Genomic DNA, 457,687 nt, shown 5'->3' with positions numbered 1-457,687 from the left:
GTTTAGTCCTAAAGGATCTCCCGCACCTTTTCCGGCGGCCGGCCTAGGCGCACGCCCTTCTCGGTCTCCACCAGCGGGCGTTCGGTCAGGATCGGGTCGACGATCATCGCGTCGAGGATCGCATCGCCATCGGCATATTTCAGTCCGCGCGCTGCGTCCTCGGCCATGCGCAGGCCCTGGCGGGGCGTCATGCCCGCGCGCTCGTACAGCGCCGCCAGCTTGGCGCGCGTCGGCGGCGTCTTGAGATATTCGATCACTTCGATCTCGATGTCTGGCGTGCCTTGCAGGATAGCGAGCGTCTCGCGCGATTTGGAGCAGCGGGGATTGTGCCAGATCGTCGCCTTCATGCCTTCACCTCTCGAGTCCGCGCCACCCACCAGGCAAGCACCGCGAGCAGCACATAGGCGGCGAGTCCGGAGATTGCGAGCGATGGTGGCGGCGGATCGATCACGGCGCTGGGCGGCGGCTCGAACCAGTTGACGGCCTGTGTCACGGCCATCGCCGCTGCCAGCAGGGCGACGGGTAACCAAGACCGGGCGCGGATCGCGCGGGTCCGGACGAGGAAGAAGCCAAGCCCGCCAAAGGCCAGGATCAGTTCCAGCGGAATCTCGATCGCGGGCCAGTTCCACAGGCCCAGCCCCAGCGGCGGCGGGCCGCCCGCGAGGGTCAGGTCGGGGCGATGGACCAGCAGGTCGATCAGCCAGTGCGACAGCACCACCGCGCCGCCGATCAGCGCGGCCGTCGCGCTGCGCCGCCACAGCCAGATCAGCCCCGCGAACCCGGCTGCCCAGCCGAGCGCGCCAATAAGGCTGTGCGTCCAGGGCATGTCGTACAGGTCCATCGCATTCATCGCGGTGATGTCCGGGACCAGCCGCATATGCTCGATGCCGAGCAGCACGAAGGAGAAGAAGCCGAGATCGATCAGCTGTGCCGCCACGAACAACGTGCCGAGCCGCGGTGCCCGGGGCGATGCCGCGGCGACGAACGCCACGCTGTAATGGCCGATGAACATGCGGGCTCTCCCCGCCGCCCTATACCAGTTCCGGCATTTGCGGGGAACGGCGAGTGACCGCCCGTTCCGGCATCCTCCGCGTAGCGGGCGGCGGACTCGCGGCGATCTGCCCCTTCGAAAAGATATGGACACCCAGTGTCCCATATCTCCCTCAACGATCGGTCGAAGACCCTTCGCCGGTGCTCGATTCAACGCGGCAACGCGAACCGCCAGCTATTCCTCTTGCCGGGCCAGCCATTCCTCGAGCCACTTGATGGTGTAGTTCCCCTCCTGAAAATCGGGGGCCTCGATCAGCGCCTGGTGCAGCGGGATGGTCGTCTTCATCCCCTCGATCACGAATTCCTCCAGCGCGCGCCGCAGCCGGCGGATCGCGCCCTGGCGGGTCGTGCCGTACACGATCAGCTTGGCGATCATGCTGTCGTAATAAGGCGGCACGCGATATCCGGCATAAAGCCCGCTATCGACGCGCACGTTCATGCCGCCCGGCGCGTGATATTGCTTCACCAGCCCCGGCGAGGGCGCAAAAGTCCGCGGGTCCTCGGCATTGATGCGGCATTCGATCGCATGGCCGCGGAACACCACGTCCTGCTGGCGCAGGGTCAGCGGATGGCCCTCGGCGATGCGGATCTGCTCGCGCACCAGGTCCAGGCCAGTGATCATCTCGGTCACCGGATGCTCCACCTGCAGCCGGGTGTTCATCTCGATGAAGTAGAATTCGCCGTCTTCCCACAGGAACTCGATCGTGCCTGCGCCGCGATAGCTCATATCGGCCATCGCGCGGGCGACGATCCCGCCCATCCGCTCGCGGTCGGCCGGGCCGAGCACGGGGGAGGGGGCCTCCTCCAGCACCTTCTGGTGGCGGCGCTGCAGCGAACAGTCGCGCTCGCCGAGATGGATCGCATTGCCCTGGCCGTCGCCGAACACCTGGAATTCGATGTGGCGCGGATTGCCGAGATACTTTTCCATGTACACAGTCGCGTCGCCGAACGCTGCCTTGGCCTCGCTGCCGGCCTGCATCATCAGCGTTTCGAGCTGATCCTCGGATGCGCACACCTTCATGCCGCGTCCACCGCCGCCCGATGCCGCCTTGATGATCACCGGATAGCCGATTCGCCGTGCGATCTCCTTGGCCTCGCCCAGGTCGCTGATCGCCCCGTCCGATCCGGGGACGAGCGGCAGGCCGAGTGCGCCCGCGGTACGCTTGGCCTCCACCTTGTCGCCCATGGTGACGATGTGCTCCGGCTTGGGCCCGACGAAGATGATGCCGTGCGCTTCGACGATCTCGGCGAAGCGGGCATTCTCGCTCAGGAAACCATAGCCGGGATGGATCGCATCGGCATGGCTGATCTCTGCCGCCGAGATGATGTTGGCGACGTTGAGATAGCTCTCGGTGGCGGACGGCGGGCCGATGCAGATCGCCTCGTCGGCGAGCCGGACATGCATCGCATCGGCGTCGGCGGTGGAATGCACCGCGACCGTCTTGATGCCCATCTCATGGCACGCACGATGGATGCGCAGCGCTATTTCGCCGCGATTGGCGATCAGGAGCTTCTTGATTTCAGCCATTATGACTTACTCGACGACCACGAGCGGCTGGTCGAATTCGACCGGCTGGCCGCTCTCGACCAGGATCGCGCGGACGGTGCCGGCGCTCGGCGCGAGGATCGGGTTCATCACTTTCATCGCTTCGACGATCAACAGTGTATCGCCTGCGGCGACCTGCTTGCCGACACCGACAAAGGGCGTGGCGCCCGGCTCCGGCGCGAGATAGACGGTGCCGACCATCGGCGATTTGACCGCATTGGCACTCGGCGCGGGCGCGGCGACTTCAACCGGCGCGGCAGCCGCGACGGGCGCTGCAGCCGGGGCCGACGCATATTGCACCGCTGGCGCCGCCGCGGCGGCCTTGCGAGCGATTCGAATGCGACGCCCGCCGTCCTCGACCTCGATCTCGGTCAGCTGGGTTTCGTCGAGCATCTGCGCGAGCTGGCGGACCAGCTCGACGTCGATCCGCATCGGATCGGAATTACTATCTTCGGCCATGCGACCCCTGTTCTCCCTTATTGGGCCAAAAAACCCCATTTAACGGGGCGTCCTGTCAGAGACGGGCGGCGGCTTCAAGCGCAAGCAGGTACGAAAGCGCGCCGAAGCCGGCGATGGTTCCCCGTGCGGCACGACCAACCCAGCTGACGTGCCGGAAGTCCTCGCGCTTGTGGGGGTTGGAAAGATGCACCTCGATCACTGGCGTCCTGATCGATTTGATCGCGTCGTGAATCGCGATCGAGGTGTGAGTGAAGGCAGCGGCGTTGAGGATCACTGCCTTTGCACCGGTCGCCTGCGCCTCGTGCAGCCAGTCGACGAGGTGGCCCTCGTGATTCGACTGACGCACGTCGACCTTGAGGTCGAGCTCCCGCGCACGGTCCTCGAGCTGCCCGGCGATATCGTCGAGCGTGTCGCTGCCATAGATTTCGGGCTCCCGCAGCCCGAGCAGATTCATGTTCGGGCCGTTCAGGACATAGATGGTATCGGCCAAGCGGGAGCCTTTCGGTTGCGGGCAGGTGCGCGTGCTTCCTATATGAGCCGGGGTTGGCGATCAAATGCGTCCTCAGCCCGTTCGCCCTGAGCTTGTCGAAGGGCTGTTCTTTCTTCGAAGCGAAGGGCAGGGCTTCGACAAGCTCAGCCCGTACGGAAAAATGAGGTCATCTTGCACAGCGACGGTACAATCTCGATCCGCGTCAACGGCGAACATCGCCGCGTCGCCGCCGGCCTCACCCTCGCGCAGCTCGCCGCCGATCTCGGCCTCGTGCCGGAAAAGGTCGCGGTCGAGCGTAATCTCGAGGTCGTCCCGCGCTCGACCCTCGGCCAAGTGATGGTCGAGGATGGCGACGAGCTCGAGATCGTGCATTTCGTCGGTGGTGGGGATGTCGCGTCGGCGCTCGACAGCTGGACGGTAGCCGGCCGCACCTTCCGCTCGCGACTGATCGTCGGCACCGGCAAGTACAAGGATTTTGCGCAGAACGCTGCCGCGCTCGAGGCGTCAGGTGCCGAGATCGTCACGGTCGCGGTGCGTCGGGTCAACGTATCGGATCGCAACGCGCCAATGCTGACCGACTTCATCGACCCGAAAAAGGTCACCTATCTTCCCAACACTGCGGGCTGCTTCGACGCCGAATCCGCGATCCGCACGCTGCGCCTGGCGCGCGAGGCGGGCGGCTGGGATCTGGTCAAGCTCGAGGTGCTGGGCGAGGCGAAGACGCTCTATCCCGACATGGTCGAGACGCTCCGGGCGACCGAGATCCTCGCCAAGGAGGGTTTCCTGCCGATGGTCTATTGCGTCGATGATCCGATCGCGGCGAAGCGGCTGGAAAATGTCGGCGCCGTCGCGATCATGCCGCTCGGCGCGCCGATCGGCTCGGGCCTCGGCATCCAGAACAAGGTGACGATCCGCCTGATCGTCGAGGGCGCGGGTGTGCCCGTGCTGGTCGATGCGGGCGTCGGGACTGCATCCGATGCGGCGGCGGCGATGGAGCTTGGCTGTGACGGCGTGCTGATGAACACCGCGATCGCCGAGGCGAAGGATCCGATCATGATGGCCGCCGCGATGAAAGCGGGAGTCGAGGCCGGGCGCCTCGCTTATCTCGCCGGCCGCATGGGCAAGCGCATGTATGCCGATCCGTCCAGTCCGCTGGCCGGGCTGATCTGACGCAGTTCGCGCTTTTTTGGTGTGTTCCGAAGCAGATGCGCGATGAGCTGCTGGAACCGCCGGCCTGATCGACCGTTCTTTACGCGGGAGTGGCAGGCGCCGGCCTCCGGCGCGCACGATGATCAAGGAGCAGGCACATGGGTGAACTCACCGACAAGATCAAAGGCAATGTCAACGAAGCCATCGGCAAGGCCAAGCAGCAAAGCGACAACCCCGCCACGCGCGACGAAGGCGCTGGGCAGGAGCTTAAAGGCAAGGGCCAGCAGCTCGCCGGCAAGGTCAAGGGCGCGCTCGGCGACGATATCTGAGCCGACCGAGGCAATCTATGAAAAGGGCCGCTCCGGGCAACCGGGGCGGCCTTTTTTTGGGGCCGAAGAGCTTCAGCGTCGCGTCATGGCCGTGATGGTGGTGCCCGGCGTGATCGCCTCGATATCGGTCTTCAGGTGCAGCAGTCGCACCCCCTTCTGCGCCATCGCCCGTTCGAGGGCCGGCGCGAAGGCGGCCGTCGTGTCGACCGTCTCCGCCCAGCAGCCATAAGCCCGCCCCAGCGCCGCGAAATCCGGATTGCGCAGCGCCGTGCCGGATATGCGCCCGGGATATTCGCGCTCCTGATGCATGCGGATCGTGCCGTACCCCCCATTGTCGATCACCAGCACCAGCATGTCGGCGCCGTGCGCCACCGCCGTCGCCAGTTCCTGCCCGTTCATCAGGAAGCAGCCGTCGCCCGCGAGTGCGACCACCATGCGGTCGGGATGGCGCAGTGCCGCCGAGGTTGCCGCGGGTACGCCATATCCCATCGCGCCCGCCGTCGGGGCAAGCTGGCACCCCGGCCCGGCATAGCGCCAGTAACGGTGCCACCAGCCCGAATAATTGCCCGCGCCATTGCAGATGATCGTATCCGCCGGCAGCCGCTCGCGCATCGCCGCCACGCACGGCCCGAGATCGAGCGTCAGGTCGCGCGGGGCAGGGGTGGTCCAGGCCTCATAGTCAGCCCGCGCCTGCGCGGCCGCGTCCAGCGGCGGTATGTCGATCGCCAGCACGCCATCGGCAAATTCGCGCATGCCGGCGCAGATGGCGAGATCGGCGCGGTAGGTGCTGTTGAGCTCGTTCGGATCGGGATGGACATGGACGATCGTCTGGCCGGGATGGTCCGGCGTGATCAGCGTGTAACCGTCGGTCGTCGCCTCGCCGAGCCGCGGGCCGACGACGAGCAGCAGGTCCGCGTCCCTGATCCGCTGCACGAGCTTCGGATTGGGGCCGTAACCGAGATTGCCGGCATAGGCTGGCGAGCTGTTGGGGATGGCGTCCTGCCGCCGGAACGCGGCGATCACGGGCAGCCCACTGCGTTCGGCGAAATTCTGGAAGTCGCGCGTAGCTTCAGCGTCCCAGCCGGCTCCGCCGACAATGGCGACCGGCCGTGATGCCTCACCGAGCAGCCCGGCAAGCTGGCACATCACGATCGGATCGCACGCCTGCACCGGTCGGGCGGCGCGTGGCCGATCGGTCGCGACGACCTCGTCCAGCAGCATGTCCTCAGGCAGCGCCAGCACCACTGGCCCCGGTCGCCCCGACATCGCGATGCTCCAAGCCCGCGCGATATATTCCGGGATGCGGGCGGCATCGTCGATCTTCGCTGCCCATTTGGCGATGGGTCCGAACATCGCCGGGAAATCGATCTCCTGAAATGCCTCGCGATCCTTCGTCCCGCGATCGACATCGCCGATGAACAGCACCAGCGGCTGCGAATCCTGCATCGCGACGTGAACGCCGATCGAGGCGTTGGTCGCGCCCGGCCCGCGCGTCACGAAGGCAACGCCCGGGCGGCCGGTCAGCGCGCCGTCGGCGCACGCCATGAAGCCGACGCCGCCCTCCTGCCGACACACCACCAGATCGATCTCAGGGGTATCGTGCAGCGCGTCGAGCACGGCGAGAAAGCTCTCGCCCGGCACGGTGAAGATGCGGTCGCAGCCTTGCGCGACGAGCTGGTCGACCAGGATGCGGCCGCCGGTGCGTGGGTTCGTCATGGTCCGATTCCTGAACCGCCCGCGGGCAATTTGCTAGTCCGCCATGCTCGAAAAGAGCAGGGGCCGTCACGCTGCGGTAATAATTTGTCGGGAATTTTTACAACTGACGGGCGGTCGCTGAAATCGTTAACCACCGTGATGCGCGGTTTTGCGGGGCTTGACCACTCTGGCATGCCTGCTGCATAGGTTTGCGCATGCCGAGCGTTCATCGCTTCAGCAGGGCGGATTGGTGAGAACCGGTCCGCCCTACCCGGCCTTCCCGCAGAGCGGGTTATTTTATGAAATAGCAGCAGCCGGCTACCGCCCAGTCCCGCGGGAATGGATAAGTTCGGGCTGTCTCGTCCGCCAGCATGGCGGGTCGGCCGCACGCACGTCGCGTGCAGCCGGTCTCGTCAGTTCGCTTGTACGACGCCCTGCTGCTCGAACAGCTGCGCGAGCTCGCCGCTCTCGTACATCTCCATCATGATGTCCGATCCGCCGATGAATTCACCCTTCACATAGAGCTGCGGGATGGTCGGCCAGTCGGAGAACGCCTTGATTCCCTGGCGGATGCCCTGATCCTGCAGCACGTCGACGCTTTCGAAATCCGCGCCGAGATGGTTGAGGATGGCGACCGCACGGCTCGAAAAGCCGCATTGCGGGAACAGCGGGCTGCCCTTCATGAACAGGAGAACGTCGCTCTTGGCGACGATCTCGGCGATCCGGGCCTGTGCGTCATCGGTCACGTGCGTCTACTCCTTCACTCGGGAATCGCGGTGGTGAGCTGGAGCGCGTGAAGCACCCCGCCCATCCGACCGCCCAGCGCGGCATAGACCGCCTGGTGCTGCTTGATGCGGGGCAGGCCCCGGAAACTCTCCGAGGTCACGCGCGCCGCGTAATGATCGCCATCGCCGGCGAGATCGGTGATCTCCACCCGGGCATCGGGAATGCCCCCGGTGATCAGCGCCTCGATCTCTTCGGCCGCCATCGCCATGATTTATGCCGCCCCCATCTTATTCTGATTGCATCAGCTGGCGACGCGCCTCGATCGTCTGATCTTCGATCGCGCGGCGCACCACGCCCTCGTCGATCTCGACCCCGGCTGCAGTCAGGTCGCTGACCAGCTTGCGGATCACGTCCTCATCGCCGGCTTCCTCGAAATCGGCCTGCACCACTGCCTTGGCATAGGCATCGGTCTCTTCGGGGGTGAGCTTCATCTGAGCCGCCGCCCATTGCCCGAGCAGCCGGTTGCGCCGTGCCGTGATGCGGAACGCCATTTCCTCGTCGCGCGCATATTTGGTCTCGAACGCCCGCTCGCGATCGTCGAAAGTGCTCATGGTAACTCGTTCCCCTTGGGCCTTGGCGATTGTTACGGCCGAGATAGGGTGGGGGGACGGCCAAGGCAACGCCCAAGGCAGGGGTTTGTAGGCCTTTCATCCCTCCCATCGCAGATGGGCGGAACCGTTACGCGGCCACCGTCACCACCAGTTTCCCGATCGCCTGGCGCGCGGCCATCTTGGCGATGGCCTTGCCGCCGTCCTCGAACGCGAAGGTTTCGGTCACGCGCGGCGCGATCCGCCCGTCCCTCCACAGCCGGAACAGCCGCTCGATATGCGCCTGGTTGGCCTTGGGATCGCGCGCGGCGAAGGCGCCCCAGAACACGCCGCACACGTCGCAGCTCTTCAGCAGGGTCAGGTTGAGCGGCAGCTTCGGGATACCGGCCGGGAATCCGACCACCAGATAGCGTCCCTCCCAGCCGATCGAGCGCAGCGCCGGCTCGGCATAATCGCCGCCCACCGGATCGTAGATCACGTCAGCGCCATTGGGGCCCAGCGCCGCCTTGAACTGCTCCGCAAGCGCCCTGGACTGGTCCTTGTCGAATGGTGCGCGCGGATAGACCAGGGTCACATCGGCACCCGCGTCCCGCGCGACCGCGGCCTTTTCGTCGGAAGAGACCGCCGCGACGACCCGGGCGCCGAAAGCCTTGCCCAGCTCGATCGCCGCCAGCCCCACGCCGCCGGCCGCGCCCAGCACGAGCAACGTGTTGCCCTCCACGAGTCGGCCGCGATCGAGCAGCGCATGGATCGTGGTGCCATAGGTCAGCAGCAGCGACGCGCCCTCGGCGAAGCTGCGTCCCTCCGGCAGGCGGAACAGGCGCGCGGCATCGATCGCGATCTTCTCGACCAGGCCGCCGGATCCGGTGGTAGCGATCACCCGGTCGCCCGGCGTCCAATCGGTCACGCCATCTCCGACGCTTTCGATCACGCCTGAAATCTCGCTGCCCGGCGCGAACGGCCGGGGCGGCTTGAACTGGTATTTGTCCTCGATGATCAGGACATCGGGATAGTTGATCGAACAGGCCTTGACCGCGATCACCACCTGGCCGGGACCGGCCACGGGATTGGGCAGCTCGTCGATGACGAGGGTGTCAGGGCCGCCCGGCGCCTTCGACAACAGTGCCCGCATAAACCCTGTCTCCGCTCATCCATGGCCGGTATTCGGCCACACCGGATTCGTATTTCGAAATCGCGGTATCCCTTGCCAGCGTCAGGCCGATCTCGTCCAGCCCTTCCATCAGGCACTGGCGGCGGAACGCGTCCAGCTCGAACGAGAATCGGTCCTGGAACGGCGTGGTCACGGTCATCGTCTCGAGATCGATCGTGACGGGATCGGTCTTCGCGACCTCCACCAGACGGTCGACCGCTTCCTGCGGCAGCACCACGGCAACGATGCCGTTCTTGAACGCATTGCCCGAGAAGATGTCGGAGAAGCTCGGTGCGATCACGGCGGCGATGCCCATGTCGGCCAGCGCCCAGGCGGCATGTTCGCGGCTCGATCCGCAGCCGAAATTGTCGCCGGCGATCAGGATCGGCGATCCGGTATAGCGCGGATCGTCGAAGATGTTGCCGGGCTGTGCGCGGACAGTTTCGAACGCCCCTTTGCCCAGCCCCTCGCGCGTGACCGTCTTCAGCCAGTGCGCTGGGATGATCACATCGGTATCGATGTTCTTCGCGCCCCAGGGATAGGCGCGGCCGGCAACTTGAGTGACTGGTTTCATTATCTGGCCGTGGTCATGTCCGCCGGCCGGGCCTTCGCGGTCGCGGCATAGGCCGCGATACCGCTCAGCACGGTGCCCAGGATCAGCAATGCGAGTGCCTTCTTCATGACGCCCCTCCCATAAGGTCGCGGACATCGCTCAACCGCCCGGTGACAGCTGCTGCTGCCGCCATCGCGGGGGAGACCAGATGCGTCCGCGCTCCCGGTCCCTGACGCCCTACGAAATTCCGATTCGAAGTGGAAGCACAGCGTTCGCCCGGCGGCACTTTGTCCGGGTTCATCGCGAGACACATCGAGCAACCCGGCTCGCGCCATTCGAACCCGGCCTGGAGGAAGATCCGGTCGAGCCCCTCGGCCTCGGCCTGGCGTTTCACCAGTCCGGACCCCGGCACGACCAGCGCGCGCACCCCGTCAGCGACATGGCGGCCGTTGGCGACCGAGGCTGCGGCGCGCAGATCCTCGATCCGCGAATTGGTGCAGCTGCCGATGAAGACATGCTCGACCGGCACGTCCTGCATCGCGGTGCCCGGCGTCAGGCCCATATAAGCGAGCGACTTGCGCGCTGCCTCGCGCTTCGCCGGATCGGCGAAGCTGTCGGGATCGGGCACGACGCCGGTGATCGCCACCACGTCCTCGGGGCTGGTGCCCCAGGTCAGCGACGGCGCGATATCGGTCGCGTCGAGGCGCACGCTGCGGTCATAGGTCGCGGCCGGATCGCTCGGCAGCGTCTTCCACCATTCGACCGCCTTGTCCCAGTCGGCGCCCTTGGGCGCCATCGGACGGCCCTTGAGATAGGCGAAGGTGGTCGCGTCCGGCGCGATCAGGCCGGCGCGGGCGCCGCCCTCGATCGACATGTTGGCGACGGTCAATCGTCCCTCGATCGACATGGCCCGGATCACCTCGCCGGTGAACTCCAGGACATGGCCGGTGCCGCCGGCCGCGCCGATCTTGCCGATGATGGCCAGGATCACGTCCTTGGGGCTGACGCCGTAGCCGAGCGACCCGTCGACGCGGATCTCCATCGTCTTCGATTGAGTCAGCAACAATGTCTGCGTCGCGAGGACATGCTCGACTTCGCTCGTCCCGATGCCGAAGGCCAGCGCCCCCAGCGCGCCGTGCGCCGAGGTATGGCTGTCGCCGCAGACCAGCGTGGTGCCGGGCAGGGTGAAGCCCTGTTCGGGGCCGACGACATGGACGATGCCCTGCTCGGCCGCGACCGCATCGATATAGTCGATGCCGAAATCGGTCGTGTTGCGCTGGAGCGCATCGAGCTGCGCCGCGCTCTCGGCATCCACGATCGGCAGGCGCTTGCCCGCCGCATCGAGTCGTGCCGTCGTCGGCAGATTATGGTCGGGCACCGCCAGCGTCAGATCGGGCCGGCGCACCGTGCGCCCGGCGGCGCGCAGGCCGGCAAAGGCCTGGGGGCTGGTCACCTCATGGACGAGGTGGCGATCGATATAGATCAGGCAGGTGCCGTCATCGCGCCGTTCGACGACATGAGCGGCCCAGATCTTTTCGTAGAGGGTCAGGGGACGGGAAGCCATGCGGGCGATCTAACCCTTTCTTGCGCCCGATCAAGCAGCCGGGGCATTTAGTTGCGCATAGCTGCGATTGTCGGTCACCGCCGCGACGTCGGCCTTGCGCCGAGCTGGTCGAGCGCGTCGGCATTGTCGCGGCCCCAGGCATAGAGCAACTCGACCGGAGCGACGAAGCGCGTGCCGAGCGGCGTCAGCCGATATTCGACCGCAGGCGGCACGGTGCCCTGAACATGCCGGCTGACCAGGCCGCTGCCTTCCATCTCACGCAGCGTCTGAGTCAGCATCTTCTTGGAAATGCCCGGCAGCGAGCGCAGCAGCACCCCGTTCCGGGCGATGCCACCGTGCCGCGCGTGCAGGGTGTGCAGGATCATGCTCGTCCATTTCGTCGCGAACAGTTCCAGCACGCGCCGCGGTGCGCAATCTTCGCGCCCTTCCTGCTCTTCGCTGCCGATCTTCATGCTGGTCACCTTTTGGTATCTATGGTCCCAATTGGTGCCGTCTGGAAGCCGCGCACCGCACGCCTTAGCTAGCGTGCCGGACAAGCATCGGAGCAGTATATGAGCGGAACGGCATTGGTGGTCGGCGCGAGCGGCATCGTCGGCAGCGCGACGGCGAGCCTGCTGGTGGAGCAGGGCTGGTCAGTGCTCGGCCTGGCGCGACGTCCCACTGCCCAGGCTGGCGTCACGCCGGTCGCGGCCGATCTGCAGGATGCGGCGGCGACTGCCGTCGCCCTCGCGGACCTGCGGCCAGACTCCGTGTTCATCACGACCTGGCTGCGGCAGGACAGTGAAGCGGAGAATATCCGCGTGAATTCGGCCATGGTGCGGCATCTGCTCGATGCGCTGCGCCCGGCCGGCGGCGCGCGACATGTCGCCCTGGTCACCGGCCTCAAACATTATCTCGGCCCGTTCGAGGCCTATGGCAAAGGCGCGCTGCCGCAAACCCCGTTCCGCGAGGAACAGGGGCGGCTCGATATCGAGAATTTCTATTACGCGCAGGAGGATGAGGTGTTCGCCGCGGCCAAGCGCGACGGCTTCTCCTGGAGCGTCCACCGCCCGCATACCGTGATTGGCAAGGCAGTCGGCAATGCCATGAACATGGGCACCACGCTTGCGGTCTACGCGACGATCTGCCGCGAGACCGGCCGTCCGTTCCGTTTCCCCGGCTCGGCGGCGCAGTGGCATGGCCTGACCGACATGACCGACGCGCGGCAGCTGGCCCGGCATCTGCTCTGGGCGGCGACCACTCCGGCGGCCCGCAACGAGGCGTTCAACGTCGTCAATGGCGACGTCTTTCGCTGGAGCTGGATGTGGGGCCGGATCGCTGAATGGTTCGGCCTGGAGGCCGCCCCGTTCGACGGCACCGTCCAGCCGCTGGAACAGCAGATGGCGGAGGATGCAGCGATATGGCGGCGCATTGCCGAGCGCGATGGCCTGGTCGAGGCCGATCTGTCACGCCTCGTGTCGCCGTGGCATACCGACGCCGACCTTGGCCGGCCGATCGAAGTCGTGACGGACATGTCGAAAAGCCGCCGCATGGGCTTCACTGCCTATCAGCCGACCGACGATGCCTTTTTCGACCTGTTCGCCGAGTTGCGTGCCGACCGGTTGATTCCGCAACCGCGTCCCCAGGTGGGGTCTTCACCACCCGAGCAGCGATTTATTTGACCAGCTCATATTCGGCATAGACGGAAACGCGCACGACATCCTGCCCTTCGGAAATCTGGGTGCCGGGTGCAGCGACATCGAACCGCATCGCCGCCGCGGGCTGACCCGATGCGTAGCCCGGGCTGTCGCGCATGGTGATCACCCGCTTCACCCGCAGGCCGAGATTGCGCGCATAATATTGCGCGCGCTGATCGGCGTCGCGGATCGCGGCGGTCCGGGCGATCTCCGCTATATGTTCGTCGGCATCGGCGGAAAAGCGCGGCCCGTTGATCTGGTTCGCGCCTGCCGCGACCAGCGTGTCGAGCACCGCGCCGCTCTTGTCGATATCCCGGAACACGACCGACAGGCTGTGATTGACGTTGAAGCCCTTGGTCTCTTCATGATTCTCGTAACGGCTGCCGGGCGACAGCTGCATCCCCTGGGTGCGGATGTCCTTGGGGTCGATGCCGTTGCGCCGAAGCTCGGCACGGATCCGCGCCATCGCGTTCGAATTCTGGCGCATGGCGCCGCTGGCGTCGGTGCCGAACGAGGTCACCCCGGCACTGATGGTGATGAGCTGCGCCTGCTGCTTGCTCACACCCGTCCCGACGATCGACACGATCGTATTGTTCTCCGGCCGGTCGACCAAGGTCGCGGCGCCGATGATCCAGGGCGCGATCGCGGCCACACCGAGCACGATGGTCAGGGTGCGGCGATTCCCGGTGGCCATTTCATATCCTCCCTCGACTGGATCATCGGTCTGCACCGGGGGAAATGAATTTGACGGTTCCCATACTGCTTAACGGCGCGACAACCAGGCGTGCGCCGCTGATGCCGTCATGGCGTCGGATCAGCGCACGAACGGGTCGATCGTCCTGATCGTGCCGTCGGGATTATAGAAAAGCTCGGTCACCTTCACGTTGCGCAGGCGTGTCTGCCCGGAAAGCTGAGTGTCCGCGTAAAAGAGCCACGAGCGCCCGTCCCATTCGACGATCGAATGATGAGTCGTCCAGCCATTGACTGGCTGCAGGATGCGCCCGGCATAAGTGAAGGGGCCGTAAGGCGAGGTGCCGATCGCATAGGCGATGTAGTGCGTGTCGCCGGTCGAATAGCTGAAATAATATTTGTCGCCATGTTTGTGCATCCACGATGCCTCGAAGAAGCGGCGGTCGTGATCGCCGCCCAGCAGCGGCTTGCCCGCTTCGTCGAGGATGACGACATCGCGCGGCTTTTCCGCGAACTCGGTCATGTCGGCGCTCATCAGCGCGACCTTCGGCGCGAGCGCCGGCTTGTCGTCGGCGGCCAGATCGGTTTTCGAGCCGTCCGGATCGTAGCGGCCACTGACATTCCGCTGGAGTTGCCCGCCCCAGATGCCGCCGAAATACAGGAAGCTCCGGCCGTCATTGTCGGTGAAGACGGCCGGATCGATCGAGAAACTGCCCTTGATCGGCTCGGGCCGCGCCTTGAATGGCCCCACCGGCGATTTGGATGTCGCGACGCCGATCCGGAACGCGCCCTGCTTGTCCTTGGCCGGGAAGTAGAGAAAATAGGTGTCGCCCTTCTTCGCGGCATCCGGCGCCCACATCTGCTTGGTAGCCCAGGGGACGTCGGCGATATCCAGGGCGACGGGATGCAGCGTCACCGGCCCGCCGATCCGGTCCATGCTCAGCACGCGGTAATCGCGCATCTCGAAATGCGCGCCCATATCGTCTTCCGGCGTGGTGCCGTCGATATCGTGGCTGGGATAGACATAGATCTTGCCGTTCCAGACATGCGCTGAAGGATCGGCGGTGTAGATTTCGGAAACGAGCGGCTGGGACAGATAGGCGGGTCCGGCCGCTTTGGGCTGCTGCCCCGCGGCGACGGAGGTTGTGACGAGCACGGCAAGCGCGCTGGCGGCTAGGAGCATGGGATTGTTCATAAGCGCTCTCCTGACGGTGGCCTCTGTCGGGCGGACGCATCAAGTTAGCGCTAACATGGTCTCGACTGCAAGCACTGGCGGATGGATATGGTCTGGCTTGCGGTGTCACCGCTACACGATTGCGGCATCGGATTACTGCGCCGGCGCCTTGGCCGCCTCAGCGGTCAGATAGGCCTGGATCTGCGCGATCTCGTCGTCGCTCAGCGCCTGCAGCGCCTGCACCGAGATCATCTTCATCAGGCCCAAGTCGCGTCCCGACGTGCCGACGCCGGTGCGCAGCAACTTGCGGAAGGCGGCGGGATCATAGGCCGCCGCCACCGGAGCGAGGGCAGGGGCCATGCCCTTGCCGTCATGCGCCGGCTTCGGCTCCTGCAGCGCGTGGCAGGCGGAGCAGATGACATTGACGAAGTACCGGCCCCTGTCCGCCGGGCGGCCCGGCGTGGAAACGGTGGCGGGATGCACACTCGACGGGATCTTGCCGGCCAGGATCAGGGCGCGGGCCAGGGGACCCGGGCGAGTGACGGCGAGCGAATCGTCCGGCCGCGGCCCGAGGCTGCGAATCCAGGCGACGATCCGCGCGACATCCTCGTCGGCGAGGAAGCCATGGGCATCGGTCGGCATCACATACAGCGCGCTGCCGTCCTTGCGGACGCCGTGGCGGATCGCGCGGACCAGTTCGGCGTCGCTATAGGCAGCGGTCGCCCGCGCCAGGGCGGGCGCCGCGATCGTGCCGAGCATCGCGTTCTTCACCAGCACCTGGCCGCCGCCGTTCGACCCGTGGCAATCGCGGCAACCGGCGATCCGCGCCAGCCGCGCGCCCTCGGCGAGCGACATCGGATCATTGGGAATGGCGACATCGGCGAGCGGCACGTCATGGCCACGGCGCATGGTCCACTGCGATCCGGCATACAGAGCCACCACCGCGAGCAAGATGATCGCGGCCAGGGCCATGGCGATCCGTCCCAAAATACGCATGAAAATTCCCGGGTTCCTCTGAAAATCGAGGAGCGCGCCTAGCGAAGCGGATCGGGAAAGGGTTTGGCGGCGCGACCGGGGCGACTAGATTGCGACGGAGGAACGTTCCTTCGGAGAGAGGTAATCGGCGTCGTGCGCGAAGGGCAGCGGCGCGTTCGCGCGCAACGCGGCCAGCACCGCCGCGAAATCGGTCGCACAGCGAAAACCCAGTTCCCGCTCCGCCAGCGCCGAGTCATAGACCCGGTCGATCGACGCGGGCAGCTGCCAGCCCTGCCGTGCATAAAGCTCGGCCGCATCGGGGAAATAACGCGCGATCACCGCCGGCGCGTCCGCCTTCAGTTCGGCCAGGTCGCCCCGCACGAACGGGGTCGGTGCCGAGGCGATGAACATGCCGAAGCCGATCGCGGGCGCACGCTCCAGTGCCACGACATGCGCTTCGGCCGCGTCTTCGACGGTCAGCCGGCGATGCAGCAGCTCGTTCGCCTTCATGTTCTCCCCCGACAGGATATGATGGGTATCGTCGTCCTCAGGAAAGAAGCGGGAGGTGCGCAGGATGACGACCGGCAGGCCGTGCTCCGCCTGGAACAGCCGGCACAGATGCTCGGCGGAAAGCTTGGTCACGCCGTAGATGTTGCGCGGCTCGAGCGGCGCCATCGCCTCGTCGATCCATACCGCCGATTCGCCCCGCGCTTCGCGAATCGCGGTCGAGATCATCAGCGAGGTCGTCGAGGTGAAGACGAACCGCGCGTTCGCCGCCACCGCCGCTTCGAGCAGGTTGAGCGTGCCGCTGACATTGACGTCGACGAACACCTGATTCGAATAGCGCACGATATCCGGCTTGTGCAGCGCGCCGCCATGAATCACCGCCTCGATCCCGCGCTCGCCGAACAGCCGGTCGATCAGCGCCCGGTCGGCGACGCTGCCGTTCACGTCGGTATCCACGCCCGGTGCGACGTCCAGCCCGGTCACGACATGGCCCAGCGCGCGGAGACGCGGCGCGAGGAAGCGACCGAGCCATCCGCTCGATCCGGTCAGCAGGATTCGCATCGTCTTTCGCCCTCCGGCCCCATCACGCGCGCCCTATCGCAACCCGATGTGGCGGAGCAACTCGCCGGCGTTGCAAAAGCCGGGACGAAGAGCCCTGGGTCAGGCCAGATAATGCGCCGTCGTCTTGGCCGCGATGTCCTCGCTGGTCACGCCGGGCGCGGTTTCGATCAGGCGGAAGGGCGACTGATGGTCGGGCCGCTGGAACACCGCCAGGTCGGTGATGATCATGTCGACCACATTCTTGCCGGTCAGCGGCAGGGTGCAGGCCGGGATGAACTTCGGGTCGCCGTTCTTGCTGGTGTGCTCCATCACCACGATGATCTTCTTCACGCCGGCGACCAGGTCCATCGCACCGCCCATGCCCTTGATCATCTTGCCCGGGATCATCCAGTTGGCGATGTCGCCATTCTCGGCGACTTCCATCGCGCCCAGCACGGTCAGGTCGATATGGCCGCCGCGGATCATCGCGAAGCTCTGGTCCGAACCGAAATAGGCTGATTGCGGGAGCTCGCTGATCGTCTGCTTGCCGGCGTTGATCAGGTCGGGATCCTCCTCGCCGTCGAACGGAAACGGGCCGATGCCGAGCATGCCGTTCTCTGACTGCAGCGTCACTTCCACCCCGGGCGGAATATGGTTGGCGACGAGCGTTGGAATCCCGATCCCGAGATTGACGTAGAAACCGTCCTGCAGTTCGCGCGCGGCGCGCGCCGCCATGTCGTCGCGGGTCCAGGCCATCAGTTCGTATCTCCTTTTAGCGGCAATTCGGTCGCAATGTCGGTGGGCGAAAGGCGTTCGGCGTCGAAGCCTTCCCAAATTCGCGCATAGGCTGCTTGCTCGCTGATCCCGGCAGCGTGCGCGTAGGCGATGGCGCCGTGCCGGGCGCAATCGACCAGCGCGATACCCAGCGCCGCGGGATCCGGGCCGATCGGCCTGGGGTCAATGAAGCAGGTCGCCGGCCCGTCAGCGCTCGCCCAGACTCGCATGAACTCGCGCGAACCGGACAGCAATTGGGCGTGATCCGATACGTCCAGCGTGCCGGGGGTGACGTCTTTCCGTTTTCCGAACATGCTATTTCTCCGTCGGTGCGGGCGGTGCCCACCGCTTGTCCGCGGGAAACACGTCGTCGAACCCGCCCTTCAGGCCGGCGCCGTAGACGGGGTTGGGCAGCACGAACCAGCCGGCCCCCCATTTGGCGGCGATCGGCGCTGCAAGCGTAGTCGCCCGGCGCGGCGCGGGCGTCAGGCCGGCGTTGAACAGGTCGCTGAAATCGCCGAGCTGATCTCCGCCCAGTGCGATCACGCAATATTTCGCGGCGATCACCGCGCGACGGCTGTCCTTCTTCGATCCGGTCGCATCGTCGCCCATCAGGAACAGCGTTTCGCCGTGCACTGCCGGGCCAAGCCCGGCACCGTCGATCGCGGCGGCGGTCTGCGCGGCATTGGCGGCCGAGCGGTTGGTGTTGAACACCACGGTCACGCCGAGCTTGCGTAGCGCCGTCAGTCCCTGAAAGGCACCGGGAACCGCGGCCACCTGACCGATGCCGGTCTTTTCCCAGGCATCCCACCGCGCATCGTCGAAGGGCTGCGGGTTCGCCGCATCATGATATTCATAGCCGAGATTGAGCAGGACGGTCTCGTCGACGTCGAACACCGCGGCGAACGGCTTGCGGCCGCACGGCACGAAGCGTGGCGTCGCGAGTGTCGCGTCGGTGGCCAGCACCACGCTGTTTACCGGGCGACGCCGCACCTGCTGCGCGACATAACCGGTAAGCCCGCGCCATGCCTGCAGGCTGATCGCCGAGCCTTCACCCGATCCGAACAGATATTGCATGCCCGGGGGAACGGTCGGGGCGGGGGGTGGCACCGGTATTGGCGGTGGCGGAGGCGCCGCCCCCTCGACCGGCGGCACATACGGCGCCGGCGCGGCCTGCACCGGCGCCTCGGCATGCGCGCAGCCGGCGAGAAGCGCGGCAAGAGTCAGAATCGTCCCCATCCCGCGTGCGGAAGGGGGCGGGGAAATGCTCACGCGGTCGCCCGCTCGCGCACGGTCCGGAATTCGATCTTCTTGTTATAGGGCGATCCCACGATCATCCGCTTCACATAGATGCCCGGCAGATGGATGCAGTCCGGATCGAGGCTGCCGACCGGGACCACTTCCTCGACTTCGGCGACGCAGATCCGGCCGGCGGTCGCCATCGGCGCGTTGAAGTTGCGTGCGGTCTTGCGGAAGATCAGGTTGCCGCTCTCATCGGCCTTCCAGCCCTTGATGATCGCCAGATCGGCCCGGATGCCGCGTTCGAGGATGAACTCCTCGCCATCGAAGATCTTCACTTCCTTGCCCTCGGCCACCTGCGTGCCGACGCCGGTCTTGGTGTAGAAGCCGGGAATGCCCGCGCCGCCTGCACGGCAGCGCTCGGCCAGCGTGCCCTGGGGGCAGAACTCGACTTCGAGCTCGCCGGCCAGATATTGCCGCTCGAACTCCTTGTTCTCGCCGACATAGGAGGAGATCATCTTCTTGACCTGGCGGCTGCGGAGCAGCTTGCCCAGGCCTTCCCCGTCGATCCCGGCATTGTTGCTGGCGATCGTCAGGTCCCTGGTGCCCGCGTCGCGGATCGCGTCGATCAGCCGTTCCGGAATGCCCGAGAGCCCGAATCCGCCCGCGCAGATCGTCATGCCGTCGAACAACAGCCCATCCAGCGCTGCCGCTGCATCGGGATAGAGCTTCTTCATGGTTGTCTCCAGGTTCATCCTCTTGGCGCGCATAAGCCACCGGTCTGCGCGCCGGTCAATCGCACAGCTGTTGCAACTGCACGTGCAAGAAACGCACGCGTAACCCGTAGGGGAAGTTAAAGTTGAGTCCCCGCGAGGTTGCCGATCAGTGCAGTAGCCCCCATCGCCAGGGCGCCCCAGAACACGACGCGCAATGCCCCGCGACCCATCGGTGCGCCGCCGGTTCTTGCGCCGATTGCCCCGAGGGCGGCGAGCAGCAGTAATGAGGCAACCGTGACTGCCTCGATAAGGCGCGTGCCGGTGAACAGCAGCGCCATCAACAGGGGGAGGGCGGCTCCCACCGCGAAGCTCGCGGCGGAGGCGAGGGCGGCCTGCACCGGTCGCGCAACCGTAACCTCGCTGATACCCAGCTCGTCGCGCAGATGCGCGCCCAGCGCGTCATGCGTCATCAGCTGATCGGCCACCTGCAGCGCCAGGGCCGGCTCCAGCCCGCGCTTGCGGTAGATTGCGGCGAGCTCGCGTCGCTCGGCTTCGGGCGCGTCGTCCAGTTCGCGTCGCTCGCGGTCGCGGTCGGCATTCTCGGTATCGGATTGCGTGCTGACGGAGACATATTCGCCGGCCGCCATCGACATCGCGCCGGCGACCAGCCCGGCAATGCCGGTCAGCAGGATCGCCGAACGGCTCGATTGCGCGGCGGCGACGCCGACGATCAGGCTCGCGGTCGAGACGATGCCGTCATTCGCACCCAGCACGGCGGCGCGCATCCAGCCGATCCGCTGGACCAGATGATGTTCGTTGTGACGGATCACGGCATGTTCCCTCATCGATTTGACGTCAGTCCCGATAGGCCCATCGTGGCTTTTTTCGGCAGATATCGTGATACCGTTGCCGATATCATTCATCCACCGTTCAGCCAATTGACTACAGATGTAATCGCGACGATTACGGACGTGGTCATTACGGGGAGCGAGTCGTGAGCGAGCGGATCAGCGATGCCGAGCATGCGGTCATGGAGGTGCTCTGGGACGAGGCGCCACTGACCGCCCAGGACGTGGCGGAACGGATCCCGCCGGAACGCGACTGGACGGCCAATACGGTGAAGACCCTGCTTGGTCGGCTGCTCGCCAAGAACATCATCGCCTACCAGGAGGATGGCCGCCGCTACCTCTACCGCCCGATCGTGAAGCGCGGCGACTATGTCGCCGGTGAATCCCGGCGCCTGATGGACCGGCTGTTCGGCGGCAAGCTCACCCCATTGGTCGCGCATCTCGCCGAGCGGGACCAGTTGACCAACGAAGACATTGCCGAGATCGAGGCGTTGCTGAAAGGCCTGAAATCGTGACTGCGTGGGCGATCGAGGCGCTGGTCGCCTCAGCCGTGTTGATGGTGGCGGTGCTGCTGCTTCGTGGCCCGGTCCGCCGCGCTTTCGGGCCGGATATTGCCTATGCGCTGTGGGCGCTGCCCGCGCTACGGCTGTTCCTGCCGCCTTTACCCCAGTCCTGGCGCGAGATCGCAGTCGCGCCAGTGATCCGCGCGAGCGAACAGATCACTGTCTATGTGATCGAGCCGTTCGGCGGAGACGCCGCCGCACCCGTCACTCAAAATCCCTCGCTTGGCCCTTTGCTGGTCTCGCTATGGGTGGTGGGGGCGGCGGCGTTCATTGCCTGGCATGCGACCGCGCACGCCAGTTTCTGCCGCCGCATGCTCGCGCGGACCGAGCGCGAGACGGAGATCGCAAGCGGCATCCAGCTGATCGAGACGGACGCCGCCAGCGGGCCGCTCGCCTTCGGCATCTGGCGCCGCTACGTCGCCTTCCCGCTCGATTTCACGGAACGCTATGATGCCGAGGAGCGCAATCTCGCCCTCGCGCATGAGATCGGCCACCATCATCGCGGCGATCTGATCGCCAACTGGGTCGCGCTGGTCGTGCTCGCGCTGCACTGGTTCAATCCGATCGCCTGGCGCGCCTTCCGGGCATTCCGCGCCGATCAGGAGATCGCCAACGATGCCCGTGTCCTGGCCGGCCAGAATCCGATGGTTCGCCACACCTATGCCTGCGCGATCGTCAAGGCCGCCCATGGCGGCGCCGTGTCGGCCGCCTGTCATCTCCACACCGTCGACGATCTGAAAGGGAGACTGAGAATGCTGACCACCAACAAGACGTCGCGCCTGCGCCTCGTCAGCGGCTGCGCCGCGGTTGCGATGCTCACCGTGGCCGGGCTGGGCATCACTGCCTCCGGCACCCAGGCCGCTGAACGCATGCGCACGGGTGTGGAGAAGGCGACCGGCGTTGCCCTCGCCGATCTCAGCCCCGTTGCTGCCGTCGCGCCCCTGGTCGCTCCGGTTCCCGCCCCCGCGGCCGCCCCGGCTCCGGTGGCATCGATCATGCCGATCGCGGCGGTGGCGCCGATCCAAGCGACCGGCGCTGCGCCGCCCGCACCGCCCGCACCCCCGGCGCCGCCTGCGCCCCCGGTATATCGCGAAGACAGCGACGGCGTCACGGTGACGTCGGACGGCAAGGTCACCCGGAGCAGAGTGATCCGCGTGGTGCGACGCGACAGGAACGGCAATCTGAACCAGAATTTACACGCGGTTCCGGCATTCCCGGAGATTCCCGAAATACCGGAGATTTCATCCCGCAACTGCCCGGGTGACGGCAAGCGGCACGAGACCGTGATCAACGAGAAGAAGGGCGACAAGCGCATCATCATCATCTGCACCAACCGCATCGAGAAGCTCGCCCATGACGGCGCGGTGCTCGCGATGCAGAGCAGGGATATCCAGCGGGAAGCCTATCGCTCGGCGCTGGATGGCCTTCGCAGCGCCCAGGCGCGTATGCGCCAAAACAGGGCGATGGGCGAGCAGGCCCGCGATGAAGCGATCCGCGCGATCGATGGCGCGATCGACGATATGGAAGCGAAAATGGCCAAGGCGGATTGAGCGCATTTCGCGGGCCGCAGGTCTGTCACTGACAACGTAAAATGTCAGTGACGGCGGAGTCTCATGCTGCCGCTATTCGTCCAATAAGATGTTGAAATTAAACATAAATAGTCTGTTTTGGGACTGGCTCGAGAGTGTCAGCGCCTGCATGACATTTTCAGCGCGCCGCCGCATCCCGCTGGATTCTACCGCGTCGCAGTTCCCGTAAAAGCCGGACATGCGCACCCGTCCCGGGCACCTGTCCGACTGAGGCCGCTCCCGCCCCGCGAACCGACAGGCTTGCGCTGCCGCCCGCGACCCGCCATTTCGCGACGATGAGCGAGCAACTTCCAGGCGTCGCCGAGCAGCTCGAACCGCTCGTCACCCGAATCCTCGCCCCCAATCCGTCGCCCTTCACCTATACCGGCACTCAGACGCATCTGGTCGGCACGACTGATCTCGCCGTGATCGATCCCGGGCCCGACGACGCAGCCCATGTCGCGGCGCTGGTCAGCGCGATCGCCGGCCGCCCGGTCACCGCGATCGTCATCACCCACACCCACCGCGATCACAGCCCGGCAGCACGTGCGCTCCAGGAAGCGACCGGCGCTCCGATCGTCGGCTGCGCTCCGCTGGCGCTGGAGGATCTCGGCCCGCGCGCCGATGCCTCGTTCGATGCCGATTACGCGCCTGACCGAGTCCTTGCCGATGGCGAGGCCGTCTCCGGCCATGGCTGGACGCTGACGGCGATCGCTACGCCCGGCCATACCTCGAACCATCTCGCCTTCGCGCTGCCAGAGACGAACGCACTGTTCAGCGGCGACCATGTCATGGGTTGGTCCACCACCATTGTCTCGCCGCCGGACGGCGACATGGCGGCCTATATGGCCAGCCTCGAAAAGCTGATGCACCGCGACGATCGCATCTATTACCCTGCGCACGGCGATCCGGTCGAAAACCCGCGCCGTCTCGTCCGCGGCATGATCGGGCACCGCAAGCAGCGCGAGGGCCAGATCCTCCGCCTGCTCCGCGAAGGCGCCCGGCCGATCCCCGCTTTGGTCGAGCTCATGTATGTCGGCCTCGATCCGCGTCTCTTTCCCGCCGCCGAGCGTTCGGTGCTTGCCCATCTGATCGATCTGCGCGACCGCAGCCTCGTGATCCAGCAGGGCGACGACTGGGAGATGGCGGCATCATGAAGTTTCTCGGCAAGTTCGCCGGCGCGCTGGCGCTGATCGCGCTGTTCATTGCCGGCGGCTTCTGGGCGCTCGGCTATTATGTCAGCGGCAAGATGAAGAGCCCCGATCCGGTATCGATCGCCAGCGCCTCGCTGCAGGGGCTGAAGGAGCAGAACCGCCTGTCGGCCTTTGCCGCGCGCTTCGTTGCGGTCAGCACTTCCACTCAGTCGCAATTCGGGCTGAGCGCGAAGAAGACGCTGATCATGCCCGGTATGGTCCGCTACGAAGTCGATCTCGCCAAGCTGCAGCAGAAGGACGTGACCTGGGATGCCGGCACCCGCACCCTTGGCGTCACCCTGCCGCCAATGGAGGTCTCGGCGCCGCAGATCGATCTCACCCAGATGCGCGAATATGGCGAAGGTGGTATCCTCTCCGCGTTCACCGATGCGGATGCGAAGCTGCAGGACGCCAATCGCCGCGCCGGTCAGCTGGAACTGGTCCGTCAGGCGCATGAGGCGGTGCCGCTGAACCTCGCCCGGGACGCTACCCGCCGCGCGGTGGAACGCAGCTTCGCCATGCCGCTCAAGGCGGCGGGGATCGATGTCGCGGTGAAGGTCCGCTTCGCGGACGAGGCGAAGAACAATAGCGAGACATGGGACACGACCCGCTCGCTCGATCAGGTTTTGGGGAATAAGCAGTGAGGTGCCCCCGCGCAGGCGGGTTCCCCGTCCTCACGGGGCACAAGGAGTGACAGATGGACGCGCGTAACGGAATTGGTGGTAGTTTGACCGGGCTCGACCTCAGGGCCGAGATCGATCGCCTGCGCAAGGAGCGCAACGCGGTCATCCTCGCGCATTATTACCAGAAGCCGGAAATTCAGGACCTCGCCGATTTCGTCGGCGACAGCCTCGATCTCAGCCGCAAGGCGGAGGCGACCGATGCCGACGTCATCGCCTTTTGCGGCGTACGCTTCATGGCCGAGACCGCCAAGATCCTGAGTCCCGACAAGATCGTCGTCCTGCCCGACATGAACGCCGGATGCAGCCTGGAGGACAGCTGCCCGCCCGAGCAGTTCGCCGCCTTCCGCGCCGCGCATCCCGATCACATCGCGCTGACCTACATCAACTCCTCCTGCGAGGTGAAGGCGCTCAGCGACATCATCGTCACCAGCTCCTCGGCCGAGAAGATCCTCTCGCAGATCCCGGCCAGCCAGAAGATCATCTTCGGCCCGGACAAGAATCTCGGCGGCTATCTCGCGCGCAAGACCGGGCGGGACATGCTGCTCTGGCCGGGCGTGTGCATCGTGCACGAGGCGTTCAGCGAAACCGAACTGCTCAAGCTCCAGCAGCAGCACCCCGGCGCACCCGTCGTCGCGCATCCGGAATGCCCGCCCTATATCCTCGACCATGCCGATTATGTCGGTTCCACCCGCGGCATCCTCGAATATGCCCTGGCGATGCCCGGCGACACGCTGATCGTCGCGACCGAGCCGCACATCATCCACCAGATGCAGAAGGCCGTGCCGGACAAGAACTTCATCGGCGCGCCCGGTGCGGACGGCAACTGCAACTGCAATATCTGCCCGTACATGGCGCTCAACACGATGGAGAAGCTCTATGTCGCGCTGCGCGATCTCGAGCCGCGCATCGAGATCGAGGAGGGCCTCCGCCTCCGCGCCAAGAAGAGCCTGGATGCGATGATGTCGATGGCGAGCGCCACGGTCGGCATGGGCGATCTCGGGCCGGTCAAGGTGACGGGCGACTGATGGCAGGCCGCCACCGGTTCCGGCGTGCGGGAAGGGGAGAATGCGGCGATGTTCTTCCGTAAGCGAAAGTCGGCTCGCGGCCTCGCGGCTTCCGATACGCCAGCCGTCACGACCCCGTTTCGACGGATCGTCACCGGGCATGACGACGCCGGCTGGTCGGTCGTTTGGAGCGTCGACACGCTGCGGCCGGTCACAACCACGAGCGGCGAGGCGGCCCTCGCCCAAGTATGGGCGACGCCTGAGGTCCCCGCCAATCTCAATGACGATAGCGACGGCGAGCGCATGCCGGGAGACGAAGGCGGCTCGATGATCCGGGTCGTCGATTTCCTGCCGGGCCGCAAATCGCGGCTGCATCGCAGCTGGTCGATCGACTATGCCATCGTCCTCGACGGCGAGATCGAGCTCCAGCTCGACGGCGGCGAGGTCGAGCAGTTGCAGACGGGCGATATCGTCGTCCAGCGCGGGACCAGCCATCTCTGGCGCAACCCGGGCACCGAGCCTTGCCGCGTGGTCTTTGTCCTGATCGAGGCGGTGCCCATCGCGGTGAATGGCCATTTGCTGCCCGAAGTGGCGCCATGAGCTCAACCTGTACGAACATCTGCCGCAAGCGCTGTCCCCGCAGCCGCTGATATGCCAGACCGCCCGCCGATCGGGAGCAGCACGAATCATGTCATCGGATACACGTCTTCAAGGTCACATTGACCGCGCCTTCGCACTGGACGGGTTCGACCTCGGTGCCTTTATCGCCGCTACGCTGGCCGAAGATCTCGGCGATGCCGGGGACATCACCTCGACCGCCGTCATCCCGGCCGATGCGCGCTTCACTGGCGTGATGGACAGTCGCGACGCGATCGTCGTCGCGGGGTTGCCGATCGCCGAGGCGTTCTTCCGCGCGCTGGATCCGGATGTGCGGATCGAGCGGCTCGCGCAGGATGGGGACAAGGTCGCGGCGGGGACTGACCTGATGCGTCTCGAGGGGAGCGCCCGGGCGCTGCTCACCGCCGAACGCGCCGCGCTGAACACCGTGCAGCATCTGTCCGGGATCGCGACTCTCACCCGCAGCTATGTTGACAAGATCCTCGGCACCGGCGCCACGCTGCTCGATACCCGCAAGACGATCCCCGGCCTGCGCGTGCTGGAGAAATATGCGACGCGGATGGGCGGCGCGACCAACCACCGCATGGGCTTGTGGGATGCGGCGATGATCAAGGACAATCATGTCGCGGTCGCCGGCGGCATCGGTGAGGCCGTACGTCGCGCGAAGGTTGCAGGCATCGCGCGGATCATCGTCGAGGTGGATTCGGTCGACCAGATCGAGCCCGCGCTCGCTGCCGGCGCCACGCATCTGCTGCTCGACAATATGGACCCGCCGACCCTGCGCGGTGCCGTCACGCTGATCGGCGGGCGCGTGCCGACCGAAGCCTCGGGCGGCGTGCGGCTCGACACCATCCGCGCCATCGCGGAAACCGGCGTGACCTATGTCAGTGTCGGCCGCCTGACTCAGTCGGCGCCGGCTGCTGATATCGGGCTGGACTTCACTGCCGCAGCGTGACGGTTGCATGAGAACAAAAGAGGTCTAAACTGATGGACGAGGGCGCGATGGAGGGTGAGTCGGTGCAACGACCGAAATCGATCGTGATGTTCGAACGCTGCTATCTGGCCGCCTTTGCCATCAGCCTCGTCAGCACCGTCCTCATGTGGTCCAGCCTGAACGAGCAGTTCGGAGCACAGGAATTGCTTCTCGGCGGCTGGTTCCTGCCGACCGTCACCCTGATCGGCTTCGCCATCCCGCTGCTGCTCTGGTATTTCATCGCGTTGCGCGGGAGCGTGGTGGCAAAATGGCTCGCGACGGCGCTCGTCGTGCTCGCCGTTGGCGGTACGGTCATCAGCGTGGCAACCGGCCGCTACATCGGGAACGTCGCCGGCCTGCTCGGTCTGGTCAGGCTCGTGCTTCAGATCGTCGCGATCTGGTTTCTTTTCCGTCCGGATAACCGGGTCTGGTTCGGCGGTAAGCCGCAAGCCACGGTGTAGGACACGCATTGGCGAGGGGAGTGGGCGCTGTGAGAACAACCGGAGGGGAGAATCGATGAGGCCGAATTCCATCATCCAGTTCGAGCGATTCTATCTCGCGGCGGTCGGCGTCGATGTCGTCAACGCGATCCTGTCCTGGACTGACTGGGAGGAGCGGGCGCTGCTGCATCCGCAGATGCTCGGCGACATGACCCTTCCGGTGACGACTGCGATCGGCTTTGCGGTCTCGCTCCTCCTCTGGTTCCTGATCGCGCGGCGGCGCAGCACTGTCGCGAAATGGCTCCTCACCGTCTTCGTCCTGCTCGCGCTGGTCTGGACGGTCTATGCGATCCCGACGGGTCGCTACGCGCTTGGCCTGAGTGGCCTGCTCGGCGTATTTTCGACGGTGCTGCAGGCCTATGCCGTCTGGCTGCTGTTCCGCGCCGATGCCCGGCGCTGGTTCGGCGGCGTGCAGGAAAGCGTCGCATGAAGCCCGCCCTGCTCGTCGCCGCCCTGCTCGCGATCGTGCCGGGCGTCGCACAGGCCCAGGCCTATAAGTGCGAAATCCCAGGCACGATCGCGCGCCCGCGCCCGGATCTGCCGTCGCGCAGCGAGCCGAAGCGCGTTCTGCCGATTGGCGGCTATACGCTCGCGCTGACCTGGGCTCCGCAATTCTGCCACGATGGCGCGCGCAACGCCTCGACGCGCTTCGAATGCGGCAGCGGCAACCGTTTCGGCTTCACGTTGCACGGGCTGTGGCCGGACGGCGTGGGCAAGCAATGGCCGCAATATTGCGCGGCGACGACGCTCCTGCCGCGCAAGCTGATCCGCCAGCATCTCTGCGCGACGCCGTCCGTCCAATTGCTGCAGCATGAATGGGCGAAGCACGGCACCTGCATGGGCACCACGCCGGCGGCCTATTTCGAGCGTTCGACCAGGCTCTACGCGCAGCTCCGTTATCCCGATATGGATGCCCTGTCGCGCCGTGGCGTCTCGGCAGGCGGTCTCGCGGCGGCGGTGGCGGCGGCGAATCCGGGTCTGCCGGCCAACGCGATCCGGGTGACCGCCACGCGCCAGGGCTGGCTCGACGAACTCTGGATCTGCCTCGACAAGCGCTTCGCTTATGAGCGCTGCAAGGCCGGATCTGGCGGCGTGCCAGCCACTACGGCGATCAAGATCTGGCGCGGGCCGCGATAAGCAGGCTTACTGGTTGATCACCGCCGTCGAGGGGTGATGCTTGTCGAGATGGCGCTTGATGATCCGCAGGTTGCGTGTGTTCGAGCGGAAGAAGAAATCGGGCACCGCGCCGACCCACGGGATCAGGCCGAGCACGAAGTCGACCCCGATATTGCCCGCCATGCGCGTCAGCTGAGTCTTGGACATGCCCAGATTGCGCGCCTCCCAGGCCATCCACCCGCCCATCAGCGCAGCGATGGCACCGCCGCCGATCGGCACGATATCGAGGATCACGTCGAGCCCGACCTTGCGGTTGGTCCCCGGAATCGTGAACAGGCCCTCGAGCAGATGCTCCATCGCCTCGATGCGTCGGCGCACCGACGCGGCGTCGCGACCCGTGAGGCTGCTGGCGATATTGCCGAGGGGCTCGGGGTTCATTCGGGTCGCACGGTTGGCCATATCACCTCATCTGGTGTCATTACGCAGGTGATTCAACGGGTGCCAGGCGCGCGAGTTCCCCTGCCACTGCCCCAGCCTCAGCGCCACGAGCGACCAGCGCATCGGCCGGGCGATCGGGATGTAGGCCACATCGGCCGCCAGCGCGGCATCGGCATCGGCCATTCGGGCGGCGCGCAGCTCGAGCGTGGGGGCATCGCGTGCCGCCTCGATGGCGGCCTGCGCCGCGTCGCCGCACGGACGGCACGCGGTGGCGAGATACCAGCGCGCGCTGTCATAGGGTGCGACCTCGTCGATCAGCCGGAGATCGGCATCCGCATCGATCGCCACCCGTTCCGCGGTAATCCCGATCCGCCCCAGGCCAGCGGCGACAACGCCGTAGAGGATCGTCGCGCCAGGCCCTTGCGGAAGCGAGATGCGGAGCACCAGCGGCCCTTCATGCGCCGCGCGCCACGCCCGCACCAGTTCGGCTGCGGGGGTTTCGTCCGGACTGGCTGGCGCGATCCAGGCCGCGATGGCGGGAGGTGCCGCCGAATCGAGCCGATCCGGCAGCAGCTGCGTGGTCGCGTTCCACCACGGCGCGAATGCCGCGACGATCGCCTGCCGGTCGACCGAACGGGCGACCGCCACGCGGTTGGCGCTATCGGCCAGGAAGCCGGTGCGGTTGACGAAGGCGAGGCCGAACAGACCCGCGGCAGGATCGACCTTCTGGTTGGCCGGCGCAATGTCGACCGCCGCAAGCAACGGCCAGTCAGCAAAGGTACCGCCTGTCACCAGATCCGAATCGCGGGCGACGAACCGCGCAATGGCCCGCGCTGCGCGCTCGCCGATCAGGCGGACGTCGCGTTCCGGTCCTGGCTCGGCCGCCACGTCGTCCGGTGAGCGCGACGGATCGAACGCAGGCCGCAGCATCGCGCCGTCGCGATAGGTCTCGGTGACGCGGAACGGCCCGCTGCCGCCGGGTGGCCGCGCGCGGAACAGCGCGAGTTCCGGCTGGGCGAACAGCTTGAGCAGGTCCGGACGGGGACGCTTCAGCCGCACTTCGATCACTTGCGGCGTCATCTCGACGATCTCGTCGATCGCGCTGAGGAATGGGAGCAGCGGGTTGCGCGACCGGTCGGCGATCTGCCGGCGCAGGATCGCCACCACTTCGGCCGCACCCACCGGGCGACCATCGCTCCACTCCGCATCGCGCAGCCGGAAGATATAGCTCATGCCGTTGTCGATCACGATCCAGCGCTCGGCGATGCCGGGCTCGATTTGCCCGGCGGCGTCGAAGCGCACCAGGCCTTGTGCGGTGGCATCAAGCATCAGCCGGGACGGCGTGTCGAGCGACCCCTGCGACGGATCAGCCAGCGCCGGCGCGCCGCCGATCGCGCTGACCACTACCGGGCCAACATCGGAGCGACCCTGGCATGCGGCGAGCGCCAACAGGGCGGCGAACAGCGCAGCACGCTTCATCGTGGCACTCGGTACAGCAGGCGGCTGGGATCGACGTTCATCGGGTTATCCTGCCACCCCCGCACCTCGGGCGCCACCAGCGACCGGCCGACATAATGATAGATCGGCAGGATCGGTGCGGCCCGCAGCAGCCGCTCTTTCGCCGTCCGTAAGAATGTCATGGGCGCACCCGGCTCAATCGTGGCGAGCGCCTGCGCCACCAGCCGATCATATTCCGCATCGGCAAAGCCCGAATAATTCGCGGATCGTGCCAGGCGGGATTGCGCGCCAGGGTCAGCCGGTCGCCCAGCCGCCAGGCAGGCGATCAGCCTATATGGTCCAGAGGTCACCAGCGGTCGGTCGCTCGTCCAGCGGTCGCCAGCCGCTGCGATCCGGTGAATCGGCAGTGGCGCCAGCGCGGGCTGGGCGAGCAACTCGGCCAGCCAGGGCAAAGGCCGGCGGAGCGTCACGGTGACAGTCGTCGGATCCTCCGCCATGATGCGCTCGCTTCCTTCGAACCGCTTGGCATTGGGCGCGGCCGTCTTCGCGTCGGTCAGCCGGGCAAAACCCTGAGCGAAAGTGTCCGCGGAGATCGGCTGTCCGTCGGAGAAGCGCAGGCCGGTCCGCAGGGTGAAGCGACAGACAAGCTCGTCCGCCGTGCACCGCACCGCCCGAGCCCGGCCGAGTTCGGCCGGGCCGTCGCCGCGAGGCCGGGTCAAACCCTCGAACTGGTCGGCGGCTACCCGCAACGGGGTGAGGTCGGAGATCTTCTGCGGATCGAGGCCCTTCGCCTCGTCGTCAGACAGCCTGACCAGCCCGGCCGACCGCGCCTGCTTGCCCGAACCGCAGCCGCCCGGCAGGATGAGCAATATCGCGGCCCAGATCGCCTGGCGTGGACCATGCGGCTGTATCCGTAATGGATCAGCCCGTCTGGTCGGATTCTGGAGAGACGAGAGGGCAGTCACCGCCTGTCCCTATCTCCTCACACGCCGTGCTGCCAGCACCCGACGGCGCGCCATCCGGCCGGTTCAGCCCGGCCGTTGACCAACGATTGTCGATCGGGAGGTCGATCGCCGGATCGATTACGCCAAAATGGTGACAATTCCGCTTGGTGCTGCCCGCGGCCGGCGCATCCTCCCGTTCGGGGAACAAGGGGGGCAGCGCATGGACTCGGTCAGGCCCTTCCGGGCTTTTGTGAGCTATTGTCACGCCGATGCTGCCTTTGCGGCCCGGCTTCAGCGCCGGCTCGAGTCATATCGCCTGCCGCGGCGCCTCGCCGATCGGGTCGATCCCTTGCCCGGGCAATCGCCGGGACGGATAGGTCCGGTCTTTCGCGACCGCGAGGATCTGTCGGCAGCGCAGGACCTCTCGTCCGCCGTGCGGGAAGCCATCGCCCGGTCGTCGGCGCTGATCGTCGTCGCTTCGCCGGATTCGGTGCGGTCGTACTGGGTGTCGCGGGAGATCGCCCTGTTCCGGGAACTCCACCCGACCGCGCTGATGTTGGTCGCGCTCGCGCGCGGAGAACCTGGCGATGTCATGCCCGAAGCCCTTCGTGCTGACGGTGTCGAGCCGCTCGCGGCCGACTTCAGGCCGGAGGGCGACGGGAAGCGCCTGGCTTTTCTCAAGATCGTCGCCAGCCTGGCCGACCTGCCGCTCGACGCGCTGGTGCAACGCGATGCGCAACGCCGATTGCGCCGCGTGATGGCGGTCACGCTCGGTGTCTTCGCGATCACGCTACTGATGATCGCGATCACCGCATTCGCACTCGTGTCACGAGAGCAGGCGGTACGCGAACGCAACCAAGCAGAAGGGCTGATCGAGTTCATGTTGACCGACCTCAGAGAGAAGCTGCGCGGCGTCGGCAGACTCGACGTGATGGAGCAGGTCAACCAGCGCGCGATGGCCTATTATGCGGCCCAAGGCGACCTGTCGCACCTTCCAGATGATAGCCTGCTTAGGCGCGCACGTATTCTTCATGCGATTGGCGAGGATGACGACGATCGCGGCCGGGGACACGCTGCTTTGGCCAAGTTCACCGAGGCGCATCGCGCCACCAGTATGTTGCTTGCGCGCCGCCCCCACGACACCGATCGCATCTTCGCACACGCACAGAGTGAATTCTGGCTTGGAAGCGCGGCATGGAAGATTGGCGACTTCGCCACTGCGCGTCGCCGCTTCGAACAATATTCGGCGTTGGCGCAGCGTTTGATTGAGGACGATCCAGGCAAGAAGGATTGGCAGATGGAAGGGGGCTATGCGGATAGCAACCTTGGTACGCTCGCCTTCAAGACGGAAAAGCGGCCTGATCTTGCCAAGGCAGCTTACGAACGCTCAATTACATATTTCGAGACAGCTCAAAAACTTGCGCCGAATGATCCGGTCGTACTGCGAGAGTTGGCGGACGGCTACGGCTGGTTGGCGGACGCCTTGCGCGATCTCGGCCACCCCGACCTTGCCTATATTGAGCGGTTGAAGGAACGGGCGTTGCTTGATCGCCTTGCCGCAACTGATCCAAAAAATGCGAAACTGTTGCGCGATCTCGTGGGCTCGTCGGTAGGGCTGGCCAGGCTTGAGGTCCTGTTAGGCAGGCCTGCGATGGCATTGTCGCGGCTCAGGGAGGCTCAGGCCGCGATAGGAGCGCTTGCAGCTCGAGATCCCCTAAATCAGGCCGTGGCGCGACAACGAGTTGCGGTGACCATACGCCTTGCCACCCTGCTCGCCGTCGAGTCAGCGTCGAAGGCTCGCGACCGCAAGATTATCGCGTCCGCACTTCGCTCCTGCGCCGCGACCTTGGGCAAGGCGGACCAGAAACGGCTTTGCGACGAGCTTCGCAACCGCGTGTCAAGCGTATCATCCCATTAGTTATAGGAGATTACGGTGGCCAATGTAGCGATCCAGACGAGGAATGCCTCGCCATATGAAACTCTATTTCTATCACCGGATGGAATAGCACTGCGCCGATGGGCAGGAGCGGAGCCATCCTATGATTTTATTTATCTGGTTACCATCGTTGACATAAATCCCACAGCGTATGTCGCCAATGTGCGTCGAGTACCCGCGCGCGCAGGAATTAAGATCCGTGATCTCGGATCGATGGATCTCCTCGATCTTATCAGCAATGGAAAGTCTTGCCCTTGGGCAATGCGGGGAGGGCTTAATTTGTTGCTCCGCACCAAAAGTGGGGCCTTGGTAATCTTCTACGTCAAGCAACGTGATGTATTCTTTGAAGATGAGAACGACATACCCAACCCCAATGCCGTAATTTTAAGGAGTTCCAATGAGCCTCCGGGTGAGCGTAGCAGACTTCATCACGCGAGTTGGCTGGATGGTATTCCTCGTAAAGCGGTTACGGCGATTCTGGAAGGCTATGACCCGAACAATGAGAAATTCGCATATGGTCTGCAGGTCCTGATTGATGCTCCACCAAAGGACCCGTCGAGATTGGATATCGACCCTAAAATCGAGAATGACGGCGGAGATTGACGGGAAACGCGGCCCGCTACTCTAGGCTGTGCACGGTTAAAAAAATGGTCGGTAGAGCGTCAGCTCTTCCGACCATTTTTTACATCCGTCCAGCGGTCGGGTGTCATTGACAGAGCAGACACGAAAACAGTGTAGCGTCATCGACGCTGAGTTGGTGCGGACGGCGGGACTCGAACCCGCACACCCAGAGGGCGAGGGATTTTAAGTCCCGTGCGTCTACCAATTTCGCCACGTCCGCATCGCGTGCGACGAAGCGCATGCAGGGCCGGGCGTCAAGCCGCCCGTGAGTCCGCCAGAGGCGTCAGGAGACGTTCAGGCGAACGCGCATTTCCTTGCCGGGCTTGAAATAGGGGACGCGCTTCGCGTCGACCTCGACCACTTCGCCGGTGCGTGGGTTGCGGCCGATCCGGGCGTCGCGTGCCCGGGTGGAAAAGGCGCCGAAGCCGCGCAGTTCGACGCGGCCGCCAGTGGCGAGGCGCTTCGATATCTCGTCGAAGAAGGTCGTGACGATCGCTTCGACGTCGCGAATGGCCAAGTCCGGATTTTCGCCCGCGAGCGTCTCGACAAGTTCGGAACGGATCATGGTGCCATCGACTCCTTAATATCGCAAACCTTCGAGCGCTTTCATGCCCTCGAAGTGTCGGAGACGGCCAACCCGGAATAGTCCCGTTTCGGACATGACCGTCACGGACCTTTATCTATATCAAGGCTCGACCAGGGAATAGGATCGAATCGACGCAAAATTGTAAAAAATCGTCATTGCCGGGCGGGCGAAAATGCTCCGCCCGCCCGGAATGGTTTTACTTCTTGGTGTCGCCGCTGCGCGCCTTGAGCGCCTCGCCGAGAATGTCGCCCAGCGACGCGCCCGAATCGGACGAGCCATACTGCGCCACGGCCTGCTTCTCTTCGGAGATCTGCATCGCCTTGATCGAGAAGGTCGGCTTCTTGGAACGGTCGAAACCGGTCACCATCGCGTCGAACTTCTGGCCGACCTGGAAACGCTCCGGACGCTGCTCGTCGCGGTCGCGGCCGAGATCGGTGCGCTTGATGAAGCCGGTCGCGCCATCGTCGCCGACCTGCACTTCGAGGCCCGCGTCGCGGACTTCAAGCACGGTGACCGTGACGATCGCGTTCTTGTTGAGGCCGCCGGAACCGCCGCCGCTGGATGCGACTGCGGCGCCGCCAGCTGCCGGAGCGCCACGCTCGAGCTGCTTCATGCCGAGCGAGATACGCTCCTTTTCGGCATCGATGTCGAGCACGATGGCCTGAACCACCTCGCCCTTGCGGTGCAGGTTGAGCGCGTCCTCGCCGGAAACGCCCCAGGCGATGTCGGACATATGGACCATGCCGTCGACGTCGTTGTCGAGACCGATGAACAGGCCGAATTCGGTCGCGTTCTTGACTTCACCCTCAACGGTCGAGCCGACCGGATGCGCTTCGGCGAAGGCCTCCCACGGGTTCGACTGGGCCTGCTTGAGGCCAAGGCTGATGCGGCGCTTGTCGGGATCGACCTCGAGCACGACGACATCGACTTCCTGCGAGGTCGAGACGATCTTGCCCGGATGGACGTTCTTCTTGGTCCAGCTCATTTCGGAGACGTGGACCAGGCCCTCGATGCCCGGCTCCAGCTCGACGAACGCACCATATTCGGTGATGTTCGTCACGCGGCCCGACAGCTTGGCGCCGATCGGATACTTGGCGGCTGCACCTTCCCACGGATCGCTCTCGAGCTGCTTCATGCCGAGCGAGATACGCTGCGTGTCCTTGTTGATGCGGATGATCTGGACGCGGACGGTATCGCCGATGTTCAGCACTTCGCTCGGATGGCCGACGCGCTTGTAGCTGAGATCGGTCACGTGGAGCAGGCCGTCGATGCCGCCGAGATCAACGAACGCACCGTAATCGGTGATGTTCTTCACGACGCCGTCGATCACCTGGCCCTCGGCCAGCGACAGGATCAGGCCCGAACGCTGCTCGGCGCGGGTCTCTTCCAGGATGGCGCGGCGCGAAACGACGATGTTGCCGCGCTTGCGGTCCATCTTCAGGATCTGGAACGGCTGCGGGATGTCCATCAGCGGGGTCACGTCGCGGACCGGGCGGATATCGACCTGCGAGCCGGGGAGGAACGCCACGGCGCCGTTCAGGTCGACGGTGAAGCCACCCTTCACGCGGCCGAAGATGACGCCCTCGACGCGTGCGGTCTTGGCGAATTCGGTTTCCAGCTTGTCCCAGGCGGCTTCGCGGCGGGCGCGGTCGCGCGACAGCATTGCTTCGCCGTGCACGTTCTCGACGCGGTCGACATAGACCTCGACTTCGTCGCCAACCTTGAGATCGGCCTTCTGGCCGGGCATCGCGAACTCGCGGAGCGGCACGCGACCTTCGGACTTGAGGCCGACATCGATCACGGCGAGATCATTCTCGATCGCAGTGACGGTGCCCTTGACGACCCGGCCTTCGAAGCTGTCGGCATCGCCGAGCGTCTCGTGGAGGAGGGCCGCGAAATCGTCGCGTGTGGGATTTGCCGAAGTGGCCATAAATCTCTGAATCCTAGTTACTATGTTTCCGGCCAGCCGGTTGTCTCCGGCGGTCTTGGCCTATGCTGTCGCGGCGGCCGATTGCCGGTCGCGACGCCCAGCGTCCATCGCCCTCGCGAAGATCACCGACAAAGCGAAAAGGGCGCGTAAGCGGGGCCGGCAGATTCCATCCGCAATAGAATGGAGCCGTTTTCCGCTTCGCGCCTCGCCCGGCTAGGGTGTTGCCACCTGCGCCGCTGTCCGAGCCTCCACGAGCGCAATCGCCCGCTGGATGGCGGCGTCTATAGAGAGAAAGCTGGTGTCCAGCAAGGCGGCATCGTCGGCCTGTGTCAGCGGCGCGACGCCTCGCGTGGAGTCGCGCAGGTCGCGCGCGCGAATGTCGGCGAGCACGCGGTCGAGACTCACCTGCGATCCGCGCTCCCGAAGCTCGGCGTGGCGGCGCTTGGCCCGGATCATCGGCGTCGCGCGGACAAACAGCTTGGCGTCGGCATCGGGGGCGATCACCGTGCCGATGTCGCGCCCGTCAAGCACTGCGCCGCCCGGTTGGTGTGCGAACCGGCGCTGGCGCTGGAGCAAGGCGGATCGCACCAGCGGGTGGGCCGATACGACGGAGGCATATTTCCCGATCTCGTCGCTGCGCAGCGCCGGATTCTCGAGCAGATGCTCGTCGAAATCGGTGGCCGCGACCGCATCGGCCTCGATCGTCGGGTCGAGTTCTAGTCGCGCCACATTCGCCGCGACCGCGCGGTAGAGCAGACCGGTATCGAGATGCGGCAGCCCATATCGCCTGGCCAGCGCGCGCGCGATCGTGCCCTTGCCCGATGCGGCCGGTCCGTCGACGGCGATGATCATGAAACTGCCACTGCTGCTGTGCCTTTCAACGCATCCAGCGTTTCGAGGAACATAGGATAGGATGTCGCAATGGGCGAGACATCGTCGATGGTCAGCGCCGATTTAGCGGCGAGGCCAGCCACCGCCATGCTCATCGCGATGCGATGGTCGATCCGCGAGGCGATCGTCGCGCCACCGGCGATCGGCCCGCCGCCAGTGCCCTGGATCACGGCGCCATCTTCATATTCCTCGATCTCCACGCCGCACGCGCCCAGCGCCTCGGCCATGGCGGTGATCCTGTCCGATTCCTTGACGCGCAGCTCCTCGGCGCCGCGGGCGACCGTGCGCCCTTCAGCGAAAGCGGCCGCCACGAACAGGATCGGATATTCGTCGATCATGCTCGGCGCGAGATGGGCCGGCACCTCGATCGCGCGAAGGGCCGCATGGCGCACCCGCAGGTCGGCGACCGGCTCCCCACCCACGATCCGCGGATTCTCTTCGGCGATGTCGGCGCCCATCATGCGCAGCGCCTCGAACAGCCCGGCGCGCGTCGGGTTCAGTCCGACATTCATCACCAGCACGTCCGATCCCGGCACGATCGTCGCCGCGACCACGAGGAACGCGGCAGAGGACGGATCGCCCGGCACCACGATCGATTGCGGCTTCAGCTCGGCCCCGCCGGTCAGCGAAATGACCCGCCCGCGATTCGTCTCCTCGACGGTGATGTCGGCGCCGAACCCGCGCAGCATCCGCTCGCTATGATCGCGCGTCGCGACCGGCTCGATCACCCGGGTGATGCCAGGCGTGTTGAGCCCGGCCAGCAGGATCGCCGACTTCACCTGGGCCGAGGCGACGGGCAGGGTATATTCGATCGGCACTGCCGGGTTCAGCCCGCGCACCATCAGCGGCAGGCGCCCGCCGGGGCTGGCCGTGATGTCCGCTCCCATCAGCGACAGTGGGTCGATCACCCGCCCCATCGGGCGTTTCGACAGAGAGGCGTCGCCAATGAAGGTCGCGGTGATGGCGTGGCTGGCGACCAGGCCCATCAGCAATCGGGTCGAGGTGCCTGAATTGCCCATGTCGAAGGCGCCATCGGGCTGGAGCAGGCCGCCCACGCCAACGCCGTGCACGCGCCACACGCCGTCGGCGTCACGCTCGATCCCGGCGCCCATCGCCCGCATCGCAGCCGCGGTGGCGAGCACATCCTCGCCCTCCAGCAGCCCTTCGATACGGCTCTCGCCCACGGCCAGCGCCGACAGCATCAGCGCGCGGTGGCTGATCGACTTGTCGCCGGGCACGATGGCGGTGCCGGTGAGGGGGCCGGATGGGAGGATTTCGAGCGGGCGGGGCAGGGGGTGGGGCATTGGCGCGGGCTTTTGACAGTGCGCTTGCGCTATGGCAAGGCGCGCCCCACTTTGCGGGTCATCTCGCAAAACTCCCATTTCTTCGAAAGGTCGAATCGGCATGATCAAGCCGGAATGGGGCACGAAACGGTCGTGTCCGAAATGCGCAACGCGCTTCTACGATCTCGGCAAGGACGATCCTGTCACCTGCATCTCGTGCGGGTCGACCTGGAACCCCGAGCCGATCCTGAAGTCCAAGCAGCCCCTGCCGTTCGACGCGCCCAAGCCGGAGCTCGTCAAGAAGGATGCCGACCTGGTCGGTGACGACGATGAGGATATCGACACCGGTGAAGACGAGGAGCCCTCGCCCGACGACGAGGTCGATCTCGGTGGCGACGACGATCTCGGCGTGGAAGCGCCGACGAACGACGACGAGCATTGATCGAACCGGGCGCCCTGGCTTTGGCCGGGCGCCCGACGATCCTCGACGAGCATGGAATGACGGAATAAAAATTTAGACCGGCAAAAAGGGCAAGACCCGCTTGCCAAGGTCGCGTCGCCTCGGTAGGGGCGACGCCTTCGCGGGAAATTCCAGACCCGCGACGATGGGGCCGTAGCTCAGCTGGGAGAGCGCTGCGATGGCATTGCAGAGGTCTGGGGTTCGATCCCCCACGGCTCCACCATTCCTCCACCTGACCAATTGATGCGAAATATCAGTTGAGTGGTGGGGAACCACCCCCGCAACGATATCGGCTTTGCCAGGCAGAACGCCTGGCGCAGGCACGACGCCGAACTGGAAACCTCCTTTCGCGCGATCGTGGCTGATGCGCGCTGCCATGGCTGGTTGCAGTGGATCAGCGGATCGTGATCGGCAGATCGCGTCGAATCACCGCGACGTTTCCAGCCTGATCAGCCGCATGGACGCGGATCGTGTAGTCCCCAGGGGGCAGGTCCGCCGGGTTCCAACCCCGCTGCTCCGCTTGCCCATGACGCACGACGTTGCTCAGGACGTAGAGAAAGCGCGTGTGCTGGTCGCTATGGACCGTGTCGCCGCTGGCCGGCGCATAGACGATGCGGGCGGCGTCGGGAGCGGTGGGCATTTGATCGAATTCCAGCGTAATGCGCGGCTTCCCGAAGCCGTGCGCCGGCGTACCGTCGGCCTTCAGAATCTGGAAGCCGGCTTTGTACAGGCCAAGGCGCCGGTGGGCAGCATTGTCGTCCACCTGATCCCACGCCTCGGCGACGATATTGACGAGACCCTCGGTAGCGGGAACGACCAGGCGTCCCTTCTGCATCCCGGTCAGGCGTTGACCCATGACATTCAGGACGTGGATATCATCGATCCGGGGCGCGACGTGATCGCCAAAACCCAGGAAGTGCAGCAGAAGTGCGTTGATCTTGCCGCGTGGCGGCCCGAGTTCGAGATGGACATGGGCCATTGCGTTGATCGTGCCGAGCGGATCGCCGACCCGGAAGCGCGTGCCGCGCTTGATCCGAACCCGCGTGATCCTGCCTTCGGCGTCGCGGATGAACTGAAAGCGCGCCGGATCCAGCGCGCCGCCGGTCGCGGTGCGGCCGACCCGCATGTGAATATAGGTCATCTGATCGATTCGCAGGCCTTCGCTGAGGCCGCCGACGTCCCAGTTGGGCAATGGGTCGCGTACCGTCTCGCTCGCCGATGCGACCACCGGCTGCCCCACTGGAGCGCTGATATCGAGGCCCGCGTGGAGGTGGTCGCGGCTTTCGCCCCGATAATTGCCGCGGACTTCTCCCATGGTGCCGACCACTTCATGCCAGCCGCGTTGCGGTTCGACCGGCCAAGGGAATACGCTGGACCGGAGAAGCGCAGGGGGAGCGAGCTTCGGAATCGTGGAAATCGGGCCGTTGTCGGCGCGGCGCAGGCTGAGCTTGTAGATCGCATAGGCGGAGGCATCGGCGACATAAAGCGAACCCGCCCGGTCGATCGCAAGCCCGGCAGGCCCGGTCAGCTGGAGCGCGGCATTGCCGTCGATCGTCGACCCCGGTCCGGCGAGCACGCGCAACACGCCGGAGGGCGACATCTGTACGATGCGCCCGCGGCGGTAGGAAGAAATGTAGACGAATCCGTCCCAGGTCGGGGCGAGGCCGACGAGCCCGTTCAGCAAGCCACCATCGCTGGCATCACTACGGGCTAGTGTCGATACGCGACCATCCGGATCGATCCTGCGGATCGCTTCGTTGCCGGTATCCGCAACGAGAACCGCGCCGTGCCGGTCGATGGCGATCCCGGTCGGGGTATCAAACGCCGCAGACGATCCCGATCCGTCCGCATAACCCGGTGCGTCCGTGCCGGCCACAGTGCGCACCTGCCCGTCGGGGCTGATCTGGCGGATGCGATCATTATAGCTGTCCGCGACATAGACATTGCCCTTGTCGTCGGCCGCAACACCGATCGGGCCGTTGAAACGCGCCGTCGCCGCCGGCCCGTCGCGATAGCCCGCCGTCCCGTCCCCGGCGATCGTGGTGACAAGCCCGCCGGGAGTGATCCGGCGGATCGCGTTGGCGCCGGTGTCGGCGACGAGCACATTTCCATTGCCGTCCACCGCAAGGCCGGACGGCGTGTCGAACGATCCGGGCAGGGTGCTGACGTTTCCATCGGGGTCGATCTTGCGGATGCGACCCTGGTCGCCGGCATCCGCAACGTACAATGTGCCGCGCGCGTCGATCGCCACCGCGAACGGATCGGAGAAACGGGCGTTCGAAGACGGGCCGTCGGCAGCGCCGCGCACGCCGGTTCCGGCCACGATCGTCTGGACCGCGGGCCATCCGAAACGGGTCGGCGCTGGCGCGAACCAGCCCCACAGCCACAAAAAACCGACGCCACCTATGGCGGTCAAAACGAACAGGCATGCGGCCAGCACGAGTTTGCGGGGAGATATGCTGGACATCCGATGCCGCCTTAGCACCGATTCACGCAGCAATCTCAACGGGGCTGATGGCAGATGGTCGCGCCGGGTGCCTTTCATATCTCCTGGAGGCGATCAGGGTTCGACAGGCTATCCCGGCACTCCCTGCACCAGGGCCGGCCCGTAAGAAATTCCTCTGTCGCCAGACTAACCGGTCATGAACCGCAGTTTGAAGATCCTGTTCGGCGCAACCTCCATGGTGATGCTGTTCAACGTGACGGCGGCGGTCCTGTCCGCCAGGGGTTGGGGTGGGGCCAGTCCGGTGCACGCGGGGCTGATCGTGACCGGTGTCGTTGCGGCATGCGTATTGATGTATCCGATCGGCCGATGGCGGCGGAGCGAAAGAGGCTGCCGCCTCAGATCAGCCCAAGCGCACGGGCGCGGATCGCCGCCTCGGTCCGGTTCGTGGCGCCGATCGCGGCGATCGTCTGCGCGACATGAGTCTTGACGGTAGCGGGCGAGAGATCGAGCGCGCGCGCGATTTCCTTGTTCGAATAGCCATCCGCCACCAGCCGCAGCACATCGGCCTGGCGCGCGGTGACCGCGGGTTTCGGCGTACGGCTCTCAGCCGCCGGGCTGGCGCCGCCTTGCATCTGCGCGGCGAGTTCCGCGACTCGTGGCGGCATGTAGCGCCCGCCGGCGAGCACCAGATCGATCGCGGCCATGATGATGTCGGTGCCTGACGTCTTGGGCACGAACCCGGCTACGCCGTCGCCGATCAGGTCGAGCAGCAGCCGGTCATCATGCGATCCGGTGATCACCAGCACCGGCATGGTCGGTGCTGCCCGGCGCAGGCCGGCGATGCCTTCGCGTTCGCTGGCGCCCGGCATGGCAAGATCGGCCAGGCACAGGTCGTGAGCGTGCTCCTCCGCCCTGGCCCAGGCTTCGGGAAAGGAGCCGGCCTGGGCGATGGTCGTCATCGGCCAGCGGCGCGCGACCGCACCGGCCAGCGCCTCGCGCACCAGCGCATGGTCGTCGCAGATCAGGCAGCTTTGCATTCAGGCCCCGCGGCTTGGCTGATCGCCGGGGCACCGCGCTGCCCGGCCGGCAGGCGGATGCAAAAGGCGCTGCCGTGGCGCCAGCGACGGTCGAGCGTCACGCTCCCGTCCTGAAGCTCGATCAGCCGCCGCGCCGATGAGAGGCCGAGACCGAATCCGCCGCGGCTTTCCAGACCGTGATCCGAGCCCTGCGCATAATCCTCGAACAGCCTTGCCACATCCGCTGCTGCAATGCCGCGTCCGTTGTCGATGACCCACAGGTCGACCGCGCCGCGGCGCAGCCGCGCTCCGATCAGGATTCGCGTGCCCCCGGCATGGCGGATCGCATTTCCCACGAGATTGCCGAGCGCGCGCTGCAGCAGCCGGGCATCCGCTTGCGCCACGATCCGGCTTTGCACCAGCGACAGGCGGACGTTGGCCGACCGTGCGGCGGGGCCATGTTCAAGCATGATCGTCGCGGCGACCCGGTCGATCGCCACACCGTCGATCTTCGCGATGACGGCTCCGGCATCGAGCCGCAGGTGATCGAGCATCGTTTCAAGCAGCGCCTGGACTGATTCGAACGCGCGCCGCGCGCCACTCGCCGAGCGTTCGCGGAGCGCCGGATCATTGCCCTCGAGCGCCTGATCCATGAACAGATGGGCGGCCTGGATCGGCTGTTGCAGGTCGTGCGAGGCAGCGGCGATGAAGCGCGTTTTCGCGTCGCGCTCGGCACGTACGAGGGCGAGGGCGCGCTCGAGCGATTCTGCCGCGCGTTGGCTCATGGCGCGCGCGTCGGATGCCTCGTCGGCGGCACGCCAGATCAGCCCGCGAATTCCGATGATCGCTGCACCCGCCATTGCCAGGAAGGCGGCCAGCGGCACGGCATAGGGCATGTCGTAAACCAGCACGAACGCCGCCACCGACACGATCAGCGCCAGGCAGCCCAGGACCGAGATCCGGCTGCCGCCCACCATCATCACCATCGCGACGAACCAGACGTAGAGGAAGATCGCAAACATGCGCAGCGCATCGTTCGCCGGCGGCAACAGAATCCACACGCTCGCCGCGATCCCGGCGCAGAGAGAAACGGTCACCACCTGGGTGGCGCGTACCCAGTAACGCGCGGGTCTGGCGGCGCGCCAGCGCGGGTGCGCGAAGGCGGCCAGATGAGCGGTGAGATAGAGCATGCTGCCGGCCATGAAGCCGAGCCAGCTGCGTAACAGGACCGGTTCGACGATCGCGGCGAACTGTGCGTGGATGAAGGCGAGCACGGTCACCATGACGACGATTCCGACGATCGTCGTCCGGGCCTTGCCCTGCAATTCCTCCACCTCCTCGATACGAAGCGCGACACCGGGTTCGGGCAGGGTGCGCAATGCCATCCGGTCGTTCGTCCCCCTTATGCGCCTCGGCCATTCGGTTCGGCCACCCGGCCGATACGTTCGGCCAGTTGTCCCGTCTAATCAACAACACACGAGCGGTTTCAACGACTTTCTTTGCGGGAAGCCGGCTGAAGCCGTTCCCGGCCGATGGCAACAGCGCCGGCCGATCGAGACAAGAGCGGGGAATTTTACAATGCGCTTCTCAACCATGGCGGCCGGCCTGCTGGCGGCATCGTTCCTTTCGACCGGGGCGCTTGCCCAGGAGGCAGCGGATGACGGCAAGGGCTTTTATATCGGCCTGTCCGGCGGGATCGCGGCGGTGCAGGATACGGATATCCGTTATTATGATGCGGGCGGCACTTTCGGCGGGTCGGGCACGACGGACAGCGTCGACGGGCGCATCCACACCAAGAGCGCGGCCGAGTTCAAGGGCGTGATCGGTTATGATTTCGGCATGGTCCGCACCGATGTCGAGGTCGCGTATCAGCGCAACAAGCTGCGCGCGCTCAGCATCGACAAGGTCAATGGCGCAGCGGTCACGCTCGATGCCGGGGACGTCGATGATGTGTGCGACTATCTCGAGGTGAGCGGTTGCTCGCTGTCGGGCAATACCATTTCGTTCGGCGCCGGCAGCCGGCTCCGCCAGCTGTCCGCCCTGGCCAATCTGTGGATCGACGTGCCGGTCGGCGACGTGATCACGCCCTATGCCGGCGGCGGTGCCGGCGTGGCGGGGTTCGAGATCGATGGCGAGGGCAAGGCGCGGTTCGCATGGCAGCTCGGGGCCGGTGTGGCCGTGCGGGTGAGCAATCACATCGCGCTTACCGTCGATTACCGCCATCGCCAGGCCAAGGGCGGCAACCTGCCCTACGACGCCGTATCGGGCGCCGATGTCGGCAACATCCGCACCAACAGCGGCACCGCGGGTCTCCGTTTCACCTTCTGATCGACAGGGCCGTCGCCTCAGGGCGGCGGCCAAAAGGGAGTAAAGAACATGCGTCGGACAATCGGCACGCTCATGGTGCTCGGCATCATCTCGGGATGCAGCGGTGGCGGGGATGGCGGATCGACCGCCCCGGCGGGCGATACGCAGGCGCCGGTCCTGTCGCTGTCGGTGCCGGGCTCGGTGGAGGGCGGACAGACCGTCCCGATCACCGTGACCGTCACCGACAATGTCGACACCGGCCTCGTCGCCACGCTCACCTGCGCCGGCGGCACGCTGACCGGCAATCTCCTGCAGACTGCCGTGGTCGCCGCGGATACCACCATCGCCTGCACCGCGACCGCGACCGACAAGGCGGGCAATCGCGGTACCGGCAACGTGACCATCCAGGTCAAGGCAAGTGTGGCGAAGCTGGAAGCCGGATCGTCGCTGACGAATATTCGCCAGGGACAGTTCGGCGTGCTGCTCGCGACCGATCTGCCGCTCGGCGCGACTTCCTATCAGGGTACGCTGAACGGCAAGCCGCTGACGCTCAATCGCGGTTCGGCGAGCGCGCTGACCTTCATGGTGCCGGCCGATCTGGCGCCGGGCACCTATCCGCTGACGGTGCCGGTCGGCACGCGGACCTTCAATTTCAGCGTAACGGTGGCCGCGGCGCCGAGCATCGCTGATCCCAAGAGTGTCGTGCGCGACGCGCTGACCAGGGCCAAGGCGTCGCTCGACAGCTTCATCGCGGGGCAGGGCAGCGCGATGAGCTCGGCGCAGCGCAGCCAGTTCGACGGCTACAGCACCGCGCTGACTCAGAGCCTCGCGAAAATCGATACGCTGAGCGCGACCGAACTGGCGACGCTCGCCACGATCCTGGCGGGGAACAGCGCCTTCACTACGGGGACGATGAGTTCGGCGGCGTTCAACCTTGCGTCGTGCCAGACGGCCGCGAACAATTTCCGGCTGGCCAAGATCGAAGCGATCGCACTGATGGCATCGGGGCTTGCGCTGATCATCGCGCCGGAGCTGACGATCACCAAGATCGCGGGGCTCGCGGTGTTCATCAAGGGCCTGCAGACGCTCGATGTCGCCAGGGATGAAGTCGCCAATACGGTCAATTTCTGTCTCGACGAATCGGAGTTCTCGATCGAGACGGGCGGGACGACCCAGGCGTTGCGGCAGGCGAGCGCGATGGGCGCGATGTTCGTCCAGCCGACGGCCGTGACCGGGCGGATCGGCTTCCAGAACAACAAGGAGCAGACCCTGCGTGTCCGGCACACGCTGAAGCTCGACCCGAGTGTCGCCGCGAGCGTCCAGGCCACGTACAGCCAGTTCGTCGATCTGCTGGCGCAGCTGCCCTATGTCCCCGCGCCGGTGACGGCGGCGTTCGCTGCCTTCAAGTCCGAGAAGACCGAATATGTGCCGAGCGCGCAGATCTCGCTTGGTGCGATCTCGTCGGGCAAGGTTTCCGGGAGCAAGAGCGGGTCGGGCGATGCGGTGACGCTGCGTTTCAAGGCGGTCGATCCGGCTCCGACGGACCAGAATATCGACTTCGATTTCGTGCTCAACCGCACTTCCGGCACGCCGATCACCGTGCCGGCCCAGCTGACCGTCGCGCTGCCCGGGGCCGAGGATGCGGCGATCACCGTGGTCCAGGACAAGCTCGCCAGCTCGACCGTCACGGTGCGCGGGGCCGACACGCTGGAGGTGGTGACTCAGCCGGCGCACGGGACGGTCACCCTGCGCGACAGCGGGGCGTTCGCCTATACGCCCGCGACGCTCTATTTCGGGAGCGACAGCTTCACCTATCGCGCGCGCAATGCCGAGGGCGTGTCCCGCACGGCGACGGTGCTGATCACCGTGGTGCGCCAGTTCGAGGGGGCGTGGGCGGTGACCAGCCGGTCGACCACCACCAGCCAGTCGCAGGCCGGGCTTTGCCCGAACGAGACCAACAGCTTCACCATCTCGGTGAGCAAGGTCTCCGATACCCAGTACACCACGTCCTATGGCGGCTTCCCGATCACGCTGACCATGTCGAGCGTGAGCGATCCGGCCGGGCTGGCGGGCTCGACCACGGTGACCTATCCGGACGATCCCGGGACGACCACCGAGACGGTCAATGCGCGGATCCCGGACAGCAACCATCTCAGCGGCAGCGGGTCGTTTTCCTATAGCGGGCCGAACAATACCCGGTGCAGCGGGACCACGTCGATCTCGGGTACGCGGCAGTAACCGTACACGGGAAGGGGTGAATCGTGATTGTACGGTTTACATAAGTATTTGATATTATCGGATAAGTTTTGGGGAGATATCGGGCGCCGCGGTGGCCGATATCTCCCCCTTTTCGTGGATCAGAAGCTGTAGCCGATCGAGCCGAACACCTGACGCGGGGGGACATAGGTGTTGTAGGTCTGGGCGCTGCCATAAGGGTCCGAGAAGCGGGAATTGACGCCGGCCTTGTCGAACAGGTTGGTCACGGTCAGCGACAGGCTGAGCTTGGTGTTGTCCGGCTCATATTTCAGGAACAGGTTGACCTGGCTGTAATCCGGCGTGGTGTCGGAGGCGGATTCGTTGAACAGCCGGTACTGATATTTGCCGCGGTAAAGATATTGCGCCTTGGCGGTGACGCGGCCCGGGCCGACCTGGTTGGTGTAGCTCAGGCTCGCCGTGCCCTGCACGTTCGGGATCTTGGGGACGTTATTGCCGTTGATGTTCTGGCGCGCCGCATCGCGCGCAACGGCGGCGGCGTAGAAATTCGACCAGAACAGATAGCCCGGGAAGCCAGCCGCAATCTGCGCCTCGCTCGCGCGGACCGGATCGAGCGCGAAATAATCCTCGTTGAACTCGCCGTGCAGGAAGGAAACCGAGCCCTCCAGCTTCCAGTGATCGGCGAGCAGCCAGGAGCCTTCCATCTCGACACCGTAGATGCGCGCGCTCGGCGCGTTGCTGGTGCCTTCGCCGTAGAGCACCGGATCTTCCTCGAGGAACTGCATGTTCTTGTAATTGTAGAGGAAGGCCGAGACGTTGAGCTGGGCAGTGTTGTTCAGGAAGCGGTTCTTGGTGCCGATCTCGAACGCGTCGACGGTCTCGGGCTTGTAGGTCGGCTCAGTGCCGTTGTCGAAGCCGAGCAGGGCGCGCGCGCCATTGGCGGCCGAGGCATTGAGGCCGCCCGGCTTGAAGCCGCGCGTGTAGCTGAAATAGACCATGTTGGACGGCGTCAGCTGATATTTGGCGGCGGCCTTGCCAGTCCATTTCTTGGTCGTCAGGCCCGGCGTCGGCAGCGGCTGGAGATAGGTGCCCGAGGTGGCCGCGCCGTTGCTCGCACTCTCCCCGCTATATTTGTCGTGATTGTAGCGCACGCCACCAGTGAGCGTCAGCGCGTCCGTCACGTCATAGCTGCTCTCGAAATAGCCGGCCCAGGCCTCGCGCGTGATCGAGGAAAGCTCGGCATAGGCGATGGTATCGACCAGCGGGTCGTTCCAGGCCGTGTCGAGCGGCAGCGCCGGCGCCAGCGGATCGCCGTCGGCATCGCGATATTCGACGATGTATTGCGAGTTCTTCGACCAGAGATAGACCCCGCCGGCGATCCACGAGAGCGGACCATCGCCGTTGGACGAAAGATTCACTTCCTGAGTCCAGCTCTTGGTGCGGCTCTGCCACAGCGGCACGTGATCGTAGCGATCGCCGCCGAAGGTGAGCGGGCTGTAGGTCAGATCGTAGAACAGGTCGCCGGTCAGGCCGTCGGCGTCCCAGGCCTGCTTGCTGTACAGCTTCTGATAGCTGGTGATCGACTTGATCGTGGCGAAGGCAGTGTCGAGCTTCGCGACGCCGTAATAGAGTTCGGTGTTGATGATCGACCGGCCCGGATAATCCTGCGTCAGGCGGCGCGGATCGGGATCGGGATCCAGGATGTTCTTCTGGGCCGGCCCGTGCGTGTCGCTGCGGTACTGGATCGTGTTGAGCGTGATCGAGAAATTGTCCGCCGGGGCCCAGAGCGCGCCGACCTTCCAGCCGGTCTCGTCCTGCTGGTCGAGCTCGTAATCGTCCGTGCCGGCAACGGCGGTCGCGGTGGCATAGCCGTCATGCGCCAGATGCTGGACGGCACCGCGGATCGCGAAGGTCGAGCCGAGCGGCACGTTGATCGCCGCATCCGCCTTGATGAAATCATAATTGCCGAAGCCGAGATTGGCGTTGCCGGAAAGGCCTTCGAGCGACGGCTGCTGAGTCACCACGTTGATGGTGCCGCCGGTCGATCCCTGGCCGAAGGTGGTGCCCTGCGGTCCGCGCAGGACCTCGACCTGAGCGACGTCGATGAAGGCCGCGTTGGCCGCGATCGAGTTGAAGATATAGACGCCGTCGACATGGAAGGACACGCCGGGCTGGGTGTTGGTGTTCTCCGGCGTCTCTGAGCCCACGCCGCGGATCGAGACCATGCGCTCGCCGCCGCCGCTGCGCGCGACCACCAGGCCGGGCACCAGGCCGTTCAGGCCAGTGATCTCCGTGACATTGGCCTCGCTCAGGCTGGCCGCCGTCACCGCCGACACCGACAACGGCGCCTTTTGGAGATTCACGTCGCGCTTCTCGGCTGTCACGACGATGTCGTCGAGCTGATCCGGATCGGGCGCCGTGCCTGCGGCCGGATCGGCCGCCGCGCTCGCGGCCCCGACGATCTGCTGCGCGACCGCGGTCGCCGGTATCATCGCCAGCGTCGAAGCGCCCGCCGCGAAGAGAAGCGTCTTGTTTCGCACTCTTTTCACCATTGTCCCATCCCCCGATCGAGTGTCCCGAACCTCCCCTGGCGCTCCTTCTTTCGAGAAGTGTCCATATTGGGGGTATTCAGCCATCGATCGTCCGGTGCGGTCTTGTGCGCATGCGAATAACTAGTTGACGCGGCAGCGCCGCAACGCAGCGACGATTCGTCCCTCAGGTGGGGAAATGCGGGTTTCAGCGCCGTGCGGGGCCAGCCCAGGCCGGGTTCGCGGAGGGGGCGCTGCAGCATTTTGCCGGCCAATGAGGCGCGAACGGCCTCTTTGCCGAGCAATCATCAACTCTTCGGGCGCAGGCAATCAAGCCCTGTGCGGGCGAGCGCCTAGTCTGCCGTATCGATAATTCGGCACCGTGAGGGGGCATCGCACATGTCGCGCAACCTGCTGATCATGATCTCGGTCTCGCTCGGCTTCTTCTTCGTGACCGCCACGACCTTCACGTCGCTCGGCTATGTGCTCTACACCATGGTCGCCGATCTGGGCTGGTCCCAGGCGGCGGCGGGCACCAGCTTCTCCTTCCTGGGCCTGGCCTGCGGGCTCAGCAGCCCCTTGCCGCCCTTGCTGATGAAATGGGTCGGCACGCGCCTGACCATGTTCGCCGGCGGGATCGTGCTGGCGGCGGGCTTCCTGCTTGCCTCGATGGTGCACAGCATCGGCCTGTTCTTCGTCGCGACGACGCTGATGGGCGCTGGCTTCTCGCTGATCGCGCCGTCGCCGGCGGTCTATCTGATCGCCACCTGGTTTCCCAGGACATCGGCGCGGCTGATCGGCTTCTATTTCATGGCGGGCGCGCTGGGCGGCGTCGTCGGGCCGCTGATCGTCAGCACCATCGTCGGGGTCAGCGGCAGCTGGCGCGTCCACTGGATGATCATGGCGATCGCCGCGGTCGGGCTGGGCGTGCTGTTCCTGTTCACGATCCGCGACGCGGTGCGCGTGGAATCGATCGACCAGGTGAAGCATGCGGGCGTCGCGTCCCACGCACCGGCCGAGGCGTCGCCATGGACGGTGCGCGAGGCGATGATGAGCCGGTCCTTCGTCCTGCTGGCGATCGCGATGATGGTGATCCAGACGGTCGTCACCACCATGCACTCCGTGCTCGTCACGCATGTCGCGGGTCTGGGCGGCGGCAGTGCGCCGGGTGCGCTGGCGATGAGCCTGCTGGCGCTCACCGGCACGCTCGCCAAGGGCGTCTCCGGTGCCCTGTCGGAGCGGGTCCGCCCCAAGACGCTGCTCGTCGGCGGCATGATGCTTCAATGCGGTGCCGTCACCTTGCTGTGCCTGACGGCGACGCCGGCCTGGGCCGCCGTGTTCGCGCTGATCTTCGGTGTCGGCTGGGGCTTCAGCTGGCTGAGCGCGCATATCCTGCTGCTGCGCTATTTCGGCGCCTCGATCGCCGGCGACCTGACGGCGATGGCGACGATGGCCACCACCTTCGCCGTGCTCGGGCCGCTGTCGGCGGGCTGGGTGGCGGACGAGACGGGCAGCTTCGTGCCGGTGTTCATGGTGTTCGCGGCGATGCTGGGCGCGGCGGTGGTGATGGCCGCACTCTTCCTGCACGCACCGCAGCCGCGACAGGCCGTAGCGCCCGAGGCGCGCGAGCCGGAAGTGCCGGCCGGGGCGACGCTGGTTCCGGCCGAGTGACAAACGGCGTGCGCTTCACGGCATTCTCGATCGCTCGTTTCTGGCGTATTGGAATGGGCAGGAAATCGACGGTGGGACTTACCTGAACGCGTTTGAGGGGCGCATCTTCAAGCGCGGACACACGACTGCTTTCCAATCGTTCTCGGCCGTTGGCGATCGGCAAAGCGAACTGCTGACAGCAGACCGACCGCTAACGACCATAACGGACAGCGCTTTAACCTATCGGAGTTGCTCGGGCGTCCCCTCGATGCAGGGGCTGGAGCTCGAGCAGCCCAACGCATCTGCAATTCGCGACTTGGTTTCTATCAGTTTAGCACGGTCGGCGTAACGCGCGAAGCTGAAGAGGACCAAGGGTTCAGGTCGAAGAGTCTTTGCGATAGCAATTTCTCCAACCATATTATCTAAACTCATGGGTTTGGCTTGAGCTTTTTCAGGAAGCCAAACCCAGCGACCGACGCTTTCCTCGTGAGCAATGATGAGTGGCTTGGGCGTATAAGGGACTGTAGATGGCCTAAGTGATGAAGCGGTCACCCATTTATCATCGGGGGCGGACTCGTGCTCGTTCGAGCAGCTTGCGAGAATGAACAGGGCAGCAACATAAATGGCGACGGTTACCTTCATAGACACAGGTATACCCTGCTGACCGTCCGCTTCCCACCCACTCTTCGCCGTTCCATGCGCCGCCAGGGCTTGCTGGTTGCCCGAAAACTGCGAGACCGTTCGCGGCATGAAAGTCGCCTGTCTGCAACCGCCCAATAGCGGTCATTGTAACTATCGTGCGACCATCACAAAAGCAGGCTTACCGCAGCCATTTGGCCGCTACGAAAATCGGCTTGTCGAGGTGATATGGGAAAGCCAAGCGTTCTGACTTCGATTGAGACGACGTCCGCGACGACGGAAAAATGCTTCGGCCGCGACTTTATGCATACGCTGATCGGTCAGGATTCCCGGCTTGAGCCGGAGCTTGTCTCGACGAGTGAGCGCTTCAAAGACCCGTTTATCAGCTTGGACCACTTTATCGAAGAGTGGTGGGCGATGCCGATTAAGACCCATTTTGATGGACGAGTCACAGGCGAGCGGTTTGGAGGCCCTCTCTGGAAGCGGAAATCCCCGCTTGCGAGCCGTGGTATGATTAATCACGGAAGCATAAATAGCAGAGGGCAAAAAATTCCTTCAATTCTATGGTTCGAATCCCGTTGGGATAAGCGCATTGATTTCTTCACTCTCTTTCGTAACTGGATATCTGTTTCAAAGCCCGAGATTGGCATGCTCCACGTATTCACGGACGAGGAAAAAGGATCTCTATGCAGTGACGCCGGATCTTCGTTTAAGGCCGGTTCGTTTGGCGGCCCTGCGAAACCCGGTATCCCTAATATCGGCTGGGCAATGGCATACGGAGGGGAATACCTAACTGAGGTAAACGTTGAAAACATTAAGGCTGCCGGCTTTCCCATTGATCGGCACGGCGATACGATGATTGTCCGGGTTACAGAGAACCTCGATGACGTGGTCAACGATTTTCGTTTGTTTGCGACAAGGAGAGCGGAGTTAAAGCGCCTCTTCAAGCCAGGGTTGTTTTGGACGGGAGACTAACCTAGGCTGGCTTAGTTGAGAATGGTCGCACTGTGCTTTAGAGCCAGGTGACATCGCGTGGAATCGTCTTCCCTCTCCGCTCGTTTCGAGCGAAGTCGAGAAACCGCCAAGCAGCCCTCCACCAATGTTTCTCGACTTCGCTCGAAACGAACGGGTCTAGCTAAAGTCATCCCGCTCTAGGCAGGTTTGCGTGATGAGCAAGCCCGAGGATCAGAGCTGCGGCATTTGCGGCCGTCCACTCAATGTCGAAGTTGATCCACTGTCGGGCGACTGCGGCGGAGACTGCTGGGGGTGCATTGGGCTGATCGAAGCCCAGATGGGCGGTAATCCGGAGGAAAACATCTCAATCCGCTTTGTGGCTAAAGAGGTGGATTGGGGTTGGCGTGAAAGTGGAGGCTCCCCTAAATCTCAAGGCTTTTTTCTTGAAAACCCTGAGATTGGAAAAACGCCTGTGTCATAGCGCCCAGATTGCGCCCACCTTTGCGCCCAGCAGTCAGCGACTGCTTCGTCCCAAGTCCGGTCTTTAGACATCGGTTTGCCGCGCACACCGTGCGTTGGTGGTGCATCACGGGCGCGGCGAGGGGCTGACGGACAAAATTTGCGACGCCGATTGCAAAGCATGGCGCCGGGACTCGGCCTAGTCTGGCGGCAGAGGTGACCAAATGACGCTTTTGACGGACCAGTTGTTCGACAGTTTCGCAACCTCGGTGAAGGCCATCGAAGAGGCCGAGACGCTGCCGCCGGCCTGCTATACCGACGAGGAATTCTACCGCTTCGAGAAGGAGGCGCTGTTCTATCGCGAATGGCTGTGCGTCGGGCGCGAGGAATGGGCGGAAAAGCCCGGCGACTATTTCACCTGCACCCATGCCAACGAACCGCTGGTGATCGCGCGCGACCGGCGCGGCGAGCTGCAGGCCATGTCGTCGGTCTGCCAGCACCGCGCGATGCTGGTGGCGGAGGGCAGGGGCAATACCCGCGCCTTTGTCTGCCCCTATCATCACTGGACCTATGATCTGGACGGCACGCTGGTCGGCGCCCCGGCGATGAACACGACGTGCAATTTCGACAAGAAGAAGAACGGGCTGCCGCGGCTGAAGATCGAGGTGTGGCATGGCTTCGTCTTCGTCAATTTCGACCTGGAGGCAGCGCCGCTCGGGCCGCGGCTGGCGGGACTCGAAGAGGTCGTCGCGCATTACGAGTTCGCTGCCGCGCGCGGTCCGCGCCCGGGGGATCCGATGCCCTATGCGTGGAACTGGAAAGTGATGTTCGAGAACAACAATGACGGATATCACGCCAACCGCCTGCATGCCGGCCCGCTGCATGATATCGTGCCGAGCTCGCTTGCCAGCTTCCCCGAACTGCCGTCCGACACGGCCGGCTATTACCGGCTGAACGGATCGCTCCACGCCGATGCCAGCTTCAACGCGACGCAAAAGGCGGTCTTCCCGGTCTTCCCCAAGCTGACCGACGAGGAGCGCCACCGCCTGTTGTTCGTGAACCTGCCGCCCAGCCTGTCGCTGGTCGTGATGGCGGACATGGTGATCTTCATGATCCTCGACGCGCAGAGCGCCCAGACCCATACGCTGACCATGGGCATCCTGCTGCACCCGGCGGCGATGTCCGACCCGTTGTTCGAGCACAAGATGAAGATGAACGACGACGCAGTCTATGAGATCGTTCAGCAGGATCTGCATGTCGACCTGCTCGTCCAGCAGGGGCTGAATTCCAGATTCGCCCCGCGCGGTCGCTACAGCTGGCAGGAAGGCGCCCAGCGCCAGTTCAACCTGTGGCTGGTCGATCGCTATTGGGGCGAATGGAACCGCCGGCGCGGTCCCTCGGCGCCGGTCACCCGGATCAAGCAGGCGTCCTGAGCCCGGTTCATGGGGGCCCGAGCCAGGGGGCACCGGGCGCTGCGCCCGCGATCAACTTTTCAGGCGCATGCCGACAGGGGCCATGGGCCCTCCCGCTGATAGCAGTTGGCCATCGAGCAACCGGGGAAATGGCACGCATGACCAATACGCTGATCTTCGTCGATCTGGCTTCCGACGATCCGTCCGCGGCGGGCCGCTTCTATGCCGAGGTGTTCGGCTGGGAAAATGATGCGCGGCCCGAAGGCATCTACCACCGCATGGTGCCGGGCGGGTTCTTCAAGCACAAGGATGGCGGCGACAGCGCGATCGGCAATCTGCACCTGGGCATCTTCGACGCCGCCAATGCGCGCCCGCATCCCGATCCGGCCGGCGTCGCACCCCGCCATCTCGTGACCGACGGACGCAAGGCGCGCATCTGGATCCTGATCGGCGACGAGGATTCAGCCGAACGCATCCTCGCCGCCGCGGAGGAACGCGGTGCGGTCATCCTGTGGCGCAATCATTATTGGGCGGAATTCAACGGTTATAACCATGCCTTTGCCGACCCGTGGGGGAACGAGATCCTGCTATGGGGCAAGGCCGGGGAAGATCCGCAAATTCCAGCCGATTTCACCCGCGAATAGGGCGTCGCGGTCCGGCGGAACAATAAACTGGGCGCATCAGCGCAAGACCGATCGCCGCGCCGCTTCCTAGCCTTGCCCCGTCCAACAGCCAGACGGCGACCTATCCCGATGACGTCTTCCCCGCCCACCGACCGCAGCCCCGGAGTTTCCGCATGAACCGGATGCCGATCGTCTTTTACGGCCATGGCAGCCCGATGGTGGCGCTGGAGAAGAGCGCCACGACCGAGGCGTGGCACGATATCGCCGGGCGGATCGGCCGGCCGCGCGCGATCCTGTGCATCTCTGCACACTGGCTGACGCCCGGCACCGCCGTGACCGCCATGCGCACGCCGCGGACGATCCATGATTTCGGCGCCTTTCCCCAGGCGCTGTTCGACATGCGCTATCCGGCGCCCGGCGATCCGGCGCTGGCGGAACGGGTGCGGGACCTGCTGGGCCCGGTGTCGGTCGACCTGGATCAGGGCTGGGGGCTGGATCACGGCACCTGGACCGTGCTGGTCCATGCCTATCCCGATGCCGACATCCCGGTGATCCAGATCGGCATGGACGTGCGCAAATCGCCGGCCGAGCATTGGGCGGTAGGCCGGGCGCTGCGGCCGCTGCGCGACGAGGGCGTGCTGATCATGGGCACGGGGAACATCGTCCATAATCTGCCGGCGATGGACTGGGAAAACCCGTCAGCGCCGCCCTATCCCTGGGCCGCGCGCTTCAACGGCGCGATGCTCGACGCGATCGCGCAGGACCGTCCGGAGGCAGTGATCGGCTTCGAGGATCTGGGGGAGGATGCGCGCCTCTCCGTTCCGTCGCCCGATCATTTCTGGCCGCTGCTCTATGTGCTGGGGGCGCGCCACGACGGGGAGGAAGCCGAGTTCCATCCCGATTTCATCCATCACAAGTCGCTCGGCATGACGAGCATCCTGATCGGTGCGGACTGACCATCGCGCGCCGTTCGGCTTCACCACAGGGGACATCAATGACCTTGATCACCGCGCACGGCATGGTCCGCGACACTATCCAGCCAAAGGCGCTGCACCGCCTGCGCGCGACGCCGGAAACCGTGCACTGGGGCTATTTCTCGCCCGAGATCAAGCCGGCGCTGACCGTGCAGAGCGGGGACCTGATCCAGGCGCAGGCCGTGACTCACCATGCCGGCGACGATCCCGCGCTGATGTTCGACGACGACATTCGCCGCATCTTCACCGAGATCGCGCCGGAGCGGCGGGCGCCGGGCTGCCACATCATGACCGGCCCGATCTTTGTCGAGGGCGCCGAGCCCGGCGACATGCTCGAAGTCCGCTATTTCCAGATGGTGCCGCGATTCAACTATGGATCGAACCTGCAGGCGAACTGGGGCCATCTCTATCAGGAGTTCGGCGAGACCGAGCGGGTGACGATCTATCGCCTCGATCCCAACGCGAACACCGCGAGCGCGCTCTACGCCTATGACATTCCCGACAAATATGTCGTGCCGGGGCGCATCACCCATTGCCCGGAGTGCGACCGCCAGCCGGCGCTGGCGGGCATCACCATTCCGGCCCGCCCGCACCTCGGCACTGCCGGCGTGGCGCCGGCGACCAACGAGCCGGTGAGCACGATTCCGCCGGGCCTGCATGGCGGCAATATCGACAATTGGCGCATCGGGGCGGGCGCCCGGATGTATTATCCGGTGCAGGTGAAGGGCGGGCTGTTTTCGATCGGCGATCCGCATGTGAGCCAGGGCGACGGCGAGATCAGCGGCACGGCGATCGAGGCCTCGCTCGACGTGCTGTTCCAGATCATCCTGCGCAAGGATTTCTCCTTTCCCTCGCCATTGCTCGAGACCAGCGACTGCTGGATCGTCCATGGGTTCGGCGCGGACCTGGACGAGGCGATGAAGGGTGCCTCGCTCGACATGCTGCACCTGCTGACCGAGCATCAGGGCCTGTCCCGCGTGGACGCCTATTCGCTGATGAGCGTCGCGGCGGATTTCGGCGTGACTCAGGTGGTGGACGGCACCCAGGGCATTCATTGCCGGATCGATCGCCAGATCTTCGGCGGCAAGGGCATCGTGCGCGATCCGGGCTGAGGCCGCCTGCCGACAAGCGATCGGGCATAAGGGGACAAGATCGCCGCCGCCGTCCGGGCCATATCGGATGGGGCGAAGCACTGAATGCACGGAGATCTGCCATGTCCTATGAGGTGCTTGACGTTCGACCCATGACGAAGCGCATCGGCGCCGAGATTTTCGGGGTCGACCTGAACCAGCCTTTGGGCAACCAGATTGTGAGCGAGCTGCACGACGCGCTGATGCAGCACCAGGTGATCTTCTTTCGCGATCAGCCGCTGACTCATGAGAGCCACAAGCGGCTCGGCCGCTATTTCGGCGATCTCGCTTACCACAGCGGTGTCGCCGGCCTGGCCGAGCATCCCGAGATCGTCGCGATCCATGCCGACGAGACCAGCACGTTCGTCGCCGGCGAGAACTGGCATTCGGACCTGAGCGAGGATGCCGAGCCGCCGATGGGCAGCATCCTGCACATGCACAAGCTGCCCTCCGAAGGTGGCGATACGCTGTTTTCGAGCATGTATGCCGCCTATGACGCGCTGTCCCCGGCGATGAAGGCGTTCCTCGATCCGCTGACCGCGGTGCATGACTCCAATCACATCTACCGCGAGCTGTTTCCGGACATCGACAAGAAATACCCGCGCAACACGCATCCGGTGGTCCGCACGCACCCGGTGACGCGGCGCAAATGCCTGTTCGTCAGCGCATCGAAGACGATCCGCATCAACGGGCTGTCCAAGCCGGAAAGCGACGCCGTGCTGCGGTTGCTGGCCGAGCATGTGAAGGACCCGAATTTCCAGGTCCGCTTTCGCTGGCAGAAGGATTCAGTGGCGTTCTGGGACAATCGCTGCACCCAGCATTTCGCGGTGTGGGATTATTTCCCGGACGTCCGCTCCGGCTATCGCGTCACGATCGCGGGGGACAAGCCGTATTGAGGTGCGTGCACCGCCAGAGTTGCGAGCGCTAAATTTGGCCGGCATTCGTCCAGAGTCTGCTTCCCCGGCGAAGGCCGGGGCCCAGGTGGGGGACGATCATGGCTGGGCGTTGCGCGCAGTTACGACAACCTTTCCAACTGGGCCCCGGCCTTCGCCGGGGAAGCAGCAAGAAGAAGCGCCGCACCGCATCAGGCGGTGAACAGTTCCTTGCGGATCACGGCATGGACGCCCCAATTGCCGTTCACGACCTGCGACACGCCGAAATCCACGCCGACCGACAGGAGCGAGATCGCTTCGTCCTCGCTCAGTTCCTTGGTGGTCATCAGGAAGCGGCGGGCCTTGCGGAAGGCGTCGCGCATCGCGGCATCGATCGAGGATTTCTTGTAGACTTCGCTCTGCGCGTCCTCGCCCAGTTCCTTGAGGTAATCGGGGTAGCTGAAGCCCATGATCACCCATTCGGTCTCCGTCTCGATCAGCGGATAATCGAGATCCCGCAGCTGATCGCGCAGCTCGCCCGCGGGATGGTGGATCACCTGGATCAGCGCCGTCATCGAGCATTCGATTGCCGTGCCGCAGAGTTCGGAATCGCCCTGCGACGCGTGCGGATCGCCCAGCGACAGGAGGGCGCCCGGCACCTGCACCGGCAGGAACACGCGCGAGCCGGGGCCGGTGCGCCAATTGTCGAGATTGCCGCCGAACGCCGCCGGCGGCACTGAATCGACCAGCCCGGCATGCGCCGGCGCCACCGCGATCACGCCGAAATGCGGGCGGATCGGGATCTCCACGTTGCGCAATATGTCGTAATTGCGCTCGATCGTGGCTGCATCGACCGGCACGCCGGGATAATCGTAGCGCGTGTGCAGCCGGCCCGAGGGATCGGTCTGCGGCGTCCAGCGATAGCTGTACACGGCATGCGCGGTGGGCGGACGGCCGCCGCCCGTCTCCACCTCATAGATGGTGATCACTTCGCGCTGCTTCGGCTCGGTCAGCAGATCGGCATAATGGAAGCCCCAATAGGTCGCGGCATTGCTGCCGAACGCCTTGTCGAGGAAGCGCGGGTTGCCGCTGGTGCGCGGCTTGAGATCGAGGATGCGCACTTCGATCACGTCGCCCGGCATGGCGCCCTGGATCGCGATCGGCCCGGTGCAGATGTGCACGCCGAACCCCTCGCCCGGGCCGCGGCCGAACGCGCTGGCGTCCATCGGCCCGGCGCCGCGCCGATCGACCGTCTTGCCCAGTTCATCCCAGTGATAGACGCTCTCGGCGCCGGCATCGCCCTCCACCATGCGCTCGGGATCGTCATTGGCGTGGTGGGTGAGCGTTTCGATCGTCACGAAATCACCCGAGCGGATGTGCAGCGCCGGCTTCAGCCCGCGGCTGAAATAACCCCAGTGCACGGTCTGCGGGCTGACCGGCAGGTGATGATGGCGCACGGCGTCGCCCTGCGCGGGCAGATCCTCCCAGCCGCCGGGCTGACCGTCGGCATCCTCTTCCTCGATCCCGGGCGGCTCCGGCGCGATCTTCTCGCGGCGAGGCGGGCGGCCGCGGCGCAGCGTGTCGATCAGCGCCTCGTCGCCCGTCGCCTTGCGATATTCGCGCGGCGAGATGCCATATTGCTCGCGGAAGGCGCGGCTGAACGAGGCGGAATCGTTGAAGCCCCATTCGAACAGGATGTCGGAGATGGATTTGCGCACATGCAGCGGGCTGCGCAGATCGAGCCGGCAGCGTTCGAGCCGGCGCACCTTCACATAATGGCCGAAACTGTCGTCGATCGATTCGAACAGTTTCTGCAGGTAGCGCGGCGAAATGCCGTGTTCGCTGGCGACCTGCTGATAATTGAGATTGGGATCGCTGAGGCGGATCTCGATCGTCTGGAAGATGCGTTCGAGCAGGGCGGCGCGGATGCCGGCGGCGCCGCCCATCGCCTTGGGCGGTGCATTGTCGAGCAGGCTGGTGAGCAGGAATTCGGGGAAGGAGACCTCCACCGGGCGCGCCTGATCGGTCGTGATCTCTCCGATCGTGTCGGCGAGCGAGCGCAGCATGCCGGAAAAGATCCGGGCGGCGCCGCCTTCGGTGCCGATCAGGCGGGGGCGTTCGGGCAGCGGCGTCTTGAGGCGCGAGGTGAGCATCGACTGGGGGATGCGGACCACCAAAGTACGGTTGTCGCCGGGGAACAGGTGCCGCGCGACCGCATCGCTGCGCCCGGCGATGATGTCCCCATCGATCCAGTCGATCAGCTCGCTGCCGCTCGTCAGGCGCGCCGTGCCATCGAGCAGCATCGAGAGCCAGAAGGAGCCGGGCTGTTCGGTGAAGTCGATCGTCCAGGACTGGGCCGTGCCGGTGAGCCGCATGAAATCGATGCCGAGGCTGCTGCGGAAATGGATCAGTTCGCCGTACAGGCCGTCATCGGCATCCTCCAGCGTCAGCGAAAGGCGTTGAAGCGCGAACCGCCAGGCGTCGCGGCGTTGCTCTTTCGGATAGGCGTTGGTGGTAAAGCGCAACGAAAAACCAGATCCCCTGAAGGTGGCATCCGGCTCCCGATGGTCGGGCTGATGCCGACCTGCCGCGAGGCTACGCGGGAGTGCCGGACGCCGTCAATGTTACATATTCTCACTGTCGAACGGCGCCGCCCCGTCGCCATAGACTGAGGTGACGGCGCTTGCCCCGGCGCCGTCCGGCCCGCGGCCGCAGACCGCGAGCATGGTGAGGGCATAGACGAGCGCGCTCGACGCCATGTCCTGAGGGGTCGGCCGCCACCGCGGCATGCCGGTGGTGAGGGCGGGGATGCGGTGCATGTTGAAGACATTATGGTCCCGCCACATGCTCGAATAGACCGGGTGGGCGCGTTCCACCGGGGCGCCGCGCGCGAGCCGGGTCGCCGCGTCGACCGCGCCGGCGAGGGGCGCGACCTCGGTTTCATCGGCCTCGAAGCCGTGGCGCACGACCATCGGCTCGACATCGAAATCGTCCAGATCGAGCGTGCGCATCGCAGCGATGATGCCGTGCATGGCGTCCGCGGCCTTCTGGCGCGGGTTGAGCGTCACATCGAGATAGAGCGCGCAGACTTCGGTCCCGGCGCCGAAATCGATCGGCATGCCGCCGCGCACCGACGAGATCTGCACCTTGGGCACGGCGCGTCCGCCGCGGCTTTCATGGATCGAATCGCGCTCCCATTGCTGGCTCCAGCGGTGGATCGCGTCGATCACCGGGCCGAGGCGGTAGATCGGGTTGGGATGCGCGGTGGCCTCGGCCGGGGCATCGAGGATCGGGGTGAAGACGCCCCGGCCATAGATGCGGATGCGGAACAGGGCATAGCCGCAGCCATTCCAGGTGATGCCGAAATCGGTGCCCTCGGCCGCGATGGCATAATCGGGCGCGACGCCGCCGTGATGGAAGAGGTAATGCGCGCCGATATCCTTGCCCATGAACTCTATGCCGGCATATTCCTCGATCGGCTCGGGCCCGATCTCGCCCGGGCAGGCAGTGAGCCAGGTCTTGCCGGCGAGGGTGATGCCGGCCTTTTTCAGCGCCTTGGCGGCGATCAGGAAGCAGGACATCGGCCCGCGATCATTGGCGATCGGATAGCCGCGCAGCTTGCCGTCCTCGAGCCAGCACTTCGTCCATTCGGGATCGGCGAGCGTGGTCGGGCGGTAGCGGAACTTGTCCTGATGCGCGATGCCGCTTGGGCTTTCGGTATCGAGATGCGCGGTCAGCAACAGATTGGCGCCAGTGCCGGTGCCGCCATATTCGCCGATGACATTGGGCCGTTCGGGCGTGGCGCCGACCTTGCGCGGACTGAAGCCCTCGCGCGCCATCCAGTCAAACACGAAGGCGGCCGCGGCGGCCTCGCTGCGCGACGGGGCGGGGATATTGCCCAAGGTCAGGGCCAGCTCGACCAGCTCGTCGGTGTCGATCGCGGCGCTGATCGTGTCGCGCTCTTCCGGGGTGACGGCATAGGGCGCGTGCGCCCGATCGGCGAGCGGCAGGGGGACGGGATCGGGGCGGTCAGCCATGAGCGGGACCCGGTGCCGGTCCGGTCCGGCTGGCTTTGCTGCGCATCAACATGGCCGCAGGCTAGCCGATCGCCGGGGGGGCGTCTTGATCCGCTGCGCCCGGATTGTTCGGCGGGCGGGGCTCTAGGCGATGCCAGTCGCGAGCTGGCCGGTCTCCGGTGCGGCGGCCTTGCCGTAGCGGGGCAGGAGCAGGAGCAAGGCAGCGCCCGTCGCGAGCAGCAGGCCGGCGACGAGGATCGCGGTGCGGTAACTGCCCTGGGCATCATAGACCGCATCGAGCAGCACCGGCGTGATGCCCTGGGCGGCGATGACGGCGGAATACATCACGCCGATGATCGCGCCGAACGCCCTGAGCCCGAAATAGCGCGCGATGAAGAAGGGCAGGGCGCCGTATTGCGCGCCGAGCCCGATGCCGAGCAGCACGCCGCCGAGCATCAGCGCGGCGGTGTTGCCGCCGAGTTCCAGCAAGGCGAGGCCGCCGATCGCCATGGCGTACATCGGGATGACGATCCGCGGATTGTCGATCCGGTCGAGCAGGCGCCCGGTCGCGATCTGCCAGCCGGAGCCGACCAGCGCGAAGATGCTGACAACCGCCGTGCCGGTCGCCACGCCGAAGCCGTGTTCACCGACGATCGGGACGACATGGCTGAAGATCGCTGTCGTGCAGCCGGCGCCGGAGGCGATGGCGATCAGGATCAGCCAGAAGCTGCGTTGCCGCGCGGCTTCGCCGAGCGACAGGCCGTCGCCCGCCACGTCGCCGGCGCGCACGGCATCGCGCGGGGCGTCGCGCAGCCAGAGCCACAGGGCGGGGAAGCCGACGACCAGCACGATGGCGCCGACCGCGACATAGCCGGCGCGCCAGCCATAAGCCGAGACGACGAGCGCGGCCGCGACCGGGATCGCGACTGATCCGATGCCGCTGCCGACCCCGGCGCTGATGCCCAGCGCGGCGCCGCGGCCCTCGCTGAACCAGTCGGCCACGACCTTCGAATAGATCGGCGTGCTGGCGATGCTGCCGGCCAGGCTGACCAGGAAGAAGGTGGCGTAGAACAGCGCCAGGCTGCCATTGGTGAAGGACAGCGCCATGATGGCCGCGCCAAAGGAGAGGTTGCCGAGGAGCAGCATCTCGCGGGCGCCGTGCCGATCGGCCCAGCGGCCGGCGAGCGGATAGACGATGGCGCCGGTCAGCGCCATGATGCCGAGCACCATCGAGATGCTCGCGCGGGGCCAGCCGAAGCTTTCCGACAGCGGCACCAGGAACAGGCCGAACACCGAATGCACCGCCGCCGTCTTGCCGACGACATTGCCGATCGTGCAGGCGGCGAGGACCCGGGTGCGGATGGGGTCGGGGCTCACAGCACTGGCCAGACGCTGGGCACGGTGATGTTGGCGCGGGCGAGCAGGGCGGCGCCCGCGGCCTCCGCCTCGGCGTAGAGCTTCTCCTCGTCGATCAGGGTCGAGCGGTAGCTGTCGACGACCCGGCGGCCGTCGACCCAAACGCTGTGCACGCCGCGCCCGTCGGCAGAATAGACCAACTGGTTGACCACGTTGAACAAAGGCCGCCATTCGGGCCGGTCGCGATCGTGCAGCACGAAATCGGCCTTTTTGCCGGGTTCGAGCGAGCCGATCAGATGGCCGAGCTGCGCGCCGCGCGCGCCGTTGCGCGTGCCCATTTCGAGCACGCGGTGGGCCGGGAACAGGCTGGCGTCGCGCCGGGCATCCTTGAAGATGCCGGCGGTGACGAACATCGCGCGCATCATGTCCGAGGCGTTGCCGTTGTTGTTGCCGTCCGTGCCGAGCTGGAGATTGACGCCGGTCTCGGCCATTTCGGGGAACAGCCCGACCGCGGTGGCGCCATATGCGCCTTTCATCGCGGTCATCGGGCAATGGGTGATGCTGGTGCCGGTCTCGGCCAACAGCTGCACCTCTTCGGCGTCGAGGTGGATGCCGTGCGTGAGCGACAGATGCGGGCCGAGCGCGCCGAGCTCGGCGAGGTGCGTGACGGCGCGGCGGCCGGTGGTGGAGAGGTAGAAATCGGGATCGGCCGGATCGGCGCTCATATGAGCGGTGATGCCGGTGCCGCTTGCTTTGGCCAGCGCGGTCGCCTCGCGCCACAAATCGTCGGTCGCGGTGTTGTGGCCGACCAGGCAGGGCCAGGCGGCGAGCAATGCGTCGTCGCGGACGGGGAAGCGGGCGAGTTCGTCCTCAACGGTGGCGATCGCCTGGGCGGTCAGCGCGGCCTGGTCGTCGCCGGGCGCGAAGGCGCGGTCCTGCACCCATTGGCCGAGCCGCCCGCGAATGCCGGTGGCGGCGAGCGCGTCCATCACTGCGCCGAGATCGAGGATGGTGCCGGCCTCCACGAAACAGGTCGTGCCGGTGCGCAGCATCTCGAGCGCGGCGAGCGTGGCGGAGACCTGCTCTTCCGCCGGCGACTGGGCCATGTAGGTGGGGATCAGCCAGTCGAACACGTTGGTGCGCCAGTCGGCATCGTCGGGCACGACGCCGCGGGTGATCGGCTCGCCGGTGATGTGGATATGGCCGTTGACGAAGCCGGGCGTCACCACGAAGCGGTCGCGGCCGTCGATCGTCTCGCGCGCGATCACCTGCCGCTCGATTTCGGTCGAGGGGCCGACCGCGACGATGCGGTCGCCCGCCACCGCGATCGCGCCGTCGCGGTAGATGCGGCGCTCGGCGTCCATGGTGACAATCCAGGCATGCTTCACGAGAAGGTCTGCGGTGATCGGTGCTGCGGCGTCCATGGTCCCCCTGACGGTGTCGACTGCTTTAGGCCTGGGCGTAGGATGCGCGCGCCATCTGCTCGATATGCTCGCCGATGGTGAGATCGGGGCCGTCCTCCTCTTCCGCCGCGGCGGGCGGGCAGGTCGGCGCCCGGCCCATGCGGTAGAGCGGCTCGAGTTCGAAGAAGGTCGCGACCGAATAGCGCGCGACATCGGCTGCGCCGTTGCGCACGCGGTGCAGGTTCGCGCGGTAGATGCCGGCGGTGAAGCGCTCCATCATCTGGCCGATGTTGATCACGAAGGTGCAGGGAATCGGTGTGGCGAGGATCCACTCCCCATCGGCGTTACGCACTTCGAGGCCGGGGCGGTCGTCCTGCAGCAGGATGGTGATCGATCCCCAGTCGGTATGCGCGCCCGCGCCGAGCAGGTTGTTGGTCGCGTCGGCCGGTTGCGGCGGATAGCGCAGCAAGCGGACGCCGCATTGAGGCTCGCGCAGGCCGGCCGCGAAATAGTCGTAGGGCAGCTCAACCGACTGGGCGAGGCAGTCCATCAGGTGGCGGCCGAGCCCGATCATCGCGGCCTGATAGTCGAGCATCTGCTCGCGAAAGCCCGGCAGGCCCTGCGGCCACTGGTTCGGGCCTTGCCCCGGCACGCCGGCCACGACCAGCGGATGGCTGGGCGGCAGATCGATCGCGATAGAGTAGCTTTCCTTGTGGTCGGGCGCCGATCCCTGATCGAGCGTCTGCGCGCCGGGCCCTTCATAGCCGCGCCGGTAGGGCGAATTGCGCACCCACACCGCGCGCTTGGCCGCTTCGTCGAGCGCGAAGAAGCGGTGGGCGGCGTCGATCTGGTCGGCGACCAGCGCCGGATCGATGCCATGGCCCGCGACGTAGAAGAAACCAGTGTCGCGGCAGGCGCGGTGGATTTCCGCCGCGACGCGTCGGCGATCGGCACCGTCGGCGATGCTGTCCCCCAGGTCGATGACCGGGATGCTGGTCGCGGCGCGGGGTGGGGTATAGGGAATCACGCTGCCGTTGCCGCGTTCAGGCGGAAGGCATTGCCCTCCGGATCGCGCAGGACGGCCATCAGCTGGCCGAAATGAGTCTCGTAAGGCGGCTTGGCGACTGTCGCGCCCTTGCCGACGGCCCGGGCGACCGCCCCGTCCATGGCGGCGGCATCCGGTAGCGCGAAGGTGAGCATTGTGCGCAGGCCGCGGGGATCGGCCTCGTCCTCAAGCGACAGCAGATCATAGGCGCCGGAAAAGGCGAAACCGATCTTCGCGCCGCCACCGGACACTTCCCGATAGCGCGGCGAATCGTCGACGGTCGGCTCAAGCCCGAGCGCCTCGGCGTAAAAGGCGGCAAGCGCATCCACGTCGCGCGCGAAGAAAGTAACCGCGCCGAGCTTCATGCCCAAGCCGCCTCGACTGAGTCGCTCGTCACGAGCAGCGCGCAGTTCTTCTGCAGGATGTTGAGCGTGCCGCTGTGCAGGTCCGGCTCATAGGCAGCGCAGGCGTCCGACACGACGAACACATTGTAATCGCGGTGGAACGCATCGCGCGCTGTCTGGTCGACGCAGCAATCCGTGCTGATGCCGGTCATCACCAGCGTATCGATACCGCGCGCGCGGAGCTGATCGTCGAGATCAGTGCCGTGGAAGCTGTTGAACAAGAGCTTCTCGATCTCGATGTCGCCCGGTGCCGGCACGACGCGGTAATAATCGGCACCGCCATCGTCGATGCGGCAGATCGCCTCCCCGCCGGGCGAGCCGCGGCGCGCCATCAGGGTTTTGAGCGCCGCCGGGTCAGTTTCCGGCCGGGTGACCACGCGCATGAACGCCACGGCCGCGCCCGCCTCGCGCGCCGCGGCAATGAGCCGCTCGATGCGGTCGATCGCCAGCTCGATGGTCGCCATGTCGACGCCGGCCCGCCCGATCAGGCCGAAGGGCGCCGCGAAATCGGTCTGGATGTCCACCACCACCAGAGCCGTCCGCTCGGGCGGCAGCATATCCTTTAACTCCGGCGCCGCGACGTGCGGCAGATCGGCGACCTCAACCATGGACCGGCGCCAGCACCCTGGTCGGGAAACGCTCGCGCAGCGCCGGCAACACTTCCTTGCCGAAGATCGGGATGCCTTTCAGATAATCGGGGAAGATCAGCATCAGCCCGTCAGTCTGCGATACCTCCAGCATCTCGGTGAGCTGCTCGACCACTGTCGCGGGCGTGCCGAGCACGACGGGCGTCATGAAGGTCGAGCGGCTCTTGGCGACGAAGGCGTTTTCCTTGCCAATCTCGTTGTCGAGAAAACCATAAGCGCGCATCATGCCGCGCAAGGCGCCTTCATCCAGCCCGTCGCGGAAATATTCGGCGGTCTGCTGGGCAGCGGCATCGGTATCGCCGAACACCACCGTCATCATCGAATAGGTTCGCACGGCACGGCCGAGCTCGGCAGCGTCCTCCTTTGCGGCAAGGCTCGCCGCCGCCAGTTCCTTCGCGTTGCCGCCGGTCAGGAAGATCGCGTCCATTTCCTTCGAGGTGAAGCGCATGCCCTTTTTCGACGAGCCGGCGCACACCAGGAACGGGCGCGTGGCCGGCTTGGGCCAGGACTGGCAATCGTCCAGCTTGAAATATTTGCCGTCCATGGTGACCGAATCCTCGGTCCACAGCCGCTTGATCGCCGTGATCCATTCCTTGGCGAGATCATAGCGCCCGTCATGATCGACACCCTCGGGCCAGGCGCCCATCTGCGCGAATTCGCCCTTATAGGCGCCGGTCACGACGTTCAGGCCCGCCCGCCCGTTGCTGACCTGGTCGAGCGTCGCCAGCATCTTGGCGACCACCGCCGGGTTCTGCAGGATGGTGTGGATCGTCGTCCACACCTTTACCCGCTTCGTGACCTCGGCGAGGCCGGCCATCATCACCACGGGATCGAGCGTGCTCTCCCAGTGATGCGTCTCCCCGCCATAGCCGCGGAACTTGGACATCGACATGATGAAGTCGAGCCCCGCTTCCTCGGCGAGGATCGCGACCTGGCGGTTATAGGCATAGGAGCCGTCGAGCCGCGGCGCATTCTTCGACAGGATCCACCCGCCATTGGCCATGGGCATGAACACACCCAGATCCTTGCCGCCGCCATCCGACGGAAGCCCGAACGGTGTCTGCTCAAACGCGCTCGTCATTATGTCACCCCTCGATCAGATCCCCAGCTTACGCTGGTCGGTCCCGGGTTCTTGATCATCTACGCATGTTCTGTTGGCGCGTTCCGGAGGAATGCCTCGACGGCCTGCCGCGTCGGCATGGCGGGGGCCGCACCGCGCGACTGCGTGCACAGCGCAGCCGCCGCGTTGGCGAACGGCAGCGCGGCTTCGATGTTCAGTCCCTCGTCCAGCAGCGCGGCGAGCACGCCGCAGAAACAGTCGCCCGCGCCGACCGTGTCGACCGGCGTCACCGGCACGGCCGGCGCGTGGAAGGCGCGATCGGGCCACACGGCGAGCGCACCCCCGGCGCCGAGCGTGACGATTGCGACCTGATCGGATCGCGTGAGCAGGCCGCGTGCTGCCAGCGCCTGGCGCGGGCTCTCGATCGCCGCGACGCCGAGATAGCAGGCAAGCTCATGCTGGTTGACGATCAGCACATCGACGTCGCCGAACATCGCCGCCGCCGCCGGCACTGCGGGCGCCGCATTGAGGATTCGTAGCGGACCCGGCCGGGCGAAAGCGGTGGCGATCGTCGCCACCGGGAGTTCCAATTGGGCCAGCAGGACATCCGCGCGCGCCGGCGCATCAAGCTGGTCGGGGGTGCAATGGGCATTGGCACCGGGGGCGACGATGATCTGATTCTCCGCCGCTGAATCGACCGCGATATAGGCGGCGCCGGTGGCGTGCCCCGTCAGCGCGGTGACGGCGGTGACATCTATTCCGGCCTCCGCCAGCCAGCCGCGCATCCATGCGCCCGCCTCGTCCGCACCGACTGCCGCGATCATCGCGGTGGCTGCGCCCATGCGTGCCGCGGCGACTGCCTGATTGGCACCCTTGCCGCCCGGCAGCCGGGCGCTGCCGCTCGCGAGCACCGTCTCGCCCGGCCGCGGCAGCGCCGCGACCGAGAGGATGATGTCGACATTGATCGAACCAAGCACGCGGACGCCCATTTCGCTCCTCTCGGGAAAGCCGGTGACAGACGAGCACGGCGGCGGCCCAGGCTTCAAGGCAGAAGCGACACGGTGCGCGGCGCGGCAAGTTTTGTTGTCCTGCCCGCCAAGCGCAGCCCGGGCGCGCCGCCTATCGTCCGTCGACTGAACAGGGGGAAACAGGTGGCAAACTGGCTCATCACGGGCGTCAGCGGGGGATTGGGGCAGGCGCTCGCCAAGGCGGCGCTGGCGCGCGGCGACAAGGTGGTCGGCACGATGCGCAAGCCAGCCGACCTGGCCGCGTTCGAGGCGTTGGCGCCTGGCCGTGCAACCGGCGTGCTGCTCGATCTCGCCGATCCGGGTGCGGCCGCAGCAGCCGTGAGCGCCGCTGAAGCGGTGCTGGGCCAGATCGACCGGCTGGTGAACAATGCGGGATATGGGATGATCGGCGCGATCGAGGAGACGTCGCTTGCGCAGGCCAGGGCGCTGCTCGAGGTCAATCTGTTCGGCGCGATCGCGATGATCCAGGCCGTGCTGCCGGCGATGCGCGCGCGCCGGGGCGGGCATATCGTCAACATCACCTCGCTCAGCGGATTCGCGCCCTGGTGGGGCACCGGCATCTACGGTGCGAGCAAATATGCGCTGGAATGCGTCGGCCAGACGCTGGCGCAGGAGGTCAAGCCGCTGGGCATCCATGTCACCAATGTCGCGCCGGGCGGCTTCCGTACCGGTTTCGCGGGCTCGGCCCTGGTGGAAGCGGAACAGAGCATCGCCGACTATGACGACGGCGCGCGCCAGTCGAAGCTCAGCCTGCTCGCCGGACGCGGCAAGGAACATGGCGATCCGGCCAAGGCGGCACAGGCGATCCTCACCGCGCTCGATGCGCCGGAGCCGCCCTTCCACCTGTTCCTGGGCGAAGACGCGCTGCGCCATGCGCGCGAGCATTTCGAGTTCGTCGAGGCCGAGATGGTCCGGTGGGAGGCCCTGTCGCTCTCCACCGCCTTTGCCGACTGATGCACGCCATCGACCTTCCCGACTGGGCGATCGCGCGGGGCAGCCAGCTCAACCGCTTCGACGCGATCGAACCGTCGCGCACCGCGCTGGTCGTGATCGACATGCAGACGGTGTTCCTCGCGCCCGGCGAAGTGTTCGGCAACCCGAATGCGCTGGCGATCGCACCACAGGTGAACCGGCTCGTCACGGCGATGCGTGGGGCAGGATGCATGGTGATCTGGACGCGCCAGACGACCAGTCCCGTGCCGCCGCTGGCGATGCCGGCGTGGCAATATGATCTGTCGATCCCGCACGTCGCGCGTGCGGTGGAAGCGCTGCTGTCCGGCGGCCCGTCCCACGCGCTGCACCCCGTAATGGAGGTCGCGCCGGGCGACGTGACGCTGAACAAATATCGCTACAGCGCCTTCATGTGCCCGGCCGGCGCGCTGCGGGCAGCGCTTGAAGAGCGCGGGATCGAGATGCTGGTGATCGCGGGCACGCTGACCAATGTCTGCTGCGAGGGAACGGCGCGCGACGGGAACATGCTCGGCTACAAGGTGATCGTCGTGTCGGATGCCACCGCCACCATCACGGATGCCGAGCATAATGCGGCGCTGCTCAACCTGCGGCTCACCTTCGCCGACGTGCAGGACACGGCCTCGCTTATGTCGATGGTGGAGGACTTATGAGCGATTATCAGACCATCCGCGTCAGTCCGCTCACGCCGCATATGGGCGCGGAGATCGGCGGGATCGATCTTTCGCGGCCGCTTGGTGTCGATGTCGCGGCGGAGCTGCGGACCGCGCTGGCCGAACATCTCGTCCTGTTCTTCCGCGACCAGCCGATCGACTTTGCTGCGCACAAAGCCCTGGCCCGGCATTTCGGTGAAATCCATGTCGCCGCCGCGTCCGCTGCCTGGACGGTGCCCGGCCATCCCGAGGTGACGCGCATCCATGCCGATGCCGATTCCACCTTCGTCGCCGGCGAGGACTGGCATTCCGACATGACGTGCGATCCCGAGCCGCCGCTCGGATCGATCCTCCATCTGCCGATCGTGCCGGACAGCGGCGGAGATACGGTCTTCTCCAACATGTTCCTGGCCTATGCGGCGCTCTCGCCGCGCATGAAGGCCTATCTTGACGGGCTGACCGCGACGCATGACGCGGCGCGGGTGTTCGGTGCGATCGCGCCGCCGGGGACTGTGTTCAACGTGTCCTCCCATCCGGTGGTGCGGACTCATCCGGTCTCGGGCCGCAAGGCGCTGTTCGTGAACAAGCAGTTCACCGCGGCGATCGACGGCCTGCCCAAGGATGAAGGCGCTGCGCTGCTCGCCTTTCTGGTGCGGCATGTCGAGCGGCCGGAATTCCAGTGCCGCTTCCGCTGGCGCCCGCACTCGATCGCCTTCTGGGACAATCGATCAGTGCAGCATTCGGCGATCTGGGACTATTTCCCGCAGACGCGCTCCGGCTACCGGGTGACGGTGAAGGGCGACCGGCCGTTCTGAGGTTTGTCCACCGCGCCGCGGTCAGGACATCAGCCTGGGAACCGAGATCGACCTGACATCGAAGCGCCCGTCGGCATGTTCCGCAGCGCCGTCGCGCGGTGCGGCGCGGTGGAGGACGACGCCGTTCTTGCCGAAGCCCGGCACCACCGGACGGCCCGAATCGCGGCTGAGCCACAGGCGCAGCAAATGGCGGCGGCGCTGCGGCTCAGGGAAATCGGAAAAGGCCGTGCGGGCATGGAGCGCGGCGTAGTTGGACAGCCACTGGATATCGCCGGGGCGGAAATCCATCTCGATCGCCATGCCGGGCTCATAGGTGATCTCGTCGAACAGGCGCAGCACCTCGATCTGGTCTTCGGAGAGTTTGGGCACACCCGGATAGTCCTGCGCGGTCAGGATGTAGAGCGAGCCGGCATACATGCTGAACACGCCGTCGACGATCGAGACGATCGGCGAGGTATAGGTGTTCGCGGGCGCATTGTGGTCCTGGCGTTTCCAGTCCCAATGGAACGGCTCGAACAGCAGCGGCGCGAGGTCAGCCCGGCGGCGCAGGATCTCGTTGTAGATCTCGGCGCCCGACACCAGGCAGGAAGTGCCGCCGGCCTTGGCCGGACGCAGGCACATCAGCGCGACGATATCCGAACTGTCGGAATGATAGACGAGCTGGTCGCGCACCTTGGAGGACAGGGCGGTGGGATCGTCCATTGTCTTGTCCGAGGTCGGATAGACATGGTCGATCACGTCGCCCATCTCGTTCTGCCGGATCGGATCGCCCATGTGCAGGCCGAGAATATAATAGATCGCAGCGGAGAGCGCGTCCGAATAGAGATGCGTGCGCAGGCCCCGCACCAGCACGAAGCCCCGGCCATAATCCACATCGCGGCCCCACAGGGCGACCGCGTCGGCGCAGGCGACCAACGGATATTCAGCTGCCGTCACCGTGCGCAGATCCGGGTTGGCGTCCATGAACTGCCGCCCCAGCGTCTCCAGCTCGTCCACCTGCTCCGGCGAGAGGCGGTAGATCCACTCGCCGGTTTCGGCCAGCCGATCGCCTCGCCATGCCGCAGCGGTCGTCACGGGCGGCGTCGACGTCAGCACTGACATGGCAGGAATCCTTCCGGTGATCGAATGATGTGATCGGGCCGATGCTAGTCGACACCGGGTGGCGCGACTTGTCGTGCAATGCCGAAAGACTTTCCCGGCGGCGAACGACGGTCGTGCTGGAAATGCCGAAACGACTGGATTTACGCAGGATTTCCCCTGCTCGTTTCGGCGGCGATTCGAGTCGCCGCGAAGGTCCGAAAAGGCTATATCGGTCACCGCGGCGGCTCGGCCGGCGCAGAATAGGGGGTTACCATGTTCCATATGATCAAACGCGCCGCGCTGATCGCGGTCGCGACGCTGACGGCGGGGATGCTCTACGCCACGCCCGCCGCCGCCCAGGCGACCCGCACCTGGATTTCCGGTGTCGGCGACGATGCCAATCCGTGCAGCCGTACCGCGCCGTGCAAGACCTTCGCGGGCGCCATCTCGAAGACCGCCGCCGGCGGCGAGATCAATTGCCTCGATCCGGGCGGGTTCGGCGCCGTCACGATCACCAAGTCGATCTCGCTGATCTGCGACAACACCGAAACCGGCGTCCTGGTCGCCGCGACCAACGCGATCATCATCAACGGCACCAGTGTGGTCGTGCTGATCAGCGGCTTCGATATCGAGGGCCTCGGGCAGACCGGGTCGGCCGGCGTCAACGGCATCTATTTTCTCAACGGCTCCAGCCTCACCGTCCGCAACTCCAAGATCCGCGGTTTCCGCAACGGTTACGGCATCAGTTTCCAGCCGGGCAGCAACGCAACCCTGGTCGTCGACAATGTCGCCATCTCCGAGAGCGGCGTCGCATCGAACCCCGACACCGGCGCTATCCTGGTGAGGCCGCAGACTGGCTTCACAGCCCAGGCGACGATCACCAACACCCAGCTGGTCAACAACCTCAATGTCGGCTTGCGGGTCGATACCACCGCTGGCGGCGCGACCACGGCTGCTTCGGCCGTGGTGAACACCACGACCTCGTCGAACAATGGCGTGGGCATTCTGCTCAAGGCGCCGGCAGGCGGCGGACCGGTGCGGCTGATGCTGTCCGACTCCGTCGTCGTGGGCAACGGCACCACCGGAATCATCGCCAATGGCGCGCCGACCATCGGGCGTGTCGGCACCACCGTGATCACGGGCAACAACGCCGCGCTCATGATCGGCGGCGGCGCCTCGCTGTTCACCTATGGCAATAATCTGCTCGACGGGAACATCACCGACACGGCGTTCACGCTGCCGGTGATCCCGACGCGCTGAGCGGATTTTCCGCTGGTAAGGGAGACGCTCCGGCCGATAACGGCCGGGGCGTTTTCGCGTAAAAACGGGAGGGAGCGCGCCTATAGCTGGCGTTTGCGCACCGACCAGATGAAGCTGTCATACCAGAAGTGCAGCAACGAGCAGGCGATGAACGGCGCGACGAACCAGGTTATGCTGCCCGCCGCCGCGGCGGCATAGCCCAGCCCGAAGATCGCGCTGCCCGCGAAGAAGAACAGGGCCGCACGCGTTCGCCCACCGCCGTTTTCGCCGGCGCCGGCACGGTCGAATTTAGCGGCCATCGAACCGCCTTCCTTCGCCCAGACCAGCGCGAAATACTGGACGGCGTGGTAGAGGTTGATCGCCGCCAGCGCGACCAGCGGCGGCGAAAAGCCCCAGGCCAGGATCGAGACGGTGCCGGTGACCAGGAGTGTGGCCAGCTTGTGCGCCGGCAGCCGATAGCCGGCGCGCATCGCCCGGGCATAGTCGATGGCCGTCCAGCCGATCACCACCGCATAGAAGCCGATCGCGGCGAGCCGAATGCCCCGATGCTCGGCCGCAAGCACGCCGGGCAAGGTCGTCAGCGCCTGGAAGATCGTCCCGTCGAACCGGCCGAAATAATCGACATGAGTCGCGAGCGCGGCCCCGGCCGCGAGCGGGCCGACATAAAGCGCCCAGTTGAGCCTGAGGTCCGTCGCGCGCAGCAGTTGCGGGGCATTGCCCGCCTTCATGTCGTAGATGCGCGCGAAGCCGAAATTCTGCATCGCCGAATGGTGCACGTCCCAGAAGACGGCGAGCACGGCGGCGACCGCCAGCGCCGTCGGCGACAGCAGCAGCGACGCAATCAGCACGATCGGCACGATGGTGAGCCGGAAGCGGTGCGCGGCGAACACATCGGCATTGAAATAGGCCCGCGGCACGACCGCGATCAGGTGCGCCCAGGTAAGGATCGCGATGAAGCCGAACATGGCGATCACCATCGGCCCGGCGGTCGTCGGCGGGGCCAGCAGATCCCAGCCGCGCAGCCATAGCTGGACGAGCAGGAAGGCGACCAGCGGGGCGCCCCAGAAGAACAGCGCATCGCGCGCCGGGCCGATGATCGCGCGCGCGGGATCGGCGAGCGACCCGGCCTGGACCGGCGCCTGAGGCCGGGCGGAAAGATATGAAAAGCGCGTGGCCAAGCCCCGTCCCCCAGCAAGTGACGGACGCAAATCTAGGGGGCTCCGGTTAACTTCTGCCTATCAGTGGCGAAAGGCCGGCCAGCGGCCAGGTCAGCGCCGCCGCAGCCGCCGGAACAGCCCGCCGCGGCTCATGCCTTCGAACATCTCGCCCGGCCCTTCGGCGTCGAGCACTTCGTTTTCGGCCAGCCATGCTTCGACCGCGCCGATATCCGGCGTCTCATAAGGCCGCAGCGTCTTGCCCGTGCCGCGGAGTGCCTCGATCGTCTCGATCAGCGATCCGGTCGCCGCGATCCGCGCCGAGACCGTCGCCGCATCCGTGCCGAGATGTTCGGCGATGAGGCCGTCGCGGATCGCCAGGATCGCCGGGCGGCAATCGGGATTGCCCGGCATGGTCGAGTCGATCGCCACGTCGCATTCGCTGTCCAGCCGCATCGAGCGGTTGTTGAGGTTCGACGATCCGACGCGCAGGCTGCGATCATCCACGATCATGATCTTGGCGTGGACGTAGATCGGCTCGCCGCCAGCGGTGAACGGGTGATAGAGGCGCAGCCGGCCGTGCCGGTCGCGCCGCCGCAGCGTTTCGAAAAGCCGCGCCCGCGCGGTATCCATCGCGATGGGTTCGAGCCAGCCCTGTGCAGTGAGCGGGTTGATCAGCACGATCTCCGGCCCGTCAGCTTCGTCAAGCCGCGCGGCGATCGCCTCGGCGACCCGGCGGGAGGCGAAATACTGGCTTTCCGCATAGATCCAGCGCCGCGCGCCGGCGATCTGATCGATATACAGCCGCTCGATCTCGAACACCGCCGCGCAATCGTTCATTTCCGGTGAGGTACGCGCGACGGCGACCTGAACGTCGCGGAACTGGACCTCGAGCCCGTCCGGCCAGCAATCGCTGACGCCCTCCACCGGACTGAGCGTCCCGCCGCCGGCCAGCGCCCAGCGCGTGCGCGCGTGTTCCCCCAGCGCCGCGGCAACTGGCCCGCTGACCGCGCTGGTCGCGTCGTGCCACGGGCCATAGGGCTGGCCGTTCGGGCGGTGCCGGCCCGGATCGTCATCGTCGTGGGCGCGCGTGTCCCAGCGATCGCCGGTCATGTCGATCCCGCCGCAAAAGGCGAAGCAATCGTCGATCGCCACGATCTTCTGGTGGTGCGATGCGGCGGCGGGATGGTGCGCATCGAGCCTGGTGTGGATGCGCGGATGCCGCATCCATTCCAACAGGGTCAGGATCGTCCTGCCGCGGAACAGGCTTTTCACCGCGCCCATGTCCCACCGCAGCAGATACACTTCGAGATCGGGGTTGCGATCGACCAGCCAGCGGATGAAATCGCCTACCGTCTCCGGTCCGTCGTCAGAGGGGTCGCTTTTCTCCAGCGCGATCCGCGCGTCGAAATCCCAGCCGATCAGCATGATGCGGTGCTGCGCCTTGAGCATCGCCGATCGCGCGAAGCGGAAATAATCCGCTGCATCGACGATCACGGATGCCGCCAGCGCGGCCTCCACGCGCCAGCAATTCTCGCCTGGGCGCAGCGGCGCGACGTCGGGGACCTGAATCATGCGGATTGCTACCGTGCGCGATCCGGGCTGTCGATCCCGCAACGCCGATCAGCGTGATGACTCATCGAGTGGATAATAGACATTGTGGCTGCCGGCATCAGTCGGATGCGGCACGCCCTTCGCGATCAGGAAGGCGGCCGCATGAGCGCCGTGCATGCCCTTCGGGATGGTGATCGCGCGCAGCACGACATAGGCATTGCGGTGCAGGCGCGGCACCGGCACCCGGGCGAGATGGCCGGTGGGCGATGCCCGGGTGAGCGCCGCCGACAGGCATATCCAGTCGAGCTCGGTGGCGGGCCGGATCGCTCCCTCGGCGAGCAGCTGGCGGATGCCGGCCTCGCGCGGGGCAACCGCGGCGAAGGTGACGGGCACATCCGCCCGGATGGCGATCGACCCGGGGCCGCCGGGATCGCCGATCATGGCGCCGTCGCCCGCAGGACCGATCGGATCGGCGTCGGGATGGCGCAGGCCGTCCGCCCAGTCGGCATAGCCGGCCGCCCAGTCCGGATCGTCGATGTTGCCGGCATAGGGCGGTGGGCGTTCCGTCCCGTCGAGCCGGAACGTTTCCGGCGCGTAGCCGCCGTGAAAGGCATCGATCGGACGGCCAGTGAACGCGGTTACCGTCGCGGCCAGCCGGTCGAGCATCTCGCCGCCTTCATGGGCATGGATTCCGGCGCCCGGGCGATCGCTGTCGTTGCGGCTGGCGAAATGGATTGGAACCGCCTCCTCCAGCCCCGCCACGGCGTGGCGATGATGGCTGAACACCAGCACGGCGCGCAGCCGCGTCCGCGGCACCGCGCGCAGATCCCACAGGATCGGGCTGTAGCCTGTCAGTACGAGGACCACCGGAGGCCCATCGCTGTCGGCCGAAATCCTGATCGAGCCGACCGGCTGGCTTTCATCGGCGATGGTGAAGCGAGTCGCGATGCCGCCTTCATAAGCCCCCAGCGCGATGATTCGGGCGCCATCCAGCACATGTCCGGCGAGCGGCTCGATCTCGGCAGCGGCAGGTGGCGCCAGGCCGGTGACGACGTCGTTCAGCCGTAGCTTGCCGCCGACCAGACCAGGAGAGACACTGGATTGCCCGGGTCGCGCGGGCGCGATCGCGGTCGGCTCGCTCCATGGATCGGGCTCGTGGAACAGATCGGTCGACAGCCGTTCGCCGAACGGGCGATATTCGAGAATAGACGCCACGCCGTCGCGCGTGACCGACACCAGCGCGCGTGCGCCGCTATCGTCGCCGGCGCCGCGGCAGGCCGCCTGGAAATACCATGCCTGCTGGTCGCGGCGATAGATCCATCCCGTCGTATAGGCGTCGGCGGCTGTGCCGCCCGATCCGGCGACGCGCACGCCGAATGCTTCGATCGCCGCCTTGCGCGCGAGGCGGTGGCTGACGATGCCGTTGCCGAAGCCGATCTTGCCCTTGAACACGATCTGCTCGGGGGAGGGCAGGCGCACGCCTTCTTCCGAGGCGAGCGCCGCGGGCAGCTGTGCGACGAACGTGCCGGCGAAAGGCGGCATCATTTCGTAGCGCACGCTGATCTGTGCCGCGGAGAAATCCGGCGCATGTTCGATATAATAGCGCTCCAGCGAAACGCCGGGCGCGTATAAAGCGAGCCCTTCGCTCAGCCGGGTCTCGAACGCACTCCTGATGCGATGCGCGAACTGCCGGAGATCGGGCGTGCCGGTCAGCACGAAGCTGTCCGACACGATCCGCGCGAGCACGACCGTCTTCGGCCCACCGATCGACCAGCCATGGATGCTGTGGCGATGGTTGAGCAGGGTGGCCACCAGCCGATAACGGCCCGCATCGACCGGAAAGAAAGCTGGCAGGTCGTCCGGCGCGCTGACCGCGGAACCGATGAAATCGAACTGCGCCGCGCCGTTGCCCTCGACGGACACCGGCCGCAGCGTCAGGCTGCCGCCGGATTCGGCATAACGGCCCGGCACGGCATCGCGGATGATCGCGACGTCGAGCCCCGCCCCGGCCGGTGCGCCGGCAAAAGTGACGCTCACCGCGAAACGCCCGGCGCGATCGACCGGCTGGTGGGGAACGGCGGACAGGGCCAGTTCGATGCCGTTTGCCGGCTCGATCAGATGCCAGTCGCGCGTCCTTTCCTCTCCGCCGGAGTCGTCGATGGTCATTCAAGATCCCCGCTTACCCAGCGCGGCTTGTGCCGCCCTAGTCGTAACCGCGCTCTTAAGATGCGGGCGCAAAAGGCCCAGAGCGGTGCCATTCGTGGTGAACCGGGCGTTTAGGCCCGCGAATCCTGGCGAAAAGCCAGGTGCCGGGAAACTCCCCGGCCCGCGGCTCGTTTGCCCGGCATGGCAGCTCGTATCGCGCATCTTTCCGACATCCATTTCGGCGCCAACGATCCGACGATCGTGGCCGCGACCGAGGCCTGGCTGCTCGATCGCCGCCCCGACCTGATCGTGATCAGCGGAGATTTCACGCAGCGCGCCCGCACCGGGCAATTCCGTGCGGCGGGGGCCTATGTCGCGCGCCTGCGCGACGCGGGGTTCACTGTGCTGGCCATTCCCGGCAACCACGATATCCCGTTTTACGACGTCGTCCGGCGCTTCGCTGCGCCGCTCGATCGCTACAAGCGGTTCATCGGCCGCGATCTCTGCCCGTGGTTCGAGAATGAGTCGGTTGCGGTGCTCGGCATCAACACTGCCCGTTCGCTCACTTTCAAGGACGGCCGGATCAACCGCGACCAACTGGCGATGATCCATGATCGCTTCGATGCCGTGGCGCCGGAAAAGACGCGCATCCTCGTCACTCATCATCCGTTGTTCGCCCTGCCGATCGGCACCGGTGGGGAATTGAGCGAAGCGGTGGGCCATCACCAGGATGCCGTGGTCGCGGTATGCCGCGCCGGGGTGCATATCGCGCTCGCCGGGCATTTCCACCGGACCTATGCCGAATCGGCGCGGCGGATGGTGGAGACGGCGGGGTCAGCGCTGGTGATCCAGGCGGGCACCGCGACCTCGACGCGGCTGCGCAACGACGAGTTGCAGAGCTTCAACTGGATCCACGCCCATCGCAACGACGATATCGAGCTGCAGGTGATCGCGTGGGACGGCAGCGCCTTCCAGCGCGGCAACCATGTGCGTTTCACGCGGGAGGACGATGACTGGGTCTCGCGCGACGTCGCCGAGGACATCTTCGCGCAGGCCGTGACGGAGTGACCGGCGTGGATTTGCCGGTGTTGGTGAACCGCACCGGTGGCACGGCGGCATCGGCGGGCGCCGATCTGGGAGAGCGCGTCACGGCCGCCTTTGCCGCGGCGGATACAGATATCGCGCTGCAATTGCTGAACGGCCCCGAGCTGGCCGATGCCGTGCGCGGTGCGTCCGGAGCGCGCGTTATCGTCGGCGGCGGGGATGGGACGGCGGCCGCTGCGGCGGCTGTTCTTGCTGACGGCGCGGTCGAGCTAGGACTGCTTCCGCTCGGCACGCTCAACCATCTCGCGCGCGATCTCGGCATTCCGCGCGATCTCGACGAGGCGGCGGCGCTGGCGGCGCATGGCGATGCGCGGGCGATCGATCTGGGGGAGGTGAACGGGCACGTCTTCGTCAACAACGCCTCGATCGGCCTCTATCCGGCGATGGTGCGCCGTCGGGACGCCTATCGCGAAAGCAGGGGTTTGCCCAAATGGGTCGCCTCGATTCCCGCCGCGTGGCAGGCTTGGACGCATTTCCGGCGCCGGCGGCTGAGCCTGGATACCGGCGGCGGGCCGCGGCCGCTGGCCACTTCGCTCCTGTTCGTCGGCAATAATCGCTATTCGCTCGAGCGCGGCGAGATCGGGGGCCGCGACGTGCTGGACGGGGGACGGCTGTCGATCTTCGCGCTGGCCGCGCCGGGGCGCTTCGCGCTGCTGTGGTTCGCGCTGCGCGCCGTGACCGGCCGGGCCGACCGCAGCGCCGATTTCCTGGCGTTCGGCGACGGCGAAACGCTGACGGTGGAATCGCCCGGTGCTGCGGATGTCGAGGTCGCGCTTGATGGGGAAGTCATGACGCTGGCGTTTCCGCTGCGCTTCCGGATCAGGCCCGGCGCCTTGCGGATCGTCGCGCCGCCGTCAGCCAAAGGCCCAGCGGAGCGTCCGGGCGATGCCGAAGGTGCCGACGCGGACCAGCGGGCGAGTCAGGCGGGGGCCGGCCAGGCCGTGCATGCGGCGCGCCCAGCCCGGTAGCAGGTCAACCGCCGCCTGGAACGTCAGCGCCTGGACCGGCATGGCGGAGAGCGAGCGCGCCTGCTGGCCGAGCACCATCGCCGCGACTTCGCGCGTGCGAGCATCGACGGCGAGTTCCGGCCGCATCGCCGCGATCAGCGCATCGGCCTCGGCGCGGCTGCGCGGCACCGGATCGGCGCCGAGCGCTTCGGCGATGGATGCGAACTCGTCGAAATAGCGGTCCTGGTCGGCGGCGGACATGGTCGGCTCGCTGTAGCGGATCCAGGCATCGAGGAAGCTCACCGCTTCGGACACATGCACCCAGGCGAGCAGCCGCGGATCGCCCGCGCGATAGGACGTGCCGTCGGGCAGCGTGCCGTCGACATGATCGTGGATCGCCCGCACCTTCGCGATCGTGGCCTCGGCCTCGTCCCGCGCACCATAAGTGGTGAGCGCGATGAACCGCGCGGTGCGGCGCAGCCGGCCGAGCATGTCGCGGCGGAAATCGGAATGGTCCCACACGCCGGCGAGCACCGCGGGGTGCAGCATCTGCAGCAACAGCGCAGCAACGCCGCCGACCATCATCGTGGTGACGTCGCCGTGCACGCGCCACACGACCGATCCGGGCTGGAACAGCGCATCGGGGCTGCGCACCACGGGCCGTTCGCCCTTGGCCTGATCGTTGAACACGGCGCGCACCTGCTGGACGATCCCGCGCCTGAGCATGTCGGTGACCGGCGGCGGGCCGGTAAGGGGGTTGGTCGGCACGAAAGCGGGCTCCTCGTCGCGGCATAGCCGGTACGCGCCGGCGGGGACAGGGTTCCGAGCGATGCGCGTTCAGGCGAGCGCCACGGCGATACCCAGCGCGATCGCCACGGCAGCGATAGCGAGCGGCGCTGCCGCCGCGAGATGCGCGCGAGATCGAGATGCGCCGAGCACGAGGCCGGTCTTCAGCACCATGTTCAGCAGCACCGGCATCGCCAGCACGACGCCGGCCATGCGCGGCGCGATCGCGCCCGGCGCCATCGCAGCAAACGCAATCACCGCCGCATCGACATCCGCCAGGCCGATGATCGCCAGCACGCCCGCGACGCCGGCATCGCCATAGGCGGCCAACGCCCAGTGGCTGGCGATGGAGGAGACCGCGACGAAGGCGGCCAGCGCGAGCGCCGCGCCCAGCTCGAGCGGATTGCCGAGCGCGACCGCCTGGCCTTCCCGTGCCGTCTCGCCGCGCAGGCTCCACCAGGTGCCGCCTATTAGGAGCAGCACGGCCGGGCCGAGGATGATCGCGAGCGGCCCGATCGCGTGCGGGGCAAGTACGGCGACCAGCACCAGCACGCGCCCGACGCTGATCGCCGAGGCAAGCGCAATGCCCGCCGCGAGCGCGGCGGCCGCGGCCGATTCCCCGGTCATGCGCCGGGCGAAGGCCAGCGTGACGGCGGTGGAGGAGACGAGCGCGCCGCACGCCGCCATCAGCAACATGCTGCGCGAAGCGCGGGCCCGCCGCGCCAGGATATATCCGGCAAAGGACAGGCCAGTGACGAAGATGATCACCAGCATCAGCTTGTGCGGGTTCAGCGCGCCATAAGGCCCCATCGCGCGATCGGGCATCAGCGGCAGCAGCACGAGCGCGAGGATCGCGAAGCGCGCCGCGGCGCGCAGCTCGGCCGCGCTCAGCCCGCGCACCAGGCCGTGCAGCGTGCCGCGCATCGACAGCAACAGGGTCGCCGCGGCCGCCGCGCCGAGAGCGAGCGCCGGCTGGCCCGACGTCGCGAGCATCGCCAGCGCCAGCACGATGATACCGGCGACCGCGCTGGTCGCACTCAGCTCGCCGGGCTCGCGGCTTTGCCGGATGTAGCCGATCAGGATGATCAGCCCGGCACCGCCGAGCAGCAGGCCGGCCGCGATCGGCGGCAACAGCCCCGCAATCCCGCCGGCAAGACCGAGCAGGCCGAAGGTGCGGAATCCCGCCACCCGGGTGCCGGCGCGTTCGTGGCGGCTGGTCCAGCCGCGCTCAAGCCCGATCAGCAGGCCGATGGCGAGCGCATAGCCGAGAGTGGAGGCGGCAACCGGGTCGAGTTCAGTCATTCACACCGCATCGATCGTTCAGCTGGCGCCGCCCTGGGTAAGCGCCCGAATCCGGGCCGCGTGCCGCTCGCTCAGGGTGACGCTGCAGGTCTGGCGAGCCTGTTCGCGGGCCCGATCCAGATTTTCTCGCATGAAACGCTCGTCCCGGCCATCGACGATCGCATCGAAATGGACATGGGTGTTGTCGGCCATGGCGAAGATCGTGGTCAGATAGGTGTCGAAGGCCTGGCGCATCGACGCCCATTGGCCGTGTTCCTCGAGCCAGGGCATGGTCGAGGCGGACGAGCTGAGGATCACCAGCCGCTTGCCCTCCAGCAGTCCATGACCAGCGCCGGTCTTGATGTCGCGCGCGAGCAGCCCGGCACCGAGGACTCGATCTATATAGCCCTTGATGATCGCCGGCGGCATGCCGAACCAGATCGGATAGACCAGTACGATCACGCTGCTCTCGCGGATCAGTGCTAGTTCCGCGGCGACATCGGGCGCGGGAGCGAAGCCGGGCGCGTCCGGGCGTTCCGCATCCCGCAGCACCGGATCGAAACCGATTGCGTACAGATCCCGCAGCGCCGCCGTCTGGCCGCAATCCTCGACTGCATCGCAATAGGCCGTGGCGACCGAGGCGTTGAAGCTGTGCGCGTCCGGATGGCCGAGGATGACGACGTGACGGATGTCCCGCGGATCGCCCGCCATCACACCAGGCCGTTGAGCGCTACCGCTGCGATCAGCTCGGCCATCACGATGCAGCACAGAAGCGAGCCGCCGATGGCGGCGCGGGGCTGACGTGTCGCGAACGATGCCGCGCGGCCGGTAATTGCATGGAGGGCTGTCGCCATGTCGGGTCCTCACTCAGTGATGCGAGGACTCTACCGATCCCGGCTGCCGGCCATATGCGGGACTATACGGATGTCTGGCGCCGTCACCGCATGGGAGAAGGAAATACGCCGAGGGCCGCGCATCGCGGCGCCCCGTGACGGGAGCAATCCATGACCATCCGCAATCTCGAAGGCCTTCTCCATCCGCGCAGCGTCGCCGTGATCGGAGGCTCGCAAAAGCCGGGCTCGCTTGGCGAAATGGTGCTGTCGAATATCGTCGATGGCGGATTCCCGGGAACGATCTTCGCCGTGAATCCAAGGACGGTGGAGAAAGAGGGCGTGTCCTGGGTGCCGTCGATCGGCGAGCTGCCCGGCGCCCCCGATCTGGCGGTGATCGTCACGCCGGCGGCCACCGTCGCATCGATCGTCGCCGAGCTCGGCGCGCTCGGCACCAAAGTTGCCGTCGTGATCTCGGCCGGCCTGCACGATGCAGCAGCGAAGCAGGCGATCCTCGATGCAGCGAAGCCGCATCTGCTCCGGATCGTCGGGCCGAACTGCCTTGGCGCACTGTTGCCGCATGCGCGGCTCAACGCCTCCTTCGCGCCGCGCCGGCCGGAGCCGGGCCGGCTTGCCTTCGTGTCGCAGAGCGGCGCGCTGGTGACGGCGATGCTGGATTGGGCGGCAGGCAAGAATGTCGGCTTTTCGGGCGTGGTCTCGGTCGGCGACATGGCGGATGTCGATCTCGGCGACCTGATCGATCTGTTCGCAGCGGATGCGAAGACCGACGCGATCCTGCTTTATATCGAAGGCATCACCAATCCCGCGAAGTTCATGTCGGCGGCGCGGGCCGCGTCGCGGATCAAGCCGGTTATCGCGATCAAGGCCGGGCGCTCCGAAGCCGCCGGCAAGGCCGCGATGTCGCATACCGGCGCGCTCACCGGTTCCTATGACGTTCATGCCGCCGCGTTCCGGCGCGCCGGGATCATCCTAGTCGATAGCCTGACCGAGCTGTTCGACGCAGCGCAGGTGCTTGGCCGTCACCGGCCGCGGTCGGGCGATCGGCTCGCGATCGTCACCAATGGCGGCGGGGCCGGGGTGCTTGCGGCGGATGCGCTGCCCGCCACGGGCGGTGTGCTCGCGACTCTGGCGCCGGAGACGATCGCCGCACTCGATCCCCAGCTTCCCGCTGCCTGGTCGCGCGCGAATCCGATCGATGTGGTCGGCGACGCCAGGCCCGAGCGCTTCGCGGTGGCGACGCGGGCGGCGCTGTCCGATCCGGGCGTCGATGCGCTGCTCGTGATGCATTGCCCCACCGCCGCCGCTACCGGGACGGCCATCGCAAAGGCAGTGATCGAGGCAATCGGAACTGCCGATCCGCATGCGCCAAAGCCAGTGATCGCGTGCTGGATGGGCACGCACAATGCCGATGCCGTCCGGGCGCAATTCGATGCGGTCGGCATCCCGCTGTTCGACAATCTCGACGATGCGGTGCGTGGGTATGGCTATCTGCTGGAGGCACGGCGCGGCCAGGACGCGCTGATGCGCGCACCCGCCGGCGTGACCGTCGCCGAGGCGGATCGCGCCCGCGCGCGGGCGATCTTCACCGGTGCACTGGCCGATGGGCGCACGATCCTCACCGGCAGCGAAGTCAGGTCGATCCTCACCGCTTATGGCGTGCCCGTGGTCGAAGGACGGCTGGCGCGCACGGTGGAGGCGATACCTGCCGTCTGCGCAAAATTGTCGCCGCCTTATGTGCTCAAGTTGATCTCGCCCCAATTCCCGCACAAATCGGATATCGGCGGCGTCGTGCTGAACCTGAGCAGCGAGGCGGAGGTCGTATCGGCGGCGCGCGCGCTGGTGCGCCGGGTGTCGCATGACCATCCCGAAGCCTCGATCACCGGATTCCAGATCGAACCGATGATCGCGCCGGTGCACGGCCGCGAGCTGCTGGTAGGCATTGCCGAGGATCCGGTGTTCGGTCCGGTGATCGCCTTTGGCGCCGGCGGCAAGTCAGTCGAGCTGGTTCGCGACCGCGCGCTCGGCTTTCCGCCGCTCGACGATGCGCTCGCCGCGGACATGATTGATTCGACCAGGATCGCCCGGCTGCTCGACGGCTATCGCGACGTACCCGCCGCCAACCGGCCGGCGATCGTCGCGGTGCTCAACGCACTGTCGGCGCTCGTGCTCGATTTTCCCGAGCTGGTCGAACTCGATATCAACCCGCTCGTCGTCGACGAGAAGGGCGTGATCGGCGTCGATGCCCGCGCGCGCATCACGGCGACGGCACGGGAATCGCGGGCGGTGATCCGCCCGGTCCCGATGGAATGGGCGCGCGATCTGGAGACCCGCAGCGGGCTGAAGCTGCATATCCGCCCGGTCCGCCCCGACGACGAGGCGGCGCTGGCCGAACTGTTCCGGCACGTCACCGCCGAGGATCTGCGCTTCCGATTCCTGACCGGTCTGCGCGAGGTGGGCCGCGACCGGCTCGCGGCGATGACTCAGATCGATTATCGCCGGATGATGAATTTCCTGGCGTTCGACGCGGAGGGCACGCTGATCGCCACCGCGATGCTGGCCACCGATCCCGACCGGGTCCGCGCCGAGCTGGCGATCTCGGTCCATGCCGATTTCAAGAATCGCGGCGTCAGCTGGACGCTCGTGCAGCATGCGTTGGACTATGCCCGGGCTGAGGGCATCGAAACGGTGGAATCGGTGGAGAGCAGCGAGAACCATGCCGCGCTCAAGCTCGAGCGCGAGGCCGGGTTCGTCGCGGTCAGCGAAGAGAGCAGCGGGACCGAAGTGGTCGTCCGCCGGCAACTGACCTAGAGCGGGCGCCGCGCGTCGCCTGCTCTAGGTATTGGTTGTCGCATCGTTTTTGCGAAAACCGGTTCCCACTTTTTCGCACGATGCTCTAGCGTTGAGGGGTGGGGGTTAGCGGTCGAGCCCTGCCGCGATGCGACCGTCGCGCCCGTACAGATCATCGAAGAAATGGACGCCGCCCGGCGCGGCCGCATCCGGCTCGGCCGTGAAATAGCCGATGAAGACGGGTACGGGCGCCGCCAGCGGCAGCGTCTTGTTGACGCCGCTCGCCATCAGCTGGTCGAACGCGGCGCCTCCTTCCGGGGACAGCAGGATCTTTGCCAGGAGATCCGGGCGGGCGGTGCGGATGCAGCCGTGCGACAGGGCGCGCCGGTCCTGCTCGAACAATTCGCGGGAGGGCGTGTCGTGGATGAACACGCTGTGCGGATTGGGCATTTCCAGCTTCACCAGGCCGAGCGCGTTGCGCGGCCCCGGGCGCTGGCGCACGCTCACTCGGCCATTGGCGCCGCGCGTGGCGACATAGCCGCGGCGGGCGGATTCGGCCGGCTGGTTGCGGACCATCGCGCCGACGCTTTCGGCGACGATGCTCTGCGGCACGTTCCACCATGGATTGGCGGTGACGCCGGTGACGGCGGTGGCGAAGATCGGAGTCGGGCTGGTCGGCTTGCCGACGATGACGCGGTGAGTCGACACGATGGCATCATGCTCGATCAGGTCGAGCCGATAGGCGGCCGGGTTCACCAGGATATGGTTCGTTCCCAGATCGCGCGGCAGCCAGCGCCACCGTTCCAGATTCACGCGAATCGTCACGCAATGGGCGGGCGTGTCGCACGCCGGGAGCGCGGCGCGCAGCCCGGCATATTCCTTCCCCTGGGGCAGCAGTGCCTGCAGTGCGGGGACGACATCGTGGCGGGCGAGCGCGGCGTTCAGCCATGTCGCATACTCGATCCGGTTGCTGTCGATGCCCCAGCCGGCCCGCGCTGAAGCCGGCGAAGCGCCGACGGCATAATCATGGGCAAGCGCCAGCGCGATCCGGTCGGCGATGCCATCGAGATCGGGGCCGCCGCGATCGATCGCTGCCTGCAGCGAGCGGGTATCGTAGCGTTCGGCGCGCAATCCCTCGCTTGCGCTGCGCTCGGCCTCGCCAAGCAGCGCCGTCGCATCGTGCGGAGACCATCGTTGGATGGGCAGCACAGTCCGGACCGGGGTCTGGGCGGCCGCCACGCCGCAGCCCGTGGCCGCAGCCAGCAGGGCAGCGGCCATCTTTCCATATTGGGCCAACCGATGGTCTCTCAATGTGCGAGGAACAGGGGCACGGGACTCTTGCCGAGCATCGTCCGGGTGACGCCGCCGAACAGCGCCTCCAGGAAACGCTGATGGCTGAAGCCGCCCATCACCACATAGCCGAACTCTCCGCTCGCAGCGAGGTCGAGCAGGGTCTGGGCGGTTCCGGCGTCGCTGCGCGCAACCCGCTGGACGTTCGGGTGGATATCGTGCCGCGAGAGATAGGCCGCGGCATCCTCGGCAGGGGCGATCACCGAACGATCGTCGATCTCGAGGATGACCACGCGATCGGCCAGTTTCAGCAGCGGCACCGCAGCGCGCAACGCCGCAGCAGCAGCGGGCGAGCCGTCCCATGCGACCAGCGCGGCCCCGAAATCGAAGCGCCGGAGCGATTCCGGCACCGCGAGCACCGGCTTGTTCGAGCGCACGATCAGCTCGCCGGCCGTGGTCCGCATGTCCGGCAGCGGAAAGCCATCGAGCTCGCGGTTGACCACGATCAGGTCGGCCAGGCCGGAGGCGTTCTCCAGGCAGCGCGGCAACTCGCCGATGACGTCGCTCCAGTCCCACGGCACTTCCTCATCGGCGAGGCGCGCTTCGAGAACGGAGCGGTTGGTGGCTTCGCGCTCGCGCTCGTCCGCCAGGAGAAGGTTGAAGCCGGCATCGCCGACATAGTCCGCACCGACCAGGGATGGCACGATAGCGACGTCGAGGCAGGTCAGATGGCCCTGCAGCGCGCGGCCGATATCCAGGGCCGCCTGAAGGCGGGCCTCCTGGCCGGCATCGTCGTGTACGAGCAACAAGATGTTCTTCATGATCACCTCCGGGCTTGGGTTGCACGAACCTTAGGAGTCGGCCGGCGCGGCTGACATTGGGATGATTACGCAGTCGCCTCAGCCGATCAGCGCGCCGACCAGCTCGTTCGGGCGCAGCGGCTTTTCGAGCACCGCATCGAACCCGCAGGCCCGCGCGCTGTCCAACAGCGCGGCGGAAGGGAAGGCAGTGATCAGGACCGAGCGCCCGTGCCAGCCGGACCGGCGCATCGCCCGCAATATGCCAAGGCCGTCGCCGTCCGGCAGCCGATAATCGGTCACCAGCAGATCGGTGTCGTCGGGCCGGGGATCGACGAGGAACGGCGCGGCTGTCGCGTAGGAGCGCACATCATAGCCGCGGCCGTGGAGCAGCAGCTGAAGCGAGCGACGCACGGCTTCGTCATCCTCGACAAGGACGGCGCGCGGGCGCACGCCGGGCAGATTGGGGTCGCGCGAGGGCGGCGTGGACGAGCTGGACATGGACACCTGAACCTTGTGGAGGCCCAGTGTGCGCCGGCGATCGGGCGCTCGTCTCTACGCAGTCTTCCGCATTCGGAGCGGAATGCCACTTCCACTTCCGACACTCGCCACCCGTCATTGACCTGGACCGTGGCGATGGCGGAAGACGGCTTCAACACCATGCGAATCCTTTCCCATATCCTCCTCGCCCTCGCCGCCGTCGTCGTTGGCTGCGCGATCCTGGCCTATCTCTATCTGACGAACCTTGCGTGCGGCTACGCGCCCGGTGCGTCCAGCTGTCGGGCCTGGCCGTGGAATCTTGGGAGCGACGACCGGTTCTGGCTGGTCGGGCTGCCATCGGCCGTCGTGGCTGCCCTGATCGCCATCGCTCTCTTCGCGCGTCGCAAGGCGTGCCAACGTCGCGACCGAGAGGGCGGTCGTTAGGGCCGCGGACCGACCATCCGGCGCCCAGCTGCTCTCCCGGTTAAGCCTGCCTAATTGGCGAGTCCGGCCGCGAAGGCGATGCGCAGCGCTTCCGAAAGGCTGTGCACTTCCAGCTTGGTCATGCAGTTGGCGCGGTGGACCTCGACGGTGCGCGGCGAGATGCCGAGATCATAGGCGATCGTCTTGTTCGGATGTCCGCGCACCAGCCCGCGCAGCACATCCTGCTCGCGCGGGGTGAGGGCGGCGATGCGGACGGCCGCTTCCTGTTCCGACGCCACTGCCTGCTCGCGTTTGCCGAGCCGCTCGAACCCGCGCTCGATCGCTTCGAGCAGATGCGCCTTCTCGAACGGTTTTTCGAGAAAGTCGACGGCACCGGCCTTCATCGCCTGGACCGCGATCGAGATGTCGCCATGCCCCGTCAGTACGATCACCGGCAGCGCGATCCCGCGGCTGTTCAGTTCGCGCTGGACCTCGAGCCCGTCCATTTCCGGCATCCGCACATCGAGCAGGATGCAGCCTGGATCGGCCGATTTCGCTTCCTTCAGGAAGGCGACGCCCGATTCATAGGCCTTCACGTCGAAACCCGACGTCCGCAGCATGAAGCCGGCGGAGCGGCGGATCGCCTCTTCGTCGTCGATCAGATGGATGAGTCTTTTATCCATGTGTGTCCTCGCTGTCCGCGCTGAGGATGGTGAAGTGGAACACAGTACCGCCACCCTCCCGCGGTTCGGCCCAGATGCGCCCGCCATGCGCCTCAACGATCGTCCGGCAAATGGAGAGGCCGAGGCCCATCCCGCGCTCCTTGGTAGTGGCGAAAGCCTCGAACAGTTTCGGGGCAAGGGCGGCATCGATTCCCGATCCGGTGTCCGCCACGGATACTCGAATCAGGCCGCTGCCCTCGCGCCGGCTAGTAACGAAGATATCCCGATCGGCGCAATCCGTGAGCGCTTCGAAGGCGTTACGCAGCAGGTTCACCAGCACCTGCTGGATCTGCACGCGATCCACGACCGCGTGCGTCGCGGCGGGATCGAGATCGAAAAAGGCGCGCACGCCGCGTTCATGGGCACCCGAGAGGCCGAGGCGGCTCGCCTCGTCGATCATGACGGGCAGCTCCTCCACCGTCTTCTCGACTTCGCCGCGCGACACGAAATCGCGCAGCCGGCGCACGATCTGGCCGGCGCGCAACGCCTGCTTGGCGGCCTCATCGATCGCTTCGCGCAGCAATTCCTGATCACCTGTGCCGCCGGCGTCGAGCAGGTCGCTACTGGCCTCCATATAATTGGCGATGGCGGTCAGCGGCTGGTTCAGCTCATGCGCCAGCGTCGAGGCCATGGTACCCATCGCGCTGACGCGGGAGACATGGATCAGCTCGGACTGAAGCTCCTTGACGCGCAGTTCCGCCCGCTGCTGATCGGTGAGATCGCGGATGAAGCCGGTGAAGATGCGGTGCCCCTCGCTGCTCGCTTCCCCGACCGAGAGTTCCATGGGGAATTCGGTGCCGTCGCGGCGAAGACCGACGACGATGCGGCCGATGCCGATGATGCGACGCTCGCCGGTCCGCTTGTAGCGTTCGATATAGTCGTCGTGCCGGTCGCGATAGGGGCTGGGCATCAGCATGGCGACGTTGCGGCCGAGCACGTCGGTTTCGACGTAGCCGAAGAGCCGCTCGGCGGCCGCGCTGAACGAGCGGATCTTGCCGACCTCGTCGATCACGATCATCGCATCGGGAACGGTCGCCAGGATCGATCGGACATGCAGTTCGCTGCGCGCCAGCGCGTCCTCCGCGGCCTTGCGGCCGGTGATGTCGTAGATGGTGTGGCCGAAGCCATGATGGGCGCCGTCGGGGCCGCGCAGGGTGACGAGCGCGACGTCGGCGAGAAATTCGGAGCCATCCTTGCGGATGCGCCAGGCTTCCTTGTGCAAGGTCGTGCCGGCGAGCGCCTCGGCCCGGTCGCTTTCGGGAAAGCCCCGTTCGATGTCGCTGGCGGGGTAGAGCAGGCCGGACGATTGCCCCAGGATTTCGCTTGTGCTCCAGCCGGTCAGCAAGGCGGCGCCCCGGTTCCAGCTCCTGACCAGGCCCTGCGGGTCGGTCAGGAACATGGCACGGTCGGTGGCGCTGTCCACGAACAGGGCAAGGTCGCCGCCAAGCCCGTCGGCCTGCCCGATATCGTCAGTCATGGTCATACGGAACTTCGCGTGCGGGTTGAGGAAGGGCAAGGATCGACGATGGCGGCAAAGCCCGGCCCTGACCAGCCGAATCCTGATCAACCCGGGCGCGTCAGTCGTTCAGCGACGGTGCACCAGCAGGACCGGGACAGGGCTGTCAGAGAGCATGCGCTCGGTGACGCCGCCGAACACGGATTCGATGAACCGGGAATGGCCGAAGCCGCCCATCACGACATAATCCACGCCGCCGGTGGCCGCTTCGTTCAGGATGACGATCCCGGCAGGATCCGACAGCAGGACATCGCGCCTCACGATCGCCCTGACATGATAGCGGGCGAGGTAGCGCACGACATGCTCGATCGGGAGCTTGAGCGAGCCATCGTCGACATGCATCACGGTCACCGTGCCCGCCAGCTTGAGCAGGGGAAGGGCGGTCTGCAGCGCCGCCTCGGCGTCCGCGGAGCCGTCCCACGCGACGAGCGCGTGGCCGTTCACCTTGAGCCCGGTCGCATCGTCCGGAACGGCGAGCACCGGCAGCTTCGCCTCGACGATCAGCCGGCCGGCGACATCGAGCGTGTTCGGGTACAGCGCATGATCGAGTTCCCGGTTCACCACCACCAGATCGGTCAGGCCGGAAGCGTCGCGGATGCAGGTGGTGAGATCGCCAGTAGCCGCGATCAGATCGAACGGCACATTCTCGCGCTCCACCGCAGCCCGGACTTCGTCGATGTTGCGGCGTTCTCGGGCCTGTTCGTCCGCAAGCAGCAGCGCCTCGCCACCCATCGGCACATAGTCGGTAACGACTTCCGGGATGATCGTGACGTCGAGAATGGTCAGGTGGCCGTGAAGCGCACGCGCCACGTCGATCGCGACGCGCAGCCGGGCGTCCTGGCCCCGATCGGCATGGGCGAGCAGCAGGATGTTCTTCATGAGAGGTCTCCCGTCAGGAGAGGCGAAGCTATGCGGCGGGCCGTGCGCGCAACATTGGGAAGACTACGCAGTCGCGCATCAGGGGCACTGCCGCTTGATCGCGGTCAAAGCTTTGCGCCTGTCGCCGGGCGAGAAAGCGGTGGGAGAAGCCGATGCCAGCCACACCGCTCACCGATCTCGATCTCGTCTTTGCCACCGACCTGGACGGCGCGCTGGCCGAATCGCCGCGCGAGCAGCTCCAGGACGATCATGATGCCCAGCGCGCGCTATGCGCCGAGCTCGAGCAGATCGCCGATCTGCTGCCCGCGCTGCCGCCCCCGGCCCGCATCCGGCGGGTTTGCGCGCAGATCGACTGCGTCACCTCCAGCCATTTCCGTCGCGCCGAAGCGATCCTGGCCGGCCTCGCCGCCGGGTCGCGCGGTGCCGTTCACGCGCCGCTGCTGCCCAGCCTGACGGAAATGCATGCGCTCGATGCCGTGCACGGACAGGATCTGGTGGCGGTGCTGTGGGACAGTACCGCGCGTGGTGCGGTCGAGCGCCCCGGTGAGCTTGGCTATATGCTCAGATGCTTCTTCGATGGATGCCACCGCGCCATCGCGTTCAAGGACATGCTCCTGCTGCTGCTCGACGATGGCGCGGGCGAGCAGCCGGCCGGGCTGCATTAATCGGGGTTGGCGACGGCCTCGAGCAGGCCGCGCGCGTTGACGTCGACGCTGCGGCCGCCCCGCGTCAGCGAGATCGCGCCGAGGCCCTTGAGCCTGGTCAGCTGGCGGCTGACCGTCTCGATCGTCAGGCCGAGGAAATCGGCCATGTCGCCGCGGCTGATCGGGATCTCGAAGCTGGTCGCCTCGGCCGCGCGTCCCGATCCGGCGCGATCGACCAGATCGAGCAGGAAGCCGGCGACTCGCTCCTGCGCGCCGCGCTGCCCGAGGGTCAGCATGCGCTCGCGCGCGTCGTTGAGCGAGGTCATGGTCCGCCGCAACAGGGCGTGCTCGAGCCCCTGATGCTCGCCGAGGACGCGCTCGAACCGTTCGCGCGGGAACAGGCAGAGTTCGGTTTCCACCAGCGCGGTCGCGGTCAGGGTGGATTCCTCCATGAAGGGCTGGCCGACGAAATCGCCGGCGAACAGCAGGCCTACGATCTGCTCGCGGCCATTCATGGTCGACGCGGTGATCTTAAGGATGCCGGATACGACGTTCGCGCAGAGCAGATTGGCGTCGCCGGCCCAGGTCAGCACCTGGCCCCCGCCCAGGACGCGGCGGCGCCCGATCGCGCTGAGCGCGCTCAGGACGCTTTCGTCGATGGTGGAACAGAGGCCAGCCTCGCGGACGAGGCAGTCGAGACAGCGGTCGGGTGTGTCAGCCATGCCCCCCTATCGGAAGAATGGGGGGCTCCGTCCGTACGTAAAGTTCCTAGGCTTCCTCGCCCGTCGCCAGCTTCTTGCGCGAGCACAAGGCGTGGCAGGCCGGCGAGCAGTCGCTTTTCGGCCGTGGTGGGGAGCCATCCAGCGGCAGCTCGATCATCCCCGGCGTGCCGCACACCGCGACGAGGATGCCCGGCGGCGCCAGGGGCATGGCCGAGAGCGAGAGGTTGCCCAGCGCGAGCAAGGCGAGGGCAGGGCCGGTCAGCATGCTAGACGGCATTGCTGAAGCGGACGGCGCTGTGCCCGCGATAGGGATCGAGCGTGGCCACGATCGCGCGGGCATAGGGCACGGCGTCGGCGGCGATCGACACATGGCCGCCGTTCCAGGCGACCAGCCCGTGCTGCTCGAACGGCGCGAGCCGATCGCGCACCTCGGCAAGGCCGGGCAGGGCGCGCAGATCGGCATCGCCGCGGCACAGCAATTGCTCGATCGCGGCGCCGATGCGTTGATCCTGCGCCGTGCGGCGCAGCCCGCGCGCCGTGGCGAAGCCGCCATTGCCGATGCGCAGGTGATAGCGGCCGGCATTCTTCTCGTTCTGGAGCAGCCAGCCGGGAAAGGCGCTGATCGCCGAGGCGCCGAGACCGAGCAGGATGCGTGACGGATCCTCGGTGAAACCCTGGAAATTGCGCCGTAGCGCGCCGGCGCGGGCGGCACGGGCGATCTCGTCCTCCGGCAGGGCGAAATGATCGAAGCCGATCGGCTGGTAGCCGGCACCCGCGAGCCTGGCATGGGCCATCGCCGCTTGCTCGAAGCGAGTCGCCGCATCGGGCAGGGCGGTCGCGTCGATCTGCCGCTGGCGGGGCAGGAGATGCGGCACATGGGCGTAGCCGAACACGGCGAGCCGGTCCGGCTGCAGCGCGATCGCCTCATCCAGCGTCGTAGCGAGATCGGCGACGCTTTGCCCGGGCAAGCCGTACATCAAATCGAAGTTGATCGAGCCGACAAAGGCAGCGCGAAGCTGCGTGACGACGCAGGCGATTTCCTCGATCGGCTGGATGCGGCCGATCGCCGCCTGGATGTGTGGCGCGAACGTCTGCACGCCGAGGCTGACGCGCGACACATTGTGGCGGGCGAGCGCGGCGGCCCAGTTCCAGTCGAACCCGCGCGGATCGATCTCGATCGAGACGACCGGATCGTCGCAGCGAAAGGCAGTGGCGATGCGGTGCATCAGCGCATCGAATTCCTCGGGCGCGATGGCGTTGGGGCTGCCGCCGCCCCAGGCGATCCGGCGCACCACGCCGCGACCGCCCAGCCGCGCGCCGACCAGATCGATCTCCTCCGCTAGGCGCTGGAGATAGGCCGAAACCCGGCCCGAGCGGTTGGCCGCACCTGTGTTGCAGCCGCAATACCAGCAGATTTCCCGGCAATAGGGAATGTGGAGATAGAGCGAGATGCCCTCGTCCGCGCCGACGGTGGCGAGCGCCGCCGCCATGTCGCGCGGGCCGACATCGTCGCTGAACTCCGCGGCGGTGGGGAAGCTGGTATAACGCGGGACAGGCGTTGCGAGCAGATCGGGATGATAGCGCCACATGCCGTGACGCTGTCACTGAACTGGCCGGCTGGCTTTGACGCCCGTCAAACCATGTCTTGCGTACGCTCAAGGCCGCGGGGCCGCCGCGCTTCTATTCCGCCTCCAGCACTAAAGGAGGCTGAAATGAAATACCGCAACAGCATCGCCGCGACGGCATTGCTCGGCATGGCGATCGTCGCCGCACCGGCGAGCGCGCAGGAGAAGCAGAGAATCGAGGCGGGCGACGTGCTGTTGCGAGTGCGCGGCATCCTGGTCGCGCCGACGGAAAAGACCAGCGGCATCGCGCCGACCTTTCCGACCGAGCATGCCAGCGTCAACAACAGCGTTATGCCCGAAGTCGACGTGACATGGATGGCGACCGACTCGATCGGGTTCGAATTGATCGCGGCGACGACCAAGCACAGCGCCTCCGGCACGAGCGGCACGACCGGCGGGATCGGCAAGCTCGCCTCCACCTGGGTGCTGCCGCCGACGCTGACCGCGCAATATCACTTCAACAGCGCGGGCGCCGTCCGCCCCTATGTCGGCGCGGGCATCAACTACACGATCTTCTACAGCGAGAAGGCTTCATCCGGCCTGAAGAGCGCGGTGGGGCCGACGAAGGTGCACATGTCCGACAGCGTCGGCTGGGCAGCGCAGGCCGGGATCGACGTGGACATCACGCCGAAATTCTTCCTCAACCTCGACGTCAAATATATCGACATGGATACCACAGCCACGTTGCGGACCACCGCGATCGGCACGCAGAAGCTGCGGGTTCATCTCGATCCGGTCGTGGTCGGCGTGGGGGTGGGTTTCCGCCTCTGAGCCGCGATGCAGGAAGGAATGGGGCCGGCAGCGATGCCGGCCCCTTTTTTATTGGGTTCGATCAGTCCCGGTCAGCGGGCGCTTCATCCTCGTCGATCAGAATCCGAAGCGCGGCGCCATCGAGATCGTCGAACTGGCCCGAACGGACCGTCCAGAAAAAGGCGGCCAGTGCCGTCAAGCCAAGGCCGAGCGCGAGCGGGATGAGCAGGGCGAGGCCGTTCATCGCGCCGCACGCCTCAGGCGCAGGGCGTTGGCGACGACCAGCAGCGAGGATCCCGACATCGCCAGCGCGGCGATCAGCGGGGTGACCAGGCCGGCAATCGCGAGCGGCACGGCCAGGACATTATAGCCGATCGCCAGCGCGAAATTCTGCCGTACGACCGCCATGGTCCGGCGGGCGGCGGCGATCGCGATCGGGACGGGCATCAGCCGATCGCCGAAGAACACCAGATCGGCCGCGAGCTGGCCGACATCGCTGCCCGTCGACGGCGCCATCGCCACATGGGCGGATTTGAGCGCAGGCCCGTCATTCAGCCCGTCGCCGACCATCAGCACATGCCGTCCGGCCGCCTGAAGCGTCTCGATCGCGCGATATTTGTCGGCCGGCGACATGCGGGCGCGGCCGGCGATGCCGAGCCGCGCGGCGAGCGCCGCCACGACCTGGCCGGAATCGCCCGACAACAACTCGGGCGTGAAGCCCTGTTGCCGGAGCCGCGCCATCGCCGCCGTGGCGTCGGGTCGCAGCGTATCTTCGAAGCGGATCAGATGGGCTGGACTGCCGGCGAGGCCGAACGCGGTCGTCACCCCGGCCCGTTGCACATGACTCGCGTCGACCCAGTCGGGTCGGCCAAGGCGGACGATCCGGTCGCCGAGCAATGCCTCCATGCCAAGGCCGGGATGCTCGACCGTCGCAGCCAACGAGACAGGCGCGACGCCGGCACGATCGAGCGCGGCCGCCAGCGCCTGCGACAGCGGATGCCGGCTCGACCGCGCGAGCGACAGCAGCGCGCCGCGCTCGACCGGGTCCTCGGGAATGCCGTCCAACGGCTCGATCCGTGCCAGGGTCACGGTGCCGGTCTTGTCGAGCAGTACGGCGTCAGCGCCGGCGAGACGCTCGAGCGCTGATCCGTCCTTGATCAGCACGCCAGCGCGGAGCAGGGCGCCCGCCGCGACCACCTGGGCGATCGGCACGGCGAGCCCGAGCGCGCAGGGGCAGGTGATGATCAGCACCGCGACCGCGATCATCAGCGCCTGGTGGACCCCGGCGCCCGCGATCAGCCAGCCGGCGAAGCTGAGCAGCGCGAGCGTGTGGACCGCCGGCGCGTAGAGCCGCGACGCACGATCAGCGATGCGGACATAGCGCGACTTGCCCTGGCCGGCGGATTCCATCAGCCGCGCGATGTCGGCGATCGCGGTGGCGTCGCCGGCGGCGGTCGCGCGGATCGTGAGCGGCGCGGTGAGGTTGATCGTGCCGGCCAGCACGATGCTGCCGGGCAGCGCGGATTCGGGCATGGATTCGCCGGTGACCAGAGACCGGTCGACATTGCTGCGGCCCAGTTCGACCACGCCGTCGACGGCGATCCGTTCGCCCGCCGCGACCAGCACGCGCATGCCAGGTGCGATCTCGGCGGCTTTGCGCCATTGAGTCGTCCCGTCCGGCCGCAGCACGAGCGCGTCGGTCGGCACGCGGCGCATCAGGGCGGCGACGCCGTCCTGCGCCCGCGCCCGCATCGCGCTGTCGAGGAAGCGTCCGGCGAGCAGGAAGAACAACAGCATCACCGCGCCGTCGAAATAGGCGTCATGCCCGCCGGTGGCGGTCTCATAGAGGCTCATCGCGGCGGTGAGGGTCACGCCGATCGAGATGGGCACGTCCATGTTGGTGCGCCCGTGGCGCAGCGCGGCCCAGGCGCTCCGGAAAAAGGGCTGGCCGGCAAAGGCGATCGTCGGCAGCGCGATCAGCGCCGACAGCCAGTGGAACAGCGACCGGGTCGGGCCTTCGGCGCCGGACCAGATCGCGACTGACAACAGCATGACGTTCATCGCGGCGAAGCCGGCGACCGCCATCGCCAGGACGAGCGAGCGGCTTTCGCTGCGCGCCGCGCCATCGGTATCGCCCACAAAGGGGCGGGCGGTGAAGCCGAGCCGGCCGATCGCCGCCTGCAGGCTCTCCTCCGCCAGGGCGTCGTGCAGGATGCGGACTCGCTTGCTGGTGAAATTGACTCGTGCCGATGCCACGCCGGAAACGCGCGCAAGGCCATCCTCGATCTTCGCGATGCAGCCGGCGCAGGACATGCCTTCGATGGTGAAGCTGCTCTCGACACCCTCAGGCGCGGCGGCGATCGGCAGGAGCGCGTTCACAGCCGTACTTCCTCGTCGAACCATGCCGTATCCCGGCCATCGCGCAGCCCGACATGCAGCTGCCAGCGCCCGGCGGGCAGCGCCTGGTCAGCGACGAAGCTGCCGTCGCCGCCGGGGCTGAAACGCAGCGTGCGGGCGGGCACGCGGCCGAGCGGATGCGCCGCGGTCGCGCTGACCGTCGCGCCTGCCAGCACGCCTTGCGGGCCGCGCGGAACGATCCGCACCCGGCGATCGGCCCCCGCCGCGACCTCGACCGACCAGCCCAGCGCCCGCTGCGCCCGCGCCTCGGCCAGCCATGTGTTGAAATGCTGGCTGGCGACATAGCTGTTGTCGACGACCGTCCCGCCGAAAGTGCTGACCGCGTAGCTCGCCATCAGGAAATTGACGGCGATCACCACGCCGAAAAAGGCGATCATGATCCCGGTCATGTGCCAGCCGGTGAAACGTCGTGCCATTGCCATCACTCCGGCCTTTCGAAATAGCTGTCGTCAGTCGCGCCGCCGCCCTCCGCGTCGAGCGCGCGGACGGTGAAGCGCATGTCGACCCGGCTTTCCCCGGCGCCGGGCGCAGCGACGAACAGCTGGACGCGCGCGACCTGATCGGCGGGGACGGTGAGGCGGACGGTCCGGCCGGCCGCGGCGCGGCTGCCGGCTTCGCTCCAGATCACGCCGGGCACGCCGGCGATGCCGATCTCGACCGGGCGCGGGCGCGCCTCCATGTTGCGGATCTTGACGGTATAGCCGTTGCGGGTGCTGCCGTCGGACAGCCGCACCCATTGCGGGTTGCGCATCTGCTGGACGCTGATGTCGATCCGCGTGCGGCTGCCCAGCGCGAACAGCATGCCGAGCCCGATGGCGACCCAGACCGCGAAATAGACGATCGTGCGCGGCCGGAGCAGGCGCTTGATCGGCGACAGCGGCTCCCCGCCGGCGGTAGCGATCCGCCCGTCCAGATCAGTCGTGTAACCGATCAGGCGCGGCGGCCGGCTGACCTTCGCCATCATGCCGTCGCAGGCATCAATGCACAGGCCGCAGGTGATGCAGCCGATCTGCGGCCCTTCGCGGATGTCGATCCCGGTCGGGCACACGGCGACGCAGGCGTTGCAATCGATGCAGTCGCCGATCCGCGGCGCGAGCGCTGGATCGGCGGCGAGCGCGACGAGTGACGGCATGCCACCACGGTCCCCATCGAGCGCCGCCGCTTCGCGCTTCAGGCCGTGCGTGCGCGGCTCGCCGCGCCACGCCTTGTAGGTGACGGTCAGCGATTTCTCGTCGAGCATGGCGCCCTGGATGCGCGGCCAAGGGCACATGTAGATGCACACCTGTTCGCGCATCAGCCCCCCGAAGATATAGGTGGTGAGCGTCAGGATGCCGATCGTGGCGTAGGCGACATAAGGCGCCGTGCCGCGCAGCAGATCGCTCATCAGCGCTGGCGCATCGGCGAAATAAAAGATCCAGGCGCCTCCGGTCAGTGCGCCGATCACGAGCCAGATCGCATGCTTCGAAAGGAGCTTCAGGATCTTGGCCGGGCCCCAGGGAGCTTTCTGCAACCGGATCTGGGCGTTGCGATCGCCATCGATCGCGCGCTCGACATGCACGAACAGATCAGTCCACACGGTCTGCGGGCAGGCATAGCCGCACCAGGCGCGGCCCACCGCGGAAGTGACGAGGAACAGCCCGATCCCGGCCATGATCAGCAGGCCGGCAACATAATAGAATTCGTGCGGCCAGATCTCGATCGCGAACATGTAGAAACGGCGATGCGCGAGATCGACCAGCACGGCCTGATCGGGGGCGTAGGGGCCCCGATCCCAGCGCAGCCACGGCGTGACGTAATAGATCGCCAGCGTGGCCGCCATGATCGCCCATTTCAGCCGGCGAAAGCTGCCGTCGACTGCCTTGGGAAAGACTTTCCGGCGCGCTTCGAAGAAGTGCTGATCGGGGCGTAAAATCGTTTCAGGGTGCGACATTCTGCTTTACCGGAATGGGCACCCCCGTCGCGGTTGCGGCGGGTGGCCCAACCGGCTTCTCGGGTAAAAAAGCCTCGCCGCCACCTAGTGAGTGTACGTAAGCGGCGAGCATTTTTATCGTCACCGGATCGAGCCGCGATCCCCAGGCCGGCATGATGCCGTAGCGGGCGTTGTTGACCGTCTCGGTCAGGGCGGCGCGGTCCCCGCCGTACAGCCAGATGCCGTCGGTCAGGTTCGGCGCGCCGAATTCGCGATTGCCCTTGCCCGCGTCGCCGTGACAGGCAGCGCAATTGGCCGCGAACAGCGCCGCCCCGCGCTTTGCCGAGACGCTTGCCGGCTCCTGCTTCGAGAGCAGGCGGACATAGGATACGACGTCTTGCACCTGGACCGGATTGAGGATGCCGTCGCGGCCGAAGGCGGGCATCATCGACAGGCGGGTCTGGTCGTCGCCCGGCTGGCGGATGCCGTGAGTCAGGGTCTGCTGGATCGCCTTGATGTCGCCGCCCCACAGCCAGTCATCGTCGTTGAGATTGGGATAGCCCTTGAAGCCCGCCGCGCCGGAGCCGTGACACTGGACGCAATTGACCTTGAACGCGGCGCGCCCGCCTTCCTCTGCGGCCTGGAGCAGCTTCGAATTCGTCGGCAGGCGCTCGATCGGAATCTGCGCGAGCGCGAGCATCACCGGCGCCTTGCGGTCCCGGTCAGCGGCGATCTCCTGTTCGAGCTGGCCGTGGCTCGACCAGCCAAGGGTGCCGGGCGTCGCGCTGTGCAGCAGCGGGATGGCCGGATAGAGCACGACGTAGACGATCGAGAAGACGATCGTCGCGTACAGGGTGTAGAGCCACCAGCGCGGCATCGGTGTATCGAGTTCCTCGATGCCGTCCCACTCATGGCCGACCGTAGCGGTGCCGGTCGCTTCGTCGATGTGCTTGCCGTCAGCCATCGATGTCGTCCTCTTGCTCGAAGATGCTCAGGGCCGCGCGTTTGTGGCCATCGGCTACGCCGCGCAGGAAGGTCCAGCCGACCAGGATGACGAAGATGACTCCCATCATCACCAGGCCCCAGCTGTCGGCGAAGTGCCGTAGCGTGTCGTAGGTGCTCATTTCCGCTGCTCCCGCGGCTGGGCCGATTTGAAGTCGATCTGCGTGCCCAGACCCTGGAGATAGGCGACCAGCGCATCCATCTCGGTCAGGCGGCCGGGATTGCCGTCGAAATCGCGGGACTCGGCCTTGGGGTAGCGTTTCGCCAGGCCGGCGGCGTCACCATCGGCCGAGGCCTGGGTCGCGATATCCTCGGCCGCCTTGGCGATGTCCTCGTCGCTATACGGTACGCCTACCCGGCGCAGCGCGGTCAGGTGATCGGCGATGTGGCTGGTATCGAGATCGCGATCCGCCATGAAGGCATAGGGCGGCATGATCGATTCCGGCACCACGGCGCGCGGATCCTTCAGATGCTGGACGTGCCATTCGTCCGAATAGCGCCCGCCGACGCGCGCCAGATCGGGGCCGGTGCGCTCCGATCCCCATTGGAAGGGGTGATCGAACATGCTCTCCGCGGCCAGGCTATAATGGCCATAGCGCTCGGTCTCGTCGCGGAACGGGCGGATCATCTGGCTGTGGCAGCCATAGCAGCCCTCGCGGATATAGATGTCGCGTCCGGCGAGTTCGAGCGGCGTGGCGGGACGCACGCCCTCGATCTTGGTGACAGTCGAGTCGATCCAGAACAGCGGGGCGATCTCGACGATGCCGCCGATCGCGACGGTGATGAAGGCAAGGACCGCAAGCAACGTGACGTTGCGCTCGATCACCTTGTGGCGGGAAAGGGCGTTGGCCATGTGCGGGCGTCCTAGGCGTGAGCTGGCTGGGGTGCGGGCACGACCGGCACGTCGCGTGCCGGATCGAAGGCGGGGCTCGACATCGGAGCTTCGTCGCGGAGCTTGCCCGCGATCGTCATCCAGATGTTCCAGACCATGATGACGGCGCCGGCGAGGTACAGGATGCCGCCCGCTGCCCGGATCACATAATAGGGATGCATAGCCTGGACGACTTCGGCGAAGGCGTAGACGAGATACCCGTCGGCCCCATATTCGCGCCACATCAGGCCCTGGGTGATGCCCGCCACCCACATCGCCGAGGCGTAGAGCACGATGCCGAGCGTCGCGCACCAGAAGTGCCAGTTGACCATGCGCAGCGAATAGAGGCGGGTCCGGCCCCACAGCCGCGGCGTCATGTAATAGAGCGCGCCGAAGGTGATCATGCCGTTCCAGCCGAGCGCGCCCGAATGGACATGGCCGATCGTCCAGTTGGTATAATGGCTGAGCGAGTTGACCGACTTCACCGACATCATCGGGCCCTCGAAGGTCGACATCCCGTAAAAGGCGAGGGCGAAGACCATCATGCGGATGATCGGATCAGTGCGGATCTTGTCCCATGCGCCGTTGAGCGTCATCAGCCCGTTGATCATGCCGCCCCAGCTCGGCATCCACAGCATGATCGAGAAGACCATGCCCAGCGTCTGCGCCCAGTCCGGCAGCGCGGTGTAGTGGAGATGGTGCGGGCCGGCCCAGATGTAGAGGAAGATCAGCGACCAGAAATGGATGATCGACAGCCGATAGCTGTAGATCGGGCGCTCGGCCTGTTTCGGCACGAAATAATACATCATGCCGAGGAAGCCGGCGGTCAGGAAGAAGCCGACCGCGTTATGGCCATACCACCACTGCGTCAGCGCATCCTGCACGCCGGCAAAGGCGGAATAGGATTTCGATCCGACCAGGCTGACCGGCATCGACAGGTTGTTGACCAGATGCAGCAGCGCGACGGTGATGATGAAGCCGAGGTAGAACCAGTTGGCGACATAGATATGCGGTTCCGACCGGCGCACGATCGTGCCGACGAACACGGCCAGATAGGACACCCAGACGATCGTCAGCCAGATATCAACATACCATTCGGGCTCGGCATATTCGCGGCCCTCGGTGACGCCCAGCAGATAGCCGGTGGCGGCCAGCACGATGAACAGCTGGTATCCCCAGAACACGAAGCGGGCGAGCGCCGGAAAGGCGAGCCGCGCGCGGCAGGTGCGCTGGACGACGTAGAAGCTGGTGCAGATCAGAGCGTTGCCGCCAAAGGCGAAGATCACGGCTGAGGTATGCAGCGGCCGGAGACGGCCGAAGGTGGTGAATTCGGAATGGAGGTTCAGCAGCGGGAAAGCGAGTTGCGACGCGATCACCAGGCCGACGAGAAAGCCGACCACGCCCCAAAAGACGGTGGCGATCACGCCCCAGCGAATCACCTCGTCGTCATAGCGGTCGCGCGGGGCCGGCGGCGCCAGTCCCGCCGCTAGCGCCGGATTGCCCGCGCCGCGCATCGCGACGACGGCGGCGATCAGCGCGGCGAACGCGACGATGACCATATGCACGGCAAAACCATGATCGATCGCGGTCGCCGCCGCGACGATCGCGACGATGCCCACGAATAACCACGCTCCCGCGCGCATCAAGATGTCGTCCATTCGCCCCTCCGCATCAAATCAGGCAGCTTGCCCTTGGCGGGCGCCGCGGATGCGGCCCTTGATCGCCGTCAAATGCCGTAGGGCAGGGGGGAAATTGGGGCTTTACGTATAGGTACGTGGTTCTTCCGGGGCGTGGTGGCTAGCCCTCTTCGATCGTGCGGAGGCCCTCCGGGCTCACCGCCAGTTCGCGCCAGTCGAGCTCCTCCTGCAGTATCTCGAAACTATGCTCGCCGATCGTCGCCTCGTCACGCAGCGTGTCGAGGCGGTCACGCTGCGCAGTAATGGCCATGCGCTTGAGTGCCTGGCGCTGCTCGAAGACGGTGCAGGCCTTGGCATCGACCAGCGCATCCCGGTCGAGCTCGAACTGCCGGCGGGTCTCCGTGGCGACCGGGCCGTCGGCATCGGCGATCGCCGCAAGCGCGACCTCGGCCAGCGTGGTGCGCGCGTCGGCCAGTTCGCGTTCGGCGGCTCCGCCGTCGTGCAGCCGGAGCAAGCGGATCAGCGGCGTCAGGGTCAGTCCCTGCGCGACCAGCGTCGCCAATACCACGCCGAACGCGGCGAGCAGGATCAGGTCGCGCTGCGGGAAATCCGCCGGGAGCGCGAGGGCCGTCGCCATCGTCACCAGCCCGCGCATGCCGCACCAGCCGATCACGATGCCCTGGGCCAGGCTGGCCGGCTTGAGATCCCCGCGGAACAGCCTGAAATGCAGCGCCAGGCGGTTATAGGCGAGCACCCAGGCCATGCGGGTGACGACGACCGCCGCAATCACCAGCCCGGCAAAGCTCAGCGCCTCGTTCAGGCGCCCGGGTTCCATATCACCGAGGATCTGGTTCACCTGCATACCCATCAGAAGGAAGGCGAGCACGTTCAGCAGGAAAACCACGCTACCCCACACCGCAAAAGACTGGATGCGGCTGCGCGCACCGGCCCGTGCTTCCGGCGCGTTGGCGAGGTACATTGCCATTGCGACGACGCACAGCACCGCCGACAGGCCGAGCCGGTCGGCGACGATCCACACCGTGAAGGTGCTGGCGAATTCGAGCAGATTGCCGCCGAGCGAGCCGCGCGTGTATCGAGTGAGGTAGCGGTTGAGCCAGGCGCAGGCGAGGCCCAGCGCAATCCCGCCCGGCGCGGCCAGGCTGAGCCGCAACGCGACCGGGCCGTCGATACCGCCATGGCTCTGGATGGCGAGCGCTGCGCTGAACAGCAGCAGCGCAGTCGCGTCGTTGAGCAGGCTCTCGCCGGTCAGCACCTCGACGGTGCGGCGCGGCAGCTTCGCCGATCGCAGCACGGTCGTCGCAGCGGCGGCGTCGGGCGGCGCCACGATCGCGCCCAGCGTGATCGCCGCGGCGATTGGCAGCCCGGCGAACGCCCAGCCGATCCAGGCGACCACGCCCGTCGTCAGCACCACCGCGACGACCGCGAGCGCGAGCAACGGCCGCCAGAGCCGGCGAATCGCGGCAAGGGGAAAATCGAAGGCCGCGTCGACCAGCACCGGGGCGATGAACAGCGCCATGGCGGTGTGCCCGTCCAGCCGAATCACCGGGCTGCCCGGCACCAGCGCGACGACCACGCCCGCCGCGGCCAGCATCGTGGGATAGGGAATCCATGTCCGCCGCGAAACCTGCAGCAGCAGGATTGCCATCAGCACCAGCGCGATCATGCTCTCGAAGAAGGTCACGCGCCGATCCTAACCCGGTCTCGGGCCGGCCGTCCAACCTCCTGTCCCGCTATCGGACTCGATTAATTGCAAATCGCGCTGGCCCGAATCGTAAACGAAGCGTTAACTGTTTCGCATGGCCCAGCACATCGCCCTCCCGGCACCCACCGCCCGCCACCCGTTCCGCCAGCGCTTCAAGTTCATCCAGGCGCTGTCGCGACAGCGCAGCGACGATCAGGACATCCGCCTGTTCGTGCTGAGCTTCACGGCCTTCTTCATCTGCATCTACACCTTCATCTTCTGAGGGTTCGAGCGTCCGTCGCGGTCGCCGGCTCGTCGCAGGCGAGGTGAAGTTTCTGGGCGAGCCAGGCCGAAACCAGGCACATCGCCGCCACCAGGAACAGCATGTTCTCCGGGGTCACGCCCAGGAAGGACACGGCCTGGACCATCAGCGCCCCGACCACCATCGCTCCTGAATTGACCACATTGTTGGCGGCCACGGTGCGGGCGGTCTGATCCTTGGTCACCGTCGTGGTGAGGAAGGTGTAGAGCGGCACGACGAACATGCCGCCGGTGATGGCGATCGCCATCAGCACCAGCACCAGCGGGATCGCGCGGGGCAGCTGAAAGAAGGAAATCATGTTGTAGAGCGTGCCGGCCGGAGCCTCCGGCCAGGCGCGCACCAGCAGCGAAAAGACCATGATGAGCACGCCCATCGCGATCACCGAGGCGGGCCCGAACCTCGCCGAGACCCGGCCCTTAAGCATCGTGTTGATCACCACCGATCCGATCGCGATCCCGATCGAAAACAGCGCGACGACCATGCTGGATACGCGCGCGTCGGCAGTGAGCACATTCTTCACCAGCGGCGGGAAGGTGATGATCAGCACGGCGCCGATCGTCCAGAAAAAGCTGATCGCGCAGATCGCGAGGAACAGGCGCGGGATATGCATCGTCGCGCTGATCAGGCGCCACGAGGCAGTGAAGGGATTGTAGTTGATCTTCAGCACCGCGCCGGCGCGTGGAGCCGGCGGCACCATCCGGCCGGTGATCCAGCCGACGATCGCGACGCACAGGCCGGTGATCGCGGCACCTTCGATCGAGACCCAGCCCGCGACGACCGTGCCGAGCAGGATCGCGAGATAGGTCGCTGCCTCGACCAGTCCGGTTCCGCCGAGCACTTCGTCCGCCTTCAGATGCTGGGGAAGGATCGCGTATTTGATCGGCCCGAAAAAGGTCGAATGGACGCCCAAGCACAGCACGGCACCGAGCATCAGCCCAAGCCCCAGGTTCACATAGCCGGCGCGCGCCACCATCAGCCCTATGCCGCCGAACAGCATGATCAGGATCTCCGCCGTCTTCACGATGCGGATGATCTTCGCCTTGTCGGTGGTATCGGCGAGCTGCCCCGACAAAGCCGAGAGCAGGAAGAAGGGCAGGATGGCGATCGCCGTCGCCAGCGCGTTGAAATTCTGTTCGACCCGGGGATCGTTGAAGACCTGGTAGGTCGCGAACAGCACCATCGAGGTCTTGAACAGGTTGTCGTTGAACGCACCGAGGAACTGAGTGACGAAAAGCGGCAGGAAACGGCGCTCTTTCAGTAACCCGAGCGCGTTGAGCATGGTTGGAAAAGGCCTTTGATGCAACGAACGGCGGCACGCATAGCCGACCGCGCGCCGCACCAGCAACCGAATATCGGTGTGTGGGGTTTCGCCGGGGCAGTGGCGGGGCTAGAGCGGACCATCATGCTGACGCTCCCGAACCTGCTCACCCTTTCGCGGATTCTCGCGGTTCCGCTGCTTGTCGGGTTCCTGTGGTGGCCGGCCTGGTCGGCGGGATATGCGATCGCCTTCGCGCTCTACTGCCTGATGGGCATCACCGACTATTTCGACGGCTATCTCGCGCGGTCCAAGGGCACGGTGTCGAAGCTCGGCATCTTCCTCGATCCGATCGCCGACAAGATCATGGTCGCGTCGGTCGTGCTGATGCTGGTGGCGACGCGCGACATCGCCGGCTGGTCTCTGATCGCCGGGATCATCATCCTGCTGCGGGAGATCGCCGTGTCTGGCCTGCGCGAGTTCCTGGCGCAGCTCCAGGTCTCCATGCCCGTATCCAGCCTGGCCAAGTGGAAGACGACGCTGCAACTCGTTTCGCTCGGCGGGCTGATCCTGGCTGGCGCGGTGCCCGGCTGGCCGTGGATCCAGACGGTGAGCATCGCGGCACTGTGGGGGGCGGCGGTGCTGACCCTCATCACCGGCTGGGATTATCTGCGGGCCGGCCTGAAGTATATGGATTGAGCGCCGCCATGGCGATCGAGCTGCTCTATTTCTCCTGGGTGCGCGAGGCGATCGGAACTGGCGCCGAGACGGTCGATCCCCCAACGGGACTCGCCCGGGTAAGCGACCTGATCGACTGGCTGGCGACGCGGAGCGAAGGTCATGCCAGCGCCTTTGCCGACCGGACCCGTCTGCGCGCCGCGGTCGACCAGGTATTCGTGGGCCTCGATGCTCCCCTCGGGCATCCGCGCGAAGTCGCGATCTTTCCGCCGGTGACGGGCGGATGATCCGTGTCGTGGTCCAGCCCGAACCGATCGACCAGACCGCCGAGTTCGCGGCGATCATGGCGGCTGGAGTTGGCGGCATCGCGACTTTCGCCGGCGTGGTGCGCGCCGATGATGGAGTCACGACGCTGGAGCTCGAACATTATCCCGGCGCGACCGAGGCGGCGTTGCATCGCCTGGCCGAGCAAGCGAGCGGGCGATGGGGATTAGCGGCGTTGAATATAGTCCACCGAGTAGGCGTGATGCGGCCGGGCGAACTGGTGGTATTCGTCGGGACCGCGGCGGCGCACCGCGGCGCTGCACTCGAGGCGTGCGCCTTCCTGATCGACCGGCTCAAGACCGAGGCGCCGTTCTGGAAGCGCGAGACGCGGGGCGACGCGGCGCGCTGGGTAGAGCCGCGCGACGGCGATTCGCACGCCGCCGCACGGTGGGACGCGGATCCTAGCTGAGCTTCGGGATCAGCACGCCGTTGACGACATGCACGACGCCGTTCGACTGCCGCACATCGGGAACCTCGACATAGCTCTTGTTGCCGTTGACGTCGGTCAGCTGAATCGCACCGTTGAGGTCGGTCACCGATAACGCCTCGCCCTCGACCGTGGTCAGCGTCGTCGTGCCGCCGCCGGCGGTCATCTTCTGCTTGAGCTGCTCGAGCGTGATCGCGCCCGGCACGACGTGATAGGTCAGCACCTTGGCCAGCGTCGCCTTGTTTTCCGGCTTCATCAGCGTGTCGACGGTGCCGGCGGCGAGCCGTCCGAAGGCATCGTTGGTCGGCGCGAACACGGTGAACGGGCCAAGGCCGGACAAGGTCGCGACCAGATCGGCCGCCTTCAGCGCGGTTACCAGCGTGGTCAGGTTCGGCGCGGCCGCGGCATTTTCGGGGATTGGCTTGGCCGCGTCCATCGCGACGCCGCCGACCTGCGGATTGGGCGCGGCTGCAGCAGCAGGGGCAGGGGCAGGGGCAGCGGGGGCGGCCTGAGGGGTACGAGCTTCAGCGGCAGCCGCGGTAAGCAACAGGCCAGACAAGGCGACAATCGGCAGCTTGGTCGAGAATCTCATTCAGTATCTCCAGCTATATCGTCCTGCGCGAAGGGGGCGCACAAGACAGGATACGGTCCGGCGGCCGAATAGTTTCATGGCCGCAGGCTACTGCGCCTGGGCGAGTACCTCGGCGAGCAGGTGGAAATCCTTCTCGCGCGGGCTCGCCCGGCGCCAGACCAGCGCGATACGGCGTGCAGGATTCGCGGCATCCAGCGGCCGCGCGGTCAATCCGGTATGGTCGAGGATGCCCGCCTTCAGCGCCATTTCGGGCAGCATGGTCAGGCCAAGGCCGTTATCGACCATCTGCACCAGCGTGTGGAGCGAAGTGCCGAGCATCGTAGCCTCGGCGCGGAGTTCGGGCCGGTTGCATGCGGCCAGCGCGTGATCCTTCAGGCAATGGCCGTCCTCGAGAAGCAACAGCCGCGTCTCGTCGATATCGTCGGCGCGCATCGCGCTGGTCGCTGCGCCGATCTCGCCCGGTAATCCGGCGACGAACAATCGATCCTCGAACAGGAACTGCGATGCCACTTCGCCACAGGCATAGGGCAACGCGAGCAGCACGCAATCGGTGCGGCCGTGCTGCAGTCCTTCGCAGGCCGCGCCGCTCGGCTCTTCGCGCAGGAACAGCTTCAGGTCGGGATAGTCGCGTCGCAGGCGCGGCAGGATGCGCGGCAGCATGAAGGGCGCGATCGTCGGAATCACGCTCAGCCGCATCTCGCCCGACAGGGGGCGCCCGGCGGCGCGGGCAAGATCGCCCAGTTCCTCTGCCTCGCGCAGCACCCGGCGGGCCTTTTCGGCAATGCGATCGCCCAGCGGGGTGAAGCGGACGACCCGGCGGGTGCGTTCGACCAGCGTCACCCCGATCAGCGTCTCGAGCTCGCGAATGCCGGCGGAGAGCGTCGATTGCGTGACGAAGGATGCATCGGCGGCGCGTCCGAAATGGCCATGGTCCTGCAACGCCACCAGATATTGGAGCTGCTTCAGGGTGGGAAGATAGGTAGCCATAATCGCCTCGCTCGATCAACAAGCTGTAAATAAGCTGTTTGATCGATCAAAAGCCAGCGCTATATGCAGCGCAGCACAGACGGCGAATCAATCGTCGCGTTGTTGAGGATGCTGAAGGCCGACCCATTCCTTGAGGAGGCCATTATGCTTACTGTCGGTGACAAGCTCCCCGAATTCACCGTTCCCGTCCAGCAGGGCATTGCCGCGCTTCCCGCCGGTGAGACGCTCAGCCACGACGCGTTCCCGGGCCGCTGGAAGGTCCTGTTCTACTGGCCGAAGGACTTCACCTTCGTCTGCCCGACCGAGATCGTAGGCTATGCCGCGCTGAAGGACGATTTCGCCGATCGTGACGCCGTTCTGATCGGCGCGTCGACCGACACCGCGCACGTCCATCTCGCCTGGCGCAAGTCCGATCCCGATCTGGCGGCTGCCGATTTCCCATGGCTCGCCGACAATGGCGCAGTGCTGGCGTCGCAGCTCGGCATCCTCGATGCCAATGAGCATGTCGCGTATCGCGCGACCTTCATCATCGATCCGGACAATGTCATCCAGGCAGTGCAGGTGAACGGCCTGAACGTCGGCCGCAACCCCGCCGAGACGCTCCGCGTGCTCGACGCGCTGCAGACCGACGAGCTCTGCCCGTGCAACTGGAACAAGGGCGACGACGTCCTGCAGGTTGCCGCGTAATCGACGAACCTTGAAGGGGCGCGGGGCCAGCGGCTCCGCGCCCCTTCGTTTGATTGGAGTACATCATGTCGCTCAAGGAATTCGCAGGCACGCTGCCTGACTTCGCCAAGGATATCCGGCTGAACGTCGGCTCGCTGCTCAACGAGGCGCATCTGCCCGATCAGCAGAAATATGGCCTGCTGCTGACTTGCGCGCATGGCTCGGGCTACAAGCCGCTGGTCGATGCGACCGAGGCCGAAGTGGCCGACAAGCTCTCGCCCGAGGCGGCCAATGCGGCGCGCGCGGCGGCAGCCGTGATGGCGATGAACAACGTCTATTATCGCTTCGTCCACCTCGCCGGGAACGAGGAATATGGCACGATGCCGGCCAAGCTGCGCATGAACGTTATCGGCGCGCCGGGGATCGACAAGATCGATTTCGAGCTGTTCAGCCTTGCGGTCTCCGCGATGAACGGCTGCGGCATGTGCATCGATGCGCATGAGAATGTGCTGAAGAAGGCCGGCGCGACCGCCGAGGCGATCCAGACCGCCGTGCGCATCGGCGCGGTGATGAAGGCAGTCGCAACCGTTCACTCGGCAGTGAACTGACGTCCCATTCCCCTCCCGCTTGCGGGAGGGAGAACAGCGTTATTTCGAAAGCGCTGACCAGATCGTGTAGGCGCTGGTTATGGTCAGCAATACGCCCACCATCGCCATGAGAAGCCTTGCCGGCACGCGCTTTGCGAGCAACCCTCCGAACGGCGCCGCGATCAGTCCGCCGATCAGCAGGCCGACGGTCTGCAGCGTGAACGCAGCGAAACCCATGGTGGCGATGAAGGTGGCCGAGATCGTCGCGGTCAGGAAGAATTCCGACGTGTTGACGGTGCCGATCGTGCTGCGCGGACTAGCACCCTGCACCAGCAGGTTGGAGGTAACGACCGGGCCCCAGCCGCCGCCGCCGGCCGCATCGAGGAAGCCGCCCGCGAAGCCCAGCGGCTCGATGATCTTGGGCTCGCGCGGCTCCACCTTGCCGCGCCAGGCGCGGAACAGCAGGTACACGCCGATCGAGGCGAGATAGGCCATGACGAACGGCTTCGCGACCGCGGCATCGATGTTGCTGAGCACATAGGCGCCGAGCACGCCCCCCAGCACGCCGGGAATGACGAGCCGCCTGAACAGCTTCCAGTTGACGTTCTTGTGGTAAATATGGCTGGCGCCCGACGCCGCGGTGGTGAACGTCTCGACCGCATGGACGCTGGCCGAGGCGACCGCCGGGGACAGGCCGAGAAAGCTCACCAGCAGCGTGTTGTTGATGACGCCGAACGCCATGCCGAGCGCTCCATCGATCATTTGCGCGGCGAAGCCGACCGCGATGAAAGGCAGCACGGTCTCCACGGTCGCGAGCGTAATATCGAACATCTGGTTAAAGTCTCCGCGGCCGATTTGTGCCGAATTCGCGCGTCCGGCGAAATCCTACAAGGAAGATAGGGTTTATGCCGATGAAGTTAGCGGGAGGGCAGTCCTTTAATTTGTCCGATCGAGCGACTAGATATCGCCCCAGAAAAGGGGACGCGAGATGATGGAGCGGTTGATCGCTTATCTCGATTCGATCAAGGCGCGCGATCCCGCGCCACGGTCACGGCTGGAGATTCTCACCTATCCGGGGGTGTGGGCGCTTGCCTGGCACCGTGTCGCGCACCGCCTGTTCAACGCGCGGCTCTATTTTCTCGCCCGGCTGGTGAATCATTTCTCCCGCGCCTGGACTGCGATCGACATCCATCCCGGCGCGAAGATCGGCCGCAATTTCTTCATCGACCACGGCTTCGTCGTGATCGGCGAGACGGCGGAGATCGCCGACAACGTCACCATCTATCAGTGCGTCACGCTGGGCGGGACCAGCCCCGACAATGGCGTCGCGGGCAAGCGCCACCCGACCATCCTGGAAGGCGCGATCATCGGATCGGGCGCTCAGGTGCTCGGACCGATCACCGTCGGCCGGGGATCCCGGATCGGCGCCAATGCGGTGGTGACCCGCGACGTGCCCGAGGGCGCGGTGATGGTCGGCATTCCCGCCCGCGCGACGATGGTCGAAGGCGGTCAGAAGCCGCAGGAATTCCTCGCTTACGGCACGCCGTGCAGCGAGATGTTCGATCCGCAGACCCAGAAGGTGGAACTGCTGCGCTGCGAACTGGAGACGATGCGTAAGCGGCTCGATGCCCTGCTCGTCGAGGCTGAGCCGAAACGCAAAGGCGTCCGCGATCGTGCCTGACGGCGCTCGGGTGGGGGCCTGATGGGAACGGTTACTCCGTTTCCGCTGCCGCCGGGGCGTGCCAGCCAGGTCGGCTTCGAACGCCTCGAACTCAACCGCATTCTCGATCTGTACGGGCGGATGGTTTCGGCCGGCCATTGGCGCGATTACGCGATTGAGCTGGGCCGCGAGGCGGCGGTGTTCGCCGCCTTCCGCCGCGCCGCCGAGCGACCCGAGTTCAGGATCGAGAAGCACCCGGCGCTCCGCAACCGCCAGGGCATGTGGGCCCTGGTCAACGAAGTGGGCGTAGTGCTGAAGCGCGGGCACGAACTGGCCCCGGTGCTGGCCCCGATCGAGCGCCGCCTGATGAAGCTGGTGGATCAATGAAGCAAACCCCCGGCAGCCTGGCTGCCGGGGGCCGGATTTGCCGTCTCGCGTTTTCAGGCGTGCGCCATCGTGCCCACCGGGGGGAGCCGCTCGCTCAGGTCGCCCAGCGTGCCGACCACGAGCCGGCGCATCGGGTGCCAGAAGGCGGATAGCGTCAGCAGCGCCGAACCGATCACTAGGCCGGTAAAGGCCCAGGCCAGTTCGACCGCGCCCGCCGTGTGGAACACCGAGTACATCGCGTAGAGCACATAAGCGAGGCTCGACACGAGCAGCGCCCTACGGTCGACCGCCAGCGCCACGAAGGCGAAGACGAGATAGAGCACGAGCACGATCGCCGCGACGCCGAGCGTGATATATTCGTTGAACACGCCGAGCATGTGGAACACCGGGTGTGCGATAAGCGGCGCCGCGGCGAGGTGCAGCCAGAAAGCGACGTCCGACCGGCGGGTGCGGCGTTCCCGGTCCGACATGTCCCACCACATGGCCAACGCGAACACCGCGACGCCACTGATGAGCAGGATCGGATAGATCGCGTCCTTGGCCGCCGGGATCACCGCAAGCGTCACCGCCACCGCGACGGCCACCAGTGCCGCAGCGCCCGCCGCGACGGTGATCGGCACCATGAAGCGCTTCCAATGCACCCACGCCGCACCTGCCGCGACCAGGCCGATGCCTGCCGCGAGCACGGCATCGGTACGATCGGAGAAATCGGGGTTCAGCTCGACCAGCACGCCGACCAGCGTCGCGGTGACGCCGGCGACGAAGGCGATGAGCAGCAGGATGCTGGGCAGGGCCATGCGGCGCTGCCGCGTGAAATATTCAGCGAGGCCCCATGCCGCGATCGCGACCAGCGCGCCGGCGAGCGGCGTGGTGATCGACCCGCCGATCCAGGCGAGCGCAGCCAGGACCAGCCCGACCGCGATCGATACGAAGATGTCGTTGAAGCCGCTGAGGAGCCGAAAATGCTCCTCATCCACCGCCGGGGCCGAATGGCTCCTGGCGACATGGTTGCGCAGGGCCGCGGCGGTTTCGCGGGAGAGAACCCCCGCCGCCACCGCGTCATCAAGATCGCTTTCGCTGTACATGGCTTTCCTCCTGTCTGCGCCGGGGAATACCACAAGTGTATTGCCATAACAATACACCGATACAGTGTCAGCCGCCTTGCAGCTTCTTGAAGATCGACATTGCCTGTTCGGAGCCGGATTGGGGGGTCATCTCGTCGGTGCGATCGACGATCTCGGCCCAGTGCGCCGCGACGCCCTCGGGGCTCAGCGCGTCGCCGGTCAGCAGCTTGCCCTGGGTCAGCGTGACATAGGCCGCCTGGAACACGCCAGCGCCGGCGCCCACGATCATGTTGGTCGGCGCGTCCTCGGACACGAGGTACAGCGCGGCGGGCACGACCTTTTCGGGAGCGAAGGCCTTGAATGCCTCTTCGGGGAAAAGATCCTCGGTCATGCGCGTGCCCGCGGTCGGGGCGATCGTGTTGACCTTGATGTTGTTCTTCGCGCCCTCGAGATAGAGCGTCTTGGTCAGGCCGGCGAGGCCGAGCTTGGCAGCGCCGTAATTGGCCTGGCCGAAATTACCGTAGAGGCCGGTCGATGAGGCAGTCATCAGGATGCGGCCGTAATTCTGTTCGCGCATCGTCTCCCACGCCGCCTTGGTGGCGTTGGCCGAACCGATCAGGTGAACCTTGATGACGAACTCGAAATCCGCCGGCTCCATCTTGGCGAAGCTCTTGTCGCGCAGCACACCGGCATTGTTGATGAGGACGTGGACGCCGCCCCATTTCTCCTTCGTCTTCGCGACGAGCTCGACCATATGATCATATTCGGTGACGCTGCCGCCATCGGACATCGCTTCGCCGCCGGCCGCCTTGATCTCCTCGACCACCTGGAGCGCTGCATCGGAATGGCCGGTGCCGTCGCGCGCGCCGCCCAGATCATTGACGACGACCTTCGCCCCGCGCTTCGCCAGCTCGAGCGCATAGGCGCGGCCCAGGCCGCCGCCGGCCCCGGTGACGATCGCAACGCGGTCCTTGAAACTGATGGTCATGCGGGCGCTCCCAAAGATGATGGAGCGTTCCTATTCTATCGCGCGGCCAAGGCAAGGGCGGCGGATAACGGGCGGGCGCTCGAAACGCCCGCCCGTCAGATCAGCGTCCGCCGCGCTGCATGCACTTGTCGAACTGGCCCCGCTTGCAGATCGGATATTTCGCGAGCGGCGGGGGCGGGGGGAAAGCCTGGTCCGGCGGAGGCGCCTGGACGAAGGTCGGCGTCACGCCCGGTGTCAGCGGGCCGGAAAGCGCCGGCTGGCTCGGCTGATAGCCGCCTACCGGATCGGGCGTGGTGGCATCAGTCGTCGTGGTTGTCGTCGTCTGGGGCGCCGGCGTTTCCTGTGCCATCGCCGGCATAGCGACCGCGAGAGCGGCCAAGAGCATGAGCTTCATCAAGTCTCTCCTGCATTACGCGCAGGCTCGCGCCGCGCCCGCCCCCAACGCACGGGCGGGCGCATGGCTCCTTCATCGTCCGGTGCTACGCGCCCGAATCGAGCGCGTAGCCGGCGGAGCGCACGGTGCGGATGATATCGGGCCGGTTGGTCCCGTTGATCGCCTTGCGCAGCCGCCGGATATGCACGTCCACGGTGCGCGATTCGATGTCCGAATCATGCCCCCACACCGCATCGAGCAAACGCTCGCGCGAGAAGACCCAGCCGGGATGCTCCAGGAAATGCTTGAGCAGGCGGAATTCGGTCGGGCCGAGCGGGACGACCTCGCCGGCGCGGCGCACCTTGTGGCCGACCGTGTCCATCTCGACATCGCCGTAGGTCAGCTGCTCGCCGGCCAGCGCCGGCCGCACGCGGCGCAGCACTGCGCCGACCCGCGCCACCAGTTCGCGCGGAGAGAAGGGCTTCGTGACGTAATCGTCGGCGCCCGTTTCGAGCCCGCGGACGCGATCCTCTTCCTCACCGCGTGCGGTGAGCATGATGATCGGCACGTTCGCGGTCTCCGGCATGCGGCGCAGCCGGCGGCAGACCTCGATGCCCGACAGGCCTTCGACCATCCAGTCGAGCAGCACGATATCGGGCGTCTGCTCCTTGGCGAGCAGCAACGCCTCCTCGCCGTCCGGCGTCTGCTTGATTTCGAAATCCTCGCGCTTGAAATGATAGATGAGGAGTTCGGCGAGCGCCGCATCATCCTCTACCAGCAGCATTTTTGCTCGGGCCATCGATCTTGCTCCTTCAGCTCGTTTCGAGCGCCGCGCGGTCGCGCTCGGCCATGTGCGTGCCGGTCGCCGCGTAATACACCATTTCGGCCACGTTCGTCGCGTGGTCGCCGACACGTTCCAGATTCTTGGCGATGAACAGCAGGTGCGCGACCTGGCCGATCGTCTTGGGATTCTCCATCATGTGCGTGACGAGAACCCGGAACAGGCTGTTGTAGAAATCGTCCACTGCCTTGTCGCGTTCGCACACCGAAACGGCGGCTTCCGCGTCGCGGGCGGCGAAGGCATCGAGCACGTCGTGGACAAGCGCGGCGGCAAGGGTCGCCATCGCGGGCAGCACCGACAGCGGCTCGATCTCGCTATGGCTGTCGATCGCGGGCACGCGCTTGGCGATATTCTTGGCGTAATCGCCGATCCGCTCGACCACGCCGGCGATCTTCAGCGCGGCGACGACTTCGCGCAGATCCACCGCCATGGGGGCACGCAGCGCGATGATGCGCACCGCGAGCTGCTCGACCTGCATCTCGAGCGCGTCGATCTTCTTGTCCTCGGCGACGATCCGCGCAGCTGCTTCCAGATCGTGGCGTTGCAACGCGGTGATCGCGGCACGGATCGCATGCTCGGCGAGGCCGCCCATCTCGGCGATCAGGCCGCGCAGCTCGCCGATATCGTCGTCGAATGCCTTTACCGTATGTTCGCTCACTGCATCTGTCCCGTGGCTCAGCCGTACCGGCCGGTGATATAGTCCCGCGTGCGCTCCTCGCGCGGGTTGGTGAAGATATCGGACGTCGCGCCATATTCGATCAGCGTGCCGAGATGGAAAAACGCCGTGCGCTGCGAGACGCGCGCCGCCTGCTGCATGTTGTGGGTGACGATCACGATCGCGTAGCGGCCCTTGAGCTCGTGGATCAGCTCCTCGATCTTCGCGGTGGCGATGGGATCGAGCGCCGAGCAGGGCTCGTCCATCAGGATCACCTCGGGGTCGACGGCGATCGCGCGCGCGATGCACAGCCGCTGCTGCTGGCCGCCCGACAGCGCGGTCCCGCTGTCCTGAAGCCGGTCCTTCACTTCCTCCCACAGGCCCGCGCGCTTCAGCGATTGCTCGACGATCCCGGCAAGCTGGCTCTTGCTCGACGCCAGGCCATGGATGCGCGGGCCATAGGCGACATTCTCGAAGATCGATTTGGGGAAGGGATTGGGCTTCTGGAAGACCATGCCGACCCGTGCGCGGAGCTGCACCACGTCCATCTCCGGGGCATAGATATTCTCCCCGTCGAGGCGGATGTCGCCCGTCACCTTTGCGCTGGCGACGGTGTCGTTCATCCGGTTCAGCGTGCGCAGGAAGGTCGATTTGCCACAGCCCGACGGGCCAATGAACGCCGTGACGAGATCCTGGTCGATGTCGATCGACACGTCGTTGATCGCCTGCTTCTTGCCGTAGAAGACGTTGACGTTGTTTGCCGTCATCTTGAGAATTTGGGTCATTACCAGCGGGTCTCGAATTTGTTGCGGAGGTAGATCGCGACGCCGTTCATCGCGAGCAGGAAGACGAGCAGGACGATGATCGCCGCGCTGGTCTTCTCGACGAAGCCACGGTTAACCTGATCGGACCAGAGGAAGATCTGCACGGGCAGCACGGTCGCCGGATCGGACAGGCGCTCTGGCGGCGAGGCGATGAAGGCGCGCATGCCGATCATCAGCAGCGGCGCCGTCTCGCCCAGCGCGCGCGCCATGCCGATGATCGTGCCGGTGAGGATGCCGGGCAGGGCGAGCGGCAGGACGTGATGGAACACGACCTGCACCGGGGACGCGCCAATCCCGAGCGCGGCGTCGCGGATCGACGGCGGCACGCCCTTGATCGCATTGCGCCCGGCGATCACGATCACCGGCATGGTCATCAGCGCGAGCGTGAGCCCCCCGACGATCGCCGCCGAGCGCGGCAGGTGGAAGGTGTTGAGGAACACCGCGAGCCCGAGCAGGCCGAAGATGATCGACGGCACCGCGGCGAGATTGTTGATCGACACCTCGATCAGGTCTGTCCAGCGGTTCCGCGGGGCATATTCCTCGAGATAGAGCGCGGCGAACACGCCGACCGGGAAGGCCAGGACGAGGGTGACGATCATGGTGAAGATCGATCCCTTCAGCGCGCCCCAGATGCCGACCATGGTCGGATCGGTCGAATCCGCGCCTTGCAGGAAGGAGAGATTGAAGCCGGTGGTCAGCACGCCGGCCGCCTTCAGGCGGGATACCTGTGCTTCCGCCGCGGGGGTGCCGTCGCCCTTCGCGGCGATGTCGATCGCATCGGAGGCAGGCACCGCGATCGTTGCGCGGGCGCGCAACAGCGTCGGATCGGCCTTCACCGCGCTGCGGACGCTGAGCCAGGCGCCGTCGGAGATCAGCGCGTCGCCATCCTTGCCGAACGCCGCGATCGCAGCGGCGTCGGTCGCGTTCTGGATGCCCGCGCCGGCAAGCGCGAGATCTGCGCCCGGACCGGACAGGCGGGCAGCGTCGAGTGTCAGCCCGGCCCGCGGGAAGTCGATCGGCAGCTTGATCTCGGTCCGGCTGAAACCGCCAATGCCGTTGGCCAGCATCGTTGCGAGCAGGAAGACGAGGAAACCGGCCGACATCAGCACCGCGCCCAGGCCGAGCAGCCGGAAACGACGCTCCGCGGCATAGCGACGACGAATGCGGCGCTGCATCGCGCTGGCGCGCCAGTCGGTCGGCGCGCGCTCGCCGGAAACGGGCAGGGTCAGGGCGCTACTCATTCATATGCCTCGCGATAACGCTTCACGACGGTGAGCGCGACGATGTTGAGCAGCAGGGTCACGACGAACAGCGTAAGCCCAAGGGCGAAAGCAGCGAGCGTCTTTGGGCTATCGAACTCTGCCTCACCGGTCAGCAGGTCGACGATCTGCTTGGTCACCGTGGTCGCGCTGGCGAAGGGGTTGAGCGTCAGCGTTGCGACGCCCGATGCGGCCATCACGACGATCATCGTCTCGCCGATCGCCCGGCTGACGGCGAGCAGCACGCCGCCGACCACGCCGGGCAAGGCGGCGGGCAAGAGTACGCGGCGGATCGTCTCGGACGAGGTCGCGCCCATCGCAAGGCTGCCGTCGCGCATCGATGACGGCACGGCCGCGATCGAATCGTCGGCCATGGAGGAGACGAAGGGAATGATCATCACGCCCATCACCAGACCGGCGGCGAGCGCACTCTCCGACGATGCCCAGGTCACACCGAGCGATACGGCCAGATCGCGCACCGCTGGCGCAACCGTCAGCGCGGCGAAATAGCCGTAGACGACGGTCGGCACGCCCGCGAGCACCTCAAGGATCGGCTTCATCCACGCGCGCACGCGCGGGGCGGCATATTGAGTCAGATAAATCGCGCTCATCAGCCCGAACGGGATCGCCACGATCATCGCGATCACCGCGCCGATGAAGAAAGTGCCCCAGAACAGCGGTACCGCGCCAAGCGATGCGCCCGGATCCTCGGCCGAGATGACCTGCGGGCTCCAGTGCGTGCCGAACAGGAAATCAGTGATCGGCACCATCTGGAAGAAGCGGGCCGATTCGAACACCAGCGAGGCGACGATGCCGAGCGTCGTCAGGATCGCGATCAGTGAGGCCGCGAGCAGCAGGACCATGACGACCCGCTCGATCTGGGTGCGCGCCCGGAACGAGGGGCGGACCCGCGTGAACGCCCAGGCGCCGCTGGCGAAGGCGAGCAGCAGGGCCGCGGCGCTGCCGATCCAGTCGTACCGGTTCTGCGCCGCGGCATAGGCGGGGGCGAGCGTCTGCGAGAGCGGGTTGAACGTGCCGAAGCTGCGGCCGGCGGCGAGGTTGCGTGCCTCCGACAGCACCGATGCGCGCTCGAACTTGTTGGCGGGCAGCTGCGCGGCGGCCGGCGCTTCAAGCACGGTGTCGGTGACCAGCGCGGGTGACACCGACGACCACACTGCGAGGAACAGGGCGGCGGGCAATATGGTCCACAATGCCACATAGGTGCCGTGATGAGACGGGAGCGAGCTGAAGCGCGCGCTGCTGTCGCGTCGGAAGGCGACGGCGCGCACGCGCGCCGTCAGCCAGCCGATCAGGCCGAGCCCGGCAATCAGGAAAAGAAGGGCAAGCATCGACATGGGCGGATCAGTGCAGTTTGCTCGGATCGAGCAACGTCTCGTTCCGGATGATGGAGGCTGATTGCTTGCGCACGTCGGGCGGGGAGGCGATCATCCCGCGCTTCACGAGAGGGCCGCTCGGGTCCCACTGCCTGGCATATTCGGCGAGGAACAGGCGAAGGCCGGGGATCGCGTTGAGATGCGCCTTCTTCACATAGAGGAACAGCGGGCGGGAGCCGGGATACCGGTTCTGCGCGATCGTCTCATAGGTCGGTTCGATGCCGTTCAGCGGCACGCCGGTCACCTCGTCGCGATTCTCCTCGAGATAGGAATAGCCGAAGATCCCGATCGCGGTCGGATTGGACTGCAGCTTCTGGACGATGAGATTGTCGTTTTCGCCCGCATCGATATAGGCGCCGTCCTCGCGGACGCGGCTGCAGATTTTGGCGTAACCGTCCTTGTCGCTGTCCTTCAGCGCCTTCATCTGCGGCATCGCCTCCTCGCAGCCCTTGTTGAGGATCAGCTCGGTCAGCGCGTCGCGCGTGCCGCTGGTCGAAGGCGGACCGTAGATCTGAATCGGCATGGCCGGCAGGGCGGGGTTCACGTCGCGCCAGGTGCGCGCATTGTTCTTCATGCCCATCGGGCTGGCGGCCATTGCCTTGAACAGGTCGACCGGGGTGAGTTGCAGCTTCGGCCCGTTCTTCGCCTCGGCAAAGGCGATGCCGTCCATGCCGACCTGGATTTCCAGGATATCGCCGGCGCCATTCGCCTTGCAGGCCGCATATTCGGACGCTTTCATCCGGCGTGACGCAGCTTCTATATCGGGATGCGCCGCGCCGATCCCCGCGCAGAACAGCTTCATGCCCGCACCGGTGCCGGTCGATTCGATCACCGGCGTCCGCGTGTCGGGGCTGTTGTTGAGGAACTGCTCCGCCACGAGCGTGGTGAAGGGATAGACTGTCGAGGAGCCGACCGCCTTGATCTGGTCGCGCGAGCCGGCACCACCGCCATTGGCCTGATCCACACATCCCGAAAGGGCAAGTGTGGCGCAGGCGAGCGCGATGGCAATCCTTGGCACGGGCCGTTTCACTGAGCGTTTCCTCGGGAGCATGTCCTGATTCGCGCTAGCAGCACGATCACCGCGCCTGTGTGACATTACGGTTACCGTTTGATGACACCGCTTCCGTGAGCGGGCAGCAGGACGGTCACCGTAGTGCCCTTGCCCAGCGTGCTGGCGATGTCGAGACGGCCGCGATGGCGCTCTACAATATGTTTTACGATGGCGAGGCCGAGGCCGGTTCCGCCCGCCGCGCGGCTGCGTCCGGCATCGACTCGATAGAATCGCTCGGTCAGGCGTGGAATATGTTCCGGTGCGATGCCGTCGCCTTCATCGGTGACGCCGAGTCTCACCATGCCAGTCTGGTCACGCGACAAGCGGACGGTCACCGGCGCGCCCGGCCGGCCATATTTGATCGCATTGCCGATCAGGTTGTGCAGCATTTGGCTCAGCTGAGCGCGGTCGCCGGCAATGGCGGGCATGTCCGCGCCGATATCCGCCACGATCTCGCCGCCGCGCGCGGCGAGCAATTCAGTGCGCACCTCGCCGATCAGGTCGCCGAGATCGACCGGGCTCTCGGGCAGGCGATATTTCTCGGCCTCGATCCGGCTGAGCGAGATCAGGTCTTCCACCAGCCGCTGCATCCGTTGCGATTCGTGGAACATGATCTTCAGGAACCGGCTGCGCACTGCCTTGTCGGCGCCGGCATTTTCTTCCTCGAGCGTCTCGATATAGCCGAGGATCGAAGCGAGCGGGGTGCGCAGTTCGTGGCTGGCATTGGCGACGAAATCGACGCGCATGCGCTCGGCCGCATAATTGCCGGTCTGATCGATCAGATGGACGATGCGCTGGCCGTCCGTCGTGCCGCCGACATGCATTTCCCAGCGCTGATCGAGCGTGCCGAGCCCGACCAGATCGATCGGCTCCACCGGCGCCCCGGCCAGGGGGCTTGCAAGCCTCTCCGCCGCGGCTGGGTGCCGGATGGCAAGCCGTACGTCTTCGCCCACGATATGTCCGCCGAGTAGCGCCAGGGCTGCCGCATTGGCATGAGTGACGCGGCCCTCGGTGACGATCAGCACCGGTTCGACGATCGCTTCGATCACCTCGGCGACCCGCGGTGTCCGTGGTGCGATATCGGTGCTGGGGGTGACGGTCGCGGCTGGTTCGTCACCGGCGCCGGCTGCGAGCAAAGCGGCGGCGATCCCGCCGACCAGGGTTACGAGCGCTGCCGGCAAATGGCCCGCGATCATCAGCACCGCGATCGCCGCGACGACGGCGATCAGGATCGCGGTAAGCGTGCGGTGGCCAAATCCGTTCAACATCGCGGCGTCTGTAGCCATTCGTCGGCGTCCCGGCCACCCATTGGCCAACGGCGGCGGCGCGTCGCTATAGCCGGATGAGGCGGCGCTCGGCGCGGGCGCGGCGGAACAGGGCGGCAATCGACAGGACGAGAACGATCACCGCGGTATCGGCGACCCAGTCCCTGATATCGCAGTCGCGGTGCAGCGCGGGGATCGATTGTATCAGTTCGATCATCGCGCCTAGGAAGGAGAGGCGCTCGCCGATGCGCAGCAGCGGCGTCTCGGCGTAACCCAGCGCCGCGCACGCGGCGAGCGTACCGAAGGCGAGCATATGTTCGAACTTGTCGCCGAACTGGTCGATCGGAGTGTGCGGAGGCTTGGGAAGGACCGCCATGACCACTGCAAACAGCAGCGCCCCCCAGAATGCGGCCTTTGCCGCCAAAGCGCGATCGATCAAACGGTCAGCCTTTCGAGCGTCGGAATCAGTTCGCCATAGCTGTGGATTACGGCGTTCGCACCCAATTCCTCGGCGGGTTGCGGCGGAAAGCTGACGGCAATGCTGGGAATGCCGGCATTCTTTGCCGCCGCGATATCGTAGCGCGAATCCCCGACAAAGGCCGCGCGGCCGCCGCCGCACCGGCGAATCATTTCGTCTATCGGCGCACGGTGCGGTTTGGCCAGGCCGTCGCCCAGCGTATCGCCGCCGATTACCACGTCGAAGCGATCGCCGAGGCCAAGCGCGTCAAGCAGCTTTACCGCAAGACGTTCGACCTTGTTGGTGATGATGGCGATCTTCACGCCGCCCGCCTGCAGCGCGTCGATCGCCTCGATCGCGCCTGGAAAGGGGCGGCTTTCGACCGCGATATGCGCTTCATAATAGGCCAGCAGCAGCCCCACGAGGCGGTTGAACTCAGCCTCGCTGCATCCGCCGCCCGGCGCCATGCTGAGTTCGAGCATATGCCTGACACCCCCGCCGGTATTCGCGCGGACCTGCTCGACCGTCAGTGTCGGCCGGCCTGCCGCCACCAGGGCGTGATTCACCGCTGCGGCGAGATCGCCGCTGGTATCGAGCAAGGTGCCGTCGAGATCGAACCCGACGATATCGAATGAAAACTTCGTCATCATCGCCGCGCCTGCCAGTCACACTATGGAAATGGCAAGCCAATCATGGCAGGGCCGCCGCTTGGAGGCTCAATGACCCGTCCTGTTGCTGCGATCATCCTTGCCGCCGGCAAGGGCACGCGCATGAAATCCGATCTGCACAAGGTGCTCCACCCGATCGCCGGGCGCCCCATGCTGCTTCACCTGATCGACAGCGTTGCGGCGCTCGCGCCGGCGCGTACGGTGGTGGTGACGGGCGCGGGCCGCGAACAGGTCGAGGCAGCGGTCTCGCCGCTCGGCGTGATGACGGTGGTGCAGGCAGAGCAGCACGGCACCGGCCATGCCGTCCACCAGGCCGAGGAGGCGATGGGCGGCTTCGGGGGCGATGTGCTGATCCTCTATGGCGATGTGCCGCTGGTCACGACCGCGACGATGGAGCGGATGCTCGAACGGCTGCACGGCGCGGACGATCCTGCGACGGTGGTGCTCGGCTTCCGCCCGGCCGAGGCCGGTGCCTATGGCCGGGTGATCGCCGATGCCGATGGGCGCATCGCCAAGATGGTCGAATATAAGGACGCGACGCCCGGGGAGCGCGCCGAGACCTTGTGCAATTCCGGCCTGATGGCAGTGCGCGGCGAGGACCTGTTCGCGCTGCTGGCGCAGGTCGGCAACGACAATGCGGCGGGCGAATTCTATTTGCCCGACATCGTCATGCTGGCCGGGCGGGAAGGGCGGATTTCCGCCGTGATCGAGACCGACGCGGCGGAAGTGGCCGGCGTCAACAGTCGTGGCGAGCTGGCCGCGGTCGAGGCGAGCTGGCAGCAGGCGCGCCGCGCCCGGGCGATGGCCGAGGGCGCGAGCCTGATTGCGCCGGATACGGTATGGTTCGCCTTCGATACGGTTATCGGCCGCGATGTCGTGATCGAGCCCAACGTCTTTTTCGGCCCCGGCGTCAGCATCGCTGACGGCGCTGTGATTCACGGCTTCAGCCATATCGAGGGCGCGACGATCGGCGCCGGCGCCGAAGTCGGCCCGTTTGCGCGGCTTCGCCCCGGCGCGGTGCTGGGGGAGCAATCGAAGATCGGCAATTTCGTCGAGATGAAGAAGGCAGTGCTGGGGGCCGGTGCGAAAGCGAGCCACCTGACCTATCTGGGCGATGCGGAGATCGGTGCCGGCGCGAACATCGGCGCGGGTACGATCACCTGCAATTATGACGGGTTCTTCAAATACAGGACGGTGATCGGCGAGGGGGCGTTCATCGGATCGAACAGCGCGCTGGTCGCGCCGGTCGCGATCGGCGCCGGTGCGATCGTCGGCGCGGGCTCAGTGATCACCGCCGATGTTGCGGCCGGCGATCTGGCGATCGCGCGCGGCAAGCAGGAAGTGCGGCCCGGCCGAGGTGCGCGTTTTCGTGACGTCATGGCGGCGAAGAAGGCCGCGGCGAAAAAGTGAGCGATCGTTACGCCGGAAAGCCTTTTTTGAAGCTGCTGGACTGCTATGTTCTCGAAGCGATCGGCGCGCTCGATGACCGGTCGAGCGCCATGATGACGTCGATGGAACCCAAGCTGCGGGAAATCTATCAACGACCCGGGACCTGGCTGGAAATTGTCGAGGCCGAGATGCAATTCCCCGAGACGATGCCGGATGAAATCCACAGGGTCTGGGAAAAGGGGCGGCCGGCTTTTGTCGCAGCCCAGGGAAGCGAGCCCGACCCGCTGACATTTACATGGGCGTTCGTCGACACCAACTTCGCGAACTGACCTCTATCTAAGGTACATTTCTATGTGCGGGATCGTTGGAATTCTCGGCAAGGGGCCCGTCGCGGATCGGCTGCTCGATGGGCTGAAGCGGCTCGAATATCGCGGCTATGATTCGGCGGGCATGTGCACCGTGCATGACGGCGCGTTCGATCGGCGTCGCGCGCCGGGCAAGCTGGTCAATCTCGCGGCCGAGCTGGCCCGGGATCCGCTCCCCGGCGACAGCGGCATCGCGCATACCCGCTGGGCGACGCACGGCGCGCCGACGGTCGACAATGCCCATCCGCACATCGTCGGCGACGTGGTGCTGGTCCACAACGGCATCATCGAGAATTTCAAGCCGCTGCGCGACGAGCTGATCACCGAGGGGCGCCAGTTCCTGAGCCAGACCGACACCGAAGTCGTCGCTCACCTGATCGATCGCGAACTGGGGCGTGGCTTCAAGCCGCGCGAGGCAGTGGCGAACGTGCTGCCGCGCCTCCACGGGGCCTTTGCGCTCGGCGTGATGTTCAAGTCCGAGCCCGATCTGCTGATCGGCGCCCGGCTCGGCGCCCCGCTGACCGTCGGCTATGGCGACGGCGAGAATTATCTCGGTTCAGACGCGCTCGCGCTGGCCCCGCTGACTCAGCGCATCGCCTATCTCGAAGAGGGCGACTGGGCAGTGATCCGGCGCGAGGGCGTGCAGGTCTATGACAAGGACAATGAACCGGTCGAGCGGCCGATCGTCAATTCGGGCGCGTCCGGCCAATTGATCGACAAGGGCAATCACCGCCACTTCATGCTCAAGGAAATCTACGAGCAGCCAGTGGTCGTGGCGCAGACCCTGCGGTCCTATCTGCGCCCGCTCGAGGAGCAGGTTGCGCTGCCCGACATGGAGTTCGATCTCGGCTCTGTCGAGCGCGTGGCGATCGTCGCCTGCGGCACGGCTTCCTATGTCGGCATGATCGGCAAATACTGGATCGAGCAGCTCGCGCGCGTCCATGTCGAGGTCGATGTGGCGTCGGAGTTCCGCTACCGCGATCCGGTGCTGACGCCGAACATGCTCGGCATCGTCATCTCGCAATCGGGCGAGACCGCCGACACGCTCGCGGCGCTGCGCCACATGAAGGCAGCCGGGCTGACCACCGCCGGCATCATCAACGTGCCGACCAGCTCGATGGCGCGGGAAGTCGATCTGCTGCTGCCGACTCATGCCGGGCCGGAAATCGGCGTCGCCTCGACCAAGGCGTTCACCTGCCAGCTCGCCGTGATGGCCGCGCTCGCGACCAATCTCGCTCGGGCCAAGGGCATGCTGACCGAACAGGTCGAACGCGATATCGTCCATCACCTGCAGGAAGTGCCCCAGGCGATGAGTCGCGCGCTGGCGCATGACGAGGAAATCGCGGCGATGGCGCCGAAGATCGCGGCGGCGCGCGACGTGCTCTATCTCGGGCGCGGGCCGGATTATCCGCTGGCGCTCGAAGGCGCGCTGAAGCTCAAGGAAATCAGCTATATCCACGCCGAAGGCTATGCTTCGGGCGAGATGAAGCACGGTCCGATCGCGCTGATCGACGACAATGTCCCGCTGATCGTGATCGCCCCGTCCGGTCCGCTGTTCGACAAGACCGTCAGCAACATGCAGGAGGCCCAGGCACGCGGTGCGCAGGTCGTCCTGATCTCCGACGCCGACGGCATCGCGCAGGCCGGCGAGAACACCATTGCGACGATCGAGATGCCCAAGGTCCATCCGCTGATCGCGCCCCTGGTCTATGCCGTGCCGGTGCAGTTGCTCGCCTACCATGTCGCGGTGGCCAAGGGCACCGATGTCGATCAGCCGCGCAACCTCGCGAAGAGCGTGACGGTGGAGTAATCTGCCCGCGCAGACTTCGTTGATATGGATAGGACGTTGTCGCTATTGATATGCTTTGATGGCCGGGCAGCGTAGCATGTCGACCGCATAAGGAGGGGGGGGTGCATGACGAAAGGCTTCGCCCTTCGCGATCTCATCGACGATCGGCCGCGGGATGGCGTATTCCGGGTCAACCGCGCCCTGTTTCGCGATCCCGCGCTCTTCGCGCTCGAAATGAAGCATGTGTTCGAGGGCGGCTGGGTTTTCATCGGCCTGTCCACTCAGGCCGAGCATCCGCACGATTATTTTACCGGGTTCATCGGCCGCGTGCCGATCATCGTCAGCCGCGATGGCGAGGGCGCATTGCGCTGCTTCGTGAATGCCTGCCCCCACAAGGGCGTGCGGCTTGTGCAGAAGCTGTGCGGGAATGCGCGCCGGCACGTCTGCCCCTATCACAGCTGGACGTTCGACAGCGCCGGGACCAACCGCAACATCAAATGGGAGAAAGCGGGCTGCTATGCGGCCGGTTTCGACGAGGAGAATCACGATCTCGCATCGGTCGCGCGGTTCGGCGAATATCGCGGCTTCCTGTTCGCCAGCCTGAATGCCGAGGTGCCGAGCCTCGAGGAGCATCTGGGCGAGACGCGCAAGCTGATCGATCTCGTCGTCGACAAGGCGCCCGAGGGTGTCGAACTGGTCCCCGGCCGGGTTACCTTCACCTATGCGGCCAATTGGAAGATGCAGCTCGAAAACTGCTCCGACCAATATCACTTCACGTCGACTCACCCGAGCTACATCCGCATCCTGGATCAGCGCGCCAGGGATCAGGCACCCGAACTGGTGCAGGCGGCGTTCGGCGCCGCCGATTTCTGGCAGGAGGATGCGAGCGGCGTCACCGGCGGAACCTACAGCTTCGATCACGGGCATGTGCTCAACTGGGGCGTGATGCCGGTATCGTCGGCCCAGCCAACCTATGAGCGCGCCGACCAACTGGCGCGCGAGTTTGGCGCCGCGCGGCGGAACTGGATGTTCAACATGCGCAACCTGACGATCTTCCCGAACATGCAGGTCGCGGAGAATGCTTCGAGCCAGCTGCGCGTCATCCGGCCGATCGCGCACAATCTCACTGAAATGCAGACCTGGTGCATCGCGCCGCGGGGGGAGAGCGCCCAGGCGCGGACGTTGCGCATTCGCCAATATGAAGATTTCTTCAATCCGACCGGCATGGCCACGCCCGACGACACGGTCTGTTACGAGGAAGCGCAGCTCGGCATGGCGGAGCAGGAAAGGCCGTGGCTGCAGGGCCATGCGCGCGGGCTCGCCGCTTCGGTCGCAGGCGGCAACGCCTATTCCGACATGATCGATCTCAGGCCGGCGCGCAGCGTGCTCGCCGATGCGCAGCTGTGCGACGAGAGCCTGTTCGGCAGCTATTATCGCGCCTGGGCGGCGCGGATGGCAGGCGCGCTGTCATGACGTCACTGGGGCAGGCCGAGGCGGCGGCCTATCTGTATCGCGAAGCGCTGTTTCTCGATCGGCTGGATTTTGACGCCTGGCTCGATCTCTATACCGCCGATTGCCTGTTCTGGATGCCGGCATGGCGGGATGATGGCACGCAGACCGAGGATCCCGACCGGGAGCTTTCGCTGATCTTCTATCGCGGCCGGCGCAATCTGGAGGACCGTGTCCAGCGGATACGCTCCGGCGTCTCGGTATCCTCCGCGGTGATGCCCCGCGTGGCGCACCTGATCGGCAATGTGCTGTCCGAGCCGGTCGACGATATCACGACTCGGGTCGATTCTTCCTTCATCGTCAACGTGCAGGATCTCAGGACCAATCGCAGTCACGCCTATTTCGGCCGCTACGAACATGAGCTGCGCCTGGAAGGCGATGGGTGGAAGATCTCCCGCAAGGTCATCCGCCTGATGAACGATGTCATACCGACCATGCTCGATGTGTACGGAATCTAGGAGCGGCGGCGTGCGATCATCACGCGGAGGGTGACGGTCCGGTAAGATTTGCCTCATATCGTCGGAAGATGGGCAGGGGGATCTCGATCGGCGGCGCGTTGCGCTTCGCTTGGCGGCTGGCCCTCGGCCTGGTGCTGGTCGTCATCGCGATCCTGCTCCTGTTCCGCGTCGCCGCGGCCATGCGCGAGCATGACGACGCAATTCCCGCCAGCTCGACTCTGATCGCGACGCCGCTCGGCCGCGTGGCGGTCGCGCTGTCGGGGCCAGAGAACGGAACGCCGGTGCTGATCGTGCCGGGTACGGCGGGGTGGAGCGGCTTCTGGCGTGGCGTCTCGCTCCATCTTGCGGCGCGGGGCTACCGCGTGATCGCGGCCGACGTGCCGCCCTTCGGATATTCCGATCGCGATCCGCAGGCGCGCTATGACCGGCCGGCCCAGGCGGCGCGGCTGGCGGCGGTGTTGCAGACGGTGGCGGGCAACCAGCCGGCGATCGTCGTCGCGCACAGCTTTGGCGCGGGGGCGGCGACCGAACTGGCATTGCGCGCGCCGACGCGGGTGCGGCAACTGGTGCTGGTCGATCCCGCGCTGGGGCTGCTCGATCCGCCGGCCCACGCCGGTTCGGGCGTTCTTCCATCCATCGTGCTGCAGCCCGTTGTCGCCGCAACGCTGACCAATCCGATGGCGACGTCATCGCTGCTGCGCCCGATGCTGGCGCGCAAGGAAGCGGCCGCGCCCTGGATCGATACGATCCGCGCGCCGATGCGGCGGAGCGGTTCGACCGCGGGCTATGCCGCCTGGACGCCGGCGCTGTTCGCCGCGACCGATGCGGGCCTCAGCCGGCGCAGCGCTGGCCTCGCCGGGATGAGGCCGCCGGTCGCGCTGATCTGGGGTGAGGCCGACACGGTGACGCCGATCGCGCAGGGAGAAGCTCTTGCGAGAATTTTTCGCGCGCGGAGCTTTCAGCGGCTCCCGGGAGTCGGGCATATCCCGCATATCGAGGATCCGGCGCAGTTCCTTGCTGCGCTGGACCGGGCCATGGAGGCATCATGAAACGCAAGAAGCTGCTGATCGGCGTATCGGTGATCGCGCTCGCCGCGGCGAGCGCGGCCTTCTACGCGCTGCCGCTCGCTGCCGATCCGGTCGCGGCAAAGGATTGTGGCGACATCCTGCCGCCATTGCCCGCACTCGCCGGGCATGCGGCGAGCGTTCCGGAACCGGCCTGGTCGCAGCGGGGCGGCACGGTCAACGACGCCAGCTGCCTCAGCCGCACGCCGGTTGCGGGCGTGGTCGCGGTGCGGTCGGAGCAGGATGTGGCCGGAGCGATCGCTTATGCCCGCGCGCATGGCCTCACCGTTTCGCCGGCCGGCATGAAGCACAGCATGGGCGGCCAGGCCTTTCGCAAGGGCGGGGTGGTGCTAGACATGAAGGGGATGAACGCCATCGCCCTGGATGCGGCGACGCGGACCGTCACCGTCGGCGCGGGCGCGACGTGGCACGATATCCAGAACGCGATCCATCCGCGCTTCGCGGTCAAGGCAATGCAATCGACCGACATCTTCACCGTCGGCGGCTCGATCTCGGTCAACGCGCACGGCATGGATCACCAGGCGGGCGCGGTGATGGGATCGATCCGCAGCTTGCGCGTGATGCTGGCCGACGGCAGGATCGTGACGGTGTCGCGGACCGAGAATCCCGATCTCTTCCGACATATCGTTGGCGGCTACGGTTTGTTCGGTGTGATGCTCAGCGCTGAACTGGAGGTGGTGCCCAACGACGTCTATCGCTCCGAGCGCGCGCTGATCGACTATCGCGCCTTCCCGCAGACCTTCGCGAAGATCGAGGCCGATCCCGCGATCGGGCTGACCTATACCCATCTCTCGACTGCGCCCGGCTCGCTGCTGCAGGAGGCATTGGTGTACAGCTACCGCAAGGTGCCGGCGGATCAGGGCCTCGCGCGCGCGCCACTGGCCGAAGTGAGCTCGACGAAATTGCGCCGCCTCACCGTCAATCTCGCCAAGCGTAGCGACTTCTTCAATTCGGCCAAATGGTGGTCGGAAAAGCATATCGAGCACCGGCTCGAGACCTGCACCATCACCCGCGCCCAGGCGATGGGCGACGGGGAGGCATGCCTCGTTTCGCGCAACGATCCGATGCATGACAGCGTCGCCTATCTGCGCAACGCGCTGCCGGCCGAGACGGACATCCTGCACGAATATTTCATCCCGCGCGATCGGATCGTGCCGTTCATCGATGCCATGCGGATCCTGTTCCGGGAGCAGAAGGCCAATCTGGTCAACGCCTCGATCCGCGCGGTCGATACCGAGCCCAATGCGCTGAGCTATGCGCCGGCGCCGGCTTTCTCGATTGTGCTCTACCTCAACCAGAAGACCGATGCGGAAGGTACGAAGGCGATGGCGAAACTGACCAGCGACCTGATCGATCTGACCGCGAAGGAAGGCGGGCGCTTCTTCCTGCCCTATCAACTCCACTACACGCCGGAGCAGCTGCGCCGGTCCTACCCGCAGATCGGGGATTTCTTTGCCGAGAAGCGCCGCTGGGATCCGGACGGGCTGTTCAGCAACAGCTGGTATGCGCGCTATGCGCCGGCGTTCAGCGCGCCGGTGGCGAAGAGCTGAAGCAACCAGCGCCGATCCGGCCCTCGATCACCAGCCGCGCTCCGTTGCGGTAAAGCGCTGCGGCGAAGCCGGGCTTGTCGGACCGTGCCAGGGTCGCCCCGTCGCGTATCTCCACCACACTTCCGCCCGCGGCCGCGATCGCGCGCAATGCTCGCGCCCGATCCCCAACCACCGCAACCTGCCGCGCCGACCCCACAAAGGGCATGGCGAGCATGATCGCGGTCCAGCCGCCCAGCACCAGCGCGACGCGGGCGGCGATGCGGAAGAGGTTTTTGGGATGAGTCATGGTCGGAGATCATGCTTCCCCGGCGAAGGCCGGGGCCCAGATGGAAAACGGAAGGGAACGGCCGATTCGCGTCGTTACCGGTGTCCCCCACCTGGGCCCCGGCCTTCGCCGGGGAAGGGTCGCAGGGGCGGCGCTGGATGTCTTAATAATCATAGACATGCTCGACCGTCCCGCCGCGCGCCTTCACCGTGCGGAGCAAAGCGAGCAGCTTCGGGACCTTGGTGGAGACGCCGTAGCGCTGCCACCCGGGCCGGTCGGCCAGCGCCTGGGAGATCAGCACGGTGCCATCGGCGGGTTCCGGCGGGGCGGTCGCGAGCAAGGTAACGAGGATATCGTCATTGCCGGAAATCTCGATCACCTCGATCGGTGACGCGGCGAGCTTGCCCAACAGATCAGTGAATTGCGCATAGCGCGGCGCCTCGACCACCGTCAGCCCGCCGGCAGTGCGGATCGGCTTCAGCCGCGGGTCGATCGCCTGGATCGCGCCTGACGGGCCCTTCGCCACGAACCACAGCTTTGGCGCCGCCGGCTCCATCGTCGCCCCGGCAGCAGACCCGATCAGCTTCGCATAACCCGCCTTCACCCCATATTCGGCGCTGAGCGCGAAACGCCGCTCGGCATGCCGCAGCCGGTTCTCGCTGTCCGCAGTCCGCCATTCCCCGCGCAGCACCTTGCCGAACGGGAACATATACCAGGGCGTCTCGTGCATGAACTGGCCGTATGCGCGCTGCACGTTGGCCGCATAATGATCATCCGCACTATGCCAGCCGCCGGTCCATTCGAAGAAGCGCCCGATCAGCCGTTCATACGCTGCCTTGACCGCCATCTCGACTGTATAGCTGATCCCGATCGTATAGATCATCATCTTGGCGTCGCCCGCATCGCCGCCGACGGTCGCTCGGTTGAGCGCGCAATAGCTCGACCAGAAGCCGCCGATATCGCCGCCGAACGCGTAGCCGCTGGGGCGCTGGGCCGCGGTGAGGTGACGGCCATAGCTCTCGGCCGAATAGACGATGTGCCATTCGGGATAGGTCAGGAAAGTCCGCGCCTCGGGCCGACGTTCGGCCGGCTGGAGGATGGGCTTGTAGGGCGCAGCCGGGTTGAAGCCGGCGATCGGCGACTGGCAACCGATCTCGATATAGGCCATCGGCAGCAGGATCGTGGCGGCCAGCAGGCCGCCGACCCCGATCGCGACCTTCCAGCGGCGCTTCATGCCGCGACGGTGGGCTGACGCGCGAGCCGATAGCCAACCCAGATCGCGATGCCGCCGATCAGGAGGTGCGGCAGGTTGGCGAAGAAGCGGATCGTCATCGACAGGTCGAGCGGCCCGTAGAGGAAGATGCCGCCGTCGAGATAGCCGCTGCCGGTGATCAGCCCGAGCACTCCGTCCAGAAAATAGAGCGGCCCGAACAGCCGGAAATAACCGCGCGACGCGCGGTAGGAGAGCCATGCGGCGATCCCGGCCCAGATGCCCGAGGCGAGATGCAGGCTGTCGTCATAGAGATCGAGCTTGAACAGCCCGAACAGATTGCCATCGGCGTCATGGAAGCCGGGCACATAGCCGATCGCGACCACGCCAACGAACAGGGCGAAATAGCCCCAGGCGAACATCCTCACTCGATCCATGCGCGTCCTCTCCCGGTTGCACGGCTATCCTGCCGTGGGGAGGTAAAGAAAGCGATGCGAAAATAGCGGGATGGCGCCGATTCCCGGCCAGCGCCACCGCGTCTCCTGGCAAGCCCGGAAGACGCGGTGGCCGTCGCGCTCGACTCTAGAAGAACAGTTTCCGGATGCTGAGCCGTACCGTCCGGCCAAGCGGATCGAGATAGTCGGGCCGATAACTGACTGGCGTCCCACCACTCGCATCGGTCACGCGCTGGCGGCTGTTGAAGATATTGCTGACGCCGAGCGTGACCCGAGTGCCGCGCAACCAGGGATGCTTCTTGATCAGCTCCAGCCGCTGCCCGAAATCGGCGAACAGACGGACGTCGAGCGTGCCGAGCCCGGAAAAGTCCAGCTGTTCCGGTGCCGCCGGCGTGCCGCCGTTGACCTGGGTGCCGGTTGCGTACTTGCCGGAGAAACGCACGCCCATGCCGTTATTGGTATATCCGGCCTGCGCCTCGAACTCATGGCGGGATTGGCCGCCGCTGCCGCTGATCGCGTCGCCATCGAGCAGGTCGAGCCGTGGTCCGCCGTCCTGCACCAGCACTTCATCCGCGAAATGCCAGGTATGGTAGAGCGCGAACTGAAGCCTTCCGCCGCCCTGCGCGCCGCCTCCGAATCCACCACCCCGGCCGCCAAAGCCGCCGCCTGGACCGCCCGGACCACGCCCGCCGAAACCGCCGGCGCGCTGGCCACCTTCGCCGGGCGCTCCGGGAGGGGCCGCGCCATCGGCCGGCGTGCCGCCATTGCGCGCGCTGCCGTCTGGCTGAGTCGCCGGTCTGCCTTCGCCGCCTTCGCCGCGCCGCTGGCCGCCGGGCGGCCGTAGCCCAGCGAACGGATTCGGGCCGGTTCCGGCGCGGAATGCCTCCAGTTCCTTCTGGACCTTCGATTTGATCGCCTTGGAGAAATTGATGCCCCAGCGCAGCTGCGATCGGTTGCTTTCAGCGAAGTTGATCGGCCGTGTGTCGAGCTGGAGGAGCTGGCCCGACGACGGATCGCGGATGATTCTGCCCGGAAAGGCCGCCTCGATCGCCGCCGTCGCGGCCGGGAAGGCGGTGATCGGGTTGTCGGTCCGGCTGGTCACATAGTTGGCGGTGAGGCTGAGATCGGTCTGCGACCAGGGCTTAAGCGTCAGGCCTATCTTGGTCACATGGTTGTTGCTGGCGATCAGATTGGGATTGCCGCCGGTGAGTGTGGTGACGTCGACGGTAGTGCCCTGGACATAGTCGAACACGCGCGCGTTCGGCGTGATGATCACCGGGTTGCCGATTTGCTGCGCGGTCGGTGCGACGTCCTGGTCGGTATGCGAGACGATCAGACGGATCGCGTCGATCGGTATCCAGTTCGCGCCATAGCCGAGCGTCTGCATCGTGCCGAAGTCGGACAGATGATCCTCGGCCAGGTTGAAATTCGCAGAAAGCTTGCCGAGGAACGGCAGGACGTTGTTCGATTTGCTGGCGATCGGCACGTCGATATTGATTTGTGCGTTGACGGTGTCGCGCGAGACCGAGCCGAGCGTTTCGCGCACCAGATCGGCCTGATCACGATCCCGGCGATAGGATCGCGTATCGAATCCGCTGGTGTCGGCGCCGAGCTTGATGCTGGTAGAGATGTCACCTGCCGGCAACTTGAACAAAGGCCCGTTGAACAGCGCATCGACGCCCGCCGTATTCGAAACACCGTAAGCGCGATTGGCCGGCGCCGCGCCAGTACCTGTGGTGGAGATGTCCGTGTCGCTGAAGCTCTTGGTTTCGCTGCGATCGTAATTGCCGGTCACCGACCAGTGCCATTTAGGGCCAAGCGCACCGTTGAAGGTGGTGCCGAGATGAGTGGTCAGCGTCGAATTGCGCTGCTGAAGCGGCAGCACGCCATCGACCGCCGGGTCGGTTACCCCCTCGGGCAAACCGTTGGCGCGGTTGCTGTCGGTATATTCGAGCCGCCCGTTGAGCGTCGCCGATACCTTGCCGATCGATCGCGCATAAACGCTGTTCGCCGCGAAATCGCGGCTCGAGGCAAGGAGGCTGCGATAGGGATCGGCACCGGGGATATCGCGCTCATCCTCGGTCAGGCCCGATTGCGCTTCATATTCCAGGTGCAGGTTCAGGCGGCCGTCGCCGCGGATGTGGAGCAGGTCCAACTCACCTTCGGCATCGTTGCGCCCGCCCGCGGTCGGTACGCGATCGGCCAGTTCGATCGTGGTCGCGCGGAAGCGGCGGCGCAGCACGATGTTCACCACTTTCTGGTCGGCGCGATAGCCATATTTCAGTGCGACTTCCTCGGGCAGGATGTCGACGCGCGCGATCGCCTCGGTCGGGATGTCGCGAATCTCGGCGAATCCGGAAATACGCTTGCCGTTGAGCAACACCACCGGCGCACCGCCGCTGCCGCGTCCGCTGGTCGTCTGCGGCGACAGCTCGGTGAGCAGGTCCGCCACCGAGCTGACCCCATAGGACCGGATATCGGCCGGGCCGAGCTGCTGCTCGGGCGGGATGTCGCCGATCACCGCGCCGGGCAGGTTGCGCTGCCCCCGGACGATGATGTCGGGCTCCTCGATATCGCTCTGGTCGTCGGCCTGCGCTGCGCCGGGCTCACCGACCGGCGGCCGCTCCGGTGCGGTCTGCGCGGCCGCCAGTGCCGGGACGCTGGCCGATGCCAACAGGAAAAGGATACCGAAACGCCGCATGATCACTCCCAATTCGAACAGTGACGGCGTCCCTAACCGCCATTTGTCGCAAGAATGTGCCGGTTCGCGCATTGCTGTATGATTGACAGGATCTTGGCGGGCAGCGGATAGCGGGCTGATGGCCAATCCCCTGATCGCCGGAATCGAACTTGGCGGGACCAAATGCATCTGCATTCTGGGATCCGGACCCGAGGATATCCGCGACGAGGTGCGGATTCCCACGACCAGTCCAGACGAGACGCTGGCAGCGATCGAGGCAGTGCTCGATCGCTGGACGGGCTATCAGGCGCTGGGGATTGCGAGCTTCGGCCCGGTCTCGATCGATCCGGCGGCCGGTGATTACGGTTTCATCACCGCAACGACCAAGTCAGGTTGGTCGAATACCGATGTCGGCGGACGTCTCGCGCGCCGGGCGGGCGTTCCGACCGGCTTCAACAGCGACGTTGCCGGGGCGGCGTTGGGCGAGGGGCGCTGGGGCGCGGCACAGGATGTCGCCGATCACGCCTATGTCACGGTCGGGACAGGCCTCGGCGTGGGACTGGTGCTGGCGAACGCACCGACTAACGGCCTTACTCATCCCGAGCTCGGTCATATCCGCCCGGTGCGGTTGCCGGGCGACAGCTGGGCTGGTTCCTGCCCGTTTCACGGCGATTGCGTGGAAGGCCTCGCCTCGGGCACGGCGATTCGCGCGCGCTCCGGCCAGGGTGCCGAGCAACTGGCAGCGGACGATCCGGTCTGGGACGGCGTCGCCCATGCGCTCGCGCAGCTGGCGCATATGCTGGTGCTGACCGGGATTCCGCGGCGAATCGTGATGGGGGGCGGGGTGATGACCGGCACGCCGCACCTGTTTCCGCTGATTCGCCGCAAGCTGCTCGACAGCCTTGGCGGCTATGTCGCAGCACCCGGCCTCCTGCCGGTCGAGGCCTATGTCGTGCCGGCCGCGCTCGGCAACCATGCCGGGCCGCTCGGCGCGATCGAGCTGGGCAATCGCGCCCTTGCCGGCATTCGCCGGTAGGGATTTCGCTTCAGGCCAGCCGCCCGAACGGCAGCATGTCCTCGTACGTGTCGAGCGAAGGTGCGCCGATCACCCGGCCGCCATGTCGCAGCAGGAAGGCGTGGCGCACGATCTCGGCCTGTTGCTCGATGCCGTAGCGCTCGAAGCGCAGGCCCGGCCGAATCGCGTAATCGTAGCGGCAGAAGGGATGGCGGCGGAGCGGGAGCATGATGCCCTGCTGATGCTGCCAGACATGGACCATTTCATGAATGAACAGCCCCTGGTCATCGAGCCCGGCAGCGGCGAAATCGTCGCGGTAGAGCGTGCCGTGCGGGTGGAAATGGAGCGACCCGCGCGGTGCCATCACCGTCTCGCGCGGCTGGAAGAATGCCCATTTGCGCCGGACGATGCCGACCTGGGCATAATCCACCGCATCGCCGAACATGCTGCGGGAGAGCGCGATCTCGCCTTCGGTCAGCCGGCGGCGAATCGGATCCGCGGTCACTGCCCGGGGGCGGGATCGCCCGCGCCGACGGCGGTGGCCTTGTAGGTGATGCGCTGGCCGTCAGCGAAGGTGAAGAGCAGCGGCACCGGGGCACCCGGCTTGATGCCGGGATTCACGTCGAACAGCATCACATGCTTGCCGCCCGGTGCGAAGACGATCTTGCTCGCCGCGGGCAGGGCAACCTGCTCGATCGGCTTCATCGCCGACATCGCGCCCGATGTCACCGTTTCGTGCATCTCCGCCTTGATCGCGACGTCGCTCGAAATGCTGATCAGAGTCGCATCGGCCTTGCCGCCGTGCAGCGTGAAATAGGCGCCGGCCGGCCGGCCGGGCGCCGCCGGCAGGCGCACCCAGGCGTTGGTCACGTGGATTTCCGTGGGGCTGCCGCAGCCGGCCAGCGCCAGCAGCACGCCGAGGATCGTAACGATACGCATCATATTCTCTGGTCCGGGAAATCTTGAAAGGTCATCTACGCAGTCGAAAATCTTGCGGCAAGCGAAAGCCCCCCTATATCGCCAGCAGTGAGCGTCGCGTCGCCCAATCCGGGGGCGCGGCCGAGAGTCAATTTTTTGAAGACGGGGGCCGACGAGGACCATGGCTAAAGTTATCGGAATCGATCTGGGTACGACCAACAGCTGCGTTGCTGTGATGGAGGGCGGCAAGCCCAAGGTTATCGAAAATGCGGAAGGCGCGCGTACCACGCCTTCGATCGTTGCGTTCGCCAAGGATGGCGAGCGGCTGATCGGTCAGCCGGCCAAGCGCCAGGCAGTGACCAATCCGGAAAACACCATCTTCGCAGTGAAGCGCCTGATCGGCCGCCGCTTCGACGATCCGGTGACCAAGAAGGACACCGAGCTGGTTCCCTATCACATCGTGAAGGGCCAGAATGGCGACGCCTGGGTCCAGGCTGGCGGCAAGGATTATTCGCCCGCGCAGATCTCCGCCTTCACGCTCCAGAAGATGAAGGAAACCGCCGAGGCCTATCTCGGCGAGACGGTCACTCAGGCAGTCGTTACCGTGCCTGCCTATTTCAACGACGCGCAGCGCCAGGCGACCAAGGACGCCGGCCAGATCGCGGGCCTCGAAGTGCTGCGCATCATCAACGAGCCGACAGCGGCGGCGCTGGCGTACGGCCTCGACAAGCAGGACGGCAAGGTCATCGCTGTCTATGATCTTGGCGGCGGCACCTTCGACATCTCGATCCTTGAGATCGGCGACGGCGTGTTCGAGGTGAAGGCCACCAATGGCGACACCTTCCTCGGCGGCGAGGATTTCGACGACAAGCTGCTGCGCTTCCTGGCGGAGGATTTCCGCAGGGCCGAGGGCATCGACCTGACCAAGGACAAGCTGGCTCTCCAGCGCCTCAAGGAAGGCGCCGAGAAGGCCAAGATCGAGCTGAGCTCGGCCGCGACGACCGAAGTCAACCTGCCCTTCATCACCGCCGATCAGAACGGCCCGAAGCATCTGGTCAAGACGATCACCCGCTCGGATCTGGAGCGCCTGGTCGAGGACCTGATCCAGCGTACGCTGGAGCCGTGCCGCAAGGCACTGGCCGATGCCGGGCTGAAGGCCGCGGACATTGCAGAGGTCGTCCTGGTGGGCGGCATGACGCGCATGCCCAAGGTTCGCCAGGTCGTGAAGGACTTCTTCGGCAAGGATCCGCACACTGGCGTCAATCCCGATGAAGTGGTCGCGATGGGCGCGGCGATCCAGGCCGGCGTGCTGCAGGGCGACGTCAAGGACGTGCTGCTGCTCGACGTGACTCCGCTGTCGCTGGGCATCGAGACGCTGGGTGGCGTTTTCACCCGCATGATCGATCGCAACACCACGATCCCGACCAAGAAGTCGCAGACCTATTCGACTGCCGATGACAATCAGCAGGCGGTGACGATCCGCGTCTTCCAGGGCGAGCGCGAAATGGCCGCGGACAACAAGATCCTCGGCCAGTTCGATCTGGTCGGCATCCCGCCGGCGCCGCGCGGCGTGCCGCAGATCGAGGTCACGTTCGACATCGACGCCAACGGCATCGTCAACGTGTCCGCCAAGGACAAGGGCACCGGCAAGGAACAGCAGATCCGCATCCAGGCCTCGGGTGGCCTGTCGGATCGCGACATCGACCAGATGGTCCGCGATGCCGAGCAGTTCGCCGAGGAAGACAAGAAGCGCCGTGAGGCAGCCGAGGCGCGCAACACGCTCGACAGCCTGATCCACACCACCGAGCGTCAGCTCGCGGAGAATGGCGACAAGGTCGACGCATCGCTCAAGTCCGAGATCGAGGCCGCAGTCGCGACGGCCAAGACGGCGGTCGAAGGCGGCGATCCCGAAGTGATGCGCGAGCAGGCCAATACGCTGCAGCAGGTGGCGATGAAGCTTGGTCAGGCGATCTACGAGAAGCAGGCCCAGTCCGAGGCTTCGCCGGCGGCTGAAGCGGCGCCCGAGGCGCCTGCCGAAGACGTGGTCGATGCCGAATTCTCGGAAGTCGACGATACCAAGGCGTAACCTGTTGCGGTCCCCCCGTTGTTCCTGCCAGAAGCAGGAATGACGGGGCGGGCGGGGGCCATAAATGACCACCGAAGTTGATTTTTACGAGCTGCTGGAATGCGAACGCGGCGCTGACGATGCGACGCTGAAGGCGTCCTATCGCAAGCTTGCGATGAAGTATCACCCGGACAAGAATGACGGGTGCAAGGATAGCGAATCGCGGTTCAAGGCGATCAGCGAAGCCTATGACTGCCTCAAGGATCCGCAGAAACGCGCAGCCTATGATCGGTTCGGCCATGCCGCTTTCCGCAATGGCGCGGGTGCCGGCGGCGGTGCGCAGGATTTCGGCGGGTTCAGCGATATCTTCGAGAATATCTTCGGCGAGTTCATGGGCGGCGGCCAGCGCGCCTCGCGCGGTCCGCGTCGCGGCGCCGATCTCCGCTACGACATGGAGATCACGCTCGAAGACGCCTTCAAGGGCAAGTCGACGGACGTCACGGTCGACGTGTCGGCGTCGTGCGATGCCTGCCACGGCACCGGCGCCAATCCCGGAACCAGCGCCAAGCCCTGCGGCACCTGTGCCGGCCATGGCAAGGTCCGGGCGCAACAGGGTTTCTTTGTGGTCGAGCGGACCTGCCCGAGCTGCCACGGTGCCGGCCAGGTGATTTCCGATCCTTGCAGTTCGTGTCGCGGCGAAGGCCGGGTCGAGAAGACCAAGACGCTCACCGTCAATATCCCACCCGGCGTCGACGAAGGCACGCGCGTGCGCCTGACCGGCGAGGGCGAGGCCGGCATGCGCGGTGCGCCCCCGGGCGATCTCTACATCTTCCTGCACGTGCAGCGGCATGCGCTGTTCGAGCGCGAGGGCACGACCTTGTTCGCACGCGCGCCGATCAGCTTCACCACCGCGTCGCTGGGCGGCGAGATCCGTATTCCCGGTCCTGACGGGGAGCGCCATACGATCAAGATCCCGGCTGGCACCCAGAGCGGCCGCGAGCTGCGTCAGCGCGGTGCCGGCATGCCGGTGTTGCAGGGGCGCGGACGCGGCGATCTGGTGATCCGCGTTGAAGTGGAGACGCCGACCAAGCTGAGCGCCAGGCAACGAGAATTGCTCGAGCAATTCCGCGCGACCGAGACCGGCGAGGAGAATCCGCAGACGGCGGGGTTCTTCAAGAAGGTGAAAAGCGCGCTGGGTTAGAATCGTCCCCGTGCCGCGCGCGGGGACGCGTAGGGCTGGAGATAACTCGACGGCCATCGTCCGCCCGGCCAGCGGGACGGGCAGCGAAAATTCGTAATAGGGTAATTAGCCGATCCCGCCGGCCCAAGCCGCCCCCTGTCTCAAAGGGGCGACGGGCCGATGGATCAGAGGCTTACGACCTCGACCACCAGCACAAGGGCCGTGAACGTCAGCATGGTGCTGACCACGGTTTCCAGGAAGCGCATGGTAGGGTCTCCGATGCCGGAACAGTCCGGCAAGGGCTATGTGGAGATTGTTGCGAGCTCTCGCAATATTATTACGCGCCTTCGCAGTTGCAGCATTTGCACTCGTCTCATCGATGAAAAGAAACGGTTCGCCTCACCCGGCCTGTAGCGTACCGACAGATCTCTTCCCAGCGCTCCAACCGCGGCTCCGTCGCATCGCGTGGCAAAACATTTAACCAATTCTGCGTAGCGACGGTGAAGCGCCGGGTGGTTCGTGCCCGGGCGATCTGGAGCAATGAGAATGGTGGAGCGTTTTCCGGTAAGGGCCACCAACCGGCATCCCTTCCAGAAGCCGCTGCTGCTGTACGGATTACTCTGCTTCGTCTTCGGGCTGGCCATGTATCTCACCGGCGTGCTGCTCGTCTTTCCGCGCTATCTGCTCAACCTGCATGCGCTGCTCGATCCGGTCGCCGAAGCCCTGGTCTGGTATAGCGGCGTACCGATCATGATCGGGATCACGCTATCGCTGTTCGACCTGCTCTATATGCACCAGCACAAGAAGCCGAACGTGCCGGTGCGCTTCACCCCGGTGAAGCGCCGGCGGGTGACGGTGGCACTGACCGCCTATAATGACGAAGACAGCATCGCCGGCGCCGTCGAGGATTTCCTGCTGCATCCGCTGGTCGAGCGCGTGATCGTAGTCAGCAACAACAGCATCGACCGCACCTTCGAGCGGGCGGGGGCCGCCGGCGCGATCACCTTCAACGAGCTTGCGCCCGGCTATGGCCGCTGTGTGTTCCGCTGCCTGACCGAGGCAGCGCGCTTCGACGACACCGAGTTCGTCGTGCTGTGCGAGGGCGACAGCACGTTCCGGGCCTATGATATCGAGAAGCTGCTCGCTTATGCGCCGCACGCCGATATCGTCAACGGCACGCGGACGGTCGAACCGCTCAGGCAATATCTGACTCAGCTGAGCGTGTTCATGTATTATGGGAACATCTTTGTCGGTAAACTGCTCGAGGCCAAGCATCTTGGCCGCGGGACGATCACCGACATGGGCACGACCTATAAATTATGCCGGCGCGACGCGCTGATCCCGCTGCTGAAGGAGCTCAACCCGGCGGTCAATCTCGAGTTCAACGCGCATTTCCTCGACAAGGCCTTTTATCATGACCTGGTCGTGCTGGAATGCCCGATCACCTTCCATCCGCGGATCGGCCTGAGCAAGGGCGGCAACGTCAATGACTGGCGCGGTCTCGTTGTCGGCTGGCGGATGATCATCGGGCTGTTGTCGGACTGGAAACGGTACGCGTGAGCGGCGATTATCACGGGTCTCGGCTGGCGCCCGACCAGCGCCGTAACGCGGTCTGGGCGGCGCTCTGGCGCTATTTCTTCCGCTTCCGGATCGCGGCCGGTGCCTGTGTGCTCGATCTCGGTGCCGGCTATGGCGATTTCATCAACAATGTCGTGGCGCGCCGCCGGATCGCGGTCGACACCTGGCCCGGCCTTGCGGCGCAGGTCGACAAAGCGGTCGAGGTGGTGATCGGCCCAGTCACTGACCTTGGCGCGATCGCCGACGGCACGGTCGATTACGCCTTCGCGTCCAACCTGTTCGAGCATCTCCCCCAGGAGGCGCTGGTATCAGCGCTGGCCGAAATCCGGCGCACGCTCGCGCCCGGCGGCACGCTGACCATGTTGCAGCCCAATTACCGCTATGCCTATCGCGAATATTTCGACGACTATACCCATGTCGCGGTCTATTCGCATATCAGCCTGGCCGATCTGCTGCAGGCGCATGGCTGGGACGTGATCGAGGTCAGGCCGCGCTTCCTGCCGCTGACGGTCAAGTCGCGCCTGCCGGCCTGGCCGATCCTGGTCTGGATTTATCTGAACCTGCCGGTCAAGCCGCTCGGCAAGCAGATGCTGCTCGTCGCGAAGCCGGCGCCGTGATGCTCGACACGACGGCTGCTCTGACCGGTCCGCGCGCGGCTCGACGCGGCGGCTGGCCGCGCCGGCTGGTCGGTGCCGGGCTCGCGATCGCGGTGCTGCTGATGCTCGCCAATCTCGGCAAGCTGTTGCTCGCGGCCCTGGTCGCGCTCGGCTACCCCTATGATCTCGATTATGGCGAGGGGATCGTCTGGCAGCAGCTGCGCAATATCGTCGCTGGCACCGGCTATGGTCCGCTCGGCGTCTATCCGGCGATCGTCTATCATTATCCGCCGGTCTATCATTTGACGACCGCGGCGACCGCCTGGGCTTTCGGGCTCGACCAGCTGTTCGCTGGCCGGCTTGTGTCGCTGCTGTCGACCGTCGCGATGATGGGTCTGGTCGGAAGGCTGGTCGTCTCGGCGATGCCCCGCGGCGAGGACCGCGTATTGCAGCTGGCCGCAGCGGCTATAGGCGGCCTGTGCCTTGCCTCGATCCCGTCGATCCTGAGCTGGGCGTTCCTGATGCGAGTCGACATGCTCGCCTGTGCGCTGACCCTGGCCGGGCTTGCGCTCGGCATTCGCGCGATCGAACGGCCATCCGCCATCCCGTTCGCCGCGCTGGCGTTCGTGCTCGCTATCTATACCAAGCAGACCTCGATCGCCGGACCGATTGCCGTGTTCGCCGGCCTGTGGCTGGTCAGGCCGAGGGCGGCGATTGCCCTGTTCGCCTGCTGTGCCGGCTTGGGCCTGATCGCGCTGGGCGGGCTGAGCCTGGCCAGCGATGGCGGCTTCCTGCGCCATATCCTGCTCTACAACATCAACCGGCTCGATCTGTCGCGGATCGATTTGCTCGGCTGGATCCTGACGTCTCAGGCGATGCTGATCGCGATGGCGGCCTTTGGCATCGTTGCGACCTGGCGGCGTCTCGAGCTGGGCCGCCCATTGGCGCTGCGGGCGAAGCTGGCCGGCGACCCATCGAAGGCGGCCCCGCTCATCCTGCTGCTGTTCCTCGCCGTGAAGACGATGATGCTGCCGATGATCCTGAAATCGGGATCGAGCGACAATTATATCATCGAATGGTCATGCGGCATGGCGGTTTTCGTCGGACTGGCGGCAGTTCCGGTGCTGAAATTCGTGCGAGACGGCACGGCGGCTCCCTCGCTCGTCCTGCTGCTGCTGTTCGCGGTCGCGCTGCCGGTCACCGCCTGGCAGACTCCGGCGTCCGAGCCCGACGCGGCGGGCGCGCGGTACCAGGGCGCGCTGATGGCCGGGGTCGTGACCGACATCCGCGCCTCGGCCAAGCCGGTGATCAGCGACGATATGGTCCTGCTGATCCGCGCCGGCCGCGACGTGCAATGGGAGCCGGCGATTGCCGCCGAGCTGGCGCATGGCCGGGTCTATGACGAGGCTGCCTTTGCCGGCATGGTGCGCCGGCACGCCTTCGGCTTCTTCATCACCCATGACGGCCCCGGCGCGGTCTTCTTCAAGCAACGCTACAATCCGGTGGTGGCCGACGCCATCGAGGCTGCCTATCCGCGCCGACGGCAGGTGGGGCCCCTAGTCTATCATCTGCCGCCGGCGGGGCAGCCATGACTCAGGTCCGTTAATCATCTTCGGCTAGACGTCAGCGGCGCCGCGATAGGGCGCGAGGGGTTTGGCCATGCGATCTTCGACCGGGCAGCACTGGATCGCTCTTGATCATGTGCGCGCTTTGGCTGCGTTCAGCGTCTTCACCTGGCATTTCATCCATGGCGAGACCGGCTATCCGGTTGCGCTGGAGGGTGCGCCGGCCTTGTTCCCGCTTGCGATTCTCGACGAGGGTCATGTCGGCGTCTCGCTGTTCATGGCGCTGTCGGGGTATCTGTTCGCCAAGCTGCTCGACGGTAGATCGATCGATTATGCGATGTTCTTCTGGAACCGCTTTCTTCGCCTCGCGCCGCTGCTCATCCTGGTGGTCGTCCTGGCCGATATCGGGCGGGCGCTGAACGGCGAAGGGTCCAATCCATGGCCTTATTGCCGCGAGTTCGTCCTCGGCTTCCTGCGTCCCGTCCCACCACTGCCCAACGGCGTCTGGTCGATCGTGGTGGAGACCCATTTCTACCTGGTCCTGCCGCTGCTGATGAAAGCCTCTGCTTCATCCCGCGCGGCGCTGCCGATTTTCCTGTCGGCGGCGATCCTGATGCGGGGCCTGTTCTTTCTGGAGGGCGGCACTGTCCAGGTCATGGCGTATTGGACGATCGGCGGCCATATCGACCAGTTCCTGCTCGGCATGCTCGCCTTTCGCTATCGGCACCTGGTGCAGCGGAATCACGTGGCGGCCGCGGCGGTCGCGCTGGCCTTTGCGCTTTTCTATTACGGGTTCGATCAAGCCGGTGGCTATTATCATGTGGGCGATACCCGTCCCGGAGCCTCGCTGTGGATCATCCTGCCGACGATCGACGGCATCGCCTTTGCCACTCTGATCGCTTATTATGACAGCAGCTTCACGCCGCGCGCCGACGGTATTTCGGGGCTGATCGCCAAAGCGGGCGCCTACAGCTATTCTATCTATCTGCTGCACGTCTTCGTCGTGTTCGGGGCGGCCGACTTCATCAACCGGCATATGATGGATCTCTCCAACTTCTATGTCGCCTGCCTGTGGTCGCTGCTGTGCTTCGCTGCGATGGCACCAGTCGGAATGCTGAGCTTTCGCTACCTCGAAGCGCCGTTCCTGCGGTTGCGCCGGCCTTATAGCCGCGCCGCGGCTGCGGCATCGGCACCGCAGTCGATATTGACGTCCGGATAGGCCTGCCGAGCCCGAACGCCCCGCCGTTACGATCAAGCGTCAGGCGCTTCCCCGAACACCCGGGCGAAGATCGTGTCGACGTGCTTCAGGTGGTAACCAAGGTCGAACTTGTCGTCGATCTCTGCGGTCGAGAGCGCCGCCGTCACTTCGGGATCGGCCTTGAGCAATTCCTGCAGAGACAGCGCGCCGTCCGACTCCCACACCTTCATCGCGTTGCGCTGAACCAGGCGATAGGCATCCTCGCGGCTTACCCCGGCCTGAGTCAGCGCAAGCAGCACGCGCTGCGAATGGACGAGCCCACCCATCTTGTTGAGGTTCTTCTCCATCCGCGCGGGATAGACGACCAGCTTGTCCATCACGCCGGTCAGCCGTGCGAGCGCGAAATCCAGCGTGATCGTCGCATCGGGCCCGATATAGCGCTCTACGGACGAGTGACTGATGTCTCGCTCGTGCCACAGCGCGACATTCTCGAGCGCCGGCGTCACATAGCCGCGCACCATGCGGGCGAGGCCGGTCAGGTTCTCGGTCAGCACCGGATTGCGCTTGTGCGGCATCGCCGACGAGCCCTTCTGGCCGGGCGAGAAATATTCTTCCGCTTCCAGCACCTCGGTGCGCTGCAGATGGCGGATCTCGGTCGCGAGGCGCTCGATCGAGCTGGCGATCACGCCCAGCGTCGCGAAGAACATGGCGTGGCGATCGCGCGGGATGACCTGAGTCGAAACGGGTTCGACACTCAGGCCCAGCTTCTCCGCGACATAGCTTTCGACGAACGGGTCGATATTGGCGAAGGTGCCGACCGCGCCCGAGATGGCGCAGGTGGCGACATCGGCCCGCGCCGCCACCAGGCGCGCGCGGTTGCGGTCGAACTCGGCATAGGCCTGGGCCATTTTGAGGCCGAAGGTGACCGGCTCGGCATGAATGCCGTGGCTCCGCCCGATCGTCGGGGTCAGCTTGTGCTCGATCGCCCGGCGCTTCAGCACGACGAGCAGCGCGTCGATATCGGCGATCAGCAAATCCGATGCGCGCGCGAGCTGCACCGCGAGGCACGTGTCGAGCACGTCGGACGAGGTCATGCCTTGGTGCATGAAGCGCGCTTCCGGCCCGACATGTTCGGCGACGTTGGTCAGAAACGCGATCACGTCATGCTTGGTCTCGCGCTCGATCTCGTCGATCCGGTCGACCTCGAACGCACCCTTTTCCCAGATCGCCTTGGCGGCTTCTTTCGGCACCACACCCAGTTCCGCGAGCGCGTCGGTTGCATGCGCCTCGATCTCGAACCAGATGCGAAAACGAGCCTCGGGCGTCCAGATGGCGACCATGTCGGGGCGTGAGTAGCGTGGCACCATTGCAACGGTTCCTGAAATTCCGGTTTCTGTTCGTCGCGAATCTTGAACGGAGTCGCGATGAGGCGCGCGTTAGCAGGGACGAGGCGACGCTACAAATCGCGAAATAATGAACTATCTCGGTGGTTGAGGGGTTCTAATACCAAGTGATCGCAACAGGGAAAAGCGACCACGAAGAAATTCTTGAAGTCACACCACGGAGAGAATCATGTTGAAATATATTCTACTTGCCAGTGCCATGACCATTTCGGCTCCTGTTCTTGCGCAGGATAAGCCTGCCGATAGTCAGGTCGCACCGACTACCCAAACAGCGCCGACGCAGACTGCACCGGAAGCTACGCCGGCGAGCCCTGATCCTGCGGCAACAGATCCCGCCGCGACGGATGTGGCCTCGCCGAACGAGACGGTAGCGGAGGCGGCGCCGGCCGATCCAGCCGCGGCCCCAGTCCAGACGGCGGCGCAGCCGGCAACCAAGGCTGACCAGATCGCTCAGGTCGTGAGCACCGAATTCCCGTCCTATGACAAGGATTCGAGCGGTTCGCTCAACGAGACCGAATTCAGTTCCTGGATGGTCGCCCTGAAGACGGCAAGCGATCCGACGACCAAGGCGGAAAGCGCCGCGACCAAGACGTGGGTCAACCAGGCCTTCGCCACCGCGGACACCGACAAGAACAAGTCGCTGTCCAAGACCGAGGTCACAGGGTTCCTGACCCAGGGCTCGTAACACAGCTTAGCAGGACACACAGTCCCTCCGGGCGGCCGTCGAACCAAAGGGTTCGGCGGCCGTTCGCTTTTTACATCAATCCCAGAGCGCGCAGGCTGGAATGGCCGCTCGTCCCCATGATGATATGGTCATGCACCGTGATGCCCATGCGCTTGCCGCCCTCCATCATGTTACGCGTGATCTCGATATCGGCGCGGCTTGGCGTAGGGTCCCCGCTCGGATGATTGTGCACCAGGATGATGGCCGCCGATCCCAGGTCCATCGCCCGCTTGATCACTTCGCGAACATAGACGGCGGCCTCGTCGATCGAGCCCTCGCTCATCAGTTCGTCGCGGATCAGCATGTTCTTCGTGTTCAGATGGAGCACCCGCACGCGCTCGTTGACGTGATGGGCCATGTCCGCCCGCAGATAATCGAGCAGCGCCTGCCAGTTCGACAGTACCGGCCGCTCCGCCACTTCGGCGCGCAACAGGCGGAGCGCGATGGCGTGGGCGACCTTGACCGCCGCGATCGACGTCTCGCCCATGCCCTTCACACGCGCCAGCGATTCATGATCCGCCGTCAACAGCCCGCCGATCCCGCCGAATTCCGCGAGCAGGGCCTTGGCCAGCGGCTTGGTGTCGCGTCGCGGGATGGCCAGTGCGAGCAGATATTCGATCAGTTCGTGATCGAGCAGCGCGTCGGATCCGCCCTCGTTGAGCCGCTGGCGCAGGCGGGCGCGGTGGCCGCTATTATCTGGTTCGGGAACGCTCATCGCGGTTGGAGGATTAGTGCGGGGGCTGGCCACGCGCAATTGCGCGTGCTTGGGGGTCTGTGCTGAAAGGCGTGCCCTTGTGCCGCAACCGGGAGTGGCGAGCTGAGTCTGGACGAAGCGATCGAGGATAAGCCCCGCTGGCGGCGGGTGCGTCGGGTCGTGCTCGTCGTCGCGCTGGTCCTGCTCGGCGGACTGATCGCGCTCTGGTCTCAGCGCAAGCCGATCGCATCGAGCTATATCGACAAGGCGCTGACCAGCTACGGCGTGCCCGCGCGCTACGGCATCGCCGATCTCGGCTTCAACCGCCAGCGGCTGACCAATGTGTCGATCGGCGATCCCGCGCATCCCGATCTCGTCGCCGACTGGATCGAGCTGCGCACCAGCATCGGTCTGTCCGGCGCCACCGTAACCGCGATCCGCGCGGGCCATGTCCGGATGAACGCCCGGTTGGTCGACGGCAAGCTGTCGCTGGGCATGCTCGACAAGTTCATGCCAACGCCATCCGGCAAGCCGTTCGCGCTGCCGGCGATCTTCGCCGACGTGGAGGATGCACGGATCAGGCTGGTCGCGCCGCAAGGGGTGGTCGGGATCAAGCTGAGCGGGCAGGGGAAGTTGAACGACGGTTTTGCCGGACAGGTTGCCGCGATCACCGAGCGGCTCGATCTCGGCACCTGCGTCGCTGGTCCGACGACCGCGGTCGTGGCGGTGCGCATCGCCTTGTCGCGCCCCACGTTGCGCGGGCCGATTCATACCGCAAAGCTCGATTGCGCCGGCACCGTTGTGACCGATGCGGGCGCGGATATCGCGGTCACGCTCGATCAGGCGCTGGACGGCTGGCGCGGTGACGCCAAATTGGCGGTGGCAAGGATACAGCATTCTTCCGCCGAGCTTCACGCCCTCACCGGCACGATCGACTTCGCCGGCAAGGCGGATGCTACCCAGGGCAAGCTGAACCTCGCATCGGGCATCGCTGCGGCCCGCGGTGTCGCGGCCGATACGACGACTCTTGCCGGGACGTACCGGTTCGGCACAGCCGGCGTCGCGTTCGACGGCAAGGCCGGTGCCCGTCATGCCCTGCTCGGCAAGCTGATGCGCACCCGGCTGGCATCCTATCGCGATCTGGGTGCCGGCACGCCGGTGGCGCCGCTGCTGCACAAGGCCGTCGGAGCGGCGGTGGCTGCCGCACAGTCCGCCAATCTCGATGCCGAAATCTCCGTCTCGCTGACGGGCGGACGCGGCCAGGCAAAAGTCTCGCGGCTCCAGCTCGCCACTGCCTCGGGCGCGTGGGCGACGATCAGCGGGGGAGAGGGCGTGGGGTATGCCTGGCCGGGCGGGGGCGTGCGCTTCGACGGCTCGGTCGATCTGGGCGGCGGCGGCTTGCCGACCGCGACGATCCAGATTGCCCAGGCAAAGGCTGGTGCGCCGGTCAGCGGCACTGCGACGATTCAGCCCTATGCCGCCGGCACTGCCCGCGTCGCGCTGACACCGGTCAGCTTTGCCGCGACGCCAGGCGGCACCACCCGCATCGCGACACGCGTCACGCTGTCGGGACCGCTCGCCGATGGCCGGATCGACAATCTGGTCCTGCCGCTGAATGGCCTGTGGGACGGGCACGGCCGGCTTCAGATCAATCGCACCTGCGCGCCGCTGTCGATCGGCGCGCTGGCGGTGTCGAGTTTCAGGCTGCGCCAGACATCGGCCTCGCTCTGTCCGGTCGATGGCGCGATGTTCCGCCTCGATGGCGGGCGGATCGGCGGCGGCGTCCAGTCCGGCGCGCTGCGGCTGTCGGGCACGATAGGCAGTTCGCCGCTCACCCTGTCCACCGCCGGCCTGACGCTCAGGCTGCGCGACACTCGCGCCGATCTGCGCGACGTTGAGGTCCGCATCGGCGCGCCCGAGCGCGTGACTCAGCTTTCCTTCGCACGCGTCGAGGGCGGCCTGTCCCGCGGCACCATGGCGGGTACGATCGAGGGCGGCTCGGGCCGGATCGCCAATGTGCCGTTGCTGATGTCGGAAGCGCAGGGGCACTGGACCTTCGCCAACGGTGCGCTCGATTTGGCCGGCGGGACGCTCAAGGTCGCCGACGCCGATCCGACGCCGCGCTTCTTTCCTCTTGTCGGCAGCGATGTGGCGCTCCGCCTCGCCGACAACCGGATCACTGCCACCGGCCGGTTGAGCACGCCCGAGAAGGCTATTTTCATCAGCGGCGTCGCGATCGAGCATGATCTGTCGAACGGCAGCGGCCGTGCCGATCTGAGCGTCCCCGGTATCGCCTTTGGCGAAGCGCTCCAGCCCGACCAGCTCACTCGGCTGACCAAGGGCGTCATCGCCAATGTGGTCGGCACCGTGTCGGGCGAGGGCCATATCCGTTGGGATCAGGCCGGCGTCACCAGCGACGGCGTGTTCCGTACCCCCGGTACCGATCTTGCCGCGGCCCTCGGCCCCGTCACCGGGATCGCGAGCGAGATCCGCTTCACTGATCTGCTCAACCTGGAGACGGCGCCTGGCCAGATTGCCACGATCAAGACGATCAACCCCGGTATCGCCGTCAATGACGGCACGATCCGCTACAGGCTGCTCTCCGGCGCGCGGGTTCAGGTGGAGGACGGGCGCTGGCCCTTCGCCGGAGGATCGCTCGTGCTTGAGCCGACCATGCTCGATTTCGGCCAGAGCATTGAGCGCCGCATGACCTTCACCGTTTCGAGCATGGACGCCGGCCAGTTCCTCCAGCAGTTCGACTTCAAGAATCTCGACGCCACTGGCGTATTCGACGGCACCTTGCCGATGGTCTTCGACGAAAAGGGTGGCCGGATCGAAAATGGCCGGCTGAAGGTGCGCGCAGGCGGCGGCACGCTCGCTTATGTCGGCGAGGTCAGCCAGGAAGATACCGGCTTCTGGGGCAATCTCGCTTTCCAGGCGCTGAAATCGCTCCGCTATCGCAGCCTGGAGCTGGTCATGAACGGCCCGCTCGCGGGCGAGATGGTGACCGAAGTGCGGTTCGAGGGGGTCGGCCAGGGCGAGGGGGCGAAGCGCAACTTCATTCTCGATCGCCTGCAGAAACTGCCTTTCATCTTCAACGTACGGATCAAGGCGCCCTTCCGCGGGCTGATCGATTCGGCCGCGTCCTTCTACGATCCGAAGCGGCTCATTCAGCGCAATCTGCCGGCCCTGCTCGAGGAGCAGCGCAAGCGCACGACGCCGCCCGCCCCGGCCGTGCCGGCCCCGACGCCCATTCAGCCTGCCGAAAGCGAGAAACTGCCATGACCAGAACGGGATTGACGAAGCGGAAGTGGAGACCGACGAGGAACGCGATGAAAAGGATGATATCGATCATGGCCCTGGGCGCCAGCGCCGCAACCGCCGGTTGCGTCAACGTGAGCGCTCCGGACAAGCCGATCGAGATCAACCTCAACATCAACGTGACTCAGGAGGTGGTCTATCGGCTCGATGGCGAGGCGAAGAAGTTGATCCAGCAGAACCAGGATATTTTCTGATGAAGACGATGGCCAAATTCACGATGATCGCTGCAGGCTTCGCGCTGATGGGCGTTGCCACGGCGGCCTATGCGCAGCGCGACCCGGCCTATCAGGCGGCGCGCTCGGCCGGCCAGATCGGCGAGCAGCCCGACGGCTATCTCGGCATCGTCGGCACGGCGACGCCCGATCTGCGCGCGCTGGTCAACAGCATCAACATCCAGCGCAAGGCGAAATACACCCAGAGCGCCGCTGCCGGCGCGACGGTCGAGCAGATGGCGTTCGCCAGTGGCTGCAACCTGATCCTGAAGACGGTGCCGGGCGAGAAATACCAGACGCCGTCGGGCAGCTGGGCGACCCGCGGCGCGGGCGCTCCGGAACGCGACGCGCGCTGTGTCTAGGGGGGGACGGGTCCTCCCCGGTTGGCCGCGCCGGCGATAAGTTGGGCGCCGTCCATGACATCCCTGTCACCAAGGTTGACTCGGGCGGACCCCTTTCCTAAACGGGCGCCGCAACGGGGGCTTGGCCCCATGTTCCTCGTCGCCGTGCGCAAGCGCGGCGGCGTTTTCTTATCAGGATGCTTTCGCGTTGGCCGACGACCGCCAGAACGATGACCTTGACAGCCGTATCGCGAAAGCGCGCGCGGCCGAAGAGGCGCGGACTGGTGTCAGCCCCGCGGCAAAGCCTGCCAAGGGTTATTCGCAAGGCTCGCGCGTGCTGGCCGAGCTGATCGGCGCGCCGATCGGCGGCGGATTGATCGGCTGGCTGCTCGATCGTTGGCTCGGCACCAGCCCCTGGCTGATGTTGATCCTGCTCGTGCTCGCCATCGTCGCGGCGGGTCGGAACATCTACAAGATCTCGAAGGAGCGTGCGGAATGACCGTCGCTTCCAACAGCAATGCACAAGGGTAGGCGATCGTGGCCGGTAGAATAGACCCGATGGAGCAGTTCCTGGTCGAGCCCGTGCTCGGCCGGCATATCGTGATCGGCGGGTATGACCTGTCGTTCACCAACTCGGCGCTGTTCATGGTCGTCGTGTTCGTGCTGCTCGCCCTGTTCATGGCCGGCGGGCTGAAGCGTCAGCTGGTGCCGGGCCGCTGGCAGGTCGCCGCTGAATCGGTGATCTCCTTCATCGACAACATGATGCAGGTGAACATCGGGCCGGAAGGCAAGAAGTTCGCGCCCTATATCTTCTCGATCTTCATGTTCATCCTGTTCGCGAACCTGGTCGGCGTGCTGCCGCTGGCGATCGTGCCGGGCCTGCACACCTTCGCCGTGACCAGCCACATCACCGTCACCGCGGTGCTGGCCTTCCTGTCGTTCGGCATCGTGCTCGCGGTCGGCTTCTGGCGCCACGGCCTCCACTTCTTCTCGCTGTTCGTGCCGCACGGCGCGCCGGCCTGGCTGATGCCCGTCATCATCCCGGTCGAGTTCGTGTCGTTCATGGTGCGCCCGTTCAGCCTTGGTCTGCGACTGTTCGTCGCGATGACTGCCGGGCACATCCTGCTCGAGGTTTTCGGCAGCTTCGTGGTGCAGGGCCTGAACGCCGGCGGCCCGCTCGGCATCGTCGTCAGCATCCTCAGCTTTGTGATGATCATCGGCGTCAGCGCGCTCGAGTTGCTGGTGTGCGCGATCCAGGCCTATGTCTTCGCGCTGCTGACCTCGCTCTATCTCAACGACGCGGTGCACCTGCACTAGGTCTTTCGAATTTCGTACCTTTTCATATTACTAGGGAGCTTATCATGACTGATCTTGGTGCAATGTACATCGGTGCCGGCCTCGCGGCGATCGGCGTTGGCCTGGCCGCGCTCGGCGTGGGCAACGTGTTCGGCTCGTTCCTCGAAGGCGCGCTGCGCAATCCTGGCGCTGCAGACGGCCAGCAGGGCCGCCTGTTCATCGGCTTCGCGGCTTCCGAGCTTCTCGGCCTGATCGCGTTCGTCGTCGCGATCCTCATCCTCTTCGTCGTCGGCAAGTAAGGACGACCTCGAGATGCCGCAGCTATCCCAAATCGGTGAGATCTACGCGTCGCAGCTGTTCTGGCTCGCGATCGTATTTGCCCTGATCTATTTCGGGATCGGCAAGGCGATGGTCCCCAAGATCGAGCGTACGATCGATGATCGTAACGGGCGCATCAACGGAGACCTCGCTGCGGCAGAGGGGGCGAATGCCGCCGCCCGCGCGTCGGAGCTTGAATATCAGACCGGGCTGGACTCAGCCCGGTCCCAGGCCCTGCGCTCGGTAACGGAGGCCAAGGCCAAGGCGTCTGCCACGGCCGATACCAAGGTGAAGGCGGGCGATGCGGCCATGGCCGAAGAGCTCGCCACCGCCACCGCTCGCATCGGCTCCGCCAAGACCACGGCCATGGCCGAGATCGAGACGGCGACGGTCGATGCGGTGCAGGACATCGTCGCCAAGCTTTCGGGCGTGGCGGTCGATCGTTCGGCGATTGAAACGCAAGTGAAGGCGGAACTGGCGCATGGCTGAAGCGCATCATGAGAGCCTGACGGCAGCGACCGGCACGACCGAGCTGCACCACGAGCCCACGGCTCTGGGCATCAGTGCACCGGGCTTCGTCGCCCTGTCGATGCTGGTCGTCATCGGCCTGATCCTGTGGAAGAAGGTGCCGGCGATGATCGCTGGCATGCTCGACGCCCGGATCGCCACGATCCGCACTCAGCTGGACGAGGCATCGCGGCTTCGCGCCGAGGCCGAGGCGCAGCTGGCGGAAGCCAAGGCCCGCAACGCGGCGAGCGCCGGCGATGCCGCTGCGATCATCGCCCATGCCGAAGCCGAGGCGAAGCTGCTGATCGCCAAGGCCGAGAGCGATTCCGCCGATCTCGTCGCCCGCCGCCGCAAGATGGCGGAGGACAAGGTCGCCGCGGCCGAGCGTAGCGCGATCGCCGAGGTTCGCGCGACCGCGGCCGACGCGGCGACCCGCGCCGCTGCTGCGATCATCGCACGCAAGCATGACGCTACGGCCGACAAGTCCTTGATCGATCGCACCATCGCCGGGCTTGGCCGCCCCAACTGATCGGCCCGTTTCGGGCGGATTCCTGTCGTTTCGCTCGGGCTCCATCCCGGTTACACAGGCCGCAGGATGGTGATTCGCGCCACCCGATCCAGGAAAGATGCCTTCATGAAGCTCGCCTTCTCCGCCCTGATCCTCGCGATGACGGCTGCGCCCGCTTTTGCCCAGACCGAGCCCGCGCCGGCCCCGGCACCCGCCGCCGATGCGACGGCAACTTCGAAATTCACGCTGGACACGCCGATCGAGACGATCGCCGCCGATCCGGCCGGCAAGGCCGTGCTCGATGCCGATTTCCCCGGCATGACCAGCCATCCGGCCTATGAGCAGTTCAAGGTCATGTCGCTCGCGGCCGTCCAGCCGCTGGCCCAGGGACAGATCACCGACGAGCAGCTGGCCAAGGCCAAGGTCGACCTCGCCGCGATCAAGTAAAGGGCTCGCCGCCGCTCCGGCTGCGTGCCGGGGCGGCGGCCTCTCTCAATAGCGCAGCATCACCCGCCGCGCGATCGGCGGCGATAGATTATAGACTGCGTTGAGCAGCGCGGTCATGCCAACATTCGCCTGCTTGCGGTCCGCTGCCATCGCCGCGACGATCTGCCGCCCGCATTCCGGCGCCGGCATCTTGCGGTGCTGATTGGCCTCGGTCATCCGCGTCTCGACCACCGGCGGCAGCGCCTCGAGCACCCGCACCTCGGTGCCCGCCAGCTGCGCCCGCAGCGCCATGGTGAAGCTCCGCAGCCCCGCCTTGGTCCCGCAATAGAGCGGGCTCTGCGCACTGGGCGCGATCGCCAGACCGGAGGTGACGTTGACGATCATCGCCTCGGGCCGCGCGCGCAATCCGTCGAGCAGCCCGGCGATCAGCCGGACCGGCGCGTTCAGGTTGAGGAAGATGCCGCGATCGATCCGGTCGAGATCGAACGGCGAATCGATGGCGAACTCAACGCCGGTACCGGCATTGTTGACCAGGATGTCGATCGGCTGCCCGGCCAGCGCCGCGAGCAGCGAATCGCATCCCGCCGGGGTCGAAAGATCCGCCGTGATGGCGTCGAATCCTTCCGCCAGTGCCGCTGCCAGCCGCCCCGGATTGCGCCCGACCACGATCAGCTCGGCCCCCGCCGCTTTCAGGTGTCGCGCGATCTCCAGCCCGATTCCGTCGCTCCCGCCCGTCACGACTGCCGTCTTGCCTCTGATCTGCATGTCAGCTTCCTCTCGACCGCCACATATACCCGTTGTTGCGCGCGCGCCGGAGTCCTAACTGGAGGGACGATGTCGTCCCCCAACACCCCCGATCGCTTCAACGAGGACAAGGCCACCTTCACTGTCCGCGGCAGCGACGTGCCCGATATCGAGGCGGGGGTGGCGGCGATCCGCAACGTGCTGCAGACTCTCCCGTCGCGCCCGGGCGTCTACCGCATGCAGGATGCGCGCGGGGACGTGCTGTACGTCGGCAAGGCCCGCGCGCTGAAGAACCGCGTCACCAATTACACTCAGGTCGATCGCCTGCCCAAGCGGCTCCAGCGCATGGTTGCGCAGACCCGCTCGATGACGATCGTCACCACCAACAACGAGGCGGAGGCGCTGCTGCTCGAGGCGCAGCTGATCAAGCGCTACCGCCCCGCCTACAACGTGCTGCTGCGCGACGACAAAAGCTTCCCCTTCATCCTTTTGCGCGCCGATCATGATTTTCCGCGCATCCAGAAGCATCGCGGCGCGCGCCGGGCCAAGGGCAATTATTACGGCCCCTTCGCCAGCGCCGGCAGCGTCAACAATACGCTCAACGCGCTGCAGAAGCTGTTCCTGCTGCGGAGCTGCACGGACAGCTTCTTCAGGACGCGCGACCGGCCCTGCCTTCTCTATCAGATCAAGCGCTGCTCGGCGCCCTGCGTCGGCCGCATCTCGCAGGAGGATTATGGAGATCTGATCGCCGACGCCAAGGCTTTCCTCGCCGGCAAATCGACTCAGGTGCAGGCCAAGCTCGGCGGCCAGATGCAGGCTGCGGCGGAGAATATGGATTTCGAGCTGGCCGCGATCATCCGCGATCGGCTGAAGGCGCTCACCTTCATCCAGGGCAGCCAGGCGATCAACGCGGAAGGGGTAGGGGACGCCGACATCTTCGCGCTCGCCAACAAGAACGGCGTGATGGGCATCCAGGCCTTCTTCATCCGCGGCGGCCAGAACTGGGGCCATCGCAGCTTCTTTCCCGCCCACACCAATGATGTGCCCGAGGCCGAGGTGCTGGCGAGCTTCCTCACCCAATTCTACGAGGAGGTGCCGCCCCCGCGCACCATCTTCGTCGACCGCGAGCTCGAAGAGACCGAATTGCTGCAGGAGGCATTCGCCGAACGGGCAGGGGCGAAGGTCGCCATCTCCATCCCGCAGCGCGGCACCCGCCGCCGCCTGCTCGATCAGGCGAAGCGCAATGCCGAGGAAGCGCTCGATCGCCGCCTCGCCGAAAGCACGACTCAGGCGAAGCTGCTGCGCGAAGTCGCCGACCTGTTCGAGCTGCCCGAGCCGCCCGACCGCATCGAGATCTACGACAACAGCCATATCCAGGGCACCAACGCGCTCGGCGCGATGGTCGTCGCCGGGCCAGAGGGTTTCCGCAAGGGCCAGTACCGCAAGTTCAACATCAAGGACGCGAAGACTATCCCGGGCGACGATTTCGGCATGATGCGGGAGGTGTTCGGCCGCCGCTTCGCCCGCGCCCAGGCCGAGGACCCCGATCGCGATTCAGGCGAGTGGCCCGATCTGGTGCTGATCGACGGCGGCCGCGGCCAGCTCAACGCCGCCAAGGGCGTGCTGGAAGAGCTCGGTATCGAGGATGTCTGCCTGGTCGGCGTCGCCAAGGGCCCCGACCATGGCCGCGAGGGCCGCGAGGTCTTCCATCTGATGGACGGCCGGGAGCTGACCCTGCCGGTCAACGCGCCGGTGCTGTTCTATCTCCAGCGCCTGCGCGACGAAGTCCACCGCTTCGCCATCGGCGCCCACCGCGCGAAACGCGCCAAGGCAATCGGCGCGAGCCCGCTGGACGAAGTCCCGGGCATCGGCCCGGCGCGGAAAAAGGCGCTGCTGATGCATTTCGGCACGGGGCGGGCGGTGCGCAATGCGAGCCTGGAGGATCTGCAAAAGGCGCCGGGGGTATCAGCGCTGGTCGCGCGGCAGGTCTATGATTTCTACCACGGGCGGTAGGATTGGCTTTCCCGGTCGGAATTGATCCACCACCTCCGTTCGGGCTGAGCCTGTCGAAGCCCTGCTCTTCTCTTCCTGGGAAGAAAGAACAGCCCTTCGACAAGCTCAGGGCGAACGGGAAGAGGTGACTCCCGCCAACCAGGTTTTGCTCTATCGTTTCCCCGCCAGATAGCTCTTGGCCTGGGCGCGGACGACATCGACCAGATTCCCCATCGTCAGGTTCACGTCGATCCGATGCAATCCCCAGTCTGGCAGCTTGCGCCCATCGATGACGACGTCCCCCACGATCGCATTGGTGCGCTTGCCCGCCGGATCGGGATGGAGAGTGACCGCCAGATACTGGTGGTTCGCGTCGCGGCGGCACTCGGCGCTGAGCATGCCCGGCACCTCGACGAAAGGCTCGCTGATCGGCGCGGGCGGGGTGGTCCACGGGCCCTGCTGCTCGCCGCTGGCCGTCACCATCTCCGCGCCGGCACCGAGATAGGCGTGCAACGGCGCGGAGCCGCCCGCGAGCGCTGCCGGGTTCACGCAGGCCGCCTCGAGGCCCGGCCCCGCCGAGGCGCCGAACGTCCGCGCCTCGGGCGGTGGCGGGCTGTCGGCCCGGAACGAGGCGAAATTGATCGCGCAGCCCGTCTGCCCCATGGCGCGGCACAGCGGGATCGTCTTGAAGTCGCCGCCGACATCCTTGCCGACCGGCACTTGCAACCGATACCCCGCCAGGATCACCGACAAGATCCGGGCCTGTATCGGCTTCCCGTCGATCTCGTTCCTGACCAGCTGGGCGAGCACGCCCGATCCTTGCGAGTGACCGATCAGCACGACGGCACGGCCATGATTGTCGTGGGCGAGGTAATGGTCCCAGGCGCGCTTCACATCGTCATAGGCCATCTGCCGGTCAGTCGGGATCGGCGCGCCGCGTATATTGGCGTGGAGCGCCGCGAGCGTCACCTGCCGATACATCGGGGCAAAGCGCCGGCACACCGCGCCGAAGCGGGCGAATTGCTGGTTCACCACGGCGACATATTCCGCCGCCACCTTCATGGTCGCGTTGCCGCCGGGATCGCGCGACACCGTGGGATAGACGTAGAAGCAGTCGACCGGCGCCCGCGGATCGGCGCGAAACCGCTCGATTCTGGTCGAGCCATCGGCCTGCAGGACCACGGCATCCTGATCGGATCGGCCGCACACATCGGCGGGCTGGTCGGGGCGGCACAACCATGCGGCCGGATCGGCATAATCGGGTGTGTTGGGTGCCGGTGAAGGCGCCGCGATGCCGGGCGCGGCGCCGATCAGGGCGGCTGCGATCGCGGCGATCGTCCAGACGAACCAGCGTCGCGTCCCTCCGGCCGGGCCTGATCCCCGTATCGCGATCCGCATGCTGCCTTCCTCTCCGACGATCCGTCGATTTCCGCGGATTTGACACTCGCCGCCGCGCGATGTCAAACACTCACTATATCGAGAGATAATATTAATCGGAATGGTCCGGGGGCCTTCTCCCCGAGGGCATAAGGGGCGTGCGGGGGCCATGGCATGCGGCCATCTTTGCCTTGACGTGCTGCCGGGCAAGCTGGAAGGCGGGCACGTGAACAAGGCAGCCGAACCCCGTCGCCGCTCGACCAAGGCCGAACAACGCGCTGCGACCACGGAGCAGATCCTCGACGCGGCCGAAGCGCTGTTCGCCGAGCACGGCCTTTACGGGGTCACGCTCAAGGACGTGGCGCAGCAGGTCGGCGTGCACAACACGCTGCTCAACTATTATTATGCCGACAAGAAGGCGCTGTTCGACGCCGTCTTCGCCCGCCGCGCGGTCGTGACGAGCGAGCGGCGGATGCAGGCGCTCGATGCCTATGAGAAGGCGGCAGGGGATAAGCCCACCGTCGAGGGCGCGCTGCACGCGTTCCTCGATACCGATCTCGATCTGTACATCCAGGGCGACGAAGGATGGCGCAACTACGCCAAGCTCGGCGCCCAGGTCGCGAACACGCCGCATTGGGGCGCAGAGCTGATGGACGAGCATTTCGATCCGGTCGTGCTCCGCCTCATCGGCCTGTTGCGCCGTGCTCTTCCCCACTGCGCGGAGGCGGACATCTTCTGGGGCTATCACTTTGTCACGGGCGCGCTGATGCTGACGCTCGCGCGCACCGGCCGCATCGACAAGCTGTCCGACGGCCTGAACCGCTCGGACGACTTCGCCGCCATAAAACAGCGCATGGCCAAGTTCATGGCCGCCGGCTTCATCGCGATCTGCGACGGCAGCAAGCCGGAATAGAGACCGCGCCCGGCTCCTCCGGACCATCTGGACCGGAGGAGCCGCGACGGCCCTAGAACTTCGTCCGGACCCCGACCCGGAACCGCCGACCCAGCGGGTCATACAGGTCGAACCGCCCGCCAAGCCCCGGCGCCGAATATTGCACGGTCGCGGGAATGACCGGAACGTCGATCGGATCCTTGTCGAGCAGATTGTCGATGCCGAAGGTCAGCTTGAGCGACCTGCCGCCGACGTCGAAGTTGATCGCTCCCGACAGGTCGAACGTCGCGTAGCTCGGGACGCTGTTGTCATCCACGTGCACGCCGCTCACCCAGGCGTTCTGCAGTTTTGCCGCACCCAGAATATGCGCGTTCAGCGCCAGCGAATACCGCCCTATTTCGTAGAAGGTGGTGATGTTGCCCCGCAGCTTGGGCTCGCCCGGGTTGAGATCGCCGATCTGGCCGGCAAAGTCGGTGACGTTGCCGATCGCGTCGACCTGCCGGAAGAACGGGACATAGTTCGCCAGCGCGCGCAACTCGACGCGTCCGGCGCCGAGCGCGTGCCGGTAATCCACTTCGAAATCCCACCCGTGCGTCCGCAGGCTCGCGGCGTTGATCGGCACCGTGTCGATCGAGGTGATCGCCTGGGTGCTGTCGCGGTGGATATATTGGCAATATTGCTGTTGCCCCTCGAAGCAATATTGCAGCTCCTGCGCCGCGCTGATCGAGGTGATCGCGCCCTTGAGCGAAATCCGGTAATAATCGATCGAGAGCGACAGCCCCTTCAGGAAACTCGGGCTGTAGATCACCCCGGCCGTCAGCGTCTCGCCGCGCTCCGGCCGCAGATCGGGATTGCCGCGCGCATTGGTATATTGCGCGTAGGTCTTCTGCGTGAACGGATCCAGCACTGGCTGCTGCGTCAGGATCCCGCCAGAAAACAGATCGTTCAGCGTCGGCGCGCGGATATCGCGGGAGAGCGTGCCCCGGACCCGCAGATCGTCGGTCACCTGATCGGACAGGCCGACTTTCCACGTCACGACATTGCCGCTCGTGCTGTAATCGGTCAGCCGCACCGCGCCGTTGAACTCCAGGCGCTGGGCGAGCGGCACGTCCTTGAGGATGGGGATCACCGTCTCCAGGAACCCCTCCTTCACGTCCCGCTTGCCGGAGAAGGGCTGGAAATTCTGCACCGCATATTGCCGCGCCAGCGCCAGCGCGTCCTGCGTGGAGGATGCCTGGTTCCGGATATAGTCGCCGCCGAACGCGATCGACACGTCGCCGGCGGGAAGGCTGAACAGCGTGCCGGTCGCGTCGAACGAGGCGACGTCCAGCTGCACGTTCGATCGCTGATACGCCGTGCCGTGCGTATAGGCCTTGGCGGCGGCCGATGCGACGCCGACGCCGAACACGTTGAGCGGCGCGCAGCCATTGGTCGGGTTGGTCAGCGTGGAGCGGCAGACGATCGCGTTCGTGGCGGGATCGCGCACGGCGTCCACGGCCTCCAGGAATTTGGAAATGATCGTGTCGTTATAGGCGTAGAGCTTCGCCGTGACTTCGCCATGCGTGTAATAGGCATGCCATTTCCAGCTGTCGCCGATCTGGCCGTTCAGCCCGACCACGCCGCGCCACACGTCCCGCGTATTGTGCGATGTCGGCGGCCCCAGATCGACCGTATCCTTGCCCAGGTTCAGCGCGGTATATCCCTGCGACAGGAGCTGCGCGCGCAAGGTCGGGTCCAGATAGGCATTGTCGGCGACGTTGATCCGCAGATTCCCCTGCCTCAGATAAAAGAGATACCCGTTCTCGTCATAATTGGACTTGCCGTAAAATCCCTCGACATAGGCCGTGATGCCCGGGGTGATGTCGTAATCGGCGTGCGCGAAGAAATTCTTGTAGTTCAGCGCCGTGGAGATCGCCCGGTTCTGGCCGATCGTGTCGTCGACATCGCCGCCATATTGGACGAGCCCGGATTGGTTGCCGAAATTATACGACCTCAATGCGCCGGTCGGCCCGACGAACTGGATGCCGCGAAACGGCGTGGCGCTGATGACGTCGCCCGCCGGCGTGATGACGGAGGTGATGACGCCCCCCGGCGAGACGTTCGACGGCCCGGTATTGCTGACCGTGATCCGCATGGGCTGCCCGTTGGTCGCGGTATAGGCGGGATTGTTCACGACCGCGCGGCTCTTGAAGAAATTGCGGTCCTTCAGGTCGACGCCCTCCGGCGTGTTCGCATAATCGAACTCGGCGACGATATGGCCCTTGCCGCCGGCGAAGCTGGTTCCGCCGATGATATTAGCCTTGAAATATCCGTTGTCGCCGCGCTGCGTCACGCCGGTGTCGATATTGACGCCAAGGCCCTGATAGTCGCGGTCGAGCACGAAATTCACCACGCCCGCGACGGCGTCCGATCCCCATGCGGCGGAGGCGCCACCCGTCACCACCTCGACGCGCTTGATCAGGTTCTGCGGCATGGTGACGGTATCCACGCCGCCCGTCGTGGTGGCCTCGACGACCCGGCGGTTGTCGAGCAGCACGAGCGTGCGCGTGACGCCCAGATTGCGCAGATTGACGAATTCGGTCCCGCCGCCGGCAACGTTGATCGCGGGGTTCTTGGCGGAGGTCGTGCCGCCGAAGGACGGCATCTTGTTGAGATAATCCGCGATGGTGACGGGCGCCTGCCGGCCGATTTCCGCGGCGCCCAGCACCGTCACCGGGGTCGGCTGCTGGAAGCCGTTGACCACGATGCGCGATCCGGTGACGACGATGTCGTCGCCGATCTTGTCGGCATCGCTGGGCTGCTGATCGGGAGCGGAGGGCGCCGTCTGCGCCGCCGCCGCGGACATCCAGGCCAGAGACGCAACACTGCCCAACAGAATAGACCGGATCATACCGACGTCCCCCTCTCCATGAATACGCACTTGTCGGCGCTAGGGTCGGATCATGAACCCGCGAATCGGGAAATGCAATACTCGTTCTCTTGTGAGTGAGCGTTTTAAAGGAGACGAAAAGCGAGCGTTCCCTAACGGAAGTTGGGAGGCATGGCGGTATCGATGCCCAGAACGCCCCTGAGAGGCGAAAGGATGAGCCGGAGCCCGGCCCAACCCCCACCGTCACCCCGGACTTGTTCCGGGGTCCAGCGGGCCGGATGCTCCGGAGATCGTTTCACGGGCGCCAGCTGACCCTGGTGGGCAACGCCCCCGTCCTGTTCTACCTCCAGCGCCTGCGCGACGAAGTCCGCCGCTTCGCCATCGGCGCGCATCGCGCGAAACGCGCCAAGGCAATGAGTGAGAGTCCGCTGGATGAGGTGCAGGGCATCGGCCTGGCGCGGAAAAAAGGTCTGCTGAGGCATTTTGGCACGGGGCGGGCGGTGTGTAATGGGGTGGCGCAGGTTCGATTTATGTAAGTGGCGCCACCTCTTCCACTCGGCAAATCCGAAAGTTGTTGTTGACGGGGCATTCGATTGGGAGCCCGCTTGGGTCCCGCTTGGGTCCCGCTTGGGTCCCGCTTGGGTCCCGCTTGGGGTGGACTCGCAAGGTGGTTGCGTCGGTGCGACGAGCAGCCTCAATAGCTTGAGAGGATTTCTAACCATCGTTTTAGGCTGATAAGACGGCCGGATTCGATATACGCAGCTACCTTCTTGCGAGAGTTATTCGCCTCGTCGCCGGATGGTGACGTCAAGCCATAAGTCGCTTTAACACCGTCAGTGTTTATATGGACTACGTGATCGAACATGAGGTTGTTTTTGAAACGAGCTTCACATGCCCTCATGAGGCGCGCTGGATCGAACTCATTAGTGACAAAAACATACTGAAATTTTTCGTTGTCCGATTGTGCATTGCAGTACTCTTCGTATTCGGTTGGAAACTGCTTTTCGCGATCTGCGCGAACGCTCCATTTTGCCGTCACCAAAGTTCGCATGCTTGGGCGAACAATGGCAATATCTACCTTATTTTCCTTGCTGCCCGCCTTTGCCCGATTGAAGCCTGGAATTTGATAAAGCAGATGGCGCGTGAGGATCTCATTTTGTGGGACGTCGCATGCGCGGCGAATCGTTTGAGATAGGACGTCTTCAAAGCCCTCTCCGACTAAGTTCTTGCGCTTGTTCTGAACCGCCAAAAATTGACGCACCTTTTGCGTCACCAAACGCCATACGTCTTCGGTCGGCTCGACCGACAGATAAGCGGAAAGCGAGTTCCTGATAATTGCGGCTAACTCGGGGTCTGCTCCCGGCTCCGGAAAGCCACGCCCGTCGTATGGTTCACGTTGTTTTTTCGCAACGTCAGTGAGCCGGATTTCACGACGCACCATAGCATTCGCCAAGTCAGCGCAAGCTTTGATAAACAGCCAATCGATCTTTTCAGCTAGTTTCGCGGGTTCAGCTTGCAATCCGCGACACATCCAATCGTGAAAAGCGAGAGAGCGGTCGTACCAAGGTTTGCCAGGCTGCGATTTATCACTTTCATAGCAGTGCGCTAGGCCCGTTGTTGGGTCTGACCACAACAGCATCCTATACACGTGCTGCCAAGCATTTTCACGAGTTACAGCTACATCAGACAGCGCATCGAAGTATTGATCGATTAGACGATTTCTATTCTCCGCCCCGAACGCTCGTTCGATGGCCTCCCCATCCTGTGGGACACCTAAATCAGCCACCATTCGTTCATCCTGCCTTGTCGCGAAGCTCCTGCTCGCGGACGGCATTAAGCTCAATCAGTAGACTTTGCGCCACACATTTGGCGAGAAGGGGCGGGACCGCATTACCAGCCTGTCGGTAGCGGGAGTGAGACGGGCCTCCATCGTGGCGTCCATCAAGTTGACCACGCCTCGCATCATGCGTGAATGTGAACCGATCCGGAAAGGACTGGAGCCTTGCGAACTCCCTAACTGAAAGCGCGCGGGCAGCATCGTAATGGTACGCTGAGTCGGCTTTAGTGTTGAGCGTCCAAGCCCACAGGTCAGGGTGAAGGCGCCGATAGGCATAGAAGTGCTTTCGGGAAAGCATGCCGCTACCATTGTCTTGGCCCCAGCGCTGCCCAGTGAGAAAGCGGCCGAGCAAACTTTCTTGCAAGTCTCGATGATTCCCGCCCTGCGGGATTCCCTTGAGCCGTAGCTCCGTATCTTTGTTTAATCGGGGCACTTGGACGTTAGTCACTTCTGTCTCCGCGCCCACTCGCATCAAGCGCTGATAAGCTGAAGATGGCTCCGGCAGATCTGCCCAATTGATCGCGTCTCGGCGGTTGCCCACGGGCAAGCCGGCGAGGTCTGAAAGGGCTTGATGAACGGAAACGGCAATGAGGTTGTCGACATCGCGCAGTGCTTCAGCCAGCCTCATGCTTAAGAGATGCTGCTGCACCGTGATTTGATAACGAGGACGCCTCTGACCAGTAAAGCGAGTTAGGGCGACAGATTCAGTCACACCAGAACCGACCAAGGTCGGGCTCGCCATCCCACTGCCCGCCCTCACGCCGATAAAAAGCAAACGCTTTCGTGTTTGAGGAACTCCGAAATCGGCGGCGTTCACGATCTGGGCAGAAACGTGGTACTCCCCGTCCAACGACAGGTCCGTTCGAATTTGCTCTCGAACGCCCATCTGGTCCATTCCTGTCACGTTTTCCATGACAAAGGCTTGAGGGAGCGCATCCTGGATCGTTTCAACGAACTCGCGATAAAGCGAGTTTCGTGGATCTTCGATCACCCGCGTGTGATTGCGAACTTGTGAGAACGCTTGGCATGGCGGACCCCCCACCAAAACCGACGCGGTTCGCGCAACTGCCAGGATTTCCTCTTTGACCGATGGCGTTCGTATGTCGCCTAAGATGGCTTGAGCCTCTGGGAAGTTGGCCTGATATGTCGCTAGCGCGTCTGGATCATTGTCGCTGCCAGCGATCACGGCGAAGCCTGCTTGTCTAAATCCTTCCGATAGACCCCCGGCGCCACTGAAAAGATCGACGACGCTAAAAACCCCGGCATTATCGGCTTTACCTGTGCGCCTTGATGGGCCTCGAGTCGGAGAGCGATCCACAGTCATTTTCGAAGACGCCGAGATAGCCATTTCCATTTCCCCAAACCGCTCAGGTATCGTTCTTATTATGTTCCAAAGGAAATGCTAGCGCTTTTTACCTCGGCTCCGATCTGCCCACCGGTAGAGTGCCGGCGGCTTGGCATTGGCCGGTTACACGCGGCTAAGCTGCGAACCATTAAACTCTCTTCACCCAACTGATTAAGCCATCGGCTCGCCGATCCCTACTGGCCTTGCTTCTCGTCCTAGATGCAGCACCAACCCGGTATTTTTCGAGGTCTGGATCTGCGACGCCCGTATCATTCTCATAAGCGCTTACGAAAGGCGGCAATCGCGCGACGAGTTTATCTAAGCCATCCTTGGTCAATTTCAGGGTGCTGTAGGCACAAAATAGACTATAGATATGGACCGGCTTTGAGAACATGCTTTTAACGGTGAGATTTGTGAAAACTCTGTCTCTGCAGAAATCCATAAAGCCTTTCACAAAAGATATGTCTTCAGTGCTGGACTCATAAACATCATTGTACATATCGTACACATCATTTATTAACAACGATGTTTCCTCTACAATCCCACGTCGCAAATATATCAACAGGCTACTTGTCAATTCTATATCTCGCATCCGGCGAATTTGCCCATCCGTAAAGACACCCCAGTCTCGCCACAGCGGCAGATCAGCCAGCGTTTCGGCTGTCTTAATAAATAGGCCGTTAAATTCAGCATGTCGTAGCTCTTGAGGGTTTAGTGATTTATCTGTTTCATTAAGCCTTTTGAAAATGTCTCGTACTTGAATCTCTGTTACGGTATCAGGTATGTTTCTAATACTAATCACATAATTCCAAATTGCCTGCTTTCGATCATTCGATAAATCTTTCCAAAATTTACCCGAAAAATCTAATGCGCGGCTGCTATCGTCAAGATAGCTCTCTTTTAGAAGCCACTCGTTAGAAATAAATTGAGCAAGCGAGGTTATTCTCTGTTGGCCATCAACAATGCTATGTCTTCTATTCCCGGTATCCGGGTCTGCATGCTGCTGCCACAGATAGATTTCCGGCATTGGAAATCCAAGTAGCACCGACTCGATAAGTCTAACCTTTTGCTTTTCCGTCCAGACGAGGCGTCGTTGAAAGCTATTGTCGACAAAATACTGCTTATTTTTGAAATTCGAGACAATATCTGTGATTGTGGGTCTTGTGGACTGAATGAGAGAGTTAAGAGACATTTTCAATCTCCTTCAGCTTGTCGATGCCAAACGAATGATACATCTCAGCATCTCCCCAAGACTCGTAAAACCTAAATTTAAATTGATTCGAGATCAGTGTCCTGGTGTTAAGCTTGGCCTTAAGTTCTTGGACGGCTTTCGCGGCGTCTCTAAGGTAAGTTGAATTATATTGAGTTTCTGTACTAATGGTAATATGCTTCATTATAATCTCATTCCGATGCGTTTCTTTTAGGTGAGAATACCCTTCCGAAATCGCCCTTCGAACGTCGCTCCAAACGGCATGAAACATACGTGGCGATATGATAACTACGTCAATGTCGGACTGAACGGGATCGAACGACCTGAATGATTTTGTGGGGCTCATGCTCCAGCCGTACTTAGCGCTACCTACAATCGCTATGTTATTTGGGCTTGTATCAATCTCGTTCGCGACGACCAGTCTGAAATCTGAATATTGCCCATTTACGTGAACGCCGCTTGAAGAATTAAATATCCAACTATTGGAATCAAACAAATGCGTTCTACAAAATTGCAATGAATCCATGTCGTTCATGATGGATTTAAAATCGGCAATTTGCATATATGCCGGACGCCTCTATCGGAGCCCGATTTCTGGGCGTTCATGGCAGGATAAGCAGGGATTTCCTGACCGCATAGCAGTTTCTAAGCTGGCATACCGTGACTCAGTGTCTCGCGTCGTCCGGGACAATGACGATCGGGCTTCGGTGACACTCCACTTACCTCCCACCGCGGGTATCCCAAGGGTACTACACCAAACTATCCAACACCCCAACCACCCTCAGGTAATCACCCCACTCCGCCGGATCGGGTTCTCCCGCTCCAGCGCAATCCGCTTGGCGATCTCCCGGTTCAGCTCGGTCGGATTCTCGGAGAAGGCATGCGGCGTCATCCCCGTGAAATGCTTGATTTCGCGGATCGCATGCGACTGGTCGTAGAACCCGTCGGCCAGCAATGCGTCGAGCTCGGGATCGCCATGCGTCATCGCCACAGCCGTGCGCAGCGCCCGGTATTTGCGCGCCAGCACCTTGGGCGGCGACCCGAAATAGCGTTTGCAGCCGCGCTGCACCTGCCGCAGCGACAGGCCGGTCAGGTCGATCAGGTCGTTGACGTCGGGCGCGGCGGCGCCGGCGAGCCATGCGTTCACCTGGCTCACAAACGCCTGATATCCCGGTTTCCGCCGCGTCATCAGCGTGACCAGCATCTCCTCCAGGATCTTTACCCGCGCGTCGAAATCCGGCGTGTCGCGCAGCTTCTCGTAAACCTCGGTCACGACAGTGCCGAACAGATCCCTCGCATCGAACAACCGGTTCGCCGCCGCCGAGGCGTCCATCGGCACCAGCGCCGCCCAGCCATGCGGCATCAGCCCGACGCCGATCGCCTCCGCCGCGCCATCGCAGCTCAGGCTCGAACAGCCGGTGGTGGGGCCCAGGATGTAGGTGTCCGGCATCGCCTGCTCGGTGCCATCGACAAAGCGATAGCGCGCGTTGCGGCCGCGCAGGATGAAGCGAAACTGCCCATAATCGGCGCGGTCGACGCCCTCGAAACGATCGTCGTCCTGCTCGAAATGATAGAAGAACGAGAAGTGATCGGCCAGCTCGGTACGCGGCTGGCGGAAGTCCATCTTCAGATTCGACATGCGTGGCGACCAGTCGATGATGTTTCTTGCGCGGTTTCGTTAGGCGAATCCGGCTTTATTCACAATCATTTCGAGTAAGGCTGACATTTCAGGCGGGGGCGCCGCCGGAACCTCGCTCAACGCGTGGATGGAGCGGGCAGGGGGAGACGACCCGTCAGCCGATGCTCGCGGCCTCGCCCCGCACGTCGCGTATCATCAGCCAGCCCGTGGCGATGAGCGCGATGCCCGAGCCCAGGAACACATAATCCCACACGGATTGCCCCATCACCTCGTAAACATGGTGGAGGTGCAGGATGTGATGATCGATGATGCCCTCGATCAGGTTGAACAGGCCGAATCCCAGCAGGATCGATCCAAGCAACGCCTTGCCGGAAAGCAGCACGTCGGCCTGCTTCACCGCGCGCCACAACATCGCGATGCCGATCGCGGTGGCGATCCACACCACCCCGTGGAACAGCCCATCCCACACCATGTTCACCTTCGCGCCGACCAGCGTATCGGTCGGGATCTTCGCGGAAAGCATGTTGTGGATCTGGAAGATCTGATGGAACAGGATGCCGTCGATAAAGCCGCCCATGCCGATCCCGATCACCGTCCCCGCCGCCGTCAGCGGCTTCGTCGTCCGGCGTCCGTCGGTCATGCCCGTCTCCATTACGGCGAGATCTTGCGCACGAGAAACACCGCAAGCAGGAACACCGGCACCGGCGAGACAAGCGCGCCGACATTCCCCCAGAAATCCGCCCCGAATATCGCCGCCCGGACATCCTCGGCGGTGCGACTATGGCAAAGGGTGCAGGCGAGCGCCGGAGATGCGCTCGAGAGCGCCGCGATAAGCGCCACCGGTCCTGCCATCATCCTCATCATCAGGGTACGATCGCCGGGCAGCGTTGTTCCGCTGGGGATCGCTTCCGCCAATGCCGGTCTCGCGCAGTCGGGGGCTACGACCCGCTTCCATGTCTCCTATGGTGGAAAGGGACGTAGCTGGCCGGACGAGGCGAGACAGGATAAAATGCAAAGATGAAGAGAAGCGTGATCATTGCGGGCCTGATGATGCTCCTCGGCGGATGCGAGCGTTCAAGGAATTATGCGCAAGGCTGCGGTCCACCACCCGCGAACTGGATTACGCCACGGCAAGGAAAAGGCGTCCTATCAACCCTTAACGTTATATCCGTCGCGTCGAACGGCACCGTTAACTGGAATAAGGCCAAGGTTCCTGAAGCGACGCTTGTATCGTACCTCAAGGAAGTGCGGGGGATGAACCCGGTGCCGGTGACGCAGATTCAGTTCGAGCCGGGCGTTGGCTGCGATCGGGTGCTGTATTTGCGTCGGCTCGTGTCCGAGAGGTTGGACTGTGGTTACGGCAAGTGCGCTGAAGGAAATGGGCGATGGTGGGAGATTGGCGACGTCGGCCCCCCGTTTGTGGCGTACGATCCGCGCCCCGATCTACCCCAAGATCAATAAGCGGCCCTCCGCTGATGAAGGGCTTGCCGTAGGGCCGCTTCCCGGCCCGAAATCTGCCGGTCCGCTTTCAGGCGCGGTGCGGCTCTGGCGCGTGCCCGATCTAAAAACGACACGACAACGGGGGACCGTCGGCGAGGTCTGCTGGCGCCTCACCGGAAACTTCCTCTTTCACGCCAATCGCACAGAAATCGGGACGGGCTGCATCCGCCTCCTGCGTGATCAGGTAGGTCTTGCCGGCTCCCGGTGTAAATTCGACGATCCGCGTGCACGTCGAAAAACTCTCGGTCAGATAACCCGCATAATATTGCTTCTGGACGCTGGCGAGGATGCGCAGCTTGTGGCCGGCTTCGATCGGAAAGACCTTCTCGGTCGTATTGCCCCCGATGCCCGCGCTGTACACCGTCAGCTTCTGCGCCGACTTGCACGTGTCGCCCCGCAATACGCCATAATATTGGGTGTCGCCCCGCATGATGCTCAGGCGCAGGTTTCCTTTGGGGAATCGAGCAGTGGCGGTTGCCCCGCTGTCGGAAAGCAGCTTGTACTTTTCCCGGCCCAGGCCGGTGTCGTTGGCGGCCGCGCACGTAAGCAAGACGGCAAACAAAAGCAAAATCCGCTTCATCGATCGCGCACTCCCCAGTTTCTGTCGGCGTACATGGATCGCGACCACGGCACTAGGGCGGGATGACTTTAGCTAGATCCGTTCGTTTCGAGCGAAGTCGAGAAACATTGGTGGAGGGCTGCTTGGCGGTTTCTCGACTTCGCTCGAAACGAACGGAGAGGAAGCCGATTCCACGCGATGTCATCTCGCTCTAGGGCGCGCGTTCGCGCGCACGAACGCGGGCGGCATCAGACCCGGGAATCGGCTCCCCGCGCCATCCGCAAGTGACCGCGCACGCGGCGCGACGCACCCCCTCACTCCTTGTCCACCCGCCGCACGACCGTCCGGCCAATCCCCCCATCGACGACGATCTCGTCTGTCCATTTCATATCCAGCACCCGGCCCCAGCCCGGTCGGTGCACATATTTGCGATGCGGCAATTCCAGCAGATGGTACAGCGATTGCTGGTCGCGCTTCTGCTCGGACTCGGCTTGCTCGACCATCTCGATCCATTTGCATTGCGCGATCCGGCTGCCCTTCAGCGCGCACTCCATTATCAGGGTACGATCGCCGGGCGGCGTTGTTCCGCTGGGGATCGCTTCCGCCAATGCCGGTCTTCGCCCAGTCGGGCGCCTATCAACCGCTTCCACGTCTCCTGATGGTGGGTTGCAGAAGGCCCGCTCTATACCTTTGTTGCTGCGAGGACCGGTGCTGCCTTGGCGTGAAAACGCGCGTCTTTGCTGAGTTTTTCGCAGATAGTTGCGACGACTTCTTTCGTTCGTGCGGGTGCTTTGCGAAGCTGAGCAGTCAATTCAGCAGTATACGTTTCCGAGTTTAGGACACGAAGCACCAGAGTCTGAGCCCACCAATCGCAGGTCCCAATAAGTGAGGGTAGGGCCGTTAATAAACCTGCCACGTATGGCGATCCATCGAACGACTCTGCGGTGTGAAGTATTGACCACATGCCGTCTTGATCGCCGCTCTCGTTAAGCAGTGTCAGGATTGGTGAGATGATACACGGGTCTGAATATGTGATTAGAGGCAAGAGCGCATCGTCGATCTCCAACGCAGTTCCGCCGTCAGCTACAACCCGTCGCAGATTGTCTAGTTCGTCGATGAGCATTAACACGATCTGCCCTGGGCGATGAATGACTGCAAGTGGGCGCTTTTGGCCCGTCAGCTTCTAGGCTGCCGCATCAGCCGCGAACGCCCGTGAGTGGGGGGGGCTAGCTGCCGTTCCCCGGCTGAACATACGCGTCGAAATGGTCGAGTATCTCCGCTTGCTGCTCGGCCCGCCATTGCAGACGGATGTGCCACTCCCGCTCACCATCGAGCGAAACGAATAACGATTGTCCGTCCTCGTAAGGCAGGAACGCTGCCCCCAGGAAAGTCCAGGCTTCCCCAGCAGGATGAAGGTCGCCATCGAAATCGGTGAAGGGCACGGCGACGACATATCGTCCTCCGGCCACCATCGCCCCGAACGAGCGTTGAGCCGCGTTCTTGGACCAGTGGCCCTGCTCGGATGGTCCAATCATCGCCGCACTATAAGAATGAACTGCACTGTCTGAAAGTGTGGGGCGCAAGTGCCGGACGGTCTCACGATGACGCTCCGCTTGCCAGGCCATCGCTGAAGACCCGCCGTTCGGCTCCCGCGCCATCTGCAAGCGACCGCGCACGCGGCGCACCCCCTCACTCCTTGTCCACCCGCCGCACGACCGTCCGGCCAATCCCCCCATCGACGACGATCTCGTCCGTCCATTTCATATCCAGCACCCGGCCCCAGCCCGGTCGGTGCACATATTTGCGATGCGGCAATTCGAGCAGATGATACAGCGATTGCTGGTCGCGCTTCTGCTCGGACTCGGCTTGCTCGACCATCTCGATCCATTTGCATTGCGCGATCCGGCTGCCCTTCAGCGCGCGCTCCATCATCGCGCGGAACACCGCCCGGTTCGCGGGCATTTCGATCTCCTCCTCGCCCTCCCGCACGGTGATCGTGCGATAGGCTTCCTCCAGGATCATCCGCCGCGTCGGCTGGTCCGATCCGATCAGGCGATCGCCCGGCGCGCCCGATCCGCCGCGCACTTTCGGCCGCCCCCGCGGATTGCCCGATGTGCCCTTGGTGAAGCGCTTGCCGATCGGCGGCTTGCCTTTCCCGACCGTATAGCCGGCCCGCTCCGCCAGATCTTCCGCCTCCACTGCATAAGCAGCATCGATCACGCCGTTCGATTCAATCCGTTGTTCCGTCATGTCACGCCCTCGCTATGGACCGTCCCGCCCCCTCAAGACCCGATTCGGCAGAAGATTTGAATCGATCAGCGGCAATTTCGCCGCGAATTCGTGGCGTGCAGCGGAATATTTTGCCCCATAGCGACACGCTTTTCCGCTGTTATGGCGTAACAGGGAAAGCGGGTGTCTTGCCCTTGGAATCACACGCTAATTTCCCGGCCAAAATCCAACATAACAGAGGAAGAAAAATGGGGAGGGTGTCATTCCGGCACCGCTCGCCCGGCAATCCGCCCAGCCCGCCGCTCGGCTCCACCCCATTTCGTCACCATTTCCGCCCCAAAAATCCTTCCGGCCCCCGCTTGCCGCGCCTGCGCACTGCGGTAGAGTCGGGCCGATTGGGGGTTATCATCATGTATCGGCCGATTTTCTTCGCGGTGCTGCTGGCTGGCGGCGGCGTCGCTCATGCCGGCGACAAGCCGCTTTATGCGCCCGCTCCCGATTGGGTGAAGCCCGCGCCGCCGATCGATCCGGCCGCGGTGAAGGAGGATTCCCCCGTCTTCCTCATCCTCGACAATCAGCAGCGGCTGAAGGACGGCGAAGTCACCGGCTATGTCGAGACGGCCGCGCGCGTCGCCTCCACTCAGATCCTGGATTCGCTCGGCACGATCAAATTGCCCTGGTCGCCCGACAAGGGCGATCTGATCATCCACCGCGCGGAGATCATCCGCGGGACGGAGCATATCGATCTGCTCGCCACCGGCGAGCGCTTCTCGGTCCTGCGCCGCGAGGAGCAGCTGGAACAGCGCATGCTCAGCGGTACGCTGACCGCGACCATGGCGGTAGGGGGCCTGCGCGTCGGCGATGTGCTGCACCTGAGCTATTCGGTGACCGAGAAGGATCCGACGCTCAAGGGCAATGTCCAGGCCTTCGCCTCGCTGGTCGCCGAGCCGTTCCGCGTGCAGTTCGCGCGCAGCCGGCTGATCTGGCCGCAGGATCTGGATATCCACTGGCGCGCCAATGCCGGCGGCGTTCAGCCCCAGCTGGCCACTGCCGGCGGCTATCGCGAGCTGACCCTGGCGCTGCCGCTGCCCAAGCCGGCCGAGATGCCCGCGGATTCCCCGGCGCGGTTCCGCCGCCCGCCGCTGCTCGAGGCGACCAGCTTCGATGGCTGGGCGACCATCTCGAAGGTGATGGCGCCGCTCTACGCCACCGACGGGCTGATCGCGCCGGACAGCCCGCTTGCGGCCGAAGTCGCGCGGATCAAGGCCGCGGAGACCGATCCGCTGAAGCGCACCGCGCTCGCTTTGCAGCTGGTCCAGTCGAAGATCCGCTATCTGTTCAAGGGCATGGATCACGGCAATTACGTGCCGCAGTCGCCCACCCAGACCTGGACGCTGCGCTACGGCGATTGCAAGGCGAAGACGCTGATGCTGCTCGCCATCCTGCACGATCTGGGGATCGAGGCGGAGCCGGTGCTGGCGAGCAGCCAGCTCGGCGATCTGCTGCAGGATCGCCTGCCGGCGCCGGGCGCCTTCGATCATGTCTTCGTCCGCGCGACCGTTGCGGGCGAGAGCCTGTGGCTCGACGGCACCGATGGCGGCGCGCGGCTGGAGGACATCCACGATGCGCCGCCCTTCCGCTTCGTCCTGCCGGTGCGCGCGGCCGGTGCCGAGCTGATCCCCGTGCCGTTGCGCGCCGCCGCCCGGCCCGAGGTCCGCGCCGAGGTCGAGCTGGACGAGACCGCCGGGGTGAATTTCCCGGCGCCGTTCAAGGTCGCGGTCACGGTGCGCGGGCAGCTCGCCGAGCTGTTCCGCGCCGGCTCGCTCCAGGCAAGCAAGGATCAGCTGACCGAAATGGCCGGCAAGCTGATCGCGCCCTATCTCGAAGAGCCCGTCATCATGTCGCGCAGCCTCAGTTTCGACGATGCGGCGGGCACCGCGACGCTCAACGCCGCCGGCGTCTCCTATCCCGATTGGTCGCGCGAGAACGAACGCTATCGCACCTCGCTCGATCGCACCGTCGCGCAGATCAATTTCGAGCCCGATCGCAGCCGCGCCGCCTGGCGGGAGATTCCCGTTGCCACGGACAATCCGCAGCATGTCGTGATTCGCACCCGCGTGCGCCTCCCCGATGGCGGCACCGGCTTCGCGCTCGAAGGCGATTCGGCGCTGTCGGCCGAGCTGGCCGGCACCAGAGTGGAACGCACCACCACGCTGGCCGATGGCTGGGTCACCACCGAGGACCGCATGAAGTCGACCGGGGCGGAGATCGCGGTCGCCGATATCGGCGCGACGCGTCAGCGGCTCGATCAGGCGAAGCAGCATCCGCTCCGCGTGATCGCCCCGGCCGGCTATGCGGCGCCGTGGCAGATCGTCGATGCCGGCAAGAAGGCGAAGCGCTTCGATGCGCTGCTGGCGCAGTTCAAGCAGGGCATCGCCGATCAGCCCGGCAAGGCCGATCCCTATCGCAACCGAGCCTGGTTCCTGGAGCGCATCTACGAACGCGGTCAGGCGATCGAGGACCTGACCCGCGCGATCGCGATCGATCCCAGCGTCGACAGCTATCTGTGGCGCGCGCGGCTCTACGAAGCGGTCGGCGACAAGGCGAAGGCGCTCGCCGACGTCACCGCGGCGCGCAAGGTCGATCCGGCTTCGGGCGTCGCGATCAGCCATCTCGCCTCGCTGCTGGCCGACAATGGCGAGAAGGACCGCGCCGTGGCGCTGCTCGACCAGCGAATCGACGAGGGCGGCAAGGACAAGCCGGGCTTCATGGTGGCCAAGGCCGAGATCCTGAGCGACACCGGCGACAAGGACGGGGCGATCGCGACGATCGACGCCGCCATTGCCGCGACCCCGGGCAGCCCGATGCTGCTCAACAGCCGCTGCTGGCTGAAGGGCACGCTCAACACGATGCTCGATACCGCGCTCAAGGATTGCACCAAGGCGATCGAGCTGAGCGATTCGCCCCAGTCGATCCTCGACAGCCGGGCGATGGTCTATTTCCGGATGAACCGGTTCGATGATGCGCTGGCCGATCTCAACGCCGCGCTCGATCTCGATCCCGGGCTGCCCGCCAGCATGTATATGCGCGGCGTGGTCCGCAAGCGGATGGGCGATGCCAAGGCCAGCGAGGGCGATCTCGCCGCCGCGCGCATGATGACGCCCGAGATCGACCGGACCTACGCCAAATACGGCATCACGCCATGAGCCACAGATGATCCGATGCACCTTCGCGCCGAAGCCCTGGTCCTCGCGATCCGTCAGCATGGCGAGCATGGGGCGATCGTGCGCGCGCTGACCGCGGAGCACGGCCTGCAGGCCGGCTATGTCCGCGGCGGCCGGTCGCGGCGTATCCGGCCGATCCTGCAGCCGGCCAATCTCGTCCTCGGCGAATGGCGTGCCCGGACCGAGGACCAGCTCGCCGGGCTGACGGTGGAGCTGATCCACAGCCGCGCGCCGCTGTTCGCCGAGCCGCTCCCGGCCGCCGCGCTCGAATGGGTGACCGCGCTCACCGCGACCGCGCTGCCGGAGGGGCAGCCCTATCCGCGGCTGCACGCTGCGCTCACCGGCGTGATCGGCGCGATCGAGGCAGCGCCCGCCGCCCGCGGCTGGGCGCTCGCGCTCGCCCGCTACGAGCTACTGCTGCTCGCCGAGCTCGGCTACGGCATCGAGCCCGATCGCCTGCCCGAGATCCTGCGCACCGGCGGGGAGGCCGACTGGGCCGATATCCTCGCGGCGCTGCGCCTCACCGGTGAAGCTCTGGAGGCCGATATCCTCACCGATCGCCGCGCCGAAACCCTCGCCGCCCGCGCGCGCCTGATCGACCGGCTGAAAAGGGCGGTTGCGTGATCCGCCGCTGACCGGCAATGGCTCGCACGATTTGCCCGCGGGTCGGCGCGCCCGACCGGGACGACATGTTGGAGGACGTTTGAATGGCCCTGATCGCGATCCTGCCCGGAGACGGCATCGGCCCCGAAGTCACCGCTGAGGCACGCCGCGTGCTCGAAGCGCTCGATCTCGGCCTGGTGTTCGAGGAAGGGCTGGTCGGCGGGGCTGCCTATCACGCCACCGGCCATCCGCTCCCGGCCGAGACGCTCGATCTCGCCAGGCGGGCCGACGCGATCCTGTTCGGCTCGGTCGGCGATCCGCGCTGCGACAATCTCGATCGCGGCCTGCGCCCCGAACAGGCGATCCTTGGCCTGCGCAAGGAACTCACCCTCTTCGCCAATCTCCGCCCGGCCAAGCTCTTCCCGGGCCTGGAGGACGCTTCCTCGCTGCGTCCCGAGGTCGCCCGGACGATCGACCTGCTGATCATCCGCGAGCTCAATGGCGACGTCTATTTCGGCGAAAAGGGCATGCGCACCACCGCCGCCGGCCTGCGCGAAGGCTATGACATGATGAGCTATGACGAGGCCGAGGTCTCGCGCATCGCCCATGCCGGCTTCCAGGCCGCGCAGCGCCGCGGCGGCAAGCTCTGCTCGATCGACAAGGCCAATGTGCTCGAAACCTCGCAATTGTGGCGGGATGTCGTGATCGAAACGTCCTCGCAATATCCTGATGTCACACTGACGCACATGTTGGTGGACAATGCGGCAATGCAGCTGGTGCGCGATCCCGGCCAGTTCGACGTGATCGTGACGGGCAATCTGTTCGGCGACATCCTGTCCGATCTGGCCAGCATGTGCGTCGGCTCGATCGGCCTGCTGCCCTCGGCCGCGCTCGATTCGGCCGGCAAGGGCCTGTACGAGCCGATCCACGGCAGCGCGCCCGATATCGCCGGACAGGGCAAGGCCAACCCGGCCGCCGCGATCCTGTCGGCGGCGCTGATGCTGCGCCACTCGCTCGATCGGGCCGATGCGGCCGACCGGATCGACGCCGCGGTCGCGACGGCGCTGGCGAACGGTGCGCGGACGGCCGATCTCGGCGGCACGCTGTCGACTCGCGCCATGGCTGATGCGGTGCTGGCGGCGCTTGCGTGACTGAGCGGCTGCTCGATCTGGCGATCGTCATTCCGACGTTCAACGAGGCGGGCAATGTCCCGCTGCTCATCGCCAGGCTCGACGCCGCGCTCCAGGGGCAGGTGTGGGAGGCGATCTTCGTCGACGACAACAGCCCGGATGGCACCGCCGGGGTGGCGCGCCAGATCGCCCGCATCGATCGCCGCGTGCGGGTGATCCAGCGCATCGGCCGCCGCGGCCTGTCCTCTGCCTGTATCGAGGGCATGTGCGCCACGGCGGCGCCGATCGTCGCGGTGATCGACGGCGACATGCAGCATGACGAGACGATCCTGCCGACGATGCTCGAAGCGCTCCGCCAGGACGAGCAGCTCGATCTCGTCGTCGGCTCGCGTTTCGTCGACGGCGGCGGCACCGGCGACTGGGATCATGACCGGGTTGCCAAGTCCGCCTTCGCCACGCGGCTCTCGCGCCAGGTGCTCAAGGCCGATCTCAACGATCCGATGAGCGGCTTCTTCATGATCCGCACCCAGATCGTGCGCGATGCCGTGCCGCATCTGTCGGCGATCGGCTTCAAGATCCTGCTGGATCTCATGACCGCCAATCCCCGGCCGCTCAAGTTCATCGAACTGCCCTATACCTTCCGCGTGCGCATCGAGGGCGAGAGCAAGCTCGATCACGTCGTCGCGATGGAATATCTCATCGCGATCTACGATCGAATGTTCGGCCGGATCGTGCCGGTGCGCTTCGCGATGTTCGCCGCGATCGGCGCGCTCGGCGCCGGCGTGCATTTCCTCGTGCTGGGTCCGCTGTTCAAGGAACTCGATTTCGGCTTCGTCTTCTCGACGATCGTCGCGACCTTCGTCGCCATGACCTTCAACTTCTTCCTCAACAACGCGCTTACCTACCGCGACAGCCGCCTCCGGGGCGCGCGGCAGCTGTTCGAGGGTTGGGTGTCCTTCTGCGTCGTCTGCGGCGTCGGCGCGATCGCCAATGTCGGCGTGGCCGCGTTCCTGTACGACGCGCAATCCGATACCTGGGCGTTCTCGGCGCTGGTCGGGATCATGGTCGGCGCGGTGTGGAACTACGCGCTGTCGTCGCGCTTCACCTGGGGGCGCTATTAAGGGGGGTGGGCCATCCACGCGCGGTGACCGATCGATTCTAACGTTCGATCCTGCGCCCTATGGTGCGGCTGAGGCAGGGCTCGGCGAGGTAGAATAACCTCTCTCCGTTCGGGCTGAGTTTGTCGAAGCCCTGATCTTCTCTTCCTCGGAAGAAAAAAGAACAGCCCTTCGACAAGCTCAGGGCGAACGGAGAAAGCGGATTCATCCAGCTCGAAAATGCTCTGACCCAGCGAGGGTGTGATGAACCGGACTACAGAACATTCTGAAGTAATCGGAAGACGAAATCGACCGATTCTCATAAATCGTCAGGTAACGGCGTTGGATTTTACCAGTTCCGGTTTCAGCGGTGAAGCTGTATCTGTTGGAATATCTCCAGTACGCAAGAAGATGACTGGAAAATCTCGCACCACACCCGCCCGGATTCCGGAAAATTCGGGGTCGACGTGCCCTCGCAAAAATGCCCGAATACTTGGCGAATCTCGACGCGGGTCGAGTGCGATTACTATGTCACCTGCCTCATGGCCATGTCGAGAACCACATCCAGTACCTGAAATGCTGCGGATCACTCAGCGGCATGGCCGCGATGATCGGGTAGAAATAGACGAACAGGCAAAATACCAGGACCAGATAGCCCTCGTCCCAATGCGCGAAGCGGCCCCGGCCGAACCGGTCGAACGCGGCCGCCAGCGGCAGCGCCAGGAAGATGCTCGGCAGGTAGTAATAATAGAAGAAGCCGATCGATTTCGGGATGACGATCCACACCGCATAGGAGGCGATCCACAGTGCCGCGACGGCCAGCAGGCGCGGCGATCCGTCCCGCATCCAGCCATAGAGGCACGCCGCCACCGCGATCAGCCCGCCCCACAGCACCGCCGGGTTGCCGATCAGCAGGATGCCGCGCACGGCGCCGTCGACGTTCTCGAACAGATACCAGATCGGCCGGATCATCAGCGGCCAGGTCGGCCAGCTCGATTGATAGGTGTGCGGCGGCAGCACCTGAGTCTGCGATTCGTACATCCGCCGCTGGAACTGGATGAAGCTGTCCAGCGTCAGCGGGAATTGCGCATAGTGGAAGGCGGGCAGAAAGGTCAGGCAATAGACCCCGATGCTGACCACGCCGAGTGCGATCAGCGCCGGGACCACCGGCAGCCCCGGCCAATAGGTCTGGTCGCCCGGGTTGAGCGCGGCATAGACCGATCTCTTCCGCGCGCGGCCGTCGCGCAGCCGGATCGCGATCAGCGCGACCGCCGCATAGGCGACATAGGGGGCGGCCGCCCATTTCGCGGCGACCGCGAGGCCGAGCAAGGCGCTGCCGAGCAGCCAGCGCGGCCAGACCTGTCCGGGCGGCGCGCGCATCGCCCAGAGCAGGGCCGCGATGCCCGTCACGACGAACGCCGCCATGAATCCGTCGAGCATCGCGATGCGCGCCTGGATGAAGACGGTGATGTTGAACAGCACGAACAGTGCCCCGAAGGTTGCGGTGCGCACGCGGCGGAACAACATCCACAGGATCGCGAAGATGCCCAGCACCACCGCGGTCGCCGCGAAGGTCGACATGATCCGCCAGCCCAGGCTGTTGTCGCCGAAGATTATGATGCCGAGCGCGATCAGCTCCTTGCCGAGCAGCGGGTGCTCGATGTTCACCGGGCCGCTCAGCGCCATCAGCACGCGGGTGGCGGGCACATAATGCGTTTCGTCGAACACCAGCTTGTGCGGGGTGGCGACGCGGACGGTGAACAGAGTCTGCGCGAGCAGGCCGATGATCGCGGCGGCGCGGTACGGGCGGGGCTGCGACTCGGCGGTCATCGCCTGTCCCTTCCCATTTCGGCCCCGCGCATTCAAGTGAAGTCCGCCCTAGGCATTGACGCAGGGCAACCGCTCCCGGCAAAGCGAACCGCATGAAACGCCGTACCGGACAAGACCGCTCGATCACCAGCCACTGGCGCCCCGCAACCCAGGCCGTGCGCGGCGGCACCGCGCGCTCGGAATGGGGCGAGACGTCGGAAGCGCTCTTCCTCACCTCGGGCTATGCCTATGATTGTGCCGGCGATGCCGCCGCGCGCTTCGCGGGCGAGCAGGTCGGCATGACCTATTCGCGCCTGCAAAACCCGACGGTGCAGATGCTCGAGGAGCGTATCGCTCTGCTCGAAGGAGCCGAGGCATGCCGCTCGATGGCGACCGGCATGGCGGCGATGACGGCGGTATTGCTCTGCCAGCTCCAGACCGGCGACCATATCGTCGCTGGCCGCGCCGCGTTCGGATCGTGCCGCTGGCTGACCGATACGCTGCTGCCGCGATTCGGCATCGGCGTGTCGATCGTCGACGCCCGCGATCCGCAGCAATTCGCTGACGCGATCCGGCCCGAGACGAAGCTGTTCTTCTTCGAGACGCCCGCCAATCCCACGATGGACGTCGTCGATCTGCAGGCGGTGTGCGACATCGCCCGCGCGAACGGAATCCTCAGCGTCGTCGACAATGCCTTCGCCACGCCGGCGTTGCAGCGGCCGATGGAGTTCGGCGCTGACGTAACCGCCTATTCGGCGACCAAGATGATGGACGGGCAGGGCCGCGTACTGGCCGGCGCGGTGTGCGGGACCGAGGATTTCATCAACAACACACTGCTGCCCTTCACGCGCAACACCGGCCCCACCTTGAGCGCGTTCAACGCCTGGGTGGTGCTGAAGGGTATGGAGACGCTCGATCTGCGCATCCGCCGGCAGAGCGAGAATGCCCTGAAGGTCGGGACTTTCCTCGAAGCCCGCGTGCCGCGCATCCTCCACCCCGGCCTGCCGAGCCATCCGCAGCACAATCTTGCCATGGCGCAGATGGACGCGTGCGGCCCGATCTTCGCGTTCGAAGTGGAAGGGCGCCAACAGGCGCATGGCCTGCTCGACGCGCTGACTCTGGTCGACATCTCCAACAATATCGGCGATTCCCGCTCGCTGATGACTCACCCGGCTTCGACCACTCATTCCGGGGTCGCCGAGGACAAGAGACTTGAGATGGGGGTGACCGAAGGGATGCTGCGCCTCAATGTCGGCCTTGAGGATCCGGCGGACGTGATTGAGGATCTCGATGGCGCGCTGCGGGCGGTGGGGTTGTGAAGGCGCTCTTCCCCAATGTCGCCGAGACGCGCGGCGTGATCGTGCGCGTTTCGGTCAGCTACCTCCCCGAACAGTCCGAGCCGTCGCGCGGCCGCTGGTTCTGGGCCTATCATGTCCGGCTGGAGAATGTCGGGCCGATGGCGGTGCAACTGCTCACCCGTCACTGGATCATCACGGACGGCCGCGGTTCGCGCCACAGCGTCGAAGGCGAAGGCGTGGTCGGCGAACAGCCAATGATCGCGCCCGGCAGCAGCTTCGATTACGTCTCGGGCTGCCCGCTCGCAACGCCGACGGGCAGCATGGAAGGCACGTACCACATGCTCGGCGAAGACGGCTCCGCCTTCGACGTCGACATCCCCAAATTCGCGCTGTTCGCACCGGCGGTCGGCGTATGAGGACGGGACTGTCCAATCCCCCTCTCCCCCTGTGGGAGAGGGAAGGGGCCCGCGCCGAAGGCGTGGGAAGGGTGAGGGGGACACTCGTTAGTGTACCGAACCTCAATCCCCCTCATCCGGCGCTTCGCGCCACCTTCTCCCACAGGGGGAGAAGGGTAGTGCGCCTAACGGGAGGGGCGCAATGAAGCGCACCCATCTTCCGCTTAACGGGCTGCGCGTGCTCGACGCCGCAGCGCGCCACCTGTCCTTCACCCGCGCCGCCGACGAACTCGCGGTCACGCCCGCCGCGGTCGGCCAGCAGATCCGCGCGCTCGAGGATACGCTCGGCGTCGTCCTGTTCCGCCGCACCACCAAGGGGCTCGAGCTCACGCCCGAGGGTGAGGCCGGCCTGGCCGCGCTCCGCCACGGCTTCCTGCAGTTCGAGGAGGCGGTCCGCGCGATGCAGGCGGGCCAGACCTCCAAGTCGCTGACCATCGCTGCGCCGCGCGACCTGACCGAGAAATGGCTGATGCCGCGCCTCGCCCAGATTGCCCGCAACGACGGCGAGCTGCGCTTCGTCCTGGTGTCCGCTGACGAGACCGTCGACTTTACCGAGGCCAATCTCGATCTCGCGATCCGCTGGGGCGACGGCCCGGGCGAGCATGAGGGCGAGGCGCTCGAATCCGACGGCATGGTCACGGTCGAGCGGCCCGGCGGCGGCATCGACACGCGCATTTCCTGGCCGGGCTGCCTCAACGATCCCGACGTCTCGCTGGTCCGCGTCGGCGACGCCGGCCTGGCGATCGACGCCGCCGCGCAGGGTCTGGGGCGCGCGACCGTGCCCGAGATGCTGGCTGCCGCTGATCTCGCATCGGGCCGCGTCGTGAAGATCGGCGACGCCCGCCCGTCGGCGCTAGGCTATTGGCTCGTCGCACCGCTGCCGCAATGGCGCCAGAAGAAGGTGAAGGCGCTGGTCGAGGCGCTGGGGGGCTGATCATGCCACCCGTCGTCCAATGCGCTGATGTGGCGGCGCTGCCCGATATCCTCACCGCGCGCCTGCGTCTGCGCGAGCGCAGGCCGGATGACGCCGAGGCGCTCTTTCCGACGCTGTCGGACGAGGCGCTGATGACCTGGTGGTCACGCGCGCCATTCGGCTCGGTCGATGAAGTGCGGGAGAGTTTCGTGGCCGACGGAGGCGCATCGGGCTGGCGTGCCTGGGCGATCACCCGCCAGGGGGATGACCGCGCGATCGGCTATGTCGCGGTCGGCGAAAAGCGCCAGGGCGCCGTCAGCGAGATCGGCTATATGCTCGAACGCGCCGCCTGGGGCAGCGGCATCGCGTACGAAGCGGTGTCGGGTGTGATCGGCCATCTCTTCGCCACCGGCCAGCGCCGCCTGTTCGCCGACACCGATCCGGACAATGCCCCGTCGAACGGCCTGCTCACCCGGCTCGGCTTCACCCTCGAAGGGCGGCTGCGCGGCGAATGGGAGACTCATATCGGCGTGCGCGACAGCCTGATCTGGGGCCTGCTGGCCAAGGAATGGAAACAATGACAACTCCGCCCGATCTCCGCGATTCAGCGCAGCTGGCCGCCTATCGCCGAGAGCTGCGCGGTGTCGCCAAGCCGTTGCGCTATACCGGCATCGCCTTTGCCCTGCTCGGCGTGGTGCTTGCGGTGATGCAGCGCAACTGGCTGCCGCAGATGCCGACCGTGATCCCGATGGCCGCTGTGTCGCTCGGGGTGCTCAATATGCTGGCCGCGATCGTGCTGCGCGCGCGCTACCATCAGCAGCGCATGCGCCCGTAGGACCAGGCCGTCGATTCAACCACACCGGCGGATTGCTAAGGTCGCGCTTGAATCGGATCCCCCCTGGGGAATCGATTCGGATCTTTCTTATCGTCGGTATCAAACCCTGATCAGGCGTCGATCGCGGCCTCGTCCATCCGCGCGGCGTTTTCCTGGATGAAGGCGAAACGGTGCGCCGGGTTGTTGCCCATCAGCCGATCGACCAGATCCTTCACCACTGCGCGCTCCTCATATTCCTGGGGCAGGGTGATGCGCAGCATGCCGCGGGTCTTCGGGTCCATCGTGGTCTCGCGTAGCTGCATCGGGTTCATCTCGCCAAGGCCCTTGAAGCGTGCGACATCGACCTTCTTGCCCTTGAACTCGTTCGCCTCGATCTTCGTGCGGTGCGCGTCGTCCATCGCGTAAAGGCTCTTTGTCCCCGCGGTGAGCCGGTAGAGCGGCGGCTGGGCGAGGTAGAGATGCCCGCGCCGGACGAGTTCCGGCATCTCCTGGAAGAAGAAGGTCATCAGCAGGGTCGCGATATGGGCGCCGTCGACGTCGGCGTCCGTCATGATGACGATCCGCTCGTAGCGCAGATTGTCGGGCAGGCAGTCCTTGCGGGTGCCGCAACCCAGCGCCTGGATCAGGTCGGCGATTTCCTGGTTGGCCAGGATCTTGGCGGAAGTAGCGGAGGCGACATTGAGGATCTTGCCGCGGATCGGCAGGATCGCCTGAGTCTTGCGGTCGCGGGCCTGCTTGGCCGAGCCGCCGGCCGAATCGCCCTCGACGATGAAGATCTCGGTGCCCTTGGGATCGTCAGCCGAGCAATCGGTGAGCTTGCCGGGCAGGCGCAGCTTGCGCGCGGAGGTCGCCGTCTTGCGCTTGACCTCGCGCTCCTGCTTGCGGCGCAGGCGCTCGTCCATCCGCTCCAGCACATAACCGAGCAGCGCCTTGCCGCGCTCCATGTTGTTGCTGAGGAAATGGTCGAAATGGTCGCGCACGGCCTTCTCGACCAGCACGGCGGCTTCGGGCGAGGTGAGGCGATCCTTGGTCTGGCTCTGAAACTGCGGCTCGCGGATGAAGACCGATAGCATCAGCTCGCTGCCGGTCATGAGATCTTCCGCCGCGATCTCCTTGGCCTTTTTCTGGCCGACGAGATCGCCGAAGCCGCGAATACCCTTGACCAGCGCGGCGCGAAGGCCAGCTTCGTGCGTACCGCCATCGGGCGTCGGGATGGTGTTGCAATACCAGCTATAGCTGCCGTCGCTCCACAGCGGCCAGGCGACCGCCCATTCGACCCGACCCTTCGATTCGGCGAATTCCTGGGTGCCGGCGAAGAAATCCGCCGTTGCGCATTCGCGCCCGTTGATCTGCTCGCGCAGATGGTCGGCCAGGCCGCCCGGGAACTGGAACACGGCCTCGGGCGGGGTGTCGTCGGTGATCAGCTCCGGCGCGCATTTCCAGCGGATCTCGACGCCGGCGAAGAGATAGGCCTTGGACCTGGCGAGCTTGTAGAGCCGCGCCGGCTTGAAGTGCATCTCCGGGCCGAAGATCTCCTCGTCGGGCACGAAGCTGACTGAGGTGCCGCGCCGGTTGGGGGTGCCGCCAAGCGATTCGAGCGGGCCGAGGGTGATGCCGCGCGAGAAGCGCTGGCGGAACAGCTCCTTGTTGCGCGCGACCTCGATCGTCGTGTCGGAAGACAGCGCATTGACCACGCTGACGCCGACGCCGTGCAGACCGCCCGAGGTCGCATAGGCCTTGCCGTCGAACTTGCCGCCCGAATGAAGCGTGGAGAGGATCACCTCCAAGGCCGACTTGCCCGGGAACTTCGGGTGCGGATCGACCGGGATGCCGCGGCCGTTATCGACGATGGTCAGCCGGTTGCCTGGTTCGAGCGTGACCTCGATCCGCGTGGCGTGCCCTGCGACGGCTTCGTCCATGGCATTGTCGAGCACCTCGGCGGCGAGGTGGTGCAGCGCGCGCTCGTCGGTTCCGCCGATATACATGCCGGGGCGCCGCCGGACGGGCTCGAGCCCCTCCAGCACCTCGATCGAGGAGGCATCGTAATCGGTGGTTGTCTTGGATGAGGAAGCGAAAAGGTCTTCGGCCATGGAAGAGCTATAGGGTCCGGTGAGTCAGCGAGGCAAGCCGCCATCATCCTTACTCCCCCCGGGAGAAGGTGGCGTGAAGTGCGGTGATGAGGGTGGCGAGGGCGTGAGCCCGCCCTTCGCGGCCTGCCGCTCCCTCTCCCGCAGGGGAGAGGGAATCAGGTCAACGTACCCGCGGGCCGCCGAACGGAAGCGGCGGCGGGGGGCGGCGATCGCGGCGCGGGAGCTGCGCCTGATAGGCATGGCCGCAATGCGCCACGCAATATGGGAAGCCCGGATTCACCTTGTCGCCGCAGAAGTGGAAATCGGGCTCGCCGGGGTGGCCGAGCGGCCATTTGCAGATCTTGTCGTTCAGATCGAGCAGAGTCGTCTTGCCCGCCATGTCGGCTGACGGCTTGGCCGGCACGAGGCGGCGCGGCGGCGCAGGCGTGATCGGCGCCTGCTGCTCGCCGGGTGCCTGGCGAAGGAAGCCGCCCGGGCCGACCGACCGCATGATCGGCTGCGGCGGGGCGGGGGGTGCCGCTACGACGTCGGTCGCAGTGTCGGTATCGTCGTCATCCTCGTCCTCGTCGACCTCGACGACCGGCTTCGCGACGATCGGCGCGGGGGCGGGCACGGGCGGCCGCTCCGGCGGCCGGGACGGGGCCGGGCGTGGCTCGGCCGGGGCGGCGGTGGGCGCGGCAGCCGCGGCTGCCTTGTCCGGCTCGTTCGGCTTCACCGGCGACGGGCGCGATTGCAGGCCGAGGCGATGCGCCTTGCCGATCACGGCGTTGCGGCTGACGCCGCCAAGCTCTTCCGCGATCTGGCTGGCGGTCTGGCCGCCCTCCCACATCTTCCTCAGCGTATCGATTCGCTCGTCGGTCCAGGCCATCTTTAATCCTCAAGTCACACGTGCCGGGTTGCGGGCGGCGGCGGCAGCTATTAGCGCGTCCGCGATGAGCAGCCAGCCCCCAATCGGCGAAATCCAGTCGGCAGTGATGAACGCCCCCGGCGTTCCCGTGATCCGGAACGTCAATTGGGGCGGTCTTCGTACGCTCTATATCAAGGAGGTGCGCCGTTTCTTCAAGGTGCAGCTGCAGACGATATGGGCGCCGGCGATCACGACTCTGCTGTTTCTGGTCATTTTCACGGTCGCGACCGGCGGAAAACGCCCGGTCCATGTCGGCGGAGTCGACGTGCCCTTCGCCGATTTCATCGCGCCGGGCCTGATCGTGATGGGCATGCTGCAGAACAGCTTCGCCAATGCGAGCTTCTCGCTGTTGGTCGGCAAGATCCAGGGTACGATCGTCGATTATCTGATGCCGCCGCTATCGACCGCCGAGCTGCTGGTCGCGATGATCGGCGGCGCGGTGACGCGCGCCTTCTGCGTCGGGCTGGCGGTGTGGCTGGCGATGGTGCTGTGGCCGGGCGTCCATGTCACGCCGAGCCATCCGATCGCGATCCTGTGGTTCGGTCTGCTCGGCGCGGTGTTCCTCGCGCTGATCGGCATCCTGACTTCGATCTGGGCGGAGAAGTTCGATCATGCCGCCGCGGTGCAGAATTTCTTCATCGCGCCGCTGACCCTGCTGTCCGGAACCTTCTATTCGGTCGACCACCTCGCGCCCGCGTTCCGCATCTTCAGCCACGCCAACCCGTTCTTCTACATCATCTCGGGCTTTCGCTACGGCTTCCTTGGAACGGCCGATTCGCCGGTGCTGCTGGGTAGCGGGATCATCCTGGCGCTCGATCTCGCGCTCGGCTTCCTGTGCTACCGGCTGCTGCGCAGCGGCTGGAAACTGAAGAACTAGACCCAGCCTTCCAGCACCTGGTCCGGCGGGCGGTGTCCGTCGGCCCACATGCGGATATTGGCGATCACCTTCTCGCCCATCGCCATCCGCCCCTCATAGGTTGCCGATCCCATGTGCGGGATCATCATCACGTTGGGCAGCGCCAGCAGCCGCGGATCGATCTCCGGCTCGAATTTCCACACATCGAGGCCGGCGCCTGAGAGACGGCCATTTTCGAGCGCGTCGATCAGTGCATCCTCGTCGACGATCCCGCCGCGTGCTGTGTTGATGATGCAGGCAGTCGGGCGCATCAGCGCCAGCCGCCGCGCGTCGATCAGATTCTCGCTGTCCGCATTGCGCGGGGTGTGGATCGTCAGGATATCGATCGCGCCGAGCAGACTGTCGGCCGTTTCGTGCCACGTCGCCTCGAACTCCGCCTCGACCGACGCGGGAAGCCGGTGCCGGTTGTGGTAATGGACCGACAGCCCGAAGACACGCGCGCGCTTCGCCACCGCGCGGCCGATCCTGCCCATGCCGAGGATGCCCAGCACCTTGCCGCCGATGCGGTGGCCGAGCATCCCGCCCGGGGACCAGCCTTTCCATTCGCCGTTGCGGACCAGCTTCTCCCCTTCGCCGAGCCGGCGCGGCACGGACAGGATCAGCGCCATGGTAATGTCGGCGGTATCCTCGGTCAGGACGCCCGGCGTGTTGGTGACGACGATACCGCGGGCGCGCGCCGCCTTCAGGTCGATATGGTTCACGCCGGCACCGTAGTTCGCGATCAGCCTCAGCCGCTCACCCGCGCCCGCGATCAGCTCCTCGTCGATATTGTCGGTGACGGTCGGCACGAACACGTCGCAATCGGCCATTGCCGCGGCGAGCCGGGCACGATCCATCGGCACGTCGCCGCGGTTGTTCGCGGTGTCGAACAGCTGCTCCATCCGCTGCATCACCGCGGTGGCGAGTTCGCGGGTGACGATGACCCTGGGGTGCGGGACGCGAGTCATTTCGGGCATTGATCCGGCTTGGCGAAGGCTGTTGTCTCCGTCAACGGTGGTTGAAGCGCGGTGCCCGAACAGGGTAAAACGAATCCCGGTAAAGGGAAGATCAGGTTATGCGTTTCGGAACGAGAATCATGCTTGCGGCCACCGCCGCAAGCCTGGCGGCAGTCGCGCCAGCGCTCGCGGCGCTCGTCCAGAAGAAGACGCCCTATTTCGCCTCGATCTCGGCGAGCAAGGCGCGGATGCGCACGGGGCCGGGCAAGGCCTATCCGGCCAGCTGGCTCTATCAGCGCGCCGATCTGCCGGTGAAGGTGATCGACGTCTATGATCGCGGGATCTGGAAGAAGATCGAGGATCCGAGCGGCACCCAGGGCTGGATGCTGGGATCGCTGGTCAGCGACACGCGCACCGGCCTGGTGATGGGCACGATCGCCGAGTTGCGCGATGCGCCGCGTTATGGCGGCAAGGTCGTCTGGCGGGTCGAGCCGGGCGTGGTCGGCCGCCTGAGCAAATGTGCGCGGGGCTGGTGCCATTTCGACGTGCGCGGCCGGGGAGGGTATGTCGAGGCGAACCGTCTCTGGGGCGTGGCGGTCGATGAGGCGCTGAGCTGACGCCCGCGATGAAGATCATTCGCGACGACCTCACTCACCCGGCCGTGATCGGGCTGCTCGACCTGCATCTGCGCGCCGCGTTCGAGAATTCGCCGCCGGGCAGCGTCTTCGCGCTCGACATGTCCGGGCTTCGCGATCCGGCCGTGACCTTGTGGTCCGCCTGGGACGGCGGCGACCTGCTCGGTTTAGGGGCATTGAAGCAGCTCGATGCGTCGCATGGCGAGCTGAAATCGATGCGCACGGCGCCCGCCCATCTGCGGCGCGGCGTGGCGGGGGCGATGCTCGACCATCTGATCGCTGAAGGGCGGCGGCGCGGCTATCGGCGGCTGAGCCTGGAGACCGGGTCGAACCCGCCCTTCGCCCCGGCCAGGGCATTGTACGAGCGCACCGGCTTCGCGCCCTGCGGACCGTTTGCCGACTATAGCGATACGGATTTCAGTCGGTATTACCTGCTTCAGATATAGCCGTAGCGCTTAGTTCATCAGTTCCACTGCCATCGCGGTCGCCTCGCCACCGCCGATGCACAAGGAGGCGAGGCCGCGCTTCTGGCCGGTGGTCTGCAACGCCGAGAGCAGGGTCGCGAGGATGCGCGCGCCAGAAGCGCCGATCGGGTGGCCGAGGGCGCAGGCGCCGCCATTGACGTTCAGCTTGTCGTGGCTGAGGCCGAGGTCGCGCATCGCGATCATCGCGACGACTGCGAATGCCTCGTTGACCTCGAACAGATCGACATCGTTGGCCGACCAGCCGGCCTTTTCCAGCGCCTTGCGCATCGCGAAAACGGGGGCGGTAGTGAACAGGGCAGGCGCATGGGCGTGCGCGGCATGGCTGACGATGCGGGCGATCGGATCGAGGGCAAGGCGCTCCGCGACTGACGCGCGGGTCAGCACCAGTGCCGCGGCACCATCCGAGATGGACGAGGCATTGGCGGCGGTGATCGTGCCGTCCTTCGAAAAGGCGGGCCTGAGCGTTGGGATCTTCGCGGGATCGCCTTTGGCGGGCTGCTCGTCGAGGCTCACGGTCGTGGGACCCTTACGGCCGGCGATCTCTACCGGCACGATCTCACGGTCGAACGCGCCCGAACGCTGCGCTTTCTGCGCGCGCTCGAGCGAGGCGATGGCGAAATCGTCCATCTGCGCCCGGGTGAACTGATATTCGGCGGCGGTGTCCTCGGCGAAATTGCCCATCAGCTTGCCGGGCTCATAGGCGTCCTCGAGGCCGTCGAGATACATGTGATCCATCAGCCGGTCATGGCCGATGCGTGCGCCGCCACGATGACGCAGCGAGAGATAGGGCGCGTTGGTCATGCTCTCCATGCCGCCGGCGACGATCAGGTCCGCGGAACCGGCGGCGAGGGCGTCGGCGGCGAGGATCGCGGCCTGCATGCCCGATCCGCACATCTTGTTGATCGTCGTCGCCTCGATATGGTCTGGCAGGCCAGCGTTCAGCGCGGCCTGACGCGCGGGCGCCTGGCCGAGGCCGGCGGGCAGCACGCAGCCCATATAGATCCGCTCGATCGCGTCGCCGGACAACCCGGCGCGCTCGACCGCTCCGCCTACCGCAGTCGCGCCGAGCTCGGTTGCCGATGCACCGGCCAATGCGCCCTGGAAGCTGCCCATCGGCGTGCGGGCGTAGGAGAGGATGACGATTGGATCGGCGGCCATGCGATTGCTCCGGCTGGAAGGTGCCGGCGATCTAGGCGCGTGCGCGAGCGATTACAAACCGCCAGGGATGCAGCTCAGTAGGGCGATTACGCAGTGGTCGCGGGCAGGTTTTCGCGGGGATCGGCCTTGAAAAAGCGCTCGATCACGTTCTGGGCAATGCGCGCCGGGCGCAAGGTCTCGGCATCGACGCAGCACCAGCTCGACTTTACCTCGGCCAGGACGACTTCGCCGCGCTTGATGATCGTCTCGTAAAAGGCGCGCGCGCCTTGCACCTTTTCGAGCAGGACGGTGGCGATCACATCGTCTTCGAGAAACGTCGGCTTGCGATAGGTGATCTCATGCTTCAGCGCGACCCAGAGGTGCGCCGCGACGGCATCGGCCGGCGCGAAGCGCTGCCAGTGGTTGATCACTGCCTCCTGCACCCATTTCAGATAGCTCGCGTTATTGACGTGCCCCATGAAATCGATGTCGGCGGCGTCGATAGCGATGGCGTAGCTGTGCGAGGCATATTCAGGCTGAGACATGGGATTACCTTAACGCAAACGGCAAGTTTTGGCGAGAGCGAAGCATGTCCATTCGTCGTAAAGCGCCCGTGTACCAATTGGGCATGACGCGGGCCGGTTCGACGGGTATCGCCAGCCAATGGAAGATACGCTCACCACCGTCCTCAAATGGTTCGCGTCCGGCAGCGGGATGATCGCCGCAGCAATGGTCTCGCTCGATCTCGGACGGAAGGTCACCGGCTGGGGCTTCGTGATTTTCCTGGCGTCATCGATCGCCTGGATTTCCGGCTCGGTACTGACCCAGGATTTCGCGCTCGGCACGCAGAATGTCGTGCTGTTCGGGATCAACCTGTTCGGCGTCTATCGCTACCTCATCCGCAAGAGACCCAATGGCTGAATCATGGCTCTGGCCGCTCGCGCTGGGCGTGCTCGGCGCGGTGATCGGCAGCTTCCTGGCGACGCTGGTGATCCGCTGGCCGCAGGATCGATCGGTGCTGAGAGGGCGGTCGCATTGCGATGGCTGCGATGGGGTGCTGGGTCCGCGCGACCTGATCCCCCTGGTCAGCGCTGCGCTGTCGCGGGGGCGCTGCCGCCAGTGCGCCGCGCCGATCGATCCGCGGCACTGGCAGATCGAACTGGCGGCCTTGGGGATAGGGGTGGTGACCGGACTGGTCGTGTCGGGACCGGCGGCACTGGCCGGAGCAGTCTTCGGCTGGTTGTTGCTGACACTTGCCGCGCTCGATGTCACTGAATTCTGGTTGCCCGATCCCTTGACGTTGACGCTGGCTCTTGCCGGCCTCGTGACGGGTTTCGTCGGGATTGAGCCGCCCCCGCTGGACAGGCTGATCGGCGTCGTCGCGGGTTTCGCGTCGCTCTGGTTCGTCGGTTTCGCGTACCGGCATTTGCGGGGCCGGGAAGGGCTGGGCGGGGGCGATCCAAAGCTGCTCGGCGCGATCGGCCTGTGGCTCGGCTGGCGGCTGCTCCCGGCGGTACTGCTGCTCGCCGCGCTGACCGGGCTGGCCTTCGTCCTGATCGGGATGCTGCGCGGACGGGCTGCAAAGATGGATGACCGGATGCCATTCGGCGCGCTACTCGCGATCGCCGCTTACCCGGCATGGCTGTTCCTGATAGGATCGGCAGGATGAAAGCGTTCGCGATCTTGCTGCTGTTCGCTGGCGCGGCCTCCGCCCAGACACTTCCGCCTGCGGTGATCGACGGCCTGCCGATCGGGGCGATCCCAACCCAGGCGTTGCCGGCAACTGGCTGCGCTGCCTTTCTGTGGACCGCCAGCGGCACGCGTGCACTGGTGGCGATGGCCAGTGCCGATCCCGCCCGTCTTCGCCTGTCGATCGGTGGCACTGTGACTGACCTTCTGCGGACTGAGCAGCATGACGCAGGCGGCTTCGGCTTTGCGGGAGTGACGCAGTATCAGGCGGGTGACGTGACCGCGGTCCTGACCATGGCGATCGAGACGCGCGGTGATTTGAAGGACGGCGCCGCGGTGCCGGAGGCGACTCTCCGGATCGATCGGACGGGACAGGACAGCGTGGTGGTGCCGGTGGCCGGTCTGGTCGGCTGCGCTGCCTGACGAAACACACCGAACGGCGGGCAGGGGGAGAGAGTGATGGCGGCGATGCAGGATTTGCTGGCGGAGCAGCGCCAGGCGTTCATGGCCGAACTGCCGGTGTCGATCGCAGTCCGCAAGGATCGGCTGAAGCGCGCGGCGGCGCTGGTCGCCGACAATGCTGCGGCCTTTTGCGATGCGCTCAGCGAGGATTTCGGCCACCGCAGCCGCGAGCAATCGATGTTGACGGATATCGCGAGCTCGATCGCGCCGATCAACCACGCGATCAAATCGGTCGAGAAATGGGCGCGACGGGAAAAGCGCCCCGTGCTGTTCCCGCTTGGGCTGCTCGGCGCGAAGGCCTGGATTGAATATCAACCCAAGGGCGTGGTTGGCGTGATCGCGCCGTGGAATTTCCCGGTGAACCTCGTGATGTCGCCGCTGGCCGGGGTGTTCGCGGCGGGAAACCGCGCGATGGTCAAGACGAGCGAATATACGCCGCGCGTCGCCGCGCTGTTCGAGGAGATTGCGGGGCGATATTTCGCAGCGGATGAACTCGCTTTCGTCTCCGGCGGGCCGGAGGCGGGCAAGGCATTCGCCGAACTGCCCTTCGATCACCTCATCTTCACTGGAGCGACGTCGGTAGGGAAGCACATCCTCCATGCTGCCGCCGACAATCTGACGCCCGTCACGCTCGAGTTGGGGGGCAAATCGCCGGTGATCATAGGCCGGTCGGCGGATGTCGCCCGCGCGACCGAGCGGGTGGCGCTGGGCAAGATGATGAACGCCGGGCAGATCTGCCTCGCGCCCGATTATATGCTGGTCGAGGCCGGGCAGGAGGCAGCGGTTGTGAGCGGACTGAAGGCCGCCGCCTCGACCATGTACCCGACCCTGCTGTCCAATCCCGACTACACATCGGTCATCAACGACCGGCATTTCGCGCGGCTCAACGGGCTGCTCGACGATGCCCGGGCCAAGGGCGCGACGGTCGAGGCGGTCAATCCCGCGAACGAGGATTTCGGCGCATCCAATGCGCGCAAGATGCCGCTGCATATCGTCACTAATGTGACTGACGACATGGCGGTGATGCAGGAGGAGATTTTCGGCCCGATCCTGCCGGTGCGTCGTTATGACGGGATCGAGGATGCTATCGCCCAGGTAAATCGCCGCGACCGGCCGCTCGGCCTCTATTATTTCGGCAGCGACGCGGGCGAGCGGCGCCAGGTGCTCGATCGCACGATCGCCGGCGGCGTTACACTGGACGACGTGATCTTCCATATCAGCATGGAGGATCTGCCGTTCGGTGGGGTGGGGCCCTCGGGCATGGGCGCCTATCACGGGATCGACGGATTCAGGACGTTCAGCCACGCCAAGAGCGTGTTCAGGCAGGCGAAGCTCGACGTGGCAAAGCTTGCCGGGCTCAAGCCGCCTTACGGCAAGGCGACGATGAAGGCCGTCGCGCGGCAGATGAAGGGCTGACCTCGGGTTCCCGCAATATCGAGCGCTCCGTCATTCCATCTCGAGCACTGGCCTGATCTCGACCGAGCCATCGGCATAGAGTGGGAGCTTCTTCGCGACGGCGATCGCCGTATCTAGATCCGGCGCGTCGATCAGGTAGAAGCCGCCGAGCTGCTCCCTGGTCTCAGCGAACGGACCGTCATGAATCGTCTGGGCGCCTGAACGGGTCACGACGGTCGTGGCCGAACTGGTCGGGTGGAGGCCCGCGCCACCCTTGCTGGTATCGCCAAGATCCTCGCCGAAAGCGATGTGGCGCTGGACGATCTCCGTGACGGCGGGGCTGTCGGGCTGATCGCCGTAAACGCTCTCGTCCTCGTAGATCAGGAGCATATATTGCATCAGTCGGTCCTCTCTGTGCGATCGCGTAAGGCGATCGTATAATGGAGACGAGCGACGGGGTGCGGATTCGACAGGGGCCGCGAAATTATTCCGGTCCCTCCGCGAACACACGGCCGACATGGGCCTCGCCACGCGCTTCCGCGAGGCGCTCCTGGCGGTGACGTTCGGCATAGCTGGCGCGCTGGGCCTCGTCCCGAGTGGCGTGGCACGCCGGGCAACTCACCCCTTCGATATAAAGCGGTGACGCGCGGTCCCCCGGGCTGACCGGCATGCGACAGGCATGGCACAACGCGTGGCTGCCGATTTCCAAGCCGTGCTTCACTGCGACGCGTTGATCGAAGACGAAGCATTCGCCTTCCCACCGGCTGTCCACGGCAGGCACCTGTTCCAGATATTTCAGGATGCCACCCTCGAGGTGATATACCTTGTCCAGGCCTTCCGCCTTGAGGAAGGCAGTCGCCTTTTCGCAGCGGATGCCGCCGGTGCAGAACATCGCGATCTTCGGCGCCGTCGCGAAATCGTCGCGGTGCTCGCGGAACCAGGCGGGGAAATCGCGGAAGCTGTGCGTTTTCGGATCGATCGCGCCGGAAAATGTGCCGATCGCGACCTCATAGTCGTTGCGTGTATCGATCAGGATCGTGCCGGGTGCATCGATCAGCGCATTCCACTCGGCGGGCGGCACATAATGCCCGACATCCTGCAGCGGATCGATATCGGGCTCGCCCATGGTTACGATCTCTCGCTTGAGGCGAACCTTCATGCGATGGAACGGCATGGTCTCCGCGTGGGAATCCTTGGCCTCGATATCGGCGCAACCGGGCAGAGTGCGGATATGGTCAAGCACGCGCTCGATCGCGTCGGGCGCGCCGGCGATCGTGCCGTTGATGCCTTCGGGCGCTAGAAGGATCGTACCCCGGACGCCGTTCTCCTCGCACAGCCGGGCAAGCGGATCGCGCAGCGCGGCCGGATCCGCAAAGCGGGTAAAACGATAAAGGGCGGTCACGCGAAGAGGGGCCATGCCGGCTCCGCTAGAGTATTCGGAGCCTCTTCGTCAAAACCGGCGACGCCCCATTGCACCGGTTCCTGACGCTCCCCACTCTCGGCATCCCGGGAGAGTGCTGATGACGAAGGACAATGCATGGAGGATGATCTCCCCGAGGGCGGCCGCGACCGGAGGCTGAATCGACTGGTGGCGATGACGGTGGTCATCCTGTCGGTGTTCATGGCGGTGGCGAACATCAAGGACGACAATCTGGTCCAGGCGATGCAACTCGCGAAGAGCGATGCGATCGATACCTGGTCCGAATATCAGGCGACCCGCACCAAGGCGCATATCGTCGCCACCGCGCGCGCCGAGATGACGCTGATCGCCGGGGCGACTCCGTCTGCCCCCGCGCGGACGGCTCTTGTCTCGATGGATGCGGAAGCGGCGAAATATGCGGCCGAAACGCCGCGCCTGAAGGCGAAGGCCGAGGCGGACGATGCGCAATATGATGCGCTCAACATGCATGACGACCAGTTCGACATGTGCGATGCGCTCATCTCGATCGCTGTATCGCTCGCGGCGGTTGCGGCCTTGGCCGAGACCCGGTGGTTGTTGATCGCCGCATGGAGTTTTGGCGGGTTCGGGCTGGTGATGGGTGTCGCCGGCTTTGCCGGCTGGGCGATCCATCCCGACACGCTGGCAGGCTTTCTCAGCTAAGGGCGCTCCATCGTTCCGCAAAAATGGCGCGCTCGGTTTCGCTCAGATGCAGGCCGATCTTGCTCCGGCGCATCAGGGCGTCCTCGGATGTGCGTGCCCATTCGCGGTTCTTCATCCAGCGCGCTTCGATCTCGGTCAAACCGCCGCCGAGATCGGCACCCATGCCGGCCTCACCGGTCACGCCGCCCAGCATATCGGCCAGCATCGTGCCATAGGCATGGGCCATGCGCTCGGAGCGGGCTTCGCCGAGAAAGGGCCAGGTAGTGCGGACGTGAGCGAGGAATAGAGGAAAGTCGGGAATCGCGCCGCCGGGGAAGACGCGGGCACGAGTCACCGAATGCGCGGACAGGCCCAGCGGCTCGGCTAGCTTGCCCAGCGCTTCCTCTGCCAGATGACGCGCGGTGGTGATCTTGCCGCCAAAGACGCTGAGCAGGGGAGGGCCGTCGGTGTCGAGCTCTAGCACATAGTCGCGAGTCACTGCCTTCGCCTCGCTGGCGCCGTCGTCATAGAGCGGGCGCACGCCAGACCAGCTGGACGTCACGTCACCCGGCCTGATCTGTTTCAAGAAGTGGCTGTTGGCCGCGTCGCAGAGATAGGCGATCTCGTCAGCGCCGATCGTTGCGTCTTCGGGATTTTCGACCGGTATGTCCGTGGTGCCGATCTCGGTGAATTCACTCTGATAGGGGATGGCGAAGACGATGCGCCGGTCGGGCAGTTGCAGGATATAGGCGTGGTCGCCGTCATACAGCTTCGGCACGACGATATGGCTGCCCTTGACCAGGCGGACGTCGCTCTTCGCGTCGACGCCGAGGCAGTCGAGCAGGCGGTGGACCCAGGGCCCCGCGGCGTTGACGATCGCGCGCGCGGCGATTCCGCGCCCGTCGGACAGGGCGGCACGCCAGATCTTCCCGTCGCGACTGGCCGAATCGAGCGCGACACCAACCGCGATCTCAGCGCCATTGGCTGCGGCATCCATCGCGTTGAGCATGGTAAGGCGCGAATCATCGACGAAAGCATCCGAATAGACGAAGCCGCGGTCGCCGCCCTTGAGTGGGGCTGAATAGGCCGTGTCGCTGGCGCGCAGGCCGCGCGAGCGAGGCAGGCTCATCTTCCCGCCGAGCATATCGTAGAGATAGAGGCCAAGCCGGATCATCCACCATGGCCGCACCGCATTCTCCTGCGGCAGGACGAACAGCAGCGGCCGGATGATGTGTGGGGCGGCATGGATCAGCCGCTCGCGTTCGCGCAGCGCCTCGGCGACGAGCTTGAACTCGTAATATTCGAGATAGCGCAGGCCGCCATGGATCAGCTTGGTCGAGGCCGACGAGGTGTGGCCGGCAAGATCGTCGCGCTCGACGAGCAGGACCTTCAGCCCGAGCAACGCCGCTTCGCGCGCGATCGCGCAGCCGTTGATGCCGCCGCCGACGATGAGGAGATCATATGTCACCCGATCCCAGATATCCGCTCGGGTCCCGCTTGTCGAAGGACCGTGACAATCGGGGTGGGAAGGGGCAGTAGAGAGGGCGGCACCGCTGTTGACCGGCTCCGAGTCGGCCTGTATAGGCGCCGCTGCTCTGACAGGACTCCTGTCGGGACAAGCTTGAACATTGCTGGATGCATTCCAGGGCCCGGGGGGCGTCAGAGTCCCTAGCGGTCCTTTTTGTATTCCCGAGCGTCATGGCTCCAGCAAAGTAACCACGTACCCAAGGTGAAGAGATTCATGCCGACGATCAACCAGCTGGTCCGCAAGGGCCGCGACCCGCAGAAGGCCAAATCCAAGGTCCCTGCAATGGAGCAGAACCCGCAGAAGCGTGGCGTTTGCACCCGCGTCTATACGACGACCCCGAAGAAGCCGAACTCGGCGCTGCGCAAGGTGGCCAAGGTCCGCCTGACCAACCAGCGCGAAGTCATCAGCTACATCCCCGGCGAGGGGCACAATCTCCAGGAGCACTCGGTGGTGCTGATCCGTGGCGGTCGCGTTCGCGATCTTCCCGGTGTCCGCTATCACGTTCTCCGTGGTGTGCTCGATACACAGGGTGTGAAGGATCGCCGCCAGTCGCGTTCCAAGTACGGCGCTAAGCGTCCGAAGTAAGCCGGTCGGCTCCGACCGACGCAAGTCGGCACTGGAGCTTCCGACCCCCAAGGCTGAAGTTTAGAAGGAATATAAAATGGCACGTCGTCGTCGTCCGGAAAAGCGGATCATTCTGCCTGATCCCCAATATGGGGATGAGGTTCTCTCGAAGTTCATGAACAGCGTCATGCTGGACGGTAAGAAGTCCGTCGCCGAGCTGATCGTCTATGGTGCCCTCTCGACCGTCGAGCAGCGCGCCAAGAAGGATCCGATTGGCGTGTTTCACGAGGCGCTCGCCAATGTGAAGCCGGGCATCGAAGTCCGTTCGCGCCGCGTCGGTGGTGCGACCTATCAGGTTCCGGTCGAAGTGCGCCCCGAGCGCGCCCAGGCACTGGCGATCCGCTGGCTGATCAACGCCGCGCGCGCGCGGTCGGAGAACACCATGTCGGCACGCCTGTCGGGCGAGCTGATGGATGCCGCCAACAACCGCGGCAACGCGGTGAAGAAGCGCGAAGATACCCATCGTATGGCCGAGGCAAATCGCGCCTTCAGCCACTACCGCTGGTAAGAACTGCACCTATATATTGAAGGCCGGGGTGATCCCCGGCCTCCTACATCGCTCAAGGAAACGATCATGGCCCGCAGCCATCCGCTCGACATGTACCGCAACATCGGCATCATGGCGCACATCGACGCCGGCAAGACCACGACGACCGAGCGTATCCTCTATTACACCGGCAAGTCCTACAAGATCGGCGAAGTCCATGAGGGCACCGCCACGATGGACTGGATGGAGCAGGAGCAGGAGCGCGGGATCACGATCACGTCGGCTGCCACGACGTGCTTCTGGAACGATCACCGCATCAACATCATCGACACCCCCGGGCACGTCGACTTCACCATTGAAGTCGAGCGTTCGCTGCGCGTGCTCGACGGCGCGGTCGCCTGTTTCGACGGCGTCGCCGGCGTGGAGCCGCAGTCCGAGACGGTGTGGCGTCAGGCCGAGAAGTATCACGTCCCGCGGATGTGCTTCATCAACAAGCTCGACCGCACCGGCGCGAACTTCAACATGTGCGTGCAGATGATCAAGGACCGCCTCGGTGCGCGTCCGGCTGTGCTGTACCTGCCTATCGGCCTGGAGAGCGATTTCAAGGGTCTGGTCGATCTGGTCGAGAACCGGGCGATCATCTGGCTCGAGGAGAGCCTGGGCGCCAAGTTCGAATATCAGGAGATCCCCGCCGATCTGGCCGACCTCGCCGCGACCGCTCGTTCCGAGCTGATCGAAATGGCCGTCGAGCAGGACGACGAGATCATGGAAGCCTATCTCGAAGGCAACGAGCCTGACGTCGCGACGCTGAAGAAGCTGATCCGCAAGGGCACGCTGAACTTCTCGTTCGTGCCGGTGCTGTGCGGCTCCGCGTTCAAGAACAAGGGCGTGCAGCCTTTGCTCGACGGTGTGGTCGATTATCTGCCGTCGCCGCTCGACATCAAGGATGTCGAAGGGCTCAAGCTCGACGGCGAGACCCCGGATACGCGTCCGCCGACCGACGATGCGCCGTTCTCGGCGCTGGCGTTCAAGATCATGAACGATCCGTTCGTGGGAACGCTGACCTTCGCGCGCATTTATTCGGGCAAGCTCGAAACTGCGTCGATGGTGATGAACTCGGTCAAGGACAAGAAGGAAAAGGTCGGCCGCATGCTGCTGATGCATGCCAATGACCGCGAGGACATCCAGGTGGCCTATGCCGGCGACATTGTCGCGCTGGCCGGCCTCAAGGACACCACGACCGGCGATACGCTGTGTGCTGCGAACGCGCCGATCATCCTCGAGCGGATGGAATTTCCGGACCCGGTCATCGAGGTCGCGGTGGAGCCGAAGACGAAGGCCGACCAGGAGAAGATGGGCATCGCGCTCAATCGTCTCGCCCGCGAGGATCCTTCTTTCCGCGTCACCTCCGACGTCGAGAGCGGCCAGACCATCATCAAGGGCATGGGCGAGCTCCATCTCGAGATCCTGGTCGATCGCATGAAGCGCGAGTTCAAGGTCGAGGCGAATGTCGGCGCGCCGCAGGTGGCGTATCGCGAATATCTCGGCAAGCCGGTGGAGCTGAGCTACACCCACAAGAAGCAGTCGGGTGGTTCGGGTCAGTTCGCCGAGGTCAAGATCAAGGTGATCCCCGGCGAGCGTGGCTCGGGCTTCGTCTTCTCCGACCAGATCAAGGGCGGCAATATTCCCAAGGAATATATCCCCTCGGTCGAGAAGGGCATGCGCGAGACGGCCGAGACCGGATCGCTGATCGGCTTCCCGATCATCGATTTCGAGGTTCAGCTGATCGACGGTAAATACCATGACGTCGATTCGTCGGCGCTGGCGTTCGAGATCTGCGCACGTGGCGCGATGCGCGAAGCGGCCCAGAAGGCCGGCATCAAGCTGCTTGAGCCGATTATGAAGGTCGAGGTCGTGACGCCGGAAGATTATCTCGGCGACGTGATCGGCGATCTGAACAGCCGTCGTGGCCAGATTCAGGGCACCGACACCCGCGGCAACGCGACCGCCGTCGAGGCGATCGTGCCGCTGGCGAACATGTTCGGCTACGTGAATCAGCTCCGCTCGTTCAGCCAGGGCCGCGCGCAATACTCGATGCAGTTCTCGCATTATGACGAAGTGCCAGCCAACGTTGCCGAAGAAGTGAAGGCGAAGCTGGCGTAAACCGAAATCAGTCGCTACAGGGCCGCTCTCGCGAGCGCCCTCGGCGGTTACGAAATTGATCTAGAAGGTAGGAAAAATGGCTAAAGCAAAGTTTGAGCGGACCAAGCCGCATCTCAACATCGGCACGATCGGCCATGTCGATCACGGTAAGACGTCGCTGACGGCAGCCATCACGAAGGTGCTGGCCGAGACCGGCGGTGCCACGTTCACCAGCTACGCCAACATCGACAAGGCTCCCGAGGAGCGCGAGCGCGGCATCACGATCTCGACCGCTCACGTCGAGTATGAGACGACCGCGCGCCACTATGCGCACGTCGATTGCCCGGGCCACGCCGATTATGTGAAGAACATGATCACCGGTGCCGCCCAGATGGACGGCGCAATCCTGGTCGTGTCCGCCACCGACGGCCCGATGCCGCAGACCCGCGAGCACATCCTGCTCGCTCGTCAGGTCGGCGTTCCGACGATGGTCGTGTTCATGAACAAGGTCGATCTGGTCGACGACGAGGAAATCCTCGAGCTGGTCGAGATGGAAATCCGCGAGCTGCTCTCGAAGTATGATTTCGACGGCGATAACATTCCGGTCATCCGTGGCTCGGCAGTGTGCGCGCTCGACGACAAGCAGCCTGAGATCGGCCACGACGCCGTTCTTAAGCTGATGGCAGCGGTGGACGAATATCTGCCCCAGCCCGAGCGTCCGCTCGACAAGCCGTTCATGATGCCGATCGAAGACGTGTTCTCGATCTCGGGTCGCGGCACGGTCGTCACCGGCCGCGTCGAGACCGGCATCGTCAAGGTCGGCGAGGAAGTCGAGATCGTCGGCATCCACCCGGCAGTGCGCAAGACCACGGTCACGGGCGTCGAAATGTTCCGCAAGCTGCTCGACCAGGGCCAGGCTGGCGATAACATCGGTGCTCTGATCCGCGGCGTCGGCCGTGAAGAGGTCGAGCGTGGCCAGGTTCTCTGCAAGCCGGGCTCGATCAAGCCGCACACCGACTTCCAGTCGGAAGTGTACGTGCTGTCGAAGGACGAGGGTGGCCGTCATACGCCGTTCTTCGCCAACTATCGTCCGCAGTTCTACTTCCGTACGACGGACGTGACCGGCACTGTCGAGCTGCCCGAGGGCACCGAGATGGTCATGCCTGGCGACAACATCGCTCTGGGCGTGAAGCTCATCGCGCCGATCGCCATGGACGTGGGTCAGCGCTTCACGATCCGTGAAGGTGGCCGTACCGTCGGTTCGGGGATTGTCAGCGGCATCTCAAAGTAATATAGACGCGCCTCCGCCCGATTCCCTACGGAGTCGGGCGGTTGTTATTTTAGTGAACAATGGTTCGGTTGCTCTCGGGCAACCCGCTCTTTCGCATCGGTAGGGTTATGGAAACGCAGAACATTCGGATTCGTCTGAAGGCATTCGATCATCGTGTGCTCGATCAGGCCACCGGCGATATCGCCGACACGGCGCGCCGCACCGGCGCACTCATCCGCGGCCCCATTCCCCTCCCGACGCGCATCGAGAAGTTCACGGTGAACCGCGGGCCGCACATCGACAAGAAGTCGCGTGAGCAGTTCGAGGTCCGCACCTACAAGCGGATGCTGGACATCGTTCAGCCCACCCCGCAGACCGTAGACGCGCTGATGAAGCTCGATCTCGCTGCAGGTGTGGACGTGGAGATCAAGCTGGCCTAAAGGCCGCGCTCCAAAGAGATTCGGCTCCGCCATAAACGGGGCCTGATAGGGATACCGCCCGGCCCCTCTTTCTTAAGAGATTTGGCCGGGGTCTGCGTCCCCCGTCACGTTCCTGCTTCTGCAGGAACACCAGCCCGGGACGGGGCATGCATTATATTTTGGGCTGACACGCCCGTCGGAAATCGTTCCGGCGGGCCTCTGTAATAGGAGCATGGATCATGCGCACTGGCGTGATCGCGAAGAAAATGGGGATGACCCGCTTTTTCCAGGACGATGGGCGCCATGTGCCCGTCACCGTCCTGGCACTGGAAAATCTGCAAGTAGTGGCCGTTCGCGAGGCCGACCGTGATGGATATGTAGCCGTTCAGCTTGGCGCGGGTGTTGCCAAGGCGAAGAACGTTGCCAAGCCGCAGCGCGGCCACTTCGGCAAGGCCGAGGTTGAACCCAAGGCGAAGCTTGCCGAGTTTCGTGTGTCCGATGATGCCGTGCTCGACGTGGGCGCCGAGATTTCGGCTGACCATTATGTCGCCGGCCAGATCGTCGACATCCAGGGTGTCACCCAGGGCAAGGGTTTCCAGGGCGGCATGAAGCGCTGGGGCTTCGGCGGTCTTCGTGCCACCCACGGCGTGTCCGTTTCGCACCGTTCGCTCGGTTCGACCGGTCAGCGTCAGGATCCGGGCAAGGTCTTCAAGAACAAGAAGATGGCCGGTCATATGGGTGACAAGAACCGCACCCAGCAGAACCTCGAAATCGTATCGACCGACGTCGAGCGTGGTCTGATCTTCGTCAAGGGCTCGGTGCCCGGATCGAAGGGCGGCTGGCTGCTCGTCAAGGATTCGGTAAAGGTCGCGCGTCATGCCGACGCGCCGTACCCGGCCGGCCTGAAGGCCGCCGCCAACAGCAACACCGCTCCCGCCGAGACGCCCGCTGAGGACGTTCAGGCCGTGGAAGCGACCGAAGGCCAGGAGGGCTGAACATGAAGGTCAAGATTCAGTCCTTCGACGCCAAGGCGAAGGCCGCGGACATCGAGCTCAACGACGAGGTCTTCGGTCTCGATCCGCGCGCCGACATCCTGCACCGCGTCGTCACCTGGCAGCTCGAGAAGCGTCGCGCCACCGCGCGCGGCACCCGCGAGCGCGCCGACGTGGCCCGCACCGGCAAGAAGTTCGGTCGCCAGAAGGGCGGCGGTACGGCTCGTCACGGCGATCGTCGTGCTCCGACGTTCGTTGGCGGTGGTAAGGCTCACGGCGCCCGCGTTCGTGATTTCAATCCGTCGCTGAACAAGAAGATCCGGGCACTCGGCCTGCGCATGGCTCTCAGCAGCCACGCCAAGGCCGGTTCGCTGATCGTCATGGACAGCCTCGCGGTGAACGAGAGCAAGACCAAGACGCTGACCGCGGATTGGGCGAAGCTCGGTTTCGGCAAGACCGCACTGGTGATCGACGGCGACATGGTCGAGACGAGCTTTGCGCTCGCCGCGGGCAACCTCCGCCAGATCAACGTGCTGCCGGCCGCCGGCGCCAACGTTTACGACATCCTGAAGCATGACACGCTGGTGCTCACCCGCGCTGCTGTCGAAAAGCTGGAGGCGCGCTTCAATGGCTAAAAAGCAGAAGGGCGAGATCGACATCCGTCATTATGACGTGATCGTCGCGCCGCACATCACCGAGAAGGCGACCCTGCTCAGCGAGCAGAACGCGGTCGTGTTCAAGGTCGCGAACGACGCGACCAAGCCTGAAATCAAGGCGGCCGTCGAGGCGCTGTTCAACGTCAAGGTCCTGGGGGTCAACACGATCGTCCAGAAGGGCAAGACGAAGAAGTGGAAGGGCACGCCCTACACGCGCTCCGACATGAAGAAGGCGATTGTGACGCTGGCCGACGGTCAGTCGATCGACGTGACGACGGGAATCCAGTAATGGCACTCAAGCATTACAACCCCACCAGCCCGGCGCGACGCGGACTTATCCTCGTCGACCGCAGCGGCCTGCACAAGGGCGGCCCGATCAAGGCGCTGACCGAAGGCAAGCGCAAGACCGGTGGCCGGAACAACAAGGGCCATGTGACCTCGCGCGGCATCGCCGGCGGCCACAAGCAGCGCTATCGCATCATCGATTTCAAGCGTCGCAAGTGGGACGTGGACGGCACGGTCGAGCGGATCGAATATGATCCCAACCGCACCGCGTTCATCGCCCTCGTCAAGTATCCGGACGAGGAACTGGCCTATATCATCGCGCCGCAGCGCCTCGCCGTCGGCGACAAGGTGGTTGCCAGCAAGAAGACCGACGTGAAGCCTGGCAATGCTATGGAACTCGGTCAGATGCCGGTCGGCACGATCGTCCATAATGTCGAGATGAAGCCCGGCAAGGGTGGCCAGCTCGCACGTTCGGCCGGCACCTATGTGCAGGTCGTGGGTCGCGACAAGGGCATGGTAATGGTTCGCCTCAATTCGGGCGAGCAGCGCTATATCCACTCGAACTGCATGGCGACCGTCGGTGCGGTGTCCAACCCGGACAACGGCAACACCAACCTCGCCAAGGCCGGCCGCAATCGCTGGCTCGGCAAGCGCCCGCTGACTCGCGGCGTCGCCAAGAACCCGGTCGACCATCCGCACGGCGGTGGTGAAGGCCGGACCTCGGGCGGCCGTCATCCGGTCACCCCGTGGGGCAAGCCGACCAAGGGTGCTCGCACCCGTCACAACAAGTCGACCGACAAGATGATCATCCGGTCGCGTCACGCCAAGAAGAAGGGCTAAGCGCCATGGCTCGCTCCGTCTGGAAAGGTCCTTTCGTGGACCTCCATCTGCTCAAGAAGGCAGAGACCGCCCAGGAAACCAACGCGCGTGCGCCGATCAAGACCTGGTCGCGCCGCTCCACGATCCTGCCGCAGTTCGTTGGCCTGACCTTCACCGTTTATAACGGTCGCAAGTTCGTGCCCGTGTCCGTCAATGAGGACATGGTCGGGATGAAGCTCGGCGAGTTCGCGCCGACGCGCTACTTCCCCGGCCATGCCGCCGACAAGAAGGGCAAGCGCTGATGTCGAAGCCAAAATCCCCCCGCAAGGTCGGTGAGAAGGAAGCCCTCTCGGTCGGCACGCAGATTCGCGGCTCGGCTCAGAAGCTCGGTCTCGTCGCTGCGCTGATCCGTAACAAGAAGGCCGGCGATGCGATGAACATCCTCGCTTTCTCGACCAAGGCGATGGCTGTGGATGCCCGCAAGGTTCTCGCCTCGGCGATCGCCAATGCGGAGAACAACCACAACCTCGATGTCGACGCGCTCGTCGTGTCGGAGGCGTCGGTTGGCAAGTCGATCGTGATGAAGCGTTTCGCGACCCGTGGTCGCGGCAAGTCCACGCGCATCCTCAAGCCGTTCTCGCGGCTGCGGATCGTCGTGCGCGAGCAGGAAGAAGCATAATGGGTCAGAAGAGCAATCCGATCGGTCTGCGTCTCCAGATCAACCGCACCTGGGATAGCCGCTGGTATGCGGAAGGCGCCGATTACGGCCGTCTCCTGCTCGAGGATCTGAAGATCCGCGCTTACATCATGAAGACGCTGCCCCAGGCCGCGATCTCCAAGGTGGTGATCGAGCGTCCCGCCAAGCTGTGCCGCGTTTCCATCTATGCCGCACGCCCTGGCGTGATCATCGGCAAGAAGGGCGCCGACATCGAGAAGCTTCGCCGTACCCTCGGCAAGATGACGTCGTCGGACGTGTCGCTGAACATCGTCGAGATCCGCAAGCCCGAAGTCGACGCCAAGCTCGTCGCCCAGGGCATCGCCGATCAGCTCGAGCGTCGTATCGCTTTCCGCCGCGCCATGAAGCGTGCGGTTCAGTCTGCTATGCGGCTCGGTGCCGAAGGCATCCGGATCAATTGCGGCGGCCGTCTCGGCGGCGCCGAGATCGCCCGGTCGGAATGGTATCGTGAAGGCCGCGTTCCGCTGCACACGCTGCGTGCGAACGTCGATTATGCCGAAGCGCAGGCACACACCGCGTACGGCGTGTGCGGCGTGAAGGTCTGGATCTTCAAGGGCGAAATCCTGGGTCACGACCCGATGGCGCAGGACCGGATCATGATGGAGGCTCAAACCTCCGGTGTCCGTCCGGCGCGCTAAGGAACAAAAGCAATGTTGCAGCCAAAAAAGACCAAGTTCCGCAAGCAGTTCAAAGGGCGGATCCATGGCGATGCCAAGGGCGGCACCACCCTCAACTTCGGCTCCTATGGGCTGAAGGCGATGGAGCCGGACCGGATCACCGCGCGCCAGATCGAGGCGGCTCGCCGCGCGATCACGCGTCACATCAAGCGTCAGGGGCGTTTGTGGATCCGCATCTTCCCGGACGTGCCGGTCACGTCCAAGCCTGCCGAAGTCCGCATGGGCAAGGGCAAGGGTTCGCCCGAATATTGGGCGGCACGGGTCAAGCCCGGCCGTATCCTGTTCGAGCTGGACGGCGTTCCTGGCGACATCGCAGCAGTGGCGTTCAGCCGCGCGGCGATGAAGCTGCCGATCAAGGTGAAGGTCGTTGCCCGGCTCGGCGACACCTCGCATCTGGGAGTTGCATGATGGCCCGCAACATCGACGACATGAAGACGAAGACTGACGACCAGCTCGACGAGCAGCTGGGCAACCTGAAGCGCGAGGCATTCAACCTCCGCTTCCAGGCCGCCACGAATCAGCTCGAAAAGCCGAGCCGCGTGCGTGAGGTCCGTCGCGACATCGCTCGCATCAAGACCCTGCAAGGCCAGCGCGTGCGCTCGGCCGAAGCCAAGTAAGGAAGACCGACATGCCGAAGCGCGTGCTGACCGGGGTGATCGTCTCGGACAAGACCGACAAGACGGTGGTGGTGAACGTCGAGCGTAAGGTGAAGCACCCGCTCTACGGCAAGATCATCCGCCGGACGAAGAAGTATCACGCCCATGACGAGGCGAACGAGTTCAAGCAGGGTGAAACGGTGCGGATCGAAGAGACCGCCCCGATCTCCAAGCTGAAGACCTGGAAGGTGATCGAGCGGGTGAACACCCACGCGACCCCCGAGCGGGCAACCATCGACGGCTAACGCCGTACTGGCATCGACGGCTAAGGCCGAAGTTTAGGCGGGGTCCGGTCGGAATCGGCCCCCAGAGTGAGAAGGAACCGGATCGATGATCCAGATGCAGTCCAATCTCGAGGTCGCTGACAACAGCGGCGCGAAGCGGGTACAGTGCATCAAGGTGCTTGGTGGATCCAAGCGCCGGACGGCAGGCGTTGGCGACATCATCGTCGTCAGCATCAAGGAAGCGGCGCCCCGCGCCCGTGTGAAGAAGGGCGACGTGCACCGTGCCGTCATCGTGCGTACGGCGAAGGACATTCGCCGCGCCGATGGCACCGTGATCCGCTTCGATTCGAACGCGGCCGTGCTGGTCAACAAGAACGAGGAGCCGATCGGCACCCGTATCTTTGGCCCAGTGGTGCGCGAACTCCGTGCTCGCAAGCACATGAAGATCATCAGCCTGGCGCCGGAGGTTCTGTAATGGCCGCTGCGAAGATCAAGAAGGGTGACCGCGTCATCGTCCTGTCCGGCAAGGACAAGGGCAAGACCGGTGAAGTCACCCAGGCCATGCCAAAGGACGGCAAGGTCATCGTGTCGGGCGTGAACATCGCGGTCCGCCACACCAAGCCGAGCCAGGGCGACCCGCAGGGTGGCCTGGTTCGTTCGGAAGCGCCGTTGCACGCCTCGAAGGTCGCTCACGTGACCGCCGACGGCAAGCCGACGCGCGTTCGTTTTGAGACGAAGGACGGCAAGAAGGTCCGCGTGGCCGTGAAGTCCGGGGAGACGATCAGTGGCTGATGCAAATCAGAAGGCGGCCCACAAGCCGCGGATGAAGGCGATCTACGAAGATCGCATCATCAAGGCGATGACCGAGAAGTTCGGTTACAAGAACGTGATGGAGGTTCCGCGCCTCGACAAGATCGTCCTGAACATGGGCGTTGGCGAAGCGACGCAGGACAAGAAGAAGGTCGAGCAGGCAGCTTCCGAAATGGAGCTGATCGCGGGCCAGAAGCCAGTCGTCACCAAGGCGAAGAAGTCGATCGCTCAGTTCAAGCTGCGCGAAGGCATGCCGATCGGCGTGAAGGTCACCCTTCGCCGCGAGCGCATGTACGAATTCCTCGACCGCTTCATCACGATCGCGCTGCCGCGCGTTCGCGATTTCCGCGGGCTGAACCCGAAGAGCTTCGATGGTCGTGGCAACTATGCCTGCGGTCTGAAAGAGCAGCTGATCTTCCCGGAAATCAGCTATGACCGGGTCGACAAGATCCGCGGCATGGACGTGATCGTGACGACCACTGCGAAGTCCGACGACGAAGCGCGCGAGTTGCTCCGCCTGTTCGGTTTCCCGTTCCCGATCGAAGCCGCCCCGGAAGATTCCGCCGAAAAGAAGGCAGCGTAAGATGGCTAAGAAGAGTTCTGTCAACAAGAACGAGCGTCGCAAGCTGCTGGTGAAGAAGTACGCCGGTGCCTATGCGAAGCTGAAGGCGCAGGCGGCTGACAAGTCGCTCGACGATGGCGAGCGCCTGATCGCCCGCCTGAAGATGGCGGAAATTCCCCGCAACGGTAACCCCACGCGCGTTCGCAACCGGTGTGAGACGACGGGTCGTCCCCGCGCTTATTATCGCAAGTTCCGCCTCTGCCGTATTCAGCTGCGCGATCTGGCCAACAAGGGCCTGATCCCCGGCGTTACGAAGTCGAGCTGGTAAGGATCACGAGATGGCATTGACCGATCCCCTGGGTGATATGCTCACCCGCATCCGCAACGGCCAGCGCGCGCGCAAGGACTCCGTCCTGTCGCCCGCGTCCAAGCTGCGGGCCCGTGTGCTCGACGTGCTTCAGCGCGAGGGCTATATCCGTGGCTACAGCGAAGAAGAGATGGGTCCCGCAAAGGGCATCCGTATCGAGCTGAAATATTTCGAGGGCCAGCCTGCGATCAAGCATGTCGCGCGCGTCTCGAAGCCCGGTCGCCGCGTCTATTCGGGCGCGACCGAACTGCCCCGCGTCATGAACGGCCTGGGCATCACGATCGTCTCGACGCCTCGCGGCGTTCTGTCCGACGCGGAAGCGCGCGAACAGAATGTCGGCGGCGAAGTGCTGGCGGAGGTATTCTGATGAGCCGCATCGGTAAAAAACCGGTCGCGATCCCGAGCGGTACAACCGCGACGATCGAAGGCCAGCAGCTGAGCGTCAAGGGGCCCAAGGGCGTCTTGTCGATGCCGCTGCGCGAAGAGATCACCTATGTCCTCGAGGACGGCGGTATCTCGGTGAACCCGGCCAACGACACCAAGCGCGCCCGTGCCTTTTGGGGCATGCAGCGTACCCTGGTGCAGAACCTGATTACCGGCGTGTCGGATGGCTTCACCAAGAAGTTGCTGATCAACGGCGTCGGCTATCGTGCGGACGCCAAGGGCCGGGTGCTGAACCTGAAGCTCGGCTACAGCCACGACGTCAACATCGACGTGCCGGAAGGCATCGAAGTGAAGACGCCGGACAACACGACCGTCGAGATTTCGGGAACCGACAAGCAGAAGGTCGGTCAATTGGCCGCGGAGATCCGTCAGTGGCGTAAGCCGGAGCCCTACAAGGGCAAGGGCATCAAGTACGACGGTGAGTTCATCTTCCGCAAGGAAGGGAAAAAGAAGTAATGAGCACCAAGGGTCTCTCTCTTTTTGCGAAGCGTCGCCTTCGCAACCGCACCGCGCTCCGCGGTCGTGCTGCCGGCCGTCCGCGGCTGTCGGTGCATCGTTCGGGCAAGCACATCTATGCGCAAGTGATCGACGACGCCCAGGGCAAGACGGTCGCGTCGGCTTCCACGCTGGAAAAGGACGTGCGTGGCACGTCCGGCGCGAACATCGATGCAGCCGTTGCGGTTGGCAAGCGCGTCGCCGAAGCGGCGAAGCAGGCAGGCGTCACCAAGGTCGTGTTCGATCGCGGAGGCTTCCTGTTCCACGGTCGCGTGAAGGCGCTGGCGGAAGCCGCGCGTGAAGCCGGATTGGAGTTCTAAGAATGGCCGACGAAATCAACCCGACGGAAGTCGTTGCCGGTGCCGAGAGCGCGCCGCAGGACGCGCCGCAGGGCCGTGGTCCGCGTGGCGGCCGTGGCCGTGGCGGCCCCGGTGGCGGTGGCCAGAATCGTGGCGGCCGTGATGGCAACCGTGGGCGTCGCGACGATCGTCGTGGCGGTCCGGGCAGCGACGATGGCGGCGAAGAGCTGATCGAGAAGCTGGTTCACATCAACCGCGTCTCGAAAACGGTCAAGGGCGGCAAGCGCTTCGGCTTCGCGGCACTCGTCGTCGTGGGCGACGGCAAGGGCCGGGTCGGCTTCGGTCATGGCAAGGCGCGCGAAGTGCCGGAAGCCATCTCCAAGGCGACGGCCGCTGCCAAGAAGGCAATGGTCCGCGTTCCGCTCCGCGAGGGTCGCACGCTGCATCACGACGGCAAGGGCCATTTCGGCGCGGGTCTCGTGACTGTCCGCTCGGCGCCGCAGGGTACCGGCATCATCGCTGGCGGCCCGATGCGCGCCGTCTTCGAGAGCCTGGGCGTGGCCGATGTGGTGACCAAGTCGGTCGGCACGTCGAACCCGTACAACATGATCCGTGCGACCTTCGAAGCGCTGACCACCCAGGTCAGCCCGAAGTCGGTCGCGCAGCGCCGTGGCAAGAAGATCGCCGACCTGCTCGGCCGTGGTGGGTCTTCGACCGCCGCTGCCGACGCCGAAGCGATCGCGGAGTAAGACAGATGGCGAAGAAGCAGGAAACCACCGGTACGATCAAGGTGACCCAGACGGGTTCGCCGATCCGCCGCGAGAAGGATCAGCGCGCGACGCTGATCGGTCTCGGCCTCAACAAGATGCACAAGACGCGCGAGCTGCAGGATTCCCCCGAGGTTCGGGGCATGATCCGCAAGGTCGCGCACATGTTATCGGTCGAGGGCTAAACCCCATCGCCCTCTCCCGCCTGGCGGGGGAGGGCATTTATCAGCGCGACAAAAGCGAAAGCGAGTGCACGACATGAAACTGAACGAAATCCGCGACAATCCCGGTGCGCGCAAATCCAAGATGCGCGTCGGCCGTGGTATCGGCTCCGGCAAGGGCAAGACCGGCGGACGCGGCATCAAGGGCCAGAAGAGCCGCGAGGGCGTTTCCATCGCCGGCTTCGAGGGCGGCCAGATGCCGCTGCACATGCGGCTGCCGAAGCGCGGCTTCAACAACATCTTCGCGAAGGATTTTGCCGAGGTGAATCTCGGTGCGATCCAGAAGGCGCTCGACGCCGGCAAGATCGAAGCCGGTGCGACGCTCGATCACGACGCGCTGAAGGCCGCTGGCTTGGCACGCGGCGGCAAGGATGGCGTTCGCCTGCTCGGCAAGGGCGATTTCTCGGCCAAGCTCAGCTTCACGGTTGCCGGCGCGTCGAAGGGCGCGATCGAGGCAGTCGAAAAGGCGGGCGGCAAGGTCGACGTGATCGCCGTCGTGCCCGCAGCTGAAAAGGCCAAGGCCAAGAAGGGCGTGGCCCGGCTCGAGCGCATCGCGCACAAGGCTTCGTTCAAGGCATAATCCATTGCCGCTTCCCGGCGCGGGCCGGGGAGCGGCACAGGGCCTGATGGCGCCGGATCCGGTGTTTCCGGGATCAAGTCGTCAAAGCCCTTAGACAAGCCCGGTCGGGCCCCTATATGAGCGGCGGGGCGGTCAAACGTTTCCCGCCGCTTTTGTTTCCCCCCAGGTTTTTTTGGGACGATCACACTTATGGCATCCGCAGCCGACTCGATGGCCTCCGGCATCAGCCTGTCGAAATTTTCGCAGGCGACCGATCTCAAGAAGCGCCTTTGGTTCACGATCGGCGCGCTGATCATCTTCCGCATGCTCAGCTATGTGCCGCTGCCGGGCATCGATCCCACCGTGCTGTCGCAGCTGTCGAGCCAGACCTCGGGCGGCGTGCTCGATTTCTTCAATGCCTTTTCGGGCGGCTCGCTCAGCCGGATGAGCCTGATCGCGCTCGGCGTGATGCCGTACATCACTGCCTCGATCGTCGTGCAGCTGGCGACTTCGTTGTCGCCGACGCTCGCCGCGATCAAGAAGGAAGGCGAAAGCGGTCGTAAGCGGCTGAACCAGTACACACGCTACGGCACCGTCGGCCTCACCGCCGTACAGGGCTATTTCATCGCCGTCGGGCTCGAGACGCTCGGCGCGGCCAACGGCCTGCAGGCGGTGATCGAGCCCGGCATGCTGTTCCGCGTCGGGGCCGTGATCAGCCTGGTTGGCGGCACCATGTTCCTGATGTGGATCGGTGAGCAGATCACCAGCCGCGGCATCGGCAACGGCATGTCGCTGATCATCATGGCCGGCATCGTCGCCAGCATGCCGACCACGCTCTACAATCTGTTCGAGGGCGGTCGCTCCGGCTCGCTCGATCCGGTGCGCTTCATCGGCATCGTCGTCGCTGTGATCCTGCTCGTCCTGTTCATCTGCTTCATGGAGCGCGCGCAACGCCGCATCCTGATCCAGTATCCGAAACGTCAGACCCAGCGCGGCATGCAGGCGGATCGCAGCCATCTGCCGCTCAAGCTGAACACGGCCGGCGTGATCCCGCCGATCTTCGCTTCCTCGCTGCTGTTGATGCCGCTGACCATCACTCAGTTCGCCGGCAATCGCGTGTCGGGTGAGAGCACCTGGGGCGATATCATCATCAGCCTCAACCAGTATCTCCAGCACGGATCGCTGGTGTACATGCTGCTGTATGGCGCCGGCATCATCTTCTTCTCGTTCTTCTACACCGCAGTGGTGTTCAATCCCGAGGAGACGGCTGACAATCTGAAGCGCTATGGCGGTTTCATCCCCGGCATCCGCCCGGGCAAGAATACCGAGAATTATTTCGATTATGTGCTGACGCGCATCACCGTGGTCGGTGCGGCGTATCTCACGATCATCTGCCTGTTGCCGGAATATCTGGTATCGGCGCTGAGCATTCCGTTCTATCTCGGCGGCACCAGCCTGCTGATCGTCGTCAATGTGACGATGGATACGGTAACTCAGATCCAGAGCCATTTGCTTGCGCATCAATATGGCGATCTGATCAAGAAGGCGAAATTGAAGGGTGGCCGTCTCCGTTGAGAGGGATGGGACCGGGGGTAAGGAGAGCGCGTTGAAGGTTTTGATCCTCTTGGGTCCGCCGGGTGCCGGTAAGGGCACTCAGGCCCAGCGTCTCATGACCGAGCGCGGCCTTGTCCAGCTCAGCACGGGCGACATGCTGCGCGAGGCAGTGAAGCTCGGCTCGCCCATCGGGCAGAAGGCCAAGGCGATCATGGAGGCGGGCGAGCTCGTTCCCGACGAGATCGTCAACGCCCTGATCGATGCGAAGCTCGATGTGCCGGCGGATCATCCCGGCTTCATTTTCGACGGCTATCCGCGCACCGCGGCCCAGGCCGAGGCGCTTGACCGTATCCTGGGCCAGCGCGGCTTCAAGCTCGATCATGTCATCGAGCTTGCGGTTGACGAGGAAGCCCTGATCGACCGTATCGTCGGCCGCTATACGTGCGCGAAATGCGGGGAGGGGTATCATGACCGCTTCAAGCTGCCGAAGGTAGCTGGCATATGCGACGTGTGCGGCTCGACCGAATTCAAGCGCCGTCCCGACGACAACGCCGAAACGGTGCGCACCCGCATGGCCGAATATCGCGCCAAGACGGCCCCGATCCTGCCGATCTACGACGCGCAGGGTCTGGTGTCGCGGGTCGACGGCATGGGCGACATCGATCATGTGAGCGAAGCGATCCGAAAGATCCTTGACGGCAGCTGATCCCGCCGCTTGCCGTTCCGTTTGCACATCATATGATGCAGGCGCGCAACCGGGAGGGCAGGGATGAAACTGGTCGGTATGATGGGTGCCGTTGTTGCGCTACCGCTCGCCTCGCCTGCGGCGGCTGAAGTGGTCGCCGCCACGGGCACGACGATGGAGATCAGCCAGGTCGTCACGGTGGATGCCCCCATCACGCAAGTGTGGGACACGCTGCGCGCCCCGCAGCGCTGGTGGAGCAAGGACCACCTATTCAGACGATTCGGCCAATCTCTATCTCGATGGCCAGGCGACCGGGTGTTTCTGCGAGCGCTTCCCGGATCGCAAAGGCAGCGTCGAACACGCGCGGATCGTCTATATCCAGCCGCCGCAGATGATGCGCCTCACCGGCGCGCTCGGACCCCTCCAGGCTGAGGCAGTGGTCGGTACGTTGACGTTCAAGCTTGATCCCGAAGGCGCGACCGCGACCAAGGTTTCGCTCAGCTATGTCGTGAGCGGTTATGTCCGAGCCGGCGCCGACGTCCTGGCGCCGAAGGTCGACGAGGTGCTCGCGCTGCAGGTCCTCAACCTGAAATCAGCCGCAGAATCGGTCCCGCCCGTCGCCAAATAGAGGTAGCGCCGCGGGCCGACGGCTTCATGACGAAATCTTCACTCGGCCGTCATCGGACCGCGGGGTGCGGCGGGCTATCAGACAGATGTGCCTTGCGCTGGCACCAAACTCCTTGAATCGGCGTCCGCACTCCCGGGGGCGTCGTGGCCGGCGGAAGGTTCGCTTTCCGCCGGCCAATTTTTCTGCAAGACTGAAGGGCCCGCCGGATGCCGCCCATGACCCGCAAGATCCTGATCGTCGAGGACGACGTCGCAACCGCCGGCTATCTCGCCAAAGGCCTTGGCGAGGCTGGCTTTGCGGTCGAGACCTGTGGCGACGGACGCGATGGCCTGTTCCTGGCGAGCGAGGGCATTTTCGATCTGATCATCGCTGATCGCATGCTACCCGGGCTGAACGGTCTGGCCATGATCGGCGCGATCCGCGCGGCCGGCATCCGCACACCGGCCCTGATCCTGTCGGCCCTGGCCACGGTCGATGATCGCGTGGACGGCCTTCGCGCCGGTGCGGACGATTATCTGGTCAAGCCCTTCGCCTTCGCCGAACTGTCCGCCCGGATCGAGGCGCTGTTGCGCCGTGGCGACCGGGCCGGTGGCGAGGCGCAGACGACTCGGCTCGTCGTCGGCGATCTCGAGATCGACCTGCTTGCCCGTACCGTCGCGCGCGAAGGGCGGCCGATTTCGCTTGGCGCGCGTGAGTTCAACCTGCTCGAATTCCTGGCGCGCCATGCCGGTCAGGTCGTCACCCGCACGATGATGCTCGAGAAGATCTGGAACTATCATTTCGATCCCGGCTCGAACGTCGTCGATGTCCACATCGGCCGGCTGCGGCGCAAGATCGAGGACGGCTTCGGCGCACCGATCCTGCACACGGTCCGCGGCGCGGGATATCGGCTGTCGGCCGAGACCTGATGCGCCTTTCCGTCACTGCGCGGATCGCCTTGCTGACGATCGCGCTGGCGCTGGTTTCCAACGTCGTGCTCGTCGCCTTTATCTGGCGCCAGGTTCATGATGACGCGATTGATTCGCTTCGCCGCGATACCACGGAGCAGGCGGACGCGCTGGTCTCGGTCTGGCGCAGCGGGGGTTTACCAGCGCTTGGCCGCACGATCGACGAAGCACGCGCACCCGGCGACCTTTCGCTGATCATCGCGGTGATCGATGGCGGCGGACGGCGCGTGGCCGGGGTCGGCCCAGCCGTCGTGATGACCGGGCAGGCTGGGGCGGTGGACTTCCGCATTGGCAGGATTGGGGTTTCGCCGCCCTGGTCGTTGCGTGATGCAGGGTATTCCGTGCGGCAGATCGGCGGCCTGCGTCTGGTGAGCGGGCGGCTGCTGGACGATTGGGAACAGGTACAGCGTGGGATCGAACGGGCGCTGGCGCTCGCGATGCTGCTTTCGTTTGGCCTAGGGATCGGCGGCGCGTTGGTAGTGACCCGCTATGTCGGGCGCCGGCTGGACCGGGTGGCGGATGTGATCGAGGGCGTGGCAGGCGGCGATCTCTCGCGCCGGGTAGCGAGCGCGTCGGGTGGCGGCGACGCCTTTGACCGGCTGGCGATCCGTCTCAACGCGATGCTCGACAAGGTGGAACGGCTGATGGTCGAACTCAGGATCATCACCGACAGCCTTGCGCATGATCTGCGCTCGCCGCTCGCCAGGCTCAGGACCAAGACCGAACAGGCGGTGCTGCTCGCGGATCCGGTGCAGCGCGAAGCTGCGCTTGGCGGCCTGCTGACCGAAACCGACATGGTGATGCGGATGCTGACCATGCTGATCGAGATCAGCCGGTCCGAGTCGGTCTCGCGCGACCGTTTCGCCAGTATCGATCCCGCGGCGCTGGTCGAGGAGATCGCCGAGCTTTATGCGCCCGTCGCGGAAGATGCCGGCCTGCACTTCGCGACTCGCGTCGATTCGTTTCCGTCCCGCCTGATCCTCCACCGCGAGCTGATGACCCAGGCAATCGCCAACCTGATCGACAATGCGCTTCGCCACGGCGCCGGGGGCGGGGAGGTTACGTTGCGGTTGGTCCGGGCTGGCGGTGAGGTCCGCATCCAGGTAGAGGATCGCGGGCCGGGCATCGCGGAGGTGGATCGCGCTCAGGCGCTTCGGCGCTTCGGGCGGCTCGACGGAGCCAGGAGCACGCCCGGCGCGGGTCTCGGCCTGTCGCTGATCGAGGCGGTGGCGCGGCTGCACGGCGGACGGCTCGAGCTTGGCGACAACGCGCCGGGGCTCGCCGCCGCTATCGTGCTTCCCGGCAGTTGACATCGCGCGTGCCCGGTCTTATCTGGCCCTTATTCCGAAACACCGGGTCCGGCGGCGCTTGTTTGCGTTCGCCGTTATCGTGCGTTTCAGATAGCAACGCGATGAGATGGGGTGGCTGCAGCCATGCACGCCCCGTGGAGCAGGAGAATAAATTTCATGGCTCGTATTGCGGGTGTCAACATCCCGACCAACAAGCGCGTTGTTATCGCGCTCACCTACATCCACGGCATTGGCGATACCAAGGCCAAGGAAATCACCGCTAAGCTTGGCATCGCCCCCGAGCGCCGCGTGCAGGACCTGACCGATCAGGAAGTGCTGCAGATTCGCGAGACGATCGACGCCGATCACACCGTTGAGGGTGATCTCCGTCGCAACACCGCGATGAACATCAAGCGGTTGATGGATCTGGCCTGCTATCGCGGCCTTCGCCATCGCAAGGGCCTTCCGGTCCGCGGCCAGCGCACGCATACCAATGCGCGTACCCGCAAGGGCAAGGCCAAGCCGATCGCCGGCAAGAAAAAGTGATGCGCTGAGCCGCTCGACAAGGGGCGGCTCGCCTTCCAGCTTCAGGGTTAGGACTTTACCATGGCACGCGAACCTCAGCGCATTAAGCGGCGTGAGCGCAAGAACATCACCTCTGGCGTCGCGCACGTTAACGCCAGCTTCAACAACACCATGATCACGATCACCGATGCCCAGGGCAACGCGATCTCGTGGTCGTCGGCCGGCATGATGGGCTTCAAGGGAAGCCGCAAGTCGACCCCGTATGCGGCCCAGGTCGCAGCCGAGGACGCTGGCAAGAAGGCCGCCGAGCACGGCGTCCGTACGCTCGAAGTGGAAGTGAAGGGTCCGGGTTCGGGCCGTGAGTCGGCGCTTCGCGCGCTGCAGGCGGTTGGTTTCCAGATCACCTCGATCCGCGACGTGACCTCGATCCCGCATAACGGCGTCCGTCCTTCGAAGCGCCGCCGCGTCTGATTTCGTCTTGTCCGCGCGCGGTTGATCGCGCCGCGCGGACGATTCCCACATGGCCGGAGTGGCCCCCACTCCCGCCCAAAACCAAGGGGAAGCCCGTGTCCGTCAATGCTAAGAACTGGCAGGAACTGAAGAAGCCCAATGGCCTCGAGAAGAAGCCGGGCGGCGATCCCAAGCGCAAGGCGACCTTCGTTGCCGAACCGCTCGAGCGTGGTTTCGGCCTGACGCTCGGCAACGCGCTGCGCCGCGTGCTGCTCTCATCGCTCCAGGGTGCTGCCGTCACCTCGATCAAGATCGAGAACGTGCTTCATGAATTCTCGTCGCTGACGGGTGTTCGCGAGGACGTGACCGATATAGTCCTGAACGTAAAGCAGATCGCGCTGCGCATGCAGGGTGAGGGGCCTAAGCGCCTCCAGCTCTCCGCGACCGGTCCGGCTGACGTCAAGGCGGGCGATATCGCCGTTTCGGGCGACATCGAAGTGATGAACCCGGATCTGGTGATCTGCCATCTCGACGAGGGTGCGACGCTCAACATGGAGCTGACCGCTGACGTCGGTAAGGGTTATGTCGCCGCGATCGCCAACCGTCCGGCCGACGCGCCGATCGGCCTGATCCCGGTCGATGCGCTCTACTCGCCGGTACGGCAGGTGTCGTACAAGGTCGAGAATACCCGCGTCGGGCAGGAACTCGATTACGACAAGCTGACGCTGACCATCGAAACCGATGGCACGATCACCCCGGAGGACGCCGTCGGCTATGCCGGTCGCATCCTGCAGGACCAGCTCGCGCTGTTCGTTCACTTCGATGATTCGTCGGTGCGTCCGTCGGCCCCGATCGGCCATGCCGCGCCGTCTTCGGTCGGCGAGGTTTCGGGCGATACCCAGCAGATCAATCGTTACCTTCTCAAGAAGGTCGACGAGCTCGAACTGTCAGTGCGTTCGGCCAACTGCCTCAAGAACGACAACATCATCTATATCGGCGATCTGGTCCAGAAGACCGAAGCCGAGATGCTGCGCACTCCGAATTTCGGCCGCAAGTCGCTGAACGAGATCAAGGAAGTGCTGTCGTCGATGGGTCTCCGCCTCGGGATGGAAATCCCCGGCTGGCCGCCCGAGAACATCGAAGAGATGGCGAAGAAGCTCGAACAAGAGATCATGGGTTAAGCGATACGGGTCGGAGCCAATGCTCCGACCTGCTTGCTCATCAGGGCATTGGGCGGTGGCCCGTAACACCGCCTGGTCTGGGGTTCCGTCAAACGGCCCCTTAACGAACGAAGGAAGAAATCATGCGTCATCGCGTAGGCGGCCGTAAGCTTCAGCGGACCTCGGCTCACCGCATTGCCCTGTTCCGCAACATGTCGGCAGCGCTCATCAAGCACGAACAGATCACGACCACGGTCGCGAAAGCCAAGGAGCTTCGCCCCTATGTCGAGAAGCTGATCACGCTCGCCAAGAAGGGCGGCCTTTCGAATCGCCGTCTCGCTCATGCGCGCCTGCTCGACGACGCGCAGCTGGTGAAACTGTTCGACGTGCTCGCGGGGCGCTACGCCGATCGCAACGGCGGCTATACCCGCATCATCAAGGCCGGCATCCGCGCCTCCGATGCGTCGCCGATGGCGATCATCGAATTCGTCGATCGCGATGTCAGCGCCAAAGGCCAGGATTCGGGCCCGGTCCTGGGCGACGAGGATTTCGATCAGGCCGCCTGAGCGCCCTCGATCAGGAGTTGATGAGGCCCTGCGAAAGCGGGGCCTTTTCTTTTGGCGGGCCCGCAGCCCGTGTTCGATTCAAGCTGGCGGCGCGAACGACTATCCAGCGACGATGGCGTGCGATGAAGTTTCGAGTAGCCGGAGTGGCTTGATGCGATTGTCGCGGATAGGGTGGGATTCCCTTTTTAAGAACCGGAGCCTTGCATGCGCCGCGCCCTTCCGTTGATAGCCCTTGTCCTCGCAACCCCGACGCTCGCGCAGACCAAGGCATCCACGATCATGAACTACCCCGAGACGACGCGCGGCAGCACGGTGGACGAGCAGTTCGGGGTCGCGGTTGCCGATCCCTATCGCTGGCTCGAATCGGACGTGCGCACGGATGCCTCGGTGGCCAAATGGGTTGCCGACGAAAATGCCGTCACCAACGCTTATCTGGCGACGCTGCCGGGGCGCGACATCTTTGCCGCGCGGATGAAGCAATTGCTCGATTACGAGCGCTTCGGCGTGCCGGTTAAAAAGGGCGGCCGCTACTTCTACATGCACAATAGCGGGCTGCAGAACCAGTCGGTGCTGTTCGTGCGCGATTCCCTGGGCGGGCCGGGACGGGTGCTGATCGACCCGAATGGCTGGGCGAAGGACGGCGCGACGGCGCTGGGCGAATGGGTGCCGTCGGAGGACGGGCGCCGGGTCCTTTACTCGGTGCAGGACGGTGGGACTGACTGGCGGACGGTGAAGGTCCTCGACGTCGCGACAGGCAAGGTCGCCGACGACAGTGTCGAATGGGTCAAATTCTCCAATCTGTCCTGGGCCAAAGATGGATCGGGCTTCTATTATTCGCGCTTCGCGGCACCGGCCGAGGGCGCGAAATTCCAGGCGCTCAACGAGAACCAGCAGGTCTATTTCCATCGGCTCGGTACCGCACAGTCGGCCGACCGGCAGATCTACGCGACGCCCGACGCCCCAAAGCGCGGGCATAGCGCGCAGGTGACCGAGGACGGCAAGTGGCTGGTCATCACCACCACCGAGGGGACCGACAACCGCTACGAGATCACCATTCTCGATCTTGCCGATCCCGCGGCCAGGCCGCGCACGATCGTACGCGGGCTCGAGCATGAATGGTCGCTCGCGGGCAATGTCGGCACCACCTTCTACTGGGGAACGAACAAGGACGCGGCGCGCCTCCGCATCGTCTCGATGGATGTGCGGGAGGCCCAGCCGGCGATCCGCGAGGTGGTGCCTGAGGACAAGGCCGTGCTCGAAGGTGCAGCGATCGTCGGCGGCAAGCTGATCGCCTCCTATCTGGTCGACGTGAAGTCCGAGCTGCGGCGCTATGATCTGACCGGGAAGCCGGACGGGAAGATCGCGCTGCCCGGGATCGGCGCCGTGGCGGGCACCAGCGGCGAAGCGGACGATGCCGAGTTGTTCTATGCCTTTACCAGCTTTGCCACGCCGACGACGATCTGGCGCTATGACGTGAGCACCGGCAAGGCGACGCCCTGGGCTCAGCCCAAGGTTGCGTTCGACCCGGGCCTGTTCGATGTTTCGCAGCGCTTCTACACGTCGAAGGACGGGACGAAGGTTCCGATGTTCATCGTCCGGCGCAAGGATCTGCCGCCCGGCCCGGCGCCCACGCTGCTCTATGCCTATGGCGGCTTCAACATTTCGATGAACCCGGCCTTTTCCCCCACGCGGATCGCGTGGATCGAACAGGGCTGCGTGCTTGCTGTCGCGAATATCCGCGGCGGCGGCGAATATGGCAAGGCATGGCACGATGCCGGCCGGCTCGCCTACAAGCAGAATGTCTTCGACGATTTCATCGCGGCCGGCGAGGACCTGATCGCGCAGGGGATTACTTCAAAGAGCCAGCTGGCGATCCAGGGTGGCTCCAACGGCGGTCTCCTGGTCGGGGCCGTGCTCAACCAGCGGCCCGATCTGTTCGCTGCGGCTGTGCCGCAGGTTGGCGTGATGGACATGCTCCGCTTCGACCGGTTCACCGCCGGCCGTTACTGGGTCGATGATTATGGCTATCCCTCGAAGGAAGCCGATTTCCGCGTGCTCCACGCTTATTCGCCCTACCACAACATCAAGAGCGGACGGGATTATCCGGCCATCATGGTGACGACCGCCGATACCGATGATCGGGTCGTGCCGGGGCACAGCTTCAAATATGCCGCAGCGCTGCAGGCGGCCGATATCGGGCCCAGGCCGCACCTGATCCGCATCGAGACGCGCGCCGGGCACGGATCGGGCAAGCCGACCGACAAGGTGATCGCCGAAGCCGCTGACAATTGGGCGTTCATGGCGGCCTGGACCGGAATGACGGTCAAGCCGATGCGGTGAGTCAGATCGGGATTAGGGCCTCGTCGACCCAGATGCGCACGCGGTTGCCGTCATGCGCGCCTTCGACGCGGATCTTCGTGCCGGGCGGCGGCGCGATCTCCCGGTCGAACGGCATGAACAGGGCGGCCCAGTTCGACATGGTTTCCGGCTTGGGCCGGTTCTCGTAGATGCTCTGGGCGTCGACTTTCAGCCGGATCCACTGGATAACGCCGTTGATATAATTGCCGTCGGCGATCAGCTCGACGCTGCGCTGCTGATCCGGCCAGGGCCCGCCGGTGGTGAAGTCGAAATCGAACAGGTCGACCGGCTCGCCGCGCAGCTCGATTCCGCGATCGCCGACCTTCAGGCGTAGCGGCCGCTGCTCCAGCCGGTTGAATGGCCGCATATCGAAGCCGGCGACATCATCCATCCGATCGCGGCCATAGCCGTCCCAGTCGGCGAGCGAGACGACGATCTGGCCCGCCTCGGGAATCATGCGTCCGCCAGGCGCGAGCAGCCGTGCAACGGCGTCTGCCATGGTCGGCAGCACTTCCTCGGCGAGCAAATTGTTCGAGACGATCTCGGACACGATCAGGTTCACGCGGCCGCCCAGATCGGCGTCCGCGTCGAGCTCGGTGGATTTCCGGGACACTATGCTGACGCGGTCGGCATAGCCGTTCAGCGCGACGATCTCGGTCGCGACATCGGCGATCGCCGGGTTCATTTCGCAGCTCACCACGGATCCCGCGCCAGCGCGTGCCGCCATCATCGCGAGCAGGCCTGTGCCCGCGCCGATGTCGAGTACTCGGCTGTCCGGTCCGACCGCCCGCCTGATCGCTGCCTCGAACGCTTTGTTGCGGGCCTCGTCCAGCACCATGTAGAAATGCCAGCCCGGCACGTCACCCGCGATCAGTTCGTGCGTCATGCTGGCTACATCCGCGTCGTCGGGAGAGAGAGCCTGCGCCTCCCGCGCCAGCGGATAAGCTCGGGATTCAAGCCCGATTCCCCGCGCCAACAGGGCCAGTGTCGCGAGCTTGCGTCCGTCTCCCGTTGCCGCCGTGACCATCGGTTCGAAGGTCTCGCGCGCCATCGTCTCATGCTTGTCGTTCTTCGCCATCGGTCCCCCTCGCACGCCGGGGCGATGCTGTCCAAGCCGGGTTTTCTACGAGCATCCCGCTGGTTCATCGCTCGGACAGCACGGTTCGACTACGTTACGCCATCGAATCGAGGGGAGAGGACATGACGATATTGGGCAAAGCGGGCGCGGCGCTGGCGCTGATGGCGATGACCCTGGGCGCAGTCCCGGCCGAGGCTCAGCACCGGCACGGCCGACATCGCGGCGGCAATGGTCGGATCGACGGCGGCGACGTGTTGCTGGGCGCAGTGCTCGCCGGCGGCCTGTTCGCGATCCTGTCGAGCAAGAAGAAGGCCTCGCCGCCGACCGAGGAAGTGGTGATCGATGACGACGGCGCCGCGGCGGTATCCAGCGCCCCGCCGCCGGACGTCGGGCCGAATGGCGAGAACCGCACGATTTCGGTCGCGCGGTCCGATGAGGAAGCGGCCGTGGACGCGTGCGTGTCCTCGGCGGAATCCGAAGGGCGGCGTTACGCCCGGATCGCGAAGATCGACAGGGTGACGATTGTCGACGCGATCGAATCCGACTGGATCGTCCGCGGTTCGCTCGGTCTGCGCGACGATTACCGCGCACCTGCGACCGAGCATCGCGACTTCAGCTGCCGGGTCGGCGACCGCGGCGTCGAGCAAGTGACGATCGACGGCGATCGCATCGCAGCGAACTGATCGTGGAGATATGCGCGCCGCCAGGGCTTCCCGTGCGGCGCGCATCTGCTATCTGGCCGCATGACACAGCCCAGCGACTCGATCCTCATCGTCGATTTCGGCAGCCAGGTGACTCAGCTCATCGCCCGCCGCGTCCGTGAAGCGGGGGTCTATAGCGAGATCGCCCCCTTCAACACCGCCGCCGAAGCGTTCGAGCGGATGGCCCCCAAGGGCATCATCCTCTCCGGCAGTCCAGCCTCTGTGCTGGAGGAGAACAGCCCGCGCATCCCCCAGGCGATCCTCGATAGCGGCCTGCCGATCATGGGCATCTGCTACGGCCAGCAGGTGCTGATGGCGCAGCTCGGTGGCACCGTGACCCTGGGCGACAGTGGCGAGTTCGGCAGCGCGGTGATCGAAGTCACTGACGCCTGCGCCCTGTTCGACGGCCTTTGGGCCGAGGGCGAGAACCACCAGGTCTGGATGAGCCACGGCGACAAGGTGACGGCGCTAGCGCCCGGCTTCCGCCCCGTCGCTGCCAGCAAAGGGGCACCGTTCGCCATCATCGCCGATGACGAGCGCCATTATTACGCGATGCAGTTCCACCCTGAGGTCGTGCACACCCCCGACGGCGCGAAGCTCATCGCCAATTTCGCGCGCCACGTCTGCGGGCTTACCGGCGAGTGGACCATGGCCGAGTTCCGTGCGGCCAAGATCGCCGATATCCGTGCGCAGGTCGGCAAGGGCAAGGTGATCTGCGGCCTGTCGGGCGGCGTCGATTCGGCGGTCGCGGCGGTGCTGATCCATGAGGCGATCGGCGAGCAGCTGACCTGCGTGTTCGTCGATCACGGCCTGATGCGCAGCGGCGAGGCCGACCAGGTCGTCACCCTGTTCCGCAACCATTACAATATCCCCCTGGTCCATGTGAACGCCGAGGCGCAGTTCCTGGGTGGCTTGGCGGGCCTCACTGACCCGGAGAAGAAGCGCAAGTTCATCGGCGGCGCGTTCATCGACCTGTTCGAGGAGGAAGCGCGCAAGATCGGCGGGGCGGATTTCCTGGCGCAGGGCACGCTGTACCCGGACGTGATCGAAAGCGTCAGCTTCACTGGCGGCCCCTCGGTCACGATCAAGAGCCACCACAATGTCGGCGGCCTGCCCGAGCGGATGAACATGCAGCTCGTCGAGCCACTGCGCGAACTGTTCAAGGACGAAGTCCGCGCGCTCGGCCGGGAGCTTGGGCTGCCCGAGATCTTCGTCGGTCGCCATCCGTTCCCGGGACCGGGTCTCGCGATCCGCATTCCGGGCGAGGTGACGAGGGAACGCTGCGATATCCTGCGCAAGGCCGACTCGATCTACCTCGAGGAGATTCGCAACGCCGGGCTCTACGACGCGATCTGGCAGGCCTTCGCCGTGCTGCTGCCGGTGCGCAGCGTCGGCGTGATGGGTGACGGCCGGACCTACGACAATGTGCTGGCGCTGCGGGCGGTGACCTCGACCGACGGCATGACCGCGGTCGCCTTCCAGTTCCCCGGCGACTTCCTGCCGCGGGTGGCGACCCGGATCGTCAACGAGGTGAAGGGCATCAACCGCGTGACCTACGACTATACGTCCAAGCCGCCCGGCACGATCGAGTGGGAATGAATTGGGCCCCTCCAGAGGGACCCGGACTACGCCAGAATGCGACGTAAGTTCCTGATAGAGGCCGGCATGACGATGGCCCGGGACTATGTTCGTGAAGACATCCGGGCGCTTGTTATCGAGGCGACTGCTTTGGATCAAGGCAGCGGGTCCCGCTCGTTCGGGGCAGTTCTAGCGCCCGACCGGACGGGTGCGCCGATTTCGGACATCGACTTGCTGGCCGCGTTGGATCGGTACCCCATTCACAGCCTCCTGCTAAGCCAGCCTATTGGCAAGTAAGCGGACCGTTGCTCCCAGATAATCTGTTAGCGGGCTGGCTGCGGAAAGGCTGGTAGGATTCCGATATCCCGCGGTTCGTGGCCCATAATGATACGGGCATGTAGCACCCCAGCGATCCGGTTTACCCGATCCATCGATGCCAAAGTATCCGCGCGATTGGTATTGATCTTGGGCACTCCATTGACGGCCTTCTGCTCCGTGAAATGCCAGAGATCGCCAGTCAGGATCACCGGCCCGCGCGCGAGCCGCACCAGCAGGGAATGATGGCCGGGCGTATGGCCCGGCGTCGCGAGCATCATCACCCGGCCATCGCCGAAGACGTCGCGGTCCCCGCTCACTTCGTCGACCCCGCCGCCGCCCGTCGTCCAGGGAGCGAACTCGTCGCGGGACAGGTTGAACGCCGTCGCGTCGCCGCGCACGACAGCGATATCCTCGGCGCCGATCAGCAAGGTCGCGGCCGGGAAGCTCGCCGCCTGGCCGCTGTGATCGGAATGGTAATGGCTGAGGCCGACCATCGCGATCTGAGCCGGGCCAAGGCCAAGCTCGCCAAGCTGATCGACGATCGAACGGGCGAGCCGCGCCCGCCCACCGCCGACACTGGTCCGGCCGGCGCCCAACCGGGACAGCGGCAGGCCTGCGTCCCAGAGCAGATACCGGTCGCCATCGCGGATCAGGTAGCAACTGACCGAGACTGTCTTCGCTTTGCCCGAAAAGGCGAAGCTGTCCGACAGGAAATCGAGATCGGGCACCTCGACCGAACCGCAATCGAGCCGCCATAGCTGGAGCGGCGGCGGCTCCACGGGCTTTGCGCCTAGGCCGGCCGGCGTGAGGCAGAGGCTCGCCAGCGTCAGGAAATGCAAGGCGAAGCGCAGCAATCCCGGTCGATCGGTTGCCATGTCAGATCCCCATTTCATCGTTGTTCGGCTTCGTTGGAATGCGAACATGCCGGTTGCAAAGTCACGTTTCTCAGGTATGTAACGAACTAGTACATATAAATAAAGCAGGCGCTCAACGCGCCCTTTGGGAGATGGATGGATGATCAGGCCGATGCACAAATTGGTGGGCATTTTGCTGGGCGCGACCGCGCTGATGGGGGCCGCGGCGGCCGATCGTTCGATGACCCCGATCGCGGGCGATCCCGTCGCCACCGCCACTGGCCGTATCGCCGGCACGCAGCTCGATTCGGGCGTACGCGCCTATCTCGGCATCCCTTTCGCCGCGCCCCCGGTCGGGCCGCTGCGCTGGGCGCCGCCACGGCCTTCGGCCTGGAAAGGCGTGTGGAATGCCGATCGCAAGGGGCCGGAATGCATTCAGGTGCTGCGCCCGCACGACATCAACCATTATTTCGGCGAGGAGCCTTCCTCGGAAGATTGCCTCTACCTCAATCTCTGGACCCCGGCGCAGGCGACGCCGGCGTCGAAGCTGCCGGTGATCGTCTTCCTCTATGGCGGCGGCTTCACCATCGGATCGTCCGGCATGGCCAATTATGACGGCGATGCGGTGGCGAAGGCCGGCGCCGTGTTCATCAACTTCAACTACCGCGTCGGCGCGTTCGGCTTCCTCGCGCATCCCGAACTGAGCAGCGAGCAGGGCGGGCATTCCGGCAATTACGGCATCATGGACCAGGCCGCGGCGCTGCGCTGGATCCGCGAGAACGTCGCCCGGTTCGGCGGCGATCCCGGCAAGGTGTTGATCATGGGCCAGTCGGCCGGGGCCGGATCGGTCATCGCGCAGATCTTCAGCCCGCAGGCCAAAGGCCTGTTCCGCGCGGCGGTGATGTCGAGCGGCTGCAATTTCCGCGGCGATGGCCAGCCGCTTGCCGAGGCCGAGAAGGTCGGGGTCCAGCTGCAGGAGCGGCTGAAGGCCGCAAATCTCGATGCGCTGCGCCAGATCCCGGCGGATCGGATCCTCGCGACCCAGTCGGAGAATCAGCTCGGCGTGCGCGTCGAGGGCGTGCGGGTCGGCGGGCCGATCCTGGATGGCTATGTGCTGCCTGCGCCCAAGGCGCAGATGCTGGCGGCCGGCAGCTTCAACAAGGTGCCGATCATCGCCAGCTACAACGCGAATGATCTGAGTTTCGGCCTAGAGCCGATCCTTGCCGCGAAGACGGTGGCCGAGTTCCAGGCCGGCGCGCGCAAGCTCTACGGCACCGACGCGGATGCCTTCCTGAAATTCTATCCGGTGAAGAGCGATGCCGATGTGTCGCGCGTCGCCCGGATCGCCGCGACCGAAGCAGGTCTCGAATCCAGTGCCCGCTTCTGTGCGAAGGCTCAGGCCGCGGCGAGTCAGGCGACCTTCATCGACGAATATAGCCGCGTGCACCCCTACGTGCCGGGGGTGCGCATCGCCGATCAGGATATCGCGACGGTCGGCGCCTATCACACCGCCGACATTCCCTACTGGTTCGGCACGCAGGACAAGTACAACTGGCAGCGCCCGACGCGGAACTGGACGGCGTGGGACCGGACCCTGTCGCAGCAGATGATGGGGGCGCTGATCGCCTTTGCCGCGACTGGCAGCCCGACCACGCCGGCCATGCCCTGGCCGGCCTGGAAGCCGGGCGACGAGCGCAAGCTGGTGTTCGGCGATCAGGTGACCTCAGTGAAGCTCGATCCGAAGCGGCTCGACTGGTTCGCGGCGCATCCCGTCGCCACCCAGCCGGCACCGCCGCGCTCCGGCGGGCCGCGCGATTGAGGCGGGGCGGCGCTCTCGACTTCGTGGGCGCCGCTCGTTAGGTAACTGGTTCGTACATAACCGAAGGCAGCTCTCTTGCTCACCTCGATAGCCACGGTCTCGATCAGCAGTACGCTCGAAGACAAATTGCGCGCGGTGGCGGATGCCGGGTTCGACGGCGTCGAGATCTTCGAGAACGACCTGCTTGCCGCGAGCTCCAGCCCGGGCGACATCGGGCGGATGATGCAGGATCTTGGGCTGGCCTGCACCCTGTTCCAGCCGTTTCGCGATTTCGAGGGCATGCCCTCCGAGCTTCGCGCCCGCACCTTCGACCGGGCCGAGCGCAAGTTCGATCTGATGCACGAACTGGGCACCGATCTGATCCTGGTCTGCTCTAACTGTTCGCCCGCGTCGCTGCCCGATCGCGACCGCATCCTCGACGATTTCGCCGAGCTGGCCGGGCGGGCCGAAGCACGGGGGTTGCGGATCGGATACGAGGCGCTCGCCTGGGGCCGGCATGTCAACGATCACCGCGATTCCTGGAGCATCGTGCGCGACGTCGACCATCCGGCGCTCGGGCTGATCCTCGACAGCTTCCACTCGCTGGCGCGGCGCATCCCCTCTTCGAGCATCGGGGACATCGATCCGGCCAAGCTGTTCATCGTGCAGGTCGCCGACGCGCCGTTCGTCGAGATGGATTATCTGTCCTGGGCGCGGCACCTGCGCAACATGCCGGGGCAGGGCGACTTCCCGCTGGGCGAATATGCCGCCGAGCTGATGCGGATCGGCTATGACGGCTATTGGTCGCTCGAGATCTTCAACGACCGGTTTCGTTCCGGCTCGGCGCATGTCGTGGCGCTTGACGGCTATCGCTCGCTGATCGCGCTCGAGGACGAAGTCGGCCGGCGGCCGCGCACGCCTTCGGGCCCGACCATGCCGCCGCGGACGTCGCCGACCCGGGTGAGCTTCATCGAGTTTGCTGCGGACGACAAGGAAGCGGAACTGCTTCGCAGCACGCTCTCCGCGCTCGGCTTTGCGTGCGTCGGCAGGCATCGCCGCAAGGCAGTGGAGCGCTGGCGGCAGGGCGGGATCAACATCGTCATCAACCGCGAGCAGGAGGGGTTCGCGCACAGCTTCGACATGGTGCACGGCGCCTCTGTCTGCGCGATCGGGCTGAGCGTGCCCGACGTGCCGGCGGCGCTCGCCCGCGCCGAAGCCCTGTCGATCCCGCGGTTCGAGCAATCGGTCGGCCCGGGCGAGATGCAGATCCCGTCAGTGCGCGGCGTCGGCGGGAGCCTGATCTATTTCGTCGACCAGGGCAGCGAGGAACGGGTGTGGGCGACCGAATTCGTGCCGGTGGATGCGTCCGATGCTGATCGGGGAATCGGGCTGCAGGCGATCGACCATATCGCCCAGACGACCTTCTACGAGGAGTTCCTGAGCTGGATCCTCTATTACGTCACCTTGTTCGACGTGACCAAGACGGTGCAGTTGCAGATCCCCGATCCGCTCGGCCTCGTGCAGAGCCAGGCAGTCGAATCGCGCGACAAGTCGCTGCGGATCACGCTCAACAGCTCGATCGCGCAGCAGACTTTGTCCTCGCGCTTCCTTTCCAAATATATGGGCGCGGGCGTTCAGCACATCGCCTTTTCCTGCGCCGACATATTCGCGGCGGCCGAACAGTCGCGCGGAAACGGGCTGGAGATGCTGGAGATCTCCCGCAATTATTATGACGATCTCGAAGCGCGGTTCGGGCTTGACCCGGCGCTGATCGAGCGCATGGCGGCGCTCGGCATCCTCTACGACCGCGACGGCGAAGCGGAATATTTCCAGTTCTACAGCCGGGCCTTCGAAAAGCGCGTCTTCTTTGAAATCGTCGAGCGGCGCGGCTATGGAGGCTATGGCGCGGCCAACGCCGGTATCCGCCTGGCGGCACAATCCCGCTTCAAGGCCGAGGTCGCATATTGATTTACCAGCGGGGGCCGCGTGACCGTTCAGCAATCCAAGGCAAGCATCCGGGCCGCCCTCGCGGAGAATACCCGCGCCAACATCATCGACGTCGCGACGCGGGAGTTTTCCGACAAGGGCTTTGCCGGCGCGCGGATCGACGAGATCGCCGAGAAGACCAATTCCTCCAAGCGGATGATCTATTATTATTTCGGCGGGAAGGAGGGCCTGTACCAGGCAGTCCTGGAGCAGGCCTATGGCGGAATCCGCGAGCGCGAGGAGGCGCGTAATTTCGACGCGATGGCGGCCGAGGATGCGCTGCGCGAAATGGTCGTCCACACCTTCGATTATCACATGGGACACCCCGATTTCGTGCGGCTGGTGATGAACGAGAACATCCTGCACGGCGCGCATATCGCGGGCGTCGAGGGCATCAAGAATCGCAACCGCAGCGTGGTCACCGCGATGAAGCGGATGCTCGACCGGGGGGTGGAGGAAGGCGTGTTCCGCGAAGGGATCGATCCGCTCGACCTGCACATGACGATCAGCGCCCTGTGCTTCTACAATGTCTCCAACCGGTACACGCTGCGGGCGATCTTCGGGATCGACACCTCGGTCGCCAAGACGCGCTCGAAGCGCCGCGAGCAGGTGGTCGAGACCATCCTGGCCTATGTGAAACGCTAGGACCAGCGCGGCGACCGGTGCCGCTTTTTACCGTGCCGACGATGAGAATGAAACGGGGCTTCCCGCCACGATCTGCCGAATAGACCGGTCTTCGGCTGCATTGAATCGAGCCCGCCGTCAGGAATGTCATGCAGGTCGCTGACATTTTTTCGCAGGCCGCCGACGCGGTGCCTTATCCTTGCAGCCCCTCCTGCTCGCGGTTATGTACTAAATAGTTAGATAAAAGATGGAGGGGTGGATGATCGGCTGGATCGGGCGGGTGAGGAGCGGGTGCATGGGCCTTGCGCTGGCGGTTTCGGTCAGTGCCGGGCCGGGCGCGGCGGCGACGGGACAGCGGGTTTTCCCGACGCTGGACCGTCCGCCCTCGGCCGATCCCTATCCGGACCGGATCACGCAGTTTCCGGGCGGCGTGACCAGTATGGCTGATGTCGTCTATTCGGTCGTCCCCGGCTATCGGCCGATGATTCTCGACTTGTACCTGCCGCCCAAGGGCAAGACCTCGGCACCAAAACCGCTCGTGATCTATGTCCATGGCGGCGGCTGGGTCGGCGGACATACCCGCGCAGCGGGTGCGCTCGCCGATTTTCCGAAAGCGCTCGCCGCGCTGTCAGCCGAGGGTTTCGTCGTCGCGTCAGTCGAATACCGGCTGTCGGGCGAGGCGCGCTTTCCCGCGCAGCTTGACGACATGCGCGCCGCGATCCGCTTCCTGAAGGGCAAGGCGGGGACCTATGGCATCGACCCCGCGCGCGTCGCGATCTGGGGCGGATCGGCCGGCGGGCATCTCGCGGCGCTTGCCGCCCTGTCTTGCGGCGCGCCGGGCTTCGACGCCAAGCCACAGCCGGCGGGATCGGAATGCGTCCAGGCCGCGGCGATCTGGTACGGCGTATTCGATTTCGCGCCCATCGTGGCGCGGGCCGAAGGATCGCCCACCGCGCTGATCGGCTGTGCCGATGCGGCATCCTGTCCCGTCGACCGGATCAGGGCGGTCAGCCCGCTGACCTATCTCGATGCCGGCGATCCGCCGTTCCTGCTCATCCATGGAGAGGACGACCGGACCGTATCCGTCACCCAATCAAAGGAGGCCCTTGCGAAGATGAGGGCGGCCGGCGTCAAGGTCGATGCGATCCTGCTGCCGGGCATCGACCACAGCTTCATCGGCAAGACTCCAGAGGAGACACGCACCGCGACGCTGCGTGCGGTCAATACTACCTTCGATTTCTTCCACGCCCAGCTCGATCGGCCGGGCCGATGATATTGCGGCGGTCTTCGATACCGTTCGTCTGTGCCGCGGTGGTCCTGATCACCACCGCTGCGGTCGCCGCGACGGACGCCAGGCTGCCCGAGGGGCCAGGCCAGGCACAGGTCAGCAAGGCGTGCGCCGGGTGCCATGATCTCGGTGTGGTCACCGGCCAGCATTACGACGCGGAGAAATGGGGCCAGGTGGTCGACACGATGGTCGACCGCGGCGCCGAGGTCAGCGACGCGGACTATGCGCCGGTGGTGGCGTATCTGGCGAAGAATTTCGGGCCGGAAAAGAAGTAGCGGCGCTCGATCCACCTTTCCCGGAAAGAGACCTCTATCGCCTGGCGGGAATGGGATGCGGTCGTGGCTGCTCCGTGCCGATGCCGAGCGCCCATTTGATCCCCTCGAGATACATGGTCCGCACGCGTGGATCGTCCCAGCTGGCGTCGGTGTGGCCGAGGCCGGAATAGAAGACGCGGCCTTTTCCGTAGGATTTGATCCAGGCGATCGGGAAATCCTTGTCGGTGCGGTGGAGATTGGGGTTGGCCATGTCGAGGCTCGACGGATCGAGCCGTGCCAGCACGTCGAGCTTGTCGCGTGCATAGGGCGTCGCGGTCATGACATAATGTTCGTCCCGCACGCTCATGCCGGTCCTGAACGCCTTCATTGCCGGGAAGCCCGGGCGTTCGACGATGATCTTCGCGTTGGCGATCATCCAGGGATGGTTGTCGAAATAGGCGCCGACCATCTCGCCATAGGCCGGCCAGCTATAGCCGGTGGCGGTGGCCGTATGGACGCCGATGAAGCCCTTGCCGTCCTTCGCGATGAAATCGAGCAGGTCCTGTTTCTGCTGCGGCGACATGCTGGTCTCGCCATTGGTGTAGAACAGCACCGCGTCGTAATAATCGAGATTGCGGCCGCGCGACTGTTTCCTGCCGCCCTTGGCATAGTCGCCCTTGCCCCAGACCTCACCCTTGGTGATCAGATCGGTGTCAGTGCGGATGAAGGTGACATAGGCGCCGGACTGGCGGCCGATCTGCTCGATCACCGCGGCAGCGTGCGACAGCGCCGTATGAGCGGTCTGGTTGCCGGTCGAGATGTCGGCGATGACGAGCAGGCGTTTCCTGCCGGCATAGACGTCCTCGTAACCCGGCGGCGGGCGGCGTTCCGCCGGGGGCTGCGCGACCTGAGCGGGGGAGGCAGCGCCGGTCAGGCCGATCGCGACCAGCAGCAGGGCAGTGCGAAGGCGCATCTTCATTGGGCGGCTCCCTGAGTTGGAAGGGCGAAGGCAGTGATCGCATCGTCGGTAAGCGGGCTGTCGAGGAAGCTGCCGCCGGTCGCGGTTACCGCGACGAACTGGCGACCGCCGGCCAGATAGCTGACCGGCGTGGCGTGCGCGGCGGCATCGAGCCTGGCGACCCACAATTCCCTGCCGGTCGCGGAATCGAAGGCGCGGAAGCGGGCATCGTCGCTCGCACCGATGAAGACCAGGCCGGACGCAGTGGCGATGGCGCCGCCGATATTGGGCCGGCCGGTACGCTGCTTGTCCGCGGGCAGGCTGTCAGTGATGCCGAGCGGCACCTGCCAGGCGATCCTGCCGGTGCGGGTATCGACTGCGCTGAGCCGTCCCCAGGGCGTCTTCTGGCACATCATCTTCGGATCGCTCTGCTGGAAGCGGGCGCTGAGCGCGCCGCGCTCATAGGGCAGCGGGCCGGTCGAAGGGACGAGCGAGGTGACCTGGCCCAGATCGCTGGTGTTGGTGAAGAGCAGGCCCGAGCGCGGATCATAGGCGCTGCCGCTCCAGTTGCCGCCGCCCTGCAGGCCGGGGAAGCTGATCGTCGGCTGGTTCAGGCGCACTGGCACGTACAAGCCGCCGAGGACCATCCTGTTGCCGGTGATCCAGCTCTCGCACCAGTTCTTCAGCTCGGGCGTGACATCGGCGACGTCCGCCATGGTAAAGCTGGTGCGGGCGAGCGGGGGCGTCGCGGTCGGGATCGGTTGCGTGGGTGAGGCGGCTTCGCCGGGCACGTCGCTGGCGGGGAACGGAATTTCCTTGACCGGGAGGACCGGCTTGCCGGTCACGCGGTTAAGGATGAAGAGCAAGCCGTTCTTCGAGGTGATCGCGACTGCGGGCACCGCCTTGCCGCCGACCCTGGCATCGAACAGCAGGGGCGGGGCCTGAAGATCATTGTCCCAGATATCGTGATGCACGACCTGGAAATGCCAGAGATATCGCCCAGTCTTCGCATCGGCCGCAACCAGCGAGGTGCCATAGAGATTGTCGCCCTTGCGATCGCCGCCATAGCGATCGAAGGCGGGCGCGCCGAACGGCATATAGACGATGCCGCGTGCCTCATCGACGGTGAGGAAGCCCCAGGCATTCACGCCGGATCGGCCCTCCGCGCTGCCGGGCGCCCAGCTCTCATAGCCCCGCTCGCCCCTGCGCGGCACTGAATGGAAGGTCCAGACCAGCCTGCCGCTGCGCGCATCCCAGGCGCGGACATCGCCCGCGGCGCCGATCGCGGGGAATTCCTGGACGGCGGAGCCAGTGATGACGAGGTCGCGATAGACGATCGGCGGTGAACTCATGCCGTAGAAGCGCGCATTGCCCGAGCCGATGATCTCCGGGGTCTTCATCTCGACCGCGCCATTGGTGCCGAAACCGGCCGACGGCTTGCCCGTGGCCGCGTCCAGCGCCAGCAGCCGTCCGTCGCGCGTGCCGAAGAACAGGCGCGCCGGCGTCGCCGCGTCGCCCGGCCAATATTCGAGGCCGCGGATCGAGGGCTGGCCGCGGTCGAGCGGGGCGACCCAGATCTCCCTGCCGGTCGCTGGATCGAGCGCGACGATTCGGCCGTAAGGCGTGGTGAGGTACATCCGCCCCTCGATGACCAGCGGCGTGACCTGCGATCCCGCGAAGCGCGACCGCTGCGCCCGGGGCGGGCCGACGGCCTCCGCCGCGCGCTGGGCTGCCTCGGCGGCCTCGGGAGTCGATGCGGGATCGGCCGGGGGCTTCATATGATAGACCCAGGCGGGCGCGAGGTCCTTCACATTGGCCGGCGTGATCTGAGTCAGTGGCGAGAAGCGCTGGCCGCCCTTGTCATGGCCATAAGTGCGCCAGTCGCCGTCGGTTGCGGCGACGGCAGCCGACGAAAGCAACGAACACAGCAGCGCCGCGGCACAGACCCTCATCACCCAACCCCTTCATCCTGCGCCTGGCGCTTATATATGAACTGGTTCGTACATTTCACTTTTCAACGCAAGGGCGTTTCGGTATCGGGGATGAAATCGATGCCGCCAGACGGACATCGGCAAGCCGGGAGAGAGTGATTGGCGAGCGTGATCCATGTCCTGAACGGACCGAATCTCAACCTGTTGGGGGAGCGCGAGCCACACATCTACGGCCATGACACACTGGCCGATGTCGAAGCGATGTGCCGCGCCGAGGCGGCGGAGGCCGGGCTCGACCTCGTTTTTCGCCAGACCAATGCCGAGCACGAGATGGTCGAATTGATTCAGGCGGCGCGCAAGGGATCGGCGGGCATCGTGATCAACCCGGCGGCCTTCACCTATGCCGCCTATCCGGTGCTCGACGCGCTGAAGCTGTGCGACTGCCCGATCGTCGAAGTGCATATCAGCAACATCCATCGCCGCGAGGCGGAGTGGCGGTCGAAATCGATCATGACTCAGGTCGTGACGGGGATCATCTCCGGGCTGGGGGTGAATGGCTATCCGCTGGCGATCCGGCACGTCGCCTGGTTGCGGAGCCGCGGCCAGTGACCGCCGCGACCGGGGCACGGCGCGCGACCCGCGTTCGCGTGGGCGTGTTAGTGCTCATCACCATCGCCACCGCGATCAACTATCTCGATCGCTCGGCGATGGGCGTGGCCAAGCCCGAACTAGTCAAGGACCTGCATATCACGCCCGAAGTGATGGGCCTGATTTTCTCGGCCTTTTCCTGGACCTATGCCTTTGCCCAGATCCCGGGCGGCATCGTGCTCGACAAGCTCGGCACGCGGATCACCTATGCCTTTTCGCTTGGCCTGTGGTCGCTGGCGACGCTGGTCCACGGTTTCATGACGAGCGTCGCGGGGCTGATCACCGCGCGCATGGCGCTCGGCCTGGCCGAGGCGCCGTGCTTTCCGGCCAACAGCCGCATCCTGAGCACCTGGTTCCCCCAGTCGGAACGGGCGCGGGCGACCGGCGTCTATACCGTCGGCGAATATATCGGGCTTGGGCTGCTTATCCCGGTGCTGGCCTGGATCGTCGCGATGTGGGGCTGGCGCTCGCTGTTCTTCATCGTCGGCGGCCTGGGCATCGTCTTCGCGCTGGTGTGGTACCGGCTGTACCGCGATCCCGAGCACAGCAGCCGGGTCAATCAGGCTGAGCTCGACCTGATCGAGGCCGGCGGCGGGCTGGCCGCCGCCGGCGCCGCCATCCCCTTCACCTGGCGCAATGTCGGCAAGCTGATGCGCAAGCGCCAGATTCTGGGCGCGTCGATCGGCCAGTTCTGCAGCAACTCCACCCTGGTCTTCTTCCTGACCTGGTTCCCGAGCTACCTCGCCGAGGAGCGGGGCATGGATTTCATCAAGACCGGCTTTGCGGTGTCGCTGCCCTATATCGCCGCCTCGGTCGGCGTGATGCTGGGCGGAGTCGTGTCGGACTGGCTGATCCGCCGCACAGGATCGCCGAGCATCGGGCGCAAGCTGCCGATCGTGACCGGACTGCTGCTGTGCGCGACGATGGTCGCGGCCAATTTCGTCGACAGCAACGCGCTGGTCATCGTCATCATGTCAGTCGCTTTTTTCGGCCAGGGCATGGCGGGGCTGGGCTGGACCTTGCTCTCGGATGTCGCGCCGAAACCGATGATCGGGCTGACCGGCGGGCTGTTCAATCTCTGCGCCAATCTTGCCGGAATCGTCACGCCGCTGGTGGTCGGCTTCGTCGTCGGCGGGACCGGCAGCTTCTACGGCGCGCTGGTCTATATCGGCGCGCTCGGGGTGGTCGGCGCGGCCGCCTATATCTTCATCCTGGGCCCGGTGGAGCGCGTGGCGATCGACTGATCCGGCGCCCGGCTGGTTTGACATGTACCAGTTCGTTCATTAAGTAACGAAACAGTTAGTGTAAAAAGCACGACATATAAGAGGGGATATTGCCATGAAATCCGCACGACTCGCGTTGAGCGTTTCCGCCATTCCGTTGTTGCTGCTGGCGATGGCGCCAGCGGCCCATGGCCAGGCAGTGCCCGCGACTCCGTCGCCCGCCGAGGCCACCCAGGCCGACGACAATGGCGAGCGTATCGAAGACATCATCGTCACCGGATCGAGCCTGCGCGGCGTCGCACCGGTCGGCTCCAATCTCGTCACGGTCGGCCGCGAGCAGATCGAGGATATCGCGCCGCAGACGGTGCAGCAGCTGCTCAAGACGGTTCCCTCAGTCGTCGGGTCGCAGAGCGCCGGGCAGGGCGCCTATGGCAGCTTCGACGGCGCCGGCACCAACGCCCCGACGATCCACGGCCTGGGCGCTTCGGCGTCGAACAGCACGCTCGTGTTGATCAACGGACACCGCTTCCCGCTGACCGGGCTCAACCACGCGCTGGGCGATCCGAACATCATCGCGCCGCTGGCGGTCGAGCGAGTCGAGGTGCTCGCTGACGGTGCGTCCTCGGTCTATGGCTCGGATGCGGTCGCCGGCGTCATCAACTTCATCACCCGGCGCAGCTATCAGGGCGTCGAGGCCACCGCCCAGATCGGCTTCGCGGACAGCTATCGCACCTATAATGCCGGCATCCTCGCCGGCACCCGCTGGGACAGCGGCTCCGCGCTGATCTCCTACAGCTATTCGGACCGGTCCAACCTGCTGGCGGGCGACCGCGACTTCACCAAGGCGGATCACCGGCCGCAGGGCGGCACCAATTTCGCCGGCTATGGCTGCTCGCCGGCGACGGTCACCGCCAACGGCCTGATCTATTATTCGCCCTATACGAGTGCCGGCCTGCCCAACAACGCGGCGGCGAACGGCGTGTGCGACTTCACCGGCCTGACTGACCTGATCCCGTCCGAGAAGCGCCACAGCGTGATCGCGACGATCCGCCAGGACATCGGCGACAAGTTCACCGGCACGGTGGACGTCGTCTATTCCAACCGCAAAAACCACCAGACCGTCGCCCGCGGATCGGCCAGCGCGACGATCTTCGGTCCGGGCTCCGCCAACGCGGCGCAGATCAACCCGTTCTTCACCTTGCCGGCTGGGGTCGTCGCGACGTCCGAGACGGTCAATTTCGACGCGGACGCGCTGTTCGGGCCAGGCGCCCATATCGATTCGGGCGCCGAGAATTTCTACGTCGCGGCCGATGGCGTCTATCGCCTCACCGACAGCTGGAACCTGAATCTCGGCGCCGTGGTGGGCCGCGATGCGTCGCGCCAGTTCAACTCGGGCCAGCTCAACGCCAGCGCCTATAACCTGGCGGTCAATGGCACGACCAACGGTGGCGGCAATGCCGCCGCGCCCTCCATTCCCGGCTCGACGACGGTCATCCTCAATACCCCGCTGACGACGGCGAACGCGTTCGATCCCTATCTGGTCCCGGGTAACCGTTCATCGGCGGCGACGCTCGCCAAGCTGATCGACAACAACCAGACGCTGGCGACGCGCCAGACGCTGGTGAATATCTACGGCAAGGTCGATGGGGCGTTGTTCGACCTGCCGGGCGGTGCGGTGCGCGTCGCGCTTGGCGGGGAATATACCAAATATCATATCGACCAGGACATCACCCGGCCCAACGCGACCGGCCCCGCCTCGACTGGATCCTCGTCGCTGAACCTGCTCTACGATCGCAACGTGAAATCGGCTTATGTCGAGGTGCTGCTACCGCTGATCGGGCCCGACACGGGTATCCCCGGCGTGCGAAAGCTCGATGTGATCGTCTCCGGCCGCTACGACAAATATAGCGATTTCGGCGAGACCAAGAACCCGAAGATCGCGGCCAATTGGGAAATCATCGAAGGCGTCAAGATCCGCGGCAACTGGGCCGAATCCTTCGTGGCGCCGGCGCTTACCAGCTTCGGCACCAATGCCGTCGGCCTGACCGGCGAGTCCGGCTTTGCCGGCGCCAATGGCGCGTCGGTGCCGGGCGGCCAGTTCACCGTCTCAACCGCGGCCTTCCCCAATGCGATCGGCGTGCCGGGCTGCCCGGCGGGCTCGACCACCTGCACTTTCGGCAGCGGCGTCACCGGTCTGTTGCTCACCGGCGGCAATGCGGACCTGAAGCCACAGACCGGCAAGGCGTTCAGCGTCGGCATCGACCTGACGCCGACCTTCGCGCCCGGCCTCCGGGTCAGCGTGACCTATTGGAACAACAAGCTGCGCGGCGGCATCACCTCGCCGGTGCCTTCGCTCGCGCTGGGGGCGGCTGATCTCTCCTATCTGCTGCAGCTCTACCCGACCGGCGCAACCCCGACGCAGATCGCGGCGGCGACGGCTGGCCTGCCGCAGACCGGCGCGCTCAACGCCAACACCTATTTCATCTACGATTATCGTCAGCGCAACGTGCTCAACCTGGATGTCGCCGGCATCGATGCCAGCGTGAACTATGCGACGAGCACCAGCTTCGGCGATCTCAATTTCGGCGCCAGCGGCACGCTCAAGACCAAGTTCGACCAGTTCTTCGGCGAGAACGGGACCAAGTTCAGCGTGCTGGGCACCGCCGGCTTCAACACGACCTTCCCCTCAGTGAAGTTCGAGGGTCGGGCCAATGTGGGGTGGTCGCTGGAGGGCTTCGGGCTGAACGCCTATCTCAATTATCTCGGCTCCTATCGCAACTGGAGCGGATCCAGCCAGGTGCCGATCACGCGCACGAACGGTTTCCCGACCGGCGGCGGCGCCCGCGTCAAATCGAACACCACGGTCGATCTCAACCTGTCCTACAAGATCAAAGACCTGTTCCTGAAGGAAGCGCAGATCTTCGTCGACGTGACCAACCTGTTCGACCGCGACCCGCCATTTTACAATGTCTCTGCCGGGTACGATAACATCAATGCCAGCCCGATCGGTCGTGTTGTCACGATCGGCCTGCGCACCAAATTCTGACGATGACCAGGGGCCCGCTTCCGTTTGCGAAAGGAGGGAGGGGCCCATCTTGCTGGCCGTTCGGAAAAGCACCACAGACCGTATGGAGCCAGTGATCTTGACGACTGAAGCCCCTCCCTTTGCAGCCCAGCGGCCGACGCTCCTGTCGGGCCTGGTGGGACGCGATATCCTGGCGTCGCGCTCGCCCTGGCTGCACGAGCGCGAGGCGGATGCGCAGGGCATCCGGCTGGTCTATTCGCTTTACGATTTCGCGGCGCGGGGGTGGGAGGAACGCGATCTGCCGCGCCTGCTCGATGCGGCGCAGGTGATCGGTGTGGCCGGGCTGAACGTCACGCATCCTTATAAGCAGGCAGTCATCGCGCATCTCGATGGCCTGTCGGACGGGGCCCGGCGGATCGGCGCCGTCAACACGGTGCATTTCGTCGATGGCAAACGCATCGGTCACAATACCGACGTCACCGGCTTCAGCGAGAGCTTCCGCCATGGCTTGCCAGGTGCCGCGCTCGGTTCGGTCGTCCAGATGGGGGCGGGCGGGGCCGGTTTCGCCACTGCCCATTCGCTGATGGACCTGGGCGTGGAACGGTTGAGCATCTTCGATACCGATGGCGACCGGCGCGACGCGCTGATCGACAAGCTGAGGCGCGACTTTGGCGAAGGGCAGGTCGTCGGCGGCGAAGACCTCGAGAGCGCGCTCGCGCGGGCCGACGGGGTGGTCAACGCAACGCCGGTGGGCATGGTGAAATATCCCGGCACCTCGATCCCGGTCGACTTGCTGCAGCCGCGGCAATGGGTCGCGGACATCGTCTATTTCCCGCTCGAGACTGCACTATTGCGAGAGGCCAGGCGCCGCGGGTGCCGCACGCTGGACGGGAGCGGCATGGTCGTGTTCCAGGCAGCCGCTGCGTTCGACATCTTCACGGGCCTCACCGCGGATCGCGATCGCATGCTGAAGAGCTTCGTCGACTTCGTGAGCACGCCGGCCGTCCAGGCGGCCTGAGGCGATGATCACGCTAGGCATGTCAATATCCGCACCACCCGCCTCGACGAGACCTGCGCCTTTTATGAAAAGATCCTTGGTTTCCGGCGGGTGACCGCGGCGACCAATCCCGATCCGTCGCGCAATCTCTGGCTAGCCGACGCGGCAGGCAATCCGAGCGTTCTTGTTTGAATATAAATCGCCTCAGTCCGGAGTATGGCTTACGATCCGCCGGCCGGGAAAATCCTGACCAAGCCGTGGGGGGCTTGGCTCGACGCGCATCAATTGCGCCCCGGCGCGCTCGCGCGCGTCCCGAAGCCAGCCCGGCAGCGAGGTCGACGGCACGCAACCGGCGCTGAGCGCGCTTCCCGCCGAACGCGACTATGTCGATCTGAACGCGGCATTAGAACCAGGCACGGATGCCGAGCACTACACTCGGCGACGAGGAGTCCTCGCCGGCCGCCCGAGCGAACCGGGCGGTGGTGCCGAGCTTGCGGTCCCACGACACGCCAACATAGGGTGCGAACTCACGCGCGACCTCGTAGCGAAGGCGCAGGCCGAGCTCGATATCGGACAGCCCCGATCCGATGCCGTTCTCGCGCACGTCCTGTGCCGACAGGTTCAGCTCGGCACGCGGCTGGAGGATAAGCCGCTGGGTCAGGCGCTGATCGTAATAGCCCTCGAGACGTGCCAGCACGTCGCCCTTGTCGGACAGAAACAGCGCACCTTCGACCTCGAACCAATAGGGCGCCAGGCCCTCGAACCCGACCGTCGCATAGGTCCGCGATGGCGAGGGTCGAAAGTCGTGCCGCACGCCAGCCTGGACATTGAAATAGGGTCCGACGGCCCGGCTGTAGAGCGCCTGGATCTCTGCATCCTCGATGCCGTTGCCGAAGCTGCCCGACCCTTCGGATTTCACCACGACCCGATCGACGTCGCCGCCGAACCAGCCTTCGCCGTCCCACCGGTAGCCATCGCGGCCGTCGCGCACCTGATATTCGGCGAGGTTGAACATGATCTGAGAGAAGGTGCCGCTGCCGTGTTCCTTGTACAACGCTGCGCGGGATGGCGCCATCGCCGCGCGACCCCACACGCGATCGGCGTAGTTCGGCTCGGTCGCAGCAGGCGCCGGTGCATCCCCTGCGGTCAGCGCGGTGCCCGCCGGGGCCGGTCCAGGCGCGGCAGGTGAGTTCGCAACGGGACTGGGCGTGCAATGCCCCATCGCAGCATGCTCCGGGGGGCAGGCGGGATCGGCGACGAGTGTCTGTGCGGGAGGCGGAGCGGCAGTCGGCTGAGGCGTACAGTGCCCCATCGCAGCATGCTCCGGCGAACAAGCCGAGTCGGCCGCCTGCGAGAGCTTTCGCGGGTTGGGCTGGCGCGCTCCTGGCTTCGGCACGGGCTTTACCGCCGGTCTGGTCGCCGGCTTTGCCTTTGGCGCTTTCGGCGCGGGCATGGTCATGCCGGGCATCGTCGAGTGATCTACCGATTGCGAATGCGCCGGAGCGGCCAGCGCGATCACCGAGGTTGCGGCAACGAGCAGCAGGATCTTCATGCTGCGTCTCCCCCACGTGGGCGGACCGTGACGACCTGCATCATGCCCGCGTGCATGTGATAGAGCATGTGGCAGTGGAACGCCCAGTCGCCGACAGCATCGGTGGTGACGTCGAATGTCACCGTGCCGCCGGGCTGAACCTGCACCGTATGCTTGCGCGGCGCGAAGTCGCCATGGCCGGTGACGAGTTCGAAGAAATGGCCGTGCAGGTGGATCGGGTGGCCCATCATCGTGTCGTTGACCAACGTCACGCGGACGCGCTCGTCCTTAAGGAAAGGGATCGGCGCCTTGACCTCGTTCAGCTTCTCGCCGTCGAACGCCCACATATACCGTTCCATGTTGCCGGTCAGGTGGATCTGCATCGTCCGGTCCGGTGCGCGGACGTCGGGGTTGCGCTCCGTCGCGATCAGGTCGCGGTAGACCAGGACCTTGTGGCCGACGTCGGCAAGGCCCTGACCGGGCTCGCCAGTGCGATCGAGTGGCATGGGTGAGATCGTCTGAACGGTCGGTGTCTTCCTGACGCCAGGCGCATTCGCGAAGTCGCGCATCGCATGATTCATCGCCCCGGCGTTACCCTGGACCGGCGCCGTCGCGGCGGGGGAGCAATGCCCCATCGCTGCATGCTCCGGCGCGCAGGCTGGGTCGTTGAGCGGCGTGGGTGCGGCTGTCACGCCGGCGCCTGGGGCACCGTGATCGGTCGTTGCGTGGCCCATGTCGCCCATGCCCATGTCTTTCATGGTGGCGAGCGGTCGCTTGCGCAGGGGCGGGACCTCGGCCTCCATACCTGCCCGGGGTGCGAGCGTGGCGCGGGCCATGCCGGAGCGATCGACGCTCTCGCCGACCAGCGTGTAGGCGCGATCGTCAACCGGCTCGACGATCAGGTCATAGGTCTCGGCGACCGCGACCTGCAGTTCATCGACGGTTACCGGACGCACATTCAGCCCGTCGGCCTGGACTACCGTCAGTTTCAGGCCCGGGATTCGGACGTTGAACGTCGTCATCGCCGACGCGTTGATGATGCGCAGCCGCACGCGCTCGCCGGGCGTGAACAGGCCGGTCCAGTTGTCGCGCGGGCCATGGCCGTTGACGAGGTAGGTATAGGTTGCGCCGGTGACATCGGCGATATCGGTTGGGTCCATCCGCATCTTGCCCCATGCGCGGCGCTCGCTGGCCGACTGGCCGTCGCCGCGCAGCTGGTCGGCGAGCGTCTGCTTCTGGTAATTGAAATAGCCGCCCTGCAGCTTGAGCTTGCGGAAGATGGCGTGGGGATGCAGCGGGCTGTGATCCGAAAGCACGATCACATGCTCCCGGTTCGACTCGATCGGATCCACGCCAACCGGGTCGATCACGATCGGACCGTAATGGCCCATCGGCTCCTGCAGGCCTGAATGGCTGTGGTACCAATAGGTGCCGGCCTGGCGGATCGGGAATTCGTAGGTGAAGGTCGAATGCGGTTTGATGCCGGGAAAGCTGACACCCGGCACGCCATCCATGTGGAACGGCACGATCAGCCCGTGCCAGTGGATCGAACTGTCCTCGTCGAGCGCATTCTCGACGTGCAGCCGTACCGTCTGTCCCTCGCGCAGGCGGATCAGCGGGGCGGGCACGCTGCCGTTGATTCCGATCGCGTGGTGTTCGCGGCCGTCGATCGTCATCATCTGGTGAGCGATGCGCAAGCTGATGTCGTTGCCCGACACCGTCGGCAGGGTCCGCGATATCCCCGCCGATACCGGCTGCGCCCAGGCAGGAAACCACGATGTGAGTGCCGCCGTGCCACCAAGCGCGGCTCCACCGCGCAACAGGCTGCGGCGATCGATCGATAACGTCATGAGAAATCCTGAAGGAAGAAGGGGGCTTGGTAATAGGAATACGCAACCGGGCAATGCAGCCCTCGCGCAATTCCTCAATCGCTGGATTCGAGGCGCTCCGTCAGCGTCCGACGCGCGCGGTACAGGCGGGTCTCGACCGCCTTCTCACTGATGCCAAGAATCTCGGCGGCCTCGGCCTGGCTCTGCCCCTCGAGCGTGCGCAGGATCAGGACTTCGCGCAAATTCGCCGGAAGCCGGTCGATCGCCTTCGCGACACGCGCGAGTTCCTGCCGGTCGGACGCTGCGATTTCCGGCGAGGGTGCGTCGTCCGGCGTGTCGGCGGCATGCTCGATGGGTAGGATCGCCCAGATCAACCTCCGTACGATGCGTCGGCGCCGCCAATCGCGCGCCTTGTTGATCGCAATCCGCGTCAGCCACGCTCCCATTGGCCGCGCCCTGTCGTAGCGACGCAGCGCAGCGTGGGCGGCTACGAACGCCTCCTGCAGGATGTCGAGCGCCTCGTCTTCGTCGCCGACCAGGCGCACCACGATCCGGTAGATTTGTATTTTGTGTCGACGGACAATCTCCGCGAAGGCCTGCCGGTCGCCCGCCAGGCACAGCTCGACAAGCTCGCCATCCGTCTGCTCGGCTCGCGCAGCGGTCACCGCGCGTCTTCGGTCAGCGCCTTGGTTACAGCGGCGTCGAACTTCGCCGTCTGATCGGGCCGAAGCAGTTTCCGCATTGCAAATATATGGGCCAGCGTCTCCTTCTGCAGCCGGCCCATCGTCTCGTGCGACGCATCGACTGCGGCGGCCACGCGCGGGCCATTGTTCCGCTCACTGTTGATCGCAGCCGCCAGTCGCGCGTTTTCGGCCCGCATTTCGCCTTCGAGCGCGCGTTGGCGCACCGCGAAATCCTGTTCAAGCGCGTGGACCCGGCGCTCCTGCTCGGCATCCAGCGTCAACTGGTCATGCAACAGTGCGTGGAGCTCGGACCCCGCCGGCCCGGCATTCACGAAATGGTGGCCGACGACCACCCCCAATACGGCGGCGACGAAGACGAGAATGACGGTCAGCGCCAGGCGTCGAAAATTCACTGTTCACCAACCAGCAGTGTGGAGGGGGCAAGAGCGCTTGGCACCCCGAGCGGGGACAAGGGCGGTGCGGCGCGCGCGTGACTCGATGGCACGACGTTACTGGCGACGCCGAGCGCCAGCGCCAGGCCAACCGCGACATACGTCGTGCCGGAGCTCAACGCCGTATCCGGTCGCGCCGAAATCGCCGCCACGACACGGTCTTCCAGACCCTCAAGACCATCATCCGCCGTCGCCTCGGCGAGGCGCGAAAGCGTGACGTCGATGTTCATTCCCATGATGTGTCTTCCATCCTCTCCGATCTTTACGCAGCGCTGAGGCAAACCCCTCACGACCCTGTTCGCAAGGGAACAGTTCGCCGCCCGCGTATTAGAAGGCGACATCCATAGGAGTTGGACATGAAGTTGAATATGGTCCTCGCGATCTTGGCCGCCGGCACGGCAATGACGCTGCCCTCTGCCGCGCCCGCCCACCCAAAGTTCGTCGCGGGAAGTCCCGCCGCCAATGTCGCGGCCGCCAAGCCGACATCCGTCAAGCTGACTTTCAGCGAGCGGCTGATACCCAAGCTGTCGGGTGCAACGCTGATCATGACGGGCATGGCAGGGATGACCAATCATCCGGACATGAAGATGCCGGGCATCGCGATCGCGCTATCGGCCGATGGCAGGTCGATCGTACTGACATCATCAACCCCATTGCCGGCTGGCACCTACCGCGTCGATTGGGCCGTGGTGGGCGCGGACGCGCATCGCGTGACCGGGGCGCACAGTTTCGCGGTGAATTGAGACCGTGCCCGGTGCGGCGACGATCGCATCGCCGCTGACGATCGAACTCGACCTCAGGGGCGCGTTTCGGGGCGCCGCCTGGCGATTGCAAGAGGGAAGTGCGGGGCAGGGCCAGTTCGAAACAGCCCGGCGAGGGCACCATTAGGCACTCCTGCTTTTCCTTGGGCGATACGCGCCAGCTCCTGTTCTTGCGGCGCTAAAGCGACACAAAGATGCTGGCTCGGAACGCCTGGCGCTGTAATTTTTCACTTGCGCAAATGCTTGGCGCTTGGCCGGGGTGCTGTATAGACAGCCAAGTGAAGAAGTCAGCTGAGTCCAGCGAGATCGATGCCATCGGTGTCGGGAAGAGAAGCAATCGGTCAACTGCCGACGCCACGCCACGCTATGTCGAAATCAAGCGCTTCATCACCGATGCCCTGCGCGGCGGCGAGCTGAAGCCGGGCGACAGGGTCCCATCCGAAGCAGAACTCGTCGCGCGCTTCGGCGTCTCGCGCATGACGGCAAACCGGGCGCTGCGCGAACTCAGCGACGCCGGTGTGGTGTTTCGCCGCGCAGGGGTCGGATCCTACATCGCCGAGTCGCGACCAATCGGTCAGATGGTCGAGATCCGCAATATCGCTGACGAAGTCCGGTCACGCGGACGCGCATATCGGGCACGGGTGGTCGAGAATGCATCGGTCCGCGCCGATGCCGATGCGGCTGCACTGCTCGAGGTACCGCGCGGCACGAAGCTGTTCCACTCGATTATCGTGCATCACGAGGCTGAGTTCCCGATTCAGATCGAAGAGCGGCACGTCCTGGCGGCCTCCGCACCGGGCTATGGCGCGCTGGATTTTCACACGATCACGCCGAACGAGTATCTGACCCGGGCAGCGCCGCTCGAACGTGTCGAACATAGCGTGCGCGCCGCGATGCCCGACGATGAGACTCGCCTTCTCCTCGGCATGAATATGGGAGAACCAGTGCTGGTGATGACGCGACGCACCTGGAGCCGAGGGAGGATCGTATCCTTTGCGCGGTTGACCCATCCTGCCGACCGCTTCGAGCTGTCCGCCGCGTTCGAGGTTGAGCCCGACTAGCGGCGGCGCAAGCGGAGCCAGCGGAAGTCGGCCTTTCTGAAGCTCTTGAACAGCAGGTAGAAGCCGGTGCCCGACAGCCACAGGATACCGAACGCGACAAAGATGATCAGCGGGTGGTTGAAACTCTTCCGGTTCACATAGTCCATATTGTGGAGCATCCAGAAGAAGTCCCATGTCCGCCACGTATCGCCGCGCGTCACCAAATGTCGGCCGGAAATCGCAGAAACATAGGCGCTGGAGTTCTCCGCGTCGGACAGGTTCACCCGCCACATCGGACCAGAGTGGTCGCGCGATTCCAGATTGGGCTTTTCGAGACGCTCTACGCTCCTGATCGGATCCGAAGACATCATCGCTACGACGGCGAGCGCTGTGGCGCGGTCGATCGCGACGGGTGTCCCGAGCGTCGCGTCGACCAGTCTTGTACCGCCGGCGCCGTTCAGTTCGTAAACCGGCCGGCCTGCGAGATCGCGCAAGGCCAGTCCGGTCAGCGGCCCGCCGCCTGCGGCCCGCACCGGATCAACATATTCCGTGGCCGCAAGGGGGTGAACATGCGCCGTGCCGCTATCGTGCCCGCCGACCTTGTCGGAATCGAGCAGCGCCATCATCGCGCCGCTTAACGTCCACAGGATGAACTGCAGCCCTAGGACCAGTCCCACCCATTTGTGAATGCGGCGGAACAGAAGCGGACTGAGGCGGATCCGGCTCATGTCCTGGCCTTTCTGCGGCGGCGCGGAAACGACCACAACAACAGCCACGCGCCGGTGGTCGCCATCGCTAACGCACTCCAGGTTGCAACACGCAGCAGCGGATTGTTGACGTTGGTCCGTGCGTCATAATCCATGATGTGGAGCATCCACGCGAAGTCGAACGCCCGCCACAACAGATGGCGCTTGGCCAGCACTTCACCGGTGACTGGCGACAGGTACAGCGTCGGCCGATTCCAACCGGCGAACTCGACCTGCCAATAGGGCGGCTTGCGTGACCCCATCTCCTGCGGCCTGGTGGTGAGCAGCCTTGCGGCCACCACATCGCCCGTGCCGGCATAGGCGGCTTTGGCGATGGCGACTGCCTCGCCATAGGCCATCGGCGCTATTGGCGCGCCGGTCGCGGCGTCGAACGCCGCGACCCGTCCACCGAGATCGGCCCGCCACGTCAGGCGACCACGAGACTGCACGAGGCGTATCTCGCTGATACCGGGATTGGACGCGAGAATTCCGGTGGGGGAAACAGCACGCGCCAGATCGAGCGCTGGTGCCGCCACCGGACGGACCAGATGGTCACCGTGGATCGTGTCGATATGCACCACCACCATGTAGAATCCGGTTGAAGTCCATAACACCACCTGCAGTCCGACGACGAGCGCCAGCCATTTATGGGTACGCCTGACGAGGAGCGGCCAGCGGATTTTCACGCCTTCTGGCTCAGAACGCCGTGCGGAAACCGACGTAGAACCGTCGACGCAGCAGGTCGTACGTCATCGTGTCGGTGTTTCCGTCGGTGAAGCTGGGGATGTACGGCGCGGCGCGGTCGAACAGATTGTCGACGCCGAACTGGAAACGCGTCTTGGCATCGATCTCCACCGCGATCTGGGCATTGTGATAGAATACATTCGGCGTCCTGTAGCCGATTGCGGTCGGCGCGGCGTTGAAATCGGTCGCGGTGCCGATCCATTGCGTCGACCAGGTCAGGCTGAAGGCGCTCTTCTGCGCAGTGATCACGCCATAGCCGCGCCATTTCGGATAGCCGCCATTGCCGCCGCCGATATGGCCATCGAACATGATCGGCGCCCCGCCCTGGAACGGATCGATGACATATTTGTCGAGATAGGTGGCATTGAGATCGACCGTCATGCGGACATCGCCCAGCATGTGATTATACATCAGTCCGAGGTCCAGACCGCTCATCCGCTCCCGGCCGGTATTGATCGGCTGCGCCGAAAGACGCGTGATCTCGCCGGTCAGCGCGCTGCGCGTGAAATCACGGCAAAACGGGCTCGCCAGGTTGGCGCTCGCGTAACACACCGAAAGCTTGGTCGATCCGGGAATCGCGCGGATCGCGCCGGTGATGTCGATGTCGAACCAGTCCGCGGTAAGCGTCAGACCCGGGATCAGCGCCTTGGGCTGCAGCACCGTGCCGACCGTCCAGCTCTTCGAGCTTTCCGGCTGGAGGTCCTGGTTGCCGCCGACAGTGGTCAGGATCGTCGTGCCGAGCTGGACATAGTTGTTGGGGACGCCCGATGCGCGGCAATTGGCGACCAGCGTTTGGTTCGTGCTGGTGCCGTATCGGCTGCACGGATCAGTCGTCGTCAGATTGCCTTCCGAGACGCCACCGAACAGTTCGGGCACGTTCGGGACGCGGAATCCGGTGCCATAGGTGCCGCGCAGGCGGATGCCGTCCGTGACCATCCAGTCGGCGCTGAACTTGTAGTTCCAGTCGCTCCCGAAAAGATCGTAATCCGAATAGCGCAGCGCGCCGTCGAGCGTCAGCGCCTCGAAGAACGGCGTGTCGGCAAGGACCGGCACTGACAGTTCGACAAACGCTTCCTTGGCGGTCGTCTGGCCCGCGATCGGTGACTGCTGGTTGGTGTTCGCGACACCCGCAACGGTCAGCGGATCGGGGTTCCGCCAGCCCTTTTCGCGGCGATAGACCAGGCCGGCCGCAAACGATACCGCGCCCGCCGGGAGGCGGAACAGGTCCCCGTTCAGGTCTGCGGTGAACGACAGGAGCGAGTTGCCGCCATGGTCGGCCGAGGTGAACAGGATGTAGTCGAGTGCCTGCGGCGTCAGATCGCCAAAGCCGAGATAGTCGGCGCAGGGGATGGCGGCGCCGGCCGCGAGGCTGCACTTGGTCGGGTCGATGCTGTTGCGCACTTTTTCGAGGTTGGCGACGTTCGTGGAACCGTCGACCGCGGTGTTGCGGCCATAGGCGCCAGCGACTTCCCACTCCCAGCCGTTCGACAGTTTGCCGCGCAGGCCAAGCGTTCCCTGGTACGTGTCCGTGCGCTGGAAGAACTGGCGCGGCCCCGGCTCTGCAAGGCGTCGTTGGACAAGGACGATATTCTGACCCGTTGGATTGGTCGGATTCGACGCTGAGATCGACAGGTTGCGTAGCGTGCCCGGCGTCGCGATCTGGTTGGACGAGCGGTGGGTATAGAGCGCTTCGCCGAACAACTGGATGGCATCGGTCACCCGATAATCGGCGAACGCCGCCGTCGTGATGCGCTCGATCGGGCTGACCGCGTTCAGGAACGGATTCGAATTGAAGTTGTGCTTCGCCGCGCTGTACGGCTCGAAGAAGTTGCCGTCGCCGCCGGGCACCTGATTGAAGTTGATCTGCTGTCCGTTGGGCAGCACCGCACGACCGCCGATCGTCGACGCGCTGTTGACGCAGGCCAGTGTCCCGGGCGTGGTCTCGGCCAGGGAACAGGGCGCACGACTGGCGAGATTGACCGCGCTGGTCTTCTGATACGTCGCCGCGATCAGGAAGCCGCCGCGGTCGTTGCGTACGCCCCACAGGCCGTCGATGGTGATGTCGGAGCCGTCGCCGCGCTCCGTGATTCCGCTGCGCGCGCTGATGCCGAAACCCTGATAGTCAGTCCGCGTCACCAGGTTGACGACGCCGGCCATTGCGTCGGCGCCGTAAATTGCCGATGCGCCGTCCTTCAGCACGTCGGTACGGGCGAGCGCCACGACGGGAATCATATTGAGATCGGGCGACGAGTTGGCCCCGGTACCGCCGGCGACCAGGCGACGGTTGTTGAGCAGGACCAGGGTACGCTTGATGCCCAGGCCGCGCAGATTGACCTGGGCTGTGCCGTAGCCGTTGCCGGTCCAGTAAGAGGATGTCTGGTTGCCCGCGAAGCCCGCGTTGGAGGGCAGGCGCTGGAGCAGGGTCTCGATGTTGACGATGCCGGTGTTTTCGATCTGCTCGGCGGATACGACCGTCGCCGGGCCTACGCCGGTGATGTCGGCACGCCGGATGCGGCTTCCGGTGACCAGGATATCGCCGCCGCTGGCTGGCTCGGCGCCGTCCGCGCCTGGCTGCGGTGGCGCAACGTCCTGGCCCCATGCGGGGGACACGAATACCGTCAACATCGTCGCCGCCAGCAGTGTTGAGATCGTCTTCATGCGCTCGTCCCCCGTCTGATTCGTCACAGAGCTGCAAGAAAGCAGACCTTGTATATACAGGTCAATAGAAAAAAGAGCTATAAATCAATATGTTATGATAAGGAAATGCCGAAACCTTCACCAACCTTACGCGCTGCCGGACGATACCCCTCAGGGAAGGCGTCATTTTCCGGAAGCTGGCAGCGGACTATTTTCTGGCGAGTCCGGTTTCCATGAGCGCCGCCGAACCGGACAAGCGAACTGGTCGTTGCTATGCTGTTCGCCAGGAGAGCGCGCTCGCGTTGCAGACGTCGTGCGCGATACATTTGCGCTCCGTTGCCAGCCCGGCGCCGAAATGCCGGATGGTATGTTCACTCGGTTTGACGGTAACTCGTCCGGTTGGAGAACGTAGATGCGAACGGTCGATCTGCCCGGGGGAGAGACAATTCCCTGTCTCGGTCAGGGCACCTGGAAAATGGCGGAGCGCGCCGACCGACGCGCTGACGAAATAGCCGCGTTGCGCACCGGCATTGACCTCGGCATGACGCTGCTCGACACCGCAGAAATGTATGGCGAGGGCGCCGCCGAACATCTGGTGGGCGAAGCGATCACGGGCCTCAGGGACGGCGTTTTCCTGGTCAGCAAGGCCTATCCCCACAACGCCTCCCGGGAGCGGTTGAGTCGTTCGTGCGAGGCAAGCCTGCGGCGGCTTGGCACCGACCGGATCGACCTGTACCTCTTGCACTGGCGCGGTTCCGTGCCACTCGCCGAGACAATCGAGGCGATGGAAGCGCTCCAGCGCGCGGGCAAGATACGATATTGGGGCGTCAGCAACCTGGACAGCGATGATATGGTCGAGCTCGTCGAGGCGGGTGGGGCCGGGTGCGCCACGAACCAGATCCTGTACAATCTCACCCGCCGTGGTCCTGAGCACCTGTTGCTGCCGTGGCTCGCTGATCAGCATATGACGGCGATGGCGTATAGCCCCGTCGAACAAGGGCGGCTGGTACGCAATAATATCCTGTCCGGAATCGCCTCGGACCTGGGTTTGAGTCCGGCACAGGTCGCGCTCGCCTGGACACTGCGCCAGCCTCGGGTGATTGCTATTCCGAAGGCCGGTCGCGTGTCGCATGTTCGCGAGAACCGCGCAGCGGCGGATGTCGTATTGGACGAGAGCGTGCTGGGCAGACTGGACGCTGCATTCCCCGCGCCGCGCGCACGGGTTGCACTGGAAATGCTCTAAGGCCGGACACCGGGCCGCTCATCACCCGCGTGACCGTAGCGGCAACATTTGAGCGGGCATCGATAGTGGAACATTGGATTTATCTGCCACGGCCATTTGACGATGACGTCAGCCGTCAGCCGCGCTGGGTTCGCGGCCGATAGCGCCATCGGCTCAGCTGACGCCCGACCTGAACCGTTGCTGCCTGATCGAGATCAGGCAAATTATCGGGCGACCCCTCTTCGGCATACCCGCAACTCGACTGGTTCAGGAGTATTCGGTCGCAGGCAGCCTGGGCGAGCGCATAACGGCGGCAAATGCTCGAGATATCCCGCCTCATGGTTCGCGGTGAGATGGACGGCGCGTGGGTGCGTCGATATTCGCGCTTTGCCTTCGGGCGATGGCATCGGCCCAGTGCTTCCGCGCGGCCTCGTCCATCTGGCGCGCATGGGCGAGGCAGATGACATAAGCGCGGGCCTGTTCAAGTGAGGGCGCGTCGCATCGCATTAAGCGGTAACGATCCAAGAATGGCACCGACCGTGGCTGGACTGGTTTCCGGCCGTGTCCAGGCGCTGAAACCATAAGCCTGTACAGATATTCAAAATATGTCTACCCGACGTGGCTTGTGGGTCAACATGCTGCCAGATCAAAGGCGGACTTGCCGGCCAATGCGTCCTTCCACAATCGAGAGGAAGCGATATTGAACCGAAGGGTTAGGAGATGTCACATCAGTGGTGACCCACAACATTCGACAGACCGGCTGTTGTTTTTCGATTTGGTCAGGCGCTTTGACGCAGCGCCATTTATTCGATGGGCTACCCCACCGGCCTCCCGGCCCGAGTCATATGGTTGCGGCGCCCTTATGAGGTTGCAAGCTGCTAGAACGGTGGCGGACAGGGGATTAATCGTGGCATCGACAAAGACTGCTGCCGCGCAGCAGCCAAATCAGCGTAACCAGAACCGGCAAAGCGACCGCTCGGCGCGGACCAGGGCGAGGATCGCGGATGCGGTCATTACCGTGCTGGCTGATGCGGGATCGAGCCGACTTACACATCGCCTCGTCGCCGCAGCGGCCGGCGTGTCGCTTGCCGCCACCACCTATCATTATGCCACGAAGCGCGACATGATCGCAGACGCGGCCAGTCGGTTGCTGGACGGCTATGTCCAGGCGTTCCGACGCGCGGCCGAGCGGCAGCGGCGCGGCGCAGGTCTCGAAACAGATTTGAACGGGTTCGCAGCGAGGCTTCTGACCAACGCCACTGGCCGCAATCGCAAAGCAGCGCTCGCATGGTGCGAGATCATCCTCGATGCCGCGCGCAGCCCGGAAGGAAATGCGCTTGCCGATGGGTGGTTTCGCGAATTGCTGGCCGTCTGGCGCGACCTCGCCGGCGCAATGCCGGGCCCGCACGGCGACCACGCGGTCGAATCCGCGATCGATACAATGATTGGACTGCTCTTCATCAGCCTGCCGCTTGATCTGACGACCTCGGAACTCAGCGCGGTACTCACTGGCTGCGGCGATCCGGCCAGAGACTGGGCGCCGGCCAACGCACCTCCTGTCCCGAAGGCAGCATCACCAGCGAGGCGCACCAACAAGGCTCGCGAGACGCGGGAGCGGATCCTCGGTGGCGCGATCGACCTTCTCATCGCGCAAGGCGCAGGGGCGATCACCTATAACGCCGTAGCGACGCAAAGTGCGCTGACCACCGCGGCGCCGGCTTATCATTTTGGGTCGATCGAGGGATTGCTCAAAGCGGCCGAAGCGGAGCTTTTCGCGCGATCCAAGGGGCGATATCGCGACATGGTGACATCCACCCAGGTGACGGGCGCCCCGCTGGACGTCCTGGCCGACCTGACGGCTGCGGTATTCGTTCGTGAAGTTACCCAGCACGGCCGGGCTGCCATAGCGATTTATTCGATCGGCCTCGAATCGTCGCGCCGGCTCGAGCTCCGGCCCGCCGTGTGGGACGTCATTATGGACCAGACCAAGGCGTGGAAGCGCCAGCTGGAATTACTGGTGCCGGAGGTGAGTCCGCTCGCCGCGATGCGGATGCAGGCGGTCTTCATCGGCAAGCAGGTTCGCGCCCTCGCCACCGGCTCCCCGCTCGCGCATCTCGCCGTTGCCCGAGGCGAGTTCAGGAGTGCGATCATCGACAATGTCAAATAACGGTACATTCTTTTAAAAATATTGACGCGGGTCCGCGGTACCCTTACTGCCCGTCATGCGATCCGTCGAAGAACGGACCGTGACTGGGGAAACGCCGGCAGCCGCCGAGCGCGCCTCCAGTTCAAACAAGCGCCCGTCAGTGGCGCGTGGGGGAGGGTGAAATGAGGGGCGATTCAGCACTGGGTGTCTTGAGATTTCGGTCGCTACGCATGGGCGTGTCGATCGTTGCGCTGACCGGCGGACTGGCCTGGGCAAGTCTGGCTCAGGCGCAGACGACTCCGCTGCTTGCCGCGCAGACGGATTCAGATCCCGGGCGTGACCTCGATCCCGAAGGCCAAGCCGATGCCGCCACCGGCCCCGATATCGTCGTCACGGGTACGCTCCTGCGCGGCGTCGCCCCAACCGGCACCAACGTCATCGGTGTGACCCGGGACGATGTGCTCGCCAGCGGTGCCGCATCGTCGAACGATCTGCTCGCATCAATCCCTCAGGTGGGCAATTTCGGGACTGTTCCGGCTGGATCGGCGAGCTTTGCCATTCCGGTCGTACGCCCCAACATCCGCAATCTCGGCGCATCGGGCGGCGTTACCACCCTGGTCCTCGTCAACGGTCACCGCATGGTCGGTGCGGGCGTCCTCCAGACGACGTTCGATCCCTCCGCCATTCCGCCGGACATCATCGAACGCGTCGAGGTCGTGCCCGATGGCGGTTCTGCCATCTACGGATCGGATGCGATCGGCGGCGTGATCAACTTCATCACCCGGAAGCGCTTCAACGGCGTCGGCGCCAGCGCCCGCTATAGTTTCGGGGACGATTATCGGGGCGTGGACGGCAATCTGACGGTCGGTCGCGACTGGGGCAGCGGGTCGCTCTTCGTCTCCTATGCCTATGCCTGGCACGACAATATCCTGGGCATCGACCGTGACTATGTCACGGCGGACAATCGGGCGAAGGGTGGCACCGATTTCAGGACCACTACCTGTGCGCCGGGTACCATCACCGCCGCGGGCATCAGCTATGCGCTGCCTGGGCTGTTGCCGAACACGAGCAACCTCTGCGACAGCAACGACTATGCCGACATCTATCCGCGCGAGCGGCGGCATTCGGTCTATGCCGGGCTAACGCAGAGACTGAGCGACAGCGTTAATTTCGACATGTCGGCTTATTGGTCGCGACGCGACACGACGACGCTCAGCACGCAATCGGGCTTCACGGGTACGATCGTCTTCACGAACCCCTATTTCCGGCCGATCGGCGTATCGCCGGTCCAGAGCGTCGCGCTGTCGTTTGCCGATGTGTTCGGCAACAGCGCGACCAGCCGGGCGCGGTTCGATTCCTATGGCGTGACGCCGAGTGTCTCGATAGGCCTCGGCGGCAACTGGCAGCTCCGCGCGATGGCGAATTTCGGGGAGAGCTACAATCTCGTGCGCGAGCAGACGATCAACTCGACCGCGGCCACACTGGCGCTGGCGGGGACGACCACCGCGACAGCACTCAACCCCTATAATCTGTCGGCGACCAACCCGGCGGTGCTCGCGACGATCGCCGATTTCGAGAATTTCGGCGACGCCACCCAGGCATTGGCCGAAGGACGGTTGATTCTGGACGGCTCGCTGGCGACTTTGCCAGGCGGCGACATCCGGCTCGCGGTCGGTGCCGAATATCATTATGAACAGCTCGATTCCCGCATCGCGCAGGATCGGCGCAATGTCTTTACCAGTGCGATCAATTCGTCGGCGAATCGCGATGTGAAATCGGCCTATGCAGAACTGCTGATCCCGATCTTCGGGGCCGGCAATGGTGGTCCAGGCATGCGCAGCCTGCAGGTCTCGGGTTCGGTCCGTCATGACGATTACAGCGATGTAGGCGGCACGACGAACCCCAAGGTCGGCGTCACCTACAAGCCGTTCGAGGATTTCACCCTGCGCGGTAATTACGGCACGTCGTTCCACGCGGCGAGCCTCGCGGATACGACGAGCACCGCGGATTCGCGCGTGCAGGTCTTCCTGTTCAGTCCGTACCGAGCGGCCAACAGCTCGCCGCTCGACATCCTCCGTCCGATGATCGTGATCGCCGGCGGCAATCCCGCGCTGCGGCCGGAAAAGGCGGATACCTGGTCGGTCGGCTTCGACTGGGCGCCCAAGGCAGTGCCGGGCCTCATCGCGAGCGCCACCTACTGGAACGTGAAGTTCACCGATGCGATCTCGGTGCCGCCGGTGACCTCTCCGGTGCTGTATTCCGATCCGAACTATGCCAGCTATTATATCCTGAGCCCGACCCTGGCCCAGGCCCAGGCGGCGGCGGGAAATCTGCTCATCACCGGCGCGCCGAACCTAGCGAGCCTTTATGTCGGCACGTCGCCCTATGTGCTGTTCGACGCGCGGCGCACCAACCTCGGCTCAGTCCATACCGACGGGATCGATTTTAACCTCGGTTATGCGCATGACACGGGCTTTGGTTCGATCAATGCAAACATCTCGGGCACCTACACGCTGAACCGCAAATCGTCGGCAGTGGCGGGCGGCCCGTTCAGCGACAATCTCAAGAACGGCGTCGGGCGTACGGCGCTTGTCGCTGGCGTCGGCGCCCGGGTCGGCGACCTTACCGGACGGGCGACACTGAATTATCGGGGCGGGTATCCGATCCTCGGTATTCCGAGTCAGAGCCATGTTTCATCGTTCAAGACGGTCGATCTGTTCTTCAGCTACGATCTTGGCGCCTTGATTCCGAATAGCTCGCTGACCCTCAACGTCGATAACGTCTTCGATCAGGATCCGCCCTATCTCAACAGCGCGAATGGCTACACCAATGGCAGCACGCTGGGGCGGATCGTCTCGGTCGGCGTCCGTACCGAATTCTAGGGAGAGGGTGTTGGCGCTTCCGGGGATCTGGAGAGAGAAGAGGGGAGGCGGCTCATCTGGCGGCCGCTTCCTGATCCTTCTGCTGGCGGCGCTGCCGTTGCTGATGCAGCCCGCGCGCGCCGCGCAGGACGCCGTGCCGACAAAGCTCAAGGTCGAATATAGCGACGCGCCGCTCGGGCTGGACGAGCCTGCGCCCCGTCTGGCGTGGCGATCGCCGGTCGCCCGACAGACCGCCTATCGCATTCGTGTCGCTGCCTCCCCGCGAGAGCTGGAGAAGGGCGATCTGGTCTGGGACAGCGGCAAGGTTGCGTCCGATGCGAACGCGCAGATCGCCTATGCCGGGCCGCCGTTGCAGGCGCGGGGGCGATATTGGTGGCAGGTGCAGGTCTGGGATAGCGCCGATCGCGCTAGCGGATGGAGCGCGCCGGCCTGGTGGGAGATGGGCCTGCTTGCACCGGCGGACTGGCAGGCGCGATGGATATCGGGGCCCGACCGGCGGGACCACGACTGGAGCGACGTTGCGCTCGACATCGACTTCACCCTCACGGGAAACGCGGTCGACATCCTGTTCCGCGCGCTGCCCCACGGCAAGACCTACGGCGATGCCTATGTCTGGACGCTGAGTGAGGGCAAGGACAGCGCCGTGCTGAGCGAGGCCGTACGGACCTATCCCGGTGGCACCAGTGCCGCCGTGAAAACGGTTGTGCTGAAGCGTGTGCCCCTGAAGGTGCCGCTCAAGGGCCGGCGGCATCGGCTGACGATCCGGGCGACCGGTGCCTCGATCGTCACCAGCCTGGATGGCAAGGCGATCGACACCCTCGAGGATCGCACGCACGGCCATGGCACGATCGGGTTCAGCGGCAAGGAGGAACGCGCGGCTGTGATCCATGCGGTCGCTGTCTCCGGCAGCGGCAGCCCGGCGGTGCGCGTCGACTTTGCGCGCAACGACAACCCCTTCACTGGCGGCAGCGTTTCGGTCGAGGGGCTGGTCGTTGCCAGTGGCGTCAGGAATATCGATCTGGTCCTGCCGATCGAGGCGCCAGCACCGCTCGTTCGGCGTGCCTTCCAGCTCGATGGCAAGAAGATCGCGCGGGCACGGCTATATCTCGCCGGGGCGGGCATGCCGCGCATGGTGCTGAACGGCACGACGGTCGGCTCGCCGTTGGGAGCGGGATTCACTGCCTATGACAAGCGCGTGCTGGCTTACACCTATGACGTGACCACGCTGCTACGGCGCGGCCAGAATGTGCTTGGCGCCGAACTCGGCCGGGGCTGGTACGGGCTGACCGACCCCAATGAATGGTATTTCCATGCCGCGCCATGGCATGCGGAGCCCGCCCTGAAAGCGCAGCTCGAGATCGCTTATGCCGACGGCACGGCTCAAACGATCGCCAGCGGAAGCGACTGGCGAACCATGTCCGGTCCGACGATCGGCGACTCGGTGCATCGCGGCGAACGCTATGATGCGCGGTTGCTCCCGACCGGCTGGGACAGGCCCGGCTTTCGCGCCGCCCGCTGGAGCGCGGCGCGGATCGTCGCCGGGCCGACAGGTACGCTGGTTGCTGCCAACGCCGAGCCGATCGCCCCGGTGGAGGCGATGGCGCCGGTCTCGGTCAGGCAGGTGGCGCCGGGCGTCTGGGTCTATGATTTCGGTCGCATTATCGCGGGCTGGGCTGCGCTGCATGTGCAGGGCGCGCGGGGCGCCACGGTCTCGATGACCGCGGGCGAGCAGATCGACGTCGCGGGCCGTGTCATTCCGGCCTCCGGCCTCATCGACGCGCAGCTCCAGACTGACCGCTACACGCTGGCCGGCAAGGGCCGGGAGCATTGGGAACCAAGCTTCGGCTATCGCGGCTTCCGCTACGTCCAGCTCGACGGCTTTTCAGGTACGCCGACCGCCGCCACGTTGACCGCCCACGTGGCGCATTCCGCCGTCGCGAGGACCGGTAGTTTTGCCAGCGCTGATCCGCTGCTGGCTAAAATCGATGAAGCGGGCACGGCAACGATCCTCAATAACATGCACGGTTTCCAGACAGACACGCCGACCTACGAAAAGAATGGATGGACCGGCGATGCTCAGGCATCGGCCGGGGCGGCGGCGCGCAGCCTGGACGTCGCGCGGGTGTGGACCAAATGGCTCGGCGATTTTCGCGACGCGCAGTCGCCCAAGGGAGAGATTCCCGAGATCGTGCCTGCGACGCCCTATTATGGGTATGAGGATACGCCGGGCTGGGGCCTGATCTGGGGGCCGACCACGCCGTGGGACGTGGCCGCGCTGATCCTGCCCTGGGAACTCTATACCAGCTATGGCGACACGCGGGTCCTGACGCGCAACCACGAGATGCAGCGCCGTCTGGTCGATTACACCGCGACCGTCATCGCAGGCCCCGATTATTACCGCGCCAAGGGCCTGAGCGAATGGTCGCCGCCGGGGGCTGCCGACTTCTTCAATGCTCGCGGGGGTGGTGTCGATGCAGTCACCACGGCCTATTTCTTTCATGAGGCGGATCTGCTCGCGACCTCTTCCGCAATCATCGGCCAGGAGCCGGACGCGGTGCGCTACCGCGCGCTCGCGGAGGCGATCCGTGCCGCTTACAATGCGCGTTATTGGGACGACAAGAACGGCTGGTACCGTACGATCGACGCCAAGGGCGTAGCCGGCCCGCCGCTCCAGATCCAGAATGTCCTGCCGCTTGCCTTCGGCATGACGCCCAGGGGCCGGGAGCAGAGCGTTGCCGATGCGATCGCGCGCGACGTCGAGAAACAAGGCCTTCGCACGGGCGTGTTCGGCACGCGTTACGTGCTCGAAATGCTCAGCGATCATGGTCATGCCGATCTGGCCTATCGTGCCGCCACGCGGATCGACGAGCCGAGCTGGGGATGGTGGATCGCGAACGGCCATTCGACGATGTTCGAGACCTGGGGCCTGGGCAGCCGATCCCGCGATCATCATTATTTCGCGTCGATCGGAGACTGGATGCGCCAGCGGCTCGCCGGACTACGGGCGGGCGCCCCCGGCTATAAGATCGTGATGGTCAAGCCGGCGATCCCCGATGGCCTCGCCAGCGCCGAAGCAACGATGGAGACGATGCTTGGTCACGCCGCGGCGCGGTGGCGGGTGGAGGGGCATAGGCTCAGCCTGCAGGCCGAGGTGCCGCCGAATGCAGATGGCGAAATCTGGGTGCCGGTGCGCTTCGGCGCCGTCAACGCCCCGGCCGGCGCGACGTTTATCCGTAGCGAAGCGGGATACGCGGTCTACCGCACTGGCCCGGGCATTTACGACTTCAAAGGCGGAGCGACGCGATGATCCGGATATTGATCGGACTAACCCTATTGGCTGCCATGCCGGCGGCTGCGCAGGATGTGCGGACCGAGTCCGGCCCGGTGCACGGTGTCTCGGCCGAGGGTGTGATCGCCTTCAAGGGTATCCCTTATGCAGCCGCGCCCGTCGGCGACCTGCGCTGGCGCGCACCTGCCGCGCCGTCAGCCTGGAGACAGGCACGTGACGGATCGAAATTCGGGGCGGATTGTCCGCAGAACGCCATTCCCGGCGCGACCGGCAGCGGCCAGCCGACAAGCGAGGATTGCCTGTTCCTCAATGTCTGGACGCCCAGGACCGCGGCTGGGGCAAAGCTGCCGGTGATGCTGTGGATCCATGGTGGTGGGTTCGTCAGCGGATCGAGCGCGCTTGTCGAGACCGATGGGGCACGGCTGGCGAGTCGTGGCGTCGTGCTGGTAAGCTTCAATTACAGGCTCGGTAGGCTTGGATTCTTCGCCCATCCTGCGCTCACCGCTGAAGCCATCGGCAAACCCACTGGCAATTGGGGCCTGATGGATCAGATCGCGGCACTGCAATGGGTGCGCAGGAACATCGCCGCTTTCGGAGGCGATCCGGCCAATGTGACGATCTTTGGAGAGTCTGCGGGCGGTGAAGCAGTCGTTCGACTGATGGCGTCTCCGGCCGCAAAAGGGCTGTTCGCCAAAGCGATCGCCTCTTCAGGCGGGGGCCGCGACAAATGGCCGGCGCTTCCAGAAGCGGAAGCCAAGGGAAAGACCTTCGCGCCAGATGCCGACGCGGCGGCCTTGCGCGCGCTCCCGGTCGCGACGGCGATCGGCGGCATCAACCTGCTCAACAAGGAACAGGATCGTTACTCTGGGCCGATCACCGATGGAGCGATCATCCCAGGCGATGCTGACCGCCTGTTCGCCGAAGGCAAGCAGGCGCATATTCCGTACATCGTCGGCAATAATGATGACGAGCTTGGTTTCGTGCCCGCCGCGTTCCTGCCGATGATCAACACGCCGGCCCTGGCTGGTCTGGGGGCAGGGGCCAAAACCGTGACCGCTGCCTATGGCGCGCCCGAAAAGGCCGAGCGCCATGTGGCGGCCGACATCATGTTTACCGAGCCCGCGCTCGCCCTCGCTCGTCGCCATGCCCGGACGGGATCGCCGACCTGGCTCTATCGCTTCGGCTACGTCGCTGAAGCAAAGCGTAAGGACGGCATCGGCGCCGGTCACGCGACCGACGTGATCTTTCAGTTCGACTATCTGGCGAGAGGCGATGTCACGCCGACTGCGGCCGACCAGGCCGCGGCCAACCTCCTCGCGACGGCCTGGACCAACTTCGCAAAAACCGGGGATCCAAACGGGAAGGGCATCCCCGCCTGGAGCCGGGTCGATCCCGCGGCACCAGCCATGCTCAAGATCGGGATCGGCGGGGTGCGGGTGGCGCCAGCCTCGAGCCCGGCCCTAGACGCGATCGCCGCCGTCCGCGACGCCGCCCAATGAAGGTAATCCGTATGCGCAGCCTGTTTGCCGTGCTCGCCCTGCTTTCGGTGACCGTTTCGGGAGATGCCCAGGACGTCATCCGTCTTCGTTCCGGCACGCCGGCCGCTCCCCAGGCGGAAGTGACGGAAAGCCGCTTTCCCTTTGGCAAGATCGTGCGCAACGTCTCCGATGCATCGCTGACGGCCTATCTTTCGGATCCGGCGGTCGCCAACGGCACTGCGGTGATCATAGCGCCCGGCGGCGGTTTCCACATGCTGTCGATCGAGAACGAAGGCGTGGCGGTGGCACACTGGCTGAACAGCATCGGCGTCACTGCCTTTGTGCTGAAATATCGGCTGGTGCAGACCGATGACCGCTTCGTGCCGCACTTCTTCCGGCTTCTGACTCATCTCCCCGAACTGGCTACCGCGGTTAAGCCGCTGCGCCCGGCGGCAACCGCGGATGGCGAGGACGCGGTTCGATATGTCCGCAGGAATGCCGTGCGTTTCGGCATCAAGCCAAACCGCGTCGGTTTGATGGGCTTCTCGGCGGGCGGGGCCGTAACGGTCTGGACGATGCTGGCCAACCATCCCGACAGCCGGCCGGATTTTGCGGCGGCCATTTATCCCGGCCTGCTGCCCGATCCGATCGTGGCGCCAAAGAATGCGCCGCCCTTGTTCGTGCTGGTGGCCGATGACGACACGATTGCGCGGAGCGACAGCGGGCGGCTCGAAGCCGCCTGGCGGGCAAGCGGGGCCAGCACCGAATTCGTGGCTTATCCCAAAGGCGGCCACGGTTTCGGTATGAAGCACCAAGGCAAGCCGACCGATGAATGGAACGCTCGAATGCGGTCCTGGATGCAATCTCAGGGGGTGCTGACCAAATGAGCGATCTTATAAGGTTCGGCTCGCTTGGAGCATTCGCAGTACTCGCGGGCTGCTCGGCGAGCGTAAGCGCGCCGCGCGCGATAGCAGTGCAGAAAGTCAGGACCTGCGAGGCGCTGACGGACATGCCGCTCGGCAACGGCCGGATCGATGCGGCAATGCCGGTCGCCATGGGCGCGGTCGTTTCGACTGACGCGGGCAAACCCGGCCTGCCTTCGCCCGGCGCCTTTTGCAGGGTCCAGGCAATACTCACCCCGACCCCGGGTTCGTCGATCAAGGTCGAGCTATGGCTACCGGAGCGCGCAGCGTGGAACGGCAAGTTGCTCGGCGCCGGCAATGGCGGGTTCGGGAGCAACCTGACCGTGCCGTCGCTGCTGATGCGCGGCGGAATTGAGAAAGGGTATGCCTCGGTCGGCACCGATATGGGGCATTTCGGCGAAAGCGACGTCGATGCCAAATGGGCACTGAATGCGCCCGAGAAGATCAAGGATTTCGGCTGGCGCGCTAACCATCTTGCGTCCGAGACGGCCAAGAAGGTGATCGCGGCGTATTATACGACCCCGCTCGCCGCGAGCTATTTTCATGGCTGTTCCGACGGCGGCCGGGAGGCGCTGATGGAGGCACAGCGATTCCCAGACGACTATGATGCGATCATCGCCGGCGCGCCCGCCATTCCCTGGACACGGATGACCAGCGCCTTCGCAATGGATCACCTGGCGGTATTCGCGCGGCCTGAATCCAGCATTCCCAACGCCAAGCTCAAACTGTTGCAGACCGCCTCGCTGGCCAAATGCGACAAGCTCGACGGGGTGGCCGACGGCGTGATCGACGATCCGCGCCAGTGCCGATTCGATCCGGCCGAGCTCCAATGCAAGGCCGGCGACGGGACCGATTGCCTGACGGCGCCTCAGGTCGAGGCAATCAGGGCGCTCTATCGCGGGCCGGTCGGCGCGGACGGCAAGCCCTTTTATTTCGGCTTCCAGCCCGGCGCCGAGGCAGTGTCCGGCACCTGGGACCTGTGGCTGACCGGACCAAAGGCGCAGCATGGCCGGTTCGCGACCGAATTCATGCGCTACATGATCCATTCCGATCCGGAATGGCAGATTTCGAGCTTCGACCTGGGGCGCGACTATCCGCTGGCGAAGCGCCTGCAGGGCCGCAACCTCGATGCCGACAATTCCGATCTGCGGGGCTTTTTCGGGCGCGGCGGCAAGCTGATCCTTTACCATGGCTGGCAGGACGCAGCGATCCCGCCTGAGAACACGATCGACTATTATCGGCGGGTGCAACGGACTAGCCCGAAGAGTGCGGCCAGCTCGGTGCGGCTGTTCATGGTGCCCGGCATGTCCCACTGCCTGATGGGACCGGGGCCCAATGTGTTCGATGCGCTCGGCACGCTCGATGCCTGGCGGCAGGGTGGGCCGGCGCCGGAACGGATGACCGCCATCAAATTCGACAGCGACCTGTTCGGCTATCTCGGATTTCCGACCAAGCCGCTCCGCACCCGGCCGCTCTGCGCTTATCCCAAGGTCGCGCGGTGGGACGGCACTGGTTCAACGGACGACGCGGCGCGCTTCACCTGCTCGGCGCCGGCCAGCTGATCATGGCGCGGCTCTCGCACAGCCATGTTCAAGGGCCGGCGGGGCCACCGCTGCTCGATATGACGATCGGCGCGGCGCTGGTCCGCGCGGCGCAGCTCTGGCGCGAGCGCGATGCGCTGGTGTCTGTGGCGCAGGGCGTGCGCTGGAGTTATGCCGAGCTGCTGGTGCGCGCCGACGCGCTAGCGGCCGGCCTGCTCTCGCTCGGGCTGGAGCCGGGCGACCGGATCGGAATCTGGGCGCCCAATTGCGCCGAATGGACCCTGACTCAGTTCGCCGCGGCGCGCGCGGGACTGATCCTCGTCACGATCAATCCAGCCTATCGCCTGTCCGAGGTCGAGTTCACGATCAACCATGTCGGCCTGAGCGCGCTGGTCACCGCCGAGACCTTCAAGACCAGCAACTATGTCGAGATGATCGAGGCCCTCGCGCCCGAATTGAGCGGCAGCGATCCGGGTCGGTTGAACGCTGAACGACTGCCGGCGCTTCGCTGCGCCATCCAGATCGACGGAGCCCCGCGGCCTGGCTGGGTGCAACTCAGCGACATCGCGGCGCCGCGCCAGGGCGCGCGGGCTCAGATGGACCGGATCGAGATCGGGCTAAGCCCGGACGATGCAATCAATATCCAGTTCACGAGCGGCACCACCGGTCTGCCCAAGGGTGCCACGCTCTCCCACCGCAATATCCTCAACAACGGCTATTTCGTCGGGCGGGGCATGGTGCTGGAGCCGGACGATCGGATCTGCATTCCGGTGCCGCTCTATCATTGCTTCGGCATGGTGCTCGGCAATCTCGCAAGCCTAACGCACGGCGCGGCGATGGTCTATCCCTCGCCGGGGTTCGATGCGGGCGCCGTATTGAACGCGGTCGCGATAGAGCGCTGCACGGCGCTCTACGGCGTACCGACCATGCTCATCGCCATCCTTGGCCATCCCGACTTCGCTGCGTTCGACCTGTCCTCGCTCCGTACTGGCTGCATGGCCGGCGCGATCTGCCCGGAACCGCTGATGCGCGAGGTGATCGGGCGGCTGAACATGCGTGACGTGACGATCGCTTATGGCATGACGGAGACCAGCCCGGTCAGTTTCCAGACCGGGCTTGACGATCCGATCGAGCAACGCGTCGGATCGATCGGAAGGGTGCTGCCGCACCTCGAATGCAAGGTGATCGATGCCGATGGCGCGGTAGTGCCGGTTGGTCAGCCGGGGGAACTGTGCACGCGCGGCTATTCAGTGATGCTTGGCTATTGGAACGATCCCGAACGGACCGCCGAGGCGATCGATGGCGACGGCTGGATGCATAGCGGCGATCTCGCGACGATCGATGATGAGGGCTATGGCAATATCGTCGGCCGGCTGAAGGACATGGTCATCCGCGGCGGCGAGAATATCTATCCGCGCGAAATCGAGGATTTCCTCTACCGCCATCCCGGGATCGAGGACGTCGCGGTGGTGGGCCTGCCCGATCCCTGCATGGGCGAGGAACTGTGCGCCTGGGTCAGGCTGCGGCCGGGCGCCGAGGCCGATCCGGATACGCTGCGCGATTTCTGCCGCGGCCAGATCGCCCATTACAAGATCCCGCGCTATATCCGGATGGTCGATGCCTTCCCGACCACGGTGACCGGCAAGATTCAGAAATATCTGATCCGCGAGACGATGATCGCGGACCTCGGGCTCACCACTGAGCCACCCCCGACCACAAGCGAGAGGTGAAATGATGAAATCCTTCCTGATCGGCGCTGCCCTTGCGGCCTTCGCCACCGTTCCCGGCGCCAGCGCACAGACGACGCCGGCAGCGCCGGCCGATACGCCCCCGGCACCTGCACCGGCCACCGGCGCTAAGTTCACGCTCGACACGCCGATCCAGGAGATCGTGGCGGACGACCGCGGCAAGGCGGTGATGGACAAGAATTTTCCGGGTATGACCGCGCTGGCGGAATATGAGATGTTCAAGGCGCTGAGCCTGCATCAGGTCCAGCCTTATTCCAACGGCAAGCTCACCGACGAGATTCTCGCCAAGGCCGAAGCTGACCTGGCGGCGATCAAATGAAGAAAGGTGGCCGGTATCTTGGCAACGGCATTGCGGTTCTCGCGCTGATGATCGGCATATCGTCCGGATCAACCCATGCGGCCCCGCCGCAGCACGCGCCGACCTATAAGGACCGCGCCGCGCCGATCGAGACGCGCGTCGCGGACCTGATGGGGCGGCTGACGCTGGACGAGAAGATCCTCCTCCTGGCAGGGGAAAGTTCAATGACGCTCAACGCGATCCCGCGATTGGGCATCCCCTCGATCCGCATGACCGATGGGCCGACCGGCGTCAGGTCGCCGGAAGGCAAGCCGGCCACCGTCTTCCCCGTCGGCGTGGCGCTGGCGGCAACCTGGAATCCCGATCTCGTACGCGAGGTGGGCGCGGCAATCGGCCTGGAGACGCGCGCGCATGGTGCCGATGTCCTACTTGCACCGACCGTCAATATCGTGCGGACGCCGCGCTGGGGGCGGAATTTCGAGACCTATTCGGAGGACCCCTGGCTCACCGGCCAGATCGCGCTCGGCTATGTACGCGGGGCTCAGGGCACTGGCATTGGCGTGTCGATCAAGCATTTCGCGGCGAACAACCAAGAGAGCAATCGTTTCGTCGTGGACTCGGTCGTCGATGAGCGGACGCTGCGCGAAATCTATCTGCCGGCGTTCGAAATCGTCGTGAAGCAGGCCGAACCCTGGTCGGTCATGGCGTCGTACAACCGGCTCAACGGCGTCTATGCCACGGACAATCGCTGGCTACTGACGGATCTGCTGAAGAAGGAATGGGGCTATAAGGGCTTCGTCGTGTCGGACTGGGGCGCCACTCATTCCACCGCGCCCGCAGCGAACGCCGGCATGGATCTGGAGATGCCCGGGCCACCGGCCAATTTCGGCGCCAAGCTGAAGGCGGCGGTCGATGCGGGCAAGGTGAGTCTCGCGCAGATTGACGATAATGCCGGCCGCATCGTGCGTCTGATCGTACGCAGCGGCGCATTGGATCGCGCGGCACCCGCGACGAAGCCGGGCGCGCTGCGCCATGCCGCCGTGGCGCGGAAGGCGGCGGAAGAAGCGATCGTGCTGCTCAAAAATGCGGGGATTTTGCCGCTCGATCCGTCAATCCGCTCGCTGGCCGTGATCGGCCCCAATGCCGATGTGTCGCGAATCCAGGGCGGCGGAAGCTCGGCCGTCGAGCCGTTCGATACCATGACGACGCCGCTCCAGGCCTTGCGAGCGGCATTGCCGGGTGTCGACGTGATTTATGCCAAGGGGGTCGACAATGAGGAGACGCCGCCTGCCGCCTTGCCCGCCATGTTCAGCCCCGGGGCGGATCGCGCCGAAACCGGCATGGCCGCCACCTATTTTGCCACCGCGGACGCCTCGGGAACGCCGGTGCGGAGCGAGCGCGCCACCAGCTTCCTGAAGCGGATCAGTGGCAATGTCGCCGGGCCGCAGGTCACTGGCTATAGCGCGCTCCGATGGGAAGGGTTCTTCTGGCCACGAACGTCCGGACCGCACGAGTTCAGCGTCCGTGGCACGGGCAATGCGACCATCACGCTCGACGGCAGGACCATTCTCGACAAGGCTACCGCGTCCGTACCGGATGTCCGCGACGTGCTGGGCTTCCCGATTCCCAGGCGTACCGTAACTGTCGATCTGGTCGCAGGGCGGGGCTATCCGATCCGCCTCGATTACAGGACCGGCCAGACGCCTTACGAGTATCTGAGCTTCGGCGTCCGCGAACCGCGCCCATCGATCGATACCGCCATTGCCGCGGCGCGGGCAGCCGATGCAGCGATCGTCCTGGTCGGCTCTTCGTCGACGACCGAGGGCGAAGGCTATGACCGCACGTCGCTCGACCTGCCAGGCGATCAGAACCGGCTGGTGGAGGCGATCACCGCGGCCAATCCGCGTACCGTCGTCGTCTTGAATGCCGGTGCCGCGATGACGATGCCGTGGCACGACAAGGTCCCGGCGATCCTCGATCTGTGGCTGCCCGGCGAAGGCGGATCGGCGGCGCTGGCCGATATCCTGTTCGGGCGGGTCAGCCCCTCGGGCAAGCTGCCCGTTTCTTTCCCCGCCCGGACCGAAGACGATGCGGTCGACCTGAAGAACCCGAAGAGCGCTTATAGGGAGGGGTTGCTCCTCGGTTATCGAGGATTTGAGGCACGAGGCGTGGAACCGCTCTTCGCGTTCGGTCACGGCCTTTCCTACACGCAGTTCGTCTATTCCGACTTGCAGGCGCCGCGCCAAACTCAGGCGGGGAAGCCCGTAAAGGTGCGGCTGACGGTGCAGAATAGTGGTTCGCGTGCCGGCAAGGAGGTGGTTCAGCTTTATGTCGCGCCCACGGTTCCCCTAGCGAACGAGGCGAAAAAGCAGCTCAGATCCTTCGCGAAGATCGACATCCCGGCCGGCGGCAAACGGCGTGTAGAACTCACGCTCGATCCGCGCGCCTTCTCGTTTTACGACATTGCCTCGAAAAGCTGGCAGGTAAGGGCGGGGGCCTATCAGCTGATGGTCGGATCCTCCTCGGACGATCTTCGACTGTCCAGCACCATCAATGTGTCCAAATGACCGGCAATGGCGACGATGCCGCTCAAACCAGCATCCAATGCGGTGACGCGGCTATCGGGCGTAGTGCGTCTAAAACGCTGCAACGAGGCCTCGATCTGATCGAGGCAGTCGCTGCGGGGGACGCTTACCCCACCGACCTGATCGCCACGACCGGCCTCACCTTCAGTACGACGCATCGCATTGCCGGCGTATTGGTGGAGAGGGGCTATCTCGTCCCGATCCGGCGCGGCGGCTACCGACTCGGCCCGTCGGCATTGCGGATCGGCTTCGAGGCGCAGCGCCAGCTCGATCTGATTCCGACGGCGCGGCCCCATCTCGATGCTCTTGCGGCGGTGACGCGGGATACCGTGAGCCTGGTGGCCATGAGTGGAGGCGCGGCACTGCATCTCGACGTCGTCCCGGGCAGGCGGCGCACGATCGTTGGGCGTCGTGTCGGTGAGCTGCAGTCGCTCGATTCAGCAATAGGACGGGCTCTTATCAACGCCGAACTTGCTGCCGGCGAGGAGGAAGCACGCCAGATTTTCTGTGCGGCGGCCCCCGTGCTTGATGTCACGCAAAACGTGGTGGCCGCTATCGCGGTATCCAGTCCTGCGGGTGAAGTGGATTACGGTCGGCGCGCCGCGCTTCAGGGCGCGGTCCGCGATGCCGCCTCGGCATTGTCTCATGATCTGGGCTCAGCGGAGCGTGCACGCTAGCTGACTTTTTCATCCCGGTAGAGGTGGCGTTCCGGACCCAAGCCTTGGTCGTCGGTCGGATATCCATGCCCCGTCGGACGAGGCGGCGGAGCGCGCCGCGAGGCTGCTGGAAGAACGCCCGAAGTCGCTGCTGAAACGTACCCTTTCAAGGCTCACCAGCGGACGCGGGCGGCGGCGCACCGTCGAGACGCGGCAGGAGAAGGTGCACGATCAACAGAGCGACTAGATAGGCGCCGCCGGCCCAGAGGAAGACAGGGACGTAGGTTCCGACGGATTCGAGAACCTGGCCGACATAGCGAGCCATGATCATGCCGCCGATCGCGCCCGCGGCGCCGCCAATGCCCATGACGGACGCGACCGAGCTCTTGGGGAAGGTGTCGGACACCATGGTGTAGAGATTTGACGACCAGCCCTGATGCGCGGCGGCGGCGAGGCCGATGATCGCCACGGCAGCGGTCAGGCTGGAAACGGAGCTGGCGAAGACGATCGGCAGGACGAGGATCGCGGACGCCAGCAATGCCAGCTTGCGGCCGGCATTGATGCTGAAACCGCGCTTGATCAGCGCCGACGATAGCCAGCCGCCGCCGATGCTGCCGACATCCGCCAGCAGATACACCGCGATCAGCGGGGGACCGAACGTCTTGAGATCGAGACCGTGGCGTTTGGCGAAGAAATCGGGCAGCCAGAAGAGGAACAGATACCAGACCGGGTCAGTGAGAAATTTCGCGCTCACGAAGGCCCAGGTGCCGCGATAGCGGAACAGCTTGCGCCACGGAATCGGCGCGCTGCCGGCATCATTCTCCTGATCGGCGCCGATATAGGCACGTTCCTGTGCGGAGATGCGCGGATGTCGTTCGGGCGGGCGGTAGAAGTACAGCCAGGCAGCCAGCCAGATGAAGCCGAGCAGCCCGGTCACCAGGAATGCGGCGCGCCAGCCGTAATTGAGCGCAATTACCGGCACGACGATCGGCGTCGCGATCGCGCCGACATTGGCGCCGGCGTTGAGGATGCCCGCAGCCAGCGCGCGTTCCTTCTTGGGAAACCATTCGGCGACCGATTTGATTGCGGCGGGGAAATTCGCCGCTTCGCCCAGACCGAGCGCGAACCGCACCAGCGAGAAGCCGCCGGGGCTCCGCACCAGCGCGTGCGCCATCGCCGCGAAGCTCCACAAGGTGATCGCCGCGGCATATCCCATCCTGGAACCGACCCGGTCGATCAGTGGTCCGCAGGCGAGTAGCCCGATCGCATAGGCCGCCTGGAACCAGAAGACGATCATGCCGTAATCTGTCTCGGACCAGCCGAGTTCGCCCTGCAGCGTGGGCTTAAGGATGCCGATGACCTGGCGATCGATATAATTGATCGTCGTCGCGAAGAACAGCAAGGCGCAGATGACCCAGCGAACGTTGCCTCCAGCCTTGGCCGGGCCGGGATCCGTCGCCTGTGTCGAACCGTCCAGGCTCACTGGTCTGGATCGCTGGACAACAAGCGATCGGGCGAGAGGCTGAGCGGGCGCGTCATGGCAGCAACGCCATGTGCGCGATGCCACGCTCCAGTCCGCGGAGTTCGGCAAGGCCGCGCATCCGCCCGAGCAGCGAATAGCCTGGCTGTGTGTGTTTCGACAGATCATCGAGCATCTGATGGCCGTGGTCGGGTCGCATCGGGATCGAGCGCCCCTCGCGCGCTTGCAGCCGATGGATGGCGGCGACCAGGGCGGCCATGTCGGCGTCGCCCTCGAGATGCGCGGCCTCGTGGAACGCGCCATCGCGCTCGCGCTGGACCGAGCGGAGATGGACGAAGCCGATGCGCTCGCCCAGCCGATCGATCATGCCCGGCAGATCGTTGTCGCTTCGCGCGCCGAACGATCCGGCGCAGAAGCACAGGCCGTTCGAGCGGTTGGGCACGCGCGCGAACAAGGTCGCCACATCCGCCTCGGTGCTGACGACGCGCGGCAAACCGAACAAGGCGAAGGGAGGGTCGTCCGGATGAACCACGAGCTGGATCCGCAGCGCATCGGCAACCGGGCACACCGCCTCCAGGAATGCGACATGATTGGCGCGGAGCGTTTCGGCGTCGATATGGTCGTATTGCGCCAGCGCATCACGGAAGCGGTCGGCGGTGAAGCTTTCCTCGCTGCCCGGCAGACCGGCGATGATCGTTCGCTCTAGCAAGCCGCGCGCCTCGTCGGTCATCGCGTGGAAGCGGCGTGCGGCGCGATCCATCAGGGCAGGCGTGTAGTCGCGCTCGGCATGGGAACGCCGCAGGATGTGCAGGTCGAAGACCGCTGCCGCCTCCAGTTCGAAACGCAGGGCGAGGGCGCCGTCCGGCATCGGCCATGCCAGATCGGTGCGGGTCCAATCGATCACCGGCATGAAATTATACGTCACCGTGCGGATGTCACACGCCGCGAGATTTTCGAGACTGCGGCAATAGTGTGAAATCAGCGCGTCCCAGTCAGCGCTGCGCGTCTTTATCCCCTCATGGACCGGCAGGCTTTCGACGACTGGCCAGGTAAGACCTGCCCCTTCGATCTGTGCCTTGCGCGCGGCGATCGCATCACGTGGCCAGACGTCCCCATTGGCGATCTCGTGCAGTGCGGTCACGATGCCGGTCGCGCCGGCCTGGCGGATATCGCGCAGGGTAACGGGATCGGAAGGGCCGAACCAGCGCATCGTTTCAGTCATCATCACCCGTCAGCCACCTCCCCACTTACGTTTTTGGGCCTCCTGCACCACGGCCGATGCCGCCGGGCATCGTGATATGTGGCAGGCCGCTAGAACTGGAAGTTGACCGCGAGCGCATAGGTCCGCCCGAAATACGCCGTGTAGAGTGGGTCTTTCCGCACCGTGTCGACGGTCAGACGATTGGTCTCGTTGGTGATGTTCGACACTTCGGCGATCAGCTTGATGTTGTCGTTGACGGCGTATGAGGCGGAGGCGTCGACGAAGATCGAGCTGGCGTTCGAGGTCGAGTCCGCATCGACGGAGCCGCTCGGCACCGCAGTCAGGAACGCCGCCCGGTAGTTGACCGTCGAGCGGATGCTGAACTTCTTGTCTTCGTAATAGAGCGTGCCGCTCGCCGTCTCCGGAGACAGGCCGACCAGCGGCGCAGTCCGCGACAATGACGGCGAGATGACATAGTTGATGTTCGAGCGCACGCGCGTGAAATTGCCGAGCGCACCGAAATTGCTCAGCGCCCCTGGCAGGAAGCGGAACGGCAACTGCACATTGACCTCGAAGCCGCGCAACGGCCCGCCCGGCGTGTTGTTGCTGCGCTGGACGGTGAACTGGTCGGTCGGGCGCAGCAGCGTGCCGTTGAGCAAGGTCAGGGGTAGGCCGATATCCTGGAACGCGACTGATTGGCTCGTCGTCTGGATGTAGGTCTCGATATTCTTGTAGAAATAGGCGACCGAGATCAGAGAGCCGGGCGCAAAATACCATTCCAGCGCGGCATCGAAGGTGTTGGCACGGATCGGTTCGAGGAACGGATTGCTGAACGAGGCGGTCTGGATGACGAGGTTGGCGGAGCCGGCCGGGATCAGCTGCCCATAGGCCGGTCGGGACATCACCCGCGCGGCGGATGCGCGGGCGATCAGGTTGGGCGTGAGGTCCAGCGCAAGATTTGCCGAGGGTAGCCAGTCGTCATAGGTGCGGCTGACCTGCGAGATCACGAAGCGTGAGGGGTACAGCGATCCGGTGGGTGCCGCGGTGGTGATCGGGCCGTAGGTATCGAGGCTGGTATGGACGTAGCGTACGCCGGCGTCGCCGCGCAGCGTGAACGGCAGGCTGTTCTCGGTGTTGAACTTCACCATCAGATAGCCCGACTTGTACTTCTCCTTGACGCCGCCGAAGGTGCCCTTGGCGCACTCGACGCTGCAATAGACGTAACTGTCGAGGTTGACGGCATCGCGGAACTTGTCGGGATCGATCGAGACGAAATCCTGTAACAGCCCGTCGAGATTCTTGCCGACGCCACTGGTCACCGAGGTGAAGCTGGAGAGGGAGACGCCCGCCGGCAGGTCGAGCGGCGTGCCGGTCGCGAGCTGACGCTCGCGCGCGGTATATTTGTTCGTGCGATACTGGCCGCCCGCCTGCACGGTGAAGCCGGGCGCCGCTTCCCAGTCGGCGTTCAGCTCGAACGTCTTGCTGAGGATCGTATTGCGGCGAATGAAGTTCGACAGCTGGCCGCGCTGGTTGCCATTTGTGAGGGGGGCGCCATATTGGAACAGTGCGGCGTTGGTGGTGTCGATGCCGTAGCTGATCTTCGGGATATCGGCACTCTCGCGAAAATCGATCGAGAAGTTGCGCGTATCGTTCGAGTCGATCGCCACCTGTAGCCGGTTCACGTCGAGCTTCGATTCGTTGATGCCGGCCAGGCCGTAGACGCGGAACGTATCCGAGAAGCGGTGATCGAGGTTGAGGTTCACCTGCCGGTAGGTCGAGGTGAATCTTTCATCCTGCATCTCCGAGCGCAGATCGACGCCGTCGAACAAACCGTGGATCAGCGATCCGTTCTCGTCGACCTCGATCTCGCGCACGGACGTCAGCGGTTGCCCGTTATTCGAGATCGCACGCCCGAACGACCGCGCGTCGAACATCTGGTCCAGTCGTTTGACCTTGAAGCGCGAATAGAGGCCATCGAGCGAGATGTCGGTATTATCGCTCGGCTTCCACTGCAGCGTCAGCGTGCCGGCGAGGCGTTCCTGGTTCTGGCTGCTCTTCACCGGCCGCGGCAGGCGCGGCAGGAACACGCCGCCGCCGGGGCGGCCGTTGGTGCCCACGCGGCTCATGATATAGTCATAGGCCGCGATAGTGCCGGTGCGCGGGTTGCCGGTGCTGCAATTGTTGGCGTCGGCACCGATTGGCGTGCCGTTCGGCTGCGCGTAACCCGCCGTGGGCGAATTGACCGCCACCCCACGGAATACGTAGCCCACCGGCGTGCAGAACGGGAGGATGAGGGAGCGGTTAGGACCGGCGCCGATCAAAGGGTCGGTTGGCACTCTCGGAACGGTTGATGGCGCTTCCTGGCCGTAGACGTAGGTCGGGACGACATCGACCGCCGAATAGGCATATTCCTCAATGTGCCGCTTCGAATAGGCGATGCTGCCCAGGATGCCGAACGTATCGCCGAACTTCTTGGAGACGAGCGCGGAGAGGCGCGGATCGGCCTTTTTGCTGATGTCGTTGTAGATGCCGCGCGCCGTGCCGGTGAGGACGAAATCCTTGCGCTGGTCGAACGGCTTGGGTGCGCGCAGATCTACCGTCGCGCCAAGCGAGCCTTCCTCGACATCCGCCGACAGCGTCTTGCGCACGGACAACGCGGAGAAGATTTCGGTGGGGAAGGTCACGAAGTCGAACGAGCGCCCGGTGGCCACGCCGCCGCGAATGTCGCTGCCGCTGACTTGCGACACGCCTTCCATGCCATTGATGCGCACCCGCGTGAACTGCGCGCCAAGGCCGCGCACCGAAATGTTGCGGCCCTCGCCGCCATCGCCGCGCGACAGCGCGACGCCGGGGATGCGCTGCATCGATTCAGCGAGGTTCGAATCCGGGAATTTGCCGATATCCTCGGCAACGATGCTGTCGATCGCCGCGACTTCCTGCCGCTTCTGGTTCAGCGCGCTGTTCAGCGAGGCGCGAAAGCCGGTGACGATGATGTCAGCCTCGACCGCAGTCGCGTCCGCCGCAGCTGCCTGATCGGCCTGATCCGAGGATCGGGTGGGCGCTTGCTGCCCAGCGGCGGGAGGTGCGATCAACAGACCGAGGACGCTGGTCGACATAAGCAGCGACTGCTTATCGAAGCCTTTGCAGGTCACATACCCTCTCCAGATAATCCGGGCGTGCAGGGTGCCTGCCGCCCGTGATGTTTACCGCCGGCTAGTGTTCTGCCGACCTGGGGCGTCAGGTATCATCGCAGTTGGAATATGACAATATGGAATCAATTGGTCAGGCAATTTCACTGATAAATGTAAAGCGAATCGCCAGGTGTGGATCGTGTCACACGGAGCGGCGGGCGAGGGCGCGGCGCCGTTGGTCGGTCGCGGCGCGGGCGCGCTCGACGGCTTCGGTCTCGGTAACGTCGAGCAGATGATCGATCACGCGGGCGAGATGACCGCGCATGGCATTGCGCGCGTCGATGGGTGATCGTGCCTCCAGGGCGTTCAGGATGCGGCCATGCTCTTCCATGCGGCTTTCCGTGCCCAGGCTGCCCGCCTTCGCCAGAACCTCGCGGGCGAGCGGCGAGCGAAACCGCAGATCCCAGAAGTCGGTCACCGCTGAAATGATGACGGCGTTGCCGGTCGCCTCGGCGATGGCGATGTGAAATCGGCGGTCTGCGTCTTCCGCCGCCTTGGTGTCGTCCTGCGCCATCTGCGCCAGCAACACGCGCAATTCGGCCAGTTGCGGTTCGGTGATCTCTGTCGCCGCGACGGCGGCAACTTCGCCCTCCAGCAGCCGGCGAGCCTCGGTGATCTCGAACGCGCCGATATCGAGTTCCTGGTCCGCATTGGCGGTCGACGAAGCGAGCACGAACACGCCCGACCCTTTACGCGCCTCGACCATGCCTTTCATCTCGAGCGCAATCATCGCTTCGCGGATGGTGGGGCGGCTGACCTGGAACCGCTCGGTGAGGTCGCGCTCGGCAGGCAGGCGAGAGCCGACCGGAAATACACCATTCGCGATGTCGGCGATGATCGCCTGTACGATTCTGCGGTAGAGCTTGCCGCCGCCTTCAGCCGTTTGCATTCCGTCCTCGCTCGATGGTGGCGGCATACATGCCGCCGTCTCTGTTTCGCGCTGCGTCAGTCAGCGTCAAGCCTATATGGTCAGATTGCACGATAGGACAGGAGATGGTGTCTTACAATTCTATTGCATGTGGCCCGACCACATCTTAAGACTCGTGGCAGGAGAGGCCGCCAGACAAGCATGTCGGCGGCAAACGATGCGCGCCGTGACGTGGCGCGCCGGAAAGAGAGGGGATCGCCGTGGCTCGTGCGCTCGCAATGTTGACGCTGGCGGCCGCGCCGCTGATGCTGCAGGCATCCGCGCAAGCGGCGCCGCCCGCGCAGGCATCGGCGCCAACCCAAGCCCCGTGGCGCGATATCACGCCGCGCGCTGGGCTGGCCGGCTGGCACGTCACCGGCGGCAAAGCGGCCTATGACATCGATAAGGGCGAACTGGTCGGGCACGCCTCGCCGGGTTCGACGAACAGCTGGCTGGTCTCCGATGCCCAATATGGCGACTTCATCCTTGAATTCGATGCGCTGACCGATCCGGCGCTCAATTCCGGCGTGATGATCCGTGGACAAAGCCGCCCCGATTATCGCGATGGCGTCGTTCATGGCTATCAGGCCGAAATCGACCCATCATCGCGACGCTGGAGCGGCGGGCTGTATGACGAGCAGCGCCGGCAGTGGCTCTACACGCTCGGTCGCAACGATCCGGCGCGGCGCATCTTCCGGTCCGGCGCGTGGAACCACTACCGCGTCGAGGCGATCGGGACGCGGCTGCGCACCTGGGTGAACGGCGTACCTGCCGCGGACATCGTGGATGACATGGATGCGCGCGGGTTCATCGCATTCCAGGTGCACGCGATTCCCGACGCTGAGGCGGCACGCAGGCCCGAGGTCCGATTCCGCAATGTCCGCATTATCACCGACGCGCCGGCCCGCCATGCCCTCGCGCCGACCAGGCTGGAGCAGCAGGGCTGGCTGTCCAACCGGTTGTCGGACGGCGAAACGCGCGAGGGCTGGAAGCTGCTCTGGGACGGCAAGACCGGCGCGGGGTGGCATGGCCTGAAGAGCACCAGCTTTCCCACGTCCGGCTGGTCGACCGCAGGCGGGGTGCTGAGCGTGAACGGCGGCGGCGATATCATCACCGACCGCGATTACCGAAATTTCGAGCTGTCGGTCGATTTCCGCCTCAGGCCCGGCGCCAATAGCGGAATCAAATATTTGGTCGATTCGAACCTGCTGAAAAAGGGCGAGGCGATCGGGCTGGAATATCAGTTGCTCGACGACGCGCGCCATCCCGATGCGAGAATGGGCCGCGACGGCAACCGGACGCTTGGATCGCTCTACGACCTGATCACCGCGCGCAACCTTTCCGACCCGGATAGCCCGGGCAAGCGGATCAATCCGCCGGGCGAATGGAACCGGGCGGCCATTGTCGTGCGAGGCGATCACGTCGAGCATTGGCTGAACGGGTTCAAGGTGGTCGAGTATGACCGCCGGTCGCCGACGTTTCGCGCGCTGGTTGCAAAGAGCAAATATGCCGCCTTGGCCGGGTTCGGGCAAGGCGGGCAGGGGCCGATCCTGCTCCAGGATCATGGCGACCGGGTCGACTTCCGGTCGATCAAGCTTCGCGCGTTCTGAAAGGGGATGGATCGATGGACCGCAGGACAGTGATAAAGGGTGCGGGCGCGACGCTCGCTGTCGCCATGAGCGCGCGGAGCTATGCCCGCATCAAGGGCGCGAACGACCGCTTGCGCGTCGCGGTGATCGGTGTGAACGGCCGCGGACAGGCGCATATGAGCGCGTTTTCGAAGCTGCCCAACGTCGATATCACCCATTTCTGCGATGTCGATTCAGTGGTGCTCGCGAAGCGCGCAGGCGAGTTTGCAGCGAAAGGCCATGCCGCGCCCAGGACCGAGGGCGATTATCGCCGACTGCTCGACAGCAAGGCAGTCGATATCGTCACCGTCGCGACGCCCGATCACTCGCATGCCAAGCTGGCGATCGACGCGATGAACGCCGGGCACCACGTCTATTGTGAGAAGCCGATCGGGATCGCGCCGGCCGAGGGCGAGGCGATGATCGCCGTGCAGAAGCGCACCGGCCGCACATTGCAGGTCGGCAACCAGCAGCGCTCCAGCCCGGAGACGCGACAATTGCTGGCGCTGATCCAGGCCGGCGAACTGGGCGACGTCTATGAAGCGCACACCTGGTACGCGAACAATCGCGGTTCGATCGGCAAGGGCCACATGGCGACCCCGCCCGCCAATCTCGACTGGGATTTGTGGCAGGGGCCAAGGCCGCGCGCGGCATACCGATCGAACCTGGTGCCGTATAACTGGCATTGGTTCTGGCAGTACGGGACGGGCGAGCTCTGCAATAATGCGATGCACGAACTGGATGTTGCGCGCTGGCTGATGGGCCTGACCTATCCTACGCGCGTCGAGGCGCAGGGGGCGAAGCAGTTTCACGCCGGCGACGATTGGGAGATGTATGATTCGCTCGCGCTGACCCTGCAGTACGACCAGGATCGCACGATCCGCTGGAACGGGCAGAGCTGCAACGCGATGCTGACCTATGGCCGGGGCCGCGGCGTGCTGCTGCTCGGCACCAAGGGATCGGTCGTGGTCGATCGCAACGGGTTTGAGCTTTATGACCTGGCGGGGAAGTCGATCCGCCAGGTAATGGCCGCGGCGACGTCGGAAACCACCGGCACGGTCGGCGAGGGCGCACTCGACGTCTATCATGCCGGCAATCTGGTCGATGTGATCCGCGGTCGCGCGAGCGCGCTCAACTCGCCGATCGCCGAGGGACATATCAGCACGACGCTCTGCCATCTCGGCAACATGGCCTATCGTACGGACAGTTCGCTCGACATCGACAAGGCGACCGGCAAGCCGACCAGCGCCGAGGCGATGAAATTGTGGTCGGTCGCATATGAACCCGGCTGGGAGGTCAAGGCCTGACGACGGTGCCCGCCCTGGCGGACGTCGAGCGCTTCGTGGCGATGGGGACGCGCATCGAGCTGCACCGGTTTGGCGTGGGCGAGGCCGACGCGCTCGCTGCCGCGCGGCGCGCGATCGAGGCAGTCGATGACGCGCTGACCATCCACCGTCCATCAGCGACGACCGCGCTCAACGAACGGCTGATGTCGGGGCAAGACGCGGCGATCGATGATCCAGTGCTGTTCGAGGCGCTGGTTGCGATCGATGAGGCTCATGTCGCGACGCTCGGATTGTTCGATCCGGCGGCTGACCGGCGGTTCGCGTCCGTTGGCTGGGGCGACATCACCTTCGATCGGGCCACCGCGCGGATCGCGGCGGCTGGCCCCGTTGCGTTCGACTTTGGCGGGTTCGGCAAGGGGTTGGCGCTTGACCGAGCCTGTGCCGTGCTGCGTGCGGCGGGCGTCGGGTCGGCCTGCCTGTCGGCTGGCGAGAGCTCGATCGCGGTGGTCGGCGATCATCCGCTGGGCGGGGGGTGGCCGTTCGCGATTCCGCATCCGTCGTGGCCCGGACAGACGTTGGTCGAAGTCGAGCTTCACGATGAATCGCTGTCGATCTCGTCTACGCTGGGCGCGGGCCTGCGGGCGCCCGACCGGGCGGCGATGATTCGCCCGGGCGACGGCGCGGTGGTGACGGACGCGCGGTGCTCAGTTGCCATCGACCGACTAGGTGCGCGCGCGGAAGCGATGAGCACCGCGCTGATCGTCGCCGATGACGAGCGAGCTGTGCTGTTGGTCAATGGTCGCCCGGCACATCGCTTCCTGTTCGATCTTTCCCACGCGGCGGCGATGCCCGCTCCATCCGCCAGGATTCAGGTGCAATGACTGACTCGAAGATGACCGGACCGGATTTCGACCTGAGCCGGCGATCGTTCATCGATCGCCTGCTAATGGCGACTGCGGGCGCCGGAATGGCCGCGGCGGCGCCCTGGGCCAGCGCTGCGGTGGCCGCCGAACCGAAGCGGGCGAATCCCGTGCGGCTCGGCGTGATCGGCACGGGTGATCGCGGCCGCGCGCTGATCCAGAATATCGCCAAGACGCGAAACTGTGCCGTTGTTGCAATCTGCGACACTTATGCGCCGCATCTGGAGAAGGCGCGCGCTCTGGTCGGTACCGGGACGCGCGCCTTTGCGGACTATAGGGCAATGCTCGACGCGGGCGGCCTCGACGCCGTCGTCATCGCGACGCCGCTCGACCGGCATGCGCGCCACTGTTTCGATGCGTTGGACGCCGGGCTGCACGTGTGGTGCGAGAAGGCGATGGCGCGCACGATCGCCGATTGCGGCGCCATGGTGACGCGTTCGCAGACGGCGCGCAAAGTGCTGCAGATCGGGCACCAGCGCATGTTCCATCCGACCTACCTCAACGCGCTGAAGCGCGCGCGGGCAGGCGAGATCGGCACCTTGACGCAGATTCGCGCCAGCTGGCATCGCAACAACAGCTGGCGGCGGCCCGTGCCGGCCGACGCCAACGATCGTCAGATCAACTGGCGCCTCTACCGCGACAGCTCGGCGGGCCTGATGACCGAGCTTGCGACGCACCAGATCCAGGTCGGCAACTGGTTCCTGGACGCGCTGCCGACACGGGTTATGGGGTCAGGCAGCATCTGCTTCTGGAAGGACGGGCGGGAGGTCTATGACCATGTCGCGCTGATCTACGAATATGCCGGCGGGCGGAAGCTGGTCTACACCTCGCTGCTGAACAATGCGCGCTATGGCTGCGAGGAGCAGATCCAAGGCAGCAGGGGCACGATCGAGCCCGAACTGGGACGCCTCTATCAGGAGGTGCCGCCCAAGGTGCTCGCGCTCCAGCGGATGCAGAAGGATGTCGCGCGCGGCCACAAGCGCACCGTGCCGATCGGCGGCGCGACCTGGTTCCCGGAACTGCCCATCACCACGCCCGGCGAGTCGCTCGGCTGGGGTGAATATGACGAGACGATGCTCCAGTTCGAAGGCTTTGGCGAAGCGGTGCGTGCCGGCAGGCCGCTGCCCGGCCTGCTGGCACAGGCCTATCACGCGAGCGTCGCCTCGCTGCTCGGCGAACAGGCGATGGATCGCGGTGAGGCGATGACCTGGCCCACAAATCTGGTTGCCCTTTGAGAGGAATGAAGCCGTGACCGATACCGATCGACGTGCCCTACTGGGTCTGGGGCTAGCCGCCGGGCTTGCCGGCTTTGCCGGCGACGCCTTCGCGCAGTCCGCCACGCGCGGTGATGCACCGACCGAGGGTGCGGTCGCGCGGCCGGCACCCGAGGCCAAATATCGCCTGCCGTTCGCGGTGATCGGGATGGATCACAACCACATCTACGGCATCACCGACGCAGTGATCCGCGGCGGCGGCGTCCTGACCACCTTCTACGCCACCGACCCGAAGCAGATCGCGATGTTCCGCAGACGCTATGGCGACGTGCCGCTCGCGCGATCGGAACAGGAGATCCTCGACAATCGCGCGATCAAGCTGGTGTGCAGCGCCGCGATTCCGAACCTTCGTGCGTCGCTCGGCATCCGCGTGATGCGCGCGGGCAAGGACTATCTGAGCGACAAGGCGGCGGTGACGACGTTGCAGCAGCTCGCCGAGGTCCGTCGCGCGATCAAGGAGACCGGGCGCAAGTTCGCGATCATGTATTCCGAACGACTGGAGGTGCCGGCCGCGGTGATGGCGGGGCAACTGGTGCACGATGGCGCGATCGGTCGCGTGATCCAGACAGTGAACCTCGCGCCCCACCGGTTGTCGGCGTCGAGCCGCCCCGACTGGTTCTGGGATCCGGCGCGCAACGGCGGCATCCTGACCGATGTCGGAAGCCATCAGGCGGACCAGTTCGTCTATCTGACGGGCAGCAAGCGGGCGCAGGTGCTGGCCGCGCAGACGGGCAATTTCGGCAATCCCGATCATCCCGGGTTCGAGGATTTCGGCGACATGATGCTGAGCGGCGATGGCGGCGCGGGCTATGTCCGGGTCGACTGGTTCACCCCGGACGGCCTGCCGACCTGGGGCGACGGCCGCCTCTTCATCCTCGGTACCGAGGGCTATATCGAGCTGCGCAAATATGTGGACATTGCGGGTCGCCCCGGGGGCAACCACCTGATGATCGCCGATCGCAAGGGCACGCGGTATCTCGATTGCTCAAAGGTTCCGCTCCCGTTCGGGCCGCAGTTCGTGACCGATATCGTCGAACGCACATCGGTGGCGCAGGATCAGGACGGCGCATTGCTCGCAGCAGAGCTGGTGCTCACCGCTGAGGCTCGTGCTACGCATGCCAGCAATAACTTAAAGCTGTCGACAACAGGAGCGGGCTAGGATTCAGTCGGCGACGTCCACGGCCTGCGTCGCGATGATTTCGGGCCGGGCGGCGGCGAGGTCGCGGGCCGCCAGGCCGAACGCCTTGAAATGGTCGGACGCCATATGCGCCTGCACGGCGGCATCATCGGTGTACAGTTCGTTGAAGACGAAGCGGCGGTCGCCCCCGGTCTCGCGCCACAGATCATAATGCAGCACGCCCGGTTCGGCGCGCGATGTCGCGACGCAGATGCGCGCCGCCGCGATGAAGGCATCGTCCGCGCCGGGTTTGACGGTGACGAAGGCGACGATCTTGACGGCCATGACATGCTCCTGTGTTGCGATGCAGGCTGCACCTTCCTGTCCGCGGAGACAAGGGATCGCAGCTGGTCGATGACTGGCGTCGGCGGCTCGGGCCCGCATGCGAAAAGCGCACGTTTCGCGCGACCCGTTTTTGCCTTCCTCTTCACCTTCGTCCCTTCGGCCTTGTCGGACGCCGCTGTCACGACGGGCCGGCTGTAAAGCAGCCGCCGTTCGCAACTCAGTGCCAGCACGTCTCGGAGCCTTGCCGGGCTTGATCGTCAGGGGAGGGCGCCGCGGCGAGCGCTGTCGCGCCTTGTGACTTGCCAACAGGCGCTTTCGCCACGCTCGGCTTGGCCCGGGTCGCTTGGTGGCCGATTCCGGGTTTTACTCGCCGGCTTGGTTATGAGATGGATCGTCCTTGATGATCCAGCGGAGGAAGCTGCCCTCAAGTCGAGAATTGTCCATCGCGGTGTCGCGCCGCGGTGCCGGGACCGGCTCTCAGTTGTCGATTTCGGCCAGCTACCCGAATGCTTGCCCTCCGGCATGCTTAAGATCGGATGCCCGCCTCCATATCGTCACATGATATAGCTAGGTCACAGCAGCTTAGGTGTAATTTTCGGGCTCCGGTCGCATGGCGTCTATGCAGAAAATGCTGCGCAGGGTCGGCCAGGCGCTGAGACGGCGGGGCGTGGCGGATCAGGATATCGACGATATCGTCCACGACGCCTATCTGCGCCTCGAGCAATATCGCGCCGAGACGACCGTGCTCGAACCGGAAGCGTTCCTGGTGCGGGCTGCCTCCAACCTGGCGATCGACATCGGCCGTCGCCGGGTGCGCTCCCCGTTCGTGGACACCGATGCGGACGTGTTCGACATCGCCGACGATGCACCGCGACCCGACGAGATCTGGCTCTCCAATAAACGCAACGAGGCCCTAGCCGCAGCTTTTGCCGCACTTGACCCTTTGACACGCGAGATGCTGCGCGCGCAAAGACTGGAAGGGCTGCGTGTCGACGAGATCGCACGCTATCATGGGCTGACCAAGAGCGCGGTGGAAAAGAGACTGGCGAAGGGCATGCTGTTCCTCACCAAATGGATGGAAGAATCATGACCGTGCGCGAAGCTCCGTCACGCGGCGCGGACGCGATCGCCGCGGAGGCCGCGCTATGGATCGTGCGCACCGCCGACACCCGCGCCACTGGCCACCGTGATCCGGGCTTCGAACAATGGCTTGCCGAACATCCCGGCCATCGCACCGCGTTTGCCAAGGCGACCAGCGTGTGGCGCGGGCTGGGCACGGCGGCGAGCCCGCGGCCTCATGCCCGGGCAAGGGCGACGCGCGCCTGGTCGATGCCCGCGCCGCCGCTGTCGCGCCGCTATTCCTGGGCGGCGGCGCTCGCCGCCTGCCTGATATTGATCGTCGTTGGAGGCCAGTTCTTCTCGACCGCCTATCCAGTCTACGCCACCGTCGTCGGTGAGCAGCGATCGATCCGCCTCGCTGACCAGACCAGGGTAATGCTCAACACCGATACCCGAATCACGGTGAGATATGATGCCGCGCAGCGCCGCGTGGTGCTGGAACGCGGCGAAGCGCTGTTCGACGTGGCGCACAATCCCGCGCGACCATTCTACGTCGAATCCGGCGGCGACTATATCCGCGCGGTCGGCACGTCGTTCACCGTCCGCCGCGATGCCCAGGGCCTCGAGGTCACGTTGCTCAGCGGCAAGGTGCTGATCGGAAGGATCGGAGCAGCTGCGCGGGTCGCGCTCGAGCCGGGCGAGCGGTTGCGGCTGAGCGGTGCGCGCGCGCCCATGATCGACCGGCCGGTGGTCGAGGATGTGACGGCGTGGCGACGTGGCCAGATCGTGTTCGACGCGACGCCAGTTGCGGCCGCGATCGCCGAAATGAACCGCTACAGCGCCATGCCGGTGACGCTGCGGGCGTCCACGCCCCCCGGCGCGCGGTTGAGCGGTGTGTTCGAAACGGGCGAAAGCGAAAGCTTCGCCGGCACGCTTGCGGCAATTTACGGCCTGCGCGCCGTGAAGACCGGCGCCGGTTACCAACTGCAGGCTCCGGTCGCCGCCCCGGCCCGCTGACGTCCCGCAAGCGGGTTCAAAAAAAATCCGCACCGCTGGTGCGGTTTCGGCGCGGCCGTTCGTCCTTGGGTTGAGGGCGAGAAATATCGCGCGCTTCACTGCGAATATATATGCCGGCGGCGAATATCGTCCTGGCACTATGCTGCCTATTTATCTTGATCTGCGCCATCAGATTCAAGTGAAGCATAAGTAATATTCCAGATAATCATCAATATATTTTGCGGAAATTGGCGAGATTCGTCGCAGACATCTGCATATCTCTAATGGAAGCGAGATTATTATTTCCGCGGAAATGCTTTGTAACAAAACTTATACATTAGTCTCCTAGCTGCTCGCTCGTCGAAGCAGCGAATCATTTCATGCAGATCGGCTTTCGGGATTGAACGCCAGCGGCACGTTCGCTGCTGGCAGGGGGGCGTTGATGCATTTCGGAATGGGCTATCGGATAAGCGCGTCGGCACTGTTGCTGGCGGGGGGTAGTGCCGCTGCCGCGCAGGATGCGCCGGCACCGGTCAGCGCCCCCGCGGACTCCGCATCTGCGGAGGGTGCGCAACGACCGATCGACATTTTCAACTACCGGATCGACGGCAACACCGTGCTGTCGCGCATGGATGTCGAGAAGGCGGTGCTGCCATTCCTGGGACCCAAGCGCAGCCCGGCCGATGTCGAAAGCGCCCGGGCCGCGCTGGTGAAGGCGTATCGCGACAAAGGCTATGAGACGGTCGATGTCGAGATTCCCGAGCAGGATGTACGCGGCGGCGTCGTCCGGCTGACGGTGGTCGAACTGCGCGTCGGCAGGCTGCGCGTGATGGATGCGAAATATACCTCGCCGGGCGTGGTCAAGGCAAAGGCGCCGTCGATCGCCGAGGGCATCGTGCCGAACTATACCGCCATCTACCGCGACATCGCCGGGCTCAACAAATCGGCGGATCGTACGATCACGCCGGCCCTCCGCGCCGGCGAGACGCCGGGCACGGTCGATATCGATCTGCAGGTGGAAGACAAATTGCCGCTCCATGCGAGCATCGAGGTGAACGACCGCACGAGCAGCCGCACCGAGCGACTGCGCGCTTCGGCTTCAGTCAGCTACGCCAATCTGTTCCAGCGCGATCACAGCCTGAGCCTGCAGGGTCAGTTCACCCCGCAGGACCCCAAACAGTCGTGGGTGGTATCGGGCTCCTATGTCGCGCCGATCGGCGGCACGCCGTTCACGCTCGTCGCTTACGGCGTTCATTCCGACAGCGACGTGGCCGCGATCGGCGGCATCGGCGTGCTCGGCAAGGGCGATATCGTCGGGCTGCGCGGTATCTACAATTTCTCCGGCAACGATCACCTGTTCCACACGCTGACGCTGGGGATCGACTACAAGTCCTTCACCGAGGATCTGATCCTGGGAGCCGATACGGCCGCCACGCCGATCAGCTATGTCCCGCTCACGCTGCAATATGCGCTGGCGCGGCGTGGCGCGAAATCCGATCTCGATATCAGCGTCGGGCTCAATCTGGGCATTCGCGGGCTGGATGCGGACGAGGAGGAGTTCCGGCGCAAGCGCTACGCGGCGAGCGCGAGCTGGTCGTCGATCAGGGCCGATCTTTCCTATCTCTACCGGTTTCCGCACGACATCCGTGTCGGCGTGAAGTTCGGTGCGCAATATACGCGCCAGCCGCTGATCAGCAACGAGCAGTTCAGCGCGGGCGGACTGGATAGCGTGCGCGGCTATTATGAAAGCCAGGCGCTCGGGGACTCCGGCTATTTCAGCCAGCTCGATGTCGAGGCGCCGTCTCTGCACAAATGGTTCGGCAAATCGGTGCAGGAATTCCGTTTCTTCTCCTTCATCGACAGTGCGCGCCTGTGGATCCGCGATCCGCTCGCGGACATCAACGGCAAGGTCGACGACGGCGCCACACTTGCCAGCGCCGGGCTCGGACTGCGCGTTCGCGCGCTGGACCGGATCAACGCCTCTCTCCTCCTTTCCGCGCCGCTGGCCGACGAGGAGACGGCGCTGGTCGACCTCGGCGATCACCTGCGTGGTCAGTTTCGCATTTGGGCAGAATTTTGAGCGACCGGCCGCCGGCCGTGTCCTTTCCTCGGGGGTGCAGTACGTGAATAAAAAACTATTCGGAGCCTTCTTCCTTCTCGCGCTGGCGACGCCTGCCGTCGCCGCGGACAGCTGGTGGAACGATAGCTGGAGCGAGCGCCGCAAAGTGGTGCTCGACAGCCGCCCGATCCGCGGCCTGACCGCCGAGGTGAAGCGCGCGCCGGTGCTCGTGCGCCTGCACAGCGGGGTGCTCGATTTCAGCCAGGTCCGTCCCGATGGCGGCGACCTGCGCTTCCTGGCGGGCGACGACAAGACGCCGCTCACCTATCATATCGAACGCTTCGATCCCGTTGCCGAGCTGGGCCTGGTCTGGGTCGATGTGCCCGCCATCGCGCCGGGCGCGTCGCAGGACATCTGGCTCTATTACGGCAACGGCACGGCCAAGCCGGTCGGCGACGCCGCGGCGAGCTACGATGGCGAACAGTCGCTGGTGCTCCACTTCGGCGAGACCGGCGGGGCGCCTGCCGACATGACCGCCAATCATAACAGGGTCGCCGCCTTCACCGGTCGCCAGAATGTCGAGGGGCTCGCGGCCGGCGGCGCGACTTTCGCCGCCGACAGCCAGCTGCGCGTTGCTGCCAGCACGTCGCTGACGGTGCCGGCTGCCGGCAAGATGACGTGGTCGGCGTGGATCAAGCCGGCCGCGAGCGGTCAGCCGGCCGATGCGCTTCTCTACACCAAGCTGGGTGCCGGCGGCGATGCGGCTGTCGATCGCCTGACGCTCGGCCTGCGCGGCGGCGTGCCTTATGTGCGCCTTGCCGGCGCCACGACGGGCGAGGCGGCAGCTCAGTCAGCGATCACGCCTGGCGCCTGGACTCATGTCGCAGTCGTCGCGGGCGATGCGGTGACCCTCTATGTCAACGGCGTCGCCGTCGGCACCTTCGCCGCCAAGCTGCCGGCGCTTGGCGGTGACGAAGTCATCGGGGCGCTGGGCGCTGCGCCGGGCTTTGTCGGCGATGTGGACGAGATCGGCCGCGCCAACATCGATCGCCCGGCCTCGGCGATTGCGCTCGCCGCTGCGTCGCAGAACCGCAATTCGACTCTGGCGACGATTGCTGCCGAAGGCGAAAAGGCGAGCACCGGCCATTCGAGCTATCTCGGCATCCTGTTCGGCGCGCTGACGCTCGATGCCTGGGTGGTGATCGGCATTCTCGGCGTGATGCTGGTGCTGTCCTGGCTGGTGATGGTGTCCAAGGGCGTCTTCCTCGCTCGCACTGCCAAGGCCAATAACGGTTTCCTCGCCGGTTATCAGAAAGCGGCAGCCAGTCGCGGTGCGCATGACGGCATCGCCGATGCCGAAGTGACGCGATGGTCGGGCGACAGCTCGCTTGCCCGCCTGTTCACGATCGGGCGGCAGGAAGTCGGCATCCGCCAGGCCGAGCATCAATCCAACGCCGGCGGCTTCGCGCTCGCGCCGCAATCGGTCGCTGCGATCCGCTCGGCGCTCGATGCAGGCCTTGCCCGCGAAGGGCAGAAGCTCAACGAACGCCTCGTCCTGCTGACCATCGCCATCTCGGGCGGGCCATTCATCGGGCTGCTCGGCACCGTCCTGGGCGTGATGATCACCTTCGCCGCGGTCGCCGCCGCTGGCGACGTCAACATCAACGCCATCGCGCCAGGCATCGCGGCGGCATTGCTCGCCACGGTGGCGGGCCTCGCGGTCGCGATCCCGGCGTTGTTCGGCTACAATTACCTGCTGTCGAAGGTCGAGGAAATCTCCACCGAGAACCTGATCTTCGTCGATGAGCTCGAAAAGCGGCTGGCTGAAACCTATCGCGGTTCGGTCAGCGGCGCTCTCCCCCTCGCAGCGAAATAGGGGGCCAGAACCATGCAAGTCTCATCGAAGCGCAAGCCCTATGACGAGATCAACATCACGCCGATGCTCGATCTCGCCTATGTCCTGCTGATCATCTTCATCATCATGACGACGGCCGCGATCCAGGGGATCAAGGTCAACGTACCCAAGGCAAGCTCGTCGGTGAGCCTGGCCAAGCCGACGACCAAGGCGATCACGGTCGACAGCGAAGGCCATGTCTACCTCGACACCTACCCGGTGACGCTCGACGAGCTGGAATCGCAACTGCGCTCCTTCAAGCAGGTCACCCCGGATTTTCCGGTGGTGATCAAGGGCGACCGAGTGGCGCAGTTCGGCAGGGTGACCGAAGTTCTGGATGTGTGCGGCCGGGTCGGCATCACTCAGCTCGGCATCGTCACCGAACGTACCAAGGCCTGATCGGTGGCGGCGTCGATTCCCCAACCCGAGCAGCCCGGGCAGATCCATCCAGCCGTCATCGCCGTCACCGTCGTGGTGCTCCTGGTGCTCGGCGTGCTGCTCTGGTGGTTCATTTTCGGACCGACCGGCAGCGGGCCGCAGCGCGAGCGCGTCGTCCAGGAGATCACCCTGGTGACGCCGCCACCGCCACCTCCTCCCGAGCCGGAGGAGAAGATCATGGAGGAAGAGCAGGAGATCGTCGAGCCGACGGACAACCCCAAGCCGCAACAGGATGTCGATACACCGTCAGACGCGCCGAGCGACCAGCCGGCTGAAACCCCAAGTGCCGAGGCGGCCGGGCTCGATCGTCCTGCCGATGCGGGATCGGACAGTTTCCGGCTCGCCGCCGGCGGCGGTGGCGGGTTGTTCGGGCGGGGCGGCGGCGGCGGCGGCGGCGGCTGGGGCCAGTATGTCGAGACCCACGTTCGCCGGGCGCTCCAGCGCGATCCGCGCACGCGATCGGCGCAGGGCTTCCTGAAGGTCGCGGTGAATATCGACGAGAATGGCCGCTTCACGTCAGCGGCGCTGCGCTCGAGCACCGGCGATCCGAACCTCGATGCGGCGATCCGCGATGTCCTCTCGGCGCTGCCACCGCTGTCCCGCGGGCGTCCGCCCAAGACCAGCGGCATGACCTTCGCCACCATCAACATGAAACGCCTCGGCGGCTGAACGCCGCGTCAGCGATCAAAGGATTTACCCCGATGTTCTCACGCAAGTTCCTCTCCCTGCTGCTTGCCGGCACCGCGTTGTTCGCGGTTCAGCCTGCCGCTGCCCAGAGCACCGACGACGTCGGTGTCGAGATATTGCAGCTGCTGGTCGACGAAGGGGTGATCCCCGCGCAAAAGGCGCAGGACCTGCTGGCCAAGGCCAAGCTCGCAGCGGATCTCCGCCGCCAGCGCGAGGCACCGGCCACCTCCACCACGATCGATGTTTCCTATGTGCCAGAGACGGTCCGCGCCGAACTGCGCGAGCAGATCAAGAAGGAAGTCATGGCCGAGGCCAAGACCGAGGGTTGGGTCGCACCGAACGTGATGCCGGGCTGGCTGAACGGCCTGACGATTTCCGGCGATTTCCGCGTAGGCTATCAGGGCGAGTTCTTCCCGAAGAGCGATCCGCTCAACCAGGTCGGCAACTTCCCGAGCTTCCCAGACTTCAATGCGATCAACCGCGCCGGCGGCGTGACCAATGCCGCGGGCTTCCCGATCATCAACTCGACGATCGGCCGCAACCGGATCCGCTATCGCGCGCGGATCGGTCTGGACGCCAAAATCAACGATTTCGTCAGTGTCGGCGTGCGGCTCGCCTCGGGCGACGATGCCGGTGCGATCTCGACCAACGAGACGCTCGGCGATTATTTCAACAAGGACGATTTCTGGATCGATCGCGCCTTCTTGCGGATCACGCCGGTCGCGGGCGTCAGCCTGGTCGGCGGCCGGATGCCGAATCCCTTTTATTCCACCAACCTGGTGTGGGACGGTGACATCAATCCAGAAGGCGTCGCGCTCGAGCTGAAACACAGTTTCGGCGGCGCCACCCTGTTCGCCAGCGGCGGCTATTTCCCGCTGCAGGAGAATGAGCTGTATGGCCGCGATCGCCGGATGATCGCCGGGCAAATCGGCGCCAAGGGCGAGGTGATCGACGATCTCTCCGTGAAGGCGGCATTCGCCTATTATGATTTCCAGAACGTCGACAGCCTGAAGAACGCGCCCGACGGATCGCGCCTGAATGACTACACGGCGCCCGGTGCGCTGGCGAAGGGGAACTCGCTGTTCAACATGCGCACCGACGGGCTGACCACGCTCGCCGGCCTCGCCTCGGATTTCAACCTGTTCAACCTGACCGGATCGATTGCCTATACCGGCTTCAAAGGCCTGCAGGTGATGGTGACCGGCGACGTGGTCCAGAACCGCGCAGCCATCAGCCGCGCCAAGCTCCTGGCGCTCGACAGCAATTCGCTGATCAAGCCGGGCGACCTGGGCTGGCAGGCCCGGCTCGACGTCGGCAAGCCGGAAATCCATAAATTCGGCGATTGGCGTTTCGCCGTCGGTTACAAGCATATCGAGACCGACGCGGTGCTCGACATCTTCACCGACAGCGACTTCGGCCTCGGCGGCACGGACGTGAAGGGCTATATCCTCGAAGGCGAGTTCGGCCTCTACAAGAACGCCTCGATCGGGGTGAACTGGTTCAGCACCGACTCGATCGAACGCGCGCCATTCTCGGTCGACGTCCTCCAAGTCAATCTGAACGCCAAGTTCTGAGGGGGGCATGATGCACGCACCGATCCTCGCCCTCCTGCTCGTCGCCGGTCTGCCGGCGCCCCAGGATCAAGCCAGTCCGGCGCCAGTGCCGGCGGCGGAAACCAGCGTCCAGCTCGAGGAGCGCTATCTGCGCCAGCAGGTCGCGGTCGACAATGCCCGCCAGCAAGTTGAGGCGCTTCGCGCCGAGATCGCGCTGAAGGACGAATTGCTGGTGCTCGCGCGGGAGCGCAACGCCGAACTGTATGCGGTCGCGAACGAGATTCTCGCACGGCACGCGAAGCAGCGGTCATGGGAGATCTTCGTCCAGTCTAGCCGGGTCCGGATGGAGAATCTGGTCCAGTCCTATGAGGACCGGCTGCGCGCGGCGCGGGTGACGGAGGCGACGCTGCCGCCGAGCGTGAGCGAGCGCATGCAGCGCGAGCTGGCGCCCAAGACTTCGGCCGAGGCGCAGACGCCCGCGGCCGCCACAGACCCCAAGTAACTCGAAGACAGCTGGAGCGCCACCATGGCCCACGCCCCCAAGATGATCCGTCAGTCGCGCCTGCTTGGCAGCGCGAGCCTCGCGACGATGGTGCTCGCCGCCAGCTTCCTTCCCGTCGCCGCCAGGGCACAGAGCTTCGGATCGCTGATCGCGATGCCGTCGGGCCGGGTGATCGGGCCCAATGGCCAGGTCTCGCAATGGACGGGCGCCAAGGCGCCGGTGATCGGCCAGAGCACCGATGGCCGCCCGTTGATGACGATCGAGCAGACTCAGGCCAAGGCACTGCTGGACTGGGAGCAGTTTCGACTGGCCACCAACGAAGTGCTGGAATTCCAGCAGCAGTCGGCGGACTGGATCGCGGTCAATCGTGTGCACGGGACCCAGGCTTCGCAGATCAACGGCGAGATCCGCGCCAGGGGTCGCGTGTTCGTCCTCGACGATAACGGCGTGCTGATGGGCAAGGACGCCAGGATCAACGTCCGCCAGCTCGTCACCGGGCAGGGCGTGTCCGATGTGAATGTGAGCGGCAACACCACCACCATCGTCCAGAGTGGCGCCAAGGCGATCCTCAACTGGAGCAATATGAGCTCGCAGGCCGGCGAAGTGCTCAAGTTCCAGCAGGAGAAGAAGGACTGGATCGCGCTCAACCGTTCGCTCGCCACCGGAACGACGGTGCTGAACGGCGATATCAAGGCCGATGGCCATGTCTATGTGATCGCGCGCGAAGGCGTCGCCCTCAACGGTGCGCTCGCGGCGCAGCAGGCCGTGGTGTCGGCGCTCGATATCCGCGACAGCCAGTTCCTCAACAACGGCCTGATCTCGTTCGCCGAAGACTATAACGGCCGTACCGATCCGACCTTCAGCAACAGCTGGAACTACATCACGAGCGGCAAGGATCCATTCCTTGCGATCGGCGCGCCGGCGCCCGTCGTCTTCGATCCCAATGACCCCACCCGGTATGTCGTGACGATCGGCGCCAAGGGCACGATCACCACCGGCGAGAAGGGCAAGGTGATGTTGGTCGGGCCGAACGTCACCAATGGCGGCACGATCACCGTCAAGAACGAAGGCCAGGTGATCCTAGCGGCCGGCGACAACATCTATCTGAATGGCGGCGCCAACGGCAAGATCGAGAGCTTCGTCGGCGTCTACAATCCGATGACCTCGATGCGGATCAACCTGCCTTATATGGGCCTCCCGGTCGTCTCCAGCGCTGCCTATCAGGAGCTGTTCCTCAAGATCACCGGTAAAGTGTTCGAGATCGGGCACCAGTTCACGTCGGCCGAACGCGCACAATTGATAGGCGGCGGCTGGGGCAATCCCGGACTGATCGAAAGATTCGTCAACGACACACAGGTCAAGCGCGCCGCGGATGTCGGTTTCCATGCGCGGAACGATGGCATCATCGCCTCGAGCGGCGGCGGTACCGTGGATTTCCGCGGCATGAACCTGGAACAGATGGGCGCGATCACGATGACCTCCACCGCGCTGTTCCGCGCGGGGATCAATTTCCAGGCCTATGCCTATGATTACAAGGAATATGCCAACGACGCCTTCAACGGCCCGATCATCCCGGGCAACGGCACCGTCGTGTTCGGCAAGGGCAGCCTGACGCAGATCACGCCCGATCTCGATTCGAAGGACATGATCCCGGTCACGTCGGGCAGCCAGTCGGTCGGCACGCTCAAGATCAATGCCGGCCAGGTCCATATGCGGGACGATTCTCTGATCTACATGCCCAGCGGCGCGATGAACGTGCTGCTCGACGCGGCCGGGTTCGTGTTCGACAACAATCGCGGCGAGGGTGCGAACCAGGACAATGAAGACGGCACTCGTTTCCTCATGGAAAAGGGTGCGACGATCGATCTGTCCGGTTGGAAATCGACTCTGCTGCCAATGGGATACCATCAGGTCACCGGCAAGCTGTTCGCCGCGCAGCTGGCGGATTCGCCGCTGCAGCGCGATGGCACGCTGTACCGCAAGGAAATCAGCGTCGATCGCCGTTACGGTACCAACCTTGCCGACTGGCAGGGCCTCGACAATCTCAACCAGGGCACGCTCGCCCAGTTCCTGATCGACGGCGGCAAGCTGACGATGGACATCGGCGACGATTTCATCATGAAATCCGGTTCGGTGATCGACGTATCGGGCGGCAAGACCACCTATGCGGCGGGCTTCGTCTACACCACGCTGCTCCGCCGGCTCGACGGCACCATTATCGACATCCGCGCGGCCGACCCGGACGAACTCTATATGGGGCTGGCCAACCAATGGACTCAATATGACACCAAATGGGGGAAGCAGCGCGATTTCTACATTCCGCTGATGTCGAGCGTGCAGGGCACGTACGAAACCAGCTATGAGGAAGGCGGCAAGGGCGGCAGCGTCAATATCCTCGCCCCCGATGCAGTGCTGCAGGGCACGATGAAGGGCAGCGTCACCGCCGGGCGCTATCAGCATGCCAATGTTCCGCTGGGCGGCGTGCTGTTGCTCAACGATGCCGGCAATTCCGAAACGGAATATGTCAGCAACAACATTCTGATCCAGGCGAAGGAGCGCGCGCTGGCGGCCAGTTTCGGGCTCCAGGACAAGCTCAGCGATACCTATGACGCATTGTTCGGCGTCGAGTTCGATCACGCGACCGATGCCTCGACCGGCAGCAACCACGCCGAGGACAATGCGACGCTCGCATCCGCCGATTTCTTCAACCGATCGACGATGGGCAGTTATTTCCTGCGCCAGAGCGGGCGGGCCGAAAGCCCGGAGATCGCGGTGGTGGTCGAGAAGGGTGCCAATATCGCTCTGCAGAATGGCGGCTCGCTTACGCTTCAGGCGAGCCAGCGCGTCCAGTTCCTCGGCAGCGTGCGGACCGAAGGCGGCAATATCGACATCAGCGGTTTCTCGATGGAATTCGATGCGGGCACCCGACTCGATACGCGCGGATCCTGGTATAGCGACTATGAGATCGACGAACCTGTCGCGCTGGCGACCGCACCCCGTATCAATGGCGGCAAGATAACCTTGTCTGCCACCGGGCGCGGCATTTCCGGCAGCAATGAGCTCGATCCCCGCACCGACGATTCCGATCTCAAATTCATCATGCCGGAAACGATGGTGATGGATAGCAGCGGCGGCGCGTGGGTGGATCGAAACGGCAGGATCAAGCTCGGCAAGGGCGGCGACATCAGCATCATCGCGGGCATGGGGCAACAGGATACGCTCGATCTTGGCGCGCTCGCCCATGCCCGGGCCTACGGGCTCGGCGGAAATGGCAAGTTCAGCCTGGCGGTCGCCGATCAGATCTTCATCGGGAAGGCGCCGACGCCCGCACTCGATCCCAATGCGGATCCCGATGCGCCGATCGGACGCGGACCGCTCGTCCTCGCGGCTTCCTTCTTCGAGAATAGCGGCTTCTCGGCGATCAGTCTCACCGCGCCGAAAGTCACCTTGTCCGAGGGCACGATCGTCAACGCGACCAGCGCCAGCCTGCAGTTCAAGGATCCCGGGCTGCTCGGCGGCGCGCTTCCCGCATCCATGGCCCCTTCGGGAACCGACATCTACGATCTCACCGACATCCGGGTGCTGCCGATCGGGCAACGGTCGACGGCGCTCCAGCGCGGCATGGACATCAGCATCCTGGGTGCTTCGCTGATCGACACCGGCAGCGTGCTTTCCACCGAGGCAGGCGGCAAGCTCGCCCTGACCGGCAATGCGGATATCCGCGGCACCCTCAACGCGCCGGGGGGCGCGATCTCGCTCGGCACCGGCCAGGGGGTCGTCAATGTCTACGGCACCGGCAAGCTGCTCGCGCGGGGCACCTCGTTCATCACGCGCCGGGGCCTCTCCTCCGACGGCCGCGAACTGGTCGACGGGCTGATCTTCGATGGCGGCACGATCGCGGTAAACGCCGATGCGATCAATTTCGACGACGGCGCCGTGCTGGACGTTTCCGGCACGACCGCCCGGTTCGATCTTCCGGTCACCGCCGCCGACGGTAGCGTCATCCGCGGCCCGGTCACGCTCGCGTCGAACGGCGGTACCATCAGCATCGCCGGGCAACAGCTCTCGCTCGATGACGCAACCTATCTCGCCACCGCCGGCGGGACCGGCGCGCGGGGCGGCGCGTTCGCGATCAACTGGCAGGCTGGATATGGCACCGGTGGCTCCACCCAATACCCACCCCCTCAGAAGGCCTATGACTCCTTCGGCTGGGCCTTTGAGGGCGGCTATTTCACTGATCGTCAGGGCAATCCGGTCACTCAATTTTACGGGACCGATCTCAGCCAGGTCGATTTCTCCAGCTGGGGGCTGGAGTTCGACTTTGCGCCCGGCTTCACGGTGGCCAATGCCGCTGAACTGATCTCCATCCTGACCAACTACAACGCTGCGGCGACCGGCAAGCCGCCGGTGTTCATGATCGGCGAGAATCTGCCCCCGCTCGATACGTCGCCCCCGCCCGCGCCGCAGATCGATGCGGGCCTGCGCGGCCTGCTCCAGAATCTGGGCGGCTTCCAGCTCAGGCCGGTGAATACCGCGCCGCCTGCGGCAACTCAGCTATCGACGTCGCGCATCGCGGCGGGCGGCTTCTCGCGCTTCGGCCTGACCGCATCGCCCGGCGTGATGTTCGTCGGGAACGTCGCGATCGGCGGCAAGAAGGCCGACGGCAGCCATATCTTCGACCGGATCGACATCAATTCGGACCGGATCTTCGGCCAGGCCGGCGCCAACGTCACGCTGGATGCCGCCGTGGTCGCGCTGGGCATGCTGCCGGCCGGGACCGGTAATGTCGACGCCGGCGCCTATGATATCGCGCTGCTCGGGATCGGCGTGAAGCCGGTGAACGCCAACACGCGCATCGCCATCAACGCAGGAACTTTGCTGCAGGTCGGCAACGCCAGCTTCTATGGCTATTCGGACACCACGCTAACCAGCGGCGGCGACATCCGGCTCGCCGGCTACACGCTCGATCCGCTGGTACGTCCGACGGGGACGCTGGTCACCGGCGGCAACCTCACGTTGAAGGCCGACCAGGTATATGCCGGCACCGGCAGCAAGTTCGCGGTCACGGTCGGGGATACGTTTACCATCCTGCCGCAGGACGCCGGCAACGCGATCAACAGCAGCCCCTACGAAGCTGCGGCGGAACTGACGATCACCGCGCCGCGCATCGTCCAGTCGGGTGTCCTGCGCTCGCCGCTGGGGACGATCAACCTGATCGCCACCAAGGACGGCAGCGTCGGATCCGGCACCGTCACGTTGGCCCCGGGAAGCCTTACCTCGGTCTCGGCCGATGGTCGCATCATCCCCTATGGCTATACCAGCAACGGCGACACCTGGCTCGATCCCTTCACGGGCCTCGAACTGACCACCTTGCCGACCAAGAATGTGGTGCTGTCGGGCGACGTGATCGACATGCAGACGGGCTCGATCCTCGATGTATCGGGGGGCGGGAATCTGGTTGCGCACGAATTCGTCGCCGGGATCGGCGGCACGCGGGACTGGCTCACCGGTTATCGCGACGCCGACAACAAGTGGGTCTCCGCGCCCGGGCAGATCTTCGCGGTCATGCCGTCCTATGACAGCGACGTTGCGCCGCTCGGTACGGCGCCGGGCAATGGCCCTGGCATCGGCGACCGGATCTATCTCTCGGGCGGCAGCGGGTTGAAGGCGGGGTATTACACGCTGTTGCCCGCTGAATTCGCTCTGCTGCCCGGCGCATTCCGGGTAACCGCCAAGCACGGGGAGGTCGGCTATTCCGATATGCGGATCGGCGATTCCGCAAACCTGACCGATGGATCATCGATCCAGGCCGGCTTCATGCTGGCGGGCGGCGACAGCCAGGCGCGCGACCAGCGCACCTCCGGCTTCCTGGTCATGCCGGGTAAGACCCTGCGGCTCCGCTCGGGCTATCGGGAAACCGACGCCAACAGCTTCTTCACCTCGGAGGCGTTCCTCAAAAAGGCGCTGCGGGTAAATCGGCCTGTGGGCGATACGCCGCGCATCCCGCTCGACGGCGGCAGCGTGGTGCTGCGCGCCGGAAAGACGCTTAACCTTGGCGCGACGCTTAACTCCAAGGCGGCCGAGGGCGGCCGCGGCGGTTTTGCCGACATCGATGCTGCGCGCGTCGTGGTGGCCGGTGCCGGCACCGACGCCAGTCTCTATGACGGCTATCTGGTGCTCGACAGCGACAAGCTGAATGCCTTCGGTGCGGAAAGCCTGCTGATCGGCGGCACCCGTCGTCAGGGCGCGGTGAACCTCGAGCTCGTCGTCTCCGGCACCGACATCGTCATCGACAACAAGGGGTCTAAGCTCACTGGCCCCGAACTGCTTTTCGCATCTTCCAACAAGCTCGATGTGCACGCCGGCAGTGTTGTCGAAACCAGCGGCAAGGTGACCGGCACTTCGGGCGATCTGCGGATCGTTCCCGGCACCGCTGCCTTTGTGGATGAGGGGGAGGCTTGGACTCCGGCTGACGACGTTACAGTCCACGGCGTGCTCGATCAGGGTGCGTTTCTGCGGCTGTCGAACGGCATGCAGGTCGACATCCTGCGCGATTCCGCCGCGGTCGACGCCATGGCGGCGCTTCGCAACGATCCGGTCAAGCTCGCCGCGATCAACGCGCGGCGCGCCGGGTTTGGCCTCGCGCCGCTCGTGCCCGGCGGCACGCTGACGATCGCTGACGGCGCGACGCTGAAGGGCGCATCGCTGGCGCTCGATGCGACGATCGATACGGTGATGGGCGCCGGTGCGGCGATCGATGCGCGCCAGATCAGTGCTGCTTCATCGCGTGTCTCGCTCGGTGCGGTGCCCACTGGCACGGGCGGCCTCGTCTTTGCCGGCAATTCGATCAACGCGCTGGGGCGTGCTGCCGAGATCACGCTGAAGAGCTACAGCAGTATCGATCTTTATGGCGACACGACGCTCAGTGCGAGCGATGCCCTGCGCCTCGACGCGCGTGAATTCCGCGTGATCGGCGGCGATGGCGTTGCGACGACGCTGTCTGGAAAAAGCATAACGCTGACCAACAGCAATGGCGGCACCGCCCAGGCTGTCACCGGCGGCGGCGCGCTGACGATCAAGGCCGATATCGTCTATTTCGAAGGCGGCAACAAATGGCTTTCCGGGATCGACTCCCTTACGGTGGACGCCGCGCAGCGGATCATTGGGCGCGACGACGGCACGCTATTTGTGCCCGGCTCGCTCGACCTCACCTCGGGCAGCCTGGTAGCCGATAGCGGATCGCGCTTGTTCTTCGATGCGACGGGCGCCGTCAGGATCGCCACGAACGGGGCGACGCTTCCCGCCTATCAGACCTTCGGCGCGACCCTGGGCATCACTGGCTCCTCGGTCACCCATGCAGGGCAGATCCGCCTCACCGGCGGCACCGTAAACCTGCGCGCGCGTGACGGGGACGTCGTGCTGGCGGCGGGATCGACGATCGATGTGACGAGCAACGTCGTCACCCTGTTCGACAAATCGGTCGGCGTCGGTGCCGGCACGGTTGGCCTGGTCGCGGATCGAGGAGACGTCGATCTCGTGGTGGGCTCCACGGTCGATGTATCGGGCACCGCGGCGGGCGGCGACGCCGGCACCTTCACCGCCTCGGCCGGGCTGGGCGAAGTGCGCCTCGGCGGCACCATCCTCGGCAAGGCCCAGGCCGGCTATCGCAGCGGTTCGTTCAACCTGCTGACCGAGGGCCTGAGCAACTTCGCGGCGCTGAACGCAGTGCTCGATACCGGCGGCTTCCTGCAAAGCAGGCGCTTTGAAATCAACAAGGGAAATCTCGACATCACCGGCACGGTCGGTGTGCAGGAATTCGCAGCGATCACCAACGACGGCGCGATCACCGTCAACGGCACGATCCGCACCGTTGGCGACAATGGCGGTTCGATCCACCTGGCTGCGGCAGACGGTGTCACCATCGGTACGACTGGCAAGCTGCTGGCGCGTGCCAATGCCGCACAGGGTTCGGGCGGCTCGGTATTCGTCGAGACAGCCGGGCGCAACGGCGGGGAGATCAACCTGCTCGCCGGATCGTTGATCGACGTCAGCGGTACGGGCCCGGGTGGGCGGATCGTGCGGTTGCGCGCGCCACAACGCGGCGGCGATCTGGCGATCGGGACGATCGGCGGCACTATCACCGGCGCGCGTTCCGTGATTGCGGAAGGATATCGCGTCTATGACGGGATCGGCACGATCGATCAGGGCGTGATCGACCGGGTCTCCGCCGATGCGGGCAATTTCATGCACAACGCCGCGGCCATCTTCACCCGGCTTGGCGGCAAGGCAGTTGTTGCCGCGGGCATCGAGCTGCGCAGCGACGGTGACATGGAGCTGACCAAGGATTGGAACCTGCACGATCTGCGCTTCGACGGCGGGGCGGGCGTGCTGACCTTGCGCGCCAAGGGAGATCTGCTGCTCAACGCCAATCTCAGCGACGGTTTCGTCGATGCCTCACCCGGCGCGGCGCTGACCGATGGTGCGTCCTGGACGATCAACCTGGCGGCGGGCGCCAATCTGGTCAGTCCGGATTCGCTCGCGGTGCTGCCGATCGGCCAGATCGCCGAGGGCAAGGGATCGGTGATCGTCGGCGGCACCGCTGACACGATCGAATATTTCTTTGATCCGAAATATGCCAATGAGCACCGGTTGTACCTCACTGACAGCGAGGGCCGCTTCATCCGCGATCCGCGGAATCCCAATTACCACCTCGGCTTCCTCGAGCTCCAGCGCGACCCTGCAACGGGCAAATATATCGATCCGGAAACGGGTGCGCTGATCGAGAAGAATCCGGCCACCGGGGATTATGTCGATACGGTCCGGTATGCCAAGCGACCCTTGCCCTATGTGAACTACTCCTCGGGCGGCGGCTATTATTCGGAAGAGCAGGACGGCACCGAGAGCTATGCCAACGGCTCCGGCTCCGACTTTCTGAAATATTTCCAGAGCGACAATTCTACCGGCTATGTCGTCCGCACGGGCACGGGCGCGATCAATGTTTCGGCGGGCCGCAATGTCGTGCTGAAGGAACGTGCCTCGGTGATCTACACTGCGGGTGAGAATGCCGCCGCGCTGGCAGGCTTCTACGCGCCGACCGGTGCCACCTATTCGGTCAATGGCGGCGACATCTCCATTCGTGCGGCGGGTGACATCCTGGCGAGTGGTTCCACGCCGCAGACACCTTCCGGCTGGCTGCGCCAGCGCCTGCGCGTCAACAATGTGACCGGCCGGTTCGAGCAGACCGCGGACGGCTATGCCCAGACAAGCTGGTGGGTCAATTTCGCGACCTTCCAGGGCGGCATCGGCGCGCTCGGTGGGGGCGATATCACCATCGATGCGGGCGGCGACATCGCCAACCTCGGCGTCGCGATCCCGACAAGCGGGCGCTTGCCCGGCAACACGGTGGAAGGCGAGCCGGTCGGCATGCTCAACATCACCGGTGGCGGCGATCTGCGGATGCGCGCGGGCGGCAACATCCTGGGCGGCGTCTATTACGTCGGCGACGGCGTAGGGGCGATCACCGCCGGCGGTGCCTTCCTGTCAGGCAGCACGGCGCGTGTGCTCGATAGCAGCAACCCGGCCGTCGCGTGCAATGGATCGGGCGACGGCTGCTATATCCATACCGGGCCCGATGTCGCGCTGAACTATGACATCTACGCGCTGCTTTATACCTCATCTGGCCAGTTCAAGTTGCAGAGCGGCGGCGATCTCAACATCGATGCCGTCATGGATCCGCTGCTCGGCACCGGGTACATCGATCCGGCCGTCTCGCAAATCGATCCTGACGGGTTCCAAAGCTATACGGATACCGCATCCGTCAGCCTGTTCTCCGCCGGCGGCGATGTGACGATGTGGAACAACCAGCTTAACACGGATATCGTCACCAAGCGTAGCGGCGTACGTCCCCTCTACTTCCTCGGCGCCAACGAACGGCCGATCACCGGCACGAGCTCGATCGGCTACGAACTCCGGCCAGCGACGGTCAGCGCCGTGGCGGCGGCGGGCGACGTGAACATGCTCGGCGAAATGCTGCTGGCCCCGGCTGCGCGCGGCAACCTCGAACTGCTCGCCGCGAACAACGTCTATATCGGCTACGGCACCGTCGCGCTCGACCCGTATCTGCAGGACGGGGCCACGCAATCGGCCAATTATCGCAGCAGCGGGCAGGGGATCATCATGAGCCAGGCGCTGGACCGGATCCTGCGCACCGCGAGCAACCCCAGCAACGCCGGTTATGGCGGGCCAGGCCGGACGCATTACATCTCGGCCGGGCGGGGCATCTTCTATCCCGGCCTGCAATATTTCACGCCCACGTTCCTGCCCGACCTGCACGTCGGCGATACCACGCCGGTGCGCATCTATGCGGGCAGCGGCGATGTCGTCACCTCGACGCAGAGCGGGATCAGTCTGCCCAAGGCGATGTGGGTGCAGGCGGGCGGGAACGTCTATTTCCCCAGCTATAGCCTGCAGCACAACAACGTGAACGACCTCAGCATGGTGCGTGCGGGCAAGGGCCTGTATTTCGACGTCAATTACGGCATCTACGATCCGACGACTCAGGCCACGACCAATCGCGGCTTCATCAATGTGGCGGGCCCGGGCCGGCTCGAGATCGAGGTCGGCACTGATTTCTATATGCCAAGCAACGCGCTGGGCATCACCACCACGCGGATCGGCATCCTGCCGGATGGTCTGCCCAGCAATCTCGTCCCGCCGCCCCCGTCCGACTGGAAGCCAGGCCAGGCCGCAGCGGATATCGCGATCAGCACGGGCTTCAATCAGACGCCTTCCTATGCGGCGTTCGAAGATGCCTATCTGAACCCCGGCAAGGCCGGTCAGATGGCCGACTATCTGCTCGACGACGGCGCGCTGGGCACCAAGCTTTCGACCTATCTGTTCGACCGTGATTATCCGCGCGCCGCCGGGGCCGAAGGCGATTTCGCGACACCGGAGCCGCGTGAAGGGCTCGTCAATTATGTCCGCCGCGTCCAGGGGCTTGAGCCGCTCAAGACCAAGGCGGAGCAGTTCGCCTATCTCGATACTGCCTGGAAATACTGGTCTGCCCTGTCCACCGACTTCAAGACGCCCTTCTATCGCGACGTGTTCTTCCTCGAACTGCGCACCACCGGCCGTGAGGCCAATGACAAGGACAGCGATCGCGTCGGCACCACCTTCCGCGGGTACAAGGCGATCGCTGCCCTGTTCCCCGGCGCCGAAAAGCGGGCAGATGAGGCACTGGCCACCGGCGAAGCGCGCTGGACCGGCGATTTCGAAACCTATGCCGGCCGGGTGATGTCGTTCGGCGGTGGCAAGATTGAATTCGTTTCGCCCGGCGGCCAGATCAAGCTCGCGAATCCAGCGGCGACCGCGGCGCAGACGGGCCAGCCCTGGTCCGGCAACCCCCGCGGCGACGCGTTGCGATCGGGCATCGTCACCACCGATGGCGGCGCGATCAACATCTTCGCGCACGACAGTGTGACGCTCAACGAATCGCGCGCGCTGACGACGAAGGGCGGCAACATCATGATCTGGTCGTCTTATGGCGACATCGCCGCCGGCAAGGGCGCGAAGACCTCGATCAGTCCGCAATTCTACAATTACACGCTGAGCCCCTATGCGGCGATGGACCGCGTGCCGGCGGGCCTGCCGACCGGTGCCGGCATCGGGACGCTGCGGACGCAGGAAGGCTCGCCTCCCGCCGACGTCGATCTCATCGCGCCGAACGGCATCGTCGATGCCGGCGACGCCGGGATCAGGGTCAGCGGCAACTTCAACGTGTTCGCGGTGCAGATCCTCGGCACCGATAATATCGATGTGGCCGGCGTGAAGACCGGCCTGCCGATCACGCCGGCCGCCCCGCCGACGTCGCTCGACACAGGTGAGGTTTCCGCCAAGTCCAACGATGTGCTCCGCGCGATCACCGAAGCGACCGCCAAGGTGCGCAAGAACAACATGAACGGCACGCCCTCACTGATCGAGGTGCGGGTGACCGGTTATGGCGAGGAGTGCGACGAAACCAGAGGAGATCGCTGCCCAGCGCCGCCCAGGACTTCCTCGGCCACGCCGATATCGGCGCAGCCGTCGGTCGAACTGGCCGAAGTCCGCCAGCTGTCTCAGGCGGTCCCCTTCGATATCGGCGCGCAGGATGTGGGGAGCGCGGTTCGGGCAGTCGGCCGTGCCTCCGGCTTCAGCATCCTCTACGACGATGCAGCGCTGGAGCGCGGCCAGGCACCCGCGATCCGCGGCACCATGACGCCGGAACAGGCGCTTATCCGACTGCTCTCGCGCCAGGGGATGGTGCCGGTGCGCACCGGCCCGAAGACGATCATGCTGCGCCGGGTGCGCAACGGCTGATTTTTCCCACTCGCGACAGGAAATAGCTATGAGTTCTGCACTGGCGGCCGAAAGTCCGGCTGACATCACTGGCCCTGCGGCGCTGTTCTACAAGCGCCCCGAGCCCCTCACCGCTGCCGGGCATGGCGCCTGGCGGCTGCTGCCTGGCGATTCCGCATTCGCCGCAGATACCAATACCGTGATGCTGGCCGTCAGCGAGTTCGCCGCCGCCTCGTGCACCTATCCGATCCTCTTTGCGGGCGCCGACCGGTCGCCCGTGGTGCTGGTCGGGCTGGAACGATCGAATCTGTTCGTGGCGGACGGCCAATGGGCGGAGGACAGCTACGTTCCGGCCTATGTCCGCCGCTATCCGTTCATCTTCTACGCCACCGATGAAGCCGAGCGTTTCGTGCTCGGGCTCGATACGGGTTGCGACCGGATTGTCCGGGATGGGGAAGGGGGCGTCGCGCTGTTCGACGGCGACCAGGCGAGCGCCATGACGACTCAGGCGCTGCATTTCTGCGAAGCCTTCCGCCGCGACGTCGAGGCAACCACGGCGTTCGTCGCGGCGTTGAAGGACCTGCTGATTGATCGGCGCGCCGCCGTCACGCTCGCGAGTGGCGAGAATTTCGATATCGATGGCTTCCAGGTGGTCGATCGCGCGCGCTTCGCGGCGCTCGACGATGCCACGGTGATCGACTGGCATCGCAGGGGCTGGCTCGCCCTGGTGCATTTCCATCTGGCGTCGCTTGATCGTTTCCAGGCGTTGCTGAACCGTCACCAGGCCACGCCTGCCTCTGTTTTCTGATCCTCCGCACGAAAGCCCCACCATGCGTATCATTGCCCTGTTGCCGCTTCTCTCGCTCATCGCCGCACCGGCGATCGCCCAGACATCGCCCGCACCGCAGCAGGGGCTGGGCGGCACTGCCGTTGCCGGCGTGTGCCTATTGTCGCGTGAGGCGATCTTCGCCAATGCCAAGGTCGGCGTCGCCGCCACCGCGCGGCTCAAGCAGCTGACCGATCAGGCCCAGGCTGAGCTCGATACCGAACGCAAGCCGCTGGAGGTCGAGATCCAGGCCCTGCAGACCGATGCGGCCAAGCTCACGCCCGAGCAACGCCGCGTGCGGGAAGCGGCGCTTGCCCCGCGCCTGACCGCGATCCAGGTCCGGACGCAGCAGCGCACGCGTGAGATCGAGGCTACCCGCGGCAAGGCGATGGCCCGTATCGCCGAAACGCTTCAGCCGTTGATCGCGCAGGTCTACAAGGAGCGTAATTGCGGCTTGCTGATCGATCGCACGACGGTGCTCGGCGGCAACATGACCAACGATCTCACCCCGGCAGCAGTCGCGGCGCTTGACGCTAAACTTGCCACGATTGCCTTCGAACGGGAGACGCTGCCCCCCCACGGCACGGCGCCGTGATTTCGCCCGCTGACCCACGCTTCGTGCTTCCCACCAAACAGCGCCAGTGGCGGCCATTTATCCGGTCGCATCAAGGGGTGAAGCCTCGACCGGACTATGCTGGAGGGAGCGCCCGGTGGGCGTTCTCCTTCGCCTTGCCACACACCACAAGCGCCGGTCGTACGAACGGCCGGCATCAATCGCGGTTTAGGATGTTTCGGACAGCCGTTGGGAATCGCGCCCCACGATCTGGTGGCTGTCGAGAAGTTTGAGCTATCTGTCCTCCGCGAGGACCGGTCGGATGCCCAGCGGGCGAGAATGGCGCGCTTTCCGCAGTTCGTGACCGATATCGTCGAACGCACATCGGTGGTGCAGGATCAGGACGGCGCATTGCTCGCCGCCGAGCTGATGCTGGCCGCCGAGGCGCAGGCTGTGCAAGCCGCCATCGGCAGAGCCCTAGACAACACGGTCGAGAATAGGGTGTGAGCGTAACGCGCCCAAGGCCGAGGCCGCGAATGAGAACGTCCGTCGCGTTCGAGTCTAAAGGAGCGACAAAAGGTTCTTCGAGGCAGTATCGATAAAATATGGCGGGTCGCAGAACGGCGGCCCGACCGCCGGCAAGTAGTACGATACGAGCGTTCATCCGGCGCACGGCTCTACTCGATCGTTAATGGAAGCACATTCGCCATCCGGCAGCGTCTTCGTGAGCGCCGGCAGACGCTGGGACACCATGGGCAGTTGGCGTCAGCGGGAGAGTTGCTGTTCCACCATCGCTTTCAGCGACAGCGCATCCTGGATGGCCGCGGCTTCCGCGTCATTGTTGAAAAGGCCCAGACCGGCCGCCCTGCGTCCGCTTGCTCGATCATCCACGCACACCAGTTCAGCAGTGTTTCAGCGCGGCAGCGGCCGTGATATTTGCCCAGCGCCCCATGAAAACGCACATAGGCGATCTTCCCAGGAACCCATCGCGGCGAAGCCTTTTCGGGGAAATCATCCACGACGAAGCCCGCATGATAGCGATCAAGCAGTGCAAGGACGTCAACGACGGCAATCCGCGCTGATCGATTTTTCAATCGTTACTGACGAACTTTAATCGTTTCTGTGAATGCCACTCCGCACCTAGCGTGGGCGAAATCAAGAAGAGGAGAGATAGGCATGGACGCAAAGACTGGCGATATCGGGGGCGGCTGCCCCGTGGAGCGCCCGACAACGGTTCGCTCGCTGCTCGGTCGCACGAACCGTGACTGGTGGCCGGAGGCACTTCCGCTGGACGTCCTCAACCAAGGCGGCCTCTCACCCGACCCGATGGGCGACGAATTCGATTACGCGGAAGCGTTTAACGCACTCGATTATCACGCCCTCAAGGCCGACCTCACGGCCCTGATGACCGACAGCCAGCCCTGGTGGCCGGCCGACTACGGGAATTATGGCGGCCTCTTCATTCGCATGGCCTGGCACGCTGCCGGCACCTATCGCACGGCCGATGGGCGCGGCGGCGCGAATAGCGGCCAGCAGCGCTTTGCGCCGCTCAACAGCTGGCCGGACAACGGCAACCTCGACAAGGCGCGGCGTCTGCTGTGGCCGGTCAAGCGCAAGTACGGCAAGCACATCAGCTGGGCGGACCTCTTCATCCTGGCCGGCAATGTCGCCATCGAATCGATGGGCGGTCCCATTTTCGGCTTCGGCGGCGGGCGCCGGGACGTGTTCGAGCCGGAACGCGACATCTATTGGGGCTCCGAAGAGCAATTCGTCGGTCATCCGGACAACAAGACCCGCATCCTGCCCGAAGAACAGCTGGAGTTGGAGCATCCGCTGGCTGCGATCCAGATGGGCCTCATCTACGTCAATCCGGAAGGGCCCGGTGGCGTCCCGGATGCATTGCAGTCCGCACGCGACATCAAGGAGACGTTCGAGCGGATGGCGATGAATCACGAAGAGACGGTCGCACTCACCGCCGGCGGTCACACGTTCGGCAAGGCGCATGGCGCCGGCGACCCAAGCCTGGTCGACGCGGCGCCAGAGGCGGCGGACATCGCGCTGCAGGGCCTGGGCTGGGCCAGCGCGCACGAAAGTGGCTACGGCGAGCATACGATCACCAGCGGGATCGAGGGGTCGTGGGTGAATACCCCGACTGAGTGGTCGGAGAATTATTTCCGCCTGCTGCTCGATTATGAATATGAGCTCGTCCGCAGCCCGGCCGGCGCTAAGCAGTGGCAGCCGATCAACCAGCGCGAGGAGGACATGGCGCCTGCGGCGCACGACCCATCGAAGCGCGTGCCGACGATGATGACCACCGCTGATATGGCGCTGAAGGTCGATCCCGAGTTCCGGGTGATTTCCGAGAAATTCCGCAACGACCATGAAGCGTTCAAAGATGCCTTTGCCCGCGCGTGGTTCAAGCTCACTCACCGCGACATGGGGCCCAAGGTGCGGTATCTGGGGCCGGAAGTGCCGGAGGAGGACCTGATCTGGCAGGATCCGATTCCGGTTGGCGCCAAGCCGTCGGATGCGGACGTCGCTGCCTTCAAGGCGAAGATCCTCGACGCTGGCTTCAGCATCGGTCAGCTCGTGAAGACCGCCTGGGCGTCGGCATCCAGCTATCGCCGGTCGGATCATCGCGGCGGCGCCAACGGCGCACGCATCCGGCTCGAGCCGCAAAAGAACTGGGCGGTGAACGAGCCTGACGAGCTTGGGCGGGTGTTGGCCAAGATCGAGGAACTGCGTGGTACTCTCTCGGTGGCCGATGCGATCGTTCTGGCGGGGACCGCGGCGGTCGAGAAGGCGGCGAAGGACGCCGGCTTCGCCGTCGAGGTGTCGTTCACTGGCGGGCGCGGCGACGCTGCACAGGACTGGACCGACGCTGAAAGCTTCGCGGTGATGGAACCGGTAGCGGATGGCTTCCGCAACTATCTGAAGACCAAGCATAGCGTGAAGACGGAGGAGCTGCTGCTCGATCGCGCCTCGCTGCTGGGCCTTTCGGTACCTGAGATGACGGTACTGCTGGGCGGCCTGCGCGTGCTCGGTGCCAACTACAGGGACGCGCCGGAGGGTGTGCTCACCAACCGCAAGGGCCAGCTTACTAACGACTTCTTCGTCAACCTGCTCGATAATGCTACTTTCTGGCAGGTGATCGACGAAAGCGCCGACGAAGAGTTCATCGGCTATGACCGTGGCGGCCGGCAGGAGAAGTGGCGAGCGACCCGCACTGACCTCATCTTCGGCGCGAACAGTCAGCTGCGCGCCGTCGCAGAGGTCTATGCCGAAAAAGGCCATGAGGAGAAGTTCGTCAAAGACTTCGTGAGCGCCTGGACCAAGGTCATGAACGCCGATCGTTTCGACGTGGCGCAGAAGTCCGACAGCGTGGAGCCCATCGGTATCGCCGATCCGGCAGCGGCCGGATAGCAAGGGCACGGGCGGGGTCGGCCGGGTCGCGGCCGCCCTGGCTCGGGCCTGATGGGACCGAGCCGCCGGCATCCGATCGCCTCGACTATATGCGAGGCAGGAGGTGCGGCGGCTCGACTGCGTTGGAAGGCGTCCGATGCCGCGATATCAAGCGACGTGCCGATCGCCGCTTGTCGTGTTGGGCGGTCGAGGTCGAGCGGTCGGATGAGGCGGGAGCGACGCCCCGCAGCTCTGCGCGCATACCCGATCGTCCGGCGAGTCGAGCAGCAGCACGATCGGTTGCGCAGCTCGGGAGGCAACTGGACCCAAGGATCTCCGAACGAAATGTCGGCCATCGTTCATCGCACGCGCATATGGGGCGGGCACATCAGGAAATCATGGCCGAGCGCAGTCAGTGGCTCCTCTTCGGTTCGGTCCCTGCACTTTGCTGTCGTCTTCGGGCTCTGGTCCTGGGATCACGCGGACCACGATTTTTCATAGCGGCGAGGAGAGCAAGGGCGATCCCCGATGCGATCTGGACCAGCGCGAACTGGCCCTCGCCTGCTGCAATTCCCACGGCGGCCCCATTCGGGAACAATCGGGCTTTTTTTGCACCGCCACGATGGTCCAACACTTAGCGCCGAAGCCCCTCCGGGACTGCACCAAAGTCTGCCGCGCATGTTGGAATTATCACGGTAGTCCGCGCTGACGCCGGGTGAGCATTCCCGCCGCCTCGCGCCGCATTAAGGCTCAGCGAGAGCCAGCCGCTGAGACGAGTGCCGGAACATCCAGGCGATACCGCGCGCTTGAAGGGCCTCACACACCATCGATGATTTACGGGAAGACATGCGCATGACCGAAGCAAGCTGGGGTGACTCCGCCAAGACCCCGCCGATCGAATGGCGCATGAGCGCGAGCCTCGAAAATGTGCCGCGCGGCGACGGCGATCTGGCGGAGGTGACGAGCCTCGCGGGTGCCGTGCGCGCCTGGCAGGGTCTCGATCCGGCACACCAGGCAGCAGCCATGCTGACACCGGAGCGGCCGGTGCAGATCGACGGTGTCGCCCAGGCGTCTTTTGAGGGCAGCGGGATTGCGGTATTGGCGGAGCGCTTGCCGGCTTGGGAAGCACAGCAGGAGTGATCGGCGATGGCGCAGCCAAGCGTGACGTTCGAGCCTGGCGACGGCTACTGGGCCGCTGAACGCCAGAGCGTCGGTTTCACGGGCATGACGGCACTCGGCCCAGTGGACTTTCTCATCACCAGCGAAGCACTCGAACAGATGTTCGATCCCGATCTTGACGGCATCGATGGCGACTACGCGCTCGAGCTATTTAGCGAGTTCGAAGCCGACATCCACCGCATCGCCCTGCTCGAGTTCGTGAGGCGTCTTGGCGGGGAGCCGCCAATCCTGCTGACCGCAGCCGATGTGGAGATGCACTAGGCACCTGGTCCAGGCGCGGTGCACCGCCGGCACTCAGGAAGACCAGCTACACGCACCGGCTGACCCGCCCCAACAGGTCCCTCAGAATACGCGCATCGTGCACCGTAACCCCGACCAGAAAGGTCGATGGACGCTATCCAGTAAGATCAGGGCCAGGCATTTTGTCGGTCTTGCAATCCGCTGAATAGCGCAATTTGTTGATTTATCTTTGTATTTCAGTGGATTTCGTCTTTTTAACAATCGAGTGGGGAATGATTCCGCTCCGCCTTTGTAGGGGGAGCAAGAGGAGTCAGACTCGAACAGTGACTGAGCGCGCGTCCTACTCACCGAGAAGAGTGACAGTCATTCAGGGCTTGAAGGGTTTCGGGTCCGTCAGGGGCCGTTCGCGCAGCCAGCCGCCATCGCTAAGCCAATCGGCCAGCCGGTCGGGCCAGTGCAGGATCGACAGACTCTCGGAGTGGGCGGCGATGTTGAAGCCGTGGTCCATGTCGGCGAACATGTGCAGTTCGGCTGACACGCCAGCTTTGCGAAGCTGGCCGTAGAGCATCATGGCCGGCTCGGCGCAGCATTGGTCCAGCGAGCCGGCGGTGATGAAGGCAGGTGGGGCGCCGGTCGCGGCCCGGGCGGGGATGCCCAGGGGGCCCGGATAGACGAGTATCTGGAAGTCGGGACGGGCGTTGACCGCGTCGAGCGGATCGGGCGAGGGCGGTTGGGGCTCGGGGTTGTCCGCGACGAGCGACACCAGTTCGCCGCCGGCCGAAAAGCCCATCACGCCGATGCGGCGCGGATCAACGCCATATCGGCTGGCGTTGGCGCGCACCCAGCGGATCGCCCGGCGCAGGTCGGCCGCGGCGTCGCGCTCGATCGCGTAGGTCGATCCTGTCTCACGCGCCAGGCGGTACTTCAGGACGAAGGTGGTGACGCCGTAGCGGTTGAGCGCCTTGGCCGGACCGACGCCCTCATTGACGAAGACCAGCATGCGATGGCCGCCGCCGGGCACGACGATGATCGCTGCGCCATTGGCGTGGCGCGGGTCGGCAGGGAAGACCGTGAGGGACGGGCTATGGACGCTCCGCACATAGGTGTTCTCCACGATCTCGGGGTCGCTCGACCGCTGCTCGGAACCTGGTGCGCCGCGCGGCCACAGCGAAACCGTCGCCGGGCCGCTGGCCGTCGTCGACGGCGTTTCCGCGGGCGCTATGGACGGCGCGCCAGCCAACAGCGCTATTAGGGAGACGGCATGGACGAACATGGGGGATACTCCCGGGCCACGCAGGCGGCTCGCTTTGCGATCCAGCCTCCACATTTCAGCGCTTGTTCCTACCGCGACCATAGTCGATGTTCTGCGTCGTTTGGTTGTTCAGGCGTGCGACAGGGCTGGTTTCGAGGAACGCCACCGAAGGTCGAGGAAAGTCAGCGGGTTTTGTCGATTGCAGGCGAGGACAATCGTCGCCCCGATGAAAGGCCGGTGTTCGTGCTGCGGGTTGCAGCCTGGCGACGATGAAAGGAAACCCCTGGCATGAGGGTAGGCGAGCAGATCGACAGATATATTGACGATCAGTCACCGGCGAAGAGCGAGGAATTGCGGGATCTGCATCGGCGGATCTTGGAGATTTCTCCCGACGCCGAGCTCTGGTTCCTGGATGGGAAGGACGACAAGGGCAAGGTCGTTTCAAATCCGAATATTGGATATGGGGCGACGATTCTCAGCTATGCCACCGGGGAGTCGAGACGGTTCTACAAGATCGGCCTTAGCGCCAATACGGCCGGGCTATCGGTCTACGTCATGGGCCTTACGGACAAGAAATACCTGTCCGAGACTTATGGACCACGGCTCGGAAAGGCCAAGATAACCGGATATTGCATCAGGTTCAAATCCACAAAGGATCTGGATCTGAGCGTGCTCGAGGAGGTCTTCCGGGATGCCATGGGTCCGGCAGCCAATTAGCCCATATTGCAACTTCCTCCGGCTTCCGACGCTAGAAACGCCAAAAAGGCCCGCGTGTTTCAATGCCGTAGAGCGGCGAACAAGCCGTCAACAATGGACGATGTGCGGAAGGTGGCTGGTCCAGGAATGTTCGTCATGAGTACGGCAGCTTCAAACATGACTGATTCACGGCAAAGCAGGATTCAGCCGAGGTCATGGCCTTGTCGTGGGTTTTTCATTACGCTATGCAATATAACAATAACGGGAGAGCGTGATGACTGATTCTGCGACGATGACGGCCGGGCATTCGGCGACGGCGACGTTCGAACGGCTGAATCCGGTGACGGGCGAGGTCGCGACGACGGCGCCGGCCGCGAGTGTCGAGGACGCTAATGCGGCGTGCGACGCGGCGGCCGCGGCGTTCCCGGTCTGGTCGGCGCTTGGCCCCAATGCGCGGCGCGCGCTGCTCAACAAGGCGGCGGATGCGCTCGAGGCGAAGGCGCCGCAGTTCATCGAAGCGATGATGGGCGAGATCGGCGCGACTCAGGGCTGGGCGGGGTTCAACCTGATGCTCGCCGCCGGGATCGTGCGCGAGGCCGCGGCGATGACCACGCAGATCAGCGGCGAAGTGATCCCGTCGGACAAGCCCGGCTGCATTGCGATGGCGCTGCGCGAGCCGGTCGGCGTGATGCTCGGCATTGCGCCGTGGAACGCCCCGATCATCCTCGGCGTGCGCGCGATCGCGATGCCGCTGGCATGCGGCAATACGGTGGTGCTGAAGGCGTCGGAGCAATGCCCGCGCACCCACGGCCTGATCGTCGAGGCATTCGAGGAGGCCGGCCTGCCCAAGGGCGCCGTGACCCTGGTCAGCAATGCACCGCAGGACGCCGCCGATATCGTCGGCGCACTGATCGACCATCCCGCGGTGCGCCGCATCAACTTCACCGGATCGACCGCGGTCGGCAAGATCATCGCGACGCGCGCGGCCGGGCACCTCAAGCCAGTGCTGCTCGAACTGGGCGGCAAGGCACCGCTGATCGTACTCGACGATGCCGATCTCGACGAAGCGGTGAAGGCGGCCGCATTCGGGGCGTTCATGAATTCGGGCCAGATCTGCATGTCGACCGAGCGGATCATCGTGGTCGACAGCGTGGCCGACGCGTTCGTCGAGAAGTTCGCGGCCAAGGTCGGCTCCATGCCGGTCGGCGATCCGCGCGAGGGCAAGACGCCGCTGGGCGCCGTGGTCGACCAGAAGACGGTCGATCATGTGAAGAGCCTGATCGCCGATGCGCTCGGCGCTGGCGCAGTGCAGGTCAATGGCGGCGAGGCTGACGGCGTGCTGATGCCCGCCCATGTCATCGACAAGGTGACGCCCGAGATGAAGCTGTTCCGCGACGAAAGCTTCGGACCCGTGGTCGGCATCATCCGCGCCCGCGACGAAGCGCACGCGATCGAACTGGCCAACGACACCGAATACGGCCTGTCGGCGGCGGTGTTCACGAAAGACACCGCGCGCGGCCTGCGCATTGCCCGCCAGATCAAGTCGGGCATCTGCCACGTCAACGGGCCGACCGTGCATGACGAGGCGCAGATGCCGTTCGGCGGCACCAAGGCCTCCGGCTATGGCCGCTTCGGCGGCAAGGCCGGGATCGACAGCTTCACGGAACTGCGCTGGATCACGATCGAGACTCAGCCCGGCCATTACCCGATCTGAGCGGCATAAGCCCGTTCCCGGCGATCATGGTGAGCGACTCCGCTCTGCCGACGCATATGCTGTACCGGCCGACCGGGCCGCTGTGACGGGCAGGCTATCGATCGCCGCTTGGGCCTTGCGTCCAGGCTGGAGAGCAGTGCGCCGTTAAATCGACGCCTGTCTGCACCACTGGCGTTGGCAACATGGCTTCCTGCCATCAGATAAGCGCTGGTGGATCGCGCTGGCGCATCGTGGCGGATCGTGGGAAGTTCAGGAAGCCATGGCTGAAATGCCCAACATGCCGGATTTGGCTTCGAACTCTTCAACCCGGCCCGAGAGGTTCCGGGGGCTGGACGGGGGTGCGGTTGAGAGTCTCCTCCGTGGTGCCGTGATAAAGGGCCACGATCCGCACGATCTCCTGCGCCAAGCGGCCATTGATCCGTCTGTGTATGGCAACGTGCACGAGGCCATCGATGGTCGGGCGCTGTTTCGGCTGGTTCAGCAGATTCAGCTGGCGCTGGACGATGCGTATATCGGCTTTCTGGCAGAGCGGTGCCGGCTCGCGCTCGAGATGGAGCGGACGCTCTCATACCTGCATTGCGAGACCTTCGGAGAATCTCTCCGCGTGAGCATCCGCTTTACCCAGGCTTTGTCGGCGGACATCGGACCGCAACTCGTCGAAGATCGCCTGAGCGTGAAACATGTCTGCACCTACCATACGATCGAGGGGGTGGACCGCGACATCTTCGTCTGGCTACGCTTCGTGTGGATCTTCCATCTGTTCAGCTGGCTCATCGGGCGCCCTGTGCGCTTGCGCGGCGTTTCCGTGCGCGCGTCGCGGCCAGTGCAGGCAAATGGTTTTGACCGGTTCGCCTTATTTGGCTGCCCGATACAGTATGACGCACCGATCGACGCCCTTTGCTATGACCGGAAGGATTTGAGTGCACGCCTGGTTCACGGAACTCTGGCCGAGTATCAGGAACACAATGCTAGCAACCCGGACTGGTTCGCCATGCCGAGCGGACGCCTGACGTGGCGGGCGCAAACCGAAAACGTCCTGGTGGATTTTCAGCGCTCGGAAATCTGGTCCACGCCGATCGACGCCGTCGCGGAACGCCTCCGCAGCGAGCCGCGTCGGCTGCGTCGCAATCTCGCCCGTGAGGGGGAAAGCTTCCAGCAGATCAGAACCCGGCTCCGAGGGGAGCTTGCGGCTGCCTATCTGCTCGTCACGGACCTGCCGATCACCATGGTCGGTTACCGGGTGGGCTTCAGCGAGCCGGGTAGCTTTACCCGCAATTTCATCGAGTGGGCCGGCATGACCCCGTCGGAATACCGCGCCCGGTACAAGTCGGATCATGCGCGGGTGACCGCGGCAACGATGCTCTTGACCGAACGCACCAGTGCCTGAACGAAAGCAATGCTGGTCACTTGCGTTAAATCTGGCTGTCAGACCTGCCATAGCTAAAGGGCGGGCTCTCGGACATCGATGCTCCCAAGAATGAAGAACATAAGCGTGGGAGGATATCATGACCGGAACTGGCAAGCTTAACAGGCATATCGCATTGTCTGGCACGTCCCTGGCAGCGGCGCTGCTTTGCGCAGTTGGGCCAGCCTGGGCGCAGAGCGCCAATGGAAGTGGAAATAGCGCTGCCATCGCGCCAGCGGACGCTGCCCCTCCGCAATCCGCGGCAGATAGCCCGGACGAGACCGAGGCCGACATCATCGTGACCGGATCGAGCATCCGCGGCGTGCCGCCGACGGGCTCCAACCTGATCAGCGTCACCCGCGCGGATATCCGGACGATCGGCGCGAGCACGTCCGCCGACCTCCTGGCGACCGTGCCCCAGCTCAACAGCTTCAATACCGCCGCCAGGGCGACCGGTGGCGGGGCAGGCTCTTTCGCACCGGGCCTGCGCGGCTTGCCGGCGACTGCGACCCTGCCGCTGATGAACGGGCACCGGCTGGTGGCCTCCAGCACCAAGGAGACCAACCCCGACTTCCCGTTCATTCCCGACCTCGCGATCGAACGCGTCGAGATCGTCGCTGACGGCGCGTCGGCGATCTATGGCTCGGATGCGGTCGCCGGCGTGATCAACTTCATCACCCGCAAACGGGCGTCCGGACTGGAGACGTCGGTGCGCTACGGGATGGCCGACGACTATCACACCTTCACCGCGAGCGGCCTGTTCGGCAAGGATTGGGGCAGCGGATCGGTCGTCGCGGCCTATCAATATGCCGAGAACGGCAACATCACCGGCGCCGACCGCAAATTCCGTGTGGTGGACTTCCGGCCCTATGGCGGCGTCGATTCGCGCAGCTCGGTATGCCCGGCGGCGAACGTCGCGGTGAACACCACCGGATATGCGATCTATTATGCGGCGCCGACGCTGGCGCCGAACACGCGCAACCTGTGCGACAATGGTGCGGTGTCGGACATCGTCCCGGAATCCCAGTTGCACAGCGGCTATCTCACCGCCCATCAGGAGCTGAGCGATCGCGTCACGTTGTGGGGCGAGATTCTCTATTCCGACCGCAAGGACACGGTCCAGGCGCCGCCGCCACCCGGTGCGGGCGCTTCCGGGGGCGTGATCCTCTACAATATCCCCGGCTTCTCGACGAACCCGTTCTTCAAGGCCCCGCCGGGCAGTGGCGCCACCATCGAGTTCGTGCAGTTCCGAACCGACAACCTCTATGGCGCCGACCATATCGACAACAAGTTCCGGGTCAGGGCGGGTAACTCGTCCGCCGGGATCGACGCCAAGCTGGGCGGCGACCTGAAGCTGAGCGTCTACGGCACGGCGAATTGGGCGCGAAACGACGCCTATCTCCCCGCGATCAATCCTGCCGCCCTCGACGCAGCTGCCTCGGCGAGCACCGCGGCGACGGCACTCGATCCGTTCGGCAACGGCACCTCGCCTGCCGTAGTGGCCAAGATCCTCGACTATGCGGGGGATATCGTCATCCACCAGCGCACCTATCTGGGCGCCGCCAAGGTCGACGGTTCGCTCCTTGAGCTGCCCGGTGGACAGCTCAAGATCGCGGTAGGGGTCGAGTATCGGCACGAGGCGTTCCGGCAGCGCGGGATTTATGGCGGCAGCCAGGTTCCCGAACGGCTCGATCGCAACGTCAGGTCGGTTTACGGTGAAATGTTCGTGCCGATCGTCGGGACCGACAACCAAGCGCCGCTGATGCGCGGCCTCGCCTTGTCGCTTTCTGCCCGTTACGACGATTACAGCGACTTCGGCTCGACGACCAACCCCAAGCTCGGCGTCAATTGGGAGCCGGTGCACGGCCTCACGCTTCGGGGTACCTATGGCACGTCCTTCCGCGCCCCGGGGCTACGCGATGTCGGCGCTACCGTCGGTGCCTATTACTTCAACGCGGCCGCCATCGCCGGCAGCGTCCTGCGCGATCCGACGCGGGGCGCGGCGCAGGTCGACACGGTGGCCCTGTACGGCGGCAACCGTGGTCTTCAGCCCGAAAAGGCGCGGACCTGGTCGCTCGGTGCCGACCTGACTCCCGGCCTCCTGCCCAACTTCCGGGCCAGCATGACCTTCTACGACATCCATTATACCGACGTGATCGGAACCCCGGGCGGCAGCATCGCCTTCACCGATCCGACTTTCGCCTCCGTCGTGTACCGCAATCCCACGGCGGCGCAGCTTTCAGGCCTGTTGTCGATCGCGGTGCCGGTCAACTTCGCGGCGGGAGCGCTACCGCCGATCGGCAACCTGCTCGACTTCCGCCAGGGCAATTTCGGGATTCGCAATACCAACGGCCTCGACGTCGACATCGGCTATCTCAAGACCACCGGCTTCGGCTCGGTCTTCGCGGGCTTGGCCGGCAACTATATTCTGAAGTACAAGACGCAGCTTTCCCCGACATCGGCGGTATCTAACCTGCTTGACCTCGGCGTCCCGAAGGCGACGGCACGAGCCACGCTGGGCGCGCAGGCCGGTCCGGTCACCGCCGTCGGCTTCGTCAATTACCGGCACGGCGTCACCAGTCTCTATGCCACCCCGACCGGCACCGCCCAGTACAGCGCCGGTTCCTATACGACGGTCGATCTGCGCTTCTCCGCGAAGCTTCCGAACATCGGGCTGGCCAAGGGAACCGAGCTGTCGCTGCAGCTGAACGACCTGCTCGACCAGAGGCCGCCCTTCTTTCCCGCGACGGACGGCATCGGTGGAAGCTATAATCTGGGCCGCTACGTCGCGGTCGGCCTGCGGAAGGCCTTCTGATCGAGAGACGAAACCAGTGACCCGGGGGCATCCGCCGCTCCCGGGCGCACGGGCAACTCCATTACCGAGTAGTACCCCCAGCATATGCAGAAATTTGCGCTTACCCTCGACAAATTCATCGACCACGCCGCGAAGTGGCATGGGATGAGAACGATCGCGACCGCGTCGCGCGGCGCGGTTGTGGGCCGCGTCGGCTATGCGGAACTGCGTGCGCGCAGCAACCGCCTGTCCGGCGCGCTGCTCGCGCTGGGGCTGAAGGTCGGGGACCGGGTCGGCACCTTAGCCTGGAACACCCAGCATCATCTCGAAGTCTATCACGCGACGATGAACGCGGGCCTGGTGTGCCACACGCTGAACCCCCGGCTCACCTCCGCGCAGCTAGCGGCGATGATCAACGAAGCCGAGGACCGGATGCTGGCGGTCGCGGCGAACCTTGTCGGCGTCCTGCCGGACTTGCTGACGCTGTGCCCGACGATCGAGCGGGTCGTCGTTCTCGACGGCGCCGTCGACGCGTCGATCGCGGCCAGGCTCGCCGTGCCGGTGGAGGAGATCGACGGGCTGGTCGCGGCGCATGGCGCGCCGGCCGCATGGGGCCAGTTCGACGAGGAGAGCGCGGCGGGCCTCTGCTTCACCTCTGGGACCACGGGCAAGCCGAAAGGCGTCGTGTTCACGCATCGCTCCAACTATCTCCACACGCTGATGTCGATCCAGCCGGACGCCTATTGCCTGTCCGCGAAGGACACGATCCTCGTCGCCATTCCGATGTTCCACGCCAATGCCTGGGGCCTCCCCTTCTCCGCGCCCGCGGTCGGCGCGAGCCTCGTGCTGCCGGGGCGCGAGCTGGACGGCGCCAGCCTGGCCGCGCTGATCCGCAGCGAGAACGTCACCATCGCCGGCGGCGTGCAGACCGTGTGGATCGGGCTGCTCGACCATCTCGACGCCACCGGCGGCGACGTGCCCAGCCTCGAGCGCATCATCATCGGCGGATCGAAATGTCCCGATGCGCTGATCCGGCGCATGGAGGACCGCCTGGGCGCCCGCGTCCAGACGACCTGGGGCATGACGGAGATGTCGCCGCTCGGCACGGTCGATTCAGTGCAGTTGCCGCCGGCGGCCGAGCGCTCGTCCGGGCGTCCGCCGATCGGCGTCGACCTCAAGCTGACCTCGGCCGACGGCGCCACGCTCCCGGAACAGCGCGGCGTGATCGGTCATCTGAAGGTCAGGGGCCCCTCAGTGATCGATCGCTATTTCAACGCCGCGGCGAGCGCACTCGATGCGGAGGGCTATTTCGATACGGGCGATCTGGCGACGATCGACGATGGCGGCGCGCTCACGATCTGCGGGCGATCGAAGGACCTGATCAAGTCGGGCGGCGAATGGATCAACCCGGCGGAGATGGAAGCGATCATCGGCCGCGATCCGCGCGTCGGGCAGGTCGCCGTGATCGGCAAGACGCACCCCAAATGGGGCGAGCGCCCGGTGCTGGTGGTGGAGCTGCGCCAGGGCGAGACGGGGGACGCGCCGGCGTTCGTCGATGCGTTGCGCGGCAAGGTGGCCGACTGGTGGCTGCCGGACGAGATCGTCCAGCTGCCACGGATGCCGCTGGCCGCGACCGGCAAGATCGACAAGGTCCGGCTGCGCGCCGACTATGAGCACGGGGAGCTGGATCGCTATGTCACCGTCGCTCGCTGAGACAAGGGTCGGCGTCGTCGGCGCCGGCCTGATGGGCGCGGAAATCGCTCTGACCTTCGCGCTGGCCGGCATGGACGTGCTGCTCGGCGATCGCGATCTGGCGGCGCTGGAGGCAGCGCTGGTGCGGCTGAGTAAGGTGCTGGATCGCGGCGTGGCGCGGGGCTTCTATGCCGAAGGCGAACCGGCGCTGGCTCTCGACCGCATCCGGACGACGACGGATCTCGCCAGCTTTGCTGATCGCGACCTGGTGACCGAGGCAGTGTTTGAATCGCTCGACGTCAAACGCGACGTGCTGGCGGCGCTCGACCGGGCCTGTCCCGCGGCATGCGTGATCGCGTCGAACACCTCGACGTTGCCCATCTCGACCCTGAGCGCAGCGCTGGTGCCGGAACGGCGGCCGAGATTTCTCGGCACGCATTATTTCTCGCCCGTTTCCCGGATGCGCCTGGTCGAGGTCGTGCCCGCCTTCGACACCGATCCGGCGATCGTCGCCTGGACCATCGCGATCCTCGAACGCGCCGGCAAGCAGCCGATTGCGGTGAAGGACGTCGCCGGCTTCGCAGTGAACCGGATGCTGCATGCGATGCTGATCGAGGCGGTGAAGCTGGTCGAGGAAGGCGTCGCGACGCCGGAGGACCTGGATACCGCATGCCGGCTGGGCCTCGGCCATCCGATCGGGCCATTCGCCCTGATGGACAATGTCACCTCGGGCCTGTGCCTGCAGGTCCAGGAGATATTGCAGGACTGCTATGGCGAGCGCTTCCGCCCGCCAGCCTTGCTGAAGCAGCGGGTGGCGGCCGGCTATTCCGGGGGACGGGGCAAGCCGGGCTGGCTGGCCAAAGACTGAAAAGAAAAAATCGAGAGGTGAAGGTCGATATGGTGCCAGCAATCAAGAGATCGAACGAACGCCACGGGTCCGCTGGCCTGTGGGCGGACGATCACCGCGGCCAGCGCGCATGACCGCCGCCACCTCCCCCGGCCAGGACGCCGCGCCAGCATCCGGCGCGGGTGCGCGGATCACACTGGCGGTGCTGTGCTTCGTCTATGTCCTCAACTTCCTTGACCGCCAGCTCATCTCGATCCTCGCCAAGCCGATCCAGGATGGCCTGAACATCACCGATGGCCAGCTGGGCCTGCTGACCGGCTTCTACTTCGCCTGCTTCTATTGCTTCATCGCGATCCCGATCGGCTGGCTGGCCGATCGCACGAGCCGCGTGCGGGTCCTCTCGATCGCCTGTGCCGTGTGGAGCGGCGCCACCGCCGCCTGCGGCATGGTCGGCAGCTACGGGCAGCTCGTCATTGCCCGCATGATGGTCGGTGTCGGCGAAGCGGGCGGCGTGCCGCCATCCTATGCGATCATCTCCGACTCCTTCCCCCGCGAGCGGCGGACCACGGCCATGGCGATTTTCAATCTCGGCCCGCCGATCGGCTCCGCGCTGGGCGTTGCGTTCGGCGCGTCGCTCGCAGCGGCCTTCAACTGGCGCGTTCCCTTCTATGTAATCGGCGCGATCGGCGTCGTCACGGCACTGGCCGTCTATCTCATCGTCCGCGAGCCGAACCGCGGAGGGCAGGACCTGCCCGCAAAAACGGTGCGCGCCGACGCGGAGCCCATCGGCCTGGTCGCGACCATCGCGCAATTCTTCGGCAACCCGCTGCTGCTCATGGCGTCGCTCGCGAGCGGCGCCGGCAACTTCATCACCTATGGCCTGCTCAATTTCACGACGCTGTTCCTCATGCGCGAAAAGGGCATGGAACTGGGCGACGTCGCCATCTGGTACGCCCTGGTCGTCGGGATCGGCATGAGCGCCGGCATCTATGCCTCGGGGCGGATCGTCGATCGGTTCGCCGCGCGCAGCAAGGCAGCCTATGCCACGGTCCCGGCCGCCTCGCTGGCCCTCGCGCTGCCCTTCTTCCTGGGCTTTGCCTGGGCGCCTACTTGGCAACTGGCCTTGCTCTTCCTGTGCGTGCCCATGTTCCTGAACTCGTTCTTCCTGTCGGCGACGGTCACCTTCGTCCAGGGCGAGGTGCCGCCCGAACGGCGCGTCATTTCGGGTGCGCTGCTGTTGCTGGTGATGAACTTCATCGGGCTCGGCCTCGGGCCGACCTATGTCGGCATGGCCAGCGACTTTTTCCGGCCCACCCACGGCGCCCATGCCTTGCAGGCGGCCTATTATGCGCTCGCGCCGATGTACCTGATCGGGGCCGGGCTGTTCCTGATCCTCGCGCGCCTGATCCGCCGCACCGAACGTCTCGAAGGAACCCTGTGATGAAGAGTGTGTCGCGCCTGATAATCGCCACCGTCGCTGCATGCGCCATGGCCGCCGGAGCGGCCATGGCGTCCGCGGCGCCGGACAAGGCGCCGGTGGTGAACGCGCCGGCCGGTTCGGTGAAGGGCCTGACCGAGGGCACCGCCACGGTGTTCCGCTCGATTCCCTATGCGCTTCCGCCCGTCGGCGCGCACCGCTGGCGCCCGCCGGCGCCGATGCCGCGCTGGAAGGGCGTGCGCGCCGCGCAGACGACCGGCGTCGCCTGCATGCAGCCGCCAATGGCGGCCGGCCCCTATGATCGCGGTCCGGTGCCGATGGCCGAGGATTGCCTGACGCTCGACGTGACAGCGCCTGCCAACGCCCGCAATGCGCCGGTGATGGTCTGGATCCATGGCGGGACGCTGATCTGGGGCTCCGGGCACTCGCCGATGTATGACGGCCGGGAATTCGCCAAACGCGGCGTCGTGCTGGTCTCGATCAACTATCGTCTCGGCGTGCTCGGCTATCTGGCGCATCCCGAACTCAGCAAGGAATCCCCGGACGACATCTCCGGCAATTACGGGCTGCTCGACCAGATCCAGGCACTGCAATGGGTGCGCAGAAACATCGCTGCCTTTGGCGGCGATCCGAGGAACGTGACGATCTTCGGGGAATCCGCCGGTGCGCTCAGCGTCGAATATCTGCTCGCCTCGCCGCGGGCGCGGGGCAGTTTCGACAAGGCGATCGTGCAGAGCGGCTATCTGTTCACCATGCCGGAACTGCGCAGCAAGCGCGGTGAGGAGGCTTCGGCCGAGGACATGGGCCTGTGGCTGTCCGGCAAGCTGAAGGCGCCGAACCTTGCCGCGCTGCGGGCGATGGACGCGCGCCAGCTGGTCGAAGCGACCGCGGCGACGGGCTATCCGCCCTATGGCACCATCGACGGCAAGATCCTCACCCGCCAGCTGGTCGATACCTTCGATCAGGGCGAACAGGCGCCGGTGCCGCTGATCGCGGGCTTCAACAGCGGCGAAATCCGCACCCTTCGCGGCTTGTTGCCGCCGCTCCCGGCGAGCCCTACGGCTTATGAAGCGGGCATCAGGGCGCGATACGGGGATCTGGCGGACGCCTATCTGCGCCTCTATCCCGCATCTCGCGACCTCGATCAGAACGGGCTGGACAGCACGCGCGACGCCGTATTCGGTTGGACAGCGGAACGGCTCGTGCGCAAGCAGGCCGCTCTAGGGCGGCCGTCATTCCTCTATTATTTCAGCCACAGCTATCCCACGGCGGATGCGGCGGGCGTGACGGGGTTTCACGCAAGCGAAGTGCCCTTCGTGTTCGGGACGATGGCCGGCACCCCGGCCTCATGGCCGGCAATCCCGGACACGCCCGCCGAGCGACAATTCTCCGGCGCGATGCTGGATTACTGGACCAGCTTTGCCCGTAGCGCGAAACCGACCTCCGCGAACGGCCCCGACTGGAACGCTTTCGGCTCCGCGAGCGCCTTCCTGCAGTTCGCCGACGGCCCGTCCGCCGCGACGGGGTTCATGCCGGGCATGTACGCGCTGCATGAAGAGGTGATGTGCCGGCGCCGGGCGGACGGCAGTCAGTCCTGGAACTGGCGCGCTGGCAGCAGCGCGCCGGTGCTGCCCAAGCCCCTGTCGCAATGCAATGTCCGGCCATGACTTTCAAACGCCGGACATCGCCTGACTCAATGGCAGCGCGGGCCGGTGGATCCAACCGCTGCTCTTGAGCGGCTGGATCCACCGGTGCCGCTTGCCGGCTAGAATTTGAAGCCAGCGCTCACGCCCCATTCGCGTGGACGCCCATAGCTCGCCTCGGCGAGGCCGAAGGCGCCCGACGCGTTGCCGGATACCAGATACAGCGTGTCGGTAAGGTTCGTGCCGAACACCGCCAATGTGATGTCCTTACCGGGCAGGGTATAGCTCAGCCGCGCGTTGAGCAGGCCGTAGCCGTCGTCCGTGATGATCGGCGTATTGGCCACGTCGTGATAGATGCGGCTGTACATCGTGTAATCGAGCCGGAACGCAGCTTCTCCGCCGCTGTCGAATTCGTGCTTGAGATCGAGCCCGGTCGTCACAGTCCATTCGGGCGCCTTCACGAACCCGCTGGCCAGCGTGATCGGGAGAATCTGCGTCGGCCCGAGGCCTTGGCCGACTGCCGTGTATTTGGCGTCCAGATAGCCGACCGCTGCGTTGAACGAGAGCCACGACGCCGGGCGCATCACCGTTTCGAATTCGAACCCGTCGATCCTGCCGGAAGCGGCGTTGGCGACGAAGTTGGTCGGCGTCTGGTTCACCGTAAGCTGGATGTTGCGATAGATCGAGTGGAAGGCGGCGAGGTTGGTGGTCAGCTGCCCGTCGAGCCACCGCGCCTTGATCCCGGCCTCGTAAGTGGTGAGTTCCTCCGGCGCGTATTGGGTCACTTCATCGGCGCTCACCAACGGCCGGCCGTTGAACCCGCCCTGTTTGAAGCCCTTCGAATAGGAGGCGTAGAGCAGCACGTCGCCCGAAGCCTTGTAGTTGACACCGAGCCGCGGCGTGAATTTATTGAACGTCGCCTCCCGCGTCACGTTGGTGAACTGCACGAGATCGCGCTGGCGCACGTTGATCGAGGTGAAAATCTTCTTGTCGCTGGTGTAGCGCCCGCCGACCGTCAGAGTCAGGCGGGGCACGATCTCGAAATCGAGCTGGCCATAGGCCGCCAGGCTTCGGTTATCGGTGTAGTTGCGGATGAACACCGCCGGGGTGAAAGGCGGCGGGGCGGCCGGCGCCTGGAGGCCGATCGCCAGATCGGCGGTTGCGATGTCCGACGCTTTCTCCTTGAAGAAGAAGCCGCCGAGCACATAGCTCAGCCGGTCGTCGAAGACCTTGCCGGTGAGTTGGAGCTCTTCGCTGAACTGCCACTGCTTGTCGCGATTGGTGGTCTGGCGGAACACAAAGGGCGTGTTGTCGCCGTCCCGGGTGAAATAGGCCTTCATGTGGCGATAGGCAGAAATCGACTTCAGCGTCGCGCCGCCAAAATAATAGGCGACGGTTGCCTGGGCGCCCCACAGGTCCAGATCGTTGTCGTTCGGTCCGCCGGCCCAGGTCTCGAACGGGCTGGCGGTGATGTAGCTCGGGTTCAGCGTGGGCTGGCCGTTGGGGGCGACGATGCCGCGGCTGGGCGCGACGTAGAGGTTGTAGTTGGTCAGGAACGGGATGCCGGTGATGCCCGGCACGTTGCCGACCGCCAGCAGATCCGACGGCGCCGACGTCTCGCGGGCGCGGGTATAGTCGCCGCCGATGTCGATCGTCAGGCCGCTGCCCTCTGGCTGGATACGCAGCTTGGCGCGGATCATCTGCGCTGAACGATCGCCCTGGGTATCGCCATCGAGCAGCCGTTTGACATAGCCGTCCCGGTTCAGGCTCGCGGCCGAAGTGCGCAGCGCGGCGAGGCCGGTTGCGATCGGGATATTCACTGCGCCCTTCACGTCGATCCGGTCGAACCGGCCATACGTGCCCTCGATCCGGCCCGACATCGTGTTCAGATCGGGTGTGGTGGTGTTTATCAGCACCGCGCCGCCCACCGTGTTTTTGCCGAACAACGTACCCTGCGGCCCGCGCAGCACCTGCACGCTGTCGATATCGACAGCATCCATGACGCCGCCGATCGACCGCGCATAATAGACGTCGTCGACATAGAAACCGACGCCGGGATCGCTGAAGATCGCGAAATCATTCTGGCCGACGCCGCGGATGAAAACGGTGGCGTTGTAATTGCCGCCCGACAGCGCGGCGGCGCCATCGAAGCGGATGTTGGGGGTGAATTTCGCGATCTCGTCGAGCGTGGCGATGCTGCGGTTTTCGAGCGCGGCGGCGCTGAACGCCGTGACGGCGACCGGCACGTCCTGCAGCCGTTCCGACCGGCGGCGGGCGGTCACCAGGATGTCGTTGCCCTCGACCGGCACTGTGTCCTGCGCGCTTTCGCCTGGCGTGGTGGCGGTAGGGGAGGTGTCCTGTGCCTGCGCCGCTCCGCACGACAGCATCGCGATCGCGGCCGCACCGCTCAACAGATAACCCTTCATTTGACTCTCCTCAGTATCGCTCGTCTCGTTGGCGTGGCACGCGGAGCGATCGCGCTATGGGCGTCCCGAATCTTCACCAGCAGGCGGAACAGTTCGGCCCGTTCCTGCTCAGTCAGTGGTCCGAAGAAATCGGCATCATGGTCGGCGGTCAGCTGGACGATCTCGTCACGCAGCCGAGTGCCCGCGGCCGTCAGGTGCAGGGCGTTGCTGCGCCGGTCGCGGCCCGGCCGCCGCTCGACCGCACCCAGCGCGACGAGGTTGTTGACCGCCGCCATCGTACTGGCGCGGTTGATGCCCAGCACGCGGCTGAGTTCGGTCTGATCGCAGCCGGGATGGAGATCGATGAAGACGAGCGCCGTGGCGCGTCCCGGCGGTGCGCCGAGCTTCGCCATCTCCTCGTGGAGCGCCTCCATCGCAAGCATGTCGACGCGGCGCAGCTGATAGCCAAGGCGGCTCGCAATCTCGCCGACATCATCCGCTTCGCGCCGCATCCGCCCCTCTCTCGATTACAACTTTGTTGCTATCTGGCACTACTGTATGGCTGCCATACAGTTATAGCAAGAATCAATTAACCATTGGGTGGGCGATGGTTTTGCGGCGACGTTTGGAGGCAGGCGCTGGTGTTGTGACTGTTGCCGTTCAGCGTTTCAGCGGCGCCGGAGTGGCAATCGAGGGCGGAAACCGCAGGCTGAGCACCAGAGGGATCGCGATTGCGTTGACGACGACGGCCGAGAGCCAGATCGCACCCGGCCAGGGTGCCCGTACGACGAAGTACAGGCTCGAGAATAGCAGCGGCCCGATGATCGAGGCCAGGCTCATGGCGGACGCCAGTACGCCTTGGAACTGACCCTGGCGGCTCTCGTCGACTAGGCGGGTCGCGAGCGACTGTAACGCGGGAGTGCCCATGCCCGCCAGGGCAACCACCGGCATGATCACGAAGACCATCCAGCCCTGCGTGGCGAAGGCCATGGACACCAGCGCCGCGCAGCCAAGGGCTATGCCGGTCAGGACGGCCCCGCGCTCACCGAGCAGCCTGACCGCCGGGCCTGGGAGGAAAGCCTGCGCCAGTGCCTGGCAGACGCCGAATGCGCCCAGCGACAGGCCGATCCACAGGCCGTTCCACCCGAACATGTCATTTCCCCACAGCGCCCAGCACACCCCATAGACTTCACCGGTGGCGCTCAGGATGAAGAAGATGGCAACGACGGGGATCAGGGTTTTCATGGAAAAGACCCAGCGCATCGGGCGCAGCGGGTTGAGCGCGGCGAGGTCGATCCTGGTCCGGCTCGGGACGCGGGATTCGGGAAGGAAGAACAATGCGAGCAGCAGATTGCCAGCGTTCAGCACAGCCGCAGCGATGAACGGGAGCCTCAGCCAGTAATCGCCGAGCACGCCGCCGAGGACCGGGCCAAGGATGAAGCCGATCCCGAACATCGCATTGAACATGCCGAAACGCTTCGCGCGCATATCCTCGGGCGAAATGTCGGTGATGTAGGCAGTCGCGACCGAGATGTTGGCGCTGGTCAGCCCCGCAATGGCGCGGCCGAGAAACAGCAGCCACAGCGACGGCGCAAATGCCATCACCCCGTAATTGACCGCCGCGCCGGCGAGCGAGATCAGCAGCACCGGGCGCCGGCCAAGGCTGTCGCTCAGGGCGCCCAGAACCGGTGCGAAGACGAACTGCATTACTGCATAAAGCGCTGTGAGCACGCCGATATACGGCGCAACATCGTGCGCGTGAGTCACGTCCTCGATAAGGCGCGGCAGGATCGGGAAGATCAGGCCGATGCCGACTGCGTCGAGACCGATTGCCGCGAAAATGACGACGAGCGACCGGTTCACGATGCGGCTCCGGCCAGGCGCGCCGCCCGGTTCCCGGCGCGATACACCAGCTCCGTACATTGGCGCGGGATGGGATAAAAATATGGCATGATTCAGCTCCTTGTCGTTGTCCGACCGGAGCGTTTCTCAGCCGTGAGACCCACGCCGACGAACCATAGCCGCTTTGCCAGCGGCCAATGTTCGTCGCGGGGGTCCAAGGCAGGAGGCCAAAGACCAGAGCTTTCGTTACCGAAAGGCCTTGGGCTTACCAGACCAAGGCTGCCTTTTCCGACGAGCGCGGATTAGCAGCTTCGCAGGCGATTCGACAAGGTCAGGCTGACGCGGCGGAGCCGTCAGCTGCGGCGACCATCGAGCCGTCACCGGGCGCTCAGTCACGGGCGCTCAATTGTTCGAGCGAGCGGCCGCGGGTCGGCGGGCAGGCGCCGATCGCCGCCGCGGCGATCGCCATGCTGACGGCGATGAAAGCGAACACGCCGGGATTGCCGAAATGGGCTGAGAGATAGCCGATCACGAAGCTGGTGAAGATCGTCGACAGGCGGCTGAACGAATAGACGAAGCCGACCGCGCGGGCGCGGATGCCGGTCGGGAAGACCTCGGCCTGATAGGCGTGGTAGCTGTAGGACAGCAGATTGTTGCTGAGCGTGATCGCGATGCCGAGGGCGATGATCACCCAGTGCTCGCGGCTCATGGCGAACAGCAGCCCGAAGGTCGCCGTACCGAGTGCGGCCGCCACCGTCTGCCATTTCAGCTCGAACCGATCCGCGAAAAGCGTGAACAGGAACGGGCCGACCGGGAAGGCGAGGGCGATCAGCGCCGCATAGAGCATGCTGCTGGTGACCGAGACGCCCTGTGCCGCCACAAGCTTGGGCACCCAGTTGCCGAAGCCGTAAAAGCCGATCGTCTGGAAGAAGTTGAACAAGGCGAGCAGGATCGTGCGGTTGCGATAGGGCGGACGGAACAGGTCGCCGAAGCGGCCCTGGCCGGTTTTCGCCGGGATCGCGGCAAGCGCGGGCTCCGGCGCCGGGAGCGCATGGCCGAGCTCGCGTTCGACCCGCGCCTCCATGGTCGCGAGCACTGCTTCGGCCTGACCGAACCGGCCATGCTGGACGAGCCAGCGCGGGGATTCGGGGATCGCGCGCCGGATCCACCACACCGCGAGCGCGCCGCAAACGGGGAAGAACACCACCCAGCGCCAGCCCTCGATGCCGAGCGGCTGGCGGGGAATCAGGAACCAGGAGAGAAAGGCGACGGTCGGCACCGCAAGGAACATGATGCCCTGGTAGAAGGCGAAGCCCTTTGCCCGTACCCGGCGATTGACCAGTTCCGCGACATAAGTGTCGATCGTGACCATCTCGACGCCGAGGCCCAGGCCGGCGACGAAGCGCCAGAAGAAGATCGCCTCCGCCGAGTTCTGCAGGCCCATGACCAGCGTGGCGGCGGCATACCACAGCAGCGCCCAGGTGAAGATGGCGCGCCGGCCGAAGCGATCAGCCACCGAGCCGAAGCAGATCGTGCCGAGGAACAGGCCGGCAAAGGTAGAGGAGGCGAACGCCGCCTGATCGGACAGGCCGAACGCCGCGTGCGTGCCCTCGGCGAAGATCCCTGCCTGGATCAGCCCGGGGCTGACATAGGCCGTCATCAGCAGATCGTAGATTTCGAAATAGGCGCCGAGCGACAACAGGAAGACGAGCTTCCACATGTAGCGGCTGGGCGGCAGCCGATCGAGCCGCGCAAGGATGTCAGCGGCACTGGGTGACTGCATTGCGCCCTCGGGTGATGAGGGACGTATTCCATCCCTTGCCGCGCTTCGCAACGGGGGAGATCGTCTCAGCCCAGGCTTACCCGATACGCTCGTATCGCCCGTTGCCAGCCATGGTTTATCGGGGCAGCATCGGAACATCGCAGCGGGGTGAGGAGCGGGCATGTCGAATGAAGTTGGTCCTGTGCGGGACAGGAATGCCGTGGTCGAGCTGCGGGTGACGATCTCGCCTGCCGGCCTGTTGTCGATCGCCGCGATCGTGCTGGCGGGGGCCGTGGTCACCGGAGTGGCGATCCGGGAAGCGAGGCGGCCCGGCGTCCCGCGCGTGAAGCGGCGCGCCGATGGTGACCGTGGCGGGGAGGGTGGACTGCTCAGCTGAGGCGACCTGTCCGCCGACGATCGCGCGTTGAACAAAATACCGGTTCGGACGTCGATCGTCGCCGCCATGTGGCGGCGCACGACGGAGGGATTGCCATGAGTGTTCGCAAGTTCGCTGTTTCCGACGCCTCGTTCGAACGTTCGCCCGGACAGGACGGGGAGGTTTTTGCCGGGAATGTGATCGACCAGCGTCACGGCGCCCCGATCACCATCGGCTTCGGCCGCTACGGGCCCAACCAGAGCATCGACGAGGCGCTCGCCGTCGACGATGTCATGGTGGTGCTCGAAGGGCGGCTTTCCGTATCGTCGAGCGCGGGTACGGTCACGGCCGGTCCAGGCGAAATCCTCCATATGCCGAAGGGCGAGGTCGTCACCATCAGCTCGCACGAGCAGGGGGCGGTCACGGCCTATGTCACCTATCCGCACTGGCAGGAGGCGCTCGAATGAGCGGGGCCGATGCGAAGGATGGAACGCTCGCGCCCGACCCTGCCGAGCGCTATCAAGCTTATATCGATTGCCTGAACCGGCAGGACTGGGCCAATTTGCCTCGGTTCGTCGCGGAGGACGTACGCTATAACGAAGAGACGATCGGGCTGTCGGGCTATCGCGCGATGTTGCAGGGCAACTATCGCGACATTCCCGATCTGCGCTTCAAGGTCGCCATTCTGGTCCATGATCAGCAGCGGGTGGCCAGTCGTCTTCAGTTCGATTGCACGCCCGTCGCGGATTTTCTAGGCATCGAGGTGAACGGCCGCAGGATCTTGTTCGCCGAAAACGTCATCTATCAATTCGGCGCGGGGAAGATCGAGGCGGTGTGGTCGGTCATCGACAAGGCTGCCATCGAGGCGCAACTGCGGAGTTCGTAAGGCGCGTCGCCATTTGCCGCCCGGCTCCCTCCGGGCGAGCCTGGACAGTCGCTATCCCTTCCTGACTTCATGGCAAAGCGCGACGAGGCCGCTCCGATATGCCTTCACCTCCTTGAGATGCAGCGGCACGTCCAGGTCCAGCCCCTCGCAGAAGCGGATGCCGTCCCCGATCAGGACCGGCGCTACGGTATAGCGGACCTCCTCCGCCAGGCCTCGGCGGAGGCATTCGCCGGCAACCGCGCCGCCGCCGACAAACCAGATATTGCGATAATTCGGCCGTAGCCTTTCGGTCACGATCTGCGCGAGATCGCCCGCGACGAACTCGACCGTCTTCCGGTTCCTCGGCAATATGCGCGTGGTCAGGACGAAGACGGGCGTGTCGCCGTACGACCATCCAAATCCCCGCGCCTCGAATTCCAGTGCCGTTTCGTATGTCCGCGATCCAAGCACATAACAGTCGATCGTCCTCAGGAACTGCGCGATATATTCGGGCTCCAGCGTTTCTCCGCCTTCGAACTCATCTGCCGTCTCGAGCCAATCGACGGCCCCATCCTTGCGGGCGATGAAACCATCGAGACTCGCGACCATGTGGATCGTCACGCGCGATTCTGTGGCGGTCATGGAGCAGGGTTCCCTTCTACAGGAGCACTCCGGCAAGCTCCCGACCGAGTTGCGAACGTCCGTTTGTGCGACCGGATTTCGCGAAAGTCCATCATCTGAAACTGCCACATCCGCTGTTCCCCGGGCAGCCAGTCGCGCTGCGCGGCCAGCGTACGGCGCTTCAGATCGCCTGTGCTGGCCCGCGGACCTGCACTCCGGCGAATACCAGCCGTCAGGCCGCCTTCGCTGCGGCGAAGGTCGCCACTGAATCGCGGAATGCCTGGACCAGGCGGTTGAGCTCGACCAGCTTTTCCACGGGCAGCCCGGCGGCGGCGAACAGTGTTTCGCCGAGGCAGTGAGTCCTTTCCTGCATGGCGATGCCGCTGGCCGTGAGCTTGACGAAGACCTGCCGCTCATCGGCCGGATTCCTGCTGCGCTCGATCAGGTTCGACTTCTCCAGCCGTTTGACCAGCGGCGTGATGGTGCTCGATTCGAGCGCCAGACGCTCCGCTATGCCGCCGATGGTTTCCTCGCCGCGTTCCCAGAGCACGTTCAGCACCAGGAACTGCGGATAGGTGATGCCGAGATCGTCGAGCAGCGGCTTGTAGGCGCGATTGACCGCCATGCTCGCGCCGTAGAGCGAGAAGCACAGCAGCTGATCGAGGGACGGCGAGTGTCGGCGAGTCATTGGTCGGGGGCCTCATAATGGCGAAATCGATAAACTCCATATCGCGATAAATTATCTCTGGACAAGGGATATCGGCGCTCCTAGGTAAATTGCATACTGCAATAAATGATACTGCAGTATGCAATTTATTTTTACCAGCCGGGGCTTGTGGCCCGGCTGCGACGGCAGGGCGTGGTGCCCTCAAGGAGATGTGAAATGTACGAATCCTCGATCCCGACTGTGTCGGACAGCTGGCTAAAGCGTTATTATTATATGCGCGCCCTTGTGGCTGGGTTGTGGGTGGCGGCCGCCTTCACCCTGGGCAGGGGCGAGCCGTGGATCGTCGGCGCGCTGCTCGTCGCTTATCCCGCCTGGGATGCGCTGGCCAATTTTGCCGACGCCCGGCAGAGTGGCGGTCTTGCTCGCAACCCGTCGCAGGTGTTCAACGTCCTGGTCAGCGGCGCGACAGCGATCGCGGTGGCCGTGGCGCTTGGCGAGGGCATGAATGCGGTTCTGGGCGTGTTCGGGGTCTGGGCCGGACTGGCCGGCATCCTGCAACTGGCAACCGCGGTACGCCGGTGGAAATCCGTCGGCGCGCAATGGGCGATGATCCTGAGCGGCGCGCAATCGGCGCTGGCCGGCGGGTTCTTCCTGAAGCAGTCGTTTGGCGCGGCGACACCGGGCATTACCGACATCGCGCCCTATGCGGCCTTTGGCGCCTTCTACTTCCTCGTCTCCGCCGTCCTGCTGACCATCTCGTCACGCCGCCGCGCCGGCTGATTCCGTCGACCGCCTCATGTCCTCGTTGTGCATGAGATGAACGCCCGGCGGGCCTGCGATCGCTCCCTCAAGCAGGGCGGCCGCGACGCTGCCTGCCGGGCTGATGCGCCACCGCCGCGGGAGCATGGGAGCCAGCATGCCGAAGAGCATGGCTGCCATGCGCTCGTCTCGGCGCGGCTGCGCGCGGGGGCCGTCGAGCACGCTCGGGCGGACGATCGTCAGCGACGGGAAGCCGAGCTTTTGCAGGTCGCGTTCCAGCTCGCCCTTGGTCCGGGTGTAGGTGAATAACGACCGGGGATTTGCACCGAGCGACGAGGTCAGCGCGAAGCGGGTCGCCCCATGGGCCCGGGCGTGACGCGCGACGGCAAGCGGGTATTCAAAATCGATCGCCCGGTAGGCTGCCGGCGCGCCGGTCGCGGCTCGCGTCGTGCCGAGCGCGCTGACGACGCCGTCGACCGACCACCAGGCGGCATCTTCCGGCATATCGGCGAAATCGAGGACGACGTTCTCCAGCTTGTCGTGAGGCGCGATCGGCCGACGAGTCAGGGCGATCACCCGGCTTACCCGTTCGTCGGCAAGCGCCTGCTGCAGGGCGAGACTTCCGACAAGGCCGGTGGCACCGGCGATCAGCAATCTGGTCATGACGTAAGTCCTCGTTATGAAGTGCCGGCGCGCGTCCCCCCGGTTCTATAACCGGCCCGAGTGCCGTTCCGCCATGTAGCGGCCTGGCGACGTGCCGAGCGCTTTCCGGAACATCGTCACGAAGCTCGGCGCGCTCTCATAGCCGAGATCGGCGGCGACTTCCTGGATCGAGGCGCCCCCGGCGAGCCATTTCACGGCGAGCACGACGGCGAGCTGCTGGCGCCAGCGGCCGAAGCTCATCCCCGTTTCGCGGCGTATCAGCCGTTCCAGGGTCCGGTCGCTCATCCCCGCGCGTTTCGCCCAGCTCTGCAGCGTGCCCCGGTCCGCCGGCGCCTCGATCATCTCGCCGAGGATCCGGCGGAGGCGAGGGTCGGTCGGCATGGGCAGATGCAGGTCCTCGACCTGCGCCGCGGCGATCTCGTCGAGCAGCGCGGCGATCAGGCGGGTGTTCGCACCGCCCTCCTCATAGAAGACGGGCAGGCTGGCCGAGCGGACCAGCAGCTCGCGCAACAGCGGGGTCACCGAAACGGCGCAACACGTCGTGGGCAGGCCCTCGCCGACCGACGGATCGACAAAGGCGTTATAGCCTTCGAGCGTGCCGGTCGCCCTGATCGCATGCAGCGCCCCGCCGGGGATCCACACGGCGCTACGCGGCGGGACGATCCACAACCCGCCATCCACCTCGCAGCTGAGCGCGCCGCTCTGCACCAGCATGATCTGGCCCTTCACGTGACGGTGGAGGTCAAGTTCGATCCCGTCGAATTCCTCCGCCACGAAACCATAAGCCACTACCGGGCGGGGTACATCGTCCGGCTCGACCCAGTCGCTCGGCTTGGAGAGCGCATTCAGGATCGGCACGAGCCGCTTCCAGAGACGGGATTGGCGGGATCGAATAACATTATGTCTGTCCTTCGTAATGACGCCATCACCATGCTCCCCTATTCGATCGCCACGCACCAGTCGAGGCCCGGGCCTTGGCGATCGGAAGGGAATGTCGTGAACACACTCAGCCGCGGTCTCGTCGCCCAAGTCCTGGATGGGCTGCACCGGGAAGCCGAGGCCACAGACCGGGAGGCGATGAGCGCGCTCGCCGAGGTCATGGACGGTCCCGCCGAAGCGGTGGACAAGATGGTGGCTGACATGCTCGCCGAGGAACGGGCGGATTATCGCGCGGTCTATCGAGGCTACGCCGACAATTTCCTGGCGATCTCCCCTGGCTATGGCCGGTTCCTCTACATGATGGCACGGGCGCGCAATGCGACCCGGATCGTTGAGTTCGGCACGTCGATGGGAGTTTCGACCATCTATCTCGCCGCCGCGCTCCGGGACAATGGCGGTGGCCAGCTGATCGGCAGCGAGCTCGAACCAGCCAAGGTGGCGCGGGCGCGCGCCAATCTTGCTGCGGCAGGCCTGGCTGACCTGGTGGAAATTCGCGAAGGCGATGCACTCGAAACGCTCAAGGATTTAGGCGCGGATATGAGTGGCGAGGTCGACCTGCTGCTGATCGATGGCGCCTTCTCGCTGTACCTGCCAGTTCTGAAGCTGGTCGAGCCCTGGTTCGGGACCGGCGCGGTGATCCTCGGTGAGAACGCCTTCGCGCCAGAATATCTCGATTATGTCCGAAATCCCGCGAACCTCTATCTCTCGCAGTCGCTCCCCCTTGATGAGGGCCGGGGCAACGAATTCACCGTAAGGATCGCATGATGCTCCCGATGGAATCGCCGGAACGCCCGGCAACCGAGGTGCCGGGCCGGCTGAGCCGGGCGCTGCTACGCCTGCTGATGCGGCGGGCGACCGTGATCGCCGTCGAGCGGCTCGCTGGTCGCTTCCGGCTGATCACGCTCGAAGGCCCGGCGCTCGAAGGCGTCGCCTGGGTGCCTGGACAGAAGATCCAGATCGCGATGGGCTCCGCCTTCGTCGCGCGGACATACACGCCGATCGAGTGGAATGCTTCGGCAGGGCGGGCGTGCATCCTCGGCTATGAGCATGGCGACGGACCGGGCAGCCGGTGGGTGCGCGGCGTCGAGCGGGGCGACGCATGCGACATCTTCGGCCCGCGCGCCTCGCTTGACGCCAGTCGCACCAATGGACCGCTTGCCGTGTTCGGCGATGAGACCTCGATCGGGCTCGCTTATGCCCTTGCCCGGCAGGAGCCAAACCGGCCCGTCACCTGCGTGTTCGAGGTGGGGGACGTGGAGAGTGCGCGGCAGGTCGCCATGCAACTAGGGCTGGGCGAGGCATTACTGCTCGCACGGGAAGATGGCGATGCGCACCTCGCGGCGATGGAGGCAGCGATCCCTGCGCTCGTCGCGACCGGTGCCTCCTTCGTGCTGACCGGCAAGGCCGGTACCATCCAACCGTTGCGGCAAAGCCTGAAGCGACACGCCGTCCCTTCGACCCGCATCCTCACCAAAGCCTATTGGGCGCCCGGAAAAACCGGGCTGGACTGAGGCGTGCCCTAGCGCCAGCCGAGAGCGGGTGCGACGTGGGTGAGGATGCTGTCCATCACATGTGCGTTATAGTCGACGCCGAGCTGGTTCGGCACGGTCAGCAACAGCGTGTCGGCCTCGGCGATGGCCTCGTCAGCCCGCAACTCTTCGATCAGGCGCTCCGGCTCGGCCGCGTAGGAACGGCCGAACACCGCGCGCATATTGTCGATCATCCCGATCTGGTCGCTGCTGCCGTCGCGGCCGAAATAGGCGCGGTCCTGGTCGTTCATCAGCGCGAAGACCGAGCGCGAGACTGACACACGCGGTGCGCGTGCGTGGCCGGCCGCAGTCCAGGCGTCGCGATAGGCCCGGATCTGCTTTGCCTGCTGGACATGGAACGGTTCGCCAGACTCGTCGGCCTTCAGCGTAGAACTCTGTAGGTTCATGCCCATTTGCGCCGCCCAGACTGCGGTGGCGTTCGACCCCGACCCCCACCAGATGCGGTCGCGCAGGCCGGGAGAGTGCGGCTCGAGACGAAGCAGGCCGGGCGGGTTTGGGAACATCGGGCGGGGGCTGGGCTGGGCAAAGCCATCGCCCTTCAGCAGATCGAGAAACACCTCGGCATGGCGGCGGCCCATATCCGCATCGCTTTCGCCCGCCGCTGGTGCATAGCCGAAATGGCGCCAGCCATCGATCACCTGCTCGGGCGAGCCGCGGCTGATCCCCAGCTGAAGCCGCCCGCCGGCGATCAGGTCGGCCGAGCCGGCATCCTCGACCATGTAGAACGGATTTTCGTAGCGCATGTCGATCACGCCAGTCCCGATCTCGATGCGGCTGGTGCGCGCACCTACCGCGGCCAGCAGAGGGAAGGGGGAGGCGAGCTGCTGCGCGAAATGATGCACGCGGAAATAGGCGCCGTCAGCGCCAAGCTCCTCCGCCGCGACCGCGAGATCGATCGACTGCAGCAGGACATCGCTCGCCGAACGGGTCGCCGAATGATGCGAGGCGGACCAATGCCCGAACGAGAGGAAACCAATTTTTTTCATGCCGATGTTCCGCCTAATGCCAATGGATTGAACTGGCGTCCCGTTGCCCGCACCACAAGGCGCTCATGCGAACTTCATGGTTTACCGATTGTGGCTCGTTCGGGGTGCCGGCGATGTCCGGCAAGCGAGTCACAATTATCCTTCCTGCCGTGCAGCCGAAGCTGATATGCGCGACGATCTGGAGGCTGGATGGAAATTGGTAGAGTCAGGCTTCGACTCGGTGCGGTCGTCATCTTCGCCGTCCCGCTTGTTGCTGCCTCGACGGCACCGGGTGTCGTGGACATCCCCGGGCCAATCCGCTCCGTCCCGGCGCCGGGTGCTTCGGGAGGGCGCATTTTCTATCGACCGCATATGTCTTCCGACGGCGGGCAGGCGAGTCCGGTGTTCTACGACGACGGGCATGGCCGCGTGCAGCAGATCGCGACCCTGACGCGCAGCATGCGGATCGGCTGGTCGCCGGACGGAAAGCGCGCGTTTCTGCAAGACAATTGGGGGAGCAATATTGCTGACTGCTACGCCCTGACCAGCGGACCGGGCGGCGTCAGCGGTCTGAGCCTGCTGAAGCTGGCGCAACGGACAGCCGGGCATCCGGCCGGCGCGGAGAGGCCTGGGCAGGCGCATTATTATGTACATTGCGATCACTGGCGCTCGCCGGGCCAGATCGTCGGCGTGGTCAGCGGTCACACCGATGCAAAGCCATCGCGCCACTTCGTCTATCGCTTCACCTATGATGCGCGCGCACGCCGTATCGCGTGGCACGGTTCTGAAGCGGCCCAGACCTTCCCGCGCGATTGATTGCCAGACGCCCGCACTTCCGCGTTCGAGAGCAGCCACGGCACCCAATAGGCCGTTGGAGTCAGCTCGATCCGCCCTAGCGGTCGCGCGCTTCGATTCGGGTGAGCAGGGCGATCAGGGTGCGGCGTTCGGCGGGGGTGAAACCGGCGAGCATGCGTTGTTCGTGCTTTTCGATCAGGACGAGGCAATCCTTGAGCATCGCTTCGCCCGCGGGTGTCAGGTTGAGCGCGAAGGCGCGGCGATCGTAGCTGGCGGTCTGGCGATCGATCAGCCCGGCATCGACCAGCTGGTTGATCAGCGACACCATGTTGGCGCGCTGGATGCCGAGCGAGCGGCCGACCTCGCCCTGGTTGATATCCGGATTGGCGCCGACCACCGAGAGGATGCCGAACAGCACCTGGCGCATGCCGGTGCCCTCGATCGCGCGGACGAAATCGTTCGAGAAGGCGCTCGAGGCGCGGCGCAGATGATAGCCGGCGAGCCCTTCGAGCACGCCGAGCGGCGCTTCCGGATTATCCATGGGTACGGCCATTGCGGTCAATCACGGTCTCCTGCTTTGTCCGGGGCATAAGGGGCGCCGCGCGGCGCTTCAAGCTGCGGTAGCCGGGGTCCGGCGGCGCAGCACGAGCAGCGCCACCGCGCCAATCAGCGAACCCATCGCCATCAGCACCGCCACGGTCGCCAGGCCAAAGCCCGCGGCGAACAGGAAACCGGCCAGCGCGGGGGCGAGCGCCGATCCGCCGCGGCCAAGGCCGATCACGAATCCGGTAGCGGTAGCGCGCAGCGAAGTCGGGAAGGACTGGGCGACCAGCGCGTAGAGCCCGACCACGCCGGCATTGGTGACGAAGCCGGCCAGCGCCGCCACCGCCGACAGGCCGTTCAGGCCCGATTGAGGCTGGCCGAAGGCGATGACGAAAGCGGACGACAGCAGCATCGCGACGATGGTGAGCGTCAGCAGCCGGACACGCGCGGTGAGCAGGCCGAGGATCAGCGATCCGCTGGCGCCGCCCAGGCTCGCCCAGACCAGCACGCCGGCTGCGGCGGAGGGCGCGAAGCCCATGTCGACGACGATCTTCGGGATCCATTTCAGGATGAAATAGAAGGTCATGATATGGGTGAGATAGGCGAGCGTGAGCAGGATCGTGATGCGCGCCAGGGCAGGTGAGAACAGGGCTGATACAGGCAGGGCAGGCGGCTCGTCGGCGACCGGCGGCAAGGCCTCGACGGGTTGATGACCCATGCGGGTGAGCGTGCGGTTGATCCGTTGGAGCGCGTCGGCGGGGCGGCGCTGCATCAGGAACGCGATCGATTCCGGCGCGCGCCACAGGACGATGGGGATGAAGCAGAGCGTCACGATGCCGCCGAACACGAACACCGCCGGCCAGTCATAGGAGCGTAGCAGCACGGCCGAGACCGAGCCGCCGATGACGGTACCGATCGGGTAGCCGCCCGCCATCAGGACGATGCTGAGCGGTCGTCGCGCGGCGCTCGACACCTCGGCGACGGCCGCGTTGGTCGCCGCCAGCATGCCGCCGATGCCGAGCCCGGTGAACAGTCGCCAGCCGGACAGGCTGACCACGTCATGCGCGGTGGCGGCGCCGAACATGCCGGCCGACATCACCACAAGGCAGGAGAGGATCATCGCGCGGCGCCCGATCCGATCGGTGACGCGGCCGAGGATCAGCGATCCGGCGGCCATGCCGATGAGTTCCATCGACAAGACCAGGCCAAGCGCGGCGCGATCGACGCCCCATGCTTTGGCGATGCCCGGCGAGGCGAAGCTGATCGATAGGACGTCGAACCCGTCGAGCGCGTTCAGCCCGACCATGATCGCGACGACGGTCCACTGGAAGGACGACATGCGTTCGCGGTCGAGTATGGTGCGCGGATCGGTCGCCATGTCATCCCCTCTTCTTGCTTGTCCGGACGGTGACGGATTTTGCTATGTTATGCAACAATCACGAACCGGCGCCTGAAGCCTGATCGTCAGGCGTCCCGCAAAGCCCGCTCGCCTTCGAACATATAGTCGCGGGTCAGCGGTAGCGCGTGGCGACTGCGGGCCAGCTGTACCTGATAATTGACCATCCCGCCGGTACGGAATGCCGCCGCCGCGCCGGCCAGGTAGAAGGTCCACATGCGGTAGAAGCGCTCGTCATATAGTGCGACGATGGCGTCTTTCGCCGCCACCGTGCGATCATACCATTGGTCGATCGTCAGGGCATAATGCACGCGCAGTACCTCGACATCGGTCGGGATGAGTTTGCTCCCCTCATAGCCGCGGGCGATTTCCGACAGGGCCGGGTTATAGCCGCCGGGGAAGATATATTTGGTGGTAAAGCTGTCGGTGACGCCGGGGCCACCCATGCGCCCGATCGTGTGGAGCAGCATCACGCCGTCTTCGCTGAGCAGGTTGCGGCATTGCCGGAAGAAGGTCTTGTAGTGGGCCGGGCCGACATGTTCGAACATGCCGACCGAGACGATCCGGTCGAAGGTGCCGGTGACATGGCGATAATCGATCAGCTCGAACTTCACCTTGTCGGCGACGCCGGCCTCTTCGGCACGGCGGCGGGCGACCTTGAGCTGCTCCTCCGACAGAGTGACGCCGAGCACTTCGGCCCCGGTCTTCTGGTGCAGGTACAGCGCCATGCCGCCCCAGCCACAGCCGATGTCGAGCACTTTCATGCCCGGCTTCAGCGCGAGCTTGGCCGCGATATGCGCCTTCTTGTCGGACTGAGCCTGTTCCAGGCTGTTGGCGGGATCGGTGAAATAGGCGCAGCTATATTGCCGATCGGCGTCGAGGAAGAGATCGTAGAGCCGGTCGCTGAGATCGTAATGATGCGCGACGTTGCGCTTCGAGCGGCGCGCCATGTTGACCCGATCGACGCGGTGGACGACCTGCTTGAGCAGCTTGATCGGTAGGGCAGGCTTCAGGCCGCCGCCGCTTCCCCATTGATTATTGCCTTTCAGCAGCTTGACGAGATCGCGGATGTCGCCCTGATCGATGATCAGACTGCCGTCCATGAATGCTTCGGCCGCGCCCAGGGCGGGATGACGCACGATCCGCCCCGCGACGCCCCGATCGGCGAAGCGGAGGGCGACCGACGGAAAATCGGGATCCGGGCTGCCGAATATGCTGGTGGAACCGTCCGCATGGGTGACGGTGAGCTGTCCGCGCTTGACGGAACGGGCGAGGAAACGATCGATGAGCGCCATGGCGGCGTTGCTACGACACCGGCTCGCTCGGCGCCAGACCAGTGATGGCCGTATCCCTCGCCATATTCGTCCGTGCCGCCTGCACCGGCTTATATCGCGCTCCCGGCCCGAGCGGGCCGTTCACGCGACGGGCGTGACGCCATCGAAGGTGACGCGGGCGCGGCCATTGCGCTTGGAATAATATAAGGCGGCATCGGCGCGGGCGAGCAGGGCATCGAGCGTGTCGGAGTCGGTGGTGGCGGCGCCGCCAATGCTGGCGCGCACTTCGATCGACGTTGCTCCAGCGAGGACCGGCGTATCGGCGATCGTCGTGCAGAGCCGCCGCGCGATCAGGAGGGCTTTGTCCGGGGAGGTGGCCGGCAACAACACGCCGAACTCCTCGCCACCCAGCCGCGCGATCAGGTCGCGCGGGCCCAGCGCATCGGCACAGCGTCCGGCGATGACGCGCAGCACCTCGTCTCCCGCGGGGTGGCCGAAGCCATCGTTGATCGCCTTGAAATGATCGATGTCGATCATCAGCAGCGACAGCGGATCGCCGCTCAGCCGCGCCGCCTCGATCGCGGCGCGGGCGCGCTCCTCGAAATGGCGGCGGTTGGCGATGCCGGTCAGCGCGTCCGACGTCGCCAGCGTGCGCAGGGCAGCTTCGCTGCGGCGTTCGGCGGTGACGTCGTGGAACAGCCAGATCCGGCCGTTACGGCCATCGCCGCGGATCGGATGGGTATCGACCTCGAACTGGCGGCTGCCCAGATCCCAGATCGTCGCTGCCGCATAATCGACATCGGCGATCAGGGCGAGGAACATTGCCTCGAGCTCTTCGCGATTGACGCAGGCGGCGCGCAGTTCCCGCATAGGGGCAACCAGCTCGCTGACCGGATGGCTGCCAGGCGGAACGCCGAGCAGGGCCCCCGCGCGTTCGTTGACGAGCCCACTGCGGCTGTCGCCCTCGATCAGCACGATCCCTGTCGGCACGCTTTCGAGCAGATCGTGAAAACGATCCTGGATCAGCTGACGCCGGACGCCGGCGCGGCGTTCCCCGAGCATATGGCTGAAGGCTCCGGCGAGCATCGGCACGCCGGCCCGGACGTCGCTGCTGAAGGCGCAATCGCAGGCGCGGGCACCATTGGCACCCCATAGCAGGATCAGGCCGCTGCGCGGTGCGTCCTCGACCGGGGTGGCGACGAACAGGCAGCGTTGTGCCGGGCGGCCGAGCGCATGCAGCAGGATGCTGGGCAGGCGCAAGGTGTCGGCATCGCGCGGTGCGCCGTCCGACCAGTCGAGCTCGAAGATCCGGCTCGAACGCAGATGGAAGGCATCGGAGATCGTCGCCGGCGCGGCCGCCAGCGGCGTCGCGAGGCCGTCCGCCGTAGCTTCGAACGCCACTATCAGGTCCGCGCCCGCTGCCATCAGCGCGAAATGGGTGAGGGCGTGGAGGCCACCCAGCCCTTCGCGAAAGGCCGGCGGCGCCATCACGTCGCGGGCCCGCCGGTGAGCCGCCGTTCGAGCACGCGGAGCACTTCGGCCGATGCGGTGACATGGGGAAGATGGCCCACGGCCTCGATAATGTCGAGCGTCGAGCGATCGATCGCGCGGTGCAGCCAGTTCGCCGTCGCGATCGGCACGGCGACATCTTGCGTCGTCTGGACGAGGTGAGTCGGCCGTTCGAGTTGGGCCGCGACCGAGCGCAGATCGGATTCGAAGATGGTTCGGGCAGTGGCGAGTGCGATGTCCGGCCGCATCTGCCCCATCGTCCGCGCGAAATCCTCGATCGCGGCGGCATCCGGCACACCGACGACCGCCTGGGCATAGCCCGCTGCCCAGGCCTGGAAATTGGCGGCCATCGCGTCATACACGGCGCCGACATCGGCCTGCTCGAAGCCACCGACATAGCCGCCGTCGTTGAGATAGCGCGGCGATGCGCCGATCATCACGATCTGGTGAAAGGGCTCTGGCCGGGTGCTGGCCGCGGCGGCGCCGACCATCCCGCTCACCGAATGGCCGACATAGATGCAGTCGTCGATACCCAGTTCGTCGATGATGTCGAAGAGGTCATCGGCATAGCCGAAGATCGAGCCATGGCGCTGGAAATCATAGCTGTGTGCGCCATCCGGTCCGCAGCCGGCCAGATCGAACGACACCACCCTGAAATGCGTGTCGAGCCATGGGCGAATTCCGGCCCAGGCGTCCTGATCGGTGCCGAAGCCGTGCGACAGGATCAGGGTCCGGTCGCCATGCCCGCTGATCCTGCCGTGAAGCTCTTCGAACCGAGTCAATTTACGCACCTTTTACCATATTGCCCGGCGCGCGTAGCAGCTTTTGGGTCCCGTCGCCGCCCTGATTATCCGGCCGGGCGAACGCCGGCACCTTGTCCGGCCCGGCCGTCACTCCTGTCCTCAGCTGCGGCAAAACAGGACGCTGCGTCCAACATCGGCCACGGTGCGGCAGCCAAGCTGCGCCATGGCGAGCTCGAGCTCGGCGCGGAGGATGTGCGCGATATGCGCCACCCCGGGCATGCCGGCAACCGCCAGACCATGCATTTGCGGCCGGCCGATCAGGACAGCCGACGCGCCGAGGGCGAGCGCCTTGACGATATCGGTGCCGGAGCGGACGCCGCCGTCGAGCAGCAGGGGCACCTGGCCCATCACGGCGTCGACGATGTCCGGCATTACGTCGAGTGCGGAGGGCAGGCCGTCGAGTACCCGCCCGCCATGATTCGAGACGATCAGGCCATCCACCCCCGCTGCGACCGCGCGGCGCGCGTCCTCGGCCGCGAGCACGCCTTTTACGACCAGCGGCAGGCTGGTGCGTGTCCGCAACCAGGCAAGATCATCCCAGCCCGGCGCGGCATCGGCGAGCGGCGTGCCGAACAGGATCCGGCCTTGCGGCGCGCTCGTCTGGCGCAGGCGCGGCATACCGCGCAGATTGGCCGCATCGATTCCTGGCGGCAGGATGAAGTCCGATCGCTTGATCGATGCATCGACGGTGAGCACGATCGCCTCATAGCCGGCAGCTTCTGCGCGGCTGACCAGCTCTGCGCTCCACCCGCGGTCCTCCTGCAGATAGAGCTGGAACCAGATCGGCGCGGGGGCGCTACCCAGTTCCTCCGCGGCGTTTCGGCCGGCCGTGACGATATCCTCGAGCGGCACGCTGGAGAGGGTGCTGACGACCGTTCCCACCGCCATCGCCATCGCTGCGCGCACTACGGCCAGCTCGCCCTCTGGATGGGCGAGCCGCTGATAGGCGAGGGGGGCGAGCAGGATCGGCGCTTCGTGCCGGCGCCCGAACAGCTCGATCGCCGTAGTCCCGCCCTGCAGGTCCTGCAGCATGCGCGGCAGCAGGCGAATGCGGTCGAAGGCCGCGCGATTGTCGGCCAGGGTAATATTGCCGCCGGCACCGCTCTGGAGGTGCTCCCAGCTGTCGGCGGGCATGTGGCGCGCCGCCTGACGCTCGTAATCGTCGAGCGTCTGCAGGCCGGCCGGAATCGCTGCGAAGGGTGGCAATGGGGCGCCGTCCGGTGCCGGCGGGTTCAGGTGGTCGACCATAAGCGCAGCAGATTGTGATAGGTGCCGGTGAAGGTGTCGATCGATTCATGCTCGGGATGATCGGTGCTCAGTCGCTGGATCGCGCTGTCGAGCTCGAACAGCAACCGGCGCTGCTGGTCGCCCTGCACCAGGCTCTGAGTCCAGAAGAAGGAGGCGAAGCGCGTGCCGCGGGTGACGGGCGTCACGCGGTGCAGGCTGCTGCCCGGATAGACCACCATGTCGCCGGCGGGCAGCTTCACACGGTGATCGCCGAACGTATCTTCGACGATCAGTTCGCCGCCGTCATACTCTTCGGGATCGCTGAAGAAGATCGTGGTGGAGACATCGGTCCGCACCCGCACTGGCGTGCCCGGGACCGGAAAGATTGCGCCGTCGACATGCGCGCCATAGGTCCCGCCGCCTTCATAACGGTTGAACCGGGGCGGCAGCACCTTGAGCGGCAGCGTCGCGGCGATGAACAACGGGTTCGCCGCAAGTTTTTCGAGGATCACATCGCCAAGCGACCGGGCCAGCGGGTTGTCCGCCGCGAGCTGGAAATTCTGCTTCACCTGGGCCGCGCGGTGGCCGGCTGTGCGGCGCCCGTCCTCCCAGTCGGCCGCTTCGAGCCGCCGTCGCGCGTCCCGCACTTCCTCCGCGGTGAACAGGCCAGGGATGTGGAGCAGCATTGGGATCCTCGCACGGGCTCGGGGGGGGAATGTCGTCGTTGCCCGTAGGCCAACGCATCCCGCCGCGATTGACCGGTGTCAAAGGGAAACGGGCGGCGAGCCCAGGTTCGCCGCCCGCTCACCGTCTTTTTCCGGAAACGGTCAGAAGCGGTAGTTCACCGACAGCACCGCCGCGCGGGCATCGCCGGGCGTGGCCCAGCCATTGTTGCGGATGCGGGTGTAATAATCCTTGTCGGTGAGGTTCTTCACGTTGACCTGAGCAGTCAGGTTCGACGTGATGTCATAGGCCACATACGCGTTGTGCACCCAATAGGCATGCGAACGCAGGATGTTCACGTTCGTCGCCGCGAAGGCAAAGCTGCCCTGATAGGTCACGCCATAGCCAAGACGCAGCCCGAACGGCAGCGCATAGGTGGTGAACAGGCTGCCCGAATGCTTCGGGGTGTTGGCCAGTCGCGCGCCTGCCAGCGGATCTACGCAACCGCACCCGTCCGGCACGGACTGGATCAACTTACTGTCGAGATAGGTGTAGTTGGCGGTGATCGACCAGGCCGGGGTGATCTTGCCGACTGCGCTAAGCGCAACGCCATCAACGCGCGAATGGCCGTCAAGCTGCTGTGACGGGATCAGGGGATCGCCGGAATCCACCCGGTAGGAGTCGCGTTCATTGCGGAACACTGCGGCGCTCAGCAATACGCCCTCAGCCAGTTCCGCCTTGGCGCCGATCTCGTAAGTCTTGGCGCCCTCAGGTTTGACGTTGCAGTTGGTCGTCGCATTGCACGAGCCGTTGACTGAACTCTGCGACGGCGTCTTCGAATTGCCGAAAGCGACATAGAGGCTGACTGCCTCGACCGGCTTGTAGAGCAGGCCGACACGATAGGAGAATAGTTTCGCGTCGTTCTCCGTCCGCGTCTGGGTCGTCAGTCCGTTGAGGTTCGAGGCGCTGTTCGATTCCCAGCGGACGCCGCCGGTCAACTCGATCTTGCCCAGCTTCATGGTATCGAACAGATAGAGCGCGTAATTGGTGACCTCGCCCACCTGGCGCCCAGTCGCGGTCAGGTTCACCGGGCCGGTATAGACGTTGCTGCCATAGGTGAAGCCCGCGGGGAGCGCGGGACCGGTGACGACCTCATCGGGGTTCGCGATGTTGACCAGCGGGTAGCGCGTGTAGAAGGCCGTGCCGTCGGGATTGCGCAACGCATTGCCGCTGACGAGGGTATATTTCTCCCACGAGGCCGAGCCGCCGAGGACCAGCGTATGCTCGATCGCGCCGGTGTTGAACGCTGCGCGCAAATCGATCTGATCGTACATCAGTTCGTTCTTCGAATCGCGGTAATTGCCGCGGGGGCCGCCGATATAATAATAGCCATTCGGTACGGTGAAGCTTCCGAACCCGGGCACTGTGACGGTACAGGCGGCTCCTGCCGGCGTGACGCCGGAAGCGAGGCAATAGGTGCCCTGAGGCGGCCCAACCACGCTCAGCTGAGTCACGCTCTGCCAGCGGGCGAGGTTGCGGATCGAAACGGTGTCGCTGAATTCATGCTCGGCGATAGCGGTCGCCTGATCGACCGTGATGTCCTGCCGATCGACGTTGCGATACCCGAAATAGGCGCCGCGATCGACGCCGGGCACGGGGCCGGACGTGGTCGCGTTGGTATAATAAGGCACGCCATATTGCGGGATGTTGTTGTCTTCCTGGTGCAGATACTGAAGCGTCAGCTTCGTCGGCCCTTCGATACCGATCGTCACTGACGGCGCGACGCCCCAGCGTTCGTTCTTCTCGACGTCGCGGCCCGGAATGCCGTTCTTGTGGCCCATCGCGTTGAGGCGCACGGCTATCAGATCATTGACGCGCAGATTGGCATCGACGGTACCGCGATAATAATCGTCGGTGCCGATGCCGGCGCTGACGACCGTGCGCGTCTCCGCCAGCGGGCGCTTGGTGACGATGTTGATCGAGCCGCCGACCGAACCGGCGCCGGTGGTCACCGAATTTGCGCCGTTCGTGACTTCGAGTTGCTCGAGGTTGAATGAATCCGACCGGCTATAGGCCGCGCTGTCGCGGACCCCGTCCTGAGTGATGTCGTTGGTTGCCGAATAGCCGCGGAAGTTGATCTGATCGCTTGGCGGGGTGCCGCCTTCAGCTGCGCCAAAGGTGATGCCCGGCACGGTCGAAAGCATGTCGCGCAAGGTCAGCAGATTCTGCTGCTCGACCGTTTCGGCGGTGATGATCGTCACGGTCTGCGGTGTATCGCGAACCGGCCGCGTCGCCTTGGGCGATTCCTGCCGCTTGCCCTTTTCCTCGACGATCACACTTTCGGTTACCGTCACGCCGCCCAGCGCCTGCTGGTCTTCCTGTGCCGCCGCGGGCGTGATGCCGATCGGGGAAAGCAGCGACCCCACGCAGGAGGCTGCAAGAAAGGCCTGCGCCGTGGCGCGGCGCTTGTTCGGTAACGTCATGATGTCCCCCTGGGCTCCGGATTACGATGCGGAGCCGCTATTGCGAATCATTATCGTCGTCAACTAAGAATGACACTCAATAGCTGGAATCGAGCGGGCTTCGGTAATGACCATAAGTTTGCGCGCATGCCGATTGTTGACGCGATCACAGCGCGAGACGCTCGATCTGATCCGAAACGCCTCGATTAAGGAGGCCGGCGCTTCCGCCGCAACGCCGCCGGAAGCTGGCCAGGGATCGTTCGCCCATCTGGCGGGCGCCTGCCGTGCTGGACGGATCGTTCTGAACGTCCCGCCCTGCCGCTATGTCACGTCCGGCGAAACGCTGGTGCTGGCCGCACTGGCGGCCCTGCAGCGGCCGGCGCTCGGCGTACACCTGGCGGACGCGCCCCTTCGCGAGCCGCTCGCGGCGTGCGCGGGCAATCTGGCCGCATGCGGGATCCTCCTGCCGCTTCAGGCGATGGCTTGGACATTGCTGGTCGAGCAGGGCTGGGCGAGCGCTCGGAAGTGCGGCAGGGGCCCGAGCGTGACCGATCGCCGGCGTGCCGCGATGGTCGAGCCGCCGCGGTCGCCGAAATGCGGCAGCTTGCGGCACCGGGCCGTTGCCTTCGCCGTCGGGCGATCCACGGTCACTACGGCCGAGTTCGGCGATATCGGCATATCGCGTCAGACGCTCAGCCTGATCTGCGCGGAGGGCTTGCTCGAGCGGACCGGACTTGGCCGGTATCGCCTGGCTGCAGCCCTTGACGCCCACCCGTTGTCTCGCGGCCAGTCGGGCGATCAAGTCCGGAGCACGAAGGGTATGCTGACCAGCCCTTTCACCAGCACCGGATTGCCGTTCCGCACCATCGGCGACCAGCGCCAGTGACGCACTGCACCCAAGGCAGCGCGATCGAGACGGACAAACCCGCTGCTCTTGGCGATCGATACGTCGGCGACGCTGCCATCCAACCCTAGCATTACCGACAGCGTCACGATGCCCTGTTCCCGGAGCCGCCGGGATTCGATCGGGTAGCGCGGCGGTGTTGCCGAAACCATCGTGGCTGAAAGGTCGCCGGCGTTCGTCGGGCCGGAGGCCGGGCGGGCGGGTGCGGGCGCGACATCCGGCCCGTCACGCTCGATCGGGGCGGGCGGAATATCGGCGACCGTGAGCGTTGTTGTGGACGGCGGAGGCGCGATGACGGGCGGCGGGGCATCGACCAGGTCGACTGGCGCGGCGCGCGGCGCAGGCTTGACGCTCGGTGCCGGCGGCGGCGGTGGGGGCGGGGGCTGGAGATTCGCCACCTCGATCAGCGTGAGACGTTGCTCCACCCGGTGTGCCGGGGCCCGGCCGATGAACAGGAAGGAGCCGAACGCGCAGGCGACGAGGGTCAGCGAAGCAGTTGCGGCCAGCGGGTCCACCCGCCGGCGCTTGCCGTAGATGGTCCGGCTCGCGGCGGGCATCCAGATATCCGGCCGCAGTGCCGCCGAGAGGAATTCGGGCGGGTCGATCGTTCGGCTCGGCATGCGTACCAGGGCGATTTGGGCGTTCATCACCGATCCAATCTGATGGCGTGCGATTCGGTGACGCTTCGATATGACTCTTGCGAATGAGTTGCAATATATGCAAACATCCGAATGTCGAATCCACTTACGTCAGCGTCATCGGCGCGACATCTTCTCCCCCTGAAAGGATGATCCATGCGCCTGCGCTCCTTTTGCCTGATGACCACGGCAACGGCCCTGGCGCTTGCCGCCCCCGCCTGGGCGCATCGTCAGTGGCTGCTGCCGTCGACGACGATCACCTCCGGACCGGACGATTGGGTGACGGTCGATGCCGCGGTGTCGAACGACCTGTTCTATCCGGATCATTTCCCGATGCGGCTCGAAGGCGTGAAGGTGTGGGCGCCGGACGGTACGCCGTCGGTGCTTCAGCATGCCGGCACCGGCCGCTACCGTTCGACCTTCGACGTCCGCCTCGACAAACCCGGCACGTGGAAGATCGGCACCGCGAACTCCGGTATCTCGGGCAGCTTCATGGTGGACGGGCAGGAGTGGCGGCTCGGCGGCCGTGGGGGCCCCCCCGGCGGTGGTGGTCCTGGCGGAGGCCCCGGTGGGCCGGGCGCGGCAGGTGAAGAAGAAGCGGCCCCGGGTGGCGCCGGCGGTCCTGGCATGGGCAATCAGGCCGGTGGGCCTGGCGGACCCGGTGGGCCAGCCGGGCCCCGGCCCCGGCGCCCCAGCGTTGCCACGGTCGCGGATATTCCCGCCAATGCAACCGACGTGAAGCTGACGGAATCGTCAGGCCGCAACGAGATTTTCGTGACCAACGGCGCCCCGACCACCACGGTGTTCAAGCCCACCGGCAAGGGCCTGGAATTCTCGCCGATCACGCATCCCGACGAGCTGGTGACGGACGAAGTGGCCCGCTTCGCGTTCCTGGTCGATGGCAAGCCGGCAGCGAACCTGAAGGTGATCCTGATCCCCGGCGGCAAGCGCTACCGCGATGACGAGGGCGCGATCGAACTGACGACCGGCGCCGACGGCATCGTCTCCGTCAAATGGCCGATGGCCGGGATGTACTGGTTGAATACCAGCCTGACGGACACGCATCCGGAGTCGCCACGCGCGACTCAGCGCCGGATGAGCTACACGGCGACGCTGGAGGTGATGGCGCCCTGATTGCGGATCGGGTCCGGGAAATCAGCGCGCCAGCCGCGCTTCGACGAGGCGGACGTCGCGTTCCACCACCGCCAGGGTGAATCGCTCGATCGCGCGCCTGGTGCGACGCCAGGGACTGTCCTGGTCGGCGTGGCGGTCGAGCACCATGCGGCTTCCCCAGGAATCGGCGATGGTGCGGACGCTCGGCAGCAGATCGCGGCGCGACGCATCCGCGCCGAGCACGACCGACGGGAAGGGCAGCCGGGTGCGCGGCGAAGCGAAGGTATCGAGCAGGTCGTCGACATTGGTGCGTTCGTCTTCCACCGGCTCGAAGAACAGGGCGCCGGCCACGCGCGAGACGTAGCTGGCCGGCGACAGCCGTGCCCACCACGCCGTCGCAAAGCAGCTGGCGCCTTGCGCGACGAGGAGTACACCGCGATCGGCGCGCATCACCGCTTCGTCCAGCCGGAGACCGAGCAATTTGCGCTCGGCCGGCGTGCGGGCATGATAGGGAATGTGGGCTGGTGCGGCCGATCGGAACAGCGCCGTCCAGCCTGGCACTTCCATCTCCGTAATGGCCACGAGCGAGAGCCCGTGGGGCAGAGCCAGAGCAGCAGGACTCATGGCGAATCTCCTTGCGTGCAGCGCACCCAATCTACACCTTTTGGATGTGATATAAATTGGATTGTCGCGGCTGCCGACGAAGCGATGCGTTTTCGCGCCGTCCCGCTTGCGTTGCGCCGCCTCCGCCGTAACAGCGGGCACATGACGGATAGCGAAGAGACGGGCGTGATGCGGGAGGCGAGCGCCGCCGACGCGGCTGCGGTCGTCGCTTTGTGGGAAGCTGCGGGGCTGACGCGGCCCTGGAACGATCCGCTGCGCGATTTCACGCTGGCGCTCGATGGGCCGACCTCCACCGTCCTGATCATCCGCGATGAGGATCATATCGGTGGGTCGGTCATGGTGGGCTTCGACGGGCACCGCGGCTGGGTCTATTATCTCGCGGTCGCGCCGGATCGCCGGCGCCACGGCCATGGACGGGCCCTGATGGCGGCGGCCGAGACCTGGCTCAGGGCCCGGGGCGCGCCCAAGATCCAGTTGATGGTGCGCGCCGGCAACGACGCCGCGCTCGATTTCTACGCGGCGCTGGGCCTTGAACGGCAGGAACTGGTGACGCTCGGCAAATTTCTGAAGGACTGACGATGACGACGACTCTGCACGGCATCAGGAATTGCGACACGATGAAGAAGGCGCGCAGCTGGCTCGATGCGCACGACGTCCGCTATGCCTTCCACGATTACAAGGTCGCCGGGATCGATGAAGCGACCTTGCGGCGCTGGGTAGGAATCACCGGCTGGGAAGTCTTGCTGAACCGGGCGGGCACGACTTTCCGGGCACTGCCCGATGCCGACAAGGCGAATCTCGATGCCGACAAGGCGGTCCGCCTGATGCTGGCCAACCCGTCGATGATAAAGCGGCCGGTGCTCGAGTCCGGGAACACGCTGCTGGTCGGGTTCAAGCCCGATGCGTATCTCGCTGCCGGGTTCGGCTGAGCGCCATCGGGCATATGGTGGCGCTCGGCGCGAATAGAACCGATCCAGTCCTATTTATTGCCTTTCCCGCCCGAAAGGCGCAGCTTCTCCTTCTCACCAATGGAGGGGAGAAGGTCATGACAGAAGACGGCGAAGAGCCACCTGTTTGGTACTATGTCGTAGGCGGGGCGCTCGCGCTGTGGAGCGCCATCGGCTGCTACTTCTGCTATATGCAGTTCATCCACGGCCCTGACGCAATGGGTCCGGCAACCGATTATGATCGATCGCTCTATGCCAGCCTGCCCGTCTGGTACAATTATGTCTTCGCGCTCGCGGTGCTAAGCGGATTTCTCGGCGCGGTCGGATTGCTGACGCGCTCTCCGGCGGTGCGGGTCCTCTTCATCGTCTCGCTGGTCGCGGCGGTCATCCAGTTCGGCTATCTGTTCGTGGCGACGGACGTCATTGCGCAAAAGGGTGCCGGCGTGGTGCTGCCCTTCCCGATCCTCATTCTGGCGATCGGGATATTCTCGATCTGGTTCGCCGGGCTGGCGAAGCGGCGGGATTGGTTGCGCTGAACAGGTAAATCTGCCGGCGAGAGCGCCAGCGCGCTCCCGCCGGCACCTATCCGCGGCGCATGATGCGATCCGCCGGACGGTCGATCCAATTTTCGGGAAAGGGCGATACACCATAGCCCGGGATCGTTGGGCGATTCCGAAGGAATGGCGGCGAGCGACTATCCCGGCGCGTCGCTATGGCTGGCTTCCGTCCGGTCGCGGCGCTAACAGCATTGCCATGTCCACGACCTTCACGATCGACACCTCGACCAGCCGCGCGAATCCCACGCCGGCGCCGATGAAGCGGCTGACCATCCCCGCGTTGCGCAAGGCCAAGGGCGGCACGCCGCTGGTGATGCTGACGGCCTATACGGTGCGCACCGCGCAGCTGCTCGATCCGCATTGCGATCTGCTGCTGGTCGGCGACAGTCTTGGCCAAGTGATCTACGGCCTGCCCTCGACCGTCCCCGTCACGCTCGAGATGATGGCGGCCCACGGCGCTGCGGTGGTGCGCGGCAGCTATCACAGCGTCGTGATCATCGACATGCCGTTCGGCAGCTACGAGGCATCACCCGAAAAGGCTTTCGAGAGCGCTGCCTGGCTGCTCAAGCAGACCGGCGCGGCCGGGGTGAAGCTGGAAGGGGGCGAGGCGATGGCCCCGACCGTCCGTTTCCTGGTCGAGCGCGGTATCCCGGTGATGGGTCATGTCGGGCTGACACCGCAGGCGGTCAACGTGCTGGGCGGCTATGGCGCGCGCGGCCGCACGCCGGAGGAAGCTGCGAAGATCGTCGCCGATGCGAGCGCGATTGCCGATGCCGGCGCCTTCGCGATCGTGATCGAAGGCGTGGTCGAGCCGATCGCGGTCGAGATCACGCGGAAAGTGCCGTGCCCCACGATCGGCATCGGCGCCTCGGCCCAGTGCGACGGGCAGGTGCTGGTGGCGGAGGACATGCTTGGCCTGTTCGAGCGCACCGCGCGTTTCGTGAAGCGCTTCGACGATCTGTCCGGCCGCATTTCCGCCGCGGTTGAGACCTATGCGGCCGAGGTGCGATCGCGCCAGTTTCCGGGGCCGGAGCAGACCTACGCACCCAAGGATTGATCCCTTCCGTTTGTGCGCGGCCATCGCTAAGGTCCGCGCCTTCCCCCGCCTAGCCCCGATGGAGCAGCAATTGGCCGTTACGCCGAATACCGACGAAGCATTCCTGCGTGAGGTCGATGAGGAACTTCGCCGCGATCAGCTTGCGAGCTTCTGGACGCGCTACGGATGGTGGCTGGTCGGCGCGATCGTCTTCGGGCTCGCTGCGTTTGGCGGCTTTCTCTACTGGCAGCACCACACGGCTACGGTCGCCGCCGAGCAGGGCGAGAAGCTTCAGGTCGTCTATGACGATCTGGCCGCGCAGAAGATGGGCAGCGCCGAGAAGCCGCTGGCCGAGCTCGCCGGCTCGAAGATCGCCGGCTACCGCGCGCTCGCCTTGTTCACTCAGGCCGATCTGCTGCTGCGCAAGGACGATCTGAAGGGTGCAGCCGCCAAGTTCGGTGCGATTGCCAATGACGATTCGATCGGCCAGCCGCTGCGCGACCTGGCGCTGATCCGCCAGACCTCGGCCGAATATGATAGTCTGAAGCCCGATGTCGTGGTCAACCGGCTGCGTCCGTTGGCAGTGAAGGGCAATCCCTGGTTCGGCAGCGCCGGCGAACTCGTCGGCGCGGCCTATCTGCAAATGAACAAGCCCGATCTCGCGGCACCGCTCTTCCGGCAGATTGCCGCTGACGAGACGGTGCCGGAAACGATCCGTCAACGCGCGGTTCAGATCACGGGCACCATGGGCGTGGACACGGTCCGCCCCGTTGAGGAAAAGAAAGCGCAATGATGTACAAGAACCGGGCAGTGCTGGCCTGTGCCGCGCTCCTCGCGCTGAGTGGCTGTGGTATCTTCAAGGGCGGCGGCAAGAAGACGCCGGTGCTCGGCGATCGCGTGCCGATCCTGATGGCCGAGAGCGAAGCGACGGCGGACAAGACTCTGGCCGACGTGCAGGTGTTGCTGCCGCCGCCAGAGGCGAACGAGAACTGGGCGCAGCCGGGCGGCAACGCCGCCAAGTCGATGGGCCAGCTGGCGCTCGGTGCCACACTCTCGCGTGCCTGGAGCGCATCGGTCGATGGCGGTTCCAACCGCCAGCGGCTTGCCGCACCGCCTGTCGTGGCCGCCGGCCGGCTCTATGCGATGGACGTGGATGCGACCGTCCATGCCTTTGCCGCCGATACCGGCGCGCAGGCCTGGACGACCTCCATCGCCAAGGACGACAAGAAGACGCGGAGCGCTCGCTTCGGCGGTGGCGTGAGCTTCGATGACGGCAAGGTTTATGCGACGGATGGCCTGGGCGACGTGGTGGCGCTCGACGCCGCCACCGGCGCCGAGGTCTGGCGTGCCAAGCCGGGCGGTCCGCTGCGCGGGTCGCCGACGATCGAAGGCGACAATCTGTACGTGCTGAGCCAGGACAACCAGCTGTTCGCGCTGGCGAAGAAGGACGGGTCGATCGTCTGGACTCAGTCCGGATCGCTCGAGACCCAGGGCGTGTTCGGCGTCGCTGCGCCCGCGGCCAGCCAGGGCACTGTGGTGTCCGGCTTCTCCTCGGGTGAGCTGAACGCCTATCGTTTCGAGAATGGCCGCAGCTTGTGGCAGGACGCGCTGTCGCGTTCCAGCATCTCGACCTCGGTTTCGTCACTCGCCGATATCGATGCGTCGCCGGTGATCGATCGCGGCCTCGTGTTCGCGGTGGGTCAGGGCGGCCGCATGGTTGCCCTGGAGATCGTCTCCGGCCAGCGCATCTGGGAACAGAATTTCGCCGGCATCTCCACGCCGTGGGTGGCGGGCGAATGGCTGTTCCTCGTCACCGACGACGCCAGGCTCGTCTGCCTGGCCCGTGCGACCGGCAAGGTGCGCTGGATCCAGCAGCTGCGTCATTTCCGCAACGAGAAGTCGCGCAAGAACCCGATCACCTGGTATGGCCCGGTTCTCGCCGGCAACCGGCTGGTACTGACCAATTCGCGCGGCGAGATCGTTTCGGCCTCGGCCGATACCGGCGAAGTCGGCACCGTCATCGATGCCGGCAAGTCGTTCAGCCTGCCCCCGATCGTCGCGAATTCGACGCTCTATGTGCTCGACCAGAAGGGCCGGATCTCGGCCTATCGTTGATCGAACCGCGCGATCGTCGCTCCGGATAACGACTCCGGGGTGACGAACGCGGCGTGGCAGGCTAAGGCGCGCCATGCCCAATCTTCCAGTGGTCGCGATCATCGGCCGGCCCAACGTCGGCAAATCGACTCTTTTCAACCGCCTCGTCGGCAAGAAGCTCGCGCTGGTCGACGATCGGCCCGGCGTCACGCGTGATCGGCGGGAGGGCGATGCGACGCTGGTCGGCATGGAATTCCGCGTCATCGACACCGCCGGGTACGAGGATCAGGACGCTGCCTCGCTGCCCGGGCGGATGCGCGCGCAGACCGAGGCGGCCGTCGCCCAGGCCGATGTCGCGCTGTTCCTAATCGATGCCCGCGCCGGGCTGGTGCCGCTCGATGAAGAGATCGCGCGCTGGCTGCGCGGCTCGAAGACGCCCGTCATCCTCGTTGCCAACAAGGCCGAGGGCCGTGCCGGAGAGAGCGGCATCCTGGAGTCGCTGTCGCTCGGCTTCGGCGATCCCGTCGCGCTTTCTGCCGAACATGGCGAAGGCATGGTCGAGCTGTTCGAGGCGCTGCTGCCCCATGTCGAAGGCGACGAACGGGTCGAGCGGCCCGAAGAGGATGTGGAGGGGGACGAATTCAACCCCGACGCGCCGCTCAAGCTCGCGATCATCGGCCGCCCGAATGCCGGCAAGTCGACCCTGATTAACCGCATCCTTGGCGAGGAGCGACTGATCACCGGCCCTGAGGCCGGCATCACGCGCGATTCGATCGCGGTCGACTGGACCTGGCACGATCCGGAGGGCGAGGCGCGGGCAGTGCGGCTGATCGACACGGCCGGCATGCGCAAGCGCGCGAACGTGCAGGACAAGCTGGAGAAGCTGTCTGTCGCCGATGCGCTGCACGCGATCGATTTCGCCGAGGTGGTGGTGTTGCTGCTCGATGCGACGCGCGGGCTCGAGGCGCAGGATCTGCGTATCGCCGATGCCGCCCTGCAGGAAGGGCGTGCGCTGGTCGTCGCCATCAACAAATGGGATGTGGCGGAAAATGCCAGCAGCCTGTTCAACGGCATCCGCGGGGCGCTGGAGGAAGGGCTCTCGCAGGTAAAGGGCATCCCGGTGCTTACCGTGTCGGCAGCGACCGGCAAGGGCATCGATACCTTGCTGAAAGTCGCGTTCGAGACGCGCGAGGCCTGGTCGCGCCGGATCGGCACGGGCGAGCTCAACCGCTGGTTCGAAAAGGCGATCGAGGCGAATCCACCGCCCGCGCCCGGCGGCAAGCGCATCAAGCTGCGCTACCTTACCCAGGCGAAGACGCGTCCGCCTGGCTTTGTGCTGTTCGGCACCCGCGTCGACCAGCTGCCGACCAGCTATCAGCGCTACCTGATCAACGGCATCCGGCGCGACCTCGGCTTCGGCGCCGTGCCCGTGCGCCTGACTCTCCGCGCACCCAAGAATCCGTTCGACCGGTAACGCTTTCGGTTTCCCCGGATGATTCTGCGGGGGCGATGCTTTCGCTTTCGGCCGCTATGGGCATGTGACGTCAACCCATCCTTTACCCCGTCCGTCTATAAGCGGGGAAACGTCTCCGCGGCCTTTGGCGGCCCCGGAGCAGGAGAATGCGGTGTCGCCCGAAGATCGTGGCCTTATCGATTGGACTGCGTTTTCGCAGGCGCGCAGCGAACTGGGCGCCGGATTCGTGCGGATTCTGGGATATTTCCGGGAAGATGGCGTGAAATCGGTCGCTGCGATCGAGGCGGCGATGCGGGGGCTGAATGCCGCCGCCATGGTTCTGCCGGCACATACGCTGAAGGGGGAAGCCCGCCAGTTCGGAGCCGATCCGCTGGGCGCACTCGCCGAAAAGATCGAGTCGATCGCGCGCGACTGCGTCGAGAATCGCGACACGCCCGATGAAGCGCTAAAGGCAGTGGTCGAACTTCGCCCACTGTTCGAACGGACGCTGGAAACGCTGGAGCGCGAATCCAACCCACTGGTGGAACGTCGCCCCGCCTTTGGCCGCCGCCTGTGAGCCGGGCCGGGTAAGTCGCCGGCGTCGCGCTAGCCGCGCAGCCGCCGTATCGCCTGGGCGAGGGCGACATAAAGCTTGCCCATATCCGACGACAACAGGGTCACGCCGAGCGGTGACCCGTCGGGCTGGCCCAGGATCGTGCGCAGCATCGCCTCGAAATCATGGACATAGCGGTTGACCTGCTCGCGGAACGCCGGGTCCTCGTCGTAGAGGCGCGCGATGTCGCGGGCTTCGCCGGTGTCGAGCAGACGAACCGCCCGGCGGGTGAAGATGCCGCGATCACCCTTGAGGTAGGCCGCCCACGCGCTGTCCGACACTTCGTTCGAAAAACATTTGGCGATGTCGATCGATGCGGAATTCAGCGCCTCGATCAAAAGCGAGACCCGGCGAGCGAACGATTCCCGGTCGGCCTCTTCCCGCTCGGCGCGGGCATCTTCGATCCGGCTTTCGACCTTCGCGGTCGAATCGGCGATGGCGAGCATCTGGCGGGTAAGCCGTTCGGACATGCGCTGCGCTGCCTCGGTAGCGGCGTCGCCGGCATCCAGGATCGCTGCGATCTGCCGCTCGACGGTGACTGACGAAGCGCGCTGCATTGCTTCGGCACCCGCCTGCTCGAGCGCGAGCGCTGCCTCCGGAATGACGCTGGTGAGCGTTTCGCGCGCCCGGTCCGCCGCGGCGCTGGCTGTCTCATGGACTCGCAGCAACGCTTCGACAAGGCGCGGCGCCGCTTCTTCGGTGAAGCGATTGGTGCGGCCGATCGTTTCCTCGACCATTTCGTCGAGCGCGTTGGCCCTGGTCCGGCCACTGTCGAGCGTTTCTAGCAGCTTGCCCGACAATTTGTCGATCGTCTCGCGCTGGCTGGCGATCGACTGCGCAATCGCGTCGACTGCGTCATGCGTGCTTTCGGCCGCGGTGACGAGCGCAACCAGCTCCGGCTTGACCTCGCCCACGCCGCGCCGGCTGTCAGCGATGCGTGCGTCGAGCCGGGCAAGGGCGGCGGGCAGCGTCTCGTCCATCTCGCGCGCGGCCGCATCGAGCGCGAGCAGCAGATTTTCGGCGGTGCTGATCGCCGATGTCGCGACGCCGTCGCCCGTTCTCAACACCAGAGTCATTGCGTCGGCCGCGCTGCCAAGCGCGCTGATCGAGGTAGCGAGGCTTTGCGTGCGGTCCACGCCCTGGGCATGAAGCGCATCGAGCTGGCGCGAAACGCGGGTGAGGCCGATATCGAGCTCGCCGATGACCATCTCGCTGGTCGAGCGTTGCTCCCCCAGCCGCGCGTTGATCCGGTCGATGATCTGCTCGATCGTCGTGATGCGCGCGGCGAGCGCCTCGGCGCTGTCGCGGCTGACGCGGTCGAGTGCTGCCTGATTCGTGCCGAGCATCGCCAGCATCGCATCGCCCTGCGCCGCGATACCCTTGCGGGCCTCGTCGACTGCGCCTGCGGTCCTGCCGAGCAAAGCGTCCACTGCCGACGACATCTCGCCGGTGACAGCCTCGAGCCGTGCGCCGGCGGTCTCGCTGGTCGCTTCCATCCGCGTGATATGCGCGGCGAGCTTTTGTGCCGCGCCGCTGGCCACGGCATCCGCCTCGCGTCCGCGCTCGGCGAGCGCGACCAGCTGCGCATCGAGCGCACTGGCATGCAGTCCGGCGCTCATGCCGGTCTGTTCGAGCAATTGCGCAAGGCTTTCGGTCTCGCCATGCGCCTTGGGCAGTGTCGCGATGAGAATGCCGAGGCTGGTCTCGGCCGCGGCGGCGGCAGCTGCAAGCTTGCGCGCGCGCTGGTCGGCGACATCGACCTGCTCCGCGATGCCCGTGCCGACCCCGGCAAGCTGCGCGACCGCACCCTCGCCGATGGCCAGCAGCGATGAGGCCTGCTCGGCGAGTTCGGCACGCGTCGCGTCGAGCGTGTTGACGAGCGCGGCCACCCGGCGCTCCAGGTTCGTGGCCTCGGCGCGCATCGCGCCGGCCGTCCGGCCGAAGCGCCGCGCTTCGGCCGTGCTGGTGCGCAGGGCAAGCAACAGCAGGATGCCGATCAGCGCCGGCGGAACGCACAGCGCAGCGATAAAGCCCGTCAGCTCGATAGGGGCCAATTGCTGGACCGTCTGCCAGGACAGCCAGAGCATCCCGCAGATCCAGCCAAGCGCAACCACTATGCCCAGGACGGGCACGATCCAGGGGCCGCGTTGCGGCTCTTCGTCGTCGTTGAATTCGATGAAATCGTCCATGGCCTGATGAAACTCGCGCGGTTCGGTCGCGACCGGTTCCGGCATCGACACCTCGTCCGCCGGCGTGGCGGCGCTATTTCTGCGTCTCAGGTCGATGATGCGCGAACCCCCGTCCATATCAGCTGTTTACCATGTTTGCCGTCCGCGGAAAGCGAATAGCGAAGCCTCATCTTAAGCGCTTTCGGGCAGGAAGGCGACACGGGGCATCATCCGGGGCCAATCGGGGTTGCCGCGCGCGTGCTCCAGCGCGTCCGCCGATCGGTCGAGCGCCTTTAAGCACGGGCTCGCCACGCGCGCCTTTGCCATTGGCGGTTCTTCCGCCTAACAGCCGCTCATGCTGGCCGGGCTGATTTTCGCAACCGAGGATGCCGACGACCGTGTGGGGACGCTTGCCGCGACCCTGCCGTTCGGCGGGCTGACGCTGATTGAGTTCCAGGCACGCCTTCTGGTCGCGGCCGGCGCGTCTCAGATCGTGCTCGTCATTGCGCGCCTCACGCCGGAGTTGCTCGGCGCAATCAACCGGATCGGGCGCCGGGGCGTCTCCGTCGATGCCGTGCGCACGGCGACCGAAGTTGCCGAGATGGTGCATCCCTTGTCGCGCGTACTGGTTGTCGCCGACGGCGTGCTGACGACGGGCGAGGTGGTGGCCCTGCTTGCCGCGGAGACGGAAGATGCCCTGCTCGTCACGGACGATCAGGGCGATAGCGGCCGCTTCGAACGGGTCGGTGCCCTGACCGCCTGGGCCGGGCTGGCGTTGCTGGATCCCAAGCGGATCGCCGAAGTGGCGGCGATGCCGAAGGATTATGATTTTCAGTCGACCCTGCTGCGCGTGACGGCACAGGCCGGGCCGCTGCACATACGCCTGCCGGCGGGCGCAGCAGGCGGCGTCCACGGAATCGAGCGTGACTCGCGCCGCCTCGCCGAGCGCGGCAAGGCCGTCCTGTCGGCGCTCGCGCCCTCCCCGACGCCCTGGGCCGACCGGTTCCTGCTGGCCCCGCTCGCGCGCCTGGCGCTACCCCAGCTCGTCGGACGGAGCATTCCCACCATAGCGGTCACCGCGGCTGGTGTCGTACTGGCAGCGGGCGGTTTCGCGGCGCTCTATTTCGGCTGGTCCGTGACGGGGCTCCTCCTGGCGATCGTAGCGACCATCGGCCTCACGATCGGGGCGACTGCCTCGGGGTTGCGCGACGAAACGATGGTGTCGCGGATCCAACAGGTCGCATTGCTGGCGGTGCCGGCGCTTTCGGCGATTCTGCTCGGTCGCGGGTCCGCGGCTGGCTGGATCGCGGCCGGCGCTGCGATCATCGCCGCCGCGCTGGTCGAGCGGGCGAGCGCTGCACCGATCCGCCGCCGCTGGTGGGCAAGCCCGGCCGCCTATCCGATGCTGATGCTGCCGTTCGTCGCCGTCGGGCAGCCGCTGATCGCGCTGCTCGCGGCCGGAATCTATGCCGCCGCGACACTGACGGCCGCCATTGAGGCATATCGTAAAAAGTCTTAGGCCCGTCTTAAGGATAAATCCGTAAGTCGAGGCGCATGTCGATCGATATTGGCGACATGGATGATGGCACCCAATGGGGGGTCGGCCAGCTGCTCGCTCGCGCGGCGGTTGCGAGTCAGTGCGTCGATTTTGGTCTGACGGCCGCGATCGACGATTTCTTCCTTCCCGCTGCAGCGCGTCTCGACGAAAAAGTGCGCGCAACCTTGTCCGCGACACTGGCAGGGGTGGTTTCCGCGATTGAAAACCCGCTGCGCCAGCATGCAGGGCGGTTGCTCGCGCCGGACGCAGCAGGGCTGGCGGCTGCGCTGATGGAAAGCGCGCCGTCGGTGTTTGACCAGCTGATGTCGGCTGGCGTCCTCCGCGACGCGGATCTGATGCGCGAACTGGTGGCGAGTGCGCGGCAGGACGTCCTGTCCGACGCACTGCCGTTCGTCGCACCCGAGACCGCGGATCGCGCCAGCCTGCTCACCCGGCATGCCCTGAATCCCGACGGCGTTATCGCTGCCGCGGCAATGGCGTTGCTGGCCGCCGAAAATCGCCGGTATGGCGATAAGGCCGTGGGAACGACGCTTCCGGCCGACCTGCATCAGCGTCTGACATGGTGGATCGCGGCAGCCCTGCGTCAGCGCTTCGCCGAGACTGGGGGCGGCGGTCTTGCCGCTCTCGATCGCGCCCTCGTCGCTGCGGGGCGGCGCGGCCTGGCAGCGCATGACGAGCGCGAGGGGCTCGAAGCGGCCGCGACGCGACTTGCAGTAGCGCTCGACCCCCGCGCCGACGAACGGGCGACCTTGCTCGTCGAGGCGCTCGCCGATCGCCGGCTTTCGCTGTTCGTGGCGCTGATCGGCCACGCCCTCGGGCTCGGTTATGGCGAGGCGCGCGAGATCGTTCTCGATCAGGCCGGGGACCGGCTGTGGCTGGTGCTGCGTGCGCTTGATCTGGATCGCGACGCGATCGCCAGGATCGGCGTAGCGCTTGGCGCGGCCGATCCGCGGCGCAATCTGGAGGCCTTTGCCGAGGCGCTCGACGGGATCGCGGCGACTTCGCCGGCCAGCGCACGCGCTGCCCTGGGCCCCATGCTGCTGCCTCCCGAATATCGCGCCGCGATGGTCGCGCTGGCGCGGGGTGGTCGCCCATGATCGAGGCCGATCAGCTGATCCCGCCGGTGCGCGGGCTGGTCGATCGATCCGGCCGGCTCGTCGAGGCCGATCCGCGCTTGCTCGAGCTCAACATCCGCGCGGGCGGCGGGATCGGGCGGCCCATCGCGATTCCGCAGATTGCGGCATTGAGCCGGCTCGCGCAGCGCCTCGGCATCCTCGTCTCGCGCGGCGTGGTCGGGGCTGATGGCGAGGACGATGTCGAATTGCGGGTCAGCGCCGAGCCGGATGCCGCCGGCGTGCAGTTGCTGATCACCAGCTGGAACTCCCGCGCGGCCTGGCACCCTGTCGGCGCGCAGGGCGAGCGCGAGGGCGATTTCCTGCGCTGTGCGGCCGATTGGTCGTGGGAGACCGATGCGGCGCTGCACATCACTTTCCTGTCGGTTAGTGCCGGCTCCAGATTTGGCTTCGACGCGGCGGCGCTGCTTGGCCAGCCCCTCACTCAGTTGTTTGCGCTCGACGAGAACCCCGGAGGCGCTTTCGCCGTCCTCGGGGGACTCGCGCGGCAGCAGCGGTTCGCCGATCAGGATGCGACGATTCGTGCGACTGGGCGCCGGGTCCAGCTATCCGCCACGCCGCGGATCGACGCGGGTGGCGCATTTGCCGGATTTCTCGGCGCCACCCGGATGATGGGCGGCCTGCCGGTCGCCGCCGAACGGGCCGAGCCGCAGCCGGAAAACCTGACAGACACCTTCGCATCGCGGCTGGATCAGGCGTTGCGCAGCCCGCTCGGCCGGATCATCGCGACGGCCGACAGCATCAACGCCCAATCCGAAGGGCCGCTGCGACAGGATTATGCCGTCTACGCCGCCGATATCGCCAGCGCGGGGCGGCATCTGATGGGGCTGGTCGATGATCTGGTCGATCTCCAGGCGATCGAGCGGCCCGACTTCGTCGTGGGGCAGGAACCGCTCGATCTCGCCGATGTCGCCCGCCGCGCCGCGGGTCTGCTCGGGATGCGCGCGGTTGCGGCGCGCGTGCGCATCGAGCGGCCTGGGCCGCAAGACAAGGTGCCGGCGACCGGAGAGGCCCGCCGCGCGCTGCAGGTGCTGGTCAACCTGATCGGCAACGCCGTGCGCTACTCGCCGCCCCATGGCATGGTATGGATTCGCACCGAAATCGAACAGGGCCTGGCCGCGGTGATCGTGCAGGATGAGGGCAAGGGCATCGCGCTCGCCGATCAGGCGCGGATTTTCGAGAAATTCGAACGAGTCGATGCGCGCGAGCCGGGTGGCAGCGGGCTCGGTCTCTATATCGCCCGCAAGCTCGCGCGGGCGATGGGCGGGGACGTCACGGTCGATAGCATGCCGGGGCAGGGGGCGAGCTTCCGGTTCACCTTGCCCTATCGGGAATAGCGCCCCGTCACCGCCGTCCGATCCGGATCAGCACGATTCCCGCGATCGCGAGCAGCGCGCCCCACAGCATCCAGATGCGCTGCTCGAGCATGAAGCTCGATGCCGGCCAGTGGATATACCCGCTGCCCTGGCCGATCCACAGCAGCCCCATCAGCAACACCAGGATGCCGCCGATGGTGACTGCCGCGCGCATTACCGGCTCGTGACCGGCGTGTAGTCGCGCTGGGTCGGCCCGGTATAGAGCTGACGCGGGCGGCCGATCTTCTGGGCGGGATCGGAAATCATCTCGTTCCACTGCGCGACCCAGCCGACGGTGCGGGCCAGGGCGAACAGGGCCGTGAACATCGTCGTCGGGAAACCGATCGCCGAAAGGATCACGCCCGAATAGAAATCGACGTTCGGGAACAGCTTCTTCTCGATGAAGTATGGATCGTTGAGCGCCATTTCCTCGAGGTGGAGGGCGACGTCGAACACCGGATCGTTGACGCCGAGCGCTTCGAGCACTTCGCGAACGGTCTGCTGCATCACAGTCGCGCGCGGATCGTAGTTCTTGTAGACGCGGTGGCCGAAGCCCATCAGGCGGAACGGATCATTCTTGTCCTTGGCGCGCTCGATATAATGCGGGATGCGATCGACGGTGCCGATCTCCCGCAGCATGTTGAGCGCGGCTTCGTTGGCGCCGCCATGCGCCGGGCCCCACAGGCAGGCGATGCCCGCCGCAATGCAGGCGAACGGGTTCGCGCCCGACGAACCGGCCAGCCGGACGGTCGAGGTCGATGCGTTCTGCTCATGGTCGGCATGAAGGATGAAGATGCGGTCGAGCGCCTTTTCCACCACCGGGTTCACCACATAGGGCTCGGCGGGAACGCCGAACGTCATGCGCAGGAAATTGCCGGTGTAGGACAGGCTGTTGTCGGGATAGAGGAAGGGCTGGCCGACCGAATATTTATACGCCATCGCCGCGATCGTCGGCATCTTCGCGATCAACCGGTGGCTGGCGATCATGCGCTGGTGCGGATCGGTGATGTCGGTCGAATCGTGATAGAAGGCGGACAGGGCGCCGACCACGCCGCACATGATCGCCATCGGATGCGCATCGCGCCGGAAGCCGCGATAGAAGGTCGCGAGCTGCTCGTGCAGCATGGTGTGGCGATTGATCGTGTAGCTGAAGTGATCGAGTTCGTCCTTCGACGGCAGCTCGCCGTTGAGCAGCAGGTACGAGACCTCCATGAAGCTCGACTGTTCGGCGAGCTGGCCGATCGGATAGCCGCGATGGAGCAGCACGCCCTCATCGCCGTCGATATAGGTCAGCGCGGATTCGCAGCTTGCGGTCGAGGTGAAGCCGGGGTCGTAGGTGAACATGCCGGTATCGGCATAGAGCCTGCGGATATCGATGACGTCCGGGCCGGTACTGCCGGACATCACCGCATAGTCATGCGCTGTGCCTGCCACGTCCAGCTTGGCGGTCTTGCTCATCGATACGTCCTTTCTCGAACCTTACGCGGCCATACGGTCGGCGATGCGGCCCAGGCTTTCCTCGCGCCCGAGCAGCTCGAGCACATCGAAAATCCCGGGCGAGGTCTTGCGCCCGGTCAGCGCGGCCCGCAACGGCTGCGCCACCTGGCCAAGCTTCACGCCCGCATCGTCCGCAACCCGCCGGACCGCGTCTTCGAGTGCCTCTGCATCCCAGTTGCCAACCGCGTCAAGAGCGGCATGCAGACGCGCCAGGAGTGCGGGTGCCTCGCCGGAGACGAGCGATGCTGCATCGCCGTCCATTTCCAGTGGGCGAGTGCGAAAAAGAAAGGCCGTACCGGACGTAAGCTCGTTGAGATTGGCCGCCCGGGGCTTAAGCGATTCCATGCTGCGCTGAAGCAATTCCGCCTGCGATTCGCTGATTTCGAAACCGAGTCGCGGGATCACCAGCTCGGCCAGCCGGGCATTGTCCGCGCTGCGGATATAATGACCGTTAAGGTTCTCGAGCTTCTTCAAATCGAACCTGCTTGGTGATTTTCCGACATCGGCGAGATCGAACCACTCAGTCGCCTGATCGCGGCTGATGATCTCGTCATCGCCATGTCCCCAGCCGAGCCGGAGCAAATAATTGCTCAGCGCCTCGGGCAGGATGCCGAGTTCGTCGCGATAATATTCGACGCCGACCGCGCCGTGGCGCTTCGACATCTTCCCGCCGTCGCTGCCATGGATCATCGGGATATGGGCATAGATCGGCTCGGGCCAGCCCATGGCCCTGATGATCGGCAGCTGCCGGAAGGCGTTGTTGAGATGATCGTCGCCGCGAATGACGTGAGTCACGCCCATGTCGTGATCGTCGACCACGACCGCGAGCATATAGGTTGGCGTCCCGTCCGAGCGGAGCAGGACGAGATCGTCGATTTCCTCGTTCTGAACGGTGACCGAACCCTGGACCCGGTCCTCGATCGTCGTCGCGCCTTCCTTCGGGGCCTTCAGGCGGACGACGAACGGCGCGCCTTCCGGTGCTTCGGAAGCGTCGCGATCGCGCCAGCGACCGTCATAACGCATCGGCTTGCCGGCGGCCTTCTGGCTCTCGCGCAGGGCGGTCAGCTCGTCGGGCGTGGCATAGCAGCGATACGCATTGCCCTGCTCGATCATCTGATAGGCGACCTCGGCATGGCGCTTCGCGCGCTCGAACTGGAACACGGCATCGCCGTCCCAGTCGAGGCCGAGCCATCGCATCGAGCTGAGGATCGCGTCGATCGCCGGCTGAGTCGAGCGGGCGCGATCGGTGTCCTCGATGCGCAGCAGGAACTTGCCGCCGTGATGGCGCGCAAACAGCCAGTTGAACAACGCCGTGCGGGCGCCGCCAATATGCAGATAGCCGGTGGGCGACGGCGCGAAGCGGGTCACCACTGTGGATGTGTCGGGCGTGCCGGTATCGGCCGCCGCGGTATCAGACCTTGCGCCCAAACGCGCTTGCTCCCAGACTTGAAAATCGATGGCCAGTACAGCCGCCGAGGCCCCTAGCACGCGACCCCCGTGGCTTCAAATCGGGGCCCGTGCCCGGTTGCGCAAGGCGAAGGCCGCAATCGAGCTGTGGCTCGAGGCGGAACGCGACCAGCTTTTCCTGTGGGTGCCGGTGTCGTTCGGGGCGGGCATTGCCGCGTGGTTCGTCCTGCCCGATCCCGTCTGGTGGTGGACAATGCTGCTGGTCCTCGCCGGCGTGGCGCTGTTCGCCGTCGCGATCGGGCGGGGCGGACGGGCGGGGCGTGTGGTGGCGGTCGCTGCGCTGCTCGCCGCGGCGGGGCTGGCCTTGATCTGGTGGCGCGCCCATAGTTCGGACGGACAGGTGCTGGTGCGGCCGGTGATCGCGACCTTCGAGGCGCGGGTTGAGCGGGTCGAGCCATTGCCGTCCCGAGACCTCGTTAGGCTCAGGCTGACACCGGTCCGCGTGATGGCCGTTCCAGTGCGTCCCGGACGCAAGGACACTCGGCCGCTGCCGACTTTACCGCAGCACGTCCGAGTCAATCTGGCCGAGGCCGATGTGCCGGCCGGACTGTCGCGAGGTGCGACGATCCAACTGGGTGCGCGGCTGATGCCACCGCCTCAGCCGGCGGTGCCGGGAGCCTATGACTATGCCCGTGTAGCCTGGTTCGACGGTATCGGCGCTACTGGCCGCGGGTTCGGGCCGGTCAGCATCGTCAGTCCCGGTATTTCGAGCGGTGCCGGCCTGCGCGCACGGCTGTCGAAACACATCCAGTCCAGCGCGCCCGGCGGCGGTGGCGCGATCGCCGCGGCGCTGGCGACGGGCGATCAGGGCGGCATCTCCGAGGAGGATGCCGAGGCGATGCGGCGCTCGGGCCTGGCGCATCTGCTCTCCGTCAGCGGGCTGCACATCACTGCGGTCGTCGGTGCGGTGATGCTGCTGGTGCTGCGGCTGTTGGCGCTCAGCCCGTGGCTGGCGCTGCGCTTCCGTCTGCCGCTGATTGCCGCGGCAGCGGGCGCGGTGGCAGCAATCGGCTATACTTGGCTGACCGGGGCCGAGGTGCCGACGATCCGGTCGTGCGTCGCAGCGCTGCTGGTGCTGATCGCCATGGCGATGGGACGCGAGGCGATTACCCTGCGGCTGGTCGCGGCCGGTGCCTTCATCGTGCTGCTGCTGTTTCCCGAGGCACTGGCGGGGCCGAGCTTCCAGCTCTCCTTCGCGGCTGTCGCGGCGATCGTCGCGCTGCACGAGCATCCGCGCGTGAAAGCGTGGTTCGCGCCGCGCGAGCAGGCGTGGTGGCAGAAGCTTGGGCGGATCCTGCTGTCGTTGCTTCTCACCGGGGTGGTCGTCGAACTGTCGCTGATGCCGATCGCGCTGTTCCATTTCCACAAGGCCGGCATCTATGGTGCGGTCGCGAATATCGTGGCGATCCCGCTGACGACGTTTGTCGTCATGCCGCTCGAGGTGCTGGCGCTGATCTTCGACGTGGCCGGGATCGGTGCGCCTCTGTGGTGGCTGACAGCGCGGTCGCTCGATCTGCTGTTGTGGATCGCGCATGCCACCGCGAGCATTCCGGGGTCGGTCGCGGCGCTGCCGGCGATGCCGGGCGGGGCGTTCGGCCTGATGGCGGGCGGCGGGCTATGGATCGCGCTGTGGCGTACGCGCTGGCGGCGGCTTGGGATGGTGCCCTTCGTGCTCGGCGCGGGCTGGGCGCTGGCGACGCCGGCGCCCGATCTGCTCGTCACCGGCGATGGCCGCCACGTCGCCATTCGCACGTCGCGGGGCGAACTGGCGCTGCTGCGCGATCGCGTCGGGGATTACACCTCCGACATGCTGGCCGAGAATAGCGGCGTGGACGGCGAGCCGCTGTTCCTGGCCGACCAGCCCGAGGCACGCTGCAGCCGCGATCTTTGCCTGGTCGAGCATCGCAGCGGACAACGTGTCTGGCGGGTCCTCGCGACGCGAAGCGCTTATCTCGTGCCGGCCGGCGAATTGATCGCTGCGTGCCGCGCCGCCGACATCGTGGTGAGCGAACGCCGGCTGCCCGAAGCTTGCACACCGCGCTGGCTGAAGCTCGATCGCGCCATGCTGGCCAGGACCGGCGGCGTCGCGGTCACGTTCCGCACCGGCCATGTCGCCACCGTCCTGCAACCCGGCGACCGCCACCCATGGCGGGTGGCGGCCGCGCCGGTCAGTCGTAGCGGCGGAGAAGGCCGGCGAGCTTACCCTGCACGCGGACGTGATCGGGAGGGTAACGCTGCGGATCGTAAGCGCGGTTCGCCGGATCGAGCCGGATCATCGCCCCTTCGCGGCGGAAATATTTGAGCGTAGCTTCGCTTTCCTCGATCAGCGCCACGACGATCTCACCATCGCGCGCCACATCCGTGCGGCGGATCAGCGCGTAATCGCCATCCAGGATGCCGGCATCGACCATCGAGTCACCCGAAACCTCGAGCGCATAATGTTCGCCGCCGCCGAGCAGTGCCGCCGGCACCGCCAGCATCGACTGGCCCTCGAACGCTTCGATCGGCACGCCCGCCGCGATCCGGCCGTGCAGCGGGATCTCGATCACGTCGTTCGCCGGCTCGGGGATTTTCTTCAGATTTCCGGCTGGCACCGTGCCGGTGGTCGGCTTGCGGACGGTTTCAGGCCGTTCCGGCATGCGCAACACTTCGAGGGCGCGCGCCCGGTTGGGTAGGCGGCGGATGAACTGGCGTTCCTCCAGCGCGCTGATCAGGCGGTGCACGCCCGATTTGGACTTGAGGTCGAGCGCCTCCTTCATTTCCTCGAAGGACGGCGACACGCCGCTCGCCTCGAGGCGATCGTTGATGAAGCAGATCAGCTCATGCTGCTTGCGGGTAAGCATCCCAGGTCCTCCGTCGGAACAGACTGGGAACGTTTATGCAATGTTCCGGTGCGCTGTCAAGCGATCGGCACGATTTCGACCGGTTCTCCTGCCGTAACCGCCGCCGCGTGCGGCGGGCGGACGATCAGGCAGTCGGCGCGGGCGAGGGTCAGGAGCATCGAGCTGTCCTGCAGGTCGGCCGGGAAAACGCGCCCGTCGCGCGTGACGGCGCGCAGATAATCCTGGCGATGGTCGTTCGCCGCGAGATCCTGACCGAGGATCGCGGAGGCAGTGCGCGGGGAGGGATCGAGCGCGCCGGCCATGGTCGCGATCAGCGGGCGCAGGAACAGGAAGGCAGTGACGAAGGCCGATACCGGATTGCCCGGCAGGCCGAGTACGACGGTGCCGTTGAGCCGTCCGGCCATCATCGGCTTGCCCGGGCGGAGCGCGATGCGCCAGAAATCCATGCTGCCGCCGGCGGCCTCGAGCGCAGGACGGACGAGATCGTGATCGCCGACCGAGGCGCCCCCCGTCGTCACCAGGATATCGGCATCAACCTGCGCAAAGGCAGCGGTCGTCGCGTCGAGCCGATCGGGCAGGATGCCCAGATCGATCACCTCGACCGGCAGGTCCGCCAGCATCGCGGCAAGCATCGCGCCATTGGATTCGGGCAGGACCGCATCCGTCATGGCGCTGCCGGGGGCGACCAGTTCGTCGCCAGTCGCCACGATTGCGACACGGACCAGGCGGTTGACGGGCAGGGCGCCGTGGCCGCCGGTGGCCGCCACCGCGATGCGCGCCGCGGTCAGGCGCTCGCCCCGGCCCACCAGGAAGTCGCCGCGCGAGAAATCGAGGCCCTTGCGCCGGACGTTGCGTCCCCGGTGCCCCGGTCCTTCGCCCGCCAGCGCGACCTGATCATCCTGGCGCGCAGCTTCCTCCTGGACGAGCACTGTGTCGGCCCCATCGGGCATGGCGGCGCCAGTGAAGATGCGGACCGTCTCGCCGGTGCCGACCGGGCCGGCAAAGGGCCGCCCCGCCGCGCTTTCGCCGATCAGCTCGAACGGCCCCGGCAAGTCGGCGAAGCGGATCGCATAGCCGTCCATCGCGGAGAGATCGTTTGCCGGCTGTGTGCGCAGCGCCATCACATCGGCCGCCGCCCAGCGGCCGGCGGCGGCGCGGATCGGGACGGTCTCGGCCGCGACCGGGCTTGCCAGGGCGAACAGGCGGGCCTGGGCGTCGGTCACCGATGTGAGCGGGGAATTGGTTGGTTTCACCTGCTCTCCCTATCCGCCGTACAGGGGCGAAGTCGAGACGGTGCCTGCATCGCCATCAAAGGGGCGGCATCAGTTAGCGCTACCATCTTCCCATGCGGCCCGGACTGTCTTAGCATCGCCCGAACCAGCAGATCCGCCGCGATCCAGACGGCGGAATGCTTTGCGTAGCCCATGGTTACGGTCACGGGGGATGATGCATGGAAGACGCACCGGCGCCTGACGCCTATAATCGGACTGCCCTGTTCTGGATCTGCGTGCTGGCGCTGTTCACCGCGGCAGTCGCCTTTTCGATGCGGACGGCCGCATCGGACGCGATCCGGCAGGCCGTGTTCGATCCGATCGATCCGGCCAATTCCGGCAAGCTGATCGGCGGCGCGCTCGGCGCGGCGTTCAGCGGTTTCGCTTTTTCGCTGCTCGTGCTCAGCCCGTTCCTCGACGTGATCGGGGTGAAGCGGGTGCTGTTGCTGGCGGCGTGCAGCTTCGTCGGCGGATCGCTTCTGATGGTGCTGGCGCCAAGCATGGGCAGCGGGGCCGGCATCGGAACGCTGGTGACGCTCGGCATGGCGCTGACCGGCGTGGGCTGGGGCTGCACCGAGGCGTCGATCAACCCGATGACGGCCGCGCTCTATCCGGCGGACAAGACTCACCGGCTCAACGTGCTCCACGCCTGGTGGCCGGCCGGCATCGTCGTCGGCGGGCTGGCGAGCATCGGGATCGGGCGGCTCGGGCTCGACTGGCGCTGGGATATCGCGCTGATCGCGCTGCCCGGCATCGCCTTCGGCCTGTGGGCGCTGACTCAGAATTTCCCCAAGACCGAAAGCGCAGCACGCGGGGTCAGCTTCGGCGAGATGATGGCGGTGCCGTTCAAACGGCCGACCTTCTGGATCTTCTTCGCGATCATGTTCCTGACCGCCTCGGCCGAACTGGCGCCGGGCTCCTGGGTCGATGTCGCACTGACTCACACGGTCGGGATGAAGGGCATATTGCTGCTCGTCTATGTCTCGGCGATCATGTTCGTGATGCGCCACTTCGCCGGCGTGCTGTCGCACCGCGTTTCCGACATGGGCCTGTTGTGGCTGTGCACGGTGCCGGCCAGCATCGGCCTCTACCTGCTCAGCGTCGCTGCGTCGCCGGTGACGGCGCTCGTCGCGGCGACGGTCTGGGCGGTTGGCGTCGCCTTCATGTGGCCGACCATGATCGCGGCGGTCGCGCATCGCTATCCGCGTGGCGGGGCGTGGACGATCGGCCTGGTCGGCTTCGCCGGGGCGATGGCGATCCAGCTGGTGCTGCCGCGGCTCGGCGCGATCTACGACAAGGCCAAGCTGGAGCGTGCGGGGGGCGAAGCGGCGTTCGCCGCGCTGCCGCCCGGGCCGGTGCTGGACGACGTTCTCGCCTATGCCGCGACTCGCTCGTTCCAGGTGGTTGCGCTCATTCCCGTGGTTCTGTTCGTGATCTTCGGCGTGGTGCGGCTGATCGAGCGCAAGCGGCGTCTCGGCGGGGAGCATGACTGATCCTGTCCAGGCCGGTCCCCTTTGCTATGGTCCACCTGGCTCCGCGTTGACGAGGTGAGAAGATGCGATTCCTGACGGGTCTTGGTCTCTGGGCTGCGCTGTCGCTGGCGGCGATCGCACCGGCTCCGGCGGAGACGACCGCGTTCATCGGTGCGACGGTGATCGACGGGACGGGCAGGGCACCCATCAGCGACGGCGTGGTGGTGGTGACGGACGGGAAGATCGCCGCGGTGGGCGCGCGCGGGCGTGTCGCGGTCCCCGCAGGCGCGACGCGGATCGACGTGAAGGGCAAGACGATCATGCCCGGCATCGTCAATGCGCACGGCCATCTCTTCTTCGACACGCGATCGGCCGTGCCGCCACGGACTCAACTCGCCGATCAACTCGCGCTCTACGCACGCTACGGCGTCACCACCGTCTATAGCCTGGGCGACGATGGGGTGGAGACGGTGAAGCTGCGCGACGAGCTGCGCGCCGCCCCGTACGGCCCCGGCATGGCGCGGCTTTGGGTCTCCGGCCCGGTGCTCACGGCGAAGAGCGCGGAAGAGGGCCGGGCGACCGTGACCGCCAATGCGGCGCGCGGCGTCGACATCATCAAGATCCGGCTCGAGGGCCCGCCCGACGCGCCGATCCGCACCCCCGCCGTTTATGGCGCCATGATCGATCAGGCGCATCTCGAGAAGCTGCGCATCGCCGTCCATATGTTTACCGCCGACGAGACCAGGGGCGTGGTCGATGCCGGGGCCGACATCCTCGCCCACAGCATCCGCGACCGCGATGTCGACCCGGTCCTGGTCGCAGCGATCAAGGCCAACGGCGTCGGCTATATCCCGACCCTGACGCGCGACCTCTCGGTGTTCGTCTATGAGTCCACGCCCGATTTCATCACCGATCCGTTCTTCACGAAGGAAGAGGCCTATCGTGCGCCGCTCGCCCCGCTGCTCGATCCGGCGGCGCAGGCCAAAGTGAAGGCGAGCGCGAGCGCACAGGCGATCAAACCCGCCATCGAACAGGCCAAGCGCAACCTGAAGCTGCTGTCCGACGCCGGCGTGCAGATCGCCATGGGCACTGACACCGGCGCGCCGACCGGCCGCTGGCAGGGCTATTTCGAGCATCTCGAGATGGAGATGATGGTCGAGGCCGGCCTTACCCCGATGAAGGTGCTGGTCGCGGCTACGGGCGGCGCGGCGAAGGTGATGAAGATCGACGATCAGGTCGGCACGCTCAGGCCGGGGCGGCAGGCCGATCTGCTCGTCCTCGGCGCCAACCCGCTGAAGGATATCCGCAACACCCACAGCCTGGAGCAGGTCTGGATCGCCGGGCGCAAGATCGACTGAAACCCGAAACCGGCCCCGCTGTCCCGCCGTGGGGCGGTGCGCTTTTTTTCTTCCGCTGTTATGTTGGATTTCGGGGCTTAATTTGCGGCCCCTTTTCAGGCGGTTGACGTGTCTTTTCCCTGTTATGCGTAACAGCGGAAAAATCGCGCCACATCACCGCTGAAAACGGGGAAAAACGGGCGATCTTTCCGCTGCGAGCGGCTCTGTCCATCAACTTCAGTCTCAGATGAGCGATCATCTGTCGTCTCGACGATTTCAAAGAGCGTGGGCGGGTGGCCGGCTTCACGTGCTTCAGGACCGGGCCGGAACTCCGCTAGAGCGAGAAGACATCGCGTGGAATCGGCTCCCTCTCCGTTCGTTTCGAAACGAACGGTTTAGCTAAAGCCATCCCTCTCTAGCGTGGCGCTCGCACGAACCGTCGCGGATTTGAATCGATGCGATCATTCCGTTTCAGCAACAAAATGTCATTGCACAGACATATTCCGCGCCTAGGGGCCCGGTCCGTGGGGCTCGTCCAGCAAGATCGATAACGATTCGAGAGACCGCGACGTTCGTCCCGGATCCGGAAGAGCCGCGCTTTCCGTTCAGAAAAAAGGGTTCCCTGTGTTCAGACCGACCGTTGCCAAATCTTCCCTCCTGTTCGGTGTCGCCGTAAGCGCGCTGTTCTGTTCGGCGAGTGCCTTCGCCCAGGACGCCGCCGCACCGCCGGCACAGGAATCGACGGACGTCGGCCTCAACGACATCGTGGTGACGGCGGAGCGGCGCCCCGAGACGCTGCTGAAATCGCCCCTGTCGGTCACGGCGCTCAGCGGTGATTCGCTGCGCACCTTCCAGACCGGCGGCGACGACATCCTGTCGCTTTCCGCGCGCGTGCCCGGCCTGTATGCCGAGACGACGACCGGCCGCATCTTCCCGCGCTTCTACATTCGCGGCCTCGGCAATATCGATTTCTATCTCGGCGCGTCGCAGCCCGTGTCGATCATCCAGGACGATGTCGTGCTCGAGCATGTCGTGCTGAAGTCGAACCCGGTGTTCGACGTGGCGCAGATCGAAGTGCTGCGCGGTCCACAGGGTTCTTTGTTCGGCCGCAACACCACGGCGGGCATCATCAAGTTCGACACGATCAAGCCGACCCAGGAATTCCAGGGTCGCGGCCAATTCTCCTATGGCAGCTACAACACGGTCACTGCCGATGTCGGCGTGGGCGGCCCGATCGTCCCGGACCTGCTCGCGTTCCGCGTCTCGGCGCTGTACCAGCACCGCGACGACTGGGTCGACAATGTCTTCAAGGGCACCAGCGCCGACGGCACGGTTTCGCCGAAGAAGGACGCGATGGGCGGCTTCGACGAGCGCGACATCCGCTTCCAGCTGCTGTTCACCCCGGGCGACCGCTTCTCGGTCAATGTCTCGGCGCATGCCCGCGACTATGACGGCACGTCGACCCTGTTCCACCGCGCCGGCCTGAAAAAGGGTTCCAACAGCGTCGACGCCGAGCCGCGCAACAAGGTCGCGTTCGACGAGGCGATGGACAACCCGCAGGCCTATACGACCTATGGCGAGTCGGTGCGCGCCGCCTATGATTTCGGCGGGGTCGTGCTGACCTCGATCAGCGCGTACGAGACGACCAAGGGCTATAGCCGCGGCGACACCGACGGCGGCGCAGCGGCCAATTTCGGTGGCGCCGGCTTCGGCCAATCGCAGGGCAATGTTCGCAGCCTCGATCAGTTCACCCAGGAAGTCCGGCTCGCCAGCGATGGCGACAGCCCCTTCAAGTGGCAGATCGGCGGCATGTACTTCGATTCCCGCGACATCACCGAATTCTACCAGCGCGCCTATTTCCTCACCACCGCCGCGCACAACCCGAACAACTGGGTGCGGCTGCACAATGTGAACACGTCCTGGGCGGCGTTCGGCCAGGTCAGCTACGAGATCCTGCCGAGCCTGACGCTGACCGCAGGCGGTCGCGTGACCGAGGACAAGAAGACCACGCAGTTGCTGAAGACTGCTGACTCGATCACCGGCGCGGTCACCTATCCTGCTAGCGCCCGCCGCTTCGTCAAGTTGAAGGACACGCAGCCGAGCTGGGATTTCAGCGCGCTCTACCAGGTCAACCCGGACGTGAGCCTTTATGCCCGCGTTGCACGCGGCTTCCGCGGCCCGACCATCCAGGGCCGTTCGGCTGTGTTCAATTCGGACTTCACCACGGCGGATTCGGAGACGATCCTGTCCTGGGAAGCTGGCTTCAAGAGCCGACTGTTCAACAACATGCTCAGCCTGAACGCGTCGGCCTTCACCTACACCGTCAACGACATCCAGCTGAACGGCAATGATTCCAACGGAAACGGCGTGCTGTTCAATGCCGACAAGGCCAAGGCCTATGGCCTGGAAGCCGAGGCGGAGTTCCGCCCCGTGTCCAACCTCAGCCTCGGCCTGGGCCTCAGCCTGCTGCACAGCGAGATCAAGGACAAGCGCGTCTATGCGCAGGTTTGCACGGGAAATGCCTGCACCGTGCTGAACCCGACGATCACCGTACCGGTGTTCGGATCGCCCACGGTGTTCGCCCAGATCGACGGCCAGCCGCTGCCGAACGCCCCGAAATATACCGTCAACTTTACCGGCCGCTACGATGTGCCGATGGGCAATGGCGGCAAGCTGTTCGTTTCCACCGACTGGAACCTGCAGGGCTATACGAACTTCGTGCTCTACAAGACCAAGGAGTTCTATTCGAAGGGCACTTTCGAGGGCGGCCTGAAGCTCGGCTACAGCGCGCCGGGCGGCGCCTATGAGGTTGCCGTGTTCGGCCGGAACATCACCAACGAGAAGAACCTTAAGGGCGTGATCGAGAATTACATGGCAGCGGTGTTCAACGAACCGCGCGTCATCGGCATCTCGCTCAGCGGCAAGTTCCGCTAAAACTGCAAGCCTTCGCGCGATCGTTCGGCGCCGTCGCCGCTCCCGGGCGGCGGCGCCGAATGCGTTCAGGCGACCCAGTCGCCCGATTTGCCGCCGGTCTTGGTCAGCAGGCGGACGCCGCCGATCGTCATGCCCTTATCGATCGCCTTGGCCATGTCGTAGACGGTGAGGAGCGTGACCGAGACGGCGGTGAGCGCCTCCATCTCGACCCCGGTCTTGCCTTCGGTCGCGGCAGTGGCGGTGGCGGTCACGCCTGTTTCGTCGACCGTGAGATCGATGGCGACGCGAGTGAGCGGCAACGGGTGGCAGAGCGGGATCAGCTCGCTGGTGCGCTTGGCCGCCATGATGCCGGCAACGCGGGCGACAGCCAGGACGTCGCCTTTCAGCGCGGTGCCGCCGCGGATGGCGGCGGCAGCTTCGGGGGACATGTCGATGCGGCCGGTGGCGACGGCCTCGCGGGCGGTGATGGCCTTGCCGGAAACGTCGACCATATGTGCGGCGCCGGTTTCGTCGAGATGGGTGAGGTTGGTCATCGACTCTGCGCCTGCGTAAACTCCTTCCGTTCGCCGTGAGCTTGTCGAAGGGCCGTTCTTCTCTTCCCCGGAAGAAAGAGCAGGGCTTCGACAAGCTCAGCCCGAACGGCGGAGGGGTTGTCTGTCTTAATCTTCTCTAGCGCATTGAGCGAGGGAGGGTATCGCTCGAAAGGAAAATCGGGGTCCTGGGCCCTAGCCCACCAGCGCACGCGTCGCCGCCTCCACGTCATGCTGGCGCATCAGGGCTTCGCCGATCAGGAAGCAATGAATCCCGTGCTCGGCCATCTGATCGAGATCGGCGCGGATGGTGAGGCCGCTTTCCGCGACGAAGGTGCAGCCGGCGGGTGCCTTGCCGACCAGGCGATAGCTGTTCTCGAAATCGATCGTGAAATCGCGCAGGTTGCGGTTGTTGACCCCGATCAGCCGGGATTTCAGCTTCAGCGCGCGCTCCAGTTCCTTGGCGTCATGCACTTCGATCAGCACGTCCATGCCGCATTCGATCGCGCTTGCCTCGATCTCGGCGAGCTGGCCGTCGTCGAGCGCGGCCATGATGAGCAGGATCGCATCGGCGCCGATCGCGCGCGATTCCGGGACCTGCCACGGATCGACCATGAAATCCTTGCGCAGCACCGGCAGGTCGCACGCATCGCGCGCCGCGGTGAGATAGGAATCGGCGCCCTGAAACCAGGGCTCGTCGGTCAGCACGGACAGGCAGGCGGCGCCACCGGCCTGATAGGCGCGGGCATGGGCCGGCGGATCGAAATCGGCGCGGATCAGCCCCTTCGACGGACTGGCCTTCTTGATCTCGGCGATCAGCGCATGGCCGGTCTTCGCCTTCGCATCGAGCGCGGCGCGAAAGCCGCGCGGTTTGGTCTGCCGCGCGATGCAGGCGTCGAGCTCCGACAGCGGCATGGTCGCCTTGCGGGCGGCAACCTCGGCGCGCTTGGTTTCAAGGATTCGTTCAAGAATGTCAGTCATGGGCGAGAACGTCAGTCATGAATATGCGATCCAGCGATCGAGCAAGGCATTGGCCGCGCCGGAATCGATCGCGTCGGCGGCCAGCGCCGCGCCTTCGACCAGGTCGGCGGCCTTGTCCGCGACCATCAGCGCGGCGGCTGCGTTGAGGAGGACGGCATCGCGATATCCGCCATGCTCGCCGGCGAGCAGGCGGCGTAGCGCCGCGGCGTTATATTCCGGATCGCCGCCGCGGATCGCCGCAATGCCGTGGCGCGGCAGGCCGGCATCCTCCGGCGTGATGCGGGCCGGCATCGAGAAGCTGCCGACGCTGACGGTGACGGTCGGGCCGGCGCCGGAGACTTCGTCGAGACCCTCTTCGCCCGAGACGACCAGGGCCGCCTCGGTGCCGAGCTGTTCGAGCGCCTCGGCATAAGGCGCGGTGTAATCCGGACGGGCGATGCCGATCAGCTGGCGGGTGACGCGCGCCGGATTGGCGAGCGGGCCCATCAGGTTGAAGATGGTGCGGCGGCCGATATGGCGGCGGATCGGGGTGATGCGCTTCATCACCGGGTGATGATTGGCCGCGAACAGGAAGGCGATGCCGATATCGCGAAGGCTCGCTTCGGCGTTCAGGCCCGCGCGTTCCATGTCCAGGCCGAGCGCCTCCAGCGTGTCGGCGGCGCCGGCCTTGCTCGAGGCGGCGCGATTGCCGTGCTTGGCGACCGGCACGCCGCAGCCCGCGACGATGATCGAGACGGCGGTCGAGACGTTGAGCGTATGGTGCCCGTCGCCCCCGGTGCCGCACACATCGATCGCGCCGTGCGGCGCCGCGATCGGGATCATGCGGGCACGCAGCGCCCTGGCGGCCTCGGCGATCTCGATGCTGGTCTCGCCACGATCGCTGAGCGCGATGAGGAATTCGGCGACGGCCTCTTCGGAGGTCTTCGCGTCGAGGATGTCGGCAAAGGCCTGGCCCGCGCTCTCATGCGACAGCGGGGTGGAGGGGTCTGGGAGCAGGGTGAAGGTGGTCATTTTATTCCCCCCTCCCGCTTGCGGGAGGGGGTAGGGGGTGGGCTCCCGGCCCATCACAGACGGCAGCGCTTGCGGTGAACGCGAGCCCACCCCCGGCCCCTCCCGCAAGCGGGAGGGGGGGAAGAAGATCGGCCCTCACGCCAGCGCCTTCACATCGATACCCGCAAGCCGCACGAAATTCGCCAGCAGCGCATGGCCATGCTCGGTCGCGATGCTTTCCGGATGGAACTGCACCCCGTGGATTGGCAGCGTGGCGTGGCGGAAGCCCATCACCGATCCGTCGTCCGCGGTCGCGTTGACGATCAGGTCGGCCGGAATGTCCTCGACGATCAGCGAGTGGTAGCGCGTCGCGGTGAAGGGCGAGGGCAGGCCTTCGAACAGGCCGGTGCCGTCATGCACCACCGGCGAGGTCTTGCCGTGCATCAGCCCGCCGCGCACGACATGGCCGCCGAAATGCTGGCCGATCGCCTGATGGCCTAGGCACACGCCCAGCAGCGGCTTTTCCGCCGCGGCACAGGCAGCGACCAGATCGAGGCTGATGCCCGCTTCGTTCGGGGTGCACGGCCCGGGCGAGATCAGGAAGCCTTGCGCGTTGCTCTCGATCGCTTCCCGCGCGGTGAGGGAATCGTTGCGCACGACCTTCACCTCGGCACCCAGCTCCATCAGATAATGGACCAGGTTCCAGGTGAAGCTGTCGTAATTGTCGATGACGAGGATCATGCGCGCTGCCATAAAGGATGCGCGCGCTTGCGCAACCACGCCACGATCACGACATGGTTTGGGCAGGCTGTCGCTTCATTCAGGGTGGAGCAAGGGCCAGTCGCGGACGTTGATGCCGCCCAGGAGGTCGCCTTTTATGTTTCGTACCATCGCCATCGCCGCCTTGTTCATGCTTCCCGGCGTGGCGAGTGCTCAGGAGCAAGCTGAATCCGGCCAGCCGCCCGAGCGGATTCGCAATGTCACGCTGACGGGGACCGACAAGTGTCCGAAGGCTGCCGAGGGCGAAGTGGTGGTGTGCAGCACGCTGGAGGAGCCGTATCGGATTCCGAAGTCGCTGCGCGAGACCAAGAAGAGCGCGGCGACCAACAGCTGGGTGAACCGCGCGGCGACGCTCGACGAGGTCGGGCGCGAAGCGGGGGGGCTGCCCGATACCTGCTCCCCGGTCGGCTCGGGCGGCCAGACCGGCTGCGCGCTGAAGCTCAACCAGCAATTCGCCGCCGAACGCGCCGAGCGCAAGCGCCAGGAGAGCACGGTTCCCTGATTACCTCTCCCCGTTCGCCCTGAGCTTGTCGAAGGGCTGTTCTTTCTTCCGCGGAAGAGAAGAGCAGGGCTTCGACAAGCTCAGCCCGAACGGCGGTAGGGGATCAACGTAGTTCGAACATATCACACACAAGACATGGAACGCGGGAACGTCCCACAGCTCCGGCGCCGCTATTGCCCGAAACCCGCATCCCCTGCCCGGGCGATCGCTTCGCGGGCGGCGGCGAGGAGCGCGCCGGCCTTGGCCTCGCATTCGCGCTGCTCATAGGCCGGATCGCTGTCGGCGACGATGCCGGCGCCGGCCTGGACGTGCATGACGCCGTCCTTCACCACCGCAGTGCGCAGCACGATGCAGCTGTCCATCGAGCCGTCCGGCGAGAAATAGCCGACCCCGCCGGCATAGGCGCCGCGCACTTCCTGTTCGAGCTCGGCGATCACCGCGCAGGCGCGGACCTTGGGCGCGCCGCTGACCGTGCCGGCGGGGAAGCCGGCGAACAGCGCGTCGAGCGCGTCGTGATCCTTGTCCAGCCGCCCGACCACGTTGGATACGATGTGCATGACATGGCTGTAGAATTCGGTCGTGTAGCTTGCCGTCACCTTGACCGTGCCGGCCTCCGCGACGCGGCCGACATCGTTGCGGCCGAGATCGAGCAGCATGAGATGTTCCGCACGCTCCTTCGGATCGGCGAGCAGGCTCTGGCGGTTGGCTTCGTCCTCGGCGGCCGTCTTGCCGCGCGGGCGCGTGCCGGCGATCGGGCGGATGGTGACTTCGCCGTCGCGCACGCGCACCAGGATCTCCGGGCTCGAACCGGTCAGCGCGAAGCCGGGCAGATCGAGATGATAGAGGAAGGGCGAGGGGTTGATGCGGCGGAGCGCGCGGTAGAGTTCGAACGCGGGCAGCGCGAAGGGCGTGGTGAAGCGCTGGGCGAGCACGACCTGGAAGATGTCGCCTGCGACGATATACTCCTTCGCGCGCGCCACCATCTCGGCATAACGGCCGGCCGGCAGCACCGGCGTGAGCGTCACTTCGGCGGTATCGGCCGTGCGCACCGGCGCCGGCAGCGCGGCGCCGGCGAGGCGCGCGGCGACCGCGTCGATCCGGTCCTGCGCCTCGGCGACGATCGCCCCGGCATCGCGTGCCGCATCGGGCCACACCGGCGCGACGAGGAACAGCGCATCGGCCAGCCGGTCGAAGATCAGCACCACGGTCGGGCGAACGAAGATCATGTCGGGCAGGCCGAGCGGATCGTTCTCCGGCCGCTCCAGCCGCTCGACCAGCCCGACCGTCTCATAACCGAAATAGCCGACCAGGCAGGCAAGCGCCGGCGGCAATTCGGCTGGCACGTCCATCCGACAGGTGGCGACGAGCGTACGCAGGGCATCGAGCGTCGGCTCGGCGCAGGGTTCGAATGCCTCGCGGTCCGTCAGCCAGTGGCGGTTGATCTCGGCCCGGGCGCCAGCGGCGCGGAACAGCAGGTCGGGCGCGAGGCCGATCAGGCTGTGCCGCCCGCGCGTCGCGCCGCCCTCGACCGATTCGAGCAGGAAGTCGCCCCGGCCCGGCTCGATGAGCTTGAGCGCCGCCGCGACCGGCGTCTCGGTGTCGGCGATCTGCCGGCGCCACACCAGGGCCGGCCGTCCCGCCTCGAGGGCAGTGACGGCGGCGTCGGTCATTGCGGGAGCGGCAGGATTAATCGGAGCCGCCCTGGCCGGTAAGCGCGGCCCTGACCTGGCCGATCGCCTTGTCGTTCTTCTTCACGCCGACCGAGCGGCGCACCGCCTCAGTGAACTGCTGGATATATTCGCCGCCGATCGACCGGGAGATGTCGGCACGGGCGCGGTCGATCACGGCAGGCTGGCCGGCGGCGCTGGCCCGCTCGATATGGTTCAGATAGACCAGGATCCAGCCGCTCTTGTTCGGCGCCTCCAGCATCCGTGCCTGCTTCTCGTTCATGCTGAACAGCAAGGTCAGTGCCGGCGGCACCTGGCCGCGCGCGGCGTCGAGCTGCCCGCGGGCAACGGGCGGGAGCGTCTGCGGCCCCGGAATGCTCAATTTGGTTTCCGTCATCGCCTGGGCGAGGGACATGCCCTTGTTGACCTTCGCGGTGACGTCGATCGCTGCCTGGCGCGCGGCGCGCTGGGCCCGGTCGGTGATGAAGTCGCCGGCGACCTTCTCGCGGATCTGGGCGAGCTGGCGCGGCGCGGCGGGAATGATGCGGGCAAGCGAGACGATGGCGAAGCTGCCATCCTCGCCGATCGGCACGATCTGCGGGTCGTCGCCCTGCTCGGCGGCGAAGGCAGCGATGACGGCCTGGGCGAAGGCCGGATCGGCCTTGGATGCAGGATCGTCGGGGTTGATGCCGGCGGCGGTCAGCGGCGCGGAGTTTGCTGCCTGGAGCTTCCGGTCAGCGACAATCTCGTCGAACGTGGCGTTGTTGGAGACTGCATCGTCGACTGCATCGCGCACCGTCGTCAGGGCGGCCGCTGCCTTTTCGGCGCCGAGCTGGGTGAGCAGCTCCGGCCGGGCCTGTTCGAGCGACCTAGCCTCGACCTTCTCGATGCCGTCCACACGCACCACGGTATAGCCGAGCGCCGTCTGGAACGGTCCGACCACGGCGCCCTTTGCCGCGGCAAAGGCGGCATTGGCGATCTCGGCCGAATTCGCCGTCGTATAGGCCGGCTTCTCGACGCCCTTCAGCGTGTTCGGCTCGAGCCCGGCGGCGCGGGCGGCCTGCTCCATCGGGGTGCCGGCCTTCACCGCGGCGACGAGCGCGTTGGCGGCGGCCTGGCCCGGCAAGACGAGCTGGACGAGATCGCGTTTCTCGGTCGCCCGGAATTTTGCCTGCTGCAACTGATAGGCCTTGGCGATCTCGGCCTCGGTCGGGATCGCGCCGGCCTTGACGCTCTCGGCGGTGACGGTCGCGTAGCGGATCACGCGCCGCTCCGGCACGGTGTAGCGGGTGGCGTTGCGCTTGTAGAAGGTGGCGAGTTCGGCATCGGTCGGCGCTGCGCCGTTGCCCATGGCCGAGGTCGGGATGAAGCCGGCCTGGCCATCGCGCTTTTCCAGCAGCAGCGAAGCGAAGGGCAGCGCGAATTTGGCCGGCACCTGGGAAGCTCTGGCGAATGGCAGCAGCAGATGCTGGGCCATGGTTTCGTTCAGCAATTCGGTCCGCAGCTGCCGGTCGGTGAGACGCGCCCGGCCGAGAAACTGTTCATAGGCGGTCTGGCTGAACGCGCCGTCGATGCCATGCGCTGCCGGTATGCTGGCGATCTGGCCGTCGATCAGCCGCTTCGACGCGACAAGGCCCTGTTGTTCGGCGAACCGCGTCAGCGCCAGCGAGTTGATCGAGCCGTCGAGCGTCGAATCGACGCCGCCCTGATTGACGAACTGGATCATGTCGATCGTCGGCTGTTCCTGGCGGGCGCGTTCCAGCGCGTTCTGCACGCGCTGGCGCAGTTCGGTCTCGGTGATCTTCGTGCGGCCGACGGTCACGACCGATTCGGCTCCCCCGCCGACGCTGCCGCCCATGCCGGTGATGTCGCCCATGCCGAACATCAGCGCGACCACGCCAAGCACGAGGAACGTGATGACGATGCCCAGTTTCGAATGGGTGACGCGGCGGATGAAACTGAGCATGGGCGAAAGCGGCCGATCTGATGGAGACGTAAAAGGGTCGAACAGCGACGCTTTACGGGGAGCGACCCGGTCCTTCAAGCTTGTGCGATTTTGAAGGCGCGCTATCGGCACATGGTAAACGAGGGAGACAGGGTTTGGCACGACGCAGGCTGGTTGCAGGAAACTGGAAGATGAATGGCGGCCTGGCCGCGCTGGCGGAGCTGGACGGGATTGCGGCGGCCGCCGCGGCGGCACCCGGCGTCGACGTGGCGATCGCCGTGCCGGCGACGCTGATCGCGCCCGCGGCGGCGCGCGTGCCGGGCCTGTCGATCGGGGCGCAGGACGTGCATCCGGCGGACAAGGGCGCGCATACCGGCTGCATCTCGGTCGCGTTGATCGCCGAGGCGGGCGCGCGCTTCTCGATCGTCGGCCATAGCGAACGCCGCGCCGACTGCCACGAGACCGATGCCCAGGTGAAGGCCAAGGCCGAGGCGCTGCGCCGCGGCGGGCTGAGCGCGATCCTGTGTGTTGGCGAGACGCTCGCCGAGCGTGATGCCGGGCAGGCCGAAGCCGTGGTGACCGGGCAGCTTGCCGCGTCCCTGCCCGAAGCGGCGACGGCCGACTGGCTGTCGATCGCCTATGAGCCAGTCTGGGCGATCGGCACGGGACGGACCCCCACGGTGGGCGACGTGGCGGCGATGCACGGCGCGATCCGGGCGCGGTTGCGGGAACTGATCGGCGTCGAGGCGGACGCGGTGCGAATCCTGTACGGCGGATCGGTGACGGGCGACAACGCGGCCGGATTGCTGGCCGCGGGCGATGTCGACGGCGCGCTGGTCGGCGGGGCGAGCCTGACGGCCGCGAAGTTCGTGCCGATCGTCGAGGCCGGGGCGGCGCTGGCGGGGGTTTAAGGCTCGGACCAGACCACTCTTTGCCTGCGGAGGACTAAGATGCGCGACAAGGGAAATCCGCGGATGATCTTGTCGCGCAAAACATGTCAGTAATGTTGCAAGCAACGGATCGCGCCGGTGTGCCGCTAGACTTATAAAACATTAGACTCGGGAGAAAAAATTTCTCACATTCACCTTGATGTCGCGAGTCATCGCGGCGCCGTGGGGGATGTCGCATGAAGGTGTCGGCGCACAAGGATTCACTCGGTCGCGGGGCTCTGGCGAATTTCGAGGATTGGGATCCAGAGGGCAGGGGCGGCGGTCGGCCGGATGGCCCCCAGAACGGCTATGGCCATCGGCCAACAAGCGACTTTGCCGGCGATCCGGTGATCCTGGATGTTGGCGACAACCCGAAGCTTACGCAGGTGGCTCCAGTAAATCCGGCGCAGGACGGCGTGACTTTGCCTGACAGCGGCGCGGCGATCCGTCAGGAGGCGATGGCGGGTAATCGCGGCGTCGCCACGCTGGCGATGAGCGCCGGCATTTCCAGCTTTCCCACGTCGGTCACCTTGTCCGAACAGGACGTCAATCTCGGCCCGCAACTGATCAGCCCCGGCGCCACCTTCAATACTCCCGCCGGCCTGTACAGCGGGGGCCGGCTGGAACTGATCGCAGTCGATTATAATCCGGCGCTGTCCTCCCTCTCGATCGGCATCCGTAACGAAGGCACCGGTCCGGGGCAGGTCGGCGCCACCGCCGATGCCGTGCCGACCATCAGCTATGGCGGTGCCATCATCGGCAGGCTGTTCCCGTCTCCCTTCGGGGGCGGCACGCTCTTTTTCGATGTCGGCGTCACGCCGGTGACGGCCGCGATGGTCGACGCGGTGGTCCGGAACCTTACTTTTTCGTCCAACGAGCAGGCGCCCGATCCCTCGAATCCGTTTCACTTCACGCTGGCGCTCTACAACGGCGCGAGCCAGGTTCTCGGCTCGACGGTCGATATCGCCCTCACGCCGAGCAACGACGCACCGTTCGCCTTTATCGCGCCGGCCGGCGCGCCGTCCGCGATCGGCGACGAAGTGCTGGTCAACACCGCGACTGACGCCAATCAAAGTGCGGCGCGCCTCGCGGCGCTTACGGGCGGCGGCTATGTCGTCACCTGGACCGATGGCAGCCTCGGCGTCGGCGGCGCGACGGGAGACAGCAGCGGTTCGGCGGTCAAGGCGCAGATCTTCAACGCCGACGGCAGCAAGCTTGGCGGCGAGATCCTGGTCAACAGCGCGACGGCGGGCAATCAGCTTGGCGAGGTGATCACCCGCCTGCCGAACGGCGGTTTCGTCATCTCCTGGATCGACAACAGCCTCGGCGTCGGCGGCGCGACCGGCGATGCCAGTAGCACCGCCGTGAAAGCGCAGGTCTTCGGCGCGGACGGCAGCCGCGTCGGCGGCGAGATACTGGTCAACACCGCGGTCGCCGGTACGCAGAGCGCCCAGCAGATCACCGCGCTGTCGGGCGGCAATTTCGTGGTGACCTGGACGGATGGCAGCCTCGGCGTCGGCGGCGCGACAGGGGACAGTGCGGTGCTGGCGGTCAAGGCGCAGGTCTTCGGGGCGGACGGCAGCCGTGTCGGTGGCGAGATTCTGGTCAACACGGCGACCGCCGGCGTCCAGAATGCCGAACAGATCACGGCGCTGTCCAATGGCGGTTTCGTGGTGACCTGGACGGATGGCAGCTTTGGCGTCGGTGGTACGCCGGGCGACACCAACGGGCCGGCGATCAAGGCACAGATATTCGCGGCGGACGGCAGCAGGACCGGCGGCGAGATCCTGCTGAACCAGCAGACCTTCGGCGCCCAGACGGTGCCCCAGATAACCGCGCTCGCCGGCGGTGGCTTCGCGGCGGTGTGGACGGACGGGGGCACCAGTTCGTCGCCGACCGTCGGCATCTTCGACGCCGCCGGCCACCGGGTCGGGGACGAAACCCTGGCAAGTTTCGGCAGCACGAGCGGCGTTCAGATCGCCGGCCTTTCGACAGGAGGCTTTGTCGTCGCCTGGGCCGATTCCGTGGATAACGGCTCGTCCGATCCCATGCTGGACAATGCCGGGTCGGCCATCAAGCTTCGTGTGTACGACGCTGCCGGGCATCGGGGCGACGATGTCGTCCTGGTCAATACCGCCATCAATGGCGACCAGTTGGTGCCGCGGATCGTGACGCTGCCCAACGGCAATTTCGTGATCACCTGGACCGATTTCGGCAACAGTGCGGGTGGCGCGCAGGGCGATGCGATCGATTCGGTGAAGGGCCAGCTGTTCGCCTTCAATGGCGAAAAGATCGGCGGCGAATTCCTGATCAACAGCGCGGTCGCGGGTACGCAGAGCGGCCAGCAGGTCACCGCGCTGGCCAATGGCGACTTCGTCGTGGTGTGGGCCGATGGCAGCGCCGGCGTAGGCGGGGCGACCGGCGATGCCTCCGGCCTGGCGGTCAAGGCGCAGGTCTTTTCGATCGCTTATCATGCGATCAACGATGTCCCGCTCGATCTGAAGGGGCATATGGGCGTTACCGACCCCGACGCCGGCAACGGTATCGTGACCGTGACGCTCGCGGCGACGACGGGAATCCTCAATGTGGACGCCGGCACCAGCGGCGCGGTTGTGACTCATAGCGGCACCGGATCGGTCACCATCACCGGAACGCTGGCGCAGATCGACAGCCTGCTGCTGTTGGATCCGACCAGCTCCGTCACGTTCGTCGCGAGCGGCGCCGCGCCGGGGACGGGCGCGACGCTGACCCTGACCATCGACGACAATGGCAATACCGGTGGCGGCAATCTGAGCGCCTCCTGGACGTACGGCGTCGTGATCGATCGCAATCTTGCCCCGTCGGGCAGCGATCGCACGGTGAGCCTGTTGGAGGACCACACCCATGTCCTGGAAATCGCCGATTTCGGCTTCGTCGATGCCAATCTCGGTGCGCTCCAGACGGTCCGGATCACGACGCTGCCGGGTGCGGGGGCGCTGGTGTACGATGCCGACGGCGCCGGTCCGGGCGCGGCGGTGGCGGTCACGGCCGGCCAGATTTTCTCGGCCGCGGATGTCGCTGCCGGCAAGCTGAGCTTCATTCCCGGACCGAACGGGAACGGTGCGACGTACGCGCATCTCACGTTCCAGGTGCAGGATGATGGCGGCACGGCGGGGGGCGGGGTCGATCTCGATCCCACGCCCAATACGCTGACCTTCAACGTCGTGGACGTGTACGATCCGCCGACGCGCTTTCCCGCGGTGCTGCATCTGTCGACGATCGGTGGGGACGGCTTCGCCATCATCGGGGATGCCCAGGGCGACAGCGCCGGCGGCGCGGTGTCCGCCGCCGGGGATTTCAACGGGGATGGTTTTGCCGACTATCTGATCGGCGCTCCCAACAACAGCACCACCAACAACGGGGCCGCCTATCTCATCTATGGCAAGGCGTCGGGCTTCGGCACGCTCGATCTGACCGCGCTCTCGGCGGCCGACGGCTTCGCGATCTTCGGCGGCGCCACCAGCGACGTCGCCGGTGCCAGCGTGTCGGCGGCAGGCGACGTCAATGGCGACGGCTATGACGATCTGCTGATAGGCGCCCCGCTCAATGCGGCCAGCGGGAGTTCCGGCCCCACCGCTCCCGGCGCGGCCTATGTCCTTTTCGGCACCGCGGCGGGCTATGGCGGCTACAACCTCCTGTTCCTCTCGCCGTCTTTTAGCCCCGTCGACGGGTTCAAGATTCAGGGTGCGGCGGGCGGCGACAATGCGGGCTTCGCCGTCGCGGCGGCGGGCGACGTGAACGGCGACGGCTATGCCGATATCCTGGTAGGCGCGAACCGCAACGACAGCGGGGGCACCGATGCCGGGGCCGCCTATCTGATCTATGGCAAGGCGAGCGGCTTCGGCCTGGTCGATCTGGCCAGCCTTTCGGCCGCTGACGGCGTGCGGTTCCAGGGCATGGCGGCCGGCGACCTCACCGGGCGCGTGTCCTCGGCAGGCGACATCAACCATGATGGCTATGCCGATATCCTGATCGGTGCGTCGGGTAATGATGGAAGTGCCAGCAATGCCGGTGCCGCCTATGTGATCTTCGGCAAGGCAGCGGGTTTCGGCGCGTCGGTCGATCTGGCCGGCCTGTCCGCTGCCGATGGCTTCAGGATCCAGGGCCCGCCCTGGGTCAATGGTGCCACGGGCAACAGCGTGTCGTCGGCGGGGGACGTGAATGGCGATGGCTATGACGACATCGTCGTCGGCGCGCCCGGCAATGGCGACCGCGGCGTCACGGCGGGGGCGGCCTATGTGATTTTCGGCAAGGCGGGCGGGTTCGGGACGGTGCTCGATCTGTCGACGCTCACCGCTGCCCAGGGCTTCGAAATCATCGGCGATCTCGCATCGGATCGGGCCGGCGTGAGCGTGTCGGGGGCGGGCGACGTCAATGGCGATGGCTATGCCGATATCCTGATCGGCGCGAACGGCCATGGCACCGGCGTGGATGCGGGCGCTGCCTATGTGATTTTCGGCAAGGCCGGCGGGTTCGGCACGATCGATCTGGCGCAGCTGAATCGATCGCAGGGCTTCATCATCCAGGGCGATACGGCCGGCGACCTCACCGGTACCGTGTCCGCGGCGGGCGATATCAATCAGGATGGGTATGACGATATCCTGGTGGGCGCCCCTCGGAACGATGTCGGCGGAACGGACGCCGGTGCCGCCTATGTAATTTTCGGCCGCGCCAATCCCGGGCTGGCGACGGCCGACAGCTTCGCGGTGAACGAGGATGCCGCGGGGGCATTCGATGTGACGGCGAACGACGGCAGCGGCACCGTGTCGGCCGTCAACGGCACGGCGCTGACGGCGGGGCAGGCGGTGACGTTGGCATCCGGCGCGATCGTGACACTCAACGCGAACGGCACGCTTTCCTATGATCCGCATGGCGGGTTCGACTATCTCGTATCGGCGGCCACTGCGGCTGCGACGGGATCGGCCAACGCGTCCGCCACCGACAGTTTCAGCTATGCGCTGAACGGCACCACGGCGACGGTCACCATGACGATCAACGGGGTGGACGGGGCCGGCGATCAGCTGCGGGGTGATGCCGGCAACGATGTGATCACCGGAACCGGTGGAGCGGATGTGTTCCTTCTTCACCGGGGCGGCACGGACTCGGCGGCCGGCGGCGGCGGCAATGACGGTTTCTATTTCGGCGCCGCGATGGATTCGACCGACAGCGTCGATGGCGGTGCCGGCAGTGACGATCAGGTCGGGCTGCGGGGCGATTACACCGGTGCTAACGCGCTGACCTTCGGCGCCAACAATTTCGGCGGCATCGAGACGCTGGTGATCTTCTCGGGCAGCACGACGACCTTCGGCGAGAGTGGCGGCACTTCGTTCAGTTACGACCTGACGACGGTCGAGGCGAATGTCGAAGCGGGCAAGACGCTGACGGTCAACGCCAATCTGCTCCAGGCTGGGGAGGACGTGACGTTCGACGGCTCGGACGAAAGCGACGGTTCGTTCCGCTTCATCATGGGCGCCGGCGACGACACGCTGACCGGCGGCGCGAATGACGATCACTTCTGGGGCAGGCTCGGCCAGGACGTGATGACCGGCGGCGGCGGCAACGACACCTTCTATTTCCGGGCGATCGCTGAATCGACGATGGGCGCAATGGACCAGATCACCGATTTCAACGCCGGCGATCATATCGATCTCTCGGTGATCGACGCGAGCACCGCCGCCGGCGGCAACAACGCCTTTTCCTATATCGGCGGCGGAGCCTTCAACCATGTCGCGGGCGAATTGCGGGTGTCGGGCTCGGGCTCCAGCTGGACGGTCGAGGGCGATGTGGACGGGGATGGCATTGCCGATTTCGCCATCGCCGTCACCACGCTGGGCGGTCACGTCTTCGGGGGCGGCGATTTTCTGTTCTAGGTGTCCGCTGACACCAGCCGGCGCCTGTCTTGTCACTGTATTTAGAAGTTATATCATTGTAAAATAAGGATAAAATATCAAATCACGCCATAAGCGAAAATGTCAGCGACCTGCATGACATTTTGACAAAAGCTCCTCGATTCAATCGCCGGGCTGTCTCGCCTAGAACCGCGTCATGGCGGACGCCCGCGTTTCGTTTCAGTCTCATCGTTGCAGTCAAAGCGCGGCTCGCCAACTTTCCGCGCATACCAAGATATGATTGAACGATCCGGGCGCCCGCGCGACGTAGCGCCAGACGGGGGCGTCCTTGTGGAGTGCCATCACATGAAATCGCTCATTCTATCCGCCGCGCTGCTTGCCCTGGCAGGGGCGGCTTCCGCTCAAACGGGTCCCGAGCGGGTCGAGATCGGGCTGTCGAATTTCAAGTTCTCCCCCTCGACCATCACGCTCCGGCATGGGCAGCCTTATGTCCTGCACTTCGCCAACACGGCGAAGGGCGGGCATGATTTCTCGGCCAAGGCCTTTTTCGATGCGGCGGCGGTTGCACCGGAGGATCGCGCGGCGGTCGCGAAGGGCGAGATCGAACTGCAGGGCGGGCAGAGCGCCGACATCCATCTGACCGCGCCCGCGGCCGGGACCTATGAGGCGCATTGTTCGCACTTCATGCATTCCACCTTCGGGATGACCGGCAAGATCGTGGTTCAGTAGCGCATCTTCGCCTTGTCTCCGTCCCGGCGGCGACGCGTCGGGACGGCGCAACGCCAGATGAGAACGATCTTTGGCGGATTGAATGTATAAGCGCTTATATATATAGCCGCCTGATGACGACACGACCCACCCTTGGTACCTTGCTCCGTCGCCTGACCGAGCAGCTCGACGGTGCGGTCGAAGGCTCCTATGCGGCTGCCGGGCTCGATTATCGCCCGCGCTACACGCCGATCATACGCAGCCTGATCGAGCATGGACCCGCCACGATCCGCGCCCTCTCCGATCGCACCGGGGTGAGCCATTCCGCGGCGAGCCAGACGGTAAGCCAGATGCTGGAGCGCGACCTCGTCGCCCTGACCAGCGGCACGGATGCACGCGAGCGGATCGTCGCGCTCACTGACACTGCGCGGGCGATGATACCGCGCCTCGAGCAGCTGTGGGCCGCGACCGAGACCGCGGCGCGCAGCCTGGACGACGAGTTGGGCCTGTCGTTGCCCGACATCCTCGCCCGCACGCTCGCCCTGCTCGATCGCAAGCCCTTTGCCGATCGCCTCGCCGATTCCGCCCCTCCAGCGAAAGCCGACATCGCATGATACCCCGTACAGCGTTCAGGCGATCCTTCAGGCGCCTGACGTCAGCCGCCGTAGTGCCGATGGCGCTGCTCCCGGCGGTTGCCACCGCGCAGCGCGCCGCGCCGGTCGCGGTTGCGCGCAGTGATGCCACGGCACCCCTTGCCGCGGCCGATCGTCAGGCTGCGATCGCGGCGATCCTCAAGGTGGTGCAAGCCACTTATGTCTTTCCGGAACGCGTGCCGGCGATCGTCGCGCGGCTCGAACAGGCGCTCGCCGGGGGGCGTTACGACACCGACAGCCCAGGTAGCTTCGCCGCCCTCGTCACCGCCGATCTGCGGGAGTCGAGCAGCGACCGGCACATGTACCTGAACAACGCGCCTGCCGAATATGCCGCGGCGATCGCGCCCAAAGGCGCGGGCGACAGGCCCGACGCGCTCGATGCGCTGTACGAACGCCAGGCCGTTCGCGCCAATCACGGCCTTGCCGCGACCAGTATCCTGCCGGGCAATATCCGTTATCTGAAGGTCTCCGCGTTTCAATGGGCGCCGGACGAGACTGGTGCGGCCTATGACGATGCGATGCGCTTCCTGCGCGGCGGGGACGCGGTGATCATCGATCTGCGCGGCAACGGCGGCGGATCGCATGCGGCGGTGCGCTATCTGCTCAGCCATTTCATGGACGGTGATACGCTCGATATCACTTTCCTCCACGCCGGTGAGCCGCCCCTCCAGTCGCGCACGCTCGAATATCTCCCGGCCGGCCGGCTCAAGGGCAAGCCGCTCTATGTGCTGATCGACCCCTATGTCGGCTCCGCCGCCGAGGCCTTTGCCTATGACGTGCAGCAATTCCATCTCGGCACCCTGGTCGGCGCGACCACGGCGGGCGCGGCCAATAATAATGACTTTTCGCCGATCGCGCCGGGCTTCATGCTCAGCGTCTCGTCTGGCCGCCCGGTCCATCCCGTCTCGCAGACCAATTGGGATGGCGTAGGGGTGTCCCCGGATATCGCGGTCGATCCGGCAAGGGCGCTCGATACCGCTCAGTCGCTCGCTCTGGCTGCTTTGCTCAAGCGCGGCGACGCCGATCCGGTCGCGCGCGCTGACTGGGAATGGGCGCGGGTCGCGACTGAGGCGCGGGTCCATCCCGTGGCGATACCACCGGCGACGCTGCGCGGCCTGGCCGGCAGCTATCGTGGCAGGCGCGTGATCTGGCGGGACGGGGGGCTGTCCTATCAGCGCAAGAATGGCGAGGCCGCGCGTTTGCTGCCGCTCACCGCCGACGGGCTGTTCGCGGTGGCGGGGTATGATGATCGCTTCCGCATCCGGCTGAGCCGTGCGGCGATGGAACAGCAATGGATCGACGATCCCGCGCCGACCCGGTTCGCCCGGGACTGAGGGGGCGCCTCAGCTATAGCGGCCTTTCAGCATGGCCCATGCCGCACGCAGGCCCAGCGCGTCGCCGCCCTTGGGTCGGCCGGGCTTGGCGGCAGGGCGCCAGGCGAAGGTATCGAGATGCGCCCAGGGCGTTCCTTCGGGCACGAAGCGGCGCAGGAACAGCGCTGCGGTGACGGCACCAGCATAGCCGCCGTCCGGGGCGTTCACCATGTCGGCGATGTCGGATTTGAGCATCTCGTCATAGCCGTCCCACAAGGGCAGGCGCCACAGCGGATCGTCCACCTCGCGCGACGCGGCGAACAGCGCCTCGGCGAGCGGCTCGTCATTGACGAAGGTGGCAGGCAGATCGGGGCCGACCGCGACGCGGGCGGCGCCGGTCAAGGTCGCGAAATCCAGGATCAGCGCCGGCTTGTCCTCGCCGGCGCGGGTGAGCGCATCGCCGAGGATCAGGCGGCCTTCGGCGTCGGTATTGGTGTTCTCGACGGTCAGGCCCTTGCGCGTCTTCAGCACGTCGCCGGGGCGGAAGGCGTTGCCGGCAATGGCGTTCTCCACCGCGGGGATCAGCAGGTGCAGCCGGACCTTGAGCCGCGCGGCCATGACCAGCCCGGCCAGCGCCAGCGCATGCGCGGCGCCGCCCATGTCCTTCTTCATCAGCCGCATGCCGGAGGAGGGCTTGATGTCGAGCCCGCCGGAATCGAAGCACACGCCCTTGCCGATGATCGCGATGCGCGGATGCTTCGGGTCGCCCCATTCAAGCTCGATCAGGCGCGGCTCGCGGCCCTTGGCGGCCGCCTGGCCGACCGTGTGGACCATCGGATAGCCCTTCGCCAGCGCTTCGCCCCGGGTGACGTGGAGCGTTGCGCCATGCGTTTCGGCCAGCGCGGCCACTTCAGCCTCCAGCTCGGCCGGGCCGAGATCGGACGCGCCGATATTGACCAGGTCGCGCACCTTGCTGGTGGCGGCGGTGATGCGGACGGTCTCCTCGATCCGCGCCGGCTCGCCCGACAGCAGGATGCGCGGACCTTCGCCTTCGGCCTTGCGATAGCGGTCGAAACGATATTGGCCGAGCACCCAGCCCAGCATCGCCGCGCCAGCGTCGCGCGACGGGCGGTAGGTTCCTGCGGGCAATGTCTCGGCCAGTTTGGCAAGGTCCCACGCGCCGAGCGCGGCGTCCTTCACCACCAGCACGACCGACCAGTCGTCGGTCTCGCCGGGCAGGATCGCGCTGCCGCCCGCCTTGCCGCCGAGCTTCTGCGCCGCCACGGCAGCGCGCGTGCGGGGCGGCTGGGTCTTGAGCCAGGCCTCGAGGCCGGCGGCCTCGACGATCTCGATCGGATGGGCGGGCTGGCCGCGATCGGGCTGGAGCAGTTTTGTCGGCATCAGGGTTGCACCGGGGTAATGAGGAATTGTTCGATCTTGCCGCTCTGGTCGGCATAGCTGCTGATCGTCAGCGCGCGATCGGCATAGGTGACGCGGAAGCTGCGCCCGATAAAGCCGCCGCGCAGCCGCGCACGGCCGGTCTGGACGAAGCTGACCGGCTCGCCGAGCGGCGCAAGGCTGTCCTTGAAGTCGGTCCGGGTTACCGGCGTGAAATAATAATCGGCATTGTCGGTCAGCAGGGCGCGATCGAGCCTCCCGCTGCGCAACTGATCGAAGACCTGGCGTGCCCGGGCAAGCGCGGCACTGTCGGCAGCGCTGGCGGGCGGCGCTGGGAACAGGGCGCGCGCAATGTCTTGTGCGATCGTGGCATAGGCGTCGCTCGACCAGGTGTTGGTCAGCACCACGATCGCTGCCTTCTCGTCCGGATAGACGATATTCTCGGACAGGAATCCGACTGCCTCGCCACTATGCTCGACGAAGCGGCGGCCGTTGGCGTTGCCGATCGACACGCCGAGGCCATAGCCGGTCGACGTGCCGTCCTCGAGCTTGATCGGAGTCTCCTGGAGCATCCAATCCTCGGGGGTGAGGATCTTGCGGTCGAGCCGGGCAACATCCCATTTGGCGAGATCGCGTGCGCTCATCGCCAGCTCGCCCGCGGCGAATAGCCAGCCCTCGGCAGCGGGAGTGGCGAGGCGCAACGGGCCCATCGCGGCGCGGCCATAGCCTTGCGGGAAGCCCTTGCCGACCGCGAGATCCTGGTCGTGCGCAGTGATGCCGAGCGGCGTGAAGATGCGCCGCTTGAGGAAGTCGAGCAGCGGGACGCCAGCGACTTTCTCGACGATCATGCCGGCGACGACATAGCCCGTGTTCGAATATTGCCACTGAGTGCCGGGCACGAAATCGAGCGGCCTTTTCGCCCAGCGATCGACGATGCCCTGCGGCGAGACCGGCGTCGCCATCGCCTTGAAGCTGTAATCCTGCGGCCAGTAATCCTGCAGGCCCGATGTGTGGCTGAGCAGCTGCCGGATGGTGATCTTGTCGCCATCGGTGATGCCGGGGATATGGTTCGCGACTTTGTCGTCGAGACTGAGCTTGCCGTCATGCTCGAGCAGCAGGACGGCGGCTGCGGTAAACTGCTTGGAGATGGAAGCGATCTGGTAGGGCGCGTCGTCGCGCGGGGCCGGCATCGTTTCCGATTGCTTGCCATAGGCTTTGGCGAACACGATCGCGCCGCCGCGCACCACGGCGATCGAGGCGGAGGGGACGTCGGTGGCCTTCAGCGTGTCGGTGACGATCCGGTCGACCTGCGAGCGTTCCGCGTCGCTCAGCGCCTGGCCGAAAGCGGGCGTCGCGGCGAGCAGCGCGACCATGGTCAGCATCGAGCGGCACTTCATCGGCAATCGGCACCTTGAAGAAAGGTAGGGAAGAGAAGGGTAGGGCGTTTCGGTGGGCCCGTGTCTTTTCACCTTCACGCACGGAAGGGAAGGGGGCGATCATGACGAATCTTTCATGGAACAGGCACCGGTGTCGCCGGTTGGATATTTTTCGGGCCGTCCAAAGGGTCATGCCATGCAAGCTCGCCGCAGCTGGGCCGCCATCGTCGTCGGTATCGTCGTTTCCCTGATCGGCGCAGTGCTCGCGATCGGCGGCGTCTGGCTGATGATCCTGGGCGGATCATTCTATTATGTCCTGACCGGCATCGCGATGGTCGCGGCGGGCGTGCTGCTGTTCCGGCAGCGAATGCTCGGCGGCTGGATTTATATCGCGATCGTCGCGCTCACCATCGTCTGGGCGTTTGCCGAGGCAGGCACCGATGTCTGGGCGTTGGTGCCGCGCATCGTCGCGCCGATCGTGCTTCTGCTCGCGGTGCTGGCGGTGATGCCGACCCTGTCCGCGGCGCGGAACCGCTGGCGCGCCGGGTTGGGCGGGATCGCTGCGGTGATGGTCGGAACGATCCTGTTGTTCAGCGTCCTCGGCCTGCGCGACGATGTCGCGGTGGCGGCGCTGCCGGCGCCCAAATCTCCGGGGTTCGGTGATCCTTCCGGCCAGGCGACCGGGCCAGACTGGCCGGCCTATGGCGGCACCTACAGCGCGCGCCGCTTCTCGCCGCTGGCGCAGATCAACAGCGGCAATGTCGGCAAGCTGGAGCGTGCCTGGCTCGTCCATACCGGCGACATGCCGTCGAGCCCGGCCATCGCCGGTACCTATGGCGCCGAGACCACACCGCTCAAGATCGGCGACAGCCTGTATCTCTGCACGCCCAAGAACCTCGCCATCGCGCTCGACGCCGCCACCGGCAAGGAACGCTGGCGCTTCGACCCCAGGGTGTCCGACGACGCGATCCCCTATACCGCGGCCTGCCGTGGCGTGAGCTATTACGCGCTGCCGGGCGCCGCCGCCGGATCGGTCTGCGCTAGGCGGATCATCGAGGGGACGCTCGACGGGCGGATTTTCGCGCTCGATGCGGCGACGGGCAAACCCTGCGCCGATTTCGGCGCTGGCGGGCAGGTCGACATCAAGGTCGGCATGGGCGCAGTGCCACCCGGCTATGTCTCGATCAATTCGGCGCCGACGATCGTGCGGGGCGTTATCGTCACCGGGCATCAGGTGCTCGACGGACAGGATCGCTGGGAGCCGTCAGGCGTGATCCAGGCCTATGACGCGGTGACCGGCCAGCTGCGCTGGGCGTGGGACATGATGCGGCCCGACATCACCGGCATGCCGCCGGCAGGCCAGACCTACACGCGCGGCACGCCGAACATGTGGACCACCGCATCGGGCGACGAGCAGCTCGGCCTTGTCTATCTTCCGATGGGCAATTCGACCGCGGACTATTATTCGAGCCTGCGCCGCCCGGCGGAGAATTTCTTTGCCACCTCGCTCGTTGCGATCGACGTGACCACGGGCAAGCCGCGCTGGCGCTTCCAGGCGGTGAACAGGGATGTGTGGGATTACGACTTCGGCAGCCAGGCGACCCTGATCGATTACAAGGGCACGCCGGCGCTGGTGCTGCCATCGAAGCAGGGCGATCTCTATGTGCTCGATCGCCGCACGGGGAGGCCGCTCACGCCGGTCGGCACGATCAAGGCGCCCGGCGGCGGCGTCGAGCCGGAGCAGCGCGCGCCGACCCAGATCGTCTCGCTGTGGCAGACCTTGCGCAAGCCAGCGCTGACCGAGCGCGACATGTGGGGCATGTCGCCAATCGACCAGATGATCTGTCGCATCCAGTTCCACCGGGCGAGCTACAAGGGCTTCTTCACCCCGCCCGAGGCGGACCGTCCGTCGATCGAATATCCCGGCTATAATGGCGGCAGCGACTGGGGAGGCGTGGCGGTCGATCCGCAGCGCGGAGTGATCGTCGCCAATTACAACGACATGCCAAATTATGTGAGGCTGGTCCCGCGCGCCGAGGCGAACAAGCGCGGCTGGACTCCGCGCGACCAGGCACGGGGCAAGATCGGCGGGATCGAGGGCGCCGGAGACCCGCAGGCGAACACGCCCTATGCGATCAACGTCAATGCCGGCTGGCGGATGCCGTTCACCGGCCTGTTGTGCAAGCAGCCGCCCTATGGCGGGATCAGGGCAATCGACATCGCAACCGGCAAGACGCTGTGGGACCGGTCGCTCGGCACCGCGCGGACCAACGGGCCGTTCGGCATTCCGTCCATGCTGCCCTTCCATATCGGTACGCCCAACAATGGCGGCGCGGTGGTGACGGCGGGCGGGCTGGTGTTCGTCGCGGCGGCGACCGACAACCTGATCCGCGCGATCGACCTGCGCACCGGCAAGACGCTGTGGTCCGACGTGTTGCCGGCGGGCGGACAGGCGACACCGATGGTCTATGAACAGGGCGGGCGCGAATATCTGGTGATCATGACCGGCGGGCATCATTTCATGGAGACGCCCATCGGCGACCAGGTGATCGCCTATGCCCTGCCGCAGCGGAGCTGAGCGCGTAGTTGGCGTGTTGCCCCGCGCCCGCTAGCTTGCCCGCATGACCGGGGGGAGAGCGATGCAGCGGATCAAGCCGCGCCAGATCACGGTCGCGCTGGTGCTGACGGCGTTGAGTGGGGCCGCGATCACGCTGATCCTCGCGATGCTCGGCCCCTATTGGAGCGTCTATGCGCCGGCGACCTGCACCGCGACGCGGTGCTTCTGCGAGGCGCCGCGCTTCGGATCGCTGGTGCTGCAGCCGGCGAACAGCTGGTCGTCGCTCGGCTATGTTCTGGCCGGCTTCCTGATGATCGTGCTGGCCAGGTCGCGCGGCTGGCAATCGGCTATGACGCCTGCGGCGGCGATCGCTCTCGGGATCACCGCGATCTTCGTTGGACTGGGATCGGTGCTGCTCCACGCGACGCTCACCCTGTGGGGCCAGTTCTTCGACGTGCTCGGCATGTATCTGGTCGGATCCCTCCTGCTGGTGAGCGCGATCGCCCGCTGGATGCGCATCCCCGACCGGCGGGCGATCACACTTTACCTTGTGCTGTGCGCGGTTCTGGTCGCTGCACTGATCGCGCTTCCCGAGATCCGTCGGTGGTTGTTCGCGGTGGTGCTGATCCTCGCCATCGTCGTCGAGCTTGCCATGGCGCGGCCGCGAAGGGCCGGGGTGGAGGTGCGCTGGTACATATTCGGCATCGCGACCAACGCGGTGGCGTTCCTGCTCTGGAACCTCGATCAGCGCGGCTACGCCTGCTTGCCCGACAGCCTGATCCAGGGCCATGCCGCCTGGCATCTGCTCGGCGCGGTCTCGCTGTGGCTGACCTTTTGCTATTATCGGAGCGAGCGGGTGGGCTGAGCGATGGATGGCCGGTCAGGACCGGCGCTTCATGTGGCGGATCGTCTGTTTGCCGATCTGCAGCGTCTGGCTGTGGCAGGGCATGCCGGTGGTGCCGGTGGTCGCGCAATAGCTGCTGCCCGGGCCGACTCCGGTGACCGCGCCGGTTTCGTTCACGGCGATGGTGCTGGTGGCGGGGCGAGCATCGCCGTCGAAGCGGATGATGCAATGGCCGCTTGACGATGCCGTGCAGGTGAACAGCGCGACGCCCTTCTCCCCATCGACATCGACTGAATAGGCCAGCTGGTCGAACGCGGCCGGGCCGCAGCCGGAAAGGGTGGCGGCCACCGCCACCAGGACAATTCTTCCGGTGATGGATATCCGCCCCGTTTCCATGGCATGCAGTGTATTGTTACGGCAACACACTGTCAACGCATCGGACGATCAAGTGATTTAGTTACGGGTAAAGACCAGTTTCATCTGAAAAACATTGGTGTGCCGCCATCGTACAATAGCTCTATAATAACCTTCAAATCGGTTCCAATATTCCTTGAATCATGCCGAAATGAGAGGATGCTACACGAGAGACATCGTCCAGCAAGGCCGATGTCCATCACTTGGAGCAGGAGGGTTGTCGATGGGATATGCATTCTTCGCGATGATCGGCTGGTGCGGGACCAAATGGCCCGGTTGGTGGAGAGGGCCGCGGCCGCCACAGCCGGATCCCTGGTGGTGGATCGTCGGACTCGCCGGCGCGGTCGGCGGCGTCGTCTCGGCCACGGTATTCGCGCCGATCATCGGTGAGGCCGGCTTCTTCGGCGGCGTCGTCACGGCATTTGCCGGGGGCGTGCTCGTCGGCAGCATCGTCGATGGGATCGGCGGGATCACCAACAAGGGCGTCTGAGGCCGTGACACGAGACTGGGGGAGGCAGCGCCGACCGGCACTGCCTCCCCCTTTTGCGTTATGCGACAGGCACGCCGAACAGGTCGTGTTCGTCGGCGTCTTCGATCTCGACCCGGACGATATCGCCCTGGGCGAGGTGGCCCGCGTCGCGCAGATGGACTTCGCCGTCGATCTCCGGCGCATCGGCCTTGGAACGGCCGGTCGCGCCGTCTCCCTCGACGGCGTCGATGATCACGTCGAGCGTACGGCCGATCTTGGCCTCGAGCTTTTCCGCCGAGATGCGCGCGGTCAGCTCCATCAGGCGGGCGTAGCGCTCTTCCTTGACTTCCTCATGGACCGGATCGGGCAAGTGATTGGCCGCAGCACCCTCGACCGGCTCGAAGCGGAAAGCGCCGACGCGGTCGAGCTGGGCTTCTTCGAGCCAGTCCATCAGATATTTGAAATCGTCCTCGGTCTCGCCGGGGAAGCCCACCACGAAGGTCGAACGGATCGCGATGTCCGGCTCGATCAGGCGCCAGTTCTTGATGCGCTCCAGCACCTTGGCCTCGTTGGCCGGGCGGCGCATCGCCTTCAGCACCGCGCGCGAGGCGTGCTGGAACGGGATGTCGAGATAGGGGAGGATCAGCCCCTCGGCCATCAGCGGGATGACCTGATCGACATGTGGGTAGGGGTAGACATAGTGCAGCCGCACCCAGGCGCCGAGCTTGCCCAGTTCGCGCGACAGATCGGTCATGTGCGCGCGGACTTCCGCGCCGTGCCACATGCGCGGCTGGTGGCGGATGTCCACGCCGTACGCCGAGGTGTCCTGGCTGATGACCAGCAATTCCTTCGTGCCGGCCTCGATCAGCTTCTCCGCCTCGCGCAGGATCGCGTCGGGGCGGCGGCTGACGAGATCGCCGCGCAGGCTCGGGATGATGCAGAAGGCGCAGCGGTGGTTGCAGCCCTCCGAGATCTTCAGATAGCTGTAATGGCGCGGCGTGAGCTTGAGCCCGCTTTCGGGCACCAGGTTGAGGAAAGCGCTGGGCGGCATCGGCGCCGCTTCGTGGACCGCGCCGACCACTTCTTCATATTGATGCGCACCGGTAACGGCGAGCACGTTCGGGAAGCGCGCGCGGATCGTTTCCGCTTCCTTGCCCATACAGCCGGTGACGATGACCCGGCCATTCTCGGCGATTGCCTCGCCGATCGCCTCAAGGCTCTCTTCCTTGGCGGAATCGAGGAAACCGCAGGTGTTGACGAGCACGACGTCAGCACCGGCATAGTCGGGCGACATCGCATAACCGTCCGAACGAAGCTTGGTCAGGATGCGTTCGCTATCGACCAGATTCTTCGGACAGCCGAGCGAAACCATGCCGATTTTCGGCGGGGTGGGGAGGATCGTTGCCATGGGGAACGCGCCACATAGGCGCATTGCGCGGGATTTTCCAGTCGTTGCCTTCGAGCACGCGTTCGGCAACCTTTTACCTTCCCCGGCGAAGGCCGGGGTCCAGTGGGGGGACGCTTATATGGATGAGCAGGCCCATGTCTACATCATGGTGAACCGGCGTAACGGAACGATCTATATCGGTTCGACGAACGACCTTCTGCGAAGGGCATGGGAACATCGCAATGGCGTAGTCGAGGGTTTCACCAAGAAATATGATTGCCGGTTGCTCGTCTGGTACGAAATACACAGGAATGTGGAATCGGCACGGGTGCGGGAATTTAGAATGAAGGACTGGAAAAGGGCGTGGAAGGTCCGGGAGATCGAAGGCCTGAATCCCGATTGGGACGATCTTTACGACCGGATCGCCCAACCATGACCGCCATCCCGACTGGACCCCGGCTTTCGCCGGGGAAGGTAGAGAGGGTGATGCTTGTACCCCATCCCGATTTCCCAAGCCGGGCGATCAGGTCGATTTCGGTCGATATCGACCGGGACGAAGATCGAGGATTGCAGCTCGCGTATCGCGTAACGGGTGCCATTCAGGAGGTGTCGTGGCCCATCGCCAAAACGTCGCAGCCATCTGAACCGACCGATGGTCTTTGGGAGCACAGCGTTTTTGAAGCGTTCATTACGCGCCCGGGTGATCGAAATTATTTCGAACTAAATTATACCACATCGTTGAGGTGGGCTCTCTACAGGTTTGACGACTATCGTGCCGGGATGATATCGATCGACACGCCTCCGGACGCGACGATAGAATTTGGCCCCGCCAGTCTCGACGTGCGGATATGGGATTTGCCTCGTTTCAGACCGTCCGATGAACTCGAACTCAACCTAACTGCCATCATCGAAGCGAAGGACGGCACAAAATCCTATTGGGCACTCGCCCATGCGCCGGGGCCGCCGGATTTCCACAACCGGGATTGCTTTACCGCACGGCTCGCGGCACCCATCCATCCATGAAATTCGGTATCGATCGCCTGCTCGCCGACCCCGCCCTGCGCGCGCCGCTCCAGGGCAAGCGTATTGCGTTGCTCGCGCATCCCGCCTCGGTCACCGCCGATCTGACTCATTCGCTCGACGCGCTGGTGGCGAGCGGGCTGAACGTGACGGCGGTGTTCGGTCCACAGCACGGCGTGCGTGGCGACCTGCAGGATAACATGATGGAGTCGCCCGACTTCACGGAGCCGACCTACGGTATTCCGGTGTTCAGCCTGTACGGCGAAGTGCGGCGGCCGACCGGCCAGTCTATGGGCACATTCGACGTGCTGCTGTTCGATCTGCAGGACTTGGGCTGCCGCATCTACACCTTCGTCACGACCCTGCTTTATGTGCTCGAGGCGGCGGCCGAGCATGGCAAGGCCGTCATCGTGCTCGACCGGCCCAACCCCGCCGGGCGGCCGGTTGAAGGGCTGACCCTGCTGCCGGGCTGGGAGAGCTTCGTCGGTGCCGGGCCGATGCCGATGCGACACGGGCTGACGCTGGGCGAGTTGGGCCACTGGTTCATCGCGGAGAACCGCCTCGATGTCGATTACAGCGTCGTCGCGATGGAAGGCTGGGCGCCCGAGAGCGCGCCGGGCTTCGGCTGGCCGGAGGACCGGATCTGGATCAACCCGAGCCCCAACGCGCCCAACCTCGCCATGGCACGCGCTTATGCCGGCACGGTGATGCTGGAGGGCACCAATCTGTCGGAAGGGCGGGGCACCACTCGTCCGCTCGAGCTGTTCGGTGCGCCCGACATCGATGCCCGGGCCGTGACGGCGGAGATGCGGCGGCTGGCGCCCGACTGGCTGCGCGGTTGCGCGCTGCGCGATATCTGGTTCCAGCCGACCTTCCACAAGCATGTCGGCAAGCTGTGCAACGGCGTGCATATCCATGCCGAGGGGCCGTTCTACGATCACGGCGCCTTCAAGCCATGGCGGGTCCAGGCGCTCGCGTTCAAGGCGATCCGGCAACTCTATCCCGATTATCGGCTGTGGCGCGATTTCCCGTATGAATATGAATTCGGCAAGCTGGCGATCGACGTGATCAATGGCGGGCCGGGGCTGCGGGAATGGGTCGACGACGCGGCCGCGCTGCCCGGCGATCTGGATGCCGTGACGCTGCCGGATGAAGCCGCCTGGGCTGAGGTGCGGCGGCCCCATCTGCTTTACTGAGCGCGGCGTCCCACCGCCGGCTAGTTGGTGGTCCTGGCCGGCAAGCGGGCCAGCTTGAATAGCGCCATCCTCCAATGGCATGACAGCGCGGGGCTGATCGGTAGCGGGGGGATTCGCATGCGGAAGATGATGGTGCGCGTGATGGCGCTGGGGCTCGGCTGCGTCTCGTCGGGAGCCATCGCCCTGCAACAGGCCGCCCCGCAACCGCCGGCGCCTGCTCCGGAACAGACTGTGCCGGCGGTGCCGCCGCCCGTCTTCGTGCAGGTGCCTGCGCCGCCCTCCAAGGGGAAGCCGCCATCGAATTATCTGCGTTGCGACGGTCTGCCGGACAATATGTCGGCCGGCGAAACCGCGGCCCGGCTGATCTCGCTCAGTCTTGTCGTCGGGCTGCTGGCGCCGCCGCACGAATCTGCGGATATTTCGAAACGCTATGTCGGCGCTGAAGGGGTTACCGCGTGCGACGCGGCGCTGGCGGGAGAATCGGATGAAATGCGCCGTGCCCAGCTGATCCTGGCGCGGGCGATCCATCATATCGAGGCGAAGGAATATGACGCGGCGATCGCCGATACGCGTGAGGTGCGCGCGATGAACGGGCCGGTCGCCTCCTCGGTCGGATTTCGCCAGAGCCTTGCGCTATCCGCCCTGGAACTGGAGGCAGCCGCCCTGTTGCGCCAGCGCAAGCCCGACGCGGCCGAGCAGACGGTGATTGCCATGGCTGGAGAATCGGCCTGGGATCTGGACAATTTCCAGCACGCGCTGCGCTATATCGGTGTGTCGCCGGCGCTGCCCGCGGAAAAGCGCGCTTTTTTCGATGCATATGCCCGATTGCGGACGGACGGAATCGTGGCGCGAGCCGCAGCGAGAAGATGGAATGGCGATTTTGCGGGCGCCGCGCAGGATCTGGAGACATTCAACGCCCTGCTCCTTTCGATGCTTCGGGATGAGGGAGACCGCCGGGCGCCCGCGCTGACCTCCAATATCGCCGTCGATCATGCGCTGGCGGGCCGGATGGACCAGGCGCGCGCGCTTGGTGCGGAAGCGCGCAAGCAGGTCGATGAACTCGCGGCCGGCCCCGAGGGGATGACCCGCAGCACGGAGATCGGCCAGGCGGCCGAGACGCTAGATTTTCTGAGCGTGATCGAAAAGCTGTCGAACGGGCAGGCCGATGCGGCGCGCACGGCGTTCGCGGCGCGCTCGCGCTGGCTTCAGCCCGGCGCGGCGGCAGTCGCGACGCTGACCGAGCGGCTGCGCGCCGGGGCAAAGCCGGAACAGCTGACCGGCGCGCTCGCCATTGAGCCGGAAGCGATCCGCAAGACGTCGTTCGACGTGCGCTATGCCGCGATGACCGAGGGCAAGAACGCCACGGGCCTGCTGTGGGCTGCGATCCGCAATCCGATCACGGCGGGTGCCTATAGCGGGCTCGCTCGCAACACATGGCGGATCGAGAAGTCGAAATATCTGACCACGTCCAAGAATGTCGATCTCCGGGGGTGGGAGGCGATCATCGTCACCAACGGATACGGCGTGCCGGCAGGCGAGGCGCTGCTGCTTCACGCGGCGCTGATCGCGAAGTCCCGGGGCAAGGCTGGCTTCCTGCTCGCGCCCAACCGCAAGCGGCTGGATGTCGCTCTCGTGAAGTTCGGCAATCCGGGCGACGCCGGGCTTCCGGCTGACCTCCTCGTCGATGCCCAGGCGGTGACTGACGCCCTGGCGCCCGTCATTCCCCAACCGCTGACAAAATAAGTGGGCTTAACGCTTCCGCGTCAGTTCCCGCATCGCATCGTCCAGCCCGGCCAGGGTCAGCGGATACATGCGGTCATTCATCAGCTCGCGGATGATGCGGACTGACTGGGAATAGCCCCATTGCTGCTCGGGCACCGGGTTGAGCCAGATCGCGGCGGGATAGGTGGTGGTCAGGCGGTGCATCCACACCGCTCCCGCTTCCTCGTTGAAATGCTCGACCGAGCCGCCCGGATGGGTGATCTCATACGGGCTCATCGAGGCATCGCCGACCAGCACCAGCTTGTAATCATGCCCGTATTTGTGAAGCACATCCCAGAGCGGCGTACGCTCGGTGAAGCGCCGGCGATTGTCCTTCCACACGCCCTCGTACGGGCAATTGTGGAAGTAGAAGAATTCGAGATTCTTGAACTCGGTGGTCGCGGCCGAGAACAATTCCTCGCACAGCTTCACCCATGGATCCATCGAGCCGCCGACATCGAGGAACAGCAGCAGCTTGACCGCATTGTGCCGCTCGGGCCGCATTACGACGTCGAGCCAGCCCTGGCGCGCGGTGCCGTCGATCGTCGCATCGATGTCGAGTTCATCGGCCGCGCCCTCGCGCGCGAACCGGCGCAGGCGGCGAAGCGCGATCTTGATGTTGCGGGTGCCGAGCTCTTTCGTGTTGTCGAGATTCTTGAAATCGCGTTGGTCCCACACCTTCAGCGCGCGCTTGTTCCGGCTCTCGCCGCCGATGCGGACACCCTCGGGGTTATAGCCCGAATTGCCGTACGGGCTGGTGCCGCCGGTCCCGATCCACTTGTTGCCGCCCTGGTGCCGGGCATGCTGCTCCTCGAGCCGCTTCTGCAGCGTCTCCATGATCTCTTCCCAGGAGCCGAGCGACTTGATCGCCGCCATCTCCTCGGGGGTGAGATATTTCTCGGCGACGGCGCGCAGCCATTCCTCGGGTATGTCGGCATTCTGCGACGCGAAGGTCGTCGAAATGCCCTTGAATACCTTCGCGAAGACCTGATCGAACCGGTCGAGCAGTCCCTCGTCCTTCACATACACGGCGCGCGAGAGATAATAGAAATCCTCGGGCGTGCGCTCGATCACCTCGCGGTCGAGCGCCTCGAGCAGGAGCAGATGCTCCTTCATGCTCGCCGGGATGCCGGCCGCGCGGAGCTCGTCGAGGAAGTTCAGGAACATCGCGGCGCCTTCGCGGTCATTTCAGGGTATTCGTATCAATGGTGATGGCCGAGTTGCCATCGGGCGTGAAGGCGGTGCTCGATCGAATCGCGCTGCCGTTCCGGTCGGCGCCACTCAGGATGTCGCCGATCTGCGCCAGCGTCGGCATCCCGTCATAACTGCCGAGAACATCGACTGTACCGATGCCGTATCGCTTGACGACATACCCCTTGCCGAGCAGCAACGCGGGCTCGACCGCAAAGGTGCCGCCCGCGTCGTCGAGCAGGATGAGCGCGATCGGGGCGTCGTCGGCGCTCGTCGGTGAGAGCACATCGAGCTTGCGCTCTCCCGCGTCGACGGTGCCGCGAAGGCACAGGGCCTTTGCCCCGTTCTGTGGAAAGGCGAGTGGCGGCTTGACCTTGGTGACGGTCCCGTCGTTCTTGTCGTCGATGGCGATCGATCCGCCCAGCATGGATGCCAGCAAGGCATTGCCCGATGCCGCCTTGTTGCTCAGCAGCTTGGCACGCTTTTCTTTAGAAGGCGGGCAAGCCGGTCCGAACTTGATCGCTGCTGCCTCCATCGGCTTGTCGTTGCCGTCGAACCGCATGCCGACGAGCAAGGCATCGAGTGCGGCCTCGACATCCGCGTTGCGGGCCACTGGGCCGCTTACGCGAAGCGCGACGATCCAACTGCCTGCCCGGACGAAGCCGGCGGCCGTGGTCAACGGCTTTCCGATCGTCAGTTCGGCCCGATTATAGATTCGCCGCACGCCGGCGTGCGGGATGCCGCCCACGGCGACGATGCTATCGGCGGCAAGCGTGACATTGGGCCCGAATCGCTCCCGGATCGCCCGATCCGTCGCCCATGTCGCCAGGGCGGTATCGGCATAGGCCGGATAGAAGACGTAGATCGTCCCCTTGATCTCATGGTCTTCCGATTCATATTGCGCGACATTGTCGAGGCCCTTGCCTTTGAGCGATGCCTCGCCGGTCTGGGACAACGACAGCGCGCCCGCACGCACCGGAATGCCGATGCCACTTGTGGTCGCCGTGGCAAGAGAGCCGTTGAGCTTCCACGCGCCTGCCCCGGGATCGACCTGAGCCAACGCCGGCTGAGCAAAGACCAATGCAAGCACAGGCAGAAAATCGCGTGCAGCGACCATGTCGATCCTCCTTTGCACCATCATGCCATGTCCGACCGCGGTAACAAGGTCAGCGGAGTCTGGGCGCGGTACCTGAACTTCGTGGTGCTGCGGGGATCATCCCTTGTTCGCCTGGCGCTTCGCCATGAAGGCGAGGCGTTCGAACAGCATCACGTCCTGCTCGTTCTTGAGCAGAGCGCCGTGGAGCGGCGGGATCGCCTTGGTCGGATCGCGGTTCTGCAGCACCTCGAGCGGCATGTCCTCGTGCAGGAGCAGCTTCAGCCAGTCGAGCAGCTCGCTGGTCGACGGCTTCTTCTTGAGGCCCGGCACGTCGCGGACGTCGTAGAAGATGTCCATCGCCTTCGACACCAGGATCTTCTGGATGCCCGGGAAATGCACGTCGACGATCGCCTGCATCGTCTCGCGGTCGGGGAATTTGATGTAATGGAAGAAGCAGCGGCGCAGGAACGCGTCGGGCAGTTCCTTCTCGTTGTTCGAGGTGATGACGACGATCGGGCGTTCGACGGCCCGCACCGTCTCCTTCGTCTCGTAGACATGGAATTCCATGCGATCGAGCTCCTGGAGCAGATCGTTCGGGAATTCGATATCGGCCTTGTCGATTTCGTCGATCAGCAGGACGGGTACTTCGGGGGCGGTGAACGCCTCCCACAATTTCCCGCGGCGGATATAGTTGGAGATGTCATGCACCCGCTCGTCGCCGAGCTGGCCGTCGCGCAGCCGGGCGACCGCATCATATTCGTACAGGCCCTGCTGCGCCTTGGTCGTCGACTTGACGTTCCACTCGATCAGGGGAGCGCCGACCGCCTTGGCGATCTCATAAGCGAGCACGGTCTTGCCGGTGCCGGGTTCGCCCTTGACCAGCAACGGGCGGCGCAAGGTGACGGCGGCGTTGACCGCGACCTTCAGGTCGGCGGTCGCCACATAGCTTTGCGTGCCCTCGAAGCGCTTCATGCCTGCGTCCAATCCCGTTTCGAATATCGGGTTTGGAGATAGAGGGATTATGCGCCGTCGTGCAAGCGCGGGATTGCCGCCCCCGCGCGCGCGGAATTATTGGTGGTTTCGGGCGCCGGCCCGCGCCTCGAGCAGATCCCACAGGCCACGGTGCTGGGCGAGGATCTGCTGCGCGCCGAATGCCATCGCGCGCTCGATCGCGGGTGTTTCCGACAGCGCGGAGACGAGCGAGGCCGTTTCCATGTCGTCCGGCAGGAACGAATCGGGCGGATCGATGCCGAAGCGGACTGCCGCGGCATCGAGCATCGTGCGGACGGCCGCCCAATCGAGGACCAGCGTGATCGCGGCGCCCGTGGCGCAACCCGTCCGGTCCGACTGGGCCAGCATGTCGAGCGCATGGCGCTGACCAGTGATGGCGGCTTCGGATTCTGCCTGGCCCGGCGTTGACGGCAAGGGGCCGGCGAGGGCGGTGAGCCGCGCGAGATAGGCGCGTTCCACCGTGAAGCCATAAGCCGCCGCCTCGAGCCAGTCCTGCGCCGTATCCTGCCGGTTGTGCACGACGGCATGGTCGATCACGCCGGGGTGCCGGCCATGCAGCGCACACAGCGCATGGACCGCATCCGCCAGGTCGCGCTTGGCGGCTAGGGGGGCGGTGAGCGCGCGGGGCAGGGAGTGGGTGGCAGTGCCGTCGACTGAAGCCAGGGTCGCGATCGTCCCCCAGCTGCCGCCGATGCGTTGTCCCAATGCCGAATCGAAAGCCATGACCCTCCGGGGTTCTTTCTGTTCATGTGCCGCTCAATTCGGGCGGGAATTCCTCAATAGCACGTTGGAATAACCGAAGCGCGTAAAGACCTGGTTTAGGAGAGGTTAATCGGGGCCCGACGGGGCGTAGTAACGGGCCGCGACTCGCGATGAATCGTCCCGGCGGCCTCGTTCGGCACGGCAGCCTGTTCGTGGCGCACATACAACTATGGACCCGGGTACTTACCCGGGTCCAATAACTAAAAGTCAAACTGTGCCGGAGACTTACTGGTCGAGAAACGACCGCATCTTGCGCGAGCGGCTCGGGTGCTTGAGCTTGCGCAGCGCCTTCGCCTCGATCTGGCGGATGCGCTCGCGCGTCACCGAGAATTGCTGGCCGACTTCCTCCAGCGTGTGATCGGTGTTCATGCCGATGCCGAAGCGCATGCGCAGCACGCGCTCCTCACGCGGGGTGAGCGATGCAAGGACCCGGGTGACCGTTTCCTTGAGGTTCGCCTGGATCGCCGCATCGACCGGGATGACCGCGTTCTTGTCCTCGATGAAATCGCCGAGATGCGAATCCTCCTCGTCGCCGATCGGCGTTTCGAGAGAGATCGGCTCCTTGGCGATCTTCATCACCTTGCGGACCTTTTCGAGCGGCATCGACAGGCGCTCGGCCATTTCCTCGGGCGTGGGCTCGCGGCCCTGCTCGTGGAGGAACTGGCGGCTGGTCCGCACCAGCTTGTTGATCGTCTCGATCATGTGGACCGGGATGCGGATCGTGCGCGCCTGATCGGCGATCGAGCGCGTGATCGCCTGGCGGATCCACCAGGTGGCATAGGTGCTGAACTTGTAACCGCGGCGATATTCGAACTTATCGACGGCCTTCATCAGGCCGATATTGCCCTCCTGGATGAGATCCAGGAACTGCAGGCCGCGGTTGGTATATTTCTTCGCGATCGAGATCACGAGCCGCAGGTTCGCCTCGACCATTTCCTTCTTGGCGATACGCGCTTCGCGCTCGCCCTTCTGGACCATGTTGACGATCCGGCGGAACTCGCCGAGCGACATGCCGGTCGCCTGGCTGATCTCGGAAATCTCGACGCGGATACGGTCGACCGCATCGCCCTCGGTGGTGACGAAGGCAGTCCATTTCTTGTCGAGCTTGGCGACGCTGGGCAGGAACTGCTCGTCCAGCTCATGGCCTATATAGCGATCGAGGAAATCCTTGCGCGGCACCTTGTGGCGCTCGGCGAGGCGCAGCATCTGCCCGCCCAGCGCGGTCAGGCGCCGGTTGAAGGCATAAAGCTGGTCGACCAGATATTCGATCTTGGCATTGTGGAACTGGACGCTCTCGACTTCGGCGGTCAGCTCTTCGCGCAGCTTGTGATATTTGCGCTCGTCGGCGCTGGTCAGCTCGCCGCCGGCCGACATCGCGTCGAGGCGGGACTGCTGCACCTTGGAGAATTTCTTGTAGAGCGCGGTGATGCTCGCGAAGCGCTCGAGCGCCTGCGGCTTCAGCTGCTCCTCCATCTGGGCGAGGCTGAGGGTATTGTCCTCTTCCTCGTCGTCCGACGGGCGCGGCGTGCGCCGCTCCTGCATCGAATCCTCTTCCTCCTCGGCAGGCGCCTCTTCGGGCTCTTCCTCTTCCTTGAAGGACGGGCCAGCCGTCTTTTCAGAAATCTCGCCCGATGCGTCCTCGTCGTCGGTCAGCGATTCCGGGGCGGGATCCTTGGACAGCATCGCATCGAGATCGAGGATCTCGCGCAGCTGCATCGTGCCCTCGTTCAGCGCGGTCGACCAGTCGATGATCGCGTTGAAGGTGATCGGGCTCTCGCACAGGCCGAGGATCATCGTGTCGCGCCCGGCCTCGATGCGCTTGGCGATGGCGATCTCGCCCTCGCGGCTGAGAAGCTCGACCGCGCCCATCTCGCGCAGGTACATCCGCACCGGATCGTCGGTGCGATCGATGACCTCTTTCTTCTTCACGTCGAGCGCAGGCGCGCTTTCCTCGGACGAATCGACCGATTCGACCTCGTCCTCAGGCTGGTCGGCCTCGTCGCCATCTTCGCCGGCTTCGTCATTCTCGACGATGTTGATGCCCATCTCGTTCAGCGCGGACATCATGTCCTCCAGCTGATCGGACGACATCTGATCCTGAGGCAGCGCCTCATTGATCTGGTCGATGGTGATGTAACCGCGCTTCTTGGCGCGCGCGACCAGCTTCTTGATCGACGCATCGTTCAAGTCGATCAGCGGCGCATCGCTGTTTTCGGTCGTGTCAGCGACGTCCGCCATTTCCGTCTTCGCCATCAATTGCCCTCGGTACTAAAAGCTCTGGCGTCTTCGTTCGCTTGCACCAGATTTGCAAGTCGTGCGTCGAGCGCCTGTTGTTCCTTCACCAGCGAAACCTGCCGTTCGAAGGCCTCATCCGAATAACGCGCCTGGAGCGTCGCCGTTGCGCCTGCCAGTGCGGCATCCACTTCCGGCCGCGCCACGAGGATCGCGATAGCTTCGTCGAGATCCTCACGTGCCCGGGCCGGTTCAGCGCCCTTCTGCGTGAACGAACACGACAACTGGTCGGCCCGTAGCAGATCGCTGGCAATTATATCGAATCCTGATTTCGCCAATATGGTGAGCAAACCCTCGCTATCAAGCGCCTGATCTTCGACGGCGAGATCGACCACTGCCTCGAACAGTCGTCCGAGCGCGCCATCGGCCAGCTTGAGCGAGCCGAGCACCTCCATATGTCGGGCGATTTCGGCCGGGTGCCGGATCAGGCCGGCGAGCACTGCCTTGGCCAGGATCCGGTCGATTCCGCCGGCGCGAACGCCCTTGGCGGCGTCGGAGACGGGCGGGTCGGGCGCTTTCCAGCGCTCGCCGGGTTTGCGCTTCACCGCGGGCTGGAATGCGCGGAACGGCTCGCGGACCTTGGCGTAGAGCGCGTCGAAGCGGCGGCGGAACTCGGCCTGATATTCGACGCTGACATTCTTGTCGGCGATCGATTGGGCGAGTTCGTTGAGGCGCAGCTTCAATCCGGCCTTCTGCTCGGGCGTGTCGAGCGGTTCGGCGGCCAGTTCATACGACCACAGCCGATCGACCAGCGGTGCGGACGCGCGGAGCAGCTCTTCGAACGCTGCCGGTCCCTTGGCGCGGACCAGATCGTCGGGATCGACGCCTTCGGGCAGCGTGATGAACGACAGGCTGCGGCCCGGCGCGAGCATCGGCAGCGCGCGGTGAGCGGCGCGCATGCCAGCCTTCTGCCCGGCCGAATCGCCGTCGAAGCACAGGATCGGCACGTCGCTGAGCCGCCACAGCCGCTCGAGCTGCGCTTCGGTCAGCGCGGTGCCGAGCGGCGCGACCGCTTCGCCGAAGCCGGCCTGGGCGAGGGCAATGACATCCATATAGCCCTCGACCACGATGATCCGGCCAGACTTGCGCGAGGCGGGTGCAGCGCGATCGAGATTGTAGAGGTTGCGGCCCTTGTCGAAGAGCGGAGTCTCGGGCGAATTGAGATATTTCGGCTCGCCCTCACCGATGATCCGCCCGCCGAATGCGATCGTGCGCCCGCGCGGATCGCGGATCGGGATCATCAGCCGTCCGCGGAAGCGGTCATAGGGTTCCTTGCCCTCGACCGAGATCAGCAGGCCGGCCTCGATCAGCATGGCATCGCCGAAATCGCGCAGCGCGGTGCGCAACTTGCCGCGCGAATCGGGGGCGAACCCCAGGCCGAAATCGCGCCGAGCGGCATCCGAAATGCCGCGTTTCTTCAATATGGCCAGCGCTTCGCCGCCATCGAGCCCGCCGAGCTGCGCCGCGAACCAGTCGGCTGCGGCCTGCATCACGTCGTGCAGCCCCTTCGATTGTTCGGCCTTTTCGGCGGCGCGCGGGTCCATCGCCGGCATTTCCATGCCCGCCGCCTGGACCAGCTCCTTCACTGCATCCATGAAGGGCAGTCCGCGCTGATCGGTCATCCAGCGGATCGCGTCGCCATGCGCCCCGCAGCCGAAACAGTGGTAAAAGGCCTTCTCGTCGTTGACGTAGAAGCTGGGCGATTTCTCGTTGTGGAACGGACAGCAGGCGCGAAACTCCCGCCCGGCCTTTTGCAGCTTGGTGGTCCGCCCGATCAGCGCCGACAGCAGCGTGCGCGTGCGGAGCTCGTCGAGGAATTGCGGGGAGAGGCTCATGTGCTATCTTCCGGCGGCGCACTTCTGCTCCCCTCCCGCTTGCGGGAGGGGTTGGGGGTGGGCTCCCGGCCAGCCACACCCGCAGCATTGGCGATAGTCTCCAGCACCCCATCCATGTTCGACGTCAGATCATTGTTCCAGAACCGGATGACTCGATAACCAGCAGCCTCGATCAGCCGTGTCCGCTCCTCGTCATACTGCTCGTTCTCGCCATGCTGGTGACCATCGAGCTCCACGGCCAGCCTGTGCGACCGGCAAACGAAATCGGGAAAGAACCCCGCCACCGGCATCTGACGGCTGAACTTAAGCCCCTGAAGGCGCGAGCCCTTCAAATGCTGCCACAATAGCTTCTCATGAAGTGTTGGCTCGTTGCGAAGATCGCGTGCCCTCTCGGTGGGCCTGCCCAGCCGGAACCGGGCGCCCACCCCTCGGTCCCCTCCCGCAGGCGGGAGGGGAGGCGCAGAGTCATCGTTGTTGCGATCTCCCGCCAAGATGCTCACCCTTACGCCAACGCTGCCTTAACCGCGCCGCTCGCCTTGCTCATGTCCAGCGTCTGCGCATGGCGCGCCTTCAGCTCCGCCATCACGCGGCCCATGTCCTTCATCCCGCTCGCGCCAAGCTCGGCCTTGATCGCCTCTACCGCGGCGCGGGTCTCGGCCTCGTCCATCTGGCGCGGCAGGAATCGCTCGATCACCGCGACTTCGGCGGCTTCGGCATCGGCCAGTTCCTGGCGGTTGCCCTTCACGAACATCTCGATCGATTCGCGGCGCTGCTTCACCATTTTCTGCAGCACCTCGATCACCAGGGTATCGTCGTCGTCGGGCGACTTGCCGGTGCGCGCCTCGATATCGCGATTCTTGATCGACGACTGGATCAGGCGGATGGCGGCGGTGCCTTGCTTGTCGCCGCCCTTCATGGCGGTGACGAGCGCAGCCTTGATGTCGTCGCGAATCATTGTCGGTCCTTTTCGGTAATCGGCCCAGATAGCGCGGCGGGCGCCGCTTTAACAGATTGACGCTCCGCCCCGCGAGGCTTAGCGACCGCCGCTTAGCGACATCGAAACCTTGAGGAGTGCCCGCCACGATGGCCGACGCCAAACCCGTATCTGCGCCTGAAGGAGCAACGGGAGTCCTGGTCCTTGCCAATGGCGAGATCGCCTGGGGCCGCGGATTCGGTGCCGAAGGTGAAGCAGTGGGTGAAGTCTGCTTCCACACCGCGATGACCGGGTATCAGGAGATCATGACGGATCCGAGCTTCGCCGGGCAGATCATCACCTTCACTTTCCCGCATATCGGCAATGTCGGCGCCAATGCCGACGACGTCGAAGCCGAGGAGCCGCATGCGCTCGGCATGATCGTACGCGAGGATGTGACCGCGCCGTCGAATTTCCGCTCGGTCGAGCGGCTCGACGAGTGGATGAAGCGGCACGACCGGATCGGCCTGTCGGGCATCGACACCCGCGCGCTGACCCGGCGGATCAGGACGGGGGGCGCCCCCAATGGCGTGATCTCGCACCGCGCCGACGGCAAGTTCGATATCCCGCTGCTGCTGCAGATGGCCCGGGCCTGGCCGGGGCTGGAGGGCATGGACCTCGCCATCTCGGTCACCACCGAGACGCATCATGGCTGGGAAGGCGGCGTTTGGCGTCTCGGCTTCGGCTATGAGGACGGGGCTTCGCCCGCTGGTGAGAGCGGCGGCGCCAAGCCGCATGTCGTCGCGATCGATTACGGCGCCAAGCACAATATCTACCGCAATCTGGTGAAGGCGGGGGCCAGGGTCAGCGTGCTGCCGGCGACCGCGACCTTCGATCAGGTCATGGCGCTGAAGCCCGATGGCCTGTTCCTGTCGAACGGCCCGGGCGATCCCGCCGCGACCGGCGACTATGCCGTGCCGGTGATCCGCCAGCTGCTCGAAACACGCATCCCGCTGTTCGGCATCTGTCTCGGCCACCAGTTGCTCGGCCTCGCGGTCGGCGCGGAGACGACCAAGATGTTCCAGGGGCACCGCGGCGCCAATCATCCGGTCAAGCGGCTGAGCGACGGCACGGTCGAGATCACCAGCATGAACCACGGCTTCGCGGTGGTGAGCGAGACTCTGCCGGCGACCGCGCGCGAGACTCATGTCTCGCTGTTCGACGGCTCCAATGCCGGCTTCGAGCTGACCGATCGCCCGGCCTTCAGCGTGCAATATCATCCCGAGGCGAGCCCGGGGCCGCAGGACAGCTTCTATCTGTTCGAGAAGTTCGTCGGGTCGCTGGAGGCAAGCGCATGACCTTGCCCCAGGTGGATCAGGCGCGGTTCGAAGAAGAATGGCGCGACGACCAGGAGGTTCTCGCCAGCCTGGCGGAGAATGGCGATCGCCCGGAGCTTCCACGCTCGATCGATGTCAGCTTCACCGGCGACGAAGCCGCGCTCGATCGGCTGGCCGACGAAGCGGAGGATCTCGGCTTCGCGGTGATCGATCGCGAGGAGAATGAGGATGGCGGCATCTCGCTGTTCCTTGCGCGTGAGCAGCCGGCCGACGCCGACTCGATCAAGGCGCTGACGCTGCAATGCCTGCAGATCGAGCTGACCTACGACGTCGAATATGAGGGCTGGGGTTGCATGGCCGAGACCGGATCGGACGAATGATACGGCTTCGTAACGATCCCCCCCGGGCACAATTTGGTGTCCGACGAGGTGTTCCGCTCAAGTGGTTGAGTTATTTCGATATAAGTTCGCATTTCCGGGGTGGATCCGCCAAAAGATATGGGACACCACAGTGTCCCATATCTCCCATGGATCGCCCTCAGAACGGCTTTCGACGCCCCGCTGGCGCGATTCACCTTGCGGCGCTTCACGGCTATGCCGGAACGCTCGATGACGTCGCCTTCCGGCGCAAAATGAAGAAACAGACGCGATAATGCCAAAACGCACCGACATCTCCTCGATCCTCGTCATCGGCGCCGGCCCGATCGTCATCGGCCAGGCCTGCGAGTTCGATTATTCCGGCACGCAGGCGATCAAGGCGCTGCGCGAGGAAGGCTATCGCATCGTCCTGGTCAATTCGAACCCGGCGACGATCATGACGGATCCCGAACTGGCCGACGCGACCTATGTCGAGCCGATCACGCCCGAGGTGGTCGCCAAGATCATCGCCAAGGAGCGCCCCGACGCGGTGCTGCCGACGATGGGCGGCCAGACCGCGCTCAACACCGCGCTGGCGCTGTTCAATGACGGCACGCTGGAAAAATACGGCGTGCAGATGATCGGCGCCGATGCCGAGGCGATCGACAAGGCCGAGGACCGGCTGAAGTTCCGCGACGCGATGGACAAGATCGGGCTGGAAAGCCCGCGCTCGCGGATCGCGCACAGCATGGACGAAGCGTTCGCCGCGCTCGAGCATGTCGGCCTGCCGACGATCATCCGCCCCAGCTTCACCATGGGCGGCTCCGGCGGCGGCATCGCCTATAACCGCCAGGAATTCGAGAATATCGTCCGCGGCGGGCTCGATGCCTCGCCGACCACTGAAGTGCTGATCGAGGAATCGGTGCTCGGGTGGAAAGAATATGAGATGGAGGTCGTGCGCGACCGCAACGACAATTGCATTATCATCTGCTCGATCGAGAATATCGATCCGATGGGCGTCCACACGGGCGATTCCATTACTGTCGCGCCAGCGCTGACGCTGACCGACAAGGAATATCAGATCATGCGCAACGCCAGCATCGCGGTGCTGCGTGAGATCGGCGTCGAGACCGGCGGCTCCAACGTCCAGTTTGCGGTGAATCCGAAGGACGGCCGTCTGGTCGTGATCGAGATGAACCCGCGCGTGTCGCGCTCGTCCGCGCTCGCCTCCAAGGCGACCGGCTTTCCGATCGCCAAGGTCGCCGCCAAGCTGGCGGTCGGTTACACGCTCGACGAGATCATCAACGACATCACTGGCGCGACGCCGGCTTCGTTCGAGCCGACGATCGACTATGTCGTCACCAAGATCCCGCGCTTCGCCTTCGAGAAATTCAAGGGCGCCGAGCCGATCCTGTCGACTGCGATGAAATCGGTCGGCGAAGTGATGGCGATCGGCCGCAACATCCATGAATCGATGCAGAAGGCCCTGCGCGGCCTGGAAACGGGCCTGAGCGGCTTCAACCAGGTCGATGCGCTGGTCGGCGCGCCGCGCGAGGCGATTGCCGCGGCGCTGGCGCGCGCCACGCCGGACCGGTTGCTGGTCGCGGCGCAGGCATTGCGCGAAGGCTTCACTGTCGCCGAGATCCACGCGATCACTTTCTACGATCCCTGGTTCCTCGAGCGGATCGCTGAAATCATCGAAGCCGAGGAGGAGGTGTGCCGCGGCGGCCTGCCGCGCGACGCAGCCGGCATGCGGCGGCTCAAGGCGATGGGCTTCAGCGACAAGCGGCTTGCCTGGCTCGCGCTCAAATCGGCCAATCTGCACGGCGGGATGGATCGCAGCATCGCCCGGGGTTCGGGGCTGATCCACGATACGGTGGTCGCGATGACCGGCGGCGTGACCGAGGACGAAGTGCGCGCGCTGCGCCACAAGCTCGGCGTGCGCCCCGTCTTCAAGCGGATCGACACCTGCGCCGCCGAGTTCGAGGCGAAGACGCCCTATATGTATTCGTCCTATGAGGCGCCGAGCTTCGGCGAGCCGGAATGCGAAAGCGATCCGACCGAGCGGAAGAAGATCGTCATCCTGGGTGGCGGACCGAACCGGATCGGGCAGGGGATCGAGTTCGATTATTGCTGCTGCCATGCCTGCTTCGCGCTGGCCGAGGCCGGCTATGAGACGATCATGGTCAACTGCAATCCGGAAACGGTGTCGACTGACTATGACACATCGGACCGGCTCTATTTCGAGCCGCTGACCGCCGAGGACGTGCTGGAAATCCTGCATGTCGAGAAATCCCGCGGCACTTTGGTCGGCGTGATCGTCCAGTTCGGCGGCCAGACTCCGCTCAATCTCGCCAACGCGCTCGAGCAGGCGGGCATCCCGATCCTCGGCACCAGCCCGGACGCGATCGATCTGGCCGAAGACCGTGAGCGCTTCGCCGCACTGATCACCAAGCTGGGCCTGCTCCAGCCGGCCAACGGCATCGCGCGCAGCCGCGACGAGGCGATCGCGGTGGCCGAGCGCATCGGCTATCCGGTGCTGATGCGCCCGAGCTATGTGCTCGGCGGCCGCGCGATGGAGATCGTCGACGGGCCGGCGCAGCTCGACGATTATATCCAGACGGCGGTGAAGGTTTCGGGCACCTCGCCTGTGCTGATCGACCAGTATCTGCGCGATGCGATCGAAGTCGATGTCGATGCGATCTCCGACGGCACCGACGTGACAGTGGCAGGGGTGCTGCAGCACATCGAGGAAGCCGGCGTGCATTCCGGCGACAGTGCCTGCTCGATCCCGCCCTACAGCCTGTCCGACGAGATCATCGCCGAGATCGAGCGCCAGACCGCGGCGCTGGCCAAGGCGCTGTCGGTGGTCGGGCTGATGAACATCCAGTTCGCTGTGAAGGACGGCCTGGTCTATCTCATCGAAGTCAATCCGCGCGCCAGCCGCACCGTGCCGTTCGTCGCCAAGGCGATCGGCGCACCCGTCGCCAAGATCGCGGCGCGGGTGATGGCCGGGGAGAAGCTTGCCGACCTGCCGAAGATCGACCGGGCGATCGACTATGTGGCGGTGAAGGAAGCCGTATTCCCCTTCAATCGCTTCCCCGGCGTCGATCCCGTGCTCTCGCCCGAGATGAAGTCGACCGGCGAAGTGATGGGCATCGACAGCGATTTCGTCATGGCCTTTGCGAAGTCGCAGCTTGGCGCCGGCAATGCGCTGCCGAAGACCGGCACGCTGTTCGTCAGCGTGAAGGACGGCGACAAGCCGGTCGTGCTGCCGGGCGTGAAGCTGCTCGCCGAGAATGGCTTCGCCATCGTCGCGACCGGCGGAACCGCGGATTATCTCAGCGACCACGGCGTGCTGGTCGAGCGAGTCAACAAGGTGGCGCAGGGCCGGCCGCATATCGTCGACCGGATCATGGACGGCGGGATCGACCTGATCTTCAACACCACGGAGGGCTGGCAGTCGCTGAAGGACTCTCAGCCGATCCGCGCCAGCGCGTTGCGGCAGAAGATTCCATACTTCACCACGGCGCCCGCCAGCGTCGCTGCGGCGCAGGCGATCGTCGCTCTTGCGACACGCAGCCTTGAAGTACGACCCCTGCAATCCTATTATTCGCACTCGCACAATTAACTCCCGACATGAGAACGAGGTGCGGGCGGGTCCTTAAGGGGCCGGCTTGAATAAGAATTTTTGACGAAGGACCTAAAGGGATGGCGACCGTCGACAAGATGCCGATGCTGCAGGAGGGCTATGAGAAGCTCAATGCGGACCTGAAGCGCCTGAAGGCGGAACGGCCGACCATCGTAGACGCGATCGAGGAAGCGCGGGCACATGGCGACCTTTCCGAAAACGCGGAATATCACGCCGCCAAGGAGCGGCAGGGCCAGATCGAGGCCTCGATTTCCGATATCGAGGACAAGCTGTCGCGCGCGCAAGTGATCGATCCGCGCGATCTGTCGGGCGACAAGGTCGTGTTCGGCGCGACCGTCACGCTGCTCGACGAGGATGACAAGCCGATCCGGTATCAGATCGTCGGCCAGACCGAGGCTGACGCCAAGGGCGGGCGCATCTCGTACAATTCGCCGCTCGGCCGCGCGCTCATCGGGCGCAAGGTCGATGACGAAGTCGAGGTGACGGTGCCGTCGGGCGACCGCTATTACGTCGTTTCGAAGATCGAATTCATCTGAACGGAATCAATCTTCCGCGGGGCCGCTTCACCGACGCGCTGGTTGCGCTGTCGGTCTTTGCTGCGTTGTTCATCGCCGCCGCGATCGGGTTGGAAATGGCCGCGCTCGAGTTCGGCTTCACGCCGCTGGACTTCCTGGCCGGCGGCTGGAGCGCCGAACCGGTGCGCTCCTGGCTGTCGCCGCTCGCGTCGGCCTTCATCGCACGTGATGTCATCTCCGCGATCTTCAACCTGGTCTTCCTGCTGATCGCCGGCCGTTATGTCGAAAAGGCGATTGGACCTGTCGGGCTTGGCGTCGTGTTCGTCGCCGGTGCCTATGGGGGTTCGCTTGCGCGGCTGATCCTGACGCCGGGCTCGCCGATCCCCAGCGCCGGGCTGGACGCGTCTGTATTCGCGGTGATCGGGGCTTATTTCATGCTGTACGGCGTGCCGAGCGCCATCCCGATCGCCCGGCACCATAACCGGCTGACTCAGGTCGCCATCCTTGCCGGAATCTGGATGGCGATCCAGATCGCCTTCGCGATTGTCGCGCAGAGCTTCGCCGTCTCGGTAACGATCGTCGAACCGATCGGCGGGCTCATCGCGGGCGTTGCGCTTGCCAGGCCGCTGCTTGCGTGGAACTACCGCAAGGCCTGAAGCGGCCCAGCTGGATCAGGCCTTGGGGGGATCGACCAGGTCTGGCTGTAGGAGGCGGTGGAGATGCACCACCACGAACTTCATCGAGGCATCGTCGACGGTGCGCTGCGCGGCCGCGCGCCAGGCCTTTTCGGCGCTGGCATAATCGGGGAACACCCCGACGATCTCGATCGAGTCGAGATCGTCGAAGTCAAGATGGCGGGGATCGCTGACGCGACCGCCGAAGACCAGGTGGAGCTTGCTCATGGATCGGGCTTCCGAAGGGAGGAGTCGCCCTTTCCTTAGAGCGTGATGCCGATGAGGTGAACCGCCGGACGCGCTTTTTGTTATTTGCTCGATGCCTTGCTCGCAGCGGCAGATCCGGCACTTGAAAGCGCCTTGACCACACCATCGAGCAGTTTGCCCACCTGATCGCGCGCCGCGGCCTTGTTGAGGCCAAGCGCGTCGAGTTCAGCCTTGCCGGCTTCCTTCGCCGCTTGTGCGGCACCGGCGGCGGTGTCGGTCAGGCGCTTGCCGACCGGACCGAGCAGCTTACCTTCCTGCTCCGTGCGCGGGATGATCGCGCCGGCCAGCACGCCGAGCGCGACGCCGCCGACGAGCACGGCGAGCGGATTGGCCTCGATGCCCTGGGCGGTGCGGCGGGCGGCCTCACGGGCCGTGTCGCGCGTCGCGTCGAGCGCCTGTTCGGCTTTCGCGCGGGGGCCGGAACGCGCTGGCTCGGCATCGTTGGTTGGAGCCGGAGTGACGTTTGACGGGGCGTTCATGTGGATGGTCCTTTCCGTCGGGCAGACGCCCGTTTGGGTTTCAAACTCTTGGACGGCTGTGGAGTTTCATCGCGGGAGCCCTCGATGAGCCGCCGGATCGGTCCCCGCGCCAGTAACAGGGCGATCGCCGCCGCCCCGCTGGCCAGCGTGACCGGATGACGCTTGAGTTCAGCCACGCCGCCACGCGCGAGGTCCTGGGCGGCTTCCTTCAACTCCCCCATCGCCTCGCGCGCAAGCGCCTTGGGGTTGAGCCGGGCCTGGATTTCGACGAGCGTTCCCGTCAGCCGTGCCCGAGCCGCCTCGGCACGGCTACGTGCCAGGACGAGATCGGCGGCATCGTCGATCACGCCTGCCAAATTCTCGTCGCCGCTCATCAGGGCTTGTCCTTGAAGTCAGTGATCCGCCGTACCTTGCCGAGCGCGGCGCGCACCAGCAGCGCGGCAATGCCGAGCGAGACGACCACGACGAGGATGGTCGCTCCCACCTCGCCAAGCGGCCGCCGCAGGATCAGCAACAGCCCGAGCACCGTGGCGATCATCGCCGATTGCGCGAGCAACAGCGCCAAGACGACGAGGATGATCGCGCTACGCGCCTCGCCGACACGACTGAGGAACTGGGCACGATACAGCCGCACCTCCGCTCGCACGAAGCGCTCGGCATCGTCGATCAGGCGCGCAAACAGCGCTGCGATGCTGCTGTCATGCTCTTCCGGCGGTTGCTCTGCCATGTTCCCCCCGGTGCCTGTTGGATCAGGCGTCGTCGCGGTCGGCCGCGTCGAGGCCCGACTTGATCAGCCGCACCAGCACGAAGCCGATCGCGGCGGCGGTGCCGATGGCGACGGCAGGGCTCTTCTTCACGAAGCCGCGGGCATCGTCGATCAGATCGTCGAGATTCTTCTGCTTGATCGATTCCGAAAAGCCCGAGACCGCATCGGCGGCGTTGCGCGCATATTGGCCATATTGCGGGCCGACCTTCTCATCGACGGTACCGGCGGCTTCGGTCATCATCTTTGCCAACTCGTCGAGCACGCCGCCGGCACGAGCCTTGCCATCCTCGGCATAGGCACGGGCCTTGTCGCCGGCATCCTTGGTGAGCTTGGAGGCGCTGTCCTTCAGCGTCTGGGTCGCGGCCTTGGTTTCGGCCTTGAAGCGTGGGGTGGCGGTGTCTTGCGTGGTGTCCACGGTCGGGCCTTTCTTCGGCTTGGCCGGTTTTGGGGTGTTGGCGGCAGGCGAGGCCTTGGGGGCGGCAGCTGCCTTGCGCGGTGTCGCAGACGTTGCGGCCTGCTTGACCGGCTTTGCGGGTCGGGGAGCCTTGGGAGTGTCGTCGGCCATGCTGTCGCCCTCTTCTCGCTTGTGAACATTCAACCGGTCAGCACCTGTCCCGGTTCCATGCCAGAGACGAATTGCCGCCGCTGGTGTTAGCCGATAGAGGCTCGCGCCAGCATCCGCATTTATCCCAACAGTTAGAAGGATCGTTCCGTGACCGCAATCATCGACATCCACGCCCGGCAGATCCTCGACAGCCGGGGCAATCCCACCGTGGAGGTCGATGTGCTGCTGGATGACGGATCGTTCGGCCGCGCCGCCGTACCCTCCGGCGCATCGACCGGCGCGCACGAGGCGGTCGAGAAGCGCGACGGGGACAAGAGCCGCTGGCTCGGCAAGGGCGTCGAGCAGGCCGTCGAGGCGGTCAACACGGAGATCGCCGACGCGGTGCTCGGCCTCGAAGCCGAGGATCAGGCCGATGTCGACCGGGTGATGATCGAGCTCGACGGCACCGAGAACAAGGGCCGGCTGGGCGCGAACGCGATTCTCGGCGTCAGCCTCGCAGTGGCCAAGGCGGCGGCGGATGCGCGCGGCCTGCCGCTGTATCGCTATGTCGGGGGCGTTTCCTCGCACGTGCTGCCGGTACCGATGATGAACATCATCAATGGCGGCGAGCATGCCGACAATCCGATCGACTTTCAGGAATTCATGATCGTGCCGGTCGGCGCCGACTCGATCGTCGAGGCAGTGCGCTGCGGCTCGGAGATCTTCCACACGCTGAAGAAGGGCCTGCACGACAAGGGCCTGGCGACATCGGTCGGCGACGAGGGCGGTTTCGCCCCCAACATCGCCTCGACGACCGATGCGCTCGATTTCATCATGAGCTCGATCGAGAAGGCGGGTTACCGGCCCGGCGACGACGTGATGCTGGCGCTGGATTGCGCCGCGACCGAGTTCTTCAAGAACGGCAAATACGACATCTCCGGCGAGGGCAAGATCCTGTCCAGCCACGAGATGGCGGAATATCTCGCAGATCTGACGCGCCGCTATCCGATCTTCTCGATCGAGGACGGCATGGCCGAGGACGATTTCGAAGGCTGGAAGGCACTGACCGATCTGATCGGCGACAAGGTCCAGCTGGTCGGCGACGATCTTTTCGTGACCAATCCGAAGCGGCTGAAGCAGGGCATCAAGGATGGCCTGGCCAATTCGCTGCTGGTGAAGGTCAATCAGATCGGCACGCTGACCGAGACGCTCGAGGCGGTCTCCATGGCACAGCGCGCTGGCTATACCGCGGTCATGTCGCATCGCTCGGGTGAGACCGAGGATGCGACGATCGCCGACCTCGCGGTCGCGACCAATTGCGGGCAGATCAAGACCGGCAGCCTGGCGCGCTCCGACCGGCTCGCCAAGTACAATCAGCTCATCCGGATCGAGGAGGAGCTGGACGAGGCGGCAGTTTATGCGGGGCGCTCGGTGTTGCGCTCGAAATAGGGCGAGACAAGGTTAAAATTCCCGCTTGATCCACGAGTCGCGACCTGCGAGAATCGTGGAATGGCAAAGCGTTCCACCTTCCGCACCATGCTGCGTCGTGCCGGTCCGCCGGCCGCGCTGCTGATCGTGGGCGCGTTCTTCGGCGGCTATGCGATCCTGGGGCCGAACGGCGCGCTCGCTTATGGCGACATCAAGCGCCAGCTGGTGAAGCGGCAGGGCGATCTCGTCGTGTTGGAAAAGCAGCGGGCCGAGTTGAAGAACCGTGTCGCGCTGCTCGATCCACGCCATGCCGATCCCGACATGGTCGACGAGCTGGCGCGCCGGAAGCTGAATGTGGTGCATCCCGACGACGTGATCGTAGAGCTCGGCAAATAGCCCGCCGATAGGTCGGGGTGGCGCACGGCGCCCCAAGCTGCCAGCATTCCCGGGACAACGAATCGAAGGAGCGGATATGCGCGGGATATTGCTTGCCGGAATCGCCGTGCTGGCGCTCGGGGCGTGCGGGCCGGCGAAGAAGCCGATATCGAACGACACCGAACTGGCGCTGCCGACCAGTGACTGGGTCGCCTTCCGCGATGCCTTTATCGAAGGCTGGTTCAAGCTGGATCCGGCGAACGCAGTCTACCAGGGGCGGCATGATTTCGACGGCGGTCTTGGCGACTGGAGCGAGGCAGGGCTGAAGCGGCAGGCCGATTTCCTGCGCGCCTCGATCATCAAGGCCTCCGCCTTCGATGTCGCCAAGCTGAGCAAGCAGGACGCGTTCGAGCGCGACTATCTCGTGCAGGTCGCCGAAGGCAAACTGTTCTGGCTGACCGAAGCCGACCAGCCGCATCGCAATCCCGCCTGGTATATCGGCGCCGGGCTCGATCCCAACGTCTATATCGCGCGCAACTATGCCGATGCGCCGACGCGGATGAAGGCGATGATCGCCTTTCTGCGGAAGATCCCGACAGCCGCAGCGAACATCCGCACCAATCTTGCGACCCCGATGCCGCTCAGCTTCGTCAATTATGGCGTCGCCGGGTTCAACGGCTTTGCCGATTATTACACTGGCGACGCGAAGAAGGCGTTTGCAAGTGTCGCTGACCCGGCGCTGCAGAAGCAGTTCGACGAGGCGGCCGGCGCTGCCTCCAAGGCGATGCGCGATCTGGGCAGCTGGCTCGACAGTCAGCGGGCCACCGCGACCCAGGATTTTGCGCTGGGGCCGGTCAAATTCTCCCAGATGATCAAGATGACCGAAGGCGTCGACGTGCCGCTCGATCAGCTCGAGGCAGCGGGCAAGGCGGACCTCAAGCGCAATCAGGACGCGCTGGCGGCTGCCTGCGCGCAATATGCGCCCGGCGCGACGATCCCCGCCTGCATGGCGAAGATGAACGCGAACAAGCCGGAAGGCGGACCCGTGGCCGAAGCGCGGCGGCAAATCCCTGAGCTCAAGGCGTTCGTGATCGCCAAGGATATCGTCTCGATCCCCGACAAGGAACAGGCGCTGGTCGAGGAGAGCCCGCCCTATAACCGGCAGAATTCGGCCTATATCGATCCGCCCGGGCCGTTCGAGAAGGGCATCCCGTCAGTCTATTACATCTCGCCGCCCGACCCCGCCTGGCCGGCGGCGGAGCAGGCGGCGTTCGTTCCGGGCAAGATGGACCTGTTGTTCACTTCGGTCCACGAAGTGATGCCGGGGCATTTCCTGCAGTTCCGCCATGCCAACGCATCGCCGTCGCTCTTCGGGCGGTTGTTCGTCGGCTATGCCTATGCCGAGGGCTGGGCGCATTATGCTGAGGAGATGATGTGGGATGCCGGGCTGCATGACGGCGATCCCGAGACTCATGTCGGCCAGCTGTCCAATGCACTGCTGCGCAACTGCCGCTATCTCTCGGCGATCGGCCTGCATGCGCGCGGCATGACTCAGGAGCAGTCGCGCAAGATGTTCGTCGAGCAATGCTATCAGGATGAGGGCAATGCGAAGCAGCAATCGGCGCGCGGCACCTATGATCCCGCCTATCTCAACTACACGATGGGCAAGCTTCTGATCCGCAAGCTGCGCGACGACTGGACCGCGACGCGCGGCGGGCGACAGGCGTGGAAGGCGTTCCACGACCAGTTCCTGAGCTATGGCGGCCCGCCGATCCCGCTGGTGCGCAAGGCGATGATCGGCGGCGACGGCAAGGCGGTGTTCTAACGCACCGGGCTTGCCGGCTGCACGTCGACGGTCTCGTCGGGCCGCGGATTGCGCAGCGAGGGACGCAGCCGCGCCAGGCTGCACAGGCCGGCGATTAAGGCAAGGCTGGCGGCGACGAGCGGCGGCACCGTGCCGCCACCGATACCCATTGCGAGCAGCGCCGCGACGAGCGTGGCGCCTGTCGTCTGGCCGATCAGGCGGACCGTCGAGACGAGGCCGCCAGCCGCGGCCGCGCGTTCCTGCGGGGCTGACCCGATGATCAGGCGCGCATTGGGCGGCAGGAAGGTGCCGAAGCCCGATCCGCACAACGCCATGCGCCAGGCCACGTCGAACCAGGTCGGATCGGGCGGCAGATTGGCGAGCAGGAGCAGCGCGACGATCGAGATCGCCATGCCGATCCCGCCCATGATACCGGCCGGGATGCGATCCGACAGCCAGCCGGCGAGCGGCGCCACGATCATGTTGGTGAGTGGCCACGGCGCAATCATCGCGCCGACTTCGGCGGGCGAGAAGCCATAGGCGTGCTGAAGCCGGAAGGGCGTCGAGATGAGCAAGGTCATCGAGGCGACGAAGGCAGTGAAGCCGCCGATCGCGGACAGCGCGAGCACTGGCCGGGCGAGCAGGTCGATCGGCAGGATCGGCTTCGTTTCATGCCGTTCGCGCCGCACGAAATAGACACCCACCGCCGCGCCGATCAGCACGATCGCGCCCGATACGACCGGGCTGTCGCCGTGCACGCCGCTTTCGAGTCCGCCGATCACCAGGCCGAACATCGTGGCACACAGGACGGCGCCGAAGATGTCGAACGGCTCGGTTCGCGGTTGCGGATCGGGTAGTGCCCGGCCGAGAAACAGCGAGGCGATCGCGAAAGGTACTGCGCTGGCGAAGACCCAGGGCCAGGGCGCGATCGCCAGCACCAGGCCGCCGATCGTCGGCGCGGCCGCGGCGCCGCTGGAGACGACGACCGAGTTGATGCCGAGCCCGCGGCCGAGTTGCGTGGACGGATAGGTCGAGCGAATCAGCGCCGAGGAGACGCTGAGCGCCGCCGCCGCGCCGAGCGCCTGCACTGCGCGGACGATCAGCAGGAAGGGCAGGCTGTTGGCGAAGAAGCACAGCAGCGTCGCGACGGTGAAGATCAGCTGGCCATATTGGTACATCCGCTTCAGCCCGATGCGATCGCCGAGCGCGGCAAAGGGCAGGAGCATCATCACCAGGATGAGCTGATAGACCGTGACGACCGACACCACCGACGCGCTGTCGACCCCGAGATCGCGGGCAATCGTCGGAAGCGCGACGGTGGCGATGGCGCCATCAATGATGATCAGCGCCGTGCCGCAGGAGAGGGCGCCGATCGCGGCAAAGCGGCGGGGGGTGGGCAGGCCGTCGGTCATCACGGCCGCATATACCCTGCCTCCCGCCGGTCAATCATCGGACGCGATCAGCCGAGCGAGACCTCGGCGACCTTGTCCTTATAGTCCCGCTTGGGATCGACCCCGAGCAGCATCTTCACCCCGGCGAGCAGGCTGGACCCGTTGAGCCAGATCTGCGCACGTTCGGTATCGAGGCGTAGCAGCTGGAGCTTCGGATCGTCCTTGCCGCCTTCGAACCAGGCCGCGACGAACGGGTTCCACAGGCGATCGATCGTCGCGCGATCATCGTCGAGCGATAGGGTGCCGTGGATGCTGGCGAACAGGTCGTGGCCCTTGGATGCAAAATGGGCGAGCGCACGGCTGCCCTGGCCCTGGCGCAGCTCCTTCGTCAAATCCGCTTCCTTCGACGTGAAGAACCAGATCGGGCCGCGATCTTCATCGCCATCCAACTGGGCCGTCATCGGCTGGGCATGGCCGTCCTCGACGCCGTCGAGTCCGAGCATCAGCGTCATGTCGGAACGAAGCGATTTCCAGAACTTGGCGGTTATTTCCTGCGTATCGGGCATTGGATTGTCCTTGTTGTTGCCGGCCCCGAACGGGCGGAGGCGAACGGCGGTTCCGTAAAATCCCCATGCTCGACTCGTCGATCTCCTCTTGCTGCGATGCAGCATATTACTGTATGCAAGGCATATGAAACTTCCGACCGAGAGCGACGAGGCCAAGCCGCAGGGCCAGGTCCCGACCATTTTCGAGGCGATCGTGCGCAAGCGCTGCGTGATCGCGACCTACAACCGCGTGACCATGACGCTCGCGCCGCATGTGATCTACACGCGGCACGGCGACCTGTTCATCGATGCCGTCGCGCTCGAAAAGGACGGCAAGCCGCCCAAGGAAGAGAAGATCGGCACGTTCAAGCTGGCCGGTCTCAACGACCTGCAGCTGACCGGACGCGACTTCCCGGCGAGCGCGCTGTTCCATGCGAACGACGCGAAATATGCCGAAGCGCTGATCTCGGTCGAGGCCGCCTGAACCCCTAATCGGGCGACCAGCCTTCGGGCGCCAGCTCGAAGCCGGCAAAGTCGAAGGCGGGCGTGACGACACAGCTGACGAGCGCCCAGCCAAGCTGCGCCTCGGCCGATTGCCACGCATCGGCCGGCACGATCGCCTGGGGCGTCTGGCCGGCCAGCACGTCGCCGCCGAGCAGATGCTCGGTCCGCATCCCGTCATCGATCAGCAGCGCGAGTGGGCTGCCAGCGTGCCATAACCACAGCTCCGCCGCATCGACGCGGTGCCAGTGCGATCGCTGGCCCTTCTCCAGCAGGAACAGGATGGCAGTCGCCAGCCCGCGTTCGCCGGTGTCGCCGGGCGCGGGCTGGCGGAAGGTTTCGCGAAACCAGCCGCCCTCAGGATGGGGCGAGAGACCCAGCCGGGCGATGAGGGCGGCTGAATCGCTCATGCCTTGATGAACGCCAGCAGGTCGGCGTTGAGCACATCGGCATGGACCGTCAGCATGCCGTGGGGATAGCCCGGATAGATTTTGAGCGTCGGCTTCTGGACCAGTTCGGCCGAGAGCAAAGCGGCATCCTTGTAAGGCACGATCTGATCGTCGTCGCCGTGCAGGATCAGGCAGGGCACATCGATCTTCTTCAGATCCTCCGTGAAGTCGGTCTCTGAAAACACCTTGATGCAATCATAATGGGCCTGGGCCGACCCCATCATGCCCTGCCACCACCAGCGATCCATCACTCCTTGCGAGACGGTCGCGCCATCGCGGTTATAGCCGTAGAAAGGGAAAGGCACGTCCTTGTAGAATTGCGCGCGGTTTGCCGCGAGCTGGCGGCGCAGATCGTCGAACGCCTCGATCGGCGTGCCGCCTGGATTGGACTCCTTCTTGATCATGACCGGCGGCACCGCGCTCACCAGCACTGCCTTGGCGACACGCGAGGTGCCGTGACGCCCGAGATAGCGGGCGACTTCGCCGCCGCCGGTGGAGTGGCCGATATGGACGGCATCCTTCAGATTCAGCGCTGCGGTCAGTTCGGCGACGTCGTCGGAATAGGTATCCATATCGTTTCCGGTCCAGGTCTGGCTCGACCTGCCGTGCCCGCGGCGATCATGGGCTATGACCCGGTAGCCCTCGCCGAGGAAGAACAGCATCTGCGTATCCCAGTCGTCCGCGGACAGCGGCCAGCCATGGTGGAACACGATCGGCTGCGCATCGCGCGGGCCCCAATCCTTGTAGAAAATCTCGGTACCGTCCTTGGTGGTGATCGTGCTCATGGCGGTGTGTCCTCAGGGAAAGGAAGATGACATCACGAACGGGGACATCCCGCCGCGACCAGCCAAAGAATAGGTGGCCCCTGTTACACGATCCATCATCCCTGAGGATGATCGACGCGAAAAAAGCATGATCCGTCCGCGCGCGTTTGCCGGAACGCCAATAGCGTGGCGGTCTGCTGATCTGAATCAAGTCGCGCCGCAAACGACTCGCAAGAGATGCGACGTGCGGAACGAAGCGCCTGCGACGCGGTTGAAACCGCGAGACACAGGAGGATTTTATGGCCGACACCAAACAGGACGCGATTGCCTTGCTCAAGGCCGACCACCGCACGGTCGAAGAACTGTTCGAGCAGTATGAGGGAGCAAGCGGCTCCGCGAAGAAGCAGAAGATCGCGATGCAGATCTGCCTCGAGCTCACCGTCCATGCGCAGATCGAGGAAGAAATCTTCTATCCGGCCTGCGAGGGCAAGATCGAGGAAGACATGCTCAAGGAAGCCTATGTCGAGCATGACGGCGCAAAGGTGCTGATCGCAGAGATCGAAGCGGGCAGCCCGGAGGACGAATATTACGACGCGAAGGTGAAGGTGCTCTCCGAGCAGATCGAGCATCATGTCGAGGAAGAGGAGATGCGCATGGAGGGCATGTTCTCCCAGGCGCGGCGTGCCGGGCTCGACATGGACGCGCTGGGCGACCAGCTGCGCGAGCGCAAGGAGCAACTGATCGCGACCTACAAGGTTTCCGGCCTGCCCAAGCCCGAGACGACTACGCTCGACAAGGTCACGGTCTAGGCCGTCCCCGGCCCCGGGCGCGCAGCCCGGGGCCGCACCAACACGAATCATCGAGAGGAACGTGGCATGGGTAAAGGCATCTTGCTTTGGCTGATCGGCATTCCCCTTCCGATCATCATTCTGCTGCTGATCTTCTGGCACTGATCGCTGACGCGAGGAGAACGGGCATGGGAGAATGGGCATGACCGGAACGACGCCCCCGAAAAACCCGGACATTCCGCCCGAGAACGGAAAGCGTGCGTGGATCGACTCTGCGACCGGCGAAGTGCACGGCAGCGGAGTAGGCGCGGGCGGTGGCAGTGCGGGCGAGGACTATGACAGCGACAGCGCGATTGGGGACGGTCCGGTGCCGCTGCCCGGTCAGCCGACCGGCACTGAGGAACCACGCTAATTCGGCACCTCCAGACCGATGCGTCTTGCCTCGGCCGGCAGGCCGGGCCGCAGGGCCACCGCCGCGGCAATATCCGCGCTGGCCTGCGCTGCCAGACCCTTACGGTGCGCGATGATGCCGCGCCCGTAGAGCGACCAGGCCAATTTCGGCTGGATCGCCAATGCCGCATTGTAATCAGCCAGCGCCTTGTCGAGTTGTCCGCTGCGCAGGCGGGCAAGGCCCCGGCTGTCGAGAAAGGCTGGCGTCTTCGGTCGTAGCCTGAGCGCCTTGTCGCAATCGTCGATGGCGCGGTCGAGATCGGTGCCGCCAAGCGCGCGCTGCCAGCACCTCCCGTTCAACGCTGACGGCAATCGCCGATCGTCGGGGTGGGCGACGATCCAGCGATCATACTGCGCGATCGCGGCCGGATAATCATCCATATCGGCATAGAAGCCCGCCAGCGTCAGGCGCAGATCGGAGGACGCTGACACGGCACGGTCCGCCGCATCGGCGTCGGCGCGGGCCCCCGGCTTGTCGTCGCGCCGGCGCAGGCTGGCCCGAAACAGCAATGCCTCTGCGTAATCGGGTTTCAGGCTCAGGGCGCGGTCGAGATCGGCTAGTGCCTCGGCGCGCCGCTCGCTGCGTTGCAGGATGACGGCGCGCTGGTAGCGATATTCGGCATTGTCCGGCGCCAGCTCGCCGGCGCGCGTCAGATCGGCCAGCGCGCCGGCGAAATCGCGCCGCGCGGCCAGCGCGTTGCCGCGCAGGCTGAACTCCTCCGCGGTGGCCGGGCCACCGTTCTCACCCGTGGACGGCGCAGCGGCCGTGGCACCGGCCGGCGTATCCTTTCTCCTGACGGTGAGGTCGAAGACCGGGCCGCCATTATAGGTGAAGAACATCCTGTGCTGCGCGTTCGAGACATAGACCCGGTGGGACAGGAAGAAATCGGCGCCGATCAGCATGTCGAAATCGCCGCCATTGCCGATATCGGAGAAGCGGAGCCGGATCTTGCGGATTTCCTCGTCGCCGATCTTCAAGCTCTGGAACGGGCCGATCCAGGTGGGTAGGAGGCGCCGGCCGAGCCCGCTGCCATAGCCGGCCGGCTCGACACCGGGCGAGTCGGACCTGATCCCTGCACGGGCGGCGGCGGCGATGGTCAGCGCCGAGGTGGATGCGCCGGTATCGAACATGGCGCGGATCTTGACCCCGTTCAGGATCACCGTGCCCATTGTGTGGGGTTGCAGCGGCGAGGGCGGATCGATCTCGAGCTGCGAGACCGGCTTGTCCCCCGCCCAATAAGCGAGATTGGCCTTGTCGCAATTATGCGGCCGCATCAGCCGGATCGCCGCGCCGGCAAGATCATATTCGACATCGCCAATGCGGAGCACATTCTGCCCGAGCAGGCCGGTGCTGCCCGTTTCGCTGCCGCCGACGATGAACTCGATATCGTTGAGCTTCGCCGGGCCGAGCCCAAATTCCTTGACCTTGGCGATGGAGATGCTTGCGTCGCCGCCGGCGCCTCGCATCCGTGCACCGTTGGGCGCCGCGGTGAGCCTGAGCCCGAGTTCGGCAGCGGAGCCGGGGGAGATGAGGCTGTAGAACGCGCCGCTATCGACCATCAGCTTGACGGGCTTGCCGTTGATCGTGGCCGGCACGAGGGGCTTGAGGCCGGTCATGGTGACGGGCAACTCGAGCATCTGGCCGATGGTGCATTTGGTCTCGGCGGCTGCGGCCGGGACCGATGCGGCGCCGGCGAGCAGCGCGGCCAGGGATGTGGACAGGGTTCGCACCGGAAATCCTTCAAGACCGAGGCATCTCCGCCGACTCGTCGCGCGGCGAACGGACGCGGTCAACGGGGTGCCGCCCGTATCGGGTGCATTTCGCGCTCCGACCCGCCCGGCGGCGCAAACATGACAGCATTTCCCACACGAGGGGCCATGCTATGACCGGGCATGAGCATCGTCAGCGCCGTCCCCGCCCCGACCGAGAGCGCGCTTGCCCCGCTTTATCCCGGTGCCGACCTGCTCGACGCCTTTGCCACCACGCTGTCCGCGGGGGCCACCAGCGACTCGGACCGGCTGGCGCGCGCGGTGCTGGCGCAGCCGGCCTGGTGGATGAAGGCGCTGATGGGCATGCGCGACGCGGCGGTGGCGCCGCTTGGCGTCAAGACGTCGCGGGCAATCGCGCGCGAGCGGAACGCCGGCGACCGGATCGGTTTCTTCCCAGTGCAGGCGCGAACGTCGCGCGAACTGATCGTCGGCGAGGACGACCGGCATCTCGATTTCCGCGCGTCGATCCTGCTGCAGGACGAGAAGGATGGCGCGCGGACGCTGACCATGATCACGGTGGTGCACTGCCACAACCGGCTCGGGCGCTGGTACCTTGCGGTGATCGCGCCGTTTCATCGGGCGATCGTGCGGGCGAACATCGTGCGGGCCGCACGACGTGGCTGGCCGGAGGGGGGCGAGCGCCGCTGACGCCCGGCGCGAGCGTGGAATGCGCGGGCGAAATCGGAAATCCGCGGCGTGGCGAAACGACGGAGGAAATCATCGCAACGCTATGGCCCCCTCGCGCGCGCCGTTGAATCGAGCTGCGTTGCGATGGCGCGGTTGAAGAGAATTTCCGGCGCGGCATCGCGAGGCGGATCGTGCGGCCCTATATCCGGTCGCAACGATTGCGAGGTAAGCCATGACCGTCCCCATCAAGATCGACTTCGTCTCCGACGTTTCCTGTCCGTGGTGCATCATCGGGTTGAACGGTCTCGAGGAGGCGCTGCGCCGGGTTGGTGAGGAGGTGGACGCGACGATCACCTTCCAGCCGTTCGAACTCAATCCGGGCATGCCGGCGGGCGGGCAGGAGATCGGGGAGCATATCGCCGAGAAATATGGATCGACGCCCGAGCAATCCGCCGCGAACCGGGCGATGATCCGCGAGCGGGCAGCCGGCGTGGGCTTCACCATGACGATGGCCGAGGGCGGCCGCATCTACAACACGTTCGACGCGCACCGGCTGCTGCACTGGGCCGAAGGGACAGGGCATCAGGCGGCACTGAAGCACAAGCTGTTCGAGGCCTATTTCACGGACGGCAAGGATCCGTCCGATCACGCCGTGCTGGTCGCGGCAGCGGTCGCGGCGGGGCTAGATGGCGATGCTGCACGCGCGGTGCTCGAGTCGGGCCGCTATACTGCCGAGGTGCGGGCGGCCGAGCAATTGTGGCAGTCCCGCGGGATCAGTTCAGTGCCTGCGATCGTGATCAACGAGCGCTATCTGATCTCGGGCGGGCAGCCGCCCGAGGCGTTCGAGCAGGCCCTGCGCGGGATCGCGGCGGAGACGGCCGGGGTTCAGGCCTGACCATTGCGAATTTCACCCGCCGTTCGCCCTGAGCTTGTCGAAGGGCCGCTCTTTCTCCGCTGAAGAAAAGAACAGGGCTTCGACAAGCTCAGCCCGAACGGAGAGGGGGGACTTGCCTCGCTCTACGCCGCGACCTTCACCCGGGTCGCGATCAGGTTCTTCAGGACCGCAATGCGCTGGCGCACGTCGCCTGCTTCACGCGATGGGTGGGCCTGGATCTGGTGGAGCAGGACGCGCAGCTCCTTTTCCCATTCCGTGGTGTTGAGATCGGACATGCTATCCTCCGTGCTTGGATGATGCCGCGGGGAGAGGGCTCCCCGCGGGCGGATCAGGCGGCGTCGGCGCGGTGCGGCAGTTTCCAGTTCGGCCGCACGAAGTGGCAGGTATAGCCGTTGGGGATGCGCTCCAGATAATCCTGGTGCTCGGGCTCGGCCTCCCAGAAATCCCCGGCCGGGGTCACTTCGGTGACGACCTTGCCGGGCCACAGGCCGGACGCCTCGACATCGGCGATGGTGTCCTCGGCAACGGCCTTCTGCTCGGGGTTGGTGTAGAAGATCGCCGAGCGATAGCTGGCGCCGACATCATTGCCCTGGCGGTCCTTCGTGGTCGGATCGTGGATCTGGAAGAAGAATTCCAGCAGGTTGCGAAAGCTCGTGACGGCCGGATCGAAGACGATCTCGATCGCCTCGGCATGGTTGCCGTGGTTGCGATAGGTCGCGTTGGGGACCTCGCCGCCGGAATAACCGACGCGAGTCGAGAGCACGCCGGGCTGGCGGCGCACAAGATCCTGCACGCCCCAGAAGCAGCCACCGGCGAGAATTGCGGTTTCCTGACTCATGCCACTTCCTCCACCTGGTCGAGATAGGCACCATAGCCCTGTGCCGCCATATCGTCACGCGAGACGAAGCGCAGCGAGGCCGAGTTGATGCAATAGCGCAGGCCGCCGCGATCGCGTGGGCCATCGTCGAACACATGGCCGAGATGGCTGTCGCCCTGCGCCGAGCGCACTTCGGTGCGGACCATGCCGAGGCTGGCGTCGCGCAGCTCGTTCACATGGGCCGGCTCGATCGGCTTGGTGAAGCTGGGCCAGCCGCAGCCCGAATCGAACTTGTCGGACGACGCGAAGAGGGGCTCACCGGAGACGATATCGACATAGATACCGGGCTCCTTGTTGTAGAGATATTTGCCGGTGCCGGGGCGTTCCGTCCCGCTCTGCTGCGTGACGTGGAATTCTTCCGGGGTGAGGGCGGCGACGGCCTCGGCCGTCTTGCGATACGCTGTCATGGGTACCTCCTGGTTCGGGGAGGGATATGGGGTGGCGGTGTGCGTTCTTCCAGCGGGGGCGCCTGTCCCGTCATGCCTGCAGTGCCGTTGCGATATCGGCCTTAGAGAAATCCTCGCCGACGTAGAGGAGCGCGCAGCTGTGCTCCTTTGCCGTCGCACAAGCGAAGCAGCTTGGCGCAAGTAGAGCTGAACGCACGCAAATCTACGCCGCGGCGGGGAAGCTCCAGGGTTGCCAGCTCATCTGCATGATGCCGGGTGAATCCGAACTGTAATCGACATAATGCCAGCCCGGCGTTGAGGAATAGAGCTTCACGCTGTAATCGGACTGGGTCTGATCGGTGAAGGTCAGCTCGAACCAGCCCGATCCGATGCCCGACGGGCCCTGGCCGTACACCCATATGCCATAATCATAGCCGGGATCAGTCGGCCGATTGGTGACATAGACCTGGGAGAGCGAGGCCCCGAACGGTCCCACTACGCAGCCCGACAGATCGGTGCTGCCGTTGATCGCCAGCCAGCCGCCCTCTGGGAGCAGCGGCGTGGCGCCCTCGGCCCAGCCGCCGACGACCTCGGCGCAGGTGGCGGAGGAGAAATCCGCGCCTGTGCTCGTCGGCTGGTCGGTCGGAGTGGAGTCGCTGGTCGGTCGTGAGTCGCTCATGAGGGTCTCCTGGCTCGCGGCACGCCGTGCGGCGGCGTGTTGCGGGAGCCGGCGGCAGGAGGCCATGGCGGGGCGCGGCGCGTAAGCCCGGTTCGTGGTTAAGCAACGGGACCTTGTGCTTTTTCCACCGCGCACGGAATCGCAAACGTGGTTGCCCGCGCCATAACGTTCGCGTTTCAGCAAGGATTTGCGATTACGGTGCCCGGACGCACTGGAGGCTGCAGTCCTTGATCGAGATAGAAGTCCAGAACGAGACGAACCAGACCCAGATCGGCCTGCGCTTTGCCGCTGTCCCGCGAATCGGCGAGGGACTGCGGCTGCGCCAGCCGGACGGGTTCTGGGCGTCCTATGACGTCATCGACGTCTGGTACCAGAAGGCCGAGTTCGGCGAGATCTGGGTGCCTTTTATCCATGTCCGCATGACCGAAGCGGACCAGGCCGTGGTCGCCGCGGCGAGCCAGGTCCTCAGCCAGAGGGAGCCGCAGTCATTAAGGGTTTGATCAAGCGTCTGAGCCCGGAGTCCGTCGGGCGAACCGGGATGATCCCGGCCGAACCCGAAGCGGCGGCTGCGGTGTCGGCGGCCGTGCCCGACGACGTGCCCGCCGCGCCGTCGCGGCCGCGGCGTTGCCTGCTGGTCGATGATTCGCGGGTGATGCGCAAGGTCGCCCAGCGCATCATCTCCGGCCTCGGCTATGAGGTGACCGAGGCCGAAAATGGCGAGGAGGCGCTCGCCCGCTGCAAGGTGACGATGCCGGATCTGATCCTGCTCGACTGGGAAATGCCGGTGATGACCGGGGTCCAGTTCGTCGCCGCCCTGCGCCGGATCGACGGCGGGGTGACGCCGAAAGTGGTGTTCTGCACGTCCAAGTCGGCGACGCCCGACATCTTCCAGGGCATCGGTGCCGGCGCGGACGAATATATCACCAAGCCATTCGACGAGAAGACGCTGGTCGCGAAACTGCAGGGGATCGGGGCGGCTTAGGGCTGACGGAGGGGTGTGCCGCCGTTGCGGAAGCTTCAGGACCGATTGTCGGGAGCGCGCTTTTCGAACCAGGGTTCGGCGTCCGCGCCGATCAGCTGCAATGCGGCCGCAATGTTCAGTATCCCCGCGACGAACATCAGAAGAATCGAGACCCAGCTGAAGGCGCCATATGCCACGGTGACGCAGGTCCAGATTGCGGCGATTATCGCGAACAGGACGATGATCCATCGCGATATATTGGAATGACGATTCACAACGCCAAACCAAAGCAGCAGGGCAATCGTAGTCCCGATCTGCGTCGCGGCGCTGTTCGCCGTGCTCCAGTTCACGATCGCCAGCGCGAGCTTGATGGCTAACGCGCCGAGATAGCAGCGCTCGAACCAGACGATCGCTCTTGGACGTTCCACAATATGCCCCCTTCGGAATAGGGCAGCATATTCGGCAAACACGCCACCGTATCAAGGCGGCGAGCATTGGGAATGCTCAGATGCGGTCCGGCGCCTGATCCCCCAGCCTGAAGTGGAACAACCGGCTCGGGCCGTCTTCGGGCACGAGGAACAGATCGCGGCCCTTCAGTGTCATGCCTTCGCCGGTATAGGGCCGGGCGCGATCCGTGAGGCCGGTGCGGGCGGTGCGGACGAGCTTCATCGAGGGCCAGTCGATCCAGTCGATCGCGCCGCCGAACGGCGTCACCAGCCCGCCCGCGACGAGCTGGCCGTCGACGAGCTTGATGTCCTGATAGCGCGTGGCGAAGGGGTTCGGCACGATTCGGACCGGCTTGCCGCTGGCCAGATCGAAGATGTGCAGCAACCGGCTGTCCCAATTGCCCGCGATGAGCGTGCGCCCGGCGACCGCGACGCAACCCAGATGGTCGGCTACGGATATCCTGCGGCGGACCCGGAGAGAGCCCGTGTCGATCTCCATGAGCGTTGCGGAGCTGTCCGGCGTCATTTCCGCCACGGCGACCCAGATCGACCCGTTGTGGAGCGAGATCCCGCCGGGATGGTAGCGGGGGCCGTCCGTCAGCTCCAGCCGCCGCAGCAAGGCGCCGCTGTGCCGGTCGAATTCATGGAGATAGCCTTTGCGGCCCGCGCGATCGACCGAGGTGATCCAGATGCGCCGGCTGTCGAGATCGACACCCTGGACGTGGAACACTTCGCCGTCGAGGGCGAGGATATCCACGAGCTGCGCGCCCTCAATTGCGGCGCTCTCCTCCTGCGCGGTGGCTGCGGTGAGGCTTAGCAGCACGAGGGAGAGGGCGGTGAGGGCGGCGCGTATCGTCTTGCGGGGCATGGCGTGTCGGCTCCCGGGGCTTTCGGTTCATCCGTGATGGATGCGGGGCCGGTAGCGTTGCTATGCGACGCTGGTGTGAATGACGTCGGCGATCCCGGTCTTTTGCCCATGGTGCCGTGGCGACGATCGTGCGGGCAACGCTGGTTGGCGGCCGGCTCGACCGAGATTCGGGGAGAATCTCCAACAAAATGCACGGTTTTCCGGTGTTATCGGCCGCGTCATTTTTTTGACGCTGTTTTTCCGCTGTTATGTTGGATTTATCGAACGAATTGCGGGTTCGATATCAAAGACTTGGGTGCCGCTTTCCCTGTTAACCCGTAACAGCGGAAAAATCGGCCGAATCGCGGCGGAAAATACCGCTGTAGCGGCCCGCTTTTCGATGGTTTCGACGGTGAGAAAGATCCAACAGACAGCGCGTCGCGCGGTCCATGTTGGGGGCGACGGTAGCGCGGTGAGGCGGAGGTTGAATCGATCCGCGCCTTTATTCAGGGCAACGGCCAGCAGCCGACCGGGTCGCTGGCCGTGATCTGGTTGCGCCTTCGGTCCCTGAGCCAGGCCACCTGCACGTCGTAGCTGATGACGCTCGGATCGCTGCTGTCGATCCCCGCGTCACCATAGGTTTTCGCACAGGCCTTTGTCGGCGGCGCCAGCCGGGCGATTTCCGGCGGCACGCCGTTATCCTTGTTGCGCGTGATCGCCCGCCAGCACGCTTCCGGTTTGGCGAGGACCGAGCATTGCGTGTTCAGCGCGCGCCGAAAGGCCAGCGACAGCGATTTGGGGGTGGCCGTCATGGTGCGGATGGTCGCCGGATTGGAAAGGCCGTCCTCCGTCACGTCATCGATGATCGTGCGGCCAGTCCGCGAATCCACAATCCTGAAGGGCACTGACGCGAACGGGTTCGCCACTTCGAAAAACAGATACACACCAGTGCGCCCCATGAAGGCGTATTCTTCGGTGTCGAGCGACAGGCCGGCCTGCGTCCTGGGCGAGCAGGTCACAGGCGCTTTTCCGGGACGGACCAAAGTCGCGTTGCCGGGTGAGGGCGTGTCGGTGCCCGGAACCCGGATCATGAAGTCGCGGTAGAAGGTGCAGCTGATCTCGCCGCCGTCCGCATCCTTGACCGTCTCCGTGCGGAGCGCCGGATCAGACGTCCAGCCCGCAGTGGCGGGTGCCGCCAGCGTCAGAAGCGGAAAGCCGATGCTCAGGCGTGCCAGGATCGACCTTACTTCGCGCATTTGCTGTCCCGTCGTCACTGTGCCGCTTGGACTATTGCGACTGTTTGCAGGAAAACGTCTGTCGTCAACGCTCCAGGGAAAATCCGGATTGGCCTCAGACCTGAGCGGCTCCGATATGAGGAGCCGCAAGAGTGCTTATGTTAAATCCTCTTGTTGCCCGTCCGCGAATTCGAGGCCGTCCCCGATTGTTTCCAACGACGGCAAAGCGCGGACTGGCACGGGCCTCCAGCGGACTTTGCCGCCTGTATCGCTCTCGATCGAGCCGTTCGTGATCCTGGCCCGGTGAGTCAGGTAGTTGGCGCTCAACTGCTCGGTCTTGCCGCTGTTGCGCTCCAGATAATCGCGGTCCAGGCCGACCAGCGCGAAGCGCTTTCCGTCCCAGCGGAATGCGAGCGTGTTATTGCTGGTGGACCAGCCGCCGGCGCTGCGCCACGATCCGAGCCGCAGGCGGATCACCCCGCCATCGATGGTTATCGCGCCGCTCGCCAGAGGATCGTCCATATAGGGATCTTCCAGTCGCGGGATCACGGCGGAGTTGGCGAGCTGAAGCCGGTACCCGTCCTTGCCGCCGAACGCGACGATCATCATCCTTGGATTGGTGTCAATCGGGCCAGCACCGCGATCGGCGCCGATGATGCAGGTCGGATCCGCCCCCTTCAGGACGGCGACGATGTCCGGCGTGCCGTCCTTGTTCAGGTCGCCCCGGGCCAATTGCTCCACCTTCCATCCCGGTGGCGCGAAGCCATCGGGAGACTTCGCGGCGCGCGACAGCGTCGGTAGCGACGCGGGCGGTATCTCGGGTGGTTCGGCGGGCGAAGACGGCTGCGCGACGGCAGTGCAGATCGCGGCGGCTAGAAGGAGCATCTTGCTATCCTGTGGTCAGCGGGCAGGCGCCGAACGATTGCCTTGGGAGACGTGTTCCGACCGCTCATTGCCCGGCAGTGCATTGCGCCAGCGCTGATTGGCCCAGCTGCAAATGCGGATCAGCGGCGTGGCTGGATGACAAGGTCCGAATAGAGGAACTCGCCCGTCGAACAGACAATCCGCACGACTGGTTTCGAGCTCACGAACTCGAATTGCTTCGCGTATCCGTCGATGTTCACGGACACGCGCGCGCCATCATAATCGAGGGTAAAAGAGACGTTCTCGCCGCTCGGCACGCCGGCGATCTCGACATCATTCTCCTTGCCCACTTCGCGCCGCGAAAAGGCGAGCGCGGAAATCGGGGGTGCCTTTCCCTTTGTGGCCGGCGCGACCATGAATTCGAAACCAGCCCAGCCTTCGTCGGAAGGACCGGGCTGAGCGCTGGCGTTGCTGATCGACAGGCGCGCCATCGGGAGATACTCCTTGCTGGCGACGATGTTCATCAGCTTGACCTTGCCCGTCACGGTGAAGGGAGCAGCGCCAGCCGGGAGCACCAGTTCGGAATAATGGTTGGCGGCCGTGTCGCAGTCATACGTGATGCCGTTGTCGGCCTTGGCTTGCGCCAGAGCTGCGTTCGGTACGGCAGCAATCGTCGCTGCGGCGACGCCTATACCCAAATGTCTGAAAAACATGTCTTCCCCCCGTATGTCGGTCACGATCAGATCGGACGCGCCGGGCGGTGTCAATCCGGCTGAATAGGCAATTAAATGTGCCTTTACCGGAATTCGGGGAGTCTGGCTTGGTCGCTCATTTAGGGGTTAAGTGAACTGGCATGTCTGGACGGCGCCCTGCGATCAAGGGTGTAATTGAGGTTGTACGACAGTATCGGGTGCGGTCATGTCTTCGGCCTGCAGTTGTGGGTTTGTGGTCCACTGGCCCTGATGTTTGGCCGCTGTTTCTGCTGGCCCCTAATCACCGTAACGCGCTTGATGGCGCAGCCAGTTTACCGGGCTTGGCAGATCCTGTCCGTGGTTGTCGCATCACCTCATGGTCACCCGAGATAGGTTGGCGGCCGCCTGCGATCAGGCAGGCACGCCGCTATAACGTTGTTGAGAGTTCATGATCGCGAACGCCATGCGCGCGAGCTTGTTGGCGAGCGCGACGGCGACGAGCTTGAACGGCTTGGTGGCGAGCAGCTTGTGGGCCCAGCGTCGCAGCGCATCGCTGTGGCGGGCGTGATGATGGAGCACCGCGTGTGCGCCGACGACCAACAGCTTGCGCAGATACTGATTGCCCATCTTCGATATACGCCCGAGCCTCGGTTTCCCGCCGGATGAGTTTTGCCGCGGCACCAGGCCAAGGAACGCGGCGAACTCGCGCGGACCGCTGAAGGCGCCCGGGTCACCGATAGCGGAGGCGAGCGCGGAGGCTGTCAGCGGACCGATGCCCGGGATCGTCATGAGGCGGACCGAGACCGGGTCGGCCTTGGCGAGGCGGGCGATGGCCGCGTCGGCATCGCCGATCGCCTCGTCGAGATGCTCGAGCTGGACAACCAGCGGGAGAAGCGATGCGCGCACACAGTCCGGTATGTCATCATGACCCTCGCGGACCAGCGCCGCCAAGGCCCGGGCGTGGCCGGTGCCCTGCGCCGCGATCACGCCGATCTCGGCCAGATGCCCGCGCAGGGCGTTGAGCAGCTGGGTACGTTGGCCGACCAGCATCTCGCGCGCCTTGTGTTGCATCAGCACTGCCTGGTTGGCGATAGCGCGGACCTTCACGAACCGCATCGACGGCCGGGTGACAGCCTCGCAGATCGCAGCAGCATCGGCCGCATCGTTCTTCTGTCGCTTCACATACGGCTTCACATAGGCTGGCGGCATCAGCCGTACGTCATGGCCCAACGCCATTAGCGTACGCCCCCAATGATGCGCCGAGCCACATGCCTCGATCCCTACAAGACAGGGCGGTAACGCGGCGAAGAACCCTTCGACATCCCGGCGCCGTAACGCCCGTGCCACCATCGGCCGGCCCTCAGCATCGACAGCGTGAACAAAGAAAACATGCTTGGCCAGATCCAGGCCAACAGTCGTGACACACGACAGATCGATCGCTACCTTACCCATGGACGGTGCTCCTTGCTGGATCGCTTCGACAACGACCTCAGCCTGGCACCGGGACTTCCCGAATCAACCGCCAATCAGAGCGCCGTCCACACCATCACCGTAATCCCGGCACCGTAATCCCGACACACTGGAGCATATGGGGAAAGCGGATCAGCGGCGTGGTTGGAAAGGGTGATGCAACGAATACCAGGTAATCTCGACGCACCGCGTGCTGCTGCGAGTTCGGCTATGGTCGCTCACTCAGACTTAGGTAAACTGGCACCGCAACTCCGACAGAATGATGCCGAAGGATGAGGCGATGGCGGACCGCGGACAGGTGATCGATTTTGTCGTTGAGACCGCTCGCAGGAAGCTGGCGGGGGCACAGGCGCGGCATGGTCCGCCCGCTGCCGACGAAAAACCAAGGGAAGCGATATTAGAGGCGATCGCGATCATCGGAAACGACATGATCCCCGAGGGCTTCCGGTTCCTGAAGAGCGGCCCGACGTTCAAGAAAGATAGCGGCGACCTCACCTTCCAGATCCATTTTCAGTCGAATCGTTACAACATCGCGGGCGAGCGCGCTGCCGTCTGAATCCACGCCGTCGTGTATTCGCGGCGATTAAAGGCCTGGCGTGCGGCGCAAACGCACCCCTTCCTTCGTCTGAATAACCCCTTCGCCGGCCATGTCGCCGGGGCGCAAATCGGCAACCTGACGCCTCGCTTCGACTGGCCGGAGTGGGATTTCGCGGACAAGGCCGGGCGCGCGCGGACCGCGCAGGATGCCGCCAACGCGATCCGCGAGATCATCTTTCCCTTTTTCGCCGCGTTCGAGCGTACCGAAACGGTCTTGCCCCTGGTGAACAATGTGGCGCTTTGGCCGAAGTCGCTTGTGGAATATCTTCTCGTCGCCGCGGGGCCCGACGCGGCGAGCGAGGCGGGCGCTTCTTATCTGGCGGCCGATCCCCTTGTCAGGGGTCGGTTCGAAAGGGCGTTGCTTGAATTGTCGCAGAATAATGTAGTGAGTCCCCAAGGCGATCTTGCCCGCGATCTTGCAGCTCTGTCAGTTGCGACTGGCCTGCGATTTTCTGAATAACGGGCGATAATTAGTAAACTGGCGCCGTATTCAGATGCTCGGAGCAATGGGGGAGACGATAGCTGTGGTTGAACAATCGTCGCAGGAACGCCTATTCAACTACAAGGGCCGTGCGACGCGGCGGGAAATGGCGGCGATGGTGCTCGCGACGCTGGTGGTGCTGAGCGCGTCGGGTGTCTTGTTTCTTGGGCTCTGGGGCGTCTGGATTGGCGACGCGGTGTATTCGACAAATCTGACTGAGGCCCTTCTGGCTCGCTGCATCATCCTGCTGGACCTGGTCCCCATCGGGGGTTGCCTCGCCACTGCGTCGCGGCGGTTACATGACATCGGCAGGTCGGGTTTGTGGCTGATCGCGGCGATCGTTCCGGTGGCCGGTACCGTCCTGATCCTGGTCTTCCTGTCGCTGCCGGGTCAGCTAGGGCGAAACGGATATGGGGCCGATCCACGCTCCCCAGATGCGGCTTGGTTGCGGCGCGTCTTCTCCTGAGGTGGGCCGGGATAACGGCGACAGCTTATGATTGGGGATTTCGTGCGGAAGGGGGCTGGTGGTTCGGCATATTAGCTTTGACCTGCGAGGCAGCCGCGTGCTCGCGCCGGAAGGGTGAAAATTGCCCATTAGTGCACTGTTACCGTTGTTCCCAGCGGCTCTACGGGCGTCAGGCACAGCGCGTCTAACTCACGCATGCTCTCCTTGTTGACCAGCCCGGCGCGATGCAGGCCGGCCATGATCTTGTGAATAGACGCCTGCATGTCGCTTTCAGCCTTGTGGCTCTTCGCCGTCGCTGTCCGTCACCTCAATCATTGGTGGTGAGCAACAAATCACTCTGACCCCTTTTCCCACCTGACCCGCACCTGACCTGTGCTATCTCGCCGCCGCAGCCTCGCGCTGCTGTTGTTTCGCGGCGCGCTTCGCCGCGCGCTCGGCTTCGTTCTTGGCCACGGCTTCCTTATAGGCTTCGATGTCGCCGGGATCGTAGCAGAAATCGATCAGCGGCTTGGCTGTGCCGGCGGCCGTGCTGCCCGGGTAATAGAGATCGAGCGACGAAAGCTCGCGGCCTTTCGACGTGCGGCGCAGCACGGCGTCATAGATGCCGAGCACGGTCCCGTCCGCCGCGACGGCTTCCCATATCGCCCGCGAGCGCACCCCTTCGCCGCCCAGGATATGTCCCTGCAGCCTGAGCGTCACGACACGCCCGGCCAAGGGATCGGAAATCGCCGCCAGGTCTCCCTTCGTGCCCTCCAGCGCCCATCGGCGATCGAGCTTGCGGTTGGTGAACACCGCGGTCGCATCGATGGTGCCGCCGCGCGCCAGATCGAGATAGCGCCGCAAGGCGGGTTCGGCATCCGCCTGCGCCTTGGCGCTTTTCTCCGGCGTCGGCTTCCAGCGCCCCAGCAGGCAGGCCGCCGGCATTCCGGACTGCATATTGCCGATGGTGATCCCGATCATGGTCGCCGTGAAATCAGCCTGCGCCCCCGCCGGCGTTGCCGCGCCCGCCGCGAGCGCCATCGCGCCGGCCGTCAGAATCGATCGCATGTTTGCCTCCCCTGCAATGCCCCATGGCCAGCCTAGCATGGAGTTGGCGAAAGGTGAGCGGCTTTCACGCTGGAATAACGATGACAGTGCATTTTTTGCGACGGCCTTGATCGGCGCTATAGTTCAACACGGGTCCTCGTCGCTACAAAGGTGCACTGTCACCGTTATTCCTGTCGCCGTTATTCACGGATGAAGGTAAGCGAAGATGTAGCTTGCAATCACGTTAAGTAAAATTCCGGCGGCAATGGAGACTGCTCCACTCGCGATTGTAAAAAATGGAGAATTTAGGCCGTTTTTAATTTCACCATACGACTTAATGTCGGTGTCCGTTAGTAAAATCACGGTAGGTATAATATTGACGGCCACTCTCTTCATGACCCTAGAAGACAATGACGATTCAACTATAACTAATAGAGACCATATGACCAATCCTAGCGATACAGCCATTACAATATTTGGCAGAGTAAAACTGTATTCGTCGCTAAATAGCGTATAGCTGGCAAGGAAACTTGCCATTCCGAGGCGTCCGGCTTGTCCTAATATAAAACGTATTGTACTCATATTCCTCAGTAAAAATGCGTTAAATTTTTTCTCGGGCGTCCTGTTGAGAGAGTTAAACCATTCTTCAGCCAGGCCAGTAAAAGACTTGGCAATAAGGAAGTCAACGAAATCTATATTGACTTTTACTGTCCTCCACTCGCGCTTCATTACAAAAAATAAGCCAAAAGATTCAGCTTCGCTCGTGTCTTTCCGATGGTCTATAATCACGGGAAGCGAAGAATCCAAGTTTATGTTAACTATGCAACGTTGCGGAGACTGAGTGTTAGGAAGAAGAATTACAAACTCAAATTTCAAAGTTATCTCTGAAGTTACGTCGTGATTCCCGACTCTCAACGCCTTAAATCTGGCCCAAGAACTATAAGTTATGGTTTTATCATTCGCGCATTTCACGACAACAGTTACAACGGGGTCAATTTCATTTTGATGGAGATCGATTTGATCGATCATCATCCCACGTAACCTGTCAATATCTGAAGATTCTATAATTACGCTGCCATTGATATCTTTAGAAAGATTTTCTGTCTTTCCAGTGGCAGCGTGATATATTGCTTGAATTGCGGTTTGGGAAGGGCTGATAGAGGTAAATTGGCGTCTTCAAAGCCGCCGCCAGATATCTGATTTGGCATATATCCCCCGAATTTAGCACATCTGGTAGATATTGCGTTCTAAAATAGAGGTTGTCTAGCGTTCTACGTTAAAGGTTTATAAGACAACCGTCCGTAAAAATATCAATCAATTTAGGCAGTTATGTTAAAATGTGTGGTTTGACTACCTGTGCTTTCGCTCCTCGCAAGCGTTTCACCCCAAGCTAACAAAGCTATCCATCACCCGCTTCCGCCCGGCGCTCTCGAAGTCGATCTCCAGCTTGTTCCCCTCGATCTCCGCGATCGAACCATAGCCGAACTTCTGGTGGAACACCCGCATTCCCACGCTCAGATCGTCGCGCCCCTTGTTCCCGATGCTCACCGCGCTCGCCCGAGCCTCGACCACGCGCGAAGGCTCGCGCGTAAAGGTCCGGCTGGTGAACCCGCCACCATTCGGGGCGACGCCGGCCGCGCGTTGCCAGCCGGGGCCACGGCCCGTCCCGCGCGCGACGTCCGCGAAGGGATCGGTGCGTTCGGACCAGTTGGCGCGCCACAGGCTTTCGCCGCCGCTCATCGAGCTTTCCTGCTCGGTATGGGCATCGGGTAGCTCGTTCACGAAGCGGCTCGGGATCGAGCTGGTCCACTGGCCGTAGATGCGGCGGTTGGCGGCGTGGAGGATGACGGCGCGGCGCCGGGCGCGCGTGATCGCGACATAGGCGAGGCGGCGTTCCTCCTCCAGGCTGGCGATGCCGCCTTCGTCGAGCGCGCGCTGCGAGGGGAACAGACCTTCCTCCCAGCCGACCAGGAAGACGGTGTCGTACTCAAGGCCCTTGGCGGCGTGGATCGTCATGATCGTCACCTTGGCCTCGTCGGCCTGCGCCTCGTTATCCATGACCAGGCTGACATGTTCGAGGAAGGCGCCGAGATTCTCATACTCCTCCATCGCGCGGACGAGCTCGCTGAGATTCTCCAGACGGCCGGCGGCCTCGGCCGATTTCTCGGCCTGCCACATGCCGGTATAGCCGCTTTCATCTAGAATTTGGCGGGCCAGCTCGGGATGGGGCAGCTCGCCGGCCATGCCGCGCCAGCGCGCCATGTCGCCGACGAGATTGCCGAGCGTCCGGCGTGCCGCGGACGTCAGCTCGTCGGTATCGAGGATGCGGGCGGCGGCGACGGTGAGCGGCACGCCCTCGGCGCGGGCGAGCTGGTGGACCTTCTGCACCGCCTTGTCGCCGAGGCCGCGCTTGGGCACGTTGACGATGCGTTCGAAGGCGAGATCGTCGGCCGGCTGGGCGACGACGCGTAGATAGGCGAGCGCGTCGCGGATCTCGGCGCGTTCGTAGAAGCGGAAGCCGCCGACGATGCGATAGGGCATGCCGATCGCGATGAAGCGGTCCTCGAACTCGCGGGTCTGGTGCTGGGCGCGGACGAGGATGGCGATCTCGTCGATCGACTTGCCGCTGCGCTGGCAGCCCTCGATCTCCTCGCCGACTCGGCGGGCCTCTTCGGGGCCGTCCCACACGCCGAGCACCTTCACCTTCTCGCCCTCGCTCTCGTCCGTCCACAAGGTCTTGCCGAGGCGGCCGCTGTTGTTGGCGATCACGCCAGAGGCAGCGGCGAGGATGTGCGGGGTGGAGCGGTAATTCTGTTCGAGCCGGATGACCTTCGCGCCGGGGAAGTCCTTTTCGAACTTCAGGATATTCTCGACCTTGGCGCCGCGCCACGAATAGATCGACTGGTCGTCGTCGCCGACGCAGCACAGGTTCTTGCGCTCCTGCGCGAGCAGGCGGAGCCAGAGATACTGGACGCTGTTGGTGTCCTGATATTCGTCGACCATGATATATTTGAAGCGCTGCTGGTACAGCGCCAGCACCTCGCGATCGCGCTTCAATATGGTCAGCATGTGCAGCAGCAGATCGCCGAAATCGCAGGCATTGAGCGCCTTGAGCCGGGCCTGATAGGCGGCATACATCTCCCCGCCGCGGCCATTGGCGTAAAGCTCGCTTTCGCCGGCATCGATATCGGCGGGGGTAAGGCCCTTGTTCTTCCAGCCATCGATTACGCCGGCGAGCTGGCGCGCCGGCCAGCGTTTCTCGTCGATGTCCGCGGCGAGGATGATCTGCTTCAGGAGGCGGAGCTGATCGTCGGTATCGAGGATGGTGAAGTTGGATTGAAGCCCGACCAGCTCGGCATGGCGGCGCAGCATCTTCGCGCCGATCGCGTGGAAAGTGCCGAGCCACGGCATGCCCTCCACCACGTCGCCGACCAGGCGGCCGACGCGGTGCCGCATCTCGCGCGCGGCCTTGTTGGTGAAGGTGACGCTGAGGATCTCGGACGGCCACGCCTTTTTGGTGAAGAGCAGGTGGGCGAGGCGCGCGGTGAGCGCGGCGGTCTTGCCGGTGCCGGCGCCGGCGAGGACGAGCACCGGGCCTTCGGTGGTGAGCACGGCTTCGCGCTGGGGGGCGTTCAGGCCCGACAGATAGGGCGGGTCTTGAGGGGTGGATACTGGGAGACTCATCGGTGAACAGGTAGGGAACGGCGGGGGTTGGGGCAAGCATGCTTAGCTCCCTCTCCCAGCGGGAGAGGGAGGGAGCCGCCGGAGGCGGCGGAAGGGTGAGGGTGCTTTCGAGCCCGCAACGCCCCGTCGCCCTCACCCTACCGTCGCTTCGCTCCTCCTTCCCTCTCCCACAAGGGGAGAGGGAGTTTGAGGGGAAAGGGAAATCCCCTTTGTCATCAACCTGTCACACAAGCGCGCAAAGCGGTTTTCATCATGGCAACGACATTTCCCGCGCTCGCCGAGTCGGCCGAGCGCCCGTCCAGCGGGCCCGCGCTCGATCATTCGATGCACCCGGCGGGGCGCTGGCTGTTCCTGGCGGTTATCGTCGGCGGGCTGATCTATGCCGGGGTCAGCATCTTCGCCGATACCGCGCAGGTCGGCGAGCAGATGGCGACGGGGGTGTTCCTGTTCCTCGGCCTCGCGCTGCTGATCGCGCTTGGCTTCGAATTCGTGAACGGCTTTCACGATACCGCCAATGCCGTCGCTACGGTGATCTACACCCATTCGATGCCGGCGCATGTGGCGGTGGTGTGGTCGGGCTTCTTCAATTTCCTCGGCGTGATGTTTTCGAGCGGCGCCGTCGCCTATTCGATCATCACCCTGCTGCCGGTCGACCTGATCCTGCATGTCGGCAGCAATGCCGGCTTTGCGATGATCTTTGCGCTGCTGCTGGCGGCGGTGATCTGGAACCTTGCGACCTGGTATGTCGGGCTGCCCAATTCCTCCAGCCACGCGCTGATCGGATCGATCCTGGGCGTGGGCTTCGCCAACCAATTGCTGTCGCAGAGCAAGGGCGGCACGTCGGGCGTCGACTGGAGCCAGGCGTACAAGATCCTGACCGGGCTGTGGATGGCACCGCTGATCGGGTTCTTCGCCGCGATGCTGCTGCTGTTCGCGATGAAGCTCCTGCTGCGCAATCCGAAGCTCTACAGCGAGCCCCAAGGCAATGCGCCGCCGCCGCGCGGCATCCGCGCGCTGCTGATCGCGACCTGCACTGCCGTTTCCTTCGCGCATGGCGGGAATGACGGTCAGAAGGGCATGGGGCTGATCATGCTGATCCTGATCGGCTGCGCGCCGACGGCCTATGCGCTCAACCGCACCATGCCCGAAAGCGCGACGCCGGCGTTCGTCGCCAGCGCGACCTCGGCCGCCGCCGCGTTCAGCGCGCATGCCGGGCCGGCCGCCGGCAGCGATGTCGGCGTGGCGCGCGCTACGCTGACTCATGCGCTGCAGACCCGGCAGGTGGCCAGCGCGCCGGTCTATGCCGCGGTCGACACGCTCTCGCGCGACGTGAGCCAGCGGATCGCCGGGTTCGGCTCGCTCGACAAGGTGCCTGCCGCGGCGACGCCGAACCTGCGCAACGACATGTATCTGGTGCTCGACACCACCCGGCTGGTGACCAAGGACGCGGCCGCGGCGAAGTCCTTCTCGGAAGGCGAGCTGAAGACGATCAGCGGGTATCAGACTCATCTGGAGCAGGGCACGCGCTATATCCCGCTGTGGGTGAAGATCATCGTCGCGCTGGCACTTGGGCTTGGCACGATGGTCGGCTGGAAAAGGATCGTCGTCACGGTGGGCGAGCGGATCGGCAAGACTCACCTGACCTATGGCATGGGCGCATCGGCCGAGCTGGTTGCGGCGGGGACGATCCTAGCGGCCGAGCATTATGGCCTGCCGGTATCGACCACGCATATCCTGACGAGCGGCGTGGCGGGCGCCTCGGTGGCGAACGGCGCGGGGCTGCGCGCGCGGACGATCGGGAGCATGGCGCTGGCCTGGGTGATGACCTTGCCGGCGGCGATGCTGCTGGCGGGCGGGCTGTACTGGCTGATGCTGACCTTGCTGGATGTGTTCGCGACGCGGTGAAGCTTTCCCTCTCTCCAATTTCCCTCTCCCGGCGGGCAGGGCTATCGCATTTGGGCGATGAGTGTTGAGAGGTAGTCGTCGCTCCACCCTGCGCGTTTGATTTTGGCGCGGATGGAGAGCTTTCGAGGGTCGTGCTGTAGCAGGTTGAGG

The 457,687-nt window shown here is 65.2% G+C and carries 435 protein-coding genes, 2 tRNA genes and 2 pseudogenes; 237 read left to right on the top strand and 202 right to left on the bottom strand.

The features are described from left to right. Positions 1-8: 8 nt before the first annotated feature. From U1769_RS13500 to aroQ, 5 genes are all read right to left on the bottom strand, one after another. Positions 9-347: an arsenate reductase family protein gene (locus U1769_RS13500; protein WP_332716785.1), complete on the bottom strand. Its 339-nt coding sequence runs from the start codon at positions 345-347 to the stop codon at positions 9-11. Then, a complete protein-coding gene (locus U1769_RS13495; RefSeq protein WP_332716782.1) occupies positions 344-1,012 on the bottom strand; it encodes a hypothetical protein in 669 nt (222 codons plus the stop codon). The genes U1769_RS13500 and U1769_RS13495 overlap by 4 nt, the downstream gene beginning before the upstream one ends. Positions 1,013-1,225: 213 nt before the next feature. Then, positions 1,226-2,578, bottom strand: coding sequence for an acetyl-CoA carboxylase biotin carboxylase subunit (gene accC, locus U1769_RS13490; protein ID WP_332716780.1), 1,353 nt, complete (start codon positions 2,576-2,578; stop codon positions 1,226-1,228). 6 nt (positions 2,579-2,584) lie between these two features. Then, positions 2,585-3,055 carry an acetyl-CoA carboxylase biotin carboxyl carrier protein gene (accB, locus tag U1769_RS13485; RefSeq protein WP_332716778.1) on the bottom strand — a complete coding sequence of 157 codons (471 nt, stop codon included), beginning with the start codon at positions 3,053-3,055 and terminating at the stop codon, positions 2,585-2,587. A 55-nt stretch (positions 3,056-3,110) separates the two neighbouring features. Further along, complete coding sequence (gene aroQ / locus U1769_RS13480) at positions 3,111-3,545, bottom strand: type II 3-dehydroquinate dehydratase (RefSeq protein WP_332716776.1); 435 nt, start codon at positions 3,543-3,545, stop codon at positions 3,111-3,113. Positions 3,546-3,716: 171 nt separating this feature from the next. Between aroQ and thiS the strand changes: the two genes are divergently transcribed. Both thiS and U1769_RS13470 read left to right on the top strand, forming a co-directional pair. After that, complete coding sequence (thiS, locus tag U1769_RS13475) at positions 3,717-4,715, top strand: sulfur carrier protein ThiS (protein ID WP_332716772.1); 999 nt, start codon at positions 3,717-3,719, stop codon at positions 4,713-4,715. Between the two features lie 137 nt (positions 4,716-4,852). Beyond that, positions 4,853-5,023 (top strand): CsbD family protein, encoded by a 171-nt coding sequence (locus U1769_RS13470; protein WP_332716770.1) that lies wholly within the window; start codon positions 4,853-4,855, stop codon positions 5,021-5,023. 72 nt (positions 5,024-5,095) lie between these two features. On the opposite strand, the gene U1769_RS13465 is transcribed toward U1769_RS13470, so the two are convergent. From U1769_RS13465 to U1769_RS13430, 8 genes are all read right to left on the bottom strand, one after another. Further along, positions 5,096-6,739: a thiamine pyrophosphate-binding protein gene (locus U1769_RS13465; protein WP_332716768.1), complete on the bottom strand. Its 1,644-nt coding sequence runs from the start codon at positions 6,737-6,739 to the stop codon at positions 5,096-5,098. A gap of 392 nt (positions 6,740-7,131) precedes the next feature. Next, on the bottom strand, positions 7,132-7,464 hold the full coding sequence (gene grxD / locus U1769_RS13460) for a Grx4 family monothiol glutaredoxin (RefSeq protein WP_332716766.1): 333 nt from the start codon (positions 7,462-7,464) through the stop codon (positions 7,132-7,134). A gap of 14 nt (positions 7,465-7,478) precedes the next feature. After that, positions 7,479-7,712 carry a BolA/IbaG family iron-sulfur metabolism protein gene (locus U1769_RS13455; RefSeq protein ID WP_299912837.1) on the bottom strand — a complete coding sequence of 78 codons (234 nt, stop codon included), beginning with the start codon at positions 7,710-7,712 and terminating at the stop codon, positions 7,479-7,481. A gap of 19 nt (positions 7,713-7,731) precedes the next feature. After that, on the bottom strand, positions 7,732-8,055 hold the full coding sequence (locus U1769_RS13450) for a DUF1476 domain-containing protein (protein ID WP_332716756.1): 324 nt from the start codon (positions 8,053-8,055) through the stop codon (positions 7,732-7,734). A 127-nt stretch (positions 8,056-8,182) separates the two neighbouring features. Continuing rightward, positions 8,183-9,184, bottom strand: a complete 1,002-nt coding sequence (locus tag U1769_RS13445) for an NADPH:quinone oxidoreductase family protein (RefSeq protein ID WP_332716753.1) — start codon at positions 9,182-9,184, stop codon at positions 8,183-8,185. Beyond that, positions 9,147-9,776, bottom strand: a complete 630-nt coding sequence (gene leuD / locus U1769_RS13440; RefSeq protein ID WP_332716751.1) for a 3-isopropylmalate dehydratase small subunit — start codon at positions 9,774-9,776, stop codon at positions 9,147-9,149. Before leuD ends, U1769_RS13445 begins: the two co-directional genes overlap by 38 nt. Positions 9,777-9,879: 103 nt before the next feature. Beyond that, on the bottom strand, positions 9,880-11,319 hold the full coding sequence (gene leuC / locus U1769_RS13435) for a 3-isopropylmalate dehydratase large subunit (protein ID WP_332716749.1): 1,440 nt from the start codon (positions 11,317-11,319) through the stop codon (positions 9,880-9,882). Between the two features lie 74 nt (positions 11,320-11,393). Continuing rightward, positions 11,394-11,771: a winged helix-turn-helix transcriptional regulator gene (locus tag U1769_RS13430; RefSeq protein ID WP_332716747.1), complete on the bottom strand. Its 378-nt coding sequence runs from the start codon at positions 11,769-11,771 to the stop codon at positions 11,394-11,396. A 99-nt stretch (positions 11,772-11,870) separates the two neighbouring features. On the opposite strand from U1769_RS13430, the gene U1769_RS13425 reads away from it, so the two are divergent. After that, positions 11,871-12,980 carry an SDR family oxidoreductase gene (locus tag U1769_RS13425; protein WP_332716745.1) on the top strand — a complete coding sequence of 370 codons (1,110 nt, stop codon included), beginning with the start codon at positions 11,871-11,873 and terminating at the stop codon, positions 12,978-12,980. On the opposite strand, the gene U1769_RS13420 is transcribed toward U1769_RS13425, so the two are convergent. From U1769_RS13420 to U1769_RS13380, 9 genes are all read right to left on the bottom strand, one after another. Next, complete coding sequence (locus U1769_RS13420; RefSeq protein WP_332716743.1) at positions 12,973-13,689, bottom strand: SIMPL domain-containing protein; 717 nt, start codon at positions 13,687-13,689, stop codon at positions 12,973-12,975. The genes U1769_RS13425 and U1769_RS13420 overlap by 8 nt on opposite strands. Positions 13,690-13,809: 120 nt before the next feature. After that, positions 13,810-14,880 (bottom strand): glycoside hydrolase family 43 protein, encoded by a 1,071-nt coding sequence (locus U1769_RS13415; RefSeq protein WP_332716741.1) that lies wholly within the window; start codon positions 14,878-14,880, stop codon positions 13,810-13,812. Positions 14,881-15,012: 132 nt separating this feature from the next. Then, positions 15,013-15,855 carry a c-type cytochrome gene (locus U1769_RS13410; RefSeq protein WP_332716739.1) on the bottom strand — a complete coding sequence of 281 codons (843 nt, stop codon included), beginning with the start codon at positions 15,853-15,855 and terminating at the stop codon, positions 15,013-15,015. Between the two features lie 84 nt (positions 15,856-15,939). Continuing rightward, positions 15,940-16,902, bottom strand: a complete 963-nt coding sequence (locus tag U1769_RS13405; protein WP_332716736.1) for an NAD-dependent epimerase/dehydratase family protein — start codon at positions 16,900-16,902, stop codon at positions 15,940-15,942. Positions 16,903-17,001: 99 nt separating this feature from the next. Beyond that, complete coding sequence (locus U1769_RS13400) at positions 17,002-17,637, bottom strand: CoA transferase subunit B (protein ID WP_332716734.1); 636 nt, start codon at positions 17,635-17,637, stop codon at positions 17,002-17,004. Next, on the bottom strand, positions 17,637-17,969 hold the full coding sequence (locus U1769_RS13395) for a DUF5076 domain-containing protein (protein ID WP_332716731.1): 333 nt from the start codon (positions 17,967-17,969) through the stop codon (positions 17,637-17,639). Before U1769_RS13395 ends, U1769_RS13400 begins: the two co-directional genes overlap by 1 nt. A 1-nt stretch (position 17,970) precedes the next feature. Continuing rightward, positions 17,971-18,894, bottom strand: coding sequence for an HAD family acid phosphatase (locus U1769_RS13390; protein WP_443030348.1), 924 nt, complete (start codon positions 18,892-18,894; stop codon positions 17,971-17,973). A 29-nt stretch (positions 18,895-18,923) separates the two neighbouring features. After that, a complete protein-coding gene (locus tag U1769_RS13385; RefSeq protein WP_332716729.1) occupies positions 18,924-19,631 on the bottom strand; it encodes a CoA transferase subunit A in 708 nt (235 codons plus the stop codon). Between the two features lie 116 nt (positions 19,632-19,747). Continuing rightward, positions 19,748-20,440, bottom strand: a complete 693-nt coding sequence (locus tag U1769_RS13380) for a VIT1/CCC1 transporter family protein (RefSeq protein ID WP_443030347.1) — start codon at positions 20,438-20,440, stop codon at positions 19,748-19,750. Positions 20,441-20,604: 164 nt separating this feature from the next. Between U1769_RS13380 and U1769_RS13375 the strand changes: the two genes are divergently transcribed. The 10 genes from U1769_RS13375 to U1769_RS13330 all read left to right on the top strand — a co-directional run bounded on the left by U1769_RS13375 (position 20,605) and on the right by U1769_RS13330 (position 28,697). Continuing rightward, positions 20,605-20,973 (top strand): BlaI/MecI/CopY family transcriptional regulator, encoded by a 369-nt coding sequence (locus tag U1769_RS13375; RefSeq protein WP_332716725.1) that lies wholly within the window; start codon positions 20,605-20,607, stop codon positions 20,971-20,973. Then, entirely contained in the window at positions 20,970-22,571 is a 1,602-nt protein-coding gene (locus U1769_RS13370; RefSeq protein ID WP_332716722.1) for a M56 family metallopeptidase, read from the top strand. Before U1769_RS13375 ends, U1769_RS13370 begins: the two co-directional genes overlap by 4 nt. Before the next feature lie 314 nt (positions 22,572-22,885). After that, positions 22,886-23,746: an MBL fold metallo-hydrolase gene (locus tag U1769_RS13365; protein WP_332716719.1), complete on the top strand. Its 861-nt coding sequence runs from the start codon at positions 22,886-22,888 to the stop codon at positions 23,744-23,746. Next, positions 23,743-24,426, top strand: coding sequence for a DUF4230 domain-containing protein (locus tag U1769_RS13360; protein WP_332716717.1), 684 nt, complete (start codon positions 23,743-23,745; stop codon positions 24,424-24,426). The genes U1769_RS13365 and U1769_RS13360 overlap by 4 nt, the downstream gene beginning before the upstream one ends. A gap of 53 nt (positions 24,427-24,479) precedes the next feature. After that, a complete protein-coding gene (gene nadA / locus U1769_RS13355; protein WP_332716714.1) occupies positions 24,480-25,490 on the top strand; it encodes a quinolinate synthase NadA in 1,011 nt (336 codons plus the stop codon). A gap of 48 nt (positions 25,491-25,538) precedes the next feature. Continuing rightward, positions 25,539-26,069 (top strand): cupin domain-containing protein, encoded by a 531-nt coding sequence (locus U1769_RS13350; RefSeq protein ID WP_332716712.1) that lies wholly within the window; start codon positions 25,539-25,541, stop codon positions 26,067-26,069. An 88-nt stretch (positions 26,070-26,157) separates the two neighbouring features. Then, on the top strand, positions 26,158-27,042 hold the full coding sequence (gene nadC / locus U1769_RS13345; protein WP_332716709.1) for a carboxylating nicotinate-nucleotide diphosphorylase: 885 nt from the start codon (positions 26,158-26,160) through the stop codon (positions 27,040-27,042). A gap of 32 nt (positions 27,043-27,074) precedes the next feature. Continuing rightward, complete coding sequence (locus tag U1769_RS13340; RefSeq protein ID WP_332716706.1) at positions 27,075-27,521, top strand: hypothetical protein; 447 nt, start codon at positions 27,075-27,077, stop codon at positions 27,519-27,521. A 55-nt stretch (positions 27,522-27,576) separates the two neighbouring features. After that, positions 27,577-27,990: a hypothetical protein gene (locus U1769_RS13335; protein WP_332716704.1), complete on the top strand. Its 414-nt coding sequence runs from the start codon at positions 27,577-27,579 to the stop codon at positions 27,988-27,990. Further along, entirely contained in the window at positions 27,987-28,697 is a 711-nt protein-coding gene (locus tag U1769_RS13330; protein WP_332716702.1) for a ribonuclease T2 family protein, read from the top strand. Before U1769_RS13335 ends, U1769_RS13330 begins: the two co-directional genes overlap by 4 nt. A gap of 6 nt (positions 28,698-28,703) precedes the next feature. Here the strand turns inward: U1769_RS13330 and U1769_RS13325 are convergent, their stop codons facing one another. Genes U1769_RS13325 through U1769_RS13315 form a run of 3 tightly spaced genes read right to left on the bottom strand, consistent with a single transcriptional unit; the run spans position 28,704 to position 31,537 of the window. Next, a complete protein-coding gene (locus U1769_RS13325; RefSeq protein ID WP_332716698.1) occupies positions 28,704-29,114 on the bottom strand; it encodes a DUF4112 domain-containing protein in 411 nt (136 codons plus the stop codon). A 27-nt stretch (positions 29,115-29,141) separates the two neighbouring features. After that, complete coding sequence (locus U1769_RS13320) at positions 29,142-30,593, bottom strand: ABC transporter substrate-binding protein (protein WP_332716697.1); 1,452 nt, start codon at positions 30,591-30,593, stop codon at positions 29,142-29,144. Continuing rightward, the gene (locus U1769_RS13315) at positions 30,590-31,537 is read right to left on the bottom strand and encodes an ABC transporter substrate-binding protein (protein ID WP_332716695.1); all 948 of its coding nucleotides are present in this window, start codon (positions 31,535-31,537) and stop codon (positions 30,590-30,592) included. Before U1769_RS13315 ends, U1769_RS13320 begins: the two co-directional genes overlap by 4 nt. A 127-nt stretch (positions 31,538-31,664) precedes the next feature. On the opposite strand from U1769_RS13315, the gene U1769_RS13310 reads away from it, so the two are divergent. Continuing rightward, on the top strand, positions 31,665-33,434 hold the full coding sequence (locus U1769_RS13310) for a TIR domain-containing protein (RefSeq protein ID WP_332716693.1): 1,770 nt from the start codon (positions 31,665-31,667) through the stop codon (positions 33,432-33,434). Positions 33,435-33,449: 15 nt separating this feature from the next. Beyond that, positions 33,450-34,055 carry a hypothetical protein gene (locus U1769_RS13305; RefSeq protein WP_332716691.1) on the top strand — a complete coding sequence of 202 codons (606 nt, stop codon included), beginning with the start codon at positions 33,450-33,452 and terminating at the stop codon, positions 34,053-34,055. Between the two features lie 152 nt (positions 34,056-34,207). On the opposite strand, the gene U1769_RS13300 is transcribed toward U1769_RS13305, so the two are convergent. The 5 genes from U1769_RS13300 to aroA all read right to left on the bottom strand — a co-directional run bounded on the left by U1769_RS13300 (position 34,208) and on the right by aroA (position 38,784). Next, a tRNA-Leu gene (locus U1769_RS13300) sits at positions 34,208-34,293 on the bottom strand. 63 nt (positions 34,294-34,356) lie between these two features. After that, a complete protein-coding gene (gene ihfB / locus U1769_RS13295; protein WP_332716688.1) occupies positions 34,357-34,638 on the bottom strand; it encodes an integration host factor subunit beta in 282 nt (93 codons plus the stop codon). 217 nt (positions 34,639-34,855) lie between these two features. Then, entirely contained in the window at positions 34,856-36,589 is a 1,734-nt protein-coding gene (gene rpsA, locus U1769_RS13290) for a 30S ribosomal protein S1 (RefSeq protein WP_332716685.1), read from the bottom strand. Positions 36,590-36,802: 213 nt separating this feature from the next. Continuing rightward, positions 36,803-37,441, bottom strand: coding sequence for a (d)CMP kinase (gene cmk / locus U1769_RS13285; RefSeq protein ID WP_332716683.1), 639 nt, complete (start codon positions 37,439-37,441; stop codon positions 36,803-36,805). After that, complete coding sequence (aroA, locus tag U1769_RS13280) at positions 37,438-38,784, bottom strand: 3-phosphoshikimate 1-carboxyvinyltransferase (RefSeq protein WP_332716681.1); 1,347 nt, start codon at positions 38,782-38,784, stop codon at positions 37,438-37,440. Before aroA ends, cmk begins: the two co-directional genes overlap by 4 nt. A gap of 100 nt (positions 38,785-38,884) precedes the next feature. Here aroA and U1769_RS13275 point away from each other — a divergent pair, with 100 nt between their 5' ends. The 3 genes from U1769_RS13275 to U1769_RS13265 all read left to right on the top strand — a co-directional run bounded on the left by U1769_RS13275 (position 38,885) and on the right by U1769_RS13265 (position 39,631). Continuing rightward, positions 38,885-39,205: an FYDLN acid domain-containing protein gene (locus U1769_RS13275; RefSeq protein ID WP_299913608.1), complete on the top strand. Its 321-nt coding sequence runs from the start codon at positions 38,885-38,887 to the stop codon at positions 39,203-39,205. Positions 39,206-39,370: 165 nt separating this feature from the next. Continuing rightward, a tRNA-Ala gene (locus tag U1769_RS13270) sits at positions 39,371-39,446 on the top strand. Between the two features lie 41 nt (positions 39,447-39,487). After that, positions 39,488-39,631, top strand: a complete 144-nt coding sequence (locus U1769_RS13265) for a hypothetical protein (RefSeq protein ID WP_332716676.1) — start codon at positions 39,488-39,490, stop codon at positions 39,629-39,631. On the opposite strand, the gene U1769_RS13260 is transcribed toward U1769_RS13265, so the two are convergent. The 3 genes from U1769_RS13260 to U1769_RS13250 form a co-directional block, all read right to left on the bottom strand. After that, positions 39,618-41,690 (bottom strand): NHL repeat-containing protein, encoded by a 2,073-nt coding sequence (locus U1769_RS13260; protein WP_332716673.1) that lies wholly within the window; start codon positions 41,688-41,690, stop codon positions 39,618-39,620. The genes U1769_RS13265 and U1769_RS13260 overlap by 14 nt on opposite strands. 374 nt (positions 41,691-42,064) lie before the next feature. Then, a complete protein-coding gene (locus U1769_RS13255) occupies positions 42,065-42,706 on the bottom strand; it encodes a response regulator transcription factor (RefSeq protein ID WP_332716670.1) in 642 nt (213 codons plus the stop codon). Beyond that, positions 42,691-44,070, bottom strand: a complete 1,380-nt coding sequence (locus tag U1769_RS13250; RefSeq protein ID WP_332716667.1) for a sensor histidine kinase — start codon at positions 44,068-44,070, stop codon at positions 42,691-42,693. The genes U1769_RS13255 and U1769_RS13250 overlap by 16 nt, the downstream gene beginning before the upstream one ends. 193 nt (positions 44,071-44,263) lie before the next feature. Here U1769_RS13250 and U1769_RS13245 point away from each other — a divergent pair, with 193 nt between their 5' ends. Continuing rightward, entirely contained in the window at positions 44,264-45,013 is a 750-nt protein-coding gene (locus U1769_RS13245; RefSeq protein ID WP_332716665.1) for an outer membrane beta-barrel protein, read from the top strand. A gap of 48 nt (positions 45,014-45,061) precedes the next feature. Beyond that, positions 45,062-47,230 (top strand): Ig-like domain-containing protein, encoded by a 2,169-nt coding sequence (locus U1769_RS13240; RefSeq protein ID WP_332716662.1) that lies wholly within the window; start codon positions 45,062-45,064, stop codon positions 47,228-47,230. Between the two features lie 119 nt (positions 47,231-47,349). On the opposite strand, the gene U1769_RS13235 is transcribed toward U1769_RS13240, so the two are convergent. Further along, positions 47,350-49,746: a TonB-dependent receptor gene (locus U1769_RS13235; RefSeq protein ID WP_332716660.1), complete on the bottom strand. Its 2,397-nt coding sequence runs from the start codon at positions 49,744-49,746 to the stop codon at positions 47,350-47,352. Positions 49,747-50,133: 387 nt separating this feature from the next. Between U1769_RS13235 and U1769_RS13230 the strand changes: the two genes are divergently transcribed. Beyond that, on the top strand, positions 50,134-51,405 hold the full coding sequence (locus U1769_RS13230) for an MFS transporter (protein ID WP_332716657.1): 1,272 nt from the start codon (positions 50,134-50,136) through the stop codon (positions 51,403-51,405). A gap of 219 nt (positions 51,406-51,624) precedes the next feature. Here the strand turns inward: U1769_RS13230 and U1769_RS13225 are convergent, their stop codons facing one another. Further along, the gene (locus U1769_RS13225) at positions 51,625-52,026 is read right to left on the bottom strand and encodes a hypothetical protein (RefSeq protein ID WP_332716655.1); all 402 of its coding nucleotides are present in this window, start codon (positions 52,024-52,026) and stop codon (positions 51,625-51,627) included. A 225-nt stretch (positions 52,027-52,251) separates the two neighbouring features. On the opposite strand from U1769_RS13225, the gene U1769_RS13220 reads away from it, so the two are divergent. From U1769_RS13220 to U1769_RS13190, 7 genes are all read left to right on the top strand, one after another. Further along, positions 52,252-52,998 (top strand): hypothetical protein, encoded by a 747-nt coding sequence (locus U1769_RS13220; RefSeq protein ID WP_332716652.1) that lies wholly within the window; start codon positions 52,252-52,254, stop codon positions 52,996-52,998. 193 nt (positions 52,999-53,191) lie between these two features. Next, positions 53,192-53,458: a hypothetical protein gene (locus U1769_RS13215; RefSeq protein ID WP_332716649.1), complete on the top strand. Its 267-nt coding sequence runs from the start codon at positions 53,192-53,194 to the stop codon at positions 53,456-53,458. Positions 53,459-53,660: 202 nt separating this feature from the next. Then, positions 53,661-54,869 (top strand): aromatic ring-hydroxylating oxygenase subunit alpha, encoded by a 1,209-nt coding sequence (locus U1769_RS13210; protein WP_332716647.1) that lies wholly within the window; start codon positions 53,661-53,663, stop codon positions 54,867-54,869. Positions 54,870-55,006: 137 nt separating this feature from the next. After that, entirely contained in the window at positions 55,007-55,492 is a 486-nt protein-coding gene (locus tag U1769_RS13205; RefSeq protein ID WP_332716644.1) for a VOC family protein, read from the top strand. Between the two features lie 152 nt (positions 55,493-55,644). Continuing rightward, positions 55,645-56,427: a 4,5-DOPA-extradiol-dioxygenase gene (ygiD, locus tag U1769_RS13200; protein ID WP_332716641.1), complete on the top strand. Its 783-nt coding sequence runs from the start codon at positions 55,645-55,647 to the stop codon at positions 56,425-56,427. 38 nt (positions 56,428-56,465) lie between these two features. After that, entirely contained in the window at positions 56,466-57,557 is a 1,092-nt protein-coding gene (locus U1769_RS13195) for an acetamidase/formamidase family protein (protein WP_332716639.1), read from the top strand. Between the two features lie 131 nt (positions 57,558-57,688). Then, on the top strand, positions 57,689-58,471 hold the full coding sequence (locus U1769_RS13190; protein WP_332716634.1) for a TauD/TfdA dioxygenase family protein: 783 nt from the start codon (positions 57,689-57,691) through the stop codon (positions 58,469-58,471). A gap of 188 nt (positions 58,472-58,659) precedes the next feature. Here the strand turns inward: U1769_RS13190 and U1769_RS13185 are convergent, their stop codons facing one another. The 9 genes from U1769_RS13185 to U1769_RS13145 all read right to left on the bottom strand — a co-directional run bounded on the left by U1769_RS13185 (position 58,660) and on the right by U1769_RS13145 (position 69,367). Then, positions 58,660-60,972, bottom strand: a complete 2,313-nt coding sequence (locus U1769_RS13185) for an acetamidase/formamidase family protein (RefSeq protein ID WP_332716631.1) — start codon at positions 60,970-60,972, stop codon at positions 58,660-58,662. 99 nt (positions 60,973-61,071) lie between these two features. Beyond that, entirely contained in the window at positions 61,072-62,484 is a 1,413-nt protein-coding gene (locus U1769_RS13180) for a zinc-binding metallopeptidase family protein (RefSeq protein WP_332716628.1), read from the bottom strand. 123 nt (positions 62,485-62,607) lie between these two features. Further along, positions 62,608-63,840, bottom strand: coding sequence for an MFS transporter (locus U1769_RS13175; protein ID WP_332716625.1), 1,233 nt, complete (start codon positions 63,838-63,840; stop codon positions 62,608-62,610). Next, positions 63,837-65,243, bottom strand: a complete 1,407-nt coding sequence (locus tag U1769_RS13170) for an amidohydrolase family protein (protein WP_332716622.1) — start codon at positions 65,241-65,243, stop codon at positions 63,837-63,839. The genes U1769_RS13175 and U1769_RS13170 overlap by 4 nt, the downstream gene beginning before the upstream one ends. Positions 65,244-65,268: 25 nt before the next feature. Beyond that, positions 65,269-66,249 (bottom strand): isopenicillin N synthase family dioxygenase, encoded by a 981-nt coding sequence (locus U1769_RS13165; RefSeq protein ID WP_332716619.1) that lies wholly within the window; start codon positions 66,247-66,249, stop codon positions 65,269-65,271. Further along, positions 66,246-66,632, bottom strand: a complete 387-nt coding sequence (locus U1769_RS13160) for a VOC family protein (RefSeq protein WP_332716616.1) — start codon at positions 66,630-66,632, stop codon at positions 66,246-66,248. The genes U1769_RS13165 and U1769_RS13160 overlap by 4 nt, the downstream gene beginning before the upstream one ends. Beyond that, complete coding sequence (locus U1769_RS13155) at positions 66,629-67,279, bottom strand: cysteine hydrolase family protein (protein ID WP_332716614.1); 651 nt, start codon at positions 67,277-67,279, stop codon at positions 66,629-66,631. Before U1769_RS13155 ends, U1769_RS13160 begins: the two co-directional genes overlap by 4 nt. Next, positions 67,272-68,399 carry an LLM class flavin-dependent oxidoreductase gene (locus tag U1769_RS13150; protein ID WP_332716611.1) on the bottom strand — a complete coding sequence of 376 codons (1,128 nt, stop codon included), beginning with the start codon at positions 68,397-68,399 and terminating at the stop codon, positions 67,272-67,274. The genes U1769_RS13155 and U1769_RS13150 overlap by 8 nt, the downstream gene beginning before the upstream one ends. A 59-nt stretch (positions 68,400-68,458) precedes the next feature. Further along, on the bottom strand, positions 68,459-69,367 hold the full coding sequence (locus U1769_RS13145) for a ribokinase (protein ID WP_332716608.1): 909 nt from the start codon (positions 69,365-69,367) through the stop codon (positions 68,459-68,461). A 162-nt stretch (positions 69,368-69,529) separates the two neighbouring features. Between U1769_RS13145 and U1769_RS13140 the strand changes: the two genes are divergently transcribed. From U1769_RS13140 to U1769_RS13130, 3 genes are read left to right on the top strand one after another with little or no spacing between them, the layout of a single operon-like run. Next, positions 69,530-70,360, top strand: coding sequence for an oxidoreductase (locus tag U1769_RS13140; RefSeq protein ID WP_332716607.1), 831 nt, complete (start codon positions 69,530-69,532; stop codon positions 70,358-70,360). After that, complete coding sequence (locus U1769_RS13135) at positions 70,360-71,028, top strand: cysteine hydrolase family protein (RefSeq protein ID WP_332716605.1); 669 nt, start codon at positions 70,360-70,362, stop codon at positions 71,026-71,028. Before U1769_RS13140 ends, U1769_RS13135 begins: the two co-directional genes overlap by 1 nt. Beyond that, on the top strand, positions 71,025-71,843 hold the full coding sequence (locus U1769_RS13130) for a TauD/TfdA dioxygenase family protein (RefSeq protein WP_332716602.1): 819 nt from the start codon (positions 71,025-71,027) through the stop codon (positions 71,841-71,843). The genes U1769_RS13135 and U1769_RS13130 overlap by 4 nt, the downstream gene beginning before the upstream one ends. A gap of 21 nt (positions 71,844-71,864) precedes the next feature. Here the strand turns inward: U1769_RS13130 and U1769_RS13125 are convergent, their stop codons facing one another. Then, positions 71,865-72,944 carry a TauD/TfdA family dioxygenase gene (locus tag U1769_RS13125; RefSeq protein WP_332716600.1) on the bottom strand — a complete coding sequence of 360 codons (1,080 nt, stop codon included), beginning with the start codon at positions 72,942-72,944 and terminating at the stop codon, positions 71,865-71,867. 252 nt (positions 72,945-73,196) lie between these two features. Here U1769_RS13125 and U1769_RS13120 point away from each other — a divergent pair, with 252 nt between their 5' ends. Next, complete coding sequence (locus tag U1769_RS13120) at positions 73,197-74,183, top strand: right-handed parallel beta-helix repeat-containing protein (protein ID WP_332716598.1); 987 nt, start codon at positions 73,197-73,199, stop codon at positions 74,181-74,183. 80 nt (positions 74,184-74,263) lie between these two features. Here U1769_RS13120 and U1769_RS13115 read toward each other — a convergent pair whose 3' ends face one another. From U1769_RS13115 to U1769_RS13105, 3 genes are all read right to left on the bottom strand, one after another. Then, positions 74,264-75,361, bottom strand: a complete 1,098-nt coding sequence (locus U1769_RS13115) for a hypothetical protein (RefSeq protein WP_332716595.1) — start codon at positions 75,359-75,361, stop codon at positions 74,264-74,266. Positions 75,362-75,451: 90 nt separating this feature from the next. Further along, on the bottom strand, positions 75,452-76,912 hold the full coding sequence (locus U1769_RS13110; protein WP_332716594.1) for a phospholipase D-like domain-containing protein: 1,461 nt from the start codon (positions 76,910-76,912) through the stop codon (positions 75,452-75,454). 48 nt (positions 76,913-76,960) lie between these two features. Next, a complete protein-coding gene (locus U1769_RS13105) occupies positions 76,961-79,057 on the bottom strand; it encodes a hypothetical protein (protein ID WP_332716591.1) in 2,097 nt (698 codons plus the stop codon). A gap of 180 nt (positions 79,058-79,237) precedes the next feature. On the opposite strand from U1769_RS13105, the gene U1769_RS13100 reads away from it, so the two are divergent. Together U1769_RS13100 and U1769_RS13095 are read left to right on the top strand one after the other, a co-directional pair. Further along, positions 79,238-80,104, top strand: a complete 867-nt coding sequence (locus U1769_RS13100) for a metallophosphoesterase family protein (RefSeq protein WP_332716589.1) — start codon at positions 79,238-79,240, stop codon at positions 80,102-80,104. Positions 80,105-80,109: 5 nt separating this feature from the next. Further along, positions 80,110-81,108, top strand: a complete 999-nt coding sequence (locus U1769_RS13095; RefSeq protein ID WP_332716586.1) for a diacylglycerol/lipid kinase family protein — start codon at positions 80,110-80,112, stop codon at positions 81,106-81,108. Here U1769_RS13095 and U1769_RS13090 read toward each other — a convergent pair. From U1769_RS13090 to U1769_RS13075, 4 genes are all read right to left on the bottom strand, one after another. Further along, positions 80,995-81,813, bottom strand: coding sequence for an oxygenase MpaB family protein (locus tag U1769_RS13090; RefSeq protein ID WP_332717580.1), 819 nt, complete (start codon positions 81,811-81,813; stop codon positions 80,995-80,997). The two genes, U1769_RS13095 and U1769_RS13090, sit on opposite strands and share 114 nt — an antisense overlap. Positions 81,814-81,924: 111 nt before the next feature. After that, positions 81,925-83,175 (bottom strand): MgtC/SapB family protein, encoded by a 1,251-nt coding sequence (locus U1769_RS13085; RefSeq protein ID WP_332716584.1) that lies wholly within the window; start codon positions 83,173-83,175, stop codon positions 81,925-81,927. Positions 83,176-83,193: 18 nt separating this feature from the next. Next, positions 83,194-83,865 carry an NAD(P)H-dependent oxidoreductase gene (locus U1769_RS13080; RefSeq protein WP_332716581.1) on the bottom strand — a complete coding sequence of 224 codons (672 nt, stop codon included), beginning with the start codon at positions 83,863-83,865 and terminating at the stop codon, positions 83,194-83,196. After that, the gene (locus U1769_RS13075; RefSeq protein ID WP_332716580.1) at positions 83,865-84,008 is read right to left on the bottom strand and encodes a hypothetical protein; all 144 of its coding nucleotides are present in this window, start codon (positions 84,006-84,008) and stop codon (positions 83,865-83,867) included. The genes U1769_RS13080 and U1769_RS13075 overlap by 1 nt, the downstream gene beginning before the upstream one ends. Positions 84,009-84,158: 150 nt before the next feature. Between U1769_RS13075 and U1769_RS13070 the strand changes: the two genes are divergently transcribed. After that, positions 84,159-86,813: a bifunctional acetate--CoA ligase family protein/GNAT family N-acetyltransferase gene (locus U1769_RS13070; RefSeq protein ID WP_332716579.1), complete on the top strand. Its 2,655-nt coding sequence runs from the start codon at positions 84,159-84,161 to the stop codon at positions 86,811-86,813. A 105-nt stretch (positions 86,814-86,918) separates the two neighbouring features. Here U1769_RS13070 and U1769_RS13065 read toward each other — a convergent pair whose 3' ends face one another. The 3 genes from U1769_RS13065 to U1769_RS13055 form a co-directional block, all read right to left on the bottom strand. Beyond that, positions 86,919-88,070: a L,D-transpeptidase family protein gene (locus tag U1769_RS13065; RefSeq protein WP_332716578.1), complete on the bottom strand. Its 1,152-nt coding sequence runs from the start codon at positions 88,068-88,070 to the stop codon at positions 86,919-86,921. Positions 88,071-88,099: 29 nt separating this feature from the next. Then, positions 88,100-88,903 (bottom strand): putative universal stress family protein, encoded by an 804-nt coding sequence (locus U1769_RS13060; protein ID WP_332716577.1) that lies wholly within the window; start codon positions 88,901-88,903, stop codon positions 88,100-88,102. Between the two features lie 78 nt (positions 88,904-88,981). Then, positions 88,982-89,380: a response regulator gene (locus U1769_RS13055; RefSeq protein WP_332716576.1), complete on the bottom strand. Its 399-nt coding sequence runs from the start codon at positions 89,378-89,380 to the stop codon at positions 88,982-88,984. A gap of 135 nt (positions 89,381-89,515) precedes the next feature. On the opposite strand from U1769_RS13055, the gene U1769_RS13050 reads away from it, so the two are divergent. Continuing rightward, positions 89,516-89,803 carry a hypothetical protein gene (locus tag U1769_RS13050; RefSeq protein ID WP_332716574.1) on the top strand — a complete coding sequence of 96 codons (288 nt, stop codon included), beginning with the start codon at positions 89,516-89,518 and terminating at the stop codon, positions 89,801-89,803. 50 nt (positions 89,804-89,853) lie between these two features. Here U1769_RS13050 and fixJ read toward each other — a convergent pair whose 3' ends face one another. The 3 genes from fixJ to U1769_RS13035 form a co-directional block, all read right to left on the bottom strand. Further along, positions 89,854-90,465, bottom strand: coding sequence for a response regulator FixJ (fixJ, locus tag U1769_RS13045; protein WP_332716573.1), 612 nt, complete (start codon positions 90,463-90,465; stop codon positions 89,854-89,856). Next, on the bottom strand, positions 90,458-91,981 hold the full coding sequence (locus tag U1769_RS13040; RefSeq protein ID WP_332716570.1) for a PAS domain S-box protein: 1,524 nt from the start codon (positions 91,979-91,981) through the stop codon (positions 90,458-90,460). Before U1769_RS13040 ends, fixJ begins: the two co-directional genes overlap by 8 nt. A 108-nt stretch (positions 91,982-92,089) precedes the next feature. After that, entirely contained in the window at positions 92,090-92,899 is an 810-nt protein-coding gene (locus tag U1769_RS13035; protein ID WP_332716568.1) for a universal stress protein, read from the bottom strand. Positions 92,900-93,051: 152 nt separating this feature from the next. On the opposite strand from U1769_RS13035, the gene U1769_RS13030 reads away from it, so the two are divergent. Further along, positions 93,052-93,564, top strand: coding sequence for a hypothetical protein (locus U1769_RS13030; protein WP_332716566.1), 513 nt, complete (start codon positions 93,052-93,054; stop codon positions 93,562-93,564). On the opposite strand, the gene U1769_RS13025 is transcribed toward U1769_RS13030, so the two are convergent. From U1769_RS13025 to hemN, 3 genes are read right to left on the bottom strand one after another with little or no spacing between them, the layout of a single operon-like run. Then, complete coding sequence (locus U1769_RS13025) at positions 93,561-94,265, bottom strand: Crp/Fnr family transcriptional regulator (RefSeq protein WP_332716563.1); 705 nt, start codon at positions 94,263-94,265, stop codon at positions 93,561-93,563. The two genes, U1769_RS13030 and U1769_RS13025, sit on opposite strands and share 4 nt — an antisense overlap. A gap of 46 nt (positions 94,266-94,311) precedes the next feature. After that, positions 94,312-94,530 (bottom strand): hypothetical protein, encoded by a 219-nt coding sequence (locus U1769_RS13020; RefSeq protein WP_332716560.1) that lies wholly within the window; start codon positions 94,528-94,530, stop codon positions 94,312-94,314. Position 94,531: 1 nt separating this feature from the next. Beyond that, complete coding sequence (gene hemN / locus U1769_RS13015) at positions 94,532-95,854, bottom strand: oxygen-independent coproporphyrinogen III oxidase (RefSeq protein WP_332716558.1); 1,323 nt, start codon at positions 95,852-95,854, stop codon at positions 94,532-94,534. A 123-nt stretch (positions 95,855-95,977) separates the two neighbouring features. Here hemN and U1769_RS13010 point away from each other — a divergent pair, with 123 nt between their 5' ends. Beyond that, positions 95,978-96,661: an OmpW/AlkL family protein gene (locus U1769_RS13010; RefSeq protein WP_332716556.1), complete on the top strand. Its 684-nt coding sequence runs from the start codon at positions 95,978-95,980 to the stop codon at positions 96,659-96,661. Positions 96,662-96,722: 61 nt separating this feature from the next. Here U1769_RS13010 and ccoS read toward each other — a convergent pair whose 3' ends face one another. The 9 genes from ccoS to U1769_RS12965 form a co-directional block, all read right to left on the bottom strand. Then, positions 96,723-96,884: a cbb3-type cytochrome oxidase assembly protein CcoS gene (gene ccoS / locus U1769_RS13005; protein ID WP_332716554.1), complete on the bottom strand. Its 162-nt coding sequence runs from the start codon at positions 96,882-96,884 to the stop codon at positions 96,723-96,725. Further along, positions 96,881-99,043, bottom strand: coding sequence for a heavy metal translocating P-type ATPase (locus tag U1769_RS13000; RefSeq protein ID WP_443030346.1), 2,163 nt, complete (start codon positions 99,041-99,043; stop codon positions 96,881-96,883). The genes ccoS and U1769_RS13000 overlap by 4 nt, the downstream gene beginning before the upstream one ends. After that, the gene (locus tag U1769_RS12995; RefSeq protein WP_332716550.1) at positions 99,016-99,474 is read right to left on the bottom strand and encodes a FixH family protein; all 459 of its coding nucleotides are present in this window, start codon (positions 99,472-99,474) and stop codon (positions 99,016-99,018) included. The genes U1769_RS13000 and U1769_RS12995 overlap by 28 nt, the downstream gene beginning before the upstream one ends. 5 nt (positions 99,475-99,479) lie before the next feature. Continuing rightward, on the bottom strand, positions 99,480-100,988 hold the full coding sequence (ccoG, locus tag U1769_RS12990) for a cytochrome c oxidase accessory protein CcoG (RefSeq protein WP_332716547.1): 1,509 nt from the start codon (positions 100,986-100,988) through the stop codon (positions 99,480-99,482). Beyond that, complete coding sequence (ccoP, locus tag U1769_RS12985; RefSeq protein ID WP_332716544.1) at positions 100,975-101,931, bottom strand: cytochrome-c oxidase, cbb3-type subunit III; 957 nt, start codon at positions 101,929-101,931, stop codon at positions 100,975-100,977. Before ccoP ends, ccoG begins: the two co-directional genes overlap by 14 nt. Then, a complete protein-coding gene (locus U1769_RS12980) occupies positions 101,924-102,091 on the bottom strand; it encodes a cbb3-type cytochrome c oxidase subunit 3 (protein WP_332716541.1) in 168 nt (55 codons plus the stop codon). Before U1769_RS12980 ends, ccoP begins: the two co-directional genes overlap by 8 nt. Further along, positions 102,088-102,822, bottom strand: coding sequence for a cytochrome-c oxidase, cbb3-type subunit II (gene ccoO / locus U1769_RS12975; protein WP_332716539.1), 735 nt, complete (start codon positions 102,820-102,822; stop codon positions 102,088-102,090). Before ccoO ends, U1769_RS12980 begins: the two co-directional genes overlap by 4 nt. A gap of 11 nt (positions 102,823-102,833) precedes the next feature. Next, positions 102,834-104,498 (bottom strand): cytochrome-c oxidase, cbb3-type subunit I, encoded by a 1,665-nt coding sequence (gene ccoN / locus U1769_RS12970; RefSeq protein WP_332716537.1) that lies wholly within the window; start codon positions 104,496-104,498, stop codon positions 102,834-102,836. Positions 104,499-104,637: 139 nt separating this feature from the next. Then, positions 104,638-106,179, bottom strand: a complete 1,542-nt coding sequence (locus U1769_RS12965; RefSeq protein ID WP_332716535.1) for a cation:proton antiporter — start codon at positions 106,177-106,179, stop codon at positions 104,638-104,640. A gap of 115 nt (positions 106,180-106,294) precedes the next feature. Between U1769_RS12965 and U1769_RS12960 the strand changes: the two genes are divergently transcribed. Then, on the top strand, positions 106,295-106,462 hold the full coding sequence (locus tag U1769_RS12960; RefSeq protein ID WP_332716533.1) for a hypothetical protein: 168 nt from the start codon (positions 106,295-106,297) through the stop codon (positions 106,460-106,462). On the opposite strand, the gene U1769_RS12955 is transcribed toward U1769_RS12960, so the two are convergent. Beyond that, a complete protein-coding gene (locus tag U1769_RS12955; protein ID WP_332716531.1) occupies positions 106,452-107,780 on the bottom strand; it encodes an MFS transporter in 1,329 nt (442 codons plus the stop codon). The two genes, U1769_RS12960 and U1769_RS12955, sit on opposite strands and share 11 nt — an antisense overlap. A 123-nt stretch (positions 107,781-107,903) precedes the next feature. Between U1769_RS12955 and pgsA the strand changes: the two genes are divergently transcribed. From pgsA to U1769_RS12940, 3 genes are read left to right on the top strand one after another with little or no spacing between them, the layout of a single operon-like run. Continuing rightward, on the top strand, positions 107,904-108,455 hold the full coding sequence (pgsA, locus tag U1769_RS12950) for a CDP-diacylglycerol--glycerol-3-phosphate 3-phosphatidyltransferase (protein WP_332717578.1): 552 nt from the start codon (positions 107,904-107,906) through the stop codon (positions 108,453-108,455). An 8-nt stretch (positions 108,456-108,463) separates the two neighbouring features. Continuing rightward, a complete protein-coding gene (moaD, locus tag U1769_RS12945; RefSeq protein ID WP_332716529.1) occupies positions 108,464-108,721 on the top strand; it encodes a molybdopterin converting factor subunit 1 in 258 nt (85 codons plus the stop codon). Further along, positions 108,718-109,167: a molybdenum cofactor biosynthesis protein MoaE gene (locus U1769_RS12940; protein WP_332716527.1), complete on the top strand. Its 450-nt coding sequence runs from the start codon at positions 108,718-108,720 to the stop codon at positions 109,165-109,167. Before moaD ends, U1769_RS12940 begins: the two co-directional genes overlap by 4 nt. Here U1769_RS12940 and U1769_RS12935 read toward each other — a convergent pair. Together U1769_RS12935 and U1769_RS12930 are read right to left on the bottom strand one after the other, a co-directional pair. Then, positions 109,160-109,777, bottom strand: a complete 618-nt coding sequence (locus tag U1769_RS12935) for a fasciclin domain-containing protein (RefSeq protein ID WP_332716525.1) — start codon at positions 109,775-109,777, stop codon at positions 109,160-109,162. The genes U1769_RS12940 and U1769_RS12935 overlap by 8 nt on opposite strands. Before the next feature lie 87 nt (positions 109,778-109,864). Then, the gene (locus tag U1769_RS12930; protein WP_332716523.1) at positions 109,865-110,764 is read right to left on the bottom strand and encodes a hydrogen peroxide-inducible genes activator; all 900 of its coding nucleotides are present in this window, start codon (positions 110,762-110,764) and stop codon (positions 109,865-109,867) included. Between the two features lie 144 nt (positions 110,765-110,908). Between U1769_RS12930 and U1769_RS12925 the strand changes: the two genes are divergently transcribed. Both U1769_RS12925 and ahpD read left to right on the top strand, forming a co-directional pair. After that, on the top strand, positions 110,909-111,451 hold the full coding sequence (locus tag U1769_RS12925; protein ID WP_332716521.1) for a peroxiredoxin: 543 nt from the start codon (positions 110,909-110,911) through the stop codon (positions 111,449-111,451). A gap of 65 nt (positions 111,452-111,516) precedes the next feature. Continuing rightward, the gene (ahpD, locus tag U1769_RS12920; protein ID WP_332716519.1) at positions 111,517-112,038 is read left to right on the top strand and encodes an alkylhydroperoxidase, AhpD family; all 522 of its coding nucleotides are present in this window, start codon (positions 111,517-111,519) and stop codon (positions 112,036-112,038) included. Between the two features lie 39 nt (positions 112,039-112,077). On the opposite strand, the gene U1769_RS12915 is transcribed toward ahpD, so the two are convergent. Next, complete coding sequence (locus U1769_RS12915) at positions 112,078-112,848, bottom strand: sulfite exporter TauE/SafE family protein (RefSeq protein WP_332716517.1); 771 nt, start codon at positions 112,846-112,848, stop codon at positions 112,078-112,080. A 157-nt stretch (positions 112,849-113,005) separates the two neighbouring features. On the opposite strand from U1769_RS12915, the gene epsC reads away from it, so the two are divergent. Together epsC and U1769_RS12905 are read left to right on the top strand one after the other, a co-directional pair. Further along, complete coding sequence (epsC, locus tag U1769_RS12910) at positions 113,006-113,698, top strand: serine O-acetyltransferase EpsC (RefSeq protein ID WP_332716515.1); 693 nt, start codon at positions 113,006-113,008, stop codon at positions 113,696-113,698. A gap of 21 nt (positions 113,699-113,719) precedes the next feature. Further along, positions 113,720-114,064 (top strand): DUF2794 domain-containing protein, encoded by a 345-nt coding sequence (locus U1769_RS12905; protein WP_332716513.1) that lies wholly within the window; start codon positions 113,720-113,722, stop codon positions 114,062-114,064. 53 nt (positions 114,065-114,117) lie between these two features. Here U1769_RS12905 and U1769_RS12900 read toward each other — a convergent pair whose 3' ends face one another. The 12 genes from U1769_RS12900 to U1769_RS12845 all read right to left on the bottom strand — a co-directional run bounded on the left by U1769_RS12900 (position 114,118) and on the right by U1769_RS12845 (position 124,882). Then, positions 114,118-115,149 carry a DUF2339 domain-containing protein gene (locus tag U1769_RS12900; protein ID WP_332716511.1) on the bottom strand — a complete coding sequence of 344 codons (1,032 nt, stop codon included), beginning with the start codon at positions 115,147-115,149 and terminating at the stop codon, positions 114,118-114,120. Positions 115,150-115,216: 67 nt separating this feature from the next. Next, positions 115,217-116,116: an SDR family NAD(P)-dependent oxidoreductase gene (locus U1769_RS12895; RefSeq protein WP_332716508.1), complete on the bottom strand. Its 900-nt coding sequence runs from the start codon at positions 116,114-116,116 to the stop codon at positions 115,217-115,219. 100 nt (positions 116,117-116,216) lie between these two features. Continuing rightward, positions 116,217-116,510, bottom strand: a complete 294-nt coding sequence (locus U1769_RS12890) for a hypothetical protein (RefSeq protein ID WP_332716506.1) — start codon at positions 116,508-116,510, stop codon at positions 116,217-116,219. 85 nt (positions 116,511-116,595) lie between these two features. Further along, positions 116,596-117,288: a phosphate regulon transcriptional regulator PhoB gene (gene phoB / locus U1769_RS12885; RefSeq protein WP_332716504.1), complete on the bottom strand. Its 693-nt coding sequence runs from the start codon at positions 117,286-117,288 to the stop codon at positions 116,596-116,598. Positions 117,289-117,301: 13 nt separating this feature from the next. Next, positions 117,302-117,988: a phosphate signaling complex protein PhoU gene (phoU, locus tag U1769_RS12880; RefSeq protein WP_332716501.1), complete on the bottom strand. Its 687-nt coding sequence runs from the start codon at positions 117,986-117,988 to the stop codon at positions 117,302-117,304. A 17-nt stretch (positions 117,989-118,005) separates the two neighbouring features. Further along, complete coding sequence (gene pstB / locus U1769_RS12875) at positions 118,006-118,770, bottom strand: phosphate ABC transporter ATP-binding protein PstB (RefSeq protein WP_332716499.1); 765 nt, start codon at positions 118,768-118,770, stop codon at positions 118,006-118,008. Next, a complete protein-coding gene (gene pstA, locus U1769_RS12870; RefSeq protein ID WP_332716497.1) occupies positions 118,770-120,050 on the bottom strand; it encodes a phosphate ABC transporter permease PstA in 1,281 nt (426 codons plus the stop codon). The genes pstB and pstA overlap by 1 nt, the downstream gene beginning before the upstream one ends. Beyond that, a complete protein-coding gene (gene pstC, locus U1769_RS12865) occupies positions 120,047-121,423 on the bottom strand; it encodes a phosphate ABC transporter permease subunit PstC (RefSeq protein ID WP_332716494.1) in 1,377 nt (458 codons plus the stop codon). Before pstC ends, pstA begins: the two co-directional genes overlap by 4 nt. 7 nt (positions 121,424-121,430) lie before the next feature. Further along, positions 121,431-122,492: a substrate-binding domain-containing protein gene (locus U1769_RS12860; protein WP_332716492.1), complete on the bottom strand. Its 1,062-nt coding sequence runs from the start codon at positions 122,490-122,492 to the stop codon at positions 121,431-121,433. A 71-nt stretch (positions 122,493-122,563) separates the two neighbouring features. Then, on the bottom strand, positions 122,564-123,781 hold the full coding sequence (locus U1769_RS12855) for an ATP-binding protein (protein WP_332716490.1): 1,218 nt from the start codon (positions 123,779-123,781) through the stop codon (positions 122,564-122,566). 64 nt (positions 123,782-123,845) lie between these two features. Further along, positions 123,846-124,202: a VanZ family protein gene (locus U1769_RS12850; protein ID WP_332716488.1), complete on the bottom strand. Its 357-nt coding sequence runs from the start codon at positions 124,200-124,202 to the stop codon at positions 123,846-123,848. A gap of 11 nt (positions 124,203-124,213) precedes the next feature. After that, complete coding sequence (locus tag U1769_RS12845; RefSeq protein ID WP_332716487.1) at positions 124,214-124,882, bottom strand: HAD-IA family hydrolase; 669 nt, start codon at positions 124,880-124,882, stop codon at positions 124,214-124,216. 72 nt (positions 124,883-124,954) lie between these two features. Here U1769_RS12845 and glmU point away from each other — a divergent pair, with 72 nt between their 5' ends. The 7 genes from glmU to U1769_RS12810 all read left to right on the top strand — a co-directional run bounded on the left by glmU (position 124,955) and on the right by U1769_RS12810 (position 133,048). Continuing rightward, entirely contained in the window at positions 124,955-126,313 is a 1,359-nt protein-coding gene (glmU, locus tag U1769_RS12840; RefSeq protein ID WP_332716485.1) for a bifunctional UDP-N-acetylglucosamine diphosphorylase/glucosamine-1-phosphate N-acetyltransferase GlmU, read from the top strand. Further along, on the top strand, positions 126,310-126,621 hold the full coding sequence (locus tag U1769_RS12835; protein ID WP_332716483.1) for a hypothetical protein: 312 nt from the start codon (positions 126,310-126,312) through the stop codon (positions 126,619-126,621). The genes glmU and U1769_RS12835 overlap by 4 nt, the downstream gene beginning before the upstream one ends. Positions 126,622-126,643: 22 nt before the next feature. Next, positions 126,644-128,467 carry a glutamine--fructose-6-phosphate transaminase (isomerizing) gene (gene glmS / locus U1769_RS12830; protein ID WP_332716480.1) on the top strand — a complete coding sequence of 608 codons (1,824 nt, stop codon included), beginning with the start codon at positions 126,644-126,646 and terminating at the stop codon, positions 128,465-128,467. Between the two features lie 105 nt (positions 128,468-128,572). Further along, a complete protein-coding gene (locus tag U1769_RS12825) occupies positions 128,573-129,919 on the top strand; it encodes an aromatic ring-hydroxylating oxygenase subunit alpha (RefSeq protein ID WP_332716478.1) in 1,347 nt (448 codons plus the stop codon). Next, entirely contained in the window at positions 129,916-130,413 is a 498-nt protein-coding gene (locus U1769_RS12820) for an aromatic-ring-hydroxylating dioxygenase subunit beta (protein ID WP_332716474.1), read from the top strand. Before U1769_RS12825 ends, U1769_RS12820 begins: the two co-directional genes overlap by 4 nt. A gap of 68 nt (positions 130,414-130,481) precedes the next feature. Beyond that, positions 130,482-131,462 (top strand): alpha/beta fold hydrolase, encoded by a 981-nt coding sequence (locus U1769_RS12815; protein ID WP_332716472.1) that lies wholly within the window; start codon positions 130,482-130,484, stop codon positions 131,460-131,462. Continuing rightward, the gene (locus U1769_RS12810) at positions 131,459-133,048 is read left to right on the top strand and encodes an FAD-binding oxidoreductase (protein WP_332716470.1); all 1,590 of its coding nucleotides are present in this window, start codon (positions 131,459-131,461) and stop codon (positions 133,046-133,048) included. Before U1769_RS12815 ends, U1769_RS12810 begins: the two co-directional genes overlap by 4 nt. Here U1769_RS12810 and U1769_RS12805 read toward each other — a convergent pair. From U1769_RS12805 to U1769_RS12790, 4 genes are all read right to left on the bottom strand, one after another. Beyond that, a complete protein-coding gene (locus tag U1769_RS12805) occupies positions 133,023-133,334 on the bottom strand; it encodes a hypothetical protein (RefSeq protein ID WP_332716468.1) in 312 nt (103 codons plus the stop codon). The two genes, U1769_RS12810 and U1769_RS12805, sit on opposite strands and share 26 nt — an antisense overlap. Before the next feature lie 142 nt (positions 133,335-133,476). Then, entirely contained in the window at positions 133,477-134,547 is a 1,071-nt protein-coding gene (locus U1769_RS12800; RefSeq protein ID WP_332716466.1) for a hypothetical protein, read from the bottom strand. Continuing rightward, entirely contained in the window at positions 134,544-134,960 is a 417-nt protein-coding gene (locus U1769_RS12795) for a DUF4383 domain-containing protein (RefSeq protein WP_332716464.1), read from the bottom strand. The genes U1769_RS12800 and U1769_RS12795 overlap by 4 nt, the downstream gene beginning before the upstream one ends. Positions 134,961-135,105: 145 nt before the next feature. After that, complete coding sequence (locus U1769_RS12790; protein ID WP_332716463.1) at positions 135,106-137,679, bottom strand: TonB-dependent receptor; 2,574 nt, start codon at positions 137,677-137,679, stop codon at positions 135,106-135,108. Positions 137,680-137,797: 118 nt separating this feature from the next. On the opposite strand from U1769_RS12790, the gene U1769_RS12785 reads away from it, so the two are divergent. After that, positions 137,798-138,694 (top strand): ROK family protein, encoded by an 897-nt coding sequence (locus tag U1769_RS12785; RefSeq protein ID WP_332716461.1) that lies wholly within the window; start codon positions 137,798-137,800, stop codon positions 138,692-138,694. A gap of 10 nt (positions 138,695-138,704) precedes the next feature. On the opposite strand, the gene U1769_RS12780 is transcribed toward U1769_RS12785, so the two are convergent. Beyond that, positions 138,705-139,118 carry a vgr related protein gene (locus U1769_RS12780; RefSeq protein WP_332717576.1) on the bottom strand — a complete coding sequence of 138 codons (414 nt, stop codon included), beginning with the start codon at positions 139,116-139,118 and terminating at the stop codon, positions 138,705-138,707. Positions 139,119-139,174: 56 nt separating this feature from the next. After that, the gene (locus tag U1769_RS12775) at positions 139,175-139,615 is read right to left on the bottom strand and encodes a copper chaperone PCu(A)C (protein ID WP_332716459.1); all 441 of its coding nucleotides are present in this window, start codon (positions 139,613-139,615) and stop codon (positions 139,175-139,177) included. A 157-nt stretch (positions 139,616-139,772) separates the two neighbouring features. Here U1769_RS12775 and dnaK point away from each other — a divergent pair, with 157 nt between their 5' ends. From dnaK to U1769_RS12745, 6 genes are all read left to right on the top strand, one after another. After that, a complete protein-coding gene (gene dnaK, locus U1769_RS12770; protein ID WP_332716456.1) occupies positions 139,773-141,677 on the top strand; it encodes a molecular chaperone DnaK in 1,905 nt (634 codons plus the stop codon). Between the two features lie 64 nt (positions 141,678-141,741). After that, a complete protein-coding gene (gene dnaJ, locus U1769_RS12765; protein ID WP_332716454.1) occupies positions 141,742-142,857 on the top strand; it encodes a molecular chaperone DnaJ in 1,116 nt (371 codons plus the stop codon). A gap of 525 nt (positions 142,858-143,382) precedes the next feature. Then, positions 143,383-144,396, top strand: a complete 1,014-nt coding sequence (locus U1769_RS12760) for a glycosyltransferase family protein (protein WP_332716452.1) — start codon at positions 143,383-143,385, stop codon at positions 144,394-144,396. Continuing rightward, complete coding sequence (locus U1769_RS12755) at positions 144,393-145,031, top strand: class I SAM-dependent methyltransferase (protein ID WP_332716450.1); 639 nt, start codon at positions 144,393-144,395, stop codon at positions 145,029-145,031. The genes U1769_RS12760 and U1769_RS12755 overlap by 4 nt, the downstream gene beginning before the upstream one ends. After that, entirely contained in the window at positions 145,031-146,602 is a 1,572-nt protein-coding gene (locus tag U1769_RS12750) for an ArnT family glycosyltransferase (RefSeq protein WP_332716448.1), read from the top strand. The genes U1769_RS12755 and U1769_RS12750 overlap by 1 nt, the downstream gene beginning before the upstream one ends. A 67-nt stretch (positions 146,603-146,669) precedes the next feature. Continuing rightward, a complete protein-coding gene (locus U1769_RS12745; RefSeq protein ID WP_332716446.1) occupies positions 146,670-147,794 on the top strand; it encodes an acyltransferase family protein in 1,125 nt (374 codons plus the stop codon). 32 nt (positions 147,795-147,826) lie between these two features. On the opposite strand, the gene purB is transcribed toward U1769_RS12745, so the two are convergent. Next, complete coding sequence (purB, locus tag U1769_RS12740; RefSeq protein WP_332716444.1) at positions 147,827-149,140, bottom strand: adenylosuccinate lyase; 1,314 nt, start codon at positions 149,138-149,140, stop codon at positions 147,827-147,829. Between the two features lie 205 nt (positions 149,141-149,345). Between purB and U1769_RS12735 the strand changes: the two genes are divergently transcribed. Further along, the gene (locus tag U1769_RS12735) at positions 149,346-149,861 is read left to right on the top strand and encodes an EF-hand domain-containing protein (protein ID WP_332716441.1); all 516 of its coding nucleotides are present in this window, start codon (positions 149,346-149,348) and stop codon (positions 149,859-149,861) included. A gap of 70 nt (positions 149,862-149,931) precedes the next feature. Here the strand turns inward: U1769_RS12735 and radC are convergent, their stop codons facing one another. Then, positions 149,932-150,615 (bottom strand): RadC family protein, encoded by a 684-nt coding sequence (gene radC / locus U1769_RS12730; protein WP_332716438.1) that lies wholly within the window; start codon positions 150,613-150,615, stop codon positions 149,932-149,934. A 147-nt stretch (positions 150,616-150,762) separates the two neighbouring features. On the opposite strand from radC, the gene U1769_RS12725 reads away from it, so the two are divergent. The 9 genes from U1769_RS12725 (at position 150,763) to U1769_RS12685 (ending at position 157,544) form a co-directional block, all read left to right on the top strand. Continuing rightward, positions 150,763-153,879, top strand: a complete 3,117-nt coding sequence (locus U1769_RS12725) for an intermembrane phospholipid transport YdbH family protein (protein ID WP_332716435.1) — start codon at positions 150,763-150,765, stop codon at positions 153,877-153,879. 47 nt (positions 153,880-153,926) lie between these two features. After that, complete coding sequence (locus U1769_RS12720) at positions 153,927-154,109, top strand: YnbE family lipoprotein (protein WP_332716432.1); 183 nt, start codon at positions 153,927-153,929, stop codon at positions 154,107-154,109. Then, positions 154,109-154,489 carry a YdbL family probable chaperone protein gene (locus tag U1769_RS12715; protein ID WP_332716429.1) on the top strand — a complete coding sequence of 127 codons (381 nt, stop codon included), beginning with the start codon at positions 154,109-154,111 and terminating at the stop codon, positions 154,487-154,489. The genes U1769_RS12720 and U1769_RS12715 overlap by 1 nt, the downstream gene beginning before the upstream one ends. Positions 154,490-154,676: 187 nt before the next feature. After that, complete coding sequence (locus U1769_RS12710; RefSeq protein ID WP_332716426.1) at positions 154,677-154,967, top strand: AtpZ/AtpI family protein; 291 nt, start codon at positions 154,677-154,679, stop codon at positions 154,965-154,967. A gap of 59 nt (positions 154,968-155,026) precedes the next feature. Beyond that, positions 155,027-155,785, top strand: coding sequence for a F0F1 ATP synthase subunit A (locus U1769_RS12705; protein WP_332717574.1), 759 nt, complete (start codon positions 155,027-155,029; stop codon positions 155,783-155,785). A gap of 62 nt (positions 155,786-155,847) precedes the next feature. Then, a complete protein-coding gene (locus tag U1769_RS12700) occupies positions 155,848-156,063 on the top strand; it encodes a F0F1 ATP synthase subunit C (protein ID WP_332717572.1) in 216 nt (71 codons plus the stop codon). A gap of 13 nt (positions 156,064-156,076) precedes the next feature. Next, the gene (locus U1769_RS12695; RefSeq protein ID WP_332716424.1) at positions 156,077-156,571 is read left to right on the top strand and encodes a F0F1 ATP synthase subunit B family protein; all 495 of its coding nucleotides are present in this window, start codon (positions 156,077-156,079) and stop codon (positions 156,569-156,571) included. After that, entirely contained in the window at positions 156,564-157,118 is a 555-nt protein-coding gene (locus tag U1769_RS12690; RefSeq protein WP_332716422.1) for a F0F1 ATP synthase subunit B family protein, read from the top strand. Before U1769_RS12695 ends, U1769_RS12690 begins: the two co-directional genes overlap by 8 nt. A gap of 105 nt (positions 157,119-157,223) precedes the next feature. Further along, positions 157,224-157,544, top strand: a complete 321-nt coding sequence (locus U1769_RS12685; RefSeq protein WP_332716420.1) for a hypothetical protein — start codon at positions 157,224-157,226, stop codon at positions 157,542-157,544. Positions 157,545-157,589: 45 nt separating this feature from the next. Here the strand turns inward: U1769_RS12685 and U1769_RS12680 are convergent, their stop codons facing one another. Beyond that, entirely contained in the window at positions 157,590-158,309 is a 720-nt protein-coding gene (locus tag U1769_RS12680; protein WP_332716417.1) for an SDR family NAD(P)-dependent oxidoreductase, read from the bottom strand. Between the two features lie 69 nt (positions 158,310-158,378). On the opposite strand from U1769_RS12680, the gene uvrC reads away from it, so the two are divergent. Further along, complete coding sequence (gene uvrC, locus U1769_RS12675) at positions 158,379-160,301, top strand: excinuclease ABC subunit UvrC (RefSeq protein WP_332716415.1); 1,923 nt, start codon at positions 158,379-158,381, stop codon at positions 160,299-160,301. A gap of 150 nt (positions 160,302-160,451) precedes the next feature. Here uvrC and U1769_RS12670 read toward each other — a convergent pair whose 3' ends face one another. Continuing rightward, positions 160,452-161,678 (bottom strand): DUF3089 domain-containing protein, encoded by a 1,227-nt coding sequence (locus U1769_RS12670; protein WP_332716413.1) that lies wholly within the window; start codon positions 161,676-161,678, stop codon positions 160,452-160,454. Between the two features lie 148 nt (positions 161,679-161,826). On the opposite strand from U1769_RS12670, the gene U1769_RS12665 reads away from it, so the two are divergent. Continuing rightward, positions 161,827-162,570: a TetR/AcrR family transcriptional regulator gene (locus U1769_RS12665; RefSeq protein WP_332716411.1), complete on the top strand. Its 744-nt coding sequence runs from the start codon at positions 161,827-161,829 to the stop codon at positions 162,568-162,570. Between the two features lie 52 nt (positions 162,571-162,622). Here the strand turns inward: U1769_RS12665 and U1769_RS12660 are convergent, their stop codons facing one another. After that, complete coding sequence (locus U1769_RS12660; protein ID WP_332716408.1) at positions 162,623-165,439, bottom strand: TonB-dependent receptor domain-containing protein; 2,817 nt, start codon at positions 165,437-165,439, stop codon at positions 162,623-162,625. A gap of 239 nt (positions 165,440-165,678) precedes the next feature. Between U1769_RS12660 and U1769_RS12655 the strand changes: the two are divergent. Beyond that, positions 165,679-165,927 (top strand): annotated as a pseudogene (locus tag U1769_RS12655) (excinuclease ABC subunit UvrC); the annotation flags it as partial. Between the two features lie 185 nt (positions 165,928-166,112). Here the strand turns inward: U1769_RS12655 and U1769_RS12650 are convergent. From U1769_RS12650 to U1769_RS12625, 6 genes are all read right to left on the bottom strand, one after another. After that, positions 166,113-167,207, bottom strand: coding sequence for a hypothetical protein (locus U1769_RS12650; protein WP_332716405.1), 1,095 nt, complete (start codon positions 167,205-167,207; stop codon positions 166,113-166,115). 4 nt (positions 167,208-167,211) lie between these two features. Continuing rightward, positions 167,212-168,579 carry a DNA cytosine methyltransferase gene (locus tag U1769_RS12645; protein WP_332716403.1) on the bottom strand — a complete coding sequence of 456 codons (1,368 nt, stop codon included), beginning with the start codon at positions 168,577-168,579 and terminating at the stop codon, positions 167,212-167,214. A 169-nt stretch (positions 168,580-168,748) separates the two neighbouring features. Beyond that, positions 168,749-169,792, bottom strand: coding sequence for a GmrSD restriction endonuclease domain-containing protein (locus U1769_RS12640; RefSeq protein ID WP_332716401.1), 1,044 nt, complete (start codon positions 169,790-169,792; stop codon positions 168,749-168,751). A gap of 799 nt (positions 169,793-170,591) precedes the next feature. After that, complete coding sequence (locus tag U1769_RS12635) at positions 170,592-171,449, bottom strand: helix-turn-helix domain-containing protein (protein ID WP_332716398.1); 858 nt, start codon at positions 171,447-171,449, stop codon at positions 170,592-170,594. 154 nt (positions 171,450-171,603) lie between these two features. Next, the gene (locus tag U1769_RS12630) at positions 171,604-172,089 is read right to left on the bottom strand and encodes a DUF2243 domain-containing protein (protein ID WP_332716396.1); all 486 of its coding nucleotides are present in this window, start codon (positions 172,087-172,089) and stop codon (positions 171,604-171,606) included. 11 nt (positions 172,090-172,100) lie between these two features. Next, positions 172,101-172,313 carry a hypothetical protein gene (locus U1769_RS12625; RefSeq protein ID WP_332716394.1) on the bottom strand — a complete coding sequence of 71 codons (213 nt, stop codon included), beginning with the start codon at positions 172,311-172,313 and terminating at the stop codon, positions 172,101-172,103. A 153-nt stretch (positions 172,314-172,466) separates the two neighbouring features. Here U1769_RS12625 and U1769_RS12620 point away from each other — a divergent pair, with 153 nt between their 5' ends. Next, the gene (locus tag U1769_RS12620; protein ID WP_332716392.1) at positions 172,467-172,910 is read left to right on the top strand and encodes a hypothetical protein; all 444 of its coding nucleotides are present in this window, start codon (positions 172,467-172,469) and stop codon (positions 172,908-172,910) included. A gap of 100 nt (positions 172,911-173,010) precedes the next feature. Here the strand turns inward: U1769_RS12620 and U1769_RS12615 are convergent, their stop codons facing one another. The 5 genes from U1769_RS12615 to U1769_RS12600 all read right to left on the bottom strand — a co-directional run bounded on the left by U1769_RS12615 (position 173,011) and on the right by U1769_RS12600 (position 175,758). Beyond that, on the bottom strand, positions 173,011-173,529 hold the full coding sequence (locus U1769_RS12615) for a hypothetical protein (RefSeq protein WP_332716390.1): 519 nt from the start codon (positions 173,527-173,529) through the stop codon (positions 173,011-173,013). Positions 173,530-173,822: 293 nt separating this feature from the next. After that, on the bottom strand, positions 173,823-174,116 hold the full coding sequence (locus U1769_RS12610; RefSeq protein ID WP_332716388.1) for a hypothetical protein: 294 nt from the start codon (positions 174,114-174,116) through the stop codon (positions 173,823-173,825). A 74-nt stretch (positions 174,117-174,190) separates the two neighbouring features. Then, the gene (locus U1769_RS25640) at positions 174,191-174,631 is read right to left on the bottom strand and encodes an Imm30 family immunity protein (RefSeq protein WP_443030345.1); all 441 of its coding nucleotides are present in this window, start codon (positions 174,629-174,631) and stop codon (positions 174,191-174,193) included. A gap of 103 nt (positions 174,632-174,734) precedes the next feature. Further along, positions 174,735-175,193: a DUF3601 domain-containing protein gene (locus tag U1769_RS12605; RefSeq protein ID WP_332716386.1), complete on the bottom strand. Its 459-nt coding sequence runs from the start codon at positions 175,191-175,193 to the stop codon at positions 174,735-174,737. Positions 175,194-175,197: 4 nt separating this feature from the next. After that, positions 175,198-175,758: a DUF5681 domain-containing protein gene (locus tag U1769_RS12600; RefSeq protein WP_332716383.1), complete on the bottom strand. Its 561-nt coding sequence runs from the start codon at positions 175,756-175,758 to the stop codon at positions 175,198-175,200. Positions 175,759-176,147: 389 nt separating this feature from the next. Between U1769_RS12600 and U1769_RS12595 the strand changes: the two genes are divergently transcribed. The 4 genes from U1769_RS12595 to U1769_RS12580 all read left to right on the top strand — a co-directional run bounded on the left by U1769_RS12595 (position 176,148) and on the right by U1769_RS12580 (position 181,815). Next, on the top strand, positions 176,148-178,943 hold the full coding sequence (locus tag U1769_RS12595; RefSeq protein WP_332716380.1) for a DUF3857 domain-containing protein: 2,796 nt from the start codon (positions 176,148-176,150) through the stop codon (positions 178,941-178,943). 15 nt (positions 178,944-178,958) lie between these two features. Continuing rightward, on the top strand, positions 178,959-179,585 hold the full coding sequence (recO, locus tag U1769_RS12590; RefSeq protein WP_332716378.1) for a DNA repair protein RecO: 627 nt from the start codon (positions 178,959-178,961) through the stop codon (positions 179,583-179,585). Positions 179,586-179,668: 83 nt separating this feature from the next. After that, the gene (gene leuB / locus U1769_RS12585; RefSeq protein WP_332716376.1) at positions 179,669-180,715 is read left to right on the top strand and encodes a 3-isopropylmalate dehydrogenase; all 1,047 of its coding nucleotides are present in this window, start codon (positions 179,669-179,671) and stop codon (positions 180,713-180,715) included. Continuing rightward, positions 180,712-181,815 carry a glycosyltransferase family 2 protein gene (locus tag U1769_RS12580; RefSeq protein WP_332716374.1) on the top strand — a complete coding sequence of 368 codons (1,104 nt, stop codon included), beginning with the start codon at positions 180,712-180,714 and terminating at the stop codon, positions 181,813-181,815. Before leuB ends, U1769_RS12580 begins: the two co-directional genes overlap by 4 nt. Positions 181,816-182,331: 516 nt before the next feature. Here U1769_RS12580 and U1769_RS12575 read toward each other — a convergent pair. After that, positions 182,332-183,621 carry a phospholipid carrier-dependent glycosyltransferase gene (locus tag U1769_RS12575; protein ID WP_332716372.1) on the bottom strand — a complete coding sequence of 430 codons (1,290 nt, stop codon included), beginning with the start codon at positions 183,619-183,621 and terminating at the stop codon, positions 182,332-182,334. A 92-nt stretch (positions 183,622-183,713) separates the two neighbouring features. Here U1769_RS12575 and U1769_RS12570 point away from each other — a divergent pair, with 92 nt between their 5' ends. The 5 genes from U1769_RS12570 (at position 183,714) to U1769_RS12550 (ending at position 187,101) form a co-directional block, all read left to right on the top strand. Then, a complete protein-coding gene (locus tag U1769_RS12570) occupies positions 183,714-184,919 on the top strand; it encodes a trans-sulfuration enzyme family protein (protein WP_332716370.1) in 1,206 nt (401 codons plus the stop codon). Continuing rightward, on the top strand, positions 184,916-185,314 hold the full coding sequence (apaG, locus tag U1769_RS12565) for a Co2+/Mg2+ efflux facilitator ApaG/CorD (RefSeq protein ID WP_332716368.1): 399 nt from the start codon (positions 184,916-184,918) through the stop codon (positions 185,312-185,314). Before U1769_RS12570 ends, apaG begins: the two co-directional genes overlap by 4 nt. A gap of 181 nt (positions 185,315-185,495) precedes the next feature. Continuing rightward, complete coding sequence (locus U1769_RS12560) at positions 185,496-186,287, top strand: LysR family transcriptional regulator (protein ID WP_332716366.1); 792 nt, start codon at positions 185,496-185,498, stop codon at positions 186,285-186,287. 2 nt (positions 186,288-186,289) lie between these two features. Continuing rightward, positions 186,290-186,847 (top strand): GNAT family N-acetyltransferase, encoded by a 558-nt coding sequence (locus tag U1769_RS12555; RefSeq protein ID WP_332716363.1) that lies wholly within the window; start codon positions 186,290-186,292, stop codon positions 186,845-186,847. After that, positions 186,844-187,101: a hypothetical protein gene (locus U1769_RS12550; protein WP_332716361.1), complete on the top strand. Its 258-nt coding sequence runs from the start codon at positions 186,844-186,846 to the stop codon at positions 187,099-187,101. The genes U1769_RS12555 and U1769_RS12550 overlap by 4 nt, the downstream gene beginning before the upstream one ends. A gap of 110 nt (positions 187,102-187,211) precedes the next feature. On the opposite strand, the gene parE is transcribed toward U1769_RS12550, so the two are convergent. After that, entirely contained in the window at positions 187,212-189,191 is a 1,980-nt protein-coding gene (gene parE, locus U1769_RS12545) for a DNA topoisomerase IV subunit B (RefSeq protein WP_332716358.1), read from the bottom strand. A gap of 160 nt (positions 189,192-189,351) precedes the next feature. After that, the gene (locus U1769_RS12540; RefSeq protein ID WP_332716356.1) at positions 189,352-190,059 is read right to left on the bottom strand and encodes a GcrA family cell cycle regulator; all 708 of its coding nucleotides are present in this window, start codon (positions 190,057-190,059) and stop codon (positions 189,352-189,354) included. A 64-nt stretch (positions 190,060-190,123) separates the two neighbouring features. Between U1769_RS12540 and U1769_RS12535 the strand changes: the two genes are divergently transcribed. Further along, entirely contained in the window at positions 190,124-190,975 is an 852-nt protein-coding gene (locus U1769_RS12535) for an ABC transporter permease (RefSeq protein WP_332716354.1), read from the top strand. Here the strand turns inward: U1769_RS12535 and U1769_RS12530 are convergent. After that, positions 190,972-191,970 (bottom strand): 2-hydroxyacid dehydrogenase, encoded by a 999-nt coding sequence (locus U1769_RS12530; RefSeq protein WP_332716351.1) that lies wholly within the window; start codon positions 191,968-191,970, stop codon positions 190,972-190,974. The two genes, U1769_RS12535 and U1769_RS12530, sit on opposite strands and share 4 nt — an antisense overlap. A gap of 119 nt (positions 191,971-192,089) precedes the next feature. On the opposite strand from U1769_RS12530, the gene U1769_RS12525 reads away from it, so the two are divergent. After that, entirely contained in the window at positions 192,090-192,566 is a 477-nt protein-coding gene (locus U1769_RS12525) for an SH3 domain-containing protein (RefSeq protein ID WP_443030344.1), read from the top strand. An 8-nt stretch (positions 192,567-192,574) separates the two neighbouring features. Then, a complete protein-coding gene (locus U1769_RS12520) occupies positions 192,575-193,030 on the top strand; it encodes a GNAT family N-acetyltransferase (RefSeq protein WP_332716345.1) in 456 nt (151 codons plus the stop codon). Between the two features lie 9 nt (positions 193,031-193,039). Here the strand turns inward: U1769_RS12520 and U1769_RS12515 are convergent, their stop codons facing one another. Next, on the bottom strand, positions 193,040-194,227 hold the full coding sequence (locus U1769_RS12515) for an acetyl-CoA C-acyltransferase (protein WP_332716343.1): 1,188 nt from the start codon (positions 194,225-194,227) through the stop codon (positions 193,040-193,042). Between the two features lie 86 nt (positions 194,228-194,313). Next, a complete protein-coding gene (locus tag U1769_RS12510) occupies positions 194,314-194,751 on the bottom strand; it encodes an acyl-CoA thioesterase (protein ID WP_332716340.1) in 438 nt (145 codons plus the stop codon). A gap of 118 nt (positions 194,752-194,869) precedes the next feature. On the opposite strand from U1769_RS12510, the gene U1769_RS12505 reads away from it, so the two are divergent. From U1769_RS12505 to U1769_RS12490, 4 genes are read left to right on the top strand one after another with little or no spacing between them, the layout of a single operon-like run. Beyond that, the gene (locus tag U1769_RS12505) at positions 194,870-195,127 is read left to right on the top strand and encodes a hypothetical protein (RefSeq protein WP_332716338.1); all 258 of its coding nucleotides are present in this window, start codon (positions 194,870-194,872) and stop codon (positions 195,125-195,127) included. After that, positions 195,120-195,875: a prepilin peptidase gene (locus U1769_RS12500; RefSeq protein WP_332716336.1), complete on the top strand. Its 756-nt coding sequence runs from the start codon at positions 195,120-195,122 to the stop codon at positions 195,873-195,875. The genes U1769_RS12505 and U1769_RS12500 overlap by 8 nt, the downstream gene beginning before the upstream one ends. Beyond that, positions 195,872-196,318 carry a hypothetical protein gene (locus tag U1769_RS12495; protein ID WP_332716334.1) on the top strand — a complete coding sequence of 149 codons (447 nt, stop codon included), beginning with the start codon at positions 195,872-195,874 and terminating at the stop codon, positions 196,316-196,318. Before U1769_RS12500 ends, U1769_RS12495 begins: the two co-directional genes overlap by 4 nt. Before the next feature lie 45 nt (positions 196,319-196,363). Then, positions 196,364-197,773, top strand: a complete 1,410-nt coding sequence (locus tag U1769_RS12490; protein WP_332717569.1) for a coniferyl aldehyde dehydrogenase — start codon at positions 196,364-196,366, stop codon at positions 197,771-197,773. A 30-nt stretch (positions 197,774-197,803) separates the two neighbouring features. Here the strand turns inward: U1769_RS12490 and U1769_RS12485 are convergent, their stop codons facing one another. After that, a complete protein-coding gene (locus tag U1769_RS12485) occupies positions 197,804-198,151 on the bottom strand; it encodes a YciI family protein (protein WP_332716332.1) in 348 nt (115 codons plus the stop codon). An 85-nt stretch (positions 198,152-198,236) separates the two neighbouring features. Further along, the gene (gene trhO, locus U1769_RS12480; RefSeq protein ID WP_332716330.1) at positions 198,237-199,169 is read right to left on the bottom strand and encodes an oxygen-dependent tRNA uridine(34) hydroxylase TrhO; all 933 of its coding nucleotides are present in this window, start codon (positions 199,167-199,169) and stop codon (positions 198,237-198,239) included. Between the two features lie 120 nt (positions 199,170-199,289). On the opposite strand from trhO, the gene U1769_RS12475 reads away from it, so the two are divergent. Next, positions 199,290-199,853: a DUF4337 domain-containing protein gene (locus U1769_RS12475; RefSeq protein WP_332716327.1), complete on the top strand. Its 564-nt coding sequence runs from the start codon at positions 199,290-199,292 to the stop codon at positions 199,851-199,853. Here U1769_RS12475 and glpD read toward each other — a convergent pair. Further along, on the bottom strand, positions 199,846-201,300 hold the full coding sequence (gene glpD, locus U1769_RS12470; RefSeq protein WP_332716325.1) for a glycerol-3-phosphate dehydrogenase: 1,455 nt from the start codon (positions 201,298-201,300) through the stop codon (positions 199,846-199,848). The genes U1769_RS12475 and glpD overlap by 8 nt on opposite strands. 273 nt (positions 201,301-201,573) lie before the next feature. On the opposite strand from glpD, the gene rpsL reads away from it, so the two are divergent. The 35 genes from rpsL to U1769_RS12295 all read left to right on the top strand — a co-directional run bounded on the left by rpsL (position 201,574) and on the right by U1769_RS12295 (position 226,015). Beyond that, the gene (gene rpsL / locus U1769_RS12465) at positions 201,574-201,945 is read left to right on the top strand and encodes a 30S ribosomal protein S12 (protein WP_019516007.1); all 372 of its coding nucleotides are present in this window, start codon (positions 201,574-201,576) and stop codon (positions 201,943-201,945) included. 76 nt (positions 201,946-202,021) lie between these two features. Continuing rightward, positions 202,022-202,492 (top strand): 30S ribosomal protein S7, encoded by a 471-nt coding sequence (gene rpsG / locus U1769_RS12460; RefSeq protein ID WP_332716323.1) that lies wholly within the window; start codon positions 202,022-202,024, stop codon positions 202,490-202,492. A 66-nt stretch (positions 202,493-202,558) separates the two neighbouring features. Continuing rightward, positions 202,559-204,634, top strand: coding sequence for an elongation factor G (gene fusA / locus U1769_RS12455; RefSeq protein ID WP_332716321.1), 2,076 nt, complete (start codon positions 202,559-202,561; stop codon positions 204,632-204,634). Positions 204,635-204,710: 76 nt separating this feature from the next. Continuing rightward, positions 204,711-205,904 carry an elongation factor Tu gene (tuf, locus tag U1769_RS12450; protein ID WP_332716319.1) on the top strand — a complete coding sequence of 398 codons (1,194 nt, stop codon included), beginning with the start codon at positions 204,711-204,713 and terminating at the stop codon, positions 205,902-205,904. 107 nt (positions 205,905-206,011) lie between these two features. Next, positions 206,012-206,323 (top strand): 30S ribosomal protein S10, encoded by a 312-nt coding sequence (gene rpsJ / locus U1769_RS12445; protein WP_034161642.1) that lies wholly within the window; start codon positions 206,012-206,014, stop codon positions 206,321-206,323. Positions 206,324-206,541: 218 nt separating this feature from the next. Further along, positions 206,542-207,297, top strand: a complete 756-nt coding sequence (gene rplC, locus U1769_RS12440) for a 50S ribosomal protein L3 (protein WP_332716317.1) — start codon at positions 206,542-206,544, stop codon at positions 207,295-207,297. Positions 207,298-207,299: 2 nt separating this feature from the next. After that, positions 207,300-207,929 carry a 50S ribosomal protein L4 gene (gene rplD, locus U1769_RS12435; RefSeq protein WP_332716314.1) on the top strand — a complete coding sequence of 210 codons (630 nt, stop codon included), beginning with the start codon at positions 207,300-207,302 and terminating at the stop codon, positions 207,927-207,929. After that, positions 207,922-208,239: a 50S ribosomal protein L23 gene (locus U1769_RS12430; protein WP_332716311.1), complete on the top strand. Its 318-nt coding sequence runs from the start codon at positions 207,922-207,924 to the stop codon at positions 208,237-208,239. Before rplD ends, U1769_RS12430 begins: the two co-directional genes overlap by 8 nt. Next, entirely contained in the window at positions 208,239-209,075 is an 837-nt protein-coding gene (gene rplB / locus U1769_RS12425; protein WP_332716308.1) for a 50S ribosomal protein L2, read from the top strand. The genes U1769_RS12430 and rplB overlap by 1 nt, the downstream gene beginning before the upstream one ends. Before the next feature lie 5 nt (positions 209,076-209,080). Next, on the top strand, positions 209,081-209,356 hold the full coding sequence (gene rpsS / locus U1769_RS12420; RefSeq protein ID WP_034161646.1) for a 30S ribosomal protein S19: 276 nt from the start codon (positions 209,081-209,083) through the stop codon (positions 209,354-209,356). Beyond that, complete coding sequence (gene rplV / locus U1769_RS12415; RefSeq protein WP_332716302.1) at positions 209,356-209,733, top strand: 50S ribosomal protein L22; 378 nt, start codon at positions 209,356-209,358, stop codon at positions 209,731-209,733. Before rpsS ends, rplV begins: the two co-directional genes overlap by 1 nt. After that, the gene (gene rpsC / locus U1769_RS12410) at positions 209,733-210,428 is read left to right on the top strand and encodes a 30S ribosomal protein S3 (RefSeq protein WP_332716298.1); all 696 of its coding nucleotides are present in this window, start codon (positions 209,733-209,735) and stop codon (positions 210,426-210,428) included. The genes rplV and rpsC overlap by 1 nt, the downstream gene beginning before the upstream one ends. Positions 210,429-210,440: 12 nt before the next feature. Beyond that, a complete protein-coding gene (gene rplP, locus U1769_RS12405) occupies positions 210,441-210,875 on the top strand; it encodes a 50S ribosomal protein L16 (protein ID WP_183108980.1) in 435 nt (144 codons plus the stop codon). After that, positions 210,875-211,084 (top strand): 50S ribosomal protein L29, encoded by a 210-nt coding sequence (gene rpmC / locus U1769_RS12400; protein WP_332716291.1) that lies wholly within the window; start codon positions 210,875-210,877, stop codon positions 211,082-211,084. Before rplP ends, rpmC begins: the two co-directional genes overlap by 1 nt. A gap of 11 nt (positions 211,085-211,095) precedes the next feature. Then, positions 211,096-211,368, top strand: a complete 273-nt coding sequence (gene rpsQ / locus U1769_RS12395) for a 30S ribosomal protein S17 (protein WP_332716287.1) — start codon at positions 211,096-211,098, stop codon at positions 211,366-211,368. Positions 211,369-211,453: 85 nt separating this feature from the next. Next, on the top strand, positions 211,454-211,822 hold the full coding sequence (gene rplN, locus U1769_RS12390; RefSeq protein WP_332716285.1) for a 50S ribosomal protein L14: 369 nt from the start codon (positions 211,454-211,456) through the stop codon (positions 211,820-211,822). Continuing rightward, complete coding sequence (gene rplX / locus U1769_RS12385) at positions 211,822-212,139, top strand: 50S ribosomal protein L24 (RefSeq protein ID WP_332716282.1); 318 nt, start codon at positions 211,822-211,824, stop codon at positions 212,137-212,139. Before rplN ends, rplX begins: the two co-directional genes overlap by 1 nt. 31 nt (positions 212,140-212,170) lie before the next feature. Continuing rightward, positions 212,171-212,740 carry a 50S ribosomal protein L5 gene (gene rplE / locus U1769_RS12380; RefSeq protein WP_332717558.1) on the top strand — a complete coding sequence of 190 codons (570 nt, stop codon included), beginning with the start codon at positions 212,171-212,173 and terminating at the stop codon, positions 212,738-212,740. A 1-nt stretch (position 212,741) separates the two neighbouring features. Then, positions 212,742-213,047 carry a 30S ribosomal protein S14 gene (rpsN, locus tag U1769_RS12375; RefSeq protein WP_332716280.1) on the top strand — a complete coding sequence of 102 codons (306 nt, stop codon included), beginning with the start codon at positions 212,742-212,744 and terminating at the stop codon, positions 213,045-213,047. 10 nt (positions 213,048-213,057) lie between these two features. After that, entirely contained in the window at positions 213,058-213,453 is a 396-nt protein-coding gene (rpsH, locus tag U1769_RS12370; RefSeq protein WP_272626176.1) for a 30S ribosomal protein S8, read from the top strand. After that, a complete protein-coding gene (rplF, locus tag U1769_RS12365; protein ID WP_332716273.1) occupies positions 213,453-213,986 on the top strand; it encodes a 50S ribosomal protein L6 in 534 nt (177 codons plus the stop codon). Before rpsH ends, rplF begins: the two co-directional genes overlap by 1 nt. Then, positions 213,986-214,345, top strand: a complete 360-nt coding sequence (gene rplR, locus U1769_RS12360; protein ID WP_332716271.1) for a 50S ribosomal protein L18 — start codon at positions 213,986-213,988, stop codon at positions 214,343-214,345. Before rplF ends, rplR begins: the two co-directional genes overlap by 1 nt. Positions 214,346-214,347: 2 nt before the next feature. Continuing rightward, a complete protein-coding gene (rpsE, locus tag U1769_RS12355; protein WP_332716269.1) occupies positions 214,348-215,073 on the top strand; it encodes a 30S ribosomal protein S5 in 726 nt (241 codons plus the stop codon). Between the two features lie 5 nt (positions 215,074-215,078). After that, on the top strand, positions 215,079-215,276 hold the full coding sequence (gene rpmD / locus U1769_RS12350; RefSeq protein ID WP_332716267.1) for a 50S ribosomal protein L30: 198 nt from the start codon (positions 215,079-215,081) through the stop codon (positions 215,274-215,276). Positions 215,277-215,349: 73 nt separating this feature from the next. Beyond that, positions 215,350-215,892 (top strand): 50S ribosomal protein L15, encoded by a 543-nt coding sequence (gene rplO / locus U1769_RS12345; RefSeq protein ID WP_332716264.1) that lies wholly within the window; start codon positions 215,350-215,352, stop codon positions 215,890-215,892. 189 nt (positions 215,893-216,081) lie between these two features. Then, entirely contained in the window at positions 216,082-217,446 is a 1,365-nt protein-coding gene (gene secY, locus U1769_RS12340) for a preprotein translocase subunit SecY (protein WP_332716261.1), read from the top strand. Positions 217,447-217,477: 31 nt separating this feature from the next. Then, positions 217,478-218,131, top strand: coding sequence for an adenylate kinase (locus tag U1769_RS12335; RefSeq protein WP_332716259.1), 654 nt, complete (start codon positions 217,478-217,480; stop codon positions 218,129-218,131). A gap of 370 nt (positions 218,132-218,501) precedes the next feature. Continuing rightward, on the top strand, positions 218,502-218,738 hold the full coding sequence (locus U1769_RS12330) for a hypothetical protein (protein ID WP_332716257.1): 237 nt from the start codon (positions 218,502-218,504) through the stop codon (positions 218,736-218,738). Positions 218,739-218,953: 215 nt separating this feature from the next. Then, the gene (locus tag U1769_RS12325) at positions 218,954-219,646 is read left to right on the top strand and encodes a response regulator transcription factor (RefSeq protein WP_332716256.1); all 693 of its coding nucleotides are present in this window, start codon (positions 218,954-218,956) and stop codon (positions 219,644-219,646) included. Beyond that, complete coding sequence (locus U1769_RS12320) at positions 219,643-220,995, top strand: sensor histidine kinase (protein ID WP_443030362.1); 1,353 nt, start codon at positions 219,643-219,645, stop codon at positions 220,993-220,995. The genes U1769_RS12325 and U1769_RS12320 overlap by 4 nt, the downstream gene beginning before the upstream one ends. A gap of 156 nt (positions 220,996-221,151) precedes the next feature. Further along, on the top strand, positions 221,152-221,520 hold the full coding sequence (gene rpsM, locus U1769_RS12315; protein WP_332717555.1) for a 30S ribosomal protein S13: 369 nt from the start codon (positions 221,152-221,154) through the stop codon (positions 221,518-221,520). Positions 221,521-221,580: 60 nt separating this feature from the next. After that, a complete protein-coding gene (gene rpsK / locus U1769_RS12310) occupies positions 221,581-221,970 on the top strand; it encodes a 30S ribosomal protein S11 (protein WP_034161671.1) in 390 nt (129 codons plus the stop codon). A 95-nt stretch (positions 221,971-222,065) separates the two neighbouring features. Next, on the top strand, positions 222,066-223,130 hold the full coding sequence (locus U1769_RS12305; RefSeq protein WP_332716238.1) for a DNA-directed RNA polymerase subunit alpha: 1,065 nt from the start codon (positions 222,066-222,068) through the stop codon (positions 223,128-223,130). Between the two features lie 122 nt (positions 223,131-223,252). Beyond that, a complete protein-coding gene (rplQ, locus tag U1769_RS12300) occupies positions 223,253-223,675 on the top strand; it encodes a 50S ribosomal protein L17 (protein ID WP_332716236.1) in 423 nt (140 codons plus the stop codon). A gap of 204 nt (positions 223,676-223,879) precedes the next feature. Beyond that, entirely contained in the window at positions 223,880-226,015 is a 2,136-nt protein-coding gene (locus tag U1769_RS12295) for a prolyl oligopeptidase family serine peptidase (RefSeq protein ID WP_332716233.1), read from the top strand. Position 226,016: 1 nt separating this feature from the next. On the opposite strand, the gene U1769_RS12290 is transcribed toward U1769_RS12295, so the two are convergent. Then, positions 226,017-227,111, bottom strand: coding sequence for a 50S ribosomal protein L11 methyltransferase (locus U1769_RS12290; RefSeq protein WP_332716230.1), 1,095 nt, complete (start codon positions 227,109-227,111; stop codon positions 226,017-226,019). Positions 227,112-227,233: 122 nt separating this feature from the next. Here U1769_RS12290 and U1769_RS12285 point away from each other — a divergent pair, with 122 nt between their 5' ends. The 3 genes from U1769_RS12285 to U1769_RS12275 are packed head-to-tail and all read left to right on the top strand — an operon-like array spanning position 227,234 to position 229,687. After that, positions 227,234-227,794 carry a hypothetical protein gene (locus tag U1769_RS12285; protein WP_332716227.1) on the top strand — a complete coding sequence of 187 codons (561 nt, stop codon included), beginning with the start codon at positions 227,234-227,236 and terminating at the stop codon, positions 227,792-227,794. 60 nt (positions 227,795-227,854) lie between these two features. Next, entirely contained in the window at positions 227,855-229,411 is a 1,557-nt protein-coding gene (gene guaA, locus U1769_RS12280) for a glutamine-hydrolyzing GMP synthase (protein ID WP_332716225.1), read from the top strand. Between the two features lie 36 nt (positions 229,412-229,447). Continuing rightward, positions 229,448-229,687, top strand: coding sequence for a hypothetical protein (locus U1769_RS12275; RefSeq protein WP_332716223.1), 240 nt, complete (start codon positions 229,448-229,450; stop codon positions 229,685-229,687). 26 nt (positions 229,688-229,713) lie between these two features. On the opposite strand, the gene U1769_RS12270 is transcribed toward U1769_RS12275, so the two are convergent. After that, positions 229,714-230,583, bottom strand: a complete 870-nt coding sequence (locus tag U1769_RS12270; protein WP_332716221.1) for an N-acyl homoserine lactonase family protein — start codon at positions 230,581-230,583, stop codon at positions 229,714-229,716. A gap of 139 nt (positions 230,584-230,722) precedes the next feature. Here U1769_RS12270 and U1769_RS12265 point away from each other — a divergent pair, with 139 nt between their 5' ends. The 5 genes from U1769_RS12265 to U1769_RS12245 all read left to right on the top strand — a co-directional run bounded on the left by U1769_RS12265 (position 230,723) and on the right by U1769_RS12245 (position 236,533). After that, positions 230,723-232,381, top strand: a complete 1,659-nt coding sequence (locus U1769_RS12265; protein WP_332716218.1) for a carboxylesterase/lipase family protein — start codon at positions 230,723-230,725, stop codon at positions 232,379-232,381. Between the two features lie 75 nt (positions 232,382-232,456). Then, positions 232,457-234,328: a bifunctional sugar phosphate isomerase/epimerase/4-hydroxyphenylpyruvate dioxygenase family protein gene (locus U1769_RS12260; RefSeq protein WP_332716215.1), complete on the top strand. Its 1,872-nt coding sequence runs from the start codon at positions 232,457-232,459 to the stop codon at positions 234,326-234,328. Between the two features lie 18 nt (positions 234,329-234,346). Continuing rightward, positions 234,347-234,991 (top strand): TetR/AcrR family transcriptional regulator, encoded by a 645-nt coding sequence (locus tag U1769_RS12255; RefSeq protein WP_332716212.1) that lies wholly within the window; start codon positions 234,347-234,349, stop codon positions 234,989-234,991. Between the two features lie 238 nt (positions 234,992-235,229). After that, the gene (locus U1769_RS12250; protein ID WP_332716209.1) at positions 235,230-236,243 is read left to right on the top strand and encodes an alpha/beta hydrolase fold domain-containing protein; all 1,014 of its coding nucleotides are present in this window, start codon (positions 235,230-235,232) and stop codon (positions 236,241-236,243) included. Then, positions 236,240-236,533, top strand: coding sequence for a c-type cytochrome (locus tag U1769_RS12245; RefSeq protein ID WP_332716206.1), 294 nt, complete (start codon positions 236,240-236,242; stop codon positions 236,531-236,533). The genes U1769_RS12250 and U1769_RS12245 overlap by 4 nt, the downstream gene beginning before the upstream one ends. Positions 236,534-236,567: 34 nt before the next feature. On the opposite strand, the gene U1769_RS12240 is transcribed toward U1769_RS12245, so the two are convergent. Together U1769_RS12240 and U1769_RS12235 are read right to left on the bottom strand one after the other, a co-directional pair. Continuing rightward, a complete protein-coding gene (locus U1769_RS12240; RefSeq protein WP_332716203.1) occupies positions 236,568-237,491 on the bottom strand; it encodes a ThuA domain-containing protein in 924 nt (307 codons plus the stop codon). Then, complete coding sequence (locus tag U1769_RS12235) at positions 237,488-239,422, bottom strand: pyrroloquinoline quinone-dependent dehydrogenase (RefSeq protein WP_332716200.1); 1,935 nt, start codon at positions 239,420-239,422, stop codon at positions 237,488-237,490. Before U1769_RS12235 ends, U1769_RS12240 begins: the two co-directional genes overlap by 4 nt. Positions 239,423-239,569: 147 nt before the next feature. Between U1769_RS12235 and U1769_RS12230 the strand changes: the two genes are divergently transcribed. From U1769_RS12230 to U1769_RS25635, 5 genes are all read left to right on the top strand, one after another. Next, on the top strand, positions 239,570-240,010 hold the full coding sequence (locus tag U1769_RS12230; protein WP_332717553.1) for a type II 3-dehydroquinate dehydratase: 441 nt from the start codon (positions 239,570-239,572) through the stop codon (positions 240,008-240,010). Beyond that, entirely contained in the window at positions 240,007-241,293 is a 1,287-nt protein-coding gene (locus U1769_RS12225) for an MFS transporter (protein ID WP_332716197.1), read from the top strand. The genes U1769_RS12230 and U1769_RS12225 overlap by 4 nt, the downstream gene beginning before the upstream one ends. A 94-nt stretch (positions 241,294-241,387) precedes the next feature. Beyond that, positions 241,388-244,318, top strand: coding sequence for a TonB-dependent receptor domain-containing protein (locus U1769_RS12220; protein WP_332716194.1), 2,931 nt, complete (start codon positions 241,388-241,390; stop codon positions 244,316-244,318). A 97-nt stretch (positions 244,319-244,415) separates the two neighbouring features. Next, a complete protein-coding gene (locus tag U1769_RS12215) occupies positions 244,416-245,315 on the top strand; it encodes a shikimate dehydrogenase (protein WP_332716191.1) in 900 nt (299 codons plus the stop codon). Positions 245,316-245,342: 27 nt separating this feature from the next. Continuing rightward, a complete protein-coding gene (locus U1769_RS25635; protein WP_443030361.1) occupies positions 245,343-245,486 on the top strand; it encodes a VOC family protein in 144 nt (47 codons plus the stop codon). Positions 245,487-245,697: 211 nt separating this feature from the next. Here the strand turns inward: U1769_RS25635 and U1769_RS12210 are convergent, their stop codons facing one another. From U1769_RS12210 to U1769_RS12190, 5 genes are all read right to left on the bottom strand, one after another. Then, positions 245,698-246,846: a copper resistance protein B gene (locus U1769_RS12210; RefSeq protein WP_332716188.1), complete on the bottom strand. Its 1,149-nt coding sequence runs from the start codon at positions 246,844-246,846 to the stop codon at positions 245,698-245,700. Beyond that, positions 246,843-248,675, bottom strand: coding sequence for a copper resistance system multicopper oxidase (locus U1769_RS12205; RefSeq protein ID WP_332716185.1), 1,833 nt, complete (start codon positions 248,673-248,675; stop codon positions 246,843-246,845). Before U1769_RS12205 ends, U1769_RS12210 begins: the two co-directional genes overlap by 4 nt. 74 nt (positions 248,676-248,749) lie before the next feature. Further along, the gene (locus U1769_RS12200) at positions 248,750-249,319 is read right to left on the bottom strand and encodes an RNA polymerase sigma factor (RefSeq protein ID WP_332716182.1); all 570 of its coding nucleotides are present in this window, start codon (positions 249,317-249,319) and stop codon (positions 248,750-248,752) included. Beyond that, entirely contained in the window at positions 249,316-249,750 is a 435-nt protein-coding gene (locus U1769_RS12195) for a periplasmic heavy metal sensor (RefSeq protein ID WP_332716179.1), read from the bottom strand. The genes U1769_RS12200 and U1769_RS12195 overlap by 4 nt, the downstream gene beginning before the upstream one ends. Beyond that, positions 249,747-250,019, bottom strand: a complete 273-nt coding sequence (locus tag U1769_RS12190; protein WP_332716176.1) for a hypothetical protein — start codon at positions 250,017-250,019, stop codon at positions 249,747-249,749. Before U1769_RS12190 ends, U1769_RS12195 begins: the two co-directional genes overlap by 4 nt. 138 nt (positions 250,020-250,157) lie before the next feature. On the opposite strand from U1769_RS12190, the gene copC reads away from it, so the two are divergent. Both copC and hutC read left to right on the top strand, forming a co-directional pair. Beyond that, positions 250,158-250,532 carry a copper homeostasis periplasmic binding protein CopC gene (gene copC / locus U1769_RS12185; RefSeq protein ID WP_332716173.1) on the top strand — a complete coding sequence of 125 codons (375 nt, stop codon included), beginning with the start codon at positions 250,158-250,160 and terminating at the stop codon, positions 250,530-250,532. Between the two features lie 212 nt (positions 250,533-250,744). Continuing rightward, positions 250,745-251,611, top strand: coding sequence for a histidine utilization transcriptional repressor HutC (hutC, locus tag U1769_RS12180; protein ID WP_332716170.1), 867 nt, complete (start codon positions 250,745-250,747; stop codon positions 251,609-251,611). On the opposite strand, the gene U1769_RS12175 is transcribed toward hutC, so the two are convergent. The 3 genes from U1769_RS12175 to U1769_RS12165 are packed head-to-tail and all read right to left on the bottom strand — an operon-like array spanning position 251,608 to position 255,705. Continuing rightward, positions 251,608-252,366 carry a PepSY domain-containing protein gene (locus U1769_RS12175; RefSeq protein WP_332716167.1) on the bottom strand — a complete coding sequence of 253 codons (759 nt, stop codon included), beginning with the start codon at positions 252,364-252,366 and terminating at the stop codon, positions 251,608-251,610. The genes hutC and U1769_RS12175 overlap by 4 nt on opposite strands. Then, positions 252,315-253,022, bottom strand: a complete 708-nt coding sequence (locus U1769_RS12170; RefSeq protein ID WP_332716164.1) for a PepSY domain-containing protein — start codon at positions 253,020-253,022, stop codon at positions 252,315-252,317. Before U1769_RS12170 ends, U1769_RS12175 begins: the two co-directional genes overlap by 52 nt. 10 nt (positions 253,023-253,032) lie before the next feature. After that, on the bottom strand, positions 253,033-255,705 hold the full coding sequence (locus U1769_RS12165) for a TonB-dependent receptor domain-containing protein (protein ID WP_443030360.1): 2,673 nt from the start codon (positions 255,703-255,705) through the stop codon (positions 253,033-253,035). A gap of 424 nt (positions 255,706-256,129) precedes the next feature. Between U1769_RS12165 and U1769_RS12160 the strand changes: the two genes are divergently transcribed. The 11 genes from U1769_RS12160 (at position 256,130) to U1769_RS12110 (ending at position 274,506) form a co-directional block, all read left to right on the top strand. Then, on the top strand, positions 256,130-256,960 hold the full coding sequence (locus U1769_RS12160) for an aldo/keto reductase (protein ID WP_332716159.1): 831 nt from the start codon (positions 256,130-256,132) through the stop codon (positions 256,958-256,960). A gap of 742 nt (positions 256,961-257,702) precedes the next feature. Next, complete coding sequence (locus tag U1769_RS12155; protein ID WP_332716157.1) at positions 257,703-259,106, top strand: TetR/AcrR family transcriptional regulator; 1,404 nt, start codon at positions 257,703-257,705, stop codon at positions 259,104-259,106. Between the two features lie 161 nt (positions 259,107-259,267). Then, on the top strand, positions 259,268-261,967 hold the full coding sequence (locus U1769_RS12150) for a TonB-dependent receptor (RefSeq protein ID WP_332716154.1): 2,700 nt from the start codon (positions 259,268-259,270) through the stop codon (positions 261,965-261,967). A gap of 10 nt (positions 261,968-261,977) precedes the next feature. After that, the gene (locus U1769_RS12145) at positions 261,978-265,274 is read left to right on the top strand and encodes a family 78 glycoside hydrolase catalytic domain (RefSeq protein ID WP_332716152.1); all 3,297 of its coding nucleotides are present in this window, start codon (positions 261,978-261,980) and stop codon (positions 265,272-265,274) included. After that, on the top strand, positions 265,271-266,755 hold the full coding sequence (locus tag U1769_RS12140) for a carboxylesterase/lipase family protein (RefSeq protein ID WP_332716150.1): 1,485 nt from the start codon (positions 265,271-265,273) through the stop codon (positions 266,753-266,755). Before U1769_RS12145 ends, U1769_RS12140 begins: the two co-directional genes overlap by 4 nt. A gap of 11 nt (positions 266,756-266,766) precedes the next feature. Further along, on the top strand, positions 266,767-267,621 hold the full coding sequence (locus U1769_RS12135; RefSeq protein WP_332716147.1) for an alpha/beta hydrolase: 855 nt from the start codon (positions 266,767-266,769) through the stop codon (positions 267,619-267,621). Beyond that, complete coding sequence (locus tag U1769_RS12130; RefSeq protein ID WP_332716145.1) at positions 267,618-269,219, top strand: tannase/feruloyl esterase family alpha/beta hydrolase; 1,602 nt, start codon at positions 267,618-267,620, stop codon at positions 269,217-269,219. Before U1769_RS12135 ends, U1769_RS12130 begins: the two co-directional genes overlap by 4 nt. 2 nt (positions 269,220-269,221) lie before the next feature. Further along, positions 269,222-270,928, top strand: a complete 1,707-nt coding sequence (locus tag U1769_RS12125; protein ID WP_443030359.1) for an AMP-binding protein — start codon at positions 269,222-269,224, stop codon at positions 270,926-270,928. A 1-nt stretch (position 270,929) separates the two neighbouring features. Beyond that, positions 270,930-271,265, top strand: coding sequence for a hypothetical protein (locus U1769_RS12120; RefSeq protein ID WP_332716143.1), 336 nt, complete (start codon positions 270,930-270,932; stop codon positions 271,263-271,265). Further along, positions 271,262-273,811, top strand: a complete 2,550-nt coding sequence (locus U1769_RS12115; RefSeq protein WP_332716141.1) for a beta-glucosidase — start codon at positions 271,262-271,264, stop codon at positions 273,809-273,811. The genes U1769_RS12120 and U1769_RS12115 overlap by 4 nt, the downstream gene beginning before the upstream one ends. Next, on the top strand, positions 273,808-274,506 hold the full coding sequence (locus tag U1769_RS12110; protein ID WP_332716139.1) for an IclR family transcriptional regulator: 699 nt from the start codon (positions 273,808-273,810) through the stop codon (positions 274,504-274,506). Before U1769_RS12115 ends, U1769_RS12110 begins: the two co-directional genes overlap by 4 nt. A 145-nt stretch (positions 274,507-274,651) precedes the next feature. Here the strand turns inward: U1769_RS12110 and U1769_RS12105 are convergent, their stop codons facing one another. The 4 genes from U1769_RS12105 to U1769_RS12090 form a co-directional block, all read right to left on the bottom strand. Further along, complete coding sequence (locus tag U1769_RS12105) at positions 274,652-275,968, bottom strand: MFS transporter (protein ID WP_443030343.1); 1,317 nt, start codon at positions 275,966-275,968, stop codon at positions 274,652-274,654. A 52-nt stretch (positions 275,969-276,020) separates the two neighbouring features. Next, positions 276,021-277,187 carry a mannonate dehydratase gene (gene uxuA, locus U1769_RS12100; RefSeq protein WP_332716137.1) on the bottom strand — a complete coding sequence of 389 codons (1,167 nt, stop codon included), beginning with the start codon at positions 277,185-277,187 and terminating at the stop codon, positions 276,021-276,023. Positions 277,188-277,276: 89 nt separating this feature from the next. Continuing rightward, positions 277,277-280,282 carry a TonB-dependent receptor gene (locus U1769_RS12095; RefSeq protein ID WP_332716135.1) on the bottom strand — a complete coding sequence of 1,002 codons (3,006 nt, stop codon included), beginning with the start codon at positions 280,280-280,282 and terminating at the stop codon, positions 277,277-277,279. Positions 280,283-280,499: 217 nt separating this feature from the next. After that, positions 280,500-281,273: a FadR/GntR family transcriptional regulator gene (locus U1769_RS12090; protein ID WP_332716133.1), complete on the bottom strand. Its 774-nt coding sequence runs from the start codon at positions 281,271-281,273 to the stop codon at positions 280,500-280,502. 212 nt (positions 281,274-281,485) lie between these two features. On the opposite strand from U1769_RS12090, the gene U1769_RS12085 reads away from it, so the two are divergent. From U1769_RS12085 to U1769_RS12065, 5 genes are read left to right on the top strand one after another with little or no spacing between them, the layout of a single operon-like run. After that, positions 281,486-282,874, top strand: a complete 1,389-nt coding sequence (locus tag U1769_RS12085) for a 3-keto-disaccharide hydrolase (RefSeq protein ID WP_332716131.1) — start codon at positions 281,486-281,488, stop codon at positions 282,872-282,874. Between the two features lie 14 nt (positions 282,875-282,888). Further along, positions 282,889-284,199, top strand: coding sequence for a Gfo/Idh/MocA family protein (locus U1769_RS12080; protein WP_332716129.1), 1,311 nt, complete (start codon positions 282,889-282,891; stop codon positions 284,197-284,199). A 5-nt stretch (positions 284,200-284,204) separates the two neighbouring features. Next, the gene (locus U1769_RS12075; RefSeq protein WP_332716127.1) at positions 284,205-285,059 is read left to right on the top strand and encodes an FAD:protein FMN transferase; all 855 of its coding nucleotides are present in this window, start codon (positions 284,205-284,207) and stop codon (positions 285,057-285,059) included. Beyond that, complete coding sequence (locus U1769_RS12070) at positions 285,056-286,333, top strand: Gfo/Idh/MocA family protein (RefSeq protein ID WP_332716124.1); 1,278 nt, start codon at positions 285,056-285,058, stop codon at positions 286,331-286,333. Before U1769_RS12075 ends, U1769_RS12070 begins: the two co-directional genes overlap by 4 nt. Before the next feature lie 13 nt (positions 286,334-286,346). Then, positions 286,347-287,531, top strand: coding sequence for a Gfo/Idh/MocA family protein (locus U1769_RS12065; protein ID WP_332716121.1), 1,185 nt, complete (start codon positions 286,347-286,349; stop codon positions 287,529-287,531). A 3-nt stretch (positions 287,532-287,534) separates the two neighbouring features. Here U1769_RS12065 and U1769_RS12060 read toward each other — a convergent pair whose 3' ends face one another. Beyond that, the gene (locus U1769_RS12060; protein WP_332716119.1) at positions 287,535-287,834 is read right to left on the bottom strand and encodes a putative quinol monooxygenase; all 300 of its coding nucleotides are present in this window, start codon (positions 287,832-287,834) and stop codon (positions 287,535-287,537) included. Positions 287,835-288,462: 628 nt separating this feature from the next. Here U1769_RS12060 and U1769_RS12055 point away from each other — a divergent pair. From U1769_RS12055 to U1769_RS12000, 12 genes are all read left to right on the top strand, one after another. Next, on the top strand, positions 288,463-288,924 hold the full coding sequence (locus tag U1769_RS12055) for an RNA polymerase sigma factor (protein WP_332716117.1): 462 nt from the start codon (positions 288,463-288,465) through the stop codon (positions 288,922-288,924). Then, on the top strand, positions 288,921-289,910 hold the full coding sequence (locus U1769_RS12050) for a FecR family protein (RefSeq protein WP_332716115.1): 990 nt from the start codon (positions 288,921-288,923) through the stop codon (positions 289,908-289,910). Before U1769_RS12055 ends, U1769_RS12050 begins: the two co-directional genes overlap by 4 nt. Positions 289,911-290,331: 421 nt before the next feature. Beyond that, positions 290,332-291,969: a ShlB/FhaC/HecB family hemolysin secretion/activation protein gene (locus U1769_RS12045; protein WP_332716112.1), complete on the top strand. Its 1,638-nt coding sequence runs from the start codon at positions 290,332-290,334 to the stop codon at positions 291,967-291,969. A 43-nt stretch (positions 291,970-292,012) separates the two neighbouring features. Next, positions 292,013-293,824 carry a DUF2341 domain-containing protein gene (locus tag U1769_RS12040; RefSeq protein ID WP_332716109.1) on the top strand — a complete coding sequence of 604 codons (1,812 nt, stop codon included), beginning with the start codon at positions 292,013-292,015 and terminating at the stop codon, positions 293,822-293,824. 12 nt (positions 293,825-293,836) lie between these two features. Beyond that, entirely contained in the window at positions 293,837-294,241 is a 405-nt protein-coding gene (locus U1769_RS12035; protein WP_332716106.1) for an ExbD/TolR family protein, read from the top strand. A gap of 3 nt (positions 294,242-294,244) precedes the next feature. Continuing rightward, positions 294,245-294,949 carry an energy transducer TonB gene (locus U1769_RS12030; protein ID WP_332716104.1) on the top strand — a complete coding sequence of 235 codons (705 nt, stop codon included), beginning with the start codon at positions 294,245-294,247 and terminating at the stop codon, positions 294,947-294,949. A 32-nt stretch (positions 294,950-294,981) separates the two neighbouring features. Continuing rightward, positions 294,982-296,541, top strand: a complete 1,560-nt coding sequence (locus U1769_RS12025; protein WP_332716102.1) for a putative porin — start codon at positions 294,982-294,984, stop codon at positions 296,539-296,541. A gap of 10 nt (positions 296,542-296,551) precedes the next feature. Continuing rightward, complete coding sequence (locus U1769_RS12020) at positions 296,552-297,022, top strand: hypothetical protein (protein WP_332716100.1); 471 nt, start codon at positions 296,552-296,554, stop codon at positions 297,020-297,022. 24 nt (positions 297,023-297,046) lie between these two features. Further along, positions 297,047-309,376 (top strand): filamentous hemagglutinin family protein, encoded by a 12,330-nt coding sequence (locus U1769_RS12015; RefSeq protein ID WP_332716098.1) that lies wholly within the window; start codon positions 297,047-297,049, stop codon positions 309,374-309,376. Positions 309,377-309,404: 28 nt separating this feature from the next. Next, positions 309,405-310,163: a SapC family protein gene (locus tag U1769_RS12010; RefSeq protein WP_332716096.1), complete on the top strand. Its 759-nt coding sequence runs from the start codon at positions 309,405-309,407 to the stop codon at positions 310,161-310,163. A gap of 22 nt (positions 310,164-310,185) precedes the next feature. Next, positions 310,186-310,776, top strand: coding sequence for an OmpH/Skp family outer membrane protein (locus U1769_RS12005; RefSeq protein ID WP_332716094.1), 591 nt, complete (start codon positions 310,186-310,188; stop codon positions 310,774-310,776). Between the two features lie 297 nt (positions 310,777-311,073). Further along, positions 311,074-311,241 (top strand): hypothetical protein, encoded by a 168-nt coding sequence (locus U1769_RS12000; protein WP_332716092.1) that lies wholly within the window; start codon positions 311,074-311,076, stop codon positions 311,239-311,241. 258 nt (positions 311,242-311,499) lie between these two features. Here U1769_RS12000 and U1769_RS11995 read toward each other — a convergent pair whose 3' ends face one another. Beyond that, positions 311,500-311,625 carry a hypothetical protein gene (locus U1769_RS11995; protein ID WP_332716090.1) on the bottom strand — a complete coding sequence of 42 codons (126 nt, stop codon included), beginning with the start codon at positions 311,623-311,625 and terminating at the stop codon, positions 311,500-311,502. Between the two features lie 285 nt (positions 311,626-311,910). Between U1769_RS11995 and katG the strand changes: the two genes are divergently transcribed. The 3 genes from katG to U1769_RS11980 all read left to right on the top strand — a co-directional run bounded on the left by katG (position 311,911) and on the right by U1769_RS11980 (position 315,576). Then, positions 311,911-314,157: a catalase/peroxidase HPI gene (gene katG / locus U1769_RS11990; RefSeq protein ID WP_332717545.1), complete on the top strand. Its 2,247-nt coding sequence runs from the start codon at positions 311,911-311,913 to the stop codon at positions 314,155-314,157. An 831-nt stretch (positions 314,158-314,988) separates the two neighbouring features. Then, positions 314,989-315,276, top strand: coding sequence for a hypothetical protein (locus U1769_RS11985; RefSeq protein ID WP_332716088.1), 288 nt, complete (start codon positions 314,989-314,991; stop codon positions 315,274-315,276). Positions 315,277-315,282: 6 nt separating this feature from the next. Then, the gene (locus U1769_RS11980) at positions 315,283-315,576 is read left to right on the top strand and encodes a DUF1488 family protein (protein WP_332716085.1); all 294 of its coding nucleotides are present in this window, start codon (positions 315,283-315,285) and stop codon (positions 315,574-315,576) included. Positions 315,577-315,922: 346 nt separating this feature from the next. Here the strand turns inward: U1769_RS11980 and U1769_RS11975 are convergent, their stop codons facing one another. After that, positions 315,923-316,828 carry an alpha/beta hydrolase gene (locus tag U1769_RS11975; protein WP_332716083.1) on the bottom strand — a complete coding sequence of 302 codons (906 nt, stop codon included), beginning with the start codon at positions 316,826-316,828 and terminating at the stop codon, positions 315,923-315,925. A 267-nt stretch (positions 316,829-317,095) separates the two neighbouring features. Here U1769_RS11975 and U1769_RS11970 point away from each other — a divergent pair, with 267 nt between their 5' ends. The 8 genes from U1769_RS11970 (at position 317,096) to U1769_RS11935 (ending at position 329,060) form a co-directional block, all read left to right on the top strand. Then, positions 317,096-317,524 (top strand): DUF1801 domain-containing protein, encoded by a 429-nt coding sequence (locus U1769_RS11970; RefSeq protein WP_332716080.1) that lies wholly within the window; start codon positions 317,096-317,098, stop codon positions 317,522-317,524. Between the two features lie 253 nt (positions 317,525-317,777). Further along, complete coding sequence (locus U1769_RS11965) at positions 317,778-319,217, top strand: aldehyde dehydrogenase (RefSeq protein ID WP_332716078.1); 1,440 nt, start codon at positions 317,778-317,780, stop codon at positions 319,215-319,217. A gap of 259 nt (positions 319,218-319,476) precedes the next feature. Continuing rightward, positions 319,477-320,604 carry an AraC family transcriptional regulator gene (locus U1769_RS11960; RefSeq protein ID WP_332716075.1) on the top strand — a complete coding sequence of 376 codons (1,128 nt, stop codon included), beginning with the start codon at positions 319,477-319,479 and terminating at the stop codon, positions 320,602-320,604. Positions 320,605-320,722: 118 nt separating this feature from the next. Beyond that, a complete protein-coding gene (locus U1769_RS11955; RefSeq protein WP_332716073.1) occupies positions 320,723-323,437 on the top strand; it encodes a TonB-dependent receptor plug domain-containing protein in 2,715 nt (904 codons plus the stop codon). 144 nt (positions 323,438-323,581) lie between these two features. Continuing rightward, positions 323,582-325,129 carry an AMP-binding protein gene (locus tag U1769_RS11950; RefSeq protein WP_332716071.1) on the top strand — a complete coding sequence of 516 codons (1,548 nt, stop codon included), beginning with the start codon at positions 323,582-323,584 and terminating at the stop codon, positions 325,127-325,129. After that, positions 325,110-325,976, top strand: a complete 867-nt coding sequence (locus U1769_RS11945; protein ID WP_332716069.1) for a 3-hydroxyacyl-CoA dehydrogenase family protein — start codon at positions 325,110-325,112, stop codon at positions 325,974-325,976. Before U1769_RS11950 ends, U1769_RS11945 begins: the two co-directional genes overlap by 20 nt. A 109-nt stretch (positions 325,977-326,085) precedes the next feature. Then, the gene (locus U1769_RS11940) at positions 326,086-327,396 is read left to right on the top strand and encodes a spinster family MFS transporter (protein WP_332716066.1); all 1,311 of its coding nucleotides are present in this window, start codon (positions 326,086-326,088) and stop codon (positions 327,394-327,396) included. Next, positions 327,396-329,060: a carboxylesterase/lipase family protein gene (locus U1769_RS11935; protein ID WP_332716063.1), complete on the top strand. Its 1,665-nt coding sequence runs from the start codon at positions 327,396-327,398 to the stop codon at positions 329,058-329,060. Before U1769_RS11940 ends, U1769_RS11935 begins: the two co-directional genes overlap by 1 nt. A gap of 98 nt (positions 329,061-329,158) precedes the next feature. Here U1769_RS11935 and U1769_RS11930 read toward each other — a convergent pair whose 3' ends face one another. From U1769_RS11930 to U1769_RS11915, 4 genes are all read right to left on the bottom strand, one after another. Beyond that, the gene (locus U1769_RS11930; protein WP_332716061.1) at positions 329,159-331,462 is read right to left on the bottom strand and encodes a TonB-dependent receptor; all 2,304 of its coding nucleotides are present in this window, start codon (positions 331,460-331,462) and stop codon (positions 329,159-329,161) included. Continuing rightward, positions 331,459-331,953, bottom strand: a complete 495-nt coding sequence (locus U1769_RS11925; protein WP_332716058.1) for a MarR family winged helix-turn-helix transcriptional regulator — start codon at positions 331,951-331,953, stop codon at positions 331,459-331,461. Before U1769_RS11925 ends, U1769_RS11930 begins: the two co-directional genes overlap by 4 nt. Before the next feature lie 148 nt (positions 331,954-332,101). After that, positions 332,102-333,304 carry a TCR/Tet family MFS transporter gene (locus tag U1769_RS11920; protein WP_332716056.1) on the bottom strand — a complete coding sequence of 401 codons (1,203 nt, stop codon included), beginning with the start codon at positions 333,302-333,304 and terminating at the stop codon, positions 332,102-332,104. Between the two features lie 367 nt (positions 333,305-333,671). Continuing rightward, entirely contained in the window at positions 333,672-335,066 is a 1,395-nt protein-coding gene (locus tag U1769_RS11915; RefSeq protein WP_332716054.1) for an MFS transporter, read from the bottom strand. 160 nt (positions 335,067-335,226) lie between these two features. Between U1769_RS11915 and U1769_RS11910 the strand changes: the two genes are divergently transcribed. From U1769_RS11910 to U1769_RS11900, 3 genes are all read left to right on the top strand, one after another. Beyond that, positions 335,227-335,442, top strand: coding sequence for a hypothetical protein (locus U1769_RS11910; protein ID WP_332716051.1), 216 nt, complete (start codon positions 335,227-335,229; stop codon positions 335,440-335,442). A 68-nt stretch (positions 335,443-335,510) separates the two neighbouring features. Next, on the top strand, positions 335,511-335,888 hold the full coding sequence (locus U1769_RS11905) for a EutQ-related cupin domain-containing protein (RefSeq protein WP_332716048.1): 378 nt from the start codon (positions 335,511-335,513) through the stop codon (positions 335,886-335,888). Beyond that, positions 335,885-336,307, top strand: coding sequence for an ester cyclase (locus tag U1769_RS11900; protein ID WP_332716046.1), 423 nt, complete (start codon positions 335,885-335,887; stop codon positions 336,305-336,307). The genes U1769_RS11905 and U1769_RS11900 overlap by 4 nt, the downstream gene beginning before the upstream one ends. Before the next feature lie 51 nt (positions 336,308-336,358). Here U1769_RS11900 and U1769_RS11895 read toward each other — a convergent pair whose 3' ends face one another. Together U1769_RS11895 and U1769_RS11890 are read right to left on the bottom strand one after the other, a co-directional pair. Then, positions 336,359-336,928 carry a dihydrofolate reductase family protein gene (locus U1769_RS11895; RefSeq protein WP_332716044.1) on the bottom strand — a complete coding sequence of 190 codons (570 nt, stop codon included), beginning with the start codon at positions 336,926-336,928 and terminating at the stop codon, positions 336,359-336,361. A gap of 211 nt (positions 336,929-337,139) precedes the next feature. Beyond that, the gene (locus U1769_RS11890) at positions 337,140-337,595 is read right to left on the bottom strand and encodes a MarR family winged helix-turn-helix transcriptional regulator (RefSeq protein WP_332716042.1); all 456 of its coding nucleotides are present in this window, start codon (positions 337,593-337,595) and stop codon (positions 337,140-337,142) included. Between the two features lie 195 nt (positions 337,596-337,790). Between U1769_RS11890 and U1769_RS11885 the strand changes: the two genes are divergently transcribed. After that, a complete protein-coding gene (locus U1769_RS11885) occupies positions 337,791-338,354 on the top strand; it encodes a DUF308 domain-containing protein (RefSeq protein WP_332716040.1) in 564 nt (187 codons plus the stop codon). On the opposite strand, the gene U1769_RS11880 is transcribed toward U1769_RS11885, so the two are convergent. Both U1769_RS11880 and U1769_RS11875 read right to left on the bottom strand, forming a co-directional pair. After that, the gene (locus U1769_RS11880) at positions 338,334-338,996 is read right to left on the bottom strand and encodes an NAD(P)H-binding protein (protein WP_332716038.1); all 663 of its coding nucleotides are present in this window, start codon (positions 338,994-338,996) and stop codon (positions 338,334-338,336) included. The genes U1769_RS11885 and U1769_RS11880 overlap by 21 nt on opposite strands. Positions 338,997-339,041: 45 nt before the next feature. Further along, positions 339,042-339,854: an AraC family transcriptional regulator gene (locus U1769_RS11875; RefSeq protein WP_332716036.1), complete on the bottom strand. Its 813-nt coding sequence runs from the start codon at positions 339,852-339,854 to the stop codon at positions 339,042-339,044. Between the two features lie 138 nt (positions 339,855-339,992). Between U1769_RS11875 and U1769_RS11870 the strand changes: the two genes are divergently transcribed. Together U1769_RS11870 and U1769_RS11865 are read left to right on the top strand one after the other, a co-directional pair. Continuing rightward, positions 339,993-340,700 carry an O-methyltransferase gene (locus U1769_RS11870; protein WP_332716034.1) on the top strand — a complete coding sequence of 236 codons (708 nt, stop codon included), beginning with the start codon at positions 339,993-339,995 and terminating at the stop codon, positions 340,698-340,700. After that, positions 340,700-341,446, top strand: a complete 747-nt coding sequence (locus U1769_RS11865; RefSeq protein ID WP_332716031.1) for a siderophore-interacting protein — start codon at positions 340,700-340,702, stop codon at positions 341,444-341,446. Before U1769_RS11870 ends, U1769_RS11865 begins: the two co-directional genes overlap by 1 nt. Before the next feature lie 8 nt (positions 341,447-341,454). On the opposite strand, the gene U1769_RS11860 is transcribed toward U1769_RS11865, so the two are convergent. Further along, positions 341,455-342,471 (bottom strand): LLM class flavin-dependent oxidoreductase, encoded by a 1,017-nt coding sequence (locus U1769_RS11860; RefSeq protein ID WP_332716028.1) that lies wholly within the window; start codon positions 342,469-342,471, stop codon positions 341,455-341,457. Positions 342,472-342,822: 351 nt separating this feature from the next. Between U1769_RS11860 and U1769_RS11855 the strand changes: the two genes are divergently transcribed. After that, positions 342,823-343,266: a hypothetical protein gene (locus U1769_RS11855; RefSeq protein ID WP_332716026.1), complete on the top strand. Its 444-nt coding sequence runs from the start codon at positions 342,823-342,825 to the stop codon at positions 343,264-343,266. A gap of 76 nt (positions 343,267-343,342) precedes the next feature. Here the strand turns inward: U1769_RS11855 and U1769_RS11850 are convergent, their stop codons facing one another. The 8 genes from U1769_RS11850 to U1769_RS11815 form a co-directional block, all read right to left on the bottom strand. Further along, positions 343,343-343,798 (bottom strand): MarR family winged helix-turn-helix transcriptional regulator, encoded by a 456-nt coding sequence (locus U1769_RS11850; RefSeq protein ID WP_332717543.1) that lies wholly within the window; start codon positions 343,796-343,798, stop codon positions 343,343-343,345. A gap of 57 nt (positions 343,799-343,855) precedes the next feature. Beyond that, positions 343,856-345,166: an MFS transporter gene (locus U1769_RS11845; protein ID WP_332716023.1), complete on the bottom strand. Its 1,311-nt coding sequence runs from the start codon at positions 345,164-345,166 to the stop codon at positions 343,856-343,858. Between the two features lie 86 nt (positions 345,167-345,252). Beyond that, positions 345,253-346,479, bottom strand: a complete 1,227-nt coding sequence (locus U1769_RS11840) for a class I SAM-dependent methyltransferase (protein WP_332716021.1) — start codon at positions 346,477-346,479, stop codon at positions 345,253-345,255. A 120-nt stretch (positions 346,480-346,599) separates the two neighbouring features. Continuing rightward, entirely contained in the window at positions 346,600-347,946 is a 1,347-nt protein-coding gene (locus U1769_RS11835; protein ID WP_332717541.1) for a GGDEF domain-containing protein, read from the bottom strand. Then, positions 347,946-348,758 (bottom strand): alpha/beta fold hydrolase, encoded by an 813-nt coding sequence (locus U1769_RS11830; protein WP_332716018.1) that lies wholly within the window; start codon positions 348,756-348,758, stop codon positions 347,946-347,948. Before U1769_RS11830 ends, U1769_RS11835 begins: the two co-directional genes overlap by 1 nt. Positions 348,759-348,869: 111 nt before the next feature. Beyond that, positions 348,870-350,018: an alpha-hydroxy acid oxidase gene (locus tag U1769_RS11825; protein ID WP_332716016.1), complete on the bottom strand. Its 1,149-nt coding sequence runs from the start codon at positions 350,016-350,018 to the stop codon at positions 348,870-348,872. Next, positions 350,003-350,683, bottom strand: coding sequence for a Fe2+-dependent dioxygenase (locus U1769_RS11820; RefSeq protein ID WP_332716013.1), 681 nt, complete (start codon positions 350,681-350,683; stop codon positions 350,003-350,005). The genes U1769_RS11825 and U1769_RS11820 overlap by 16 nt, the downstream gene beginning before the upstream one ends. 141 nt (positions 350,684-350,824) lie before the next feature. Next, positions 350,825-353,143 carry a TonB-dependent receptor gene (locus U1769_RS11815; protein ID WP_332716010.1) on the bottom strand — a complete coding sequence of 773 codons (2,319 nt, stop codon included), beginning with the start codon at positions 353,141-353,143 and terminating at the stop codon, positions 350,825-350,827. A 136-nt stretch (positions 353,144-353,279) separates the two neighbouring features. Here U1769_RS11815 and U1769_RS11810 point away from each other — a divergent pair, with 136 nt between their 5' ends. Next, entirely contained in the window at positions 353,280-354,008 is a 729-nt protein-coding gene (locus U1769_RS11810; protein WP_332716008.1) for a hypothetical protein, read from the top strand. Here U1769_RS11810 and U1769_RS11805 read toward each other — a convergent pair. Continuing rightward, positions 353,921-354,673: an energy transducer TonB gene (locus U1769_RS11805; RefSeq protein ID WP_332716006.1), complete on the bottom strand. Its 753-nt coding sequence runs from the start codon at positions 354,671-354,673 to the stop codon at positions 353,921-353,923. The genes U1769_RS11810 and U1769_RS11805 overlap by 88 nt on opposite strands. 147 nt (positions 354,674-354,820) lie before the next feature. Here U1769_RS11805 and U1769_RS11800 point away from each other — a divergent pair, with 147 nt between their 5' ends. Then, positions 354,821-355,798: a DUF4198 domain-containing protein gene (locus U1769_RS11800; protein WP_332716003.1), complete on the top strand. Its 978-nt coding sequence runs from the start codon at positions 354,821-354,823 to the stop codon at positions 355,796-355,798. Between the two features lie 21 nt (positions 355,799-355,819). On the opposite strand, the gene U1769_RS11795 is transcribed toward U1769_RS11800, so the two are convergent. Next, positions 355,820-356,401 (bottom strand): alpha/beta hydrolase, encoded by a 582-nt coding sequence (locus U1769_RS11795; protein WP_332716001.1) that lies wholly within the window; start codon positions 356,399-356,401, stop codon positions 355,820-355,822. Between the two features lie 141 nt (positions 356,402-356,542). Between U1769_RS11795 and U1769_RS11790 the strand changes: the two genes are divergently transcribed. The 8 genes from U1769_RS11790 (at position 356,543) to U1769_RS11755 (ending at position 363,065) form a co-directional block, all read left to right on the top strand. Continuing rightward, positions 356,543-356,977, top strand: a complete 435-nt coding sequence (locus tag U1769_RS11790; RefSeq protein WP_332715999.1) for a GNAT family acetyltransferase — start codon at positions 356,543-356,545, stop codon at positions 356,975-356,977. Positions 356,978-356,979: 2 nt separating this feature from the next. Next, positions 356,980-357,330 carry an ArsC family reductase gene (locus U1769_RS11785; protein WP_332715997.1) on the top strand — a complete coding sequence of 117 codons (351 nt, stop codon included), beginning with the start codon at positions 356,980-356,982 and terminating at the stop codon, positions 357,328-357,330. 116 nt (positions 357,331-357,446) lie between these two features. Next, positions 357,447-357,884 (top strand): hypothetical protein, encoded by a 438-nt coding sequence (locus U1769_RS11780; RefSeq protein WP_332715994.1) that lies wholly within the window; start codon positions 357,447-357,449, stop codon positions 357,882-357,884. A gap of 217 nt (positions 357,885-358,101) precedes the next feature. Next, complete coding sequence (gene panB, locus U1769_RS11775; protein WP_332715991.1) at positions 358,102-358,962, top strand: 3-methyl-2-oxobutanoate hydroxymethyltransferase; 861 nt, start codon at positions 358,102-358,104, stop codon at positions 358,960-358,962. Positions 358,963-359,032: 70 nt separating this feature from the next. After that, entirely contained in the window at positions 359,033-359,734 is a 702-nt protein-coding gene (locus tag U1769_RS11770) for a tetratricopeptide repeat protein (protein ID WP_332715989.1), read from the top strand. Beyond that, positions 359,731-361,056 carry an outer membrane protein assembly factor BamB family protein gene (locus U1769_RS11765; RefSeq protein ID WP_332715987.1) on the top strand — a complete coding sequence of 442 codons (1,326 nt, stop codon included), beginning with the start codon at positions 359,731-359,733 and terminating at the stop codon, positions 361,054-361,056. Before U1769_RS11770 ends, U1769_RS11765 begins: the two co-directional genes overlap by 4 nt. 73 nt (positions 361,057-361,129) lie before the next feature. Next, positions 361,130-362,509 carry a ribosome biogenesis GTPase Der gene (der, locus tag U1769_RS11760; protein ID WP_332715985.1) on the top strand — a complete coding sequence of 460 codons (1,380 nt, stop codon included), beginning with the start codon at positions 361,130-361,132 and terminating at the stop codon, positions 362,507-362,509. 151 nt (positions 362,510-362,660) lie between these two features. Beyond that, positions 362,661-363,065: an Hpt domain-containing protein gene (locus U1769_RS11755; protein ID WP_332715983.1), complete on the top strand. Its 405-nt coding sequence runs from the start codon at positions 362,661-362,663 to the stop codon at positions 363,063-363,065. A 29-nt stretch (positions 363,066-363,094) separates the two neighbouring features. Here the strand turns inward: U1769_RS11755 and U1769_RS11750 are convergent, their stop codons facing one another. Continuing rightward, positions 363,095-365,407: a coiled-coil domain-containing protein gene (locus U1769_RS11750; RefSeq protein WP_332715981.1), complete on the bottom strand. Its 2,313-nt coding sequence runs from the start codon at positions 365,405-365,407 to the stop codon at positions 363,095-363,097. 217 nt (positions 365,408-365,624) lie between these two features. Here U1769_RS11750 and U1769_RS11745 point away from each other — a divergent pair, with 217 nt between their 5' ends. Genes U1769_RS11745 through U1769_RS11735 form a run of 3 tightly spaced genes read left to right on the top strand, consistent with a single transcriptional unit; the run spans position 365,625 to position 369,297 of the window. Continuing rightward, positions 365,625-366,788 (top strand): hypothetical protein, encoded by a 1,164-nt coding sequence (locus U1769_RS11745; protein WP_332715979.1) that lies wholly within the window; start codon positions 365,625-365,627, stop codon positions 366,786-366,788. Between the two features lie 56 nt (positions 366,789-366,844). Further along, on the top strand, positions 366,845-367,924 hold the full coding sequence (locus tag U1769_RS11740) for a DUF2336 domain-containing protein (protein WP_332715977.1): 1,080 nt from the start codon (positions 366,845-366,847) through the stop codon (positions 367,922-367,924). Beyond that, entirely contained in the window at positions 367,921-369,297 is a 1,377-nt protein-coding gene (locus tag U1769_RS11735) for a PAS domain-containing sensor histidine kinase (RefSeq protein ID WP_332715975.1), read from the top strand. The genes U1769_RS11740 and U1769_RS11735 overlap by 4 nt, the downstream gene beginning before the upstream one ends. Positions 369,298-369,304: 7 nt before the next feature. Here U1769_RS11735 and U1769_RS11730 read toward each other — a convergent pair whose 3' ends face one another. Genes U1769_RS11730 through gltX form a run of 3 tightly spaced genes read right to left on the bottom strand, consistent with a single transcriptional unit; the run spans position 369,305 to position 372,240 of the window. Then, the gene (locus tag U1769_RS11730; protein WP_332715974.1) at positions 369,305-369,490 is read right to left on the bottom strand and encodes a hypothetical protein; all 186 of its coding nucleotides are present in this window, start codon (positions 369,488-369,490) and stop codon (positions 369,305-369,307) included. Then, entirely contained in the window at positions 369,490-370,773 is a 1,284-nt protein-coding gene (locus U1769_RS11725; protein ID WP_332715972.1) for a citrate synthase, read from the bottom strand. The genes U1769_RS11730 and U1769_RS11725 overlap by 1 nt, the downstream gene beginning before the upstream one ends. A 21-nt stretch (positions 370,774-370,794) precedes the next feature. Beyond that, positions 370,795-372,240 (bottom strand): glutamate--tRNA ligase, encoded by a 1,446-nt coding sequence (gene gltX, locus U1769_RS11720; RefSeq protein WP_332715970.1) that lies wholly within the window; start codon positions 372,238-372,240, stop codon positions 370,795-370,797. 28 nt (positions 372,241-372,268) lie between these two features. On the opposite strand from gltX, the pseudogene U1769_RS11715 reads away from it, so the two are divergent. Continuing rightward, positions 372,269-374,476, top strand: a pseudogene (locus U1769_RS11715) (ComEC/Rec2 family competence protein); the annotation flags it as partial. Here U1769_RS11715 and lexA read toward each other — a convergent pair. Both lexA and U1769_RS11705 read right to left on the bottom strand, forming a co-directional pair. Beyond that, a complete protein-coding gene (lexA, locus tag U1769_RS11710) occupies positions 374,448-375,122 on the bottom strand; it encodes a transcriptional repressor LexA (RefSeq protein WP_332715968.1) in 675 nt (224 codons plus the stop codon). The pseudogene U1769_RS11715 and the gene lexA overlap by 29 nt on opposite strands. Positions 375,123-375,178: 56 nt before the next feature. After that, positions 375,179-376,375, bottom strand: a complete 1,197-nt coding sequence (locus U1769_RS11705; protein ID WP_332715965.1) for a molybdopterin molybdotransferase MoeA — start codon at positions 376,373-376,375, stop codon at positions 375,179-375,181. A 197-nt stretch (positions 376,376-376,572) separates the two neighbouring features. On the opposite strand from U1769_RS11705, the gene U1769_RS11700 reads away from it, so the two are divergent. The 3 genes from U1769_RS11700 (at position 376,573) to U1769_RS11690 (ending at position 382,136) form a co-directional block, all read left to right on the top strand. Further along, positions 376,573-377,886 carry an MFS transporter gene (locus U1769_RS11700; protein ID WP_332715963.1) on the top strand — a complete coding sequence of 438 codons (1,314 nt, stop codon included), beginning with the start codon at positions 376,573-376,575 and terminating at the stop codon, positions 377,884-377,886. Between the two features lie 62 nt (positions 377,887-377,948). Continuing rightward, positions 377,949-379,223 carry an amidohydrolase family protein gene (locus tag U1769_RS11695; RefSeq protein ID WP_332715961.1) on the top strand — a complete coding sequence of 425 codons (1,275 nt, stop codon included), beginning with the start codon at positions 377,949-377,951 and terminating at the stop codon, positions 379,221-379,223. A gap of 603 nt (positions 379,224-379,826) precedes the next feature. Next, complete coding sequence (locus U1769_RS11690; protein WP_332715959.1) at positions 379,827-382,136, top strand: TonB-dependent receptor; 2,310 nt, start codon at positions 379,827-379,829, stop codon at positions 382,134-382,136. A gap of 65 nt (positions 382,137-382,201) precedes the next feature. Here U1769_RS11690 and moaC read toward each other — a convergent pair whose 3' ends face one another. From moaC to U1769_RS11670, 4 genes are all read right to left on the bottom strand, one after another. Next, complete coding sequence (moaC, locus tag U1769_RS11685; RefSeq protein WP_332715957.1) at positions 382,202-382,669, bottom strand: cyclic pyranopterin monophosphate synthase MoaC; 468 nt, start codon at positions 382,667-382,669, stop codon at positions 382,202-382,204. 192 nt (positions 382,670-382,861) lie between these two features. Then, positions 382,862-383,647, bottom strand: a complete 786-nt coding sequence (gene trpC / locus U1769_RS11680) for an indole-3-glycerol phosphate synthase TrpC (protein WP_332715955.1) — start codon at positions 383,645-383,647, stop codon at positions 382,862-382,864. Positions 383,648-383,662: 15 nt separating this feature from the next. Next, complete coding sequence (gene trpD, locus U1769_RS11675) at positions 383,663-384,658, bottom strand: anthranilate phosphoribosyltransferase (RefSeq protein ID WP_332715953.1); 996 nt, start codon at positions 384,656-384,658, stop codon at positions 383,663-383,665. A 135-nt stretch (positions 384,659-384,793) separates the two neighbouring features. Next, entirely contained in the window at positions 384,794-385,378 is a 585-nt protein-coding gene (locus U1769_RS11670; RefSeq protein ID WP_332715950.1) for an anthranilate synthase component II, read from the bottom strand. A gap of 136 nt (positions 385,379-385,514) precedes the next feature. On the opposite strand from U1769_RS11670, the gene U1769_RS11665 reads away from it, so the two are divergent. Then, on the top strand, positions 385,515-385,919 hold the full coding sequence (locus tag U1769_RS11665) for a hypothetical protein (RefSeq protein WP_332715948.1): 405 nt from the start codon (positions 385,515-385,517) through the stop codon (positions 385,917-385,919). A 170-nt stretch (positions 385,920-386,089) separates the two neighbouring features. On the opposite strand, the gene trpE is transcribed toward U1769_RS11665, so the two are convergent. Together trpE and U1769_RS11655 are read right to left on the bottom strand one after the other, a co-directional pair. After that, complete coding sequence (gene trpE, locus U1769_RS11660; RefSeq protein WP_332715946.1) at positions 386,090-387,589, bottom strand: anthranilate synthase component I; 1,500 nt, start codon at positions 387,587-387,589, stop codon at positions 386,090-386,092. A gap of 16 nt (positions 387,590-387,605) precedes the next feature. Continuing rightward, a complete protein-coding gene (locus U1769_RS11655; protein ID WP_332715944.1) occupies positions 387,606-389,552 on the bottom strand; it encodes a peptidylprolyl isomerase in 1,947 nt (648 codons plus the stop codon). Positions 389,553-389,686: 134 nt separating this feature from the next. Here U1769_RS11655 and tpiA point away from each other — a divergent pair, with 134 nt between their 5' ends. The 5 genes from tpiA to U1769_RS11630 all read left to right on the top strand — a co-directional run bounded on the left by tpiA (position 389,687) and on the right by U1769_RS11630 (position 399,043). Next, positions 389,687-390,442, top strand: a complete 756-nt coding sequence (gene tpiA, locus U1769_RS11650; protein ID WP_332715942.1) for a triose-phosphate isomerase — start codon at positions 389,687-389,689, stop codon at positions 390,440-390,442. A gap of 215 nt (positions 390,443-390,657) precedes the next feature. Next, positions 390,658-396,369, top strand: a complete 5,712-nt coding sequence (locus U1769_RS11645; RefSeq protein WP_332715940.1) for a hypothetical protein — start codon at positions 390,658-390,660, stop codon at positions 396,367-396,369. A 324-nt stretch (positions 396,370-396,693) separates the two neighbouring features. Next, complete coding sequence (locus U1769_RS11640) at positions 396,694-397,077, top strand: cupredoxin domain-containing protein (protein WP_332715938.1); 384 nt, start codon at positions 396,694-396,696, stop codon at positions 397,075-397,077. 113 nt (positions 397,078-397,190) lie between these two features. Next, positions 397,191-397,670: a MarR family winged helix-turn-helix transcriptional regulator gene (locus tag U1769_RS11635; protein ID WP_332715936.1), complete on the top strand. Its 480-nt coding sequence runs from the start codon at positions 397,191-397,193 to the stop codon at positions 397,668-397,670. Further along, positions 397,667-399,043 carry a S41 family peptidase gene (locus tag U1769_RS11630; RefSeq protein ID WP_332715933.1) on the top strand — a complete coding sequence of 459 codons (1,377 nt, stop codon included), beginning with the start codon at positions 397,667-397,669 and terminating at the stop codon, positions 399,041-399,043. The genes U1769_RS11635 and U1769_RS11630 overlap by 4 nt, the downstream gene beginning before the upstream one ends. Before the next feature lie 9 nt (positions 399,044-399,052). On the opposite strand, the gene U1769_RS11625 is transcribed toward U1769_RS11630, so the two are convergent. Together U1769_RS11625 and U1769_RS11620 are read right to left on the bottom strand one after the other, a co-directional pair. Further along, positions 399,053-400,423, bottom strand: a complete 1,371-nt coding sequence (locus U1769_RS11625; RefSeq protein WP_332715931.1) for a leucyl aminopeptidase family protein — start codon at positions 400,421-400,423, stop codon at positions 399,053-399,055. After that, a complete protein-coding gene (locus U1769_RS11620; protein ID WP_332715928.1) occupies positions 400,423-401,817 on the bottom strand; it encodes a serine hydrolase domain-containing protein in 1,395 nt (464 codons plus the stop codon). The genes U1769_RS11625 and U1769_RS11620 overlap by 1 nt, the downstream gene beginning before the upstream one ends. Positions 401,818-401,992: 175 nt before the next feature. On the opposite strand from U1769_RS11620, the gene U1769_RS11615 reads away from it, so the two are divergent. Together U1769_RS11615 and U1769_RS11610 are read left to right on the top strand one after the other, a co-directional pair. Beyond that, entirely contained in the window at positions 401,993-404,374 is a 2,382-nt protein-coding gene (locus U1769_RS11615) for a membrane-bound PQQ-dependent dehydrogenase, glucose/quinate/shikimate family (protein ID WP_332715926.1), read from the top strand. Between the two features lie 43 nt (positions 404,375-404,417). Beyond that, the gene (locus tag U1769_RS11610) at positions 404,418-405,218 is read left to right on the top strand and encodes a ceramidase domain-containing protein (RefSeq protein WP_332715924.1); all 801 of its coding nucleotides are present in this window, start codon (positions 404,418-404,420) and stop codon (positions 405,216-405,218) included. A gap of 15 nt (positions 405,219-405,233) precedes the next feature. Here U1769_RS11610 and U1769_RS11605 read toward each other — a convergent pair whose 3' ends face one another. Continuing rightward, the gene (locus U1769_RS11605; RefSeq protein ID WP_332715922.1) at positions 405,234-405,551 is read right to left on the bottom strand and encodes a hypothetical protein; all 318 of its coding nucleotides are present in this window, start codon (positions 405,549-405,551) and stop codon (positions 405,234-405,236) included. 283 nt (positions 405,552-405,834) lie between these two features. Between U1769_RS11605 and U1769_RS11600 the strand changes: the two genes are divergently transcribed. Beyond that, positions 405,835-406,101: a hypothetical protein gene (locus U1769_RS11600; protein ID WP_332715920.1), complete on the top strand. Its 267-nt coding sequence runs from the start codon at positions 405,835-405,837 to the stop codon at positions 406,099-406,101. Positions 406,102-406,159: 58 nt separating this feature from the next. Here the strand turns inward: U1769_RS11600 and rimO are convergent, their stop codons facing one another. Then, positions 406,160-407,488 carry a 30S ribosomal protein S12 methylthiotransferase RimO gene (gene rimO / locus U1769_RS11595; protein WP_332715918.1) on the bottom strand — a complete coding sequence of 443 codons (1,329 nt, stop codon included), beginning with the start codon at positions 407,486-407,488 and terminating at the stop codon, positions 406,160-406,162. Here rimO and U1769_RS11590 point away from each other — a divergent pair. From U1769_RS11590 to U1769_RS11575, 4 genes are all read left to right on the top strand, one after another. After that, positions 407,487-407,903, top strand: a complete 417-nt coding sequence (locus tag U1769_RS11590) for a GIY-YIG nuclease family protein (protein ID WP_332715916.1) — start codon at positions 407,487-407,489, stop codon at positions 407,901-407,903. The genes rimO and U1769_RS11590 overlap by 2 nt on opposite strands. Continuing rightward, positions 407,900-408,490 carry a DOMON-like domain-containing protein gene (locus tag U1769_RS11585; RefSeq protein ID WP_332715914.1) on the top strand — a complete coding sequence of 197 codons (591 nt, stop codon included), beginning with the start codon at positions 407,900-407,902 and terminating at the stop codon, positions 408,488-408,490. The genes U1769_RS11590 and U1769_RS11585 overlap by 4 nt, the downstream gene beginning before the upstream one ends. Then, positions 408,487-409,683, top strand: a complete 1,197-nt coding sequence (locus U1769_RS11580) for an exo-beta-N-acetylmuramidase NamZ family protein (protein ID WP_332715912.1) — start codon at positions 408,487-408,489, stop codon at positions 409,681-409,683. Before U1769_RS11585 ends, U1769_RS11580 begins: the two co-directional genes overlap by 4 nt. Positions 409,684-409,800: 117 nt before the next feature. Continuing rightward, positions 409,801-411,426, top strand: coding sequence for a hypothetical protein (locus U1769_RS11575; protein ID WP_332715909.1), 1,626 nt, complete (start codon positions 409,801-409,803; stop codon positions 411,424-411,426). A 6-nt stretch (positions 411,427-411,432) separates the two neighbouring features. On the opposite strand, the gene U1769_RS11570 is transcribed toward U1769_RS11575, so the two are convergent. From U1769_RS11570 to U1769_RS11535, 8 genes are all read right to left on the bottom strand, one after another. Further along, on the bottom strand, positions 411,433-412,611 hold the full coding sequence (locus tag U1769_RS11570; protein WP_332715907.1) for a vWA domain-containing protein: 1,179 nt from the start codon (positions 412,609-412,611) through the stop codon (positions 411,433-411,435). Between the two features lie 16 nt (positions 412,612-412,627). After that, the gene (locus U1769_RS11565) at positions 412,628-413,752 is read right to left on the bottom strand and encodes a hypothetical protein (RefSeq protein ID WP_332715905.1); all 1,125 of its coding nucleotides are present in this window, start codon (positions 413,750-413,752) and stop codon (positions 412,628-412,630) included. Between the two features lie 96 nt (positions 413,753-413,848). Beyond that, positions 413,849-414,703, bottom strand: coding sequence for an AAA family ATPase (locus tag U1769_RS11560; RefSeq protein WP_332715903.1), 855 nt, complete (start codon positions 414,701-414,703; stop codon positions 413,849-413,851). 96 nt (positions 414,704-414,799) lie between these two features. Further along, positions 414,800-415,465 (bottom strand): DUF6975 family protein, encoded by a 666-nt coding sequence (locus U1769_RS11555; RefSeq protein ID WP_332715901.1) that lies wholly within the window; start codon positions 415,463-415,465, stop codon positions 414,800-414,802. Positions 415,466-415,729: 264 nt separating this feature from the next. Further along, complete coding sequence (rpoD, locus tag U1769_RS11550; protein WP_332715899.1) at positions 415,730-417,757, bottom strand: RNA polymerase sigma factor RpoD; 2,028 nt, start codon at positions 417,755-417,757, stop codon at positions 415,730-415,732. After that, entirely contained in the window at positions 417,757-419,631 is a 1,875-nt protein-coding gene (dnaG, locus tag U1769_RS11545) for a DNA primase (RefSeq protein WP_332715897.1), read from the bottom strand. Before dnaG ends, rpoD begins: the two co-directional genes overlap by 1 nt. Continuing rightward, entirely contained in the window at positions 419,628-420,056 is a 429-nt protein-coding gene (locus U1769_RS11540) for an endonuclease domain-containing protein (protein WP_332715894.1), read from the bottom strand. Before U1769_RS11540 ends, dnaG begins: the two co-directional genes overlap by 4 nt. Positions 420,057-420,133: 77 nt before the next feature. Continuing rightward, positions 420,134-420,586 (bottom strand): GatB/YqeY domain-containing protein, encoded by a 453-nt coding sequence (locus U1769_RS11535; RefSeq protein ID WP_332715892.1) that lies wholly within the window; start codon positions 420,584-420,586, stop codon positions 420,134-420,136. A 128-nt stretch (positions 420,587-420,714) separates the two neighbouring features. On the opposite strand from U1769_RS11535, the gene carA reads away from it, so the two are divergent. The 5 genes from carA to U1769_RS11510 all read left to right on the top strand — a co-directional run bounded on the left by carA (position 420,715) and on the right by U1769_RS11510 (position 427,060). Further along, a complete protein-coding gene (gene carA, locus U1769_RS11530; protein WP_332715890.1) occupies positions 420,715-421,902 on the top strand; it encodes a glutamine-hydrolyzing carbamoyl-phosphate synthase small subunit in 1,188 nt (395 codons plus the stop codon). Continuing rightward, positions 421,899-422,261 carry a ribonuclease E inhibitor RraB gene (locus U1769_RS11525; RefSeq protein ID WP_332715888.1) on the top strand — a complete coding sequence of 121 codons (363 nt, stop codon included), beginning with the start codon at positions 421,899-421,901 and terminating at the stop codon, positions 422,259-422,261. The genes carA and U1769_RS11525 overlap by 4 nt, the downstream gene beginning before the upstream one ends. Positions 422,262-422,532: 271 nt before the next feature. Beyond that, entirely contained in the window at positions 422,533-425,868 is a 3,336-nt protein-coding gene (carB, locus tag U1769_RS11520; protein ID WP_332715886.1) for a carbamoyl-phosphate synthase large subunit, read from the top strand. Between the two features lie 80 nt (positions 425,869-425,948). Further along, positions 425,949-426,425: a transcription elongation factor GreA gene (gene greA / locus U1769_RS11515; RefSeq protein WP_332715884.1), complete on the top strand. Its 477-nt coding sequence runs from the start codon at positions 425,949-425,951 to the stop codon at positions 426,423-426,425. Between the two features lie 95 nt (positions 426,426-426,520). Then, positions 426,521-427,060: a rhomboid family intramembrane serine protease gene (locus U1769_RS11510; protein ID WP_332715883.1), complete on the top strand. Its 540-nt coding sequence runs from the start codon at positions 426,521-426,523 to the stop codon at positions 427,058-427,060. 15 nt (positions 427,061-427,075) lie between these two features. Here U1769_RS11510 and U1769_RS11505 read toward each other — a convergent pair whose 3' ends face one another. The 5 genes from U1769_RS11505 to U1769_RS11485 form a co-directional block, all read right to left on the bottom strand. Continuing rightward, positions 427,076-427,306 (bottom strand): DUF4170 domain-containing protein, encoded by a 231-nt coding sequence (locus U1769_RS11505; RefSeq protein ID WP_332715881.1) that lies wholly within the window; start codon positions 427,304-427,306, stop codon positions 427,076-427,078. Positions 427,307-427,386: 80 nt separating this feature from the next. Beyond that, complete coding sequence (locus U1769_RS11500) at positions 427,387-427,824, bottom strand: hypothetical protein (RefSeq protein ID WP_332715879.1); 438 nt, start codon at positions 427,822-427,824, stop codon at positions 427,387-427,389. Next, complete coding sequence (locus tag U1769_RS11495) at positions 427,821-428,198, bottom strand: DUF3618 domain-containing protein (protein WP_332715877.1); 378 nt, start codon at positions 428,196-428,198, stop codon at positions 427,821-427,823. The genes U1769_RS11500 and U1769_RS11495 overlap by 4 nt, the downstream gene beginning before the upstream one ends. Then, complete coding sequence (locus tag U1769_RS11490) at positions 428,198-428,551, bottom strand: phage holin family protein (RefSeq protein WP_332715875.1); 354 nt, start codon at positions 428,549-428,551, stop codon at positions 428,198-428,200. Before U1769_RS11490 ends, U1769_RS11495 begins: the two co-directional genes overlap by 1 nt. Positions 428,552-428,573: 22 nt before the next feature. Continuing rightward, entirely contained in the window at positions 428,574-429,155 is a 582-nt protein-coding gene (locus U1769_RS11485) for a hypothetical protein (RefSeq protein WP_332715874.1), read from the bottom strand. A gap of 147 nt (positions 429,156-429,302) precedes the next feature. Here U1769_RS11485 and eno point away from each other — a divergent pair, with 147 nt between their 5' ends. The 3 genes from eno to U1769_RS11470 all read left to right on the top strand — a co-directional run bounded on the left by eno (position 429,303) and on the right by U1769_RS11470 (position 432,762). Then, positions 429,303-430,583, top strand: a complete 1,281-nt coding sequence (eno, locus tag U1769_RS11480; protein WP_332715872.1) for a phosphopyruvate hydratase — start codon at positions 429,303-429,305, stop codon at positions 430,581-430,583. A gap of 60 nt (positions 430,584-430,643) precedes the next feature. Further along, positions 430,644-430,958, top strand: a complete 315-nt coding sequence (locus U1769_RS11475; protein WP_332715871.1) for an FtsB family cell division protein — start codon at positions 430,644-430,646, stop codon at positions 430,956-430,958. Positions 430,959-431,034: 76 nt separating this feature from the next. Continuing rightward, complete coding sequence (locus U1769_RS11470; protein ID WP_332715870.1) at positions 431,035-432,762, top strand: DUF885 domain-containing protein; 1,728 nt, start codon at positions 431,035-431,037, stop codon at positions 432,760-432,762. Here U1769_RS11470 and U1769_RS11465 read toward each other — a convergent pair. Together U1769_RS11465 and U1769_RS11460 are read right to left on the bottom strand one after the other, a co-directional pair. Beyond that, the gene (locus U1769_RS11465) at positions 432,759-434,153 is read right to left on the bottom strand and encodes an MFS transporter (protein WP_332715868.1); all 1,395 of its coding nucleotides are present in this window, start codon (positions 434,151-434,153) and stop codon (positions 432,759-432,761) included. The two genes, U1769_RS11470 and U1769_RS11465, sit on opposite strands and share 4 nt — an antisense overlap. A gap of 47 nt (positions 434,154-434,200) precedes the next feature. Beyond that, entirely contained in the window at positions 434,201-434,698 is a 498-nt protein-coding gene (locus U1769_RS11460) for a pyridoxamine 5'-phosphate oxidase family protein (RefSeq protein WP_332715866.1), read from the bottom strand. Positions 434,699-434,822: 124 nt separating this feature from the next. Here U1769_RS11460 and U1769_RS11455 point away from each other — a divergent pair, with 124 nt between their 5' ends. After that, on the top strand, positions 434,823-435,161 hold the full coding sequence (locus U1769_RS11455) for a hypothetical protein (RefSeq protein ID WP_332715864.1): 339 nt from the start codon (positions 434,823-434,825) through the stop codon (positions 435,159-435,161). A 4-nt stretch (positions 435,162-435,165) separates the two neighbouring features. Here U1769_RS11455 and U1769_RS11450 read toward each other — a convergent pair whose 3' ends face one another. Together U1769_RS11450 and U1769_RS11445 are read right to left on the bottom strand one after the other, a co-directional pair. Beyond that, complete coding sequence (locus U1769_RS11450) at positions 435,166-435,588, bottom strand: cupin domain-containing protein (RefSeq protein ID WP_332715862.1); 423 nt, start codon at positions 435,586-435,588, stop codon at positions 435,166-435,168. Next, positions 435,585-436,412: an alpha/beta fold hydrolase gene (locus U1769_RS11445; protein WP_332715860.1), complete on the bottom strand. Its 828-nt coding sequence runs from the start codon at positions 436,410-436,412 to the stop codon at positions 435,585-435,587. The genes U1769_RS11450 and U1769_RS11445 overlap by 4 nt, the downstream gene beginning before the upstream one ends. A 278-nt stretch (positions 436,413-436,690) precedes the next feature. Between U1769_RS11445 and U1769_RS11440 the strand changes: the two genes are divergently transcribed. Further along, positions 436,691-437,200, top strand: a complete 510-nt coding sequence (locus U1769_RS11440; protein ID WP_332715858.1) for a hemerythrin domain-containing protein — start codon at positions 436,691-436,693, stop codon at positions 437,198-437,200. 181 nt (positions 437,201-437,381) lie between these two features. Further along, positions 437,382-437,591 carry a hypothetical protein gene (locus tag U1769_RS11435; RefSeq protein WP_332715856.1) on the top strand — a complete coding sequence of 70 codons (210 nt, stop codon included), beginning with the start codon at positions 437,382-437,384 and terminating at the stop codon, positions 437,589-437,591. Here U1769_RS11435 and U1769_RS11430 read toward each other — a convergent pair. Continuing rightward, the gene (locus U1769_RS11430; protein ID WP_332715854.1) at positions 437,588-439,360 is read right to left on the bottom strand and encodes an aspartyl protease family protein; all 1,773 of its coding nucleotides are present in this window, start codon (positions 439,358-439,360) and stop codon (positions 437,588-437,590) included. The genes U1769_RS11435 and U1769_RS11430 overlap by 4 nt on opposite strands. 162 nt (positions 439,361-439,522) lie before the next feature. Between U1769_RS11430 and U1769_RS11425 the strand changes: the two genes are divergently transcribed. Next, positions 439,523-440,047 (top strand): DUF2867 domain-containing protein, encoded by a 525-nt coding sequence (locus tag U1769_RS11425; protein WP_332715852.1) that lies wholly within the window; start codon positions 439,523-439,525, stop codon positions 440,045-440,047. A 211-nt stretch (positions 440,048-440,258) separates the two neighbouring features. Continuing rightward, the gene (locus tag U1769_RS11420) at positions 440,259-440,921 is read left to right on the top strand and encodes a DsbA family oxidoreductase (protein WP_332715851.1); all 663 of its coding nucleotides are present in this window, start codon (positions 440,259-440,261) and stop codon (positions 440,919-440,921) included. Between the two features lie 122 nt (positions 440,922-441,043). On the opposite strand, the gene U1769_RS11415 is transcribed toward U1769_RS11420, so the two are convergent. The 4 genes from U1769_RS11415 to U1769_RS11400 all read right to left on the bottom strand — a co-directional run bounded on the left by U1769_RS11415 (position 441,044) and on the right by U1769_RS11400 (position 442,863). Then, positions 441,044-441,196, bottom strand: coding sequence for a hypothetical protein (locus tag U1769_RS11415; RefSeq protein WP_332715849.1), 153 nt, complete (start codon positions 441,194-441,196; stop codon positions 441,044-441,046). Positions 441,197-441,249: 53 nt separating this feature from the next. Then, positions 441,250-441,759 (bottom strand): peptide-methionine (S)-S-oxide reductase MsrA, encoded by a 510-nt coding sequence (gene msrA, locus U1769_RS11410; protein ID WP_332715847.1) that lies wholly within the window; start codon positions 441,757-441,759, stop codon positions 441,250-441,252. After that, positions 441,756-442,205 (bottom strand): peptide-methionine (R)-S-oxide reductase MsrB, encoded by a 450-nt coding sequence (msrB, locus tag U1769_RS11405; protein ID WP_332715845.1) that lies wholly within the window; start codon positions 442,203-442,205, stop codon positions 441,756-441,758. Before msrB ends, msrA begins: the two co-directional genes overlap by 4 nt. Before the next feature lie 202 nt (positions 442,206-442,407). Further along, on the bottom strand, positions 442,408-442,863 hold the full coding sequence (locus tag U1769_RS11400; protein WP_332715844.1) for a hypothetical protein: 456 nt from the start codon (positions 442,861-442,863) through the stop codon (positions 442,408-442,410). A 227-nt stretch (positions 442,864-443,090) separates the two neighbouring features. Here U1769_RS11400 and U1769_RS11395 point away from each other — a divergent pair, with 227 nt between their 5' ends. Together U1769_RS11395 and U1769_RS11390 are read left to right on the top strand one after the other, a co-directional pair. Then, positions 443,091-443,363: a hypothetical protein gene (locus U1769_RS11395; RefSeq protein ID WP_332715842.1), complete on the top strand. Its 273-nt coding sequence runs from the start codon at positions 443,091-443,093 to the stop codon at positions 443,361-443,363. A 38-nt stretch (positions 443,364-443,401) separates the two neighbouring features. Further along, on the top strand, positions 443,402-443,845 hold the full coding sequence (locus U1769_RS11390) for a response regulator (protein ID WP_332715841.1): 444 nt from the start codon (positions 443,402-443,404) through the stop codon (positions 443,843-443,845). Positions 443,846-443,880: 35 nt separating this feature from the next. Here U1769_RS11390 and U1769_RS11385 read toward each other — a convergent pair whose 3' ends face one another. From U1769_RS11385 to U1769_RS11360, 6 genes are all read right to left on the bottom strand, one after another. Next, the gene (locus U1769_RS11385; protein WP_332715840.1) at positions 443,881-444,294 is read right to left on the bottom strand and encodes a hypothetical protein; all 414 of its coding nucleotides are present in this window, start codon (positions 444,292-444,294) and stop codon (positions 443,881-443,883) included. Positions 444,295-444,328: 34 nt separating this feature from the next. Continuing rightward, a complete protein-coding gene (locus U1769_RS11380) occupies positions 444,329-445,138 on the bottom strand; it encodes a DUF6454 family protein (protein WP_332715838.1) in 810 nt (269 codons plus the stop codon). Between the two features lie 485 nt (positions 445,139-445,623). Beyond that, the gene (locus tag U1769_RS11375) at positions 445,624-446,373 is read right to left on the bottom strand and encodes a hypothetical protein (protein ID WP_332715835.1); all 750 of its coding nucleotides are present in this window, start codon (positions 446,371-446,373) and stop codon (positions 445,624-445,626) included. A gap of 135 nt (positions 446,374-446,508) precedes the next feature. After that, the gene (locus U1769_RS11370) at positions 446,509-447,237 is read right to left on the bottom strand and encodes a hypothetical protein (RefSeq protein ID WP_332715833.1); all 729 of its coding nucleotides are present in this window, start codon (positions 447,235-447,237) and stop codon (positions 446,509-446,511) included. Positions 447,238-447,356: 119 nt separating this feature from the next. Then, entirely contained in the window at positions 447,357-447,983 is a 627-nt protein-coding gene (locus tag U1769_RS11365; protein WP_332715832.1) for a hypothetical protein, read from the bottom strand. A 336-nt stretch (positions 447,984-448,319) separates the two neighbouring features. Further along, complete coding sequence (locus U1769_RS11360) at positions 448,320-449,339, bottom strand: IS110 family RNA-guided transposase (RefSeq protein ID WP_332717539.1); 1,020 nt, start codon at positions 449,337-449,339, stop codon at positions 448,320-448,322. On the opposite strand from U1769_RS11360, the gene U1769_RS11355 reads away from it, so the two are divergent. The 4 genes from U1769_RS11355 to U1769_RS11340 all read left to right on the top strand — a co-directional run bounded on the left by U1769_RS11355 (position 449,283) and on the right by U1769_RS11340 (position 450,922). Then, positions 449,283-449,477, top strand: a complete 195-nt coding sequence (locus U1769_RS11355) for a hypothetical protein (RefSeq protein WP_332717626.1) — start codon at positions 449,283-449,285, stop codon at positions 449,475-449,477. The genes U1769_RS11360 and U1769_RS11355 overlap by 57 nt on opposite strands. Before the next feature lie 160 nt (positions 449,478-449,637). Continuing rightward, positions 449,638-449,934, top strand: a complete 297-nt coding sequence (locus U1769_RS11350) for a DUF4304 domain-containing protein (RefSeq protein WP_332715831.1) — start codon at positions 449,638-449,640, stop codon at positions 449,932-449,934. 12 nt (positions 449,935-449,946) lie between these two features. Beyond that, the gene (locus tag U1769_RS11345) at positions 449,947-450,435 is read left to right on the top strand and encodes a hypothetical protein (protein ID WP_332715829.1); all 489 of its coding nucleotides are present in this window, start codon (positions 449,947-449,949) and stop codon (positions 450,433-450,435) included. Positions 450,436-450,499: 64 nt separating this feature from the next. Then, positions 450,500-450,922 (top strand): DUF805 domain-containing protein, encoded by a 423-nt coding sequence (locus U1769_RS11340; protein WP_332715827.1) that lies wholly within the window; start codon positions 450,500-450,502, stop codon positions 450,920-450,922. Between the two features lie 375 nt (positions 450,923-451,297). On the opposite strand, the gene U1769_RS11335 is transcribed toward U1769_RS11340, so the two are convergent. From U1769_RS11335 to U1769_RS11325, 3 genes are all read right to left on the bottom strand, one after another. Continuing rightward, positions 451,298-451,969 (bottom strand): hypothetical protein, encoded by a 672-nt coding sequence (locus U1769_RS11335; RefSeq protein ID WP_332715824.1) that lies wholly within the window; start codon positions 451,967-451,969, stop codon positions 451,298-451,300. A gap of 183 nt (positions 451,970-452,152) precedes the next feature. Next, positions 452,153-452,980, bottom strand: a complete 828-nt coding sequence (locus U1769_RS11330; protein ID WP_332715822.1) for a hypothetical protein — start codon at positions 452,978-452,980, stop codon at positions 452,153-452,155. Between the two features lie 348 nt (positions 452,981-453,328). Next, on the bottom strand, positions 453,329-455,632 hold the full coding sequence (locus U1769_RS11325; protein WP_332715819.1) for an ATP-dependent helicase: 2,304 nt from the start codon (positions 455,630-455,632) through the stop codon (positions 453,329-453,331). 252 nt (positions 455,633-455,884) lie between these two features. Here U1769_RS11325 and U1769_RS11320 point away from each other — a divergent pair, with 252 nt between their 5' ends. Beyond that, entirely contained in the window at positions 455,885-457,537 is a 1,653-nt protein-coding gene (locus U1769_RS11320) for an inorganic phosphate transporter (protein ID WP_332715817.1), read from the top strand. Positions 457,538-457,687 lie beyond the last annotated feature (150 nt).

The organism is Parasphingomonas zepuensis (assembly GCF_036663735.1).
In the GTDB taxonomy this organism is placed as follows: domain Bacteria; phylum Pseudomonadota; class Alphaproteobacteria; order Sphingomonadales; family Sphingomonadaceae; genus Sphingomonas.
This window is presented reverse-complemented; position numbering and strand designations above follow the sequence as displayed.

Bases quoted from the DNA above. Each gene is read 5' to 3' on its own strand.
- U1769_RS13500 (WP_332716785.1), bottom strand. From the start codon at position 347: ATGAAGGCGACGATCTGGCACAATCCCCGCTGCTCCAAATCGCGCGAG.
- U1769_RS13495 (WP_332716782.1), bottom strand. From the start codon at position 1,012: ATGTTCATCGGCCATTACAGCGTGGCGTTCGTCGCCGCGGCATCGCCC.
- accC (WP_332716780.1), bottom strand. From the start codon at position 2,578: ATGGCTGAAATCAAGAAGCTCCTGATCGCCAATCGCGGCGAAATAGCG.
- accB (WP_332716778.1), bottom strand. From the start codon at position 3,055: ATGGCCGAAGATAGTAATTCCGATCCGATGCGGATCGACGTCGAGCTG.
- U1769_RS13470 (WP_332716770.1), top strand. From the start codon at position 4,853: ATGGGTGAACTCACCGACAAGATCAAAGGCAATGTCAACGAAGCCATC.
- U1769_RS13465 (WP_332716768.1), bottom strand. From the start codon at position 6,739: ATGACGAACCCACGCACCGGCGGCCGCATCCTGGTCGACCAGCTCGTC.
- U1769_RS13455 (WP_299912837.1), bottom strand. From the start codon at position 7,712: ATGGCGATGGCGGCCGAAGAGATCGAGGCGCTGATCACCGGGGGCATT.
- U1769_RS13450 (WP_332716756.1), bottom strand. From the start codon at position 8,055: ATGAGCACTTTCGACGATCGCGAGCGGGCGTTCGAGACCAAATATGCG.
- U1769_RS13445 (WP_332716753.1), bottom strand. From the start codon at position 9,184: ATGCGGGCACTGTTGTCGAAGGCGCCGGGCGGCCCTGACACCCTCGTC.
- leuD (WP_332716751.1), bottom strand. From the start codon at position 9,776: ATGAAACCAGTCACTCAAGTTGCCGGCCGCGCCTATCCCTGGGGCGCG.
- leuC (WP_332716749.1), bottom strand. From the start codon at position 11,319: ATGGCTTCCCGTCCCCTGACCCTCTACGAAAAGATCTGGGCCGCTCAT.
- U1769_RS13430 (WP_332716747.1), bottom strand. From the start codon at position 11,771: ATGAAGATCGGCAGCGAAGAGCAGGAAGGGCGCGAAGATTGCGCACCG.
- U1769_RS13425 (WP_332716745.1), top strand. From the start codon at position 11,871: ATGAGCGGAACGGCATTGGTGGTCGGCGCGAGCGGCATCGTCGGCAGC.
- U1769_RS13420 (WP_332716743.1), bottom strand. From the start codon at position 13,689: ATGGCCACCGGGAATCGCCGCACCCTGACCATCGTGCTCGGTGTGGCC.
- U1769_RS13415 (WP_332716741.1), bottom strand. From the start codon at position 14,880: ATGAACAATCCCATGCTCCTAGCCGCCAGCGCGCTTGCCGTGCTCGTC.
- U1769_RS13410 (WP_332716739.1), bottom strand. From the start codon at position 15,855: ATGCGTATTTTGGGACGGATCGCCATGGCCCTGGCCGCGATCATCTTG.
- U1769_RS13405 (WP_332716736.1), bottom strand. From the start codon at position 16,902: ATGCGAATCCTGCTGACCGGATCGAGCGGATGGCTCGGTCGCTTCCTC.
- U1769_RS13400 (WP_332716734.1), bottom strand. From the start codon at position 17,637: ATGGCCTGGACCCGCGACGACATGGCGGCGCGCGCCGCGCGCGAACTG.
- U1769_RS13395 (WP_332716731.1), bottom strand. From the start codon at position 17,969: ATGTTCGGAAAACGGAAAGACGTCACCCCCGGCACGCTGGACGTATCG.
- U1769_RS13390 (WP_443030348.1), bottom strand. From the start codon at position 18,894: ATGGGGACGATTCTGACTCTTGCCGCGCTTCTCGCCGGCTGCGCGCAT.
- U1769_RS13385 (WP_332716729.1), bottom strand. From the start codon at position 19,631: ATGAAGAAGCTCTATCCCGATGCAGCGGCAGCGCTGGATGGGCTGTTG.
- U1769_RS13365 (WP_332716719.1), top strand. From the start codon at position 22,886: ATGAGCGAGCAACTTCCAGGCGTCGCCGAGCAGCTCGAACCGCTCGTC.
- U1769_RS13360 (WP_332716717.1), top strand. From the start codon at position 23,743: ATGAAGTTTCTCGGCAAGTTCGCCGGCGCGCTGGCGCTGATCGCGCTG.
- nadA (WP_332716714.1), top strand. From the start codon at position 24,480: ATGGACGCGCGTAACGGAATTGGTGGTAGTTTGACCGGGCTCGACCTC.
- U1769_RS13350 (WP_332716712.1), top strand. From the start codon at position 25,539: ATGTTCTTCCGTAAGCGAAAGTCGGCTCGCGGCCTCGCGGCTTCCGAT.
- nadC (WP_332716709.1), top strand. From the start codon at position 26,158: ATGTCATCGGATACACGTCTTCAAGGTCACATTGACCGCGCCTTCGCA.
- U1769_RS13340 (WP_332716706.1), top strand. From the start codon at position 27,075: ATGGACGAGGGCGCGATGGAGGGTGAGTCGGTGCAACGACCGAAATCG.
- U1769_RS13335 (WP_332716704.1), top strand. From the start codon at position 27,577: ATGAGGCCGAATTCCATCATCCAGTTCGAGCGATTCTATCTCGCGGCG.
- U1769_RS13330 (WP_332716702.1), top strand. From the start codon at position 27,987: ATGAAGCCCGCCCTGCTCGTCGCCGCCCTGCTCGCGATCGTGCCGGGC.
- U1769_RS13325 (WP_332716698.1), bottom strand. From the start codon at position 29,114: ATGAACCCCGAGCCCCTCGGCAATATCGCCAGCAGCCTCACGGGTCGC.
- U1769_RS13320 (WP_332716697.1), bottom strand. From the start codon at position 30,593: ATGAAGCGTGCTGCGCTGTTCGCCGCCCTGTTGGCGCTCGCCGCATGC.
- U1769_RS13310 (WP_332716693.1), top strand. From the start codon at position 31,665: ATGGTGACAATTCCGCTTGGTGCTGCCCGCGGCCGGCGCATCCTCCCG.
- ihfB (WP_332716688.1), bottom strand. From the start codon at position 34,638: ATGATCCGTTCCGAACTTGTCGAGACGCTCGCGGGCGAAAATCCGGAC.
- rpsA (WP_332716685.1), bottom strand. From the start codon at position 36,589: ATGGCCACTTCGGCAAATCCCACACGCGACGATTTCGCGGCCCTCCTC.
- cmk (WP_332716683.1), bottom strand. From the start codon at position 37,441: ATGATCATCGCCGTCGACGGACCGGCCGCATCGGGCAAGGGCACGATC.
- aroA (WP_332716681.1), bottom strand. From the start codon at position 38,784: ATGCCCCACCCCCTGCCCCGCCCGCTCGAAATCCTCCCATCCGGCCCC.
- U1769_RS13275 (WP_299913608.1), top strand. From the start codon at position 38,885: ATGATCAAGCCGGAATGGGGCACGAAACGGTCGTGTCCGAAATGCGCA.
- U1769_RS13260 (WP_332716673.1), bottom strand. From the start codon at position 41,690: ATGTCCAGCATATCTCCCCGCAAACTCGTGCTGGCCGCATGCCTGTTC.
- U1769_RS13255 (WP_332716670.1), bottom strand. From the start codon at position 42,706: ATGCAAAGCTGCCTGATCTGCGACGACCATGCGCTGGTGCGCGAGGCG.
- U1769_RS13250 (WP_332716667.1), bottom strand. From the start codon at position 44,070: ATGGCATTGCGCACCCTGCCCGAACCCGGTGTCGCGCTTCGTATCGAG.
- U1769_RS13245 (WP_332716665.1), top strand. From the start codon at position 44,264: ATGCGCTTCTCAACCATGGCGGCCGGCCTGCTGGCGGCATCGTTCCTT.
- U1769_RS13240 (WP_332716662.1), top strand. From the start codon at position 45,062: ATGCGTCGGACAATCGGCACGCTCATGGTGCTCGGCATCATCTCGGGA.
- U1769_RS13230 (WP_332716657.1), top strand. From the start codon at position 50,134: ATGTCGCGCAACCTGCTGATCATGATCTCGGTCTCGCTCGGCTTCTTC.
- U1769_RS13225 (WP_332716655.1), bottom strand. From the start codon at position 52,026: ATGAAGGTAACCGTCGCCATTTATGTTGCTGCCCTGTTCATTCTCGCA.
- U1769_RS13220 (WP_332716652.1), top strand. From the start codon at position 52,252: ATGGGAAAGCCAAGCGTTCTGACTTCGATTGAGACGACGTCCGCGACG.
- U1769_RS13215 (WP_332716649.1), top strand. From the start codon at position 53,192: ATGAGCAAGCCCGAGGATCAGAGCTGCGGCATTTGCGGCCGTCCACTC.
- U1769_RS13210 (WP_332716647.1), top strand. From the start codon at position 53,661: ATGACGCTTTTGACGGACCAGTTGTTCGACAGTTTCGCAACCTCGGTG.
- U1769_RS13205 (WP_332716644.1), top strand. From the start codon at position 55,007: ATGACCAATACGCTGATCTTCGTCGATCTGGCTTCCGACGATCCGTCC.
- ygiD (WP_332716641.1), top strand. From the start codon at position 55,645: ATGAACCGGATGCCGATCGTCTTTTACGGCCATGGCAGCCCGATGGTG.
- U1769_RS13195 (WP_332716639.1), top strand. From the start codon at position 56,466: ATGACCTTGATCACCGCGCACGGCATGGTCCGCGACACTATCCAGCCA.
- U1769_RS13190 (WP_332716634.1), top strand. From the start codon at position 57,689: ATGACGAAGCGCATCGGCGCCGAGATTTTCGGGGTCGACCTGAACCAG.
- U1769_RS13180 (WP_332716628.1), bottom strand. From the start codon at position 62,484: ATGGCTGACCGCCCCGATCCCGTCCCCCTGCCGCTCGCCGATCGGGCG.
- U1769_RS13170 (WP_332716622.1), bottom strand. From the start codon at position 65,243: ATGGACGCCGCAGCACCGATCACCGCAGACCTTCTCGTGAAGCATGCC.
- U1769_RS13160 (WP_332716616.1), bottom strand. From the start codon at position 66,632: ATGAAGCTCGGCGCGGTTACTTTCTTCGCGCGCGACGTGGATGCGCTT.
- U1769_RS13155 (WP_332716614.1), bottom strand. From the start codon at position 67,279: ATGGTTGAGGTCGCCGATCTGCCGCACGTCGCGGCGCCGGAGTTAAAG.
- U1769_RS13150 (WP_332716611.1), bottom strand. From the start codon at position 68,399: ATGACGAGCGCGTTTGAGCAGACACCGTTCGGGCTTCCGTCGGATGGC.
- U1769_RS13145 (WP_332716608.1), bottom strand. From the start codon at position 69,367: ATGGGCGTCCGCGTGCTTGGTTCGATCAATGTCGACATCATCCTCTCG.
- U1769_RS13135 (WP_332716605.1), top strand. From the start codon at position 70,360: ATGCACGCCATCGACCTTCCCGACTGGGCGATCGCGCGGGGCAGCCAG.
- U1769_RS13130 (WP_332716602.1), top strand. From the start codon at position 71,025: ATGAGCGATTATCAGACCATCCGCGTCAGTCCGCTCACGCCGCATATG.
- U1769_RS13125 (WP_332716600.1), bottom strand. From the start codon at position 72,944: ATGTCAGTGCTGACGTCGACGCCGCCCGTGACGACCGCTGCGGCATGG.
- U1769_RS13120 (WP_332716598.1), top strand. From the start codon at position 73,197: ATGTTCCATATGATCAAACGCGCCGCGCTGATCGCGGTCGCGACGCTG.
- U1769_RS13110 (WP_332716594.1), bottom strand. From the start codon at position 76,912: ATGATTCAGGTCCCCGACGTCGCGCCGCTGCGCCCAGGCGAGAATTGC.
- U1769_RS13105 (WP_332716591.1), bottom strand. From the start codon at position 79,057: ATGACCATCGACGACTCCGGCGGAGAGGAAAGGACGCGCGACTGGCAT.
- U1769_RS13100 (WP_332716589.1), top strand. From the start codon at position 79,238: ATGGCAGCTCGTATCGCGCATCTTTCCGACATCCATTTCGGCGCCAAC.
- U1769_RS13090 (WP_332717580.1), bottom strand. From the start codon at position 81,813: ATGCTCAGGCGCGGGATCGTCCAGCAGGTGCGCGCCGTGTTCAACGAT.
- U1769_RS13085 (WP_332716584.1), bottom strand. From the start codon at position 83,175: ATGACTGAACTCGACCCGGTTGCCGCCTCCACTCTCGGCTATGCGCTC.
- U1769_RS13080 (WP_332716581.1), bottom strand. From the start codon at position 83,865: ATGGCGGGCGATCCGCGGGACATCCGTCACGTCGTCATCCTCGGCCAT.
- U1769_RS13075 (WP_332716580.1), bottom strand. From the start codon at position 84,008: ATGGCGACAGCCCTCCATGCAATTACCGGCCGCGCGGCATCGTTCGCG.
- U1769_RS13070 (WP_332716579.1), top strand. From the start codon at position 84,159: ATGACCATCCGCAATCTCGAAGGCCTTCTCCATCCGCGCAGCGTCGCC.
- U1769_RS13065 (WP_332716578.1), bottom strand. From the start codon at position 88,070: ATGGCCGCTGCCCTGCTGGCTGCGGCCACGGGCTGCGGCGTGGCGGCC.
- U1769_RS13060 (WP_332716577.1), bottom strand. From the start codon at position 88,903: ATGAAGAACATCTTGTTGCTCGTACACGACGATGCCGGCCAGGAGGCC.
- U1769_RS13055 (WP_332716576.1), bottom strand. From the start codon at position 89,380: ATGTCCAGCTCGTCCACGCCGCCCTCGCGCGACCCCAATCTGCCCGGC.
- U1769_RS13050 (WP_332716574.1), top strand. From the start codon at position 89,516: ATGGCGGAAGACGGCTTCAACACCATGCGAATCCTTTCCCATATCCTC.
- fixJ (WP_332716573.1), bottom strand. From the start codon at position 90,465: ATGGATAAAAGACTCATCCATCTGATCGACGACGAAGAGGCGATCCGC.
- U1769_RS13040 (WP_332716570.1), bottom strand. From the start codon at position 91,981: ATGACTGACGATATCGGGCAGGCCGACGGGCTTGGCGGCGACCTTGCC.
- U1769_RS13035 (WP_332716568.1), bottom strand. From the start codon at position 92,899: ATGAAGAACATCCTGCTGCTCGCCCATGCCGATCGGGGCCAGGACGCC.
- U1769_RS13030 (WP_332716566.1), top strand. From the start codon at position 93,052: ATGCCAGCCACACCGCTCACCGATCTCGATCTCGTCTTTGCCACCGAC.
- U1769_RS13025 (WP_332716563.1), bottom strand. From the start codon at position 94,265: ATGGCTGACACACCCGACCGCTGTCTCGACTGCCTCGTCCGCGAGGCT.
- U1769_RS13020 (WP_332716560.1), bottom strand. From the start codon at position 94,530: ATGCTGACCGGCCCTGCCCTCGCCTTGCTCGCGCTGGGCAACCTCTCG.
- hemN (WP_332716558.1), bottom strand. From the start codon at position 95,854: ATGTGGCGCTATCATCCCGATCTGCTCGCAACGCCTGTCCCGCGTTAT.
- U1769_RS13010 (WP_332716556.1), top strand. From the start codon at position 95,978: ATGAAATACCGCAACAGCATCGCCGCGACGGCATTGCTCGGCATGGCG.
- ccoS (WP_332716554.1), bottom strand. From the start codon at position 96,884: ATGAACGGCCTCGCCCTGCTCATCCCGCTCGCGCTCGGCCTTGGCTTG.
- U1769_RS13000 (WP_443030346.1), bottom strand. From the start codon at position 99,043: ATGGTTCGACGAGGAAGTACGGCTGTGAACGCGCTCCTGCCGATCGCC.
- U1769_RS12995 (WP_332716550.1), bottom strand. From the start codon at position 99,474: ATGGCACGACGTTTCACCGGCTGGCACATGACCGGGATCATGATCGCC.
- ccoG (WP_332716547.1), bottom strand. From the start codon at position 100,988: ATGTCGCACCCTGAAACGATTTTACGCCCCGATCAGCACTTCTTCGAA.
- ccoP (WP_332716544.1), bottom strand. From the start codon at position 101,931: ATGGCTGACGGCAAGCACATCGACGAAGCGACCGGCACCGCTACGGTC.
- U1769_RS12980 (WP_332716541.1), bottom strand. From the start codon at position 102,091: ATGAGCACCTACGACACGCTACGGCACTTCGCCGACAGCTGGGGCCTG.
- ccoO (WP_332716539.1), bottom strand. From the start codon at position 102,822: ATGGCCAACGCCCTTTCCCGCCACAAGGTGATCGAGCGCAACGTCACG.
- ccoN (WP_332716537.1), bottom strand. From the start codon at position 104,498: ATGGACGACATCTTGATGCGCGCGGGAGCGTGGTTATTCGTGGGCATC.
- U1769_RS12960 (WP_332716533.1), top strand. From the start codon at position 106,295: ATGGCCCAGCACATCGCCCTCCCGGCACCCACCGCCCGCCACCCGTTC.
- U1769_RS12955 (WP_332716531.1), bottom strand. From the start codon at position 107,780: ATGCTCAACGCGCTCGGGTTACTGAAAGAGCGCCGTTTCCTGCCGCTT.
- pgsA (WP_332717578.1), top strand. From the start codon at position 107,904: ATGCTGACGCTCCCGAACCTGCTCACCCTTTCGCGGATTCTCGCGGTT.
- moaD (WP_332716529.1), top strand. From the start codon at position 108,464: ATGGCGATCGAGCTGCTCTATTTCTCCTGGGTGCGCGAGGCGATCGGA.
- U1769_RS12940 (WP_332716527.1), top strand. From the start codon at position 108,718: ATGATCCGTGTCGTGGTCCAGCCCGAACCGATCGACCAGACCGCCGAG.
- U1769_RS12935 (WP_332716525.1), bottom strand. From the start codon at position 109,777: ATGAGATTCTCGACCAAGCTGCCGATTGTCGCCTTGTCTGGCCTGTTG.
- U1769_RS12930 (WP_332716523.1), bottom strand. From the start codon at position 110,764: ATGGCTACCTATCTTCCCACCCTGAAGCAGCTCCAATATCTGGTGGCG.
- U1769_RS12925 (WP_332716521.1), top strand. From the start codon at position 110,909: ATGCTTACTGTCGGTGACAAGCTCCCCGAATTCACCGTTCCCGTCCAG.
- ahpD (WP_332716519.1), top strand. From the start codon at position 111,517: ATGTCGCTCAAGGAATTCGCAGGCACGCTGCCTGACTTCGCCAAGGAT.
- U1769_RS12915 (WP_332716517.1), bottom strand. From the start codon at position 112,848: ATGTTCGATATTACGCTCGCGACCGTGGAGACCGTGCTGCCTTTCATC.
- epsC (WP_332716515.1), top strand. From the start codon at position 113,006: ATGATGGAGCGGTTGATCGCTTATCTCGATTCGATCAAGGCGCGCGAT.
- U1769_RS12905 (WP_332716513.1), top strand. From the start codon at position 113,720: ATGGGAACGGTTACTCCGTTTCCGCTGCCGCCGGGGCGTGCCAGCCAG.
- U1769_RS12900 (WP_332716511.1), bottom strand. From the start codon at position 115,149: ATGTACAGCGAAAGCGATCTTGATGACGCGGTGGCGGCGGGGGTTCTC.
- U1769_RS12895 (WP_332716508.1), bottom strand. From the start codon at position 116,116: ATGACCATCAGTTTCAAGGACCGCGTTGCGATCGTCACCGGGGCCGGC.
- U1769_RS12890 (WP_332716506.1), bottom strand. From the start codon at position 116,510: ATGAAGCTCATGCTCTTGGCCGCTCTCGCGGTCGCTATGCCGGCGATG.
- phoB (WP_332716504.1), bottom strand. From the start codon at position 117,288: ATGGCCCGAGCAAAAATGCTGCTGGTAGAGGATGATGCGGCGCTCGCC.
- pstB (WP_332716499.1), bottom strand. From the start codon at position 118,770: ATGACCCAAATTCTCAAGATGACGGCAAACAACGTCAACGTCTTCTAC.
- pstA (WP_332716497.1), bottom strand. From the start codon at position 120,050: ATGAGTAGCGCCCTGACCCTGCCCGTTTCCGGCGAGCGCGCGCCGACC.
- pstC (WP_332716494.1), bottom strand. From the start codon at position 121,423: ATGTCGATGCTTGCCCTTCTTTTCCTGATTGCCGGGCTCGGCCTGATC.
- U1769_RS12855 (WP_332716490.1), bottom strand. From the start codon at position 123,781: ATGTTGAACGGATTTGGCCACCGCACGCTTACCGCGATCCTGATCGCC.
- U1769_RS12845 (WP_332716487.1), bottom strand. From the start codon at position 124,882: ATGACGAAGTTTTCATTCGATATCGTCGGGTTCGATCTCGACGGCACC.
- glmU (WP_332716485.1), top strand. From the start codon at position 124,955: ATGACCCGTCCTGTTGCTGCGATCATCCTTGCCGCCGGCAAGGGCACG.
- glmS (WP_332716480.1), top strand. From the start codon at position 126,644: ATGTGCGGGATCGTTGGAATTCTCGGCAAGGGGCCCGTCGCGGATCGG.
- U1769_RS12825 (WP_332716478.1), top strand. From the start codon at position 128,573: ATGACGAAAGGCTTCGCCCTTCGCGATCTCATCGACGATCGGCCGCGG.
- U1769_RS12820 (WP_332716474.1), top strand. From the start codon at position 129,916: ATGACGTCACTGGGGCAGGCCGAGGCGGCGGCCTATCTGTATCGCGAA.
- U1769_RS12815 (WP_332716472.1), top strand. From the start codon at position 130,482: ATGGGCAGGGGGATCTCGATCGGCGGCGCGTTGCGCTTCGCTTGGCGG.
- U1769_RS12810 (WP_332716470.1), top strand. From the start codon at position 131,459: ATGAAACGCAAGAAGCTGCTGATCGGCGTATCGGTGATCGCGCTCGCC.
- U1769_RS12805 (WP_332716468.1), bottom strand. From the start codon at position 133,334: ATGACTCATCCCAAAAACCTCTTCCGCATCGCCGCCCGCGTCGCGCTG.
- U1769_RS12800 (WP_332716466.1), bottom strand. From the start codon at position 134,547: ATGAAGCGCCGCTGGAAGGTCGCGATCGGGGTCGGCGGCCTGCTGGCC.
- U1769_RS12795 (WP_332716464.1), bottom strand. From the start codon at position 134,960: ATGGATCGAGTGAGGATGTTCGCCTGGGGCTATTTCGCCCTGTTCGTT.
- U1769_RS12790 (WP_332716463.1), bottom strand. From the start codon at position 137,679: ATGCGGCGTTTCGGTATCCTTTTCCTGTTGGCATCGGCCAGCGTCCCG.
- U1769_RS12785 (WP_332716461.1), top strand. From the start codon at position 137,798: ATGGCCAATCCCCTGATCGCCGGAATCGAACTTGGCGGGACCAAATGC.
- U1769_RS12780 (WP_332717576.1), bottom strand. From the start codon at position 139,118: ATGTTCGGCGATGCGGTGGATTATGCCCAGGTCGGCATCGTCCGGCGC.
- U1769_RS12775 (WP_332716459.1), bottom strand. From the start codon at position 139,615: ATGATGCGTATCGTTACGATCCTCGGCGTGCTGCTGGCGCTGGCCGGC.
- dnaK (WP_332716456.1), top strand. From the start codon at position 139,773: ATGGCTAAAGTTATCGGAATCGATCTGGGTACGACCAACAGCTGCGTT.
- dnaJ (WP_332716454.1), top strand. From the start codon at position 141,742: ATGACCACCGAAGTTGATTTTTACGAGCTGCTGGAATGCGAACGCGGC.
- U1769_RS12760 (WP_332716452.1), top strand. From the start codon at position 143,383: ATGGTGGAGCGTTTTCCGGTAAGGGCCACCAACCGGCATCCCTTCCAG.
- U1769_RS12750 (WP_332716448.1), top strand. From the start codon at position 145,031: ATGCTCGACACGACGGCTGCTCTGACCGGTCCGCGCGCGGCTCGACGC.
- U1769_RS12745 (WP_332716446.1), top strand. From the start codon at position 146,670: ATGCGATCTTCGACCGGGCAGCACTGGATCGCTCTTGATCATGTGCGC.
- purB (WP_332716444.1), bottom strand. From the start codon at position 149,140: ATGGTGCCACGCTACTCACGCCCCGACATGGTCGCCATCTGGACGCCC.
- U1769_RS12735 (WP_332716441.1), top strand. From the start codon at position 149,346: ATGTTGAAATATATTCTACTTGCCAGTGCCATGACCATTTCGGCTCCT.
- radC (WP_332716438.1), bottom strand. From the start codon at position 150,615: ATGAGCGTTCCCGAACCAGATAATAGCGGCCACCGCGCCCGCCTGCGC.
- U1769_RS12720 (WP_332716432.1), top strand. From the start codon at position 153,927: ATGAAAAGGATGATATCGATCATGGCCCTGGGCGCCAGCGCCGCAACC.
- U1769_RS12715 (WP_332716429.1), top strand. From the start codon at position 154,109: ATGAAGACGATGGCCAAATTCACGATGATCGCTGCAGGCTTCGCGCTG.
- U1769_RS12705 (WP_332717574.1), top strand. From the start codon at position 155,027: ATGGAGCAGTTCCTGGTCGAGCCCGTGCTCGGCCGGCATATCGTGATC.
- U1769_RS12700 (WP_332717572.1), top strand. From the start codon at position 155,848: ATGTACATCGGTGCCGGCCTCGCGGCGATCGGCGTTGGCCTGGCCGCG.
- U1769_RS12695 (WP_332716424.1), top strand. From the start codon at position 156,077: ATGCCGCAGCTATCCCAAATCGGTGAGATCTACGCGTCGCAGCTGTTC.
- U1769_RS12690 (WP_332716422.1), top strand. From the start codon at position 156,564: ATGGCTGAAGCGCATCATGAGAGCCTGACGGCAGCGACCGGCACGACC.
- U1769_RS12685 (WP_332716420.1), top strand. From the start codon at position 157,224: ATGAAGCTCGCCTTCTCCGCCCTGATCCTCGCGATGACGGCTGCGCCC.
- U1769_RS12680 (WP_332716417.1), bottom strand. From the start codon at position 158,309: ATGCAGATCAGAGGCAAGACGGCAGTCGTGACGGGCGGGAGCGACGGA.
- uvrC (WP_332716415.1), top strand. From the start codon at position 158,379: ATGTCGTCCCCCAACACCCCCGATCGCTTCAACGAGGACAAGGCCACC.
- U1769_RS12670 (WP_332716413.1), bottom strand. From the start codon at position 161,678: ATGCGGATCGCGATACGGGGATCAGGCCCGGCCGGAGGGACGCGACGC.
- U1769_RS12665 (WP_332716411.1), top strand. From the start codon at position 161,827: ATGGCATGCGGCCATCTTTGCCTTGACGTGCTGCCGGGCAAGCTGGAA.
- U1769_RS12660 (WP_332716408.1), bottom strand. From the start codon at position 165,439: ATGATCCGGTCTATTCTGTTGGGCAGTGTTGCGTCTCTGGCCTGGATG.
- U1769_RS12650 (WP_332716405.1), bottom strand. From the start codon at position 167,207: ATGGTGGCTGATTTAGGTGTCCCACAGGATGGGGAGGCCATCGAACGA.
- U1769_RS12645 (WP_332716403.1), bottom strand. From the start codon at position 168,579: ATGACTGTGGATCGCTCTCCGACTCGAGGCCCATCAAGGCGCACAGGT.
- U1769_RS12640 (WP_332716401.1), bottom strand. From the start codon at position 169,792: ATGTCTCTTAACTCTCTCATTCAGTCCACAAGACCCACAATCACAGAT.
- U1769_RS12635 (WP_332716398.1), bottom strand. From the start codon at position 171,449: ATGTCGAATCTGAAGATGGACTTCCGCCAGCCGCGTACCGAGCTGGCC.
- U1769_RS12630 (WP_332716396.1), bottom strand. From the start codon at position 172,089: ATGACCGACGGACGCCGGACGACGAAGCCGCTGACGGCGGCGGGGACG.
- U1769_RS12625 (WP_332716394.1), bottom strand. From the start codon at position 172,313: ATGATGAGGATGATGGCAGGACCGGTGGCGCTTATCGCGGCGCTCTCG.
- U1769_RS12620 (WP_332716392.1), top strand. From the start codon at position 172,467: ATGAAGAGAAGCGTGATCATTGCGGGCCTGATGATGCTCCTCGGCGGA.
- U1769_RS12615 (WP_332716390.1), bottom strand. From the start codon at position 173,529: ATGAAGCGGATTTTGCTTTTGTTTGCCGTCTTGCTTACGTGCGCGGCC.
- U1769_RS25640 (WP_443030345.1), bottom strand. From the start codon at position 174,631: ATGCTCATCGACGAACTAGACAATCTGCGACGGGTTGTAGCTGACGGC.
- U1769_RS12600 (WP_332716383.1), bottom strand. From the start codon at position 175,758: ATGACGGAACAACGGATTGAATCGAACGGCGTGATCGATGCTGCTTAT.
- U1769_RS12595 (WP_332716380.1), top strand. From the start codon at position 176,148: ATGTATCGGCCGATTTTCTTCGCGGTGCTGCTGGCTGGCGGCGGCGTC.
- recO (WP_332716378.1), top strand. From the start codon at position 178,959: ATGCACCTTCGCGCCGAAGCCCTGGTCCTCGCGATCCGTCAGCATGGC.
- leuB (WP_332716376.1), top strand. From the start codon at position 179,669: ATGGCCCTGATCGCGATCCTGCCCGGAGACGGCATCGGCCCCGAAGTC.
- U1769_RS12575 (WP_332716372.1), bottom strand. From the start codon at position 183,621: ATGACCGCCGAGTCGCAGCCCCGCCCGTACCGCGCCGCCGCGATCATC.
- U1769_RS12570 (WP_332716370.1), top strand. From the start codon at position 183,714: ATGAAACGCCGTACCGGACAAGACCGCTCGATCACCAGCCACTGGCGC.
- U1769_RS12560 (WP_332716366.1), top strand. From the start codon at position 185,496: ATGAAGCGCACCCATCTTCCGCTTAACGGGCTGCGCGTGCTCGACGCC.
- U1769_RS12555 (WP_332716363.1), top strand. From the start codon at position 186,290: ATGCCACCCGTCGTCCAATGCGCTGATGTGGCGGCGCTGCCCGATATC.
- U1769_RS12550 (WP_332716361.1), top strand. From the start codon at position 186,844: ATGACAACTCCGCCCGATCTCCGCGATTCAGCGCAGCTGGCCGCCTAT.
- parE (WP_332716358.1), bottom strand. From the start codon at position 189,191: ATGGCCGAAGACCTTTTCGCTTCCTCATCCAAGACAACCACCGATTAC.
- U1769_RS12540 (WP_332716356.1), bottom strand. From the start codon at position 190,059: ATGGCCTGGACCGACGAGCGAATCGATACGCTGAGGAAGATGTGGGAG.
- U1769_RS12535 (WP_332716354.1), top strand. From the start codon at position 190,124: ATGAGCAGCCAGCCCCCAATCGGCGAAATCCAGTCGGCAGTGATGAAC.
- U1769_RS12530 (WP_332716351.1), bottom strand. From the start codon at position 191,970: ATGCCCGAAATGACTCGCGTCCCGCACCCCAGGGTCATCGTCACCCGC.
- U1769_RS12525 (WP_443030344.1), top strand. From the start codon at position 192,090: ATGCTTGCGGCCACCGCCGCAAGCCTGGCGGCAGTCGCGCCAGCGCTC.
- U1769_RS12520 (WP_332716345.1), top strand. From the start codon at position 192,575: ATGAAGATCATTCGCGACGACCTCACTCACCCGGCCGTGATCGGGCTG.
- U1769_RS12515 (WP_332716343.1), bottom strand. From the start codon at position 194,227: ATGGCCGCCGATCCAATCGTCATCCTCTCCTACGCCCGCACGCCGATG.
- U1769_RS12510 (WP_332716340.1), bottom strand. From the start codon at position 194,751: ATGTCTCAGCCTGAATATGCCTCGCACAGCTACGCCATCGCTATCGAC.
- U1769_RS12505 (WP_332716338.1), top strand. From the start codon at position 194,870: ATGGAAGATACGCTCACCACCGTCCTCAAATGGTTCGCGTCCGGCAGC.
- U1769_RS12500 (WP_332716336.1), top strand. From the start codon at position 195,120: ATGGCTGAATCATGGCTCTGGCCGCTCGCGCTGGGCGTGCTCGGCGCG.
- U1769_RS12495 (WP_332716334.1), top strand. From the start codon at position 195,872: ATGAAAGCGTTCGCGATCTTGCTGCTGTTCGCTGGCGCGGCCTCCGCC.
- U1769_RS12490 (WP_332717569.1), top strand. From the start codon at position 196,364: ATGCAGGATTTGCTGGCGGAGCAGCGCCAGGCGTTCATGGCCGAACTG.
- U1769_RS12485 (WP_332716332.1), bottom strand. From the start codon at position 198,151: ATGCAATATATGCTCCTGATCTACGAGGACGAGAGCGTTTACGGCGAT.
- trhO (WP_332716330.1), bottom strand. From the start codon at position 199,169: ATGGCCCCTCTTCGCGTGACCGCCCTTTATCGTTTTACCCGCTTTGCG.
- U1769_RS12475 (WP_332716327.1), top strand. From the start codon at position 199,290: ATGGAGGATGATCTCCCCGAGGGCGGCCGCGACCGGAGGCTGAATCGA.
- rpsL (WP_019516007.1), top strand. From the start codon at position 201,574: ATGCCGACGATCAACCAGCTGGTCCGCAAGGGCCGCGACCCGCAGAAG.
- rpsG (WP_332716323.1), top strand. From the start codon at position 202,022: ATGGCACGTCGTCGTCGTCCGGAAAAGCGGATCATTCTGCCTGATCCC.
- fusA (WP_332716321.1), top strand. From the start codon at position 202,559: ATGGCCCGCAGCCATCCGCTCGACATGTACCGCAACATCGGCATCATG.
- tuf (WP_332716319.1), top strand. From the start codon at position 204,711: ATGGCTAAAGCAAAGTTTGAGCGGACCAAGCCGCATCTCAACATCGGC.
- rpsJ (WP_034161642.1), top strand. From the start codon at position 206,012: ATGGAAACGCAGAACATTCGGATTCGTCTGAAGGCATTCGATCATCGT.
- rplC (WP_332716317.1), top strand. From the start codon at position 206,542: ATGCGCACTGGCGTGATCGCGAAGAAAATGGGGATGACCCGCTTTTTC.
- rplD (WP_332716314.1), top strand. From the start codon at position 207,300: ATGAAGGTCAAGATTCAGTCCTTCGACGCCAAGGCGAAGGCCGCGGAC.
- U1769_RS12430 (WP_332716311.1), top strand. From the start codon at position 207,922: ATGGCTAAAAAGCAGAAGGGCGAGATCGACATCCGTCATTATGACGTG.
- rplB (WP_332716308.1), top strand. From the start codon at position 208,239: ATGGCACTCAAGCATTACAACCCCACCAGCCCGGCGCGACGCGGACTT.
- rpsS (WP_034161646.1), top strand. From the start codon at position 209,081: ATGGCTCGCTCCGTCTGGAAAGGTCCTTTCGTGGACCTCCATCTGCTC.
- rplV (WP_332716302.1), top strand. From the start codon at position 209,356: ATGTCGAAGCCAAAATCCCCCCGCAAGGTCGGTGAGAAGGAAGCCCTC.
- rpsC (WP_332716298.1), top strand. From the start codon at position 209,733: ATGGGTCAGAAGAGCAATCCGATCGGTCTGCGTCTCCAGATCAACCGC.
- rplP (WP_183108980.1), top strand. From the start codon at position 210,441: ATGTTGCAGCCAAAAAAGACCAAGTTCCGCAAGCAGTTCAAAGGGCGG.
- rpmC (WP_332716291.1), top strand. From the start codon at position 210,875: ATGGCCCGCAACATCGACGACATGAAGACGAAGACTGACGACCAGCTC.
- rpsQ (WP_332716287.1), top strand. From the start codon at position 211,096: ATGCCGAAGCGCGTGCTGACCGGGGTGATCGTCTCGGACAAGACCGAC.
- rplN (WP_332716285.1), top strand. From the start codon at position 211,454: ATGATCCAGATGCAGTCCAATCTCGAGGTCGCTGACAACAGCGGCGCG.
- rplX (WP_332716282.1), top strand. From the start codon at position 211,822: ATGGCCGCTGCGAAGATCAAGAAGGGTGACCGCGTCATCGTCCTGTCC.
- rplE (WP_332717558.1), top strand. From the start codon at position 212,171: ATGAAGGCGATCTACGAAGATCGCATCATCAAGGCGATGACCGAGAAG.
- rpsN (WP_332716280.1), top strand. From the start codon at position 212,742: ATGGCTAAGAAGAGTTCTGTCAACAAGAACGAGCGTCGCAAGCTGCTG.
- rpsH (WP_272626176.1), top strand. From the start codon at position 213,058: ATGGCATTGACCGATCCCCTGGGTGATATGCTCACCCGCATCCGCAAC.
- rplF (WP_332716273.1), top strand. From the start codon at position 213,453: ATGAGCCGCATCGGTAAAAAACCGGTCGCGATCCCGAGCGGTACAACC.
- rplR (WP_332716271.1), top strand. From the start codon at position 213,986: ATGAGCACCAAGGGTCTCTCTCTTTTTGCGAAGCGTCGCCTTCGCAAC.
- rpsE (WP_332716269.1), top strand. From the start codon at position 214,348: ATGGCCGACGAAATCAACCCGACGGAAGTCGTTGCCGGTGCCGAGAGC.
- rpmD (WP_332716267.1), top strand. From the start codon at position 215,079: ATGGCGAAGAAGCAGGAAACCACCGGTACGATCAAGGTGACCCAGACG.
- rplO (WP_332716264.1), top strand. From the start codon at position 215,350: ATGAAACTGAACGAAATCCGCGACAATCCCGGTGCGCGCAAATCCAAG.
- secY (WP_332716261.1), top strand. From the start codon at position 216,082: ATGGCATCCGCAGCCGACTCGATGGCCTCCGGCATCAGCCTGTCGAAA.
- U1769_RS12330 (WP_332716257.1), top strand. From the start codon at position 218,502: ATGATGCGCCTCACCGGCGCGCTCGGACCCCTCCAGGCTGAGGCAGTG.
- U1769_RS12325 (WP_332716256.1), top strand. From the start codon at position 218,954: ATGACCCGCAAGATCCTGATCGTCGAGGACGACGTCGCAACCGCCGGC.
- rpsM (WP_332717555.1), top strand. From the start codon at position 221,152: ATGGCTCGTATTGCGGGTGTCAACATCCCGACCAACAAGCGCGTTGTT.
- rpsK (WP_034161671.1), top strand. From the start codon at position 221,581: ATGGCACGCGAACCTCAGCGCATTAAGCGGCGTGAGCGCAAGAACATC.
- rplQ (WP_332716236.1), top strand. From the start codon at position 223,253: ATGCGTCATCGCGTAGGCGGCCGTAAGCTTCAGCGGACCTCGGCTCAC.
- U1769_RS12295 (WP_332716233.1), top strand. From the start codon at position 223,880: ATGCGCCGCGCCCTTCCGTTGATAGCCCTTGTCCTCGCAACCCCGACG.
- U1769_RS12290 (WP_332716230.1), bottom strand. From the start codon at position 227,111: ATGGCGAAGAACGACAAGCATGAGACGATGGCGCGCGAGACCTTCGAA.
- U1769_RS12285 (WP_332716227.1), top strand. From the start codon at position 227,234: ATGACGATATTGGGCAAAGCGGGCGCGGCGCTGGCGCTGATGGCGATG.
- guaA (WP_332716225.1), top strand. From the start codon at position 227,855: ATGACACAGCCCAGCGACTCGATCCTCATCGTCGATTTCGGCAGCCAG.
- U1769_RS12275 (WP_332716223.1), top strand. From the start codon at position 229,448: ATGCGACGTAAGTTCCTGATAGAGGCCGGCATGACGATGGCCCGGGAC.
- U1769_RS12270 (WP_332716221.1), bottom strand. From the start codon at position 230,583: ATGGCAACCGATCGACCGGGATTGCTGCGCTTCGCCTTGCATTTCCTG.
- U1769_RS12265 (WP_332716218.1), top strand. From the start codon at position 230,723: ATGATCAGGCCGATGCACAAATTGGTGGGCATTTTGCTGGGCGCGACC.
- U1769_RS12250 (WP_332716209.1), top strand. From the start codon at position 235,230: ATGATCGGCTGGATCGGGCGGGTGAGGAGCGGGTGCATGGGCCTTGCG.
- U1769_RS12245 (WP_332716206.1), top strand. From the start codon at position 236,240: ATGATATTGCGGCGGTCTTCGATACCGTTCGTCTGTGCCGCGGTGGTC.
- U1769_RS12240 (WP_332716203.1), bottom strand. From the start codon at position 237,491: ATGAAGATGCGCCTTCGCACTGCCCTGCTGCTGGTCGCGATCGGCCTG.
- U1769_RS12235 (WP_332716200.1), bottom strand. From the start codon at position 239,422: ATGAGGGTCTGTGCCGCGGCGCTGCTGTGTTCGTTGCTTTCGTCGGCT.
- U1769_RS12220 (WP_332716194.1), top strand. From the start codon at position 241,388: ATGAAATCCGCACGACTCGCGTTGAGCGTTTCCGCCATTCCGTTGTTG.
- U1769_RS12210 (WP_332716188.1), bottom strand. From the start codon at position 246,846: ATGAAGATCCTGCTGCTCGTTGCCGCAACCTCGGTGATCGCGCTGGCC.
- U1769_RS12205 (WP_332716185.1), bottom strand. From the start codon at position 248,675: ATGACGTTATCGATCGATCGCCGCAGCCTGTTGCGCGGTGGAGCCGCG.
- U1769_RS12190 (WP_332716176.1), bottom strand. From the start codon at position 250,019: ATGAACATCGACGTCACGCTTTCGCGCCTCGCCGAGGCGACGGCGGAT.
- copC (WP_332716173.1), top strand. From the start codon at position 250,158: ATGGTCCTCGCGATCTTGGCCGCCGGCACGGCAATGACGCTGCCCTCT.
- hutC (WP_332716170.1), top strand. From the start codon at position 250,745: ATGCTGGCTCGGAACGCCTGGCGCTGTAATTTTTCACTTGCGCAAATG.
- U1769_RS12165 (WP_443030360.1), bottom strand. From the start codon at position 255,705: ATGTTGACGGTATTCGTGTCCCCCGCATGGGGCCAGGACGTTGCGCCA.
- U1769_RS12160 (WP_332716159.1), top strand. From the start codon at position 256,130: ATGCGAACGGTCGATCTGCCCGGGGGAGAGACAATTCCCTGTCTCGGT.
- U1769_RS12150 (WP_332716154.1), top strand. From the start codon at position 259,268: ATGAGGGGCGATTCAGCACTGGGTGTCTTGAGATTTCGGTCGCTACGC.
- U1769_RS12140 (WP_332716150.1), top strand. From the start codon at position 265,271: ATGATCCGGATATTGATCGGACTAACCCTATTGGCTGCCATGCCGGCG.
- U1769_RS12135 (WP_332716147.1), top strand. From the start codon at position 266,767: ATGCGCAGCCTGTTTGCCGTGCTCGCCCTGCTTTCGGTGACCGTTTCG.
- U1769_RS12130 (WP_332716145.1), top strand. From the start codon at position 267,618: ATGAGCGATCTTATAAGGTTCGGCTCGCTTGGAGCATTCGCAGTACTC.
- U1769_RS12125 (WP_443030359.1), top strand. From the start codon at position 269,222: ATGGCGCGGCTCTCGCACAGCCATGTTCAAGGGCCGGCGGGGCCACCG.
- U1769_RS12120 (WP_332716143.1), top strand. From the start codon at position 270,930: ATGATGAAATCCTTCCTGATCGGCGCTGCCCTTGCGGCCTTCGCCACC.
- U1769_RS12115 (WP_332716141.1), top strand. From the start codon at position 271,262: ATGAAGAAAGGTGGCCGGTATCTTGGCAACGGCATTGCGGTTCTCGCG.
- U1769_RS12110 (WP_332716139.1), top strand. From the start codon at position 273,808: ATGACCGGCAATGGCGACGATGCCGCTCAAACCAGCATCCAATGCGGT.
- uxuA (WP_332716137.1), bottom strand. From the start codon at position 277,187: ATGACTGAAACGATGCGCTGGTTCGGCCCTTCCGATCCCGTTACCCTG.
- U1769_RS12095 (WP_332716135.1), bottom strand. From the start codon at position 280,282: ATGTCGACCAGCGTCCTCGGTCTGTTGATCGCACCTCCCGCCGCTGGG.
- U1769_RS12090 (WP_332716133.1), bottom strand. From the start codon at position 281,273: ATGCCGCCACCATCGAGCGAGGACGGAATGCAAACGGCTGAAGGCGGC.
- U1769_RS12080 (WP_332716129.1), top strand. From the start codon at position 282,889: ATGGACCGCAGGACAGTGATAAAGGGTGCGGGCGCGACGCTCGCTGTC.
- U1769_RS12070 (WP_332716124.1), top strand. From the start codon at position 285,056: ATGACTGACTCGAAGATGACCGGACCGGATTTCGACCTGAGCCGGCGA.
- U1769_RS12060 (WP_332716119.1), bottom strand. From the start codon at position 287,834: ATGGCCGTCAAGATCGTCGCCTTCGTCACCGTCAAACCCGGCGCGGAC.
- U1769_RS12055 (WP_332716117.1), top strand. From the start codon at position 288,463: ATGCTGCGCAGGGTCGGCCAGGCGCTGAGACGGCGGGGCGTGGCGGAT.
- U1769_RS12050 (WP_332716115.1), top strand. From the start codon at position 288,921: ATGACCGTGCGCGAAGCTCCGTCACGCGGCGCGGACGCGATCGCCGCG.
- U1769_RS12045 (WP_332716112.1), top strand. From the start codon at position 290,332: ATGCATTTCGGAATGGGCTATCGGATAAGCGCGTCGGCACTGTTGCTG.
- U1769_RS12035 (WP_332716106.1), top strand. From the start codon at position 293,837: ATGCAAGTCTCATCGAAGCGCAAGCCCTATGACGAGATCAACATCACG.
- U1769_RS12025 (WP_332716102.1), top strand. From the start codon at position 294,982: ATGTTCTCACGCAAGTTCCTCTCCCTGCTGCTTGCCGGCACCGCGTTG.
- U1769_RS12020 (WP_332716100.1), top strand. From the start codon at position 296,552: ATGCACGCACCGATCCTCGCCCTCCTGCTCGTCGCCGGTCTGCCGGCG.
- U1769_RS12015 (WP_332716098.1), top strand. From the start codon at position 297,047: ATGGCCCACGCCCCCAAGATGATCCGTCAGTCGCGCCTGCTTGGCAGC.
- U1769_RS12010 (WP_332716096.1), top strand. From the start codon at position 309,405: ATGAGTTCTGCACTGGCGGCCGAAAGTCCGGCTGACATCACTGGCCCT.
- U1769_RS12005 (WP_332716094.1), top strand. From the start codon at position 310,186: ATGCGTATCATTGCCCTGTTGCCGCTTCTCTCGCTCATCGCCGCACCG.
- U1769_RS12000 (WP_332716092.1), top strand. From the start codon at position 311,074: ATGGCGCGCTTTCCGCAGTTCGTGACCGATATCGTCGAACGCACATCG.
- katG (WP_332717545.1), top strand. From the start codon at position 311,911: ATGGACGCAAAGACTGGCGATATCGGGGGCGGCTGCCCCGTGGAGCGC.
- U1769_RS11985 (WP_332716088.1), top strand. From the start codon at position 314,989: ATGACCGAAGCAAGCTGGGGTGACTCCGCCAAGACCCCGCCGATCGAA.
- U1769_RS11980 (WP_332716085.1), top strand. From the start codon at position 315,283: ATGGCGCAGCCAAGCGTGACGTTCGAGCCTGGCGACGGCTACTGGGCC.
- U1769_RS11975 (WP_332716083.1), bottom strand. From the start codon at position 316,828: ATGTTCGTCCATGCCGTCTCCCTAATAGCGCTGTTGGCTGGCGCGCCG.
- U1769_RS11970 (WP_332716080.1), top strand. From the start codon at position 317,096: ATGAGGGTAGGCGAGCAGATCGACAGATATATTGACGATCAGTCACCG.
- U1769_RS11965 (WP_332716078.1), top strand. From the start codon at position 317,778: ATGACTGATTCTGCGACGATGACGGCCGGGCATTCGGCGACGGCGACG.
- U1769_RS11960 (WP_332716075.1), top strand. From the start codon at position 319,477: ATGGCTGAAATGCCCAACATGCCGGATTTGGCTTCGAACTCTTCAACC.
- U1769_RS11955 (WP_332716073.1), top strand. From the start codon at position 320,723: ATGACCGGAACTGGCAAGCTTAACAGGCATATCGCATTGTCTGGCACG.
- U1769_RS11950 (WP_332716071.1), top strand. From the start codon at position 323,582: ATGAGAACGATCGCGACCGCGTCGCGCGGCGCGGTTGTGGGCCGCGTC.
- U1769_RS11945 (WP_332716069.1), top strand. From the start codon at position 325,110: ATGTCACCGTCGCTCGCTGAGACAAGGGTCGGCGTCGTCGGCGCCGGC.
- U1769_RS11940 (WP_332716066.1), top strand. From the start codon at position 326,086: ATGACCGCCGCCACCTCCCCCGGCCAGGACGCCGCGCCAGCATCCGGC.
- U1769_RS11935 (WP_332716063.1), top strand. From the start codon at position 327,396: ATGAAGAGTGTGTCGCGCCTGATAATCGCCACCGTCGCTGCATGCGCC.
- U1769_RS11930 (WP_332716061.1), bottom strand. From the start codon at position 331,462: ATGAAGGGTTATCTGTTGAGCGGTGCGGCCGCGATCGCGATGCTGTCG.
- U1769_RS11925 (WP_332716058.1), bottom strand. From the start codon at position 331,953: ATGCGGCGCGAAGCGGATGATGTCGGCGAGATTGCGAGCCGCCTTGGC.
- U1769_RS11915 (WP_332716054.1), bottom strand. From the start codon at position 335,066: ATGCAGTCACCCAGTGCCGCTGACATCCTTGCGCGGCTCGATCGGCTG.
- U1769_RS11910 (WP_332716051.1), top strand. From the start codon at position 335,227: ATGTCGAATGAAGTTGGTCCTGTGCGGGACAGGAATGCCGTGGTCGAG.
- U1769_RS11900 (WP_332716046.1), top strand. From the start codon at position 335,885: ATGAGCGGGGCCGATGCGAAGGATGGAACGCTCGCGCCCGACCCTGCC.
- U1769_RS11895 (WP_332716044.1), bottom strand. From the start codon at position 336,928: ATGACCGCCACAGAATCGCGCGTGACGATCCACATGGTCGCGAGTCTC.
- U1769_RS11890 (WP_332716042.1), bottom strand. From the start codon at position 337,595: ATGACTCGCCGACACTCGCCGTCCCTCGATCAGCTGCTGTGCTTCTCG.
- U1769_RS11885 (WP_332716040.1), top strand. From the start codon at position 337,791: ATGTACGAATCCTCGATCCCGACTGTGTCGGACAGCTGGCTAAAGCGT.
- U1769_RS11880 (WP_332716038.1), bottom strand. From the start codon at position 338,996: ATGACCAGATTGCTGATCGCCGGTGCCACCGGCCTTGTCGGAAGTCTC.
- U1769_RS11865 (WP_332716031.1), top strand. From the start codon at position 340,700: ATGCTCCCGATGGAATCGCCGGAACGCCCGGCAACCGAGGTGCCGGGC.
- U1769_RS11860 (WP_332716028.1), bottom strand. From the start codon at position 342,471: ATGAAAAAAATTGGTTTCCTCTCGTTCGGGCATTGGTCCGCCTCGCAT.
- U1769_RS11855 (WP_332716026.1), top strand. From the start codon at position 342,823: ATGTCTTCCGACGGCGGGCAGGCGAGTCCGGTGTTCTACGACGACGGG.
- U1769_RS11850 (WP_332717543.1), bottom strand. From the start codon at position 343,798: ATGGCCGTACCCATGGATAATCCGGAAGCGCCGCTCGGCGTGCTCGAA.
- U1769_RS11845 (WP_332716023.1), bottom strand. From the start codon at position 345,166: ATGGCGACCGATCCGCGCACCATACTCGACCGCGAACGCATGTCGTCC.
- U1769_RS11840 (WP_332716021.1), bottom strand. From the start codon at position 346,479: ATGGCGCTCATCGATCGTTTCCTCGCCCGTTCCGTCAAGCGCGGACAG.
- U1769_RS11835 (WP_332717541.1), bottom strand. From the start codon at position 347,946: ATGGCGCCGCCGGCCTTTCGCGAAGGGCTGGGTGGCCTCCACGCCCTC.
- U1769_RS11825 (WP_332716016.1), bottom strand. From the start codon at position 350,018: ATGGTCGACCACCTGAACCCGCCGGCACCGGACGGCGCCCCATTGCCA.
- U1769_RS11820 (WP_332716013.1), bottom strand. From the start codon at position 350,683: ATGCTGCTCCACATCCCTGGCCTGTTCACCGCGGAGGAAGTGCGGGAC.
- U1769_RS11815 (WP_332716010.1), bottom strand. From the start codon at position 353,143: ATGACGTTACCGAACAAGCGCCGCGCCACGGCGCAGGCCTTTCTTGCA.
- U1769_RS11805 (WP_332716006.1), bottom strand. From the start codon at position 354,673: ATGAACGCCCAAATCGCCCTGGTACGCATGCCGAGCCGAACGATCGAC.
- U1769_RS11800 (WP_332716003.1), top strand. From the start codon at position 354,821: ATGCGCCTGCGCTCCTTTTGCCTGATGACCACGGCAACGGCCCTGGCG.
- U1769_RS11795 (WP_332716001.1), bottom strand. From the start codon at position 356,401: ATGAGTCCTGCTGCTCTGGCTCTGCCCCACGGGCTCTCGCTCGTGGCC.
- U1769_RS11790 (WP_332715999.1), top strand. From the start codon at position 356,543: ATGACGGATAGCGAAGAGACGGGCGTGATGCGGGAGGCGAGCGCCGCC.
- U1769_RS11785 (WP_332715997.1), top strand. From the start codon at position 356,980: ATGACGACGACTCTGCACGGCATCAGGAATTGCGACACGATGAAGAAG.
- U1769_RS11780 (WP_332715994.1), top strand. From the start codon at position 357,447: ATGACAGAAGACGGCGAAGAGCCACCTGTTTGGTACTATGTCGTAGGC.
- panB (WP_332715991.1), top strand. From the start codon at position 358,102: ATGTCCACGACCTTCACGATCGACACCTCGACCAGCCGCGCGAATCCC.
- U1769_RS11765 (WP_332715987.1), top strand. From the start codon at position 359,731: ATGATGTACAAGAACCGGGCAGTGCTGGCCTGTGCCGCGCTCCTCGCG.
- der (WP_332715985.1), top strand. From the start codon at position 361,130: ATGCCCAATCTTCCAGTGGTCGCGATCATCGGCCGGCCCAACGTCGGC.
- U1769_RS11750 (WP_332715981.1), bottom strand. From the start codon at position 365,407: ATGGACGGGGGTTCGCGCATCATCGACCTGAGACGCAGAAATAGCGCC.
- U1769_RS11745 (WP_332715979.1), top strand. From the start codon at position 365,625: ATGCTGGCCGGGCTGATTTTCGCAACCGAGGATGCCGACGACCGTGTG.
- U1769_RS11740 (WP_332715977.1), top strand. From the start codon at position 366,845: ATGGATGATGGCACCCAATGGGGGGTCGGCCAGCTGCTCGCTCGCGCG.
- U1769_RS11735 (WP_332715975.1), top strand. From the start codon at position 367,921: ATGATCGAGGCCGATCAGCTGATCCCGCCGGTGCGCGGGCTGGTCGAT.
- U1769_RS11730 (WP_332715974.1), bottom strand. From the start codon at position 369,490: ATGCGCGCGGCAGTCACCATCGGCGGCATCCTGGTGTTGCTGATGGGG.
- U1769_RS11725 (WP_332715972.1), bottom strand. From the start codon at position 370,773: ATGAGCAAGACCGCCAAGCTGGACGTGGCAGGCACAGCGCATGACTAT.
- lexA (WP_332715968.1), bottom strand. From the start codon at position 375,122: ATGCTTACCCGCAAGCAGCATGAGCTGATCTGCTTCATCAACGATCGC.
- U1769_RS11700 (WP_332715963.1), top strand. From the start codon at position 376,573: ATGGAAGACGCACCGGCGCCTGACGCCTATAATCGGACTGCCCTGTTC.
- U1769_RS11695 (WP_332715961.1), top strand. From the start codon at position 377,949: ATGCGATTCCTGACGGGTCTTGGTCTCTGGGCTGCGCTGTCGCTGGCG.
- moaC (WP_332715957.1), bottom strand. From the start codon at position 382,669: ATGACCAACCTCACCCATCTCGACGAAACCGGCGCCGCACATATGGTC.
- trpC (WP_332715955.1), bottom strand. From the start codon at position 383,647: ATGACTGACATTCTTGAACGAATCCTTGAAACCAAGCGCGCCGAGGTT.
- trpD (WP_332715953.1), bottom strand. From the start codon at position 384,658: ATGACCACCTTCACCCTGCTCCCAGACCCCTCCACCCCGCTGTCGCAT.
- U1769_RS11670 (WP_332715950.1), bottom strand. From the start codon at position 385,378: ATGATCCTCGTCATCGACAATTACGACAGCTTCACCTGGAACCTGGTC.
- U1769_RS11665 (WP_332715948.1), top strand. From the start codon at position 385,515: ATGTTTCGTACCATCGCCATCGCCGCCTTGTTCATGCTTCCCGGCGTG.
- trpE (WP_332715946.1), bottom strand. From the start codon at position 387,589: ATGACCGACGCCGCCGTCACTGCCCTCGAGGCGGGACGGCCGGCCCTG.
- U1769_RS11655 (WP_332715944.1), bottom strand. From the start codon at position 389,552: ATGCTCAGTTTCATCCGCCGCGTCACCCATTCGAAACTGGGCATCGTC.
- U1769_RS11645 (WP_332715940.1), top strand. From the start codon at position 390,658: ATGAAGGTGTCGGCGCACAAGGATTCACTCGGTCGCGGGGCTCTGGCG.
- U1769_RS11640 (WP_332715938.1), top strand. From the start codon at position 396,694: ATGAAATCGCTCATTCTATCCGCCGCGCTGCTTGCCCTGGCAGGGGCG.
- U1769_RS11635 (WP_332715936.1), top strand. From the start codon at position 397,191: ATGACGACACGACCCACCCTTGGTACCTTGCTCCGTCGCCTGACCGAG.
- U1769_RS11630 (WP_332715933.1), top strand. From the start codon at position 397,667: ATGATACCCCGTACAGCGTTCAGGCGATCCTTCAGGCGCCTGACGTCA.
- U1769_RS11625 (WP_332715931.1), bottom strand. From the start codon at position 400,423: ATGCCGACAAAACTGCTCCAGCCCGATCGCGGCCAGCCCGCCCATCCG.
- U1769_RS11620 (WP_332715928.1), bottom strand. From the start codon at position 401,817: ATGAAGTGCCGCTCGATGCTGACCATGGTCGCGCTGCTCGCCGCGACG.
- U1769_RS11615 (WP_332715926.1), top strand. From the start codon at position 401,993: ATGCAAGCTCGCCGCAGCTGGGCCGCCATCGTCGTCGGTATCGTCGTT.
- U1769_RS11610 (WP_332715924.1), top strand. From the start codon at position 404,418: ATGACCGGGGGGAGAGCGATGCAGCGGATCAAGCCGCGCCAGATCACG.
- U1769_RS11600 (WP_332715920.1), top strand. From the start codon at position 405,835: ATGGGATATGCATTCTTCGCGATGATCGGCTGGTGCGGGACCAAATGG.
- U1769_RS11590 (WP_332715916.1), top strand. From the start codon at position 407,487: ATGGGGAACGCGCCACATAGGCGCATTGCGCGGGATTTTCCAGTCGTT.
- rimO (WP_332715918.1), bottom strand. From the start codon at position 407,488: ATGGCAACGATCCTCCCCACCCCGCCGAAAATCGGCATGGTTTCGCTC.
- U1769_RS11585 (WP_332715914.1), top strand. From the start codon at position 407,900: ATGACCGCCATCCCGACTGGACCCCGGCTTTCGCCGGGGAAGGTAGAG.
- U1769_RS11580 (WP_332715912.1), top strand. From the start codon at position 408,487: ATGAAATTCGGTATCGATCGCCTGCTCGCCGACCCCGCCCTGCGCGCG.
- U1769_RS11575 (WP_332715909.1), top strand. From the start codon at position 409,801: ATGCGGAAGATGATGGTGCGCGTGATGGCGCTGGGGCTCGGCTGCGTC.
- U1769_RS11570 (WP_332715907.1), bottom strand. From the start codon at position 412,611: ATGTTCCTGAACTTCCTCGACGAGCTCCGCGCGGCCGGCATCCCGGCG.
- U1769_RS11565 (WP_332715905.1), bottom strand. From the start codon at position 413,752: ATGGTCGCTGCACGCGATTTTCTGCCTGTGCTTGCATTGGTCTTTGCT.
- U1769_RS11560 (WP_332715903.1), bottom strand. From the start codon at position 414,703: ATGAAGCGCTTCGAGGGCACGCAAAGCTATGTGGCGACCGCCGACCTG.
- U1769_RS11555 (WP_332715901.1), bottom strand. From the start codon at position 415,465: ATGGCTTTCGATTCGGCATTGGGACAACGCATCGGCGGCAGCTGGGGG.
- rpoD (WP_332715899.1), bottom strand. From the start codon at position 417,757: ATGGCGAAGACGGAAATGGCGGACGTCGCTGACACGACCGAAAACAGC.
- dnaG (WP_332715897.1), bottom strand. From the start codon at position 419,631: ATGAGCCTCTCCCCGCAATTCCTCGACGAGCTCCGCACGCGCACGCTG.
- U1769_RS11535 (WP_332715892.1), bottom strand. From the start codon at position 420,586: ATGATTCGCGACGACATCAAGGCTGCGCTCGTCACCGCCATGAAGGGC.
- carA (WP_332715890.1), top strand. From the start codon at position 420,715: ATGGCCGACGCCAAACCCGTATCTGCGCCTGAAGGAGCAACGGGAGTC.
- U1769_RS11525 (WP_332715888.1), top strand. From the start codon at position 421,899: ATGACCTTGCCCCAGGTGGATCAGGCGCGGTTCGAAGAAGAATGGCGC.
- carB (WP_332715886.1), top strand. From the start codon at position 422,533: ATGCCAAAACGCACCGACATCTCCTCGATCCTCGTCATCGGCGCCGGC.
- greA (WP_332715884.1), top strand. From the start codon at position 425,949: ATGGCGACCGTCGACAAGATGCCGATGCTGCAGGAGGGCTATGAGAAG.
- U1769_RS11510 (WP_332715883.1), top strand. From the start codon at position 426,521: ATGGCCGCGCTCGAGTTCGGCTTCACGCCGCTGGACTTCCTGGCCGGC.
- U1769_RS11505 (WP_332715881.1), bottom strand. From the start codon at position 427,306: ATGAGCAAGCTCCACCTGGTCTTCGGCGGTCGCGTCAGCGATCCCCGC.
- U1769_RS11500 (WP_332715879.1), bottom strand. From the start codon at position 427,824: ATGAACGCCCCGTCAAACGTCACTCCGGCTCCAACCAACGATGCCGAG.
- U1769_RS11495 (WP_332715877.1), bottom strand. From the start codon at position 428,198: ATGAGCGGCGACGAGAATTTGGCAGGCGTGATCGACGATGCCGCCGAT.
- U1769_RS11490 (WP_332715875.1), bottom strand. From the start codon at position 428,551: ATGGCAGAGCAACCGCCGGAAGAGCATGACAGCAGCATCGCAGCGCTG.
- U1769_RS11485 (WP_332715874.1), bottom strand. From the start codon at position 429,155: ATGGCCGACGACACTCCCAAGGCTCCCCGACCCGCAAAGCCGGTCAAG.
- U1769_RS11475 (WP_332715871.1), top strand. From the start codon at position 430,644: ATGGCAAAGCGTTCCACCTTCCGCACCATGCTGCGTCGTGCCGGTCCG.
- U1769_RS11470 (WP_332715870.1), top strand. From the start codon at position 431,035: ATGCGCGGGATATTGCTTGCCGGAATCGCCGTGCTGGCGCTCGGGGCG.
- U1769_RS11465 (WP_332715868.1), bottom strand. From the start codon at position 434,153: ATGACCGACGGCCTGCCCACCCCCCGCCGCTTTGCCGCGATCGGCGCC.
- U1769_RS11460 (WP_332715866.1), bottom strand. From the start codon at position 434,698: ATGCCCGATACGCAGGAAATAACCGCCAAGTTCTGGAAATCGCTTCGT.
- U1769_RS11455 (WP_332715864.1), top strand. From the start codon at position 434,823: ATGAAACTTCCGACCGAGAGCGACGAGGCCAAGCCGCAGGGCCAGGTC.
- U1769_RS11450 (WP_332715862.1), bottom strand. From the start codon at position 435,588: ATGAGCGATTCAGCCGCCCTCATCGCCCGGCTGGGTCTCTCGCCCCAT.
- U1769_RS11445 (WP_332715860.1), bottom strand. From the start codon at position 436,412: ATGAGCACGATCACCACCAAGGACGGTACCGAGATTTTCTACAAGGAT.
- U1769_RS11440 (WP_332715858.1), top strand. From the start codon at position 436,691: ATGGCCGACACCAAACAGGACGCGATTGCCTTGCTCAAGGCCGACCAC.
- U1769_RS11435 (WP_332715856.1), top strand. From the start codon at position 437,382: ATGACCGGAACGACGCCCCCGAAAAACCCGGACATTCCGCCCGAGAAC.
- U1769_RS11425 (WP_332715852.1), top strand. From the start codon at position 439,523: ATGAGCATCGTCAGCGCCGTCCCCGCCCCGACCGAGAGCGCGCTTGCC.
- U1769_RS11420 (WP_332715851.1), top strand. From the start codon at position 440,259: ATGACCGTCCCCATCAAGATCGACTTCGTCTCCGACGTTTCCTGTCCG.
- U1769_RS11415 (WP_332715849.1), bottom strand. From the start codon at position 441,196: ATGTCCGATCTCAACACCACGGAATGGGAAAAGGAGCTGCGCGTCCTG.
- msrA (WP_332715847.1), bottom strand. From the start codon at position 441,759: ATGAGTCAGGAAACCGCAATTCTCGCCGGTGGCTGCTTCTGGGGCGTG.
- msrB (WP_332715845.1), bottom strand. From the start codon at position 442,205: ATGACAGCGTATCGCAAGACGGCCGAGGCCGTCGCCGCCCTCACCCCG.
- U1769_RS11400 (WP_332715844.1), bottom strand. From the start codon at position 442,863: ATGAGCGACTCACGACCGACCAGCGACTCCACTCCGACCGACCAGCCG.
- U1769_RS11390 (WP_332715841.1), top strand. From the start codon at position 443,402: ATGATCCCGGCCGAACCCGAAGCGGCGGCTGCGGTGTCGGCGGCCGTG.
- U1769_RS11380 (WP_332715838.1), bottom strand. From the start codon at position 445,138: ATGCCCCGCAAGACGATACGCGCCGCCCTCACCGCCCTCTCCCTCGTG.
- U1769_RS11375 (WP_332715835.1), bottom strand. From the start codon at position 446,373: ATGCGCGAAGTAAGGTCGATCCTGGCACGCCTGAGCATCGGCTTTCCG.
- U1769_RS11370 (WP_332715833.1), bottom strand. From the start codon at position 447,237: ATGCTCCTTCTAGCCGCCGCGATCTGCACTGCCGTCGCGCAGCCGTCT.
- U1769_RS11350 (WP_332715831.1), top strand. From the start codon at position 449,638: ATGATGCCGAAGGATGAGGCGATGGCGGACCGCGGACAGGTGATCGAT.
- U1769_RS11335 (WP_332715824.1), bottom strand. From the start codon at position 451,969: ATGCGATCGATTCTGACGGCCGGCGCGATGGCGCTCGCGGCGGGCGCG.
- U1769_RS11330 (WP_332715822.1), bottom strand. From the start codon at position 452,980: ATGATGATCGATCAAATCGATCTCCATCAAAATGAAATTGACCCCGTT.
- U1769_RS11325 (WP_332715819.1), bottom strand. From the start codon at position 455,632: ATGAGTCTCCCAGTATCCACCCCTCAAGACCCGCCCTATCTGTCGGGC.
- U1769_RS11320 (WP_332715817.1), top strand. From the start codon at position 455,885: ATGGCAACGACATTTCCCGCGCTCGCCGAGTCGGCCGAGCGCCCGTCC.